Genomic DNA, 461,373 nt, shown 5'->3' on the forward strand with positions numbered 1-461,373 from the left:
TTATGATACTTTGGGGCGCAAAAAAACTCGTATCGATCGCCGCAATGGCAGCACTATTACCGGTAATGTAACTTGGCATTACGATACCGCCAGCAATGGGGTGGGGCAGCTCGAGTTGGTGGAGGACTCCATTAGCGGCTACCAAGTGCTCTATCAGTACGATGGTATTGGTCGTAACAATACACAACTGGTGGATTTCGATGGTACTGGCCCGCAAGTGGCTTATGTGACTACCACAGAGTTTGATAGTTATGGGCGTGTATCCAAAACGTATGATGCTCTGGATGACTTGTTATCCAGTGGTCAGTCTGGTACTGAAAACCATTACAACAACTATGGGCACCTTGAGAAGATCACCGATCTGGGTTCGGGGGATTTGATCCAGCAGGTGCTGGAACATACTGCCCGTGGTCAGTTAAAACGCCAGCTATTGGGTAATGGTGCAACGAATGCCTACGGATATGATAGCGAGACTGGGCGTTTGCTGACTCAGACCTCAGATGTATTGGGGGTATTCGGTGTTCAGAATATTCGTTACAGCTGGGATACACTTGGGAATTTGAAAAGTCGCCATAACCAGAGCGGCAGTAAAGATCTGAGGGAAAGCTTCTGCTACGACGCCTTAAATCGGCTGGTGAAGAGCCATATCGGCTCGGGTGACTATAACTGCTCAGGACTGGCCTCTTCTCAGCAGGATCTGCGTTACAACGCTATCGGTAATATTGTCTATAAAGCTGGCGTTGGCGATTACACATACGGAAATAATGCGGGCCCACACGCTGTTACCTCTGCTGGAGGTGTCGCCTATCGCTATGATAACAATGGCAATATGATTTCCGATGATTTTGATGGTGGTCGTAAAATTGAGTACACCACCTTTGATAAGGTAGAGCGAATCGAGAAGGGAAATCATATAACCGAGTTTCTCTATGGTGTGGAGCGATCTCGCTATTACCGTAAGGATACCAATAGCACAACTGGCGAAGTCACTGAAACCTGGTATATCGGCAACATAGAGCGTATTGAAAAGTCCTCCAACCCTGGTGAAATCCAGTGGAAGCGTTACCTTGCGGGGACAGCGATCTATACCCTGACTACAAACTCTAACTATGCAGTACAGTCGACAGAAAAAGTATTCCAGTACCTGGATCACCTGGGCTCAGTAGACCTGCTCACCGATGAGGGCGCAAATGTAATTCAGCAAATGTCCTTCGATGTGTGGGGGCAGCGTCGCAATTCTTCGGATTGGAGTGCGCTGAGCCAGTCTAGCCTAGCCGGCTTTGATACAGTTAATACGACACGGGGATACACTGGCCATGAGATGCTGGATGCAGTAGGGCTCATTCATATGAACGGGCGTATCTACGATCCAAGGCTGGGGCGCTTTATGCAAGCGGATCCGTTTGTCCAGGCGGCAGCGGATACCCAGATGTATAACCGCTATTCCTATGTGCGTAACAACCCTCTTAACGCTACCGATCCAAGTGGCTATTTCCTTTCTATCCTGATAGACCAAGCCATAATTAGAGCTCTGCCGGCCCCTGTGGCCGATATGGTTCAGCTATTTGGATCAATTATTACTAGCATATATTGCGGGCCGTGCTCGATAGCTTTTAATGCGTATTTTTCGTCTCAGCGTACTTATGCAGCTACCGGTGATTTTGGTGCTGCGATGAAGGCCGGTCTTATTTCTGGCGCCAGTTCGGCGGCATTTTATGGTATCAGTGAGGCTGCTGGTCTTACTGGAGGAGAGCGTATCTTCGCTTCGGCAGTTGTCGGTGGGATAGTTTCTGAGCTTCAGGGGGGCAAGTTTGGGCATGGTTTTATATCAGCAGGTTTGTCAGCTTGGGCGGGTCAAAGTGAGACTTTCGGGGGGGGGAATGGCCCTACACCGGAGGGAACAATAGCCGCAATGATTATTGGCGGAACTAGTTCCGTGGTTTCCGGTGGGAAGTTTGCAAATGGGGCGGTGACTGCAGCGTTTCAAGCAATCGTAGCTTCGGCGGCTTCTAGAGGCGGCTCTTTCGACGATGAGCTAGTCGGAGAGATGGTTCCGGAAGTTCAGTGGGATCAACTAAATGATCCAGCTGCGTACCAAGCTGCAGCAGAAGGTTTGGCGGCGATGGAAGGCGATTTAGATGTTGATCAAGGAGCGCTCGGTGTCGCTCAATATAATTTAGGTGCTCATTGGACGCGATCAAATCTTGCAGCAGCAACAATTACCAGTCGTGATATAACCAGCGGTCATGTGCGAAATGCTTATCTACGCTCCAGTCGAGATGTTGCAATGTTTGGTGCAGGAGTCATGGCATTACCTGGCGGAGCGATGGGTGTTGGTTATTCTAGGTATGTGTGGGGCTCTTTACCCCCTCATATCCGGCGTGAGTATAGAGCTATAGCTCTGGATCTTGCGATTGAGTTAATTGACCCAAGTGTTAAACTGGAAAATTTTAAGCTAGATACAAGTCCTGGTAATCGTATTAAGCAAGAGGAGGTGCTTCCTGCGCGGTCGCGCAGACCTTCACTGTATGGGAGAAGGTAGGTGTGGGTCAGGTCAGCTTATAAGAAGTTCCTTAGACAAGCAAAATTAAAGATCGCAGCTATTTTACTGGTTTCAGGTGCAGTGGCTTTCTTTGTCTACGATGTTTTTGAGTCATTTTTTATTTGCATAATGACCTTTGTTCTTTCCGTTGTGACACTATATTTTCTTGTCGGTGGAAGATTGCGGTATCGGCGGGAGCAAGTGGATAATGTTTTTGGATGTCGCTTCTCTCTTGCCGAGTCGACACCGATTTATGAAGAGGACCAATCGGAATGGTTAAAAGGGATTGGCTTTATATCTGATACGGCTCAACCTATGTGGGTGAAGGCAGATCATGAGGGTGTTTATCTTTATTATTTGTCCAGGTCGCGCATCCCTCCGATCATTGTTATTTGGTCAAACGTGAATAGAGTCCATCTCTTCTTGCGTGAAGAGGGAAGCTTGGCAAATTTGTTTGTTGATGGCCTCGATAATGAGATTTACGTCCCTTGGTCTGAGGAGTTTAACGAATATATTCCGGCTTCAGTAGGTGTTTCCTATGAGTGCTGATAAAAGCGAGTAAGTGTAAATGCTCTTTACGAAATTCAGGAAGAAAAGAGTTCTTAAATCTTATCTTGAAAAGTTACCGCTCCTGCTGCGGAAAGATTATGGAGGCGTTGGCCCCTATACTGTTGGTCAGGTCACAAATACCGTTGAGCGCTATGGTCTGAATCGCGAGTATGTGGCTTATGCGTGCGCTATTTTTATGGTGAAGGAGCATTTTGTGGTGGCATATCAGCATGAACCTGGTATTGCCTACGAAGATCTAAAGCAGGAGGTTGCTGATAAGTTCTTCTTTGGAAATGCCAACTTCAGCACGGTAGATAGAGGGTACGCTGCTTTTGATAGTGGAAGTGGCTTTGATAGTGACTAGTTTCTACTATTAACTTAGTAGGAACAGCAAAAAGCCCCGGCAGAGTTATCTGTCGGGGCTTTTTGCTGATAATCACCCACTGTGAGTCTAGCGCCGGGCCTTATTCTGGAGAATCATTCCCTCCCAAATAATCGCTTTCTCCTTACCCTGCCGCTGTTGGATGGCCTCGAACTTCAGGGGCCCTTATCGGAGTTTACGTTAGTCCTTCTTGAATACCAGCTCGTTCAGGCTCATATGGAGCGAATTGATTACCCCTTCAAAGTTGATTTTGCTAACCTGATTTCGTAAGTGTATTTGGTTGATATTCAGCCTGGTGGCGTCAGCTATACTAGGTAATTGACTAATGTGACCAAGTATTACTGGCGCGGCCCAAGGCACAGGGTTATTTGCAAGCCCTTGACAATTTCTGCAACTGCTACATAAACCGGGAAGCTTACCTAGTGAGTAAAATCTAATGGAGGAAACCCCTATGTCAGTGAGCTCTAAACTTTCGGTTTTATTACTATTCTTTTGTAGTAGTGCTCTCGGATATGAGAGTCTAACCACTGAGGTTAATTTTTTCTCTTTAATGGCATCTCCGGCAAAATATAAAAATAGAGATGTTGATGTGGTTGGTGTGCTGGGGCTCGGATATGGACGAGAAGGGCATCTCTATTTCTCGAGGGAGCAGTATGAGGCAGGTATTACAAATAATGCCATTAAGGTAATCCTCCCAAAGGGGTTTCAATGCTCCGGGAGCTGCGGAAAATACTATCTTTTATCCGGTACGGTGAGGGTCGACAATGGAGGGCAGTTAAGGTTTATAGATGATGTGCAGTATATTGTTTGGGCTGGTAATTATCTGTGGCCGGCTGAGAGTAAGATAGAAGAAGAGAGTGATAGGTAGGCTTATATTTGGTGGTAAATGATAGTGCCAGTTGAGTATTATAGTAAGATGTTTAGGGCTCTCAGGTTTTTCTAAAGCCCTTTCTCCATTCCTTATTGTTTTCCCTATATATAAGCAAAAAACAATTACCGCATACGTAGTCTGACAAATTCAGCTGCACTACCAATGCAGGAATCACTTGTCTGAAAGTCGATGGTACGGTTTGCCGCCTGTGCTGCTAGGGCGATAGATAGCGCGTGGGAACAGTAAGAATTTTCCGTTGAACAGGCTATGATGGCATTGTACTTGGCGCAGGACGGTTGCTTATTCATTGATTCCATTAAGTGGATATAAACCATATTGCCACTAAGAGCCTCTACCAGGCGAATAGCCTTATCTTCGTCATCCAGTGCAAAGGCGCCGGTGGAGATGGCTGATAATACACACAGGCCGGCTAATTTTTTGATTGTGGTTTTGAATTTCATTTTTTACTCGTTAGTAGTTGGTTTTTCTGTAATTGGTTATTGGAATTTTGCTGGAAAATTGGCATTACGAGCTAATAGAGGGTGCTCGGTTGCACAAGTCTTTAATTGGTGGGATTCCAGTTTAACTTACCCAGTAGTTCTGAAAATGTCCCTTTAGGTGTCATACTAATCTCAAATACCGTTTCACTTATCGGGTGCATAATTTTAAGTTTGGATGCATGCAGTAACAATCGTGCGCAATCATATTGTCTGGCAAAAAAACGATTGTGTGAAGACTTCCCATATTTGGGACAACCGATAAGTGGGTGGTGGATATGCTTGAAGTGCCTGCGGATCTGGTGGCGGCGGCCGGTTTTTAGTTGGATTTCAACCAGGGAGTAACGGCTGGTGGGGTATCGATCTACTTCATAGGGTAGCTCAACGGTATCCAGTCGGCGGTATAGGGTGATTGCTGACTTGCGTGGTAGATCAGCTTTGGGGCGCTTGCGTTGATGTTTGAAATCTGCGACAGGTGGTAGAGGGTAGTCGATAACTCCCTGTTCAGGGCAATAGCCCCGGCATACCGCGAGGTATTCTTTGACGGAGTTTTCGCTTTCCAGCTGTTGCTGTAAAAGGGTGGCCATCTCGCTACTCTTGCCAAAGATAATAACCCCAGAAGTAGGCTTGTCCAGGCGATGTACGGGATACAGGTGGTGACCGCTTAAGTCCCGTAGGTATTGAAGTAAAATGCGATTTTCGCTGTGGTCTATTTCTGAGCGGTGCACGAGCCAGCCCTCTGGTTTAAATGCTGCCAGAAGGTAGTCATCCTCGAAAATGATTTCAGGTTCGTTGTTCATCCGCAAATAATATTTACCATATCGCAGGGGCATTGTATGGCGGTATGGTAATCATTGCATCTGGAAATGTTTAGCAGCCTTCTTTTAAAGTTGTGGGGAATAATTTTCTAATAAATAATAAATTTTAAGGTTGACATGCCTGAATTAGTGAATAAACTGCAGGGGTAGTTTAGTAACCATTTAGTTAAACGTGGATAGCAACCACGAAGGAGCCATGAAATGCGAAATGTGGATATTAACAACCTGTTTTTTTGATCGCTTTTCATGTGCACTTGCTTGAAAAGTGATTGAGCTTTTCAAGCCGGAATTCTCTAGAGCCCTGGCATTTGCCGGGGCTTTTTTGTTTAGGGCTTTGGAGGGCTTTTAATGATTTATTGGATCAATCCAAGGACTCTATATGCCTGTAAAAATTGTACTTAATAAAAACGCATCTTCAGGTAGTGTGCCGGTAAAAATATTTACCGATAAGGTTGAGCCGGCTGCTTTAGAACAGCTAAAGAATATTGCTCAATTGCCCATTATTCATTCCCATGTGGCGGCAATGCCGGATGTTCACTTGGGGCGAGGGGCGACAGTTGGTTCGGTGATTCCTACGTTTAGTGCAGTCATACCATCCGCAGTAGGTGTGGATATTGGCTGCGGCATGAATGCGGTGCGAACTTCGTTGCATGCCCATCAGTTGCCAGACAGCCTAAAAGCATTGCGGGAGGCCATTGAGGTGAAAGTACCCGTTGGACGGGGTCGTCATAAGATGATTACTGCCAGGGAATCTGCCTGCAAAATTTTAGCTCCCGGTGTAGATAGGTTGTTTGAAAAGCATCCTGGGCTTATGAAGAAGTTGCGTCAGCCCCAGAAAACCTGGGTTACCCAAATGGGGACATTGGGTGGAGGCAATCACTTTATTGAAATTTGTCTGGATGAGAGTAATGCGGTGTGGGTGATGCTACATTCCGGCAGCCGAGGTATTGGTAGTGCAATTGGAGAGCATTTTATTCAATTGGCACGCCGGGATATGGCTGGAAATATGCAAAATATGCCAGATAGGGACCTGGCATATTTTTCTGAGGGAAGTAGCCACTTCAATGATTACCTTGAAGCTGTAAATTGGGCACAGGAATACGCCAGGTTAAACCGGCAGGAAATGATGAAGCTTGTGTTGAATAGCCTGGGGGCTTACGTGCCGAAGTTTACCTTAACGTCAGAGGCTATTAACTGCCACCATAATTACGTAGTGCGCGAGCGCCACTTCGAACGGGATGTCTATGTGACACGTAAGGGGGCGATCAGTGCCCAAAAGGATCAGATGGGGATTATTCCCGGTTCGATGGGGGCGAAATCATTTATTGTTCGTGGGCGTGGAAATCCCGAATCCTTTTGCTCCTGTGCCCATGGTGCTGGCCGTAAAATGAGTCGCACCTCGGCTCGTCAGCGATTTACTCGAGGCGATCTTGAGTCTCAGACGCATGGCGTAGAATGCAGAAAGGATAAAGGTGTGATTGATGAGATACCCGCTGCCTATAAGGATATTGATGAGGTGATGAATAATCAGCTGGATTTGGTTGATGTGGTACATACGCTGCGCCAAGTGATTTGCATAAAAGGGTAGGCTTGACTGGTTCACCCTTTATGAGAACTTTGAAAAATAATGGATTTTAATTTTATGAGTGCTATTGAATTCAATTTGACAATGAATTTACCTGTCGAGTTTCCTCGGCTTTTATCGTTGATTAGGCAAGGCCAAATACTATGAAAAAATACACCCCTAAGAAAGTCGCCAAGCCTCGTAATTACGTGGCTTGTAATCCACTGCTAAAAAAAGGTGGTGCCCACACTAAGGCTAAGTCGGGCGCTCGCTTTAAAAGTAAGCAAAAAATGTTAAAGGAGGCGCGGGAGCGGAGTAGCTCCCGCGCCTATTTGAGGCTATTTCACTTCCTTGACACCTCCCTGCAATTTGTTCCCCTCTAACCCTGGTTTCTCTTTTTACTGATCGGCTTGTGGCCAACTAGGTAACGGTTCTAGGTAGACCCAGCGTTTTTTATAGAGCTTAAATAGTGATATCTCATGGATCACATGCTCTTGATCATTCTCCGTATACCAGGCTTTAAATTCCACTACAGACTTCTTCAGCCCTGCTTTGCTTTTAATAACTTCGAGGCGTGTCCATTGAGTCTCCAGATCGTCCGCATTGAGACCCGGGTAAGTTTCTGGGTGCCATGTTTTTCGTAGGTATGCCAGGTTTCCCATCGCATAGGCACTGTAGCGACTGCGCATCAGGGATTCTGCCATTTTCGGGTAGGCCTGCCCAGACAGGTAGAGGTTACAGCAGGCTTTGAACTTTTTTCCCGAGCCGCAAGGGCAGGGCTGTTCCGTCATAAATTACTCCAGTTTCAAACCGCATAAGATGTCCAGCTGGTCATCATAGGCTTTGTAAACACTTTTTAACCTTGCTTGACGCTGGCAGAGGGTAGCATGGCTTGACGTTTTCCTGGGGGGCGCTAAGATACCGACCAGCCGGTTGGTTTGGTTGAAGATGCCTGGGAGGTCATGTGTCGAGAGTCGACAAAGCTGCCATAGTCCGTGCGGCGGAAGAGGTAGTTCGAGAAAAAGGGGCGCGAAAGCTCACCCTGGACGCAGTTGCTGCCCAGTGTGGTTTGAGTAAGGGTGGGCTTATCCATCACTTTCGTACCAAACAGTCACTGCTGAAGGCGATGCTGGAGGCCGCGATTGCCAGGGAGGATGCCAGTGCAGAGACTTTCGCCGCCGCTGGTGACGATGTGTTGGCGTCACGGCTTAAAGCGATTTTCGAGCTGATGGAAGATGATGAGGGGCTGCCGCGAGCGTTGATTGCGGCAGTCGCAGAAGATCCCGCCCTGCTTGAGCCGGTCAAGTGTAACGTTATCGAAATGCGCGGTGAAATTGACAGCTCATACGGTGACCCTGAACTTGCCCAGTTATTGATTCTTGCTGCCCAGGGTATGTTCCTGGGGCGGGTGCTGGGAGTTATGGAGTCCGAGGACCCAATGTTTTCCCGCCTGCGCGAACGGCTGCTGATGTTGTCGGCAGAGCTTACCTGAATACCTGATCTTCAGTTAAATAATTTATTGGATAGTGAAATATGAAATTGTCGGTAAACTCTCGTATCTCCCTTGCCTTGGTGGTAGCGGCAGCGGCGATTCTTGCGGGGTGCTCTGGTTCTGAAGCGGATGAACAGCAGGTTGAGCGCTTGTGGCCGGTAAAAGTGGCTACGGTCACCAATGTGGCGGAAGTGGCGGATCGCCAGTTTGCCGGTCGTGTAAAGGCGGTCCAGAGTGTGGATCTCTCCTTCCAGGTTGGTGGCAAGTTAGACAAGTTGAGTATCAGGGAAGGGGAAATTATTCCTAAGGGAACCCTGATTGCTGAGTTGGATGATCGGGATTATCGCCGTCGAGTGAAGGAAGCCAAAGTAAACGTGGAGTTGCTGGAAAAAACCTTGAAGCGGCAGCGCTCCCTGGCGGGATCGAAGGTCATTTCTCAGCAGCAACTGGATGAAACAGAAAGTAACTTTGATCTGGCAAAAGTAACATTGGAAAAGGCAGAACAGGATTTGGCCTATACCCAGTTGCGAGTGCCTTTTGATGCATTGGCAACTCGACAGTTGGTAGAGAATTACACCAATGTGCAGCCGGGCCAGGCAATTGTTCGGTTGCAAAACATCTCTGAGGTGCGTATTCAGATTTCTGTGCCGGAAAAATTGTTGGCTACAGGAAATGAAGATCAAATCAGCTCTATCACAGCGGAGTTCGAGTTCCTACCCGGTCAAAAGTTTGAACTCAAATACCGTGAGCACCAGGCTGAAGCCGATAGTGTAACCCAGACTTATGTGGTTGAGCTGGGTATGCCCCGCCCCGAAAATGTACAAATTCTTCCAGGCATGACAGCTCGTGTGAACGTAAAGCTGAAAGAAGCTACCGGGGATTTCTGGATTCCATTGGCAGCAGTACAGACTGGTGCTGAAGGTAATCCATATGTGTGGCAGATTAACGAAGATCAATCAGTATCCAGGGTACAGGTGGCGCTTGGCCAGACCAATGGAGAAGCGGTTCAGATTACGGATGGTCTCACCCCTGCGATGAAGCTGGTGGCTGCGGGAGGTCAACATCTTTATGACGGTGCAAAAGTACGCAACTATGCACAACGTTAATTTTCAAATGACCTCAGGCCCTGGCAAGAGTGGGGAAGTATCGTGAAGATTTCTGATGTATTTATTCAGCGTCCAGTGTACAGCTGGTTATTGATGCTGATCTGTCTTGTAGGTGGGATCTGGGCATTGTCGGATATTGGCCGACTAGAAGACCCAGCATTTACCATTAAAGAAGCGCGGGTATTTACTCTCTATCCGGGCGCAAGCGCGCAGCGGGTAGAAGAGGAGGTAACGGAAAAATTAGAGGTTGCTATCCAACAGATGGGACAGCTGGACAAAGTGACCTCAACTTCCAGTCCGGGCATGTCGGAAATTCGCGTCCAGATAAAGGATCAATACGCTTCGGAAGAGCTGGCGCAAGTCTGGGATGAGCTGCGTCGCAAGGTTAACGATGCCCAGCGTGAGTTGCCCAGTGGCGCCATGCAGTCCGTGGTTAATGATGACTTCGGCGAGGTTTATGGTATTTACTATGCGGTAACCGGTGATGGTTTTTCGCTGACAGAAATGCGCGAAATTACTAAAGCAATTCGTCGCGAGCTACTGAGTGTTGAGGGGGTAGCGAAGGTTTCCCGCTCCGGCATTATCGATGAAGTGGCCTATTTGGATATAGACGAATCGCGCCTTGCTCAGTTCGGCTTCTCGCTTGATGACCTGGCCCAGGTACTGCAGGTGGAAAGTTCCACCCAGCGTGTAGGTGAAATAGAAGGTCAGGACCTCCGAACTCGTATCGTGGTCGACAATCCAGCCAGTGATCTTGAATCCGTTCAGAATATTCTCGTGGGTGTACCGGGCTCTACTGCGATGTTGGCAGTACGGGATATTGCGGATGTATCCCTCGGTTATGACGAGAACCCGAACTTTATTGCACGATTTAATGGTAAGCCGGCCATTTTGATTGGTGTGGCTGGAGCTGAAAATACAAATATCGTAAACGTGGGAACGGCAGTGGAAGCCAAGCTCAATGAGCTTAAGCTGGGTTTGCCTCTCGGGGTAGAAATCCAGCCGGTTTATGAGCAGCACAAAGTGGTTGAGGAGAGTGTCGACGGTTTTCTTTTTAACCTGATCTCCTCGGTAGTGATTGTTACTCTGGTCCTATGCCTATTTATGGGTTGGCGCTCAGGTGTAGTAGTTGGTGTGGTACTGGGGCTGACCGTGCTCGGTACTGTACTGATTATGAACCTGTTTGGTTTGAACCTTCAGCGAATTTCCCTGGGTGCCCTGATTATCGCCATGGGTATGTTGGTAGATAATGCTATTGTAGTTGCTGAAGGCATGCTGATGGGGGTGCAGAAAAAAGAAGCACCACAGAATGCTGCTCGCCGTGTAGTTCGCCAAACTTTCTGGCCACTTTTAGGCGCCACCATTATTGGGATCATGGCTTTCTCCGGTATTGGCCTTTCCGATGATGCCACCGGTGAATTCCTTTTCTCGCTGTTCGCTGTGATTGGTATCTCACTATTGTTGAGTTGGATTTTGGCAATCACTATTACTCCTTACCTTGGCTACCACTTGTTCAAGCCGGGTAAGAATGCTGATAGTGAAGACCCTTACAGTGGCCGTTTTTACCGTATGTATGCGGGAGTCCTATCCGGTGCCCTGAATCGCCGGGGGGGCACTATCGCTTTGCTGGTTGTCGTGACCATGGTCAGTTATTTTGGCTTTGGTTTTGTCAAGCAGGGTTTCTTCCCTAACTCCAATGCTCCGCTTTTCTACGTGAATTATCTCCTGCCCCAGGGCAGTGATATTAATCGCACAGAAAATGCGCTGCAAAAAGCTACAGACTATTTATTGGTGCAGGAAGAAGTAGTTTCGGTGACTGCGGTTGCCGGTAGCGGTGCGGACCGCTTTATGCTGACCTATGCCCCAGAGCCACCTAATTCTGCCTATGGCCAGCTGATTGTGCGCACAGAGAATCGCGAGCAAATTGCTGGCCTGATAGACCGGGCTAAAGCAGAGTTGCGGGATTCCCAGCCGGAAGCGCTTATCACCTTTAAACGCCTGGTATTTGGTCCGGGTGGTGGTGCCGATGTGGAAGTGCGTATTTCCGGCCACGATTTCAACACCCTGCGTGCGCTCGCCGAAAATACTGAGCAGCTTTTCCGGGAAAATGGTCTGAAGGATATCCGCCATAACTGGCGTGGCCGAGAGCCCACGATTCGTGCCCATCTCGATAATGAACGGGCTCGTGTCGCTGGTGTCACGAATACGGATATCAGCCGAACTATCCAGTTTGCGACTGCCGGTTATCGTGTAGGGGATTTTGAAAGTGGCGACCGTATTATCCCGATTGTCGCGCGCATGCCTGAAGGTGATCGCAATCAGGTTGGCTCCCTGCAGGATCGCTTGGTGTGGAGTCCGAATGAGCAGGGCTATATTCCAGCGGGGCAATTGGTCAAAGACTTTGCGACTACCGCTGAGGAAGGTCTGATCCAGCGTCGCGACCGGGTCCCGACAATAACGATCAGTGCCGAGGCCCCGGAGGGAGTCACCGCTATGGCCGCCTTTAATCGTATTCGCGCAGGGGTTGAGGGTATGCCTTTGCCCCCCGGTTACCATACAGAGTTCGGCGGTGAATATGAGAGCTCTACGGATGCACAGAAGTCATTGGGTAAAGGGTTGCCGCTGGGATTCCTGATTATGATCCTGGTATCGATCCTGCTGTTTGGCACCGTACGCGAGCCGCTGATTATCTGGTTGGTGGTGCCCATGTCTCTGGTGGGTGTGGTGGTAGGCCTGCTGCTGACAGGCTTGCCGTTTGGCTTTATGTCACTTCTCGGCGTATTGAGCCTATCTGGTATGTTGATTAAAAATGCGGTGGTATTGGTGGATGAAATTGAGGTGCAGACTGAAGCTGGCCTGCCACGGTTGACGGCAATTCAACGCGCCAGTGTTAGTCGTTTGCGCCCGGTATTTCTGGCTGCAGTGACAACTATTTTGGGTATGTCCCCGTTATTATTTGATGCATTCTTTGCCGATATGGCAGTGACCATTATGGGCGGACTGGGCTTTGCAACGGTACTAACCCTGATTGCTGTGCCGGTGTTTTATGCGGTCTTCCATAAGGTGAAGCCCACTGAGGTGCTGGGTTCAGAAGAAGGCTCGAAAAAGAAACTGGAGTCGCAGCCCAGTTCGGAGCCAGTATCTGCCTAATCAGGTAAAAGCTGGGTAAAGCTGGCTCAATTGAATAGACAAAATTGGGGCGCAGAAAGGATAACTTTTTGCGCCTTTTTTGTTTTCGAAAAACACCTTTCTGATTTCACTGGCAACTTCCCTGTGCTTTTGTCGTGAAATCTAATTTGATGGGGGATCTGCGAACCAAAATTTGACAGAGGTAATATTCAAAAGCAGGGTTTTCAAGTAGGCTAGTAGCTGGATTTGATTGGTAGTAGTTGTATGAGTGTTCGATCAATTTCAAAACAGTTTACAGTGATCTGTTTCTTGTTTTTCAGTGTTACCGCACTTGCTGCACCCTACGAGCGGGCCGAATGGCTGCCACGTTGGTCAGACTTCGATAGTGACTGCCAGGATACCCGCCATGAGCTGTTAATCCGCTTTTCCCTATCCCCGGTTACCTATACCCGCAGTAACGGTTGTAAGGTGGATACCGGTTTATGGTTGGATCCCTATACCGGCAATTTTTACAGCAAGGCATCAGACCTGGATGTGGAGCATATAGTACCGTTGAAGTGGGCACATGATCACGGCGGGGCAGCTTGGAGCCGTGAGAAGAAAAGAAGATTTGCCGAAGATATTGAGAATCTGTGGTTAGTGGATGATGGGCGCAACCAGAGTAAGGGGCACAAAGGGCCTGATGAGTGGATGCCCCCTTACGAGCCTGTTGGCAAAATTTATGTTCAGCGCTTTATTTCCATTGTAGAAAAGTATGGATTGCGCTTGAGTATTGCTGAATCCAAACAGCTCCGTGCACTGGCAGGTGATAGCTAGGGCAAAAGAGATATTTTGCCTGTCATAGCGGCGGAATTTCGTATAGCATTTTCGCTTTATGGGTAATACGGCGAATATGCAGGGAAGACAACGATTACTAATTGAGTATTTTCGCCGCTGTTATCAGGCCGATAGCCACGATCTGTCGCTTTCAAATATTGCTCGACTGGCCGAAAACCGCTGTTCGTTCATTGCTGAACAGGATTACCTGAGTAGCGGTGAGTTACACAGGGTTCCGTTACTGGATGCCTCTGCCACAAAGCTGATAGAGCTGACAGATGCTTACAGAAAAGAACGCCAGCTAATCTACACTAGTTTTTTTATTTGTGGCCAGCTTTTCAGTCAAAGCGGTGTAACAAACCAACGTAAGCTTTTTGCACCTCTTTTATATTTTCCCGCCCGGATTTATCGTGAAGATAATAGTTTCGTTGAGATCAATACCACCGATCTGCGAATTAATTTTCCTGTGCTTCGGCTAACTCTTAAGCCTGATATTGACCCTGAGGTGATGGGTTCTTTTCCACGGCTTCAGTTTCCTTTGGATTCCTCTCAATTGGCTGATGTAGGGCGCTGGATGCATGAACACAGCTTGCTCGGTGGTTTGGAGGAATTGGGTCGCTGGCCGAGTCTCCAGTCAGGAGCCCAGATTAGGGAAAAGACTAATGCCTCACAGCCAGAGCTAATCAGTGCCGCTGCAATAATCCTGGCTGATCGATCCAGAGGTTCACGTGGCGTTTTGCACGAGTTAGGGCAGCTGGCTTGTGAGCAAAATCTCCAGGTGCCGCTGCATTTAGTTTTGGGGGGGGAATCTGACAGCTTTATTGCAAGCTGCAGCGAACCCGAGATGTTACCTGGGCTATTGAGCCAGGCTCAGGAGCGAGCATTACGCAATGCGGCTCATTTCCCTCTTAGCCTTGTCTCTGGCCCACCGGGTACGGGAAAGAGCTTTACCATTGCAGCTATGGCTATAGACCAGATGTTGCATGGCGACGCTGTTTTGGTTGTGTCCAAAACACCAGAAGCCATTGATGTGGTAAGAAACAAATTACGTGAGAGCTATGGGCTCACTGAAGGCTACGTACATGCGGGGGAGCAGGGATTTACCCGCAGTTTGAAAGCGCACCTGGATACCCTGCTCAAGGAGGGTGTTGAGCCACCTAAAGAGAGTGCGGCCAAGTTGAGGCGCAGTTTGAAGGAGATTCGAAGATCACTTGGGAAAGCTGAGCGCCGTTTTTCGCGATCGCTACGGATAGCAAAATTTTTGGGGCCTGCAGGTATGGGGGCTTGGCTGGCTCGCCTGGGTGAGTCGCTACTCCGGCGGCGGCTCAATATGGACGGACTGTGGGGATTACAAGAAGCTATCGGTCAACTGCGCCAGCGTTTTGAGCAGCAGGCTGCCAGCTATATTAATGCCTGTCGCAGGGAGAAACTTGTCCGGCTGTTAAACAAAGAGAGAAGTAGCCTGGTTAAATTCCATCAGGCTCTGAGGGCAAGGACCTCCAAAACCCAGGCGGAACGATTTGCCAAGACTAACATGAATTTGGTCTTGCAAGCCTATCCTATTTGGCTGGCAAGCCTGGATGAACTCAACGAGATTTTGCCATTAATGCGCGGCATGTTCGATCTGGTAATTTTCGATGAGTCCACCCAGTGTGATATTTCAAGTGCGTTACCTGCACTGTACCGAGCCAAACGTGCGGTCGTGGTTGGTGATGGCAAGCAGCTGCGACATATTTCCTTCCTCCCGGTAAAGCAACAGCAGCGTCTATGGGGGGAAGTCGTTCAGTGCGGAGAACTACCTGCATCTTACAGTTATCGGGATCAATCTCTTCTTGATCTGGTATCGGACAATCTGGCTAGCCAGGATGCGGTAACCCTGCTTGATGAGCATTATCGTAGCCAGCCAGAGCTGATAGCTTTCAGTAATCACGCTTTTTACGATGATCGACTCAAAATAATGCAGGCCCGCCCTGGGAGTACCCAGGAGCTGGCCCTCTCCTTCCACCCATTAGAGGGAAGACGAGCCAAGACTGGTAGAAATAAAGTGGAAAAAGACTGGGTTATTGCTCAATTGCGTAATTATTTTGATCGCTATGATGACAATGCTTTGAAGCCTTCTATTGGTGTGTTGTCCCCATACAGGGAGCAGGTCGATTATTTGGACAAGGAAATTTCCAAGGCTTTTTCCGCAGCAAAACTGCGAAGTTTTTCGGTACGGGTTGCTACGCCCTATGGTTTTCAGGGGGAGGAGCGCGATGTAATGCTTCTTTCCCTTAGCCTTGATGACCAATCCCTGCGGGCGGCTGCTTATCTCAATCGTGCCGATATGTTTAATGTGGCCGTTACAAGGGCCAAGGAGGAACAGCGGGTAGCATACTCCATTAACCCTGAGCTGTTGCCTCCCGGGCATCTACTGCGTCGCTATTTATCCTTTGTACCAGCTAATCTGACGGTGATGCCAAGTGGGGAGTTTTCCTGCGATTTTGCCAGGGAGGTAAGCGCGGAGCTTGATGCGGAGGGTATCGTTCACTGGATTAACTTTCCTATTGCGGGTCAGCGAGTCGATGTGGTGTGTGAGTACCAGGGAGTGATCCTGGGGGTGGATCTTATTGGCTATCCGGGAGAGCACCAGCAGCATTTCACCACCCAGGTTTACAAGATACTGCACCGGGCGGGAATTCGGGTTTTGCCTCTGCCTTACTTTAATTGGGTTGAGAACAAGCGGGCTTGTATCGAGCGTTTAATTGTAGAGCTTCGCGGAGCGTTGGTGGAGAGAGGCCAGCAGCTGGCTTAGGCAATTAACCTGATTATGAAATGAAAGTTGCGCCGGGGCTGCTAGGCTTTAAGAAAGTCCAGTTTAAAGCCTCAATGAGTGCGCCTATGAAATTGTGGTTGTTGATTCCCTGCCTCTGGGTTTCTAGTGTGGCGGCTGTCGATATTATTGTTGTGGATGCGCAACAGCAGCAGGGTGTGCGAAGCCCAACCCTAAGTTTTTGCCAAGCGCGATTCTATGAAGAGGACAAGGGCAGGCTTTACTGTAACTGGGCAGTCAACTTTCGCTATGCCTGCTTTGTCTGGTGGCCGACCAATAAGATAATTCCGGCTGGAGCGAAGCTGGCTGAGCCAGTGGTTGTTGGCAAATGCGGTAATGGTGAGCCGGTATACAAGCTTCACCACTACTAGCAGAGTATTATTAACAGAGTGGTAATGGGCTCTAAAAGGGCGGTGCTGCACCCGAGCAAGTCTATTGAAATCAACCAGTTTTACCCAAGAATCTCTTGAGTTTTCATTCGGTGATCTGTCCCCTCGTTTCCCTGCTTAACCTGTCTGCCACTCAGGCTGAGGCAAGTGTGACCCAGTGTGCTGGCACCGGAATGAGGGAAGTGTTAGCTTTTGTCCTGCTCGGTATAGAGTCCTCGATCTTGCATTTCCCGCGCCTGTTTGAGGATTTCAGGCATGGCGCTGTCTTCAACAGATAAAGAATCAATGATGGCCGCCAGCAGATCAGCTGAAAACATGCATTTGCTCACTTTGCTACGCAAATTCTCAGTGGTCATTGAAATCCCTCTATCGGCCAGGGCCTGGGCCAGATCCCCGTAACGCATACCCTTCAAAGCCATAGAGGCGCGCACATAGCGGGCAATGGCCTGTTTGTAAGGAGCCAATGCTTGCTGATTGCCGAGGCTTTGCTTGTGGTCCATGGGCTCTACTCCGTTACAGTTGATATCACTATTGTGGTAAATACTATCCTTATGTGTATTATTTGCAACATAAGTTTGAAATAAGTTATTGACCGTCGTTTTTTTGATGCTATATTTGTGACCAATATTCCACAGCGAGGGAGTTGAGATGACCTGGAATCATGAAAACCTGCGCCAGTTGGCGGAAAACCACACTGGGTGGGTAGTCGAGTCTGAGGGTGACTGCCTCAGCATTTCTAACGATGAAGGTGTCGATGCGTTTGTCTACGTCGGGGAAAAGCAGATTGTTGTAGAGAGCATCCTGTTTCCAGTGAGCCAGGTTGATGATGTGGCTGCACTGAATGAGATGATTCTCCAGACACATCAGTTGGTTCCTTTGACGGCGATAGCCATCAAAAATATTGGCGGCCAGAGCTATTACGTTGCATTTGGTGCGCTGTCTGTGTCCAGCAAGGACGAAGTAGTTATCGAGGAAGTTGAAACCCTGTTTTCCAATGTGGGGGATTTCCTGGATTTGTATGCAGATCATTTTGAAATGGAGGGTGTAGCATGAGCCTGAGAAAAATCTGGACTGCCTTGAAAGGTGCGGTAAACGAGGGTACTGAAGCAGTTGCGGACAGCCAGTCTATCCGCATTCTCGACCAGGAATTGCGCGAGGCTAAGGCTGAATTGAAAGCTTGTGATGAGAACCTGACTAAGATCATGGCCAAGCGCAAGCTGGCCGAGAGCAAAGTGGAATCCTTACAGGCCGATATTGAGACTTACAGTACTCATGCTATCAGTGCCAGTGAGAAGGGCGATGACAGCCTGGCCCTGGAGTGTGCTGAGCGCGTTACTGAGCTTGAGGCCCAGTTGGAAACTGAGCAGAGCCTGCTGGAAGGCTTCCTGAACTCCGAGCGCTCACTGAAAGGCAATATTTCCAAAGCCAAGACCAATGTGCGCCGTATGGAACAGCAGATAGATCAGATCAAAGCGACTGAGTCCGTGCAAAAAGCCCAGGTTGCTGTTTCCTCCCGTCACATGGGTGCTAACAGCAAGATCAAGACAGCCCTGGACAGCCTGGACCGGATTAAGAGCAAGCAGCAGGAGCGTGCAGCTGAATTGGAAGCGGCGGAAGAGCTGGCCACGGAGGAGAGCGGATCTAGCCTTGATGCCAAGCTGAAGGCGGCAGGCATCAAGCCCGGGGGCCAGGTCAGTGGTAGTGATAAACTGGCACAATTGCTGGCGAGCCGCGAAAAGGCCTGATCCAGTGCTGCTATTTAAAGTGCGACGCCTTCTGGCGTCGCTTTTTGTTAAGGCAAATATAACAACCATTCTCGTTGCCGTTCTGGGCTATGTGGTCGGCAGCTATCTGCTGCTGAGTGCTGCGGGAGAAAGCGAGATTATCGCTCCCGAAAACTTTATTTACTGGCTGGTGGTTACCGCATCGACGGTCGGCTATGGCGATTTCTCACCAGTTTCACCTGCAGGAAAAATCGTGGTGGCGGGCTGGGTGATACCGCTTGGACTGAGCCTGTTTGCGATGGTAGTTACCCGGGTAGGTTTTGCGGTTTCTGAGTTTGTGCATAGAGGAAAGAGAGGCTTGCGTATGACAAGTAATGTCAATCACACGGTCATTATCGGCTGGAACGGAACCCGAACTCTGCGCCTGATTGAACTTCTGCTCTCCAAGACCAATGGCACAACGTCTGAAATAGTGCTCTGTGTAGAGGCTGATATTGAAAACCCGATGCCTGGCAAAATTGATTTTGTGCGGGTTGAATCTTTCTCCCATATCGAGAGTATGCAGCGCGCCGGACTGGCAGAAGCCGCGAGAATTATTATCGACAACCCGTTAGATGATGTAACACTCACTACGGCTTTGTTCTGTGATAAGCACAGCCCTAATAGCCATAAAACAGCCTATTTCCAAGACGAAAATGTGGGTGAGTTGCTGCGTGCGCACTGCCCGAATATCGAATGTATTCCCTCTGTAGCGGTAGAGCTTTTAGCCAAGTCTTCGCTGGACCCCGGTTCGGCACGTTTGCACCGCCAGCTTCTGGATAGTACTTATGGAATGACACAGTACAGTGTAGAGTATCGAGGGGAGCGGCCACTGCCGTTTGGTCCCCTGTTTGATCATTTCAAACAGGATTTGTCCGCAACACTGATCGCTGTCCGCCGCAAGGATGTAATAAAAATCGATGTGAATCCCGCGCTTACAGACCAGGTTAGTAACGGGGATATGCTGTACTACATCTCGGCCAAGCGGTTAGATGAAAAGCGCTGCTTCGATATAAAAATGAATGAAGGGGAAGGTGTTGGTACATGTTTACCAAACTGATTAAAAAATTTAAGGGGAAGGAAGCTCCGGTAGTAAAAACGCCGGAGATTATGGGTTTGCGCCTGGGAGCCAGTTTTGAGTTGGACCCACTGGCAATTCGTCTGATCTTGGATGAACTCACCATTGAGTCCTGTTCCCCCACACAAATTATCAAAGCAGCTGGTGTGGTGGAGTTGGACGGTACATGGGTTTATCGCTTCTATACCGACGATGATGCTTGGTTGCAGGTAGTAGCTGAAGGTGGCCAGAGTGATGAGCATGTCGTGGATGTAAAGCTGTTTCACTTTTACGATACCCAGGATGTTTCTAGCCAGCAGGTTTGGGATACTCTATTAAAAGAAAAGATAGGCGCTGCCAACTACCAGCTGGATGATCGTTCCTATAGCAGGGTATGGACCTCCACTGGTGATTACCACAATCCGGTGCACATGGCTGAAAAGACCTATGAAGAGGGCGGAGACTTCTCGCAAACGGATCAATTTACCATGCTGTTCGAACGCGAACTGTCTGATCAGCGCACTGAATCTCTGTTTCTCTCCGCTGAAGAAAAAGAAGAGAATGCTGGCTATTTAAGTCGTAGCCTAGTTATCAGTACCGGTATTACACTGACCCCCTCACAGCTGACTATTCACGGATAATAAGGAGAAGTATCAATGGACCAGCCTTATGATTTACTGACTGGTATCGTTCATTTTGCGGCTTATTTTGGCCTGTCACTGGTATTTTTAATTGCGTTTAAATTCCTCTACGCACTGGTGACCCCCCACGATGAGTGGAAGTTGATTCGAGAGGATAAGAATGCAGCGGCTGCTATTGGTTTTGGTGGTGCGGTGCTCGGCTTCGCCATTGCTGTGGGTGGTGCTGCCAGCAATTCGGTGTCCATTACCGACTTCGCTACTTGGGCGGTAGTTGCGTTAATTGCTCAGTTGATTGCGTTTGCCATTATCCGTTTCGGGTTTATGCCTCGTATTGTTGAGCGTATTGAAGACGGGGAGTTGTCTGCTGGGATTATGCTGGCAGCCACAACAATTTCTGTCGGTGTCCTTAATGCTGCCTGTATGAGCTACTAAGCGGGAGTGAGGATGAAACGTACCAAAACTATCAATCTCGCGCGGATGCGCAAAGGTCGGGGAGCAAGCTTTGTTCTGCGCCCTTTGGCAATCGGTGTGGCAGCAGCCCTTGTCGGCTGCTCCTCTGATGAAGAGGTTAAAGTAGTTTCCTCAGTTGAGGACTGCGTAAATAATACCCAATTGGATGAGGCCCAGTGTGAGGCTGCCTACCAGCGCGCGCTGGAAGAGGCTGAGCGCACTGGCCCCAAGTATGCCAATCTTTCCCAGTGCGAAACGGAGTTTGGAAGTTGCCGCGAGACTAGCAGTGGTTTCTGGATGCCCCTGATGACCGGGTTTATGGTTGCTTCACTATTGGATAATGATAGGCGCCATTACTCCTCCGGTTACTATAACCCCGTCTATCGTTATTCTGCCTCTGGTTCCCGTTATTACGATCGTTTGATGACAGCGGATGGGCAGGTGATCGGTCGATACGGCAAGTCGTCCTATACGGTTGACAAGAGTGCGATGGACCCGAAACCCAAGGTAACAAAGACGGTCTCTCGCGGCGGCTTTGGGTCTGTGGCTTCAGCTAAGTCCAGCTGGGGTGGTGGTCGCTCCAGTAGTGGTTCACGGGGCTGGGGAGGCTGATTTTGTGCTGAGGTTGCCGATTGGCGAACGCCCGCGCTGGCAGGAGCGGGCTCAGGAGTTTGGGTTTCACTTCCACACAATGTATGGCGAACCCTACTGGGATGAGAGCGCCTACTATCAGTTCTCCCTGGAGCAGGTAGAAAAACATATAGAAGAGCCTACCGAAGAAATCCATCAGATGTGCCTGGATGTGGTGGCGAAGGTGCTGGAGGATGAGGAGCTGCTACGACGCTTTTGTATCCCTGAGCAACATTGGGATTTTGTACGCAACTCCTGGAAGAACGGCGACCCCAGTCTTTATTCCCGTCTTGATTTTGCCTATTGCGGGCAGGGGCCCGCAAAGCTCTACGAAAATAATGCGGATACGCCTACCAGTCTTTACGAGACTGGTTTTTGGCAATGGTTATGGTTGCAGGATAATGTGGACCGGCGGGCCCTGCCGCTGCAGTCGGATCAGTTCAATAGCTTACAGGAAAAGCTGGTTAATCGTTTCCTGGATTTACAGTTTCTCACTCCTGGTCGCGAACTACACTTTGCCTGTTGCAAAGATACTGAAGAGGATCGCGGTACTGTCCAATACCTGCAGGACTGTGCCAGTGAGGCCGGCATTACCAGCCATTTTGTCTTTATGGAAGATATCGGTTGTGATACGGATGGTTTTTTTACAGATATGCAAGACCAGGTGATTACCTGGATGTTCAAACTGTACCCCTGGGAGTTTATGTTCCGAGAAGAGTTTGGCTCTTTGCTGGGGACTAATAATGTGCGCTGGCTGGAACCGCCATGGAAAGCGATTTTATCCAATAAAGCACTGCTGCCGATGTTGTGGAAGTTATTTCCGGGGCACCCAAACCTGCTACCATCTTTTTTTGAGGATGAGCTGCACAATGCTGCTGAATTTACTGAGCTGGTAAAGAAACCGATTTTTTCCCGGGAAGGAGCTAATATTTCCATTGTGCGTGGAGGTGATGTGCAATCCCTTTCCGGTGGCCCTTACGGTGAAGAGGGATTTGTATTTCAGGCTATGCATCCACTGCCAAAGTTTGGAAAAAACTATACGCTGATAGGTAGTTGGTTGGTGGATGATATGGCGGCTGGAATGTCTATTCGTGAAGATGGAAATATTGTGACTCAGGATATGAGCCGTTACTTGCCGCATATTATTCTCTAGGCCGGTAGTACTGCAGCACCCACTACATGTCATTTGCCGGCGATACAGTTTAGGGTATCACTTATCTTCACTGTTTCTTGGTGTTGCTCAGCAAGCCACTGGCAATCATCCCTTCAATTTTCTTACTGAGGCGCTCATAAGTGAATGGCTTTTGGATACAATCTAGTACTCCATCAGCGATTACCTCCTGAACTTTGCTATCGACACTGTAACCTGTGGAAAGTAGGGCTTTTACTTCGGGGTTAATACGGCGGAGGAAAGCAAATAATTCCTGGCCATCCATGCCAGGCATAATCATATCGAGAATCACCAGGTCCACCTGATCGCAATGTTGGCGGTAGTAGGTAATTGCCTGTTCAGCCGTAGCAAAAGCCACAACACTGTGGCCATTCATTTCAAAAAGAGTTTTTGAATAACTCCGAACAATAGCTTCATCGTCTACAACCATGATGTTCAGTTTGCACCCAGCCGAAGGCAGGTTTGCTGGAGCGCCGGGTTTTTCCGGACGGGCTTTGGAAATTGGCAGGTATAGCTTGAAGGTGCTGCCTTCTCCTTCACGGCTATGGCACTTAATTGCGCCCTTATGGAGGTGGATGGTGCCGTGCACGGCTGCGAGCCCAAGGCCAGCGCCGCGGCCACTTTCCTTCGTTGTGAAAAAAGGCTCAAAGATCCGGCGTCGCACCTCAGGTGACATTCCGGTACCGCTGTCACTAATGGTGATTAACAAGTAATGGCCGGGCTGAACTTCAAAATCAGCGATAGTTATCTCTTTTTCGATAGTGATGTTGCTGCTGGTGAAGCGTAGGGTGCCTCCATTCGGCATTGCATCTTTTGCATTGATGCCAATATTTAAAAGGGCGCTTTTTAGTTGGGCGGGGTCGCCAATTACATGGGGGCGATTAGCCTCGAGTAGTTGCTCGATACGGATACGCCGGTCGATGGTTCGGCCGAGCATAGCGCAAACGTCACGTGTAATTTCGTGAGTATTACAATCCTTCAGCTGATAATTTCCTTTGCGGGCAAAGGTGAGTAGCTGCTTGGTCAGCTCTGCTGCGTGGCGCGCTGTAGTCAGGATATGATTAGTGTATTCACTGATACGGGGGTCTTCGGAGATCTGCTGTATTATCTCTGCGTAGCCACTGATCCCGTGAATCATATTGTTGAAATCATGTGCTATGCCACCGGCCAGCTCACCGATAGCCTGCATTTTCTGGGCTTGGCGCAGCTCCTCCTCTAATAGCCGCTGCTTGGTAATATCTGTACCAATACTGAGTATGCCGCTGGGGCGGCCGCTCTCGTCGGATATAATTTTATTGGTCCAGGCAATCCAAACCCTTTTACCGCATTTGGTAATATTTTCGTTGATGTTGTAGCGGTGTTCCTGTGGGTGGTCGCAGATATCGTCAATCAGTTTACGCAAGTCACGCCCACTGGTTTCACTGGCGGGTACGATTGTGCCGACCAAGTGCCTACCAATTATCTCAGCCTCGGTGTAGCCAAAGAGTTGTTGTGCGTATTCATTGAAAGAAGTAATTCTCCCATTTCTGTCACAGCGCATAATAATAGAGTTGGCATGCTCAACCAGTTCCCGGTAGCGCTCCTCACTTTTACGCAGGGCCTCGTAAACCTGATTCGAATCCAGCTCCCGGGTTGAGGCAAGGGCTGGGGAGGGTGAGAAAATAGGTAAATTGCTCTCCTTGATCATTTGTTCTCCTCCTGAGTCACCCTTGAGTATTTTTTCACCAGAAATTGCACCACGTAGAAAAAGAAAAGTATATAGGTAGCTAATTCGTTTTTTGATCTAGCACGCAGTCTTTGCTGACACGCCGTTATTTGTAAGCGAGTTTGTAATCACGTGTTTGCGTCAATGTGATTCGGTTCAACAGTGTTTTGCGGAGCTATAGGGGCCAAATGAAATATGGTGTACCCGCTGGTAGGGCTAAAACTTTTGCACGGTCAAGTAGTGGCTACAGCGTAACAACCTGATAGCATTTACCGCTATATTCAAAACCATTGGATGATTTACTATGCAGCTGCATTCTCGAGTTTTCGGGCGCGGTGTCGTGGCTCTGTTTTGTGCCACGTTGCTGCTGTCCGCTTGCGGAGAGAAGAAGGTTGAGAGCGAGCAGAGATCCCTGGACTTCGCCCGCCTGGATGCCTTTCCCTCCACTTATTCAGTCAGTCAGTCCCGTCCGGTCCTGATTCAGGGGGCCACTTTACTCACCGGTACTGGCGAGCAACTGGAAAATACAGATCTGTTATTGGAAGGTGGCAAGATTGCCCAGGTCGGTAAAGACCTGAAGGCTCCGGAAGGAGCCCTGGTGGTGGATGGCAAGGATAAATGGGTTACCCCCGGTATTATTGATGTGCATTCCCATCTGGGTGATTATCCGGCACCCTCTATCGAATCCTCTCAAGACGGCAATGAGATGACTTCGCCCAATACTGCGCAAGTGTGGGCAGAGCACTCCGTATGGACCCAGGACCCCCAGTTCCCGTTGGCACTGGCAGGTGGCGTTACCACTTTGCAAATTCTACCAGGTTCCGCCAACCTGTTCGGCGGCCGCAGTGTAACCCTGAAGAATGTGCCCGGCCGCAGTGTGCAGGATATGAAATTCCCCGGTGCGCCCTATGGTTTGAAGATGGCCTGTGGTGAGAACCCCAAGCGTGTTTACGGTGGCAAGGGTACTTCTCCCTCAACGCGTATGGGGAATGTGGCTGGCTATCGTAAAGCTTGGATTGAAGCCAGCAGCTACAAGAAAAAATGGGAAGACTATGTAAAGAATGGCGGCGATGAGCCCGAGCGCGACCTGGGGATGGAAACCCTGGCGGGTGTGCTGAACGGCGATATTCTGGTGCACAATCACTGCTATCGCGGTGAGGAAATGGCCGTAATGATGGATGTTGCTAAAGAGTTCGACTTTAAGGTTTCTACTTTCCACCACGCAGTTGAGGCCTACAAAGTAGCCGACCTGCTGGCAGAAAACGATGTTTGCGCAGCGATGTGGGCCGATTGGTGGGGCTTTAAGCATGAAGCCTTTGATATGACCGAGGCGAATATTGCGATTGTCGACCAGGCCAAAGCCTGCGCTATGATCCACTCCGATTCCGGTGTGGGCGTGCAGCACCTGAATGAAGAGGTAGCCAAAGCGATGACTGCGGGCCGACGCGCGGGTTTTGATATCCAACCCAAGGATGCCGTTGCCTGGATGACATCAAACCCTGCTAAGGCGTTGGGTATTGAAGAACAAACTGGCAGCCTGGAGAAGGGCAAAATGGCTGATGTTGTGGTTTGGTCTGGTAATCCCTTCAGTGTTTACACCCACGTCGATCAAGTATTTATCGATGGTGAACTGATGTATGACCGCGCTGATGAAAAGCGCCAACCGCGCAGCGATTTTGAGCTGGGTATTCTCAATGCAGAGGGAGAGCGGCAGTGAAAAGAGTAGTTGTTTTTTGTGCGTTTGCCCTCGGAGTTCTGGCAGCTAGTGCCCAGGCAGAGAGCATCCTTATCAAGGGTGGCAAGGTGCATACCTTGGGGGACAAAGGCAGTTTGGAGTCTGCCGATGTACTTGTTGTCGGTGGCAAAGTGGAGCAGGTAGGCCCCTCCCTGAGCGTTTCTGCTGACCGGGTAATTGATGCACAAGGCAAAGTAGTCACTCCGGGAGTGATAGCGCCGGTTTCCGAGCTTGGTCTGGTGGAAATCAGTGCTGCCAGCTCAACAAATGATCAGTCGGTAACTGGTGAGAGTATTGGCAGTGCATTTAATCCGCTGCCCGCCTACAACCCTAAATCTACTTTGATTCCTTTCAATCGCGCAGGGGGCGTGACCAGTGCTGTAGTTTTTCCCGGTATCAGCACCTGGGATGACGGTGCTGTTGAAGCCCAGCGCGTATTCGCCGGGCGCAGCTTTGCTATTAAGCTGAATGGTGAGTTCGATAGTGTAGAAGCCAAAGATGTAGCCCAGAAGGCCTATTTAGGAGAGGCCGGTGCACAGTTAGCTGGCGGCAGTCGTGCCAATGCCTATGCCAAGGTTGAGAAGGCCTTGAGTGAAGCTAAGGAGTACCGGGAAAATCGCGCTGCGATTCGTCGTGGTGAGTGGCGTGAACTGGATTACAGTTTGGCAGATCTGGAGGCCTTACAGCCGGTGGTGAGTGCTAAGGAGCCTTTGGTCATTACCGCCAATCGCGCCAGCGATATTCTCGGTGCAATTGAGCTTGCCAAAGCCTTCAGTGTGAAACTGGTGGTGCTGGGAGCAGCTGAGGGCTGGATGGTAGCGAATCAGCTGGCTGAGGCCCAGGTGCCAGTGGTTATTGATGCTATCAATAACTTGCCTATTTCCTTTTCCAGCCTGGGTGCGCGCCTCGATAATGCGGCGTTACTTACCAAGGCAGGTGTAAAAGTGGCTATTAGTGGGCCCGACTACGCTTCTACCCACAATGTGTATCTATCTCGCCAGTCGGCCGGTAATGCTGTTGCTCATGGCCTACCTTATGAGGAAGCCCTGAAGTCTATCAGCAGCAATGTGGCTGATATTTTCAATCTGCAGGGCGGGACACTGGAGCAGGGTGCAGTGGCTGATATCGTCGTTTGGAGCGGAGATCCCCTGGAAGTTACCAGCTACCCGGAACAGGTATTGATTGAGGGTGAACCTCAATCTCTCGTTACTCGTTCTACCCGTTTGCGAGATCGCCATTTGAAGCCCACCAAGGGTCACAATTTTGGCTACCAATATTAATTTGGCCTGGCCATAGCTGTGAAGTAAAGAGCGGGTATTGCCCGCTCTTTTGTTATCTGCCTACAGGAAATTAAGACAATGAGCAAAAAAGCCTTGCTTGTTGTATAGGATCTGTGTGGCAGCAATATAGTCTTTACAGCTATATTCCAACAGTCTGATGAATAAGAAAAAGGATCGACCTAATGGCCTATGTTACGGCACTTTATACCAGTCTCTGTGCAATCCTGATTATCTACCTGGCACTAAGGGTGGTGCAGTTTCGCCGCACTAAGCGTGTGGGAATTGGCACCGGTGATGATCGCTCTAATGAGATCCGAGTGAGAGTGCATGCGAATGCAATTGAATATACACCTATAGCACTGTTACTACTTTTACTTGCTGAACTGGGTGGTTTATCACAAATTTGGCTGCATATATTTGGGATTTCATTTTTACTTTCCCGTATTTTCCACGCATATGGTCTAACTGCCGGTAAAGGTGGGACACACATGGGGCGTTTTTGGGGTACGCTGATCAGCTGGGTGGTGATATTGGCTTTGGCCGTAGTTAATATTGTTCAGGCTGTGAAAGCTCTGTAAACAGCGGGCAAGAAGGGTATCGCTGGTTAGAGAGAGGTGAGCATGGCCAGCGACACTGGTTAATCATCAAATAGTTGAGGGGGGGGATAATAAAAAAGCCCGGCTTAACCGGGCAGAGTACAGGGATGAAACTACAAGCACTTACTGGTTGGCGGCAAAGGGAGTAACAGTTTCATCAGAGGTTTCCTCTGCACTGTCCCCTTCCAGCAGAGCCTCCGGTTTGCCTTTGCAGGCTTTGGCTAGTGAATCGCGGCGCTTGGCTAACAACAGCCCTATTTCTTCGCCAGTCTGTTCATCAATACCTTCGATATGGCGCTCTATTAGTGAGGTGATGTTGGCAGCCAGTTCCAGCATCTTATCGTGTTCTTCAGCATCTTTTTTGTTGTCGAACATTGCTCCGTCTCGATCACATTTCCAAACAGCTACTACGGCCATGATGTGCCTCCCAATTGCCTTTCAGACATTCCAATTTTTTTGTATGACCATACAGTAACTGTATAAATATTCAGTGTCAACGCAGGGGTCGACAAATAGGCGGGAAATTAATTGCGGTCAGGAGAGAGAGGGTTGCGATAGCCTGAACACAGGGAATTTTTAAGGCTGTCATAATGCCGCTTCGCAGCTCGGTGTAACCCCCCAGGTGCCGAGTTGCAAACTCCGCTATCACAGGCCCGTAAACCGGGCCTGTTTTTTTTAAATGTAAGCGTTAATTGCCGCTTGGTTATCGAGCAGGCTTCTCGGCACTGTCTTTTGCCCTTTCTGACTCTGGGCTGTGGCCGTCAATCGAAGGAAATCAGATCGTCAATACGAGCTTTGCAGCTAGTCCGATCAGCAATAGGCCAAACAATTGCTGGATGCGGTGGCCCAGGTGCTTGCTGACTAACTGACGCTTGCGGCTGGCATGTACTGCCAAGGCGATGATGCAATACCAGAGGGTATCTATCCCGGAAGCTACTGCGGCCATTCCCAACTTAGTGGTAAGAGTCTGTTGCTCCGATACAAACTGACTGAATAAGGCAGTAAAGAACACTGCAATTTTGGGGTTAAAAAAGGCTACACCAAAACCCTGCGCGATTGCGCGCTGAGTACTTTGTTTTGGTGCCTCCAATTTGGTGGTGCTGGAGCCCGGTGCTGGTGCGCGCAGGGCCTTCCAGCCTAAATACACCAACATGGCGGCACCGGCCCATTGCAAAATACTGAACAGCAGTGGTGAGCTGGTAATTAGTACGGCTAGACCAAAAGCGGTGAGGGCGGCATAGATGGCGACACCAGCCCCATGGGCGATTGCACTGGCGAGCCCCTGCTGGAGCCCTGATGCGGAAGAGCGCATTACGATCAATAGACTGGGCCCAGGAGACATGGCCCCGAGTGCACAGATACCTGCGAGTGATAACCAACCGAGTAAATCCATTATTTAAAGCCGCCCCCTTGTGCCAGCCATTGTTTCTCTTCATCTGTAGATTCGCGGCCGAGTGCCGCGTTGCGGTGCGGATAGCGCCCAAACTGCTCAATCACTGCCTGATGAGCCAGGGCGTATCGATAGTGGGTCGCAAGGTATGGGGCAACACTTGGGTCACCCTGGTACTGTCGCTGCAACTGGCTGAAGTATGCCACGGAGCGTCGTTGCATCGGGAGTTTTTCACTGTGCTCCAGCGGCATACCCACGAATATTTGCTGAAATAGTCCGAGTCTGCCGGTGTCTCCGCGCCGTAGGATATCTTCGGTAACTTCCAGCGCGAGGAGGTCTCCCGCAAAGGCTTTCTCGTTACCGCGATAGATATTGCGAGCGAACTGATCGCATAGGAGCACCAGGGCAAGCTCGCCTCGCAGGGTTTGGCGCCAATGGGGCAGTCTTCCCTCCAGAGCCCGCTCGGTAACCCTGCCAAAGTCGCACCGTATCTCGCGATCTAACGCTGGCGTCGCTGCAAACCAGCGTTGCTGCTGCGATTTGGATGGCAAGTGGCCCAGCGTTGGGCCGCCGAACCAGAATGTCAGCACATCCACTATTGAAGACATCAACTTGAACTCGTTTTTTAGTGGTCTGGATTATTGCGACTTTTATACCTGTTGGTCCAGCCGCAGAGGGAGATGGTGCTACCGGAAAGGTGGCGCGAAAAAATTTTTATGCATCTGCATCCAAACCTGAGGCTAGTCCCGTCATAGAGGTGTACAAGGAGAAACGATCTGGAGGTCACAATGTTTACTGCGGGATCATTTAAGAAGGTACAATTTTGCGCCGTACTGTTACTGGCGCTCAGCGGCATGCAAGCGGCAGAAGCCAGGGCGGTAGAGCTGGGCTTTTCTGTGGAAGACATCCACCGGCAGCTCACTGAGAAGACTGACCTGCATTTTATGGCGAAGCTCAATGAGTGTAAGGCAAAAGCTGATTCACAGAGCATCGGATTCCCCTATCCGGTGCATGTAGCTGAGGATAAGCCTAAACAGGGCGCCACACCGAGCCCTTATTCAAAAGGTCGCCTCACAGTCATGTAAGGCCAAAAAGTGGTTTTGGGTATCCCCGACGGTGCAACAGCACATATAACGAGAATGATCAGAGAGTAAAAAATGAGAGCGAGAAATTCACAATCCATGCGGGCTGGCGCTCGCTGGCTGGTAACTCTGGTGGCTGCATTTGCCGCCCTGGGTAGCTGGGCACAGGATGACAGCACGGAGATGCCGAAGCCTCCTGCTCCACCATCGATTGATGCCGAAGCGTCCGAGCCGAACTCACGGGTGCGGATTATGCGTGATGACAACGGCGTGCTCACTATTAAAACCCAGGGTGAAGATGGCGAGCGCAGTGAAGTCAAAGTAGATCTGGGTACCGATTTTGGTGGGCCACTGAGTCAGCGGATTATTGAGAAGCTTGAGAGCAAAGGCATTCTCGACGATCGGGGCCAAGTGGTTGAGGAGGCCCTGGATCAGGTTCCGGAGAATGTCGAAATCGGTTTGACCAGGCATTACGACCACAAGGCCAGGTTTTGGGATAGGGCGCATAACACTGAGCCCTTGGAGTCCTGGCTGGTACCAATAATCGCTCTGATCTGCATTTTTGGGATGCCGGTGCTGATTGTCTGGCTGGTGACTCATAACAGCTACCGCAAGAAACAGTTGGTTGTGGAAAATATCAACCGCATGGTTGCTGAAGGTCGCGATGTACCGCCTGAGATGCTGGATATGCTCGAAGGCAACAGCCCCAGGAGTCCTGCAGATAGAGGCATCACCCTGATTGCTGTGGGTGCAGCGGTGTTTATCTGGCTGACGGCCCTGGCAGGCTTTGGTGTAGGTAGTCTGGGTTTGATCCCACTGTTTATCGGCCTGGCCCGCTTTATCAACTGGAAGCTCGATAACAAGCAGGTGTAAGGACCCGAATATGGACCTCAATGATGAGGATTTGATCAGGCGCACCGTCGAAGACGGGGACCAGCGGGCATATGCTCAGCTGGTTCGCCGCTATCAGTCACAGCTGCGATTCTCGCTCCGTCAGCTGTGTGATGGCGACCAGGGCCTGGCGGACGATATGGCGCAGGAGGCCTTTATCAAGGCCTACAAGGCGTTGCCGGCATTTCGGGGGGATGCCCGGTTCAGCACCTGGTTGTACCGTATCGCCTACAATCTCGTCATGAGCCACAAACGCAAGAATGCGCCAGATGTGGATCAGGAGGCGGTCGACAGAGCTCAAGCAGAAGAGACTGTGGAAGAGTCCCAGCAACTGGGTATGGCAAGGGATCTAAACTCTGCTATGAGTAGCCTGAGCGATGCCCAGCGTCAGGCGATACATCTGTGTATGCAGAGGGGCTTTTCCCATGAGGAGGCGGCAAGCATTATGAAGTTGCCGCTGGGTACGGTAAAATCCCATGTGAATCGCGCGAGGGCCAAGCTGCGCAGCTTGCTCCAGCCATGGCGCGAGGAGGTGGTAAATGGTTAATTTTGAACAGCGGAACACTAAGGGTGGCACCTTGAACGATGTTGCTATAGAGGGCAAAGATCCACAGTTCGATGCCTGGCTAAGCGAACAGCTGCAGTTCGATGAGCCCTACCTGGACGACGATGGCTTCTGTGAAAGCGTGATGGCAAAACTGCCTGCGCCTTCAAAGGATAGTGAGCGCCGTGCCAGCCGATCCCAATACATCGCTGTGTTGGCAGCCTCAGGAATCGTGGCCTGGCAATTTCCATTTGGTGAAGTATTGAGTGAAGCAGCGCGCCAGTCCATCAGCCTTTACAGTCTGGTTGGCGTTGGAATGCTCTCCTCGCTAGTGGTGATGGCTGGCGGTATTTTTGCTGCACGTCGCTGATTAATTCCTAATAGTAATAAATAGGGATTATCGGCCTGCCCCCACTACCAAGTGGGGGCAGATAAAATTTTGCTCCTCCGCTAATTGGAACACTTTTAAATAGTGACTTCGTACTGTAGAGGGTATGCTTTTAATTTCTTCTCTCTTTTTTGTATAGCCATGGACAGTGCTATGCTCGACACGGTGCTCTGATACTGGGTTAACGTCTAACCTGCCACCACGGTGCCGGTGGATATTTTCCTCAAATGTAAATGTGGGCCTGTAGATATTTAGTCCCCCTCATCATAAATTACTTTGGAAAGCAGATTTATTCCGAGTAACACACTCTTTAAGGCAAGCGCAGTAAAGTGTATATCCTCACAATCGAATTCCCTTTTTTCTTCTGAAAGAGTTAGCAATTGTTCGAAGTGCTTAAGAGTTGTCTCTGGAGCTCTGGAGAGTGTCGGGCTGACTTTTTCGTCCCTCCCAACAAGCCCGGCAATGTTATTAGCAGCAAGGCTACCGCAATGATATGGGGTACTTGCCCTAGCTAAACAAACATTGCGGTGGATCATGAATATTTCTTTCAGTATCTCCTCTTCCGGTTCACTTTTATACAGTACAAAGTCTGGGGGCTACACAAAATACATATTCAATATTTCAAGGAATAACTCCTCACGTGCTCCAAGGGAATTGTAGAAGTTTGAGCGGGTAATGCCGAGTGTCTCTTAGAGCGCCTTAACAGGGTAAGCTTCATCACCCTCCCTCTAGATCACATTCATGATTGTCTGTAGTGCTTCCCGATCGAACCTCTTTACTCTACTACTTTTTTAAATGTATGGACAAAAAACAGAGCTTCCCATATTAGCTCGCCTACGGAAAGGGTTTCGAAAGAGGTAAGAGTTAATCAATGGCAGCTGGGCAGTTTGGGTGTGTCCGCAGGCCACTTGATAGAGCCGCGGAAGAGGCATGGGAGAGAAACGTTAAAGGATCTATGAGGTTTTCGAGTGGGCTTGATGATGAATGTCCGGAAGCTGCAACGCTGTTGAGAATGCCTGATAGATTTATTAATAAAAAACTTGATTGTTATGGAACTAAGGCTGCTTTTGATTTGAAGTTACTGGCCAGTGGAGATTCCAGGCAGGTATTAACCAGGGTTAACAGATCCGCTAACTTTGGTGACCAGCTCAATCAGCCTGTGTTGATTGCATCAATGGAGTTTTCACGCTCCATAAAAAATCAAATGGTTGTGCTGGAGTGTATAGTGACGTTTAACCATCTAAATGAACCATCTGACCGTGCCACTGGTGTAAAGGCTGGATACCAGTTCAATCGCGGTTTAAGTTTCTATTCAAGTGAGACTTTTACTGAGAATGAAAAGTTAGAATGTAAGTGGCTAAATCAGTAGCTTTTATTGGTAGAGGTTGGTTATTTATATTCTCTGAGCGAAAAGTACATTAAATAGCCTCCTATATTGTTCTTTATCTGATTTTTCCTTGAGATACTTCACAGAAGCTGGCGGCGTACTACTGGGTCAGAGAGTAAGAGTACATTGCACTTGAGAAGCGCTGTGAATACACTCTTTTAAGCTTGAAATCGGTATCCATGCCTCATACGATCCTGAACGCAGTGTATTCCCTCTTTCCCTCTCACCAGCCACCTATAAGCCAATTCCCCGGTGAAGCTCATCGTTGATGTCGGCCACCCTATGCTTAATCCATGCCCACCCAATTGAATTAGCATCAGACTAGTCAAAACTTTTATCTATTTTAATTCGAAGCCAAGAGTACCAATATTTACTGAGGTTATTGCCATTTTCTTTTGATGGCTGTCCAGAATTGATTTGTACCTTTAGAACACCTAGTAGGGTATATGTAAAAGTGATTGATCATCAACTAAATATTATCGACAGGATATAAAAAATAAAATTTGTCTCTGCATGGGTACATGTTTGAGGAATTAAATAATTCTATCTTGAATGAAGGGTACTTATAGCTTTTTTATTTCTATATGTTGTAGAGTTTTCAAGTTGTTTTAGTGGCTTTAATAATGGATCTATTTAGCCATTCTTTTGGTTGTAATTCGAGTAATAATCTCAGTGGTTTTTTGGTGGCCGGATGGTCAAAACTATCCAGCCGGGCTGTCAGATCAGCTATCAATATCTAATGATAGGCTCTTTAGGTTATGGATGACTTGCCTCCCATTTTCCTTCCACAACAATATCAGAGTAATGCAACCAGACTTGATCTACTGATACAGATTCTTTTGCTTGTATTAACTTTGTATTTTTATAAGGACTGGTGGGTACAGAGAATTGATATACGCCATTGGTCTCTGCGTGACAGATGGTCATACCTTCACTCCAGATTCCCTGTGAGCTAGTGATATACCAGTCACCTTGGGCATTTTCACAAGCAAAGGATTTTATCTGAGTGCAATTCAAATCGTTGAAGCGGCCGTTGGCTCTGGATAGTGCGCAGTCTTCATTGCTTGTACTGCCAGCATTGTTCGGCTCATTGACATCCCAGCTCCATACAGCTGCTGCGATTCTGTCCGAATTTGTATAGCCCAACATATCCAGTCCGGTAGAATTTAGGCCACATTCCATAAGTATCAATAATTCGCTGGCATTAGTGGTCTTATCATCGCTGCCCCCGGATAAATTTGTCCGATCCTCTGAAACTGACATTATGCCACTCTCTGGGTTTTCCGGGCAGACACCATTGAGAACCTCATTGCGATCGTAAGAAAGTCCACCTTCGTGATTCTTGAACACCAGGCTTTGATAATTATCATCATTACAGGCGGAATTCCCAGTAAAATAAACTTGCTTGCCTGCATTTAAAATATCTCTATCGGTAAGGTCTGCTGGCACCTTACTACAGCCCCCGTTTGGGCGATAGACCAGCTCTCCCATAGACTCTTCCACTCGTGCTATAAATTCATTGTGCTCTCCATCCATTTCATCTTGAATTTTTATCTCTATGACTTGATCTGGATTTTTGTCAAGCCAACTTTTCACTTCATTGAGCCCTTGAATTAACCTGCGATCAAATGAACTGCATCCCCAATGATTGGATGTGCCATGGCAAAGCAGGAGTTCAGTTTTCCAGGTGCTGAAGCTAAAAAATTCATGCACATCGAAGTTGATTCTGCGAACGCCTGCTTCTAGTTGATCGTTCAAGGACAGCTTTTGATTTGGATCTACATAGCGGAATGCATTGGCATACTCCTCAGCGTTAAAGGAGTTGTGTGTTCCCAGTCTGAAACCTTCTCTTAGCGGTACATCGAGATCTATATCGTTTTGAATCTTAAGCGCACGGATACGCCAATCGTTAGAATCAAGTGTGAACTCTCCCGCGGAAACAGATAGGGAAACAATAAAGTTAGTCAATAATAAGGTAGAGAGGGTGGTTGTTTTGACTATGTTATTCATCGATTAATCCAAGTTTATTCCGAAAATTGGTGGGTGTGTGAGTTGAAAAGTGTGGCAAGAAATTGAGAAGTTCAGCGGGATTTCTATATTTTAAACTGAAAATAGCCTGGCTGATTTATCCATTTCCTTGGAAAATATCTACAACTTTTAATGTAAGCTTTCGATGTCTAATTAAATTAAACATCTTTGGTATTATAAAATGTTTATTGATTTTATGTTGTTGGCTTTAAGGTTTGTTGTATCCTTTGTTGAAAGAATTAGTCATTTTTGTGGGCTTGTTGGCGTTATGGCAATATAGTAGGCGACAATTAACTTTAAGAATCTAACATGTCTTTAGTTAACGTAATTGAGCGGGCCCTTAAAGCCTTTGCTGACTTCGTTTGAGGGCCTCGATTACTTTTCTTATTGTTAATCCGGCGGATAAATCGTTTAATTATGCCGCGTACTTAATTGATTTATGTCGGAAATAGGCTGCTACACACGCGGGCTTTTTTGTAACATTCTCATATGAGAAAGTACTTTGCTTTTCAGTTTCTCCATGAGTCGGGCTGGCATACTACTGTGAATGCCCCCCTTTAAGGTTACAATTCAAATACTCATCTGGATTCAGTTCAGGTGAATATGATAGTAAATAATAGATTTCTTTCTCATCCCCGTGCTCTGCCAGTCAAGCATTAATGACTTGTGCATGGTGGACCCTAAGATTGTCCAGGATGAGATAAACTTTAAGTTCCGATTTTTTGGTTAATCGCTTGAGAAAGTCAATCAGCCTATCGGCATTCATACTTCCTTTGTAAATTTGAAAACGCACTGTTCCTTGGTTTGAAATCGCGGATATCATATTGAGTGAAGTAAGCGTGGCATTCAGCTTCACAATGGAATTTTTTCCTTTTGGTGCATCGCCATGCTCATGCTGGCAATCGCTGCGAATGCCTGTTTCATCACCCCAGTAAATCTCTGCGTCTTGCTGTTTAATGCCTGGGTAATCTTCCTCCATCCATTTTTAACGGCTTTCGGGTTTTGTTCATAGGCCCGTTTGGCAGGCTTCTATGGCGTAAAGCCTCGGCGCTTCAGATAATCACCGACGGTGCGAATTGGCATCTTCAAACCGCATTCAGGTTCGATTAACTCCATGACTGCCTTGCGTGCCCACAGGATATAGTCAAGCTTGAGCTGATCTGGCTGCTCATCTGAGATTTGTTTTGAAGCTTTCTTTCTCTACCGTTAGCCTGCGGTTCGTACCTTCCGGGTAGCCGCGCTTTCTAGAAGCCAATGCTTTAAAGTCCTCTGCTTTATAAGCATTGATCCAATTTTGTACTACTCGACTGGAAACATCCAGTGCCAGTGTAATTTTATCGCATTAATAATATCCATCTGGATATTGTACCGAACTATAGAGATACCAGATTAGCAACCAAAAATTTTAATAGCGGTGTCTTTGTGCCTTATATAAAGGAAGAGGAACGCGTAAATTATCGAGCCGATATTTAAAATGGATTGCTATATTGACGTGGCAACACTGCTGAATACTAATCCTGGCGGCTCCTGGGTGTTTGTTATGGATAAAAATGGACGTATCTTTTGCGGTAATAAAGTCGGTGACATTCAGAATCATTCGGCATTTTTGTCTGGGCAACCAGTTGCTGCGGCAGGACATATATCTGTGGCAAATGGGAGAGTAGAACTAATTAACAACTTTAGTGGTCATTACCAACCTACCAGTAACTACATGGAGTAATTTAAGGAAGAGCTGGAAAAAACAATGTTGACTTAAGGGTGACAAAAATCCAATTTGGTATCTCTTCAAAAATTTACGCACTACGCGAAAAAAACAATCAAGATCCATTTTGTACAGGGAAATGGTATCAAAGTTTTCGTGGTACAGTAATCAGGGATACTGTTGATGGTAGCTCACATACATATAATGGCCGCACTCACATTCAAGGGCAAAAACTAAGGCTTTATCCTGATGGGCCCAAGTGGCAATGGCTTTAATGTGGGAAAGTTGAACAGGGGAATAGCGGTGGGAAGTTCGCCTCTGAATTAGTAGACTATAGTGTGCGGACTAATTCTTGTTAATTGATTTTTTTAATGGCTACTTTTAACATCAAATTTATATGTTTTGATTAGCGTCCGAAAGTGGATGTCACTTTCGGACAGAAATTCTATTGATTGGGCCGATAAGGGATGTATTCCAATTGCCCTCTAGTCAATTATTTTTAGGTAATACTAGTGTAACTCCGAACAATTTCTTAATATCAACAACGCTTAGCCAAGCCCCAATTCACGTTCAATTTGAGCTTTCCGCCATACCGAATATTTTTGGGGGAGCTTGGCTTCCTTGGTGTTATCAGCGATGATCGCACGTCCCATGCTGGGCCAGCATAAAACGGCCAGTACTCGTGGGGCAATTACTTGAAAGACTTTGGGTGGCCCCATCAGGGTTTTTAGTTTCTGTACAAGAGGCAGCCAGGAAGCAGGGACTACCTGCTCGGCAATCGCCCATGAAGCCTGGGGTTCACTGCCTAGCTGTTTCGTAAGGGATTCGTAGCGTAGTGTCGCTGCTCGGAGAGCCGCTTGTGGAGATGCTATTATTACTGCACGTGCGCGTCGCTCTGCACATAGCAGACAGATCTCTTTGGGTAGACCACTGCGTTCAGCCAACTCTGGATTTAGTGCCCAGCCGCTGGCTTTTATATGGCACTGACATATTGAACAAGCATACTTTGGGTTGTCAGCATTAAAGAGTGAATTTACTTTCTGTGGACGTTCGCCGTTTCGCCAGTAGAGGGGATATTGATCGAAAATGGAGCTGGCAAAGTATCTTGCAAAGATTAACCAGTCGATATCGGTAACAGTTCCAAAACGGTCCTTACGCACAAGTTCAGGAATATCCAGGCTATAGAGGTGGCGCAGGCAGTGGGTGCAGGGCTTTAGTTCATCTTGTGGAAAAACTTTTTGTGCAGCAGTGTAGTCGCTACTCGCCCAAAGTGAACCTTGGTAATTGCTTAGCGATGGGCATTTAGGGGTTATATGGATTTGCCCAAAAGAATGCCCCTGCGTAGAAGGGCTTTCTTCAAGGCCAAATACAAATACCGGAATGTTACGGTAGCGCCAGCCACAGGTGAGGCTATCCAGGTCTGAGTAGTCCAGCTGAATACCAGAGCTGATAGCTTCTGCCAAACTGTTCCGACTTGGAGTATTCGTCGGTACTTTCAATAGGGGACTGTCGGCGGGAATTCCGTGATCGCTACTCTCCGGTTGACATGATGTAGCTTTCATAGGCGTGAAGCCGTGCCGCGGCTCTTGTGTTTGGTGTTTATGAATAGGCTGGAGGTTGGTTGGCTTCACAAAGCTTCCTCAAGAATTTGCAGGATATGGCTTTCAGAGTCACGTACTACCCGGAACGCCACTCTGCGAGAGCGATCCGGATCTTCTATACCATTAGCATTGAGTACAGGCCGAGCAGAGGAATAGCCTACGGCCGCAACTTTTGCGCGGACTAGTACCGCTTGAGTCGGTGGTAGCAGCGAGTGGGCATACTGCATCACCGCTCTTGATCGCTGCTGTGACAGACGCAAATTATGAAAGTAACCTTCTTCTGGTTCAGATTGTTCACCCCACTCAGAGCTTGTGTGTCCCTCTATTTGGATTGCGGCAATAGAGTCCATATATGGAGTCAGGGCAGCAATATACCTGGGTACAAATGAGGACATAATCTCTCGGGCATTGTCACTCAGAGTGAAATCCCCCGCTTTAAACAGGGCATCACTATTATTAAATGAAATGGCGAGGGTTTGCTTATCCAGGGAGGCTCCCCAGTGATCCAGGTCGTTAGCAAACTCCTGTTGCAGGGTTTGGTAGATTGCAAGTTGAGTATCGCGATAAGACTCTGCAAGCTCTCGAATCTTAGCGCGTTCATCTATTAAGGAGCGCATTACGAAGACAGCAATACAGAGAAATACCATCATCAGGCCTGCCATCATATCGGATAGGCTGATCCACTGGCTCTCGCTGGATTCGCTGTTGGAGTGGGCACTCTCAAACATGCTCCTCTCCGACGACCTGCTTCATTTGACTGTCGATACGTTTCATTTGCTGGATTAACTGGCGGAAATCCCTTGAGAACTCACCACTCAGGGTGCCTAGCGCATCACCCATCGCAGCCATTACACTCTCGACTTCGCTATGTAAGCGTTGATCCAGTAGCTCATACTGACGTTTGATGCTTACGTCTGCATTGGTCAAATCACGAGTGATCACCTGGGATAACTCAGTAATCATCTGTTGGTGAGTCTTGGCGATAAGTTGTGCGAGTTCAACCATTGATTCACGATGGCTGTTTGCAGTCTCTTGTATAATGTTGGAAAAATGTTTTGGGTCGATACTAGTAAGGACATCGGCGAGAGCAACGACCTTATTCGTCCTCTGCTCAAAAACCTTAGCCTGGGTTTCACTCAGGGAGATTAGGTGTTGAACTTGAGTGCCTAACTGCTGATTCGCTTTTTCTATTCCTTGGGTAATAGACTCAAACTTAGGTGCGATATCTGGAATAGATTGCTGCAGTACTTCAATGGATGCCTGCTGTTCATTAAGCATGACAGAGATTTGCTCGGAGTGAGTGCGCTGCTGTTCAACCAGCGAAGGAATAACGTTAAAGATCTCCGGTAATTCAGTAATACGTTGGTGCAGCTGCAAAAGGTTCTCTTGTGCACCGTTAATCTCAATCAGTAGGGATGTGGTTTGCTCACGGTAGATCGCAGCAAGCTCGGCGTGTTGCTCATGCTGATCGATTAATGCTTGCAGGGCAGGGGATACAGCCTCCAGCTGTTGAGTAAACTGCTGCAGATTATCACCCATTTGTGCGTTCAGTCCCTGATTAAACTTCTCCACAACTGAAGTTAGTGACTGTAAAACCTCTTCGCTAATACTGTGTTGAAACTTTGTCAAATCCTGTCGCTGGTCATTGATCGCTTGTAAAATATCATCTGCAGTGGCTCTGGCTGGCTGATCTTTGCTAAATATTTGGAAAATAGTGCGCAAGACCAGCGACAGGAAAAGGCCTAAGATACTTGTCATAAAGGCGGTTTCCAGACCTTGCATAAGTTCTGAAATCGAGGTGTCGATATCAGCAAGGTCAAAACCATAGATACCAAGAATAATACCGATAAAGGTGCCCAGAATACCAAGAGCGGTCAGTAGAGATGGAGTTTCTTTTACGAAGCGTGGAAACTTGCCAAATGGGTAAAGGATCAAGGCTATAGTGCCAAGGGCAAGCATAACTATAAGAAAGGTGTCTGTTACCTGCTCAGGAGATAACTTAGTCAACCAGTGGTAGAAAAACTGGGTCATTATTGATCCTTTACAACTTTCTGCATTGTTATTTCGTGATAAAAGGGCCCGTTGGGTATTCTCCCTGTGCCCTGACTTAGAACTTTCATTTGTGGTAGAGCTTTCACTACATCGGTAATAGTGCGGAACTTTGCCTGCTTATTTCCAGCTGGTTGGATATAGGTTCCAACAAGGCCTGATGGCTGAATCTCGAAAACACCACAATTAACTGGAAGTTGCTCTTGCTTGAACAACAGAAAATGCATCACACCGTTATTGCTGAGATACTGATATAGCGTATGTGTGATTAACTGAATTTGTTCAGTGGAAAAGAAATTCAGGAGATCCCAGAGCAAAATACAATCCAGGTTTTCAGGTAGGGTGGCCTGTCGTAATGCCGCCTGTACCGCGCTATTAAAGGGTACCTTGCGGCTACATTGCCAGAGAATTGCGGAATAGAGATCTGAAATAAACAGTTCACCCACCTCACGCTGGAGGTGCTGCATATTCCTTCCGGCTTTCTTCCCTACGTCCAGAGCTTTACTGACGGGAGAGCGCTTGGTGTGCATTAATGCTTGATCAAGAGCTGTCAAAGGGAGTTCGGTAAGGCTTGTTTGTCTAAAGGCGGAGATTGCAGCTGAGGTTCCCCCCGCACGTACAGCGTTTTGTGACTTTACATTACCGTATTCAAACATCAGCTCGATAAGATCTTTACGCATGCCTTTTCTATGCAGGAGAGAGGAGCGCAGAGAAAAGTTACCCATGGTTTTCATCAGGTTAAGCGACGAGTATCGGTATGAGGGTAATGGCTCCGGCAGTGCTAGGGGCTCTGAGTTAAAAGTGAAGCCGGACAAACGCTTAAAATCAGCGGGCGCTTTAGGCATTGTGCCGGTGTACAGCATAGTATGGAAGATGGTGCCAGCTTTTAAGTGAGGTCGGATTTCCTCAATTAATTGCGCAATAAGCTCGGGTTCCATAAAGTTGAAAAGGTCCCAGCAGAGCACGATATCAAGTTTTATCCGTTGCGGCTTTCTAGTCAGGTGTTTAGTTAACTTTGTGGTTCGTGTCTGCTGGTCAAATGAGTGGATCTCAAGCAGCAGGCTACGTAAATCCTCAATAAATGTCTGGCAGGATAGTTCCAAAAAGGTTTGTGTAGTGCCAAATGAGAGACACCCTAAATCCAATACTTTACCACCTGGTTGAATCACCTCGTCCACCAAGGCGGCAATACCAAACGAATGATGCTGCAACATACTCTCACACCAAAAGCTAGAGCCCCGGCAATAGCCGGGGCTCGTATGGAGGATCAACTGAGGAATTTAACTCAGCTCTCCTCTGTTTCCTCTTCAGTCTCCTTGGTACCGAACAGATAGTCGCTGGTATCGGATAGATGGGATGAATCACTCGCGGTTGAGCTGCTAGAAGTGTAGGAGGAATTGTTCTGGGAACGATTTGCAGGCTTATCTTCAGTTGCCGGCAGGTCTGGGTGCACCAATCGGTCTGAGAATTCCTTGTGACGTTCTTTCATTTCGGAGTCGGTATCTACCATATCCATAGAGCCGCGGAACTTACCACCGTCGTCGAGTTTGATCCGAGGGGCAATCAGGTTGCCATTTACCTGAGCAGTATTTCGGATCTCTATTAATTCATCGGCAAGTGCGTCGCCATCCAGTGTGCCTTCAACAACAATATTTTTTGCGTGGATATTTGCAGTCACTGCGCCGCCGGTACCAACAGAAAGGTTGTGGCCAACCATAATTACAGTACCGTCTACAGTGCCTTCTACATGTAGATCTTCGGTGCCGATCAACTCACCGCGAAAATTGATACCCTCACCAAGCACTGATTTGGCGCCTGAATTCGAGAGAGATGATTGCTGCTCACCAGCGCTCATGCCTGCTAGAAAAGGTGTGGAGTCATTGCTTTTGTCAGTGCTCATCTAAATAAATCTCTTCGTTGTGGAAAAAGTCAGCTATTAAATTTCTTGTAGTCAGGCCCTCGGCTGAAGTCTTATCCGTAGGCCAGCTAATACATTGAATCGAAAAATCACGAAAGCTCAATGTGAGAACAGTGGTCTCGCGATGGCAGGAGATACATGTTCATTTTTTCGCAGAAACCTGGATATCATTACGCAAATATTTTCTACTACTAGAGCTCTCTTTTTCTCCTCTCCATGCTCTTGGTATTGGAGCACTTGGCTGAATGCTAACTTCATTCAGCAAGAGGATTTACGTAGTTATGGTTTCATCCGTATATTCATCTCTGGTAGATTTTTTTATACCATCCCTTAACAGCTTCAACTTTTTTACAGGTGGCTTGTGCCAAGCCAGAAATTAATTTAGGTCGGTGTGGGCATTTGCCAACAGAGAGCACACCGAGAAATTTACAAAACTTAACCCGCAACCTTTAACTGTATAAAAATAGTCCTACTACCTAATTCTAGTGACAATAAATTTTTGGGATTTCTCACCATAACGTCACACTCTTACTTTTACATTAAGGTGTAATTTGTAAGTAAATATTTACTTCTTGTTGTGGAGGGCACACTGCTTATTGTCTGCTGATGGGTATTGAGTCTTACCTGGCACATATCAATATAGATTGGATTGTTACTACCATACAGCGCGAAAGCCACCGTAAAACGGATCGGCAATCAATCAAGCTGACCTCGACTTGAATGGGCTGAATTTAGCACGGATTCCACGTTAAAAGTGTGACATAGAGCACTTTTTGCTCGCCTTGACCTAGAGGAAGTGACATTGGTGCTTCGAATGCAGCAGTGTCAGTACCATATACTACTAAGGGGTGTGTTGCTTGGTAGGTAATATGAAATGTGGAACAATTCCTCATGCATAAGAGGTTGAAAAAAGAAGAACTTAAAAGTCTAAACCACAAAATATGGGTAGTGTCTATGCGAAAATGGGGGAAACATATATGAAAGTTTCTGGAAATAGAAATTCCAGCAAGAAAGCACTTTCTGATCGATAATTTTTTACTCGCCCGTTGGGTGAAATGTACATAAAATCCAGTCTCTTTTTCGGGTTGTTAAATAATGATCGGTTTGGAAAAAGGGTATTCTTTAATTAATGACATTCTTCCGAAAAGCCAGCTTGAGGTTCTTCAAAATGAGTTTGAAGATTTAAAGCTCGCTAGGGGAACTGGAGGCATACGCAATGTAGAGAAAAAGTATAGCTCTATAGCGGCCTTGGCTACATCGGACTTGATTGTAAATTTAGCGCAGAAATACTTAATTCAGCGTCCTCGATTGGTAAGGAGTATCCTGTTTGATAAGCATGAGAAGTGTAACTGGCTTGTCACTTGGCATCAGGATAAGACTGTAGCGGTCTCTTCAAAATTTACTAAGTCTGGATGGGGCCCTTGGAGTGTTAAGGATGGTGCTCACCATGTGCAGCCTCCTCTACATGTTCTTGAACAAATGATTACGATCCGTATTCATCTGGATGATACTGATGCTAGTAATGGCTGCTTGAAGCTTATTCCTGGCAGTCATCAATATGGGATTTTTCAGCAAGATGAAATATGTAAATATGTTAAACTGCATAATCCGATTGCTTGTGAGGTAAAATCCGGTTCTGCATTAATTATGTATCCTCATATTCTTCACGCCTCAGATAGAGCTTTATGTCCTAAGCGCCGCAGAGTGATACACTTGGAATATAGTTGCTATGAGCTGCCAGCTGGGATTACTTGGGCATAGTGCAACTAGATTCAATTTTCAATAATGATGTACGAGTTGACACCTATTACACTACCTTGCTATCAATTAAGATGTTCGTGTTGCATGTTACCATCGTAATTAAGGTAAGAAAGCCGCGCGACGATACCTGTCGGGGCGCAGTCCGCTATTTTTACTCTCTTCTTGAAGATTGGGAAAAAAATAAGTCAACACTTAAAAATATAATTATTTACATGATGGTCGATTTTCTTGAGGGTTGGCTGGTGACCATGTTTTCCTATAAAAATCGATAATTTTTATAAATATTTTGACTAATTTAAGAGCGCTTTAAGTAGCGGTAATTGCTGATGGCTGCTTATCAATTTGTTACTTACCTGTTTCTTGTTGTATTTTTTTATTTTGGGGTTGGTCTTTGTTTATTTGAAAATTTAAGATTTATTTTTTTATTGATTTCTCTGTTTGGTGGCATTTTGGCTGTTAAAATCATGCGCGGTCAGATAAGGGGTTGATTTATTTGATTGGATAGGAGGTTTTACCTTCTAAATATAAGAATGATCATGTTGAAAATGGTGAAAAATGAATAATCAAATAATAAGGTTTTTAGCTCATTGGGTGATTCTTTTTGGAGCTTTTCAAGCAAAGGCGTTTGAGCCTAAATCAGATTTATCGGTGAACTTGGAGCGCGTCCGCTATTGTCAAAATTTTTGGTGCACCCGGCAGGATACTCAAACTGAGTATCTTGCTTGGGAGCAAGAAGGTGTCAGTAATACTCATCAGCTATACACTCAGATTGCAAGGTTGAGGCAGCCAGCGCGAGAAGATGTGCGGAACTTGGTATTTATTGCAGCAGGACAACAGCCTCCGGGATACGGTTCTGAAAGTGCAGTAACAGGGCAGGGGGATAACTACAAAAGAAACTGTGGTATCTCAGAAAAATCCTGTTCCCGAAACATAGATGGCCGCTCCCTTGCCCGGCAGGTTCTAGATTCAGAGCATTTTCCAGAAGATGATACCTTCTTTGCCGTAGCTTTTGATGCACAATTTAACTATTTGGTGAGTAGTGGTGAGAAATCTCGTATAGAAAGTGCCTACCTTAATTGGTTAAAGTCCAAAGCTTATGCTTCCAATCTTGAAAGCATCTACTTGGCGGGGTCATCCAGAGGTGGTTGTTTAGCAATGCGCTTGGCAAAGGCTCTGCGTAATGATCCGGACTTTCGTAACATTCGAACCATTGTTCATAGTTTTGATGGAGTCTGTAAATGGGATCAGAATGAAATGGGAGTAACTTCTTCTTTTTTCCGTAACCCGGAAAACTCAACTTATTTGAGCTACTATACTGATCTCAATGCTCAGTTCCCCTATAAAGACAATTTATATATCCGTCAACTGGCAGGCGGTGATGAAGTTATTGAATTTACAGGGGTGCACTCTTTTGTCTATACAGCAGAAGATATCAATCTAGGTTGGTATGCTCAAAGTTGGGTCAATTTGGACCATATTACTATCGATCGAGATATGTACCCAGAAGTTAGAGATCAGACCGTGGTACCATTTTTAAAGCATTTGGAAGAAGTTTTTTAATCCGTTTCGTTGATTTCAATTGATCTAAAATCCATTATTTGTATGTTTAATTGATTGGGTGTGAGGGTTGCTGTTAAGCAGCCCTCTTTACCTAACTGGAGTTTTATTTTGTAGAAGCCTAATAAGTAGGTGATTAGCTGTATTTATGCAGAGTAGCTGGTCAGTTGGTTGAGCCAATAAATGATAGTGTAGAATTCATTTTAATATAGCCAGCCTGTTCTGAAGGAAATTCCTACATATACAAATAGAACGGAGAGAAGTGTTACTGGAATTATATGATAAGCGAGAGCCTTCAGGTTTCTGGTGGACAGGTTCGGAATAATCCTGAGCCTTGCGTCAATAGCAAGGAGGAATGTAAGGCCCAATATGATTAGCTTATATGAAATAAGCCTCGAAACCGGATTTGAGAAGTTAAACCACTGGGATATATCGGGTAAGAGGCTAAAGGCTAGATAGATACCGGAAAGAATCTGTATAAGAAGCGCAGGAATACCAATTTTCTCATAGCTGCTTTCGAACCTTGAGATAAATTCTATATCCTGACTTCTTACGGCTGAAGGGAGGATTGTGCATGCGAGCACCAGATGCCCTCCAGTCCAAACAGTTGCACCTAGCAAATGCAAAAACAATACTACCTCGTACATTTCTATCCCATTGTTTGATCCTTTTAAGCACTATATCTATATATGATATTGGTGCCCACCAATTTCTCGGGTCGGTATGATGAATATTATTGATGTATTGTTAGCGGAATTATTTCATGCAAAAACGAGATGAAAGTTGATGTAAGTCAAGATGATAAGTTGGGTTATGTAGTAAGAGTCTACTAACTAATAATGCCGAGATGTCATGTACTTTATGCATTAGTCTTTCAATAATTTCCCATTCGTTACTCCATTATATAACTACCGTTACCTATGAAACCTGGATAGCCGCAGATGACGGCACCTTCGGTGACTGGAGGCAGTGCGAGGCCGGCGAACTGAACTGACTACTGATTTAACTGGGTATGTTAAAAGATTTCTGCATACCCAGGTTAACAGGCAGTTATACTGTAAGGCTGTCGGTCTTTGGTCAATCTTAAGACCGATGCCTTTGCTAACTGCAACAATACTCTACTTTATTCTTGACTCCTGAGAGTCCGAATAAAAAGCAACACTTAAAAGCTTGTTTGTTTCCATTCATTTACAGCATTCAGGGAAAATTTCTGTCCAGTGTCACTGCTGTTGCACTTATAAATTTGAAGTTGTTCTCCATTGTCGGCACTTGCCCCTGGTGTATCAATGCAGTATTGCCAGTCTTTGTCGCGATTTTGAATAATCCCGTTTTCCTGTACCTGCCATTTTTCTGAGTTTCCACCATCGCAATCCCAGAGGTGCATTTTGTCACCATTGTCGGCAGAGCCTGAGTTGTAATCGGCACAGTATTTATTGTTGCCTTTAGGTCTTAATTGCCCCTCAGCGGTGTAGACAAACTGTTGTTCGTTGCTCGAGTTGCAGTTGGCCAAAGTCAGGTTGGAGCCATTGCCATAGCCTTGAGAAACATTCATACAGAGATTTGGATTTTGAATGGACTGGATGCGAAAATAACCAGGTAGGCTTCTTCGCACACCGACAAAGGGTATGGCTTGGCTGGTATAGCTCGGCGTGTCATTGACGGTATTTGGATCCATGCCAATAGCGGTAGCGCCGTGTGCAACCGCGATATAGGAATAGCCAAAATCTCTATTGCTGAAATCGCCAGAGCTGCTCCACAAATGCATCAATTGTTTACTGTTCGCCGCTTCATTGGCTGTTATTTGGTAATGATCGCCGGCTTTTACATTACCGCAAAATATCCTCTGGGAGCTGCTGGAATCCATGGAGTCTATATTGCCAGAAAACTCTTCAGGATCGGCAGTATCTACATCAGGGCAGAGGAAGGCATGTAGAGGGTAGTTATCCAGCGCCGATTCCATACGACCATTGACATTACCCGATTGCCCCCCAGTGAAAATTACCAGAACTTTTTTACCATTAGTGAAAAGCTCGCTGATAGTAGGCCAGCCGATATTCTTTAATGTGCTGCGATAATTCGTTGAAGTTGAGCTTTGTTTAAGGTGATTGACCATATCCTGGTAGCTGAACTGAAGACCCCCCAACTCTTGCTTGATATATTGATCCAGCAGATAAATTTCATCCGCATACCATGCTGCAAACCAATTGCTATTCGGCTTCATGTCAATATACAGCATCAGTGGGGCATCAAGCTCATTATTGGCAAGCCATGCCTTAATGTCGTCCAGGCAGTTTTCCAGACGATCATCTCCGCCGTTACTTTTACACATATGATTGCCGATATCACTCTGACCATGGGCGACATAGGGGCCGTGGCTGCTGCCTTGCCATGGGCCGTGATCAACTACATCCAGTTCAAGGGAGCGGAAGCCCTTATCCAGCCAGTCAGTTAGTGTTTCCCCACTGGCTAAGCGCTCATAACTATTATGGGGTTGCAGGTAGTAAAGCTGATCAATGCGATGGCTGGATTGTACTGGGTCTGCTACGGCCAGTATTGTGCTAGCAAAAGCTGAAGAGCTTAACAGTGTCGTAGCTGACAAAATAAGTTTGCTGATGAAGGGCTTCGACATTGGGGTATCCGCTTATGTTGAATGTTTTTTATTGCTATGGAAATAGGTAGTTAAAGTTGGATTATATGAACAACTTATGAAGAACATATGACGCCGGTAAGCTGTAAAGAATATATCTGAACTTTTGTTGAGTTCTTCACAATTTCCGGCTTTTTAAGCGTGCGTATTTTTAATGAAAGTTAGAGTTTCTTCCCCAGCCTCTTTTCCACTTGCTTTTTTTCCCACTCGGGCCCAAATAAGCTGAATACCTCAAATACACTCATGCCGTGAGATATTAAACCTATGCCCCAGCCAAGTGCGGCCCATAGCACCCAAAAGTAACCTGGCGATGTAATCAGATTCAGTATGAACAAACCAATTATCACCAGTACATAGGTGATTACGTGGGAATAGAATGCCTTAATGTCGCGAACGTGTTCTATAACCCGCTTTTCTCTGTCGGATATATCCTGCTCTGTATTCACTTCGCTCTCCTGTAGTTCTGATAAGTCGATTTCAAAAACAGCAGCTAAAGCTTTCCGTGATTCAAGGCTAGGGTTTTGCCCTCGCTCTATTCTCTGGATAGTCCTGATGTTGAGCCCGCTTATTCTGGCCAGTTGTTCTTGGGACCATCCGCGTTGAAGCCTTAGTTTTCTGATGATCATACAGCTCCTTTAAATTGGCTTTTGGAGATATTTATAGTGAATTTCGCAGCTGTCGGGAACTGGCATCTAGGTGACTTCCTTACGACATTATCTTTATTATCAATGAGTTAGGGCCTGGCTATGCTGTCAGTTGATAGCGGTAACCCCAACTAAAACACTCTTTTTCCCCAGGCGGTGTGAGCGTTCCATTGTAGCTCGATACCTTATCAAATATCTGCGTGACAAGTTATTTAACTACCAAACCAGCTGGAAATATGAATGAGTTATCCTAACTGGAAAAAAATTTATGGTGACCTCTTGCGGTAACTAGGCCTGCCAATAGATATGGATAATGAGAATTGGGTTTATCAGAGAATGACTATCTCGACAGCCGCTGGAAGTGGTATGCGCTTGTTCTTAGCGATCGGTAAAGTGGCATAAGGGCGCTTGGTTTTAACAAGTGCCCTTATGAACAACATAACGGGGCTAGAGAGTGCTATCCGGCTGATTTTCCGGACGTGCGTCGATAAACGCCGGTAGTTCATTACAGGCTTCGGCGATTTTCTGGATTTTCGGGTAGTTATCCATTTCCATACCGAAGCGCTCGGCGCTATAGATTTGTGGTAATAGGCAGCATTCAAAGAGCCCAGGTTTATCGCCAGCTGCGAAGGGCTGGGGGTCTAGCTCTTGTTCCAGTGCTGAGAAACCCAAGTGAATCCAGTGCTGAATCCACTGTATTTTTTGCTCGTCACTAATCTTAAATTCAGCCTGCAGATACTTGAGAATGCGCAGATTCTGTACAGGCTGAATATCACTGGAAATAGTGTGAGCCAGTGCGCGAATGTGGGCGCGGTTTTCGCGCCCCTTTGGTAAGAGGGGCGGTTGCGGATAAGCTTCATCCAGCCACTCCAGTATGGCCATAGACTGGGTAAGGCTAAAGTCGTTCTCGTTAAGTGTGGGCACTAACCCCTGCGGGTTGAGGCTTTGGTAGCTATCACTCAGCTGCTCACCTTTTAACAGGTTCACTGGGTGGTAGTTATACTCGAGTTCTTTCAGGTTCAGGCCTATACGAACCCGGTAACTCGCTGAGGAGCGGAAATATCCGTAAAGATCCATTCTCTTTCCTTTCTTTCGTTGTTATTGCTTTGGCAACATAAATTGCCAGTTTTAAGAACACTTTTCAGTCGTGTCTCGAGTCACTCGTTTTTCCATGAATTAACATAGTCTGCCAGCTCTATCGCATGGGCGTCAGGCAGTATGTCCCACGGTGTACGGCTATCGATCATTACTGCGACTTCGTCGGTTTCTTTCCTTGCATGCTTGGCGCCAACGGCGAAAGCTTTAGGGTGGGGTCCATGGGTAAATCCCATGGGATGCAAGGTAAGCATCCCCGGATGAATATTATCGCGGCTGAAAAAGTTGCCGCGATGGTAAAAAATCAATTCGTCATAATCATCGTTATTGTGGAAAAACGGTACCTTGAGTGCACCCGGATCGCTTTCCAGCGGGCGGGGTACAAAGGTAGCCACCACAAAACCGGGCCCAACAAAGGTAGTGTGTGCAGAGGGTGGTAGATGATAGCGGTGGCTCATAAGTGGGCGTAAATCCCGCCAATTAATTCGTACCACAAGGTTATCGCCGGTCCAGCCCCTGGCGTCCAATGGGTTAAAGGGGTAAATAATCGCAGAGAGCTGCTGGCGGGCTTTTACGATCACGCGCCATTCAATGTCTCCCTGCTGGGCTTTAAAACCATCATCAATTTTGGGGACATCGAGAATCGCCTGATCAAAGATCGCGTTCGGGCCAAGAACGCCCCTATCTGGCAATTGGAAGTGGCCGCCAGTTGCCTCGATCATTAACAATTCCAGAGGTTCATCCAGGGTGGGAGCCAGACGCCACATGGTGCCTCGCGGCAGCACAATGTAGTCTCCATCACGAATGCTCAGGTGGCCAAAATCGCAGTAAAGGTCTCCGCTGCCATTATGTATGAAGAGCAGCAGGTCTCCATCGGCATTACGCACCAAGTGGTCCATTGGGTCATTACAGGTCCACAGGCCTACGAGGCTGTTGTTGTTGCGTAGAATTGGCTTTTGATCCCAGGGGCTACTGCCTTTGTGGACCAATTGAGTGGCATCAAAAGCATGAGGACGCAGTGGTCCCTCAAATTTGCTCCAGCCGGTCGGGGGATGGCTGTGGTAGAAATGGGTGCAGGGGCCAAAGAAACCTTCCTTGCCCATCTCCCTTTCAAAAGTATTGGCTGGAAAGTCTGCATGGGCTTGGCGGCTGGTTTCACCTTCAATGCGGGGAAAGCGTATCCACTTGTTCATGGGCGGCCTCGCTTATGCTGGGCAGGGCGCTTATCGGCAGGTGGAAAGTTGATCGTTTCTGCAACAGTGTCGCGCATATTTCTTGCGTTTAACCGGCATTGGGTTAACAAAGATGGCGCAAAAAACCCTATACTGTGCGACCAATTTTGTCCGGTGCTCCAAGTAATCCCAGCGCAATATTTGCGTGTACAGTGGTTACAATTGAAACCAATGTTAGTTAAATTGAGCATCTGGTACAACCCGGATTCCCAGACAGGCAGGTGTGAGAGCAGCCATGATTGATAACCAAAATACGCCGGAAACGGCGGTAAAGCAGGATGAGTTGCGCCTGGAAAAATTCTTGCCATACCGCCTGTCAGTACTCTCAAACCGTGTGAGTAACGCCATTTCACAAGCCTATGGTGCACGCTTCCATCTCACCATCCCCGCGTGGCGGGTGATGGCCATCCTCGGGCGTTTTCCTGACCTCTCTGCTGCAGAGTTGGTAGAGCAAACGGCCATGGACAAAGTGGCAATCAGCCGGGCTGTTTCCTCGCTGCTAAAGAACGATTACATCACCCGCAGCGAAGATCCTGCAGACCGCCGGCGTCAGGTGTTGAACTTGTCTGAGTTGGGGCGGGAAGTCTACGCGCGCATAGTGCCGCTTGCGCAGCAATACGAAAATGATTTGATCGCCTCCCTTTCCAGTGAGGAGAGGGAGCAACTGGATGGCATTATCGAAAAACTGTTGGTTCGCGCTAAAGAGTGGTCCGAGCGCGGCTTGATCGATGAATAAATAGGATAAATAAAGGAGTTTTCAGATGTTTGAGCATTTAAGCAGCCTCCCGCCAGATCCCATCCTGGGTCTATTGGCCAGTTATCGTGCGGATGAAAACCCCAGCAAAATCGACCTTGGGGTAGGGGTCTACAAGGATGAGGCCGGCCACACCGCGGTTTTGCAGGCGGTAAAGGAAGCGGAGACTCGCTTGTTACAAAGTGAGGAAACCAAAGCCTATATCGGCCCAGCCGGTACACCAGGCTTCAATTCGGTGATGCAGGAGTTGGTACTAGGCGCCGGACATCCCGCCCTGGTAGGTGGCCGCGTACGCTCTGCCCAAACGCCCGGTGGTTGCGGCGCCCTGCGTGCTTTGGCGGAGTTGATCAACCGCGCCAAGGAAGGAGCTACCGTATGGGTGAGCGACCCCACTTGGGCGAACCACGTGCCGCTGTTGGGGAATGCTGGCCTGAATATCAAGAGCTACCCCTACTACGATCGCGCCACCAGCAGCTTGCAGTTCGACAAAATGGTGGAGACACTGAAGAACGTGGGCGAAGGCGATGTGGTCCTGTTCCATGCCTGTTGCCACAATCCCTGTGGCGCGGACCTGTCCCGTGAGCAGTGGAAAGTATTGGCGGAAATGGCCCAGAAACAGGGTTTCACTCCGTTTATTGATATGGCATACCAGGGTTTCGGTGAAAGCCTGGAAGACGACGCCTACGGCTTGCGCCTGATGGCGGAATCTGTACCTGAAATGCTGGTAGCTGCTTCCTGCTCCAAAAACTTCGGCCTTTACCGTGAGCGCGTTGGCCTGGCCATGGTGATCTATGCCAATGGTGAGAGTGCCGATAAAGGCCACAGCCAGATGCTGAGTGCAATTCGCGGGAACTATTCCATGCCACCTTCCCACGGTGCTGCGGTTGTGGAATCTATCCTTACAGATGCAGGCCTGAAAGCGAACTGGGAAGCGGAGCTTACCGAGATGCGTGAGCGCATCAACGGGCTGCGCGCAGGTTTGGTAGAAGGTCTGGCGGCTGCCGGAGCCGCAGGCGATTTCGGTTTTATCCGCCAGCAGAAAGGCATGTTCTCCTTCCTGGGCATTAGTCCAGAGCAGGTGCAACAGCTGCAAAAGGACTATTCCATCTATATGGTGGACTCCAGCCGCATCAGTATTGCCGGCTTGAGCTCCAACAATATGGAATACTTCTGCAAGGCGGTTGCCAGCGTGCTGTAAATTCGGCACATTTGGGGGTGAGCGTACTGCTCATCCCTTAAGATTTATCTAAAGAAGTAAGAGTGAAAGATGGAAGTTGAGCTAGGAGCCCCAGTGTCTGAATCCCCCACCCAAATCTGGACCCCTCAGAGCTGGCGAAACTTCACCGCACACCAACAGCCCAAATATACCTCCACCGATGATGTTACCCAGGTAGCCAAACAGCTTGCTGGCCATCCGCCTCTGGTATTTGCAGCCGAAGCGCGCGAGCTACGCCGTCAGTTGGCCCAGGTAGCGGAAGGAAAGGCGTTTTTGTTACAGGGCGGCGACTGTGCTGAATCTTTTGCTGACTTCAACGCAAACCGCATCCGCGATACTTTTAAAGTATTACTGCAAATGGCGGTGGTACTCACTTTCGCCGGTAATCTACCGGTAGTAAAAGTGGCACGGATGGCAGGTCAATATGCCAAGCCGCGCTCCGCAGATACTGAAACTGTGAATGGTATTGAGCTGCCCAGTTATCGTGGCGATATCATCAATGGTATCGACTTTACTGCGGAAGCTCGCCAGCCTGATCCCCAGCGCATGGTTACCGCCTATAACCAATCCGCGGCTACCCTCAACCTGCTGCGCGCTTTCGCCCAGGGCGGCCTGGCTGATCTGCACCAGGTACACGGCTGGAATTTGAGCTTCCTCAAGAACAATCCCCAGCGCGATAAATACGCGCAGTTGGCGGAGCGTTTACAGGAAGCCCTGGAATTTATGGCGGTATGTGGTGTTACTTCTGACAATACCCCCGCAATTCGTGAGACCGTGCTTTATACCTCGCATGAAGCACTGCTACTGGAGTACGAGCAGGCTTTGACCCGTACCGACAGCCTCACCGGCAAATGGTATGACTGTTCTGCGCATATGCTGTGGATTGGTGAGCGTACTCGCCAGCTGGATGGAGCCCATGTAGAGTTCCTGTCAGGAGTGTGCAACCCCATTGGTGTAAAAGTCGGTCCAGGCATGCAGCCAGATGAGCTGCTGCGTTTGATCGACAAGCTCAATCCTGAGAATGAAGCTGGCCGCCTCACGTTAATTACCCGTATGGGCGCAGACACCCTGGGAGATAAGCTGCCGGAACTTGTACGTGCAGTACAAAGGGAGGGCCGTTCTGTGGTCTGGAGTACAGACCCTATGCACGGTAACACCGTAAAAGCCGGCAATGGTTACAAAACCCGAGACTTCGATAAAATCCTGCGTGAAATTCGGGACTTTTTCTCAGTACATTGGGCTGAGGGCAGTCACCCCGGCGGTATTCATTTGGAAATGACCGGTGAACATGTAACTGAATGCACCGGCGGCGCATGGAAAATTTCCGAAGCAGACCTTGCCAGCTGTTATCGCACACAGTGTGATCCCCGCTTAAATGCTGATCAGGTATTGGAGCTGGCTTTCTGTGTGGCCGAATGGCTGCGCGCAGGGCGAATCGCTTAACAGCTTGGCTAAAAAGCAAATATAAAACCCCTTATTCAGGCTTTGGGCTTGGCTAAGGGGTTTTCTCTTCTTGTTCAAAAAGTCTTTTAATTCAATAGATGGGGAGTTGTAAGAGGCTTTGTAATAGTAATCTTGATGACTGTTTACCCAGTTGAGCCATTAGTATTAACGGGCTCTTCAAAAGCTTATTCAGTTGTTAATCGTGTGGGCTATTCCGGTAATTGGGGCTCTAATAGTCTTACATTTTTCTAGTACAATAGAGAGCGCTCCAAACTATAAAACCAGTGATGTAGCTCCAGCCAAGACTCATACCCCATTAATGGTGCCGTAGAAACAGGGGGGGCGATTGAAATCGTGCAACATACCTTTGGCAAAGAGCAGTATGCTTATCGGCAAGAAGCGCAGGCGGAATTGTCCAGATCCTGCTTCGGTCGCCCGTGTACTGGGCATTGTGTTTAATTGGTAAGCCGGGTAACTATGAAGATTGATTTCTGGTTCGAATTTGGAAGCACATATTCTTACCCCGTAGCTATGAAGATTGAAAAAATGGTGACCGAGCAAGGTGGGCACTTGGAGTGGAAGCCTTTTTTACTCGGGCCGATATTCAGCAATCAAGGCTGGCATGATTCTCCTTTCAATATTTATCCTGAGAAAGGCAAATACATGTGGAGAGATCTAGAGAGAATATGTGAAACTGATGGCCTGAACTATAAAAAGCCAACCAGTTTTCCTCGCAACGGGTTAAAAGCTGCAAAAATAGCTTGCTTATTTTCTGGTGAAAAGTGGGTGCCTGAATTTATCCGTTCTGTATACGCTGCTAATTTTGAGCTTGATCTTGACATCTCACTTGAAGAAACCTTGAAAAAATGCTTGCCTTTTTCAGATGAAGAGTCATTTACAAAAATTAAACGTGCAAATACTCCATTGGCAAAGCAAATGCTAAAAGAAAACACAGATCAAGCGAAGAAAAAAGGTATTTTTGGAGCTCCAACGTTTATGGTTGGAGATGAAATGTTTTGGGGTGGCGATAGGTTGCATGCTGCTATACAGTGGGCAAAAAACAACCAGTAAATGCTTAGTATCCTTGTTCCGTTATGTAAAGTATGGCCAGCTGTACTTTCTATATCAAACTCTATTATATATTCGGAAATAACTCTGGCTCTCCTAAAGTTATCCAAATTTCGGACTTTGCTTCATTTGTGCCAGTGCCAATGGCAGAGGAATATGGCATACAGCCGGAGTAAAATGTCTGAATAAATGCTATAATTAAGTAACCGAGTAGAAATGGAAGTAAAGTTAAAGATTTATATAAATAAAATAGAGCTATCTATTGGCTCTAAAGTTATCTCTGAATCTCCAACGGAGCCGTTCACAACACAAAGACTTTTGGTTGGAAACTTTGATACAGCGTGGAGATGCATCATTAGTGCCGAGAAAAAGTTATCTATAAAAGGGCTCTTTAAGCGAAAACCGAAGGTAATTGTAGAGCCTAAAGAGATGGTTGAAGGCGGCATTTCACAAGTGGAAGAGCGTATATTTCAAGAGCTAGCATTGGCTCTGAACCCAAAAAGCGTGGAAGTACAAGTCTAGTGCTCCGGTTGTAACAAAGGAAAGCAGGGTACACAGCTCTCTCGGAACTCGGCAAGATAGTCTACACAGCACATTGTATGTTGAACGCTTGCATTGAGCATTAATGCACTAAGAATTAAGTATGCAATCAGCAACTAAAGGTATATTCTTTATACTGGCTTTGTCCTTTTTTTGTTTGGCATAATAGATCTCTTAGAGCAATTAAAAGCAGGCGAGGAAATTAGATGGCGAGCGCCAATAATTTTCTTAGGTTTTGGGCTGGAATATCATTTTTTTACTCATTCTCTGACAGGTTCACTACTGATATTACTACTTGTGTAAAAGGATATCCTGTGAATGTTCATTGGAGGACTCTGTCGATGATGAAAGCAGCGGCTAAATAATGTACCAAATAGTGAACAGGCGAATAAGGCCAGGTAAATAGTGCTACGAACCAGCTACAACAAATGCGTATTTTATGAGTACCCAAATTACTGAATCAGGTATGAGAAGAGTTATTTTAATATTGTCAATTTTAACTATTTCTGGATGTGCAACATCCATGAATGTATTTGAAAAAAACGTTAGAGCTAATGAACTTCAAGTTCAGGCAGAAGAAGCAAGAGTAATCAATGATTATTCTGGAGCTGCAGAATTGGAAAATAAGGCGGAAGAATTACGAAAAAACGATTCCGTTAATAAAGAAGATATTATTTCAGGTGTTTTGTCCAAGGTTTTTAGCCGAATTTTTGATAAAAAGCCAAAAAGTAAATATCAAGGATGGCAATAGCGCCCGACTATTGGCAACAAAGCTTAGTTTTACGCTCAGCAAGCTGGGCCGAATAGGCTATAAATTTTGCAGTGTGAGGTTTGCTGTAAATGACGTCGTTACACTTTTTAGGTGAATATGAAACACTTTTTAGTTGTGGTATTTATAATTTTCGCTAATTTTACTATGGCTGAGGGTATGCTTGGCATTCCAGAGTCGTTCTTAGGTAAGTGGGGTGGTAGCAAAGATTCGTGTTCTGCACAGTTTCCACTCGATGTGCTTAGTATTGAAGAAAAGCGGATCATATTTTGGGAGTCTTCTGGAAAGCCCAAATTAATTATGTTTGAGAATGATGAACTAGAATTAACATTGCACATGGTGGGTGAGGGGGAAGAATGGTTGTCAGAAGAAGTATATTACCTGGATGCCAGCTCTCAGGTTCTCACCCGCAGAACAAAAAATGGAATGTTCCAATACCACAAATGTACTAGTTAGGCATAATAAGTGCATCGAGGAAGACCACTATAGTAACGCTCTGTCGGTGTACCCAGAAGAAAATATGGATTAAGCACCATTTAGTGCTACTTACACGAGCGCCAGCTGTCAGAGTGCCAAAATGAGATTTATATTGTGTTTCTTACTTGGTGTGTTTTTAACTGGATGTATGCTTGTGATTCATACTGCAATGTGTATAGATGCCAAGATTCCGAGAAAGGGTACTATGAGGTGATTCTTGAATATCCAGGACAGGAAATAATCACTAGAAAGATTGAATGTGAACGCTATTACGATAGCCAATGCAGCACCAGCGGCAACTCATGGGCATATAGAGAAGTAGGCCAAGAAAGTAAGTTTTTTCCGCAAAAGTTACAATTAATACATTTGAGTATGGATTAATAGAGTTTAGCTTGCCTAGTTGCGATCGGTTTGTTACGGAAAAAACAATAAGTAACTACAAGAGCCTTAGTAAGGTGTCTGGAGAAACGTACTTCTTAAGATCATCAGATAAAGATAGGCACACGTATGCTACATTCAGTCTAGGCGAGGTACCGAAGAAAATTATTACTATAAATTATTCAGTCAAAGTGCGGTATGTGGGTCAAAAACAGCTAACAAGCCAATCAACTACATACCTGTCGGAGCCGGACGTATCAGCTATACGTGGCAGTCATAGAGATTTTATGTGCTAGCAAGAAGATAGAAATGGCCATAGAGATAGAAAGAAAATTTCTAGTTGATCATCGAATTGTTTCCGATTTGACCGGTGGAGTACGTATCTCTCAGGGGTATGTTAATACCGCTGATAAAACTGTAGTACGAGCCAGAGTCAAAGATGATGTAGCGTACCTGACCCTAAAAGGTGAGCTCAGAGGGATGACTTGTTCGGAGTTTGAGTATGAAATTCCGATGGAAGATGCTAGGTGTATCATCGATGAGTTATGTCGAGGTAATACCATCTTTAAAACAAGATATGAGATTCAGCACGGCAAGCACTTGAGGGAGGTGGATGTATTTCATGGCAAGAATGAGGGCCTGATTATTGCAGAAGTGGAATTGTCCAGTGAGGCTGAAGTTGTGGATATTCCGGCCTGGGTAACTGAAGAGGTTACTGGGCAGGTTCAATACTTCAACTCTTCTTTGTTGAACGAGCCTTATTCGGAATGGACAGAAGATAAGAAGTTCCTGTAGTACAGTCTGCTTCACTGGCCGGGAAAATTGACGCGGCTGTGCCGTTAAAGACAATTCATCGCTATGGGTTGCATTATGTGTTCTCCACCCAATGAATAGGAATTAGAGTTTGAATATTAGAAAAGCCGAAATGAGTGATTTTCCTCGATTATTGGAACTTGAACAGTGTGTCATTGATGCGGAGAGACCATTTAACTCTTTATTGAAGAGGAAATCAGCATTCTACTACGATATTAAAAAACTAATTGCATGTCCTGAATCCTATCTTTTGGTTGCTGAGGTTGATAGTGAAATTATTGGTACAGGTTATGCCCAAATCAGAGATTCAAAGCAATCATTAGAGCATAAATGGCATTCTTATCTTGGTTTTATGTATGTATCTCCTTGCCATAGGGGAAAAGGCGTTAATGCGAAACTAATTAACAAACTAATTGATTGGAGCAAGGGGCGAGGTATTATCGATTTTTATCTAGATGTGTATTCTGAAAATGACCCAGCTATCAGGGCGTACGAAAAAGTTGGTTTCAAACCATCATTGCTGGAAATGAGGCTTAGTCTTGATGAAGAATGTACATAGCAAGCGCATGCTGCCAGACTGGTTTTCCATTGCTCTTTTTGCCAGTTATCAATGAAAACATAATTTTTAGAACCTTTCCAGCTTTAGGGAGTATGTATGGAAAGTTATATCTTATTCTTTATAATCGCTGTGGCAACAATTTTAAGTCCAGGTCCGGGTGTTATCCTGACACTCACGAATGCCATTCGTTACGGTACTTCAGGTGCGATAGGAGGCATTCTTGGAATCGCATTCGGTACCTTTATAGTTGCAGGCGTTTCGGCAACTGGCCTTGGTGTTATCCTAGCTACATCCGCAGTGGCCTTCAGTATTATGAAATATATTGGCGCTGCTTATTTAATCTATTTAGGCATAAAGTTATGGCGCTCGCCGACCAAACAAGTCGAAGCCAGCCTTGGAGGTACGAAAAACAGAAAGCTTCAGTTTGCTGAGGGCCTGACGCTACAGCTTACCAATCCAAAAGCTGTATTCTTTTTCATGTCGATATTCCCCCAGTTTGTTAATTACAATTCAAATTTTGTAGGTCAATTTTTCCTGCTAGTTGTCACCTATAGTGGCTTAGTTATTGTAATTCATGCCTTATACGCACACCTTGCTAAGTCGGCACGTGGTTGGCTTTCTTCTGAAAAAGGGGGGCGTATGGTTAATCGGGTAGGTGGGGGTACATTTATGTGTTTTGGTGTTGGTCTTGCGTCAGCTAGCAAGTAAAAGCACAGTAAGGCAATTATCGTGAGACATTCAGATAAATGTAAATGTCAAATAAACCCTAATAGGTTTAAAGCAGGAGTATAGTTTTCAATAAAACCATGGGTTGGTGTTTAATATGGCATGATACGGAATATTAATAAATAGTTAATCGAGACGTAATAAATAGTAAAAGTTTTATATGATCGCTATAGTAAAATTGGAAAATTTGCACCTGTCGATCCTTCTCTAAACAAAAAGTGTTGGAAGCCTGAGAGTAGAATGACCCCGGCAATTAATGCAGCTAAAAAAGCGAAAATTACCTTCAAAGTGTACGAATACACACATAACTCATCGAGTGAATCATACGGGTTAGAGGCTGCAGAAAAGCTGGGAGTGGCCGAAGCTAAGATTTTTAAAACACTAGTAGTTATTCTTGATAATAAAGAGCTAGCAGTAGGAATAGTACCTGTTTCATCAATGCTAAACATGAAACGTATAGCTAAAGCAGCTGGAGCAAAGAAAGCCACAATGGCTGCTAAATCTGATGTGGAGCGATCCACTGGCTATGTGCTAGGTGGCGTTAGCCCGCTAGGGCAAAAAAAGAGACTCAAAACTATTATTGACTCATCGGCTAAAAATTACGCGACGGTTTATGTTAGTGCTGGCCGCAGAGGGCTTGAAATTGAGCTGGCACCTAATGATCTAGCAAGTCTTGTCAACGGGGTCTTCTCTAAAATATGTCAATAGATCCATTTATGACAATTACAGAAATAGGGCACGAAAAGGCGTTGCATTCACACTGCAAGTATTATATGTCTTCATAGCGTTAAGAGCATACATGAAACGGACCATATAGCTTGTTCTTTTTTCCTGTTTTTTGGTGCTAGAGCAGAGTCTGCGTGGGAGCATGACAAAATAATTTATGAATTAAAGCAGGTGAATAAGCTGATTGATATTGGCTTGATGCGAGAAATCAACCAGCGTCTAACTCCAGGTCATTTTGGATAGATTCAAACAAGAATTAATGTCCCTGAACACTGGAAAAACTCTGAGTTGGAGATGTAGAAGGCACAATACAGTTTTCTGTTGGGAATAAGAGTTTCTATCCCGATGCTAGAAACGAAGGGCTTCTCAGTTTTGCCATTTGTTAAGGTGGTACAAAAACCGACCTTCACTACAGGGAATTTGGAACAAATATTCAATCGGCATATAACAAATGGTTAAATAGGAATATCTACTATATCATAAGTCGCTAAACCAAGTGTTATATGAACCAAAGGAAGTAACCATGAGCGTAAATATCAAGGAAGTTGATGGAGTAAAAATCCAACTTAAGCATAGAGCCTCATGTCACTGCGGTTCTGTAGAAATAGAGCTGGACTTACCGGAGGGACTTATAGATCTTCGGCGCTGTGATTGTTCTATGTGCCGTAGGAGAGGAGCGGTTGCTGCTTCCGTATCTTTAAATGGTATTAAAATCTTAAAAGGGGAGCAGCATTTAAAACTTTATTAGTTTAATAAAAGAACGGCGATACATTACTTTTGTGAGAAATGTGGTATTTATACGCATCACAAGAGGCGTTCTAATCCGAGACAGTTTGGATCAATGTGGGATGCTTGGAGGGTATAAATCCCTTAAAAATAGAGGGTATTCCAACCTATGATGGTATCAATCACCCGGCGGATCTAGAGTAAACGATACAAAAAAAATACTGGTAATATATGGATTTAAAAAATTTTTTCTTTAGTCAAAATGAAGGTTGTTACTGAGGACTGAAAACTGAATTTATGTATCCAGGATCATAGTCGTTGAACAGATCATATTAAATAAGCCAATGATTTTCTCATGGAAGTCCTATATAGGGCTGCTTACTGATATTTGTTATAAATGTAATTGTATCGGTTGCTAGGTTATATTACCGGATTGCTCTTAAGGCGGTAGTTAGTCTGAACAGATAAGGATTATATATGGAAAAGCTATCTCAAGAAGAGCTCAAGCAAATGTTTTGTCTTATCAGGCGATTTGCTAATACGGACTTAGATCAATTCGAACACTGGAAGTTTGATTCAGATAAGGGCAAAGTCTTCATTGAATTAGCTCTTGTCCCTAGAGGTTCAGAAGACGCCTATATAGAGGTAGACCATCTACTATGAAGCCCAATTGTGTTGGTGCTCTTAACAAGCTATTGAACAATGGCCTTTGGGTTAAATCAGGCTGTATTTAATGGATAATAAATATCAGTAGCGAATATACCACCAATTCAGTTGAAAAAGTTAATGGCCCTATGATCAATGTCGAAGAGGTCATGCTAAGTTTACGTGTCAATTCCTTTTGGTATATACATGCTACTCGCTCCTCTAAATCGGTAATTTTGCTTCAATATGATCTCAAATAAGAGTTGAAGTATTTTTTATAAATAGGGTGACATGTGTTTCTGATTAAGTATAAAGATGTTGTTTTCAGGGCAGTCAATACTGTTCAAATAAATTCTAAAATGCTGATATCGATCTTTGTGCAAGGACTAAAAAATATGGTGCGAAAAAATGGAACATGTGGTCGTATTTCTTGTCTAGAAGTGATCTATCTAATAGAGGGAGGAAAATGAAGTAACAATGATAGAAGCGCACGCTATCTGTACTGTTGTCTCAATTATATGGTATTGAGAATGGCTCCAGGATTGCCAATTGATAATAGCTGCTTAGGTATGATAAAGGCTATTTAGATGGTTGAAAATCGGTTTGTATATAATAGCTGCGTCTCTGGATATTAGGCTACCAACTTTTTAATTTTTAGATATCTAGGTCACATCGATAAGGGTCAAAATGAAAAGAATAGTGTTGGTGTTTTTACTTTCTGTATGTGCAAATACATGTTTTTCTGATGAAGTACTAGAAATACCTGCAAATCCAGAAAAAGGTTTTAGGTATCCATATCTAATCAAAATACCTGAAACAGTTCCAGAGGATAAGAAGTTATACCTGATTGTTGAATCAAATAATACTGGAAAAGTTTCAGATGATTTCTCCATTCATTATGAGTCAGCAAAAAATACAATTGTAGGTAATGCTGTTGGCCCCTGGCTTTCTAAAAAGTTATCCTATCCAATTTTGATGCCAGTTTTCCCTAGGCCCGAATCCCAATGGCAGGTTTATACCCATGCCCTTGATAGAGATTCTATGCAAGTAGAGTCACTGCCATATGAAAGATTGGATCTTCAACTTATAGCCATGATCGAAGATGCTAAGAGGGTCTTGGCAGAACGCTCTTTGGATCTTCAGCAGAAGATTATTCTAGCGGGGTTCTCTGCCTCCGGTACGTTTGCAAATCGGTTCTCGCTATTACATCCTGAAACTACTGAAATTGTTGTAGCAGGTGGTCTAAACGGTACATTAATGTTACCTATTGGATCTATGGGTGAGCACAACCTCAAATATCCATTGGGAATTAGCGATTATAAGCAGGTAACAGGCAAAGAGTTTAATTTAAGTCAATGGCTTAAAATTAAGCAATTTTTGTTTATGGGTGAAAATGATACGAATGATGCCGTTGCATATGATGATGCATATTCAGAAGAAGAGAGAGTGATCATATACAAAACTACTGGAAAGGAAATCCAGCCCGAACGCTGGAATAATAGCCAGAAAATTTATTTAGAAAGTAAAGCTCGTGTAATCTTTCGCACCTTTGAAGGGGTGGGCCACGGTACTAATGGTGATGTGCATCGAGATTTCCTGGCTTTTGTGAAAAAGAATGCGCTACAAGGCTCTGGGCAGTAGTACATGTTGGACTTATGACAATTTGGTAGCGCATAGATAAATTGTGTTGTAGTGCTTTTAATATAGTATTTAGTGCTATGCAAATAGGGCTTCATAATGTGGTTGTCGGCGCTATATAGTCTGTATTTCGATGGGGCTAAGTTGCTCTGAGAAGCCCCTAATCTAAGCTGCTAAACTTAAAACTACCCCCTGTATTTCGATTAGCTACTCCTTGCTTTTAAAAGCAATTATTCAATCCACACACGAGTATAAAGACGTTTTTGACCAGGTTTATCTGTAAATTCCTCTCTATCATGAAGAACTCTGGTATTGTCGAGAAACAACATATCTCCCGATTTCATAGAAAAACAAATACTATTCTTATTGCTATTTAACTCATTGTCTAATAAATCAAAGGCTAAAAGGTCATCTTCAGTTAGCAATCTCCCGACCTTCTCGTGCCCTCTTTCAATCCAGTAACGCATGTAGCGGATAGATAGCTTTTCTTCAATATAGCTAAAAATAGGGAATTTGTTGCTAAGTAAACTCTTGGTACTTCCATCACTGCCTGGAGTAACAAGGTCTCGAATGTAACTTTTATATAGGATTTTCAGTTTGTCTGGAGCTACTTTTCTTATGTTTTCATGTACCTTTGCAGCAGATACTATTTTCGTCCTACCTCCAAGAGCAGCTGGAGTAATACAGCAAAGTCCAATTATTCTTGGCTGAATCAATTTTTGCGAACTGTCTGTATGTGGGCCAGTAGCTGCTTTGGTTTGTGAAACTGGAATCGACTCATCCCTGTAACTCCTGCCAGTATTCTGAACTCTATAAAGCCTACCGTAGGTATTAATGGTGACACCTAGTGCTAAACTAAAATTTAGGAAAAGAAGATTAAGTGATTTATGATCAAGGCCGTTAATGCCTCTAATCCATGCTACTCCACTCCCTTGAAGAAGTTCTTGTTTAACATGATAGGAGAGCTTATCGAAACGTGGTGTCAGTACGGATTCGGCGCCTAGGTCTTCAATTGGATCTTTCCTTTTCGAAGCCCAATCAACCAGTGATCTGAACTCAGTGTTCCAGCCTTCTGGCCATGTGAATTTCCAGCCAGTTTTTCTTTCCAGATCTACAGCGCTCCAAGCTTGAGCGTCAGCCAGATCAGGGGGAGCTATCTCAGCCATTTGCTTGAACCTTAAATAAAAGATGTAGAGGATAGCCCTTTAGCGGACCAAAAAATTCCGGATCTAGAGTTAGATGCTCTTCAGTTACCGCCAGCTCCCTTATGGAAGGCATCTTTTTAAATCCAGCAGATTGAAGTGCTTCAAAATAATGGGTGAATGTCTTGTGCACGCAGCGTACTGGTACAGTAATTCCATCTCTACGCCAAATTCTACCTTCAAAAGTAACATCTACGCCCTCAAAGTAATTTTTATCACCAAACTTGAAGTAAAATGGAGGTGATTGATTGCGCATAAAAGGTAAGCAAGGATGCGGCACTGTGAATATAAATATTCCATTAGGGCTAAGTAGTGACTTTACATTGGTCATCACCTGTGTCATTTCCTTAACTGTCAAATAGTTGAATAGAAAAATGGCAATTACTTGATCGAATTGAGTCCTGGGGTACCTATTAAAGGTAACAGCATCTGACACTTCGTAAATTGCTTTATGTAAACCAAGCTCAGCTGCAACAGATTTCGCTTGAGAAATCATTTCAGAAGAAGAGTCGACTCCAAATACCGAAGCTGCACCGGCGTCCAAAATCATTCTAGAAACATAGCCCTCGCCACATCCTATATCTAAAAGATGTTGGCCTGTAACACTACCCAATTCCTGTAGAACAATAGGTCTTGCTGTGTAGTCACTCAGTAATATTTTCTCAGACCGTAACCAGTTTTCTGCCTGATCATTGTAAATTGACTCAGTTGATATAATATGATTCATTGTTCATCCCTTTTTGTACATTATCCATGGAAATATACTCAGAACCTTTCATGGCTCTATCTAGTAAGCCATCCCAAAACGCCGCTCTAAGATTTAGTGCTTTTATCGCCCCATGGCGAAGACGCCTTCGCCCCTCCTCTGTGTCAGCAAAATCCAAAGCAACTTGATTAAGATTCTCTGTATGGCTGTCATCAACAAGCGTGTGTACCGGGAAAAAGCAGTATTCTTCTAATTTTAAACTCTGCAAATTCTTCAACCCTTTCTCTATATATGGATAAATTGAACTAACAATATGCTCAGTTCCCATGCCTATAGCCCCAATCGCCTCTTCTGTGGAACCATGAAGCAGTACATCAGATAACATTTCATACCAAACTATGCCTTCCGACTGGCAGCTTTCTGGGATATCTTGTGTCACGTGCGACTTAAATCTTTCGAATAATTCCGTATGTGATATATTGTCCACCCAGTTTTTCTTAATTCCATATTGTTCCAGTTCTCTGAGTTCGGACTCCTCATAATGTCCAGATTCCTCTTTGAGGTTTTCGAGAAGGACACTCCGATGTCTTTTGAGCGTTAGGCGCGAAATTACAGCGGCCAACATATTGATGAACCGTGAGGAATAAAATCCATACTGCTGAGCAAAATCCCCAACGGCGTGTTTAAAGTTTGGTAAGTCTCCATTGGCAAACCGTAAAAGATACGGATGGTGCACAGCCCTATGTGAAAGGGCCTCTTCGGAGAGTTGTTTTAACCAAGCTGTTTTTTGAAAGCTCATGTGAATTCCCTGATTAATTACTGATGCAGTGATTGATGTTTCTGTAAAAATAAAACATATAAATTTATAACTTAATAATGTTGTTGAGATAGGGCATCCCGTAATCCTCCTATTTTCTTTACAAGCTCAAATTACTATCTGTCACATTCATGCTGTCGCTAAAAGTTGGCTTGTGCATGCTATTCATCAGGGAAAATCAGTAACTTCGAACATAAGATGCCCCTCAATCTCAATAGGTGTCATTTAAAGATCAGTCGCAAATGCCCTAAAAAATATTACAGGGCACACTATAAAAATTTGCTATCAAAATAGCATTTAAATTACGAAATAAAATATGCTTATTGATTAATAGCTTGTAGTAAAATATGACGCTGCCGATCAGCCGCAATAGCCGTATTGCATGGGAGGAAAAGGCCGATAGGCGGAGTATTCATTCTGGCGCAGTTCTCTGTTTTGACTATGTGCATTTATTAGCAGTTCTTATATAAGGTGTTATCTGATTTGAAATTACCTGTCTCTTTAGTGTGATGATCTTGGTGCCACGACAAATTACTAATGAACTAATTTCTAACCTGTTCCGTTAATAATGGCGAAGATATTGCCTGTATTTTTTGAGCAAAACAGCCAGTTCAGGTACAACCAAACAGGTATGTCATTGTTGGAGAAATTATCGATAAATAGGTTAAGGGTGGTTTACCTAAGTTTATAATTGATAACCAATTGAAGGTTGTCGGGATGGAGTTAACCACTAATGCTGGCTTTGAACATATGGTACGCCCAACAGCCAATCATGCCAGGCAGTATGCGAATGATTCCGGTAAGGGTGAGCACGTAAATTTTTATGGTGAATTTGCTTAGATCATGTGAACTGTGGCGGGTATGAGTACAACTGCAACTGAGATGGCAATTTATCTTATCGCTTTACAGTCGGGTAAGTTAGTTAAAGACCTCAGTTTGCCATGGACACCAGTCATTCTTGAAGATGGGAAAACCAGAGGGTTTAACGATATCGAGAATAGGTATGCGATGGGGTGGTAAGTTATTGATAGAGGGCGACATAGGGCTCTTAGTGCAAGTGGTGCCAATGCGGGAACTGTGATTCACTACCCTGAGGACGAACTATCTATTGTCGTTCTCACAAACTTACTTGGAGGGCTACCTATTCAATTTGTAGACCGAATCGCCGCGAAATATGTACCTGGATTCCAGCTATAAATTCAGCAACCAACTCCTCCGTTATTTGATATCTTGACCTATGATCAAGCTAATTTACCTTTCTTTGAAGCGAAAGAATTAGGTGAGTAAGGAGTGATTTGTGACAACTTTTGTTTTGGTGCATGGAGCTTGGCAGGGAGGGTGGTGCTGGAAGCGGGTTTCAGCACTTCTGCGCAAGGCAGGTCATGACGTTTTCACACCCACCCTCACAGGGCTTGGGGAGCGCTCGCACCTCTTGAACGATAGGATTGACCTGGACACCCATATTCAGGATGTTTTGGGAGTTCTTCGGTGTGAGGAGTTGTCTGATATTGTTTTATGCGGGCATAGTTATGGGGGTATGGTTATAACAGGTGTTGCTGATAAAGTACCCCAAGCTATATCTTCCCTGGTTTATCTCGATGCTTTAGTGCCAGAAGATGGGCAGAGTGTCCTGGACCTCCTTCCCAGCGACGATGCCTCCAGTTTCAAGGAAAGCGCTAGAACTAAAGGTCAGGGTTTTCGAGTGGCACCTAGCCCAGCAGAAGTTTTTGGGGTTAATGCTGAAGATCAAGCCTGGGTAGATCGGCGTAATGTTGATCATCCATTAAAGACCTTTGAGCAACCTATACGCCTGGACGGCTTATGGAAACAAGTGCCTGGGTGCCTTTATATTTATGCTACAGGTTGGAGCCCAGGTATCGGCAAGCCTTTTTTCGACAGGGCTGAGCTGGACATTGATTGGCAGGCTATGACCCTTTCATGTGGTCATTATGTGATGATAGATACGCCCAAGGAGTTGACTCAGGTGTTGATTCGTTCGACTTGATTGTCGCTATCATATCGTGATAGAGGTATGGAAAAATCAAGCGATAATTAATTAAAAGTTCAGAATAAAATTAATTGCTGTTTATTGGTCTTTCTTCGGAGCATCCTTTGGTCTATTAACCTTTCTGTATGGCTGGGTTCTATTTGCACTCGGTAGGCGGTCAAACAAGACGCAAGTCTTTGATCTGTTCAGTAAGTCTTTCTATAAAGTATTCGGTTAGTGCGAGTTTGATCTATTGTTCTTATTACAAACTAAGTAATAGCTTTAGTTCATACTTTAGTTTCCTACGCGACCCTCCCCGCAGGGGAGGGGGACTGAACACTCCAGGCTATGCATCGACAAAGATTACTTCACCAGTTATAAATCCATCGACTGAACGTTCAAAAGCTTTTCCGACCAGGTGCCCCGGCACGGGCTCGAAACCAGGCATCATATCACCGTAGACATCCCAGGCTTCTTCCAATACCGTTGGATTAACCACATTGATTCGAATATCCCTGGGGAGTTCATAAGCAACACATTTGACAAAGGTATCAATTGCTCCACTGGTTGTTGCATCCGCAATTGCCATAGGGATCGGTTTGATGTTTAGAATACCGGATATTAGCGTAAAGGATCCTTTATCGGCGATGTACTCTTGACCGACTCTTACAAGATTGATTTGTCCCATCATCTTGCTCATTACTGTTGTCATCCACTGTCGCTCAGTCATATCGACAAAGTTTGCGTATTCACAGAAGCCAACGGTGTTTACGACAGCATCGAAGTCGCCCACCGTCTTAAACAGTCGCCTGATAGAGTCTTCATCAGTAATATCAACCTGATGGTCACATCCCTTTCCCGAGCGACTCGCTGTGATAACCTTGTGGCTGCTTAACCCTGTTAAAGCGGCCTGTCCCATTTTACCTTGTGCGCCAATAAGGATAACGTTTTTCACTCTAAGTACCTGTTTTATATGAAGAATTTACTATTTGCCGCAATGCGATGCTGCTCAATTACTAGGAGAATGCTAGTTTTATTGTGATACAATGTTAAACAGTATTTATTTGTAAGAGATACAAGTGTGAACCAAATAAATCGATTGGAGGTCAAGCAACTCCGAATATTCCAGGCATTAATATCTGAAAGAAGTGTATCTCGTGTCGCAAGCCAGATCGGCCTTACTCAGCAAGCTGTTAGTGAACATTTAAAAAAGTTGAGAGATATTTTTAGTGATGAACTTTTTCTCCGGAAAAGCAATGGACTAATTCCAACGCCGACAGCAATAAACTTAGGGAAAAAGGTTGATGCGATCCTCAAAGGGTTAGATAAATTGTTGGAGCCAGCAGTTTTTGACCCATCTAAAATAGCACAAACCTATACCATCGCTGCGACAGATTACTCCCAACAAGTGGTGCTTCCCAGCTTATTGCCTAAACTCAGAGCGCTAGCTCCCAACTTGAAAGTGGTAATACGGGATATTGCTACAGACAGACTGGAAGAGTTAATGAGTGAAGCCAAGGTGGATTTAATAGTTGCAGATTCGGATATAAATTCTGACCTGTACTCTTCTATCACATTATTTACTGATTACTATGTCTGCGTTGCGGCAAAGAGTTCGCCTCTGGTAAAGAAGAAGCTGGGTTTGGAGGAAATAGCTTCTGAGCCGCATCTTATGGCATCTCCGCTTAAGTCTGGTGCGGCAGGAATTATTGATGGTTGGTTTGCAAGGCACCGTTTGCGTAGAAATGTTGTTATGTCTACGCCATGTTTTACCACGGTTCCACAATATCTCAAGAAAACAGATATGCTTGCTTTTTTACCTAACCGGGTAGCGAGTGATTCAAACCTTGCCATTCTTAATCTGAAAAACAAGCCGGTAGAGTTTGATGTTATAGCCGCATGGCACCCTCGTTCAGATCATGATGCTTTACATAATTGGGTTGTAAACTTGTTGAGAGAGTGTGTCTAGTATTCTTTAGTTGATATTAAAGTACATAAAGGTGCGAGAGTGGCATAGGGGATTCAGGAGTTACTGAGTAAATGAGATCTTTAGAAACGCAATTTTATCGGGAAAATAAATGATTCTTGATTTTCATTCGTGCAATAAAAAGTTGAACAGGAGAGGCGCGGCGGAGAGGGTGGCATAGTAATATATCAAGCCCTTAAATGCAGAGATTTTAATAGAGCATGAGATTTTGCTATTCCTGTTGTGATGCCGCGGTTTAGCTCTGTGGGTGAGCTTGCCCATTGTGATATTGAGGAGATGTATATCATTTTAAAAGCTAAAGGCACTTTGACTATCGAGGACGAGAAGACACGAGCTTCCGCTGAAGGTATAATTTTAAATAAAATAGCTGGAATCCATGGATTAGTTAATGACATATCGAAAGAGATGGAATTGTTAATTATTCAAGCCAGTTTGAAGTGGTACCAGCTTAATAAATCAGTTAATTTGACGGTAGAAAGTTACCAGGCTTGAATGCCTTGATTTTCATTGGGGTGACGATTTAACAACATGATTGGGAGTGGGTAAGAGTTATGAAAATGCGAAACTTCTTAAGAATGGTAATTATCGGGATTGGTTTGTCTGTGGTCAATGTAGCTGCAGAAGAAGTCGAGATAGATAAAGACCTCACTATTTATTATGAACAATCGGGGAGTGGTGATACTGCCATTATTTTTATTCCTGGCTGGATGATGTCGGCAGACGTTTTTGAGCATCAACTTGCCCACTTTAAAGATTCTAAAAAGTACCGCGCGCTGGCATATGATCCCCGTGGGCAGGGCAAATCATCAAAGCCCGTCGAGGGGCACACCTATCAACAACATGCTAGAGACCTGGCTAAGTTAATAGGGGCATTGGATATAGACAAGGTGATCTTGGCAGGTTGGTCATATGGCGTAACGGAGCAATTGGCCTATTTGAATCAGTTTGGTTCCGATAAACTGAAAGCGATGATCATGATTGATACTGGACCAGATATAGCGGGAGCAAGCCGTGATGAGTGGGTTTGGTATCTAAATGATGATTCGGACGGCTATTCACGCTCATTTACTGAGGGCATTATAGAAGATCGAGATAATGTAATTAGTGAATTTGTGAAATGGATGCTTGAAAACCCTTCAAAGGAAAATATTGCCTGGGTTACCCAAATTGCTAATCAGACCTCTAGTAGTGTCGCTTCAATTACCAACGCGACCGGATTTTACCTGGACTATAGTGATGATCTTGTAGCATTGGAAGGTAAATTGCCCCTACTGTATGTTGTGAGAGAGGAAGTTAAAAGTGTTGCGGATAAATGGATCAAGGCCAATACACCGTCTGCCACTGCTGTTTATATGGGAAAACACATGATGTTTTGGGAGAGACCCAGAGAGTTTAATCAGGTACTCGATCAGTTTCTTTCTGCCATGGAGAATGATAAATAATATATAAGCCCCTGCTTTACTTAACTTGTGTATAGAGTGGTTTCGTGGTGATAAACACAGAGGATCAAGAAAATCTGGTTCTCTGTAGTTTTGTTTTAAAAGTTAAAGTACTCCCCAATGGGGAATGATTTGTAAAGCGCATATTATGTCTAGAAAAGTATTATCCTTAAAGGTAAAAAGAAATACGGAGCCTAAGAAGGCTGATAAAAAGCAAGAGGATACTTCTGATCCAAAGAAGCGGTTCTTAAATGGCGTAGCTATTAATCCATCTGAGCCTATTCGCCTTGAGTCAGGTTCTCAGCAACTTACGGTACGGGCGATGGATTTGATTACGCCAATTGGCAAGGGGCAACGAGGCTTGATTGTGGCCCCTCCGGGCTGTGGCAAAACCACTATCCTCAAGCATATCTGCCAAGCAGTGGGGAAGGCTTACCCCGAAATAAAGCTGTACGCTTTGCTTATTGATGAAAGGCCAGAGGAGGTTACTGACTTTAAGCGAAGTGTACCGGCAGAAGTGTATGCTTCCTCCTCTGATCATAGCTATAAAGAGCATGTGCGTGTAGCTAATGAACTCCTTGATAGGGCTTGTAAGGAAGCCGGTGAAGGCCAGGATGTAATGATCGTGGTTGACTCGTTGACAAGGCTATCACGGGTGCATAATGCGCAGCAGAGTGGTAGGGGGCGTACAATGTCGGGTGGGATAGATGCCAGGGCTATGGAGATACCCAGAAAGCTGTTTGGCGCTGCGAGAAAGATTGAAGGTGGTGGATCACTTACGATTCTGGCAACGATACTCGTGGATACCGGAAGCCGAATGGACCAGGTGATATTTGAGGAGTTTAAGGGTACGGGAAATATGGAAGTAGTATTGTCAAAGGAAGTTGCGAGACAGCGAATTTTCCCTGCCTTGGATATTGCTAAAAGCAGTACTCGCCGTGAGGAAGTCCTGTTTAACTCGAAAGATATTGCAACGATAAGAGCTTTACGAAGAACGCTTGCCGGCCTTAAGCCTGTAGATGGCACTAAAAAACTTATTGAACTCCTTAAAAAGTACCCGACTAATGCGGAGTTACTTGACCATTAATTTTTAGTTAAGTTTAGGGGGAGTATTTAGCCGCTTAGCATTTTAGGAGTTAGTTACTGAACGCCCGAGACCTTATTATGACAGCTGTTAGTCAGTCGGGGGCTTCACACGTCAATTCTATGGTGTGTTTTTGCAGGATACTCTTCAATGGCTTCCCCCTCTAGTATTTCACTACCAGTTTGGTAACGCATTGTCATCTGGCCAGTTGCAAGCAGAGTTCCTACGCTGTCATAAACTTCGGTATAGGAATAAAAGATTTTATGCCCCGAGCTGGTCAACTTACCTATGGCGGTTAACTGGTTGGTTTTGGCTCGACCGGTGAAATTAGTTGTTAATGAAAGCGTGAGGGATTTACGCCGACGATTTGGGTACGGGCAGTAGAGACCACAGTAGGATCCGGCAATATCAATTAACGTTGTAATAAATCCCCCATGGGGTACTCCGTGGCTATTCAAATGCTCAGGAAGTACGGTTACGCTGATCACTACACGGCCTTCTTGCCATTCATCAATTTTCACACCCAAATGATCATTAAACGGTGGTTGTTTTTTATTTTGCCAGCTCATTTGGACTTACCCTTTGGGAAATTAGTTCGGAACAGGGTGCGTTCGGGCAGCGCGCAGGGTGGAGAAATACACTGTGAGCAGACCTGCTGTGACCACTATACAAATTCCTATCAGCGCAATTGTGTTAGGCAGATGTTGCCAAATCAGCCAGCCAAAAATGCCGGCAATAACTACTCCAAAATAACTGATTGGTGAAACTACACTGGGTTTTGCATAACTATAAGCTTTGGTATAGAGCCATATCGCTAATAAAACAGAAATCCCATTAAAAGCCAGGTAGGGAATAGTCCAGGTAGGTATTGACTGCCAGTAGTAGATACCCAGGGGCAGGCTACACATAAATGATATAAGGACGTAGTAAAACAAAATAAGGCTCGACCTATCAGTACGAGACAGAATACGTGTGCCCACCATAGAGACAGCTAGAGTAATACCTGACAGTAAGCCGAAGGCGTGGCCACTGCTGATACCATGGATATCAGGTTGAAGAATCAGTGCGATACCAAGTAGTCCAAGCACAATGGGTAGCCAGCTTGTGGCGGGAATCTGTGCACGCGCCCAAAGCCAGGCTACAAGTGGAACAAAAATAGGGGCGGCATTGCGTAGTAAGCCTGCCTCCATCAATGAAATACGGCTGAGTGCATAAAAGTAGGAAAAGAAGCAGAGCCAGCCTGCAAAGCCTCGCAGTAAATGGGTTTTCCAGTGTTGTGTTATGAGCTGTTGGGGTGACTGGCGCACCAGCCAGGGAATAAGTAATAGTAAGCAGATGCTGTATTGGCTGAGAACTATTAAAGGTACTGGTACGGCGGGTGATATCCATTTACTGGCTGCGGCGGCTGTACTGGCAACCATGGCGGTGGCCAGTGCGTAACCTATGCCTTTCCAATTGTTTCTCTTAACCCTGGCTTGGATCGCTTTGTGGTGATCTAACGGTTCTGGTGACTGTTCGAGCTGCAGCTCATTAAACCGCATCTGGCTCGGTCGTAGTTTCGATTCTATTAAGGTATCAGGCCTTGTCATTGTGTTGCCAATTAAAAATCTCTCAACTTTGGCAAAAAGGGTAACCGGTACTTTTACCGGTTACCCTTGAGAAGCGAATACTATCGCTGATCGTCTGCCCATTTCGCAAATGTTTTACCTTCTTTTACCAGTTGGACGAGCAATGGTGCGGGAGTCCAATTGGCTTCGCAATGTTGGTCACGGAATGTGCAAATAGTATCGTAGATCTTTTTCAGGCCGATGCTATCTGCGTAAAACATGGGGCCGCCGCGATGGGGAGGGAAACCATAGCCATAAACATACACAACATCAATATCACTGGGGCGTTGGGCTATCCCTTCTTCCAGAATTCTGGCTCCCTCATTAATTAAGGCGAAAGTAAGGCGATTAAGAATTTCTTTATCGGAGATGTCTCGCCGCTCTATTCCATGAGCTTTGGCTTGAGCCTCTATGATTGCTTGGACTTCGGGGTCACTGGTACGAGCGCGAGTTTCTGGGTCATAGCGGTAATAACCGGCTCCACTCTTTTGGCCCAGGCGTCCCATCTCTACTAAAGCATCCGCAATGCAGTAGGTTTTGGGGTCGCCTTTTTCTGCTTCGCTCAGGCCCTCGCGGGCCTTGTGGCCAATATCGAGACCGGCCAAATCTCCAACCGCTATGGGCCCCATGGCCATGCCCCAGGATTGCATTACGGTATCTATTTGCTCCGGGGTGGCTCCTTCTATCAAACAGAGTTGCGCTTCACGGGCATAGGGCCGCAGCATCCGGTTGCCAATAAACCCATAGCAGTTTCCGGCCAGGACGGGAACTTTTTTGATAGTTTTTGCCAACCGCATTGCGGTAGCGATAACATCGTCGGCGCTCTTTGAGCCACGAACGACTTCCAGAAGTTTCATAACATTGGCGGGGCTGAAAAAGTGTAACCCGATAACATTTTCTGGCCGTTTGGTAGCAGCGGCGATCTGGTCGATATCCTGGTAGGAAGTGTTTGTTGCGAGAATGGTGCCGGGTTTACAGTATTGGTCCAGCTTGGAAAAAATTTCCTTTTTAAGCGTTACATTCTCAAACACAGCTTCGATAACGAGGTCTACCTCTACCAGGTCGGAATAGTCAGTGGTGCCCTGGATTAGTGAGAGGCAGTGTGTTTTTTGGGGCTCTGTAATCTTCCCCTTTTTCATACTGATACTGTAGTTCTTGTCGATTACTGCTCGGCCACGTTCTACGGCAGCTTGATCGATATCCAGCAGCTTGACTGGGATACCGGCATTGGCAAAATTCATGGCGATACCTCCCCCCATAGTGCCGCCGCCAATAATGCCAATACTGTTTATTTCTCTGATAGGGGTATCTTTGGAGAGATTCTGAACTTTTGTCGCACGTCGCTCGGCAAAGAACATATGCCTCAGGGCGGCGGACTGACTTGAGAGCAGACATTCGATAAATAGATCCAGTTCTTTAGCCAGCCCTTTATCGAATGGCAGTTTAACTGCTGCCTCCACACAGGAGACAATGTTCTGTGGGGCCAGTTGACCAGGTGCTCTTTTTTCCAGTCGCTGGCGGAAATCGTCGAACAGGCCCTCTGGAATACTGGCAGGATCTATTGTGATGTCCCGGACTCTGCGTGGTGGGGCTTTCTGGTCAATTAGCTCACGAGCAAAGGCGAGGGCCCCTTCGAATAGATCATCATCAACCACGTGATCGATCAGCTTCATGCTTTTGGCTTTCGCGGCCGGGATTGGGGCACCTTTGGTGATCATTTCTAGTGCAGCCGCAACGCCGGCCAGACGTGGCGTGCGCTGAGTACCACCGGCCCCAGGCAATAACCCCAATTTAACTTCAGGCAGGCCGACTTTGGCAGAAGCCTGGGCACAACGATAGTGACAAGCCAGTGCCACCTCAAAGCCCCCGCCCAATGCGGTACCATGAATAGCGGCAATCACCGGTTTACGAGAGTTTTCGATTTCTGTAATCACCTCAGATAAGGCAGGTGCCTGTGGTGGCTTACTAAATTCTGTGATGTCTGCACCAGCAATAAAAGTGCGGCCTTCACATATTAAAACCAGTGCCTGAGAGGCATCTTCCTGGGCACTCTTGATCGCTCCCCAAATGCCTTCGCGCAGCCCGTGGGAAAGCGCGTTGACAGGGGGGTTGTTAAGTCGAATAACACCAATATCGCCAATAAGTTCATAATTTACGGTAGACATTGTTATCTCCAGATCTTAAATGACTATTAGATTGTTTCTCCTAGAGGGTCTCGCCGGTTTTTATATACGCTCAATAATCACTGCGATTCCCTGGCCAATACCAATACACATGGTGGCTAACCCGTAGCGCCCGCCGCTACGCTCCAGCTGACGTAATGCTGTGAGTAGAATGCGGGCTCCGCTGGCGCCGAGCGGATGCCCAACTGCAATTGCACCACCATTGGGGTTTACCCTGGAGTCCTCGTAATCAATCTCGAGCATTTTCAGGCAGCCCATGGCCTGTACAGCAAAAGCCTCGTTAAACTCCATGACATCCATATCTGCCAGGTTCAAGCCTGCACGAGCCAATGCCTTACGGGTAGCCGGGACCGGGCCTAACCCCATTACTCTTGGCTCCACTCCCGCAATAGCACTGGCGAGAATACGTGCGCGGGGCTTGAGATCTACGGCCTGCCCGGCCTCCTGGCTGCCAATAATGAGTGCTGCGGCACCATCGTTGATTCCAGAAGCATTTCCAGCAGTTACTACGCCGCCTTCAAATAGCGGGCGTAGCGTTTGCAGGCGCTCCAGGCTGGTATCGGGGCGGGGATGCTCATCAGTATCGATAAGGCGGGGTGGTTGCTTTCGGTCCTGTGGCACCTCGATAGGAATAATTTCATCAATAAAAAAGCCATCAAAACGCGCGCTTTCATATTTTGCTTGTGAAGCTAACGCAAAGATATCGCATTCTTCCCGCTGAATATTCAGGTCTGCGGCGATATTGTCTGCAGTTTGCGGCATGGTATGGCTGCCAAATTCTGCAACAATATCGGGGTTGGTGAAGCGCGGACCCAAAGTGGTATCCGCCAGTTGCTGGGTGCGATCGAACGGGCTGCTTGCTTTGGAGAGGACCAAAGGGGCGCGGCTCATGGATTCAACACCACCGGCAATGAACAAATCACCTTCCGAGGCCCTGATGCAGCGGGCTGCATCGGCAACGGCAGATAAGCCTGAACCACATAAGCGGTTTACCGTAATACCACCGGTGGAGATCGGCAGTCCTGCAATTAGCCCGGCAAAGCGGGCGATATTACGACTGTCCTCACCGGCCTGATTGGTATTTCCGGCAATCACATCCTCAAATTGCTTGTGATCGAAATTATTACGCTCAACCAGGGTTTTAATGACATGCGCGAGCATATTGTCTGGCCTGATACTGGAAAGGCTACCTCCATGGCGACCAAAAGCACTTCGGCCGCCATCATAGATATAAGCTTGTGGCATTGTCAGTTTTCCCAATGACTGATTATTGTTTTGTGAGCAGTAGTAAATGTCCGGGCTTAATCAAACTCCAGCGCTACCGGAATATTTTCCAATGCCTCCTCTGCTACTGTTTTAGCCGAAGGTTTTTCCAGGCGAACTTTTGCAACCTGGCCCAGGGCACTATCAAAACGGGCAGAAAACTCTGCAGATATATTTTTTTCCTGAAGTGCCTGGCCAATAACATATTCGGTAGCGCGATTACGCAAGGCGGGTTTGAATACCTTGGCTACTGCAGTTAGGGGGATTTCATCAATGATCTCTATCCGCTTGGGTATCGCTGCACGTTCAGAAATCTGGGTGCGGCAGTAGTCGATAAGCTGCGCTTCCGTGGGAGGATTTTCGGACGGATATAGAGTGACATAGGCCACCGGAACCTCACCGGCATAGGCATCGGGCTGTCCCACGGCAACGGCCATAGCCACGGCGGGGTGGCGGCTTAGTGGCTCTTCAATCAAGGCCGGATCTATATTGTGGCCGCCACGAATGATTAAATCCTTGGCTCGCCCGGTCAGATAAAGATTGCCATCGCCATCGACATATCCCATATCGCCAGTATTAAACCAACTGTGGTCAACCCAAGCCTTGGCGTTATCCTCTTCGGAGAGATAGCCTGAAAAAATATGTGGCCCCCGTGCTAGTACAATACCTACTTCACCGGTGTTACAGGTTCTCACTAGCCGGTTTCCATCCACTTCGGCAATTTTCATTTCCATGTAGGGGAGGCGGCGGCCGACGCTGCCTTCGGGTGCTTGCATATCTGTTGGGGGGCGGGCCAGCAGGCAGCTGGACTCTGTCATGCCATAGCCGTTGCTTACCGTCACATTGAATTTTTCCTCAAACGCACTCTTAAGCGCTGCGGGTAAAGGCGAGGCCCCGCAGCCAACATCTGTCAGGCAGCTGATGTCATTGTCGCCCACAGGGATTTGCATCAAAATGCCGAGAATAGTGGGCACGGCACCAAAGCCCTGTACCCGGAAGCGGGCGACGTGATGCCACCAGTTGGGGAGCACATTGGGGGAGCGAAAACCTGATGGGGTCATTATAACAATCGTGCGGCCGGCGAGCAGAGTGCCAATGCCGGCGACCACAGTGCCGAAAATGTGAAACAGAGGAAGGCCACTGAGGGTAGCAAATCGCCCCTTACTGGATGTTGTGTCCACACTCAGTTGTGCGACAAACGCAATATTGCTGTGGGTCAGGCGTGCAATTTTAGGTCGCCCGGTTGTCCCTCCGGTGTGGAAGTAACTGGCAATTTCATCGCCTTGAATAGTTCGCCCACTAATTAAGTGGTCATTTGGCTGTTGGGCAATTGCCAATACAAAATTCTCTACCTTAATGCCGGAAGGCATGGATAGGGTACTAACCGGTTTTTTACTGATTAGTAGCAGTGCCTTCAAGGTTGGAACCTGCTCAATGACCTGCGCAACCTTTTCCCAAATCTCCTCACTGAGATCCTGCCCAAGGCTGACTAATACCTTGGCTTTGGTGGCATTCATGATCTCGGCGATATGCTCCGGTTCCAGCAATGGATTAATAGGACTGGCGATTCCTGCGGCTTGTCCTCCCCAGAGTGCGAAATGCGTTTCTGGAAGATTGGGTAATAGTAATGAAACCGTATCTGTCGAATTTATGCCGAGAGAATGGAGTAGATTGGCAGTTTGGTGAACTCTCTCGGATAGCTGTGAGTAGCTCACTGTCACACTTTCTTCATCTGGTACAGCGGTGGGAAGAAATTCGATGGCTGCATCTTGTTGGTAAAGACGGGCGGCCTGCCGAATTAAATCGTAGGTGTTTTCCCAGGGGTAACGTTGTAACAAAGGAACTTTTTCATATTCCTGGATTTCTGCAAGAGATTGCAGCATGGGACTGCCAGTGGAAGTGGACGTGATAGACATGGGGGCTTCTCTCACTATGGTTATTATGCTGATGACAATATCAAAAGTGAAATGAGCATTCCACTCTGCGGAATTCAATGGTAATGTTTTGTGCGTCGAGTGGTGATTTAAAAGCTAATTGATGGAAAATGGCGGGTAAATATATACACCGGCTATGTAAATACGCCATTAAGTAGAAAGTTGCGCCAATAGAGTTGGCTCGTTAACCGAGGACTTACTTCCGTGAGTCGGAAAAAGTCAGAATAGCGATGCTCAGATATCAATATCAGCCTGAAATTGTTTGTAGATAGGTTTACTTAAGACAAAGAGTAGGGCCCGCCGAGCCAGATCGAAAGTGAATTTATTCCGCTTGTATAAGGGAACTTCCGAATTTAGTACATGTTGATTGTGCAAGTTGGTGAAGGAAGTTAGCTGAAAAATCTCTGCCAATTGCACCCATAAAAACAGGAGCAAGCGAATGAATATAGATTTTTCCCCAGAAGAATTAGCTTTTCAGCAGGAAGTTAAGCAATTCCTGCAAGAGAAGCTTCCGGCGGATATCAGTGAGAGGACACTGGATGAAATTCCCCTGGGAAAAGAGGACTATGAACGCTGGCAAAAGATCCTGTACGAACAGGGTTGGGCTGCGACTAACTGGCCAGTTGAATATGGGGGTACCGGTTGGACGCCAACACAAAAATACATTTGGGCCAATGAGTGTGCCAACTTCGGCGCGCCAGATGTAATTCCTTTCGGTTTTAAAATGGTTGCACCGGTTATCTTCACTTATGGTAGTGAAGAGCAAAAGCAGCGGTTTTTGCCGGATATCTTGGCAAGTAATGTTTGGTGGTGCCAAGGATATTCGGAGCCAAATGCGGGCTCTGATTTGGCGTCGTTAAAAACCACAGCAGTGCGAGATGGCGATGAGTATATCGTTAATGGTACCAAAACCTGGACGACTCTGGGACACTGGGCCGATTGGATTTTCTGCCTGGTTCGTACCGGAGGCCCCGAAGTCAAAAACCAGGCCGCAATCACTTTCCTGTTAATTGAAATGAACCACCCGGGCATTACTGTATCGCCCATTATGACTTTGGGTGGCCATCATGAAGTGAATGAAGTGCATTTTGATAATGTACGGGTACCAGTGGCCAATCGTATAGGAGAGGAAGGTCACGGCTGGACCTATGCCAAGGTATTGTTGACCCATGAACGCACAGGCATTGCACGGGTTGCCACTTCCAAAAAACGTTTACAGACTTTAAAAAAGCTGGCAGGTGATACTTGTGATGGTGACACCAGCCTCCTGGAAAATCCAGCCTTTGCGCAAAAGCTGGCAGAGGTTGAAATAGATCTTTTAGCTCTGGAGTTTACCGAGCTAAGAGCACTTGCGGCAGTGAGTACCGGTAATGCACCGGGGCCGGAATCCTCCATTTTGAAAATTAAAGGAACTGAAATCGCCCAGCTTATTGATGAACTTTACATGGAAACTGCGGGTTATTACGGAATGCCATTTGTCCGGGAGCAATTTAAAAGCGGATTTGATGGCGAGCACGTAGGCCCTGGAGTTATTACCAGCAGCGTGCCCCGTTACTTAAATAATCGTAAATCCTCGATTTATGGTGGCAGTAACGAAATTCAGAAAAATATTATCAGCAAGTGGGTACTTGGCCTGTAAACGCGACGTTTAATGAGGATTGGAACGATGGATTTTTCCTATAGCGAAGAGCAGCAGATGTTGCAAAGCAGTGTGTGCAAATTTATTCAACAGGATTATGACTTTGATCGTCGCAGTAAGTTAATAGACAGTGATACTGGGTTTAGTGAGGATAACTGGAAGTTATTTGCCGAGTTGGGCTGGCTAATGGTTCCATTTAGTGCAGAAGACGGTGGTCTGGGTGGTTCTGCTGTTGATCTGATGGTGGTGATGGAAGAGTTTGGTCGTGGTCTGGTGGTGGAACCCTTCCTGGCAAGTGCAGTTTTAAGTGGTGGGCTAATAGCAAACGGTGCCAACGAGGCGCAGAAGCGAGAGCTAATAAGCTTGTTGATGGAAGGCAAGTTGCAGCTGGCATTTGCATTTGCTGAGCCCCAGAGCCGTTTCAATCTTTCTGATATTACCACCAAAGCTGTAAGGAACGGAGACAGCTACGTAGTGAATGGCCACAAAGCCGTTGTTCTGAACGGTTCAGCCGCAGATAAACTATTGGTGGCAGTACGTACTAGCGGCGGCCAACATGATTGTGAAGGTATCACTTTATTATTGATAGATGCCAACACTGAGGGTGTTCACCGCCAGGGGTATGCCACTGTGGATGGGCACCGTGCGGCTGAGGTAAAGTTTAATAATGTCATGGTTCCTGTGGCAAACCGGGTCGGAGAGGAAGGAGCCGCTTTGCCAGTAATGGAACAGACAATTGATCGGGCCACACTGGCGCTGTGTGCCGAGGCAGTAGGGGCCATGGAGAAAATATATAAAAAGACCGTGGAATACACAAAGACCCGAGAGCAGTTTGGCGTTGCCATTGGCAAGTTCCAGGCCTTGCAACACCGTATGGTGGATATGTTTACCGAATATGAGCAGGCCCGCTCTATTCTATTAATGGCAGCGTTACAGTTGGATGTGAATAATGGCGTTGCCCCTAAGGCAATTTCTGCAGCAAAAAGCCGCATTGGAAAAGCTGCCCGGTTAGTAGGCCAGGAAGCAATTCAGTTACATGGCGGTATAGGGGTTACAGAGGAGTTGGATGTAAGCCACTACTTTAAACGTTTAACCACAATCCAGTATTTGTTCGGTAGTACAGATTATCATACCCGCCGATTTGCCGGGCACTAGCGAGGCAGGCAGCTGTGAGGTGATGAGTTGTTCCCCAGGTTGGTTGCATTGCGCTACTAACCTGGGGTCAAGTTATCTAGTAGCGGATCAGCATGGCCTCTATATTACCGACCATATTCTTCAATAAGGGGGCGACTTCTTCTTTCAGGAATTCTGGACTCAGGCGGTAAGCAGGTCCGCCAGCGTTAAATGTATAAATGCGCCCCTGGCTTAATTGTAGGGGGACAGCAATACCATTAACATCGCGGTTCCAGTCGCCAAAGGAGCAACAAAAGCCGCGCTGCTTATAGCTTGCTACCGCTTCTTCAATTCCAACCTTGATTTTCGGCCAGCGCTCGCTATTCCTTTTCTCCAGGTGTCCATAAAAGTACTCGCGCTCCTCTTGTGGTAGTGCTGCCAGGAAAGCCCGTCCTGAACCACTAGTAGCTAGAGGTACACGGTTACCTATTTCGTAGCGAAAAGTCGTAACATTAGCAGCTGCACAAAACTCGACAAATATCATATCGAGTCGATCACGGTCAGACAGTCCTACCGCAGTTCCTGTGGAATTTGCAAGGTCTTGCATAAGGGGCTTGGCAACCTGGCGAATAGCCAGATTAGAGACGAAAGAGTAACCAAGTGCTAGTACGCCGCTTCCTAATTGGTATTTTTCCAGTCGATCCGAGTAGGTCAAATAACCTAATTTTGTCAGAGTGTAGGTTAGCCGTGAAATACTGGAGCGAGGCAAGCCGGTGCGTTGGGCGATTTCAAGGTTACCCAGAAAGCCATCACCAGGTTGAAATGCCCGCAGTACATCCAGTCCTCGGGCGAGGGCTTCAATAAACTTGCGATCGGGTTCTGCGCTTTTCTTTCTTGGAAGATCACTCAACGGAGCCATGGTCTTAAATCCTGCTTCTATAGTAGCAAGTATACAAATTTTACTCCTGGATCTGAAGTTAGATACTTAGCCTCGAAGAGAAATTTAGGCCTGTGAAGGGTATTTGGATAATAATGAGCGGTAACGAAAATTGTGGTTGTACTTGGGGGCCCAACAATGAGTCAAGATCAAGAGTATTCTGTAATACCGATATAGTTTAATTGTATTTTTTTTTGCGGAATACCTATATATACATTCTATTTATCGTATTTTGCATAGTTGCTGCTTGTTTCAAAGATGAAATTAGTGTTTGAATTCGTTACCAGTGAACTTTTCCAATTTCGATCTCATTTAGAAAAAGAATTTTAGATATGATAATAAGGCTTCTTGTTGGTGTCGTAATGGCTTTGATCGCCGGCAATAACTGTTATGCCATAGATGATAGTATTGAAAAAGAAATAAAATCAGCTCTGGTGGAGCTGTCTAATAGTAGCCGCTTAATTGGCTCACATTTTGTTGCAGTAGTTGATAAGAACGGGCTTGATTTCTTTTATGCCTATTCTGAAGATGGCCCTAAAGTTACAGAGAGAACGCCTATCTTAATCGCAAGTCACACAAAGTCTTTTACCAGTACTTTGATGGCTATCCTGCATAGCTCGGGCAAGTTGGATTTAGATAAACCCATATCATCTTATAAGCTCCAGTTGGGGCTTGAGGGAAAAGTTGATACCAATAAGATCAGTATTAGGGATTTACTGACCCATACGGCAGGATTTACAAGTATCCAACATACCTTTAAGTCAGCTTTTTTAGGTTATTCCGGTCCAGAGGAGCTAGTTCACTCATTAAGTGAGAATCTACTGATAGCGCCAGATTATAATTTTAGGTATTCAAATACGGGCCCGATAGTCGCCTCGATGATTGCAGAGAATGTCACTGGAAAAACTTGGGGAGAGCTAATAAAGGAGTATATTGCCGACCCGCTGGATATGAATGCGACAACGAACAACATATCCAAGGCGAGGGCAATTCTCCCATCTTTCATCACATCTAGCGATGGCAATATCTTTAGCTCAGGGCATTTCAAGTCTGACCTTACGATGCATCCCTCAGGAGGGTTGGTTTCGACAGTAAATGATTTGGCGGTATGGCTTCAGGTAAACATAAACAAAGATAAGTTAAATTTATCTAAAAGTGATATCTTTGATGAACTTCATGAAAAGCAGGTTGGCCAATCTAAAACCTATTTCACCTATGAGCGATCTGGATACACTTTGGGGTGGGATTTGGCAGAGTATAATCAAGAGACGCTTTTGACGAGGTTTGGAAACTATGGTGGATATAGCATTCATGTATCATTTATGCCAGAAAGAGAGATTGGTGTAATTACATTCACTAATCAGGATGTGGCTTATATCTTACCCCATGTAATGGCAAACTATACTTATAACTCAATTTTAAATAAAAGAAATAGGAGTACATTATTTGAGCAAGAGATGAATCGACTGAAGAAGTCTGTTCGACGTGAGCTATTGGAAGCTCCAGATTCTGCCTTGATTGTCAGTTCCGATGATTTTCCAGATAACTTGCTTGGCACTTTTACCAATAGTAGCGGTTGGCCGGAGCAAAAACTCTATATTGACAATGGTAAAGTAATGGTAGATTGGGGGGTTCTTAACGGACCTTTATTGAAAGATGGTAAAAAGTATAGGGCACATTTAGGGGCTCTTCAAAGAGATATTTCTTTTTATATTCAGGATGGAGGCGCTGTCAATTCTCAGAATGGATCTATCGAATTTATTAAAAAATAGGCGAGGTTCATGAGAGCAATATTCTTTGGTGTTGTTGAATATCCCTGTGTGGTATTTAGGGTTGCTAAAAGTGCAGGCTGAGAAGAAGTTGAGAAAAGTTTTAATCTCTTAATAGTGGGTAGTATATATTTTGATTGTGGAAGTCATTGATAAAACAAATTAGCTTATCGCCCAGCCAGATGAAAATCGTTCCAAGACTAGAAAATCTAATTGTTGACCTCTGCACCTTCAATCCACTTCAGCTTTCCTGGTGCAATAGGTGCGAAATGATATAACACCCAGCTATCCCTTGGATCCAAATAAATGTCTTAGTGGAAAAGTAACTGATTTTACCCTCTTAGCTAAGAGTAAGATGCTTCCTTGATCTGTTCAATCAAGGCACTTAAAATGTGCATACTCTAATAGAGATTCGTGATCAACTAAAAATAACGCTCTATAATGATTAGTAGTGATCTTTGAAGAGGTGGGGAATATAGTTCGATTGAATTAGTTCAGACCAGGCGCCTCTTTTATTTCAATACCAATGTGTTAAATTTAGTCTGAACTAATCCAAGAAGTAATATTTTTAGTCAGTTATTATCTCATTTTAAGCAAGTTGGATCAGCCGTTTCAAAGATATTATCCAGCCAGACATTACTGCCAGTGCAATCAGGGTCAAAGACATCCTTTAGATCAACTTCACTATTGCCAAGTGATGTGTTACCGACAATTTCGTTGTTTTCATCAGATTCCAGCAGTATTACTATGCCTGCACTTCCAGGAATTACAAATCCATTTTTTGTCACTAAATTATTAGATACAAGGTTATTTGATGCCCCAAAGATTTCTATACCGTTGCGACCATTTTCTGTAACAGTATTGGAGTTAACCACAGCATTATCATCCTCGATACTAATACCCTCATCATTGCCTCTCACAAAATTTGCGGTAATTATCGCATTTAGTGCCTCTATATCAATGCCATCATCTCCATTTCCGTCAACATAATTAAAGTTTACTGTTGCAAAATCGCCGTCAATTTCAATTCCCTCATCCCCTACACCAATAACTCTATTTTCTGTGGCCGTATTGTTTTTTCCATCTAGAGAGATTCCCTCTCCTTGAGTAACCCCTAGCCCCAAGACTACTGATCTGGAAACAATGTTGTTGTTACTTTCCAAAGTAACACCTTCAAATAAAGCAGCATGAATTTCCGTCTCTATGATGGAGTGAGATCCTCTACCTCTCGCAATCACGCCGTTTGGGCAATCATTAATCTGCCCACCTACTAAACGTGCGGCAAAACCTTCAAGAGCGATTCCCACTTCCCCCTCACCGGCATTAAAGGAGCAGGTAAGTTGTTTGTTTCCCATTGTCAAGCTGCCTGAAGGCCCTTCAATAGTTAACGCTACTGGTTTTTCGGGTGATAAATGACAATTCAGGTCCTGCAGAAGAAACTTCGGTGTTGATATGATGTCGCCACATTCTACCGCTAAAGAATTAAAAGAGATAAATATACTAAAAATGAAAGCTACAAAAGTTAAAGTGCGCTTTAAGAGGGTCAATCTATTCATCATGGTGCCTTTAAAAATCTATTTAGTGTTAAATAAATAATGATATTTTCAGTTTTCGCTAAAAACTGCCTCATTTAAATCTGCCGTTTTATGAAATGTTTAAAACTTTTGCGAAAAATCACTTTTGCAAGGTTTTTTTAGGAAAATACCCACGTTATAGGTTGTGATTGGTGGTTGAGAAAACCTTGAAAAAGGATATTTCCCTTTGCACATTAATTTGTCATATTAACGCTCAATTTTTTTACCGGGTTTAAGATGTTTATTTTTACTTATGTTCTAATGTGGGCCTCCATTAAGATTCGTTATTGAATAATCAGGTTCTAGACATCTTCTAAAGTCTCTTTGTTAGTCCAGTTGATAGTGCGCCCTGGAAATTTATACATTACACTTGGGGTAAGTGAAGTTTTCTTTCAGCGTTTAACTGTAGATCTTAAACTCTTTTGTATATTTTTCTTAATATAAAATTGAAGTAATTCGACTGTTTAATAGCGTGGCCTGTTCTGAATGGTTGAATTTGATGCTGGATTCGGTTGTGATGCTTCTGGCTAGAAAATAAGTATCTATTTTTGAGTGATTAATTTTTGTAGGCTTCTCGACGAAAGTTATCCTTTGAGGAGTGGTTATCAATTGATTGATGTATGGTCTATGTTGAAGCCAACTCAATTATAATTTTGATTGGTTAGAATTAATGACAGGTAAAATTAATTGGATATATTTAGCTTTGTTATGAAGGTTTCAGTAATATTTCAGTACTAAATGCACTTCACTTGGCCAATTTATTCATTGGTTTTAATGTAAATAAGTGCGTGTGATTCGAGCTGGAGCTGATAGAAACTATCTTAAATAATTCATTAGCAGTAATATCTCATTACTGAAGGTATCCTAATAAAGAAGCTACTTACCTGATTAGATAAGTAGCTTCCGAAAAGTGAATATCAGTAGACTAAGTTTTCTGACTTATTGCGCTGACTCAGAATCGTTCACCCACTTGGGTTTTCCGGGAGCTATAGGGGCAAATCTATATAACTCCCAGCCGCCCCTTGGGTCCAAATTAAATGGGTTTGCAGTGCCGAGCCACATAAACCTGGGGTGATTGATCATTGTGCGGAAACCAGAGTTCCCGGAATTGCCAACGCCATTAAAGGTGGCTGGAATAGCTCTACGATTTGGTGAAAAGAAGCGGTAGAGCTTGCCGCCAGAAGTCTTGGGATTTGATAGCGCATCTTCCAAGAACATGAGTAGCTCCGCGGGAAGCTCATTGGCAGGATCGGTTCCACTTTCAATCAGGCCAGCAAACTGCCTACTCACATCCAGGGTTCCCAGATACATATCGCTGCCCGTTACCCCAAGGCGCCAAGTATAGACATTAAATGGCCACCCCAAACCGGCTCTGCCTAATTGGGGCAGGCCTGCCAGAGTATTCTTGTCAACAAACATATTCCTGTCTGGATCCCAAACCTGAACATCCTTGTAGCCATAGAGCACTTCAATTTTTGGTTTCCGTTTCTTTTTACCAAATCGATCTCCGCGGAATACCGTTGTTGCCCTATGGGTTGCGATGATGGTTTCCAGCTCTCCAATTGGATTGTTCCAGGTTTCCCCGTAAGCGAGGACATGCGCCCTAAAGCCTCCCAGCGGGATATTAATCGTGCCCCAGTAGAGCTTGCCGCGCCAGGAGGTAATATCACCGCCAGCATACACACCTGCGGAAACAAGGTCTGGTTCGTACTCGGTAATGTTCCAGACTTCCTTCCACTCTTTGGCATTTTTCGGCAGGAATCCACCCTCCGGAATTTTGGGGCTCATTACAATGCCGGAGTAGGCACGGATTTGTCCTGTCTGAGCGTCGCCAGTTGGCCAGGTAGAGAAAAACAGGCGACCATCATGTACGGTGAAATTAGCCGGATTGCTTTGCATTGTACCCACGACCTCAAACCTGAATGGATGATGGATATTGCCCATCCAGCGTAAAACCTCCCCTGTACCACCGAGAGATTCTTGCACAGCCACACCGGTATATAGAACTCCCTCATGGTTAAGGAACTTGCGGATATTGGAGTATTGGGGGAACCGCTTGGAGCCAAGGTAGCGTCCCGTGCTCGCCTGCCAGGCCATCATGATGATGCTGTTGCCGCCGCCTTCACCGGCGATTCCCTCCTGAACCCCACCGGGACCGGCGAGAAATACTACGTCATCGGCATAACCGCCGGAGCGAAAGCCCAGCGTATCCTGTAGCAGGGGATCGTAAGTAGGGGTTATTTCCGTTACCTCAAGCGTACAGGTATCCATGCGATAGGCCATTGGAGCACGCCAATCACCAAGATTTTTAAGATTCGGATTCTCTTGGGCGAGTATTCCCTCTGCAAACTCACAAACCCAGCCCTGGTTGGGAGCAAAGATAGGCGTCAATACGGCATTTGGAGAGGCCTGTGCAGTACAAGGGACATTTGCTCCTGTGCCCCAGTAGAGGAAACGGGGTGACTCAGCCATACCCCAGATCTGGGCGCCGTTGCGTTTTGGTTCACCCGCGGAGCAGACGCCATCAACCAGCTCGGGGTAGGGTTCACCAACGCCATTAAAGCACTCATCCACTGGGGCTTTGAACAGCTTATCGAACCGGGGTTTAACCCTTTTACAATGCTTGCCAGGGTGCCCCAAGGATTCTTCGCCGTTTCCGCTCCATTGTGCGTTGGCACTGGGTGCAACCAGTGTCGCCAGAAATATTGAGAGTGCAAAACAAGATGTGACTTTCATAAGCATCCCTTCCTCTACTACAGACCGCTATGGCGTGTGATACTAAGGGTCAAAAGGCAGGTTTGAGTAGAATATGCCAATCCACATGGGAGAGTAATATTCCCTAAAAAGTAGAGATTAGGATGTCACTGGAGGCAAGAATATTGGCTAGATTATTTCGTCCTCAATAGTACCAGTCAGATTGATATTTGAGATAGCAGGATACTATAGCGATGATGCGCTTGTTAAAATTTTGTTACTTAATGAGGTGATCGCCAATTCTAGTGTGGGGCTTGCCGACCCTTCTTAAGGCGGCTAGTACAATAGGTTGGTGTGTTATCAAATGGGGAAGGTTGTATTAGATGCTTTATAAATTTAATTTGGTGTAACGGGAAGAGTAAGAGGTATGATATTGGCTGCCCCTTAAATTCTCAGTATATTTTTAATCCATCTAAAAACTGGTTTTCACTAGATAAAATGAAAGAAGAAACTGCATTCTTTGTAGGCAAATCACTGGCTTCTTGGGATGAGGCCGGCTCCATTCATTGGGAAGTCAATAAGCAGCTGCTTGAGCAAGTCTCAGACTCTAAATTTAATGCTTTGGAGAAGGATTTCGATACATTAGTAAGTGGTTATGATATTTGCGGAAAATCAGTGGTACAAATTTGCTGCAACAATGCAAAAGATCTGATATCCATAAAAAAGAAAGGAGCTGGCCGTTGCGTCGGTATTGATGGATCTCAAGCCTTTGTCGATCAAGCCAAGCTTCTGGCAAAAGCCGCGGGATATCCAGGTATGGAGATTGTATGTTCTAACATCTACGAGTTACCAGATAAGCATATTGGTCAATTTGACTTTGCGGTTATTACCATTGGCGTACTCAACTGGATGCCGGACCTAAAGCGATTTATGCGTATTTGTGCTTCGCTGCTGAAGCCAGGCGGCTATCTTTTGATGGAGGAGATTCATCCTGTTTTGAATATGTATGAAGAAGGTAACCCTTCACACATTGCGATGTCATATTTTAATCGAGAGCCACAGCGGGATGATCAAGGGTTGGATTATTTTAGTGGTAGGAAGTATCAGGCAAAAGAAAATTATAATTTCCACCATACATTGGCCGATGTGCTGATGGCAGCAATTGCTTGTAATCTATCATTGAAAAACTTTATAGAGTTGGGTAAGAATATTGGGAATTGGTGTGGTGATTTAGAGAAATCTGAGTTTGTGCCGCCTATGGCAATGCTGGCCAGCTGGCAGAGGCAATTCTAAATGACAAAACCGTGGCTATTGGAGCCTTGCTGTTAATTACTAAGGAAAGCGAATGTATCAGTTGTTTATAGCAAATAAAAACTATTCATCATGGTCACTGCGGCCCTGGTTGTTAATGCACCACCTGGAAATTCCCTTTAATGAGCAGTTGGCGACTTTTGAAGAGGGGGGAAGCTGGGAGAAATTCCATAGTTTTTCCCCTACTGGATTGGTGCCCTGTTTGATTGATGGCGATATTACCGTTTGGGATTCCCTTGCCATAGTGGAGTATGTTGCAGAAGATTTTCCGCAGGTTTGGCCCATCGATAGACTGGCAAGAAGCTGGGCACGGAGTGCTTGCGCTGAGATGCACTCTGGTTTTTCGGTTTTAAGGAACATCTGCGCTATGAATTGTGGTTTGATTGTGGAGCTGGTTGAGATTCCACCGCAACTACAAAAAGATATTAGTCGCATTGATGAGCTTTGGCAGGAGGGCTTGCAGCGATTTGGTGGGCCTTTCCTTACCGGGGGAGAATTTACAGCGGTGGATGCCTTCTTTGCGCCAGTTGCTATCCGCGCACAGAACTATGGGTTGCCATTTAGTAATGCAGCTAAACAGTATATTGATCAGTTGCTAAGTTTACCTTCTATGAAAAAATGGATCTCAGATGCGCTGCAGGAGCCCTGGAGAGAAATGCTGCATGAGGAAGAGGCTCGAAATATGGGTGTTGTGATTGAGGACTTGCGTAGCTAATAATTATTTTTAATATCGATGTAGCATGTCACAAGCGTGATTACAGCTAAAGTCGCGTTTGTGACTGTTAAGAAAGTTTTTTTACTCAAATAGAAAGTCTTTTTCGTGGTTGTTTTACGCATTTGGGGCTTCGGGTGAGAAACACATTATTCGCCCAGTTGTTTGAAGAATCTCATACCTCTGATTCGAATGGGTCATAAAGATCAAAGATGGTATGAGCTAGCACTACATTTTTATTATCAGTGGCTCCTTATTCCGATGAAAAATTGTGGGATATTTAGTTTTTCTTTTTAGAGTTATTTAAATGTTAATTTGAGATTTAATACTCGATTTTTAATTTATTCACTTATATCGATCATTGAATCTTTGAACTGGGATTGTTTTGCCTGGTAAGGCTTCTTCACTTTTAATAAATATTAAGGCCCTGCACTTTAATGGCGGAAGTAACTTCTTTAACAGTGTGTTATGTACAGTGTGTAAAAATCTTCTTGAATTAACCTCTCTAAGGCCCGGGGGTGCGATTCGCTGTGTAATCAGGAGATATCAGGCCTGCTTCTTCCTTCTTTGAGCGGGAGCTGAGGCTTTGTACTGACATTTGATGGGTACAAAGAAGGCCTGAGGCTTCTTTGGTAGATAACGGATCAGCTATCTGACCATAAAGTCATACGTTTGATGCATTATAAACTATTCACTTAAAAAGTCGTTATCAAGAAAGCAGACGGAGTACTTGCCTGGGCGGCGTTTCATAGGTTGATCAGGTGTTGGAGGTTGTCGTGGAAATCTCTCTGTTTACCGCAGCTTCAGGCATCTGAGGCGGTAAAGTTGGCCTGGGTGGGGCATCTGGGGTTAAACTCTCGACCTTAAAACTATTACAAAACTCTATCTTAGAGGAGATAGCAAATGCGTCAGACAATGATCGCACTAGCCGTAGCCGCATCCCTGGCGGTTGTGGGCGGTTGTGGTGAAAAGGCAAAGCAGGCTGAGGTAGCTAAAGACACTGTGAAAGCTGAAGAGTCCATGGCTGTAACTCCAGAGCACGCCAGTAACATGCTTCTTGCTGAGTGGACTGGTCCCTACGGTGGTGTACCTGCGTTTGACAAGATGAACCTGAAAGATCTCAAGCCCGCGATTGAGAAGGGCATTGAGATCAATTTGGCTGAACTTGAGGCCATTGCTGCCAACCCAGCCAAGCCCACCTTTGCCAATACTATCGTGCCGATGGAGCGCGGCGGCGCCGAATTGGGCCGTGCTACTGCTTACTACGGAATCTGGGCCGCTAATATGTCCTCTCCAGAGTTTCGTAAGGTCCAACAGGAGTTGGCACCTCTGTGGGCTGATTACGAGTCCAAAATTTACCAGAATGAAGCTCTGTTTAATCGTATCAAGGCCATCTACGACCAGCGTAACTCGATGGATCTGGATGCTGAACAAAAACGTGTTGTTGAGCTGATCTATACCCAGTTCTCTACTAACGGTGCCACGGTGCAAGGTGAAGCCAAGGAGCGCTATGCTGAGATCAATAAGCGCCTGGCCGAGCTTTACACCAAGTTTTCCAACAACGTGCTGGCGGATGAGGAAGGCTACGATATCTTCCTGACCAAAGATCAGTTGGCCGGCCTGCCGGAGTCCTTTGTTGCAGCTGCCGCAGCGCTGGCAGAAGAGAAAGGCGAGAAGGGTAAGTACGCGATTACCAATTCCCGCTCCTCTATGGACCCATTCCTGACTTACTCCGATGATCGCGAGCTGCGTAAGCAGGTGTGGACCAACTACTACAGCCGTGGCGACAATGGCGATCAGCACGATAACAACGCCATCATCGCTGAAATCCTGAAGCTGCGTGATGAGCGAGTAGGCCTGCAGGGCTTCGATAACTACGCTCAATGGCGTCTGCAGGACCGTATGGCGAAGACTCCTGAGCGCGCTATGGAGCTGATGGAGGCAGTATGGCCAGCAGCAGTTGCCCGAGTGAAAGAAGAAGTGGCTGATATGCAGGCCGTAGCCGATGCCGAAAAAGCCAATATCACCATTGAGCCCTGGGACTACCGCTACTACGCGGAGAAGGTTCGTAAAGCCAAGTACGACCTGAACTCTGATGAAGTGAAGCAGTACCTGCAACTGGACAACTTGCGCGAAGCTATGTTCTACGTGGCTGGTGAGTTGTTTAACTTCAAATTCACCCCGGTAAAAGAAAGCTCAGTGCCGGTATTCCATGAAGACGTTAAAGTCTGGGAAGTGAACGATAAGACCAGTGGCGAGCATATCGGCCTCTGGTATCTGGACCCATTCGCTCGTGCAGGTAAGCGCTCCGGTGCCTGGGCTACTATGTATCGTGACCACTCCACCTTTGATGGCAAGAAGAATGTACTGTCGTCCAACAACTCCAACTTTATCAAAGGCGCACCCGGCGAGCCTGTACTGGTAAGTTGGGATGATGCAGAGACCTTCTTCCATGAGTTTGGCCACGCGCTGCACTTCCTCGCATCCAATGTGACCTACCCAACCTTGAACAGCGGTGTACGTGACTACACCGAGTTCCAGTCTCAGCTGTTGGAGCGCTGGCTGTCCACCGATGCGGTAATCGACAACTACCTGGTGCACTACAAAACTGGCGAGCCGATCCCTGCTGATCTGGTAGCCAAGATCAAGAAAGCAGCCAAATTCAACCAGGGCTTCGCCACTACTGAGTACCTGGCTTCTGCCTTGATTGATATGAAGTTCCACACCGCTAATCCTGAAGGTATCGACCCCGACAAGTTTGAGCGTGAAACACTGGACAAACTGGGTATGCCGAAGGAGCTGGTAATGCGTCACCGCACGCCGCATTTTGGTCATATCTTCTCTGGTGAGGGCTACTCTGCCGGTTACTATGGCTATATGTGGGCTGATGTACTGACCTCTGATGCATCTGAGGCGTTTGCTGAATCTAAAGGTGGTTTTTACGACAAGGGCGTTGCTGCCAAACTGGTTGAACACCTGTTTGCACCGCGTAACGCTGTGGACCCCGCAGATGCTTATCGCGCTTTCCGTGGCCGTGACGCCAATATCGAAGCGTTGATGCGTGATCGTGGTTTCCCGGTACCAAAGAAAAAGGAAGGCTGAGAACTTAGTTTCAATAGCTCGTTCACGAAAAAGCCGCATCTTTTGATGCGGCTTTTTTATATGTGGCATATGGAAATATTTGACTCGCAAATAAATAATTCGTTAGCCAATAAGTGGGGCGTGAGTTTATATGCAAGCCTGAACTGGATATTAAAATTCAGGAGTTAAGCAGCAGTTTTTTCGGGCCCTCCAGCAGGCTCTGTGAATCTAGCACTTGTGCTCCTATAGTTGAGCCATGAGTTGAGCCATGGTGAAATATTTTTGTTTTAACAATATAAGTTGACCAAACGTATGGCCAGGGTATAACAAGTAGGTCGGCAATAATCCGATTGTATTGGATCATATGCGTCCTGCTGCTATAGACCAATCTTTCCAGCTGACCAGAGTTTCAGGCCAGCTGCCAGCATCCAGGTTGTTTTATAAGTTGATTGTATAAATAGCAGGGGAGGTATTATATCTATTGTAATTTAGATGCTTCTGTTGTCATGAATTTAACCAATATTGTTGAAGCGAAAGCTAATGCTGCTGGAAATGGCAGATGAAAAAATATGGCTAGGATAAAATAAATCCGGCTTAGCTTGGAGTTTGCTTTGATCCCTTCTTTCGAGGTACAAGTACAACCGGTGATATCAAGGCTGTAATAATAACAAAAATAAATAGATTGTCGCTCATAATATTGAAAACTTGATTGATTTCATCGATGGTCATGTTTTGTATGTAGTAACCAAAACCATACTCAAACAAAAATGTGAGAAAAGCCCAAAGTGAACCAAGTATCAAGCAGGTAATTATAGAGTCTAATTGGAAATATTTTACAGTCTTGTAGGCTATTGCAAATACAAGTGCTGATAGAGTCAATCCACTTATTGGTAAAGATAGTTTCTCTCCCAAATATGGATTTAAAATACTCTCCCTAAAGAATCCATTTGCAATTGCAGCCATAACCATGACAATCCAAGCAGTAGTGGCTTTAATGAGGAACATGGCTTGACGCATTGTGTGCTATTTTTATCACAGGATTCTTAAAGAGAAACTATATTATTGAATGCTTGTTTGAGCAATAGTTTTATCTGGTTCAATTTGAAAACGTTTCTTCTGAAGTAAAATAGATAAACTATCCTTAATTCCACACTTTTTAGTAAAAATATATATTCTTGATGTCAACGATATTGGCTTGAGCTCTTCCAGTGAAAAAGACCTTGAATCTAAGGTTTTCTGATGGTATGAGTTTCAAATTAGCTGTTTAATTCTATATAAAGCCTAAGCATGTCCTTGTGTTGCAGGTCATTTTCAAAAATTGGCTGATCATAATTATTTAGGAAATAATCCCTGATGACAGCTTCCACTCTAAAGCCATGGCGCTGATAGAAAGTTAACTGATAGCCAAAAGTGCCTGTGCCGAGTTCAACTCTATGGATTCCTTTTGAGGTTAGTTCCGAAAGTGAGAATTCCAGGAGCTTAGTGCCAATTCCTTGTTTTTGTTTCTCTGGGGAAATAGAAATATTGAAAATCTCCGCAATGAATGTATCAACTCTATTTGCAACGCAAATGCCTTTAATATGGTTAGTGTCAATGGCTGCAAAGCACCAGGAACCTGGCAGATAGGAGCGTATATGTTTTTTGGATGGGTCGGCCTCAAGTAAAAGTGAGAGGGGGACATCCTTTTCTGGTATTTGAGTATATTCAATCGTATTTTGATACTTCATATTGTCATATCGTGCACTAGGGTATGTTATCGTTGTCAATGCTTGAAGAGGCTCCCCTTTCCCAGTAATTTTTTTTGCTGGATCTTTTATGGCAAAGTTACTTATCAAGTTCGACAACTTTGCCAGCATTAACGATTTCCTTATAAAAGGGGGGTAGGGTTAGGCCAGTTTCTACAGCTTGCTGCAAAGCTGCTTCGTCATTTTTTACTTTTTGGAGTTTACTGCTTATGGCGTTCAATTGCTGTAAGGGTACGACAATAACTCCAGCTCGGTCTGCAATAATAATGTCGCCTGAGCAGATATGGGTTGAATCAAGGTTTACAGGGAGGCCAGCTGATGCCGGGCCGTTTCTAGCTGGTGAATTCGGTGTAACCCCTTTGCAAAACACAGGAAGTGAAAGACGTTCTATTCCTTCTAAATCTCGAACCAACCCATCTGTGACAAATCCTATCACCCCTTTGTTTTTCATCATGCCCAGTACTAAATCGCCGATTACCGCTGTTTGAGTAAATGAATCTGTTGAGGCAACTACTATGTCACCAGGTTGCGCTACGTCGAGCGCTCCCAGAACACCAAGATTGTCCGCAGGGCCACATTCGCAGGTGACCGCTATACCGACTATTGAGGAGTCCATTGGTAATATCGGTTTAATAGCATGGTGTAGAGATCCGCGACCATCCATACAGTCGACAATAAATTCTGTTGGCGTATTGCGTAACACATTTATGTCGGCCTGAGATGGGCGGGTAAAGTTACGGTGTAGCTTGAGGGTTGGGCTGTCTTCTATCATGGAAAACGCAGCTATTTAGGATTGATAAGCAAAGATATAAGTACATCAATACCAAAGTGTCAAATTACTTAATTTGTTCCTGCCACCCCTGGGAAAGCTAGTAGTAGCATCGTAAAGGGCTGGCAGTGTGAAGCATTGGATCTGTGATTTATAATTGGGAGTAAAGCTAATATGCTTATCAAGTACTTAGCTCTTCTGGATGCACTCTTCGAGAAACTCTGGATTCGATCATCTTATTATTTCCGGCTTCAGTCAAAAGCCAGTTTCCATCTCTATCAATAGATATCAAGCTTAACGCTATAAATTGAACTCGTATAGAGAATAATACTTGTTGATCTACTTTGAAATCTGAGGCATTCAGTTTACTTGATGTGGATCTATTAAATTCAGTTGCAATGAAATTGCTTACTAAATTTTCATGTGGTGAGCGCGTCAAGTATGGTGAGATGATTGAGAATAATTTACTCCATGTAGTCTCTGTTTTCCAGGTTTTATCAAGTATTTCATAATTGATACTACTTGCGTTAACAGAGTAAGTTCCTGTTATATTAATAGAGTCATGCCAATCTGCTAAGTCGGATAATGGAATAATAAATGAGCTTCTATTTAGGTTTTCGAGTTGCAATTTGAGTGAATCATTTAGCTTTCTTAAATTGTTGAGTTCTATAAGTAAATCTGGTGAGGCTGTTAAGTTAGCTCTAACCCATCCTGTAGAGGGGAATATTTTTATTGTTTTATTTAAGCTAAGGGCGACTTCGCCTGGTAACTGCCTTGGGTCTGACCAAAATCGAACCAGTCTCCCACTACTAACTTTTTCTCTAAATTTATTTAGCTTTCTCTCAAGCTCTTCACTTTTTTCAGTCTTTGCTCTGGGTAGTAATTCAGGGGAGTCATGTAATAGAGCAATAACTTTGATTCCTTTGCTAACAGCATAGTCAAATTCTTTCTCAGTATAGCTAAGACCGTTATCGGCTATTGATCCATAGCGACCACCAATTATAAGCAGGTAATAGTCACAATCATCTATAACTCTCTGAATGAACTCCCATTGTTCTTCGTCTGCTGCAGGAAATAGCTCCATTCCAGCAGGGATACAATCCATTTCCATCAGGGTCTGAAGAACTTTCTGTCTCTCTTCTTTTAAATCAACATAGGTTGAGCTGACAAAAACTTGATATCTTTTATCCATACTTTAGTGTACTCAGGCTTTTGAAAGATGTTTAAATAGATTTCTGATTAACGACTGTAAAAAAGGATGTAAACATTTTGCAAATGTATGAATATTTTATAAGAACCGAAATTTGTTGCTTAGAATTGCACTGTTTTTAGAGTGTAGGATCGGTTGGTGGTAGTAAAGATATTTAATATCGTGGCTAATCACTGGCTTTATATTCAAAGAACACACTGCAGTTTTATTGCAATTCTTGAGGGAGTAAAAAGCGGTTGTGACATCTAGCACGATTTTTTCTTCCTTGTGTACTTACATTGAACATATTAAGGGGTTCAATGTATCCCCCAGATTTTATCATCAAATGGAAATCATTTGGAGACCAGCAAACTCTATCACTGTCAGCCACTTGTTAAAAGGTCCCATCTGAATATCCTGTAATCTGGTGGGCTATTTTCATCTGTTGATAATCTTTTGAAGGTGGTAAGTCAGCTTTTTCTTACAGACAAACTGTTATTGAGCTTTTTGATGTATGGCAAGATGGTTGCTATCTGCAATATGTCCAAAGTAATATCTAGATCTGATATTTGATAAAGTTAGTTGTTGATCACTTACCTTTAAATTCTGTTTTTAATAATTAGATTTATTTTTTTGGGGGGGATTAAAGTGGATTTTGATACTTTTGGTTTTATACAATCCAGGTAGGCTTTTATGAGATGGCCTGGCCGCTGAGTCAAAGACTAGGTAAGCCTGGAACCTGAAGTAGAAATGACCTGGGTATTCGAATTTAGAGCACCTAAGATTATACATGAAAACAAGTTTGCTCATTACGCTATAGCATTTGGCTTTTTTAGGTCGTTTGCGGGCTCTTCCTAAAATTCTTGAGTGCTTACTGTAACTTATTGCAAAGGTAGTTCTTCAAAAAAGTACTTTAAGCCACTGCTGTTAAGAAAAGCCCATTATTCTTATCAGAAAGTGGTTTTATAAACCCTTTCCCCCTCAACCCAGGTTTCCATTACTTTTGCTTTCCAGATTTCTTGAGGGTCTATCTCAAAGATATTCTTGTCCAGTAAAATAAAGTCTGCGAATTTTCCAGCTTCAAGGCTGCCAATCATTTTCTCCTGGTGGCTGGCATAGGCTGCGTGAAGGGTGAATGCACGTAGCGCCTGCTCCAAGGTCATTGCTTCCTCGGTGCGCCAACCATCAGTGGGATTTCCCTGGCGGTCACGGCGGGTTACTGCTGCATGGAGTCCGAAAAGGGGATTGGCGGGCTCTACAGGGAAATCGGAGCCGGCAGCGATTGGTGTACCTTGATCTAATAGGGTTTGCCAGGCGTAAGCACCGATCAGGCGTTTCTCTCCCAAACGATCACCAGCCATGTTTTTATCACTGGTGGCATGGGTGGGCTGCATCGAGGCAATCAGATTAAGCTGGGTAAAGCGAGGAATATCCTTCACTTCTATGACCTGTGCGTGCTCCACACGGTGGCGAAGCTGCTTCTGGCTTTCAGCCTTATCCAGTGTCTCCAGGTGATTGAGTACGATATGGTTGGCTCTATCGCCGATGGCATGGACATTCACTTGAAAATCGTTATCGGTAGCTAATTTAAGCAGAGAGAGCATTTTGGTTTCTGGGTAGAGTAGAAGCCCTTTTTCCGATGGACGATCGTGATAGGGTTCCAGTAGCGCTGCACCACGACTGCCCAAGGCACCATCGGCCGATAACTTAATACTGCGCATATACAGTCGATCTTCGGGACCGCCGATATGGCCGGCTTTTAGCAATTTGGCATAGTTGTGGCTGTCTACTGACAACATAGGGTACATCCGCATGGGGATAGCACCTTCTTTAGATAGTTCTCTATAGGCGTTAAGAGTTTTCTCGTTAATACCTGCATCATGCACGCTGGTAAGGCCCAGAGAGAGCGCCTTGGCGAAGGCATTCTGTAGGGATTTCTTTTCTTGGGTGAGAGTGGGGGCTGGAATGGCCTTTTGTAAAAGACCCATTGCATTGTCAATCAAGATGCCTGAAGGTTCGCCTTTGCTATTCCGCAGAATCTCACCGCCTTCCGGCGATTGGGTATTTTTATCTACGCCGGCGAGACGCAGCGCTTTGGCGTTGGCCCAACCGGCATGGCCATCTACCCGCCGTAGCCAGATCGGATGATCAATTTCCAGGGCATCCAATTGGTCGCTCGTGGGAAATTGTTTGCCTGGCCAGGTGACCTGATTCCAGCCTCTTCCTAGGAGCCACTCATTGGGCGCCAAGTGTTCGGCGTGGCGCTTGATGGACTTCAGGGCTTCCTCCAGTGATTGGTCGCGCAGGTCCAGCATAGTATTGAGCTGGCCCAGGCCCAACATATGGCCGTGGGCATCAATTAAACCGGGTAGTAGAGTTTTGCCATTGGCATCAATCTTGTCTGCATCAGGATACTTCTTATTCAGCTCGGTAATGCTGCCAGTTTCCAATACCTTCCCTTGATCGAAGGCCATGGCGCTGAACTGGATCAGGGCTTTATCGGTGGTTTGATAGCCTGAAAAATTGTGTATCACTGTTACAGCTTGGGCGCTGACAGACGAAGCGGCGAGGAGTGCTACAGCCAGAACGCGGGAAAGTCGCATAGTTGATAGCCTTTTTGTTTTAATTGTCAGCTATTCTATGGCGGCTTTAGCTCTTATGGAAAGGCAAACACGGGAAGCGGAATTTACTTCCCGTTGGTGATTGCCAGCTCTCTTATTGATCGGGGTCGATACGCAGTAACCTGCCTTGAGGGCCATCGGTGATCACATAGAGGGTACCATCTGCCCCGATTTCAGAGTCGCGGACTCTCTCGCCAATCACGATGCGTTGTTCACCGGTAAGCGCATCGCCCTCGGGGTCAATGACTCTTAAGTCTTGAGTGACTAATCCTGCTGAAAGCAGGTGTCCACGCCATTGAGGGAAGGCTTTGCCTGTATATACGGTGAGGCCGCCAGGGGCATGGGTATCTATCCAGGCAAGAATAGGGGATACAAATTCCGGATCGGCAATTTTGAAGGAGATATTTGAGCCATCGCGGTAGTCCCTGCCAAAAGTGACCCGTGGCCAGCCGAAGTTGGCTCCTTTTTCAAGTCGATTCAGTTCATCGCCCGCGGCGGGGCCATGTTCATTCGACCATACCACTTTAGTCTCTGGATCAATGGCGAGCCCTTGGGGGTTACGATGGCCAAAGCTCCAGATTTCCGGTTGGGCGCCTTTCATATCAATAAAGGGGTTGTCGTCAGGTACTGAGCCGTCAGGCTTGATACGAATTACAGAGCCAAAATGCGTATGTAGGTTTTGCCCCTGTTCGCGTGCAAATATATCCAGGTATGCCTGCGGGGGATTTCCTCCATCGCCGATGGTCGCCAACAGAGTACCATCGGGTAGGAATGCAAATCGTGAACCGAAATGCCGGTCATTTGTTTTCCCCTGGGCGGCTTTAAATATTTCCTCAAAGTCTTGTAGAGTGTCGTTCTGCCACTTGCCTCGGCCGATGGCAAGACGGTTGTCTTGCGTATTGCCGATTGAGTAACTGAAAAAGAGCAAATTATCCTTTGCAAAGTTGGGACTGGCTGCCACATCCAGGAGGCCGCCTTGGCCCTCAAAGTAAACCTGAACGGGAAAGTCTACGGGATCTGAGAGGTTGCCATCTTTTATGGTGCGTATTTTTCCATTACGCTGAGTGATCAATAAAGCGCCATCCGGCAGCAGTGCAATACCCCAGGGATATTCGATAGGGCCAGCTACCTGGCTCAGCTTTACATTATCAATGACAGGAATCGCACCGCGGGATATGCGTGTATCAGCAAAACAGTTACTTGCGATAATTGCGTAAATAAGTACAACTGTTGTCGCGATTGAGATCCTTCTCACTTTGCCTCCTGAAAAATGTTTCTGGAAGTGGGGTAGTCGGTGGGCGGAAACTCTTGAAGTATATCAGCGGTGAGGCTTCCAATAGATGCGGCAGGGTTGTATGAGTAGCGCCCTCAGTATTACGCTTAAATGTATATACGTCGGTTTAGACTTCCACTGATTGAAATAGCTTGAGGAGGCGGGATAAATGGCCCGCTGGATGATTGTTGCAGGGTTTATCTTGGTGGTCCTTGGTGTGCTGTTGCATTTTGCGCCCGGGCTGTTTAACTGGTTTGGGCGTCTGCCAGGAGATATCCGCGTTGAGTCCGGACGTACACGATTTTACTTTCCCATCGTGTCCATGATTATTATCAGTTTGGTGTTAAGTTTGCTGGTGAATCTCTTTAGACGTTAGTTTTCAAATTTAGCTTGGTAATTGATAAGACAGAACGTAGATAGTGAAATGTAAGAGGAAAGTCCCCACCAAATGAGTAATTGGTGGGGAGGGTGGCTTTAGTGCATATAGCGGAAGCGCATCAGCTTGTAGGGCGGTTTTGCGTTACCAAGACCTGAACTGAAGGCCGGGTGCTGGTGCAGTTGATCCTGAGTGATATAAACCCAGCCGTTGCTTACTGCCAAGCTGTCGGGCCATGAAAGCTGCTTGTCTTGCACCAGAATTTTATAATCGCCTTTTGTGGTTAAACCTATCGCATTATTTTGCAGGTCAGTAACGAGAATCCCATTCCCCGGTGCCATCACAATGCCATCGCTTGGATTCTTTGGTCCAAATTCTTCAATGTTAGAGGCAAGCTTCTTATTGGAAATTCTATGGTCAGCCAGTAGTGCTGCAGGTAAGCGGTATAGGGTATTACCACTTAAGGTGCCGAAATATAACCACTCACCCTGATCATCCAATGCTATGGGGTTCAGGCCAAAGCGTAAGCTTTTACTGGAATTTTCTTTGGTTTTTGCTGATAACAGTAGGCCATCAATCACGACATCCTGGTTGGGGGGCATAAAAGCATCGGCGCTCTCCAGTACCCGTCGTGACTGCCCTGTCTTAAGGTCAACTACAATGATCGCCGGTTTAGTAGCGCCGTTGAAGTTACCAAAAGACATATCAGCGATATAAATTTTCTGACGCTTCTCATCCAGGGCAAAATCTTGTGGGAAAGAGTTGGTGAGTAGTGAAGATCTAGAAATTTCCAGTTGCCTGTGCAATTTATTATTTACGCTATCCCAGGCAACTAATTGAGTGGGGGAATTCTCACTACCCATATCCAAAATCCAGACAATCCCTTTACTGTCGGAGTGTATGCCAATAACTGAAGTAAAACCGACCTTACCGGTTTCTGGCCCATCGGCCCAATCGCGGTTGGGGAATGGCTGTTTGGTTCCGTTGGCCATTACTTCCATCACTTTCAATTTTGGTGCATCCAAAGGGTGCATGCTTACCAGAATTCGACCACTGGGAGTGACTGTAACGCCCGCCGCACGGGAGTCCGTAAACTCTGTAACCGTCTGCAGGGCCCCTGACTCAACTGCATAGCTCGAGTAGGATGCAACGCTGCCAATTCCGAGTAGGGCAAATGCAGCAATTAAACTGTTCAGAGATTTCATATTTAACTTTCCAAGTTTGAATTTCGAGAGGTTTTATTGGGTTTTTGATCGTGTGCGGAGCTCGTCCTCTAAAGCGCTCAATTTGCTATTGCCAATGTAAAGCTGTGAGAGGTCTGCCATGGCAGCATCACCAATTCTCTGTTTGGCATCTTTGCGGACGATAAGGGTCGCTTCATCTTGAGTGCCCAATAGCCCTTTGGGTTCTTTGAGGGCACGGATGGTGTAGCGGTTATGTAGAAACTGTGGATGCCATAGAGGAATGACAGTCCACCGGTTCTCTGCAACTGCCTGCTCAAACCGGTCGAAGCAGTCTTCCTCAGATCCAGGGCGAAATTCGTAACCGGCTTTGTCGAGCCCATATGCCTGGATCATCTTTGCGGAAAAACGGCTGATGCCGGCTCCAGGATTGATACCTTGTATCAATCGCTCCATACGGTTCAGTGCCGGTTCATGCAAAAGATCTTCGATAGTGGAAACCGCTTCTTCAGGCACATACTCAGGAACTCCCCAAATACAGTAGGGCTCATAAAGCACAGACACTTTTTCTACCTGATCAAGGAAGGGGTTTAAGTAGATCTCGTGGCTGGACGGCAGCCATGCCGAAGCCAGTAGATCGATTTCCCCTTTATTTAACATGTCGAAAGCGGCCTCGTGAGAGGCAGACTTGAAGCTCACCTCGTGGCCATAAGATTGAAGAATTTTGGCGACTTCCAGAGCGCTGGCCTCATGGAATGACAATGCGATGTGACCAATACGAATGCTTTTATCCATATCTCATCTCCCTGCAATATGCGTTGCTGACCGGATAGTAGTAACTGCTGATAGGAGTATTGTGGTCTCCTATATTTGCCGGATAAACTGTCATTTATCGAAATGAATATCCGGTTTAGACGTACAATGCTTCTTGCTAACCTTTCGCTGTTTCTTCAGATTGTCGAGAAAGGCAGTCTTGTATCCGCTGCACGTGACTCGGGCCTCTCCTCCAGTACAGTATCTGAGCGTCTTGCGGCCCTAGAAGCTCATTTTGGTGTCGTCTTGTTAAACCGAACCACGCGGGCGATCAGTCTCACCGACGAGGGGCGAACTCTGGTTGAGGGAGCCAAGTTGGTTCTTGGCGAAGTTGAGGACCTGGAGTCCCGTATCCGCTTGGGGGCGCAAACCCTTTCGGGAACGATACGGGTTAGCGCACCCTGTGACCTTGGGAGGGCAATTGTTGCGCCCGAAATAGACCGTTTCTTACAGGACCATCCGGCGGTTTCGATAGAATTGCTGCTGTCCGACGGCTATGTAGATACCGTTGGTCAGGGTATAGATGTCGCGCTGAGGTTTGGATCCATCACTGACAGTTCACTGCGGGTCAGAACCTTAGGCAGTAAGCAGCGTATTGTTTGTGCCTCTCCGGCCTACCTGGAAAAGTATGGCTCTCCGAAAAAGCCTGAAGATTTAACAAGCCATAACTGCTTAGTAATGCGCTTTGGGGAGAATCTGGACAATAGCTGGCGCTTCAGAGAAGAGGTTAAAGGACAGAAAAGTGAAGTTTCAAGAGCGGTCACGGTGCGGGGAGACCGGATTACCAATGACGGTGAGCTAGCTCGACAGTGGTGCTTGAATGGACTTGGTATCATTTTGAAATCTGAGCTGGATGTCGGCTCGGATATCCGAGCTGGGAGGTTGGTTAGGTTGTTAAGCGAGTACACACCCTCCGCAATACCGCTGCAAATGCTCTTTCCACCGAGTCGCGCTCAGCCCAGACGTGTGGGTGAATTTGCAGATAGGTTGGCGCAGTGCTTTAAATCAATTGAAGTCGCTAATACTTAGTTCCTGAACGGATCTTATGGGAGTGCCGGAGTATTGAATATTTAGAAAATTTCAAAAACTTATATTTTTAGAAAACAGTTAACAGCTAAAAATATTTTTTTAATCTAAATTAAAAAAGGCCGCATGGGGGCGGCCGCAAGGGACTTATAGGAGAGTAGGAGAAAGACTTCTCCAGTAATCAAAAAAAGGTCATCCGTGACCCAGTTGATTACAGCCCCCGAAATTGCGCAAAGCGCAGAGTGACTTGTATTTCAGGGGCTTTGCTGGCCGTGACCAGCAACGGCGCTTCCTTGCGCCGCATCAATCCGGCTATCCACTAATTAGCCGGATTAATAACTTAGAAATCGTACTTAACGGATGCAGAAAAAGTGCGGCCCGGAGCAGAGTTTACGTAGATATCACTGCCTTCCTCCCAGCCAGCTACATTCAAGTAGGGCACATACTCTTTGTCGAGTAGATTGTTGACGGCCAGGTTGAGAGACATCTGCTCCATCAACTGATAACCCAACGTCCAGTCTACAGAACCATAGCCTGGAGCTTCTGTTTCTCCTTCATTTACCCGATCCATACGGTCCGCCCAGCGTACCAGTACCTGGCTGGAAAGTTGTGTGCCTGTGTAGCTGGCACCAATGACACCGGAAAGCGGGCTGATACTGGTGAGGTATTCGCCGGTGGTGTCGTTTTCACCGCGTTGATAGCTGGCATTCGCAAATAGCTCGAACGCTGGAGAAAGGTACCAATTCGCACTTAGCTCAACCCCTTTAATCGTCACTGAGTCGATGTTTTGGTACTGGTATTGCTCAAATACGTGAGAGAAGCTGCCATCATCGTTGAAGAAAGTTTCGCTGTTTATAAGTGCAGTTTCGAGGAAGTCATCGTACTCGGTGTAGAAAGCGGCAGTGCTAAAGGCAATCGGACCCAGATGTCCACGCAGACCAAGCTCGAAAGAGTCGCTGGTTTCTGGAGACAGGTCGTCAGCTGGCAGCACCTCGTAAGCATAGGTAGAGGTTGGTTGCAGGTAGTGCTCGATATAGGCCAAATCGTAGGCCGGCACTTTGAAACCCTGGCCGTACTGGGCGAAGACAGACAAGCGAGCGTTGAGTTTGTACAGGGCTCCCAGGTTGAAGGAGGTATTGCTTTCTTCAATTGTGGCAAAAGGAGTCCCGTCAGTTTTTTCAGCGCCGTTGGGGTCCATCTCGTACCAGTCGTAGCGTATCCCGGGGGTTACAACCAGCTGGCCATTGGCAAAAGTCATTTCGTCGTTCAGGAATAAGCCCGCGCGGGAAACTTCGTTTTCCGGGAATTTGTCAGTAGTCACGTCCATGGTGGAGCTGTCTTCCACTTCGCGGTACTGGTGTACGGTGCGGCGGCTTTCGGTTTTTTCCAGGTCGAGGCCATATCCCAGGGTGTGGGTTTCGCTCAGGGTCTTGCTGGCATTGGAAAGGAAGCCAATGGTGTCTTGACGGTAAAGGCTGGTCTCCCACATATCACGGATTTCGAAAACACCGAACATAGGAGCATTGATGTCCAGCTGACCATATTGTTCGTCTTCCTGTTCGGATTTGTTTTGGTACAGGCTGATATTCAGTTGGTCATAGACTGCGCTTGGGGTTTCGCTGTGGTAACGCAGTTGGTAAGCGCGGACCTTTTTATCAGAAACCGATTCTTCCTTGACGATGTTGTAGCCGTAATCAGCTAGTCCGCGGAAATAGTGGAGCAGGCCATCGGCGCTGTCGCCGGTACTTTCCTGGTTCCAGTGATCGATGCTGAAGCTGATAAAGTCCTCACCACCAAGGCTGTACTTGGCCTTGTATAGCAAGCTCTTCGACTCAATTTCGAAGGGGGCCTGGCTCTCATTGAAATTTTGCTGCTCTTCTCCTTCGCGGAAGGTGGTATGCAGCAGTTGCTCAAAATTGCCGGTGCGCAAGGCAAGAGCAGGTGATATGTGTGATTGATTGGTAATACCTGTGTACCCGGTTTTGATCGCGCCGCCGAATTGCTCACCATCCTCCAGATAGTCGCTGGCATCTTTGGTAGTGAAGACCACGATGCCGGCGAGCGCATCAGAGCCATACAGGGAAGAGGCAGCACCCTTGGCGACTTCTACCTGCTTGAGAGTATCTATTTCGATAAAGCCGCGGCCGATGATGTCATTCTGGCCATCGGCCCCATAGCCTTCGTTAACCCGCATACCGTCTTTGATAATCAGTACCCGGTCGCCACCCATGCCGCGTACCAGAATGTTTTGTGCACTGCCAGCAGCGCCGGTTACTTCAACTCCGGGCTCGTATTGGAACAGCTGATTCATATCGTTCAACTGAAGCTGTTCAATTTCATCGGTAGTGACAACAGAAACACTTCCTGCGACATCTTTTAGCGGCTTTTCCGCGCGGCCGCTGACCACGATCAGCTCCAGTTCGCTGCTGGCTGCCGAACCTGAAGTTTCGGCATGCAGGTTAGCGGCGGATGCCAGGCCAAGTAGGGCCGCTGCAATTGGGCGAAGTTTCATGGTGTTGTCCTTGAGGTAATTTCTGTACTTCTGCTCTGGTTGGTCGGCTGTGAAGGTGTGGGTACTCACCAATGGAGCCAATTGGGGGAGGATTATAGGGATGATTTTTATAATGTAAAGCCAAATGCGAATCACTATCAATTAGATTAAATTTGACGTTGACAGGTAGTTCCGCTAGTTTCCGCGGCCATTGATACAGAGCGAAAGTGCTGGGCTGAGGAGGCTTGCAATGAACATTTCGATAATTGAGAACCTGATGGCCGATGTGGCTGATTTATTTATGGCCCCGGTATTGCTGGCGATTCTGGTCCTTTTTATCTACTCGCTTTACGCAACGGGACGCTTCATCTCTCTATGGATGCTGCGCCGGCGCAATGCTGTCGCTTACAGTTTGGCTCTGAAGCAAGGTCGGAAAGAGGGCCTTCCAGGCTACCAGGTGCACAATTATTACGTGCGACATCCTTTGGCATGTGATGACGAGCTGGAAGTTTTTGCACTTAAAAAATTGGAAATGCTACGCATGGTCACTCGTATCGCGCCCATGCTGGGCTTGATTGCCACCATGATCCCTATGGGGCCGGCGCTGCGTGCCTTGGCCGATGGCAATATCCAGGGTATCAGTGAAAACCTGATTATCGCTTTTGCTGCTGTGATCTGGGGTCTCGCGATTTCCACTCTGACCTTCTGGCCGGCCTCGGTAAAGAAGCGTTGGTTTGCCGCTGAGCTGATTAACATTCGCAAATTGAAGGAGGCCGCCTGATGCGCTTCCTGGATGAAGATGAAGAACTTAACCCGATTCTGAGTGCGGTTAACTTGATTGATGTCTTTCTGGTGATTATTGCCGCACTGCTCATCGCTATTGCACAAAACCCGTTAAACGTTTTTTCCAACGAAAAGGTCACGGTGATCAAGAATGCCGGTGAGCCCAATATGGAAGTCATTGTAAAAGATGGGGAAGAAATCAAGCAGTACAAATCCACCGGCGAAATTGGATCGGGAGAGGGCACTCGCGCGGGTGTTGCTTACCAGATGGCAGACGGCAGCCTGGTTTATGTGCCGGAAGGAAAAGAAGAGTCCGCAAAAGACAAGGCTGTAGGGGGTAAATAGTCATGTTGAAGAAGGTGTGCATGCAATTGGTATGCTTCATCGTAATAGCCTTCACTGCGATGATGGTGCAGGCCAGCGATAAGCCCAAAGTTTTGTTGATGATGTCCAGTCATACAGCGAAAGCCAAAGGGGAGCTGTTATCTGATTTGGCTGCAGATCAGCCGTTTACCCTGGAGATTTTTAATAGCAAAGGTAAGAGCGAAGAGCAAATAGCGCAGGCTTGGGGTTCCTCCAATTTGGTGATGCTGGATGGTATCAATCCGGCACTCTCCCAATTTATGTTTGGAAAATACCAACCTCTGCTAACCCAGTACCCCAAAGTGCCAGTGGTTTCCCTGGGGGATGCCGATAACGCCTCCATGAACCAGGGGCTGACCTCTGAACAGCACCAATCCATCGCTGCGTATTTCAATAATGCTGGGCGTCAGAACTACCGGCATTTGATGCAGTTCCTCTCCGCGGGAGTCTTTGGCCTTACCGAGCTGCCTGTAGCCGATCCTATTATTGTGCCCAAGGTGGGTTTTTATCATCCGCGCCTGCCAAACCTGGTGACTGACAGCGAAGGGGATTTCTTTAAGTGGCTGCAGGTATCAGGAGAGCAGCCGGTTATAGGCCTGGCTATCCATCGCTCAGTAGTGGATTACGAGCAGCAGCAGGTTGTAGATGCAATTTTGGCTGGCCTGGAAGAAAAAGGTGCTAAGGCTTTTGCCTTTTTCTTTGAAGGTGAGGACCTGCCGCTTTCCTACCCTGATTTATTACAGGACGAAGCAGGGCAAACACGTATTGATCTGATGATCAATTACCGCTCTCTCCATTATGTGAGTAAACGTCGCGCAGAGTTCGAAAAGCTGGGCGTTCCAGTTATTCACGCTCTGAACTATACCGAGGGTAGTGAAACGGATTACCTTGCTGATAATAGTGGGGTTTCCCCTTCATTAACCCCATTCTTCCTGGTAATGCCTGAAGATACCGGCAGTATCGACCCGGTAATTGTTGCGGCAAGCGAAGATGGCAATAAGGTTGTGATGGCAGATCAGCTCAATGCGCTGGTGGAACGCGCGTGGAGCCATGCTTCTCTTGGCTATAAAAAAAATAGCCAGAAAAAGGTGGCTACCTTTATCTGGAACTACCCTCCCGGTGAGAAGAATATTGGCGCGGCCTTCCTCGATGTACCTTCCTCCATCGAGTCTATCGCCAAATCTATGGCGGAGCGTGGCTATCAAATAGAGCAGCAGGACTCCAAGATCCTGATCGACTGGGCCGGCCAATTGCTACGCCCCTATTATCGTCGTGAAGACAGCACTGCGCTGATTGATAAAGGTTTGGCTGACTGGATGCCACTTTCCACCTACGTCGATTGGTTTGATAGCTTGCCGGCCTCTGTGCGTGACCCCATTGTGGAGCGATGGGGTAAGCCGGAAGATAATGCCATGTTGGCAGACCATAATGGTGAGCGGGCGTTTGTGATCCCACGTATGACATTGGGTAACCTGATTGTCCTGCCGCAGGGGGTGCGCGCGGATAATGCAAAAGACCATGCATCCCTATATCACGATATGAAAACCCCGGTAAACCATGCCTACCTGGCGGTTTATCTCTACGCGCGTAAAACTTTCGGGGCCGATGCCTATATTCACTTAGGGACACATGGTTCCCAGGAATGGTTAACCGGTAAGGAGCGCGGGCTCTCTGTGTTCGACGCCCCAAATTTGGCTCTGGGAAATATCCCGGTATTTTATCCCTACATTATTGATAATGTAGGCGAGGCTATGCAGGCCAAGCGTCGCGGACGTGCGACTATGATCAGCCACCTGACACCGGGCTTCGCTAAAGCGGGTCTTTATGCCGAAGTGGCCGAACTCTCTGAGTTGATTGGTAATTACCTGATTCTGGAAGAAGGGCAAACCCGGCAGAATACCCAGGAGCGCATTATCGCCCTGGCGGACAAGCTGAATATGCTCAAGGATCTGGAAATCAGCGCTGAAACCCTGCGGGCTGATTTCGGTGGCCAGCTCAGTCGTCTTCAGGACCACTTGGCCCAACTGGCTGAAATGAGCCAGCCACTGGGTATCCATCGTTTTGGTCAGCTGCCCAAGTCAGAGCATCTCACCAGCACCATGCTGCAAATGCTGGGTGAAAACTTTATCTCCGCCGCCGGCCAATATGAGAGCGACCAGGGCCTGAGTTTGCCGCAGGATCAGGTGCTGGATGAACGCAATGTAGTCGCCTTGGAAGCACAGCCGGGTTATCAGCTGTTAAATGCCTACCTGGCTGGCCGCAAGTTGCCAGAACTTTCTGAAGAACTGCAAAATTACCTGCAGCAGGGCCGGGAGTATGCCGATAACTTTGCCGGTATTGCTGAGCTACAAAACCTGATGCTGGCGCTCGACGGTGAGTACATTCCGGTGAGCTATGGGGGTGACCCTATTCGCAACCCGCAGGCAGTGCCTACCGGTCGCAACCTGATTGGATTCAACCCTGCCAAAGTGCCGTCCAGGGAGGCTTATGAGGCCGGCGTTCAACTGATGGAACAAACCATTGCCGACTATCGGGAAAGACACGGCCGTTTCCCGGATAAGCTGGCATTCTCCCTTTGGTCCCTGGAGACGATGCGCCACCAAGGTGCGTTGGAAGCGCAAATACTGCATGCGCTGGGTCTCAAGCCCAAATGGAATCAGCAGGGCAATGTTACTGGAACTGAGGTGATTCCCTATTCAGAGTTAAAGCGCCCTCGTATCGATGTGGTGATCTCTGCTACGGGCCTTTACCGCGATGCTTTCCCTAATGTGATGCTGTGGCTGGCGGAAGCCATCGATAAAGTGGCGCAGATGAAGGAGGAGAACAACTTTGTTTATCGCCACAGTCAGGCCTTACTGCAACAGCTAAAGGAAGAGGGCAGCTCCGAGGAGGATGCCCGCTATCTTTCCTCCGTGCGTATTTTCTCCAATGAAAGTGGCAATTACGGTACCGGCCTGAATGGTGCCAGCCTGGCTTCCGACAGCTGGGAGACAGACGACAAGCTGGCCGATCTGTATATGCGCCGCATGGGGTTTGCCTATGGCAAGGATGAGTCCCGTTGGAGCGAGGACCAGCGTAATGTTGCACTTTATGGCAAGGTGCTTTCCGGTACTGATGGGGTCATTTTCTCACGTTCCACCAACCTCTACGCGATGATGACCAATGACGATCCTTTCCAGTACTTTGGTGGTATGGGGCTAGCGGTGCGCAATCTCGACGGTAAGACGCCAGAGATGTACGTATCCAATCTGCGCCGTAAGGACAACATTAAAACCCAGACCCTGGGAGAGTTTGTCAATCAGGAAATGCGCAGCCGTTACTTCCATCCCCGCTGGATTGAGGCGATGCAGGAATCCGGCTATGCCGGCGCAACGGCAATTCTGGATCGTGTGAACAACATGTGGGGCTGGGAGGTGATGACCCCGGAAACCATTCGCGACGACCAATGGCAGGAGATGTTTGAAGTCTACGTGGATGATAAATACCAAATGGATATGCGCGAGTTCTTTGAGGAGCACAATGCGGAAGCCTTGGCGCAAATGCTGGAGCGCATGCTGGAAGCCGTGCGAAAGGGTTACTGGCCTGCCGATGCAGAAACGCTAAGGAAAATGGTTGAGACTTACACCGAACTCGCCAACCAGCACGACGTAGCAACAGACAATGAAAAATTTACTGATTTTGTGAATCAGCAGGCCCTTGGATTTGGTCTTGCCCCGCTTGTAAGTGGCCAGACGGTAGATAATGTCGCTAACAGCGCTCCCGCGTCTCAGCAAGTTAGTGGGCAGAAACTAGAAGAAGTAAAAGAGCCCGCAGCTCAGGACAAGCCCCAGGACTTCTTGTGGTTATTACTGTTGGCAATTGTTATCACCGGATTTATTAGTGTATTTTTTGAGCGCTTTTTTGAGGAGGGAGGGCAGCGAGTGACCCATGCCTAGGCATTGGGCATTACCCTTGGCAATAAAAGCCAATCCTAAAGTCACTTTTTGATCAGTTAAGGCCAGCAATTCTTACCAGTGTTGCTGGCTTTTTTCTTTTTCGGTAAAAAAATTTTTGAGCCAATGTTGTTGTCATTTTTCAGGAATCTGTCGATATTTTTTCCTATCCAGCAGGTAAAGTCAGAGAATGCTCACAGGCTACCCATACGTGGATGACATTTTTGTGAAATATTTCTGAAAAATTAATTGCGTGGAAATTAGCATTAAGCGTCTCAGCATAGTGGTCCATGTTAAGAAAGGTTAAGTCTCGATTTTGGTGTAGCTCATTAAGTAATCAGCACTATTGGGATTTTCTCTGAACTAACATAAATATTTTGCAGTGAGAAGCTAATGAGAAAAATAATTCCACTGATTGCTCTCCTTTGTGCGGGAGGGTATTTCTTCTGGGCAAAGAGTCAAACAGATAGCCCACAACCAATTACTGAAAAACCAGTCTCACCTCCCTCCAAGAAAATTGTTCCAGCTGAAACTAAATCCATTGAAGAAGTGGTAGAAATGCCTTCCGCCAATGAGCAAGAGGTGAACCCTGATAGTGCCTTGATGTGGGCAGAATCGGATGTCGCAAGGCAGTTTTTACGTGAATCAGGACGCTTGCCGATCGATTTAAATGGAGAGACATATCTTGAGATCGATGTAGAAGCTCTAAAGAAGTTATCTATTGGAGACTATGTCGATATAGAAATGCCCGGAGTGGAGGGAAGCTACGATGCCCAGGTGGATAAAGTCCAGGAGCATGCCAGTGGTAATAAAAGTGTGCAAATGAACTTGCCCGGTTATGGCAGCGTGTATTTTGTAAATTTCACAATTGGCAAAAACTCGGTATATGGCAATTTAACATTGCCTTCAGGCTCATACTCCCTAGAGGCGCAGGGAAATTATGCCTGGGTGGCTTCGAAAAAAGATTTAACCAGGAGTCACTTGGAGGAAGAGGTAAAATTAAAGTAAGAATTTATCTAATGTTGGGGCAGGAGTTTTCTGACCTGGCTAGCAGCAAAGGGAGTGCTGCTTGAGGTACCTGTTACTGCCAGAAGCGATTGCTTTTACAGGTGGAGAAGAGAGCAGGAAGTAATCTGTTTTCCAGTTAGGGCAAGTAAATTTTGTGATCTGGTCAGTGCGGCTAAAAATGTAACCGGTTTCATTGGTCGGATTGCAAAGATTGGGGTAAATAATTTAATAATAAAAGGAACTGCTATGAAGCTAAGAAATAGTTTGGCGGCCGCAATAACGGCTCTCACCATCTCTGGGGCGGCAAGTGCGGAGACGATAAAAATTGCGGTTTGGTATACCGATCCTGCGGCTCAGCATACCGGGGATATTTCCGTAATGGTCGATAATTTGATCAGTACCTCTAACCGTATTTACGAAAATAATGGTCTGGATATTCAGCTGGAATTGGTAGACTCTAGAGAGTATTCCAAGGACGATCTCCTCATTAATAGAGCCAACCTCGATGAATTTTCTGGTTTAGCTGAGTATTTCGCTCAGGATAGTACGCCGACCTACGATGAAATTACGCAAGTTGCTCCCGGCCCAGTTGGGGTGCAGCGCCAACTTTTTGAAGCCGATATGGTTGCTCTGCTAGGTAAGGGAGAAGAAGTTTGGGAAAATGGGCGTTTTCAAGGTACCCGCTGTGGAGTAGCCTGGAGCGGAATAGGTAGCGACGGTGTTATGCACCCTAGTGCCAAACGCTTGGCCTATAGTTTGACCGCAGTTGATTGTGGGGGTACTGACCTTACATTTATTCATGAGTTGGGCCACAACATGGGGCTGACTCATTCTCGCCAGCAAGGTGATACCAGTGGTGGTGTTTACTACTGGGGGCTTGGCTACGGTGTAAATAACAGCTTCTCCACTATTATGGCGTATCCATCAGCATTCGGAAGAGGAGCTGTAAGGCTGGATACATTTTCTGATCCAGACAAAATCTGCAGCGGGTTTCCGTGTGGCCAGAGGGATCGGGCTGATGCTCACAGAGCATTGGGGCCGATTATTGATGATGTAGCTGGCTATTATTAATCTACTTTTACTCTCTTGATCTACTAAGAAGTTATTGACCGTTGACTCCATTGTTTTGGGGAGGGCATTGCCCTCCCTTTTTTTGTTCTCTTGCTTTTTGCGTGGCTTGTTTTACAGGTGTTTTTTATCTTTTGGTGCAATTGATTGGCTTTCTTTTTTGGTTATAACTTTATAACCATTTAAAGTCGTTAAGTGGATGAACTTCTCAATATTTTTAAGGGCGATATTTGTTGGTTGCGATAAAGTTTGCAGTTTTTTTTAAGATTTTGTGGCCGGCTCCAATTTTGCTTATTTTTCTTATCTGTGAAGTGTTTTCAAAAAAATATTTTGAGGTCTTGATACCATTCTTCGTCTGAAGCTGGTTGGGTGCGTTGAACGTTAGGTGCCGTGAATGTGGGTGGTGAATTGCCTGAGGCGGAATGAGTGGTCGCGGTGTTGTGGATCCAGCGCTAAGTGCCTGGTCTATAGTTTGACCTGAATTGATAGTGGGGCTACCTATCTTACGTTTATTTATGAGTTGGGCTACAACATGGGGCTGACTTATTCTTGTCATCCAAGTGATGCTATTGGTTATGTTTACAGCTGGAGGCTAAGCTGCAGTGTAAATAACAGCTTCTCCACCATCATGGTGTATCCACAATATACGGAAGCGCTGAACAACTGGATGCATTTTTAAACCCGGATGAAATCTGCAAAGGGTTACTGTGTGGCGAAAAAAAATCGAGCTGGTGCTCACAGAGTATTGAAGCCAATTATTGATGATGTAGACGGCCATTGTTGATCTAATTTTACTCTCTTGATTTGTTAAGAAAGTACTGACTGTTAATTCTGTTATTCCAAGGAGGGCTTTGCCCTCCTTTTTTTTGTTCTATTTTTCTGCCTGGTTTATTTTGCAAGTACCTTTTCTATCTTTTAATGTAATTAATTCGATCTTTTTTTGGTTATAAATATATAACCATTTAGGGTTGTTAAGTGGATGAACTTCTCAATATTTTTATGAGCCTATGTTTGTTGGTTGCGATGCGGTTTGCAGTTTTTTAAGCTTGGTTTTTATGGTTTTATTTTGATCATTTTTATTTTTTTCTCATCTGTGAATTGTTTTCAAAAAAAAATTTGAGGTCTTGATACCATTCGTCGTCTGAATCTGGTCGGTAGATTGAACAGCAAGAAGCAATATTTACTGGTTGATGTTGAGAGAAAAATTTTCTTCTGAAGCCCTGAGTTTTCGGGAGTATTATTTTAATAGATGAATTTTTGGGTGGTGAACTGTGAAGAAGTTGGCGTTTCCTGTTTTGGTTATTTTACTGGGTGCTGGCTATTACTTTTGGGCGAAAGGACAGTCTAAGCTAGAAAGTCAGGTTGCTAAAATTCCAGAACCAAAAATGGTTATTGATCGAGTGCCTGCGAAAGTAGAGTCCCAAGAAGTGGTAGAGGAAGTTCCTGTCTCTTATGATGCTGAAGAGGAGGGCGAGAAAAAGTTGTGGGAGGAGTCTGAGCTGGCTAAAAAAGTCCTGCATGAAAATGGACGCCTACCTGTTGACCTGAATGGTGAGACTTACCTGGAACTTGATGTTGAAATGTTGAGAAGCCTAGAGGTTGGGGATTATATTGATCTATCTCTTCCTGGTATTGATGAAAGTTATGATGTTCAAGTGGGTGATATTGAACAGCATGCAAGTGGAAATAAAAGTGTTCAATTTGATTTTCCTGGTATGACCCGCCTTCATGGAGCTACATTCACATTGGGTAAAAATTCTGTTTATGCTCAGTTAAACACCCCTTCTGGCTCCTATACTTTAGAAGCTCAGGATGGTTTTGCGTGGATAGCTCCCAATGGCGCACTTATTCAAAACCATGTTGAAAAACATGATGATGATATGTCTTCAGAGGCTCCTCGGGAGAAAACTTGGGACGATAATGAAGTTCCACTGAATGATTTTGATTGAGGAATAAATTGATACGAGGTTTTTAACCCCGAATCAATGGTCAGGCAAAGGAGGGCCGAAGTAAATCCTGCAAATACCGGGAGTATTTCTCCACAGGCGGTTAAAAAATAATGGAAGATCTTTTAGTCGAGTCAGGGTATTAAAAGTGTATTGCTAACTCACTATCAGGCAGTTAACGGTTTTGCGCTGGCTGTCAATAATAGAGTGTGCACTGCTTATAATAAAAGGAGTCAATAATGAATATTAAAAAAAGCCTGGCATCAGCTATTGCAGCATTAACTATTTCTGCGGCCGCAAGTGCTGAAACTGTAGATATTGCCATTATGTATACAGATCCTGCAGCGGATTATACTGGTGATATTTCCACAAAGATCGACAACTACATCAGTTATGCGAACAATTCTTTTAAAAGGAATGGCATCGATATCCAGCTGAATCTGGTAGATAGCTGGAATGCCTCCAGCTCTGACTACCGAGTAAATGAGAGTACCTTGGACCTCATTACTTTCCACAGTACTGTGAACAACTGGCGTTCTTCTGAAAAAGCTGACATGGTCGTTTTTCTGACTAAAGCAGAGGAAGTTGTTGAAAACGGTAGCACCTACATTACCTGCGGTATTGCCTGGGTTGGTCAGGGTAATAGCGGTACCATGTACAATAGTGCTAAAGAGCGTGCCTACAGCGTGACTGGCGTTGACTGCGGCTATAACACCTTTGTTCATGAGCTTGGTCACAACATGGGACTGGTTCACTCTACCAAGCAGGGTGATACTTCTGGAGGTGTTTACTCTTATGGTATGGGGCACGGTGTAGATAATAAATTCTCCACTATTATGGCTTATCCTTGGAGATATGGTTCTAATGTAACCCAGTACGACTGGTTTTCTGACCCAGACTGGTATGAGTGTGGTGGATTGGCCTGTGGTGAGCGCTCTGGCAGTAGAGATATCTCCAATGCCTATCGAGCTCTTGGCCCGATCGTAGATGACATTGCCGGTTACTATTAATTGCCTGCTTCAATCTTCTTGATTGTTTGACTTAAATTTTTGCGAATAGATAAATTTAAGTTTACCTAGTCTCACAGGCTAAAAGAAAGTCCGGAGGAATTCTCCTGGCTTTCTTTTCTTGGAATTATATATTTACTTAGGATGGCAGTGCTTTTAGGGAGGTTTCCGAAAAAATCTATCCACCCCCCTCCTGTGTATTCTTATTTTTTGAGTAAGTATAAAGTTTATCTTTAGGAGTGTGAGCTTTCTGAGTCAGATACTTGATTCTTATTTTCTGAAAAACTTTTATTTTTTGACGGTTAGTGATTTGGGTTAAAAGCTTAAGCCAGGTTACGTTGCTTGTGTTACTAAGTTTATGTTTTCTTTTGTGCTCTATTTTTGCTGCTTTCGTTATAACATTATAACCGGTGGTTAGTGTGATAGGGATAATTTCTCATTATTTTCATTTGCAGATTTTCAATGCTTGCGGATGCCTGTCTATTTTATTATGGTCAATGGAAATTCTTGTTAGAGCTTGGCGCCCGTATACTGTTGGTTAAGGATGCTTTAAATTTTTCAAGAGCCGAGCAAAAAATATTCTCTGTGGGTGAAAGTGGAAGGCCGTTTTGTGAAGTGTTTTTGAATTGGTGTTTTAGGTTTTGCTATGTAACCGGTTACATTTATTGCGGTTAATTAACATGAGGGGGTTTTGCAATGTGAGAAGCCGGTTCGGGATTGGGAAATCATTTAACAAGTAGGTATTTTTGAGTTGGTGAATTGGTCTGGAGATATTTATCTCCAGTCGATAGTCAGGCAAAGGATGGTCTGTATAAATCCTGCAGATACCGGGAGTTTAGCTCTTCAGGCGATTATAAATATGGATGTTTTTTAATCGAGTTAGGGTATTCAAAGCGTGCAGTTTTCCCTGTCGAGTAATCAAAATTAATCTTGAATTACTCAGGTTGGGGATGTGCACAACTAATAATAAAAGGAATCTATAATGAGCCTGAAAAAAAATCTTGCTGCGACAATTGCAGCGCTCACTATTTGCGGTGCCGCATCAGCAGAAACAGTTGATATCGCCATCATGTACACGACACCAGCTGCAGATCACACTGGTGATATTACAACTAAGATTGATAACTATATTAGTTATGCGAACAATTCTTTTAGTAGAAATGGTGTTGATATCCAGCTTCGCTTAGTAGATACGTGGCTGGCGTCACACGATGATCTCCGTGTAACTGAGGATAATTTGGATCTTATTACCTTCCACGGCTCCGTCAATGATTGGCGCTCCTCTGTGAGAGCCGACATGGTGGTTTTATTGGGTAAGGCCGATGAGTTTGTAGACCAGAATGGTGACAGGTATCGTACTTGTGGTATTGCATGGGTTGGTCAAGGCAGTAACGGCACAATGTACAGTAGTGCAAAGCAGCGTGCTTATAGTGTTACTGGTGTTGACTGTGGTTATAATACCTTCGTACATGAGCTCGGCCATAATATGGGGTTAAACCATTCCACCAAGCAAGGCAGCACTCCGGGAGTTTATTCTTATGGTTTAGGCTACGGTGTGGACAATAGTTTTGCAACTATCATGGCCTATCCACATGTATTTGGTACTACAACACAGTTTGATATTTTTTCTAATCCTGATTGGGCTGTGTGTAACAATTTACCGTGTGGTGAAAGAAGAAACGGCGTTGACATTTCTAATGCCCAGCGTGCTCTAGCTCCCATCGTAGACGATATTGCGGGTTACTATTAATCGTTTATCAATATCTATCTGATTGGTATACCTTAGCTGGTATCTATAAGATAGAAGATTAAACATACTTAGTCTCACAGGCTAAAAGGAAGCCAGGAGATCTTCTCCTGGTTTCCTGCTGTAAAAAAGAACAAAGTTATTTATAAATGAAATACTGATTGGGTAGCACGATACTATTTCTTTATTGGCTCCAATAAAAAATAATATTAATTAACGCAAATACTCACAGTACTAAAAATCCTATCCCAAAAAGATCAAGGTGGTACTAACAATAAAAATCCCCTGACTTATTTGTCGTGCACAACATCTACTGGCCCGTGATCATCGCAGTGATCCCCGTGGACATGGTGTAATCTCCCTTCCACGAGGTAATCAAAGTGGTCGCCATGGGGGATACGTTCGTGCCCACAGTCCTCCCCATGCACGTGGGTTGCGTGAGTGGCGGTCTTAACTGGATTACAGGCATCTGGGTTTCTCTTGCTTATTTCCAGTACATGTTCATCGTAGTGACCCTGATGAGGGTGATGCAGATGCCCGTCATGTACATAACATACGTGGTCGCCATGCTGGATGGCGGCATGGCCGCAGTGGGGGCCGTGTTTGTGGGAATGGTTGTGTGCCTGCTGGCAGTGGTTGTTGGCCATAACAGATCCTCGTATGAGATGGTGCTCAGGGCTCTTAGCATCTACTCACTAAATAGACAGCCGGATACCACCGGGTCACGTCCATTCATTAGGTGCTTAATAAGAACTGTAGGAATGCCGGCGATCTCTTTCAAAGGGATAGTTGCTGATTTACTTTTCTAAACTCGGCGCTGCCTGGGCATTCTGGCCAAATACGTGAGCCCTCTAGGAAGCGGTGTGACTATCGTTATAGATTTGACCTCAAATGCAGCTTGCAATCGATTGCATTGGCGGATTATAGTCATCATCGCGGTGTCGTCTCACAGGACAGGTTTGGCCGGGTTTTGCAATCGATTGCATTGTTGTGCCGGCCACCAACACCAATAAATCAGATAAGAATGACGATGAGAGGGAAGTGTTGATGAATAAGAAACCTCTGGCGCGAGCAGTCTCCCTGGCGGCAGTATCACTTGGCTTCTGTAGTATCGCGATCGCCCAAGAAGCTGTTTCTCCAAGCAGTGATGAAAATCTAGTGATGGAAGAGGTGATTACTACGGGTACCCCAGGTGGTACCGGTATGCGCAAGCTGGATGCCAGCTTCTCAATCACTACTCTGAGTGACGACGAAATAGGTAAAGCCTCCCCATCAAGTACTGCGGATTTGCTGAAGTCCATCCCAGGCCTTTGGGTTGAAAGTTCTGGTGGTGTGTCTGGTGCGAACATTGATGTTCGAGGCTTTCCTGGTGGCAGCGATGCACCGTTTGTTACGGTTTCTATGAATGGTTTGCCGTTATATCCGGCTCCGACACTCTCTTTCATGGAAAACTCCTCCTTGTTCCGTGTGGATGAGACCATCCAGCGTGTAGAAGGCCTGCGCGGTGGACCCAATCCGGTATATTCCAATGGCCAGCCAGGTCTTACTACCAACTTTATTCTGAAAGAGGGTACTGAAGAGACCGAGGGCCGCTTTAAATACACCACCTCTGATTATGATCTTCAGAGGGCGGATGCCCTCCTGACGGGGAAGGTCAGTGAAGATGTGTACTTCATGATGGGTGGCTATGTGAGCTCTTCTCCCGGCATTCGCGATGCTGGCTTTGATGCCGAGGAAGGCCACCAGTTTACCTTGCACCTCACCAAGGAAATGGATAATGGCAAAGCCGGTTTCTATATACGCGATACCAAAGATACCGGCACCTGGTACCTGCCAAATGCCTCTTTTTTGGCAACTGATTACACTCAAGTTGGTCCCAGCAATCGCAAGGTTTCAGTACCTGTTTCCCAGGCCGACGGGAATGGTGGCTCAGAAACAAGCTGGGAAACCTTCGATATGGGTGAAGGGCGTGGCTGGGATGGCAGCGTAGCCGGTGCCTACCTTGAGCTGGACCTGGGTAATGGATGGAGTCTTACTGAAAGATTTGGACTTACCAGTGGCAATGCCGACACCCTGGGCTTTGTGCCCAATGGAGGTCCGGTCTCAATCGGTGATCTGCGATACACCGATGGTACAGCTGTAACTTCAGCTACTACAGTGTCTGGGGCAGAAGTCAGCGACGATACCCTGTTACAACAGTTTGGCGCCTGGGTAGTGCGGAAGGATATCGAGGCAACTACCAACGATATCAGCCTGTCCAAAGAATGGGACAGCTTCAAGGTTACAGCGGGCTATTATACCTCTAGCTGGGAAGTAGACGAGTGGTGGTCCCTTGGAAATCAGGATTACTATGTACTTGGTCACGATGGCGAGCAAATTGCGGAAGATATCTCCTGTGATGATGAGGAGCTGGATCCCATCCTCTGCTGGAGCTACGACCTTGAAGCTGTGGGTGATGCCCGCGAAAACGCCTTTTATCTCGCCAGTGAATTCTACCTGGGTGATTTTACTTTCGACTTAGGGGTTCGTTCCGCCAACCGTGAGACCAATTACTCCGTTGACGATGGAGAGCGCAATGGGGTCTTTACCACTTACAAGGCGGATGAAGATGGATTCGCCTACACCGCTGCAGTGGATTGGGCCTTTGCGGAAAATATGGGAACTTTCTTCCGAATTAATTCCGGCTTTAAATTCGCGGACTTTGATAACTATCGCGAGTTTGGTGGGAGCTTCCTTGCCGGTTCCGATCTAATCATCGACATCGACCAGTACGAGCTGGGCTACAAATTGCAGGACCAAGACTACTCGCTGTTTGCCACGCTCTTCTACAATGAAACCCAGGGTATGCCAGACTGCATTATTGGTAGTACCACTTGTACCCGCCTGGAAACAGAAGCCCTAGGCCTTGAGTTGGATGGTAAAGCCCATTGGGGTGATTTTACATTAGGCCTGAATGCAACCCTGCAAAAGCCGGAGATCACCAGTGGGGACTTTAAAGGTAATCAGGTGATGCGCCAGCCCGAATACCAGGTTCGCCTGAGCCAGAACTATGATTTTACCATTAACAACATTGATATGGCTGTTTTTGGAGGAATCAGTCGGGTAGGTGACCGCTTCAACGATAGCGAAAACTCAGTAACTCTACCCGGTTATACGAAAGTAGACTTGGGGGCCGTAGCCTATCTCAATGATATTACCGTACAACTGGCGGTGGATAATTTGACTGATGAGGATGGCATTACTGAAGGTGATCCCCGTGATCCCCTTGCTTCCAATGTTCGCTATATTTTGCCGCGTAATATCAAGCTAAGCGTGGCCTACGATTTTTAATCCCATACCTCTCCCAAAGGTATTTTAAGCTTTGCCGCACGAACTCCAGCGTGCGGCTTTTTTGTATCTCTCCATCGGGCACCCTTTCGACTTACCTTCCTGATAAGTAACAACTAGTGCCATCGCGCTCTTTTTTGGATGCCTTTGCCTAAATTGGTTTCCCGCCTGTATAAAATTAATATAAGTTTCACGCCCTTTTGGGATATGAAATAGATAGACAGGAATCTTATACTATCTGTGTTTGTTATTTACTGTAATTGAATCATCAAAAATAGAGTCCATTTTTGTGATGAAATATGAGGTTTCTCTGGGGTGAAAAGCTTGAATTGTGCCTCTTAGAGGGGGTTCTTCTTAAATGCACAAGTCAGATCAATTAGCAGAACCATCACTAGGTTGTTGTTATGCTGGTTGCTATCCTTCAGATAGCTATTTAAATGTTATTCACCCATGGTGCTAAAACAATAAAAATAAAATTATACGTTCCCACCGAGAATGGGAGTTATATTTATGAGCACGATGGTATCAATGCGCCTGCAATTCATAGTGCGGTGAGAATCAACCCTGATAATGGAGAGATATTCATAGTACTTAGTAGTGGTGACGTTAACCTGGCATCGAAGCTAGGATATCACTGGACCCTCTGGCAAACAGGCTACCCGGATTTTTCTCTGTCGAAAGAGCCCTTCATATTTCTTTGGGTCTATTCTCTATTGGATTACTATTAATTGTAATGTTTTTTCTTTTAAAGAATTTTATAGCTGCTAGGAAAAATAAAGGGTCTGAAGCTGCGTATAAAATTAATGGCGAAGCGCTGAAGTTAGTGTTCAAATTTTACGCCTTGCAGGGGATATTTTGCGTAGGTTTTTAATTGGTATAAGCACTTTCAAAGATTGCCTTCAAGACTTGAAATAGAAATATATTTTGTTGGAATTTTATTTTAAAATGCTGATACTGTTTTTAGTAGTGAAACAATGAATTTAAAGATTGGTGGATTTTCTATATGGGATAATTATAATTTATACTGTGGTAAGGCTTATATTTGATAAGCTAATAATTTATATAAAATTAAAGGTGGTTTTGAATATATGGGAGCGTGGATTAGCTTGTTCGTAGCGGGGCTCTTTGAGATTGTGTGGGCTGTGAGTATGAAATATTCGGAAGGTTTTACCAAGTTGTGGCCATCCGTAATTACTGTCATGGCTATGTGGATTAGTTTTGCCTTTCTGTCATATTCGCTTAAATATATACCAATAGGCACATCTTATGCTATATGGGTTGGTATAGGAGCAGTAGGTGTCGCAGTACTTGGTGTTGTATGGTTCAATGAGCCAATAACGCTTGCGCGTATTGCTTGTATATCTCTTATAGTGCTAGGTGTGGTAGGCCTCAAGTTGGTTGCATCTTCGGATGTGTCTGCTTAGGTCATTATCCACTAATGAGCAATTTTGGTATCGCTACGTTGCCCGAAACTTCCCAGGCTTAAAATTACCTGGCAGTAAGCTCAGGCCTTTTAGATGGCAAACTACTGATAAAACAACAGATGCAGGATGGAATTAATGTTACCTAATAAAATCTATCTAATAGATAGGTCAAAAGACCTGGTGGAAGCCTGGCGTCAGGTTTTTGAAGGAATTGATATTTTTGAAGTTGTAGAGGGAGATTATTTTTCGATATCCGCCGATGCCATGGTGAGTCCGGCCAATAGCTTTGGAATTATGGATGGAGGTTTGGATCTTCCAATCCGGAATACATTGGGTTTTGAAGTTGAGGAGAGGTTACAGGAAAGAATCAAGTCTGATTTCCATGGTGAGCTACCTGTAGGGGCGGCAATAATAGTTCCAACATCTAATGACAGTTGGCCGTACCTTATAGCTGCTCCAACAATGCGCGTACCAGAAGATATATCCACTACGTTAAATGCTTATCATGCTTTCAGGGCTATTCTAAATTCCGTTCAGATGTTCAATCTGTCACCTAATGGCTGTCAGATAAATTCAATTGTATGTTCAGGATTGGGCACGGGAATAGGCAACTTATCAGTTAGGCGCTGTGCGGGACATATGAGGGCGGCCTATAGTTATCTGTCCAAGCCTTCCAGGATTCCAAGTTATAATGAGATTCATGAGTCCCATAAAAAGTTACTATTAACATACTAAGATTTTTTGATAAATTTTATTGAGTTGATACTGGATTTTTGTAGTTCAATATTAATGGTCAGTATTTCCGGAGCAGCTAGTTATGAATACAGTCGAATTCAGGAGGCTCAACGCTATAAACCAGAAGGAATTATTAGCTGTTCTTAATGAAGATAAACTCAGAGTGCATCTGATTGATCACGCATACTTTGATGACAATTCTCTGAAACACTGGGTCGAGGCCAAACTTATAGTTGACTCTCTTCCAGGTTGTCGAGTTAGAGCTGTCTGCATAGACGGTAAAATTGCCGGGTGGTGTGGGATCCAGCCAGATGATCATGGTTATGAGCTGGCAATTGTCTTATCCCAGAAATTTTGGGGGCTAGGGATAAGTTTGTTCAAGGTTTTGATGCGTTGGGCAAATGAACTCAAACATAAAGAAGTGCTATTTCATTTGTTGGATACCAGGCCAGATTATAAAGTATTGAGTAAAATTGCGAGTCGAGTGATTAAGACATATCAACTGGGGCGCAGCTTTAACACCTATTTTATTGATGTAAGGCGTAGCCTTATGGATAGTATTTAATAATCTGAGTGGTATCCCCTAGAAAGCCCGATTATAAGGACAGTTATAAATTGGGGGGGATGGAACTAGATGGCCAATACTAGCAGTGGTGTCACTCAACGCCGAAGATAGATACTCATTATCTTCAAAGAATTAGACCGATCCAATGTACTCACCACGTGCTGGATAATCGTTTTCTTGGACAAATTCGAGTGCTCCGATCATTTCTTTGAAATGTGGACGCACGAAAGGCATGGTTTGCACTATGGCAAAATAGAGCGTGCTATCATTCCGAACCAGAAACACACCTGGTTCAGAGAAAAGGATAGGCTCTTCGATACCTACAGAAGTGGCTCCATGACCTGATGAAAGGTAAAGGCCCCACTCTTTTGCGACTTGCAGGGGCAAATTATAGCCAATACGTAAATCAGGGTAAGCAACCTTTTCAGCCATCTTTATGGCATTATTTTTGTCGTCTGAGGATACTGCTATTGTTTTAACTCCTTTCGCAAGGAATTCAGGCGTCAAACGGCCAAGTTCCTTCAAGTAAGAAACGCAGATAGGGCAGTGAAAGCCACGATAGAACACAACCAGAGTTGCATAACCGGGGGCGTCTTTAGATAAGTCAAATGTACCGGATGATAAGGTTTCCACGACCAGATTAGGTACAGGATGTTGGGGGGATTCGCTTTGTTTTCTTCTCATTATCATTCTGTAGAATGTGTTGCAGCTGTTTGAACAAGTAGATTTTAAACTGTAAAAGTTTGGTTTAGAATCTAGACAGGCACTGTGATTTCATTGATTGTGAAGTTTTGTATAACCATAAATACATCAAGTTACCTATTTTCTGGTGAAGCGCAATTAATACTGTCGACATAGCTGTCAATATAGCTGAAATTCGGTCAGCCAGAGTAAGTGTATTTGGTTTGGTAGAAAGAAAATTGGCGCTTTTTTGGATGTTTTTTTTAATCAGTAACGCGAGATAGTATTAATATCCGTTATCGATTTTGAATTAAGGGTAAGCAGAAGTCATCATAAAATGAAGAAAGTAGCGATATTTGGAAAGCCTGGGGGAGGAAAGTCTACTCTTGCCATGAATCTGGCTGCTGTTACGGGTCTTAAATATTTCCCACTGGATACGGTAGAGTATAATAAAAATGGTGAGCGTATTTCTCCTGAAGATTTTTTGGGCGAACACTCTAAACTAATTGAATCTGATAACTGGATAATTGATGGCTTGGGTACGATGGAGTCGTTTTGGGCACGTATTGATGCAGCCGATACGCTCATTATTGTTGACTTGCCATATTATATTCATTACTGGTGGATTACTAAAAGGTTGTTAAAAAGTTGTTTTGTGAGGCCCGTAGGTTGGCCTGAGGGCAGTTCCGTTCTAAAAGGTACATTCGCAAGCTGGCAATACTTGCGATTATCACCCAGATTCTGGAGTGATGAATTATTTGATAAAATACAATCTCTAGGCGAAAACAAAAAGATATACAGGATTGAGAAGGTAGATGAGATTAATAGTTTTGCGCATCGATTTTCGAGAACTGATACTAATATTTAGCCGGTAAACTTATCAAATAAATAGGCGTATTGATGTCTAAAATACATGGTTTTGCCCATATTCAATTTTGCTTCGATTGCTTGATTGTAAAATTTTATAAGTTGTCATTCTTTGCTGCATACAAATTGATATCCCGGGTATTGGGCAATGTCTAAGTGTTTGAGCCGGTGTTGTTTTATAACTGCAGGCCTTTCTTAGGCATTAAACTCTTCCTTTGTCTACCTCAATCAATTTCTCTTAACGGTGCTATGCTTAGTGTTTTTATTATCGGAGCATTGCCAGGTGACTCGAGACATCTTTCTAAAAGTTGGGCTTATTGTGGTACTTGCCCTAAATACTACGGCTCAATCAATTGCTTTTACGACTAAGGAAGATCGGCATAAAGCGGAGAGTTTGATCCAACAGCTTGAAAAAAAATACCTTAGTAATGAGGTGCCCATTATTATTAAAAAACTTGAGGACAATGTATTGCCAGATTCAATATTGCAAGCATTTGCGTTGGAACAGCATTTGATCATTCAGTCAGATCTTCGTAGCAATGCATTATCTTTACATCGATTTGGAGGTTCCTCAAGTCAAATAGTTCGACAGTTCTTTACTCGGCTGGTCACCGGTGAGGTTATGGCCAGTGAGCAGTTGCCAGCTCTTATCAAGGCCCTAGAGATCTCTGATAAACAAATTAACGAGTACCAACCATTAGCCGGAGCACAAGCATACCCAGCTTATACTACGTGGTTGGCAAATTATGCTATGCCTGCGGAAATTGCTGCTGCATTGTTGATCAATTTTCAGAGTTTTGGTAAAAATGTTGGACGCATGGCTAAGGCGCTTAAACAGAATAAGAAAATGTCAGACAGCCAGCTCGCATTCTTAATCAGTTTTAGAGAATTGCCCCCTGGATTTCGAGAGCAAGTAATAGATATAGTTGCCAAGGGTTTGGCTTCAGGAATAAGTGAGTTAAATATCGAAACACGTGTTAGGCTTATTCAGTCCTATGAAAAGGAATTCTGGCGAGCACTGGAAAATTCTGGTGATACCAAACGGAATTCCAATTAACCAGTTTATTGGTTCTTTATGGTAGAGAGTATCGGGAATAGATGAATTGACTAATATAATAAACTTGATATAAACAATATATTGGCTTATGAAAGACATAAAGTATTTCAATGATATGTGTGCTGGGAGGTTGCCTGAACTACTTGGTATAAAAATTATTAATTTGGATGAGTTAAAAATATGCGCAGAAATGGATATTACAGCGTCGCATTTAGCTCCAAATGGATACCTGCATGCCGGTAGTGTTGTTTCATTGGCAGATACTGCTTGTGGTATTGGCTGTATTGCAAATTTACCAAAGACTGCAACGGGTTTTACTACTATAGAACTGAAATCGAATCACTTAAGTACTGTACGGGAGGGAAGAGTAGAGTGCATCGCGAGCCCTATACATAAAGGGCGCACTACTCAGGTTTGGGATGCTGTAGTGCTTTGCCTAAAAACTGGTAAAAAAATTTCTCTCTTTCGCTGTACGCAAATGCTGTTGTACCCATAGTCCCATCTGTAGGATATTGTAGAGAAGTACCTTAATGGAGAAGTATTGATTATGTCATGGGCATATTGAGAAAAAATACTTTTTTAAAATCCCATGGCTATTAGCCGGCTTAACTGTGGCTCATAGGTAGCTTTATTCTATGTACCAATATGATTCTGGTGTGAGATTTGGTACCGCTGTGAATTTTTCTAATTTAGTCATATTTTATAAAACTTTGTATGGGTTCCCAAGTCATACCACCAGTGAAGTTAATATCAAGTATATAGCCCTGGCGTTCTTTCATGATTAAAATTCTATTGTTGGTACTCGCTCTCTTATTGATTTCTTTATCAACTGTTGCTGACGACCCGAAGCGAAATCAAATTGGTAGCTGGGGAGGTGTCATATTCAAAAGTGATCCTTTATTGAATTTACATCTTTTCCTGTATGAGTTGGCAAGAGATAGGGATGCTCTGGAGGAGTTCAAGAGTAATGGTGCCATCACTTCTAGTAAGATTTCCATCTTTGAGAAGGCGATTAAAGATTATCGTAAACTTGGGGCGGAAAATAATATTCATATTGTTAGGTCTGAATCTGAAATAGCAAATTTAACTGAAGCTCTGATGACCGGTAAGGGTATTGACAATAGTGAGGCAGAGAATACGTTGGGTCACCATATAAATGAGATTGCTCCATTATATAATGCAACCCTGTGGGGGAAGCACTTAGAGAAGAATCTGGAGTGGCACCAGGAGTTGCAATTTAAGCTAAAGAGGTATGGCAATAAAATATCTGCAGATCTTGAGAGATTGTTTGCTGAAGATTTAATAGTTAATACTCATACGATCAATATTACTTACAAGCCGGGCTTGCGCCAGGGGGCGACAACTTCTGCAAGACGCCACCAAACTATCATCAATAGCACCTATCCAGATTATAGTGGCTGGTTGGCTTTGGAAATGTTCTTTCATGAACTGTCTCACGTTAGTAGTGTTGGAAGAAAAAGTACACTCCGAAGACTGATTGATAAAGAATTTGACAAGTTTGGTGTGGCTGACAAAAAGGGGATATGGCATCCGATTCAGTTTTATACAGTTGGCGAGACTGTGAGAAGGGCTGTTTCAAGGGTTGAGCCTAATTATACGGCCTATGCGAAAGCAAATGGGTTATATAGAGGACACTGGGACTATAAGGTACTTCTTGATAAATATTGGATGCCGTATCTTGATGGCTTGGTCTCCATGGATGAAGCTATAACCAATATTGCTAAAGCCCTTTCAAAAGAGAAGAGTAAAGAATTGACTAAATTTAAAATGTGGGGAAATAAAAGTGCAACCTAAAAACCTGTCTGAACATCCTGAGGGTGGAAGATATCTTGAGGTATTCAGGTCTAATACTGTAGTTACCAATCAAGATGGGCAGAAAAGGTCTGCCCTTACACATATTTATTTTTCATTGAATAATGGGGAGGTTAGTCGTTTTCATAGGGTGCAATCAGATGAAGTATGGAACCTGTATCAAGGCGCTGGATTGTATCTCTATACCTGGGATGGGTTAGGTAAGGAAGTTAAGCGAACTGAGCTTTCTACACAATGTAATACTTTCTGTGATGTTATTCCTGCTGGTGTCTGGCAGGCAGCTGAACCTATCGGAGAATCGGTTCTGGTGGGTTGTTCGGTCGGCCCCGGCTTTGATTTCTCTGATTTTGAGATAATTGATCCACGGTCAGGTACGGCCAATAAGCTACGAAGTATAGACTCCGGTTTTCAAAAGTTTATAGAGCCATAGCAATACATATGAACTGACTGGATGTAGAGGGAGTGGATAGATATGTTTGAGCTGGGAGTAAATATTTCCTTAACTTTACTTTTTGGCTGGTCTTTAATTTGGGTTTTCCTTGCCTGGGGATTGGGAGTTGCCAACTTTGCGCAGGCACATGATAAGTTTGTAAGCTGGTTGGGCTATTGTGTTTGGGGCTTGTTAATCTTGCTGCATTTTTATGCAATATATGCTTTGTGGATGAATCTATTCCCGGCCTATTGGATGGTTATTATTCTGTTCATATCACATTTGCTCTTTGGGTTTGTTTTTGGTCGAAACCTCAGTGCTCGTTAAGAGCTCAAGTGAGATTTACCGAAGTGTACTTGCCCCTAACATGGATCTTTTCCCTCTCCACACAGAAGTGACTACCAAATATGACTATGCTCCGGTAAAGCTGAGTAGCCAGTTTCCAAACCTGCTACTCAGCTTGTATAGCGATATCTAGGGACCTTGGTTAACTAACAACAGCTGCTCTAATTGCCGAGAGAAAGAAGTCTTTTGGATCGAACATCTCTAGGCTGCCGACAATATAGTCGGCACTTCCAAGCGTACTCTCACTTCCTACACCGACAGCAGTCATTCCCTGTGCGGCCTTGATAGCCGTAACACCGGCTGCGGCATCTTCAAAGGCAATGCAGAATTCAGCTTCAACCTGCAGGCCTTGTGCGGCTGCGAGAAAAATTTCCGGAGACGGTTTGGGGGCTGATTGCTCCGGGTCTGCAATGTATGAGAAGAAATCTGATATTCCCAAAGCTTGCAAAACGGCCGGAGCATTTTTACTTGCGGAGGCCAGAGCGATGGGAATTTTTCTCTCGTATAGCCAAGCCAGGAGTTTACCCGCACCTGGCAGAAGATCTTCTGGCGAGAGGCTGCGAATCAATTCCTGATAGCGACTATTTTTACGGGAGGCCAGGGCGAGCTTTGCTTCCTCACTGAAATTACCGCTCTCCCTCCCGAGAATGACTTCCAGAGAGGCCATTCTTTCAAGTCCCTTTAGTTTTTCCTCTGTGTCGTCAGCCCAGGGGCGTTGCAGGGCCTCAGCGAGTTGACGCCAGGCTTGCAAATGTAATCGGGCTGTATCTGCTATTACGCCATCCAGGTCAAAAATTGCCGCACGATAGATCATCAAGATACCTCCTCCATCGCTGCCATTTGGAAAGTTTGCTTTTGTCCGGCTGTGCTCAGCATTACTACCTCTTCGCCGTGATACAGGGTGATTGCCTCTCCGCTTACCAGGGTATAGCTGGCTTGAAGGCGATCGATTTCCAGGGCAAGCGTACGACCGCGGAATTGAAGGCGGAAACGATAGCCGTCCATCCCGTCGGGCACGTAGGGATTAAAGTTCAGTTCGTTGCTGTGCAGGCGCATTCCAGCAAAACCTTGCACCATGCACATCCAGGTACCGCCCATGCATGCGGTATGAATACCATGCTGGGTATTATTGTGATGGTTATCCAGGTCCATACGCGCTACCTGCTGAAAATAGCTGAGAGCTTTTTCCGGATAACCGACTTCGCTGGCAATAATGCTGTGTATACATGCAGACAAGGTGGAGTCGTGGGTGGTGAGAGGCTCGTAAAAATCGAAATCGCGGCGCTTTTGCTCTACTGAAAATTCGGGACTTTGTAATAAAAGCCCAAGCACAACATCTGCCTGCTTACAAACTTGATGCCGATAGATAACCAGCGGGTGATAGTTCAGTAATAAGGGATACTTTTCTTCAGGTGTCTCGGCAAAATTCCATACCGGCTTGTTCAGGAAGCCATCGTCCTGGGGATGGATACCTTCAGATTTGTCATAGGGAAGGTACATGGCCTCGGCTGCGCGGGCCCAGTTTGCAGGTTCTTCCGACTCCAGCTGGATTTTTTTAACCAAAGTTTGGCAGGCTTCCGGGTCGAAAGATTGTAGCCATTGGAAGACCTCTTCCGCATATTCCAGATGCGCACGAGCCATCAGGTTGGTGTAGAAATTGTTATCTACTAACGCGGTGTATTCGTCTGGTCCGGTGACTTCATTGATGCAGAATTGGTTGTTACGACGCGGATTGAAGTGGCCGATCTCCATCCACATCCGCGCGCCTTCAATGACTACTTCCGCACCTTTATCTCGTAGGAAATCAGTATCGCCAGTTACCCGGCAGTAGTTACGTACCGCATAGGCGATATCTGCATTGATATGGTATTGGGCGGTACCGGCGGGATAGTAGGCTGAACACTCTTCGCCACCAATTGTTCGCCATGGGAAGAGGGCACCTTTTTGAATGGCCATCTGCCGCGCGCGGGAACGTGCAGACTCCAGAATTGAGTGCCGGTATTCCAAAAGTCCTTTTGCCAATTGTGGTTGGGTATAAAGGAAAAATGGCAACACATAGATTTCTGTATCCCAGAAATAGTGGCCGTCGTAGCCGTCACCGGATAGGCCTTTCGCAGCAATATTAGTGCGCCCATCCCTACCCAGTGATTGGAATAAGTGAAACAGGTTAAAGCGAATCCCCTGTTGCAAGGCATCGTTGCCGCTGACCTGGATATCCGATTCCCGCCAAAAATTCTTCATTTCCAAGTGTTGAGCTTGAGCATGTTCTGTAAAACTATTACGCGCACAACGTTGAAGGTAGTTTTGTACCTGTGAGGCGGTTAAAGGTGCTTTGTTCTGTTCGGCAAAGTAGGCAACATATTTTGTGAGGCGAATTGGGGTATTCCGGTACGCGCTAAAGCGGTAATCCACCGAGACGCAATCTTCACTGCGGAGATTGCTGGAGGTGAAATCATTATTACTTTCACAGTGGTGTAGTGCCCCACTACAGATAGAGAAGCCGCTGCTTTTAACGAATAATGGCAAAGCGAGATAGTCGCCATCGGCAGTACTTTCAAGCCACTCAATATCTCCACTATCTATAGGTGAGGCTAAGCGGGGATCATCACTGCGATCCGCCTGGGCCAAGTCTCCGTCCAAGCGAGATTGCAAGCGTATTTCGCCATCAAAATCGAGGGGAGTTATTTCCAGGCTGACGATAAGCAGGTGCTTTTCACTCAGGGAGACCAGTCGCTGGGCGGTAAGCTCAATGGTCTTGCCGTGGGGTGAACGCCAAGTCAGCGTTCGTTTGGATATGGCGGTGGAGATATCCAGGTGGCGCTCATAATTGATCAGCTCGCCTTCTGACAAGCTGAAGCGCTCACCGTCAATCCAAATGTGAATCGATTTGCCATCCGGAACTGTCAGCATGCGCTGGTTGTTGCGAGCATAGCCGTAAGCGGATTCGCCGTAGCTGATCGGTTCACTGGCATAGACACCGTTGAGGTAGCAACCATCGGTGAATGGTTCCGGTTCATAGCCCTCTTCAAATGCACCACGCAGACCGATATAGCCGTTACCGAGAGAGAAGAGGGTGGCGTTGAGGCAATAATCCTCGGGTTGGAAGCTATTTTCTACCAGGCTCCAGGGATGAATCTCGTGTTTGACTTGTTGTTCTTGCTTCATACCACATCACAGAATCAGTTATTTAGGTTCCACCCCAAGCGGTTGCTTTTCTTGGGCAGGCAGGTTTCAGTCTATCTCCAATTGATATTATTTTGCAATCGATTGCAATTGTGAAAATGTAAAGGTTATAACCATGAATATCGACTGGATCTCATAAACAGATGTATCCATAAGTGATTGATATTCAAAAATAAAATAGTTTATTAGAGTGATGAACTGATTGGTTTTGTGACTGGATTGGAAGAAAGGTATCCACTTAATATTCCACATTAAATGCAATCGTTTGCATTAAGTGGGTACTTTAAGCAATACTGAGGCCTCAGGCGATGATCACGCAGGTTTCATTAGCCTCACAAAATTAGATCAAAAAATGTACAATAACAGGCTGGTACGGCTTAGCGCCTGAGCCATAGACCGATGAAGAATTTGTTATGAATAATCAGCGCATACTGCTTTCCCTATTCGCCATTTATTTTGTGTTTGCCATTCTGCTAAACAGCGTGGGCACAGTAATCATGCAGGTAATCAATACTTATGGTGTGAGTAAATCTGCCGCCAGTGTATTGGAGGGTTTTAAGGATATCCCTATCGGTGTGGTTTCATTCCTGGTGGCTTCTCAGCTGCCACGCTTGGGATTCAAGAAAGCGATGTTGATAGGTCTGGCGATTGTTGCTGTGGCTTGTACCGCTATGCCGATACTGCCGGGGTTCTGGACAGCCAAACTGCTGTTTCTGTCTGTTGGTGTCGCCTTCGCTTTGGTCAAAGTCGCTGTTTATTCAACCGTTGGTTTGCTTGCGAGAGATCGCAAAGAACATGCGAGCCTGCTAAATACCCTCGAGGGGGTTTTTATGGTGGGTGTGTTGGGGGGCTATTGGCTTTTCAGTGCGTTCATTGATTCCGCCAACCCTGGCTCAACTACCTGGTTAAGCGTCTACTGGGTATTGGCAGCTATTTGTGCTGTCGCCTTCGTCCTGCTGTGGACTACTGAAATGAATGAATCGGGGACTCGTATTGAGGGGGCCAGCCCTCGTCAGGAGTTCCTGGCAATGATCAAGCTAATGGCCAAACCGCTGGTATATATCTATGTGATTTCTGTGTTTATCTATGTGCTGATTGAGCAGGGAATCGGCAGTTGGCTGCCTACATTTAACAATGAGATTCTTAAGCTGCCGGCTGCTATGAGTGTCCAGGCGGCCAGTATTTTCGCAGCAGGCTTGGCGATAGGGCGGCTCGGTGCGGGGGCTATCATGCGGCGTCTGCACTGGTACCCGGTTCTCAATATCTGCCTGTTGGCAATGGCGCTGTTGGTAGTATTAACCTTGCCATTGTCGAGTAATGTCCAGCCAGATCCAGATATCAGCTGGCTCAATGCGCCGATAGCCGCATTTGTCCTCCCATTGATAGGCTTGTTTATGGCCCCCGTATATCCGGCGATCAACTCAGTGATGCTGAGCTCACTGCCCACACACCAACACTCCGCAATGACCGGGTTACTGGTGATTTTCTCTGCATTGGGGGGGACAACGGGCTCACTAATAACAGGAACCGTTTTTGAGGTATTCGATGGCCAGGTGGCTTTCTATCTGTCGCTGGTTCCTATTTCAGTGATTCTTATTAGCTTATTCTTCTTCCGTCGTGCAGTGGAGCGGCAGGTACCTGGTGAGCAGGCGCTACCGGCCAGCCCGGTGACCTGATCGAAATTTGTCCCTGTTTTACAAATATTTACCACACCCCTAAGATGGCGTATTTCCCGTGAACAAGGTGAAGTACGTCATGCCGAAGGATTCCTCCTCTCCCGTATCCATGTCAGATATTGCACGGTTGGCGGGAGTCTCAGAATCCACGGTTTCCCGCGCTCTGAACAATAATCCGCTGATCAACGAAAAGACCCGTGAGCGTATTCAGCAGATTGCGCGGAGCATGAATTACAAGATTAATGAGAGCGCGCGCAACCTGCGTTTGAAGCGTAGCCATACCATTTCAGTGGTGATCAATACCGGTTGCGCGGGTGGCCAGACGTTTTCCGATCCCTTTATGCTGGACATGATTGGTGCCATTGCCGATAAATTGGCACAGTACAAGTACGATTTGCTGTTCTCTAATAGTATTGCCAGCAATGACGATTGGCACTCCTACCTGATGGGTTCTCGTCGTGCCGATGGGGTCATAGTGATTGGCCAGGGCGTGGATGACAACCCGCTGCGGGAGTTACAGAAACTGGGAGATCCCCTAGTGGTTTGGGGGGGCACCACCAAGCCGGGCTCGGAATACTGCATTGTAAGCAGTGACAACCAGATGGGGGGGCACCAGGCAACTAAGCACCTGCTTAGCCTGGGGCGCAGAAAAGTGATCTTCTTGGGCGACACCGCTCACCCGGAAATCAATGGTCGCTACGAGGGGTACCGCACGGCATTGACTGATACTGGGCTGGGTAAAACTGAACGACAGATTCCGGTGTCTTTCTCTAGTGAGAGTGGTTACCAGACAATTATCGATTTGATTGGTCGGGAGGGGCTGACTTTCGATGGGGTATTCGCAGCCAGTGACAGCATCGCCATGGGTGCAATCAAGGGCTTGCAGGCATTGGGCCATAAGGTGCCAGAAGATGTAGCGGTGGTGGGCTTTGATGATATTCCCATCGCGCCTTTCTATACCCCACCTCTCACTACAGTGCGCCAGAATATTCACCGCGCTGGCGAGTTGATGGTTGAGAAGGTTATGCGGCTTGTAGGGGGGCAAAGTGCTGAGCCAGAAGTTTTGCCCACTGAGCTGGTGGTGCGGGCTTCCTGTGGTGCAAACCCCGAATACCAGCCGGTTCAGGAGTTCTTCCAAGAGGGGCATGGTTAAAGTAACCTCTATTCCCTTATCTTTGCCAGTTATTACTCTCTCCTCAGAGGCTTCTCTACTTGGTCCCGCAATTGAGGCTCCGCAGAAACGGTGGAGTCCATTTATCACCTCTTAGGTGGATTCCTATCGTATTTTGGTGCCGTTGGTGTCCGATGCCTACAAGCTGGGCGTGATTACCAGCACCGCTGCTATGGCAGACATTGTACCCTCATAAATATGTTGGGTACTTAACAGTATTCGTTATATTTTCGGCTTATCTATACAAATTGCGGTTGATAAAAACACCTTATAAAAATCCTCAGCAGCATGTAACTCAATGTTTCAATTTCTAGGAAGGACATAGACTCAATTGCAACCTGGATTAGATAAGTAATATGGATGCGGGAATCATCTCCTTGAGCCACACTTTCGAGATAACTTTCCTATCAAGTGGATACTTTGGTAATTAATATGGCGGAAGAAAGAACGCCTCTTACAAAGACCCAATTCTTGGGCCTGACAGCGTTAAGCCTGGCTGTATTTCTAATTGCGAATGATTTCACCGCTTTCTCTGTGGCAATACCCGCCATGGAAAAAGAGTTTAATTCTGATATCACTACGGTCCAGTGGGTAATCAATGGTTATACCCTGGTTTTTGGTGTTCTAATTATTTCCGGTGGTCGTTTGGCAGACATGTTTGGGCGCCGACGAATATTCTTTATAGGCACCGCTATTTTTGTATTTTTCTCCCTTCTGGGCGGACTGGCTGTAGATGTTTGGATGCTATTGATTTCACGAGCATTAATGGGTATCGGCGGAGCAATGATGTGGCCGGCGATACTGGGAATGATTTATGGTTTGATGCCCGAGGATCGCTCAGGTCTTGCTGGTGGCTTGATCATGGCGGTGTGTGGAGCATCAAATGCGATTGGCCCCATGCTGGGGGGGACACTGACAGATTTACTGAGTTGGCGTTGGATCTTCTTTATTAATGTACCTATAGCAATCTTGGCGTGCTTTGTCTGTTGGCGGGTTGTAGCTGATGACAGTCCTGAAGAGGTGCGTGAGCGTATAGATTATGCCGGAGTAACTGCTCTTACAGTTTCCCTATTTGGACTGCTGGTTGCCCTGGATCTCGCTGTGGATTTTGGTTTTAAGAGCCCGTTAATAGTAGCGCTGTTTTCGATATTTTTATTGTTTATGGGCTTGTTTGTGATCATCGAGCGCAACGCTGGTAAGGATGCACTGATTCCTCAGGATGTGGCGAGTAACAGCAAATTCTTTGCTGCCGGTATTGCTACTCTACTGCTTTCAGTGGTCTTCTTTGCTGCACTTTTGTATGTACCGCAATTTTTAACCAAGGTTCGCGGCTACTCGGCAATGGCGTCAGGTATGGGCTTATTGCCGATGATGATCGTATTTGGCCTGGTATCTTACGTTTCAGGAAGTTTGTATGAGCGGTTAGGGGCCAAGGTAATCGTTTCTGCCGGAACGGTGTGTATGTGTGCCGGGATGTTTATGTTGTCACACCTACATGAAGACACCCAATATTCCAGTATGATTCCCGGACTAATGATACTGGGAGCCGGTATAGGGCTCTTTTATTCAACCATTACCACAGCTGCAATTACTGTTGTTGATCCATCCAGGTCAAGCCTGGCCGGGGCGATTCTCTATATGTTCCAAATTGCTGGTGGTGCTCTCGGACTTGGAATGAATACCACTATTGTAGTTATGGCACCGGATTTACCAACAGGTATAGACCGTGCATTTACAGTCAATGCTTACTTGGCTCTTGCGGGATTGATAGTTTGTATTCTGTTTGTGAGTGGTAAAACTATAAAAGTGGAGATAGAGGAGGAAGGCATCCTTTAGCAATAGTAGAACTCCTTCCAAAGCCAACTATTAATTTACTTTTCTATCGGCGGTGTCTAATTGGAAGTCGCTAATAATCGACGTGTATTGAAGTAAAATAACGTGATAGTTTGAATCCTGCCAAAACTATTAATTACCCCTTGGTGAGTGGCAGGCGGCCACCCGCTGTAAGGGTGGCCTTCACGATGATTTATTATTAGTGAAATCTAGTCACTATTGAGATATGTGTAAAGCAGATAATCATGGTACTCCTCATCTGATAATTCGGCATCTTCCTTCAGCTTCTTAATCAGTGCAATTTGTGCTGGATTATCAAAAGTTAAAGGTGCTTTTTTCAAACTTTTGGGTCTTGGCTTAATTCTTCCATCGGACCCCGAAAAATAGTACCAATCATGGGGAATTGCCACTTTTCGGTTATCATTCCCTTCGACTACTCTGGATGTTAATCCTTCGTGGTAGGTAATCATTCTCCCATCCCTCCCCCAGGCGGTCTTCCATGGTGAGAGAGATGGAATGGCTACCAGCCTTTCATCAAAACCGGAGTCTGTTAGCCAGCCTGCAGGATAAGCTATCAATCTTGAATCGCGTCCTTGATCGGATTCCCAGCCGGGAGGTACTACAATCTTGCGGTAATCACTGCCTGCTTTAACATTTTTTCCCCACAGTCTGTTACCGTGTTCATCTACATCCCAATCCCCTGGAATTGCCACGCCGCGACCATCTCCCCCTTCAAAGTACCTCCATTTACTATAAGGATAGGAAATTACCCTTCCATCATCTCCTTCTTGTGTGTAAAAACCGTGGGGATAGGCAACAATTCGGCCATCCGAACCCTCGCGGTGATCCCACTCATGGGGAAAAGTGATCCAACGACCATCGCTGCCTTTCGCTATTCGCCAATCGGCAGGGTAATGGAGTACACGTCCATCCCAGTCATCTTGATGGTCATTATCCAGTGTTTTCCAAAATGGAACATCTTCAGTATTGACATTTACACCCAGATGAACCGGCCCTGGCACTACAGCCTCAAAACCAGACTGAGCATTTACTGTGGAGGTAAAACAAAGGGAAATAAGTATGAGTAAAAGAACTTTTCCATACGGGACTTTAATTTTCATAAAATTGTATTTCTAACCGTAAATTTTTTATTTATTCTTAATGGGGTGAGAATTTAGTCGATAAATAGGGCAGAGAAAGATCACATAAACCTATCATGTAGTTTTTTTGGATAAAAATTCTCCTTGCTAGAGTTCATGAGGTAAAAAATCCACCCTAATATTGCATGCATAAATGCAGCAGGCAATAAGGAGTCGAACAATCGTACTTGTTTTGTGGGTAGAAGGAGAAGAAACACGCTCAAGAATTAATATTTATAATTTTGTATTTTGTCACGAAAGCCACATTTGTTCTTCTTTAGCAGTTTTCCTTTCTGATGTCTAAAAATCTTGATATCTAGGCGTGGGAAGGAAGGTAAATATTTAGGGGGTTAACCCTGCTTTGTATTTTTTAGAATGTTAGAGTTTAGAGGTTCTTTGAAGGCCATTTCTGATAAATGGTTTTTAGAAGTTTATGTTGTTGGTCTTTTGGATGCTGCAACTAGGGAAAATTTCTATTTGTTGTTTAATTTTTCCTTGGGCGAGGAAGTAAGGTATGGTCGTTACGAATTGAAGAAAGGTTGCAGTCCACAACGTCGCATAGTTTTAAATTATTGGGTGGGCAAAACTAATACTTGCAGGGCTTTACTTAGCTACTCTTGCCCCAGATAGAATGCTTTGGCATTCTTCCAAAGTACTTTGCTGGATGCAGCTTCTCCCAATGTATCCTGAATTAATGTAATGTCTCCATACTTGAAGGGTCTTGGAGCTCTGGTGGAGGGGAGGTCAGATCCGAACATCAGGCATTCTGGGTTTGCTTTATATAAATCAGCAATAGCCGAGGCAGGTTGAAAATCCAGGCGTCCAAACCCTGTCGCTTTTACTCTTACTCCTTGCTCAGCAAGCTGTAATACTGATTTGAAACCTGCTTTTCGTAGCCCTAGATGATCGATTGAAACCTTGGGCAGGGCCAGCAAGGTTTGAATGAGTGCATCTAATTGCTGTGAATCTATATATAGCTCGACATGCCATCCAGCAACCTCATAAATTCTTTGGGCAAAGGGTGTAATTTTGGAAATGTCCTCTGAGCCTCCACGCCTTAGGTTAAAGCGTACCGCACGAATACCGGCCTTATTTAAACGAAGAATAGTATTATTGTCTGTACTTGATAGTAATTGAGTTACTCCAACGTAGTTTTTTCCCAATCGTGCCAGAGCATCCAAAAGGTAGGTTTGATCCTGTTTCTGGAATGATCCAGAAACAACTGCACCACCAGCCAGCTCATAATTATCGAGCTTGCTTAGGTAATCAGCAGTAGTGAATGGCTCAGGGGTGAATCCCTGATTTGAATAAAGAGGGAATCCTGGTGCGATAATATGTAGATGACTATCGAAAATTGTAATTCTACCTTGCTTCATATTCCAATCTAATATCTAAGTATTTAGGTGATTTTATAAGTTTAGTCTGCCTACATTTGTAGGTCTTGTCTATATGTAAGTTTGGCCCTCATTTAAAACTCTGAGGGCGCAAGACTAAACACTTCAATAGCTTTGATATTGCTTAGCATTGTTAATCTAGGCAGTCTGGATTTGATGTTTTAAAAATATTGCCTGTCCATAGATTGCTGCCTGTGCAGTTTGTGTCGGAAAGGTCCTGTAAATCAAAGGCATTATTATCTAGTGAGGTGTTCCCAGATATTTGATTGTTGGTGCTATTGAATACAGATATATTTATTCCGGCAACATCTGAGGAACCGCTAGTTCCATTCTTGGTGACGAAATTCTGACTAACAATATTGTTTGATTCACTAGTTATTTCAATTCCATTGCTATAGTTGTTGGTAACAAAATTTTGAGATACTGTTGTGTGATCTGCATTGACTTGAATTCCACTGGCACCATCAATGCTTCCTACAATGTGGTTGAGATTGACTAGAGTGAATTCTCCATTAATTGTTATTCCCTGATCACCAGCTGACTCTATATAATTTTGCAGTATTTTGTTTTTGTCGCCTCTTATATCAATTCCGTCGTCATTGCCAGTATCAATAATATGATTTCTTACAATGGTATTGCTGTCGCTATCAATAACGATGCCTTCCCTAGGGGAACTTAATATTTTGATACCTTCTATTATGTGAAATCCATCACCCTCCAGATTTAAGCCGTCAGGGCAGTTAGTAATTGTCCCCCCGGAGACAAGCCCCGAGAATCCATTAACCAGAATGCCTGCGATACCATGCTGGCTGGCTGTATCACATATAATTTCTCCATCTCCAACCATTTGTAAGTTTCCATTTGGGCCAAAAACAGTTAGTGCGTAGGGCGAATCTTGTGTCAATTCACAAGTAAGCGGCTCAGATAGTACAGTAGTGGAGTTTATAACCTCGCCACATTCCACAGCAAAGACAAATGGCGAAATGGAAAATACAGCAGCTAAAATAGATGATGTCTTACAAGTATCGATTAATGTTGAATGTTTGAATTTCACCTTGATGTCCCTCTCAGAGGTGTAAATGGAAAGAAGTACTTGAGTGTCAATTTTGTCTTACATCATAGTTGAGCTGCTATTTTTCTTTAAATATCTATTCGATATAGTTTGAGTTTTATATATTCCCATACAGTTATCGTCTAAATATTTTTTCTGGAGAGTGGTCGTTTGGCACTGTAAATTGGATCTATGATTGAGATGGTAGCGGTAGAGTCATATTTGCAAGTGAGCCCTTATGTGTCGCTGTCGGGAAATACCTTTATAGTGAAATTCTTTATGAAAATTATTTTTTAAGATAATGATGAAATTGTGGTGTTTGAACGACTGATGCTGATTTTTGTTAAAAGCACGTATTGACTTTAAAGGATCATTGCTTTGCCTCCGCAGTTTCTATAGGTGATTCTTAAGTTAGCCAAAAAAACTGGTACTTTAGAGTGTCATGTTGTTCGGTCTAGGCCACTTGAGATGGTATTTATTTATGTTGTTGGTCCGAATGGATAAACAATTATTGTTTTAGGTTTCAGCTAAGAATTACCCTGGTCAAAAGGCTATTTTGATCGCGTGGGTATCTTTTATCTGGTTAGCTCTCCGTTTTATCCTATAAATATAATTTTGAGTCCTCGTGGTTATACTGTTGTCTTTAGCCAGGTTGTATTGTTTCGATTCTCAAAAATGTAAAAATTGAAAGGCTGGATTTTTACCTAGTCTGAATCAAGTTAAGAGCGCAAAAGAAGTAATATGGGCTTGCTTAAAATTATACTGCCGTTTACAGCTACATTCTGGGTGGCGTGAATTGTGATTGCTTTACCTGCGATAGATGTAGATAATTGGTAGGAAATGGATGTACTCGTTGAGCAAAATGCTAATTGCCCCCCTGATCGGAAGGTCCAGCCAATCAGGGGATATAGCTAGTCTTTATATCGATTGAATCGCTCGTATTCGGTCTTTGTGAGCGCGTATTGATACAGAGATTTCAGGGGCAAAAATTTCCCATGAATGAATTACGCCAGGGTGAACATGTAATTCTGTGCTGACCCCTGCATTACCTAGAAGTCCAGCATACTGAATATCTTCATCTCGAAAAATATCCAGCTCTCCAACATCGATATAGGCTGGCGGTAAGTTGGTGGCATCCTTTAAGCGTGCAGCTGCAGCATAAGGACTCACTTTGTTGGAACCAATGTCTTTGCCAAGGTAGGCTTGCCAGGCAGTAAGGTTGTCGTCAAAGGTCCAAAGCACAAAGGGAGCCAGACTGGGGTTTGATGTTGTGGTTCGATCATCTAGCATGGGGTAGATAAGGATTTGTTTCGAGATGGCAGGTCCACCGCGATCTCTACTCATAATGGCTAGTGCTGCTGCCAACCCACCACCCGCACTATCTCCCATCACCGCGATTCTAGTGGAATCGACCCCCATTGATTCAGCGTGCTTAACCAACCAGCTGAGCGCGGTGTAACAGTCTTCAATAGGTGTGGGGTAGGGGTGCTCGGGTGCTTTGCGGTAGTCGACGGAGAGGAATGGCACTCCACTATCAGAAACATACTTGGCAACGGCTTTATCGTATATTTCCACATCATTGTAAATTAAGCCGCCCCCATGGATATAGAGGATTGCAGGGCCTGGAGTGGAATCTCTTTTGTGATACCAGCGTAGCAGGAGGCTTGATTCATTTGAGGCCTTGACTAGAAAATCATCTTTTAACACGTCATTGGGCATTGGATAGGTATTAAATACCATTCTTAAAACCCCTTCACCGATTTCCCGCCTTGTAATGACATCTCCTGGAGGAATCGGCTCAATTGAGTCTATCAGATCTTGGTATTTTGCAGTCGCCTGAACGAATTCCGGATCAAATGTAAAAGCCATGATCGTTATCCTTATATTTAATCTGATGAAGTATAGATAACTCTAAGCAATTGATGAGCTTTAAGCCGAGCTTGGTATGCAAGTGGTAACCACATAAGATTGACTTGATTACGATCAAGGATTTAGCGGGTTTTGGATTGCCGATCGGGATAAGTATTTCGGCTTTGTTTATATAGAGAAAGAGATCGCGCAGGCACTTAAGTGTTCGGGTTTATTAGCTTATTGAGGTGTAAGAGATTGAGAGTTGCTTCAAGAATCTGGAAAGTATTATAGCCATAGCTGGAAGGTGGTGATGCTGTTGCTTATTCGACTGTGAATATCAACATTATTGGAGTGGAAGATCTTTTGCCCGAAATGATACTTGCCTACTGTAAGCAATCGCCACTGTCATCACATTACAAAAATGTTTCATTTGCGTATGTCTCTTTGCTAGAATCCGCGCCGACTTAAGATACAGCGATTTCATGGAGGATTTTGAATGAAAACCGTCGCTACATTTTGTGCAGCAATTCTGGCTGTTGCTACCGTAATTCCTACCCAGGCAAGTGCCACCTTTGAGCTTCCAAATTTTAGCCAATGCGCAAAGGTTGCAACTCAAAGTAATACTAACGATCGTGAGGTATACCGGTTTTTTTCTGATTTCTATTATGAAATAGAAGATAAAAGAGAGTATGCGATTACTGCCGTGAGGGAGTGGGCTGAGGCTTATGCTCCTGGCTGCCTGGGATCAGCTACTCCGGTTACCCTTGAGGAAATCCAGTGTGACAACTTTGTTGGCGGCGCACCGGTGTGTCGTATAGAGAGTGACACAGGAGACTATGTGATATCGAAAGATTATGTAGACTCCACTAATGTAGTGCTCTCCAAACATGACGAGCAAAATTGGCCGCAAATCCATGCTTCCAAGGATATGGATATGCTATGGATAGCAAAGCCAGAGCTGTGTTATTCAGAGCTTTTAGAATCTGGAGGTGATTCACAAGCCTATTATCTGGATGCATATAATTACCGTTACTTTGGTGATTACCGCTATGTCTTAGCCCGAACAACTCGCGATTTGGTTCAAAACATAGCAGCTCAGCCTGGCCAGTGTATGTACGACACTGTGGGTGTTGAAGCCTATAAGATGGAGTGTTCAGAGACTTCCAAAGGCACCAAAGTGTGTGCTTCAAGGCATACCAACGGCGGTTTCTTTGTCTTTGTAAGTGATGACAACCATGGAATGCATGTTATTTTCAATCGCTGGGACTAGCATCAGGCTATGACTTTAAAAGGCTTCCCTTGCCAGGGGAGCCTTAATTTTATATCTGCCAAACTCTTTTCTTATCTCCTGTTTACCGCGCGCTTCATATCCCTTAGGTAACTAGAATGGTGTTAGTCCCGCCTTGATTGCGTTAAGCGAAGGGACTTGCTTCTTTTCCAATCTGCTGATAATTTAAAAATGTGATCACATTTTTAATACACCCAAAAAATGTGACTAGAGTCATGTTTATGGGGAGGAATAGTAAGAAGGCAAAGGAATACGACTGATGCTCGATGGGATTATAAAAGCCTCTGCGGAACATAGTGTTAAGGTTGCCAGCTTGGTGGCTAAGCTGTTGCAGGCTCTTGTAGGTCATAAGCGGGAGATTGACTTAGAGCAGTTAACGGCTGTTTCCAAGAGCCTCCTGTCTGAAGGTAGTGGCTTCCATGTTTTCCTATATCTGGTTGAAGGTATTGAGGTTGGGGTAATTACTGTGTCACAGTCTGCAGCTATTTATGCTGGTGGGCACTATGGTGTGATTGAAGAGCTTTATGTTGAACCTGAATACCGCTCTAGATTGATCGGCAAGGCTTTGCTCAACAGGGTTGTGAGCTTTGCCAGGGAGCAGGAGTGGCCGCGACTGGAGGTAAGTACACCAGAGAAAGAGCACTGGCAGAGGACGATAGATTTTTACCGAAGAGAAGGGTTTGTCGATAATTCCATCGGGGAAAGACTGAAACTAAATTTGTGAAGTAAGAAAAACTCAGGGCCTGTGCTGGATAATCATCTGTTTATCTTCTTTCTGTTTATTGCTATTAAGTGTTGGCCTACAAAGTGAGGTCCTCTATTGCTATATTGAAGATCTTGCCGTTGTAATTTGACTTTTTGACGTAGAGGTTCGCATTGGTAGTTTTCTTTGGGGGAGCCTGAAATATGGTTTTGGAGCTATAGTATTCAAAAAAGCAGAGGTCAATAGAGTAAAATTTCAGGCTATAGCTAGAGTCAGGCTTTCTACTTGATTCATGCTGCCTTGCCCAATCAACTGAAAATGAATTTCTATCTGTTGTCAGCTTTGCGATCCGTGGAATAGTTACCGCAAAATTTATATATAACTACCTGTAAATTGTAAGTGGTATAAAGGAAGGAAACTGCCAGCATAACTTTTAGACGGCGAGTCGTTTTTGTTGTCGTTCTAAAATATATTTTTTCTGGATGAATGGCTGAGTGAAGCTGAATAGTGCAGATGGAGCTAATGTCTATGATAGAGGTATAGCGGGCCGTTGAGCTTTCGAGTTAGCAATAAGCTAATCGGCAAATAGGGTATCAGGTACATTGCCTGAAATTTCTGTCAATAAAAATTAACACATAAATTTCCACTTTTTCCAAGCCTCTTTTTAGATTCTCGGCACATCTATTACTCACAAAGTTTGTGGTGAATAAAATTTCTCTTGATGGTTGTATCTTTGTTTGAGGTTGCTTTGTAGAAATGAAGGCTTGATAAGGTTTTAAAATCGTCAGGGGCTCTATTCAAGGATCATGCTATTTTTGTAATGACACAGAAATCAACGTCGAGATTCCTGTTTGAGCTTCCTGGTGCTTCAAATTTATTTCTTTTTGGGTGGCGGATAATTCCTTTAATAGTTTGTTTGTGTAAGTCTTGCGGGTGAGTTGCTTTTCTTCAAATTTACGAAAGTTATGATGTTATAAGCAATGGTTGCTCTTTAAAATCTTTAGATAAATGGTATTTTATTGGATATCTATTGAGGACCGATCTCTTTAATGGAGTTGTTTTCAATATTCATTTGCATGACTGTATAGTTCATTTTTAATTAATTTTTAACTTTCTCTTTTGGTGGTTTCTGTCACAGTTCCAGTCTTGATTTTTCCAGTTTAATATATTTAACTGCTTCGCTATTGTGTTTGGCAGAATAATATTTTTGTAAATATTTCTTGATTGAGTAATAAGAAATATAAAATTATCTCTCGCTGTCTGAGATCTAATTTTTTCGTTAACTGGTTCAAATAGTCCATTAAACATTGGGTCAGAAAGGCAGTCGGCCGTTTATTCAGGGAAAGTAATGAAACGTCGCGATCTTTTGAAAGCTGCAGGGGCTATCTCTGCATTACCACTTGCTGGTATGTCCTCAATGACAGCTCAGGCACGTAGCAAGATAACTGATACCGATTTTCCAGAATCCATTATGTATGGCAGCCTGGAGGATTCATCTGGACATTTATCGGTAATCCAGGGGAATTTGCCAGATGATGTTACGGGTCATTTATTGATGGCTGAGGGAATCCCCATCGCTCCTAATCACCTGACACCAAACGGAAAAGGAGCGCTTACACGACTGGATTTTAGCGGCCGAAGTAACAACTCCAATGTTGCTTATACCCGAAAAATGATTCGAACTGCTTCTGCCATTATGCAAGAGCAGGATCTTAGTGGCTTTGACAAATTTAACCTCTTGGGTGGAACTATTTATTCCAGTCCAAATCTGGGCTTCATGAATTATTGCAATACGGCTCCCAATTATATGGGGGATAATCGCTTTGCGATGAGTTATGAGGGCGGTATGCCGTACGAGTTTGACGCAACCACTCTGGAGATGATCACGCCTATTGGTGAAGTGGATGAGTGGGAATCCAGCCTGCCTCCACTACTTGAGAATCTCACACCTAAAAAGTGGCTGTTTCCCCAGATTCGTACGACAGGACACCCTTTCTTCGACTTGGAAACCGGAGAGTGCATCACTATTAATTATGGTGGCAATATGGGTGACTCAGGTCGCTCTGGGTTTATCCGGCTGATTTCCTGGGATCAGCAGGGAGCTTTCAAAAGCTGGAATATTCGTGATCGCCAAGGGAATAATGCTTATATTGCTGCCAGCTCACACTCCCTGGGGGTAACACGCAATCACGTCGTGATTTTTGAGACAGCCGCAAGGGTTGAGTCCACACGAATACTTGGCACACGAATTGTACTGCCGCAAGAGCATCGCACGCGCTGCTGGGTGTTGCGCAAAGCGGATATGATAGCTGGCCGTGAGGATATAGTTGCCGACTACTTGGAATTGGGTTTCGATACTTCCGATATTGTTTGTAACTACGATGATAGCGCTGGTGAAATTACCCTCTATGGCCAGTACATGGGGGCTATGGATAAGTCAGAGCAACTGTTCCGCTACGAGATTTTGCAGGAGGGTGGTTTGGTACCCTCTTGGCTATCTGGTTATCCTGCCGCACCGGTAGATGTTGGTGGGCTTGTCCGTGCTCGTATTCAGGTGACTTCCGGTTCTGCGAGGGAGATTAAAGAAGACTATCAGGTTATACGTGATGAGCGTCTTCTGTGGGATATGAATGACCCTGCTTACAGAGGCCACTTCCAGTTCCCCGAAACTTTTGAACACCTGTATTGGGCAGCAGTTGGCTATCGTCCCAATCTGGTTTCTATGCGTGTGTCCTGGGCCTACCGGAACTATCCAGAGCGCCACTTTGGTTACTGGGATATGCCTGGGGAAAGTCGGCCTTCAGCACTGGTTCATATGGATTGCAAGCAAATGCGTATTGCTGATGCTTATCAGTTCCCGGATGACTGTGTGATGCGCACGCCTCAATTTATGGCCAGACCCGGCTCCACGGCACAGAATGACGGTTACCTGATTGCTGCTGTGGTCAGGAAAAATCCCACCACTTCAGCTTCCAATGGCAAGGAATTCTGGATTTTTGATGCGGCTGCTTTAAGCCGTGGGCCACTTTGTATTCTTGCCAGTACTTCACTGGAGTTTGCCACCACCAACCATGCCCTGTGGGTACCCTCAATAGGGAGACGTCCCATTGCAGCTTACCGCTCAGGTTATGGAGACTTCCTTCGCGGTAAAGCTCCAGATCATAGCGGTAATGTACAAGACATTATTAACCGGGAGCTGCTGCCCCGATTCGGTTAATTCACTCATCCAATTGAAATGCAATCACAAGGAAACAAAGGCATGTACCATTTACTTTCTTCCGGGCGATGTCGTTTGTTGCGCGGGGCCACCAACTTACTGTGTGCGGCAGGTCTGTTTATTGCTGCAGGGGCTTCAGCAGCACAATTGCCACCACCCATTGAGGTTCCTGAGGTAATTAAGAATTACCAGGGTACCCAGGACTGTTTTCCAGGCGTTATCTATGATCCCTCATCGGTAGCAGAGGTTCAGGATATTGTACGCAATGCCGCTGCGCAGGGGCGTAAGGTAATGGCGGGTACTCGCCGATTTAACAGCCAGATTGATGCTGCCTGTGCAGGAAATGGTGAAGTTCAGGTCACCTTAAAAAATATGGATCAGGTGATTAGCCTGGATAAGGAAAACCGCCTGGTGACCGTTCAGGCAGGAATGCGCTTTAACGACCTGACGGCCTACCTGCGAGAGCATGAGCTTAGCGTTCCTATGGTGACAGAACTAGCCATATTTACAATTGGCGGCATGCTCGGTAGCGGCACTCACGGTTCAACTTTTACACAAAAAAGCAACATGATCTCAGACTATGTCACTGAGCTAAAAATTGTCGATGGCAAGGGAGATCTGCGTGTATTGAGTGGGGAGATGCTCAACGCCGCCCGAGTAAACCTGGGAGTCCTCGGCATAGTGGTGGAAGTCACTATTGAGGCTGAACCCGGTTATAAAGTTCAGGCCAAGGTGAAAGGGCACCGGGATGATGAAGACCTTGAGAGCGTAATACTGGATCTGGCCCGGGATAATCACTCAGCCAATGTTGCCTGGTTCCCCGGACTCGGTCGTTATACGGTAACCACCTATAATAAAGTTCCCCTGGATACCAAAGGCAATGCCTATAATGCCCAGGCGGATGTCTCTGATTTCTCTGAATACCTTTTCGGTCTTATTTTTGACAGCTTACATGAAGCTGACAGCTCTGCCTTGCAGTGCTTTGCAGCGTCCTTGCGTTATACCGCACGCTCCAGTTCTTATTTCAGGGATGTAGATAGCGGCTTTAAGAAGTTTATTAAGCCGACTGGTCATGCGGATCTGATGCAGCACTTTGTTTGTAAGGAGCCTAACAACTGCGTATGGGATAAGCTACCGATTGCCCTGCAGGAAGTTGCCATTCCCTTTGAAGAGCTGCCTAACTGGATTGCGGATGTACGTCAGATTATTGCACACAGTGAGCGAACCTGCTTCCCGTTGAATGGTATCTATTTCCGTTTTGGCAAGGCTTCTGATAGCTACCTGGGCATGAGCGCCGGCCGCGATACTGCGTTTGTGGGTATTGAATATACCTTGCGCCAGCGTGGCGAAGCAGTGCCCAAGAACTACTTCGTAAACCTGGAAATTGAGCAGATGTCTCTGCGCAAGTATGGAGCCAGACCCCATTGGGGTAAGAACTCGGTGGCGATCTTCGAAAATATGCCGTCGCGTTTCCCCAAGTGGTCTCAGTTCCTCGATGCCAAGGCTGAACTGGATCCAAACAACGTATTTACTAATCCCTTCTGGGAGAGGGTGAGTGGGCAAGATCCTTTGGAAAATTACCTGACCCCGGAATGTAATGCGGAAGGCCAATGTTATTGCACGAATGACTCTCATTGTGAGTCAGGCGCAACCTGCCAGGCGGGCAACTGGTATTCTGATGCCCGTATCTGTAAGGCCGAGTAGCCGCTGATACTAAGGCTGTATTAATTGCTAAGGGGGAGCATTTAATGCTCCCCCTTTCTTTAATCATCCAAATCGACTAACGATTATTCTTCCCTGGCTATATGTTCTTTTATGAGCTGGCTAAATTGCTCCGGATTTTCCAGCGGTAGCATATGATTTTCTGAAAGAACTTCAATTAGCTTGGCGCTGGAGATGTGGATGGCTGCAGATTTAGATACTATTCGAAAAAGAGACCTGGTATCGCTGCCAAAGGCAATAGTGGTTGGAATCTGGATTCTCGAAAGGTGGGTTTTATCCAGAGAGGGCTGTTCAGATTGATTCAATTGTAGGGGTAGGGTATGGGTATTTTCCAGTTGTTGGCTGCGGTGATTTTGCGACTGGGAAGAAAAATACCCGACCTTATTACCGGACCCGTCAATTAGGGACTCTACTGCCACTGCGAGATTCCCATCAGAAACGGCCTGGAACACCTTGCCAAACATGGCCTCGGCATCCTGCATATACTTAGCCATCTCTTCATTATCCAGGTGTCCCGGATATCCTGGTTCATAGAGAAATAGGCTTTTAAACAGGGTAGGAGACTTAATTGCAGCATTCAAGGCCACATCGGCTCCATAAGACCAGGCTGCAAGATGCACGGGCTTACTGGTCTTCTCCTTAATAAATGAATTAAGATCCTCGGCATGGGTATCAATTCCAAAGTTGCCATTTGAATCTTGTCCATTTATACCAAAATGTCTCTGGGTAAAATTAACCGCAGTGAATTCTTTGGATAGGAGCTGGATGTGCGGTTCCCACATCCTCTCATCTGCAAGGGCGCCATGAAGGAGTATCAAGGTGTCTTTAGGTTTTTTCTGGGATTGATCCATTTTTTGAGTATTGTTATTGGTTTCTGAATTGTTTGTCATGACATTTAGGGCATCGATAGACCTTGGGGCTTCTTATATTTCGAGGCAACTTATTTTTTGTAAAGCTTGATTAGCATTAGGAACCCGATAGCTGCTAAGTTTACCCCAATACCCCAAGGCCTATCACTGAAAATAGCCATGGAATAATTGGCTCCCAGGCTGAAAAAGTAATTACCTCCGTGTGAGGAGTACATGAAAGCAAGGGATATTCCTGTTCCAATTTTATACATCAAGATTGGTGAGGAAAGCCATGGAACCTGGAGGAGAAAAGCGCGTGAAAGCTGTTTGGTATTTGAAGCGGATTTAGAAAATTGCAGTCCGGCATAGAGTGTATATATAAAGACAGTTAGGGCCAGGCCATTCACAATAGCCCCACCTATAGTCCAGCTACTGAAAGCAAAGAAATAATTCAGGGCTGAGACACAGCCCATAAAACCACCTCCGATAGAGGCAATGAGTAACGTCGATCTAATAAAAGTTTGCACTTGTCTTATCCTGCGGGTTTTATAAAAGGTGTAGTTTTCTAGTCGTAGGTATTTTTGCTATTTAAATTTTCACATGTTTATATCCCGCTGGGTTTGGGCAGTAAGTGAATGAGCGGATTTTTAGGTCGCTACAAATGGTGGGTGCCGGGGTATGATTCGACTTAGGTGTTTACTTGAGGGGAGCGCCTGGTTATTCCTCAGGCGCTTAAAGCGAAGTAAGATATGAACTTGCCAGCTTCGCAGGAGAGCAATTCTCTCTTACTGTCCCTTCTTTTCCAGTAACTGATCCAATGGTAGTTCTGTTCGGTAGCGTACCTGTTTGAGGGAGAAGCTACTCTTAATATGATCAATGCCCGGTAGCTCGGTGAGCTTCTTGTCCAAGAACTCCTGGTAGGCCTGTAGATTGGGGACCACGACTCGGAGCAAGTAGTCGAAGTCTCCCGTCATTAAGTAGCATTCCATCACTTCCGGCCATTGGCCTATTACGGATTCAAAATCCTGTAATTCTTTTTTGACCTGGTGGTTGAGGGTAACCTGGATAAAGACGCTCACCGGCAGTCCTACTTTTTCCGGCTCCAGTAAGGTCACGGCACGCTTGATAAAGCCTTGTTCATTCAGGTTCTTGACTCGGCGCGAGCATGGGGAAGGGGAGAGGCAGACTTTTTCTGCCAGTTCAATATTGGGAATAGTGGCGTCCTGTTGAAGAATTTCCAGGATCTTTTTATCGATGGCATCCAGTAAATAGGCCATGGTTTTTTCCGTATCTCATCTTTCTGAACGTATACCGGGTTTCCGGCAGTCTCACTTTCAACCTGGCAAACCGGGTAACCTTCCCGTCTATTCATGTCTCCAGTAAACGGTTGGTTTTTATGAACCGATAATGTGAATTACCTGCTAGCTTCAGTCTTCGAGCTAAGCGTGGTAAAGCCTTTGCCGTAGCGTTGCTGTGAAACGGTTTTGTCTTTGTTATAAATACTCACTCTTACCTACATCCCATGTAGCGACCAACTTAGCTACTTTCGTCACACCCGGTTGCTGTAGCTCTCGGGAGGTATCGGTGGACAGTAGCCCGGGTATTCAGCGCTCAAATGTGGTGGCACATCTGGGCCCTCCCTCTTCGATAGATCCTCCAAAATGTGGCATTTTGAGTGATTTGTTGCCACTAGTTGGCGATCTTTAGCGAGTTGTGTCCGTATTATGCCCTAGTCAGGCCTATTTTGGTATGACCTGCCCAGGCGGCCGATGTTAATTTTAGCGGCTAATCAAAAGCTCTGGTTTGCCTTCAAACTGCTTTACGTCCGCTGAGTTGAAACAAGTGGCCTGCAGATCCTAAGCACCCAGTAGCGAGAAAAGCAATAAAGAATACACAGGTGGTACCCATGGCAATGGTCGAAGGCGATCAGGAGCTTGGCTTTGATACGGAGTATTCCCTTAAAGCCGCATTTACTCGTGAATCTGGCCGGGTCTTTCTGACTGGTATTGACGCACTGGTGCGCCTGCCCTTGATGCAGAAGCGCATGGATGAATTGGCCGGCCTCAACACCGCTGGCTTTATCTCCGGCTATCGCGGTTCTCCCCTCGGCGGCTACGATCAGGCTCTGTGGCGCCACAAGAAGCTGCTGGCAGGGCACGATATTCATTTTGAGCCTGGTATCAATGAAGATCTGGGGGCTACTAATATCTGGGGCACCCAGCTGGTCGATCATTACCGCAAACAGGCAACACGCGATGGGGTCTTTTCGATCTGGTATGGCAAGGGCCACGGCGTAGATCGCACTGCAGACGTATTCCGTCAGGCAAATATTCAGGGTACGGCCAAACTCGGTGGTGTATTGGCCCTGTGTGGCGATGATCACACGGCTGAATCTTCCATGTTCTCTCACAATACCGACCAGATTTTTGAGTCGGTGATGATGCCGCTAATCTTTCCGGCCTCAATCGATGAATATTTGACACTCGGGCTTGCCGGTATCGCCTTATCCCGCTTTTCCGGTTTGTGGGTGGGCTTCAAGACAATTACTGAAACCGTAGAAGCTGGGGCCTCCCTGGCTGTGCCCGGTTTGCCTCAGTTTGTAACTCCCGCAGACTTTCCTGTTCCAGCGCATGGCCTGAATTATGACCCGCACCTCAACTGGCCGGCGGAGCGCTTGGAGTATGAACGTCGTATGTTGCAGGAGCGTCTGCCGGCGGCCCAGGCCTTTGCCTATGCAAATCGCCTGGACAAAACCACCCATAAAGCTGAACACAAACGGTTCGGAATTGTCACTGTCGGTAAGGCCCACGGTGATTTGCTGGAAGCTCTGCAACTGCTCAATTTGAGCGAAGAAGATTTGAACAGAGCGGGCATTTCCATCTTTAAGGTCGCAATGTCCTGGCCTTTGGAGCCCAAGGGCATTGGTGAGTTTGCCGATGGCATGGAACGCCTTTTGGTCGTCGAAGAGAAGCGTCCATTGGTGGAAGACCAGCTTAAAAACCTGCTTTACGGCTGGGAGGATGGACGCCGGCCGAAAGTGATCGGTAAGAAAGACCTGAATGGCGATGATCTGCTGCCCGCTATTTGGGGATTTGGGCCAGATCAGGTAGCCAAGGCGATTGCCCGTTGGCTGTCAGATACTGATCTGGCAGAGACACTGATTCCTCTGGCTGAGAAGCTGGGTGGGAATGTACCAACTAAAGCCTGCGGTTTGCTTGCGCGGGAACCGATATTTTGTGCTGGCTGCCCGCATAATACTTCCACTAAGTTGCCAGAGGGCAGCCTGGGTAGTGCCGGTATCGGTTGCCACATTATGGCGCTGGGTAAAGGCCTGCGCACCGATACTTATTCCCATATGGGGGGTGAGGGTGCCCATTGGGTGGGCCTGCACCGTTTCTCCAGTGCCGAGCATATTTTCCAGAATATGGGTGATGGCACCTACAATCACTCCGGCTTGCTTGCTATTCGTCAAGCTGTGGCCAGCAAAGTCAATATTACCTACAAAATCCTGCTCAACGATGCGGTAGCCATGACCGGCGGCCAGCCCGCTGATGGTGAGGTGAACGCTCCAAGCCTGGCTGCCCAGCTGTTGGCAGAGGGCGTCGGGGAAGTGGTTTTATTGAGCGAAAACCCGGACCACTGGCACGAGCATCGCAACTTGTTACCGGCCCGGATAGAAGTACTGGATCGCTCAGAGCTGGATGCAGTTCAACGTCGCCTTCGTGAGACTCCCGGTGTCACTGCGATTATTTATGAGCAGGTGTGTGCAGCGGAAAAACGCCGTCGCCGCAAGAAAAAGCAGATGGTTGATCCTGCCCAAAGGCTGCTGATTAACCAGCGGGTGTGTGAGGGCTGTGGGGATTGCAGTGTGCAATCCAGCTGTATTGCAGTGGAGCCACTGGAGACACCTTTTGGGCGCAAGCGCCAGATTAACCAGTCCAGCTGTAACAAGGATATGCGCTGTGCCGATGGTTTCTGTCCGAGCTTTGTGACTGTAGAGGGCGGCGAATTGAAAAAGCCACCGGTACAGTCGCTGGCCGAATCCCTGGATTCTGCCATCGCCGAATTACCGGCGGCCCCAGCTGCAGATTTACAGCAGCCACTTAGTATTCTGGTTGCAGGAATTGGTGGCAGTGGTGTACTCACCGTGGCGGCCTTACTGGGAATGGCAGCGCACCTTGAAGATAAAGGCAGCACCACCCTGTATTTCACTGGATTGTCACAGAAAAACGGTGCGGTGGTAGCCCATGTAAAAGTGGGCGCTCGCCCTGAGTCAATTACCACTGCACGAATTCGCGATGGCGCAGCTGAATTATTACTCGGCTGCGATATGGTGACGGCCGCAGGCCAGCGCCCCAAATTTGCCACCGGAAAGATGCGAGCGCTAGTTAATACTGCAGAAGTGCCGGTAGCGGCTTTCGTTCGCAATAATGAGCTGGCATTTCCGGCGGATACCACCCAAGAGAGTATTGAGTCCCTGTGCGCTGAGTATTTTGCCTTCGATGCAAATAAATACGCTCAGGCCCTTTTTGGGGATACTGTTGCCAGTAATCTAATGATTATGGGGTTTGCCTGCCAGAAGGGCCTGCTGCCTATCGGTGAAGCAGCTCTGGAGCGTGCCATCCAGTTAAACGGCGTCGCGGTGGAAAATAACCTGCGGGCGTTCCGTGCAGGGCGCCTGCTGGCGACTGACCCAAGGGCAATTGAAAAACTGGCGGTTCCAGCGCAGCCAGTAAAAATGATTGAGCCCCAAGAGAGTGTTCAGCAGCTGATCGCCCGTTTGGCAGGTGAATTGAGTGAGTACCAAAATGCAGCTTATGCCCATCAATTCACCCGCCGTATTAAGCAGTTACATCAGGCGGAGCTGTCTCTGCAGGGCACATCCGGAGAGTTGACCCGGGCTGCGGCTAATAGCCTCTACAAGGCCATGGCCTATAAAGATGAATACGAAGTGGCGCGCCTCTACAGTGGCGACGATTTCCAGCGGCAGCTGCGCGAGACTTTCACCGGCGATTACACCCTGAAGTTCCATATGGCGCCGCCATTACTGGCCAGGCCGGATGCCAGTGGCACAGTGCGAAAAATGCAGTTTGGTCCCTGGATGGGTAAGTTGATGCCATTGTTGGCACGGGGCAAGGTACTGCGCGGTACCTTTATGGATATATTTGGCTACTCTGGGGAACGTCGCGCAGAGCGCGATTGGGCACGCCAGGTGGCCCTGGCCGTAGAGGGAGTAGCAGCTCAACTCAGAGCAGACAATATTGCCACTGCGCAGGAGCTGCTGGAGATCCCGCTCAAGGTGCGTGGTTATGGTCATGTGCGTGAGCAGAAGTTTGCCTTGGTAAAAGAGCGTTGGCAGGAGCTGTTTGGGCTGTTTGTGGATGGAGATCAGGTTTCGGTGGTGGCATCCTGATAGCCCGGATCTTTCTCTGGCTATATTAACCTGGGCGGAAGGGGATCAATCGGTTGAGTAATAAACCGCTGATCCCCGTGATGGCTACCGGGGCAGCCACTGCAGAAAAGCACAGGCAGTCCTGGTCCTGGGTGGCAATTGGGCGGTGTATCTGGCCAGGTTCGCGATATACAAAATCTCCCGGCCCATAAATCCCATTGTGGTCAGAGAAGCTGCCGTTTAGAACCACTGCAAACTCTGGCCCCCTGTGGTCGTGTTCTGGCAGCTTGGCTCCCCTGCGTAGACGGTGAAAGGCGACTTCATACTCTCTTTGCCCGGTCCTCACCCGACACACTTCTAAATTGCGAGAAGCTTTTCTCCACTTGCTGCTGGGGTTTTTTTCCAGCAACTTGTTCAATACTTTTGGTAAATGTTCCATTGCCGGGACCTGCTTGATTGATAAGTCTGGTTGTCTAGCAGGTTTTTCCAGATCGGTAATCTTTTCCTGGGTCTGGTCGATACGTGCAATTAAGCATTCGAAAGCCTTGGACTTCAGGGGTTGAGCGGGGCTTTGGTTTAGCAGGGAGCCACCCAGGCAATTAAGGCTGTGGTAGTGTGAGCGACAGTCCGCGCACATCTGGATGTGCGCGGCGACTACCAGGCTAGGTCCGCGTGCCAGGCTGCCGGCTGCGTATTCCAACAGTAAGTTATTATCGGGGTGGTGGCGAATCATACGGCGATCACCTGACAAATCGAGCTTGTAATTTCTTCATTGCCAGGCGCACGCGGGATTTCACCGTGCCCAGCGGTAGGCGCAGCTCTTGTGATATTTCACTGTGGGATTTTCCCTCCATGTAGGCCTTTTCCAGGATATGGCTTTGTTCTGCTGGCAGTGCACTTAAACCGTCGGCAATATCCCGCTCATTGCGTTTATGTTGCAAGAAAAGCAGAGGCTGATTTTCCAGAGCCTCATCCCAGATGTCAGCGACATCTATATCGCCTTCCCGGTGCCGATGGCGCTGGTTGCGGCGCAGCATATCGATACGGCAATTGCGCATAATCGTATAGATCCAGGTGCTGGCAGAGGCCTTACTCTGGTCAAAGCTGGGTGCCTTGTGCCATACCTTGAGCATTACCTCTTGCACCAATTCATCAGCTGCTTCGGTATTGAGTGCCTGGGTGCTACGGCTGTGGTGGAAGCCCTTAATCAGTGGAGCGAAGTGCCGAAAAACACGTTCAAATGCCTGCCTGTCACGCTGGGTACCGACCCGCGTGAGTAATGTACTCCAGTCATCTGCACAGTCCTGGGTGGCTCTCACTGCAATTCCATTGCTATTGAGTTTTTGTATCTGCGCCATCTTAGCGCTCTTTGCTGTATTGTCGATACTTACTACGCTCACTGGAAAGGTATGGATGTGGTTTTTTGAAATTTATTTTGTATCTTGCTTGTGATCCATCCTCAGTGGTTGGGCGTAGATTTAAGGGACAGAAGTGCGGGATATTGTGGAAGAGGCTATGAGCAGTCAAACGCTGGTAAAAGAACTTCAGACTTACTACCAAGATTTTTTGATGCGAGATCCAGCGGATTTATCTGCGATATATAGCGATGACGTTGTTTTTCGCGACCCACTATACCGAATTGAGGGGCTGTCGGCGTTAAAAGCGCACTTTGGTGAAATGAGCCGGGGACTTACCCAGTGTCGCTTCCGCTTTGAAGAGGCATCCATCACCCATGAAAGTGCCTGCTTACCCTGGTATATGAACTACTCCCACCAATCCTTGAAAGGGGGGCGGCCGTTGCGATTGCGGGGCTGCAGCTTGGTGCGATTTTCGGATAAGGTATTTTATCACGAGGATTTTTACGACATGGGTGCAATGGTCTATGAGCAGGTGCCTCTGCTGGGTTCCCTGATTCGAAAAATCAAGTCGCGGCTGGGCCAGGGCTGACTGGTGGGTGAAATTCGTGATAAGACTGTATGGATAACCGGCGCCAGCTCTGGTATTGGCCGTGCGCTGGCCCTGCGCCTTGCTCGGCACAATAACTTTGTAATTGCCTCCGCTCGCCGGCGTGAGACATTGGTAGAGCTGCAAAAATGCGCGCCCAGCCGCATCCAGATACTCGACTGTGATGTTGCTGACGATAATGCCATGGCGGCAGTTCCCGCCCGCCTTAATGAGTTTAGCGACCACTTGGATATGGTGATTGCCTGTGCGGGTACCTGCGAATATGACAATGATTTACAGCTTGAAAGTACTATGTATCGACGGGTATTTGATGCCAATTTCTTCGGTGTCATAAATACCTTGCGTACCGCTCTGCCACTGCTGAGTGTAAGCCCTGCCCCGATATTTGCCGCCCTCGGCAGTCTTTCATCGGTTGTCCCTTTTCCGCGTGCGGAGGCCTATGGTAGTTCAAAGGCTGCGCTCGATTATTTTCTGGCATCGGTGCGTGCCGATTCCTGCCATACAAACCTCAAAGTTGTATGTATTCGTCCCGGGTTTGTAGACACTCCACTGACGGCGCGTAACGATTTCGATATGCCTTTTCTAATCAGCCCGGAGCGGGCCGCAATATACATAGAAAGCGGCCTTTCAAAAGGAAAATCAGTAATCGATTTTCCCCGACGTTTGAGTTGGCCTTTACGATTTTTTGGCTTTTTTCGTTTTATTTGGTTTCGTTTTTGCACACCCAGGATAAGTAGGATTCGCACTTTAAGGAAGAATTGATGCGTATTGCCATTATTGGCAGCGGTATCGCCGGACTCACATCAGCTTACTTACTAAGCCGCAGATATGACATAACCCTCTTTGAGGAACAGGAACGCCTGGGCGGGCATACCGCTACTATCGACATACAGGAGGGTGAGCGCCAACTGGCAATTGATACTGGCTTTATTGTATTCAATGACTGGACTTACCCGAACTTTATTCGCTTGTTGGATGAACTCGGAGTTGAATCCCAACCAACTTCAATGGGATTCAGTGTGCGCTGTGATCGGGAGGGCTTTGAGTACGCTGGTAATAATCTGAATACGCTGTTTTCCCAGCGCTCCAACATACTCAGTGCCGGCCACTGGCGAATGCTTTGGGATATTGTGCGATTTAACCGCGGCGCGTTACGTGATTGGCGAGAAGGGCGCTTGCACGATGGCCTGACCCTGGGCGAATACCTTCCTGCAAATGGTTATTCATCAGAGTTTGCCAATCGTTACCTGGTTCCTATGGGCTCTGCAATCTGGTCGGCTAGCGTGTCGCAGATGCTGGAATTTTCAGTCAGCTTTTTTGTACGCTTCTTTTTTAACCATGGCTTGCTCAATATAGTGCGCAGGCCTCAATGGCGGGTGATCAAGGGTGGGTCACGCTCCTACATAGATCCCCTGGCAGCACCTTATATCGACAGAATACGGCTCTCCACTAAGGTTTGTTCTGTGCGGCGTACAGAGCAAGGTGTGAAGTTATTAACTTCTGCCGGTGAACAACATTCTTTTGATGGGGTGATATTTGCCTGCCATTCTGACCAGGCTTTGCGATGCCTGGATGATGCTTCGGTTCGTGAGCAACAAGTCCTCTCAGCAATTCCCTATGCCTGTAACAAGGTAGTTTTGCATACAGATACCGCTCTGCTGCCGAAGCACAAGCTCAGCTGGTCTAGCTGGAATTACCGCTTACGCGCGGAGCAGGATCAGCTGCCAGTTCTCACCTACAACATGAATATCCTGCAAGGACTACAAACAGAAAAAACCTACTGCGTTACGCTGAATGCGGAAGAGCGAATTCAACAGGAGAAAATCCTGGCACGCTTCGAGTATGCCCATCCGCAATTCTCTGTTGCTGGCTCGCGGGCACAGCAGCAGTGGGCCAGTATCAATGGCGTAAACCGTACTTGGTTTTGCGGCGCCTATTGGGCCAATGGTTTTCATGAAGATGGTGTAAATAGCGCTTTGCGAGTGGCCGAAAGCCTGGGGGTTTGCTGGTGAAGGGGAAATTGTAGTGGAGAGTGCCATTTATACGGGCTGGGTACAGCATCGCCGTTTTTCACCTAGGCAGAATCAGTTTCGTTATAAAGTGTTTATGGTGTATCTGGACCTGGCGGAATTGGATAGCTTTTGTTCTCTTTCGCGGTGGTGGTCAACGCGGGGTTGGGCACCGGCGCGTTTTTGCCGGAAGGACTTCTTTGGTGATCCGGTTTTAAGTCTGGATGAGGCCGTGCGCCGTAGAGTGGAAGATGTTTGTGGAGAGCGTCCGCAGGGCCCTGTGCGTGTATTGGCTAATTGGCGTTATTTTGGCTACAACATGAATCCAATCACCATCTATTACTGTTTTGACGGAGAGGGCAATAAGGTACGCTGGCTTTTACTGGATGTGCACAATACGCCCTGGAATGAACGCCATAGTTATGTGTTGGATTGCCGCTCTGGTGCCCGGGTACAGAAAGTGGCATTTGCCAAAGCTTTCCACGTTTCCCCTTTTATGCCGATTACCCAGGGATACCGGTGGCGCAGTATCACTCCAGGAGATCGACTGACGGCTTATCTGCAGAATTTTGACACGAGTACCGGGGGAGAGAGTGAGCGCCCTCTATTTGATGCTGTACTGAGCTTGCGTCGCCGTGAAGTGAGTAGCGCGGTGCTCAATAGTATCCTGATCCAGTACCCATTCATGACCGCAAAGGTAATAGCCACAATTTATTGGCAGGCGCTGAAATTATGGATTAAGCGCACCCCCGTTTTTTCCCATCCGGGTAGTAAGCGTGGGACTCAGGGAGGAGAAGAGCAACTATGAAAGTCATACAACAGGTCCAAAGGGAAGAGAGTACTTCTTTAGCGGGGCTATCAGAGTCATGGATGGTTCGCCTGGCCCGCAGGCTAGTGTTGAGTAAGATGCGGGTAATTGATAGGGGGCATTTGCTTATCGAGGAGGGAGTTAATAAATATCGATTTGGCCAACCTATAGATCAGGCCTGTGTTCGTGCACATATAAAGGTACTGGATGGCAGTGCATACGTTCAGGTGTTACTCAATGGCACTATTGGTTCTGGTGAAGCCTACATGCAGGGGGACTGGACTTCACCGTGTCTTCTGAGTGTAATTCGTTTGATGGTCGATAACATGGATCTGATTGAGGATATGGACGGGCGTTGGAGTCAGTTACCACGAATGTTCCTGCGAGGTCTGCATCGATTAAACTCGAATAATCCTAACGGTTCGCGTAGGAATATTGCTGCACACTATGATCTGGGTAACGAATTTTTTCAGCTTTTCCTCGATAAGACCATGCTCTATTCATCGGCAATATTCCCCTCAGAGAAAACGCCGCTATTTGATGCCTCAGTACACAAAATGGGGCATATTTGCCAAAAATTACAGCTAGAGGCCAATGACCATCTACTTGAGATAGGAACCGGCTGGGGCGCAATGGCCATCTTTGCCGCAAAACACTATGGGTGCCGGGTAACTACTGCCACTATTTCTGAAGAGCAGTATGACTATGCCCGAAAGTGGGTACAAAAAGAGGGGCTGCAAGATAAAGTTTCTGTGCTCTTACAAGACTACCGTGATTTGCAGGGAAGTTTCGATAAATTGGTTTCTATTGAAATGGTGGAAGCGGTAGGGCATGAATACCATCGTAAGTTTTTTTCTACTTGCAGCCATTTGCTTAAAGATAATGGTTTGATGGTGATGCAGGCCATTACCATTCAGGATCAACGTTATCAGCAATATCGTAAAGAAGTGGATTTTATCCAGCGCTATATCTTCCCTGGTGGCTGCTTGCCATCAAACCAGGTGGTTGCTCACCATGTGGCGACAGCCACGGATATGCAGATGGTCGATCTGGAAGATATTACCATCCACTATGCACATACTATTCGCCACTGGCGCGAGGCTTTTTTGAAGCAGGTGGATGCAATGCAAGCCCTTGGTTTTGATGAACGCTTTATTCGTATGTGGGAATTTTACCTGTGCTATTGCGAGGGTGGATTTATGCAGAGAGTGATCAGTGCCGCACAGTTTATTTTTGCCAAGCCGCGGTTTCTCGGTAGCTTTTGAAATGTGGCGATTTTTCGCCAATGCCATACTGTTTGATATAGCATGGCCTCTCTGTGTGATTGTTGCCCGCCCCTGGATTGTAGTGCCTTTTACTCTGGTTAATTTAAGTATTCACCTGCTTTTCATAGCAAATCTGCGCAGGGAGCCCCTTTGGTTAGCGGGCATCTTTCTTTTTGGTGTGGGGGTGGACTCTGTGCTTTTCCATATTGGTGTGTTGCGCAATCTCAGTGGTAGCTCCTGGCCGCCGGTCTGGCTGATTTGTCTATGGTTGAACTTTGCTATGACACTGCGTTATAGCCTGGCAGTGCTGCAGCGTAATTTATGGCTGCCTGTCTTACTAGGTGGGATTTTTGGACCTTTCAGTTATTATACCGGCGCTTTACTAAACGGTACCGTGGAACTACACCGGCCCTTATGGCAGTCAGTTATGGTGCTGTCAGTACTATGGGCTGTGATGTTGCCGGTTTTTGTTCGGTTGGCACGTGCTCTGAATACGGCATCCAAATAGTTACTCTGTTGCCTCACTGATGGCCGGGCTAATCAAATATTTCTATGGGGTGAACTATGTTAGAGCTGCTGGCTGCCCTGGCGATATCAATGGCAGGCTGTGGCTATCAAGGCCAGACCTCTGCAACGGGCCTGGCATTCGATCCAGAAAACCACAGCCTTGAATACTGTGAATATTATCTACCCGCTGAAAATGGCCAGGTACAGGTGCTGTATTTTTCAGCTCAAGGGCAATTGTTTGCTAAAAAGACATTACTGGATCATACCGGTAACCCTCATGGTGGCACGACTATGCCGGAAGTTATACAAACCGACCTTCGCCACGGGGAAGTACGTGAAGTGCGAAGGGAGCAGGGGCAATGGTTGATGCGCTACCGTAAGTCCGGCCAGACAGGTTGGAAGAGTGTAATGCGAGAGCGGGAAAGTATCGATGTGGTAGATGCTGGCTTTGATGTATATGTGCGTGAACACTGGCAGGCATTAGTGCGTGGTGACGTCCTCAAATTCAATTTTGCCTCTCCAATGCATGGGCGGGCAATCAAGCTGAGGGCGCGCAAAGTAGCCTGTAATCAAAACCAGCTGGAGAATACCTGTATCCGTGTGGACGTAGCCCAGCCATTGTTGCGACTGTTTGCCGGCGATCTCGACTTAGTTTATGACAAAGTCAGTCGTAAATTGCTTAGGTTTGAGGGGGTAGTTAATATTCTCGATTCAAGGGCACAGAGCCAACGCTTGAAAATCTTTTACCAGTACCAATCATTAGGCGGATCATTCTAAGTAAAAAGCAGCCGGGTTAACCATCTGTAATGATATATATAACTTAATCCTTGGAGTAGACCCTGCCCTAAGGTGTCACTATTTATTGGTTTAAGGGAGTGTGGCTAGAGAATGGATTTCAAGCAGGTTAGCTATTTTCTTGCGCTGGCAGATACGCTGAACTTTACTCGTGCCGCTGAGCAGTGCCATGTGTCGCAGCCAGCTTTAACCCAAGGTATTAAAAAGTTAGAAGAGGAACTCGGTGGGAATTTAGTACACCGTGAAGGCCGATATATTGAGTTGACAGAGCTAGGCCGTAGTTTACGGAGCAATTTTGAACAAATTGATCATACTCGGCAATTGGTCAACTTAACAGCCCGCGCAATTACAGCTGGGGAATCTGGTGAGCTAAATATTGGGATCATGTGTACCATTGGGCCGCAAGCTCTGGTGGGGATGTTGGGTCAATTTCGATTAAATAATCCTCAGATATCCGTGGTGATTCATGATGTCGCACCACCAGCTCTGGGAGAGCTATTGTTGACAGGTAATCTTGATGCAGTGTTTTGTCTGCCGCAAAGTGTGGCGCATTCACGAATACGCTTCCTGAAATTATTTCAGGAACCGCTGGTTTTGGCTTGTCCTCCAAACCATAATTTTTTAAGCCGAAAGTCTATCTCTATTTCTGATCTTGCCAATCAACCCTATGTTGAGCGTTTACATTGTGAATTCCGTCAGAAAGGCCAAGTGTTCAATAGAGAGCAGGATCTGGAGTTGGATATTGTATTTCGTAGCGAGCGAGAGGACTGGATTCAATGCTTGATTAGAGAGGGAGCAGGAGTCAGTGTGATTCCTCTTTACTCATTAATTAAGCCGGAGCTTGACTACCTCCCAATTACAGACCCACCATTATCTAGAACAGTAGGTCTTGCTACTACCAATAATTCTGTTTTGTCCCCAGCTCTTGAAAAATTTATTGCTGCTACATCTGGGTATGATTGGAGCTCTTTGGAAGCTAAGTGGTCAGATGATATTGTGAAGCTTTCTGCTGAGACTACTTAGCTTCTGGCAGCTTGAGTGGGGAAATCAGTGGCCGATAGAGATCCATAAAGACCATATCTTCTGTGGCATTGGCCATATGGCAGCCTGCGCAGGAAGAGATATCCATTGCTTCTGTACTGGCAGCATATGGGGGAGCATGGTGACCAAAGTTAAAATATCCCCATCCCCTGGACTCTGGAAATCTTGTTGAATCTTTTACAGACACGTCCATGCCGTTAACTTTTCCGGGAAAATAACCGCGACCGGAGGATTCGTAACGCGAACCATCGGCTTCTGTTGCTTTTCCTCCGGTAAGTTGCAGCTCTTTTAACATGATCGTTCCTTCGGGCCATTTACCATGATCCCGATAGTATTGAAAGGCTTCTGGTTGGACATAAACATTATGGTATTCTGGAAAGCTGGCATTGCCCCCGTTTAGTCCATTTGGGGTTATTGGCGAACCAATAAATACCCAGCGGCGAAACTCTTTTGGTTGAATTAACTCCAGTTTATTATCATCTGCCCACTCTGGTTCAATAATAATGTGCTCATAACTATTGGCAAATACTGCAGGGGAGTTTTTATAGTCCTCGCTTGCCGAAGTTATTGAAGAGTAAATAATCGCAGCCACAAAGACTACCTTTTTCAATATGCCGTATTCCATTCTTAGTATCCTTCAACCATTTTCAGGTGTATCACCAATGGATTTTGTGAATCCATCAATTAACTGTGAATATATGGGAGAGTTTAAAAAATGCCCAATAAGCATATGAAAAGTATTAATAAGTGATGCTTATAGTTTGAGAGACTTTTCCTGAGTGTATTTTCTTATGTAGCCAATACGAAAGTGGACGGTCTACCGCGTATGATAAGTTCTACCCTCCGAATGCTTGCTCCTGGAATTAAGGTGAGGTCCGGGTTTTCCTGTCTGCAGGGTCACACTTTTCTCCTCTTTTAGTGCTTCCTCGCTGGCGCCAACTTCAACTGAGAGCTAAACCTAAAGTAGAAATACGTGACAGCACCTCTGTCTCTAAGCACTAGCTGGAAGGGGTATCCGATGAATACTGGTATTACCGCCACTGCTGGACTCTGTATAACACTTCTTATTGGCTGTGCCGCCCAGCCGGAGCAGGTGCCTGGTGCTGGAGGAATTGTGATCGACACCTGGGGTGTCAACATGAATCAATACCAAATGGATCTTTCCGAGTGTAAGGGGATTGCCTACTCCACCTATAGCGATCAGGGCCGACGAGGCTTGGCCGGAGCCGCTGGAGGCGCAGTAGTAGGTGGGGCGCTTGGAGCTATTGTGGGTGATAGTAGCCGAGCCGCAGCAGCAGGAGCTGGTGCCGGAGCACTGGTTGGCGGTCTCTCCGGTGCGGGGAGTGCTGGGGCTGAGGCTGACCAGATCATCAAGAATTGTCTGCGCGGCCGAGGTTACCGCGTACTGAACTAAGTTCTATCACAGGAATTAGCCAGGTTTTCTCGTAGGTCCTCTGAAATTCAGCAACCTCACAGGACTTGGCTTGGGCCGGGAATATCCCGGCTCTTTTTTGTTTGGATGAGCACTGGTTTTCTGTGGTGGGAACCTGAATCAGGTTAACAGTAACGGGAGTACCTTATGCCGGAGAACAGTACCATCAATGCTTATGCAGTAATGGAAGCCGGCGGTCCCTTTCAGCCCTATCAGATAGAGTTGGGTGAGTTGGGCGCGACGGAAGTTGAGCTGGACGTACTCTATTGTGGCGTTTGCCACAGTGACCTCAGTATGATTGATGATGAATGGGGAGTATCCAAATACCCTATGGTTGCGGGCCATGAAGTCATTGGTCGAGTCGTAGCGGCGGGGAGGCAAGCTAGCCATTTTAAGCCTGGCATGGTAGTGGGATTGGGTTGGAATTCTGGTTATTGTGAGACCTGCCACTCATGCCGTTTGGGTAACCACAACCTTTGTGCTGAAGCGCGCTTTACCATTCTGACTAATGGCGGCTTTGCAGATAAGGTCAGGGCTGACATGTGCAGTCTTGTGATTATTCCTGAGGACATCGACTATGTCTCTGCGGGCCCTTTATTGTGTGGTGGAATTACAGTATTCAACCCATTAGTGCAGTTCAACATCAAGCCTACTGATAAAGTTGCAGTAATTGGCATTGGTGGACTAGGGCATTTGGCGCTCATGTTCCTTAATGCCTGGGGTTGTGAAGTAACCGCTTTTACCTCCAGTGAGCATAAAAGAAAAGAAGCACTATCATTGGGGGCCCATAAAACCCTCAACTCCCGTGATCCTGATGAGATCAAGTCTGCTTCAATGAGCTTTGACTTCATTATCTCTACAGTAAATGTCAATCTGGAGTGGGATCTTTATTTGCAAGCGCTAAAGCCTAAGGGGCGTTTACACTTTGTCGGTGCCATTGTAAATCCAATACAGTTTACACTCTTCCCAATGATATTTGGCCAGCGCTCCATCTCCGCATCTCCGGTAGGTAGCCCAGCTACCATGGAAACCATGCTCGACTTTGTCGCTCATCATCAAATCAGGCCCCAGGTGGAAATATTTCCCATGAGCCAGATTGAAGAAGCGTTCAAGCACCTGAAATCTGGCAAGTCTAAGTATCGGATTGTGTTGTCTGGAGAGGGATAGAGTACAGCTGGATAGCTGTAATCAAGTGCTTTCTCTGTGTGGGTCGATATATTGACCATTAAATATGGGGTTTTTTACTGATGCTTTTCATCGATGGAGGTGTGCAGCCCCTAGTAGACTAGCTTCTGTTTAAACCGCGTGTCCAAATTAAGAATTAACGCAACTAAATTAGCTGCTGCTGGTTTTTGCGCGGGTAAAGAAAACGGTGGGATTAGGGCAGGCTCATTTTATATTTTTATTCTCTGCATAAATAGCTTTTTTGCCTTGATAAGTTTTGTAAAATCTCAGGTGAGCTTCATAAGAAAAGGTGTCTGATCTTGCTTTATAATCCTTGATCCAGCGTGTCAGCATATCAAGATTTGAATCCTGTGCCTCTTTGGATTCGTACTTATGTGGCTCCCAGGGTCTATTCCTGGCATTTTCTATACACTGTTCTATGCTGAGATCCATAAATATTATTTCTGTGGATTCTTCTACTAGAAGTTCAAGTAAATCGGTGTAGCATCCTTCTACCACCCAGTTTTCATTTTCCCTTAGAAAAACCTCTATCTTAACTCGGGATTCTTCTAAAGGCATTCTCTGGGGAGGGGAGGTGGGTAGCCATGCCAAAACATCCAAATCCAAATGAGCTAATCCTTTGTTATTTGAAAGGTGCTTAGCTAAGGTCGATTTGCCGGAACCAGAGTTTCCAAAAATTAATATTTTGCTCAATTGAAAATTCTATCTCTGTGATGAATAGGGTATTAAAAGGTAGGATCTTTAATGTATATGCTATCAGTAAGTATTGATTAAGGCCACCAGTAGTTGCTCTTTCAAGTGCGCAGATAGTAACAATAAAGCACTGGCCGATCTATACATCGGCCAGTGCTAATATTTAAGTAATGTCTTTCCTGTGCCAGAATTAATCAGCTTTATGGTTGTACAACTGTTGCTATAGGGTATTTCTAGCCAGAACTCCCTTGGTCATAGCTAAATGCTCATGCTGAAGATTATAGTTGATTCCGTTGTTTGGTGAGAAGCCATAATGCTCTGCAAGTGCTGTCACTAGTACGTAGGTATAGAAGTCGCAAATTGATGTGTCGCCACTAAACTTATCTGCCGCTTTTAATAGATCTTGTTTGTTTTCAGTCAGTTGCTGACCAGTTTTTTGAAACTTCATATAATCACGTGTATCACTATACATCCAGGCAATAATAATCGTGTTTCCCACGGCTGTTGGTGCAAAAAGACCCACCACGTTAGAGGCGATCGCCAAAAAATCTCGCCGGATCATTTTATAGTATTCCCTCCAGGATGTGTTCTGTGAGGCCAGGTTACTTCTCAAGCCTTTAAGTGCGATAATTGTTGCCACAACTCCATTGATCTTTGATGAAATATCATTGACGGATGACGCTAACGAAGAGGCTGAAATTGCAAAATTAATACGCCTATCTTTTTTAAGAGCATTGTTTTTATCGATTTCTTTATCTATTTCTTTCGTGAGGAACGCCGTAGAACATAACCGCTGATAATCCACTGCAGCGATCCTAAAGCGGTCTCGTAAGTTATCAAGTTGTGCAATTTGGCTGGCAGGTACTCTCGAAGTCAGGTATTCCCTGAGAAAGGAGTGGATGGCCAGGATGCAGCTCGCTTCACTGTTAAGGTCGTTCCAATAAACTTGTCCATCCGCAGATCGCTCTCGACCAGATTTATAGTTATTGGCGACATCCTTATTAATAATTTTGGTCCAGGCGTCATAGCCTTTGGAGCAAAATTCAACCATCTCTTCTATTTTGGTATTAGTGAAAACGTCTGCACCCATGATTAGTCCCTTTGTCAGGTGGAGAATTTAAAGTGGAAGTCGGCACTCAGTTATATATGATGTTCTGGAAGGCCAGTTATGATGAGCAGCATAGGAGTAGTACCATAATTTGACTCCTATATGTCTTAGCCTTAAGACGGTTTAAAGGCTAACGTGGTTTCTCATGGGAATAGCCAAGGCCCGATAATCAGCTTCTACATTACCATACTTCCCTGATAAACCTATTACTCGCAGGCACATCCCAATAGTGCAGCTGATTTTCTATATTTCTTTGCCTTAGATAAATTGGTTTACGTAAACTAACCTTCATTGAGCATGGCGTAAGTTGGTACTTGAATACAAAAAGCGATTGGCAGATTTTTTTGTACGATCGTACGGAATGTGTCTGCTGCTCTATTCATTAAGCCAGAAGGCCAGTAGTCTTTTCTAATGGACCTTTTACTGGCAGGTGGGTTTAGTGAGCTTTGTGTTTTTTTCCAGGACTTATGAAGAGTGAAAAAAGATGTCTGATTTTCTGAATCAATTTTATAACGGTGCAGCCCGATAAAAAATTAAAAAATAAGAAATTTTGTTATTTTTAATATTGAAAAATACAGTATTGGTTTCATGGGTGGGGCTCTAAATATCTTGTTGTATCCTGCCTGTGAACTTATTAGTGGTGTATTGATGGTCAATTAGAGGTCGATTATTTCAGTGGAAATATGGCATTGCTGAAAGTCTTTATTATATTAAGCAGGGGTGCAGAAATCTAAGCGTTTTCAACTGCTACGATTAAAAAATTAAATTTTACTGGTTTGGCGGAAGAGGGTGAGACAGCCGGGAGCAAAAAAGACTTAAAAGTAATTACTTATATGGTGTAGAAAAAGCGGGCTAAGCCCGCTCTCTCATTTTTGAAGATTACTGTCCCAAAGTAAACAGCTGTGTATTGCCACCAGTGGCAACGGTATTGATGGTTTTGGTTTTCTCGGTAGCAAAGCGGAATAAATAGTGGGGGCCGCCGGCTTTGAAACCGGTGCCGGAGAGGCCTTGGCCGCCGAATGGATTCACGCCGACTACTGCACCGACCATATCCCGGTTTACGTAGCAATTCCCTACATTAACCCGTTTGAATACCGCGTCGGCGCGGCCTTCGATGCGGGAGTGCAGGCCGAAGGTGAGTCCGTAGCCGGTGGCGTTGATGCGGCGGATCACGTCCTCCAGTTCTTCGGCTTTAAAGCGTACCACGTGCAGGAAGGGGCCGAAGACTTCGCGCTTTAGTACAGAGAAGTCTTCAATTTCTACAACTTGAGGGCCGAAGAAAGTGCCTGTACCGGGCTTTTTATCTTCATCGAAGGCAAACAGCGTTTTGGACTCTGTGCTCAAACGCTCCCGATGGGCTTCCAACAAGCCCAGTGCTTTGTCGTCGATTACTGGGCCGATGTCGGTATCCAGCTTGCCGGGATCGCCAAGGGAGAGTTCTTCACAGGCGCCTTTGAGCATATTGAGCAAGTTATCGGCGATTACGTCCTGTACACACAGAATGCGCAGGGCGGAGCAGCGCTGGCCGGCACTTAGGAAGGCGGATTGAATTACGTCATCTACTACCTGCTCGGGCAGGGCAGTGGAATCCACAATCATTACATTCTGCCCACCAGTTTCGGCAATCAATGGAACGATCGGGCCCTCTTTCGCTGCCAGTTGTTGGTTGATCAGGCGAGCGGTCTCGGTGGAGCCGGTAAAGGCTACGCCGCCCAAGCGGGGGTCTTCGATCAATAACTTACCTACGGCTGCACCGGTGCCGGTAATCAGGTGTAGCACTTTTGCTGGTACGCCAGCATCGAGCATCAGGCGAACGGCGTGGGCGGCGATTATTGGCGTCTGTTCAGCGGGCTTGGCCAGTACTGCATTACCAGCCGCCAGTGCGGCAACTACTTGGCCGGTAAAAATAGCCAAGGGAAAATTCCAGGGGCTGATAGCGACGAATACGCCACGGCCGCCTAGGTATAGTTGGTTTTTTTCACCAGTGGGGCCGGGCAGCTCCGTTGGTTCACTGAAATGCTGGCGCGCTGCATTGGCATAGTAGCGGCAGAAATCGACTGCTTCACGTACTTCGCTGATACCATCATTGAGAGTGCGGCCTGCTTCCAGGCAAATAATTGCGGCAAGTTCATTCGTCTTTTTCTCATAGAAATCGGCGATGCGATCGAGAATCGCGGCGCGCTCATTGCCGCCCATACGATCCCAGCCGATCTGTGCTTCAGTCGCAGAGGCGTAGGCTTGCTCAATCAGGTGCTTGTCGGTATTAGCGGTGTGGCCAATGACCTCGCCGGAAGCCGGATTGTAAACTGGCTCTTCGGCTTTACCCATAACACCGTTGATGATTGGGCCCCCGAGGAAATGCTTGCCGCGCTGTTTGTCCAACTCTTCCAACAGCGGCTCTACAGAATTGGGATCGGTCAGCTCGATGCCGTGTGAATTTTTTCGTGGCAGGGCTTCTGCGCCCATATAAATATTCTCCGGTACAGGAATTTGTGGGTGGCGGTATGGGTTACAGGCCTCACTGAGGTCGAGAGTGTCCTGTACCAATGCCTCAATTGGGGTCTCCTCATCCATAAAGCGGTTTACAAATGAGCTGTTTGCGCCGTTTTCGAGGAGTCGGCGAACCAGGTAGGGAAGCAAGTCGCGGTGGGCGCCTACCGGAGCATAAACTCTCACTGGTACGCGTTTGCCGTGTACAGCTTCAATTTGCGCGTAGAGCAGGTGGCCCATGCCATGCAGGCGCTGGAATTCATAGTCAGTGCGTTCACCAGCCATCTCCAGGATCAGGCCTACGGTGTAAGCGTTGTGAGTAGCAAACTGGGGATAGATAGCATCACCGGCATCCAGCAGCCTCTTGGCACACACTTGGTAAGAAAGGTCAGTGTGACACTTGCGGGTATATACCGGGTAATCGGTCAGGCCCATCTGCTGGGCGTGCTTGATTTCGCTATCCCAGTAAGCGCCTTTCACCAAGCGAACCATTAATTTGCGGCCGGTGTCTCGACCAAGGGCGATCAGCCAGTCTGCAACATGGGGAGCCCTTTTTTGGTAAGCCTGCAAAACAAAGCCGAGGCCTTGCCAGTCCTTCAGTTCAGGGTCGCGGGCAAGTGCGTCGAAAATATCCAGGGAGATATCCAGGCGTTCCGCTTCCTCGGCGTCGATATTTAAACCCATATCATATTTGGCGGCAGCAACGCACAGGCGCTTTACCTGGGGCAGCAGTTCATCCATGACACGATCGCGTTGCAGTACGCTATAGCGAGGATGAAGGGCAGACAGTTTGATAGAGATCCCGTTAGCTTCGACAACGTCACGTTTGGTGTTGTCGTTACCGATGGCTTCGATAGCCATCATGTATGCATCGTAATAGCGCTGGGCATCGGCCATGGTGCGCGCACCCTCTCCGAGCATATCGAAGGAAAAGCGAGTGCCGGGCAGGTTTTCCTTGGGGCCGCGCTTAAGTGCCTCGTCGATAGTACGACCAAGTACGTACTGTCCCCCCATGATCTTCATGGCCTGCATCATGGAGGTGCGCACCATGGGTTCGCCGATACGGCTGATCAGGCGTTTCATCCAATGGGAAGGACGCTCGGTGATATCGGGGTCCAGCTCAACCACGCTGCCGGTAAGCATAAGCCCCCAGGTAGAGGCATTCACAAATAGTGAATCTGACTGGCCACGATGGCTGGACCAGTTGCCGGAATGCACTTTCTCAGCAATCAGTTTATCGGCAGTATCAGCATCGGGAACCCGAAGTAGAGACTCCGCCAGGCACATGAGGGCCACCCCTTCTTTGTTCGACAAGCCGAACTGCTGCAGGAAGGCGTCCAGGGTGCCACGCTTACTGCGCTGCTGGCGTGAGTGCCGTACCAGCTCGCGCGAGGTATTCAGAATTTTCTTGCGCAGGGCTTCACTGGGGCGCGGTGCGGCCAGGAGCTCACTTACACATTGGTTTTCGTCGGCATGCAAATACTCGCGTGCCTGTTCTCGGGCACTGTGTAGGTCTCCGGCGAAGTTTGTCGACATATCGTCTCCCAAGCTCTATATCTAGGGTCAGAATAAAAAACCGGATTATGTGCGAAAGTGCTTAGAATTAATCGCCATTTTGGCGCCAGTTGTGGTTAAATATCACGCCTAATTGCGTGATTGCCAGTAGGGTATTTTGTAATGTCTCGACAGTTGGAAGATCTTGATCGTATCGATCGCCAAATACTGCGTATCCTGCAACGCCATGGACGACTGCCAAACGTAGAGTTGGCACGCCGGGTTAATCTCAGTCCCACTCCCTGCCTGGAGAGGGTCAAGCGCCTCGAGCGAGAGGGATTTATCCGCGACTATGTAGCGTTGCTGGACCCGCTCAAGGTTCATGCCGGCCTGGTTGTTTACATCCAGGTGACTCTGGCTAATACAGCCACTGAGGCACTGGAAGCCTTTAACCAGCATGTGGCTGGCTTGGAGGAAGTGCAGGAGTGCCATATGGTGGCCGGTGGTTTTGATTACCTCGTAAAGATTCGCATTAAGGATATGCTTGGATACCGCCGTTTTCTCGGAGAGAAGCTGGCTTCAGTGCCGGGAGTACGCGAAACCCATACCTATGTGGTGATGGAGGAGGTGAAAACCGATACTGCCGTAGCGGTGCCGGACCCTGAGCCTAAGACCAAATCAGCCCGGCGCTGAGCCGGAAGCGCGCTTTAGGCGCGTGGTGGCCTGGAACCTATCTGGAACCTATCTGGAACCTATGGGGAGTCGGCCACCGGGCAGATAATCATCAGGTAAGGTTGCCAGAGCTCGGGAAAATGACTCGCCAAAAAACTCCGTACCCGGCATGTGCTCCGTGTTGAGGTAAAACCCAATTGCTTTTCCCCACCGCTATCTTTGCTATTGATTGCGGAATTCATGGTGGAATAGGGTGAATTGGCAACCATTGTCGGTCGGTATTTTATTATCCTCGACATAACTTGTGAGCGGTGTCCCCGCCGCCGAATCAGAATGCGATAACGATAAAGTAGGTAATGTATGGATTTCTCACTGAGCGAAGAGCAGCAGATGATCCAGGACGCAGCACGTCAGTTTGCCGAGAGCGAATTGAAGCCTATAGCTGCGGAACTCGACAATACAGGTAACCGCCCTCTGATACTGGAGAAGCTCAAGGAATTGGCCGAACTGGGTTTTATGGGTATCAATATCGATCCCAATTACGGTGGTACAGGTGCAGGCACGGTGGCTTTTAGTTTGGCGATTACCGAACTGGCACGAGGCTGTGCATCCACTGCAACTACCACCTCGGTTACCAATATGGTGGCTGAAGTTATCCAGGCTGTAGGCAATGAGGACCAGCGCCAGAAGTACCTGCCAAAAATCTGTAGCGGGGAATACGCTGCGGGTTCTTTCTGCCTGACTGAGCCCGGCTCAGGTTCTGATGCTGCAGCTATGCGTACCCGTGCAGTAAAAGACGGCGATGAGTATGTGCTGAATGGCAGCAAATTATTTATCAGTAGTGCTGAATTTGCTGGCATTTTTGTTGTGTGGGCGGTTACCGACCCTGATGCCGCGAAAGGTAAAGGGATTTCCTGCTTCCTGGTTGAAGCGGGCACACCGGGGCTGATTATCGGCAAGGCTGAAGAGAAGATGGGGCAGAAAGCTTCTGTCACCAATGAAGTTTCCTTTGATAATTGCCGCATTCCCGCAAGTAACATGCTGGGTGAGGAAAACCGCGGCTTCCGAATCGCCGCGGGTGAACTTGCTGGTGGTCGTATTGGTATCGGTTCCCTGGCACTGGGAATTGGGTTGGAGGCGATGGATTGCGCCCGCGCTTATATGCACGAGCGCGAGCAGTTTGGTAAAAAACTGGCGCAGTTCCAGGGATTACAGTGGCAGCTGGCAGATAAGTACACTGAACTCGAAGGTGCGCGCCTGTTGCTGTTACAGGCAGCTTGGCAGAAAGATGCGGGCATGGCTTTTGGCCCCGCGGCGTCCATGGGCAAACTGTTTGCCAGTGAAAAAGCCAATGAAGCTTGTTACTTAGCCCTGCAGATCCATGGTGGGGTCGGATATACCCGCGAGTACCCATTGGAGCGCATGAGCCGCGATGTGCGTATCACCACCATCTATGAGGGCACCAGTGAGATCCAGCGCCTGATCATTGCGCGTCACCTGCTTGATGTGCGTTGATTTAGTGATATAAGACCCAGAGGCTGGCTCTACCCAAATGGAGGAGTCGGCCAGTGGGCTCCATGCTTAAAATTGTCAGCAATCTTCCCTTCGCTACCGAATATCCCATCCTTACTGACAGATCCTACCTATTCTCTACTGGGAAATTCTTTTCCTGTTTTCCGGGAAAATATTTTTCAGAGCTTGTCCGCTAAACAGTACTTGCGGCCATTAAGAGTATCCGATAGCGGGTGAGAATGATGCTTGCTGACCAGGGAATCTCCGCGACTTTTTTAGCTCGCCTGGCATTTATTATATCTCTTCAGTTTTCTGTTTTCACTTATGCCGATCCACCTAATCCGGCGAGTGCTGTCACCCAAAAGGCCAATCAGACAGTTTTAAAAGAGTTGCCATTTGATAATCGGCAGGATTTTGAAAATGTAAAACGCGGTTTTATCGCGCCATTACCTGATAATGGCGTAATTAAGACCGAAAAAGGACAGCCTGTCTGGAATCTTGAAGCCTTTCAATTTGCACGGGATAAACCTGCACCAGACAGTGCCAACCCAAGTTTATGGCGACAATTACAGTTGATCTCCGAGGGTGGGCTTTATGAGGTAACTCCGCGAATCTACCAGGTGCGTAGCGCCGACCTCTCAAATATTACGTTTATTGAGGGAGAGACTGGGGTGATCGTAATGGATCCCCTGATCTCGGAAGAAACTGCGAAAGCAGCCTTGAAATTGTACCGGCAGCATCGAGGTAACAAGCCAGTGGTCGCGGTGATTTATACCCACAGTCATGTGGATCATTACGGTGGCGTACGTGGGGTGGTAAATGAGGAAGAGGTAAAATCTGGAAAAGTTAAAATCTTTGCTCCAAAAGACTTCCTGATTGAAGCGGTCAGTGAAAATGTCTTTGCCGGTAACCATATGGCGCGTCGCGCCAGTTTTATGTACGGTAATTTGATCCCAAAAGACCCTAAAGGTACGTTGGGGGCTGGATTAGGCCTGGAAACCTCTACGGGTACCGTCACTTTAATTGAACCCACCGACACTATTACAAAAACAGGAGAGACTCGAACCATTGATGGTCTGACTTTTGAATTTTTGATGGCACCGGGTTCTGAAGCACCGGCTGAAATGCATTTCTATATTCCCGAGCTAAAGGCAGTAACCGCTGCCGAAAATGCTACCCATACCTTGCATAATCTTTACACGCTTCGCGGGGCCAAGGTGCGCAATGCAAGGGATTGGTCGCGTTATTTAAATGAGACCATTCAGCGCTGGGGAGACAAGGCAGAAGTATTGTTTGCACCGCATCACTGGCCGACCTGGGGGCAGGAAAATGTTGTTAATCACCTAAAGAAACAGCGAGATCTTTATAAATACCTGAATGACCAGACCCTACGCTTGGCCAACCATGGCTATAACATGGTGCAGACTGCTGAGATGATGGAGCTTCCCCCAGAGTTGTCTCAGTATTGGGCCAACCGAGGTTACTACGGTAGTGTTAATCACGATACTCGCGCAGTGTGGAATTATTACCTCGGTTTTTTTGACGGCAACCCCGCGCGTCTTTATCCAATGCCTCCCACTGCTGCCGGCAAGAAGTATGTGCAATATATGGGAGGAGCGGCCAATATCATCAAGCAAGCCAAGAGAGATTATGATGCTGGCGAGTACCGCTGGGTGGCGGAAGTGCTGGATAGACTGGTCTCAGCCGAGCCGAACAATCGTGCTGCAAGAGATTTACTGGCCGATGCCCTGGAGCAAATGGGTTACCAACAGGAAAACGGAACCTGGAGAAACTTCTTCCTCAGCGGCGCTAAAGAGCTGCGGGATGGCATCGAGCGCCTACCGGTGCCGCTAACTGCCAGCGCAGATACTATTCGTAGTATGCCCACCGAGCTGATTTTTGATTATCTGGGGATTCGCTTGAATGGGCCAAGAGCGACAGGCAAAAAAATATCGATCAATATTAATCTTCCAGATATAAAAGAACGCTACTCACTGGTGCTGGAAAATGCAGTGTTGAACTATGGCCCTCCAGTTAATGACCCTCATTCCAGTGTCACAATAAAGCGTGAAGACTTGAATGATATTATCCTTGGTACCGCCACAATTCAGGAGAAGATGGAGGATGGTTCGATAAAAATAGTTGGGGATGTTGGCCAGTTGAAAACTCTTCTCTCCCTTATGGATCGATTTGACTTCTGGTGGAACCTGGTAACCCCAGAGCCTATGGAAAAAATGTCTTCAGGAGACTTCTGATGAGTGGTCCATTGCCAACTGTTGTTACCGTAGAAGAGGCTGGTGCGGATAAATATACGCAGATACTGCACTCGGGTCCCCATCGGTTAATTGCTGATGAGCCGGAGGATTTAGGCGGGCAAAATCGTGGACCAGGCCCTTACGAATATTTACTCATGGGGCTAGGAGCATGTACCAATATCACCGTGCGTATGTATGCAAATATGAAAAATATTCCGTTGGAGCGAATACAGGTCATCCTCTCCCATCGTAAGGTCCACCTAGAGGACGGGAAGGACTGTGAAAAAAGTTCGCAAAAAATTGATGAAATTGTGCGGGATATTACCCTGGAGGGGGAGCTGACCGGTGAACAGAGGCAGCGCCTGCTGAAGATTGCTAATCGCTGCCCGGTACACCAGACACTGACTTCAACAGTAACTATTCATACACGCTTAAGCTCCCAATAGAGAATATGCCTCCCATGGCTTTGTAGGGAATTCTATTGGGTAATGAATAGTGACCGTTCTTTTGGTTCAAATGTCTTGGGGTAGCAGCGGCCTCTTTTTCAGGGCGTAATTTATGGCGATACAAGAGTTTGTTTTTGGAATCCGATCGAGCTATATAGTTAAGTTGTGGTATGGGGGCCAAACTACGGATTGCCCAAAAGGTTCCTGAGAGAGTTTACCGGCTAATTAAAAGATTTGATCGGGAGCAGGCAATTGCAGAGGCCAGAATTGTGGCCCCTAATGCCCTTTTTTACCCAGACTGTCTGGAAGGCCAATGCCGAGGCTATTTAACGTCCCTCAAAACTATACTTTCATTTCATAACTTATGTTCTGCTATTTAGTAATCCCTATATCAAATGTGGTGGTTGTTAATGTGGCTTTAATATTCAGGAAGTCATAGTTTCTTCAGTTTTATGAGCTGAAGCTTTAATGCTCGGCGTCACTTCAGGAGCTTGTCGGAGCGTAAAGGTGAGAATACCATCTTCGATAGGTTGTTTAAGTAGAATTCTTGAGTCTTCCTCATAATTATTTAAGAGGCGCCAAGGATACTTGTTACCCTGGCGAGGTAATACGTTGTTTCCTCTTTCCACATAGCCGGAATTTAGGCTGCTCATCACAGAGCTGTTTTCACTACATCCTTCTGTATCTTTGGCAATGCAGGTGTCAAAGTTACCTTGGTCCATATAGTTGAGTAAGCGGCAGATGTACTTTGCAGAGATATCTGCTTTCAAAGTCCAGGGAGCATTGGTATACCCGAATACCCATGACATATTGGGCACCCCTTCTAAGAGAACGGCTTTATAGGTTAATTTTTCCTTGATATTTACTTCATTTCCATCAACATAGAGTTGCATTCCTCCAAGCACCTGTAATTTGAGGCCGGTTGCCGTAATTATAATATCGGCAGTAATGCGCTCTCCAGATTTCAGTTGAATGCCTGTTTCTCCAATAGATTCAATTTCATCGGTCATTACCGAAGTTTTACCGGAGCGCATTGCCTTAAAAAGGTTATCATCAGGTACCGCGCAAACCCGCTGATCCCAAGGTTGGTAGCTTGGGGTAAAATGACGCATGTCGAAATTTTGGGGCAAGCTTTTGCGTACACCGCGTAAAAAAAGCTTTCGCATAAAGTTGGGCCAGCGCTTGGAGGCTTTAAAAAGCCAGCGCTGTATTTTGATGTTTCGCCAGCGAGCAAATTTAAATACCCAGGAGCTGGGTAGAATTTTTAAGAGTTTTTTAGAGAGTTTGTCGAACGCGGGAACAGAAATGATATAGGTGGGTGAGCGCTGCAGCATGGTTACATGCTTGGCTTTTTCCGCAAGTGCGGGAACTAGAGTAACCGCTGTTGCTCCACTGCCGATGACAACGATCGTTTTATTACAGTAGTCCAGTTTTTCCGGCCAATGTTGCGGATGGATATAGTCACCCTGAAACTGTTCTGCTCCAGGAAACTCAGGCAGGTATCCCTGATGATGATCATAATACCCTGTACAGGAAATCAGGAAACGACAGCTATAGCTGCACCGTTCACCGGTTTTTAAGTTAATTCCGTCGATAACCCAGATTTTTTTTTCGCTATCCCAATTGGCTTTGGAAAGTTCAATGCCGAAATGAATATGCTCCTTAATGGAATATTCTTCGGCAGTATCGCTGATGTACTGTTGGATAGAGGGGCCATCGGCCAGCACTTTGAGGCCAGGCCAGGGGTGAAAATCAAAACCAAAACTGAACATATCTGAATCGGAGCGAATTCCTGGATAGCGAAATAAATCCCAGGTTCCACCGACTTGTTCGCGGCGGTCCAGAATGGCAAAACGTTTTGTAGGGCACTCGCGACTGAGGTGGCAGGCTGCGCCAATACCGGAGAGGCCAGCACCGATAATTAGTACGTCAAAATGAAGCGGTTCCAAAATCAATTACCTGGCTGATTGGTAGGTGTTTATAGACTGCGTAGAACCAATGCTGATTTATTGCTACATTGCGACAAAAAATTATCTTGAGGCGCCAGAGGCGTTTTGGAGGGGCAGTGGGAAGCGTAATACGAGCCAGTGTGCTCACGGGATATGGCGAATTAGTGGAGGCTTTGGGTGGTAATACCGCTAGCTATTTCACTGAATTCAATATACCGCAGGATATTGTGGTGTCCGACACTCGTCTCTTGTCCCATGCCGATGTTGCGAGTTTGTTGGAAGTCTCCGCACAGCGATTACAGTGTGAGGACTTTGCGCTGCGCCTTGCCTTTCATCAGGGAGTAGACAGGCTGGGGGGAATCGCTGTGATTGCCTGCAACTCTACAACGCCAAGGGAGGCGGTGGAGGCGGTAGGTAGATTTATGCCTCTGCATAGCCCGGCAACCCAATTGCGTCTGGAGCCTGTAGGCGACGGGCATTGTGAGCGCTTGGTATTTAACTTACTTGACCCAGCTTTGTCACGATTTACCCAAATCCATGAGCAGACATTGGGTAATGCATTGGCAATGTTACGTATGCTGATGGGGGCGGATGCTGCACCACAACGGGTTTTGTTGCCGCACAGTCCGATCTCCAACAGGCAACGTTATCACGAGTACTTTTCCTGTCTAGTGGAATTCCAGTCGGGCTACTGTGCTATGGAGTTTCCCTCTGACCAGTTGGATAGTCAATTGCCCTCTGCCGATCCCGTGACCAAGCGTTTGGCTACCTGCTATCTGGAGCAGCAATTTTCCTCATCAGCAGCGTCTCTGGGTACCAGAGTGCGGGAACTATTACGGCAGTTGTTGCCAACGGGAAAATATCAGGTGGCGGTGGTTGCTGATCACCTGAGCTTGCACCCCCGCACTCTACAAAGGCGCTTGGCAGATGAAAGTCTGCGTTTTGATAGCTTACTGGATCTGGTGCGTAGGGAGCTGGCGGCAGAGTATCTCTCAGATGCCAGTCTTGCATTGGGGCAGATAACGGGTTTATTAGGATATGCCGAGCAGAGTACTTTCCAGCGCTCCTGTAGGCGTTGGTTTTCCGATACGCCACGCAACCATCGGCGTCGCCTTACTCGTGCGCAAGCTTTAGAGCGTAAAGGTTTGGCTACTGCAGATCAGTAGTCTGTTAGCTCAACCTCTCCGGGGCGCCAAGTCTTTTCCAGCCAGGGGCCTAATGGGCCATATAGGCGCAAAATAACAAAGAAGCCTTTACCCGGCACTGTCTCCAGCCAGTTGTTTTCAAATCCTTTCGGCGCTACGGGACCGAAAAAAATATCGTAAGAACCATCAGTGTTTTTCTTGATACCTTTGCTCTGGCTGCTTACCGAGGGAAACTCCTGGCTTGTCTTTAGCTGGGAGCGGGTTTGGCTGTCATAAATGTTAACCGCCCAAAATGCATTGACAGGTACATCGGGTGGCAGGTGCAGTTTGTATTTCCTGGCGCCATCAAAGGGCTCTTTGTTTTCGTCGACAAAGGCAATGGCATAGTCAGAACCTTTACCTGGCTCGATGGCTGTCATCGCTGGGCTGACACCGGTGTAAGGGTAGAAGTAGCTAACACGGGCATCACTGTTAATCGTTTTACCATCGGGCCCATTGAAGAAAATATTTTTACCCGGGAAGGCCATCACCCAGGCGCTGTCGGTGCCCGGATAGATTTTGACATCGGATAATGATTTGTCTGTGCGTGGGTACCAGACAATAGATCGGGCGATGCCATTACCGATGCCAACTGCATCGGTCAGTATCTTGATCATGCGTTCATCAGGGCTAAAAGCCTTACCTTTCTCAATGCCGATAGAGGCAAACAAGCCGCGAGTTTCCGGATTTAGCATTCCTATCCATTCGTATTGGATGATCTCATTTAAGTGCTTGTAGAACTTGTAGTTGTTGGGGTGGATGGTGTTGAAGGCCTTGCCAGAGGCGCTAATAAACACCATGCGCGGAGGGTGATTCTTCTTGGAGAGGGGGTAGATCCTCAGTTTGTCTTTAACGCTCTGTACAGCTTCATCCAAGTCCTGGTTGCTGGGAGAGCGCATAAAGACCCATACCCGGTAAGAGCGAGGATATACAGGGAAGTAACCGAAGGGAAGGTTGCCTTTATAGTCGGGTGGCAGGACTAGATATTTTCCTCCCCGACCCTTATCGGGGCCGGAGTTACCTATGTCTTCCGCATAGCGAAACCAGGCATCATTGAATGCGCCCATCACATTCGGTGGTGCGTGTAGAACTGTAGGGCCATCTCTCTTCAGGTCCAGGAAGGCCAGGGTGTAGATGGTGGATGTATTGCCGGTAAGGAACAGGGATTCGGAATTCATTAGTCGATCAAAGATCAGCACTTCATGGGCCGACTTGGCGCCGAGTTCATACCCACCTTTCATGAGTGCATGTACTGATGCTCCCTGAATACCTTTCAGGAAGCTATCTACCGCGCGCATATGGTCCAGATAGTCATATAGCTTTTCAGCTGTCTCAGGGTAAGGTGCGCCGTCGCGAAACTTTAATAAACCGATACTACTCTCGACTTTATCCGGGGTGCTGATGGACTCTATGGTTTCCGGGCCGACGTCTGTGCTAGCAAAAGTAGCGGGTAAGTAAAAGGTAAATAAAAAGAGGGCCATCAAAAACCCACCGTGGATGCAAGGACGTACTTGCTGGAGAGGCAGCCATGACCGGTGGTTCAAATTCTGTTCCTCCATTGGTGAGGTTGCCTTTGAGTAGATTAATGACAGGAAAGGCAATAGCTTCCAATGCTTCATCTGTAAGTTATTTTCCGCGCAGGGAAGCCTTTAGAAGTAAAAAGGTGTCATTTACTGGCGCGTATAAAAGAGAATTTGGCAACTACATATTAGTCGCTTCTACTGATGGACTCTTTGTCAGTTTCAGAAGTGGCGCAAATTTATAACATGTTTTGACAGATGGCGTATTACGTAGAAATTCATGCAGGGACAAGTTGTAAAAACCTGGGAATAACACTCTCATAATATTAATTTCATCAAGAGCTTTGAGCGAATATGTTAAGTGGTCTTTATAATGGTTGATCACTTCCTGATTAAAAATGAATTAAAGGTTGTTCAGGAAAGAAAAATTTTTTGAATGAAAATGTCATTAGTATATGTTTTTTTTGTCAATCGCGGGCAGTTAATCGGCTTGCTAAAGGTAGAGTGGGCAGCCATTTTTTAATTGAAATAATTGCATGAATATTCGGATTTTTTTTCTTACTGGAAGATTTGTTGTCATTTTTTGTGGACGAAAAAGATTTAATTTCAGCTCATGTTAATGGTTGGGAACTTTATTCTTAGAGTTCGTTTTGTCTGTTTGTCGCGGATAGACAAAACAAAAAATGTCTAACAATTTTTGACTTTTCTTAATTTCAAGTAGCTGAATAAAAACTTCATCACAGGATTTCAAGATAGTACTTGTCATTATGGAGAGCTAACTTTATAAAATGATCGTCCCATGTAGGTGACCCCGAAAGTTTTTGAAGAGCAACTGGGGAAACCGTAGTTAAAAAATTTAGAATAATTAATTGGACTAAGAATGTTCTCGCTTGCCGACCTGTTCGATAAGGTTGTCGCTAACTCTTGGCATGGAAGCTTGGAAAGCCTGACCGGCGAAAAATTGACCCTCTCACATTGTGAGGAGGCCCTGGCCCTGTTGAAACAGGAGAGTCTAGGTCTCATCAACGGGGATAGGATTGTTGTCAGGGCACACAGCGATATTTTTACTGTAGCCGTTATGCTGGCCGCTTGGCGACTTGGACTGGCCGTAGTGCCAGTTAAAGGTGATGCGAGCGAAGCTGCGGTGCAATCTGTAGCTTCAGACTGTAATGCGAAGGTAATTTTCAAAGATGGTGATGTTGTTTCCCTAGAGACTTATCGCTCAGAGCAGAGACGTTTCGAGTTTTGTGCGCCCCCAGAGGTAACCGGGGTTGATTTGGCACTGATTATTTATACATCTGGTAGCACGGGCAGGCCCAAAGGAATAATGCTCACCCACCAGAATGTGCTGACCTCACTGGAGTCAATCACAGAGTACCTGCGCTTAACTGAGCAGGACAGGATTCTCTGTCTCTCACCTCTATCTTTTGACTACGGTCTATACCAGGTGCTATTTGCCCTCTACAAAGAGTGCACGACGGTCCTCTATGATAAGCCCTTTAATCCAGTTCATGCGTTAAAGGCACTTTCTGAGAATAAAATCACGATATTACCGATCGTTCCTGCCATGGGGGCAGCATTAGTAAAGCTGGTTTCTCTGGTGAAGCCGGATCTTTCACTGCTGAAAAGTATCACCAATACCGGCGGTCACTTATCTGAATATGTGATTCGGGCCTGGAAAGAGTACTGCCCGCAACTCAACGTTTTTTCAATGTATGGACTTACTGAGTGTAAAAGGGCCATGTACCTGGAGCCTGAGCTTTGGGAGGAGAAAATGGGGTCGGTTGGGAAACCGGTTCCCGGTCTGGATGCGCGAATTTTTCAATATGACAGTGACGCAGATAGCTATCGCGAAGTAGCAGAAAACGAAGTCGGTGAGTTGTATGTACGTGGCTCAGCGGTAATGCAGGCTTATTACGATCCGAATGCCCAGGGCGGTGCGACAATTGTGCATGGCCTGTATCGAGATGATAACTGGCTTGCGACAGGCGATTTGTTCAGCAGGGATAATGAAGGGTTTTATTATTTCAAGGGACGTTCCAAAGACCTGATCAAGCAGGCAGGATTCTGCCTTTTCCCTAAAGACCTGGAAAACCTTATTGATGCTTGCCCGCAGGTACACCTCAATGTGGTGATGGGTTCAAAAGATAAATTTCAAAGTGAAATTGCCGTTTGTGTTGTTGAACTGCATGAAAATACGCCGGAAAATCAGCAGCAGTTTAAAGTGTGGTTAAAAGAAAATCTGGATGTTGATTACACACCTCGGGAAATAAAATTTGCTGAGAGCATTCAGTTGACGGCCAATAGTAAAGTGGATAGAAAATTACTGCAGCAAGAGTTTCAGGCCTGAGTTAGAGTTTCTAATTCTGGCTATTTGCAATGATACAAAAATAAAAAGCGCTGAGACTTATTAGTCATCAATACGATTGAAACATAAGCGCATTATAAGAATGACATTGAATTTCTTTAGGGGATACCATGAACGCTTCCTTGGAAAAGCTTGTTGCCCAGCTTGACCAAAATAGACAACAATTTTCAACGCCCTGTTACGTATACTCGATTGAAGATGTTGCTAATAATTATCGCAAGCTAAAGGAACAATTGGGTACATCCCTGATTTACTCGTTGAAGGCAAACAGTTGCCTCGATCTCATTGTACGCTGTGGGCATATTTTTGAGGACGGTATCGAGATCGCCTCTGTGGGGGAATTGAATCTTCTACCGAGAGGTGAGAGTCCCCGTTACATCAATAACCCTTCAGCGGACAAAAGCTTTATTCGGGCCGCCATAGCCAGTAAGTGTACTCTGGTAGTAGATAACCTTTTCCAGTTGGAAATTATCAGAGAGTTTCAGGGCAAGAGGCCGATCAAACCCCTGATATTGCGCCTGAATCCAAGCACACTCGATCAGTTTGTAGAGCCTCCAGTTGGAATCCGGAAAGATCATTTTGGTTTGAGTTGGGAAGATGCAATTCGAGCCCTTGAAATCTGTAAGGAGTATGGCCTGGACGTTGCTGGCTTCCATGTTTTCCGCGGATCATATAGTTTTGCCAAGCTTGCTAACTCTACTGCGCAAGCTGCACTAAAAATTGTAGAGACATTTGAGGATTCTCTAGGCTACCCGCTCTCGCTTGTGAACCTTGGAGGTGGCTTCAATTCGAACTGGGAGGATGAGAATTTTGATTTTAACCAATATCGAAGTCTTCTTTCAGAATTTCCTTCCCATATCAGTATTATCCATGAAAGCGGGCGGGCCATTATGGAGTCTGCTGGCTACTTTGTTACTGAAGTGCGCTATGTGAAGTCGATAGAAGGGCGCCGTTACGGTGTTTGTAACGGGGGGATGGCCCAGAATTTTCTATTGGCCAAAACGGAAAGTGCTTTCAAGCGATTCTCGCAACCCCTGGTCTTACGCGAAGGCACTGTAGTTAAACCTGAGGAAGAGGCCGGTAGCTGCTTTTTGGTCGGCACATCCTGTAACAAAGAGGATGTGATCGGTGAGGTTAAAGAGCTTGAGGTAAAGCCTGGAGACCTGGCTATTTTTAGTCATTGTGGTGCTTATAACGCGAGCTATACCGTCGCTCCTTTCCTAAGCCTGCCGTCCGCAAAATCCTACCTGATGGAGTAGTTCATGGAATTGCAATCCATTGCTGGCGGCTTTGTCGCTGACCAGCTCGCATCGATTTCGCCTGTTCCTGCGACCTTTCAGAGCCTGCTGGAGCGGGCCTGCATTCGCTTATTTGATGCCTCGATGATTATTGAAGACCCGCTGACTGACTTGGCTCCGCTTAGGGAGCCCTCAGTAAAGCAGCCTTTAGAGCAGTTTGAGCAGACCTACGTAATCGATCAGATTATTGATAGGGTGCGGGATGAAGGGCTTTCGGGGCATTTCCATGAAATGATCGGGCTTTTTGGCTCCATTATGATGAGCCTGACTGCCACAGATGAGCAATTAGCGCAGGTGAACCATTGGGTAGAGGGGGGGATTTTTGGCCACTTCTTAATGACGGACCCCGGCGGGCCCAGCCTGCAAAGTTGGAAGACTGAGCTTAAGGATAGTGACGAGGGCTTGGTACTCAATGTTAATAAGATGCATGGTATTGAAGCCCAGAAACTTGGGTTTGCCATGGTTGTAGCGAAACAGGCTGCGCGTCCATTCCCAATCACGGTGATGTTGCCCCCTGATCTTTGTGCTGAATTAAAACAGCTACCTGTTGGAAAGCCTTTCCTGGATGGCAGGCTGCAGCTTGGTAATTGTCAAGGCAGTGTGCAAGTCTCTAAAGATATATTACTCAGTAAGGGGGGATTGGGTAGTGTTAACCGTTTCCTTACTTTGGTTCGTCCCCGTTTTGTAAAGTCCTTGATGCACTTTGTGCTGTGGTTAAAAGATCAGGGAGAGGTAGAGCTCTCAGTTACAGATCAGGGGCATATTGAATACCTCATTTACCTGTGCAACGAGCAGACTTCGGCAACGATCTTTTCAATGCACAGTGTAAACAGGGTATTAGCGACAAAGTTTGCCAGTAATGAACTGCTTCTCGATATAGTGGCTTCTGGCAAGGTAAAAAATAAGGCTCGCCAGCGTGACTTGTTGGCATTTACCAAAATGGAAGGAAGCTCCTACCGCTGCTTTTTCGAGATCTATAGCAAGGCGAAAGGGCACCGGGTATGAGTTTGTATTTGAAGTCTGCCGCTTTCACTCCTATCGAAAGTATTACTTTTTCATCGAGCGGAAGTCTCCGTAGTGCTTTTGCTCACGTCAGTGAAATTCTCTTTGAGCAGAGTACTCGTGTACTTGAAGCAATTTCCCCGGATATAAGGAAAGAGATCGGTCGCCACTTTCTTTGCTCAACAATGATCGAATTGCCCTTTACAACAGGCGCTATTGCGGAGAGTGATTTGAATGTTGTGGGAAAAGAGCAGCATGTCCCTGTGACCAGCTTTGTGAATACTTATGAATGCGCCTCGTGGGGCTATAGCCTTCGTTATTATTTAAAACAGAACCCTGATGCCCGTTATGTCATGGTCAGTATTCTGGATGCCAATGTACTGGACTTAAGTTTTTGGCAGAGTAATGAAAACTGGGGAAATAGCGGATTTGGTCTTTGTACTTTGCTATTGGAAGTGGAATCATTTGAAAAACATGATATCACTGCAAGCTGTGCTGTTACCTATAATACAACCCCCGAGTTTGCAACGATTATCCGAAAAATGGCAGCTGGTAGGGACGACCTCACATTATCATTGCCATTCTTCCCAGAAAATATTCGTCAAATTTTTACCAAATTGCTCAATGGTTTCAAGCAACTGCCCGATTTACATGACAGGTGGGGTCACTGTTTTGGTAGTGATCCCTGGTTGAATATTATCTGTCACGGTGTCAATGGTGATTTTCATCAGCCAAAAAAAATACTGGCCTGTTCTATTGCATTAAATGGCTACTACTGTACGGCAGAGGTGTGTGTTGACCAGCAGAGCACCTTTTATCTGTCGGAGGCAGTATGAGTAAATTGATAGAAATTACTGCTACGCTGGTTCGTAATCCATACCCAGATCTACCTAAGCTCTGTGCAGCCAGGACTTTGCCTTTACATAGGGAAGAGGATTTCGAAGCGATATCTATTCTTCCGGTGAATAGTAACCCGATGATGCTGAACTTTGCCGAGCACTATCGTTTGATCGTCGAGTTGCTCGGTTGTATTAAGAGTTTTGAAGCCAGGATTGATACGTGCCTGCTTAGGATACAAATGCCTGCAGGTGGGCGCATGCCTAAAGAGTTTCTCGATGAGAAGGTCTTGATGTTACAGGATGTACGCGCTGAAGAGGCATTCCTTCAACGTGAAGGAAAACCATATATTGCTATTGAAGACACACTCCCTCGGCATCCATTAGAGGCGGGGAATAATAAAATCCAAATTCGAATTGCCTGCGAGCAGGACCCTTCCGATTTACATTGGAATTTAGTGGAAGGTATTTCAACCAAATTAAAAGCCGTTGGATTTGATGCTGTAGAAACGACAGTCAAGGACAGGACCGCGTAGACATGTATATCAAAAGCCTGTGGTTGGACAATAAAGGGGAGACGGAGCAGCTAGTACAATCGCTGAATCAGTATCTGGATGGTTTTGCTGAACTTCCTGAGCTTATCTATATCGTGTCTGCCGGGGAGGCGAATGTGCTGCTCGAGCAGCGCGTAATGCAGTTTATTACGGAGCTGGAAGAGTCCGCCCACAATATTCTTTTCGTAGGTAGTGCTTGTACCAGCTTTCATGCAGCGATCCTTAGTTATTCACGGCGAGCTGAAGCTGATGCGTTGATTATCAACCTGGAGGTGGGTAAGGAGCGTCAGCAGGAATGCCTGGATTCCCTGGGCATAGGTGTGAAAGCAGGACAAGATGGCCTCAGTGTAATTACCGGTGTAGCAGTCACCTGGATTACCAGAAAATATCACGAGCAGAGCATCTGTCAGATTTCAAGTTGTGACATTTTATCGCAGTCCCCGTCATTGACTGGCGCACACGAGCTGGTAAAGAGTCTAAAGCGAATCATGTCCGTCAATTTCGATGATGCGAGTCAGGTAGTTTCCTTTGATATTGAATCCAAGTGGGCCAAAGGATTATTGAAAGGATTCTCTGGCGCAGAAAGGTCAACCTGGCTGCCAAGTATTGAAAAGGATGGCCTGCATTATTTGAGTATCAAACCGCTAGCTGAGATTAGAAAGTACTTTCTTGAGAAAAAACTTGAGAATCTTTGGCTGATAACACTCGGTGGTGGTGGTAGAGCAGGGTGTATAAAGGTAGTGAGTCCCGCAATCGACCGAGCTAGATTGCTTTCCAGATTGGTCCATACCGAGACGCTGTCTTTGGAGGATGCCTTTTCCGATTTTAGTACGGCGCAGCATATCGGAGACACGTTAGGGCAGGATTACCTTCCACATGTACGTGAAGCCTTGAGTTACCCCAAAAGAAAGTATCGGGGAAGGCACAATCAAATATTTCACTGGGTGCTAAATTCTGGCAGCTGGCGATCCCTTTTAGAGAATCAAGGAGCCAAACATGGGTAGAAATATCTACAAGGCTGATTTAAGGGAATTCAAATTCCTGATTGAAGACCAGTTTCACCAAGCCCGAACCCTGTTTGAGCACCCGCTATATAAAAATTGTACGCCAGAAATATTGGATGATATTTTGTTGCGTGGAAAGCAGTTTTCCTATCAAGTCTTAGGGCCAGGTTACCAGGAAGCTGATGAACAAAGTTGCCACCTTGTAGATGGCAAGGTTCAACTCCCCAGTGCCTTTCCTGAAATGTGGAAACGTTTCAAGGAGGAGTGGGGGAATATGGCTGCTGTGGATGGGGCACAGGATACCGGTCTGCCGCCTTTCGTTATGCAGATGCTCCTGGAAATGTTTATGGGCGCCAACCCCAGTTTTATGACATATGGAGGTTTCTGCCTGCCATCCGCCACTTTGGTAGAAAAGTACGGCAGTGATATCCAAAAGGCGCTCTTCAAGGACAAGCTGGCAACCTCCGAGTGGACTTCCTGTCTTTGCTTGACTGAACCTCAGGCTGGCAGTGACGTTTCCCTGGTGGAAACCAAAGCTACTCGCCAGGAAGATGGCACTTACTTACTAAGTGGTGAAAAATATCTGATCAGCGCCGGTATGCATGACCTGACAGGTAATACCATTTATTTTGTAATGGGCAGAGGAGAGAAAAGCGGATCAGGTACCTATGGGTTATCTTGCTTTATAGTGCCCAAATATTGGGTAGAAGAGGATGGCAGCCTGGGAGCTTTCAATCACGTGGAGTGTATATCCCTGGCTGATAAAATGGGTTTTAAAGGCTGCGCCAATACCCATCTGACTTTTGGCAAAAAAGGCCAATGTCGGGCTTATTTGTTGGGCGACAGAGAGAATGTCGGCCTACTACAGTTTCTCACCCTGATGAACCAGGCCAGGATAAGTACCGGTGTTTATGCACTGGGGATGGCTTCCTCTGCTTATTACAATGCGCTGGCCTATGCCAGTAAGCGTCTTCAAGGCAAGCGGTTCCATGAGAGTTTCAGCTCAACAGCCAGCCGTGTAAATATTGTTGAGCATGTGGATGTTCAGCGTATGTTGCTGGAGATGAAATCCAAGGTGGAAGGCTGTCGTGCGCTGATTGCCAAGTTGACCCTTTCGGAAAGTCTCCTGAAAACTTTTGCCGGTGATGCCGACAGAAAAGCGGAGATAGCCCACCATCAGGGTCTGGTAAATCTACTTACTCCAGTTGTTAAGGCCTATATCAGTGATCAGGCCTGGAGAATCTGCGAGCTGGCGATTCAAACCTGTGGTGGTCAGGGTTACTTGAAAAGTTTGGGTATTGAGCAGTATGCCCGAGATATCAAAGTGCTGGCCATCTGGGAGGGCACCAACTATATCCAGAGCCAGGACCTTATTCGAGACAAGCTCGGCCTGGGCAATTCCAGCAAGCTCTTTCAGGTATATAAGACTGAAATCGACGCATTTATTGGCAGGGCGGCAGACTTCCCACAATTCAAGGGGGAGTTTGATCATCTGAAGCAGTCCTTTGAACACTTGGAGGCAGCCCTGAAGGCTGTTCATGTCTGGGTCCGGACCAAAGAGATGTTTAAAATCCCAGCGTACAGTACACGTATCCTGCACATGATGGGGGATATTACCCTGTCCTGGTTATTACTCGAAGCCGCCTGTGCAGCCTCCAGCAAATTGAGTAAAGAAGATTCAGATAAAGCTTTTTACGAGTCAAAGATACTTAGTGCCAAGTTCTTTATTCGCAATGAGTTGCCCAGAAGCAGGTTTACGCTGGAGGTAATTCAAGACCCTGACTCTTTCTGTGGGGTCGACTCGCCGGTTTGGGCCTCACTGCTCAGTGATGTGGAGTAACTGTAATGAAAGCAGTCGAACAATTAGAAAAAGAATACGACGTTGTCATTATTGGTGGCGGTTGGGCCGGCTTGACCCTTGCGCGCCAGATAAGGCGAGGCAGTAAGGAAATCTCAATCCTTGTTGTAGAGGCCAGCGAGGAGTTTCGGGGGAAAGTTGGTGAAGCCACTGTCGAAATGACAGGCCACTATTTTATGAAGCAACTGGGGTTGGTGAACTACCTATACCGTAATCACTTACCTAAAAATGGTCTGCGTTTCTTTTATGACAAGCCTGATCACAGCTTGTCGCTCACAGAAATGAGTGAGCATGGGACTACCAGCATTCCACCGCATCCGGCCTTCCAACTGGATCGGGCCCGCTTGGAAGAAGATCTGGTGGAGATGAATCGCGCAGACGGTATTGAAGTTGTCATGGGGGTGAAGGCCAAGGCACTCAATATAGAACGAGCAGATAAACGACACTCTGTGCTGGTGTCTGCCGGGGATTACAGTTCGGAGATTTCTACACATTGGTTAGTGGACTGTAGTGGTCGAAACCGATTCACCAAAAAGCATAAAAAACTAACCCGGCAGAAAAATGTGCCTGAACACTTCTCTGCTTGGGGGCGTTTCAAGAATATCCAGGATATAGATTCCATGGGTGATGAGGCTTGGAGAAAACGGGCGTTTGGCCGTTTCCTCTCTACCAATCACTTTGCAGGGGATGGCTATTGGGTATGGTTTATCCCTTTGAGTGGTGGCTACACCAGTGTTGGTATCGTTGGAGAAAAGGCTAAATTTGAGAAACCACCTACTAAGCGCGATAGCTTCCTGAATTTCCTGGCGGAATATCGTGCGATTGCGGAGTTGTTGGAGGGTGCGGAGCTTGTGGATTTTGAGGCCTGGGGCCAGCTAGCTTATCGTGCGGACGAATTTATTTTTCCAGATCGTTGGGCAACTTCCGGCTTTGCTTCAATGTTCCTGGACCCGCTATTTAGTGGGGGGGGCGATATGATCGCCCTGTTCAATGATCATATTTCCAAATACATTCTTATGGATCTTTGTGAATCTGACAGAGATAAAGCTCAGGAAGTACTGGATCATCAGTTACCGGTTGCCAACCAAACAGTAAAAGAGTTTTACCAGGGACTTTATGCACATGTGGCTAATGTGTATCCGGTCATTGACTCCGCCGAACTGTGCTCGCCGCTACTGGCTTACAATACTGCGGCCTATTTCTTGGAAATAGCCTGGGATTATATGTCTGGAAATTACCTTGACCAGGAATACTGGCAACGCAAGAGCTACCTGCGTCGCGGCTATATGGCTCTTGAATTAATACTGCAAAAGCAGCTGATAGATACCGCTGAAGTACTCAAGTCCGAGGGGCGCTACTACCGCCGAAATGATGAGGGCTTTTTCGAATCTGGAGCCGATCATTATAAGTATTTTGTTTACTTGATGGGCACCAGTGGCAAAGATGGGTGGCGTATTGATTTAAGGGTCAAACTCTGGGTGGAGATGTTCCTTAAAGTAATCGAAGCCAGGTTGGATCTACCGATGCTTGCCAGTAGGATGGTTGTGCAGCAAAGTATTTTATTGCCGGACCTTTTGGAGAGGCCCAACCTGAATGTTGGGGACAAAGATTGGCTCCTGAATAAAATCTCAGACAAATTATCCGAAATGCTCTCCGAAGAAACCGAGTTCCCGGTTCAGGCTAAGATTAATGAAGATACCTTTCACACTGATATGGTGAACGTTGTGGACCCCTCAGGTGATCTCACTGAAGTTGAGCTTGAAAAGCTTTCTAAGAAAGCCAAGGCACTCTGGGGGCAAACTCAGGAATATATAGCCATGCCGGGTATGGTGCCTGTATTTCTGGCATTTGCTCGTAGCCAGCCTGATAGCATTATGGATTCAGTAATAGACCAGAGGAAAATGCAGGGTATGAATCGAGAAGTCTCTGAAATTAATGTTGTGGAGGCGGTGTGATTCAGGAGTTTTTTAAGGCCAGGGATGGTAAGAGCCTGGCATTTCGCTGGTTACCAGCGGATGATACTGAGACTGCACTAATTTGTATGCACGGTAGTACTTTTAGTAGCCAGTGGTATCTGATGTTTGGACGTATGTTGCACAGGCAGGGGATGACCATTTGTCTACCCGACTGGCGTGGCCATGGCAAAAGTGAAGGCCGTCCAGGTGACCTGGACTATCCAAATCAATTACAAGACGATCTGCATGATTTAATTAATCACCTGAAACAGCGCGGAGTACGTCGTCTTATTTTGGGGGGGCACAGTGCAGGTTCTCTTGCGTGCTTAAGATACCTTGGGATATATGGTACCCAGGACATAGTGGGTTTCTTCGCTATTGCTCCGCCATTAACCCAGGCAGAGGAAACCAGGAAGTACGATATTGCTACCTCAGGCCTTGAGTACTTTATCCGTTACTTCCGCAAGAGAAGACATGCACGGCCGATGGCGGGACCTGAGCAACAAAATTTGCCTAAAATAAATCTGTGGAAGTATTGGCTGGCAATGCTCTTTCCTGTTTTCAGGCGGATGGCTGTGCTGAGCTTTCCTCCAGTGGGGTCGGATGCCGGTAACCAGGGTAGAGTTCTTGATTGTAGCTTTAATCTCCTGAGTGCTTATACAATCAAAAGATATACGGATCTGTTTGCCAGTCTGGATATTCCGTGCCACATCACAGTCGGTGAGCATGATGAGGTGGTCGACGCTCATATCCTGTATACAGTGATGAACTGGTATATATCTCCCCAGGTTGAGTCTTGTCTGACCGAGATTCCAAAAGCCACGCATATGTCAGCCATTTCGGCATCGGCCAAACCACTTTCCAGCTGGTTGGATAAGGTAGTTGAGCATCAGCTGGAGGCAAGCCTGTGAAGCAAATGGTTTACGATGTTCCGGGTGTGGAATCCGTAACTCTGGCAGTTGGAGCAGAGCTTTCCCTACTTAATTTATATCCTGCCAAATACAAAAAGTCAGAAGCTATTCCACTTGTAGATCATGACTCTGTGATTCAGCGAAGTGATCGCAATAGCTTTCATATTAAGCTTGGCAAATCATTCAGTTTGCCCCTTTATCACTTCCTCTTTAATGAACAGTTATATATAGGAAGATGTCTATCTTCTTTTATAGCGGTGGGTGCCGATAAAGTTGATCCTCATTATTTAATCGAACTGGAATACTTTGGTTTTCCGACAGAGCGAAAAAGCCTGCTGAAAAATGTCCATATGCTTTTTCCTGGCGATGAAGTGATGATTAATGCAGAAGAGCTTATTTGGCTGGATGAAACCTTGCCGGAGCAACCGGGTTTACATGCGACTTTGGTGAAACCTCAAGCAAAAGGGGATGTAGTTTACAACCTTCTACCCAAAGTGGCTGCGGACCTGTTTTCTCCTTTCGATCATGTATTTTTTGCCGAAATTTCACAGCAACTACAAGACAATGAAGATTCGGTTCTTGAAATATCCAAAGATAGTCTGCCGAAAAATTTTGGGCTTAATAAAGAAAGGGCTGATGTCTTTAATGGAGCCCACAAGTCCAACGTAGTTGAGGGGGTTGATCTACAAGAATACACCGATCAGATCAATGACTTAATCAAGTCAAGCTGGGAAGCTTCGGGAAGTAAAGAGTCCCTAGGTTGCTATCTGGCAGAGCAGTTTTACTATCCATTTATTCTGTTCCAGCTCAATACATTAGCTGCTGGAGCTGGTAAGGAAATCAGGGTTGTTGAATCAGCAAATCAGGAAAACAGTGTAGCGCCGGTATTTTCTTTGGACGATGCCCCAATAGTAAATGTCTATGAATCATTTCAAAGGGTGTTCTTTTACGGTAACCAGTGGCTTTCTCGCGTATGGTTTTTTATTCCACCCATGATTAGTGCCAAGATTATTAAACGGCAACAGAAATATTCCGGCGGTGAACAGCATATATGTATATATGCCCTTACTCTGGATTATTTGTTGCGATTCTATCCCTTAAAAGTTGGTAATGTTATTGGAGATTAGGTATGTCTACAGCAGTCGTAGAGAGCAAAGTACAGGAACTCTGTGAGCAGATAGCTCTTATGCTGAATGTTGATTCCGTCGATGCGGATACTCCCATCGCTGAGCTTGGTGTTGATTCACTCAATATTGTTGAAGTGATACTAATTTGTGAACAGCTTTATCCTGGAGTTATGAGTCCTGAAAATCTGGTGTTTGATGAACACACCACTCTTAAAGAAATGGATAACCAATTACTTGAGAATTCTGTCGAGATGTAAATCTCTTATAGGGGGGTAGCCCATGTTAAAGAAAGTGCTAACAATTCTAATAAGCAGCCTTTTTATCGGAAATATTGTTGCCTGGTTTTCAGGGGCAGCTCCCATAGATTTTAAAAAGGTCGCTTATAGTAAATCAGAAACAGAGCAGTTGCAGTTCCTTAAGGCGGAGCTTGAACAGGATCAATCTGACACAGAGTTGATGCTGCAGCTTGGTCAACTGTACAGCTATCACAATGAAATAGATCGAGCAGATGAGTTATTGAGCCTTGCTTACCAGAAAGATCCTGACAATATGCTGGTTAAGGCTGCCTACTTCTCTAATGACGGGAAGCTGGCCGGGGCTATGTTTGATCCCGTTATGGGGATCTACAAGCTCTATCGGCTGCGTAATGCGATGAGCCAAGTGGATGCGGCCGCAGTACAGGCGAACTCTGATTTTAATGTACGCTTGGTTCGTTTACTGACTTTCTCTTTTGTTGGTGAGATCAGCGGTCACTTTGATCGGGTCTTTGAAGATGAAGACTGGTTTAATGCGGTAATTGATGAAGACCCTGCGGCTTTACCTGCTGAGGTCAGGCAGCTGGTATATCTCGCTCTTGCCAATGCCTATTGGGTTAAGGGGCAGGAAGATAGTTCCGAGTTTAGTATAGCCTCTGACTATTTTCAGAAGGCAGAAAGTCTGGCTGACTGTCCCTCGACAATGCAGGATGCTTGCAAGCAATTAAGTCAAATGGTTGTAACCCTGGGCAAAGCCTAATGCTGGTTGAACTTAATAATGTATCTAAACGCTATGCGATGGGTGATGTTTGGGTGGATGCGCTCAAAGAAATCACTCTTTCCCTGGATAAAGGCGAATTTTTAGCTGTTAAAGGCCCGAGTGGCAGCGGAAAGAGCACCTTGCTGAATATTTTGTCTGCACTTGATCAGTGCGATTCCGGCACCGTTCAGGTAGGGGGGGTTAATGTCGGGGCGTTGGGCGAGCACAAGCGCTCGAGGTTCCGCAACCGGCATATTGGCATCGTGTTTCAGTCCTTTAACCTGATACCGGTACTGACCGCTTTGGAAAATGTGATGTATCCGCTGACTCTCAGGGGGGTGAAAGATGCAAAGCCGCGGGCTTTACAGGCACTGAAAGATGTCGGTCTAGAAAAGCAGGTTAATCAGAGGCCTACACAACTGTCTGGTGGGCAGATGCAACGGGTAGCCATAGCCCGGGCGATTGTTACACGGCCCGATATTGTGCTGGCTGACGAGCCTACTGCAAATCTGGACTCAAAAACCTCTGAAAATATTATGGCGTTGATACAGAAACTGAATAAGGAGCAGGGTGTCACCTTCGTTATATCCACACACGATAATTATGTGACCAGCCTGGCTTCCAGAGTTATTACTATTCTGGATGGAAAATTAGTGGGAGATAGTCTTGCTGAAAATAGGCAGGCCAATAAATATTCAGAAACTGTTCTTGATGAGTCGGGGGTAGAGGTATGAAGTTATTTGCTCAGCAATATGCTCTGAGATTTTTTGTTATCTTTTTTATTTTAGCCAGCCATCTATCAAAAGTATGGGCTGAAGAATATATACCACCCACTGAGATTCCCCCTGAGAATAGTGAGCGGGCTTTACTGATAGCTGGATTAAATGAAAATTCCACCCCGGAACAAAAAAAAGTTGCCTACTTAGCCGAGCTGGCATTGCTCACTTCCTCGGCCGATACACAAGTGGCACAAGTGGAATTGCTGGAAGAGAAGATCACTCAATTACTGAAGTCACAGGATAATGATTCAGAACTAAGTGCCGCCCTGGGTTCAGCGATCTCGTTTCGATCCAGTTTTTATACAGACCAGCTGGCAAAGCTTTCCTTATTCTCAAGAAGGGGAAATCGCATTATGGATAGAGCTGTTAAACAAGCCCCCTTTGACTTGGGTGCCCGGTTACAGCGCGGCATCAGCTGTGCAAATATGCCGGCGTTCCTTCGTCGAGCCCGCTATGCGGTTGAAGATCTAGAACTGGTTCAGCAACAAATAGGTGGGAAATATGGCGAAGAGTTCCAGGCATTTGTCGAGTTCTACCTGGCGCAGGCCTATAGTCGTAATAAGCAGACAGAGAAGGCCCGAAGCCTTTGGGCAAAGCTGGCGGGCTCTGAAACCAATTGGACGCAAAAGTCTCGCCAGGCGCTGGAGAAGTTGTAACCATGACTCTGGGTTGGAAAGTAGCACTGTTAAATATCCTGAGAAATGGACGGCGTAGTCTGATTACTCTGGCAGCAGTTGTATTTGGTTGCACGAGCCTGATTATATTTGGTGGCTTTGTGCAGTCTATGTACGATGGTATGCGTGAGAGTATGATTCGTTCGCAGTTAGGTCATATCCAGGTTTACGCAGAGGGGTTCGATCAGTATGGTAAGGCTGAACCAGAGAAATACCTTATCTCCTCTGCTGACTTAGTAGAGATTAGCGATGTAATTGAAGAGAAAATCCAGGCTTTGGTGGTGGCTCCACGACTAAATTTTAATGGGCTTCTCAGTGATGGAAAACAGTCTATAGCCATAACGGGGGTTGGTATCGATGCGGAGAAAGAAGTTCTCCTTTCCTCGGCTATTCATATTGTTGCAGGAGAGGACCTGTTTCCTGAAGATGCGGCTGCTGCGCACCTTGGAGAGGGGCTGTTTAATTCACTGGATGCTGAAATAGGGGACTATTTGACCTTGTTGGCTAGCACCCAGGATGGGGCGATCAATGCGGTGGATATCCAAATTGCTGGAGTGATTAGCACTGGTGTAAAAGAGCTGGATGATCGTCTACTTCGCGTCAATTTACCTCTTGCCCAGGAGTTGCTTTATACCTCAGATGTAACCAGGCTGGTTGTCCTTTTGGACGATACCAAAATGACCGACAAAGTCGTTGGTGATTTGCAAAGGATATTTCAACAGCAGGGTCTAAAACTGGAAATAAAGAGTTGGTGGGATCTGGCTGGTTATTATCACCAGGTCGTCGGGCTATTCAATGGTGTCTTTGGTTTTATTACAGTTATTGTATTGGTAATTGTGGCTTTAAGTATCTCCAACACCATGCTGATGGCAGTGATGGAGCGCACTCGCGAGATTGGTACTATTCGAGCCATGGGGGGAACCCCCACCCAGGTGGTCGGGTTAATTCTTCTGGAATCCGTATTCCTGGGTATTATCGGTAGTCTTTTAGGTCTACTTGTAGGCGTTCTGGCTGCTAAAGGCATCACCTATGCGGAGTGGATGATGCCGCGCCCACCGGGTAGTACCCAAGATTACCCTATACGGGTATTTGTAGTTTCTGAAATTTTAATCAAAACCTTTGTCTTGGGATTTTTCATCTCTTTGGTTTCCAGTATTTATCCTGCCGTGAAAGCATCCAGAATACCCGTAGTGAATGCTCTGAGGTTTACCTGATGTTAATGCGAGCTATCCAGTGACGTGAGGCTTAGAAAGAGTATTGTGATGGAAAAATATCGCTTTGGTTTTTGGATTGTGTTTTTGCTTGCTTTCAGTCTATCGTCAAAAGCTGAAGTGACAGCGGAATACCTGGTAAATCGACTGGATGAGGTCAGGGGCTATAGGGATCAAGGATTTGTATTCGATATCACTAATATCAGCTACAAAAAAGATAAAGAGCCCCGAACAAATACGCTCAGTGTTAAAGTCTTCAATGACAAATCCCTGATTCGTTTCGAGTCACCCGCCCGAGAACGGGGCCGGGCAATGTTGAAAGAAGACTCCAATATGTGGCTCTATATTCCGGGGACTCGCCGTATTATCCGAATAGCGCCATCGCAGCGTTTAATTGGGGAGACCAGTAATGGAGATGTAGTGGGCACTAACTTCTCCAGGGACTACAGTGCAAAAATTGTTGGTGAGGAATCAGTCGAAGCGCAGGAGTATTGGTTGTTGGAGTTAACTTCGATTGCTTCCGGCGTAGCATATACCAAAGTAAAGGTATGGATGGCAAAAGCCGACGGCCATCAACCGTTAAAAAGTGAGTTTTATTCCCGCTCCGACCGCCTCTTGAAAACAGCATTTTACAAAGAGTATAAAAAGTACTCTGGCGAATTGAAAGTACACAAGATTTTGTTAGTTGATGCACTGATGCAGGATAACTATACCTGGATGAAGTTTGATAATTACCAGCTTGAAGCGCTAGATCCGGCTATTTTTCAAAAGGCTTCTCTGGGTAGGCTGAATTAAAAGAAGTAAAGATCATGGCAAATCCTAGCTTGGTCCGGCAAAAGCTGGCTATTTTTTTGTGTATTGCTTCACTACCTCCCTTAGTCATTGCACAGGAGTATGAAGATCCGTTTTCAACCGAATCTTCCGAAGCCAATCTGGCGGGTGAGCTCGGTAGTGATATGTTGGAAAATTCTGCTTCATGGAACTTTGATGTCTCTGCTATTGCCTACCACCAGCAAAATAGCGTTAGGGACAATCAATACTTTAATCCTGGAGGGTTGGTTTTTCGTGAAAGGGAGTCTCAACTGGCATTGGATTTAAGTGGCCAGTTTTCTACCGGTTCTTATTTTTCCGCTTATACACGTTTAGCTCTCGTAGGGGACTATCGAGTAGATGAATCAGGAGGTGCTTCTGATGAGTTCAGCCACTACTTATTAGAAGGCTATTTATCCTCCTATTCCTCTAGTCGACGATTTGGAGTGAATGTTGGGCGCATGAAGCCACAGTGGAGCAATGGCTATAACTGGTCACCCGCAAATTTACTCAAGCCCGTTTATGATCGCCCAAACCTGGATACCGATGACCTGACCCAACAACAAGGGTGGGATATGGTTCATCTGGATTTTCGCTACGGGGATTGGAATACGGGTTTCTACTTTGCTGAAGTGGAAGATACCTTGGACCGAAATCTGGACCTTCCATTTGGCGATAGTGATTATCAGTATGCGTTGGTTTTCAACCGAGAGGGGGACCTGGATACTCGTCTGGTATTACACCAGCTAGAAGGTGGGGATATTAATGTTGCCCTTGGATTAAGTGCACTAGCTGACGATAATATCACTCTAAGGTTTGAGGGCGCCTGGGAGCACCAGCGGGAGCTAGCACTGGCAGGTGATATGCAATACGCCGACCTGCAGGATCTCGGTTACTTGAAAGCGGTTCTCGGCACCCAAGTAAGCTTAAATGATGGTTGGGATATTACGGCAGAATATCTGTATAACGAGCATGGTTATACAGAGGAAGAGTGGGATCAGGTAATTGAGCAAATAGATGTGGCTAAGCTGAATCTCACTCAGCCAGGCTTTTCCCTGACAAGCCTACAATCAACAGAGGCGCACACAGCTTTTAATTTCCTGATTGATAGCTTTGGCTTGTTATCTGTGGGGCAGCTACGACGGGAATATCTGTTTTTTATGTGGGGCAATACGCGTGTAGAGCGTAAATTCCAATATCGTCAAAGTATCCAATACAATATTGACGATCAGAGTCAATACCACAATCTGGAATTTATCCAGAATTGGACAGAACATTTCAGTACAAGGCTTCAGGCTCAAGTATTTTCCGGCTGTGATAACTGTGAATTTGGCCTGATTCCCAGTGAGCATCTACTGCGATTGAGTTTCTATTACGATTTCTAGTTTTTTTATACTAGAGGATGTATAACTGGAATAGCAAAGTGTTCTCTGATACTTATATAGAATTAACAGGTCTATTTAGCCCAAAGTATTTAATAGTTTCCAGTAAGTAGTACTTCATATTTTTTTGCTTTTTCGAGATTGCCAGATTCACGATGAATAGAGATTATTGCCTGCAATATATCTGGTGAGGATGGGAACTGATCCAATCCTTTTTCAAGTACTGAAAGTGCCTGCAATGGTTCTTTGGCCGAGTGTAAGGCAATAGCATATACGTAGATATAGCGACTATTGGTTTCCTGGGCTTCTGCAGCTTGTTGCAAAAAGTAAATTGCCTCTGAGTGGCGGCTCTGCCGTATCAAAGATAGCCCCAAGGAGTGCTGAACTGCCGCTTTGCTTTCGGCTCGATTCAGGCCTTGCCGCAGTAGTTTCTCAGCCTCCTCCTCACGCTCCTCGACTCGATACAGGTCCGCCAGATTCACGTAGGCAGGGACATAATAGGGGGCACTCTTAATTGCTCGCCGAAAAAAAACTTCTGCCTGGCTGGAATTACCTCTCTGTCTGTGTAGTTCGCCCAGATTGACCAGGGATTCCGGGCGATCACTATTAAATAACTCTGAGGCGGTGTACTCCTTAAGTGCTGTGTAAAACTGCTTCTGAACGGGGCCTGGGTAATTATTTAGGGGCAATGATCCCAGTGCATTGGCGGCTAACGAGCGTGTTACGCGTTCACGCTCAAAGAGAAGGGGAATGCCCAGTGCCGGGCGAAATTGTGCTGGTACTCTATCCAGTGATTGGGCTAGAGCCAAACTGAGAAGCGGTTCGTTACCTTGCGCTATTGCGTGCAATAGCTGGGCGGAATGACGTGTGAAATACTGGGGGAGTAGGGTTACTGCGGTCGCCCTCGCAATTGCTGGCTGTGTGGAATCTGTAATTAGCTGGCTTAGTTTTTTCTCCCCATCGATTGCTTGGAAAAATCCTGCGTGAAGCGCTTCGCCGTAATGAGACTTGTCGGGGGCACCAAACTTTCTGCGCAGTACATCAGTTGCCCATTGGTTGGTTTGTTCCTGGTGGCAGCTGAGGCAGGCATTGGGTGTGTTTAACTTATCAGAAAGGTCTGGCCTTGGGATTCGAAAACTATGATCCCGACGGCTATCTACCTGCATATAGTTTTTTGATGGCATATGACAATTGACGCATCTTGCACCGGAGCTATTAACAGGGTGAAGGTGGTGATCGACTTGCGCAAATTTTTCCGGGAGGTGGCACTGGGAACAGACACCATCGCTACTACTGCGCAGCTGTAAGCTATGTGGTTCATGGCAATTGCTACAGGTAACTCCTGCTGCATACATTTTACTCTGCAGGAATGAACCGTAAACATAGACTTCCTGGTTAATTTGACCATCTATATGATAGAGCGGCGGTAGCAGCAGGGCGGGATTATAGTGATCCAGAAATTGGCTGCCAGCTTTTGCGCCGGGAAAGAAAGTAGTGCGCCTGGAGTGACACTGTGCACAGGTTTGTAGCTCTTGATTTTTTTTGGATACCTTATTTTTGGCAATGCCACTTTCATGGTCCATTTCCCAATTGGTCGCCCTGACCGAATGCAGTTCAACAGGAAATCCAAAATTTTTGATCTTTAACTGCTTGTTCTCAGCCCACTCTAGATGTTTGGATGCTGACCCGTGGCAGGACTCACAAGCAACATTGATTTCGGACCAGCTGGTTTTAAAGCTATCGGTATTTAGGTCGTAATTTTTTTGTAGTTTTGTGGAGTGGCAGTCCGCACACATAAAATTCCAATTTTGATTGATGCCGCTCCAGTGTAGGGAGTGCTTATGTGAGATCTTCTCATCTGGATATAGGTGGAACCATCGCTGCCCCCCCTCTGCCTTGGACCGACTATCCCACGCAATACTGAGTGCCTGGAGGCGTCCGCCGGGAGACTGAATCAAGTATTGTTGCAGTGGTACTGCGCCAAATGTATAGGCAATAGGAAAATCTTTTAGCTCGCCGTTGGCCCCATCAGTATTGACGTAATAGTCCCCTTTCTTTTTATAGAAGGTGGAAGTAATACCCTCATAGGTAAAAGTTGACTGATTAAAATCGCCGAGGATACTCCCTTCATTCGCTTCCTGCATTGCAAAAGCATGGTGGGAACTTTGCCAGGCGCTGGTCTCTTCCTTATGGCAGTGAGCGCAAAATTTAGACCCTACATAAGTCGTTTCTTTATGCGCAGCTTGACCTATCTGCTGATTATGAGTTGTGGAGGTATCGAGGTTTTTAACCTTATCTACTTTGGACATACTGCGATCATTCGGCCCACAAGCAATCAGAGCTTGAAGACTCAAGAGCACGACAAGTCGGGAAATACCGCTGACTATATTTATCATAATTCTTGCGTAGTCCTGAATAACCCAGTTCGGCTCTGGGATTGCTAAAGCAAGATTAGTTCATTCGCCGCCAAAGAGTAACGTTTAACCATTAGGGTGGTTTGTGGGTATGGTCAGGATTCAAGCGTATCTGTTTGCATATGGCTTACTCGTGTCAGCATATGCCTGCTTTGCTAACGAACGTGGTAGTGCGCCACTTCCTTCATGGAATAGTACTGCTGCAAAGTCCGCTATCGTAACATTCATCGATAAGGTCACTCAGGAAGGTAGCGCAGATTTCATCCCTCCTGAACAACGTATAGCCGTATTTGATAACGATGGAACCTTATGGGCAGAAAAGCCAGCCTACTTTCAGCTGCTCTTTGCTATGGATGAAGTAAAGCGGTTGGCACCGGAACACCCTGAATGGAAGTCGGAGCAGCCTTTTGCGGCGATTCTCAACGATGACATGATCACCTTGTTGGCACAGGGAAGAACCGGTTTGGAGAAAATGATCGGTGCGACTCATGCGGATATGACCAGAGAAGAATTTAATAAAGTTGTTACTTCCTGGCTTAATACAGCCAGAAATCCGCTCACAGGAAAGCACTACATTGCTATGTATTACCAGCCAATGCGAGAGCTATTAAATTTCCTGCGCTCGAAAGGATTTAAAACTTATATAGTTTCTGGAGGTGGCGCAGATTTTATCCGTGTGTTTTCTGAACAGCTATACGGTATTCCTCCAGAGCAGGTTGTTGGTAGCCGACTGAAAGCCCGCTATGAGGATGGTGATGGCAAGCCGCGTGTTATCACTACTGATGATATCGAATTTGTGAATGATAAAGAAGGCAAACCTATCGGTATTAGCCAGATGATTGGCCGCCGTCCGATTTTTGCCGCTGGAAACTCCGATGGGGACCTGCAGATGTTGGAGTGGGTAACATCAGGCCCTGGGCCGCGTTTTGGGATGTTGATTCATCATACCGATGCAAAAAGGGAGTGGGCTTATGATCGCAATTCCAGGGTGGGACGCTTGGATAAAGCGCTAAAAGCTGCGAAACCCAATGGCTGGACGGTTGTAGATATGGCCAAGGACTGGAAGGTGATATTTCCCGTCGTACAAACCGCCGAAAAAGAGGACAGAAACGGTGAAAAAGTACATGCGCCAAATTAATCAAATCTTTCGCCAGGGAAGCATATCGAGCAGTGTTGGTATAGCAGGCACCAATGGGTAAAGACTTGTCTAATCTTGCTGTATTACCCCTCAAAGAAAGTGCAAGATTTGAACTCTGGCGCCAATAACAGGGGTCATATTCTGGATATCAGGCAAGGTGCTTTTGTTTTGATATGAGCCCACAAAGCGAGTGATGAGGTCCGTCATGTATTCACTTTTCCTGCTGTCGCGACGAGTAGCAGTGGCTATTGGTTTACTTTGCTGTCTTCAGTGGCAAGTTAATGCTCAGCCTCAGCCTCAGCCTCAGCCTCAGCCTCAGCCTCAGCCTCAGCCTCAACTCGGAGAACAAAAGCAACTTGAAAAACAACCGGAGAGCCCTGCTCAAGCTCAGTCCCAGCAAGGTAAACCCCAACCTCAAATGCCAGAAAAACCAAATATCCTGGTGATCTGGGGAGATGATATCGGTATCTGGAATATCAGCTTTAACAGTCGCGGCATGATGGGGTACGCGACCCCAAATATCGATCGGTTGGCAGTTGAAGGGTTGTCATTTACCGATTACTACGGCCAGCAATCTTGTACTGCTGGGCGTGCAGCTTTCCTGGCAGGCAACGTTCCGGTGCGAACTGGAATGACCAAAGTAGGACTCCCGGGAGCCAAAGAGGGATGGCAAAAGAGTGATGTGACAATCGCTACGGTGATGAAAAGCCTTGGATATGTTACAGGGCAGTTTGGCAAGAATCACCAAGGTGACCTGGATGAGCACCTGCCGACTAATCACGGCTTTGACGAATTTTTTGGAAATCTCTATCACCTCAATGCGGAGGAAGAGCCGGAAAATCGTGACTATCCCAAAGATCCAGAGTTCCGCAAAAAGTTTGGTCCTCGTGGAGTCATAAAGTCCTTCGCTGGGGGCACTATTGAAGATACCGGCCCACTGACCAAGAAACGGATGGAAACCATTGATGATGAGACTCTTGCTGCGGCCATAGACTTTATCGAGCGTGCTCACCAGGACGGAAAGCCATTCTTTGTGTGGTGGAATGCCACCCGAATGCACTTTCGCACTCATGTACGGGAGGAGCATACAAATCTGGCGGGCCCGAACAGTAATGAATATATGGACGGTATGGTGGAGCACGATATCCTGGTAGGGAAGTTACTCAGCCTGCTGGATCGCCTGCAAATTGCCGATAATACCATCGTGTTCTATTCAACCGATAACGGTCCTCATTTCAATACATGGCCTGATGCAGCGACTACCCCCTTCCGCAGTGAAAAGAACTCAAACTGGGAGGGGGCCTATCGAGTCCCTGCCTTTGTACGCTGGCCCGGTAAATTCCCGGCAGGAACCACATTAACCGGTATTGTTTCACATGAAGACTGGTTGCCTACTCTGGCTGCTGCAGGTGGAAATCCCAATATTAAAGAGCAATTAAAGTCAGGGGTGGAGCTGGAAGGTCGGCAATATCGAAACTATGTCGATGGTTACAATATGATGGATTACTTCACCGGCAAGGCAAAGCTATCACCTCGCAAGGAATTTATCTATGTGAACGACGATGGACAGATAGTAGCCATGCGTTATGAGCCCTGGAAGGCCATTTTCCTGGAAAACCGCGGACAGGGTTTTGAAGTCTGGCGTGAACCTTTTACGGAATTGCGGGTTCCTCTTCTATTTAACCTGCGTCAGGACCCTTTCGAAAAAGCGCAGCATAACTCCAATACCTATAACGATTGGTTTATTGACAGAGCTTTTGTGCTGGTGCCGATGCAGCAGCTCGCTGCCAAATTCTTACAAACGATGAAGGAGTACCCTCCCAGTCAAGTACCGGGGTCTTTTAACCTGGATAAAGTACAAAAGCAACTCGAAGCAGGTGCTGCAGGAAGTAACTGACTTTTCTGAAAACACTCTGGCTAAAGAGCAAAGTATGAAAAAACTACATATAGCACTGTCCACTGATAGAATTGAGGAAACAGTACAAGATTATAGTACTCGCCTAAACTGCGCCCCGTGCTCTTATGTTGCCGGTGAATATGCTTTATGGCGCACCGACTCACTGAACCTATCTGTCCGCAAAGACCCAAAGTGCAGATCTGGGACTCTTAGGCACTTGGGATGGGAAGATCCGGCTGCAACCGCTTTTACCCAAGAAAAGGATGTTAATGGTATCACTTGGGAGCACTTTAATGCTCAACAGCAGGCGGATGAAATTAATAATGCCTGGAGTAGTGCTAATTATCATCCAAACAAGTAATTAATTCACGAATTTGATTAGTATTTAAATTATATTAAGAATGTTGAAAATTTAAACCAAATTATTGCTGAATGTCTAATTAAACAGACCTACCCTATAAGTCTGTGTAAAATTTGTTCGCCTTATAAATTTTGTAGGCAATGGATAAAGGATGAACAGTTAATCTTTAACTATATATAAGATCCTAAGCTTGATACAATCCTTCTTTTATCATTAAGAAGTATATCGGATGTTTGCTAGAAAAAAGGGGATAGGGGGGCAGTTTGCCTGCCTTCTTTTGGGGTTGTTGGCAACTAATCAGAGCTGGGCTTTTAAGTTAAAGAGTCATGTATTTGTTGGTCAACAAGTAATCAATGATCTTGCTGATGATGGCAAGCTGACTTTTGAAATCAATAATAATTACTATGATATCGATGTTCCAGATGATGTTTCTTCAGCGATTCTGAAGAATCAGTCCGCTTATCTGCTTGGCAATATTGGGCCCGATGCTTCTCCCGATTTTGTAGTTGGGCAGACCAGCGTTCACCCTGGAGCACTGGATAAAAATGAGGCTGGTGATGCGATAGTTCAAGAGGATAGCACGCGTTATAACACAGACGATTGGCTAAAGTACTTGCTGACCCAGAAGGACACCTCTAATATAGGAAAAGCTTATATCTATGGATACCTCGGGCATGCCTCAGCGGATGTATTCGCTCACACCTATGTAAACCAGTACTCGGGTGATATTTTTGCTATTTTTGATGGTGAAAGTTTAAATGAAAAGCGCCATATAGCTCTTGAATCTTATATTGATTCCAGGGTACCTATTCTGCGTGATCACCTCGGAAAGATCCTCGGTGAGCCTCACCAAAGAATTGATCTCAATGATGATGAGCTGTTTGAGTTTCTTCGAGACAAGCTTATTTATGCTGATATTCCAACAGAACAGTATGGAAAAAACCCCCTGGCATCTCACTTGGCTTCAATTTCAAAGTTCAGGGAACAGCTATATAACCAGGCAATTGATGCAAATGGCTATTGGCACACCATTGATGTATGGGTAACCCAATACCTTATTAAGGATTGGACTGGTTATGAGATGCCAGAGTCAATGGCTAGTGATTTGAATAACATTGCCAATGATTTTATTGATGAAGTTAATATAGGTATCGATAAAGCTCAATCAATAAGTAATAACTTACTAAAGTACAGGCTTGATTTTGAGGGGCGTGGCTTTGATGGGGTAGCAGATGCCTTAGATAAGGTGCAAAGCTCACATACCAAGCTAGTCAACAAAAAGCATGAGTTAGAGAAGGCTCAGCTGGACTGGCGCACAGAAGTAACGGCAAAAGGTTGTGAGTTTGCCCTTAAAACAATTGACCCCGCTGGTCTGATTGACAAGTCAATTGACCTTGATCCTATTGCTAACATGTTGGGTGTTGATGGTGTAGAGGACCTGGTAAAGTTAGCTTTGAACCCGGGGAGTCTATTTGATGGTGATGGTGATGAGCACTGGTATGCGAGAGATTTTGATATTTCAGCACATCAACTTTTCTCAGACCAATACCTCTATGAGCAGCATAGAAAAATAGAGAGCGAAGTCCCCTTTAATAGTAGATACCCTAGACATCTAACATATATGATTGATGGTGTTACAGATGTTTTGAATTTAGCACGAGAAAACACTCAGGCACCATTTATTCCTATTGCATCAAGTAATATTTTTATTCCTCTTATTAATGACAAAAAATATGATTGGAAGATGCGTGTATCTTTAGATCACAATGTTGTAGATCATTTTTGGGTTCGTGAGGCGGAATCAGAAAAAATGATAATCAGTATGCAGGCTGATAAGCTCATCTCAGATGATGTAGATGTATGCGAGAGCCTTGCAAAGACTGTTCACGCCAGCGAATATGCAGCGCTTAAAGTTATTCATGATCTAGAAGAAGAAGCCAATGATTTGGCTAAACAAAATATTGAGGATGCTAGAGAAGCTCATGCGGAAATGCAAAAAGCACAGAAAAATCTGCATGCCATTGCAGATGCCGCCATCGATCTTTTGCAGCTTCTGAATAGTAATGTTAGCCCGATCCAGTCCAAATTTGAGATGTGGAAATCAGGGGTTGATGTTGCAATGTTGGAATATACACGCACTACCGCTACCATGATGGTAAATACCATGGATAAGAATGCTAGTAGTGTAGATCCTTTAACTGATTGGGTATATTGTTATGGCCCAACTTTTATTGGGGTACCATCGCAAGTTTGTGATATTTGGCAAAATGTCGATAGTATGATCGATTCCCTGTCTGATGTTTTGACGGTTCTTGATAATGCGCCAATTCCTCTTACGGTACGCAATGCCAGAGAAGAGCTCCGAAAGGCAATTGATGGGTTAAAAGGGGAGGTAAAGGAGTATGCGATTGAAGAGGTGGAAGATGTGCTGCCCACCGAATTCAAGGAGTTACTCGACCTGCTTGATGCACCCATGACCGATACTGCGCTGAATACCTGGTATTCGAAAAATGAATCCAATACTCAGCATTTGGTTAAAATCCCAGATATGGCTTATCGAGTCACAGCAGAGATGCGCCTGGATGGTAATGGCGACTACAGTGTGAGTGAGTATCCAGTAGTAGCAAATGCCATTACTTTGGCGAAACTAGCCTTGCTGGATACGGAGGGGCTGAAAGCATTAGCCAGGACTCAAGGTTTGAGCGAGTCTATTTTTAATGGATTAAGCGCTGATAATCTTGTTGCTGGTGCCTTCAAAAGCATCGACGGTAATCATCAATGGATGTTGTGTGCACCACCGTTACCAAGATCTATTGGGAGTGAGGACAAATACCGTTTCTTTGATAACTTCTCTACATCATCAGGTTTTGTGCTATGGAAAGACTGGCGTGCAAAAAATGATTTGTTTGATGGTTTGTTTAAGGGACCGTTAACCGCTGGAGTAACCAATCCTACTGTGATAGGTTTTGATTGGATTCTTGATGCAGGCTCTTCTTACAGAACACTGAATGAGAGCTTCCCATATCCAGATCGTCAATGCGCCATGCCCTAATAAGGTTGACCTCTTTTGTATCACCTTATTGGTGAGTCGAGGAGTGTAGGATAGAAAGGCCCCTAAGAGCATTTTTCTAATGGGGCCTTTCTATTAAATCTTATCTACTTTATTTAGGCAGGAATTGCCTGCCTAAATACCTGTAAAATTTTTTTCAAAAAGTACATATATTTTCTTGTTGGCTCTAAGTGTATTGGTAATCAGATCGATACAATTGCTTTGGCGCTAATTGCTAATAAAATTTAGGAGCACTCTCATGTGAGTAATAGATGGGCGAAATTAGTAGTTTTTGAAGCCGTGCCAATTATCACCCTGACAAGTAGTGATTGTTGGTATTGAGTGCTAAATAAGCAGTAAGTTCTATAATCCCTGCGCATTCAACTGACTTAGACTGCGAGATAAAATGTCCGCCTGGCAAACTAATAACCTCCAGGGACTCTAATAGAAAGCTCAAAGTTTTAATTAGTCTCTTTGACTACTAAATAGTCATTCACAGGGCGGATATAAACCGAAGCTATGCTGAATTTTCGAATTGGTGTGTCTATTTTTGTAATATTTATAAATCGTTGTTTTAGTATATCTGTATTCGTTTGCTTCAACGACTGAAAAAGCTGCTGAGATTTTTCGTCTGTGTCATAATCATTGAAGCCTGAGAAGTTGACTATCAATCGGCCTACGAAGTTGGGTTTCATAATTCAAACTGACAGCCATTTAGAAAATCTGGATATGGCTGATGGTGGTGAGACAAAGCTGACAATAAAGACAATCTCTTTTACTCTATTCTCTGTTAATTTTCATAGCTCATAGGCTAACCTGCCGGAATAGAACTCCACAACCAGAAAAAGGATTTCTTCCTTTGTCATTTTTTCTAGTGATACTGCTTGTTCTGAGCAGTCTTGTCCTTCTAATTCTGGGAGGTAAATTGCCTCGTAATTTAGTGTCTTGGGAAGTGCTTTTATCAGGTCGTTAAATAAGATGTCAGTGCCATCCAGGCCGGGTAGAAATACAAGTTTCAAAGTCATCACCTCAGAATCCTGAACTGTTTTTACCGATAGAAATATGTCTGGGCATTTCAGTTTAGGGTTGCTACTTATTAATAGAGATGCTTGTGTGCATATATAATCTGGATATATTCAATTTTTGAATAATTATTACAGTTGTGGATGGTTTCGAGAAGTTAAAAAGTATATTTTTTAATTTAGAGATGATAAATTACGTGGTATTTGTTTTATTGCAAACATAAGAGGTCGACCATGTTGTTTAAGGTTTTTTCCGTATTCGATTGGAAATCGATAATACTTTAATCGAAGATGTCAACTTAAGTGGGTGGTAGTTGGTATTTTAGTTCCAGGTGAGGCGGTATTTCAGGCTGCTTTTGAGTGGTAGTGAGAACAATAACTTTGAGTTGGTAGTAGATTTGTTGTCGTTTTTGTTGGTGAGTATTTTTACACTTTAAAAAGAAAGATGAATATTAGAATTGTTTCGTTAGTAAAAGTGGTTTTAATTGGTTGTTTGTTGAGTGGGGCTGGAAAAATTTGGGCTGAGGAGGAAGTTGCAACCTCACCTGTACCAGGATGGGTAACAAATGTAGTTATTCCTGAAGTAAGTAAGACTCCAAATGACAAAATTCAGAATGGAGTTCATTACTTGCTGTTAGATACACAAGTTAAGGTGGGTGAGGAGAAGGCGCCAGATTATTTCTTCCGGATGGCTGAAAACATTATTAATCAAGAGGGAGTAGATGAGAGTTCGCAGATTAGCATTAACTATGATCCTGTCTATCAAAAAGTAGTTCTGCACTCTATTAATGTTATACGAAATGGAGAAGTGTTAAATAAAATCAATACAGCGCGTATGGATTACATACAGCGTGAAGAAGAAATGAGTGAATTGATTTATAGTGGCCAAATAACATTAAATATTCTTCTGGATGACATTAGGGTAGGGGATGTTGTAGAGTATAGCTATACTCGCTCGGGAATGAACCCTGTCTATCAAGGGCTATTTGCTTATAGTTTCAATCTTAACTGGTCTGTTCCATTAGAAAGTCATTTTCTTCGCATACTTTGGGAAAAGCCAAATCCTCTCCAGTACTCGATCGTAAATAGTGATTTAGAATTAAAACGACGGAATCTAGGTGATGCCAATGAGTTTATTTTACAGGATAGTAAAATTGACCCTTTGAAGTCTGATGATGATACTCCCTCCTGGTTTAGTCCATGGGGGGCTGTTTACTTTAGTGAGTCTGAGACATGGGAAGATGTTGGTATTTGGGGGAGAGGGTTGTATGAGGATGTATATCATATTAATGAAGATATCTCGAAGCTAGCAGATAATATAAAATCAAACTCATCAGATAAGGGTTCCCAGATATCGGCTGCACTAAAGTTTGTTCAGGATGAGGTGCGTTATTTAGGAATAGAGTTGGGGGAAAATTCGCATAAGCCCAGATTGGCGAGTGAGACATTAAGAAACCGCTATGGTGACTGTAAAGATAAAACCGTACTATTTCTTACTCTACTAAAAGAGTTAGGAGTTATAGGTTATCCTGCGTTAGTTAATACGGAGTCAAAGTTAAAGAATAAAATCCCTAGTGTCAGATCCTTTGATCATGTCATTACCTATTTTGAGTTTGAGGGTAAAGAGTACTGGGTAGACCCGACTAGAAGCTATCAGCATGGTGCTTTAGATACAATCCACCAACCAGACTATGGAAAAGCACTCGTACTAAGACCTGGCGTCGATAACTTAACAGAAATGCACCCGACTTTTGCAAAATTTGGTGTGTTTGTAAAGGATGAGTTCAATATTCCTACTGAAGGCTCTGTAGCATTTAAGTCAAAGACTGTTAATTATGGATGGAATGCTGAAAGACAAAGGCGAGGCTTAGCGAGTAATGGGCGAGACTCAATTCAGAATGGATATCTGGAATTTTTTGAAGGCTATTATCCTGGTATTGAAGTTGAAACTATAGTTGAATTTGAAGATGATCTTGAGAGGAATATTTTTTCTTATGCCGAGCAATATAGGATTGAAGAGTTCTGGGAGAATAAGCCTGAAAGAGAGCGGTATGAAGTTGATTTTTATGCAAATATTGTCAGTTCGGCGATTTCAAAATATGATGATAGGAATAGGCGGCACCCTCTAGAATTATTGTATCCGGAGCTAATCGAGCAGATCATCGAAGTCAACTTTGAAGGGGATGATTGGTCCTTTGATAATGAGTTTTTTGAGGAAGATAACAAATTTTTCCACTTCAAGAATACCGTTGATTATCAGGAAGCCACTAAAAAACTGAGGTTAGAGTATTCATACCAAAGCAAGATTGATCATGTTAAGGCTGAAGATTACGAGTCTTACATTGAGGCAATTGAAAGGGTAGAAAATCACTTGAGCTATGGTGTCTACAAACGGTATACAAATTCTTCTATAGTAAATGAGGTCGAAGGGGGGTTGGTGTCTCAGTTGTCTGTCGCCACATTTATTTATATATATGCATCTTTCTATGTGCTGCTTATTTTTATGTGGCGTTATGAAAGGTGGAAAAATCCAGTTAAACAAGACGCGATTTATTACCCAGTTTCTCTAGGTAAGTTGATAGCGATGTGGATTTTTACTTTTGGATTATTTGGTGTCTATTGGTTCTATAGGAATTTTAAGTATATTCGGGTACAGGAGAACAGCGCAATCATGCCGGTTGCCAGAGGGATATTTAACGAATTTTGGTATTTCCCCCTTTGGAACAATCTAAAAGAGGATAGCGTAGACCGTTTTGGTGTTTCTCACTTGCCTGGTAAAAAATTGGCAATCCTATTGGCTATAATCTTTCTAGTCTCGTCGATTTTAGGACATATTACAGATTATGTCTTGCTATCCTTGCTGATAAGTGCATTAGCTATATTGCCTCTAGCAAATTATATGATTTTTGTTAATGGTGCCAAATCATCTGCAGAGATAAATAATTCCCGTTGGGGTATTAGGCATGTTCTATTGATTTTACTTGGCCTGCCTCTATATGTGATTCAAATAGGAGGCGAAGTTGGGTTGACTCCGAGCGAAGCGGTAATAGATGGCAGCGAAATTTCGGCTGATAACATTAAGTTTATGCAAAGACAGGGGATAATAAAACCAAAAGATGAAGTTGAATATTTTTATAGTGATGCCCTTTTATTTGTGAGAGATGATGGGAACGGCTTCACTCAACGTCATGTATTTTCTTATTGGAAAGAGGAAGGGGTATTACAGAAAGAAGTGGCGACTTATGACAAAGTAGAAGATATCCAGGTTGAATGGGGGGGCTTGGAGGATAATACTACGGTCACCATCCTTAGGAAGGATGGTAGTGACTTCATCCTCTATGTTTCTGGCGTAGATGGTAGGGATAAACTATTTGTCAATGCCCTGAAAGCACAATGGCAGTCTATTCAGTAATTATTTTTTAACGAAAAGGTGGTAGATAGCTTTAAGTTTAAGAGGCTGGCCGCTATCTATCCCGGTTTAAGGGTTCGGACATTGCTGACCTCAAATTAGGAATAAACAAATGATTACAACCATTGATATCGGTATACCTAATGCCCTTGCATTCAAAATATCTGGAGATATTACTGAAAGTGATATTTCTGAGGCATTTGACCAGATGAAAGCCCTTGGGGAGAAATATGAAAAGATCACAATTTACGAAGAAATAGAGTCATTCGATGGCCTGGAGTTTTCGGCAGTTGTAGAGAAGTTCAAGTACCTATTTGAGGTTGGCATCTCAAATATATGCGCCGTGGCGATTTTGACTGATAAAGAGTGGCTTAAGAAAGTTGTAGGTGTTGAGGATAAGCTGTTTCGAGGTATTGATATGAAGTGCTTTTCTCCAAACCAGCACACAGATGCGGTACATTTTTTAATGCAGTATGCACCTACTGATGATTAATTTATAGCTTAGTTTTCATTCTTGTAAGACGGTGAGTTTATGTCAGAGGCATTAGAATTGGCAAAATATTACTTTGACCTTTCAAATCAGAGTAATTTTGTCGAGATAGAAAATCTATTTGATCAGTCTTCCACATTCTGTGCGCGAGATGGCGCACTCTATCTGGGTGTGAAAGATATTATGGTGATGCAAAGGGTCCATCATGGCTCTTATAGCAAGTTAGAATGGATTGTAAATAAAGTGGATGAGGTTAAATCCGGCATTATTCGTTTTGATTTTGACTTTGAGGGCACTACTCAAGAGGGTGAAACTGTCAAAATGTCTGGCGTGGAGTTTGTAATTGTCGATAGGGGAATCATTCGACATATAGATGTTCGAAGCCAGTAAGATTGCGATCTACTGAGGTTCACGGTAGGTTGTTATGCTAACGATATTAATAATGAGGATAATCCGGAATGGCTATGGTTGTTGAGCAGATTGAAGGTTTTGATCTTGTGGGGCTTAGTACAAGAACCAAGAATGCCAATGAGGCAGATCCGGGCACTGCAAAGATTACCCCCCTTTGGGATAAGTTTGGCGCAGAAGCTGCACCAAAATTGCGTGGCACTCCCAAGGTGTATGGTGTGTATACCAACTATGAGTCAGACCACACGGGCTTGTTTGATGTCTTTGCCTGCTCCGACATGCTTTCTACGGAGATGTCAGAAGACTTTAAAACAGTTCATATAGAGCCAGGCAAGTACCTTGTATTTGGCGCACAGGGTGAGATGCCCCAGGCAGTTATCGATCTCTGGGGGGAAGTGTGGGGTCATTTCTCAGCACCGGACTGCCCTCATGAGCGAGCTTACACTACTGATTTTGAGCACTATGCAAGCCCTAACGAAGTTAAGATTGCTATTTCTATCAAATAGTAATGCAATCTTTTCGATGCTTACTGCGGCGAGTACCAGATTGGTGAGCTGAAGGCGCGCCCTTGCTGAATGAGGGGCACCTTCTCGTCCATATCAATGCCAAAACGCACCTTATCGTAGAGCGTCCAGCGAGGTGTCGGTATTTCAAGGGCGCGCAGATAGTAGACAGCGCTTTGCTTGGGGTTAAACTCCGGGTCTTTGAAAAGCCCAATCAGCTGGGGTTCGCCAATAGTGTTCGAGTATTTGGCTGTGTCCAGATCAACGGTGTTGCCTACAGGTGGAATCTTACCGGCACTGTCTATTTTGCGCCCACCGGACCACTTTACATTAAAGATCTTTTCCCTGGTGAGCCCGTTGTCATCCAGCCAACCTTTAATGATTTGTACTCGGTCTAAGTTAGCTCCTTGAGGGTCTTTCAATACAGCTACAAGAAAGGTCGCTTTTTGCTCCTCGGTGGCGGGAGGCAGCTTTTGCCCCATCGGTACCCCTTTTTTATAGCCATTCGCCACTATGTCTCCTTTGATATCTGCATCCGTATAGTCATAACCGCCAAAGAAGCGCACGGAAATCCGGGGACCTGTGGTGGCGAAGGTCTCCTTGCGGTTCATTGCATCCCAGATGGCTTCGCGGGTATTCTCTCTAGCCCATACACCAGTGATGCCCGAAGCGGCTTGCTCCCATCCAAAGTACTCGCCACCGACCCCTTTCAATAAGGGAAAGGCCCAGCGTTGTTTATTACTGGGTTCCAGGGTTTTGAACTTGCCGTAGAAATTATCCTGATCAGGAGTGGAGAGGCCTGTGTGAGTGTCTGTACCTGCATTGGCACCGTATTGAAAAGGGTTGGTGCCCAGGGCTTTCTCCAAGCGCAGTCCGGATTTGAGAGCCTCGCGCCAATACTCGTACTGTAAGGCACCGGGAGGTTTGGGTTTCAGGATTAGGTTACCGCGGTCCCAAAGGTCCCAATTAGCGAATTCATCCTCGGGAGAAAGGGCAGGGTGAGACTCACTCTGCCCTTTTACCTGAACAAGTTCATAGAGTGGCTCATAGCGCGCACGAAGCCGAGCCCACTCTGGAGTTAGGGGAGAGCCGTCAAACTGCTTCTCGATAAACATGCGCCCATTGGACATATTGCCGTTGTGTGGAATCGCTAATACTCGCCCACCAGTTTTATCCTCATAAGCCTTCATCCATTCCCAGAGTTTTACCGGGTTCTGGGTGTCGAAAGTAGTCAATGGCATCAGTGATTTGGTGCGATCGGCTCCATCGCGAAATATGACGTTGCGATGCAGGTTATCACCGCCATCGGCATTGACCGTCCACTCGAAAGCAATAAAAGTAGTGAACTCACCGGGTTTGTAATAGCGCTCTGCGGCGTCAACGGTTCTCTCCCAAGCGGTACGCATCCACTTGGGATCCATTACCTGTTTGGGGAGTTTGCCTTGGGACTGGAGAACAATGACCTCGCTCTTGGCATTATTGGTGGCTTCCTCGCTGCCGGAGGCGAGAGCATCGTGCCAGCGTTTAAGGGTGGGGTCGGACATCATCTCCGGGTTGCCAGCGACTATCTCACTAATAACGCCCATGCCGTCGGAGTGATCGGTGATCATAAACCAATCATAAGGTCGGTTTAATTTTGCTTTGAGTCCGCTGTTGGAAGTAACTTCCTTTCCCAGCGCAAACTGATAAGCATCGTCCGGGGTGAGTATTGCGCCGTCCAACCCCGCGTCGACAGACCAGCCAGTATGGACATGTGTATCGCCAAAATAGACATTGCGTGCGATACGTTTGTCAGAACTTTCCTGGGCCTCTATCTCTGCTTTGATCTCCGGTGCCATGGCGGTAAGCACCTCACGCTGATTTTTTTCCTGTGAGACTTGTTCGTTCTTTTTATTAGGTTGCTCCTCAACTTCACCATTATTTTTTCCGCAGCTATATAGGCCTGACGCGACTGACAGGGCGATCAGAATACTTTGCAGTTTTTTTATTTGCATGCCGGGCGCTCCATTGCCTGGGCAGAAAATGAGTGGCGCCGATATTGATTTCGGTACCGCCTCCTTAGGTGAAAATACAGCTAGCATAGTTGAGCGGCGTTTTTTTAGGGGCGGGTAGGCCGAAGGGTGGGTCTTGTTATATCGCGGAACAATGGATAGTCTTCCATGCCCCACTGGATTGGCAGGTTTGCGCACAATCCTGACCCGCATTAGTTAATTTAGTCAGATTGCAAAAGCTGAGCGCAATTTACTCCATCTGCCGTATCAGACTTAAAGCAGGTTTATGAGCAACAACGAAAAGCGTCCACTCTATATCCCCCACGCCGGTCCCTCCCTGTTGGAGATGCCACTGTTGAATAAAGGTAGTGCCTTCACTTTAGAGGAGAGACTTGAATTCAACCTGGCCGGGCTTCTGCCAAATAATGTCGAAACGATTGAGGAGCAGGCTCGGCGCGCTTATCTACAGTACCAGCAATGTAAGACGGGGCTGGACAAGCACATATATCTGCGAGGGATTCAGGACGATAATGAAACCCTGTTCTTTTACCTGATTGAGCATCATATTGATGAGATGCTGCCGATCATCTATACGCCCACCGTAGGGGCAGCCTGTGAGGAATTTTCTAACATTTACCGCAATCATCGCGGTCTGTTTGTCTCTTACCCAGACCGTGAATATATTGATGATATTTTGCGAAGCGCTACCAAGGAAAACGTCAAGGTTATCGTAGTGACCGATGGTGAGCGTATCCTCGGTCTTGGCGATCAGGGTATTGGTGGAATGGGTATTCCTATCGGAAAACTATCCCTGTACACAGCCTGTGGTGGTATCAGCCCGGCTTATACACTTCCCGTCACCCTGGATGTTGGCACCAATAATCGCACCCTCCTCGGCGACCCCATGTATATGGGCTGGCGTCATGAGCGCATTTCCCAAGAGGAATATGATGAGTTCTTAGAGCAGTTTATTGAGGCGGTAAAGCGTCGCTGGCCCAAGGTGCTGGTACAGTTTGAGGATTTTGCCCAGACCAATGCCATGCCACTGTTGCAACGCTACAGGGATCAAATCTGCTGTTTCAATGATGATATCCAAGGCACCGCCGCTGTCACTCTGGGGACCATTCTGGCCGCCTGCAAAACCTGGCAGGAGCCATTAACGGCCCAGCGGGTTCTGATTGTGGGTGCCGGTTCCGCCGGTTGTGGAATTGCCGAGCAGGTAGTGTCCGCCATGGTGCAGGCTGGCCTTAGCGATGCAGATGCGCGCTCGCGCATTTTTATGTTCGATCGCTATGGGTTGGTAACCTCTGATATGAAGGGGCTACACGATTTCCAGGCTGCACTGGCCCAGTCTCCGGATATCTTGGATGGGGCAGCCGAATCAGACCTGCAAAGCCTGATTAGCAAGGTAAAGCCGAGTATTCTTATTGGCGTATCCGGACAGGGTGGTTTATTTAGCCAGCAGGTGATTGAGGCATTACAGAAGGGCCATGAGCGCCCGCTGGTGATGCCGCTGTCAAACCCCACCTCCCGCGCTGAAGCGACCCCTACAGAAATATATACCTGGACCAAGGGAGAGGCGCTGGTGGCTACCGGCAGCCCATTTGCCGCAGTGGAAATTGATGGGCATCACCACCCGGTGGCCCAATGCAATAATGTGTATATTTTCCCGGGTATTGGCCTTGGGGTGATTGCCGCGAATGCCACGCGGGTTACCGACGGCATGTTGATGGCAGCCTCCAATGCCCTGGCAGAGCAGGCGCCAGTGGTGAAGCAGGGGGAGGGCGCGTTATTGCCACACTTGGATGATATTCGAGAGGTGAGCATTGATATCGCCAGGGCTGTGGCTGCCCAGGCACAGCTCGATGGGGTTGCGCCCAAAGTGAGCCATGAGCATCTGGAGAAATCTCTCAAGCGTAACTTTTGGCAGGCCGACTATCGCAGTTACCGCCGTCGTTCTTTCTGACCACTTAATAACAGCCCTGGCCGGGTAGTTCTACCCGGCTTTCTTCTTTTAAGCCAGTTGCTCCCCCGAGAAGAAGACTTCCGGTTGGCGCAGAACCAGATAATCCTCCCATTGGAAACCGCTGCTTAAGAACTCAATTGCAGCTCTAACGCCCGATAAGAACAAGTGCTCACAGTGTTTTCCTGGCATCGCGAAGTCCAGCCAGTGGGGGTGCTCACCGCTGGTCATCGGTTCTATAGCGATCTCTTTTACCAGTGTGTGGTACTCCGCATTCAGGCTTGCCCGCACATGGTTGTCGAGCATATTACGGCAGGTATTGATTAGCCCCATGGCAAAGCGCCCCACCTTGTCAGACTTGGGCTGGTAGTGGTCCACCTCCAGCTTGATACCAAAAGTGGGTAGCTTGGGAGTACCGACTGGCTTGTGGAAGATATCAAAGGGGAAGTTGGATACCAGGCCGCCATCAACAAACTGAATCTCTTTAGGGAAACCATTTTTAAAGAATAGCCGGGGATCGCCAATCCCTTTTATACTGCGCCAGTTCTCAGCCACTGAACTGCATTCATCCAGCTGGGGAATATCCTTCACAGTGTAAGGTTTGAAAAAGCCCGGCACAGACATGGAAGCCCGGACGAACTCGGCGGGATTCACCGCATCCGGGTTACTAAAATAGAGCGGTGCCTTGGCTGGGAATACGGCTCGTGTTTCAGTGGTAATATCCGCCGCAACCAAAGCGACTTCTGCATTGCCTACTATGGGATCGGGCTCCCCCCGGTAGTGAAGGGTGGGAAACTGATTGATACGCTGGTTGAGTTGTGCCGTATTGGTAATGCCCAGCTGGCGCAGTTCCTCTTGTAGCCATTGGGTAAAAGCATCGCCAGGATTGAGGCCTTTTTCTCGCAACAGTTGCTTGCAGGTTCGTAGAGAATCGAACGGATGCAGGGCCAGGCTACTAAAAAGCCCTTTGCCTTTAAGCAGGCGTTGTACTGTTTTGCGCGCAAAACGTTCGCCGTCTTCAAAGCTGGCAAAGTCCGCCTTAGCCATAATATCCAGTAACTTTGCACTCTTACATGAGCCCGGTGTGCCGGCAGCGGCTAAAAACAGCGCATTGATGGCACCTGCAGAAGTGCCCGCAACCTTGCGAAAGCGTATGCCAGCCTTCTCAAGGATATAGGTGTAGCCCACCAGGGCAATCCCCAACATGCCACCGCCTTCCATCACCAGATCCACATACTGGAGCCCGTCAGAATCCTGCACGTCGCTAAAAGATTTACCCTCGATCGATTTGCGTGAATCTTGCCAAAGGGTATCCGCTTGGGAGATGGCGCTGGTCACCCATGCTGTTTTACTCATATGATCTTTCCCTGAAGTGACGGTCGATTCCATACGAAAGTTAAAAATATTATCGGTTAAAAGAGTGGGGCAGGGTATCACCCAGAATCAAATTCGCCATAGCATCCAGTTTGTTTTTCGTGCTTTCCCACCAAGGCACTACTTGATTCATTTGTGGGCAATTTTTTGGAAAGTTGTTTTTAGTGATGGTGATTCAGCCGTTGGTCGACGTCAAGGGTAATTATGCTACCTTGGCTAAATAGCGACTGATAACTGGTCGTAACCCTTGGCGACTAGAAGTTATCTCAAACAATACTTATTGGTGATATGCAACTTGACGGTTTTATTGTTACTTTCAGGTCATATTTGAGGTCATTGAATGTTTCGATGGGTGATGTATTTAGCCGCATGTGTATTTCCTTTATTGGCTACTGCTGTGGGCTTGGCTGATGAAGCGCAAAATAAAGGAAAGTATCTTGGGGCCTTTAATGATCCGGTGGCTTATTGTCGAGTTGTGGTCAACGCAGATAACCCGGAAGAACCCTATATAGGCCCCGCAAAACCGCAGATGGTGTTAACGGGTATTTACCTGGCGGCTGGTATTTCTGCGGGCGCCCCAAGGGATTGGGTTGCGGGGGGCACCTTTTGGCGTTGTATGGATGGCGGAGTCTATGCGTGTTTTATCGGTGCCAATCTTCCCTGCAAGGAAAAGGCGAACACTTCGAAGGAGCCGAGTGAAGCGATTACTGCTTACTGTAAGAGCAACCCTGCATCCAAATCTATACCGGCAGTTGTAACTGGGCGGGTGACTATCTATGAATGGCACTGTGAGAATAGCGTTCCAGAAATTACCCGACAGGCGCTGCAAGTAGATAAGCGGGGCTTTATCGCGAATTACTGGTATCGGATGGATAGGCCTTGATAATATGACCTTTTTTATCTCTTCGATATGGGCAAGTTATTTTAATTCGACGATTCACTAAGCTATCTCTCAGGAAACAGCACAGTTTGCTGATTTATTGTACATTAGGTATTCGATTTTTGTACTTGGCATCAAGTTATGGGAGTAATTACTTTACTTATACTGGTATGGCCAACATTGTGATGTCTCCGAGTGGAATACATTTGTCTTTGACCGCGACCACTCACATTGAATTCTTTAGCGGTTTCCCTGGGAAAAATTTTGCAAAGGATTTGCCAAAAAGGCCGTCATTGTGTTATTGACCCGATATTGCCATCCCCTATCTGTGCGACAATAGCGACTTGTCTAGTTCCAGTCTGGTTAGTTGAGTGGATATTGCTGCTGCCTAACTGAAGAGTTGTCGCTACACTAAGTGTGGCACCAGTCTGGGTAACCTCTGCCATGTTCATGACTCCAGCCTGGTTGATAGTGGCACTGCTCAAGGTAGTGCCGCCTTCTTGTTTGATTACTGCATTATTTGATTCGCCAAGTTGATTAACACTTCCTATGCTGAAATTAGTGCTGCTTTGTAAAATTTCGCTTTCATTCATTGATCCTACTTGATTGGAGAAGGCACTAATAAATTTAGTTCCAAATTGAACAATGCTAGAGCTGTTCATTGTGCCTATTTGGTTTACCAAAGCGCTACCAGCTATTGTTGAAGTTTGGGAGGTGCCTCCTGCATTCATTGAGCCGGTTTGATTTATCGATGCATTAGAGTATGTTGTGAGAGTCTGTGAGGAAACCCACTGATTTGCCTGGCCGAACTGATTAATGAAGATACTGCTTAACAATGTATTCTGATCTTGATTTGATTCTGAAATATTTGATTCGCCAACTTGGAAAATAGATGCGGAACTAAAAATGGTATTTGTTTGATCTATTGAACCGTTATTCAGAGAGCCATTCTGACTGACCGTGGCTATACTCAAAGTGGTTTCAAGTTGCCGTATTGTTGCGTTGTTTGACTCGCCAAGTTGATTAACACTTCCTAGGCTGAAATTAGCGCTGGTTTGCAAAATTTCGTTTTCATTCATTGATCCTACTTGATTGGAAAAAGCACTGATAAATGCAGACCCAAATTGAACAATACTAGAGTTGTTCATTGTACCTATTTGGTTTGCCCATGCGCTACCAGCCGTAGTTGAAGTTTGGGAGGTGCCTCCAGCATTCATCGAACCTACTTGATTTACAAATGCAGTAGAAAATGTCGTGGAAGTCTGGGAGGAAATCCACTGATTTGCCTCGCCGATCTGATTAATGAAGGTACTACTTAACATCGTAAATTGATCTTGAAATGATTCTGATACATTTAATTCTCCCACTTGCAAATGGGTTGTCGAACTGTTAGTGGTCCCCGTAGTTTGGGATGCATCTGAATTATTTGAGACACCAAATTGTGTTTGGGTGACTAAATTATTGTGTGTGGTTGGATCAGCTTGATCTGTATTGGCCATATTGTTGACGCCAACCTGGAATTGTATGGTCGTATTATTGTTTGCGAAAACCTCGGCGCTTAGTAAGAGTAGTATAGCCGATGTGATTGGGGTAAATCTGTTCATGGGTTTTCTTTGCCTGTTACGTATATTACTAATTAAGTGCTTTTCTAAGTTGAATCCAATGCAATGCAATGCGGCGCAGCTAAATTGCCCACGTTAAAAATAATGTTTGAAAATGATCTTAAAATCTCATGCAGTATTTTTTGATTTCATCAAATCTGGGGTGTAGTTTTCGCATGTTTAAATTTCAAATCTAACTTAGATATAATTCTATTCGTAAGTTGACTTTTATCCATAGGCTGAAAGCACTAATTGCCTAAGAATAAGGTATGTGAATATAGGGGGGCTTGATGAAATTCTGCGCGACAGTTACCTGATGTCTGTCTATTTAGATGTCTGGAGAAATATTTGCTAAGAAAAGGCTCTAGAGGAAATGTCAGATGATTTTCCTGATAATCTATATGTTCTCTGCTAAGGATGGGTGTGAAAACTATTATGAAGAAAGCAAGTGACAATTTTAATTAATGTGCTGTAAACATATCTTGTGCACTTAATTAATAACCAAGAAAGCATAATCAACCGTAATTAAAAAAGTAGCTCTGAAAACTCAGGAGGAGTATTTTGAAAGATTGAGATCGCTCTTGGGAAGAAGAAGCCTCTCACCAAGAGCGATCGGAATCGCGTTTACCAGGTTAAGCTGATATCGGTTCCATCAAACTTTACGTCTGAGTCGTACACATATTTCAATGTGCCTTTCCAGAAGGAGCCGTGCCATTCCCAGTCGGCATCGTAGCTGACTTCATTAATCACCTTTTGGCTAAAGGCTTCAAAGCTACCGTAGCGCTCTTGGCTACCCATGATCACTACCCAGGTTTGTTCGTTCCAGTCGCAGGTAACGGTATTGGAGTCACCATTGCCACAAGGATAACGCACAGCGATATAGCCGTCGTCTTCCTTGCCGAACTTCCAGTTGCCGCTGCGCTTTTCCTCTTCAAACCCTTCCGGCCACTGCAGGGCTACGTTGGAGCCGCCGGAGTGGAACAGCTCAATTTCCGGGTAGGGATTGTATTGTATTACGGCAACATTGTTCACCTGCTTAATCTTGGGCAGGTGGTCGTTTTGCATGGTGCTATTGCCATCGCCAACCTTCGCCCAGACTGATTGGGTGCCGGTGGTGGCGATCCAGGGGGTCTGCTGGTAGCCCTGACGACCACCCCAGTAGTTCTGAATGGAGTGCATCATCACACCACCATTTTTATACATAGAGAAGTTGGCACCGGAGAGCACCGAGCTGCGGCTGAATACAGCTCCGGCCTTAGCGGCAGCGGGGGCAGCCGCTTCTGAAAGACCCAGGAATTGGTCAAAGGCCTTTAGCCCTTCATACCCTTCAAGCTGATATCTACTGGCGAACCAAGCGGTATCAGCGGCTACGTCGGGGTGGAAGTAGGCTCCCTGGCTCCAGTAGAAGGGCACACGTTCTTCGCGGGGGAAGTCGGCATAGAGACTGTTTCTGGCATCGCCGAGAGAGTGGCCTACCGAGTAATTCATATTCAGGTTTTTACCGAAATACTCAAAGACCTCATCGGTGATCTCCAGGCCAGAGGTAGCCAGCATTACACCTGCGGGGCTTGGTGTTCTTACTGACTCTTTGCCCAGGCCCGTTAACAGGTAGATGATGCGGTTGATGTTGCCGCCGGAACCGTTCCTGCGATAGCCATCGTTACTGCGGCCTGCGGCTGAAAAAAGGATGCCCTGGTCGTTAGTGACCAGCAAGATGTCCTGTAGCAAGCGTTGCGCAGCTCCTGTGGCCAGTGCGCGGATTTCTGCATCTTCAGAGAAATCAACGAGGTTAAGTAGCGCCGATAAGGTGTAGGGGTAATAGACCGGGGAGTAAAACTCGTAGAAACCGTACTGGTTTTTGACTTCCAGGTAGCGCTTTAGGCGCTTATAAGTTCTGTCATCTGCAAAGGCACCGTACTTTTCCTGCAGAAGGTACTGGGCAGAGGTGTACATGATCATGTGGTTTTCAGAGGCAAAGACATGATCCCCAGTGCCGCCTTCCTTAAACCAGAAATGGTATCCATCCAGGGCGGCAAATAGTTCGTCTTTAATTTCCGGGCGGAAAAACAGAATACGGATCAGCCTGGTGAGGGTGAAATCTGAATTTTTTTTTCCACCATTGCGCAAGACATCCAGGTTTTTGTTCAGTGCCTCCCAGTTGAGCTCATCACCAGTGTATGCCTGCAGGACTACAGCGGTATCATTGGTGGAAGAAACCCCCTCTTCAATATATTGCAGTTGCCTATTTTGATAGGCGCTCTCATCAAAAGACTGCGCACTTGCAGAATGTATCGCCAATCCTAATAAAATCGGGTACAGCATTCCTACTACTGGTACTTTCATCAGTACTTGTTCCTATTTAGATTTTGATTTTTGGCGTTAAACACCATAAATGTACCACTTATGTATTACAGGAATTTATTGGGCTAAACGATAGGTATTTTCTGTCGGCTTGGGTTGCGATTTCGACCACTTAGGCTCTTGGTTCTCACTTTTTAAAAATTTTCGTGGTCAGTTTTTTGGTCGTCTTAATTATTTATTTTTTATGTCATGCAGATGAATTTTTTTAGCTGCTAATTGGTACAAAGTGGTATTCAAGATAAATTTGTTTTCTCGGGTAAGATAATGAGTAACCTTTTATTCGCTACGGTTTTAATTGTCAGTTTAGGTCTGGGATGAACAGCTTCGGGAAGGGAATGATTAGTTTAATAATCACTTCTTATTGGCGCCAGTTTAGTTTGTAATTGCTGTGCCAACCGATTTAGCATTTGGTGAAAAGTGCTCAGGTTTATAAGGTGGCAAAGCCTGGGGGATTAAAAATTTGCTATTTTGAGAAGAATGTTTTTACAAATAGCGATGTTCGCTTTCATGCATTCGAGAATAAAAAATGAAAAAATTACTAATCTTTTTTGCGGCTGGTTGTTTGGGCGCAGTAGCCAATAGTGTTGTGGTATGGCTGTTTGGGGACTTTGGAATAACCCCATCTCTTGGTGTGTCTATTACCCCATCTTTATCCGCTGAATGGCTCTATCCCAGGGTAGTTTGGGGGGGTATTTGGGGGCTTTTTTTTATTCTTCCCTTCTTGTCATCGAAGTTGTTGTTAAAAGGCAGCATCCTGAGCTTGCTCCCCACTGCGTTCCAGCTTTTTGTGGTTTTTCCTGTAATGGCTGGAAAAGGTATGGCTGGGCTTGAATTGGGTGCACTTACCCCGGTTTTTGTATTGTTTTTTAACTGGATATGGGGAGTTGTTACAGCGCTCACAATAAAATGGGCTCAATCATAAAGCCGCTATATCTGGTTGCTGGGCTTAATTGACAAGTATTCTTTTAGCTGCGCCAAGGCCGCGACTGGTTGTCGTAGAGGGTCCATTAATCCAGTGATCAATAATCTGATGGGCAAAATCACGCCTCTGTGGCCCACTGTTGCCCTTGGTGAGTTCTCCTAGAACCCAGTGATTGTGTGCGATCCAGGTATCTCTGGCGACTGGGCGAATGCTCTGGTCTGCCTCACAAAATAGCGGTAGGGATATGGTCAGGTCGCTGGTTTGGCGCAGGGTCTTTGAAGAGATACCTGGGTTTCCAAGTGTATTCCACCAGCGCCGGGCCGTATCCGGGTCGTGGCCAAATTTTTGCTTAAAAGATTTTGTAAATGGGCTGAGAAACGGCCAGCTACCGCCTTCCAAAATACGTTCAACTATCTCTTTAGTGCTTGCCCGATCACCAAAGTTCTCCGGGTCATAAAGTACGCGGTCTTTAGCGGCGGCATGGATAGGGCTGGTGGCGTCGGCGGTAACTATCGTTTCTGTAGGCAGGGCTGCTGCGGCAATGGGCAGCAAAGATGGAGCGCCAAGGCCCAGGCAGTGAAATCTTTGCAAACGCGTGTTGCGGTCTTGGTAGCCATCTGCAATACCTTTAAGTACTTGTGCCAGGCGCACGTAACGCCGTGGGACCGGACGAGTCAATTTGAAGGATGCCGTACCACTAACGTAAAAATCCGTTGCATTAAGGTCACCGCAAATACCCGCGAGCCCCATAGCTGCGGATGTTACTCCAGCTTCTGCGGCGAGTTGTCCGGCGTCGCGGGCCGTGTTGTAGTCCATCGCACTCAGTACCGCATATATCGCAAGCCCCTGGCAGAGCGGGTTTTCCGCTACTTTTTGCCAGAGCCTTAAGCTGCGACGGTTGCGTGAGGCAATGCGCTCCACTGTCCAGCCTGTGATCTCCCGTTCCAGGTCCAAGGCCACCAGGCAGGTGCTGGCGAAGTCTTCCTGGGCGATAAGGTCGGTGGGATTCATCAGCAGCTGACGTTCGATCAGCTGGAGGGTATCGATAGACTCGGATCGTCCAGTGCAGTCGGCAAGTACGGATTCTGCCAGTGCATCGGCTTTTTTACGTAGGCTTGGCGGGACCTCGCGACCGCGGGGGAGATGACCGAGCTTTCTGCGTAGAGTTTTGACCTCGCGGGTGATTTCCCTGGCTTTTTCAGAGAATTTCGCAAAGACAGAATCGATTAACTGCTTTGTGCCGTTATCGGCAAAGAGTGGCAGGCCCCTGTTGCGCACCTCAACAGCCAGCCGCAGGTTTGGGTTTGTAATACGATGGGCTGATAGCAAGTAGCCATCGGCTGAAATGAGATGACTGGCGAAGGCATCCAGAGTTTGACGGCGTAAGTTGGCAATAAAGTGCATCGAAGCAACTACCTGAGCGGTGCTCCCCCATGGAGCGCATGTGAGCAGGATTTCCACTCATCAAGCAGTCCATGCATGTCTTCCAGTTCCACTTCGAGTTCGAGCGCAACCTGCTCAAAGATATCCCACGCGGCAAAAACATCGGGGTGAGTTTCGATACACTCGGCCACGGCATGATCCATTGGCTCGATAGGCATATCCATCTCATCTTTTTGATGCAGGTTGGGAAGGCTGGGAATGGCCGTTTCGAGACATTCAGCGCGCACAGACTCTTTGGCGGCGTGCCACTCGGCCTTTGCCAATTGCGCCATCGCCAGTAGTACCTCTAATTCCAGCAATTTGATTTCAACACTTTCCTGTTCCGACAAGCAGCCGTCATCCGGTGGCATGGCGCTTCTCCTGTTAACGTATCAGAGGGGTAAAGAGCAGCTCTGCAGCGCCCTGGGAAGTTTCATCGCTACTATCAGGGCTTTGAACTCCAAGGGACCAATAGAGATTTGCATTGCTCCGCCATGGCTGGAACCAACGGCTTGCCAGCCTCATAAATGCGATGTCAAAGCTGTTTTCGCCGATATCGGCAAGTGCGAGAGCGTCTACCTCTACACCAGGTCTCCCGCTTAACAGGCTTGAGCTTTTTCTGAATATGCCGCTGAGCCTACAAAAGGCTCCTTTGGTAACGCCGGCATGCGGTAAGTGAGAGAAGCGCACCACGGCATTTGCCTCGGCATCGCTGGAGGGGTCATGCAACTTAATGTGGCTTAATAGCATGCCGCCTTCCTGAGGAGGAGAGGTGACATTTTTTACGAAACCACGAACTTCAATAAACTCTCCGTCCAAGTGGTTACTGAGTTTGGCCAGCTCCACATTCTTACCATTGGGAAGTGCGGTACTAAACGACATTGAGGCAATACCCTTCTGCAGTTCCTTAATATCTTTTGGTATTTCCAAACCGCTCGTACTCGCGGCAAGTCTGTAGCAGGCCACATGGCTGGCAATGGCCTTGCGAGTAAGAAAGTGGGCATCAACGGCGATATCCCCAACCCGCTCAGCCAAGCCGCCGCTACCTCTCCCCAGGAGTTCTTGGATGACGTTATGCATAGCCGCCTGCGCTCCTATGAGTGCGGGCAAGTTCCGTTCTATTTCCCCTGCGAATAACAAGGAAATGTTTGTGATATTTTCCGGGTTGCCTATCAATACTGCGCTGTAAATCTGCTTTTGCCACCCCTCTATAAAATCTGTAAATTCCCTGGTGATGGCTTTAACTTCGCCTATGTCATCCGTTGAGAACCCAGGTTTATGCCCTCCTGTCGACACAGCGTTATTAAATTGCGCATGCACTAAAGCCAACAGGCCGCGACACAGGCACATAATTACCGCATCGGCACCACTTTCCAGGCCTGGGTTCAGGGGTTTATCTGTATTGGGCAGGTAGGCGTTCAGGAGGCTGATATTTTCCGTGTCTCCACTCGCCAGGCCTTCCATTGATGCCTGAATATCGGCCCTTATTCCTATGTCGGCCAACCTTGTACGCAATCGCTCCACAATACTGTTGGGGACTTCCGAGCCCACCATTTCTTCGGCTTTTGCCAAGAGTCTATCCAGGCGGCTATCGATATCCATTTGTTGAAGGCCATCTTCAAGGTTGGTCGCAAATTGGTCCCTGCTTTCACTGATAGCAATACCTCGTAATACGTATAGGAACTCCAGACCCATTCGATGATCGATTTGATTTAGTTCGGAAGCATTATCTGCGCGGCTTTGTAAATTGCGAAACTCTGCATATCCAAGCCCCAGGCATAGGCGAGCCTGCTGCTCAAGCTGGTTCCAAGAGAAAGTAAGAAGTGTTTTTTGAACAGCTATTGCTTCCCGAAATAATCTTTGGAGAGCGGGATTTTGAACCTTGTAAGCTGGCAGTAAATTAAACTGAGATCTTAGTAGGGATAAATAAGTCTTGCTGGGGTGCACATTGGGCTGTGGCATCCAGGTCTCCTTACGTCACAAACGGGGTTAGTTTCTCAGTCAGGAGAAGTAATAATAGTTAATCGTAAGGTTTCTGCCTCAAGCGTTCATCGCTTGAATAGTTTTCTTTTGAGCGCTTTTAAATCAAGGCGAACAATCGCCTAGCTATTACCTGCTGATAATTAACCTTGCTAAAGATCTGTTTTTGCGCCTTTGATGAACTATTGCCGTTCTAGCTTTTTGAGGGGGCTTTGATTAACCATTTTATTAGGCAGGCGTTAATAGAGATGCCGAATACGGAAGTAATTTATTGCGATCTAAAAGCGCTTTGACTGTTCTGGCCTCTGCACCATCAGTTGACATAAGCAGAGTATCGGCACTCTGCTTAATTGGTTTGACCACAACGGTAAAGCAATAGTTAAAGATTAAAAAACAACAACTCAGGCGCCTGGAGAGTAAATTGAGAATAAGTCGGCTGATATCTTTCTTCCAGCCAGTATAAAAAATAACCACATATATTTGCTTGGTAATTGCACTATTTGTATAAACTTTAATAAGCTTGTTTTAGCTTGAACCTGAAGGCACCTTCTCTTCGATAGTTTCAATCGGCATCCAACCTAAGTACTGGTGCGCATTTTCGTAATGGTCCATTCCTACTTCCCAGGCAATAAGGGTGGCGCCCTCTGACTCTGTGGCAACTTTCCAAATTACCCTGACTAACCCACGATTTGTGGCATTTTCCGCTGTAGGAAGACAGTCTTGACAGCTAATCCATTGAGGTAACTTACTGTTCTGGCTGGGTTTGCCAGCAAGGGAGATTTGGTTACTCAAAAGAAAGTTCCTCACCAAACAAATTTGAATTGTAAATAGTCTTATTGTTGCTTATTGAGGTGCCAATAAAGGTATCGATATACCCGCGGTATTGTTCACCTGACGGCAATCATAGCATATTTAATAATGAGACTTACTGGTCAAGTATAGGCCTGCGCAGCAATAATTTGACTCCAAATGTGAACTGGTTAAATGAATTTTTTTATTTAGCGGGTGTCTATTAACCTTCAGCCCATAAAAGTAGTTTTTTCTTTTAATTTTTCACAACCCTCAGGCCGGCCTGATTCTTATTGTTGCGTAGATTTAGGGTTGCCTGTGAGGCTATGAGATCATGTGATTATACTAACACTGTTTAATATTTTGGTGAGTTTCATAAGGGCTGTATTGTATTTTTTGGCAATTGTATAGACCAAAATATATTTTTTATTAAGAGTGCTGGCAGGTTCTATAATAGTTAATAGAGAGGTTGTTATTAAAATTGTTGCGTATCTTGGGAATTCCTTACTCTAAAAGATCAGTAATCACCGCATGATAGGTGCTAATAATTTTGGCCCATGCTGATGTTATAGTATTTCAAGGATTTCTTCTTCGGAAATTGGTTGGGGTTTAATTAGATCTTGTCATCGGGCCAGAAGGGGCATGATCTCTTGAGAAAAACCGATACTTTACCAATATGAATATCTCGGATAAATTTTTAGTCGCGGCAATTATTGGTGCTGAAAGATTTAAATACTGAATTCTATGCAGGGATTTCTCAGAAAAATCCTAGGCGCCTAGTGTTTGATAGAAAGTAAAAGCGGAGACTTACAATGCTCTCCCGAAAGACCAGTATATATGATCCCCGTATCGCCCTAATGGGCGATAAACTTTTTTAAACTGCATATAGACCATCTGATTCTCAGCGATTTCTATTTGTCACTATCCGTTTCTTTTTGATCCGCAGATAAATTTCTTCGCGGTGAACGGAAATGGATTTGGGAGCATCCACTCCTACCTTTACCTGATCACCCTTTACTTCAAATACTGTGACCGAAACTTTTGTTCCAATTCTGATGTTTTCGCCAATTCGGCGGGTTAAAATTAACATGGTCATTTCCTATTGAACTTAAACCATAGGCAGGCTTTCCACAGTGGAAAGGCTTAAAAGTAATGTGTGAAGGAAATGCGGGGTGGTGCACGAGAACGGTAGGCGTAGAAGAAGAAAAGGCGGGCGCAACGCTCCCAGAGCCTGGGGAATCGCTCCAAGCTACTGAATGTTCTCCACTTTATTGAAGACGAGTGGGTTTCTAGCGTATTATCCATTCAGCCATTTTGATAGTTGGGTTATCAATTTGGTCAGCTGGCCCCTGGTGTTGACGCACCTTGGGTCAGCGCCTTTTACTTACTCTTACATCACGCTAGCGTTCTCCTTTGAAGGGTGGGGTTTCTAGGGAAATCTTAAGGCTTCTGACTCTCTGAGGCTTTTTAGATTATTGCCCACAGAGGTTTGCTAAATAAGCGCCTAAATCCCGATAAATATCCACCAATTCTACGCAGCTTTGACACTAAAACAAACTTAATAAAATCCAATAAGATTATTTTCGTGCCTATATTTGCCTGGTTACACTTGGATATAATTTTATTCTTGATTGATTTAGGTGGCTTTCCGTACCGGTTCTCATCTTATAAATTGAATAATCCCTCCGCTTTTCCAGGTGCTCACTGATTGGTGAGATAAAATTCAGGGAAAAGTGTTTGGAGAAGTTATGGAGAAGTAGGTGGAGCCTTCAGGGCGGGCCGATAACTGCTTATTGTAGGCTTATCCCCGGTTTACTTTATGGGTTTATTGTTTCTGGTGGGGTTAGCCTTTTTGGGGGTGTCCCGGCGTAGACAGGTGTGTGAGGAGTAGAAGGCCGTTTATAAATTCAGGAATAGGGTGGTTTATTTTTTAATTTGGACTGAAATAGAGCTTGATGTATTTTTTTATAGACAGTGAGTGAGCAGGAATAAAAGGGAAGGGATAGGTGGCCAGTGGCACTTACTTTCCCTCCTCAACAAATATGTAGAAGCGTTACTCTTCGTAACGGATTTCAGTGATATAGTAAGTCTGCCATTCTTCTCCTTGACGAATTTCTATCTCATCGTCGAGCTTTCGCCCCAGTAGGCTGCGTGCAACTGGGGAGTCCATTGAGATCAGGCCTGCTTTCACATCAAACTCATCTGGGCCGACGATTCGATAGCTAACAGCTTCACCGTCCTCATCCTCAAGCGTCACCCAGGCCCCAAAAAATACTTTTTCTTTATCTTCTGGTACCCGATCTACTACGGTGATTTCCTCCAGGCGTTTAGTGAGAAAGCGCACGCGGCTGTCGATTTCACGCAGTCGTTTCTTGCCATAGATATAATCTGCGTTTTCGGAGCGGTCCCCTAACTTGGCTGCGTCACTGACAGCCTGGGTGACCCTGGGCCGTTCTTCCTCCCAGAGGTGTTTTACTTCGGCGCGCATTCGCTGCGCGCCCTCTGCGGTGATATAGCGGGAGCCGCGCGGACGCGGCGGTCTCCATCTTCCCATAGGTTTACTGGATGCCTCTTAACTGTAGGGATGCGCTGCTAAAGGTTTTCAATGGTGATTCCTGGGCCGGCTTCTGCCAGCGGAAACTTGAATATACGACTATAGAACTCGAGTTCGCCTTCAAGTGCCATCTTGATGCTGTCGCCACTCCTGAATCCGTGTCCTTCATTGGTGAAGGTGATATAAGAAACGGGAATGCCACGCTCTTTGAGGGCTTTTACCATGGTTTCTGCCTGGTTGGGCGGTACTACCTTATCTTCCATACCCTGAAAGAAGATTACCGGGCAGCTCAGCTGCTCCACATGATTGATGGGAGAGCGCTCATAATAAATATGCTCGGCAGATGGCCAGGGGCCCACCAGTTTATCCAGGTAGCGGGATTCAAATTTGTGTGTGTCTTTGGCAAGGCTGCTCAATTCACCGATGCCATAATGGCTGGCGCCGGCCTTAAAGGTGTCGTGATAGGTGAGTGCGGCGAGTACTGTATAACCGCCAGCACTGCCGCCTTTAATTAACAGCCGTTCAGGATCTGCCAGACCTCGGTCAACCAGGTACTCGGCACCTGCACAGACGTCCTCGACATCATAAATTCCCCATTTATCGGTGAGGCGATCTCGATATTCACGCCCATATCCTGTGCTGCCGGAATAGTTTACATCCAGAATGGCAAAGCCGCGGCTGGTCCAATATTGCACTTTTAAGTTGAGGCCTGCTGAAGTGGCACCTGTGGGGCCGCCATGGCTAAATACAATCAGTGGGGGCTTATCGCCTTCGGGGGCTGAGTAGCTGGGGTTGTGTGGAGGATAGTAAAAGCCATGGACGTCGCGGTCGTTTACCGTAAAGGTAATTGCCTGGGCGTTGGAGAAGAGATTGGTTGGTAAGGTACGGCTGTTACTGCTAGCTATAGGTTCTAAAGTGCGCATAGCCGAGTCAAAAGTGACAACCGCTGGAAAACTGTCGGTGCCAGCGGCAATCATAATGGCTTTTCCATCTTCACAGTGCAGGCTTTCAATATCGCAATAGGGCTGTTCGATAGTGTGGTGCTTACCGGTGCGGGTATTCAGGGTGGCCAGATACCAGCGGCCATTCTCTGTGTAAGTACACAGAATTTCTTCCTCGCTGATAAAACCGTAGGTAGACATGCCGAATACCCATTGGGGTGTGGCGAATTCTGCATTTTTTTCCCACAGGGGAGTTTCTTGCCCCAGCTGGTACAGGTTCCACCAGTTGTTGCGGTCAGAAACATAAACCAGCTCCCCCTGTGGGGACCATTGTGGTTGAAATATGGATTCGTTCTGCCCGCCGGCCACTTGCGTGACTTCGGTAACTTCCCCTTGTGTATTCAAGTCGGCAAGGCACAGTTCGGTGGCATCCCAGGGGAGGTTGGGGTGATGCCAGCGCAGGAAGCTCAGCTTGCTGCCGTCGGCATTCAGGGCCGGGTTTGAATAAAAATCAGCACCTTCCTGTAATACTTCGGGAGTTGTATCCAGTGGTTTTTGCAGGTCGATCGCAATGATACGAGCACACGCCTCAGCGCCTTGCTCGTGGCCGCTGTCGTCTTCCTCGATACAGATCAGGCGGTTTCTTTTTTTATCCAGAATTAAGTCTGCGTAGCGCGAGCTATTTTCTGGAGTAATAGCTTCGGGCAGGGTGCTGTCGAGTTTCATGCGGTAGATACGCTGGTCTTCCGCTAACACAAAGTAGAGCGTATCCCTACTCACCAGGTAGCTGCCGCCACCGTATTCGTGGGCTTTGGAGCGCACACTCACAGGGGCGGGAGTGAGGTCCTTGCGGCCATCTTTTGGGCAGTATTGCACCAGGACATTGCGGCCTTTCTCTAATGGTCGCGACTCCAGCCAGTAATAGCGCCCATCTACCAGAGTGGCTTCCCCTAGGCGCACACTGCCCTCTACAAGAAGTTCAGCGCTGATTGCAGATTTCCAGCTGCCATAGGGGGCGGTAATTGTCATGGGGACCTCGCTCATTGGTTAGTTATTTCCTTATTTGGTTTCTTGCATTCTGCCGGCCCTGTAAAGAGGGCACAAGGTGCCTTTCTAAGGGCAGATGCCTGTGATAGGCTGCAATAACCAAGCAAGCGCTTGGTGTGATCAATAACAATGATCAACTGATTTTTAGGGATACTGCCTTGAAGATCTTGTACCTGGTGACGGTGCAGATACTTCGAGAAAGGCAATCAATGGATTTTGAATAGATCCTTCGACTTGCCAGGTTGACCGCGGCCCAAATAAAGATAATTCAGGAGAGCCTGCGATGTCTGATGAAGTTGTAATTACTTGCGCCCTGACAGGGGTGCTCACCAACCCCCAGCAGCACCCGGTTCCGGTTACCCCAAAGGAAATGGCAATCTCTGCGCGGGAAGCCTTTGATGCCGGTGCTTCGGTTATGCATGTACATTTTCGTGCCCAGGAGCCGGGTAAGGGGCATCTGCCCAGCTGGGACCCGCAAGTGGCATTGGAAATAGCCGATGCGATTCGCGAAAAGTGTCCCGGTGTTATTTTAAATTTTTCCACTGGCACTATAGGCAGGGACCAGCGAGGCCCATTGGAGTGTGTACGCGCCGGCAAACCGGAAATTGCTGCCTGTAATGCTGGCAGCCTGAATTATCTGAAGGCGCGCTCTAATGGCACCTGGGCCTGGCCGCCCATGGTTTTTGATAACCCGGTAGACAAGGTGGAGGAGCTACTGGAAGTTTGCCGTGAGACAGGTACCCGGCCAGAGTTTGAGTGTTTTGATCTCGGTATCGTGCGCTCGGTGGGCATGTATGCAGATGTAGGTATGGTGGATAAGCCCAATTACAATCTGGTGATGGGGGTGGCTTCGGGAATGCCCGCAGACCCGGAACTGCTGGAGCTTATGCCGAAATATATGAAGCCAAATAGCCTGTGGCAGAGTACGGTGATCGGGCGTGAGGAAATCTGGCCCGTGCATCGCAAAACAGCGGAGCTGGGCGGGAACCTGCGCTCAGGGGTGGAAGATACCTTTTACCTGCCTGGAGGGGAGCGTACTAGCGGTAATGGCCAGCTGATTGAGGCGCTGGCTGTTATTGCGGAGGAGCGTGGCCGTAAAGTGGTATCTCCAGAGCGAGCGCGGGAAATTTTCTGTTAAGACCTTCCTATTTATGGTGATGCCGTGGCGGATGAATTTTATGCTGCGGCAGGCCTTTCCTCTTTATTCCTTTGACTTCTGCTGAAAATCAATCTGCCTGGAGACTGCTAGTCTTATTACCAGCCTGGGTGTCGCCGGTACCATGGGTGAATAAAAAGTAAGCCGTCAAAGGGAGTGGTGGATGCAAGCGCTTCTGGACCAATTAATCAGGGTGATTGACTGGGCCAACCTATTTCTATGGGGGGGAGTTGCCGGCATTTGGTGGTTGGGAATTTTGATCATGGCCTTATTGCCGGCCGGCCTCTACTTTTCCATTCGTACCCGCTTTATCCAGTTCAGGCACTTTGGCCATATGGTGAAGGTTATGGTGCGCGGTATCCATAAAGAGCATCCCGGTTCAATTTCTGCTTTTCAGGCATTTGCCACCAGTGCTGCGGCCCGTATTGGTACCGGGAGCCTTGCGGGCGTTGCGGTTGCCATTACTGCTGGGGGGCCGGGTGCCGTATTCTGGATGTGGATGGTGGGCTGGCTGGGGATGGCGACCAGTATGGTTGAAAATACCCTTGCTCAGGTTTACAAGGAAAAAGGGGAGCAGCCGGGAACGTTCCGCGGTGGGCCTGCGTACTACATCGAAAAGGGGCTCGGGCCAAACTGGAGGTGGTTATCAGTCACCTTTTCTATATTCCTGTTGATGTGTTACGGCTTTATTTTCAACTCAGTGCAGTCAAATGCCATGGCCCAGGCAATCAACGATGCCTGGGGAATTAACCCGCTGTTAGTAGGGTTTGTGGTGGCCTTGGTTGCGGCGATTATTGTGTTTGGTGGTATTCGCTCTATCGCAAGCTTTGCGGGAATTGTAGTGCCCTTTATGGCGATCGCCTATCTGTTAGTGGCTCTGGCAATCTTGATCGTCAATATTGCCGAGTTACCAAAAGTACTCGCCACTATTTTGAAAAGTGCTTTCGGACTGACTGAGGCTGGCGCAGGTGTACTGGGGGCAGTGGTTTCCAATGGTATTAAGCGCGGATTATTTGCCAATGAGGCCGGGTTGGGGTCTTCGCCAAATGTTGGTGCTGCCGCCGATGTAAAGCATCCATTGGTGCAGGGTTATGTGCAAATGGCTTCGGTATTCCTGGATACCATTGTGATTTGTAGCTGTACGGCGGCGATTATTCTGGTTGCCGATGTTTATATGGTGGGGAATGTTGAAGGAGTAAAGCTGGCCCAGGACTCGTTAGCTAGTGAGGTGGGCTCCTGGGGAAGCGGATTTATTGCCTTTGCGCTGCTGTTCTTTGCGTTCACTTCGATTATTGGTAATTACTATTATGGTGAAACCAATATTTTTTATCTTTACCACACGCGCACCTCTATATTCTGTTATCGCATTGTTTTCCTGATATTTATCCTTTTTGGTGCCTGGGTTTCCTTCAGCGGCAGTGCCGAGAATTTTACCTTGCTTTGGCGCATGGCTGATGTGTCAATGGGATTTATGGCTTCGACAAATATCCTGGCTATTATTTTGCTTTCAGGCATTGCATTCAAAGTTCTAGCGGACTATGAAGAGCAATTAAATCGAGGAATTAAGGAGCCAGTTTTTGATGCCAGCAAGTATGATATTAAAGGGATTGACCATGAGGTGTGGGATAGAAAATAAGAGTTTACATTATTAGCATCTGTAAAAGATTTATGTCCAGTAGAAATGATAATAACCACAAAAAATAAAGTAATTAATTTTGCTCAATATCATTGATAGTTCTTACTGGATAAGCAAGACCCTATTCCAATATTTCTAAATTCTATTTTAGTGAATGGAAAGAGGGACTATCTATTGAAAGTCCCTCCATTTTATTGAAATGTTAGACGATTTCGTATTTAAATGTATATGGAGCGAGCTGTTCAGAGAGATGGTTCTGGAGATTTGAATTTCCCTGAGTGGAGACCCTGGCAATAGTTCCAAGTGTTTTATCCTGCTCTACTTTTACCTCAGTATCAGCAGTGGCAATATCTGTATCCTGGTTGAGCTGCCTGATAATACCCTCAACACATAAGCGGATTTCTTCCATCTCTAGTGCAGGTTTGAATATTTTGCCAACTGCTGTAGTGGGGAGCACTGTGCGCAGTACAATTTTCTTTGGAATAGCTGCGCGTTCAGTAATGTTCTCCCTGGCGTAACTGGTAATTTCTTCCAGTAGGGTTTGGGCAGAGGAATTCATTACAATCTCATTCTCTTGGGTTGTGAGAGAATCGGCGGCATCATCGGATAACATGACATAGGCGACGGGGATTTCTCCCGCATAAGCATCAGGAGTACCTACCGCTGCCGCCATGGCAACAGATGGGTGCTGACAAAGGATTTCTTCGATCAGCTTGGGTTCAATATTATGCCCGCCGCGCACAATTAATTCCTTCTTGCGGCCGGTGAGCCAAAAGTACCCATCTTCATCCTGCCTGCCCAGGTCTCCGGTATTTAACCAGCGGCGCCCCTGGTCATCGTGGACCCAAATCCCCCTGTTGTGCTCAGGATTGAGATACCCATTAAATACATTGTCACCGTAAATAATCAGGCTCCCGATTTCATTTGTCCGGCTATAACGGGTGAAATTCCCTTGTTCATCCAGCTGCGCACTTTGCATCATTTGCTGCGGTAAACGTAGCCCTATAGAACCGACCTTTTTGGTTCCATATGGGGGAGTGATGCTGCTGGCACAGGTGCCCTCCGTTAAGCCATACCCCTCGACAATCTGTACACCAGTTATTCGCTCAAAAGCATTAAATACTTCTACGGGCATAGGGGCTGCACCGCACAGGGCCATCTGCAGAGAGGATATATCGCATTGATTTACTGGCTGTTGGAGTAGGGCGGAATAAACTGTAGGTACAGCGCTAAAACTATTCACTCGATATAGCTCGATGATCCTCCAAAAATTGGTAAACACACCTTCTCCCCTGTAGCCTTGGGGAGTCATTAATACAACTTCACAGCCATTGATAAAGGCTGCAAGTCCAGTCACTATTGCTGCATTTACATGAAACAACGGCAGTCCGCAAAGAATCACCTTTCCTGGATTCATAATATCGCCTGCGACAAGGCTAATACTTTTCGCGTTGGCTAATTCATTACCGTGGGTATGTGTTGCAATTTTGGGTAAGCCTGTTGTACCTCCGGTACAAAAAAGGGAGGCAATATCATCACTATTAATACTGCGTTTGAAATTCAAACGGTTGGGATTCTGTTTTTTTATGGCCGCTTGAAATTGTATTCGTTGTTTTCCCTCCAGCGACTGCAATTGTCTGCGGTATTGATATTGTATGATTTTAGCTGCAAAACCTTTAAACCCGTGGGCGTGATAGGCGGGATCTACATGGAGAATGCTTTTAACTCCCGGCAGGTCGGTCAAAATACTCTCAATTTTTTCGAAAAGATCGGTGCCGGGGAAAGGGCTCAGGGTGACAATTGCTTTTGCTTGGCTATGCTGCAACAGCTCTTTTATCTGTTTGGCTTCCAGCAAGGGATTGATTGCCAATACTCTGGCTGATGCTTCTGCCCCCCATAAAACATAGTGTGTTTCGGGCAGGTTTGGCAGTATGTAGGCTACGGTATCGGTTTCTTCAATACCAATACTTCTAAATAAGTTAGCTGTTTGAATGATGCGCTCGGCCAGCATTTGATAGCTGATTTTTACCGGTTTTTCATAATCATGCCCAGTGAGAAAGAAAGAAACTGCAGTTTGCTGAGAGTAGCGTTCACAGGATGCCATTAATGCATCAAAGGTGTTGCCAGTAAACTTTTCCGAGATCTCTTTAAGGTGAGTAAAATCATAGCCTTCTGGTTGCTTGTCTGTTCCAAGGTAGGCTTCCAGAGCCTCGATGTCTTTCAAGGTTGAGGTGGACATAGTATGACTCCCTGTCTGCGGGCTAGCGCCTGGCAGCATTGTGTTATTCATTATTCTAGGGTGTGTGAAAGTCAGCTCAGGCCTAGCCCAGTTGTCGGGCAAGCCACTCTTGCTCTTGCCCGGGCTCCGGCATCACAGCGCCTCCCTCGATAACCCAGCTTGCGGGAACATCAACAAGGTCTACCGAGCAGCGAGAGCGGGGGCAGCACAAAATCTGGGAAGCTGAGTTAACAAAGGCACTGGCCAACTCTGACTTGATTTTATCGCTACGGCCTGAGCGAATGGAACCCAGGATATGGACAATGTTTCTTGAGCGCAGGTGAACGCCTCGGCTGAATACAACTTGTACGAATTGTGCAGGTGCGCCGGTAATGGAGCAGTGCGCTTCGGTAATTGCGGATACCAATGCCTGTTGATCAGAGTCCAATAGTGGCCGTTTAGTGGAAATTGTGTATAGGGGCATTTTTATCTCCTATAAGTTGATGTGTGTTTTGAATTGCCCCGAGGCGCTTTTGGATTTCACTAAGCGTATTAGTGTCTTGCCAATAAATGCTATTTGCCTTAGCGGAGACATGCGCTTGCGATTTGTGCTTAGGAATTCTTTGCTGAGCGAATGGTCCGGGGCTGTAATGACGACCTCGTATGTATCTCTTCCTGTTACTGAACACCACTGGTCAAGCAGCCTGTATAAAAATGAGTGCCGTAAAGTATTGGTAGTTCCATCGGGTAGGGGGGCCATAAAGGTGGCCGCTGACGATTGCTTACCCTCCATAAATGCCTGATTAACTGGCACTTCCATCCATACAACCCTGGGTGCTACACGTGGGTTCATATGATCCTGATAAGCCAGATTAATGGTGAACTCCAGCTTCTGTTTTTCGTGGTTAGTTAAGGTCCCCTCGATAAAAGAGCACAAAACAATAGGTTTGAATCGCATTATCTGTCCATTAGGTTGCATTATGGAACTTATTAAGCGCCAATAAGTTCTAAAATGCAACTAAATTGTTAATAGTGAAAGCGTATCAAGCAATAACTTTTAGTTATATCTGAGCCTATTGAGAGGTTCGGGAGAGTTTTGTAATGAAACTTCCTATGAGACTATGGCGCCCTGGGCTACTACAGGACTGTTATGAGAGAGAAGAAACCCGCTGTTCAATGTGCGATCGAAGAGGCGCTTTCTGTAATTGGGGATCGCTGGAGTCTGCTTATTGTTCGCGACGTACTGAGAGGGGTGAACCGGTTTGACTCACTGCAGGAGAGCCTGCAAATTTCCAGAAATATTCTTACCCAAAGATTAAATACCCTGGAAGAAGCTGGCATTCTGGTTAAGATCCCAATCAAACCCGGAGCGCGCCGCATGCTCTATAACGCAACCCCGAAGTGCTTTGCGCTGGTTCCTACTTTGGTTTCTCTGATCGACTGGAGTGCCCGCTGGTCTGAAAAGCCAAATACACGGTGGGCCCGTGTCATTGATAAAAGGACTGGGGAGCCTGTGACAGTGGATTTGGTTGGAAATGATGGTGAGCCGGTTTCCCTGTTGGACTTGGACTTAACGTACTAGGGGCTGTTCTCGCCAGGTCGGTTGCGGGTAACCTGATTGAACTGGTTGATAATTGCCACTGCTTCTACTGCATAGCATGGGGTTACAAGATTGCTATCTGCCGGGAGACGTGTACCCGGCAGGAAAGATTATTTAGAGGGAAGGCTTGTTTATTGCCAAATAGAAAATTAAAGCGGCCTGCACTACTGCCAGAACAATCGCAATAATACGGGTACGCTGCGTAGAAGACTGCTTTAAAGCAAAAAAACCGGCGATTATATAACCAAATACCAAGGCTATTTTCACTGCAAGCCAATGGTAAATGGCCGGATTCCAGCTGCCGATAACTACCAGCGCGATAGCTGCACTTAGCAGAACAGTGTCATTCACATGGGGTATCCAGCGCAATGGAGTTTGCCGCCATGCAGTATTTCTGCTGAGATCCAGGCTGGTACGTAGTAGAAAGAGAGTGATACTCAGAACTGCGGCAAAAACATGGGTATGTTTTATCAGGGTATAACTAACCATCGATAAGGCTACTTCATTTTCCCGAGAGTAATGTCCGGAAATTGTAAATTGGAACGTGCCAGTTGAATGAGCACACGCTAGTGATGGCAGATGGTAACGAGTAAACAGTCGATCCTGCAACTGGATTAGGGGCTTAAGTAAGCCCCGATTATACGGAACTTCGATACAAGGTAGCGATACGAAACGCTTACTCTGTTTAATACGAGGCACTTTTCGGGCCAAAGGAGGTACTGACTATTATGGGATATGAGTCGTAGTAGTCCAGGCTTGGCCTGACAGAACATCTTTTGAAAAACCGGTAACTGTCAGCTCAGGTATGAACTACTACATTTAAGGTATCCTAGTCTAAGAAAACCTTAATAACTGAAAAGTCAGAACTATTCTCTGCTAGATCAATGGCTTTGATATAGTAATCAATTTCAGAAATACCTTCGGGGATATTTTCATCTACAAACTCGGGTTTCCAGGTTCGACCTTCGTAACCATTTAAATTTGGAAGCTGCCTATATATTGCATAATGGCCGATTCCATAATCATCCTGTGAGTTCTCCCATTTAAGGTGTACAGCGCCGTTCAAAATTTCATAAGTGATGCCTGTTACATCAGAAGGCGGGGTAATGTCATCACTTTTATTACAAAGCTTTTCATATCGACCTAATCCATCGTGGCATTGATCAGGTTCATCTTGAATTTGGCCGCTTGACAAAAATTCACTGCTCTTGCCCCCAACACACAAATTTTCATGGCATTGGTTGGTATCAAAATTTGCCCTACATTTTCCGCATAATCCAATTGGGTCCTCATTAAATGGTTTTTTAGATGCATCCCTTTCTGGCCAGTATGTACACACAACCTGTATGGCGCCATCTTCATAGTTTGGGTTCCCAGTACCAGCTATTCCGGTATTGCAGTTGGCGACAGCGCAACCGATATATCGAGTTTCATTATTACAAACTTGAGCCCAATGACCACAATGTTCACCATAACAAGCATTGGTTTCCCAATCATAACTAGTATTTTCGTGATACCAATCAAACACTGCACCTTTCCAGGTTGAAATGTCGTAGTTGGAAGCAGGAGGGTTGTGTGTAAAGAGAGCAATATTTTCTGTGGCATATTTTCCACCTGCCAAACTCTCACTATTGTAGGAGGTTAAATGTCTAACCGAATCATAGGCATCTCGAATACCTTGAGGCCCCCCGTAATGACCATTGTAACAACTGAGCGCTCGTTGTTTGGCCATTTCTTCAAGCGCAGGGTCCCAAAAAACTTTGATCATGTCTGAGGCTGATTCTGGTCCGTTCATTCCGCTACCTTCTCCACTGGCACACTTAGAGCGGTAGTCATTATGTGCATCCAGTAAAGCCTGTTTTTCTAACTGCGATAACTCATGAATATAGTTATCGTCTCTCGGGTCTGGCTCCGGTTCTGGCTCCGGTTCTGGTTCCGGTTCTGGTTCCGGTTCTGGTTCTGGTTCTGGTTCTGGTTCTGGTTCTGGCTGTGGTTCTGGCTGTGGTTCTGGGTTAGTAGGGTTGTCTAAATCAGGAGTGGGCTCACCACCTCCACCCCCACAGGCAGCAAGAAGCATACAAGCTAGTAAAAGGGGAGTGATCTTCTTTATGTTGAGTGAAATCGAAAATATTTTGGTCAAAATTTTCACAGGAATATCCATCCATACCACCCTTGGCGTTACAGGCTTAATTAAAAGGCCTTGGTAAATTCGATATATGATTTGCTTCTGCGTATTTTTTTGAGGTCATGTAAAGACCCCTCTGTGGAAGAGCACAAAACAGTGGGTTTGGATCGCATCATCTGTCTCATGGGTTGCATTTTGGAACTAATTTAATGATTATAAGTTCCAAAATGCAACTAAAGTTATTGAAAGTGGAAGGTATATCACAATAATTTTTTGGTTTTATATGGACCAATCGGGGAGACACAGGAAAGTTTTGTAGTGAAACTTCCTCTGAGGCTATGGCGCCCTGGGTTATCACAGGACTGTTACGAGAGAGAAGAAATCCGCTTTTCAATGCGTGATTGAAGAGGCGCTTTCTGTAATTGGGGATCGCTGGAGCCTGCTTATTGTTTGCAATGCATTAAGAGGAGTAAATCGGTTTGATTCATTGCAAGAGACCCTGCAAGGTTCCAGAAATATTCTTACCCAAAGATGAAATACCCTGGAAGAAGCTGACATTCTGGTTAAGATCCCAATCAAACCCGGTGCGCACCACCTGCTCTATAACGCAACCCAGAAATGCTTTGCGCTGGTTCCTACTTTGGTTTTTCTGATCGACTGGAGTGAAAGGCCAAATACACAGTGGTCCCTTGTAATTGGTGAAAGGATGGGGGAGCCTGTGACAGTGGATTTGGCTGGAAAAGATGGTAAGCCGGTTACCCTGTTGGATCAGGACTTAAAGTGCTGGGGCCGTTACAGCCAGGTCGGTTGCGGGTAATCTGGTAGAATCCTATATTGTATTCAGACCTAAGGCTGCTATTAAGGGAGCTAAACTATTTCTGTACGGTACTTCACGAATTGAAACAGCGAATTCGGTCCATTCATAATTGAAGAAACAGCTGTAACTTTGCTTTCCTTTGCATCAATTGTTGGTGTCCAGGAATTCTAGAACCTCCTCCATCCATGTCTCCACATATACCGGCGCCATGGCATGCCCCATACCATCCACCCACAGCGTTTTTACATTTGGAATACGCGCAGCATATTTTTTGGCATGAGCGATATTCAAGAGTGGATCTTTATCGCCATGGATAACAAGTGCAGGGACTTCCAGTTTTTCAAGACGCTGCAATCGCGAACCCGAGAGAGAGATAGCAGTGGCCTGTTGAGTGGGTAGTTGGGGGTCAAATCCCTTCCTGTGACGTAACTCGTAAAGAGTGGTGCGAGTGATATGCTCCACGTCAAAGCCCCCCTGTCCCTGGAGAAAGTGATAGGTGCTGGCCATAAGCCTAACCATGCCTTCCTCTGAGCCACTTAGCCCGTAGCGCAGGAATAACCGAAGCACACTGTATTTAAATGCGTGCTCCACGGGGAGTTCGGGATCATTTACGTAGCCTGAAGACATAATTGAACTGAGGCTTCTCAGGCGGGCAGGGTGATGCAGAGCCATTTCCTGGGCAATCATTCCGCCCATAGAGGCCCCCATCACATGGGCCTGCTGAATTCCCAGGGTATTCATAACCTCAATATTATCCTGCATCATGTCGCTGAGATCATAAGCGGTCTCTTTACTCCAGTTATGAACGCGGCTGGAAGCACCGCAACCACGGTTGTCTGTGAGTAACACTTGGTAGCCAGCGGCGAGCAGGGGTTCATAGACCTTGGGTGGCCAATATAATGAAGAGGAGCCCAGTCCATTGATTAATAGAACAGTCCCACGGACAGGTTGTTCCGCAGGGGCTTTGAGCTGATACCAGATATTGATGTCCCCGGAGCGTACGAAGCCGCTGTCGTCTGACGCCAGAGGGGGCAGTGGTTGGTTTAGGGTTCGTTGCAGGCGTTGCTCTATAGCTTCGGGAAGCGGGGGAACAGTAATGACCCAAACGACGCAGGAGAGGCCTAAAAGTAATAACAGTGTGCCCACTGTTAAAGCGGTTTTTTTGATCAACGTAATCCTCCTGAGAGCACCTATCCGGTGCTGCTGTAAAGATAAATTACAAGGAGTATTGGTTGCTAGCTTCGCATAAGTAAGTCACCGGTGTCACTCAATCCTTACGACATTTGTCATTTATTTTTTCAACGACAGGACAGCGAATGGACTGCTAGCACTATTTATTTCTGTGCTATTGGCAATATCATCGCACTTTTAGTGGGTTTGTTTAAGTTTGTACCGCACTGGTGCCCGCTAGACTGGCAACATCCTAATAAATCAGGTCAATTAGATCTGAGCCATCAAAGCCTAGTAGCCTTGAGGGTGGGGCCTGGATAAAAGGTTAGTTACCTGAGTGTGATCCATTTGCAGAGGTCCAAAGATATTTTCGTTCAAATATTCTACAAAGGATTTCTTGGTAACCTGTTCGATAACAGCAGATTGGATATCGTGTCCACTATTGCTGAAATTCAAGGTGGGATGGGCTTTAGCAGTACTTTTACTGAGTCAGTATGTCCCAATGAATCATTATTTTATCTCACCTATTGAAAATTGTGAGGCTAATTCTCTGTTCAATAAGTTCTCGTTTTACATTTCGGCAAGAATTTAGAGGTATGGGGTTGATAGGCAAATATTAACCTTTTTAATGTGAACAATGTTTATGCACTCTCTGGGATTCCAATTATGTAGAGTAGCTCTAGCTTTCTCTTATTCACAGTCTCGATATCCTTGAACAATTGGCATTAGTAAGTAGACTGCCAACAGGCTTGGTGATAGCCATCACCCTGAACCACCAGAGAAAATATCAGTAAAAAAAGGATACGGCGACATGCTGAAAGCGGAATATCGTGAACGTGGCCCAGTGCCACAGGATGTAATTGAAGCTGTTTCATTTGATGTGCCCGAATTAGAGGATGGCCAGGTTCTGTTGGAAATGCTGGCTGCGCCAATCAACCCCTCTGATGTCCTCACTTTAACTGGGCAATATGGCATGCTGCCGCCGTTACCGGCTATTGGCGGCAACGAGGGTATTGCGAAAGTGATTAAGCAAGGACCTAATGTGAGTGGCCCTGCAATTGGTCAGACTGTTCTTCTGCCGGTGGGAAGTGGTACCTGGGCTACGCATATGGTTGCAGATGCCAAAGGACTAATCCCGCTGCCCAATGATGTAGATCCTGTGCAGCTATCCATGATCACCATCAACCCACCTACTGCTTATCTTTTGTTGAGCGAGTTTGTTGACCTCAAAGAAGGGGACTGGGTGATCCAGAACGCCGCCAATTCTGGTGTAGGGTCTTATCTCACCTCATTGGCGAAGCTCCGGGGTCTTAAAGTAGTGAATGTTGTACGCCGGGCCTCCCTGGTGGAGCCATTACTTGCTGCGGGGGCAGATGTGGTATTGGTAGACGGCGAGGTTGATGGAAAGAGCCTTGCGCAAAGAGTGGAAGCTGCCACCGATGGGGCTAAGATCCAGTTGGGAATTGATGCTGTTGGCGGGATGGCGACCGCCCGCCTGGGTGAGGCGCTTTGTGAAGGTGCTACGTTGGTGAACTATGGTGCTCTCAGTGGTGAGCCTTGCCTGCTGGCTCCGGGCATTATTATATTCAAAGATATCACCGTGAGGGGCTTCTGGCTGGCCAAGTGGTTTGCTACCGCCTCTCCGGAGCGACAGAAAGAAGTGTTTGGAACTATTACTGGGCTAGTGGCAGAAGGAAAATTATCCGCTCCTGTTCATGAGACCTATCCAGTCAAGGATATCAAAGAGGCCGTAAGAGTTGCGGCGGCGGGAGAACGCAATGGTAAGGTGCTCTTAGTGGGGGAGAATCTACCCAATTAAATTTTAATAAGAGACCAGCGTGAGTCTGCAGATCACAAACGCCACAGAGTTCTTGTGGCGTTTATTTACGAGATGATTTTTTTTGTTTAAGAGACATACTTATCTAGAACAGCTTTACGATGAATGTAAGACGTCCGGCTGTATACATTTAAGGCTTCTTGGCCGTTAGAGGACTCTTATCGCATGGCCCTTTAGCCTTGGCAATATTGCCCATTTTGCTTACCCTTACCCTTACCCTTGCGTCACAATTCCTTGAGCTGAATAAGTTTATCGATTATTGAGTAATGGGCACCTGCTTAGACGACAGGTACCCGGAAAGTTGTGATTTACCCCGTACTTCCTTGAATATCTTGGTAACTGGTTGGTGGCCAACTTTAAATCGAATGCCAGCGTAATCCTGTCCCAAAAGGTTCCTGCCTGCAGAAACTGTGACTACTGCCTATGGCATGAAAAGTTTTCTGATATAGCTCTTCATTGTGATGGGCTTATTGAAGCAAGCCTGATTGAGCCTATCGTAGGTGTTCAAGAAGAGTGGGTCCAACTATTTCAGTTCGAGGCTGTGGAACAGTTAAATATTTTTTTAAGGAAAGCTGACTTACGATCAGTCTTGTCTGCCTGTGAAGAGGAGTTTGGAGCAAAAATACAGCAGCAAGTGATTGTTAATACCAAGCAGATGACTGTTCCAGCCACTATTGTGGTCTTTGAGCGTGTTAAACCTGACCGTATTCGGGGCTATAAAAAGTGGCTTGGGAAGATTGGGGAGGCTGCAGAAAGTCATCCAGGATTTCTTGGAAGAGAACTTCTAAAACCCATTAAGGGGTTACAGGATGACTGGGTAATTATTATTCGATTTGATTCCGAGGAAAACCTCAATCTTTGGTTGTCATCTCCCATCCACAAAGTGCTTATGGAGGAAGCAGAGTCTTTTCTAGAGCGCGTACAATATAAAAAAATTGGGAGAGGTTTTGAGGATTGGCTTGCCCATGCCAGAGGTATAAAAAATAGTGCGTTGCCTCCCCAATGGAAAATGGCGATGCTCATTATTCTCGCGCTCTACCCAATTATTATGCTGATCTCAATTTGGATTCTGCCTTTAATGGAAAATTGGAAGTCAGCAATGTCACTTTTTGTTTCTAGTCTTATTAGTGTTTCAGTCTTGACTTGGGTGGCAATGCCGATTGTGACGAGGGTATTTAGTTTTTGGCTCTCTGGAGGGGAAGAGGTAAAGACAAAAACGACGATTATAGGGGCGTCTATCGTAGTCTTACTTTATTTGATGGCAATCCTTCTATTTGTATCGTTGTAAGAAGTGACAATACTCAAGCATATCTATTGTCCATGAAATCTACCTGGTTCTGCCAATATTCTCTGCCGGGTCTATAAAGTAACTTCAGAACTAGGATAAAACTTGGATTTTCAAGAGGACAAATTCGTGAAGAATCCTGTCAATCGCTCCAAAAGCACGGATTGGCCCGACATTTCATTTGCGCAATGGTCAGAAACGGCATCAACTTTACATATGTGGACCCAAATAGTAGGAAAAATTCGCTTGGTGCAGACCCCATGGACCAATCATTCCTGGCATGTGCCACTGTATGTAACAGCAAAGGGGTTGGATACTTCGCTGATTCCATACAATGGTAAGGCTTTTACTATAGAGTTTGACTTCGTCGACCATCAATTATTGATTATAGTCTCAGACGGTAATAGCCGCTCTATACCTTTGAAACCGCAATCTGTTGCTGCTTTTTATCGAAAGATAATGCACTCAATGAAAGACCTTGGACTTCCAGTAGCAATTTTTACCACCCCTAGTGAAGTCACTGATGGAGTCCCCTTTGAAGGGGATGAAAAGCACTGCCATTATGACCGGGAATATGCCACTCGCTTCTGGCGGGCCCTGGTACAGATGGATCGAGTGTTTAAGGAATTCCGATCTCGGTTTATTGGAAAGTGCAGCCCTGTTCATTTTTTCTGGGGGAGTTTTGATATGGCAGTAACCCGCTTCTCAGGAAGGGAAGCTCCGCCACATCCGGGTGGAGTACCTCATTTTCCCGACTGGGCTGCTCGTGAGGCCTACTCCCATGAGGTGAGTAGTGCAGGTTTTTGGCCCGGGGGAGGTGGTGTTGAAAGTGCATCTTTTTATTCTTATTGCTACCCTGCGCCAGAAAATTATTCTGCTCAGAAGGTGAAGCCTGCCTCTGCCTTTTATTCGGAAAAGCTGGGAGAGTTCATACTTTCATATGATGAGGTCAGGAATGCGAGTTCACCAGATGAATTGTTATTGGAGTTTCTACAAAGTACCTATGAGGCAGCAGCTAACAGTGCTGCCTGGGATAGAAATGCGCTGGAAAAGGACTTTACACTTGAAATAAATGGGTGATTATTCGGGATTGTAGGCTGTGTTGATTTGGATTCACTGGAATATCACAGCATCTCCAGGTGCTTGATTAGCGGAAGCAAGTCAATGCGCCGCTTAATAGCTGCCGAGAGTGCTATAGCCACTACACCAGTGTGATTGGCTTTTCATGGCAATACCGGTGAAAAGCAGAATGGTAGCCAGGTAACACCAGCTCGAACCAGCCCAGATATAGGTGATATCACCACACCAAACTTGATTGGGTTTTTCTACATTAAATCGACGATCAAATTTATTCGGTATATCTAAATGCTCGACCGTTGCTTTCTTATATCTATGGGGCCAGGTTACTTACAAACCAAGCCGGCCTCATACATTAGCCTTCGGGCTTTAAAGCGTCCGATTGGAATTCCCTGCTCATAAAGTAAACCTACGATTGTACGACTACCTGCAGAGCTACGGCTGCGCTCAAAGAGCTCACTGACTTTGGAGCGAAGCTGCATTCTGGGCGTATCAACGACATCCTTCCGTTTCCTGTATTCGTAGTAGCATGATTGAGGTATTCCAAACGCTTTACAGACCTGTTCTACGGACTCATGCTCACTTAATCGGTCAATCATCGCGTACAATTCATCTCGTCGGACATCAAAAGAGCGGTAACCTTTTTTAGTATCTCTTTCTCCCTTTCTAGGCGATTGATACGGACTTCAAGCTCCTGAATTTCCTGTTGCTCAGTGGTAAGTGCACTATTTACAGGTGTGTTACCCCCTCGCTCTGACTCTAGCTGCTTCATCCAACGGCGGGGCCGTTGTACCAACATCCAGTGAGTGGGCCGATTCAGCTATTGAGTAACCCTGATCTACTATCAAACGAGCAGCATCTAATTGAAATTCAGGAGAAAAGGATCGACGTTGTCTACTCATTGAACGCCTCTATTTTCGGTGGCAACTTTTCCACCTAAATTGGTGTCCGGGTTTAGTAGACCACTACAGACTACTTGCTGGTTTATATACGGCCTAAGCGCAAAACCCATAAGACACCCTCAATACATGCTCGGCTATCAATGGGCTTTGGGCCTCCCTTCCTACGTTTTAGCTGGGGAATGCAGGGTTCAAATTTCCACTGGTCGTCGGTCAACTCTGACTTGAATCGGCTCACAACCACCCGTCTTTTTACTCTATGAGTGTGCGAGAATAGCCGATTGCAAGTTATGAAACAGCCTCTATTAATCTTCACTGATATTACACGGATCGACATGAAGATTCCATAAATCATAAACCCCTTGGGCTTGATCGAAGTCAATTAAATTAGGCCCCTGATCAAAATGGGTAATTGCGACAAAGGTGCGCAGGTTGGTTTCGATAGTGAACTCTCCGCCGCATTGACTGTTATCAAGATGTTGCTTGATATCAACCATTTGGTTGTCGAACGAATCGCTATAGGGGTAATCAGAGAATTCATGTCCTTCATAGATTGCTGAATCATTGACAGAAAAATACTGATCTGGAAATTCATGCCTTACCTGTGATAGCAAAAATCCATACTTTGTAATTACAAATGAGCCAGCAGCTGAAAACCCCGCATTCGTAAGCTGAGATTGATCGTCAACGACAATTTTATATTTGAGGTAGCAATTTTTTTCATCAAAATATTTTTCATTAGCATAATCGGCGTCGGATATGGCTGCTTGCATTTCTTTATTGGTGAAATCAATCCTTATCAAATCACCTTCGCCCGGAGCTCTTTGTTTTATCTCTATATTGCTATTTACGCAATCGCCCTCCTGGGCAATCAGTTCAATATTGTAGGGGTCTGAACCCCTTTGGTTATATTGATTGTCGTATGCTACGCTGGCATTCACGGCCCCTGAATTAAAACAGGTCAGCGATATTACAAGTGTTACATACATTATATAGGCTTTAAGCATAATAAGTCTCCGTCTATTAATACATCAGGATTGTAAAGGTGGGGTGGGGTCGCATTCTTCAAAAGTCATTCTTGAGTGATCCACAAAAGCTTCGTTTATTTGAATAAAACCCGGTGAGTCGGGGGCATATTGAAACTCTGAATATATACTAGCCTCAATAGAGACAGGTTTGCCGCAATCGTCCTCATCTGGACTATCGCTTGGTGGATGTTTGGTTGCTAGAGTGACATCCAAGTCAAATGATTCTTCTCGTATTTCATTCTCTGGAGCTATCACGATAAGTTGTTCAGATTGGCTGAGCGAACTGTTGTTGTATCTAAGCCTGACCCGAGCTGCAGCAATCGAACTACTTTTAACGAGGTAGTTTCCTTTGACACTAAACTGCAATGACTTCAGACGAATGTTGTTTTTTGTAGGTAAGATCAAGACAAAGAAGTCTAATTCACAACTTTTCTTATCAGTAACTCCAACACTCTTTAATTCGTCAGTGAAGTTTACGTGCATATAGGGGAATCCCTCTGCATCGTTATCAATGATGATATCAGTAAACTGACAATCAAACTGTTGGTTTTGCAGTATTACTGCATAATTTACGTCTTTCAATGCTTCTTGTGCATTCGGTACGGATGTAAAACACAATATTGCAATAAAGGCGATCAATTTTTTCGGCGATAGTCGGTGCCGGTTAGTATTCTCCAACATACCAAATCCTTCTTTTCAAATAAGCTTCTAGTAAATCGCTGAATAATATATGTCTCTATTGTTAAACTTTGTCTTCGGCTTTCAGTCCAGAGCATGATGACGTGGCGGTATAGGTTACTTACCGCTACTCATAGCAATTAGCCTAATTTTTACACCTTATCTATTTAAGGTGATTCTTAGAATTGTGTGAATAATTGAGTTGTCATATCCAGCTTTCTATAGAAAAAAGGATGCTATTTCTAAAACTCTCGAATGACCAGAAGCTCCTCTCTCTGAATTTTATACCTTGGATTTTCGAATTCAGCCCCTTCGCAACACCGTTACTAATTGGATCCTAAAAGTAGGTCAGCAGGTTGGACAAGTGCCATTTCAGAATTTTTGCAACCTTATTTATCGGATTCATTCCCCTGCGTATCGCCCAGCTTTACCAGCGCTCAAAGAACCTCTCGGTTGTAATTCTGCTCATACATTGCCAAAAATTGCGAAATAGGTCTATGATCAAACAGGTGCGCGCTACTTCCAGGACAGGGTCCTTTAAATGCATATTTTTTTTCCGTCAATTTTTCGCTTACACTACTCGGAGTTGGTCAACAAAAAATATTTACTTCTAGATAAACGCTTGTCACCCTTTTTCAGTAAATCCCCCTGCTCGCTTGATCAACTGCCTTGTTGAGGTGCAGGCGAATATGAAAGCGGTCGAGGACAATGGTCGCACCGGGCAAACAGTGGCCAACATCACTGCTAAAAGCCTTCCACTGTATCCCATTTCACTTTTACCTACTCACCGGCGATATCAAGATCAACATCACTCATATTCCATTCAGATTGAACACCTAAGAGTTGCGAGTAGTGGTCTTCAATCTGAATGGGCTGCTTATCCTGATGTAACTGGCAGTTTCGATGAATACATGACCAATTATAATGGATTTTCACACTATTCTACGAAGAACCTCATTTAAAAACATGGAACACAGACAACTGTTGCTAACTTAAAGGTGCCGTTACCTTGGTCGAGGTTTGTGATAGCTGGAGAAGCATCGCTAACTGGTCGGTAAGTTATTTCACTATACAGATCAGTCTCTACGAAAACTGATTGACCACACTGGCCTAAACCTGAAGTTGTAGTTGCGATAACATTGTCAAAACTGTCGCTTTTTATTTCTCCGGCACCAAACCAGGATTTTTGGTCTGAAAAAGTTTGGTTTTGATTGTTAACACGATTTCTCACTCTGGCTGCATTGATGGAATTAGGGCTAGTGAGATAGTTGCCAGCTGTTGAAAACTCGATTGCTGCAATCTTGTACCCTGGGAATGGAGTTATTTTATAGTCGACCTCACAAGATTTTTTTATGGTTGTTTGGCTAGTTCCACCTGCAAGAAGTGCCTGCATTTCATTCTGGAGAAAATCAAGCCTTATCACATTAGCTCCAGAGGGAGAGGTAATTGGTGTGTTCGCACAATCGAACTGTTGTTGAACCACATTAACAGAGAAGTTATTTGCATAAGAGGCGGCAGATGCCGTCGCTAAAATAGACAGCGAAAAAATAGTTAAAGCTTTCATAGTTTTCCCTTTGATAGGTTTGGCCATTTATCCTTAATAGTGCCTAATGAAAAGATAAGGATTATTAAAGATACAAAGCTACTTTGTAGCGTTAGTTAATATTTGTGACTTGAAGTAATTAATATAAATGAATGACTAACAATTAGGAAGAGGTAAATGTAAGGAAAGGCACAAGAATGCGGTCTGGCTATACATCACATGCCATAGTCTTTTAGCAGTTATTATTTGTTCAATATTAATGCTGTAACAAATATAAATAAAATAAGTTTCATCTCAGTGATATTTGCGGAGTGGCCTTAATGGGAGTGGTTTCATCAAGAAATGCCCCCTAGTCAATGATTCACAGATGTAGCAAAAAACTATTTTAAATAAACGTCACCGATCCAAGTCTTTTGTGTACACATAATGTTCATTATGTGACGTAATCAGATACTCCAGGCTGCATTGAGGCTGGGTATATTCATAGCGTTTGAAAATTAGGTTTTACAAAGAGTCATATTCTTTTGCCAATGGATACATTCAAGTTAGGCCCCTGAAGGCCCAGCCAGAAAACCCCAAAAATGAGTATCGGAAATCGATAAATATGGTAGGGGCAAGGCTGTGGATCTTGGAAGTGCGAATCAAACTGAAGTGCAGAGCATAGTGCTCTAGCGTCATTGACCGAAGATGTAAACAGGAAGTTTTTACGTGCCATCACAAAGGATTTGATTTCCGGCTCTGTTAGATTGTTATCGATTTCCAAGTGATCATCGCTGAGGAATTCACAAAGCCCATTCCAGTATTTCAGGCAGTAATTTACTGCATTACCCAGAGGGAATTTGGATAGCACTTGTAAATGGTGCTTATCCAGCCAGCACTTAAAGGAGGTCATGATGGGTTTGGATTCTTGCTGTCGTAATTCATGCCTTTGTTTCGATGATAGATGGTTGTCTTTGGCTTTCCTCTTAACCCGATAGAGCTTCTTATAAAACTGCATTGCCCGTTTTGCCAGTCCATCCCCCCTGCGCTGCTCTCGCTATGGATTTGAGTTTTCGACGGGCATGTGCATTGTAATGATTTGGGTTTACAGCTGTCTGCTCAAATAACAACTCAAAAAATGGATCAGCATCACAATGCAGCGTGCCTTTAAAGCCGACAAATCCGTCATTTACATCATTATTGTGATCCGAGACATTATATTCATAGAGGATAGCTTCCTTTCCCGGAGGACCGCCTCGGAAACAGTAGGTATAAAATTTTCGGCTTGCTGGCCGGCCAGGTTCATTAAGAACTTGGAGTGATGTGGCATTCAAAGCCCCAATATCCTAGCCAATGACGTCATCTTTTAGCAAATTGATCAGTGGTTGTAGGGGAGTAGCACAATCGATAACAGTAGGAGCCATAGTTTGATGGGTGAAACTAAAGCCGGCATGGGTCTCAAACTGTTTTTCCAGGTGATAGAACGGCTGACGATCATCAAGGTTGCTGGCTGTGAGGTGGGCTAGAACGGGGTAAACTTATTCTTAGGTAGGATATGCTTTGGCTTGGGAGCAATAACTATTTGGCCTGCACAGCCTTTGGGACAGGTAACCTTCACCCACAACTCGACAATCACCACATATATCGGGGATATGTAGTTCAAGCGCTCATGACGTTCGTAATAAACGAGATTCTTTTGGCAGCCACATGCACAGGTTTTATCCTGTTCTGAGGCGGGGATTACCACCTCTTTTCTTGGCAGTTGCTCGGCAAAGATTTTCTTTGTTTTTTTATGACGCTTGTGTGTCGCAATACTAACCACATCGTCCTGGTCTTTGTCGCCATCAGCCTCGTTTTCCTCTACAGAACCTTCATCCCGAACTTCTGTACTGTCGAATAGTAACCCCTGGGGATCTTCAGGGTCTTCTTGTTGCTTAGAGCGTCGACCAAAGAGAGAGCGCTATAGTTATTTGAATTGAAACAATAGCTGGCTGTAAGCCTTTCCAAATCCCATTTCGCTTATAAAGGAGCCAAAATCTATTATCTTCACAATAGAGCATACGAATTTTATCGGCCTTTTTATTGCGAAAGACAAAGAGCTGACCGGGTGTCGGATCTTTGTGTAACGTATCAGCCACCAACAGCACGATACCATCAATCTGATTGAGAAAATCGATCGGCTGACGGTAAAACCAGACTTGGTGTTAAACGGCAGCCACATGGTATTTACAGGTCCATAAGGCCAGGAATTTGCGCCAACAACATCGGACTGTTGATCACCAGCTTTATGCCATTGGGGAGCTCTAATACACCCAGGTTTCCCTTAGTGGCTGTAGGGGCTTGATATCCACGGGAACAAAGTCGGGGATATCAGACACAGGCGTTTGTCAGATAGTTTGCGGTACCAGTAGGGGAACTGGCTGTAGTTTAGGTTGTGCTTACGGGTATAAGCGCGCTTGGATTGAGAGCTTTTCTCGCAGGCGCTGACATGACTTTGCCACTGCTGCTGATTCATGGGGCTTCCCACCGAAGTTGATGGAGGGGGCATCATGCCAGTCTGCCAAAGCAAGTTGAATAATGTGGTTCATGTACCGCTTACCGATTACTTTTAGAATGTTTAGATGATAAGAAACCGGGCTCTGTATAAGCCCGGCAGCTGCAATCAAACATTTTAGTTTGTAGTTACTGGTGAAGAAAGTTTAAAGTGGGCGAGGGCCCTTTCAGCAATCTCCTTGCCATACTCCTGCACAAAATGGCCGGCCTCTTCAATCTTGAGTGGTTCCGGGCAGTTTTTGATGGTACTCCTTAGCATTTCCATTACATTTTCACCGAGCACAGCGTCTCTCATTCCAATCGCCATAAAACTATCCCCGTCCCAGTCCTTGGACCAGAATTCCCGAGCTCTAAGCCCAAGTTCTACACCCTCCATGCCGGGATCGACCGGTACAATCGATGGGAAGCGACGCACCCCGGCTTTGTACCTGTTGTCGGGATAGGGGGCATCATAAGCCACTATATCGAAGAGGTTGACTTCAGATCGGGCATCGCTTGCTATCAACCCGCCAACAGGGATTTCTGGCACTCCGACTGAGAAGTTGCGCCAATGGTAGAATCCCTCCGAGGCTCCGTCTCCTGCTGCTATAGCAGTATTCATTACCAATAATCGGGTAAACCTGCCTGGCATATCCATAGGGAGTGTGAGCCCTAGAAGCCCTCCCCAATCCTGGCAAACCAAAGTGATGTTCCTCAGATCGAGGTATTCAATCAGGCGCATCAAGCTATTGCGGTGAAAGTTAAAGGTGTAAGTATCTTCGTTTATCGGCTTATCGGACCGCCCAAACCCGAAGAGGTCTGGTGCAATAACCCTATGCCCAGCTTCGACAAATACTGGAATCATTTTCCGATAAAGATAGCTCCAGCTGGGTTCTCCGTGCAGGCACAGAAAAGTTGTTTCTGCCGCTGGCTCTCCTTCATCAATGTAAGCCATACGCATGGCATCGAAGCCTTCGAGACTGTCGATATAATTTGGTTGATAGGGAAATCCGGGCAGCAGGGAAAAACGCTCTTCGGGTGTTCTTAATCGCTCAATAGACATGGGTAACCCTTTTTTGCGTGAAAAGTAGGCAAGCGACTTTGCCTTATGTTGTTATCGACTGGACCCTTTACAGCAGAATACACAACTGTAGTGAAATATATCGGTTAATCAACCGGGCATTAAGGGTCTATTTGCTCGCGAGGCCTGGCAAGATCTTTAAGGTAAAGATACTTGACTAAGTTATTGGGTACGAGACCAGGTAACCTTTAGCCCAAACTGGAAATAGGGCGTATTGGGACAGATGCCAGCGGTTAAGCATAATTCTTTGAGGGTTGTTAAGAGTCGATATTGATAAAGATTACATGATTATCAGACTCAATTCTGAGTAGGGCTTTGTCTTCAAAAAAAGTGGGCTCTTCTTGGTAGTGCTGTAATTAGGGTTAAATTGTTTCTTTATAAACTTTACCTGATTGTTTGTTTCCCAGCTGACAGATGATGGCCCCCAGGACTCAGGCCTTATACTGTAAACAGGTGTCAGGCCATTCACAGTTAAAAGATAGAGCTCTAGAAGGTTTTCATTGAAGCCAGCATCCAGGTCTTGCTCCACTGTCAGGATATATTGCCCATTTGGAGAGGTGAGAGGATAGCCTTCCAGGGAGTATTCGACACCATTCTTTAAACTTAAAAGAATATAGTCACTGGATTCCCATAACTGTCTATATATCAATAAGTAACTATCAGCCACGAACTCGAGAGCCGAATAGGTATACTTTTCTCCTGGGGGATTTTCTTCAGTGGAGTCCTGATAAGTTTTGGTTGTGCCATTTTTCAGGGTTACTATTAAAGAAAAAAGTTTGTTACGTTTGATAAGGCCCGTATTTTCAAGCAGCTTACTTTCTATAGAGCGCGCGCAGTTATGAGAATTATGAATATTGGGGCAATCAAACTTACCTTCTATTGCACTGAAGTGGACTGCAAAACTTAAGCTGGGAGTTATTACTGTAGATAGGAAGCCCAAAATAATAAGTAGCTTTTGTAGTTGACTTATCATAAGGGCTTCCTCTGCCGCTAGAGAATACTTTAATTAGATTTTTCCTTTAGCGCTAAATAGCGCCACACAGCCTTTTACTTCTATTTGATACTCTTTGAACTTGCTTTCGAGGTAAGTTTCGAGGTCTTCCTGGCAATCCTCGGTATTGGAAAAAATTCCCTTTTTATTGTAGATGGCCATTAATTTCTTTGCTGCAGTGTTCCTGGGTACACCTTTTGATAAAATCGTGGAACCAAATACAACTCCGGATTCAGAAAGTAGTGCACTAACGTGGTCTAAGGCTGATAGTTTTTCTGGCAGTTTTCCTGGGAGACAATGGAATAAATAGTTCAGAGAAATGGAATCAAATTTTTCAGTGACTAAGTCAATTTTATCCAGCACATTACAGCGAAACTGAAGTGGGCTGTACCGTGCAACTCTAGCAGCAGAAACATCCAGACTATTTTGGTTCAAATCCATCAATCCCAGCCGTACATCACCGGAGGGGAAGGTGCACTTATCGAGGAAATATCCTGTTCCAACACCGACATCCAAGTGGTTTGACGTTATGTGCTGGTTGAAGTGCTTGAGAATGCCTGGAGTGGGACATTGCCAAATAAAGCGGTTGGATAGCCCTAAAACCCAAAGATCGTACAGCCAGAGTACGGGTTTGGAGTAAACGGCTTGTCCCTGCTCAACTTCTTTTGTAACGGCCATGTACATCTCCTGCAAGTCTGACTGGAAGTTAACTATTGGTCTAATTTTGAACACTATAGTAGCACTTTTTCAGCATAAAGCTGAAGTTGATACCCGTGTAGTGAGTGGTGGTTCTAACTGTCAGGCTTTTGGTTAGCGGTATAAAGCAGCTCTTCACCATGAAAGCTAAACTCTTGCAGGTATAAACGAATGTGCCTTTTTTGTGAGAGAGTTTGGTATATACAGACTTTAATTGAATAATGCCTAAATAGTTTTTGGTTCCATTTAAGTTGGTTAGGCAAGTGAAGAGCCGAATAAATAGTTACAATGAGTATGAACTAGAAAAATAAAGCTGCCTGGCCTTCCATTGTAAATAGAGTTGAGAAGAGCAGCCCTATATCCAGCTGCCCTTAAGCCATTAAGCTTGAGTGGTTAAATACTTAAGAATATCCACAACCTGGTCCGGTGTTTGCGCCCAGGCTTGAGCAGCACCATCAACTTCTTTTAATGCATGTACCAGTGATTCATCATGTAGAGTGATATAGGATTTACCAAGCGCTGCGCAGTATCCAGCATCGAACGCTGCATTCCATTGTTTATATTTTTCACCAAAGCGGATAACAGCCAGGTCACAATTTTCTATGTGGTGTTTAATCCGTATCGCGTTGACCTTGGCAGACTTATGATCTCGCCAGAAGGAGTTATCTTCCACGCCAAGGCCATCGCCAGCTGCATCACTGGCATCGTGATTGGTCACCGCAGAGGAGAAAGAGATTTCCAGTCCCTGCTTATTGCAGCCTTCGATTATCTGGGTTCTCCAGTCAGAGTGGATTTCTCCAGAGAGATATACTTTCAGTTTCATAGTTTAGTTACCTGATAGTGGTAAACAATAGAGTTTGATGCTTAGGAAATGATTTTACAATATGATTTTGACTTGAAAGGAGGGGACTACTGATTGAGTTAAATAGGATGTATCAATGCGTCATTAGCGCTGAAGTATAAGACCAAAATCCCTTTTGGCTCTTACTTATTGGTGGTTAAGGTAGCCTTATGGCTTAAACACTACATTTTCTGGTACTTTTCCAGACGGCAGTCTTGTAGAGTGCAATTGAGAGAGGAGCCACTTTCCTTGCACTTTCTTTAGAATAGCGCTTTCGAGCCAGTAAACATCCTGGCTCTTGTTCTTTGCAGCAAAATTGGCCTTATTCCAATAGTTGATTGTGACTAGATCTGGCCTCTCATCAAAGTCAATAATGCTAAAGTAATTGGTTCTAACAGTATCTGACGGCTTTGCCACCTTAATTAGATCTTCAATCGTCCATACTTCACCATGTTCGAGCAAGAGAAAAGACTCAGTTACGGTGCCTCTCATACGCTCATGGTCTACATCTGATAGGTAATTTAGAAGGTTCTCGATAGTTTTGAATGCTTCAGGCTTCTCTTGCGCCTGTGCGTTACCGATTGTCAAAACAAACAACATCAATGTAAAAACAATTTTTTGCATAAGTTATATTCCTGGTTCTTAGAAGTTAATTTTTAGTAACGGGAGTGTTGATTTTACAATATTTGCTCCATCAAGTGCCTAAATTCCTTAAGGTGAGCGAAGCTATATATGTAAGGCGGGTTCCGATCGGAGCAGGCTCTTGCTGATACTGTCTATTTTTTCAGCAAAAAAATTGTTTTTTGGGATCTCAGAGCCCCACTGTACAGCATACCAGAGTAAGCTTAGATATTTGTACATTCTGCGCCAATGGTATAGGCGTTGCCAATGTTCTCGGGCCGGATTACGCCTGAGATACAGCTCGAGTAGGGATTGTTGCTGAATTCTGCTGAGCTGATGTTCCTCTATGATCACGGCGAGGTCATAGAAGCGATCGCCCATAGCCGCGTACTCCCAATCAATGGCATAAAGCCGCCTGGCCTTTCCAGCGATGAGGTTTCCAGTGCTTAGATCATTATGGCAAAGAGAGAACCCATCACCTAGCTGTTCCGCGGCAGCAATATGGGAAGGGATTTTTTGGTGAAGCTGTACTAGAGTCGGGTAGAAATCTGCTTGTTTATCAATCGAGCTCCAATATTGGTCAGCTTTATAGGATATATCCAAATGGGCATCAATTTCGGGGAGGCTGTGGATTCCATCAAGTAAATTGGCAACCTGTTCCAGAGCATCGGCATCATTTTTATTCCAAGGTCGCCCTTCAATAAAGCGGGTAACTTGGTATTGATATGCTGGGTCACTGTAGACTAAAGGAGCGCATAACCCGGCGCTACTTGCTCTTACAAGGACGTTGGTTTCTGTTTGTCGGTTTAAATCTAGAGCACCACTGTATTGTGAATTGATACGTAGAATTAATAGCTCTTGGTTTGTCTTGAGTAGAAATGTTTGGTTCGTTTGCCCTCCTGTGAGCTGTCTGACCACAGTGGGTCTGGATTGGCTCCATAGGGGCCAGTCCTGGGGCAGCATATCATCTAGGGGGTTACTCATGACTATGGGGCGCTCGTTTCAAGACCAGTTAAATAAGAGTGGCTGCTCTATCAGTTACTGCTTCGCTCGCAGATATTTCAGACTGCCTTTCCTTTCTATAAATGGCATGCCACTGGAAAAAGCCGATGATTACTAATATTACATAAAGTGAAAACAAGGCAGCCGTGGGGTATAGGCCTCTGTCCAGGTAAAGGTAAATTGAGGCACCATCAACCACAATCCAGTAAATCCAGTTCTCTAAGACTTTTCGAGTGACCATATAAGTTGTAACTATGGCCCCTAAAGTAGTAAAAGAGTCCAGGTAGGGCAGGGCGGCATTGGTTGTATTCTCCAGAATATAGCCAAGCAACAAGGTGAGCCCGCTGACGCTTGTCAGTACAAGAAGGTGGGTTTTAAGTGGCCAACGATGAATTTTGAGATCTTGTTGTTTATCTCGATGACTACGCCATTGCCACCAACCAAAAACAGCCATTACCAGGTAAAATACCTGCAGGGCCGATTCCATCAGCAGGCTGACGTCCCAAAATAAAAAAAGGTAAATGGCTGTGCTGGCAAAAGCGGCGTACCAACAGCTGATCTTCTCACGCATTGCAAGCAGTAGGTAGGATAGGGCCAATACAACTGCAGCAATTTCCCAGGTGGACATCGCGTTGATAGAAGCTGAAATAGCGCTAGTGAAATCTTGATCAAGCATCTGATGCCGCCGGTGAAAGATCCCCGTCTATAAATTTGCAAACAAAGATGGCGCGGCCAAACTGCTCATAGGCTCTGCGCAATTCTAACTTGAGTACATCTATTAGCAAATCGTAGTCCCCAAAAACCTGAGTACTCATAGTATTGGTAATTACCTTGAGTTCTGGATATTTATTGAGTCGATCAATAAATGCTTGGATGCCGGGGATATACTCATCCTTCAGTGGGTACATACTGATTTCTACTGAGAGCCTCACAACGCCTCCTATTGAAAGCAAAAGTTGGGGTGGTATAGACCACCCCCAATGATACAACTATTAGAAAGTATAAGTACCGCTTATACCGGCGATACGGGGCTCGCCAAATTGATAATAGGCTTCTGGCGCATAGCCATTGGCAGGGTTGTTACCATATTGGTTGCTAAAATAGAAACCCCTGGTGTAATAGTCTTCATCAGTTAAGTTTCTGCCCCATAAGGACAGATCCCAATTATCACCCTGGTATGTCAGCCGGGCATTGACTAATTCATAGGCATTAGATTTTTCATTGTGGCTATTGGAGAAGTAGAACTCGTCCTTTCCTTCCAGCTCTAAGCGCAGAACTAAGTTGGGCAGGAGAGAAATTTCGCTGCCAGTGAAAAATTGATAGCTTGGCGCATGGGCTACGTCTCGACCATCCAGGTTTACAGGTGCTCCCTGGGAGTCATCTCTTGCGTCGACATGAGAACCGGTTATAAAGTTTTCAAACTCCGCATTTAGCCAGCCTGCAGAGGCAAAGATGCGCAGGGAATCTGTAGCAAAGTAGTTAAACTCTACTTCCAGCCCGGAAGTTTTACCTCCCGCGGCATTGGCCAGGTAGTCGTGAAAGGAAACTTCATCTTCATTAAATATGAAGACGGATTGTTTTGCCTGGATATCATTGCGATCCTGGTAGAAAGCAGCCAACTGGGCATACAAGCGGTTGTCGAACCAATTGCCTTTAATACCTATTTCGTAGTTAAGCATATGCTCAGTATCAAAATCGAAGAAATTAGGGCTAATTTCTACATTTCTCACTGATTCAGAGATGATTACACCATTGATACCGCCGGCCTTGTATCCTCGGGATACCGTCGCATACGCCATAGTATTTTCGGAGTAGTGATACTCCAGAGTGATATTGCCACCCCAGAGGTCCTCGCTGATATCCCTGGCAGTGAACAGGGAATCTGTGTAATCAGCACTTCGCTTCTCCAGGCGGAGCCCTGTCACCAGATTTAAGCTGGCGGTCAATTCAGTATTAAGTTGGCCATAAATCGCTGTGTTTCTTGTGTCAAATTCACTGGAAAAGTATTCAACATCAGCCCCAAACTCCTCATTAGAGGTTTTGGTGCGTAATAAATCCTCACGTTCTATACGCTCATATATACCTACAACCCAGCTGCTACGGCCAGAAAAGAGTTTGGATACATCAGTAGAAAGCAAGCGCAAGTCTAGGCTGATGTTATCTTTGTCGCGATGGTAATTGTCTTTTTGGCTGTATTCCCATGGGTGAAAGCCTTGATAACTCCAATCTTCGTCGTAACCGTATTCTGTGTCTGAATCTGCGAGGCTCAGCGTGGCATCCAAATGGAATAGCTCACTCCCTGACCACTGTGCGGCTAGGGCTCCGGCCCAGGTTTCCTGTCGATCCGAGCCTGGTTCGTCAGACAGTGTTTCACGGGTGTTGTATAAGGAGAAGGCATCATAGCCGTTGTCAACATTCACATAGAGCAGAGAGAGGCCAAAATTCAGGTTGTCACTAAGCGTGTAGGCCAGCTTACTTCTTAGCACTGATTCATCAATATTGTTGGTATTATCACTGCCCAGGAATGCATTCTCTGTATAGCCATCGGATTTTTGCCTATTGGCAGCGATTCGATAACCAAGTTGATCGGCTAATGGGCCGCTGGAAATTACAGAAATATTGCGTCCATTGTATTCACTTACCTCGGCAGATACTTTTGCCATGGGTTCAGTGGTAGGAGCGGCGCTGGTCATATTGATCAGACCCGCCAGGGCGTTGGCACCATACGCAGTGCCTTGGGGCCCGCGAAGAATCTCTACTTGATCGATATCCAGGGTGCTGGCAGCGAGCCCGAGGCCGGTGAAGTCAATACCATCGATAACCAGGCCAACAGAGGGGTTCACAGGGTCTATAAATTGGCTGCGCTCGCCAATACCGCGAATTTGGATGAAGCGGCCCCGTGATGCACCGGAAGAGAAATTTACATTTGGTGCCATATTCAGGATCTGATCCAGATTGCTCGCACCCCGGGCCTTGATTGTATCGGCATTAACCACTGTCGCGCTGGTAGCCAAGTCCAACAGGTTGGTATTGCGTAATTGGGCAGTGACTACGACCTCTTCAATCCCTGCTTCCCTCGATTCAGCAACTGCCAGCCCCGCAGACAAGCTGGCTACAATGCTAACAGACCAGGCAATGGGGTGGGCTTTGAACAGATTCTTCATGGTTCTCTCTCGAATCAACACAAGTGAAAGAGACCCGGAGCGCGACGTGAGGAGGCGTTTGGTGAGGTTACCTATCCCTACGCCGGTATTAACCGGATCAGGTTCAAGGGTTTGCCCGGAAGAATCAAAAGTCCTCTGGGCATCTCAGGCCAAGGCCACCCCTTAGGTTCGCGGGCGCGATGATAGCAGAAGTTGAGGGAGGAAAGGGGTCTAAGTGTAATATTCAAGATGTCAAAATCTATATCTAATGTGCCACCCCTTCCGTATGCTAATCACAGTATATAATCCTTTCCTCAACTCCATGACGTGAAGAAACTTAAGAAGGAGAGATCTGCAAGTAAAGGTACTATATACATTCTGTATCTAGTAACCTAAGTAGGTGCCTCCCACTTGTCCTGCAAAGTGCGGAATAAACATGGCGTCAAAGCCATGCCAGTCACCGTATTTACTTTTTAGCTCAGGGTAAACTATATCAAAAATGGCTCGTAATTTTTTCCCTTGATCAGGTTCATAATTAATTTTAGACATCTCACGTTCTACGGTTTTACGAAAATCTACCATCATATTTCTATAGTGAATTAAATCTCTTCTATCTCCTTCGTTAAAGTGGCTGGGAATATAAATTTTTGCATTTAATTCAATCAGGCGATCGAGGGCCCGTATGTAACCGGGGTAATACCAGTCGGGCAGACCAAAAGGGGGAAATGCGTTCACGAACATCATATCTGGAGCAAATACGATGTCTTCACTTTCAATATAAAATCCATACAATGTTGTTGAGTGGGATTCAGGCATATATAGGAAGTGGACAGTTTGATCTCCAAATTTTAAAGATTTATCACCATCTATTGGGCTAGTTACAGGTAGGATTTTATTTAATGGGTGCTCCCAATCTTGGATTAGATGGTTAATATTATTATGTCCGACGACAATTTTTGGGCTTAGATGTGCTCCGCCACGGATGTGATCCAAATGATTGTGGGAGTAGACTAACCAGCGTACGGGATGTTCGGGAAATTGTTTTTTTAGCTCATCAGAAAGCGATTTACTGAAATTTTCATTAAAGCAATCGAAAACCGCCAATCCGTTATTTGTTTTCAGAATCATTGCCCGGTTCATTCCCAGACGAAAACTATAAACTCGATCACTATGTTGAACAAATTTTGAAGGTAATTCTGTAAAAGGTTCAAAATAGTCGACCGGAATCGCCTGTTTCATCATGGCTTTTCGAATCTCGGATTCACAGGCGCTGACTATGAGGGCACTAAATATTAAGAGTGCTATATTTATTAAACCTTTCTGTCTGACTTTTTCCCTTTGTCTAAAGCATCTTCTGGCTGGCTTTGAGTAATTTCTTCGGTGAGGCATAGTGACTCTCCTGACAAGTTATTTTGTAATATTGATAAATAGGAGATCTGAAAGAGTAATTAAAAAGGGGTTTTTTCTATTTTTTTTAGAAAGCCAAGTTCTACAAATGGCCTCATATAACTATGTGGTTTTCTCCCGACTTGATCGTTGAGCATGCTTTTCATACCCTGCTTAAAATCCAGTCTGGGATACTCATTAATTACTTCAGACAAGGTTTTGGGATGAATATCACTCAACCATAACCCGGCAATGTCCAGCCCTGCGGCAAAATGTAGTAGGGCAATCTCCGGGTCTTTTTTGTGCGCAATTCCAACAGAGTTGTGATGAGCGATCATCTCATGTACTAAATCAGCCTTCTCGGTAGAGATGTTATGACCAATACAAAAGGATCTTGCTGCTTGAGCTCCGTCTAGCTCAAAAGTACCACCGACATCATAGGCTGGGGTTAGTCCTATATCATGCATGATGGCACCAAGAAAGTAGACTTCTTGATCTATCACTGTCTTTACTTTGTGACTCATTGCTAAGCCGAATGCATAGCTTCTAAGGCTGTGGTTGAGGAGGAAGTCGGGGCTGCATTGAGCCACCATATCCAACGCTTTTTTACAGCTCATCGAGTCAGGAATTTGATAGACCTCTTTAGCAACATACTGAATGTGCTCCCTCTTCAGGTAGCGAATAGTGCGTGTGTAAGTTGCACTTGCACTGGATGTAACAAAGCGGCAGGCCAGACAAGGCAAAGGTGGCGGTATTTTATTCGTTGTAAGTTCCATAATATCATTTATTTTGTACCGTTTCGAACAATAAAATATGATAGGCTTTCTGCAGTGTCAACAATTATGTTCGGAGTAGTACAAAAATGAAAAAGAGAAGAGGCCGTCCACCTAAATATGATGCCACTGAGGCCCTGGAGGGCGCTCTCCAGGTATTTTGGCGCAAGGGCCTCACAGCTACTTCTTTAGATGATCTGGCTGAGTCGATGAAGATGAACAGGCCAAGTATTTACGCCGCTTTTGGTGACAAAGTATCCATTTACCGTAAAGCTTTTGCGCAGTTTGCGAATCAGCTAGGTAAAGAACTTGATGCAATATTGAATGATGGTGCTCCTTTGCAGGATGTTATGCTGCGATTCTATGGACAGGCGCTGGAAACTTATCTGCTAAAAGACGAATCGCTGGGTTGTTTTGCTACTTGCACTGCACCAGTGGAATCATTGGCTCATCCAGATGTTCAAGATGACTTGAAAATTTTGATTGCAAGAATTGATAGCCAACTGGAAAGACGACTCCTGCGCGCACAGGAGGATGGGGACTGGCCTATAGATCGAGACGTTCAACCGACAGCTAAATTGCTACATGCTGCCTTGCAAAGCTTGGCTATACGAGCAAGAGGTGGCGAGGCCAGAGAAACTCTGGTCGATTTTTACTACGCTACAGTCAAGATGCTGTGTTGATCCTAATGGGAATCACAATCAACATGTATAAATGCTCCTTATCTGGATTGTGCTTTAAGCACGGCATATGTAAGGAATATGTTCGATTTTTATTGGGCTTTCTATCTAAGGCAAAGATAAGATTGTTGTTTGCTATAGCATAAATTTTTAATCACTACCATGGAGCTATCAGCTACTTCAGTAGTTCGATATTTCGCCTTGCGAGAAACCTAAATTGTATATATTCGAGAATAAGGAATACAAGATGGCAGGCTGTAAGTATGTGAAACTTCTCACATGAAAGAATAAATACCCAAAAAGCATCCACATGTAATATTTGATAAGCCTCATAGGTTAATACCTGTATCATAAGGGTTGATGAATTGCTGTTCGTGAGTATTTGGCTTCAAAAGAAGGAGGTTAAAGGAAAGGTTTAGGATATTTTTATTTTTGGCAGTGAAAAATTGTAAGCTTTGAATTTGCCATGTAGGTCATGGACGTGTGATTTTTAGCTTTGGTCGGTAATTTACCTCTTGATTATTAAAAGCAAGAATTAGGCTAAAATTTCATCACTTAGTAATAGCGCGAGCTGTAAGAAGATGATTTCTTTCCTGCACCACTTTCCCATTCTATGTTCAATGACTGACGGCGAGTGATTATCGGCACGCAATTAATCTGTGAGTCATGTAAGTGGCTGTTGTTTACAGATGGCCAAATGGCTTGAGAAAATGGCAGGGTGGTTTCCCAGGCTTGTTTGCCGAATTGCTATGTTTGGCGGGGTTACCACTTGATGTATTCGAAGTTGTAAACGAATTATCTCGGTTCGCTCTCGAAACTCTTCCTAATTTATCAAGGTATCACAGCAAACAAGAGTGAGTATTTCGATTATGGGTATAACAATCCGAATGCTTGGAGAGCTGGCAGTTTATCGCGATGGGGTACCGATAAGCCTTCCCCCCTCAAAAAGAACTCGTGCACTCTTGGCATTTTTAGTACTGGCAGCTCGGCCTCATCGCCGCGATCGTTTATGTGAGATATTCTGGGAGTTGCCAGATGACCCAAGGGCATCTCTAAGGTGGTCTTTGAGCAAGATTCGCCCAATTGTCAATGATTCTTGTGGGGAGCGCCTGATAGCAGATCGAGAGAGGGTCCGACTAGAGGGGGAAGATGTCCACATTGATATAAAGTCGATAGCGCTAAAGCTAGGCGATCCTGATCTTTCGGTAGAAGAGCTTCTATCTATAGATACTGCTCTTAAAGAGCCATTTCTGGACGGAATTGATTTACCGGATCAAGAATTATTCCAGCAATGGTTACTCGCGGAGCGAGAGGAAATAGGGCGATTGCGGGGTAAGGTGCTCTCCCGTTTGTCATCTCATCCTGATGCATCACTTCCGGATCAGCTCAAGTGGGTGCGCAGCTGGGAAGCTTTGGAGCCCTATAATACCCGCGCTGCGGCTCAGTTGTTAGTTAAACTGGAGGCACTAGGTTTTACCAAAGAAGTGGCTAATGTTCGGCCAAAATTTTTGGAGAGATTTAGAAAGGCTGGGATTGCATGGTCCCCCCAGGTTTTATCATTGGGAGAGGCTAAAGATACCAATATTGATAATCAGTATCTTGAGCGTAAGCTTCTTACACAGCAAAAAGTTGGGTTCTGCAGTGCTTCGGATGGCGTTCGTATTGCCTATGCAGCTGTTGGGGATGGTTCTCCCATTGTTAAGGCGGCTAATTGGTTAAGTCACCTTGAGTATGACTGGGATTCGCCAATTTGGAGCCCTTTGTTCCGAGAGCTTTCCTCGGATCATCAATTCATTCGCTACGATGAGCGTGGTAATGGACTCTCAGATTGGGATGTTAACAATATCTCTTTTGAGTCTTTTGTGACCGACTTAGAGACTGTCGTAGATGCATGTGGTGTCGATAAATTTACTTTGCTCGGCATATCACAGGGAGCAGCTGTATCTATTGAATATGCAGTGAGGCACCCTGAAAGGGTAAAAAGTCTTATTCTTTTTGGCGGTTATGCAGCAGGTTGGCGGACAGGGGCTACTGATGCCGTAATTAAAGAGCGAGAAGCTATAATAACCCTCACTGAGACTGGCTGGGGGCAAGATAATCCTGCATATAGACAAATTTTTTCTTCGACATTTATGCCGAGTGCAAATGCAAGTGAGCTAGCCTGGTTTAACGAATTTCAACGCTTAACCACCTCTCCTGAAAATGCCGCGCGGTTCCTCTCTGTATTTGGGGATATTGACGTTCGTAGTCAGCTTAAAAAAGTAAGTGTTCCTACATTGGTCATTCATTCGATAGGGGATCAACGTATCCCGGTAAAGGTGGGTTTTGATATCGCATCAAGTATTCCGAATTGTAGATTTATTGGTTTGGATAGTGATGGCCATTTATTACTTGGGCGTGAGCCTGCTTCAAAAATATTTGTAGAAGAAGTGCGGAAGTTTATTGGCAACTCTTATTAATATAAGCTAAAGCAAGGCAGTACCTTCAAGAACCTTCAAATTATACAGGCAGGCCATACTTAATAGCGGCATATTGAGTAAATCATTTTTAATTTGTCAACTCTTTTCCAAATGTACTATGACAAGCAAAGCTTTGCCTCACTGTAAGTGATTGGAGCAGAGTTTTTGCTATTGAGTAAATTTTTTACAAAAGATAAACGGCCAGCTCTTGAGCGCTAAGATATCGGATTCCTGCTTGTGGATACTTGCGAATAAGATCTAAGGCAGCTGAGCGCGCAGAAGCCTCATCAGAGAATTTTTCTGGTAACTTTATGTTTGCAACTCGGTTTCCTGATTTGCAGCGAGTAACAATGATATATTGACCTCCCCATTTGCCCCAAAGTACTTCATCAGGATCTTCCTTGGGGGGAGGTGGAGGGGGAGTTTGTTCCTGTTCTTTAAAGGTTAATCCAGCTTCTGATTCCCAAATCATTTCAGCTAATTGGTTTAACTTCTGAGTGTAATCGTTGGTAGACATTATGCCCCTTGAGAATGATAAAGCGTATGCTGCATCAAGAAAAACTGCACAAGCTGGGAGTAAAAGGGCTCCCTAAGTAACGCAATTATAGCGTTTCGATGGAAGATATCTAGCCCTTAAAGCACTAATTGAAGTTTGGATGGGGTTTACATTAATTAACACATCGCTTTTGATGACTGGAGCTGTTCCAGCCTAAGGTAGTCATAGCCCTATTATTGTGATAATTAGTCTATGAAAGGATAGTGAATACTTGTGAATTTTCAGTCAGCTTGCATTATTTCTAATAAGCGGGCCAGAGCTATAAGAGCTATATAAACCTTTGATTGGTTAGGGGCGAGTCTAGAGCTGTTATATGAGCGGTGGAGCTATTTTACTTTGATGGTCATTTATGAGGCATATACTTCAAAATTTGTTATCTAAGGTCGATATTATTGACTATAGGAAAAGGGTGGTTGGTAAAACTTATGACACTTGAAATTATATACTTATAGCGATAATTCCGGGTAAATTTACATTGCGGAAATCCAGACTTTATAAAGCACTCTTGAGGTGAGGTTGCCACTTTGAATGAAACTGGCTAGATCACTATCAAATTCAACGGTGGTTCAAACGGTGGTTCAAACGATATAGAGGTTCACTGGAGCTCGTTAACCACGTTGTCAAAGTCAATATCTATGCGGTTCACAGCCATATTCTCTCATATATTTGGAATATAAGTATGAGATTTGTGCCAAAACAGGGAGCTGATTCCTGAAGATGCATTGGGGTCGCTGTGCAGAATATTGTAACCGCGCGACTGGTGACGAATTATTGATAGAGATTCTAGTGATTTAATAGTGTGTAGAGAGGGACATGGATATTCCAATCGGTAAGGAGCAGAATAGATTTGTTAATAGAGAGGTAGTAGTTGAATGCCGGCACTGTGGAAGCCTGTTTGAGCTAAAGATGCTGTCAGTTCCATATGGGGAATCTATTGGACTCAATTTTTCGTCACCTTTGAACTTGATTATGGTGGCGGCTGGTACTGCATTAGTTAAAGGTAATCAATCAAGCTTTGAGCTAACAGTGGGGCAGACGTGGCTGGCGAGCTCCAATAGTGACTTTCGTTTGAGTAGCGATTTAAGGGGACACAGTATTATTATAATATGCGTAGGCATTAGAGCTGCAATGATTACTAGATTCTACCAAAGATACGATAATACACTACTCCACAAAAGGAACGGGATAAATATAGACAGCTCAACACTTCCTGAAGATAAGGCGCCTATTGTTCTTCCTGGCTGTGAATTGACTCGGTTAACACTAGACTCCTTCAGACTGTTTAGCCTGTTAGGTGACGACGGTTTAAATACTCTTAAACTGGAAGAGCTACTGTTGCTTAAATTAAATAGTGATCACGGGCCAATACTTGCTGCGGAACTTCTGAATCATATAAACCCTTTACAAGAAAACTTTAGACGATTTATGGAGGAAAACTTCACAAAAAACTGGTCTGTTGCTACCTTTGCAAAGCACATTGGTATGAGTTTAACTTCATTTAAGAATATGTTCGGGCAAGTATTTAGAGAGTCATCACCTAAGTCTTGGATTAATGAACGGCGACTCCGCTATGCGGATGCTCAATTAAGGACCACCCGTAAACGACTTATTGATATTGCCCTTGACAGTGGCTTTTCCAGTCAGTCCTATTTTACACAACTGTATAAGTTAAAATATGGTGTTTCACCACTAGGGGCGAGACAGCAGTGCGGTTAAATCTCATAACGAATGAGCATTATGGTGAGATCTTTAATTGATTGCAGCTTCTTTAATGCCGAATTAGGTACTTGCTTCCTGTTGATTACTTGAGTTGAAGTAAGGTCCTTTTTGCTGATCATTAGAATGTTAGCACTTATTGAGCTTGTCTATGCGCCCCATTGAATATATGTCAAGTAAACAGATCATGAGCTTGATGGAAAGGAATACCTCCTGTAGGGCTCAAGTGCGAGTATTAAGTATTCGTAGGCGCCATTCGATCTTGGTGCCAATAGTGCCGGTAGTCGAGTATTGGCTCGAGGTTAAGTCTCATCTATCACAGGGAAGCCTGAGTGGAGTGGGACGATTCTGTTTTTACTTGCTATTTTTTTGCGATAGTTACTTAAAGTGACTCGCTTAAGCGTAGTGGTCTTGCCAGATGTTATACCTCTGGCATCTATCTTTGAATCCTTTCCATTCACCGATACTGGGTATCAGCTATATTGAAAAAAAATCTGCTTGAATGCTTACTAGAAATTAAGTGTTAAGTGTTTTTAATCTGAAAGCAACTTTATTTAATTATTGATTAACAATTTGGTCTCTTCAGAATGATTAATATAAGCAGGGCAAGTTTAGGGGCGTTGGCATTTTCTTCAGCTTTAGCTTTGATGGGATGCACCCTAACCGAAAATAAAACCGATACGGCTGATCAGAAAGCAGTTAGTGACTCGGTATTACTCCATAAACTTGCAGATCAATATACTGATGTTTATTTAGATAACTTCCAGCCGTATGCATATTTCTCGGATATGGATCTGGACAGACATAATCTCTTCTTAAGTAATTCCCCCATAAATTCTGCTTCTATGGCTGCGGCTGAGGATAAAATACTCAAGGCTTTGGCTGAAATAGATCTAAATGGACTAAAAAGTGATCAAGAGAAGGTATTCTACTTCAAGCTGAAAGAGCGATTGGAGTCGAATGTTGGCTTAAGGGTCTGTAAGACTGAACTCTGGTCTGTTGATCATATGTTTGGCCCCCATATCATACTTGGCTTTTTGACAGAGGTTCAGCCGGTTGAAACTGCCCAAGACAGGGCAGACGCGATTGAGCGTTGGCTTGATGTGGCTCGTTATTATCAGCAAGAAATAGCTAATCTGAGTCGAGGGCTTGAGCAAGGTTACTCCGCACCCCAGAGCGTGGTGAAGCGAGTCATTCAGCAAGTTGATGGTTTGACCCAAGTACCCATTGATGAGCATCCTTTCCTGGGTTTAGCGAAGAAAGCTGGGGACCCGGAATTTGAAGCTGCATTTAAACAGGTGCTTTCAGATCACGTTATCCCCTCAATGGAGAATTACAAGAATTTTCTAGAGTCTGCCTATTTACCTGAAGCCAGAGCCGAGCTTGGTATCCATGCGATTCCTAATGGCCGTGAATGTTATATGGCTCAGTATCGTTCTTATACGACTTTGCAGAGAACACCAGAAGAAGTTTTTGAGTTGGGTTTAAGTGCTGTCAACGCAAACAAGAGCGAAGTGGTTCGCTTAGGCAAGGAGTTCTATCAAGTAGATTCCTATTCTGAGGCAGTGGCAAGGGCCAGTGAGGATAAAACTCAGAAATTTAATAGCGCTGATGAGATGCATCAGTTTTATGAGCGCCTGGTTGATAAGTCTAGAGAATTAACCGTTGATTTCTTCCATGAAATGCCTTTGATCGAAATGGAAGTAAAAGCTATCCCTGAGCATGAACAGGGCTCAGGTCGTAGCGCACACTATATTCCGGGCTCCAAGGAGCGCAAGGCGAGATTTGGATATGACCCGACAACCTACCAGAATGAGTCATACGCTTCTGCCGAGAAGGTAACTATCCATGAAGGATACCCGGGCCATCATATGCAAATTGCTCTTGTACAGGAGCAGGAAAAGTTTCATAAAATAGAAGATGCCTTGTCTAACTCTGCTTTTGCTGAAGGTTGGGGTAGGTACTCTGAACATCTAGCGGAGGAAGCGGGAATGTATCAGTATGGATCAACCAAGATCCTAAGGAGAGCATGGCCTGCGCGAGGTATGGTAGCGGACACCGCAATGCATGTACTCGGTTGGAGTGATGAAAAGGTTGCGGAGTTTTTGCAGGATTCTGGCGCTTCATTTGCTAAAGGCCCGAGAACTCTGATGGACCGAATGGCGGTTATGCCGGCCCAGCTTACCTCTTATGATTCTGGTGCACTTGAGATTTTCGCCTTGCGAGAACTGATGCAAAATGAACTTGGTGAAGACTTCGATATTAAGGACTTCCATGAAATCATTCTGAGAAATGGCAATGTCCCTATGGCCGTACTGAGTGAGCAGGTAAGGGACTTTATCGAAGAAAAGAAGCAGGGTTAATTTAAGCGGGAATTTCGCTAACTCAGTCCCACACCCATGCGGGACTGAGTTAAAAATAGGCTTAGCAAGGCTTTTATCCTTGCCTTAAAGGCTACCTTAAATCCCCATTTGCCTGGACGCCAGATCCCGCATAATTTCTTCAGATCCGCCACCAATCGCATTCACGCGCACTTCACGATAGATACGCTCAATCCGACTGCCACGCATATAGCCTGCGCCACCTAACACCTGCATCGCTTCCCGGGCGCAGAACTCAAGAGTTTCTGTGGCTTGGACTTTGAGTAGTGCGATATCCGCTACTTTGAGCTGATGCTGTTGCTCTGCCCAGGCACAGAGGTCCAGATAGGCTTGGGTGGCATTGATGCGTTGAAGCATCTGGGCAAATTTGTGTCGAATCACCTGGTGATTGGCGAGACGCTTTCCGAAAGTTTGGCGCTCCTGGGCCCACTCAATGGCATCCTGCAAGCAGACCCGGCTGAATTCTACACAGGAAGCGGCAATGCCCAGGCGCTCGCGATTGAAGTTGTGCACTATGGGCAAGAAACCTTGGTTCTCACCGCCAATTAGATTACTCGCGGGCACGCGCACCTGATCAAAAAAGATACTGGCCGTATCAGAACACCACCAGCCCTGCTTTTTATCGAGTAGCTGCCGGCTAACGCCTTCGGCATCCGCCGGGATTAAGAGCAGGGAGATACCGCCGAAGCCTTCCTCGCCAGTGCGCACGGCAGTAGTAAACCAGTTAGCGCGCATACCGCCGGTGATATAGGTCTTTTCGCCGGTAACGATATAGTCATCCCCATCACGCTCTGCGCGGCACTGGAGATTGGCTACATCGGAGCCTGCGCCTGGCTCGGTAACAGCCAGGGAAATGTGCTTTTCGCCACGTAATACCGAGGGAATAACCTGATCTTTTAGGGCCTCACTGCCATAGTGCAGTAATGGGGGCAGGGCAATGCCGTGAACCATCAGGCTGGCGTAGAGTCCACCGGCGCCGGGGCGGGCTAACTCCTCTGCGGCAACAATCATATGGAAGACATCGGTTTCGATGCCGCCGTAGTTTTCCGGATAACTCATCTGCAGAAGGCCAACTTCTGCGGCTTTTTTCCAAAGCTCGGCGGGTAGCTGGCCGTCTTCGTCCCATTCAGTAATGTAGGGAGTAATCTCACGGTCGACAAAGCGGCGCAACTGGGTGCGCCATTCCTGATGGCCTTCGTCATAAAAGGGGCTTGCCATACGGGAGGCATCAATATCGTACATGCTGATCTCCTTTAGGAAGTAGCGTCGCTGGGGATTTTGGCGGTTTCCGTGGGAGCGGCTTCGATCTGAACTAACAGCTGGCCACCGCGTACCTGGTCTCCTTCACAGGCGCCCAGTTTAATTACGGTACCGTCACGGTCTGCGCGCAGGGCGTGCTCCATTTTCATGGCTTCCATTAAGGCGATAGTGTCTCCCCGCTGAACGCTTTGATTGGGCTCAACCAATACCTGCACCAGGCAACCGTCCATAGGGGCCGTGATGTGGCCACTGCCTTCGTTAAGTCTCGATTTGGCCGGGGCGTGGGTGATATCGACAAAATGAAACTGCCTGCCGTCTAACAGGACATACAGATTGCTTTGGTTGGCTAGGAACAGTCTCTTTTGACTAACGCCACCCAGCAGGAGTTCAGCACTATAAATTCCACTTTCTTTTTGTGATTTCTCAAAATGGACCCACTGAATCAGGAACTGTTGGTCGCCTACTGAGATTTGATAAGAATGATCTACTAACGCCAGCAGCTCACAGTTTAGGGTTTGTCCTGAAATTTCCAGTCGGTAGTTGATCGGCACGCTGTTGTCGCCACTGCGCCAGTCACTGCGGCCGCTACGCTGATCCTGAGGGTTGGCTTGGTGCAAGTGATTCAGTAATGTGGCTTGGGCTGCAATTACTGCTGGAACTGGTTCTGCGGATGTCAGCGTGCTGTTTTGGTCGAGAAAACTGGTATCGGCATCGCCAGCGATAAACTGTGATTCGGCCAGGATCTTCTGCAGGAAATGGATATTGTTTTTGGGGCCGATAAATTCCAGCCGGGTCAGGGCTTGGGTTAGCTTGCGCCGAGCTTCTTCTCGATCCTGCCCCCAGGCAATTAATTTGCCGAGCATGGGGTCGTAAAATGGCGTAATTTCACAACCATTTTTCAAAGCGTGGTCGATACGGATTCCTTGTCCCTTTGGCGCTACCCAGTGGAGTACTTTTCCGGCCTGGGGCAGGAATTGTTGTTCCGGGTCTTCGGCATACAGGCGGACTTCAATGGCGTGCCCCTGCTGGGTGACTCTCTGCTGGGAAACGCACAGGGCTTCGCCGCGTGCTACTGCCAGTTGCCAAGCTACCAGGTCAAAACCGGTTACCATTTCTGTTACCGGGTGCTCTACTTGCAACCGGGTGTTCATTTCCAGGAAATAGAATTCGCCGTTGGGGCAGAGTAGAAACTCTACGGTGCCCGCGCCTAGATAACCACAGGCTCGCGCGGCGTCGACTGCGGCTTGCCCCATTCTTTCCCGCAGCTGGGTGTCGACCGCTGGGGAAGGGCACTCTTCGACCACTTTTTGATGGCGTCGCTGTACGGAGCAATCCCGCTCCCCCAGGTGAATACAGTTGCCATGACGATCCGCAAATACCTGGATTTCGATATGGCGAGCGTTGACCAGTGCCTTTTCCAGAATTAACTCGTCGCTGCCGAATGCACCCATGGATTCACTGCGGGCGGCGCGCAACTGGGAGGCCAGCTCGTTGTCTCCGTGAGCCAGGCGCATGCCGCGCCCACCACCGCCTGCGGCAGCTTTGATCATTAACGGGAAGCCAATGCGCCGCGCCTCGGCGACCAGGGTGTCGTCGTCCTGGGCGCCCTGGAAGCCGGGAATACAGGGTACGCCGGCAGCGGCAACAAACTCCTTGGCTTTGCGTTTGTTGCCCATCAGTTCTATGACTTCGGCACTCGGGCCAACAAAACTCAGTCCATTCTCTTCGCAAGCCCTGGCAAATTCCGCATTCTCAGCGAGAAAGCCGTAGCCGGGGTGGACGGCAGTGGCTCGGGATTTTTTAGCTGCGGCGAGAATTTTTTTGATATCCAGATAGGACTCCGCCGAAGTCTGCCCGCCAATGGCTACGGCGATATCGGCAGTCTGTGCGTGAAGTGCATCGCAGTCCGCATCGCTGTAGACGGCGACTGTGCGATAGCCTTCCGCCCGAGCAGTTCGCATAATTCGCAGTGCGATCTCGCCTCGATTGGCGATTAACAGGGTCTCTGTTGTCGACATCAGTGCTGCCACTCCGGTGATCGTTTTTCCAGAAATGCGCGGGCGCCTTCGCGCCCTTCATGGCCTTGAATTGCACGGGAAAACTGCTGCGCAGCGCCGTCGAGCAGTTGGCCGAGGGCAGTCTCATCGCTTACCCGTGCAGCATCCAGCAAGATCTGCTTGGTCGTTGCCAGGGCGCCGGGAGCGCAGGCATTGATCGCGCCCAAGTGTTCCTGCAGCGCGCCTTCGAGGGCTTCGGAATTATCGAGCAACTGGTGGATTAACCCAATTTCCAAGGCCTGCTGTGCATTGACTTTTGCTCCGCTGAGGGCCAGGCGCCGGGCCTGGGAGAGGCCGACCCGTGCCACGACAAAGGGAGCAATTTGTGCAGGCGGTAAACCCAGGCGGGTTTCCGGAAGGGCAAAGCGGCAACTGCGATCGGCGATGGCAATATCGGCACTGCAAGCGAGCCCGAAACCACCGCCCATTACGGCACCTTCCAGTACGGCAATGACTATTAAAGGGGTGCGATTAAATCGTTCCATCAGTTCACCGAAACGACGGTTTAGGTGAAAAAATACATCACTATTTCCATCGCTCGCGCCCTGTTGCGCATTGAGCATATCGGCAATATCGCCACCGGCGCAGAAGTTGTGTTCTGCACCCCGCAGTACCAACGCTCGCACCTGCGGATCTTCTTCCGCTTCTGCGAGTTTTTGCAGAAGCTCATCTACCATTTGCAAACTGATGGCGTTGCGCTGTTGCGGGCGATTTAGCGTGAGATGACGGGCGATGCCGATGGTTTCATCAATAATTGTCTCCATGGCCTGACCTCACGCGGTGGGTTTGCGTTTGCTAGGCAGTATGCCCATCAGCTTACAGATAATGCCGAGCATTACTTCATCTGCACCGCCGCCGATAGCGGTGAGACGGCTATCCCGGTAAGCGCGGTTGATTACAGTCTCCTCGATATAGCCCATGCCACCCCAGAACTGCAGGCACTGATCGGGAATAGAGCGGGACAGGCGGCCAGCCTTGAGCTTGGCCATTGAAGCAAGGGTGGTGACATCTTCACCGGCCACATAAGCTTCCACCGCGGCCCAGGTTAGAGAGCGCAGGCATTCCACTTCGGTCTGCATTTCTGCGAGGGCAAAGTGGATAGTTTGATTGTCGATCAATGGTGCTTTAAAGGCATGGCGTTCGCGCACATAGTCGATGGTGCTGCTCACGCAGTTTTCCAGGCCCTTTAAATTAAGTGCGGCGCCGGCGAGGCGCTCTTCCTGGAATTGCAGCATCTGCAGCAGGAAGCCAGCACCCTCATCGCCGATGCGGAAATGTTTGGGCACTCGCACATTGTCAAAAAAGATAGGGGCGGTTTCCGATGAGCGCATGCCTAATTTGGCGAGCTTTTCGCCGATGCGTACCCCTGGCGTTTTCGCCGGAATAATGACCAGGGATTTGTTGCTGTGGGCTTTGCCTTCACTGGTATTGACCAGAGTGCAGAAAAAGTCTGCGCAGGGGGCGTTGGTGATCCACATCTTGCTGCCGTTGATCACATAGTCGTCGCCATCGCTTTTGGCAGTGGTTTTAATTGAGGCAACATCGGAACCGGCGCCGGGTTCGGATACGGCGATTGCGCCGATCATCTCTCCGTTCACGGCGGGAATCAGGAACTGCTCTTTGAGATCCTGGCTGCCGAAGTTGGCCAGGGCAGGGGTACACATGGAAGTCTGCACGGAAATCGACAGGGGCACGCCGCCACAGTGGGCACCGCCCAGCTCCTCCAGGAAAACGGTTTCATAACTGAAGTCGAGACCCAGGCCACCGAAGTCTGTGGACTTGCTGATGCCTAGCAGACCCAGACCAGCCAGTTGTTGGAAAATTTCGCGGATAGGAAAGCGGCCGGCCTTTTCCCATTCGGCCACATTGGGGTTAATTTCCTGCTGTACAAAGTTTTGTACGGTGCGCTGCAGTTCCCGGTGTTGATCGCTAAATATCATTATTGTTTTCCCTGCCTTGAAGTGTGAACCCGGTGATGGTGTGAATGGGCAACCGCACTTCCTTGTTGCCCAGGTTTTTCGTTAAAGCCTAGCTACGCCAAAGGTATTTTTGTTGAGTTTTCTCTGCTCGGCCTCATTGCAAATTTCTAGCAACATGCCTAAAAGTTTGCGCGTATCGCGGGGATCGATAATGCCGTCATCCCAGAGGCGCGCACTGCAGGCGAGAGCATCGGAATTGCCCTGCATAAATGCGCTGGTGTCGTTTTCCAATTTGTCTAATACCGCCTCATCGACATTGCCGCTGCGTTGCATTTTTTGCTCGGTGACGATGCGCATTACCTTGCCGGCCTGGGCTGCGCCCATAACGGCGGTGCGGGAATTGGGCCAGGCAAAAATAAAGCGGGGATCGAATCCGCGACCGCACATGGCGTAGTTGCCGGCCCCATAGGAGCCGCCTACGACAATGCTGAGTTTTGGTACGCTGGCATTGGCCACGGCCTGAATCATTTTGGCCCCATGCTTGATGATGCCGTTGCGCTCCACCTCGGTACCCACCATAAACCCGGTGGTGTTATGCAAAAACAGCAGTGGCGTGCCACTCTGTTCGCACAATTGAATAAACTGCGCGGCCTTGTTGGCGCCCTTGGGGGTGATCGGGCCGTTATTCCCAATAATTCCCACAGGGAAGCCTTCGATACGAATATGGCCGCACACGGTTTGTCGATCGAATTCCGGCTTGAAATCCAGCATGGCGGAGCCGTCGGCGATACGAGCCAGAATTTCGCGCACGTCGTAGGGCTTTTTGCTGTCTGCTGGAATCAGGCCGAGCAGGTCGTCGATAGGGTGCAGTGGGTCTCGGTAATCTTTTTGTACTGAGCTTTTAATGGGTGAGGGTAGGGCGGCAACAATCTCTCTTGCTATGCGAATACCATCGGCGTCGTTCTCTGCTAAGTAATCGCCACTGCCGGACTCGGTACAGTGCATTTCTGCTCCGCCGAGGCTTTCCGCATCGGCAATTTCACCGGTGGCAGCTTTCAGCAGCGGCGGCCCAGCCAGGTACATGCCGGTTTGTCCGCGCACCATAACGACATAATCTGACAGGCCCGGCTGGTAGGCGCCGCCGGCAGTAGCGCCGCCGTGTACCACAGTAACTTGCGGAATACCGGCGGCGGACATTCGCGCCTGGTTGGCAAAACCCCGCCCACCGGGAGCAAAAGTGTCGCTGGCGTACATCAGATTGGCGCCACCACTTTGCGCCAGGGCGACTATTGGTAAATGATTTTCCAGAGCGATCCGCTGCATTCGCAGGGCTTTATCCATCCCGGCTGGTGAGATGGTGCCACCTTTTACGGCATAGTTATCCACTCGAACCATGCAACGTTGCCCGCTGATCTGGCCAATACCACAAATGGCTCCGCCACCCGCACCGGTACCATCCTGGTCGTCAAACAATTTATAGCCGGCGAGGGAGCACAGCTCTACAAAAGGTGCGCCGGGGTCGAGCAATAAATTGAGGCGCTCCCTTGGCAGCAGCCAGCCCCGATCACGATAGCGGGCAGCCTTACTTTTTTCAGCTTGAACCGGACGTTGCTCAGCTTCACGAAACTGGTTGATCTGCTCGAGCATGGCAGCTTGGTTGTCATTGAACTCTGCCGAGCGGTTGTCGAGCTGGGAATCAATCGGCTGCATTAGAGCTTACCCTCCGCTTCCAGCTCTTCCACAACTTGGGGCCGGCGTTTGCGGTGGAATCCATTAAAGCGCTTGGAGTTGTTGGCGGCTTGTGGCTGCCAAAGGGGGGAGTGATGCTTGAGACTTGAGCCACCATCGATACGCAGCGTTTGTCCGGTGATATAGCTGGCGGCATCGGAAAGTAGGAAGCACACTGCCCCACTAACTTCTGCTTCTTCTCCCAATCGGTAGAGGGGAATGCTGTCTCGGAAGCCCGGTAGTAGCTCGCGCAGGAATTTGGGGTCGTAAGTATCAAAGCCGCTGGAGAGAATATAGCCTGGCGCCACGGCGTTAACTCGAACGCCAAAAGGTGCCCACTCCAATGCGGAGGTTTCGGTAATATTTTCCATGCCCGCGCGGGCGGCACCGGAATGGCCCATCATTGGCATGCCGCCGGCGTTATCTGCGGTGATATTTACGATACTGCCGCCGTGCTGTTTCATCGACTGCACAAAAACTTCTCGGGACATTAAAAAGCCACCGAGCAGGTTGCTGCGTACAACGGCATCGAAACCTCTTGTGTTGATCTGCTCAAGGGGGGAGGGGAACTGGCCACCGGCATTGTTCACCAATCCGTGAATTTGGCCCCGGGCCTGGACAATTTGCCCCACTGTCTCCTGCACTCCGTCTTCATCGCGAATATCCAGGCTGAACAAACTGCACTCGCCACCATCGTTATTGATTTCACCGGCAACCCTTTCCAGCTTGTCCAGTTTGCGCCCGATCAATACTGCATGGGCGCCGAGGCTGGCCAATTCGTGGGCGATACAGCGGCCAATACCGCTGCCGCCGCCGGTGACGATATAGGTTTGCTCGCTAAAGCTGCCTGAGCGCAGCTGGCTTTGATAGCGCATGAAAGTTTCCTTTTTTACGGCCTCACGGCTTATTCAGTTTTTATTGTTCTTGTTGGCGCTTGCGCCTGCGTGTGAGAAAACGCAGAATAGCTTAACGCTACCAAGCAAGCGCTTGGTATTCAATAGCTGGCGTCTATTTGATTTGAAATTCATTGGGCCGCTAATATTCCGGGTTAATTACCCGAAAAAGTTTTGGAGAGATACGTGCGAGAGAGTGCGCAAGTGCTGGCGGAGGTGCCGACTCAACTGTCACCACAAGAATTAATTGGTACTCTGGTAGAGCAGGGTATGCTAACTGACCCTGCCTCTCCCCGCGGACGTTTACTGAATGCCGCTGCGCGTCTGTTCGAGCAAAGGGGATTTGCCCGCACCACAGTGCGTGATCTAGCTGCGGAAGTTGGCATACTTTCTGGCAGTATTTTTCACCATTTTGCCAGTAAAGAGCAGATTCTCTGCGCGGTAATGAAAGAGGTCACCATATTTGCCAGTGCTCGAATGCGTAGTGCTGCAGAGAGTGCAGGCTGTCCGCAGGAAAAGTTGCGGGCTTGCATACAGTCTGAGCTCGAGGCTATCCACGAACAAGCCGTACCAGGATTTTCCATTCTGGTAATGGAGTGGCGCAGCTTGTCTGAGGAGAGCCAGGAAGAGGTATTGCAGCTGCGCGAAGAGTATGAGCGGATCTGGTTGGATGCAATTGTTGCGGCCAAATGCCCTGGTGATGACCCGGCACTTGTGCGGCGGCTTTTAGTTGGCGCACTAAGCCACACTTATAGCTGGTTCGAACCCAGGGATAGGGGGCTGACAATTCCTGAATTGGCTGATCGGACCTTTCGTATCTTTACTCCCTGACCACAGAAAAACTGCGAGGCGCACGAAAAACTGTGCACTTTGCCTCCTTTCTTGCCAATTATGTAACCTTGAATGGTTTCCTGAGAACTGGTGCGCACCCGTTTTCTCTTGAATCTTTTACCCTGCGCGCAAGATGTAAAGAATGTGACAATATGTGTCACTAGGTGACAGGAGAGGGGAATGGCGAGCCAGGAACTTTACCAGGTAGTTTCCACTGGAAGGACACTTCACGCCAAAGATTCGGATCAAGTGGTGCGGGATGCTACGAAGCTGTTTTCAATCCCAGAAGCCCAAGCTCGAAGGTTTCTATTGAAAGGGTGGGTTATCAGAGATCAGCTGGAATCTGCCCGTGCCTTGGAGTATCGCGCCGGTCTTCACAAAATTGGTTTGAGAGTGGAGGTCTGCCCTGCAGGAAAATTTGATAATCAGCAGTTAATTGCCCGTATTAAGGTAGCGCAGAGGCGCAAAGCCCAGACAGCCAAGGGGAGGTCCTTCAACAAAAATAGCATTATTGGCAGCGGCCCAGGGGTACCACCAGAGTACAGTCAGTCCCCTAAAGCTGCTGTGCAATCGGAGGGCTCAAGGACCTTAGAACCCTCAAAGGGAATAGAGCAAATTATCAGTGATAAGAAAGTTACTGTGCCCTCCGGTGTTGGCAGAGCTTTATTGGGTTTTTTGCCGGCAATAGTGCTGCCCGCTATTTTTTTGACAGTTGCTGGCCTGTGTTTGTATGGGGTCGGTTTTGCCCTCTGGCAGATTCCGCTTGCAGTATGGCAGGGCGATTTGAATGGCAGCGTTATTGTATCCAGTTTGATTGCGATTGCTGTGTGTGGTTTTCTTTTTCTGCTCCTGGCTGCGCCCTACCTGTGGTTTCCGAGAAGTGCTTGGGCCAAACTCGGTGAGATACCCCTCGATCGAGCCCAAGGTAAGGACCTTCTGCGTTTATTTGAACAGCTTTCCCGAAGAACCAGTCTGCCGAAAGTGAATGAGATTGTTCTAAGTCCCAACGCCCAGATTTTCAGCTCACCCACACTTTCCGAGGTAATACGCCAGCAATTACCACTTCATTTGGGGCTCGCCAGCGTGACGGCTCTACGTGGCAGTGAGGCCCTAGCTTTGGTGGGCCGTGGAATTGGTATCTACCAGGGGAAACTAACCGGATTATTGGCTTGGTTGGTTTTGGATGGTTTGCGCCGCCTTGAGTTAGTTCAGTGGGCTCTAGAGAACGAACGCAGTGTCCTGTGTACAAGTGGAGAGCCCAGTATTTTCCAGAAACCCTTTCATCGCATGCTGGTCATCTGTGGCCACTTTTTATTGCCTTTAGTGGAGCGTCTCGAAAACCTGCACCGATTCATTACCCGTAGTAGTGCCCGTTACCTAGAGTCACGTGCTGATCTGTGGGCGGCAGATTTGATTGGTAGTCAGGTGTTTCCGGGGTTTGCCGAAAGGTGGCACCGACTGGTGCACGCGGATTTGATTGTCTCAGAGACCGCCCGTGAGGCCGCTGCCCTGGGTCAACGATTTGAAAATATCCCTACTGCGATAGCCTGGACGTTTGAGAATCTGGACCAAGAAACCTGTAAGGCTATAGAGCTAGCCATGGGGCAGGCAAGTGATCCCTGGGATGTGTGTGAGGCGGCGGATTTAGAGCGTATTGAGGTGGTAAGCCGGCGTGACCTGGGCTCTCGTATCAAATGGGAAGTCTCTATGCCGGAGCTATTCACCAATTTTACTGAATTGGCAATGGCCTGCACTGCTTCCAGCGCTGGGGCTGATTGCCAAGTAGTAGAAAATCGCCGCTTGCTCTGTTCCAGCCGTGAGGTAGACGAGGCAGTGCAGACTTTGGAAGAGTACTTTAATCGTCTTCCTCCGTTTTCTTTGCTGCCGTTGAGTCGACCAGCATCTAAAGAAATGCAGGAGATGGATCTGCAGGCCATTGTCGATTGGTTGCGAGGCAAGTTGGTTGATTTGGGTGAGGTGCGCGAGCGTAGCCGGATGTTGCGAACTCGTATGGCAACAATGCAGCTGGGTGCGGCAATGATTAGGAACAAGTTGCGTATCGACCCCCAGGATTACTCACTAAAAAGTGGCAGTCTTGCATCGGCTCAAGAGTTGGCTGCGCTGAAACGATCCGAATTGGAAGAGAGTGAAAAGCAGCTGCAGCATATCTATACCGCGTTTTACCAACGCTTGTGTCTGGCTCTGGTAACCATGCCGGCGAAGGAACGCCAAGAGGCGCGCAACCAACTGCGCCATCTTTCTGCATACGATTCCCTAGAGCCTCATCTGGAGCGGCTTGCCGGGTTTAGTGCCAGTTTGGGGTTATTTGCCCGGCATCTATCGCAAAACCTGTCAGAACGGGAGCTGGTGCAGAAATATCTGGCCTTGAGTGCTCGGGAATTGGATGCGACTTTCGCTACAGTAGAATCTTCTGAGTTATTGAGATCGCAGGGTCTTGGTAGTGCCCTATGTATCAAGGCTAAGCGTGAAACCCTACAGGTATTGCCGCAGCAACACCAAGAGGCATTGGCAGCTGTGCGGTCAATGGAGTCTCGTTGTAAATATGCCCGATCGGTGATTCTGGAGTATTATCAGGTACAGTTGGCAGCCTTGTTGAGACGCTGTCTGGAGCGGGAAAGGCAGCTGCAGCTGAGTCCACTTCGCCTGTTGCGAACCGTTTAACCCCCGGCCAGCTTGACCTTATAGTTCTTGGACTCGAGAAGGGTCTTGATTTCCGGGCGCTTGTCGCCTTGGATTTCAATCACACCGTCTTTCAAGGCACCACCGCAGCCACAGCGTTTCTTCAATTCTGCCAGCAGTAATTTCAATTCACGATCAGTACCTGCGATCCCGCGCACGCAGGTCACCCCTTTACCCTTGCGTCCCTTGGTCTCCCTGTGGATACGTACTATGCCATCCCCCTCATGGCGCTTTTCTGCAGAGGGTTCTTCTTTTATACGGCCGCGATCGGTGGAATAGACGAGACGATTTTCCTTGGCCATGGCTGAGGGCTCCCCGATAAACAATTGTGATTTTTGGTCGGAGCGCGATTGTGCCCGAGGTGTGGAAGAAGTCAAAGGGGACCCAGCTGACCGGCAGTGGGCCCGGTGAAAATTAGAGGCGACCAAGTTCCTCCTAAAGGTTAGAATTCCGCCGAAAATTGATAGCAGCAAGTGGTTGAGGTGATAGATGGCGTTAACAGGACGTCGAAAACTGCTCAATGAGGTGATCTTCGGTACAGATACTCCCGCCGGACGCAACTTTGATGTTTTCTTGATCTGGGCGATTTTGATCAGTGTGTCCCTGGTTTTACTGGCTTCGATTGGAGCTGTAGCGGATCGTTACGGTTCGCTGCTCATCGGTCTGGAGTGGGTCTTTACCGGGTTGTTTACCATAGAGTACTTCGCGCGAATTTATTGTTCGGTGAATCGCCGTAAATATATTTTCAGCTTCTATGGAATTGTCGATCTACTCGCAATCCTGCCAAGTTATCTGGCCCTGCTCTATACCGGTGCAACCTATTTGCTGGTGATCCGCTTACTGCGGGTGCTGCGTATTTTCAGGATACTTAAGCTGGTTCGCTACCTGAGGGATGCCAATATTTTGTTGCGTGCTTTGGGGCTTGCGCGGCGAAAAATTCTGGTGTTCTACTCTAGCGTATTTGTAATGTGTATTATCTTTGGCTCCCTGATGTTTGTAGTAGAGGGGCCTGGTCATGGTTTTACCAGTATTCCCACCAGCGTGTATTGGGCAATTGTCACCATTACGACTGTAGGCTATGGGGATATTTCGCCACAGACACCACTGGGGCAGGCAATTGCGGCGATGACGATGTTGATAGGTTACTCAATCATTGCAGTTCCCACAGGGATTTTGACCGCGGAGTTGGCGGGAGAGATGAATCGCGAGCGTACCCAGCTGGCTTGCCACAACTGCAGTCGCAGCGCCCATGATCCCGATGCGGAATACTGTAAGTTTTGTGGCCACAGGCTGGAGGATACGGAGGAGGTACCTGAAGTTTGAAAATTGTCAGCTCATCAGGCCTGCCTGCTTTTTGAGCAGAGAGGGGTAGAAGCTCCGAGAGATAGGGTCACCCCCGAGTCCATGTGACCTGAGCTAAAAATTCATCAGAAAGTATTTTTCTTGTTGGGAGTGGCTACCAGTCACCTGGAACACGTACTGCCACAACCTCAGCCTTGGCGCATAAACGGCCATCGCTGGTAAGGCTACAGTGTAATACGGTTTTTTTGGGGCCGCGTCCGACAATAGAGGCTTCGAGGATTAGTGGTTTATCAATCATTGCTGGAGCCAGGTATTTGATATCGAGCTTACCGGTTGCGTACCAGATTTTCTCCCCAGTACCAACATCGCGCCCGGCCTGTACATAGCCATCAGCGATAGCCGTACAAATAGTATGGCAATCAATCACTGTGGCGATAATACCACCATTCAAATACTTTGCTGGACCAGCATTGTGAAACGGGCTGGGAGTAAACTCACAGCGGGTTTGATTCTGGCCACTCCAATAGCTCTTGATACGCAGCCCTTGGTCGTTGTCCGGGCCACAACCAAAGCAGTGGTTGCCCTGAATTTGATCCTGGATGGCGATTTCTTGAGTCATAACTGTCCCTCGCGATAGACGCGCAATACTACCGATTTGCGCCAGAGAGGGGAAGAAATTAACCTTGCGGGCTTCCAATAGAGTTACCCGAATTATCTGGACATAGATACATGGAAATATATGGCCTTTGCGCCCCTGGGTTTGAGGCACTTTATGATGCTTTCGCCAAAAATTTTCGCGAGTGTGGGGATACCGGCGCGGCCTTTGCGGTGCGCCAGCATGGAGAATTGATCTGTTCCTTATGGGCCGGTAGCGCTGATAGGGATGCCGAACGCCCTTTTACAGAAGATACTCTAGCCAATGTATTTTCTTCCAGTAAGGGCATACTCGCACTGCTTGCTATGCAACAAGTAGCTGCTGGTAACCTGGATCTGGACCGCCCTGTGGCAGACTACTGGCCGGAATTTGCCCGAGGTAAGGACAGTGTCACGGCACGCCAATTACTTTGCCACCGTAGTGGTTTGGTTGCCTTCCGTGGGCGGGTAAAGGATAGCCTGATTTATGACTGGCAGGCGGCATGTGATGAAGTGGCTCGTACTGAGCCTTGGTGGGCTCCTGGAACTCAGCAGGGCTACGCCCCTTTTTTGTATGGCTGGAGCTTGGGTGGGGTGATCGAGCGGGTAGCGCAAAAGCCCTTATTGGAACTTTATCGGGAAATGTTAGCCAAACCCCTCGATCTCGATGGGGGCTTTGGCGCTAATGGACACAAATCCCAGCGTATAGCTGATGTCAGCCCCCTCAAACAGCCGCTTCCAGAGTTGCGTGAAAATGCTATTGGTCGTGCAATAAAAGAAGACCGAAAGGGTCCGGTTTCAATGGCGTTTAGCAATCCCGTTAGCCTGATGATGGGAACCAACAGCTCCGAGTGGCGCGGAGCATTGATTCCCGCTGCCAATGGACATTTCAGTGCGCGAGACCTGGCAGCAGTGTACGGCGATCTGTCAAAGGACAGCCCCGATACTTTACCAATAGAATGGGTAAAAGAGGCTGCACGGGAGCAAAGTTGCGGCCGAGATAAAGTGCTACAGGCCGAAGTGAGTTTTGGTTGTGGTTTTATTCGCAGCAGTAACGCTGCGGATTTGCGTTTTGGTGGTCCTGAAGGCTTTGGTCATCCGGGTGCCGGTGGCAGTGTCGGATTCGCCGATCCTGAATGTGGCTTGGGATTGGGGTATGTCACAACAAGGCTGGGGCAGAGTTTGTTTATGGATCGGCGCGCGGTAGGGTTGGTGGAAACCTTATACGGGCTGCTGTGATGAGTGATGAAATTGTAAAGCTGGTTGAGCGTATTGATGAGCTGGAGAGCCGTCTCGCTTTCCAGGAGGATACTATCGCCCAACTTAATGACGTTATTGCCCGCCAGGATTTGGATATCCGGAGCCTGATTGCACGCATTCGTGAGTTGGGAGAAAAGTACAGTGCGATAACTTTCGAAATGCAGGGTGGAGCAAAGCAGCAAGATGAGAAGCCGCCACATTATTAGCAGGGGATAGCCTGTAGATGTGAATGATTAAAGTCGTGCCATTGAGTTGTGGGAGTAAGCACAAATGCGTCTAAAAAAAGTTTGTCCTCTGGTGCTGGAGGTATTGACAAACTTTTCCACATGCAAACATGCTGCTGACAACTACCTGTATACACTAAAACAGCCGGTACATTAAAAAATTTGCTTTATCTAACCTGTTGTTTTTATTGGTAAAACTCAAGAGTTTAAAAAATGTGCAAAATGCTATAGGCAAGGGATTACGCCATGTGGCGCTGACCTTTGTCGATTAATGCACAGAGTTATCCACAGATTTTGTGGAAGAAGGGGGTAAACACTTCTCTAGTGGCGAAACTGCACGCTAGTGCATCGTCGTCGCAGTAATCGATGATGCGCAATGGGGACTGGTCAATAGAACTGATGATCAGTTTATCTTAGCCTTCACAATATTTCGTAGGGTCGATTCAGCCGCCGGTCAGCTAGCGTGCTGAATACTGTAGGGACTGTGCAGGAGCACTGGGCTCAGTGCATCCCAATACCCGTTTATTAAAAGTGCGTTAGGAGAACCAATAATGAAACATTGGGTAGCAATTCTTGCAATGGGCTCACTGGTGGGTTGTTCCACTTTGGACCCATACACCGGTGAGAGTAAAACCAGTAATGCCGCCAAAGGGGCAGGAATTGGCGCTGTAGCTGGTGCAATTGTCGGTGCGGCAACTGCGAGTAAGAAAGACCGTAAGAAAGGGGCTCTCACTGGGGCCTTGGGTGGCGCAGCCATTGGCGGTGGCATTGGCTATTATATGGATCGCCAGGAAATGGCTTTGCGCCAGCGCCTGGAGGGCAGTGGTGTTCGTGTTCAGCGTGAGGGCGATAACATCCGTCTGATCATGCCTGGCAATATTACATTTGGTACCAACCGCTCCGATATTCGAACTGACTTTTACGATACCCTGGAATCTGTGACTGTTGTTTTACAGGAGTTTGATAAGACAGCCATCCGTGTTAGCGGCCATACTGACAGCACTGGCTCTGACGTTTACAACCAGTCCTTGAGTGAGCAGCGCGCTAATTCGGTAGCTAGCTTCTTCAGTAATAGCGGTGTTGCCTACGGTCGTGTACAGGCTGTCGGTTATGGTGAGCGTTATCCGCTGGCTAGTAATGACTCTGAATCAGGCCGCCAAGCTAACCGTCGTGTAGAGCTCGAGCTGTTGCCGCTATAAGCGGCATGAGGCTTAGTTGCCTCTAGAGTGACACTCGCAGCGCCTAACTGAATAGTCGTAGGCGCTGCGGTCCTAATTAATCCCTTTTGACCTCCTCAGTATCAATCCTCCTTTACAGATGTGGCAGGGTTGCTCTTCTACCCTTATGTTTGTTTAATCATTGACCTTACTTTCAGGCAGGGGTAGTAAACTCAGGGCCAATAGTGCCGGCAGCAAACCATAGCTGGTGGCAACAGCCATTCGTAAAGGGGGGCGATAGGGCTTTTAAAGAGTTTCTTTTAGGTCGCTTAACTTATTCTCGCAGGTTTCTGTCTCATACAGTCTTTATTGGTTAGTCAAAAAGTGCATCTAAAGCTAAGATAGCATTTTGTCTGTTGACTGCGTCCCATGAAAAAAATACTGCTAATTAGTTTATTGCTCTCATCAGTAGTGCAAGCTGAGATTACCCTTGAACAACTAAAGGTGCCGGATGGCTTTGAACTTAGTTACTTTGCCGAAGATGTAGAGACTGCACGGCAACTGGCACTTTCTGAGTCAGGTACTGTTTTTTCTGGCTCTTTCAGTGCCAAAAAGATATATGCTTTCAAAGATACAAATAACGATGGAAAAGCAGATCGGCGTTGGTTGCTCATGGAAAACTTAAGAGCGCCGACAGGGATTGCCTATAAAAATGGCGATTTGTATGTGGCCGATATTAATAAAATTATTCGTTTTCCTGATATAGATGAAAATCTTGATAAGCCAAAATCTGAAGTGGTTTATGATCAGTTCCCGTCTGATAGGCATCACGGTTGGAAATTCTTACGTTTTGATAAAAAGGGTAATTTAATAGTTCCTGTTGGTGCGCCATGTAATATTTGTGATGCAGATAAACGCTATTCCAAGATATTTTCTTTAGATCTGGCTTCAAAGGAAACAAAAGTAATCGCTAATGGAGTGAGAAATACTGTGGGTTTTGATTTTCACCCGCAGACAAATGAGTTGTGGTTCAGTGATAATGGCAGGGATATGATGGGAGATGATATCCCGCCTTGTGAAATTAATAGGGTAAGCTACGAAGGAGAGCATTTTGGTTACCCCTATTTTCATGGCGCTGATATTGCAGACCCTGAATTTGGTCAAGATAGGAAGGTTAGTGATTATTCCGCACCAGTACTAAATTTGGGTGCCCACGTCGCACCTCTGGGAATACACTTTTACCTTGGCAATCAATTTCCTGATGATTACAGGAAAAACCTTTTGGTTGCGGAACACGGCTCCTGGAATCGAAGCAAGAAGTCGGGTTATCGTGTGATGTTAGCTACTGTAGAAGAGAATAGAATCACCAACTATAAACCTGTGATTACTGGTTTTATGCGGGATGAAACGACTTTTGGACGCCCGGTGGCCTTCCTGGAGATGCCTGATGGCAGTGTGCTGATTTCAGATGATTTTGCCCATAAGATTTATCGTTTAACTTATAGTGATCATTGAACTTCAGCTGAAGTGATTTTCTATAGAAGTATTGGGTTAGGCTGCCTGTAAAGGCGGCCAACTATCTTCAATATTTCCAGTAGCCATTAATGGGGCTCTAATTGCCTTGTCGCGTGTGCTTACTCATGTTTTGCGTGGAAGACAAGCCTTGACACTAATAGCCCGGCATGCTTCATATAATTCATTGGTTGAGATGACCGGGCTTCCCTGTCAGTTGAAATCCATGAATACTGACCGGTAAACGCTTTTTTCATAATTTTTTGCTGAAAGTTTAAAATCAAAATAGGGTTCTTCCGGGTTGTGCTATTTCTACAGTAGCGACAATACGAATAATGGAGAAAGCCTGTGTCCCGTCAAGCCACCCTAATAACGCTCTCCCTGGGATTTGTCTTAATTTTCCTCAATTTGATGCCTCATATGGGACATGCAGAAGAAGGAGTATTGGGTGTGCCTACTACCAACCTGGAGATGCGTTTTACCGAAGCGGCGGTGGTAGCTCAGGTGGAGGTTATAGGAATTCATAGGGATGTAGACAGCGCTCTCTCAGAGCCGGGTGTCACAGCAATTTCAGGCTATGTTTATTCGGCTGTTCCTGAACAGATATGGAAGGGGGCTGTGGCAGATCAAATCACATTTCGTTTGGGGCTGGAGTTTTGCGATACCAAGCTTGAGAAAGGGGAGCGTTATTTGATCTTTGCCAGTCTGGATAGTTATGGACGGCTACAACTGCGCAGTTGCGATGCCGCAGTGGTGGAATCTGATGCAGAGGGGCTCTTAGCAGAGCTCAATGAATTCACCACCCGAGGATAGGTGCTTTAAGAGCGCCGCCAGTAACTTTGTTGATCTAATTTTGTTGAATAGAACTGTTGGTTGTAAGTTGCCTGCTATTTACAGCAATCCAAACTCTCCAAGTGGAGGTTACCTCCTTGAAGTACGCCAATGCCGAGTTATTCTTATCAGTATTGGCGTCATCTTCTTTTAGTCGATATGCGTTGAATTACTTGGCGCTGGCGTCAAAAGGCCTTAGGGCCAGCTATTATTGCCGCAGGGATGCAGTGTGAGGCAAGCCTATAGTGCTCACTGCCGTGGGCCCAAAAGCCCAGGCGCTTAGCCGGCCTTGCAATAAGTGTTTTCCAGAAACCGCTTGGGGTCGAGAGGTCGACGTATGAAGAAGCTATTGATTCCATTGATCATTTTGTTACTGATCATCGGATACTTTATGTCTCGCAGTGGCGAACACAAGGCCAAAGAAGCCTATGACTCAATGGATCAGCCAAAGAGCGAGCAAATGAACGATAACTCCACGCCGTCGGGTAGCGGCAGTGGTAGTGATTCTTCTTCGCCTAACGGCACCACCACACCACCTGATGGCATGGGTAACCCCGATACCCAGGTGCCACAGGAATCCGATCAGACAGATCCCACACCTCCTGGGGGTAGCGCTTCTACTAGCTCTGGCTCAGTTCCCTCGAGCGGCGGACCAACCCCGGAGCCTGGGGAAGCAGATGCAGAGACTGCTAGTGGCAATCCTGATGATTCAACCCCACAGGAAGAGCCGAGCACGGCAAGCCCCGCTGGTGAAGCTGTTGATGAAGCCTCCAGTGAAGCCCAGCAAGCAGTAGAGGGTGCTGAAAATATGGAAAGTAATCCCGGTGATACCGACACGGGCACTGATGAGGGAATGGAAAGTAATTCTGGCCAGCCCCAGCAATAGATAGAACAGAAAGTAGGAACCAGGAGATCGGTGAGGGTCGCCTGTTTAGGCGGCCCAAAGCTATTTTAACAGAATGATCGAGCACAAATGGTGTCAGGGACACAAAATCCTAGAAATTCGCCCCAAGGGAAAGTTTTCTGCAGAAGATTTCCATCAGCTGGCGTCACAAGTAGATCCAGTGATCAGGGAACAGGGCAGAATAGAAGGACTAATGATCGACGCAGAGGATTTTGCTGGATGGGAAAATTTCGTCGCGATGATTACTCATTTTCGTTTTGTGCACGATCACCATAAACACATACAAAAAATTGCGGTGGTGTCCGACAACCCTGTTTTAAGTTTTATGCCGCATTTGGTTTGTCATTTTATCAGCGCAGAAGTCCGCCCGTTTAACTCGAATGAGAAGTCTGAAGCTCTGGAATGGTTGGAAAATCCGGGGTAGCATCACGCACCATCTAACGATTTTTAGGAGTAGTGGTGAGTCCAGCATTGGCCATTATCGCGGCGGCCAAAGATTACCTTGCCGCTGCTGAGCAACTTTCCAACCAACTTGACCTTCCCTGCCTGGGTGTTGAAGATCCCACAGAAATTTGTGATTTTCCGCAGGTGCTACGTTGCGGTGAGCAACTACAGTTGTGCGCGACGGGAAAAAAAGCACCGGGCCCTGTGGTTGTGGACTTTGTTGGTGGGGCTATGGCGCACAGGCGTAAATATGGTGGCGGTAAAGCGCAGCCAGTCGCTAAAGCTGTTGGTATACGGCCTGGTTTTCACCCCCGTGTTTTGGATGCGACCGCAGGGCTCGGACGTGATGCCTTTGTTTTGGCATCATTGGGCTGTGAAGTCCTGATGTTAGAGCGTAACCCAGTGGTGTATTTGTTGCTGCAAGATGGCTTGAGGAGGCTGCAGGAAGCTGCAGTCCTTGATCCAGAGTTGATATTGGTGGCTGAGCGATTGTCCCTTACTGATCGAAAAGACTCTTCTGCTGACTGGCTGGCACAGCAAGCGGAAGGTTCCTGGCCTGTTGTCTTCCTGGACCCAATGTTCCCGCCACGGGGCAAAAGTGCCAAAGTAAAAAAAGAGATGGTGGCTTTCCACTATTTGGTAGGAGCAGACGAAGATGCGGATGCTTTACTTGAGCCTGCGCTTAAGGCCTGTTATTACCGTACCGTGGTCAAGCGCCCGAAGCAGGCTCCGCATCTGGGTGAAAAAAAGCCCACGCTCTCGCTTGAGGGTAAGTCCGGACGTTTTGATATCTATACCAAACATGGCGTTCCTGGCTAAGCCACTTTAAGAATGTTTAGCTGGCGGCTTATGTAACCACCGGCTAAATATCGAATCAGGTAATATCATATTGCGTCTTACCCAAAAGCAGGGTGCTCTCATTTGCTAGCTCCTTTTCCTTCCTAAACAGCTGGTTGTAGCTGGTCACAGGGTCTATGTTGCCTTGGTGCCTGGTGGCATTTTGGTTTCTACTGCTATGTTGTTGCAAAACATCCATATGTAAAAACCCTCTTGGTATAAAGAGGGGGATATGCAGCGGCCTTTCATTGATGCAGATTAATGGCAAGGAGGTTGGCTATGAGAGAGAAGTCTCCGTTCGACCTGTTTTTTGATGAGTACAATGAGGATATTCCTGAAGATCACTTTCCCCGTGACAGTATTTGTGCTTATGCCGCCGAATCCATTGTAACCAGTGAAACCTGGTCTGACGCCAAACCGGCTATGAACCTGTCGTCCTTTGTCACCACCTTTACCGAGCCCGAAGCTTTTGAAGTGGCAAAAAAGCACTATCTCAAAAATTATATCGATCATGATATGTATCCCCAGCTTTTTGCTATGGAAGCACGGATGGTGCGCTGGTTGCACGAACTTTGGAATGGCCCGAAGAATGTAGAACCCTATGGTGCAGCGACAATAGGCTCTTCAGAAGCTTGTATGTTGGCGGGTCTGGCCCATAAATGGCGCTGGCGTAAGAGGCGAGAGAAAACAGGTAAAGATGGGGGCAGGCCTAACTTGGTCACAGGTGCCAATGTACAAATTGTGTGGGAAAAATTTATGCGCTATTTTGATGTAGAGCCACGCATTGCCCCGCTTAAGCCTGGACATTACCGTTTTACCAGTGAACACCTGGATACGTTAGTAGATGAGAATACAATAGCAGTGGTGGCTATTGCGGGGCAGACATTTACCGGTGAGGATGATTCCTTCCGTGCGATCCATAATTGGTTAGATAGTTATCAGGAAACTACTGGCCATGATATCCCTATGCATATTGATGCTGCATCCGGTGGATTTGTGAACCCGTTTTTATATCCGAATTACCACTGGGATTTTCGCCTGCCGAGAGTTAAATCTATCAACGCGTCCGGTCATAAATTTGGCTTAGTGCCGCCAGGTTTAGGTTGGATAATTTTTAGAGAGCGTGCTGTTTTTGATGAGGACTTGATGTTTTATGTAAACTATTTGGGTGGTGAGATGCCTACTGCCACATTGAACTTTAGTCGCAATGCCTCCACTGTTGCCTACCAGTATTACAACTTTATTCGTCTCGGTTTTAAGGGTTACCAGGATATTATGCAGCATACTTTGGATAACGCTCAGACTTTACGTAATCGTTTAGTTGAGAGTGGCTACTTTGAGATTATGAACAAGACTCAGCGTATCCCGGTAGTGGCGATGACTCTGAATAATAAGATTACCAATTTTAATGAGTATGATATTTCAGATAAGGTCCGTGAGCGGGGTTGGGTTCTGTCAGCTTATTCGATGCCGCCAAACGCCCAATCAGTAAATACCTTGCGAATAGTGGTGCGCCCACACCTTAATCTAAATGCAATACATGGCCTGGCAGATGACATCATTAACGCCTGCAACTGGTTGAAGCAACACGGCGGCAATGCCAGCCCACCGAAACTGCACGACCCTCGGAAGGTGGCGCCGAGTAAGTGTTAGTTTTCGTTTTCGGGTGAAAGTTGCTTTTAGGTGTTCTCTGTTATATAGAAAAATAACGTAATATTTGAGGTAAATTTTAATATCTGTTTCTTATAAGGATTTAAAAAGAATAATCAATAATCATTCCTTCAGGTTATTGAAGCATACTCCAACATATATACATCGCTCACATTAATAGCCGCTAGACTGGGGCCCTGAATATTCGGTCTATATTATGGGATACAGACTATGAGTTGCAGGTACTCCGTAGTTTGGCAGTGGGCATACATGCAATTTTAGTTGAGGTGATCAAGGTAAAACTACTAAGAAATATCCCTATGCCAAAGGTGGAATTTTTGAGGCCTTAGTGGCAAGCTGGGTTGAAAAGTGGGGCTAATCAGATCTTTGGAGCGCTTTATCGGTAGGGGGGAAGATTGACGATAAAAAATGATAATTTTAGCCCAGCGATCTTCTTCAATATATCGATCCAAGTTTAAAAATAGGGTTGATGGACGCTTCTTAATATGATCTTTTTTTCAGCTTTGGGGGCGGGGCTTGCAATGTTAATGATTGGCAAACAGCAATAATTGAGAAATATCTCGAGTAAGGATATGCTTCAGCAGAATCGGATTATTGGGTTGCCTCTGATAATGATGTGCAATTAGGGGCTGTGGCCAAGTATTTAGGCCATGTTAATACTCAGTATCAATTCTAACTTGTCAGTGTTTTGGGGAAGTTCATGTTTCAAAAGTTAAAGGCCTCTTTGGGTATTGGTGCCGCAAAGGTTGATACAGTATTGGAAAGTAGCAGCATACTTCAAGGCGGTGTCCTTAAAGGAAACATTCATATCGCCGGTGGAGACGTGGAACAACAGATTGATGCTATCAATTTGAAACTCTGTACTGAGGTGAAAATTGAAAATGATAACGGCGTTAGTTACCAGCAATTTGTCCTGGATCAAATTCAGGCTCTGGAACCATTTTTGATCAATGCTAATGAATCCAAGCAGTTACCCTTTGAGCTTAAATTGAATGACGAAACTCCGGTAACCGCACTTAACACGCGCAAGAACCAATGTCGGGTTTGGTTAGAGACCGTGTTAGATATTGATTTTGCGCTCGATCCTAAGGATAGAGATCTTCTGCAAGTACGGCCCTTACCTGTTGTCGAAAAGGTGATCGCGGCGATAGAGCAGGGTGGATTTAGCATGGTGAAAGCGGATGTCGAGAAGGGGTACCTGAGGGGAGGGAACTTTTCTTCAAAATCTGGATGTTACCAGGAGATTGAGTTTAAGAATTCAGGTCTTCTTAGTTCAAAAGAAATTGAACTTTCTTTTATTCTGGAGGGGGGAATGGTGCACTGCTTGGCAGAAGTTGATCGTAGATTTGGTCTGCGAGGCGATCAATATCGTTCTTTTACCTTGCATCGCGATGCCGATGAGAAGGAAGCTACTGCGGCTGTCCAATCAATATTGACACTGTAGTTAGTAGTGCCATCCATTCTAATTTGTTAAGACATTTGCATGCTGAAACCCGCGATGTGTTAATAATAGCAGGCGCTAGTCATTAAACATCGCGGGTTATTTGGTTATCAATGTTTAGCTAATTTTGCTTGACAATTATTCACTGAAATCTGCAGTGACAATCGTATCTGAGAATCCTTGATAGGCGGCCTCAAACATCTTAGCCATAGGGTCTGGGAATAGGTGAAAGTCCCCGTTTGCGAGGGACTCAACAATGCCTTTGGCTACAGTACTGGGAGCCTCTCCCTCCTCCAATCCTGCCTGTTTGGCCATATCGGTTTCTATCGGGCCTGGATGCACGCTGAGTACTTGTATTCCACGCTCTCCAAGTGTTTCTCGAAGGGCTTGAGTTATTGCGTAGCTTGCGGCCTTGGAGGCGGAATAGGTGCTCACCTGGGTGAAGGCACGTAGAGATACGACAGAATTCAATTGGACCAGTGCGCCGCGGTTCTTTTCCAGTTGAGGTGCAAAGGCCTTGGCAATCCTTACTAGCCCGAATAGGTTTACATTCAACTCGTGCTGCAGAGACTCTTCAACCTGCTCGCCAAGGGGTTCCGTAGGAGCTAGTACCCCGGCATTGTTGACCAGGATATCCAAGTCCTGGATTTCTTTTGCTAGTGCTTTTATTCCATTGCCATCCGTAACATCCAGTTGCACGGGGACTACCTTAGCACCGTATCTTCTAGTGAACTCAGCTGTGGTCCCGGGGTTTCGCACCGCCAGATAGACTTTTTTTGCCCCCTCCTCAATAAAGGTTTCCACAATGGATTTGCCAATACCGCGATTGGCTCCGGTGACCAGTGCAACTTTGCCTTGAACGGAAATACCCATCCTGATTCTCCTGTGAGTGATTACTATCTTCAATCTGTACCGATCGGTATGATTTGAATTGAAGTGTACTGATCGGTACAATATTGTCAAATGGTTTTTTGAAGAGACTTCACTATGGCGGGGCGCAGACTTGAGTTTGATAAGCCGAGCGCACTGGATGCTGCGATGCGAGTGTTCTGGAAGAAGGGATATGTGGGGACATCTTTAGCAGATTTAACCGGGGCTATGGGGATCAATAAGCCCAGTCTTTATTCTGCTTTTGGAAATAAAGAAGCGCTTTTCGTGCAGGCTTTACATCAATATTTAGAAAAACATGCCAAAGATCGCTTGGCTTATTTAAGTGACGATAAGCTGACGCTGACTCAGCGGATCTCTGGTTTCCTCCTTGCAACCGTCAGGGGCCAGTTGGCCGAAGAGACCCCTAAGGGCTGCTATTTGGCCCAGGGTCTGTCGGAGACTGCTGGAGAAGGGCTTCCCAAGGCAGCTATACAGGCCTTAAAAGCGGCTGATGAGGAGAATATGCGTTTGCTGGTGCGTTTCTTTCAGAGTGATGCTGACTCCCGATACTTGGGTTTAGATCGACAGGCGGAAAAGGTGGCTTTATACCTGGTGGCTCTGCTTCACGGCACTGCATCCCTGTCCCGGTCGGGCAGGAGCAAGTCTGAGTTGGAGGGTATCCTGGGATTTGCGCTGCGTGGCCTGGGAATCAATGAGGATGGGAAGCGGTGATCTGCCTCTACGCTGGATGGCAGGGGCAGATCTTACAAAATATTGCCTCAGAAGCGCCTACGGAACATTGGCAGGGGTTGATCTGTACCTGTTTGGTAGCTGTCACCGAAATCACTAAGGGAGTCTTTTAAGCTGACAAGGGGCTGTTCACCCTCAAAAGCATAAGCGTTAAAGCCACAGCGTTGAAGGTAGGTAAGCTGATCCCGCATAAAACCACCCACGGCCCGCAATTCGCCTTTAAAGCCAAACCGCTCGCGCAGTAGGCGGCCGGCTGTGAAGCCACGGCCATCGGCGAAAGCAGGAAAATTTATAGCGATCAGTGGAAGCTCTACAGCCCCATCACCAATCAGCTCCGCGCCTTCCTCGCTATCAAGCCAGACGCCGATTTCATCATGGCGAGCCGCGAGAGCTTCTTGATTATCTTTCCACTGGCGCAAGGGCAGGATTACCTTGCCATCGGGTAAAGCAGACAGATCAAAATCTTCGCCAGCTTCAACTTGGGGTATCAGCTGCCACTCATTGGGGCTAACCTCGCCATTGAGGATCAGCTCGGCGGGATTGCCCGGCTGCGGGCCCAGTTTAGCTGGCTTTGGCATAGACTCTCTCCTTGAAGGGCTGCAGGCCGATGCGGTTATAGGTATCGATAAAGGGTTCTTCAGCTTGGCGCTGCTCAACATAAAAGTCGAGAATTTTACCAATCACTTCAGGGACTTCTGCGCGGGAAAAGCTCGGGCCCAGTACTTTGGCCAGGCTTGCCTCGTTGGAGGCGCTACCTCCAAGCTGGATTTGATAGAATTCCTCGCCCTTTTTATCGACGCCAAGAATTCCTATATGCCCCACATGGTGGTGGCCACAGGCATTCATACAGCCGGAGATATTCAGGTTCAGGTCGCCCAGGTCATATAGGTAATCCATATCGTCGAAGCGGCGTTGGATTGCTTCGGCCACGGGGATGGATTTGGCGTTGGCAAGGGAGCAGTAGTCACCACCGGGGCAGCAAATCATATCGGTCAGGGTGCCGATATTTGGGGTGGCGAAGCCATACTTACGCGCCTGCTGCCATAAATCATACAGCTTGCCTTGCTCCACATCGGCGAGTACTACATTCTGGTCGTGGGTGACACGGGCCTCACCAAAGCTGAAGTTGTCGGCGAGCTCTGCAATGGCGTCCAGTTGGCTGTCGGTTACATCACCAGGAGGTACGCCGGTGGGCTTGGTGGATAGCTTGATAGCGCGGTAACCAGGTACCCGATGCGGGTAGGTATTGCGTTCCAGCCAGCGGGCAAAAGCTTTATTGCCATCCGTTTGTTGCTGTAGCGCGTCCTGCGTACTGGCGCTGTCAAACTCTTTGTATTCAGGTGATGTGAAAAAGGACTTGGCCCACTGCAAAGCTTCCTGGGTCAGCTTCTCTGCACCATCTTTAATATGCTGCCACTCCTCTTCTACCCGGCGGCCAAATTCCTCTGGGCCAAGGGCTTTTACCAGGATTTTAATGCGCGCTTTGTATTTGTTATCGCGGCGGCCCAGCTGATTGTATACGCGTACAATGGCTTCCAGGTAGGACAGCAGGTCCTCCTCAGGTAGGAAGTCACGAATGGTTTCGGCAATAACCGGTGTGCGGCCCTGGCCGCCACCAACCAGCACCTGGAACCCGATTTCCTCGCCGCGCTTGATGATTTGTACGCCGATATCGTGTACGCGGATGGCGGCGCGATCCTGTTCTGAACCACTCACGGCAATCTTGAACTTGCGCGGCAGGAAGGCGAACTCAGGATGGAAGGTGGACCACTGACGGATAAGTTCGCAGTAGGGGCGTGGGTCGGCGATTTCGTCGAGGGCAATGCCGGCGTAGGGGTCTGAAGTCGTGTTGCGAATACAGTTGCCGCTGGTTTGTACAGCGTGCATTTCCACTTCGGCCAATTCGGCCAGAATAGCGGGTATATCTTCCAGCTGCGGCCAGTTGTACTGCAGGTTCTGGCGCGTAGTGAAGTGGGCATAACCCTTGTCGTAATCGCGGCTCACACGAGCGAGGCGGCGCAACTGGGTACTATTGAGCAGGCCATAAGGTACGGCAATGCGTAACATGGGGGCCAGTCGCTGAATATAGAGGCCATTTTGCAGGCGCAGCGGCAGGAATTGTTCCTCGCTTAACTCGCCAGCGAGATAACGTTCCGTCTGGCCGCGGAACTGGGCCACGCGATCGTTGATGATGGCGCGATCCCGGTCGTCGTATCGATACATAACAGCTTGATTCCATTGCCTTTGTGCGCTGATGGTGGAGAAAGGGGCGAGCCCCGGATAAATCTCCGCTGGCGCATAACATACCAGCGCTCTTATGCAATAAATAACAATATTTTCCGCTATATCTGTAACCAACGGTTATAACGGAAAAGGAATTGCTCGCATATGCTGTCTTGCGCGATAAACGGAGATTTGCTCTACTTGACTGGCCGTTCCATGCGGCTCATCTACTTTGCATAACAATAATGAGCAATCGGAGTGATTCGATGAATGAAGAAGTAGTTGTTACCCCGGAAGAAGACAATTTTGTAGACGCTATAGCCGCCGTGGCTCTAGTCGCTATTTTTGTTGCCACCTGTGTTTTCTGGGTTGCTACCCGCTAGTAACCCAATGGCCCGGAGCTAGGCATTACCGGGCCTCCTACCTTCATTTTGTTAGGATGTTAGCAAAGGCAGCGGACTAGTCCTATCGGTTTCTTTAGTCGTAGTCGCTTGATTTCTGACCACGCTCTTAGCCCATATTGCCCAGAACAGTTTTCACAATGAGAGCCAATGCCAGTACAAAAAATGTGGTGAAGAGAATACCGGCGATAACATAGTTCACCATGCTACCGCTTTGAAAATCACGCTGTCGATTCTTGTTACTCTGAACGCCGATTGCCGCGGCCAGAGTGCTGAGCACTATCTGGCCAAAACCGGGTTTACCTGCCTTTTCTTTATTATTTTCTTGCATAGGCTCACTCCTCCAGATTGGGACGTAGCCAGCGCTCCAGTTCCAGTTCGCTGACACCTTTTCGTTTGGCAAGACTTTGCAGCTGGTCCCTGCCAATTTTGCCGACATTGAAGTATTTTGCCTGGGGGTGGGCAAAGTACCAGCCACTCACTGCGGCTGCAGGCATCATGGCAAAGTGTTCAGTAAGACTGACGCCTGCATTTTGCTCCGCCTGTAGTAATTTGAATAGAGTGGCTTTTTCCGAATGATCTGGGCAGGCCGGATAGCCCGGGGCAGGGCGGATACCTTGGTAAGCCTCCTTGATCAGCTCCTCGTTGCTGAGCGTTTCATCTGCCGCATAGCCCCAATATTCTTTACGGACCAGGCGGTGTAATGTCTCGGCAAAGGATTCCGCCATACGGTCTGCCAGGGCTTTTACCATAATGGCGTTGTAATCATCATGTTTGGCTTCGTAACTCTCCGCCAGCTCATCTGCGCCGATACCGGTGGTTACTGCAAAGCCGCCCACATAATCTATTTGGCCGGATTCCAGCGGCGCAACGAAGTCCGCCAGAGAGCGGCACAGACCATCGCCGCCGCGTTTCTGTACCTGTTGGCGCATATGGTGAAGGCGGGCCAGTTCCCCGCTGCGGCTTTCGTCCTTGTAGACGATGATATCGTCGCCGACGCTATTGGCGGGCCAGAGGCCGAATACGGCACGTGCACGCAATAGTTTCTTATCGATAATCTCTTTTAACATGCGTTGGGCATTGTTGTAGAGATCGGTAGCTGCTTCTCCTACGATTTCGTCTTCAAGGATCGCTGGGAATTTACCTGCCAAATCCCAGGAGATAAAGAAGGGGGTCCAGTCCATAGTATCGAGCAATTTCTCCAAGGGGAAATTGTCGATCACGGTGAGGCCCAGCTTGTTGGGGCGTGCCGGCTGGTAGTTTTTCCAGTCGAACGCCGGTGCGGTGTCACGCGCCTCCTCGTAGGTCAGGCGGGTGTCATTGCGCTTGCGGTTGGCGGTGCGGGTGCGCACTTTCTCATATTCGGCCTGGACCTTTTCCACGAAAGCCGGGCGCAGCTCATCGGAAATCAGACTGCTGGCCACACCTACGGCGCGGGATGCATCCGCCACATACACCACTTGGTTGCGATGAAACTGGGGGTCAATTTTCACGGCGGTATGGGCTTTGGAGGTGGTGGCTCCACCGATAAGCAGGGGAATATCAAACTCCTGGCGCTCCATCTCGGCAGCTACGTGAACCATTTCATCCAGGGAGGGCGTGATTAGGCCAGACAGGCCAATAATGTCACATTCTTTGTCCCGCGCAGTTTGAAGGATGGTTTCCGCAGGGACCATAACGCCTAAATCGATTACTTCGTAATTGTTACAGGCCAGCACGACTCCCACGATATTCTTGCCGATATCGTGCACATCCCCTTTAACAGTAGCCATCAGGATGCGGCCGTTGGAGCGACTGTCCTCGGTTTTTTCCGCTTCAATATACGGTTGTAGGTAGGCTACCGCCTGTTTCATTACCCGGGCGGATTTCACAACCTGGGGCAAGAACATCTTCCCTTCACCAAACAGGTCGCCGACGATATTCATGCCATCCATCAGCGGGCCTTCGATCACATCCAGCGGGCGTGAGGAGTTGGCACGGGCCTCTTCGGTATCTTCCTCGATGTAGTTGTTTATGCCTTTTACCAGGGAGTGTGCCAAGCGTTCGTTCACGGGCAGTTGGCGCCAGCTCAGGTCCTCTTTGCGCGCAGCTCCTCCACCATCGCCTTGGTACTTGGGAGCGATTTCCAGCAGGGCCTCAGTAGCATCCGGGCTGCGGTTAAGGATTACGTCCTCGACTTTGTCTCGCAGTTCCTCCGGCAATTCGTCATAAACCGCCAGCTGGCCGGCATTAACGATACCCATATTCAGGCCGGCTTTAATGGCGTGAAACAGGAATACGGAATGGATGGCCTCACGTACCGGGTTGTTGCCCCGGAAGGAGAAGGAAACATTGGATACGCCGCCGCTGATCTGGGCACCGGGCAGGTTTGCGCGAATCCAGCGGCAGGCTTCGATAAAGTCCACCGCGTAATTATTGTGTTCCTCTATGCCGGTGGCGACGGCGAAAATATTCGGGTCGAAAATAATATCGGTGGGATCGAAGCCGACTTCATCCACCAACACATCGTAGCTGCGTTTACAGATTTCAATTTTTCGCTCGAAGGTGTCCGCCTGGCCATCTTCATCAAAAGCCATCACCACCACAGCCGCACCATAGCGCAGGCACAGCCGGGACTTTTCGATAAACTCCTCTTTGCCTTCCTTGAGGCTGATGGAGTTCACTATGGGCTTGCCCTGAATACACTGCAGTCCGGCCTCGATCACCTCCCATTTGGAGGAATCCACCATAAATGGCACCCTGGCAATATCCGGCTCGGTAGCGGCAAGATTGAGGAACCGGCGCATAGCGGCAAATGCGTCGAGCATCGCCTCATCCATATTGAAGTCGATCACCTGTGCACCGTCTTCCACCTGTGCAGCAGCCACTTGCAAGGCGGTGTCGTAATCCTCTTCCAGGATCAGGCGCTTAAATCGGGCGGAGCCCGTGACGTTACAACGCTCGCCCACATTGACGAATAGGGCATTTTCATCGGCGACAAATGGCTCCAGGCCTGATAGACGCAGTGCGGGTTTAATTTTTGGCAATTGTCGTGGGGCCAAATCGGCCACCGCTTCGGCAATTGCGCGGATATGATCTGGAGTGGTACCGCAGCAGCCGCCGAGGATATTGATAAATCCACTGCGGGCAAATTCCGCTACGATTGCGGCGGTCTGCTCCGGGGTTTCGTCGTATTCGCCAAATTCATTGGGCAGTCCCGCGTTGGGGTGGGCGGAGACATAAGAGGCACAGGCGCCTGACAAGGCTTCCACATAAGGGCGCAATTCGGTGGCGCCCAGGGCGCAGTTAAGCCCCACAGAAATCGGTTTTGCGTGGGCAACGGAATAGTAAAAAGCTTCGGTAGTCTGGCCGGAAAGGGTGCGGCCGGAGGCATCGGTAATGGTGCCGGAAATCATAATCGGCAATTCGAAACCCAGCTCCTCAAAGAGCTGCTGCATCGCATAGATGGCTGCCTTGGCATTGAGGGTGTCAAAAATGGTTTCAATTAAGATCAGGTCACTGCCACCATCAATCAAGGCGCGGCCCGCTTCTACATAATTTTCTACCAGCTGATTAAAAGTGACATTGCGTGCGCCGGGATCATTGACGTCTGGTGAAATACTGGCGGTACGGGAAGTGGGGCCGATTACGCCGGCTACCCAGCGCGGGCGTTCTGGGGTGGAAAGTGCATCCGCTGCGCGGCGCGCAATCTCTGCGGAAGCTCGGTTGATCTCCACCACCAAGTGTTCCATATCGTAATCTGACTGGGACAGCTGGGTCGCGTTAAAAGTATTGGTTTCGATAATGTCTGCGCCGGCTTCCAGGTACTCCCGGTGGATCTTTTCAATCAGCTCCGGGCGGGTCAGGCTCAATAGGTCATTATTGCCCTTTAGGTCGCGGGGGAAGTCGGCGAAACGCTCACCTCGGTAATCGGCTTCTTCCAGCTTTTCCCTTTGGATCATCGTCCCCATGGCGCCATCCAGAATCAGGATGCGCTGTGCGAGCGTGCCATTTAGTTGCTCTAGACGTTGATCACGGGACTGCTCGGACATATACCAATCCTTATGTTGTCGATGGCGTGAGAGCCATCAATCTTAGCACAGTACTTCCACCAAAAAGGGGGCGACTTAGCGTATCAATAGGGTATCCCCACAATAACCGGTATTTTTTTGCTAAATAACAGCAATTTATGTTTATGGTTGCGCTATTCATGGGTACAAAAAAGCAGGCGGCAGTGTTGTTGCGCCTTATACACTGTTAGGACCTGCTCTTTTCAATAGCATTGATTCAGCAGTTTCAGGTAGAGAATCTAAACGGGGCTAAGGGGCAGGGAATTTCACAGTGTGACTAATTGGTGCTCTAGACTTCCCACAGTTTTTCATTCTTTGATACTGATAATCGAGTGATATCCACCAATTAACGTTTCATTTTGCTGGAGGCTACTGATGAAAATACTGATGGTACTGACTTCGCACGACCAACTGGGCAATACCGGTAAGAAGACCGGTTTTTGGTTGGAGGAGTTTGCCGCACCTTATTACATCTTTAAGGATGCGGGAGCTGAGGTGACCTTGGCGTCTCCAAAGGGCGGTCAGCCGCCACTGGACCCTAAAAGCGATGAACCGGATTTCCAGACAGCGGCAACTGAACGCTTTCACCAGGATCCGGCAGCCCGGCAAGTGCTGGCTAACACTGTGAAACTAGCTGATGTAAAAGAGCCAGATTTCGATGCAGTTTTTTATCCTGGAGGTCATGGCCCACTCTGGGATCTCGCGGAGGATCAGAAGTCTATCTCCCTTATTGAGGACTTCTTTGCTGCGAATAAGCCAATAGCTGCAGTCTGCCATGCTCCCGGTGTTTTCCGTCACACCTTGCGCCAGGATGGCAAACCGCTGGTCTCCGGTAAGAGTGTCACAGGCTTTACCAACACCGAGGAGGCTGCAGTTCAGTTGGTGGATGTGGTGCCCTTCTTGGTGGAGGATATGCTCAAAGATAAAGGGGGACACTATTCCAAGAAAGACGATTGGGCGCCCTATGTGGTGCAGGATGGCAAGTTGGTGACTGGTCAGAATCCTGCCTCATCAGAGGAAACTGCCCAGACTCTAATGGGACTGATCCTGGTTTAGGCTGGCTTTGGGAGGCGTCGAGGGACGCTCGTCACCTCCCGGCCAATACACCGGTTTCACTTGAGCGCTTCTGAGAGTAAAATACCCGACAAAGTAGCTCGGTTATTTGAGAAGGCTTATGTCAGAATTGAATGTCACCATTACCGAATCTGCGCAGGAATACCTGAAGGAACTGCTGGCCAAGCAGGACTGCGAGGGAATTGCCATTCGCATGTTTGTCTCTAACCCCGGCACACCCAGTGCCGAAACCTGCATCGCATACTGCCGCCCTGGTGAGGAAGAGGCAGATGATGTGATGATTGAGATGAATGGTCTCAAGGCATACTTCGAAGGGCGGAGTGTGCCTTACCTGGACGAGGCTCGAGTGGATTATTCATCAGACAAGATGGGCGGCCAGCTTACTATTCGTGCGCCCAACTCGCGCATGCCCAAGATTACCGATGACAGCCCCATCGAAGACCGGATCAATTACGTACTCTATAACGAAGTGAATCCCGGACTTGCTGCTCATGGTGGCCAGGTGAGTCTTGTGGAGGTTACCGAAGACAAGTTTGCTGTGCTCAAGTTTGGTGGAGGCTGTCAGGGGTGTGGCATGGTGGATATGACCTTGAAAGAGGGCGTTGAGAAAACACTGAAGGAAAAGATCCCAGAGCTTGCTGGCGTGAAAGATATTACTGACCATACCGATAAATCCCAGGCTTACTATTGATCGCAAATGCCGGGTTAGCCCGAATGGCATGATTGTCTGAGTTAAAAAGCGGCCTATAAGGTCGCTTTTTTTATTGTGCATTTTTAACTCCCATTCTCATGTTTGATGCGGCGAACGGCAGGGTGCCGCATTGCTTCCCCCTGTTTATATTTGATTTATTGACAACGCTTTTCTGTTGATGAAGTGGCGTTTTCCTTGCAGATACACTGGACTGGCGGGGAAGAAAATTTATGTTTGACCAGGTAGTGTTTGCCGGTGGCGGTGTTCGTTGTACCTGGCAAATTGGATTCTGGGATGCAGTGGCCAGTGAGATACAGCTGACCCCGAAGGTGGTTAGTGCTGTTTCCGCCGGGGCTTTGGTATCGAGCCTGATCCTTATGGGGAAATCCCTGGCAGCGGTAGATCACTTTGCCTCGGAGTTTCGTAGCAATAGTAAGAACATCCACTGGCAAAACCTGTTTAAGAGTGAGCCGGTCTTCCCTCATCACGATATTTACCGTCGAGCCATGCGTAAACTATTTGCCGGCGGCCTTAAAAAACTGCGTGCGACTGCAGACTTGCGTGTCGCGGTCGCTTATTCACCAGAGTGGCTCAAGGGGCCTTTAGCACTGCTTCTGGGGATTGGAATCGACTATTCCGATACCTATATCTCACGCAGCTTACATCCGGATGGTGCCCGGCGGATTGGCTATCGGCAGTCCTTTATTTCCGTGCACAAATGCACTGATGAGTTGGAACTGGAACGGCTAATTTTAACCTCTTCTTGTACGCCCCCTTTGACACCAAGGCAGCAATTTAGGGGCGCGGAAATTCTTGATGGTGGTGTGGTGGATAGTGTGCCGGTTGGGGGCTTGGACCCGACCCCGGGTAGGGTCCTGATTTTGCTGACCAGAAATTATCCTCAGTACCCTTGGTGTTTTACCTGCCATAGGGGTGAACAGTTGTGGACTTATGTGCAGCCCAAGCAGCCTCTGTCGATCCGGGTATGGGATTTTGCAAATCCCGAGGCTTTGAACCGGGTTTTTCACGCTGGGCGCGCAGACGGCCAAGCATTCCTGGCGATGCTACTGGCAGGAGAGCACTGTTGACGATTAGCCGCGAAAGTGGAGTTGCGCGGAATGTTTGATCAGGTGGTCTTTGCTGGTGGCGGCGGGCGCTGTACCTGGCAGATAGGGTTTTGGGAGACCGTTGCTGAAAAAATTCAATTGCGCCCCCGTGTGGTGAGTGGCGTGTCCGCAGGCGCATTGATTGCAGGCCTGATTATGATTGGCAAAGCCCCGGCAGCTGTGGACTATTTTGCCTCTGTGTTTAAGGCCAATCAAAGGAATATCTATTGGCGTAACCTGTTTCGCAAGGAGCCGGTGTTTCCCCACTATGATATTTACAGGAACGGTATCAGGGCACTTTTCTCAGAACGTTTTCCTCGCCTGAGATCTGCGGCTGAGTTGAGGGTTGCCATCTCCCGGCCGCCGAGCTGGCTTCCGGTTTCCCTGTCATTGGCTATGGGAGGGGCTATTTACTACTCAAATAAATATCTGCTGCACGGGCTTCATCCCTCCGCAGCGCGACGCCTGGGGTATCACCAGGATTTTTATCGTGTCCAGGATTGTGCTGATGTAGCCGACTTTGAGCATTTGATATTGAGCTCATCTTGTACGCCACCTTTTACTCCTCGATTACGATTCCATGGTCTGGAGGCACTGGATGGTGGGGTGGTAGACAATGTCCCGGTTGGGGGAATAGATCCTGGCAAAGGCAGGGTGCTAATCCTGCTGACACGCCGTTACCCAGGTTGTCCTGATTGGTTCATCGAGCGTAGGGGGGAGCAACTCTGGACCTATATACAGCCATCGAAGTCTCCGCCGATCAGTGTTTGGGACTTTACAAATCCGGAGGGGCTGAGAAGTACCTGTGAAATGGGCCGCCATGACGGCCGACTTTTTTTACGCAATGTACTGGCAGATCGCTGTTTTTACACTGACGTGGGGAAAAGTAATGTTTGAACAGATGGTCCTTGGTGGAGGTGGCGGTCGTTGTACCTGGCAGCTGGGTTTCTTGATGGCTATTACGCAGGAGATTGAGTTGGCACCTAAAGTGATCTGTGCTGCGTCAGGTGGAGCCATGGTGGCAAGTTTCCTGTTGATGGAAAGGTGTGAGGAGGCGGCAGATTATTTCCATTCGGTGTGCAGGAACAATCAGAGCAATATTCACTGGAATAACCTTATTTCTGACGAGCCGGTATTTCCTCATTTCTCCATTTACAAAAAAGGAGTGAACCATCTGTTTTCTGGGGGGTTCGAGCGTTTATGTGCTGCTGCTGACTTGCGAGTGAGCGTTATTCACCCGCCTTCATGGTTACCGTCTCCCCTGGCTTTAGCGACAGGAATTGCGCTTGATCACCTAGAGAAGCAATTTGCACAAAGACTTCACCCAACAATGGCTTTCCGGTTTGGTTTTCGCCAAATGTTTTATGGGGCGCGGGACTGCTCCAATGTGGCCGAATTAGAGCACTTAATTTTGAGCTCCTGCTGCAACCCACCCTTATCTCCCAGGCTCTATTTCAATGGTGAAGAAGCCCTTGATGGTGGGGTTGTGGGCAATGCACCGGTTGCGGGCCTTGATGCTGTAAGAGGCCGTGTCCTGATTCTCGATGCCGGGCATTTTGCTAACTTCCCAACATTTCACAGCGTGCGTAAGGGAGGTCAGCTATGGACTTACGTTCAGCCATCCCAGGCGCTACCGATCAGCGTTTGGGAATTTAGTGATCCGGAGGCTACTCGAAAAACTCTGGAGATCGGTCGTGCTGACGGACAGGCTTTCCTGAAATACCTATCCAGCGAAGAAATAAAAATCCTTTGGGGTTGGGATTAATGTGACTGCGGATCGCATTTGGCAGATAAGTATTGAAAAGGGGAATTGTCAGTACTTGGTTTGGAAAAGTAGTGATTTAGAGGCCTAGGAAGAGCCGTAAAGTTTAAAGGACGTACTCCATGTTTGATCAAGTGGTTTTTGCCGGTGGCGGTGGTCGTTGCATCTGGCAGATTGGCTTTTGGGAGTCGATCGTTGATGAAGTCCAGTTATCACCGAGAGTAGTGAGTGCCGTATCAGCAGGGGGACTTGTTGCCGGGCTGCTACTGATCAACCGTGGGCAGGATGCGGTGCAATACGTTCGCTCTGTATTCAGTGTTAATCGTAAAAACGCTTACTGGAAAAATTTATTTCGTGATGAAGCGGTATTTCCCCAATACGCTATCTGTCGCAATGGGATTCGAGAGCTGTTTGATAATGGCCTGGAAGACTTGAGAACGGTAGCGGAATTGCGTCTCGCAGTTACCCGTCCACCGGCGTGGATGGTTGGTCCATTGGCACTGACCTTTGGCGCCGTAATTTATTACACAGATAAAGGTTTCCCGCGCAGCCTGCATTCCACTTCCGCCACGCGCCTGGGATTTAGGCAGACGTTTTATCGCGCCCAGGATTGCTCTGATATGGATGAGTTTGAGCACTTGATTCTCAGCTCATCCTGTACCCCTCCGTTTACGCCGCGTCTGCAGTTGAATGGGGCTGAAATACTGGATGGTGGCGTAGTGGACAATGTGCCAGTTGCCGGATTGGATGCGGGGCAGGGCAGGGTTCTGATACTCCTGACAAATAGATTTCCAGGTTATCCAGACAGCTTTACCCAACGCCAGGGTGTGCAGCTGTGGACCTATGTGCAACCTTCCAGGGTTTTACCGATCAAGGTCTGGGACTTCACCAACCCTGAGGCCGTTACCGCGACTCTGAATATTGGACGCGCCGATGGTAGGGCGTTGCTGACTCAGCTCAAATCGATTGCCCCTGAAACGAGAGTGCAGGCTTTGTAAGCGTGTTCAACCAGGTAGTCTTTGGTGGGGGTGGCGGACGCTGCTGTTGGCAGGTTGGTTTTTGGCAGGCTATCGAGGATGAGATTAACCTGGCACCACAAGTAGTCAGTGCAGTATCTGCCGGCGCACTTATGGCTAGCTTGGTATTAATGGGGCGTGGTCAGGAAGCGGAAGATTACTTCCTATCTGTAACCCAACAGAATCAGAGGAATGTGTACTGGAGTAACCTGCTGCGTAAGCCACCAGTTTTTCCCCATTATGAGATATACCGGCGTGGTGTCCGCGAGCTATTTGACGGAGGTTTCGACAAGTTATGCGCTGCTACCGACTTAAGGGTGGCAGTGACGTTACGGCCTCGCTGGATGCCCCCAGTCTGTGCCCTGGCGGCGGGCGGCACCCTCTACTACATCAACAAATACCTGCTGCGCAGCTTGCACCCCAAGCTGCCATCCAGGCTTGGCTTTCGACAGGTGTTCTACCGGGTGAGGGACTGTGCGAATGAGGCAGAACTTGAACACCTCATTCTCAGTTCCTCGTGTACTCCGCCGATTACCCCAAGGCTACGGATGGATGGTGCGCAAGTGCTGGACGGGGGCGTGGTGGACAATGCTCCAATTGATGGCTTGGAAGCTTATAAAGGGTTGGTGCTGATACTACCGACCCGCCGCCACCCCCGTTTGCCCCACTGGTTCAGTCGGCGTGTCCAAGGGCAAACATGGGTTTATGTGCAGCCCTCTCGCCGGCTTCCCATTAAGTCCTGGGATTTCACCAACCCTGAGGCATTGACAGAAACATTTGAGATTGGCCGGGTCGATGGCAGGGCATTACTTGCCGAAATAGTGGCCAAGGGGGGGCGATTTGGATTTGGCAATTAATGGACTTGCCACAGGAATACCATTGTCATTTATGCCCAGCATGATTGAGCGTATTGGGCAGGCCCATTGGTTGCGCTAAGCTGCTGATTCTATTAGCTTATGCAATTAGTTGCATATGGGTATGTGTGGCGGTTGCCTGCTGTAGTTACTCGATTATTGCAGGCAGGCTAAAAGGAATATGGGCTTGGAGCTGATCAAAAGCCCAGTGCAGAAGGTAAAGGATTTATGTTTGATCAGGTGGTTTTTGCTGGCGGTGGCGGGCGCTGTACATGGCAGATTGGTTTCTGGGAGTCAGTTGCCGGTGAAATAGGTCTTGTCCCGAAGACTGTGACTGCGGTGTCCGCTGGAGGCCTTATGGCGAGCCTAATCTTGATGGGGCGCACAGAAGAAGCCCGGGAGCACTTCTGGTCGGCATTTGCTGCCAATGATAAGAATGCTTATTGGGGCAACTTATTTAAAAAGGAATCAGTATTTCCCCAGTATGGAATCTATCGCAATGCCATGTGGGAGCTATTCCGCGAGGGCATGAGCACACTTAAAACTGCGGCGGAGCTACGTATTGCAGTAACCCATCCGCCACGGTTGCTCTCAGGGGGAATGGCATTGGGTGTTGGAGCCCTGGCTTACTATGCCGACAAGCACTTGTTGCGGAGCTTGCACCCTAAGGTTGCTCTGGGGCTTGGGTTTAAGCAGGGATTTTATAAGGCGCAGGACTGCACAAGTGTGGAAGAGCTGGCGGAGTTGATCCTTTGTTCCTCTTGTACACCGCCTTTTACTCCACAAATGCGATTGCGCGGTGCGACGGTGCTTGATGGCGGAGTGGTAGACAATATACCGGTAGCGGGACTGGATCAGGAAGAGGGTCGAGTATTGATTCTGCTGAGTCGCCGTTATTCCCGTTACCCGGACAGATTTACCCGGCGACAGGGAGATCAACTGTGGACCTACGTGCAGCCCTCACAACCACCTTTTATCAGAGTTTGGGATTACACGAATCCCGAGCTGGCGCAAAAGACTTACGAGCTCGGCTTTGCCGATGGCCGGGATTTTTTACACAAGCACAAGCTTGAACGGGAGATAGTTGATGAACAATTCCAATAATTCGATAACGGAGTCAATCGCCTTGTGGCATGAGATGGTAGAAGCGCGAGACTTCACCAGGCTCCCTACTATTGTTGCAGATGATGCGATTTTTCGCTCTCCGGCTTTCTTCAAGCCCTACCACAGCTCAGCGGCGGTTTGCCTTATTCTCAATACTGTGATGCAAGTGTTTGAGAGCTTTGAATACGACCGCAGCTTTACCACTGAGTCCGGCCGTAACCTGGCCCTGGAATTCAAGGCTTCTATTGGTGAAAAAAGCCTCAAAGGCTTGGATATCATTCGCTTTGATGAGAGCGGCAAGATTGTAGAGTTTGAGGTGATGATTCGCCCACTCAACGCCCTGCAAAAGCTGGCGGAGGAGATGTCAGGGCGCCTTTCCCAATATGTAACACAGTACAAAGATAGCCAGCTGGCTTAATACTCGTCCTTATGGCACAAGCACCTGGCAATCAATCTGGGCTCTGCGCCCAGTTGCCTGCCAGGAGTGAGCGATGATTTAATTTCCTTCCTCGGTATCCAGGGAGTCGAAATAATCATATACGTCGATACCATCCATATAGGCGCCGTCGAAACCTGCATCCACAATTTTGTAAATGTAGGAGTCATTGTTACCGTAAATGATATTCTGCCAGCCCTCCTTCCAGTACTCTACATAATAGTTTCCTGATTCCCCTGGTACTTCTTCCAGTAGCCAGCTGGGTGGGTTGGTGGGCCATGAGGGGTCCCAGTAATAACGGTTATCCTGGGCTTCACCAATATTTATATAGGCAATTAGCAGCCTGCGCCCCCCATTATTTTTAACCTTGAGCTGCTCAATTTGCTCTTCAGTGTATTCTTCGCCATTAAAGAAAAAGTCGATAACTAGCAGGTCGTAATCGGTTTCGGATAACTTGTCGACGAATTCCTGGCGTGTGGAAGAGATCCGTGGATTGGTGATATTAAGGAAATTTTTGACATTCTCCAGCTCATCAATGTTGTTACTGTTTACATTGAAGGGCTCTTCAGGGTAGGGCGGAATATCGTCCAGGTCCGTATCGTCAGCGACGAAGGAGACGTAGCCGGCTTCTTCATTCTCTTGATTGGATTCGTCAATATTGCGCTCGGTATAGGCGAAATCGGTCACAAGGATTTCGCGGCCTTTATCCTTGGCTAAGTTGAGATAGTCCTGCAAGCGAGCGCTTTCGGTGCTGCTGGTGGGTTGGTCTACATCACCATTTTGCCCAAAGAAGACCGCTTCCTGGGCGATGCCATCGGTAGAGTTTACATAGGCGTTATCTACTGGGCCATTGGTCTTGGTATTGGTGGTGATCAGTTCAATACCATTTTGCGGGACAATAATAAAGTCGTCCCGGTTAATACCCTTGGCATAGTCACTAATATCCTCTACCAGATATCGCATCTCTTGATCGTAATCCACGTAGACAGGGATTACGAAGTCGGGAAGGTCGTCAAAGCTACAACCGAGAAGAAGAAATGGGCTAAGAAGGAAGGGAAGCGTCCGGTGCAAAATTCATCTCCGAAGACGTTTATTAGTGAGGTAAGGTTGTCTTGCTAATTTTTACCTATTGGCAGGGAAATGAAGACTAAGTTCCATTGAGTTTAACATTTTCCACTGACCAATCACATGCAGGCACAGATTCACAATGGGCGACTCTGCTGCTGTGTGGAAGTGCTGGATCTAAAATCCTAGCTGATCAAGCCTGAATATTGGCTTAATGGCTCACTGCGCATCCATTCTTTTCTTGGTTTTGCTAGTTGCTATTGCTGTGAGGGGATCGTCTGGCCAATAGTGCTTTTGGTACTTGATACGTAACTCTTTCTTTACCTCTTGATAGGTGTTGGCCCAGAAGTTGGCGAGATCGCGGGTTATTTGGACCGGACGTTTTGCCGGTGACAGCAGGTGGATCATCAAGGGGAATCGGCCGTCCAAAATAGCAGGCGTTTGTGCCATGCCAAATAATTCCTGCAAGCGCACAGCCAATACCGGGGGTGATCCTTCATAGTTGATTTGAATGCGCGACCCGCTGGGCACCGTGAAATGGCTGGGTGCCAATTCTTCCAGCCGCTTTTGGTGTGGCCAGGTTAGTTGACCGAGTAAAATGGTAAACAGGTTCAGTTGTTTGAGTTGCTCTAACTTATTAAAGCCCTGGAGATGGGGTAGTAACCAGTCTTCAAGGTGAGCTAAAAGCGCTGCATCGCTCCAGTCGGGTAGGGGAGTGTCGCTCAGAAGATCTGGCCCCAGCTCACACTGGCGTAGAAACTCCACCCGACTGCGTAATTGAGAAGCATCTTTGCCCCAAGGAAGTAGTGCCAAGCCTTTCTTTCTAATGGCACCCAGAAGAGCGCAACTCAGCAAGCCTTCGGGAACATCCCTGGCCGCTTGTTGCTTTAGTACCAAGCTTCCTAAAGTGATACGAGTCACTGCCTCCGCACGTCCGGAAGACTCATTCCAGTCAACACTTGTCTGCTGTTTTATCAGATCGTCAAAGCAACCTCTAAGAGAGGTTTCCGAAATAGGTGCGGCCAACTGGATTCGGGCATCACGTCCTTTCCCATCGAGTTCCGCAATTACAAGATAATCGCAAAGGGCCAGTGCATCATCATGAGTGAAATGTGCCCCCCTGCCATTGGCGAGCAGGAAGCGCCTACTGCCATCTCGGCGGCTTATGGCGATTCTATCTGGATAGGAGAGCCCCAGGAGGACGCCAGCGTGGTCGACACTATCAATTGATAGTGTGCTCACCGATTGGTTGGACGTGAGTTTATCCAGCTGAGTGCGCCAGGCCCGTGACTGCTGCCGAATTCTCTGGATAGCCCCTTGATCCACTTCTCGACCTTTGGACCGTTCCTGTAGGACCTCAATGCGCTTGCTTATATCCCTGTCCCAGCGGGCCTCACCGCGGAAGATATCCCGTTCGGATAGAAGAGCTGCCATCAGGCAGGCCTGCTGTTGCAATCCCCATTTAAAACTGTGGATCATCATATGGGCAAGACGGGGATGGCAGCCGAGGGATAGCAGGGTGCTGCCGTGGCGAGTAATGCGCAGTTTACTGTCGAGTGCTCCCAACTGCTGGAGTAACTCTTGAGCCTGTGCCATAGGTCCAGGAGGAGGGGGGGCCAGCCATAGGAGCTCTTCAGCATCAGTAACTCCCCACTGGGCCAGCTCCAAAGCAACTGGAGCCAAATCACTGCGAAGTATCTCTGGAGTATTCTTCGTACTCAGGGCGTTCTGACGCTCTTTGCTCCATAAGCGCAGGCAGTGACCTGCACTGAGGCGGCCGGCACGACCACTACGTTGAATAGCCGATGCCTGAGATATACGGCTGGTGATCAAGCGATTCATCCCGGTGTTGGGGTCAAAGCGCGATTCACGCATTAATCCCGAATCCACCACGCTATGAACCCCCTCGATTGTCAGGCTTGTCTCGGCAACATTAGTGGCCAATACAATTTTACGCATGCCGGGTTTTGCTGGTGCAATGGCTTGATCTTGTTGTTCCCTGGTCAGGTCACCATATAGCGGAACTATTATGATATCGCTGAACTTGTGGGGTTCCTCAGCGAAGCGCTCTCCCAGCGTTGCTTCGACCTGTCGTATTTCCCCCACACCGGGCAGGAACGCTAGCAGGCTGCCAGTATCATTACTGATGCATTCCAGAATTTTGCGGGTCATTAGCTGGGGAAGTTGACGTTCATCTTTCAGTTCTTCACGCCTATCGAGGTATTCAACACTGACGGGGTAGCTTCTTCCCTCACTGGCCACCACTGGTGCCTGACCCAGAATTTCAGCGACAGCATCGGTCTCTAAGGTTGCGGACATTACGAGCAACTTAAGGTCTTCCCGCAGATACTCCTGGGATTGCAGGCACAGTGCCAGTGACAGATCCGCTTGTAAGCTTCGCTCGTGAAACTCATCAAAGATCACCAAGGCAGTTTTGCTTAGCTCAGGATCAGATTGCAGAAGACGGGTAAGAATGCCTTCGGTAACCACCAGAATACGGGTTCGCCCGCTGGTTCTGCGCTCCCCCCGTACCTGGTATCCCACTGTTTCACCGGCCTTTTCACCAAGCTGGGAAGCCATTCGGGCAGCTGCTGTGCGTGCAGCGAGTCTGCGGGGCTCCAACATGATGATGTTCTTACCCCTCAGCCAGACACTATCCAGTAGAGCCAAAGGGACAACGGTAGTTTTACCTGCACCTGGTGGCGCTTGCAGCACCACATTGCTGTGTGTTTCCAGTGCTTCAAGTAACTCTGGTAGGACGGAATGTATAGGTAACTCTGGCATAGCAGAGAATTATAGTGGATTCAGGATTAAGAAGGTATGGGGTTTCTTCGCTTGTGCAAAGGGCTAGTTTTCTACGATAGAGTGTTAATTGCTGCTGAAGGCTACAAATAGGGTTCATCTTTATACAGAAATTGGGTTGTATTTTTAAAAAGTAAGCTTGCAAGGATTCCGATAAAGGATAGGCAAAGAAAAGCAATCATTACCGCGTGAAACCCGGAATGAAAAGATGTTTGACCCCATTCCAACACTTGAGAGTGTACCGAAGGATCAGGAAAGAGCTTTGTTATTTTTTTCAGAGGTTGTGCACCCGTTATAAAAGGAAGTATTTCCAGAGTACTTACTTTGTGCTCGTTGGAGAGAGCTTCTTTTGAGATTTTCGAGAAAGTTCTAACACTTGCAGCGCTTAGTATTGCTCCTGTAAATGCTATACCTGCAGCATACCAAAGGTATGTATTAGAGATGAACAATCCGTAGGCTGCACCCTTCTCTTTTTTTGGTGCGCATTGAACCGCTGCAAGGTTAGTTGAAGAATACATTATTCCGGTAGTAACCCCCATAAAAACCATTCCGATTATTAAGTAATACCAGGATAGTTTGTCGGGCATCAAAGTTAGTGATAGGACACCAGTTAAGCAGGTAAATTGTGCGATAACAATAGGGGGGATAGGGTTGAATCTATTGTTAAATATCCCTGTTAAGATTGAAGAGAAGCATAAGAAAAGTGTCATTGTCAAAATAATAAGTCCGACTTTGGAGGCGTCGTACCCAAGTATGTTTTCCAGGTATAAAGGTAAAATAAACAAGAAAGATCCAAATATCATTTGGAAGCATGCTCGAGTTATAAGTAACCCCAGGAATAGCTTGTTGTGTAGCAGTTTTAAGTTGATCAATGGTTGAGGAATAGTTCGCTGCCAAAGAAGTACAGAAGTTAGAATTCCTATAGATGTTACGATGGGTAGAATAAATTGAAGACTTCTGATTCCTGTGTGAGGCACGATATTGAGTGAAAATAATATCAAAAGATACGCAATCAGAATTAGAAACCCCGACTGATAGTGGACATTGACCTCCTTATTTTGAGTGCCTCTTATTGCAAATAAATGAATAATGATAAGGCACAATAAGCAAACAGGAATGTTTATTAAGAAAGCCCATCGCCAACCCAGATGGGCAACAATAAATCCACCTAAAATAGGGCCTATTGATTGAGCGGCAGCGGTGAATATTACCAGTAGTCCTACGACTAAACCCCGTTCAGATTTGGGGAAATGGCTTTCAGCTAGAACAAAGATCATACCGAAGGAGGCCGCCATGCCTGATCCCTGTATGAATCTTCCTATTATTATGGTTCCTAGGTTTGGGGCTGCACTTGCAATCAATGATCCGACGAGGAAAATGGTTATGCCAAGCATGAGCGTAATTTTATGCCCAAATCGATCTCCAAATTTTCCAGTGGTGATAATTAATCCCCCCATGGCTATTAGATAGATATTGTTGATCCATTGCAGTTGATATATTTTTGCAGAGAAATTACGCCCTATTGTAGGGATGGCGAGGTTGATCACGGTGACATCGATATTAACGATCATTAGAGCCAGACCGAGGCCTCCGAGCACCCACCATCGATGTGGATATGGAGCGTTTTTTGAGGGATGTTCCTTTTCGTTGCTCATGTTGTCCGATCAACCATATTTATTGAAAGTTTTTTTGGGAAGGTCTTCGTTGAATAGAAGAAGTAAGATAAGTAGTTCAATAAAGGTCTAGATACTATTATGCCTTCTATATAAGTTAGTGATTTAATCTATTGTCTAAAGGTGGAGATACACAAGATTTAGGTATAGAGAGCCAAAATATAGTATTGCTGTAGTGCAAAGTTATCAGCTAGTGCTTAAGTTATCTATAGTGATACGTGACAGTTATCAATGGTATATACGCTAGTCTATTTTTCCTCTTGCCAACTTGAGAGTGTGGTATATAGGGGAAAAAAGCCCCTATCATTAAGTTGGGTCAGGACTCTTAATGGAAAAGGATATGGGGCTAAATATACGACGCGTAGTGACAGGACACGATAGTGCCGGCAAGCCTGTCGTGGTTCTGGATGATAGGGGTGAACATACTGCCAGTTGGCGTCCTCATATGGAGCAGCAACAGTTCTGGACAACAGCCGATCTGCCCGTTGAGATTGACTCGGCAAATAGCGATAAAGGGGCTCGTAGGGCTGGTACTACTATTGCGGGTGGCTCCATCTTCAAAGTGGTTGAATTTGGCCCAGGTGTAACGCCTCGTATTCATCGTACAGATAGTATTGACTATGCCGTAGTCCTCTCTGGGGAGATTGACATGGCTCTGGGAGAGGATAGAGAAGTTCATCTGGTTGCTGGAGATACACTGATACAGCGCGCGACCATCCATAATTGGATTAATCGAGGGACTGAGCCTTGCCGTATTGCGTTTGTGTTAATCAGTGCTAATGGGAACTCGGCAATTGGTTAATATGAATTATTTGGTTGGGCTGTAAATCTCGAATTCCATAAAATGTTTACAGGCCGATATTGTACGTCTGTAAATGTACTGGAAGGTAAAGAAGCTAATTTACCGGCGTAACCAGTGATAAATAGTTGATATAATGGACTCTATATCTGGAACCTGGATGGAATAGGCTCATTGATATCATTAGGGTGAATGAGCGCTGCTTCTATCCCCGCATGTACGCCGAGTGCGGCTGTCTCCCTGGACATACTTGGAGTGCCAAGATTTTCAGGTAATGCCGCCACGTGAGGTAATTGTGGGAGGTGAATCCAACCGGCACGTATATCTAGCTGATTTATGGCAATATAATGTAGTACACCGTACATTAAATGGTTACAACAAAAGGTGGCTGCGGTATCTGAGATATCTGCGGGAACGCCCACGCCACGCATAGCCTTAACCATGGCCCTTAAAGGTAGGGTGCTGCGGTAGGCCACGGGACCGTCGGGTATGGTTGGCTCACCCTGCATTTCTACACCGCGGTTATCCTTTAGGTTATATCGGGTAGAATCATTAAAATTTTGTGCGATTCGTTCCACTGTTATTTCTGCACGACCGCCATACTCACCCAGCATCACCACTAACTGAGGTTGTAACTCTTTTATTGCAACAGTAACAATCTCAATACTTTCAAAAAAATTATTGGGCACTAAGATTCCAGAAATTTCAGCTTCCCCTACATAGGTTCCATCTAAAACACGCATGACTGATTCTGCTGGATTTATGGGGGTGTGCCCAAAAGCTTCGAAGCCGGAAACAATAATTTTTTTCATATTTGGTGGTTCCGCTGAAATTTTCTCTCGGGCAATTGGTTGCTGACAAAGATAAAATTTATAGGCTTAAATTTACATTGGGAATTGTTTGCCCAGACCACGAAATTTAGTCTGTGAGGCCCAGTTGTTCCAGGAAGGAATACTTATCCCAGTCAACCCAACTTTCCACCATTTTGTCTTTTTCGTATAGATCAGTGTGAATACCAGTCCAGGTGGTAGTTTTTCCTGTCGGTTCGTACTGCATAAATTTACCAGTATGCTTTGCTGTCATTCGCCAACGTGTGCAAACATAGTCGCCCTCGGCCACTTGAAGTAGGATTTCCATCTTTACATCTGAAAATCCTTTATGGAATTCGGTGACAAGTTCCTGCCATTCTTTAAGTGACTTGCATGAGGTTGCACTTCCTGCATCAGGCATCTGGTGGTTCTTGTAGTTGGGCGAGAGATAGCTAGTGGCTTTATGAGGTGTGTTATCTCCCCACTGCTGGAGAAGACTCTTTGACGTTTCTTTATGATTGGCAGTCATATAATCCTCGGATGATTTGTTAGTCGGTACTGTGCCATGGCAGAAATCCAAGCATAGTGTAGGGCGTGAAATTTTATAGAAAGTAGTAGCGCACTATTCCTTTTATTAAGAGACTTTTGTGACAAGTCAGGATGAGGCGTTCAACTGTTACTTAAGGTCTCTAATTTTGTTCAACAATTTTTGATATTTGGTGGAAGGCATAGTAATTCTTGTGCCATTAGATATGAAATTTGATTAATACCATGGATTTAAGTTGTGCCAATCATTGATATGTTTGTCAAAGACTGGAATGATTAAATTGGATCTTTAAGCTCCTAAGTGGATATATTTTTTAATTCTTGTAAAAGCTATCGAAATCATGATGTGTGGTTGATTTCTCCATAACCCTCTATATAAAGACTACATAAAGCCTGGGTGAGAGACGAATTTATTGGGGTTGTTATTTGAATCAATCCCTGGGAAAAATTCCTTGTAAAAATTTCCATAGTACGCCCAGCTTGCGTGAAGTAGCCTTCCTTTTGCTGATATACACCAAATAATGGCCGGCTCGCTTGTATCCATTGTGGCAGGATTTCAACTAGAAGACATCGATGTGATGTCATTGTTTTCCAGGTAATCGCATAAGCTAGCGATGCCTGATTCGGCCAGGGTAGCTTGGTATAGGGGGAAATAGTTATTGGCTATGTAATAGTGGGCATATTGATTGTTATTTCCTGATTATTGCTCGATAAATTCCAATGAGCAGGGCTTTTATCAAAGCTAAAGGCAAGCAAAACCGTTTAGTTCTTTCGGACTCCGGGATATACCCGATTGATGTATATTTTCTAGTGATGCAACTAAGCGCCGGTGATGCTCACCCAACTTTTGTGCATATAGAGAAGAGTTAACGGATGTTGCTTTGATGCGTATTGCCAGGTTAAAGCCTTCTCCAATGATATCTCTTAACTGGTTATCGAGAAACAGCTCCAATCGATTAAGGGGGTGAGCTATAAGTTTTGGAAACTGTGGAGCGTGCCAAAATTGTCCGAGTGTTGTAGGTGCCCTTAAGGGAATAAGCCCAGCTGGTCCACTGTCACGATTGGCGATACGATCTTCAATTTCTTGGAAATCAGTCAATAGTTGACTAAGGCTAGATTCGAAAATTTACCGGATTTGGAGATAGTACTGGTAGAGGTACGGGAGACAGCACGGGCTTCTTACTATAACTGGGTAGCTCTAGAGGCTGAATACTGATAGTCGTTGGCACTAGTGATAAAACATGAAATCTATTAACGACACTGCCATAGTCCATCGATTATTAATCCTGCAGGAACAAAGATACCCTAGTTAGAAAGTAAAATAAGAAAGGGGCCCGAGGGCCCCTTAAGGGTTTGTTCTTTGTGCATATAGCACTTTGCTAATAGCGCAGATTGCTAATGCACTGGTTATATTCGCGGATATACACTTTACCACCGATACGAGGATTGGCATTTGCTTTGTCCGCTGCCGCGTTCATACAACCTTCTACTTGATCGCGAGTCAGGCCATAGTAACGAGGCGTAGAGTCGCGCCAATAGTAGCTAGGCTGAGAACCACGCCAGTAGTAGCGAGGCTGAGAACCACGCCAGTAGTAGCGAGGCTGGGAACCGCGCCAATACATATTTCTAGGTTGCTCATATTGACGGATACGAGTCGGAGGTTGTACTGGGTAAAAATAACGACCCTGTTCATTAAAGGCATAGAAAGTATTGCCGCTTTGATAGTAAGTTTTACCAAGTATTTGCACCGGTGATGCGCCTGCTGGCAGCTGTGCCAGACGCTCTTGCGCATAACTGAAACCGGCAAGAGAGAGTAGTAATATCATTGAAAGTACATAACGCATAACGTTTTCTCCTTCTCCCAACTTGGCAACAAGTCTACTCGAACATGTGTGCAGTCCCAACGTGCTGTTTGAGAAGTTTCATTTTTTTGTAGATTTTTTTTGTTATTTCAGGCAAAGCTTTTTTGAGTTCCCTTGTGCTGTTTATTTCGATAACTGGCAGCAGCCTCAAATAATATTCCAGACCATGAATCGACTATAGAACTTAAGTCTCGATTTATGTCAGTTTGTACGGTTGACCATGACTTTATACGTAATGCTTTTGCTTTAAAATGGGGCTAAATTGAATGATATTTGCGATGACTGGTTCGTCATATTATTTATAAATATTTTGGAGCCATTCCGGATACCTTGATAGAGAGTAAGTGCCAAAAATGCGTAAAGCTAGGGGATTAAGAGGCCTTTTAATTCGAGTAGATGTGGTTGGGGCTGCAGTTCCAAGCTTTGGGTTGCATTGGCTAGGATGGATCCTTCACTGAATGAGCCTAGTAGAAGGCTCTTTTGTTGCAGGCTCATCAGGTGATTTTTTTAATTGATATGAAATTATCTCGATGCGTTATTTTTTCAAAAATAATAAGCGTCTAGCGTGACAGCGTGCAAAATGATTTTTTTCTCGAAAAGCTGTGTTCATGATTGCAAGACCAGATAGCACATTTTTTTTAGATCTAAGAAGTTTTCAGTGAACTATAAATATGTATAGAAAAAGGAAGTAAAACTATTTTCAATAGTATTGATGTTTGTGACTCCTTGGGTTTCTCAATCGATACGGCTCTATTTCTGCTGATTTGTACAGGGTGATAGTAATCTAGTCGAGTTGGAATTGATTTTTTGTATTGGTGCCCCTTATAAGTTCTTTTTATTGTGTTTTGAATAAGCTCTGGAATCCAATCGAATTATAGGCTACCCCTAAGGTTCTAAATTCTTTGGTCTGACATTGATTGTCATAAAGTTTGGTACATATTATCTGTGTTGGTGTGGGTAACTTTGTTATTAATTGTTGTCTTATTTTGCGGGCTAGGCGTGCAGCTGATGGCTTTTGCTGTTCACAAAAAGTGGCTTAATTCTTACGTAGGATTGGAGTTTATACGTTAATATTATTGGAGCTTTGTGTCTTGTCTATGGTGGAAATTCTTCTCAGCTTTGATCTTTTTTTCTTTGGGGGTGGCTGATTTCTGTTTTTGTTTGGTTGTGTTGATGGGGCCTGTCTGATTGACAATTTTAACTGTAGTGATGTCATTATTCTTGATGGCTTCCACTATCAGATTACATGAATCGGTAGGTCACTTACCAATGCTGGTAGCTGGTTTTTTAGTGATTTTTTTTGTAAGAGGAAAGTCAAAGTTAATTGAATTTATGAAGTTATTTGCTTCGAGCCTGTTAACTTAAGGATTACCTTGGATACCCCGTTAGTTATCTATCAATATAATATCTCCCGCTGAGATCAATTAGGGCTTTGTAGGATAGGCCTACTCGAAGGAGCGTTCACTATTATTTAGATATAGTTTGGTCGAAACCGGCGTTGCGCAAGCTACAGTTTGAAGTGACATGCAAGCTTGTCGACAGCAGTGGGCGAATTCCAGCAGTTTTTCTTCTGATTCGTCACTCTCGATGATCAAATGCATTTCCACTTGATCACCTTTGCCAAAAACTTCCTCAGGATTGATCCCCCCAAAATTCATTGTTGTAGAAAACTCGGTTTTTTGCTCGAGCCTCACACTGTTCAGTTTAATATCTGCTAGTTTTGCTAGCATCTCTACGTGGGACATCATGCAAAGTGCCAGTCCTGCAGAGAAATACATAATTGGTGATGGGGCACTGCCTCGACCGCCAACCGCGGTACCTTCATCACAAATCAGTTCCCAGGTGCCACCATTGGGAACATTGGAAAATATCGTAGCTTTTTTAAGGTGATGCCCCTGAGGCAATTGTTCTACGTTGATATGTGCATGGAACTTCAGTAGCTCCCCTTGTTTCACCTTGTCCAGGTGAGGTGCGGCAAACGTTAATTGTTCAGCTTCTTCCGAAAGTTTGCGAACAATTGTTGAAGAAGACATGTCCCACTTGATGGAGTCCATATTTGCCTCTCCTCAATTAATTTAAGTCCTGACCTGCTGGTCACAATGAAGGCAAGTTATTGACCTTAGAACTCGGGGCTGGGAATCATACAGATAGGGCGGAATATTAGGGTGCCTTTGATCTACTTCACAGAAAAGCAGTTATAGGTATAGAGAATAACTTAGGATTATCTTCCTGAGTCAGCTTAAAGCATCCTATCAAAACTCAAAGATTTTTCAGTCCAGGACTGGTAATGCGGTTAGCTCTGAAAGCTTATCAGCAAATTCCAGGGCATCCTCTTTTCTGGTGAAAACCCTGGCCAATACGCCCTCGTTGGCGCTGGCATGTCGAAATACCAGATTGATATGCCAGCTGGTGTAGCTTTTTTTACTGCTTGCCGAGTAGCTTGAATAGGGAATTACTTTTATTCCTTGAAAGATGCTAAGGGGGTGCTTCTCTGTCCAGCTATGCCAAAGGATTCGGTTTTCAGAAATAAACAACTTCTTTGTGCCGTCGACATAACGTGTTTTTTCGAATGAGAAGGTGATGCAAGCAAGTAGTGCAAGCAGGGTAGTGGCAATCCAGGGGAACATCGCATTGCCTTCCAGAGCGAAGCTAAGGCTCACTAGCAGCCAAACTAGGATAAATCCGCCGAATATATAGGTTAAGACTTTGTTGGACTGCAGTTCCATTATTGTGGCCCGATTTAAACCGACTAATTACATGCCTCGTTGACAGAATTAAATAGATAAAATGTAGACTTTGGCGTCACAAAATGGTAACTCCTGCTGCAGCATACTCCTGTAAATGAAGAATGTCAGCGATTGTTAGGTGGAGGACTAGGGAAGGGAGGTAGTGGGAGTTGATAGAGCGAAGGTATCAAGACCTCTAGAAGGCCCTGATACCATCAAAGGGTTTGATCAAGCGTTACGCCGCTTTAGCGGGTCATGCAGTTGCTCTGCCATTCCCAGCAGTAACGACTCGGTAGTTTCCCAATCGATGCATTTGTCGGTAACGGAAACGCCGTATTCCATATCATCCAGCTTCGGCAGGATTTTCTGGTTGCCGGCTTTCAGGTTGCTTTCCACCATGATACCGATGATTGACTGGTTGCCGTCGAGGATTTGATGGGTCACATTGTCCACAACAAGGGGCTGTAATTCGTGGTTCTTGTTGGAGTTCGCATGGCTGCAATCCACCATAATATTTGGCACGATATTAGACTTGCGTAACTCCTGCTCACACATTGCAACACTTACCGAGTCATAATTTGGCTTGTCATTACCACCGCGCAGTACCACATGGCCGTATGGGTTGCCGGACGTGTGAATGATCGCAACTTGACCGCGCTTGTTGATACCGAGGAATCGGTGGGGATTAGCGACAGACTGCAAGGCGTTAATCGCCACTTCCAAGCCGCCGTCGGTACCGTTCTTAAAGCCCACAGCGGAGGATAGGCCGCTGGCCATTTCTCGGTGAGTTTGGGATTCGGTAGTACGCGCGCCAATAGCTGACCAGGAAATAAGGTCTTGCAGGTACTGGGGTGAGATTGGGTCCAGCGCTTCTGTAGCGGTGGGTAACCCCAGCTCGGCGACATCCAGGAGCAGTTTGCGGCCGATGTGCAGACCTTCCTCAATCTTAAAAGAATCATTAAGATGAGGGTCGTTGATCAGCCCCTTCCATCCAACTGTGGTACGCGGTTTCTCAAAATAGACACGCATCACTATCAGAAGAGTATCTGAAACCTTATCAGCTACCGCCTTAAGGCGCTTGGCATACTCCATCGCGGCGCCCACATCGTGAACGGAGCAGGGTCCGATTACCACCATTAGGCGGTGGTCTTTGCGATCCAGGATGTCACGCACGGCGGAACGCCCTTTGGCGACAGTTGCTTCGGCGGCATCACTGATGGGGAGTTCTGATTTCAGCATCTCCGGGCTGATCAGAACTTCCTGGGAGACGACATTCAAGTCGTCGAACTGCTGTGTGGTCATAGCGTCTTCTGATTACTCTGTTCCATAGTACCGCGCTGCACTTGCAGGCGGATGACTTATCCTACTGTGCCACAAAGAATAGGGCGAGGGTTTCATTTGCAACCAAATATTTGGCCCGATTTTGGGATATTCATTTACCTTTATCCTGTGACAGTTTGGCACTTTGACAGAATTTAGGGGAGCTCAGTTGAGTCCGTTGTGGCGAATAGGGCCTGCGAACTGAGAAGATAATCACGTGCAGCTTGGGAATGCTGCCACTGAGGAAAGGAGACCTTGAGGGGGTGAACTACTCGTTCACCGGTAGGGTTGGTTGGAAGGGCTGCAGTAGAAGGGCCTCTGGCTTGGTAGATTAAAAGTCACAAATTTGAACCCCTTTGAGCAATCAGGAATGAAATTGAAGTCGATGGTGTGGATGCTCTCATATGAATCTTTGCAGTTGCTTTAGGTATTAGGCTTGAATCAGCACTCAGAATCGTAGTTGGGCTCTACCTTTCCGAACCTGCGTCATTCTGACTGTTTTCAAGAATGTGCTCTACTTTCGTGGCTGGATTGAGGGGAAGATACTCTGCACATGAAACGATGTTTGCGAATAATCGCTTGCCTAAAGATTCCGGAATTCTGAAGTTTCTGCCCATGGGCTTGGTGACCCATTCGGAAGGGTTAAGATGCTAATGGTCAATTGGTCAGTTTATGAAAAATAGCTTCAGGGATGATGTGGAATCAGAAATCAAACGGAATCAAGAGCCAAACGGACTGCTGAAGATCTAAGAAGGCTCGTGAGGCGTGACCTTCGCGGGAATATTTGTACTGCTTTTAACCCGCCCTTAATAAGACATTAAGTTAGTCTTGTTCTATAATTTTACTGATCTATGCTAACGCATCAATTTGCTTGCATATCTTGCTAAATTCAAATGTGGCAATCCTAGTGAATCACTGCTACCCCTTTGCTTGAATAAAACTTTGAGTAAAAAACTATGAGGCTACCGATACTTTTAATGCTAGTTATTTACTCCAGTGGGCTTATTGCCGAAACATTCAAGGAAAAAGCAGTTAGTAAAATATCCGCATATTACTGCAGTGGAAATCAAAATTTTCTTTACTGTATCAAGCCTGAGATACTATCAGACTTACAAGATTGCGTTACATATTTTGTAAAGAATACAACTAAATGTTCTTCGAAATACCTGGATTTAGGCATGAGTCTATCTGATGAAGAGCAGATGAATATTACGATGGAGTTTGGGCAGTGCTCATTGAGAGAGTTAATGAAGGCAGAAGATATAAAGGAATCGGATTTTGATGAGTGTTTTAGTAGAAACTATGATGAATCTAAACGAAGTCCAGTCCTTGATAGATAGCAAAAAGATGTATTAGCTAGCATGAGTGCATTTAAATTTTTCATGTAAAATATGCTTAGGGGAAAGTTAATATGTGGGTGTTATAAGAATAATTATTTTTCTTAGAAGTCTTAATGAGACTTCTAAGAAAAAAGTAGAGACATTAATGGTGTGTGGTATGCGATGTTATCCATTAGTGAGGAATACTGATGGAGATTCCATGATTAGTAATCAGTCACTCAGAAAGCGCCAATAAACAAAATATAAACTAAAGCAGATCAGCAAGCCCAAGCAGGCAAAAGTATAAACCAAATACCAGCCTTTTAAGTGATACTCTCTTGGTACCCATTTACCATTCATGACCAAAATATTGAGTAATGCAAAGATTGGTGCGCAAACGAAAGATAAAGTGGTGACAAAGTCGATAAGGCTTTTTAGCTGATTGGCAAATAGGGAAATAATAAACCAGCTTATAAGGCTTAGCGTAACTAGGCTTATTATGTAGACCCTATTCTCAGAAATCTGGTTGCCACCTGAGCCTTTTAGGGCGCTTCGCCAAACTTGAGGGAATCCATCAGAGACCGCAAATGTTGTTGAAAAAAGTGCGAAAAAACAAATAATACTGATTATTAAGTGGCTCCAATCACCTAGAGATTCGGTATAAATATTGATTAGTTGTCCGGCAAAAATGCCAGCAGACTGGGATAGTTCTATACCTTTCCCAAACATTATTAATGCGCCTAACCACACAAATACTATTGCTAATAGCAAGCTGGTGAAATAACCAACTTTAAAGTCAAATACTAAAGACTTCTTAGCATACTCTCTTTCCGGAAGTTCTTTTATTTTTCGTTCTGACCAAATAGAGTGCCAAACAGAAACTTCAATAGATGTGGGCATCCAGCCGACTAAGGCAACGACAAATGCGATACTCATAGCTGGGCCTAAATCAGTCAATAAATATGTTTTAGGGGGGAGAAGGCCGTACTGACTTATTGCAGCAATGAGCGTGATTAAGCTGGCGATAGCTAGTATAAGTACCATCCATTTTAAGGATTCATTTAGCCACTTAAATTGGCCAGCAATCAGTATTCCGCATGTGATGATCAGAATGACGGCGGACCACTCCGAAACATTTAAGACATCACCAAATAGATTCAGAGCCAAGGCTGCAGTGACAATCGTAACCGCCGCCTGTACAAAGAACATTGTTAAAAATGTGAGTGCCAGATAACTATAAAAGCCCAATCGACTGTGTTTTTTGTAGCCTTCTAATAGACTCTCGCCAGTTACAGCAGCATATTCTGGACCGATTTTGAAAAAAGGATACTTGATTAAATGAGCCAGAAAGATAAATCCAATTAAAGCAAAAGCGTAATCCGCTCCTGCCCGGGTAGACTGTACGATATGAGATACGCCAATACTGCTTGCAGCCCAAATGATTCCAGGGCCCAGATTTGAGAAAGTGCGTTTAAATACATCCATTAAATTAGAACTGCTCAGAATGGTGTTTTGCAAAATAACTTTTTGCCATGTCGATAAAAGTTTTAACTTTCAAAGATAGTTCACAACGATGAGGGTAGAGCGCAAAGACTGTTAGTGGTTTTATTGTGAATTCAGGCAAAATTTCAATTAATTGCCCAGATTCGACATAAGATTTGACTGAATAAAATGGGGCTTGAATAATCCCTTGTCCTTCTGCGGCGGCTTCATTTAATAGTCTTCCATTATTGGATTGCCATGCCCAGGGAAGTTTTATTTTCTTGATTTCTTCTTTATCTAGAAATAGCCAATGGTCGCCGCGGATACTGTGGTTAAAGAACAGTAATTGGTGCTTCTTTAGTGCTTCCAAGCTTTCAGGCAGTCCATTTTCTTCAACGTACGAGTCACTCGCCCAGAGTGCTAACTTGGTCTTTGCGATAGATTGGACGATATAGCTAGAATCGGGTAACTCTGGTGCGATCCTAAAAACAAGATCGATTTTATTGTCAAGTAAATCGAGAGGATCATTGCTAAGGTGAAAATCCAGAAACACTTGAGGATAAAGCTCGCGATAATTTGCGATCAATCCGGAGAAGTATTGACTGCCCAGTTCTACGCTAGTGGATATCGAAAGTCTACCCTTGGGCTCTTGATTATATTCTGACATCGCCTGATCGACGGCATGAAGTTTTTTTAGTATTGGTGAAATCTGTTTATAGTAGTTCTCGCCTGCTTCGGTTATCGATACTTTGCGCGTATTGCGCATCACCAATAGGCAGCCCAGCTCTTCCTCTAATTGCTTTATGTACCTGCCAACCATCGCTGCGGAGATTCCGAGCTCACGAGCAGCAGCTGCGAAGCTCTGCTTTTCGCAGGCCAAGCAGTAGGCTTCAAGTGCGTGTAATTTATTCATTGACTTTCCTCGCGGCCAGTCAGCTTCATCTCTTATCGTCGTGGATCGGAATTGAGTATACCGATATACCAAATAAACTTATAGTTTATACACTATAAAATAATATGGCATTTCAAATATGACTTTAGTGGCGCAAAATAGCGCGATTAGATTAAAATCCTGCAAGCCTCCCTTTAGATAACTCCATGAATATAAAGAAAATATTGACTCTGGTAGTTCTATTTATCACCACCAATAGCTACGCCTTAGCTTCCGAAGATACTCTAGAGCCAGTTTTGCTCATTAACGCCAATATAGTGGATGTTAAATCACTTAAAATCGCCAAAGATCAATCGATCCTCATCGAAGGCGACAAGATTAAGAGAATCGCTTCTACGAAGAAGCTGTCCAAAGTGAAGGGGGCGAGCGTTGTTGATTTAAAAGGTAAGTTCGTTATACCAGGTCTAATAGACGCTCATGTTCATCACGCTACAGATCCGGATGACTGGGATAAGCTTTCGATTACTACTGAGCGACTTAGATATCTGCTTCGCGGCGGCGTCACGTCTGTGAGAGATATGGGAGGCGATGCGAGAGCACTGGCGTACTTAAAACGTCAAGCTGAGGTGGATTCGATCGCGTCGCCGGATATCTACTTTTCAGTCATAATTGGTGGAGAATCCTTTTTCTCAGATCCTAGAACCATTGCATCAGCCAAAGGGCGCGAACCTGGGCACACCGTCTGGATGAGAGCGGTAGGCGAGCATTCCGATATGGATTCAATAATGCTCCAGGCTAAAGGTGCTGGTGCAACAGGCATCAAGATATATGCAGACGTTGAAGCTGAGACGGTTCCATTACTCGCTAGCGCGGCCAAAAAACACGGCTTAAAAGTCTGGTCGCATGCTTATATTGGCCCTTCCAAACCCCTACAAACCGTTAATGCTGGCGTTGAGACTATTTCACATGCCTCTGATATATCCGCACAGTTAGTTGACAACTTCAAGGAATGGCGAAGAAAAACTGCTGAACTGGATGGCTCAAAGTGGGAAGAAATCCTACAAAAAGATAGCTATTTAGATCTTTTTGACGCGATGAATGAGAATGGAACAATTCTAGATGCAACACTCACCGTTTTTGAACAAAGGAATGAATTAAACGAAAAATATAGGCTGCTTGATCAGCTTAGTACAAAAATGACACAATTTGCCTATCAAAACGGCATTACTATTGCCGCGGGCACAGATGCATTTAGTGACCTGGAAAATGACACAACACCGATGATTCACCATGAGTTGAAGCTACTCGTAGGTGAGATAGGTATGAAGCCTCTCGAAGCAATTCAAGCAGCTACTTTAAATGCCGCAAAGGTGATAGGAATCGAAGACTCTGTCGGTAGTGTTGAAGAAGGTAAGAAAGCAAATTTGGTGGTGCTTTCAGAAAGTCCCGAGAAGAATATTGAAAATAGTAAATCGATAGTTCATGTTGTAAAGAATGGTCGTTTTATCTTTATCGGCGACGACCCACAGTTGCCTTTCTCTTCTTCACGTGAAATGAATGGAACTATTTGGCTATCCGGACAGATCGGCAATCATCCTTCAACTTTAACCTTGGCAGGTGAAAGCCTGGAAGTTCAGATGCATCAAACAATGAAGAATATTGGCCAAGTTCTTGAGAGCAAAAATCTGGATTTTGATGATGTGGTTAAATGTACTTTGATGCTTGCTGATATTGATGACTGGCCAGAGGCGAATAAAGTTTATATTCAGTACTTCAATGGAAAAAAGCCTGCAAGGAGTGCTTTTGCAGCAAGCGGACTTGCACTTGATGCAAAAGCGGAAGTTGAGTGTATTGCTTCACGAAGTACTGATTAATTCTGGCGAGGGGGTTTTATGAGCGATATAAATAGAAGAGCATTAATTAAATCTCTGATGTCAGGTAGTCTTGGTTCTTATCTGGCTATTAATTCGGGCATATTAAATGCTTTTTCAGGGGTTGATGCAGGCAAATCAGTGTGGAATCAATACGATTCATCGATTGTAATTGATGGGCTCAGTGTAGCATTCTCGCTCAAGGAGCCTGTTTCCCAGAAGTCGCTGGGGATATTCAAAAGTTCAGGGATTAGTGCCTTGAATATGACTGTTCCCTACCCAGGTGATGACTATGGAGAGACTTTAAAAAAGGTCGAAAAAACTAAAGCTATCATTGAGCATAATTCAAACTACTTAAGCTTGATTCTATCCGCATCAGATATTCTAAAAGCTAAAGAGGACAAAAAGCTTGGTATCATAATGGGATTTCAGTCAACTGAAATGTTTGATGAAACACTTTCAGGTATTTCAGAGTTTGCCAAGATGGGTGTTAAGATCATGCAGGTCTCTTACAATGGCCCTTCAATTCTTGGTAGCGGTGGTCTTGTCAAGGAAGATTTAGGAATTACCTCGCTCGGCAAGAAAGCCATAGAGATAATGGAATCAGAGAGGGTGCTGGTCGATCTATCACACTCAGGAAAGAGAACCGTTGCCAGTGCCATCAGGCAGTCAAAAAAACCGATTGTGATCTCCCATACTGGCTGTAATACGATTTATAAGCATCCTCGAAATAATGACGATACAGAGTTGAAAGCAGCAGCAGACACCGGCGGCTTGGTTGGTATCTATTTAATGCCATTTTTGGAAGGCGGTGAGCATGAAATTAAGGCTGATATGGTAATTAAACATCTATTGCATGCCTATAATATATGCGGTGAAGATCATGTTGCTATCGGTAGTGATCAAGGCGTAGTGCCAGTCAACGACGGCCCTGAGTATCGGGAAAGTATTCGCAAAGAAGTTGAGCGTCGTATTGCGGCAGGAATTTCAGCGCCAGGAGAAACCCCACATCGTCCTCCATTTATTCCCGAACTGAATTCTGAGAGACGAATGGAGCTTATTGCTTATAAGCTAAGTCAAAAAGGGATCTCTGATCGAGTAGTAGAAAAAATAGTTGGTAAAAACTGGTTGCGTGTTTTTTCTAATGTATGGAATTAAAGGAAGATAAGCTTAAATGGATAAATATCTAAAATTTGATAATATTTTAACTCGGCTGGTTGCTTGTGTTACGCTTCTCTTTACACCTTTGCTCTCTGCTGAAGAGCTTAGCACTTACTCTGAATTCCCAAAAGGTTCAAAGACTGAAGTAATTCCTTTCCCGATCGAATTTGCTTCAGATATCACCTTGAATGGTATTGAAGAGCTTGTGTTTCTACCCGGCATGTATAAACAAGAAAAAGAAGATTTTTTTAGTTATGCTTTTTCATGGACCCATAAGCCTGAGAAGAATCAAGTTTTTGGAAAGACCAAAATTGAGAATTTTATAGCCTCCTACTATAGGGGGTTGTACAAAGCCGTCACTGAAGGCAAAGAATATGAGCCTGCTATTACAATTGAGCAGGTTGATGGCAAATATACTGGTCAGATAAGCTGGATTGAGCCATTTGTAACCAAAAAGGAACAGACCCTCCGCTTTAAAGGGGGCCAAATCCATTGTGAAAAAATTAATGAGCTTCGCTGGTTTTTCCTTGTCTCTCCACAAGATTTTTCTCATCCCGTTTGGAAAGAACTTCAGTCGATAAAACCCTCTGATTGTTAGTGGTAGAACCCTAGATTTAATCACCTCTTTGACAAATACGTCACTAAAGAGGTGATAGCGGATAGAGAGTTTGGTTTTTATAGTGAGATGCTAGTTCGTTTGTTACTGGGTCCCACAGGTAGGTAGGCCCTTGGCGCTCCCACACCTTGAGTCAGACCAGGTTATCTGCATGAGGGGCTAGGACGGCTAAGCCAAAAACTCGACCCAAAAAATAGTGGACTTGGCTGTTGGTAAACTCATTTCTGTGTAAATTAGTACTTAATTTTACCGGTAATCTACCTTATTTCCATCCTTTTAAGGTCGGATAATGGCCAGCTGGGTTGCTATGTGAAGTATGCTTGTCTTGGCTTACTCTGTGTTTTGTATATCCCAATTGTGTGTATTTAGCACAATTCAGTTACAGCCCTCTATACGAAAGCTAAAGTAACTGTCAATGGCAGTCCGGTATGGAAAAAAGTACATTCAATTCCATAGGGCCAAAGAAAGTAATGAGAGTTGTCGCTATGTGTGCCGGAGCCCTAGACAGTTACTGCGGGGGTACTTATTGCAGGCTGGGCACAAAGTGCTTTTTGTCGCCCGTGGAAGCAACTGTGTACTTCTAGGAAGCGTGGTTTAATGGTGCTGCTTTTTAAGGCGGGAGCCCTTTACAATTCAGATTGATGCTTCGGAGAAGGTTACTTTATTTGGGGTAGGAGGTCTGATCCTATTTTGCAATAAGGTCTACGATACTGGAAGTGTCGTGAAACTTCCCCTCGACGCTGTAGATGAAAGTGCAAAGGTCCTTGCTCCCGAATGGGCGCACCTCAAGGGTTAATAGAGTAGTTTAAGAGCCAGGCTTAGTAGGGCAGGGCCTCTCGTCTTTATCAATGTAAATGCAGCAGATTTTTCAATCGAGGTCACATTTTTCCTATCTGGAATAGTTGATCGTTGGTAATACCGTCGAGCTTCCACTCCAGCATATGAAGGCTGGGTTGCCTGCTGGAGTGCTTCATAAGATACTCGGCTCTATGTACATCAATATATCGTTTTAAAGGCGTCTTTACCCCGAGTTCCTCAATGGTGGAGTAGCGCGAAGGGGAAGAAAACTAGGTATTAACCTCGGTTAACGGCATAGTCTATACGGTATTGAAACCTTGGGTCTATCGCTGGCCCGTACCCAATCTCGTGGGGCAAGTGAAGAAGCCTTATCTCCAGATACGTTGGACGCGGGCTCACGCTGGGAAAGAAGGCTGGAGAGGGAGGTTTAGCTGCCAAATAATCTAGATACGTCGGCGTATCTACACTGGTGACTTGGTGATTAATTTATCGTAGTCTTTACTGATAACTGATTAGTACCAAATTTACTCTGAACTAATCAGAAGTTCCCTAGGGTTTGAAATGGAACTATTGCCAAACGAAACAGTACATAATAATTAAGGCGGTGACAATCCTATGTTAAGTTTTCAATTTAATACTACAAAATCGATTATAAATGGCCCTGGTAGGTTAAATAAAATTAGTGAGATATGTGATCAACTAAATATAACTAAGTTGTTAGTGGTCACTGATCAAGGTATTGTAAATTGTGGTTTGGTTGAGAAACTGAAGGAGCAATTACATAGTAAATTTTCGACCATTGTCTTTGATGAAGTTAGTGCTGATCCTAAAGAGCAGATCGTATTGTCGGCAGTAGCCTTAGCAAAGCAGCATAATGTTGATGGTGTAATTGGATTTGGTGGTGGCAGTTCAATGGATACCGCCAAAGTTGTTGCTGTTATGATGGATTCTCAGCAATCTCTAGAACAGCTATATGGGCTTGAACGAGTTCAAGGAGGTCGCGTACCCTTGGTTTTAATACCTACCACTGCTGGCACCGGTTCAGAAGTAACACCCATCGCGGTTTTAACAACAGGAGAAACCACCAAAGATGGCATCGTCTCCAAACAATTATTGCCAGATGTTGCCTTATTAGATGCACAATTAACTCTAGGGTTGCCAGCTCATATTACTGCTGCAACGGGCATTGATGCTATGGTGCATGCCATAGAGGCATATACGTCTAAACACAAAAAAAATGCCTACTCAGATATGCTAGCCAAGCAGGCGTTGCTATTGCTATCAAAAAATATAGAACAGGCCACACATCATGGAGAGGACATAGAAGCAAGACAAAATATGTTATTGGGTGCCTGCCTTGCAGGTCAGGCTTTTGCCAATGCACCAGTTGCCGCTGTACATGCGCTAGCATACCCATTAGGGGGGCATTTTCATGTACCTCATGGATTAGGCAACTCGTTAGTATTGCCACATGTGATGCGCTTTAATCAGAGTGATACAGCCAAGCTCTATAGTGAATTGGCGCCATATATTTGTGAACACATAAATACGTCTCAATCAGATCAAAAAGTGTGTTCTGATCTCATTATCTTTATTGAGCGGCTAATTGAACGATTAAAATTACCCCGGACCTTAAAACAGTTAGATATTGGCGAGCATCATTTAGAGATGCTCGCCACCGATGCAATGCTACAAACTCGCTTACTAATCAATAATCCGAAACCGCTGTCTCATGATGATGCACTCCTGATTTATCAGGCTGCTTATGAGGAGGCTTTGTGAGTAAGCAGGCTGTGTTACGTACAGATTATTTTTGTTTTGAAGAGTTAACTACCAGATGGATGGATAATGATGTGTATGGGCATGTAAACAATGTCGTTTACTACTCATATTTTGACACTATTGTGAATAGCTTTTTGATTAATAAAGCTGGATTGGATATTAAATCCAGTGAGAACATTGGTTATATAGTAAAATCTGAATGTAATTATTTGGCTGGTATTTCATATCCTGAAAAAATACTTGGTGCTTTTAGGGTAAATCGAATAGGCAATTCTTCAGTAGAATATGGTGTCGCAATTTTTAAAGAAAAACAAGAAAATGCATGTGCGCATGGCTCTATGACGCATGTCTTTGTTAATCGGAGTACCGAACAGCCGAGTAAAATTTCTGGTCAATTACTAAAGGCATTACAAAGTGCATGTATTAAGAATTGAAAATTAAATATATGTATTAAGTTGGACCATATACAATACAGAACAAACGATTTTGATAAAAGACTGCTGATTGCCTGGGGCTTTTATATGACATTTGTCTTGCCCATGTGAAAGTTTATCAGCCTATCGCCAACTAGTTTCTGGCGTTCTTTCAAGGTACGTCGGTAACTACGTAAAATGTTGAAATGAGTTTTAATAGAGCACCAGGAGAGGGCAATTAGAATTGAAGCGAAGTACCTGGGGTTGGTACATTTCTTGAGTAATTTTGGGCCGTAAACGGTACGCTTTGTATGGACATGATCCATGTTGCATGCTGGTTTTATCTTGAGAATATGCTAAGAGCCACTTACTGTGCATTGAGCCAGGCTAATTCTAGCTGCAATTTGATATACATTCTCTCTGAAACCTTGATATATTAATGCTGATAATTACAGCTTGGATGACCAGGTCATATTTATCGCTAGCGATTGGGCGAAGTTAATTGGGCTATCTGACTATGGATGATTTCAGCAAACCCTGGAGCAAATCCTTAAACACCTTGCGCATGAAGGTTTGCCTGGCGGAGTGGAAAATATTACGCTTAATCAGGTGATGAATATGCTTTCCATATTTAGAGTAAGTGGCGATCATCTTGAGCTCATTTGGGGTAATAGCTCAAAATTTGAGGTGATAATATCGCTCAAGTTTTTTTACAATATAGTGAGGCTATTTCCGCTAGGAAGTACGTTCTATGTTTTTATTGAATTTCATAGAGTTACAAAGAGGAATTGAAGTTGTTAATAGTGGCCCTGGATGTATTTACTCTGAATGAAATGAAGGATATCGTTGAATCAATAAAATCAGAAGTTAATATTTATAAAATTGGCCTACAGCTGCTTACTTCAGAAGGCCCTGAAGCTATCCGATACCTCAAGAGTCATGGAAAAACAGTATTTTTAGACCTTAAGTTACATGAAATATCTAGCTCTGTTTCATCCGCAATCAAATCTGCAGGCAGACATGGAGTAGATATGATTACCGTCCATGCTTCTGGTGGTCAAAAAATGATGGAGTCAGCAGTAGAGGCTGCATCAGAGTTTCCCTGTATGAAAGTGCTAGCTTTAACCGTTGTAACGGGGCTAAATGATCAGGATCTGATCGATATTGGTTTTAGCCGTAAAAGCCAGGATCAAGTTATAAGGCTAGCTCAGATTGCGCAGCGTAGCGGCTGTCATGGAGTTGTCGCTTCCCCACAAGAAACGGAAGCCCTTCGAGCGCTGCTGGGTAAGGATATGATTATGGTTACCCCAGGAATTCGCCCAGAAGGCGGCGACATACAGGACCAATATAGGATTGGTACACCTGCCCATGCAATCAATAGTGGAGCTTCATATATTATTGTTGGGCGGCCTATAGTTCAGGCAGACAATCCTGAAAAAGCGGCTAAGGAAATTAACCGGCAAATATATTTGGCAGCAACAGATATATACAAATAAATGAGCTTCTTGATCCGCTTGCTGAAAGGCTGTAGTGTTCTCATGTAACTCACCGGAGTTCTTGGTGGAGGCTATGACATATTAAATATTACAATCGGCCCGATCAAGCACTTTCAACTTCGGTAAAACTCATGACAAGCCGCTGAATGTAAAATCATGTTGAGGTAGTGAAAGAAGAATCGTCTTATCATTACTATCAAGAAGGTGCTTTAAAGGCAGCCAAGTGACTGCCTTTATCTTCCGCATTAATATCAAGGAGCTATTCAGAAACTCCTGAATTGTGAAAGCGAATGTAGTTAGCGATTCGGCGGGCTGCTTTCTGTGTAGTTTTGTCTGTTGGGTGCAGTCCATCAGGTAAAGGGTGAAAGCCCTCCCATATATTCAATACCTCCGCCCCAGGGAGTTCACTGCTTAAACGGTTATAATGAAGGTCCCGCAATTCGTTATACTGCTGTTCATTCATAATCCAATGCAAACCGAATAATGCTGCGGTTGTTGACAGGTCAATATCCTCCCAAGCTGGCATTATGTCATAGATAGGCGTGATACCTTTATTGAGGGCAGTCTGCCCAACAGCTATTAATCTATCGATATAGGCATTCAGTTGACTTGTATCACATGGTTGAGCCTGGTCTTGAGGAATACCAAAGGCATCCGAGTGTAGGCAGTCATTTGCTATGGTGATAACAACATAGCTCGCATTGTATTTTACGCCAGATGGTTGGGAGGGGTCAGGTACAGCGACTCTCATTAGTGCTCGGTTAAGTTGGTTTTCATAACCAAACCAAAAACCTGGACCACAATCCGGTCCAGGGTTACAGCCTAGGCGGTTGAAGGTTGTCGCCCCAGCCTGGGCTTCATTTATAACATAACCTGATAGACTTTTCTGCCGAATAAGTGCTTGATGTAATGATAGATATTTACCGGCGCTAATCGCGATTCCGCCAAGGGGGGAATTGAAATCATCATTAATTGGTATTCTGCCATCGGTGAAAGATGCTCCAATAGTTAGGATAACGGTATCCTCTTTCATCTCAGCCAAGAGACTTTCACTTAGAATGATACTGCTAATGAAAGCAAGAAATAAAAATCCTTTATTCAATTTTAATTTCATAATAAATCCTTTTTCGTAAAAGTCGGTAGTGAAGCGTCTGGACAACTTAAGCTCGATAGAGCGTGATATTTCATTTGTCTAGCTTATCTTTAAAAGTATATTAAGTCATTATTTAAAATGTAAATAGCACATAAATTGACGGCTAACTCACCAATACGAGTATTCTATTAAATTGAATATGCTTCTATTTCAAAGTTTTTTGTTTGTCAGTAACGAGTAATATTATCTGAAGGTTGGTGAGCTAAACAGCTTTGTCCGTCTGACATTGTGTTATGTGTATTCTACCAACAACTTGCTTGAAGAAAACCAATAATTTCATTGATTCTTAATGGCTTCTCGATAAGATATATGGCAATGAAAGTACGGAATTATATTATCCTTCTTTCTTAATATGTGTAATAGTTAAAGGTAGCTATTGAAATTCGGTACCTTTTTGGATGGTTAGGCTGAAGAGCTTTGGAATTAAAGAAAAGGATGATATATTGATACTGCTTTTGAATTAGCTATTATGTTTCAATTAATATCAGTTAGTTGTTAGAAAATGAGTAGTATAAAAAAGAGCCTTGAAGAAATAAAGGCAAATAATAAGGAGTGGCGAAAGATAGCGTTTGCATTCTATTCAGTTGCTCATAATGATCTAAGAGAATGGCAAGAGCTACCTGATGATTTAAAGGCAAGTGAAGTCGGTGATATCTGTCAAAAATACATCGAATCTAAAGATATAAAGTATCTCGAGGAAGCAGGTCAAATGATTGCTGGTAAAAACTGGTTTATAGCGCTCGGTAGGTCATTTTGATACTTTAGACTATTTCACAAATGGAAACTTAAGAAGTCGCAGCAGCGGACCGACAAAAGGCGTCACTCAAATTCCTACGCAATTACGGACTCCTTTTGTTGGCGGCTGTATGTGACATTATGCAATTTAACTTTTAATTCTGATTTTGCCAGATATACACGAGAAGAACTATGGCCAAATACCCGGAAGCCCTTGACCACATGCTGGCAGCATGGAACGAACCTGACTCTTCTAAAGTACGCGTCCACCTTGAAAATGCTCTGAGCAGCGATGTTCGGTTTGTTGATCCGTCTATTGATGTCTCTGGCATTGACGGATTTGAGAAAAATGTCCATGAAGTAAAGTCTAAGCTCCCGGGAGCTATTTACTCTCGAACTAGTGGTGTAGACTCCCAACATGGGTTTCATCGGTACCATTGGGCAATTCATCAAAACGATAAGTTGCTCCTAGCCGGGTTTGATGTAACAGAAATAGATGAGAACGGGAAAGTTTGCTGTGTAATTGGTTTTTTCGGCGAAATTCCCGAAATCTAAGGGCGATGGCGATAGCTGTGACAACGATTTGGTGCATAAAAAACGCTGTTGTTAAAAAGCTTTCTCCTGCACTCCGAATTTGTCACAGCGTTTGACGTTAGTGCGATAATCGGAGCTTGATGTTTCTTACTGTCTAATAAGATTTGAGTTCTATAACTGAGGTCCGGGTGGAGTCTCCTTATTAATCGTACCGCACTCTCTGGCCCTGCTAAACTTTTAAAGCAGCCTCCAAAGTCTCATTGGAGTTGAAGCCAGTATTTTGATGATATCTTCCAGCTGCTTGAGGATAGAGGAGAGTTTAAGTAACAGCATACAGCCTTTTAGGGGCTAGATAGCGATCACAAAAATTTATTATCTATTCATATGAACAGGTAAACTTTTTAGCATATTTGGGCGCTCATCTTGCACAAGAGGTAGCGGACTTCTGGTCTGCCTACCTATGATTGGCGTATGAATACGTTTTTGAATAGAAGGGTAATCAGAATTATTAGGAGTCTCGGCGATACAGGCACGGTTAGGATTGAAATCCCCATTGGCCAAGTAGTTCCAAGGACCTTTTCATTCAGTAAAAATAGCCGTCCTAGAAGCGGCTGGCACAGGCGCCTTCAATAAAGACCCGGCGAGTGATTGATTCATTTAAACAGCGCATGAATCGGCTAGTATCAATCAAGCGTTCTAGTCATAAATAGTCTGAAAGCAATAGCTTTACGTTTAAATTATGCACACTGTTTCTTACCCTGCTTCGCCACTGTTTACTTCGTGATCAGCTGTACTGTTCTGCTTAACGAGGCTTACTAAGATACTAAGTTACCTAATAAGGCGCTGCTGCTTGAAAGCGCTATACCCCCTTAAATGAGCACGGTTTTTCATACCTAATTTCGACGACTTTTTGTTCTCGATATTGGCCGAGTAGTGAGATTCCTATTCCTGCCATGATGATGATTCCTCCAACGATTTGAGCAAGGTTGGGAATCTCTTGAAGAATCAGAAAGGCGAAGAAAGTGCCTGCTACGGGAGTGATGGCTGTAGCGATAGAGATATCGGCAGAGCTGGCCCCTCCTTGGAGTCCTTTAAACCAGGTGATCTGCCCAAAGACTATAATGATCGCGCCGTATACCAGCATCCACACCCAGAGGAATGGAGAAAAGAGGTCGTCAAAGTGATGGGGGCCAAATACAGAGAGGACAATGATCGAAAAGAGTATCACTCCTGCAAGCATGCGGAAAACTGAAAAGACGCCAATAGGGATGCGATCAAGCAGTTTCCGACTTACCTGAACGGCAATGACTCCTAAGAGTGTTGCTACAGCGGTTAAAATTTCTCCTGCTTTGGGAAGGGTTTCTAGGAATTGGTTCATTGCTGGATTTCCAAGGTTCAGCATTTTCATGCTCATTGGATCTTCCATCGGAGGTTGATGTAGCACAAAAATTGCAATAACACCAACTGTTACCACAAGAGCACCCACTATTGAGAACCCGGTGGGCTTTTCCCTGAACATTAAAAAAGCTAACAAGAGTCCTAAGGGAGCATCTAGAGTTGCAATTAAAACGACATTAGTCACCTCTGTGATCATTAGAGCAATAAAGAAGAAAGCAGGGGCAAGAACACCAGACATCAAGATAAGCACAAACATGTAAAACCAGTCTTTGAAAGGGTACTGTTTTAAGATGCTGAGGCGCCAATCTTTCCTATAGATTATTAAAAGGGTGATACCCGCCAAGAGATTTCCTGCAAACAAGAGGTTGCAAAATGATATGGGATTATTTCCATTAATGGGGTGATAGGCACCGAGCTCCCCGATTTTCGCAACAACAGAGTTGGAGGCAGCAAATATAAGAATCGACATCCATAGCCAAAATCGGGTACTTTTTACGGTGTGTTGATTTTCCATCTGGTATCCCCTGAGTGCTACAGTAAGCTTTAGCGGATGTACCTTGCCCCTGGCTAAGTACGCCTTATCTGATAGTGGAAGTAGGTCATTCTGATCTGGATTAGTTTAGACTAAATCTCATAATCGGCTGCCTACAAGCAGTTAAAATATATCTATATATCAACGTCGGAGTGGTTATTCTTGTCAGTGTTCGAGGCAATGTTACGCGTATTCCCTCGACGTCCAGTAAAATATTCGAATTTAGTTCGGAAAATTTGATTGGGGTATCTGCCTGAGCGATGGGTTCATGGACGTAATTTCATCTCTTATGCTGCTGAACGTGGAACTTATGTTGATGGTATACCATCTGTACAGTTAGGAGTTGATATCCAAGGATTTGCTGCAAGGGAGCGGGATTGCCAACCAAAGAACTATTTCTTAGTCAACTGAAAGGACTTCCAATTAAGCCAAACGGATAAAAAACAAAGGCAGCCAATGTCAAAATCTGAGCTTTGCCTGGATTTTTAGGCAAGTATTTTAGGTATTGCACAGGTAAAGAATGAGCTTTGAAGATAGACCTTACTTGAGGCAAATACAGTTCAAGAGGAATGATATTGGAAGCTTCGGCCCATATCCTTTTTGTATTCCAACCATAAATGAACTTGTTTTTTGGGTTTTCATCCAGATGTAACCATTGATACACAAGGCGCAAAGTTGAAAAAATAGTAACTGCTTTTTATTGATCTGGTGGTATAAAGAATAATTGTGAAGTGCTATTCAAGTTTGCTGCTTGCTGCTTGCTGAGCCTGATTTGTTATCCTGGATAAATTATCCATGCAATCACGTAGGGACGAAGCTAGCCTGGTTATATTCAAAAGAATCCAAAGTTAAAGTGGCCGTTTTCAGCTTGATATAAGGCATTAAAGTTAAGGAAGTGATTGATACTCTCGATAATCATTCCTTCATGCTGTCACGATGTTGAAAAAGAGTGTCAGGAAGTGAAGATTTTGGTAGATGAACGCAGGGATTTCACTAAGGCATTCGCTAGAGTAAAAAATGAACTTTCTGAAGTGCAGCGTTTAGGGATAGAGAATCCTAAGTTGAAACAGGAGGTTGATATACTAGGAAAGTGGCAATGGTTTTTGCGGAGGAACATTAGCAAGATATCGATTTGTCCAGTGGTTCGATTCATAACTAGGTATCAAACTATCTTACTGGTGACTCGGAGTGAAACACAGTGGCCATTATGATTGGCTGAAGAGGTCGCGATCAGACCGAGAATACCAAGGTGATGATCTTAAGGTTCAAATCTCCCATTTTATTTATTTTTATTTCGTTGCTTTGCTTAGTTTATTGGCTGCTTAAGAAGATTGTGTCCAATAAGGCTAGATAACACCTAAGAAAGTAGATTGCTTTTTTCACGGTCGCCTGGTGTCTTAAGTTATTCTGTGTTTAAACCGGTGTCAAAATTAATTTTTATCTGTAACTAATGAGTTTATTTTTCTTTTTCAATCAATTTTTAGAGGTTATGAGTGTGACTTATGAATGGTTTTTCCAAATTTTGGAACAGGTGGTTTCGTAAAATGTTATTAACGTAGGATAGGGTTAATCAAGATAGTCTATGTGATACGAGTATATGTGATGCCGAGAGAGGGAGTCACATTTTGTCGGGTTTATTGATTAGGAAAGTAAGTGTTAAATTATGAGAGATAGTGAGTAAAATTTTAAAAGCGAGCTGTGGCTAGCCCGCTAAAAGGTAAGCTTACTTATTGAGACGAATAATTTTGGAGTGTTCGCTTTTTATTTGCGTACAAGCAGTAATCCAGTTTCAGTGTGGTCCGTATAGGGGAATTGATCGAATAGAGCAAAGCGTTCAATGTGATGTGTTTGACTTAGCAACTTGAGGTTTTCCAGCTGTGTCTCTGGATTACAGGAGATGTATAGTATTCGTGGGAAACGAGCAACCATTTTGCAGGTTTCCTGGTCCAGGCCTGCACGGGGTGGGTCAACCAGTACGGTATCGAAATTATAGCTGTCCAGGTCTATGTCGGTGAGCCGGCGGAAAGGGCGGACTTTATCGATAGCCTGTGTAAACTCTTCACTGGACAGGCGCACAATATCCAGATTATTAACACGATTTGCGCGGATGTTTTCCTGGGCGGAATTAACGGAGACTTTGGATATTTCTGTAGCCAGTACTTTCTGGAAATTCTCACTGAGCGGAATAGTAAAGTTGCCGTTCCCACAGTATAGCTCCAGCAGATCATTGGCGCTTTCTCCGCAGGCGCTTTTGGCCCAATGAATCATAGAGCGGCAGATCTCACCATTGGGTTGGGTAAAGCTACCTTCCACCTGCTTGTATTGGTATTGCTTGCCACCTATCTCCAACTGTTCGGTGACATAGTCCCGCTCCAAAACCACCTTTTGCTTACGAGAGCGGCCGAGGATTGGGAAACCGAGTTTATCTTGCAGTGCACGGGCTTCCTGTTCCCATATTTCATCCAGCTTTTTATGGTAGATCAGGGTAATCAGGGCATCACCACTTAGAGTGGTGAGAAATTCAGCGGAGAACAGGCGCTTGCGTAGAGTCTCACTGCTGTTTACGGCCGCCAGGACCCTTGGCATCAGTTTATTCATAAGTTCTGAGCCGACAGTAAACTCGTCAATAATAAATGGCTTCTTGTACTCGCCCTGACGATACATGGCGTAGTAGGCTACACCGCCCTCATGCCAGACTTTGAATTCTGCACGCTGTCTGTAGTGGATGGGTGGTGAGGGAAATAGCTCTGGCTCCAGATTAGTGAATTCCCGGTAAGCTTCACTCAGGCGCTGGGCCTTCTTGTTCAGCTGCTCTTGATAGTCGTTGGTGTTAACGCGGTACAGTGCCATATAGAATACGGTAGTCTCAATAATGGAGCGGGCGCGAATTATATAGGAATCTGTATGGCAATAGGTGAGATAGCAATCAGGGTACAAGGGCAGGGGTTACATGAGTTTACTCATCAGGTGACTGACTGGGTCTCTTGTCAAGGGGCAAGGGAAGGACTCTGTACGTTGTTTATTCAGCATACTTCCGCGAGTCTGTTGATTCAGGAGAATGCTGATCCAAGTGCGCGTAGGGACTTGGAACAGTGGCTGAATCGCTTGGTACCTGAGGATGATCGCCTTTACACCCATACCATGGAGGGGCCGGATGATATGCCGGCCCATATCAAGTGCGCTTTGACTGCAACCAGCCTCTCAATCCCGGTGCAGGGTGATCGCCTGATGTTGGGAACCTGGCAGGGTATCTATCTGTGGGAGCATCGCCACCATCACGGAGATCGGCGAGTAATCTTGCACATTTGATTGGAGACTAAGAGCGGTCCTGCTTGGCTAGTGGCTTAATGGTCATAGTTTCACAGTCTGCATTCCCTTTTCCTTTAAAAGTTGGATGTTTCGAGAGTCACTCCAACCGAGCTGCAGTAGTGGTCCAGTAGTTCCTGGGTGTGAATTGCGCGTGCAGCAGCGGCGTTGCGAAGCTCAATATCTTCAGTTGTAGCCATATGACAAAAATGTTCAATCATGTAAACGACTTGGGATTTTTGGGTGTCAACAGCAAAGTGTTCAAATTCTCTGGGAGTTGCCATTCCTTGTCGTAGCGTAAAGTCTGCTGAGTAGTTGGGGTTGCCAAATACAAAGCTATCCTTCCAGTCCAAGACAAAGTCATTGAGCTGAATCAGACCGTTGTCTCCCAGGATGTTGAGGTCCATATCGCACACACCAGCGTCGTAGCCAAAGTCGAAAGTTGAGGTTTGAGCGCTGGAAAATTCGATCATGCCGGTGCCGCTAATAACGGCACCAGTTTCTTGGTCGCGTTTCACTGCTCCTGCGATAGATTGGATTGTTCCTGCCGGGCGCAAGAACTCTACGATAGCTCGCATGTTGTACCAGCCGATATCTGCAATTGCGCCAGTTGGTTCCAACTTTGGATTAAAGCGTATGTTGTCGCGTTCTACAAAGGGGAAGAGGAAAGCGGAGTATATGCGCTGAACATCCCCGATAGACTTCTGTTGCTGCTTGATGACCTGTTTTGTCCTCGGGTGGTGGGTGAAGTGAGTGGCATCCATAAAGGCAAGCCCTCTCGACTGGGCCTGATTGGCAATTCTGTGTGCTGAAAGTCCATTGAGGAATGGTTTTTCGCTAATCAGGTGATTGCCATTTTTGAGGGCTGCCAGACAAATCTCTTCCCTGCAGATAGTTGGGGTTGCTACATAGACAGCATCGATATCCCTTGCCTCTACAAGCTGTTGCCAGCTTTTAAACACTTTGGCAATTTTGTGTTCACTGGCGAATTTTTTGGCCCTGTCAAAGTGTTTACTTGAGACCGCGACAGCTCTGGCTCCGGTGGCTTGGTCTATCGCCTTGGCTGTTACACCGGCGATCATACCACTGCCGACGATTCCGAATCGGATATCTGGCATAACATAGATTCCTGGGTGTCTTGCTAAAAATTGCGGAGTAATTTCAGGATGTGGCTGTGAAGCGCAGTGTAGAACAAGGTTGTGCGAGGTGTTGTATGAGAGGGCTATGATCAGCCTGCCTAGATGGCCAGGCCGTTGGAGATAGTTGGCCTGGTCTGAATTCTTAGAAGTTGAATAGTAGGAATTACAGGCAGTTGGTGGGTTTGGGTAGGCCAGCGATTTTACTGGCTACCTTGGCTGGGCTTGGTGGAAAAAGCTGCATCAGGTAGATGCTACGACCTTTGTCTGCACCCAGGTGCTGGCCGATAAATTTCACCAGGGGACGCATGGCGGGAGACAGGTCGAACTGGCGATAGAAGTCCTGTAACAGCTCGATAACTTCCCAATGGGCATCTGTCAGCTTTATGCCTTCGGCTGCCGCCAGCTGTTCTGCTACATCGGGGCTCCAATCTTTGAGGTCCCGCAGATAGCCCTCTTTATCTAGGGGAATTTCTTTACCATTAGCTGATAAGTGATTCATTTCAACTTCTACCGGAACCAGCTGACGATGGGGTTATGCTGAGTACAGAGTTTTACCCAGCCAGCATCGTCAATCATTTTGATACCTGACACAATTGCCGCCAGCTCCCGCTGGCCGCGTGCTGCGGCATCGGCCTCCAGACAGTAAACGGCTGAATTCTGTAGTGTTTGCAAAGCATCATGGCGCAGGGCATAAACGCCATCCTCGATTAGAAGTAACGCATCTCCTTCGGCAAAGCTTTGCAAGCAGTCCCGCAAGGCGCTGGAGCTGAATGGAGATTTACTGACTAAATGTAATGTCATATCAAAAGCTCAATACACATTGGTAAGAGGCAATTAAAGCGCCCGGCTGCTCAATTGTCTTGATCTCTACTCCAGGAATTTCTATCAGTTTGGGCTTAACCCCCCTTTCTGCGAGACTGCTTGCGCAAACATAGAATTGTTCCAGTCCAAACATAGGGAGTGCCAGCAGGTTTCGGCGTTGACTCTTTTGTTGGATTTCTTCCGGCGATTGGTTGCCCAGCAACTGGAATATCCCGTCACCGATAAATAGCAGGTCTACTTCCTGCTCCATAGCGGCTGATGCAAGCACTGCTTCGAGACCTTCGCGAGCCAAAGCACTCCCGTAGGGAGCCGTGCGGCATAGGGCGAGAGTTTTGTTACCCATGATTAGCCTCCAAAAGTTACAAGCCGCTCAGAATTGGTTACAGCATCAGTTAGTTGGCCTAGGCCTGCCAACTCGAATCCTTCTGCGAGGTTTGCTGATAGCTTCTCCTGTCGCTCCGCTTCCCGTTGGCTTAACACGCCGCGCCTCTGCGCTGCTGCGATGCAAATAACAAGGTCAAGATTGTATTGCCGCTGTAAATCTTGCCACTCGCCGGTTAAGTCGGCTTCATCCTGGGGGGGCGCGGCGATGCTATTGCCATTTTGTATGCCATCGCAATAGAAAAAAATCCGGTAGATTTCGTGCCTTTCAGAAAGCAGGGCTTTGGCAAAGCGTAATGCGCTTGCGGCGGACTGGGTTGAGTGGGGCGCAGAGTAGACTGCCAAGGAAAACTTCATAGCGGGCCAAATAGTAAAATGCCCCGCACTGCGGGGCATAGTATTGACTCAACAGCAGCTGCTGATTAGTCGTCGGAAGAAGCGAATCCGATGATGTGCAGCAAAGCAGTGAACAGATTCAGGATGTCCAGGTACAGGGAAGTAGTGGCCATCAAGTAGTTGGTTTCACCACCGTTGATGATACGACTGGTGTCATACAGAATGAAGCCGGACATCAGCAGGGCAATAACCCCACTCAGGGCAACACTGGCCAGCGGCATGTAGATGCCAAAGAAGCTGGCAATCACCATGCCCAGGCCACAAACTACGGCGGCAATCAGCCCTACAAACAGGAAGCCACCCATAAAACTGAAATCTTTGCGGGTTGTCAGCACATAGGCGGAAAGGGCAAAGAAGATCAGTGCGGTGGTGCCAAGGGCTTGCATAACAATCTGGCTACCCCCGGCTAGGCCCAGGTAGTGGTTCAACATTGGGCCAATGGAAGCGCCTAACAGGCCGGTGAAAGCGAAAACAACGCCGATACCGGCGCTGGAATTTGCGGTGCGCGGCAGTACAAACCAGATCAGGGCCAGGGCTCCTAGTGAGCAGATCAAGCCCATGCCACGGCCCATGCCAACGGCCATGGCGATTCCTGCAGTGACGGCACTGAAAAGTACAGTCATTGCCAAAAGGGCGTAGGTATTGCGCAACACCTTCGCCGATTCCGAGCGGTCCAGTGCGCGGGTATTTGTATAAGCTTGTGGTTGCATTTAGCGACTCCTGCTATTTAATCGATACCGGAATCATATAGCTCGCGGTGGGGACCATCAAGTCGGGAAATCCCTTTTAAGCGCTGGCTATAATTCTTGTTAAATTCGAAAAACCTCAATTTTTACAGGGTTTTAGTCGAATCTTCTCCTGCAATTAATAGGGGCATAGTGGGCCTTTTCAAGGGGATTTACGTTACGAGGGTCGAAAAGGCAGCTCAATATCCACGATTAACGGTAGATGATCAGAGGCCTGACGGGTGAGGGCAGTACGGGGAACACGCACCCTTTTTACTGCAAAGCCGGCGCTCAGGAAAATATGATCAATTCGCACTTTTAAGAAGGTACCTTTAGGTGTATGCCGGGGGGCCTGCTCTTGAGCATCACGCAGGTAACCTCCGAGGCGCTTACACTCCGCCGAGGCCGGTAGGGCGTTAAAGTCACCCAGTAAGATGCGTTCGCCTTTGCAGCGTGGGTTGCTAAGCCATTCAGGCCCCAGCAGTGCATCCACCTGACGCAATCGCTCGGCTCTGGAGAGGCCAAGGTGAGTGTTAATGATCTGGATCTTGCTGCCGTTGTGCTCAATCTCCACCCAGACTGCGCCGCGGGGTTCATCAGCAGCTGGATTAAACAAGCGCCCCTTACCTTTAGGGGGGCCTGGCAGTATCCCTTTCTTGACCAGTTTCACCGGGAGGTGGGTGAGGATGGCATCGCCGTAGCGCTCTTCGTTGAGGTTGATTGCCGGCTGGAAGTGCACATCCATCGCCAGCAGTCGCGCCAACCGTTCCGCCTGGTCCAGGCCGCCACTGCGCTTACGCTTTACATCCAGTTCCTGCAATGCCACCACGTCTGGGCGGTAGCGGGCGATTACCCTGGCTATACGTTGCGGGGAGAGGGTGCCATCCACACCCCGGCAACTGTGTACGTTATAGGTCATGATTCTTAGGGTACTTTCTGGCGACCTGTGTTCGTCCAGCTTCATCGGACGTGCGCCACGCAGATAGGCCCGGGCGGCAGAGCGTAGATCCTGCGGGCGCCAGTAGCCCAGCCCCGGATCTGGTGGCTGGATATCCTCTGGCATCAGCGCGAAAGCATGGGTCTCGTTGGGGCCAGCGGCGCCATGGCTGCCATTTTCCATAGCGAATGTCAGCGGCTGTTTTTCACTGGAACACCAGCCATACATCATGAAATCGCCGGAATCCGGATGACTGCAAAGGCTGATCATGTCGTCGATAGCCTGTTCGGGGTAGGGGTGCTCGTCCCCCATCAGCTCGCGGCCATCCTTTGGCAGACTCACCGGGCCATGTTTCCACCAGCCGTGGACAGGGGATGAGGGAGAACTTGGGTCCACCCGGTAGAGCACCAATGGCACGTGGGCCTTCTCTACAATCATGCGTGCCACATCTGCGCGGCTGTTACCATCCAGGTCCAGGTTGTAGAGCATTGCCAGGGGCCCCAAGGCGGTCAGTGCCAGCGGGGTTTTACTGGCATCTTGTTCCGGCGCCCGCTCAAGTTCAACCTTATCCATCCATTCGCTGCCAAACAGTCGCGCCCGCTCCAGCTGGACTCCACGTCTACTCTGGCCTGGCTCGATTCGTGGTGGTTTTGGCAGTCCGGAAAGGATTTCTGAAAGGGCATCGCCAAGGCTGCGGCCATACAGCTCCTCATAGGGTTGGGTTTGTTCCTGGCCATGGTCGGAGAAGATCCATACATCGTAGTGGCGGCGGTCTGAGGCATGGGCAGCGCGCCAGATACGCGCTATGGCATCGTCTATACCCTTCAGTACCCAATGGGCGAAAGCCGAGCGAGGACCGCGGCGGTGCGATTGCTCATCGTAACCCAGTAGATTGACATAAATAATGGGCAGGCCGCGGGTAATATCGACTTTGGCGCCCATAGTACAAAACTCTCGTGTGAGGATTGTGATGCCGACCCGCGTTGGGATAAACATCAATTCCTTTATGAAGTTTTGCCCCTGCATTAAACCGCGTACGCAATCTATGAGGGAAAGAACCAGTTCCACCACGATCAAAGCGCCGGTGCGAATCAGGCTCCATAGATTACTGAGCACCAGTATGCAGATGGTTAGTGGGCTGGCACTGCGCAGTGCGGGTCCCCAGCCCTGGTCGGCGGGGCAAAAATGGGCTTCACCGGTTTTGGTTCCGGCACGGAACAGACTGAGATAACAGCTGCCACCGCTTAAAAGTGGGTCGCGCTGTTGGGTATTGATCCTTTTTTCGACTAATGCAGCCACTTCCGGATCGTACATGCGGCCAAGCTTTTGGGTCTCGTGTACCAGAAAGCCGAAGGCGGGCACCGCCTGGCGCACTCCATAGAAGAGTTCCGCTTGAACAGCGGGCGTGGTGGAGGGAACTCCAGGGTACATATGTTCTAGACGGTAATGTTCCTTCCGGATCAACCGTTTTAGGAAGGGCATGCGGCCTCTGGCCAGAGCTTTGAGTAACTCGGGGTAAGCCAGTCCATCAATCTGGATCAGGATCAGCCCCGGTGCATGGGGTTGGCGTCCGCTGGTGGAGAGACCCAGTAGAGAGGCAATCCACTCACTGCGACTGAAGCGACGGCGCCAACGCCTGACGGAGAGTCCAATACGGCTTAACATTGCTCGGGATTACTGCTCCGGTGCCTGCCTCAGTGCTGCCCCAGCGGCTCCGGTTAGGCCTTCGATAATTTCCCACTGTGCCCCCATTAACTTGCATATCCTTCCCCATTGATTTGGGTGGATCCGACTTGGCTGGGTATTGTTTTTTACCAGGGGTTGGTAAAGGTCAAGCGCGCGCTGGGCGCAGCTTCTCATGGAGAAATCCCTGGCGGTGTTTACCGCCTGGTAAATTAACTCTCTGCGGCCTCCCGGAGGTAGGTCATGTAGCCAGTGAATGGCAGAGACAAAATGTTCAAGGTCGGTGTTGTTGAGTAGCCGTCCATTGATTCTGTCCTTGACCATTTCCCGGGTTCCATTGGCCTCCAGAGCTATGACTGGAACCCCGCTGGCCATTGCTTCAGACAGGACAAGGCCCTGAGTCTCTGTTGTTGAGGAAAAGACAAAGGTGTCCATGGCGGCGTACATATCTCGCCGTGATGTACCGAGAACCTTGCCTGGCATGTGTACACGTTGTAACAGGCCTTGCTGGGTGAAAAAGTCACGCAGGTCATCTTCCAGTGGCCCACTTCCCGCCAATAGGAAGTGGGTATTTTCCCGGTCGTGCATAAAGCGGGCTACTGCTTCACAGAGGAAAGGCAGATTTTTCTCCTGGCCAAATCTGCCGAGGTGTCCCACTACAAATGCTGAGTCGGGAATATGCAATTGGTTTCGGATACCCCTACCATCACCGCCGCAATATTCTTCCACGTGAACTCCAGTAGGCACCTCTGCAATAGGCGTCCGTACGCCGCGTTCATGCAGTAGCCGCACAACACTGAGACTTGGAGCGAGTACCAGGTTGGCAAGGTTAGCGTAGCGTGTAGCGATTTCTATGGCGAAACGCTTAACAACCGGGGAGCTGGCCATCACATTATGGGTGTAGTGTTCATATAGTGTGTGGTGAGTGAAAACCAGCGGTAATTCTCGTTCGCGGGCAATTCGCAGTGCCGTCAGGCCCAATAGGAAGGGGTGGTGGGAGTGGATAATATCCGGTTTGAAGTCATCGAGCCTTTCATTTAGGGCGAGAGAAAAAGGTAGAGCGATAGAGAAGTCGCTACCGTTAAAGTTTTGTATCGCATGGATCCGTAATACATGTTCCTCGCGGGCTACCTGCTCGGCGAATTCCGGGGCAATAACCAGCACTTTGTGACCGCGCTTGCGGTATTCTTCGCTGAATGCTGCGACCGAGTGCGCCACGCCACCGACGTGGGGCAGGTAGGTATTGGTTAACATCACGATGTTCATGGACTTTTCAACTCTACGGAATTCAGGCCCTCGCCAACCAGGGTGGGTGAAAAGCCGAGGGGTTTGATGGCGATAGCCGGTGCCTTTCCGTACCATTCTCCTTTCCAGGATACTTTCGGGATGGCGCCAGGAGTAATTTCCAGGGAGATGACGCCAAACCGGGTTGGTGCTGGGCCGAACAGAATAGGCTTCCTGGCAGAAGTATCCTTGAGCCATTCAGGCGGTAGCCCGGATATCAGGATTAGGGCATCCTGCTCCTCGCGAACAAAACAGTTCCGTTGCATTGCTATCCATTCAGCTGCGGCCCAGGCGTGTTGACCATCCCCCATGCAGCCTCCTAGGGAATGGGGGTGGATGGCTTCCGGCCATTGGCCTGTGGGGGAGGCCAGCTGTGCCACACTACGCATTAGGTCCAGGCAGCGCCGGTCGCCGGCACGCAGCAAGACCTGGGCGATATGCAGGGTCAGGTAGGCGTTGATCCCCGAGTGGATCATGTCCTGGAAGAAACCTCCGCTGACAAAGCAGTTATTGATCAGGAAGTCCGCTAGATCAGTGAGCCTGGCATCATCCGCTGGATAGAGTTGCAGGGGGTAACCGGCAACAACGGAGCCAATGGCACCGGCATCCAGGCGGCGATTGGGAGAGGCGGGCATTGCTGCGCGGCCAATTCTCTTCTGCGCCTCGGCAAGGCTGCGGTCAATGGTGTTTTGAAAGTCACCGGCTGCGGTATTGAAACGGTGGGCGTTATCGTCGATGCCCTCCCTGGTGCAGATTGAAGCTGCGGCATGCAGACCAGCCACTCCCCAGAAGTCATCCCAGTAATAGCAGTCGTTGGGGCCCAAGTGCTCTGCGCTGAATCCGGCGGGAAGCAGACCGGCGCAGAGACTTCCGTCCTTGGGTAGGCGCTTATTGATGATCCAGCGCGCCCCCTTCAGTATTGGTTCACACCAGGCCTGTTTTAGTGGTCTGTTACTCAGCTGGCAATAGAGGTCGAAAATCCATAGAGCTTCGCCATTGGAGTCCCATTCGCCATCCTGGGAGTGGAAAAAACCATCGCGTTTTTGTCTCTGGGGAAATTGATCCAGGGCTCGCTCGGCTCTACTGGTGAGCCCAGCGAACAATAGGGATTGAATCATAAAGGCCGCATCACGGAACCAGAAACGCTTGTAGGTATAGGGCCCTGGGTAGACATCACAGGGAGAGTGCAGGATCAATGTGCGGATTGCCGAATCATATAAGAACTGGAAGTCCCTATCCGGGACCTGCAGGGTACAATGCCCTTTTAGGCTTTCTTTCCAAGTTTTCGACGGCTGGCCTGTATGAGATTCCTCTCCTAGGGGAATGGATACATCCAGTTTGAGTGGCTTATGTCGTTCAATCCGGAACATGGCCGCTGCCGTGGCCATTCCAACGTCGCACTCACCAGACATACATCCCTGTTCATCCTTCAGGTGCAAATAGATATCGCCTCCGCGATAGTTGGATGCCAAGTGTTTGTCCACTGCTTGCCCGAATTCAACAGCGGGCTGGTCCTCAATTAGCCAGCGCCTTCCGCTCTCTTCCAGGCTTACCTTGTGCACGAAGCTGACTCCTTCGGGATTGCAAGGCCGCAGTGCCACCAATAACCATCCGCTATCACGGCAGCTGGCAGTGAGATCCATCACGCAGTGGGGTTTTCCATGTCGGGTCTCAACCCGGATACAGTTGCGCAATTTCAGGCTTTTTAGGGCTGATTCTGTCACCACCGAAATATCGTCACCTAGCTCCTGGTGTTGCTCGCAGTAGGTGAGACTGGCGGGAGTCAGCACATCGCCTGTATCACTGATTACCCAAGCATCGATGGACCAGCCATCGTAATGGGGAGTGAGTAGGCCGCGAGGGTCGATAACCGGCAACTCATCGCAGTCTGGTAGGCCTACTGCCGTCCAGTTGCGGTGGCTGAGGTTGCAGTGAGTAATGGAAAAAGCGCGGGGGATGAATGACTTGTCCCTTGGATCGAATTGGCGCTGGATCCAGTATGGCCAGACCCAATCCAGGTTGTGTTGGATAACCTTACTGTTGATTAGGGCGCGGGCATGAAAGACTGCCCCAGCACGCAACAGCTCAATTGGTTCGCTGACCTCAGAGGGCTCGGCAAAGCGCTGCAGGTGTGCCATTAATGTAAGCGGGTCAAGGAAACCGTGGGCAGTTGCGAATCTGCGAACGAAGAAACGCCACGGTAACCATTTCATCCAGGGCATCACAGGTCCTCTTCTTTTACGATTCGTTTTAATGCGCGCCGCGCCATGCGAGTCAGGCCGATCAGGGCGATCACTGCGAGAACAAACCCCATGATGTAGAGCGTCCACTGGACTGCGGTGCGTTCCTCCACTTTGCCAAGTGAGGCTAGATCCGCGGCGATAGAGCCCACATAGACGTTGTGTAGGGTGAGGGGAATCACTCCAAGAGTGTTGCCTAGGATAAAATCCCTCAGCCGCACCGGAGTCAGGCCGAAAAAGTAATTGGACAGCTTGAATGGAAACAGCGGCACCAGGCGAGTCAGCATAATCATCTGCCAGCCCTCCCGCCGGATGACCTCGCCAATGGTGGCGGGCTTGATGTGCGACATCACCCAGCGTGATGGCCTTTCACCAAACAGGTAGCGGGCAATAAGGAAAGCAATAGTGGCGCCGAGAACTGTGCCGGCCACCACCAGGATAGTGCCTTTAATAACCCCAAAAACAAATCCAGCCCCCATGGTGAAGATCACGCCGGGTAGCAGTAAAACGATTGCTGCGGCCACGATGAGGATATAGAGAAGGCTGGTTTGCCAACCCCGTTCATTGAGCCATTGCAGTAGTTCTATCAGCCGTTCATCCAAATCAAAATAAAAAATCAGGCTCAGTGCCCCAGCCACGGCGATCAGGCAGATGAAAAAAACGACTATTGGAAGAAACTTCGCCGCCATAGAACTGCTCGGGGAACCAACAACGGGCGGTTTTGATTGCCGCCAGTTATTAGCCTAGCCAATGGATAACGGCAGGTGAAACTTCCTTGTGGCGTGACAGTGATGGAATTGACCTCTTAGCGATTACCCATCTATTTTTTGGCCTATTCCCGTTAGAAAAGAACTGGCGTCGCCATGAGATATTAAATAAGCCAGCCTAATAAAAGCTAAGTCCATAATTGCGAAAAGAAATTTAAAAAGGGCGACAACAGGATGGCGTAGGGATGGGCCCCACAGCTTAGCGCAAGGCGATCAGCACATATACTTATTCGATCTTAATTATTTGCGCATTGACCAGTTTTGTGCCGTTGCCGGAATAGGGGTGATCGTTGTTCAAGGGCGGGTTCGCAATATGGATATTCTTCGGCGCTGCCTGGAGCTCTGCCCCCGAGCCCGTGCTTCCTTTAAATGAAGCTGTGCAAACAGCAATTAGGACCAACTTGCGAGTGCAGGGCGCTGCGCTGGAAGTTGATGAGGCTGGAGATATGGTCGAAGCGCTCAAAACCCGTCGTTACCCACGCCTTCAACTGGATGCAGCTGTGGAGCATAACCTTACTACTCAAAACTATACATTCCCTCAGGGCAGTTTGGTTCCCGATTCAGAAATTGGGCCTATTCCACCGGTAAATGTCGAAATTACCTCTGAAGAGGGAACGACCGAGTTGGTTTCACTCGGGGTCCGCCAACCCTTAACCCGCCTGTACACCATTGCTTTGGAAATCTGTGAAGGTTACGTGAGTACCGAAATGGCGGCACAAAAAGTGCGGTGGACCCAACAGGATGTGGCCTATTTAGTGAAATTGCAGTACTTCGAGGTGGGGAAAATACTCGGAGACTTGCAGGCCATAGATGAGTCCATACTTTTTCTTAGTTCCTTGAGTGATTTGGTTAAGAATTATGTCGACCAGCAAGTGGCTTTGGAATATGAATTGCTGGATGTGCGAGCCCGGCTTGCTCAGCGAGAGCTAGAGCGTCAACGGCGTGTTGATGAGATGATTACCGCCAAGGAGAGGTTAAATGCGTTACTTGGCAGAAATGTAGAAACACCGTTTAGTATTGAGCACCTTTCGGTACCCCCTCCGGCTCTCTTTGATATGGGGGAATCACTTCAGTTGGCTTTTGAACAGCGGGCTGACTTTATTGAGTCACAGCTGGCAATTGAAAAAGCCGAATACAGTTATGACATCAAAAAATCGGAATATATACCGGATATAGATATTCAATTTCGCTATCTCAAACTTTACAACGTACGCTTGATTCCAGATGCTGAAGCTTATGTATCCCTGGATATGCGTTGGGAATTTTATGACTGGGGGAGGAAGAGGGACGAGTTGGCAAGTCGCGCGAGCAAAATTGCGGGCGCTGAGGTGCAAATGGCAGAGGTACGTAATCGTATTGAGATAGAGGTGCGGGAGAGTCTCCGTAAGCTGCGTACTGCGCAGGAATCTGTAAAAGTTGCACGTGATCTTCAAGCGGCTTACCGGGAAAAAGTCCGGGTAATGATTAATCGCTATCGGGAGCAAACCGCATTATTGACCGATGTGCTGGAGGCGGAAACCCAGCTTGATCGAGCCAATAGCGATTACAACGGCGCTGTACTTTCAGTTTGGGGTGCCCTTGCAGAGTATGAAAAGGCATTGGGGGAAGTTTAAGTGCTTAAACCTTTAGCCTTATTTTTTTTCACATTTTTGCTTATAAGTTGCCATGGAGAACCGCCTGCAAAGCAGCCCATGCCTGTTCAGGTAGCTGTAGCGCGCACTGAGCGCGGTGCTGAAGGGTATCCCTATTCAGCTGTAGTCAATCCTTACACTCAAGTGGATGTGGCATTTAGGACAGAGGGTTATATAGAAGATATTCCAACCCGCGAGGCACAGGGAGAAATTCGGATTTTACAGGCCGGGGACCACATAACAAAGGGAGAGATACTTGCGGAAGTTAATGATGAGCAGTACCGGGATCGGGTAATTGAAGCTGCAGCCAATGTAAGTAAGGCTGAGGCGGAGCGCCGAAAGGCGGACTTAGATTACAAGCGCGCTTCAGCATTATTTGCCACAGCCAGTATAACTGCACCAGATTACGATACCGCGCGTGAAGAGTTCGAAGTAGCTCAGGCAGCGGTGGTTGGAACTAAAGCACACTTGGATAAAGCGAAGGAGGATCTGAACGATACTGTATTACGTTCACCATTAACGGGAATAATTCTACAGCGCAAGATAGAAGTGGGCAGCTTAGTACATGCACAAGCAGTGGGGTTTGTTGTTGCTGATACTTCAAGAGTGAAAGTGGTTTTTACTGTGCCAGATGTAGTGCTTAGCTATACTAAACTAGGCAGCATTCTTTCAATGCGCACACAATCCCTACCTGAGAAAATCTTTACCGGTATAGTAACTGAAGTTTCTCCAGCGGCGGAAGTTCGTACTAGGGTTTTTGCTGTCACCGTAACTGTTGCTAACTCAAATGCAGAGCTAAAAACTGGCATGGTGATGTCTCTTGCATTGGCAAAACGAAAAAGCCCATCAAATCGGGTGGTTGTACCACTTTCCTGCTTGTTAACGAATCCAGTCAAAGGAAAAGGATTCTTTGTGTATGTTCTTGAATTAGAGAAAGAGATACTTAGGGCGCGAATTAGAAGGGTAACTCCTGGTCCCGTTCTTGGCAATAGTATCGTTATTTTGGATGGCCTGTCGATGGGGGAGCGAGTTGTTTCTAATGGGGCTGCACAGCTGCGGGATGGTGAAAAGGTAAGAGTAGTGCCTTGATAAGGAGTTGAGAAACTTGTATCAGGATGAAAAAACAAGAGAGGAAGTACTTGAAGCGGAGAGTGAGCATAGATTTAATACTGCTCGCTTCTTTGTTGATAACCCCTCTATTTCCTGGGCACTTTTAGTAGGCGTCATGCTTTGGGGGATTTTCGCTTATTTTTTTATGCCGAAGAGCAAAGATCCAGATATTCCTGTTCGTATTGCAATGGCAACAACCACGTGGCCTGGACAAAGTGCGGTCAAGGTAGAGGAGCTAGTTACCAAACAAATTGAAGATGCTATTGCTCAAAGTGAATATTTGTATCAGCCTGATGCTCGCTCTTTTGGAGTTAAGTCCTTAACTTTAAATGGTATTTCCATGGTGCAAGCCCAGCTTGCTCCTCATACGGATGTCACAAAAGCTTTTAACGACCTCAACTTGAAACTAATTGATGCGCAAAATACTTTGCCTGCTGGTGTAGAGTCTACCCAGCTGAATACTGAATTTGGTGATACTGCTGCAGTTTTGTTGGCTGTTGCTAGCCCGCCAGCGGGAGCGGATGAAATAGCTTTACGTGCTAAGACTATTCGCGAAGCCCTATCTAAAATTCGCGCTAAAAATGCCAGTAATAACAAGGAGAAAGAGAAACAAGAAGTAGGTCAGCGTGTTAGTATGGTAGTCGCGTTACCACTTTCTGTTGCGGGTATTAATGCAGAGGCAGCACTTCAAGTTTTTTCTAACTGGATGGAGTTAGAGGGCTACGGGACCGATTTCAAAATACTCCATGGCCCAGGTTTTGTAGGTGTGGATTTTTTCTCTGATAAAAGCGATAAGCAACTTGCAGAAGCCAGGAAATTATTTCTAATTCAGCGATTGAGCGCACAAACTTTTTTTCCTGACGCATGGCAGCCAATTATTGTAAGGGATTTAGCTAGCACTCGCGCTCGTTTGTCTATGGTAGCTGGAGCTAAGTATAGCTATCGGCAGCTGGATGATTTTTCGGAGCTTGTTGCGGCGAATATTCGCACACTTCCTCAGGTGAAGCGTGTCTTGCGTTCAGGTGTATTACATCAACAGGTTAATTTGATTTATTCCCAGGAGCGGCTGGCTTCTTATGATTTGCGTCCAGATATGATTGCTCCAATCTTGAATGCCAGGAATAATATAATACCCGGGGGTACTCTAACTGTAGAGAATATGGACATCCCTATATTTCCCAGTGGAGACTTTAATAATTATAAGGAAATTGGCGATGTCCCTGTTGCATTAAGTGAGGATGGAACCCCGGTATATTTGAGGGGGATTCTTGATGTTACGCTGGGTTATGAATCACCGCCGACTTTACTCAATTATTATATCTATAAAAATAAGCAGGGTAATTGGCACCGTCACCGCAGTATTAACTTGTCTGTGCAGATGTTAGATGGTGAGCAGATAGGTGAACTTGGCAAAGCTCTGGATAAAGTCCTTGCGCGGGTTAAAGTCGACTTGCCTCCAGATTTAATCATTGAGAGAGTGTCCGATCAGCCTCGCCAGGTTAAAGAGAGTGTGGGTCTATTTATTGAGGCATTAATTGAAGCAATTATCCTCGTGGTAATTGTTGCTTTCATCGGATTTTCAGATTGGCGCTCAGCAGTATTATTAATGATTTCAATTCCTATAACCTTGGCCATGACCTTTGGTTTTATTCAGTTTATGGGCGTGGACATCCAGCAGGTATCAATTGCCGCGCTTATTATCGCACTTGGCCTGTTGGTTGATGACCCCGTAGTGGCCGGGGATGCAATCAAACGACAAATGGCGGCAGGAAAACCTTCATTTTTAGCCGCTTGGTTGGGGCCAACATTGCTTGCAAAAGCGATATTCTTTGCAACATTGACCAATGTGGTGGCCTATTTGCCATTCCTGCTGCTCACCGGTAATCAGGGAGATTTTTTACATAGTCTGCCAGTTGTAATGGCTTGCGCTTTGATAGCGTCGAGAATTGTCTCCATGACCTTTTTGCCATTTATTGCCAACATTATATTGCGACCACCAAAAGTCAAAGAGCTGAGTCTTGATCTGAAGCGTAAGCAAGGCCTTACAGGTCACTATTATCGTTTGGCTGGTTGGGCAATAGATCATCGAAAACTAGTTCTACTGACCACCACGGTTATTCTAGTTTGTGGATTTGCATTAAAAAGCCAGCTTAAAAATGCGTTTTTTCCAGATGATGTTCAATATCTTTCCTATGTGGATATCTGGTTGCAAAATGATGCCAGCATTGATGCTACAGATAGTGTGGCAAATAAGGCGGAGCAGATTATTCGTGAGACAATTGCCCAATATCAGAAAGAGATAGGGAGAGATGACTCAATTTTGGAAGCCCTAAGTACTACTGTTGGTGGAGGGGCGCCGAGATTCTGGTATACAATTAACCCGCAGCAACAGCAGCCTAATTACGGACAAATTATCATCAGGCTGAGTAACAAAGATTTGACTCCGGTGCTGGCCCCTAAGATTCAGCAGGCGCTAACTGAAAATATTCCAGGTGCCTATTTAGATGTGCGCCAGTTGCAAACTACTCCAGTGACTTATCCATTTGCAATTAGGGTTTCCGGGCGTGTTACAACTGGTTCAGTGCAGGAAGAGCAAGATATCCTCTTGCTTCGCCAGACAGCTGAAAAAGTAAAAGAAATAGTGCAGCAGTCGCCTTATGCGAGAACAGTTCGCCAGGACTGGTCAGGTGAAAGCCTGACTTTACTTCTGAATGTAATGGAGGATCGTGCAGCAATGTCTGGTGTGACCAATGCAGATATAGCACTCGCATCCTCAACCGGAATTAATGGCACAGAAGTGGCTACCTTGCGACAGGGAGATAAAGAAATACCTATTGTCGCTCGCTTACGGTTGGATCAGAGAGGTCAGCTTGAAGATATTAATAACCTCTATGTCTTCTCTGCAGATAGCGATGTTCGGGTGCCACTAGAGCAAGTAGCACAAACAAGTATCCGATTTAGAACTGAGAGAATTCATCGTCTTGAGAAATTCCGAACAATAACGGTCTTTGCTTTTCCATATGCCGGTTTTATTTCCTCTGATATTATGGCAGATGTAAAAGATGAACTAGATGAACTGGAAAATACTTTACCGAGCGGATACCAGTTGCAAGTCTCTGGAGACGCGGCAAATGCGAAACATGGATTTCTGCAACTGCTGATGATTCTCTGTGTCTCTTCCAGTGCAATATTTTTGGCTCTAGTATTTCAGTTCAGTAATTTGCTTAAACCATTAGTTGTTTTTGCTACGGTGCCACTTGGAATGGTGGGCGCACTACTGGCTCTTTATGTAACTGGTCAGCCATTTGGTTTTATGGCCTTTTTGGGCATTGTCAGTCTTGTGGGAGTAATCGTCAGCCATATCATAGTGTTATTTGATTTTATTGAAATTCGTCATGCCGCAGGTGACCCTTTCCGCGAAGCCTTGCTGGATGCCGGCATTATGCGTTTGCGTCCAATTCTGATCACTATTTCAGCTACTACTTTTGCTCTGGTACCTCTGGCTGTCCATGGCGGTCCTCTGTGGCAGCCATTGTGCTTTGCTCAGATTGGCGGCTTGATCCTGGCCACTTGCGGTACGCTGCTGTTGGTGCCAGTTTTGTATACGATCATGGTCGTGGACTTGAAGTGGATCCGTTGGGAGGAGCGCGGTGTAAAGGAAGGAGATGGCGACATCCCTGTGACAGCTTAATCTTCTCATTTTTTCCGTAAAGTATAAATATAGGGAATTGTCGCCGATTGCAGCTTGACGCTATCGGCATTAGCTATGTTTGGACCCAGTTCTCTTTACACAAAAATGTGAGGATTCTCCATGCGCCTTCTAATGAAAATTCTGATACCGGTAAAACCAGGTAACAATTCTATAGCTGACAAATCCATGTCTGCTGTTTTCAATGAATTTGTCGCTTCAGCAGATCCGGAGTCGTCATTCTTCTTTCTAGAGGATGGTAAGCGGGCAGCAATTTTTATCTTTGAGGAAAAACGCCAAGATAAATTAATGGCCTACAATGAAAATTTTTTTGCGGTGCTGGGAGCAGAGATCTGGGTAACCCCGGTACTAACCCATAAGGAACTGAAGAAGCATATGTAGTGGAGAGCCGGATAGAGCTAAATTACTTTGGAAACGTTACCCCTAGACACTAGAATTTTCGCTTGAAATTCTAATATGGATAGCTCCGGAGGGTTTTCCTATTGCTGGCTTATCCACGGCCATCGCAAACCAGCTTTCAGTCCCCGATAACCCGGGGCCTAGGACTTTTCAAATCAGCAATTGGATTGGGCACAAAGCTAGTTCTGAGTGCCCATATCGCTGTTTTTATTGTATTTCTAACCGTGTTATTTACTCCTGCACTTTTTGCCAGTACTGCAAGTCTTGAGGATTGTAGAAAGGTAGAAGGGAGAGGGCCATTGATCAGTTGCCTGGAAGCTCACGCCGGCCTGTTAGACCTGGAAACTGTTGTGATATCCCCGTCACTTCTCACTTATCATGGCCTTGATAGAAGTTGCTCCCGATATGCCTCGGCGGAATTATTGGGAGCTGTAATAATTCGCTCCTCTGGGAATGTAGCTAAACAACGCAGCCAGAGAGCGCCGGCAATCAGGCATTTCGATGCTGTGACTGAGAAGGACTTTAAGGCACAAATGGCCCATAAGCGTTATCATCATATCTGTGATCGCAAGTCGCCAAAGGGGCTCTCTTCTTGCAATAAGGCAAAATGGCACTACCACCAAGCTATCTCCTGCTTACGCGCTCGTGAAGCCTGGGAAAAGCGCTGGGGTACTTGGGAAACAGCCGAACCCCACGAACGGGCGTTGGAAAATGTAAGGGCCCGGTTGAAGAATGCGGAAAGGAACCGACGACGTAGTTGTGACACAGACTTTTCCGATATTCACTGATCTATGTATTAAATGAATCTTATTCTGTAGCTCCTTCTATTAATTACATTCCTCGTATGAGCTGTCATAGCAAATCCCGATTTGTCCCACACGATGACTTGTTCTCAGCCCAAAGGTAAACTAACAAACAAATACTATTTTTTGGGCGCGAGTGGTCTTTTGGAAAATATCTACTATTAACTGGGGCCAGTGGCTTTGTGGAGAGTGCCTTATTGCCGACTTTAAGGAGGAAGGGCTATACCGTAACCCCGGTATATCGTCAGGCAGTGGAAGGCGGCTTTTAGATAGACAGTTTGAGTGCTGAAACTAACTGGTGTAGGGCTCTGGAGAATATTAATGTGGTGATTCACTCTGCCGCCAGGGTGCATGTGATGCAGGAAGTTTCTGCGGCCCCCCCTTCAAGAGTTTCGAAAAGTTAATGTTGAGGTCACCTTAAAGCTGGCCAGTGATGCAGCCTCTGTTGGAGTAAGATGTTTTATCTAACTGAGTTCGATCAAGGTTAATGGGGAATCTGCTGAGGGCCGGGCTTCCTTTAATGCAGATGAAGGGCATCACCCTTTCGATCCCTATGGAATTTCCAAGAAAGAAGCAGAAGATGCCCTATTGGCGTTGGCCGAGGAGACTGGAATGGAGGTAGTGCTTATCCGACCTCCGTTAGTGTATGGGCCTGAAGTGAAAGCGAACTTTCAATCGATGATGTCCTGGCTCAAGTGGGGTTTACCTCTATCACTAGGTGCAATAGATAACCGTCATAGTTTGTGGTTTCTGTTTATAACCTGATCACTACTTGTTTTGCGCTCCAAAAGGCTGCAAACCAGGTCTTCCTGGTTTCTGATGATATGGACATGTCACTCTCCGACTTGTTAACCCGGCTTTCAAACGCTTTGGGGTACCGTTCCCGACTGGTACCAGTGACAAAGTCCCTGTTGATTATGGGGCTTTCTCTGCTTGGAAAAAGAGCTATGGCTGAGCGATTATGCGGTTCCCTACGGGTGAATATAAAGAAAAGCAAAGAGGTTGTTAGGTTGGAGGCCACCAGAAACGGTAGAGAAGGGGTTAAAGAAGACTGTGCGGGCGAGATAGCCAGGTCGTGCCCAGAGGGGGGGGGAGAATAGGCCGCGAATAGGGTTTGCGCGGCCCCAGTTGCGCTTACCCCTGCCGATTTACAATAGCAGCGTAAAAGCCCATTAGGTAGGATGTTGGGACCTCAACTACGGAGCGGTGACCCGACTTTGCCCTGAGCTTCACCCTGAGGGACTCTCTGCGCTTGAGCGCGCTGACTATTTGCTCTTCCTCTACAGGAACCTCTAATGTCTCTTCGAGCATGCAAGTGGTAACACCTGTGCAGTTAAGGACGCTTTTCTCTAATTGGGTCACATTGACTTTTGTTCTACCACTAAAGGTTGCGGATACGTAGTTACGCCAACTTGCCCTATAAGTTATATCGATGACCAAGCGGTAACGGATGGAACCGCCAGTTTCAGGCTCAAAAGCACGGAGTTCGTAGTAGACCAAATTGAGGTCTGAACCGTCAGTGGTCGCCTGCATTGGAGGGCCACTGTAGGCGATTCCAGGGTTCCCAATAGTACTGTGTATTGTTGTCACGCCCTGCCGGACCTCGGCAGAGCTTTTCTGTGTAAGGCTTGTTGTCGCACTGCAGCCGGCTAACAAGAGAGCCGTCAGAGTGATTGCGAGCTTGGTCATATACCTTCCCTGATGCGATGGATATTTCATGGCAAGGGATTATCTCATATTTGGTGTCGCATGCAGGAATTAAGCCTCTTTTTTGGTCGTCTAGTTGTGGAACTCTAATTGCTCAAGATTTGTACTTTCAGGCTTGGGAAGGGGTGGGCTCCTAGTGGAGTTGCCATATTACTGGTTCTGAAGCATAGCCGCATAGCCCACTTTTCCGTCCTCTGTTAACGGCATCAAGTACCACAACTACTAAGTGCTCAGTGGTGATGAATGACAAATTACCGGTGATATATAGGGCAGAAAATCATGGGTCGGGAATGATAAAGCCAACAATTCTAACAAGAGCTGGAACGCCTTCAACAAAGATAGCAAAGGCTAATTTTTGTTGTAATGGTTATGTTCACCAGCTGGTTGTGCTTAATAAAGCAACCGACCAGACTGGTGAAACTTTGTCAGGTAAAATTAGGTTGTGTTGAACTCAGTGGAGTTTTCCCTCGGAACGATCAAAGCCTGCATAGGGATGATACAGGATCGATTTCAAGCCTGAGTGGCGTTCTCTCAGCTCCTTGGGCATATCTCCCAAGTGAACAAGGCGTGTTGGCTCAGCAGCCGCCATCCACCGTTCGGCGAAGGCATCCCAGGAATCTATGTGCTTATGAGCGGACTCCGAGTCCTTGAAATGTTCATAAATAAGCACTTTCCCATCATCAGTCACATAGTACTGATAGTTCAATGTCCCACCTTCTTTTTTAGTTGCATCTACCATCTCATCGACGATAGCTTTAAATTCGGCTTCACGTCCTTTCTTGATCTTCCCTTCGATAATCCAACCAACATTGTTAAACATGCCCGCTACCTCATTACCGAAAGACATTACTACTTACACATTTGCCAAGAGAGTGAGAAATAGTGCTCTTGGTATCCTAAAAACTGTGTTAACACAGCTGTATTCTAGATGGGACTTTTGGATACATGGCTCTTGTCCTTTAAAAATCTCCTTGTCGGTCTCACCCCTTTTGCGGGACAGGTGCTAGGCAATTAATCACTGCGGTCAAGAGAAGTTACAAAACTCATTGGTAATAAACAGGACACTCTCTAGAGCTGGCCAATAAGGATGACGAGTAAGTCAGGTAATATATTTTGAGCTTTTATTAGATATGAGCTATTAGTGGTTCGTAAGGTTAATTGCAGAATGTCCCCCCGCTGATCGTGCTATCTTTTTGAAGAGGTAATTTGCCGGAACTTTATGAAGGTATTAATTGTAGGTGCAGGTCTAACGGTCTTACGCTTGCGGTGGAACTAGCCCGTAGGCACATTCTCGCAAGGATCATTGATAAACGTGATAGCTCGTCAACGTTAAGCCGTGCCCTGGGTATTACCTCTCGCAGCCTTGAGCTGCTTTCTCCGTTAGGCGTTTCCAGGCAGCTTATTGAGGAGGGTATTGCTATCCAAGAAGCCCGCATTTATCAGGGAACACGCCTGGTTATGAGAATGCCTCTCCATTCCTGCTCCTCTTATTTTCCTACAATTCTGGGGTTGCCCAAGGATAGGATAGAGATGGTCCCCTCAGCAACCTTATCGGCCATGGGGGTTCAAGTCGAATATCAGCTTGAACTTTTACAGTTCAATAAAGAGGGTAATCAGGTAGTGGCGGAACTTTCCAATGGAGAGAATGAAACGTTCGACTATATTGTAGGGGCTGGTGGTATTCACAGCGCAGTCAGGGAATGTGCCAATATTGCCTATCCGGGTTTTGACTTGAAAGAGAAATGGTCAATAGCTGATGTTGAAAACTGGCCATACTCAAAAACATTTACCTTAACTCAGATGAAACCGGGTTTAGTCGCGGTATCTGTGCCGATCAGAGAGAACCGCTTTCGTTTTGTATCCAGTTGTGAGAATGCTTTGGAAGCATTTCCGCTGCCTCTGAAGATACACAAAGTTCGAAGCGAGGGTGTTTTTAAAGTCTCAGTTCGCCAAGCTGAGAGCTATTCAAAGGGCAGGATACATTTGGTTGGGGATGCCGCTCATTGCTGCATCCCAGTAGGTGGACGGGGGATGAACCTGGGGATTGCAGATGCAGTTGAGCTGGCTAAGCGTATGGCTGGAAATCCGCTGGATGGATATTCAGAGTTTCGGCAGAGGGAAGATAAAAAAGTTATAGCGATCACTGAGCGCGGTAGAAAAATCGTCACTGCGAAAACATTGGTTGCAAGAATGGAGTTCAATACAGTATTGGTGGCAGCCAAGTACTCACCATTTGTTAAGAGAAGGCTCAGCCGGTTTGTTGTAGAGTGTTAATCATTTGAACTGAAGTTTGATTCACTAATATGGCCATTATAGAATTTTCGTTGCTGGTTGGTCTTATCTATCTGGTGGGAGATATTTAAAGTTTGTATAGCGACACTGTTAATGGTCTAAAGCTCCTTTCTGACATGAGATTCTAGGGAATTGATATAGTCCATATATACATCATGATCGCGCCTGACTCCATCTGGGCTTATGCCCGCCATAATGTCGTTGATTAAATTTAATATAATTTCAGATAGTGTTTCCGTGGCGCTACTCAGTCCTTCAAGCCGTACAGATTGGCTTATATGGCTGTAAAAGAAATCTAATAGCTTTGTATCGTGAAGGTTTATGCTTAAGCAAGCCAGCTCTATTTGCCTGGCATATATTTTATACTCAGTCATTATCATTAGTCGGAATCTGGAATTTCTTGGTAGTATTTGCTTGATAATATTGATATTTACTTTGTTATTGGCCTCAAGATATTCCCTAAAGCCCATCATGTCATGCGGTGCTGGAGTTTTTTCTTTGTGTGTTGCCGATTTTATTTCGGTGGTGCAGTAGTCAGCTATGTGAACCCTAAAATAGTGGTATGCATTTTTCAGTTGTCCAATTCTTTTAATTTGTCTTAGTTTTTCCTGACGAGCAGACTGATATTTGGTGAATTCATTGAGAAGTAAGCCGAAGGTTGCAATTCCAAGTAGTGTTTCCATGGAGGTCAGCAGAAAGCCAAATTTGCTGACCGGATAAATCTCTCCATATCCCAATGTCGTAATTGTTACGATGCTGAAGTAGATACTCTTTGAAAAGCCAAGTTGCTCATTGAGGCAGGAGTTGCAGCTACTATAGATGGCAGCAAAAATAAAAATGACTGAGAAGTAACCTAGAAGTATTTTCTTCCAGGTCAGGAAGGAAAGAAAACGAGTCATTTATCCATTCCATGATCTCTAGTTTAAGGCCCTTATTTCTATTCTAGACTCTCCATGTGTAAGTAAAACATGCTTTTCCCTTAGTCATGCCCATGCGGATCAGGATTGCCGCGAGCATACCTTAGAAGACCGTTGGTGGCACCCACTGGTGGAGGTTTACTTATCATGGGAAACCTGGTTTTCGGCACCTTCACTATTCAGGGGGCAGATTCTACAATATCAAAATGCAGGCCAATAGTTACGGTATCACCACTGAGAAAGCCAACTACAGCGGTGCAAAAACAGCACTTTCCAGTTATCTCAGCGGCGCAGGTCTGGGCAATACCTCAACAGTCACCAGCATTGATCGCAGCACCTGGAAAGCCAAATGGCAGGCGGTATATAGCACACGACAAAAGGTGTTGACCAGGATCGATCAGATTGCTGGAGTCCGCGCAGACTGGGAAGAAATTTACGGGACAAATAAACCCGAGGACGGTGCCACAGTCGGCGCTACCGCACAGGAGCGCGCGCAGATCCGCTCAATGCGCAATACCTTTTTAGAGGATTTTTCTGATAGCAGTTATTCCCAGTACTGGACCAACTTTTCTGGAGGTACTCAAAACTATTGGCTTGGAAACGCCAGTATCGGTGGTGGCGCGGCGCGCATTAATAATCATGTATCGATGTACCATGCAGAGAAAATACCCTTTGATCCCAGTAAGCTGTACCGGATAGAGACTCGGGTTTATGTGTATAACAGCGATGATACTAGCCGCACTATGTATATCGGCTTGGCCGGGTACGATGGGGCAGGAAAGCTCTGCAATGCTAGCGGTACCGAGACATTTAACAGCCAGCATTATATGGTGGCAACCAATCTAAATCTTACGGGGCAGAGCTGGCAGACGCTGGTGGCCTACGTCAAAGGCAACTCGAGTGGTAATGGTAGTTATAGTGCCATAAGAGGGGGAAAACCATATTGGTAGCCCCGCCAAGATGCAGGCGAATGTCCGTTTTATCACTCCGATTTTTTTATGTTAATTATCCGGCTAAAACGGGCGATAGCCTAATTGATTATATAAAAATTGATGTGGTGGAAGTGCAGGACCAGCGCAATTTATCGATGATTCAATCTGATATTACCAGCCTGCCAACCAGTTCGGCGCTGTCCGGCTCGGACGATGGCAGTACCGCAAAAATCACGATTGCTGCGCACTCAGTGCAGTTTGGTTTCGGCACTATTAATTACAACAGTGGCAGCATCACTGGTTTGTCCTTCAGCACTAAATATTATGTGTACTGTGATGATCCCGGCACTCAGGGCGGTGCGGTTACCTATTACGCGACCACGAATATTTACCAGCTGGCCGCTAACACTTGGCGCCGAAGTATTGGCACCATTACAACCTCGAGCAATGGCGGCGGCACTACGTTCCCTAGAGATCCCTGGTGCGTTGCTGCAGGCACTTGGCTGCGCGAAGGTTTACTTGCAGACAACTGCGAAAGCGGAAACCTGATCGACTGCTGGGATACCGGCGATGAGGAAACCCATCTAAGCCCCATTATTGGTGCGGTAGATGCAGAGCCAAAAATACCCTGCGTATTGCTCACCACAACAAGCGGTGCCCAAGTAATTTGCAGCCGTGAAACCCCCATCACCAACCGTGCAGGCCAATTATACGAGGCTCAACACTGCGAGGGCGTTGAGCTGGGTGTATTGCATGAAGAAGAACCGCTCATCTGGGAAACCGTCGAGCGGGTCGAATGTGCCGGCCTGCACACCGTGTACAAGGTCTCTGTAGGTGGTAAGAGCTACGCTGCTGGCGTTGATTCACAGCACCGCATAATCACTCACAACGGCGTGCATAAATCTGATTAAGCAAAGGAATCCTCAATGCCCAGCTTTCCCCCAATAACCGTGCCTGGCCTGGAGGCCTGGCAATTTGCTTACACCATAGATGACGGCCACAGTGCCGGCACTATTGTGCGCACAACGGTAAAGCAGACAACCGAGTCCACCAATAGCGATGCCCAAGCGGCTGCAGTGCTTAAATGCACCATTGCCGACATTGATGATCAGAACTCAGTGCAAACTGATGGCGCTGGCGATCTAATGTCCAGCGTTTATGTAATCACCAGGACTCAGCAGACTGATGCAGGCCAGCCGGTAAATGTCGCCGGTCATGCTGCTGATTTAGTAGCGAACTGTATTGTTGAGATGGCCAACCGCCTGGCTGTGTATAGTTCTATTGCGGCGATGGCGATTCCTGGTGGGTGACTAAAACAATTGGTGGCTAACCACCTAGAGACATTGTTGATGGTTATCGGGGATGCGGGCATAAATTTGGCTGAGGTGTTTACACAATTTTTATTCCCGCAAAGATATTTATTGGGATAACCAGATTGATTAGTGGTATAGCCTTTAGTTTTTATTATACTTGGTACGGTTAAAGAGGAAAAAATTCTGTAGGGATAGGAAAGGGTGAAATACAATGCTTAAGACAGTTTTAGCCTAGTAAACCAATAAAGTTATTTTTCGCAGATTGGAACTGCCAAGACATCCGGCAAATACTTGATTGTCAAGGAACTGGTCTTACTTTATCAGGGTCCGGCTCTAAAAAACTGTCCGAAGTATTGTTGTATTTCACAATGTATTAAATGGATTGTAATTTTGAAAAGAATGAATGCAAGCTGCCCCCTGCAAAAGGCTGTGTTGAAAAAATCTATCGCTGGCTTCACTTTAATCTGCGCATCGGCATCCGTACAGGCAGATATGATCAGTGCCGAAGTAGACCTGGGTGAACCGTATCCTTTCATGATGGAGGATGGAATTACTCATGAGGTGAGGTTAGATATTGGCTTTCAATTCAATAGTATTGAAAGGCTTTGTATCAATGCTGAAGTTAAAGGTGGAGATGCGGACTATGCAGTTTTTAAAGTGGAAAATGAATCCCCGGGTTACCCGCCTTTAGTTGGTCAATGGATTTCGGTACCTTTATATCATGCCATTGTTCTCCCAACTCCAGAAAATCCCAATCCTATTAAACAATTGCAAAACTTCAATCACTGTATGGATGGAAATAATGTATTACCAAAGAATCTTCTTGACAGAAAAGGTGAGATTAATTTCAGTGTATCCGGTGGTTATGTAGAGTTATGGGGCTTAAAATTGCTTGTTGAAGGTGATGTCTCTGATACTCAGTTAACAGTTGCACTTGATGAGCCTGCCGAGCTTTCAGTTCCTTCTTACGGAGGGAGAGTCAATTATGATGCAAGTATTCGTAATTTAGACTCTACACAATCTTTGGTGACACTCGAACAATGGAGTGTACTTAAATTTCCCAACGGGGATAACTATCCCATCCATAAATCAAGGGATGTGGTATTAAATTATTCTGAAGCGAAGGATTACACTCGAAATTATCTAAACATACCTGCTTGGTTTGAGGCTGGGGATTACGAGCTGACTTGGTATGTGACTGACCCAAATACCGGGGTTCGGGTGAAAGACAGCCTGTCTTTCAAAAAAAGTGCTGACTAAAATATAGATTTTTTACAGGCTGGGATGCTCTTGTGTCCCAGTTGCCCTATTTAGGTTGTATAAGTAGCGAATCGCCTAGCCGTTCATAGTTCTATTGCGGATATGGTGATTCCGAGTGGATGAATAAGGTCACCTCGACAGCATTTTATCCTTGGGGATTCCTTACTGCTCAAACGGATTCTAGGTAAAAACAAGGTGACTGAAGTCAGCTTAGATGGTAGTTCTATTGTCTATCTATAAGAATTAAGTACTAAAAAACTGAGAATAAAGTTTACTCAACTGTACTTTTTTGACAAAAGTGACATCTGTTGATGATATGGATGAGGGTTTAGATGTCCAGCACTTATATATTACATTAGTGTTATATTTACGATGAATTTTGTTTACGCCAAAGCTTTAGACAGACAATAGATGTAATCGGTATGAAGAGCTAGCTGACACTTCCCTTCTACATATCTGCATTGTTTTGAAAAACATACTCTCCAATTTTTCGGCCGGTCTTGTAATTCGAAGAAAAGCATGACAGAAATTAAAAATCTAGTGATCCAGTATTAATAAGTTTCGTGAAAACGTAGGAGGCCTTTTATTTTTATATGAAAGAAGGGTGATTTGAAAATGTAAAAATATAAACTAAGGCTTAATGATGAAGCTTGTAAAGTTTCAGGGGGTTTGGTTGCTTAATTGCAAGTGAATAGCTGTCTGATGATTTCTTCATGCTCTTAATAAGGATATAAAGTGATTATAATAAAGTCTGTACAAAGGAAGGTGCATAAAAATACCTTGGCACCACCTAAAAAAATTTCAGGAGATAGAGGGTATCCTTTTGATAAAAAGGTTAATGAGGTCGACAAATCTAGAAAGTGCCAAAAATCCAATAAGACAAAAAAATAATTAAATGTGAGATTGGCTGCATATTCCTAGGGGAGTATATTGAGCTAATTTTATAAATTAAGTCATAGGGGCTTCTACTATGGCGCATCGCCGCTCAAGAAATAAGGTATTTTTAATGGGTAGAGTGACAGTTGACTTTGAGAGTATAGTTTCAAGAAATACTGCAATAGCATTCAATGTTGCTACCACTGAAATCTGGACGGATCGTCAATCAGGAAGTACGCAAGAGAAGACCGAAACCCATCGCTGCATTGCTTACGGAAATAGAGCTGAATATCTGATTAAATATGGATGCAAGGGCTCTTTAATTGACCTAGAAGGAAAACTTCAGCATCGAATGAGAACAGATCAGCACGGTAAGGATCATATCACTGCGGAAATTGTAATTAGGGATGTGCAAATTATTGATGACTGGAAAAGTGAAAGCGGTTATATGAACAGCACCTGTTAATAATCAGCTTTTCATGAGTTGTGTCAGTCCCCTCACCCTGGTAGTTCGCCAGTAGTACCGACGCCTATCTCAGCGTTGGTACTACTTGTACTCAAATGTAAGCTAGACTCCAGAGCCCATCAATAACGAAGCTCAGGCTGCTGCAATTATTAAATGCTTCATTGTTGTAATAGACAAACAGCATAATGTACAAATCAATGACGCTGGTGATCTAATGTCTAGCGTTTATGTCACTACCAAGACTCTACAAACCGGTGCAGGCCAGCCGGTAAATGTAGCTGACCATGCCGCTGATTTAGTGGCGAGCTGAACAGTTGAGGTTGTCTACCACCTGGCTGTGCATAGCTCTATTGCGGTGATGGCGATCCCGAGTGGGTGATTGGCCCCCGCTTGAATACAAGAAAGTGGGGAGGGCGTCAAGTCCTACAAGTTTATCGATTCAGCGAGAAGTGCCTCTTATCGTAAAAGTCAACAGGTTTTGTTTTTCAAACTTTATTCCTAGTAGTTTAGCTATTTCTTCTCATGGCAATTAGTTAGTTTACGATAAAGCTTAAGTCTTCAGTTAGAAGCCGGTTTAAAAATAAAGCTCTAAACGTCATACCTCTGTTGTCATTTACGTAAAAACATAGGGTGTTTCGCATAAGAAGCTGTCGCGGAAAACGGTCAGGGCTTGTCAGTAGAAAGTAAAGGATTTACTTATGAAGACAGTAACCCTCATAACCGCAGCCATGTTGATGGCATCTGGTGTAAATACTTTTGCGAATAATAATAAAGTAATATCATTTCAGGTTGGAGGCGGAAATATGGCCGTCGCTGATCAATCAGGCGGGACTGTCCACAATAACTTAACTTTACAGACTCAAATCGGTATTTCTAATGATTCCGGCGCATCGCAAACTACAGGCACTAGTAATAGTGTGGCGACACATGTACAGGTTGGCGAATTAAATATTTCAGATTCTATCCAGCGGGATAATACTTCTCTTAGTAGTATTTTCATCAATCAAATCGGCTCTTCGAACGGAGCTACAGGTATCCAATTTACGGTTACAGAAAGTAGCGGTTTAATTAATCAAATAGGTTCTATGAATAGAGCCGAGGCTGCCCAATCCTTGGTCACAGCAAGTAGTGCATCTCTCAATCAGGTTGGCTCTTTGAACGAAGCTGGCATTGCCCAAAGTTTGGTCACAGCAAGTAGTGGTTTCATTAATCAAGCAGGCTCTATGAATACAGCCGGCGTTGGGCAAGGTACGGTGACAGCAAGTAGTGGTTTGATTAATCAAATAGGCTCTATGAACTTTGCTAGCGTTGGCCAAGGAGTAGTCACAGCAAGTAGCAGTTTGATCAATCAATTGGGTTCGATGAACGATGCTGATATCGAACAAGAAGAGACTACGGCTAGTGGTGCCTTTGTCAATCAGGTGGGCTCAATAAATGAAGCTGGTGTTCGTCAAAGTAAGGTAACTGCTAGTAGCGTTTTCATCAATCAAGTAGGTTCCATTAACACAGCCAGCTCTAGCCAAAATGAGGTCATAGTAAGTAGTGGTTCGATCAACCAAATAGGTTCTTCAAATAGAGCCGATATTATCCAGGTTACAGTCACAGCAAGTAGTGGTTTGATTAATCAAGTAGGCTCTCTGAATCAGGCCTTCGTTGGCCAAAGTACGGTCAATGAAAGTAGCACTTCGATCAGTCAAATTGGATCTATGAACGCGGTTGGTGCCAGTCAAGGAACGAGCACTCTAGATCATAATTTTATAAATCAAGTTGGTGTGATGAACGGGATTGGAATTTCCCAGGGGTCTGGTATGAAAAAAACGATCTTATTAAATCAAACAGGCTTTATGAACTTTATTGGTATTTCTCAATCGGGTACAGAAAACGTGATTGGGTCAAATCAAATAGGTGCTATGAATGATGCTCGGCCTTTTCAAATTCTGTCTACAGCAAGTAGTGCCCTGACCAATCAAATAGGCATTATAAACAGCGCATCCATTAACCAATTTACATCTATGGAAACAAGTGCCTCCATAAACCAAATAGGCTCTATGAATGATGCAGATATTACCCAATCTGGAACAGCTCTGAGCCTTGCTTTTACTACTCAGTTAGGCATTAGCAATATGCATACAACAACTCAAACCGGTGTTGGTCAAACCGCTATAGTTGTACAGATTGGCAATGGCAACATGGGCACGATTACCCAATAGCGCCCCTTCTTCCACCTCCTTGACACCCTCTCAAAACAATAGAGGGGGTGTTATGCGACTGATTCTGCCTATCATCCTTTTCGCCATCTTATCTGGTTGCCTTGAGGTTGAGGCCAGCAGCAATGATTATGACCGCCATGAGCTGCTAGTTCAGTTCTCCCTGGCTCCTGTCACCTTCACCAATTCCAGGCGCTGCACGGTCGATACTGGCCTATGGCTGAACCCTTACACCGGCCAATTCTTCAGCCTGGCTTCTGACTTAGATGTTGAGCACATCGTGCCGCTATCTTGGGCGCATGAGCACGGTGGTGCCAATTGGACAGTTAAGCTGAAGCGTCAATTTGCAGAAGACCCTGAGAATCTAGGGTTGGTCGATGGTGGCCGAAACCAAAGCAAGGGCGATAAGGGCCCCGATGAGTGGATGCCACCGTATGAGCCGGTCCGAGCGATCTACGTGAAGCGGTTTATGGCAATAATGGAGAAGTATGGACTTAAGTTCTCTTCAGAAGAGTCAACTCAGATACCAGCTTTGCTGGAAGAGTAAGGGCCCTTCGGTCACCTATTATTCATGCCTACTGGGCACCCTCAGCAATAAACTGTGTGTATATACAGTATTTGGGTGCCCTTATGAAACTATCCCCTCCATTCAGCAGTGGTGTCGCCTGCGGTTTCCCCTCTCCAGTAGATGATTATAAAGAGGCTGCTCTCAGCCTTGATGAACATTTAATAACTAATCCACCTGCGACCTTCATGGCTGGTGCCAATGGCGATTCTATGCAAGGCGTTGGGATCTTTGATCGTGATGTCCTTATCGTTGATCGCTCTCTTACACATGTTCATGGCGATGTAGTGGTGGTGGCCCTGGATGGCCAGCTGACCTGCAAAATTTTGGATAAGAGGCTTGGGCGGCTAATGCCGGCTAGTGACAGGTATCAACCTATTCCCATTTGGGAGGGGCAGGAATTGATAGTGGAAGGGGTGGTGAAAGCGTCAATTCGCTACCACCGTGGCGGTTAGCCTAAGGGGCAGCAGATATCACCTGCGGAAAGAAAAGCGCCTAGCCTAGAGGTATGCTGGGGGGGGGTGAGAGTGATGTGCTATAGCTTTAGAAGAGTTGGGGGCCAAATGGGGGACCACAATAGGCAGAAACAAAAAAGCCCTGATAAATCAGGGCTTTATGTTTAAAAATGGCGGTGGGGCAGTCCGCCCCGAGAGCCTCCAAGACTCACCGAGACTCTCCAAGAAAAGCCTTAAAATTAAGGGTTTTTTTGATTTTTCCTTCCAATGCTATTCAGCCCTAATCTATGCAATCCGTGATAAAGTGGGGGAACGAGTGGGGGAACGAATAGGCACTGGGGGTTAGGCGGACATATGGGAAAACTAACCGTTAAGGGTATAAAGGGGATTAAAGCGCCGGGCAAATATGATGACGGCGATGGTCTACGCCTATTTGTTCAAGCCTCAGGGGCAAGGAGTTGGGTTCTACGCTATCAGCTTCTTGGAAAGCGCAGGGAGATGGGGTTAGGTAGCCTGAATGATGTGAACTTAAAGCAGGCAAGGGCAGAGGCTGCCCTACAGCGTAAATTGATTCTCCAAGGTTTAGACCCTGTTACCGAACGGCGTCGTATCCAGGAGGAGCAGAAAGCTGCTGTGCATGATGATAGTGTAAAGTTCGTAACTTTCAGCGATATAGCTGAAGACTACATACGAGTACATAGTAAAGGTTGGCGCAACGCTAAGCATATCCAGCAATGGCGAAACACTCTGAAGCAGTATGCTCACCCTGTAATCGGTGAAATTCCTCCCTCCCAAGTGACGACTGATGACGTCCTCCAGATATTAAAAACAATTTGGCTAGAAAAGCCCGAAACAGCGAATAGGGTCCGTAATCGGGTGGAGCTCGTGCTAGATGCTGCAAAGGCGAGAGGGTTACGAGAGGGGGAAAATCCAGCTCGTTGGCGTGGCCATTTGGACAAGCTGCTACCACCTCGTTCAAAAGTTCGACAAGTTAGGCACCATAGCGCGCTGCCTTGGGTAGAGCTGCCAGAGTTCATGCAAGAGATCTCTAAGCGCGAGGGATTAGCATTCAGGGCCATGGAGCTGACTATCCTGACAGCAACCCGAACAAGTGAAGTGCTGGAAGCAACCTGGGATGAAGTAGACTTTAGTACCAAGTCTTGGACGATTCCCGCTGAGAGAATGAAAGCGGGCAAAGAGCATCGAGTTCCACTTGCTCCGCAGGTGATTGCTTTGCTGGAGTCGATACCGCGAATCGATGATAGCCCCTATCTTTTCCCCGGCCAGCGCCAAGGCCGGCCGTTATCAAATATGTCCATGCTCATGGCTCTACGCCGTATGGATCGTAATGACCTTACCGTGCATGGATTTCGATCTACCTTCCGTGACTGGGCGGGAGAGTCTACCCCGCATCCCCGAGATGTGTGTGAGCAAGCACTAGCACATAGCCTTGGTGATTCAGTAGAAGCCGCTTACAGACGTGGTGACCTATTCGAGAAGAGAAAGTCACTAATGGCCGATTGGGCTGCTTATGCAACTGTTGCTCCTGTAGATAATGTGGTGTCGATACGAAAGTAATTGTAGAAGCGAGCGGCCAAAAGCCGATTGTATTTTATATGGATATTCAAATGATCTAGAATAACAGGCTGTCTTTATAAAAGTGGATCTTAGGGGTAGACGTGAAAAAAATAATTTTTTTGCTGGCTTTATTAGTATCTGGTTGTGCAAATTACACTCATCTAATAAAGGATTTAGAGCCTATAGAGTCGGATAATTCCATTGTATTGGAGGATCAATTGACTTATGAAGCTCAATATGGATTAGCGAAGGTAAATTGGAAGGAGGGGCTAGAACGTGGGATTTATCGGCCAGAGTTTCAAAATGAATTTGGAACTTTCTATCGAGGTCCGGAATCGTGTGTAATCCAATACATGGAAAAATTATCAATGGGTCCATTCGAAGGTGGGATCTGGATTCCAAAAGATAGAATTAATAATTCACCTAGGCTCTATTATTACTTTAATTACAATAAGTCTAACGCACAGGCGGCAGGTGGACTGGTTGTTTCTGCATTATTGGCAAGTTCAAAAGGAGATCTAACTATGATGCCAGTAATTACATCCCAAGAATTTCTTGAGAAAATTAAGATATCAAATTTAGATTAATAGTCCATCTCTGTCAGGTGGGTGTTTGGAAGTCGATAAAATGTTGCTTGCTCGAACTTCTTTACAATGGTGACCTATTCTAGGGTCACCATACATCCACTGAGGCTGCCTACACATGTGGTGATTTATTTGAAAAGAGAAAGTCATTGATGGCTGATTGGGCTGCTTATGCGACTACTGCTCTAACGAGAATTTAGAATTGATACGAAACAGCAGTGATGATTAATTAAAGAAATAATTATGGTAAGAGATAGTCGGAGAGATAAAGAGTATTTTGATCAAAGCATCACGGTTTTACTTGATGAGACAAAATTCTTTGAAAAATCTGCTGTTGAGGTTGAAAAAGGGATATCTCCAGGTCTGGGTGGTGCAATATATTCGGGATATTTACGTATAGTAATTTCATTGTATTCTGCTGGTTATTCAATTGGGTATGTGAAAGAAAAGTATTTAGAAACTATAGATAAAGTTGATTTTTTAGTTGCTAGCCTCAGTGGAGATCAGGAGCAGGGCTTAACCCTAAATTTCTATAACAATCTACTCTGGACCGCATCTTTGGCAGTGCTCCTTGATGTTGATGAGAAATATTTTTTGAAGATAGCTGATTCTTTTAAGGTTATTGATAAACCAGATCGGCTGATCGACTTATTGCTAAGTTATAAGTTGAAAGATATAGAAGTTTGTGGTGACTCCTACTACTCAAGGGTTTCGGATAAGATGGCTGATCGCTATAGATCGCTTTTATCTGTTTTTGAGACCGATCAGAAAGAGAAGCAAGTTGCTATTCTCAGGGATCATCTAAAACTATGGTATAAGAGGCAGCAACTTTGCACATGGTACGGCAGTCACAATAAGCAAGGTTACTTTGGATATTGGTCATTTGAAACAGCTGCTGTAGCGAAAATTCTTAAGATATCGAATGCAAGCTTAAGTACAAATAGGTACTTCCCAAATGGATTTTTGCTGGACCCCAAATAGAATCATGTGGCAGAAAAGTTAGTGGTTCTGCAGAGGCCGCTTGTAGGCATGGCGATTTGTTTGAAAAGAGAAAGTCATTAATGGCTGATTGAGTTGCTTGTGCGACTTCCATTACCGGGAATAACGTGATATCAATGAAAAAATATATTAATAGTAGAGGAAAACTATTACGCATTGTTCATCAGGTTAGACTTATGTTGGTGCGTTTTTGTTAAGTTTAAATATGGAGTGGTATTTTGATTAAAAAATTATCGGAACGATATGATCAATTGCTAGATAATCTTAAGGAAATTGAATTAACAAAAACTGTAAGAAGAAATGATTATGTCCAATACGAAGATGTTGATCAATTGTTGTTTGATGAGTGGAAGGTGAAGGCAAGATCATTAATAGTCAAAACATGTGGTGAAAATGGGGTGCATATAAAAGCTTTCACTAAAGCTGAAGAGCCACAGGCTTATGAAGATCTATATGAGCGATTTAAACGCGTAAAGCCGGTATTTCTTGCAGCTAAAGATGATTTCCAGGGTGGGTACTTATCCTCAGTGAGAAATCTAGTTCAGGCAGAGATCTTCGACTCCGAAATTGAGCAAGCATCAGAATTACTATCTAGTGGGTATAAAGGTCCAGCTGCTGTAGTTGCTGGTGTGATCTTGGAAACAAGCCTTCGTGATATATGTGATCAAAATTCTATTCCACATGGGAAGTTAGATAAAATGAATTCAGATTTAGCGAAAGCGGGGGTCTATAGCAAGCTGCAACAAAAGAGAATCACAGCTCTTGCAGATATTAGAAATAATGCAGCACATGGGCATTGGGATTTATTTTCAGGCAGTGATGTATCAGAGATGATTAGAGATGTAAAAAATTTCTTAAGATACTACTTAGTTTAGTGCTATCCAAGAATTTAATAATCTGGGCGTCACTGCTCCCCTGTATCTGAATTTGAATGAGTAGTTTTTTTCTCAAGCGTCATTTATTCAGCATTTAGAAATGCGTAAGTTCTGAAAAGATGTAGTGCAAGCGGCATTAAATGGAGAAATAATGTCTGAATTGGTTCCCAAAATAGCTGACATAGCAACTTTGAAAGGTATTAATATGTTGCTTGCCTTGCCAATGTTGTGTGTCGCTTATATGTTTCAAACTGGATTGGAAATATCATTAGATGGGACTATTTGGCTTAAGTTAAGATAGAAGCAGATGATAGTAAAAAATTACAAAGCTTTAAGTTATTTTTTTATCTTTATTTTTAAATCACTTTGGGTTTCTTTTGTTCGGCAATGGCATATGGTATCGCCTTACATCTACATCAGGAATGGGATTTTCCATTTTTCCATATCATATCTGTAGTGCTAATTGCTATTGCCATCCTGGGGATTTTTGGTCAAAAAAAAGTTGGAGCAGCTTAAAGAGATAGAGAAATTCTGGTTTTACAGCTTTATAGCTTGGGGGATTTTTCTTCAAGCTATGAGAGAGGAACTTAACAGGCCGATTAGTAAGAATATCAATTGAGATGATCTTTGATATATTTATTAAATGAATGCTTTTCTATAAGGAGTTGTAGTGTCACAAAAAAATAAATTTTCCAGAGTTAGAATTGTGGGAAAGGAGTTTGGTATTCAGTATGGGTGCTTTAAAGCCTTTTCAGAGTATTACGATTTCATGGAAGGAGGAGTTCCAATTACGATAACAAATAATTTCTTTGATATGGCGCTGCTAAACTGGGTTCATTTGTTTGGTAATCAGAAAGATGATCTTCATTTTAGGAATACTTTGGATGACCCGGAGTCATTTAAGGAGAGTCTACTTTCTAATCTCGGTATAACTAATTCAGGCTGGGAAGAAAATTGGAGATTATTAAAGGGTTTTCGGGATCAACGAGTAGCCCATATTGACCCCATAGAATCAACTATTGTGCCGAAGTTGGATCTAGCATTTGAATCTGTATGTTTCTATTACGACTATGTTACAGAAAGATTACGTGAGATTGGCGGTCAATTACTAACGATTAAGTCTTTAAAGACTGAGTTTGCAGAAAATAGATATTACTATGAGCAATCAGCAAGTGTTACGATAAATGCGCTAAATAATTTATAAAGAGATGCTATTGTCGCTAGGCCGGTCCACTGCGAAGCTTTGTATTAGGCAGTATAGCCAATGTTCCTCAATACGTTGAAGTTATGATTAATTGCAGATGAATAAAGCATTAAAGCAACTAGTAAGCTCTCTTCTAGAAGAGGACTTCAATAAAGCACGCGAACAAAGTAGAATTTTCCCTAATCGTTATGGCAGCAAAATTTTAGACAAACAAGGGAATCTTACAGAATTTGGTCTTTGGGAGGCAGTCGATTTCCCATTCCCTAGAAAGCTTAGCACTTGGTTATGTAAGTTTATTGAAAGGGAAGATTCAATGGACGCATTGCCACATCAGTTTGGTAATTATGTAAATGTATTTAGGCTTGTTAAAAAAGCTGATAAAGAGCTTTCCGAATTTGCGCAGATTAAAGCTATTCAATCAATGAACATTGATCAGCAATGTAAGTCTCTTGGTATAAATTTTGAGAAGCTCGAAGGGGTTAAAACTAGCCAGAAAGTAGAATTATTTGTGAGTGATCATTATTCAAAGAGGGGATTTCAGAGTATAAACTTAGAAGGAGGGGAGATTCTTGTGCTCATTCGTTGTGCATCGTGGGAGTCTCTTTCCAAAATTTTTAGTATGCATGATACCCCATATCTCGAAGCATTATTAGTAGATCATGAAGACCCAACTAAAATAAATAAAAAAGCTGTTAGTTTGCTACTCAAGGGAATAGGACGTTCTAATAGAAAATCTGTGGTCAGATCTTTCAAAACGATTTATCCGAATACTTTATTAGAGAAAGTATATCCTGGCTTAACATCTAGCTTTGTTGGTGATTTATATGAAGTAATAGGCCAGCAGAGGTTGCTCGAGCTTGCGAGATGCTTTGCTGGAAATCCTTATCAATATCGTAAAGGATGGCCTGATGTAACCGCTTTTAAGCTAAAAAGGAGATTGATAGGGAAAAGTGAGGCAAGCTTGTTATTAAGGGAGGTAAAGGTAAAAGACAAGTTACTGCCATCTCAAATCATTACACTAAGAAAATTCAAGAAGTTAATACCAGATATTGGCATCATAAGGGTCGCTCGCTAATGGATCTAAGTCATAGAGTGTCGATAGTCGCCCAGCTTCTTTGTGGCTTCGCTTGCCACCACTCCTTGAATGCGTATACTTTTTCGGTTTCTGCCAAGATTACATGCTGATAAATGGGGCGCAATAGAGTGGTTTATGATAACGATTTTATTGTGGGTGAGATAATACGCTGATTTGGTACTAATAATTTAAATGGCGATTCCCCAAGATGTCTTCGCTTTACGGTAGAGTCCATAATTTAGGCCTCAAGAGTAGGTTATGAGTAATAAATATCAAATTTTCGTAAGTTCTACTTACAAAGATTTAAAAGAACATAGAGATCAAGTAATCAAAGCGGTTCTCGAAATGGGGCATATCCCAGTTGGCATGGAAATGTTTAGCGCTGCAGATGAAGGGCAGTGGAGCATTATTAAGCGCCAGATTGATCAGAGTGATTATTACGTTGTTATTTTGGCGAACCGATATGGGTCAGTTACGGACGAGGGGCTTAGCTACACTGAAAAGGAATATGACTATGCTGTATCCAAAGGGATACCCATTCTAGGGTTTGTACTAGATGATGAGGCGTTGTGGCCGTCACAGCACACTGATACAGTTCCAAAAGAAGTTTCCTCTCTTAAAGAATTTAAAATCAAAGTTAAACAAAAACACGTTTCATTTTGGAAGAATACAGATGATTTGTATGGGAAGTGTTCAATTGCTTTGATGAAAGCATTTACTTCAGATCCGAGAGAGGGATGGGTAAGGGCGTCGGAAGCGACTAACATAAAGATGGCTAACGAATTAACTAGGCTTAGTGCTGAAAACTCGGAGCTGAGAAAGCAGATAAAAAATATTGAAACTGATGCAAAAGAAAAGCGCTCTCGGGAAAATAATAAAATTATTAACATTCTTTTAAAAAATGAACGCCCTGTGCCTGTTCGACTTTGTGAGGGCGATTATGTTGAAGAGGCATGCAAGATAAATTTATTTAGACTGTTTAATTATTTGGCACCAGAAATGTTAATTGAAAAGTCAGTTAATGATATTTCTACATATGTTGCAGTAGTTATTGCTAATTTCGAAGCATCTGAACTGTATATGCCATACCCAATTCCAAGAAATATTGTAAAAGATTGGATTGCTGACCTTTCTGCTCTAGAGTTAGTTAGCCCCTCTAGTAAAAAGAAGCCTATTACGGATATGGAAGAGTATTGGGCTCTCTCAGAGAGGGGTAAGGAAATTTTAAATATTCTTCGAAGAATGATGCTAGAAGAAACAGATTCGTCTTTGTCAGATATTAAGCCAGGTGTGGAAAAGACACTCTCTTGATTGGTATATATAGGGCGTTTCAGCCACGCCCTTTGCCCAATGTCATTAAGCTGTACGATCTAGCTTATCCTCAATCCAAGCTTCTATTTCGCGGCTATCCCAACCGACAGCTCCAGGACCTATACGGTGTTGCTTAGGGAATAGCCCATCTTTAGCAAACTGATAGATACTGCTACGTTTGTAACCCGTAAGCCGTTCAACTTCAGGTAATCTCAAGATACGGCGTTGAGCTTTTAAGTTTTCTCCTACCATTGCATATCCCTCGCTAACTATAATTTATAGGCTCATGCGGCAAATGGATAAATGAAGACCCCTTCTACATGCAGTGCATCAGGGGCCGCAATCTCTTTGGCTGATGCGGCCCCTTTTTTCCGCCTTCGCAACTCGGCAACTATAGCTGTTGCTCTTTTATTTAATGGAAACTTTGAAATCTCCATGTGACCTCCAAGAGGCACTGAGCTAGCTGCCTAGGTTAATATTTAAATTGGTGGCGCCTTGGCGCCTTATTGTTCAGCCATTGCTACTGCCATTGTGGAATGTCCACCGCGTAGAGTTGCCTGCACGGCTCTGTTGCTGAAGGCGCCTTCGATGGGGATGATTGAGCCCATTTCCCTGTCCTCTTCGAGCCTGTATTCCAGCGGTTTTCATCCCTGAAAACAAATATACCTGAAAGGTTTAAAAAATAAACCCTAAAGGTTTATTTTATTTAAGATTGGCGGATATTTCGTTGAGAAAGCGAATCAGGTGGGATTTGGCGGTGCTGGGCAAAGGGCTCAGTGGGTCAGCCTGTGGGCTTTCCTCTATGGGTAGAGATAGGAGCTTGTTGCCATCAATATCTAATTGAAGGGCTATTTTCCTAAGAAGATTTGGTGAAACTGTTTTGGAGCGCCCTTGCTCAATGCGTTGAAGATGGGTTAAGGGAATGGAGAGTTTTTCGGCTAGCTCAGCTTGGGTAAGCCCTCTCTTGGTGCGTTCTTGGCGAACAACTACCCCGATTCTAAACATCGTGTCGGTAAAACTTATAGAGTTTTGGCGGCATAAACCCCCTAAGTATACACAATTTGATCTGCCCTCTAGGCCCTTATCTGGGTACATTCTTTAAGTAAGACGATATGGCACTTTAAGGGAGTAAAATGCTATTTGACTCTATTGAGGTAAGGCAAGAAACTCCAGAACTGGAGTTGCAAGAAGTGGCGCGAGCAAGCCTTGCTCGTGTTATGCCCTACCAGTGCCGACGGTGTGTAAAACGGCCCTGCCAAATGATGTGGGATAACGAAGATAGCTCTTGTTGGCATCAGGAAAGGGGGGAAGGGTTGCTCGATTAAAGGTGGAGCTCAATAGGTCAGCTGGGACCGCCCTTAGAAGGTCAGCGGTCTGAGCCAAGACTTTAGAAAAGCGTATTAATGATGAAGCCTACAGGTACAACATCATTATTACTGCCCGCGCGAGTTGCACCGTAGGCTAGCGCTATCGCCTGGGCTTTTTTGGCGGAAGGGATACCTTGGAGCCCCTGCTTTTCAATCTCGACCTCAATTGCGTCGATACACTTGCACAGCAGTTCAAGGTCAATATCGCTAGCGATTTTTGTGGTGTTGTCGTTGCTACTTTCAAGCCGATCTAGCTCACCTTCCTCAAGATCTAACTTTTCCTCAAGGTCTCTTGCTATGCGGTTGCCAATCGTTTTAGTGGCGCCCTTGCTTATGAGTGAGTAGAGCTGCTGCTCAGACCTATCCACCTTGCGTGCGAACTCCGCTCGATTCTTATAGTCGGCCGCTATCCGTCGGATATTGGTGCGCCTTATCTCGTTTATATCCATCTCTTTTATCAAGAACTCACCAGTCTTTCCCCATGTTAGCAGGAATAAACCTCTCAAAAATCACCCTAAAAAGTTTATTTTGGCGTGTAAGTCTAGCTTTCAAGGTTTATTTTATAGACAAAAATAAACCCTTTAGGTATATTTCAGGTATGAAAATTAACCTCTACCTCAAAAGTCTGAGCCTGTCTGAGCGGAACGAGTTAGCGCAAAAGGTTGGAACCACTGGCAGATACCTGTCACGCATTGCTTATGGCCGCATGAAGGTACTTCCGGGTCCGAAACTTTCGATCAAGCTGGCCGAAGAACTTAATGGTGACGTAAACCTGGCCGAGTGTCGCCCAGATATTTGGGGATAGTTGATTAGTTTCACTAACAGCCGAAGAGCTGACAACAACTTTTTTAACTTAAGAAGGATGACAATGGAGGCAGGGATGAGATCGGGGTTGGAATGTAAATCAAATCTACGAACGAGCAAGAAGACTCGTGAACGACTGGATGCTCTTTCTAAGCGGTTTGGAATGCCGAGAGAGCAACTAGTACGAATCATATTAGAGGCTTCGCTTCCTATTTTCGAAGCGGAGACTCCTGAAGACATCAAGAAAGCCCAATCAGCTCAGCGCATTCTGACCATGCTGCGCATATAAAAATTTTCGACGGTTTCGGATTTAACCCAGATCAGTAAATAACTAATCACAACTGGGGCAACGCTATGCAAGACGAAATAAGAGCGGTGATGGCCGGGCTCTCGGAGTCTGAGCGGGACCGCTGGGCTTTTTGCGCCCGCAGGAACAAAAATTACACCGCATCACAGCAGGCTGAAAGAGCTGTCGAATTAGTAGCCGCTGAACTATGCGATTTTTTGGGCCTTGATGAGACTCCCATAGGCTCTAATCAAGTTCAAGGTGGGGGTGTGTAATGAGCGCTGAAGCCACCTTCTGGGCCTGGCAACAAAGCGTGAAGTCTACGCACAAACTAGTCCTTCTTTCCCTCGCTAACTGTCACAACGAGGCGAATAGTCAGTGCAATCCATCGATTGCGTATATCTCAAAATCAACAGGCTTGAATCGTAAAACTGTTATCTCAGCAATGGAGCAGCTGGAAGAATCTAGCCTAATTCTCCGCGTCAAATCCACCGGTTCCAGCAATCACTTTACTTTGAATTTTGGCCAAATCACCAGTGCCGAAAACGGTACTAGTCCCAAAAACGGACCAGGCCCAAAAGCGGACAAAACCAGTACCAAAAACGGTACTGGACCAGTACCAAAAACGGACCACAAACCTAAAAGGAATCTAAAAGAACCTAAAAATATTAATAGGGGATTAGATTTTTCATCCTGGCCAGACCATCCAGAGAGCGAAGTTTTGCGGGACTGGAAAAAGGTCCGCAAGGCTCCGCTTACCCAAACCGCTGTTAACCAAATTGCCAAGCAGCTCCACCTAGCCAACCGACATGGCTACAGCGTTGACTACTGCCTTGCCGTTTGCTGTGAGAGGGAGTGGCGAGGATTCCAGTTTGAGTGGTTGCTGAACCACGAAAACCAACTGCAGCGAAAGACCGCACCCCCAGGCGGGGGATCAAACGGCAATCGCCTTTCTCGCGATATCTCCATCCCCGACATGCTCAACGACCAGTGGTAACAGGGGAAACACCATGAGAACCATTGAATTCACCATTCCCCTGGCCACCCCTTCGAACAACCAGCTGTTGCGCATGCATTGGGCAAAGCGTCGTGCTTTGAAAAAACAACTGGCCCTAGAAGTGACTAGCGCGCTGGTGCGCAGTGGTCAGCGCCGCCCCAATGAGCCGCTTGCGCGGGTGTACCTGGAGATTGAGCGCGGTTCTTTTGGTGAGCTGGACGAAGACAACCTGCAGGGCGGCACCAAGCCGCTGGTGGATGTGCTGGAGAAGGTGAGCCGCACCAACCCCCATGGCCTGGGCTTGATCGACAACGACAGCAACCGCTGTGTGGTGCAACGCAAAGTAACCCAGGCCCCGGCCAAACGCGGCCAGGGATTTACTCGAGTACTTATCGCAGAAGTGCTGGAAGACACCGAATATTCAAACCGCTTTGGGGGTGCTCAATGATCGATATTTCCACACCAGCCAGCCGGAATTATTTCACCGATGAGGAACTGCAGTGCCGCTGCACTTTTTGTGCTCGCTCTAGGGAGCAGGGGGAGCGTGAAGCGGGAAGCGCATCGAACATGAAGGCCGACTTTCTTGCCCACCTGAACCGCGTGCGTGAGCGTGTCTACTGCCGCCCTATGCCGGTGAGCAGCGGTTACCGTTGCCAGCACCATCCTGAGGAGTCGTTTAACCGTCGCAGAGTAGAGCAGGCCGGTAAAACATGGACTCCCGGGGACCACCCTTGCGGTGTAGGTGTGGACATACGAATCCATGGTTCCGCTGCGCACGTGTTAATGCGATCACTGCATGTTTACAACTGGTTCCACCTCCAAAAAAACCAGCCGCAGCCATTTACTGCCATTTGCCCGCACCAGCGAGGCCTCACACAAGATCGGTTTATTCATATCGGCGGTAACAACTTAGCCCCAGGGCGTCCACGTCCCTGGCTGTGGACCTATTGAGGGGCTGCAAGTGGGGGAGCGTATCAGCCCTGAATTGATAGAAGCCCTGGAAGACAAGCTTTACCTCTGGGGCTCGGTGGCCCTGGATCTAGGCGGGGTGAGTGGCAGCAGCGTGTTGTGTTCCATCGAGGTTCACGCCGCGCGCAGTGGTTCACGGCTCAGACAAAAACAGCGCACTGCATTAGCCAACGCCAGCCGGGGCAACCCCAGCAACGGCCTGGGTATTAGCGACGAAATTGCGGCGCCGGTAGAGTGGGCCATGGCAGCGATCAAACGCGAAAGCCCGGAGCTCTACGAGGTGCTGAAAGTGGAGGCACGTGCGCTACTGCTGCATGAAGGATTAGATGGACAAAAGGCACGCGCCCGCTATCTGCGTATCAGTCTGCGCACCTATCAATCCCGCCTACACAAGGGGCGGTTATTTCTCGCTGGTTTGTTGTTTGGGCCGGCTATCGCAACGCAAAACATCGACGGAATGGGGGAGTGAGCCAGTGAGCCGTAAAACCAATGAGCGCGGGGATTTCTTTTGCGGTGGCTGCAGCAAGTGGAAAGCCCAGGACCTTTTCCCTATTCGCCTAAGCCCCTGCGGTCATGCCAGCCGTTGCAAGCGCTGCAAGGCCGACTACCGCAGAGACTACCGTGCCCGCCAGGCCAGCCGATCGAATATCGCCGCACTGCTACAGCGTAGGACACACCAATTTTTTTAAGTCAGGGAGAGCAACAATGAACAGATTCGCCATATTTAGCGGTACTTACAATCTAATGATGGGCGGGGCTAAAGATTTTATAGAGTCCCACCCCACTAAAGAGGCAGCGCAGGCAAGGGTAAAAGAAATTGCCAGCAATGAGCCGTTTATCTACTGGCTGCAGATCTTTGATAAAGCCACCGACACATTGACCACTTATCGCGTGGTTAACGGTGAGGTAAGGGAAGAGGTGGACGAGTAATGGCCAGGGGAATCAATAAAGTTATTTTGATTGGCAATCTGGGTAACGATCCGGAAACCAAGTACATGCCCAGCGGTGGAGCGGTAACCAATATCAGCCTGGCCACCAGTGAGGGCTGGAAGGATAAGCAAACAGGCCAGCCCCAGGAGCGCACCGAGTGGCACCGAGTGGTGTTCTTTAACCGCTTAGCAGAGATTGCCGGCGAGTATTTGCGCAAGGGTTCAAAAGTTTTTGTCGAAGGCTCGCTGCGCACGCGCAAGTGGCAAGACAAAAACACCGGACAGGATCGCTACACCACAGAAATCGTCGCTGATGAAATGCAGATGCTGGATGGCAGGGGAGAGCAGGGGGGCTATCCCCAAGGTGCAACAGGTCAGCCCGCCGAGCAGCAGGCCCCAAGTCAACCAGTTGCACCGCCTGGGGGTGGTGCATCCTTTGATGACGATATTCCGTTTTAGCCTGGGGGTGCGATATGACAGCAACAAACTGCCCCCAGTCTGAGGCCTTGCGCAAGGCGCAGGCGAATATCGATAGCAAGGTGACCGAATTTCTGGCCGGCGGCGGAGAGATTGAACAGATACCGCGCGGCCAGTCCGGTCTGTGCCTGCGTGTAGTCCCTAATACCTCCGACAGTACCCGCCGTAGTTGGGTGAAGGTGCAGAACAAACAGCAGATTAAAGTGAAAAGCGAGAAGAAGAGGGCAGGAAAATGAGCGGCTATTCCGAAGGTGGTCCGGTTTATGAGTTGAATGACCCAAATTATCAGCGCCTGTATAGCGTTTTAGAGCGGGCATACGATCAGGCCGCGCGGGGTAAGGGCATGGAGCGGCACGCTAATGGGCGGCGCTTCGAAGATCAACCCATGCAAATAATTAGCGGGCTATTGGATACCGATGGCGGCATGGCTTTTCAGGCGATCAAAAAGATTCAGGAAAGTCGTCGTTTGCCAAATTCAGAGCGCCGCGTGGCTGAATTACTTGGGGCGATCAATTACATCGCGGGCATGATCATTTATGAGGAGAGTCATAGCTTCAACGAAACAGAATAATAAATTTAGGAAAATGGTACATAAATGAGGGGCATTACAGTCGCTTAAAATCTAATCCAGCTAAAGGTAATTTGTCTCAAATTATTTTTTTATATTAGATTTTTTTCCCAAAATAGTTTGACGATATAGTTTTGTTGGATTATAAATTGCGCGCTTCTTATATCTTATAAAGTTTTAAGGGTTATTAAATGTTTAAGTATCTTGCCGTTGCTGCAATCGCTCTTTTTTCTCAGGTTTCATTTGCAGGTGCTACTGTTGCAAAAATAGAATCATTCTTGCTGGTCGATAGTACGAAGCTTGTCTATGTCTATCCAGAGGGCGGGGTCAATAATCCACCTGCATGTCATGGTGCAAATGGTGATTACATTTCATTCAGCATGGATAGACCAATGGCCAAGGAATATCTGAGCGCAATTATGTACGCGCACGCTTCAGGAAAGACAGTAAGTATGCGTACTCACGGCGCCTGCGTAGATCAGACATATTCCGATACGCTTCATTACTTAAGCGTGCTAAAAGACTAAGAGTATAGATATTCTCTAAGGGGTATTTGTTCTGCTTCTTTTTGCATGAAATGGAAAAAAACTTGGATGGAATGCCCCATAAATATGAATACTGAAATATGTACGAAAAGTTCGCGCTTGGACTTTTCGTCAGTCAATGGAAAGTATTATGTACTCTAAGTATCTTTTTGTGGCAATAGCCGCAACCTTATGCTTTAGCGCCAAAGCTTCAGCAGATGAAGTTCTTTTAATACCGTATGAGGATATTAAAATTCCAGTGGTAGTTGCTTCATCGGATGGTGAGCCTGGACCTGGACCTGGACCTGGACCTGTATACGGCGAGGTGCTGAAGTCTTGCTTAGAAGATGGAACAATATTTGTGCCGGAAGTTAGTTCTTGTCGTTATTATGCTAAAGAAGGTCAAGGTGAGAATTCTTGGGAAGCAAATGACTTACGTGTTGGTTACAATAGCTGCCCTGATTATTCAGGGGAAATCATTGCGGCTTATAGTTATTGGAATTCCAGTATTGGGCAGTGGTCTTTAAGGTATGTTACAAAATCAAATTTGCCGCTTGAATCACAATCGCAACGAGATGGCGGATGTTGGATTGATGGTTAAGCGCAATATAAGCCTTGAGTACGGTTTATAAGTTAGCTTTGCTCCCAAGTCTAACCCATTACTATTTTGGGGTGACACGTTTTAGGCGCTTTTGCGTTCGGGAGGTATAAATAGGGCACGTTGCGATTGTTGCCTCTACCGGGAACGAGCTGTACGAGCAATGCGAATATCATCCTCTTAACCGGTCCATCCCAGGCCGGTTTTTTTTCGCCTGTTAGAAGGAGGCCGCCGTGGAATGAATGTACACGAAGCTGGAAGCGCCAGCGTTACCGGAGCAGGGGTGGTTCTCACACAAACACCGATTAATTGGCTGCAGGTGGTGGGTGTGCTGATTGCCGCGCTTGGCCTTGTCTGGAATGTGTATGCAGTGATTACCCGCAATCAGCACAACCGATTCATACGCGAACAGCGCGAAGAGTCAGACCGAAATAAAACCCCTTAACCTTTTTCGCCACCCGGTGCTCCCTTCCCCCATATCACCTGGCACCGGGTGGCTTCTTATTTCTGGAGATGCTGGCATGAGCTTTTGGTCACGCTTGTGGGGCAGTGAGAAAGCCCTAGAGAAAGGCGCAGATGCCCTAATCAAAACCGGCGATGCTCTTTTTTATACCGCTGAAGAAAAAGCCCAGGACAGCGCCCAGCGCAGCGAGCAGTTACGCGAGTTTTTGCTGCAGTGGATCAAGTCCACCAGCGGGCAGAACATAGCCCGCAGGCTGATAGCTCTATCGTTTACTGGCGTTTATCTGTTGTTGCTTTTGGTTGTAGCTGTCTTATCTGTACGAGCTGCTTTGGCGGACCCAGGGCAGGGCGAAACGGCTTTGGCCACAGCAGCTACAGCAGCTGAGGCAGTACTGGCAAAAGCCACCTATCCACAAGGATTGATAATGGTTTTCTACTTTGCGCCAAGCAAGATTGGTGAGGCCATAGCCACGTTCAAAGGGCGGGGCCGTGCAGATAAAACATGACTTAGCCAAGCTGGAGAAGAAGCTGGGCAAGATGGAGCGCGGCTTGATACCGAAAGCCGCAAGCCAGGCAATCAATAAGGCGGTACGCTCAGTGAATAGCACCGCTATCAAAGAGGTCTCAGCCGAGACCAACATCAAACAGAAAGAGATTAGACAGGCCCACCAGTTACACCTGGCTAAGCGTGACCGACTGCACGCCGCTGTTGATGCAAAGAAAGCGCGAGCAAGAAACCTTATCAACTTTGTACGCCCCAGCCAGCGTAAGGCGGGCCACTTCAATGCACTTAATAAGCGTGGCGCACACAAAGCGCCAGGCGTGAAGGCCAAGGCCTGGGGGCAGACCAAGACTTACAAGAAAACATTTATTGGCAGGGCACCACAAGGCCAGCTGCTGGTATTCGCACGCAAAGGCAAGGGCCGCACACCAGTGAAGGGCATTACCGGGCCAAGCCCTCGCGGTGCATTCATTAGCCAGCGCCTGCAGCAGGTCATGGAGCGCCAGGCCAGCGGCAGAGTCCGCGTCGAACTCACCCGATCAATCAACAATCAGCTGCGCAAACTCAAGTGAACACCTCGCACCACACACCCGCGCGGGTCCTTCCTAGGCCCTGAGCCATACGGGTCCGCAGCTGCGCGAGGTTTCGCTATTTATGAGGCATTTTAGGCGGGGGTTGGTGGTTGGTCATTGAGGTACTAGGGCATGGCTGAAACCAAACAAAAACCCCGAAAAAGACAGACTCAAACGGCTGCCTCTGCTGCAGGTAAAAAAGCCGGCAATGACCAACCCACCCCCGTTCATGATTACTGGCTAAACAAGCGGCAGGTGTGTGATTCGCTAGGTATCACCGCGACTGCTTTTGACAAGTGGAAGGTGGAGCCCACTTCTCGCCAGGGAAACAAAAATTACTACACCCTGCGCAGCGTTCTGGATAACCGGGAAGAGGCGCTAGTTAAGAAAATGCAGCTTGAGCGCCCAGCCCAACCCGTTGGCGATCTGGACCCAATGCAACAACAGGCCCGGCTTTCTAAAGAGCGCGCGGATCAGTTGGCACTTAAAAATGAACTGGCTCGCGGTGAGACTATCCCGGCCGAATCAGCTGCCCTGATTTTTGGCAAGGTCGGAGCAGAAATGGCTTCGATATTTGATTCCCTGGAGGCCAACATTAAACGCCAGGTGCCATCACTGACAGCAACCGAGCTTGGCTACATCAAAGCGGAGCGGGTGAAGCTGCAGAACCTTGCCGCCAGTGTGCCCGACAGACTGGAAGAATTTATCGATGAACTTATCGGCGGCGCAGATACGGGCGACTAAACGCCACCTGCGTGCCGCCTTACGTGGCCTATTTAGGCCTGAACCTTTACCGATGGCCGAATGGGCCGACAAGCATTTTTATATGTCAGCCGAGTCCAGTTACTCGGAAGGCAAATGGACTAGCGACCCCTACCAGATCCCCATTCTCAATATGATGGGGAATGACGACATTGAGGAATTCAACTGGGAAAAGGCTGCGCGGGTCGGGTACACCAAGGCAATCGTAATCGCGTTGGGCTATTTCGCTGAGCATAAGCAGCGCAATCAAATTCTTTGGCAGCCGACTGACACCACGGCCGAAGGTTTTATGCAGCAGCATGTAAACCCCATGATTCGCGATGTTAAGCCGGTGCGCAAGCTGGCCCCCTGGTTGGGGAAAAAACACTCTGACAACAAACTCGACTACAAGAAATTTACAAATTACCGCCAGATATTTGTACTCGGTGGTACGGCAGCAGCCAACTATCGGGAGAAATCGGTAGACGTTGCTATTTATGATGAGCTGTCCAAGTTTGATCCAGATATCGAGGGCGAAGGCTCAGCCACCCAACTTGGCGATATGCGCCTGGAGGGCTCCAGCTTTCCTAAGTCGATTCGTGGTAGCACGCCTACACGCCTTGGGGAATGTCAGCTTACAAAAGCAGCAGAAAAGGCCGATGAAAGATTCAAACGGTATTTGCCTTGCCCCCATTGTGGCGAATATCAAACCCTGGAATGGGGTGGGCCTGACGTGCCCTGGGGTATTAAATGGGATAGCCGCGAAACGGTTTTGAATGCCCATTACATCTGTAAGCATACCGGCTGCATGATTGAACAGCGCGAGCTGAAAGGCATGGATGAGCGCGGCGAGATGCGCAGTGAATCCGGCATGGTTACGCGCGATGGCCTTACTTTTTACCGCGACGGCAAAGAGGTGGATCCGCCTCGCACAGTCTCCGTGCATATCTGGTCCGCTTATAACACGCGCACCACCTGGGGCAAGATCGCCCACAAATTTCTGCAGGTGTGCAAAGACCCGATCGAACTAAAAGGCTGGGTCAACACCACTAAGGGCGAACCCTGGGAAGAGCCCGGCGAGCGGGTCGATTCAGACCAACTTTACCAGCGCCGCGAACATTATCCCGCGCAAGTACCGCAGGCTGCTGTAGTTTTGGTCTGCGGTGTGGATGTGCAAGACGACCGTATTGAGGCCAGCGTTTGGGCCTTTGGTGGCGATTCACGGGGTACAGAATCCTGGTTGATAGAGCACCGGGTATTTGTCGGCGACCCAGGCCGCTGGCAGCTTTGGGACCAGTTCACTGACTGGCGACTCAGCACCTTTGAACATGAAAGCGGCGCTCTCTTACGGATTGCTGCCACCTGTATCGATACGGGCCATAAAACAGATCAGGTCTACAAATATTGCAATAAATACGAAGGCCAGCGGGTTTATGCAGTGAAAGGTGGTAAAGATCCAATCGCCCCGCTAGTTGGACGGCCGAGTCGCAGCAATAAAGCCAAGGTACTGCTGTATATCCTCGGCGTAACAACCGGCAAAGATGTGATTTACGGGCGACTAAAAATCAATGAGCCCGGCCCCGGGTATATGCACTTTCCCATGGCGGCCAATGAAGATTATTTCAAACAGCTCACTGCTGAAGAACTGCGCATTAAATATATCAATGGCCGGGCCACCCGGGTTTATCACCCAATCCGCAAGCGCAACGAAACCCTGGATTGTTGCAACTATGCCCTGGCCGCCCTCGATATTTTGAACCCTGTATTCCCGGCACTCGCCGCACGCCTAAAACCTGCAGAGCCGGAAGAGGAAGAGCGCGAGGTGCTGCTGCTCAATCCCGAGCCCGAACCGCCCAAAAAGAAGCGCCGCAAGCGCAACAGCGCCCGCAAGGTGGGCGGAATAAAAAGGTAATCCATGACCGAACCACGCACGTTTATTGCCGGCGATAGCATCAGCTGGAGCCGCACCCTGCACGATTATCTGCCGGAAGATGGCTGGACCTTAACCTATCGGCTGGTTTCTGTTGGCAAGAGTTATGTCATTAACACCGCGGCCAATGGCAGCGCGCACCAAGTAGCGCTCACCGGTGCCGATACCGCCGCCTGGATCGACGGGGAATACAGCCTGGTGGCATGGGTCCAGAATGGGACCAACCGTCACACCATCGACAACTGGCGTGTGCGCATCAAACCCAACCCCGCCAGCGCCGACTACGACCCCCGCAGCCATGCTGAGAAAATGCTCGAAGCCCTGCGCCAACTGCTGCAGAAGAAAGCCGGCAGCGGTAAACAAAGCATCACCGTAGACGGCCAGACAGTGACCTTCACTACCTGGGACGAAATGGTGCAGGCAGAAAAACACTACACCGGCAAAGTCAAAGCGCAACGCCGCCGCGAGCGCGAAAGGCGAACTGGCCGCAAATCCAATCGCGTACTCGCGCGCATACGTTGAGGGCCGCCCATGAAATTTATCGACCGGCTCACCGGCCGCAGTGCTCTGTTGGCAGAAAATAGCCGCCTCACCGAGCAAGTGGGCCAGCTCGCGCACAAAGTAGAGCAGGTCGGCCGCCAAGCGCGGAATATACGCGGCGCTATCCGTGCAGCGGGGCACTTTAAAGCCGCAGGAAAGCACCGCCTGACGGAAAACTGGGACAGCACCCCGGTGCCGATTAACCAGCAGCTCCAACAGGAACTGCACACCATGGTGGCCCGCAGCCGCCAGCTGGCAAAAAACGACCCCTACTATCGCCGCTTTTTGGGCCTGGCAAAAAACAATGTGATCGGCCACGCCGGCTTTCGCTTTGCCGCCAACGTAAAAACCAGCGGTGACAAACCGGACAAGCGCGCCAGCCTCGCTATCGAAAAAGCCTGGAAGCACGCCTGTAAAAAAGGCGTGCTCGACTATCGCGGTCGCCACAGCTTAAAGAAGCTGTCCGACCTAATGCTGGACAGCCTGCTGCGCGATGGTGAAGTGCTCGCGCTCAAGATCCGCAGCCGCAAAATTAAGCCCTTCGGCTTTGCCCTGCAGCTGCTCGACCCACTGCTGCTGCAATTAAATAGCGACCACGCCCCCGGCAAAATCGGCCACAAAATTACCCTGGGGATCGAGTTCGACAGCGACGGCCGCCGGGTGGCTTATTGGCTGCACAGCACCGACACCACCCACGATGACTACTACACCCTGCAGGGGCGCGGTTATATCCGCATTCCCGCCGACCGGATTATTCACGAATTTCTGGATGAATATATCGATCAGGCGCGCGGCTTTCCCCTAGGGATCGCCGCTGCCTCGCGCCACTACAAGCTGGACCAATACGAAGACGCCGAGCTTTCCGGCGCTGCCATCAGTGCCAGCACCATGGGCATTATTGAGCGCAGCGGAGAGGACACCGGATGGAATGGCGATAACGAACCCGGCTATGACGATGACTACGAGGAAGATGACGACGATTTCCATATGGAGGTTGAGGGCGGCAGCTTTCAAGTGTTGCCCCACGGTGCCAAGCTCAACACCTGGGACCCCCAACACCCCAACCAAGCCTTTAAGGATTTTGTAAAAGCGGTTCTGCGCGGTATCGCCGCCGCCCTGGGTGTGTCTTATTTCTCCCTCGCCAACGACCTCGAAGGAGTGAATTTTTCCAGCGGCCGTATCGGCGCCCTGGAAGATCGCGAGGTTTGGAAAGCGCTACAAAACTGGATGATTGAAAACATCCTGCAGCCTATTTTTGAGGAATGGATGGGACAGGCCCTGCTGATGGGGGCCATTCGCTTTAATAGCGGCACCCCATTAAATCCTGCCGACCGCTGGCGCTATACCGACAGCGCCACTTTTAATGGCCGCCGCTGGGCCTGGACGGATCCACAAAAGGAAATCAATGCGCACAAAGAAGCGGTTGGCCTCAAGGTGGCCAGCCGCAGTGAAATAATCCGCGAGCGCGGTCGCGAACCGGAGGAGGTTTGGGACGAGATCCAGCGCGAAGAGGAGGAGCTAAAGCGGCGCGGCATCAACCTGGCAAGCGCTGATAAAGCTGCAGCAAAAACCGAACAACCCCCAGCCGCTGACGAGCCCGAAACCGAGGAAAAGGAGCAGGAGCCCCCCAACGATGACAGCTAAAAATATTGGCGAGTTGATTCGCCAGATTAACGATAAAGGGTCGCAGCGAGCGGCCCTTTTTTGTGCTCCGCCATCCGGTGGCACTCGCGCAGAGGGTGACGAAAGTACCAGCCCCATCGATGAGGAAGCGCGCACGGTTGAAGTCGCCTTTGCCAGCGAAACCGAAGAGGTCGAACGCTGGTACGGCATTGAAAAATTAATCTGCACCCCGGAAGCGGTGGATCTGTCCCTGCTCAATAACGATGGCCCAGTGCTGGACAGCCACGACCGCTGGGATCAGATCGGCGTGGTTGAAGAGGCTCGCGTAGATACAGACCGCAAAGCCCGTGCGCGATTGCGATACAGCCGCGTGGGTAAGGGCGACGATTACTTTAAAGACATTGTTGACCGTATCCGCACCAAGGTCAGCGTGGGTTATCGCGTTCTTGAAATGAAACTAGCCGAGGAGCGCGAAGACGGCCCCGACCTATACCACGTCACCCGCTGGCAACCCTATGAAATTTCCAACGTGTCGGTGCCCGCCGATGACGCCGTGGGCGTCGGTCGCAGCGCGGCCACCCCGGCAGCGACACCTAACCCCCCAGAATCCGACGACGCCGGAGGCGAGGGCCGCAGCGCGGCACCCACTGTCAGCGATTCGCCCGCAACCCCAAGCAACCCAAAACCCCTAGAGGCCACTATGACCGAAGAAGAGAAGAGAGCCGCGCAAGATGCTGCGCGCAAGCAGGGCGGCACCAATGAGAGTCAGCGCGTCGCCGATATCCTGGATATTGCACGCCAATACAATGCCACCAACGAAATGGTCGACGAATATTTGCGCGACACCACCAAAACAAAGCATGACTTTACTGCGGCCCTACTGGCAGTCCGTGCGCAAGAGCGCGGCACCCAGGTGGAGAGCCCGGAAATCGGCATGAGCGAGCGCGAAGTAGGGCAGTTCAGCTTTATCAAACTTTTCCGCGCTATGGCGTTCCCGGAAGATAGCAGCCACCGCAACAACGCCGCCTTTGAATTGGAGTGCAGCCAAGCAGCAGCGCAAAAATTCGAAGGTCGGCGGCGCGGCTCCCATATGATTCCTCACGATGTACTGGTGGCCTCTCGCTCCATTAGTATTCAACAGCTGCAAGAGTCGGGATTTAATGTGCGCGCCCTTACCGCTACCGGCGCTGATACAGGCGGCAACCTGGTTGGCACAACCCATATGTCCACCAGCTTTATCCAGCTGTTACGCAACCGCATAGTGCTTTCAAATCTTGGTGCCACAGTAATGACCGGCCTCAACGGTAACCTGGCGATTCCGCGCCAGATCGGCGGCCCCGGCATGTATTGGCTGGACCCAGAAAATAACAATATTCCCGCAGAGGGTTTGCCTGTTTTCGATCAGGTAGCGCTAACCCCGAGAAATGGTGGTGCCTATACCGAGCTGTCCCGCCAGTTACTGCTACAGGGCACCCCAGACGCAGAGAATCTGGTGCGCTTAGATCTTGCCAGCCGCATGGCGCTGGGTATCGATCGCGCAGGCCTGTACGGCACCGGCGCCAACGGTCAGCCCCGTGGTATTACTAATATGACCGGGATTAATACTGTTGACTTTGCTGCGGTAAATCCCACTTTTGCTGAAGTTGTGCAGATGGAAACCGAGACTGCCCTCGACAACGCCGATGAAAGTAGCGCGGCTTATGTTATGGGACCAGGAATGCGCGGCTACTTCAAAACTACCGAAAAATTTACTGGCAGCAATGGGCAAACTATTTGGGAGCCCGGCAACCAAGTGAATGGCTACCGTACTGTTGTTTCCAACCAAGCGGACGCCGGCGACCTGCTACATGGTAATTTCTCCGATGTGATTATCGGCATGTGGGGCGGCCTGGATATGTTGTTTAACCCTTACAGCAACGATCAAAGTGGCTCTGTGCGGATCACTGCATTCCAGTCCTGCGATATTGCTGGCCGCCACCCGGAGAGCTTCTGCCACGGTAAGAAGTTCACCTAAATACCCAGCTCCACCGTTACTCAATGAAGGCCCGCCACTGCGCGGGCCTTTGTGTTTAAGCACCCTTCATCATTAATTTTTTGGAAATCACCATGGAACAAAAACAGCAAGAAATTGCAGAAGTCACTGTTCAACGCTCTACCAAAGTCGGCAGTAAATATGTGGAGCGCGGCACTGTTTTAAAAATTGGCAGTGAGATGGGAGAAATCAGTACGGGCGACGCTCGCATACTGCTTAACACCAAAAAAGCCCTGCCGGGCAAGCAGACCCGCATTATCAATGAGGCCAAGGCAGCTAAAACTGCTGTCGCCGAGGCCGACAAGTAAGCCGCCATGTACGCCGAACTCATCGACCCCGATCTGCCCGGCTACCGACTAGCCACCGCCCCTGGTGGCGACCTGCCGGGAATTTTTGGCAATGCCTGGCAGGAAGCGGCGGGGCAGGCGGGCACTGCCCCGGTTTTTACCTGTGATGCCGCCGCCGCTGCTGCAGCTGGGGCGGAGAACAATCGTGAAATTACCATCGATGCTGTGCCCTACCTCATTCGCGAATCTCAGCCACGCGACGGCGGCGGCGTCACTTTTATTTTGGAGTACGCCTGATGGCCCACGTTAGCCAGCAGCTACTGGATGCAGTCACTGCTGCAGTCACCGGCCTCGTCACCACCGGCACCAATGTAGAGCAAACGCGCATCTATGCCCGCGACAAGCTGCCGGCGCTGTCCGTGCGCCTCGGTGAGCGCCGCGTGGTTTCGACCCTCGGTAACAGCTTTATCGATGCCGAACAGGATATTTATATCGATATCTACGTGGCGGGAAAGTCCGATCAGATTGACGACAAGATGCTACAGATTGATGGCGAAATCCACGCCGCCCTAATGGCGGATCACGCCCTGGGGCTCGATTTTGTTGTGGATTTAGAGCCCCAGGGCCTGGGCGAGCCGGACACCGAGCACGCCGGCAAAGCCCGCGCCGTAGCTACCAGCTCCTGGAAGTATTTAATTCGCCACAGTGTCACCAGCCTGGAGAGCCCATGAGCAAAAAAACCAACAAAAAAGAGCTGAAGAAAACCGCCGGCAAAGCACCCGGCAGAATGGAATTTATTCCGCGTAAAGGCGGTAGCCGCACAGTGCCCACCCCAACTTTAAGCGAGGCCACCGATGGCAAAAAAGAAACTGGTTAAACGCGAGTTAATTCTGGCCAAGGTTGAAACCACCTACGGCCAGGACGCCAACCCCACCGGCGCCGACAATGCAATCCTGGTGGAAAGTCTCGGCTGGAGTTTTGCCGGCGCGCGCATGGTTGAGCGCAACCCCACCACGCCTATCTTGGGCAAATTACAGGGGCTATTTGCCGGCACCTTGATGGAAGTGACTTTTGATGTGGAAATCAAAGGCAGCGGCACAGCTGGCACTCCGCCGGAAATGGCACCGCTGTTGCGCGCTTGCGGTATGGCCGAAACCATCACCCCTAACACTAGTGTCGATTACAAGCCGGCCAGCGAGGGGCATGAGAGCATCACCATTTACTATTACGAAGACGGTAGTCTATTCAAGCTCACCGGCGGGCGCGGCACCATGAGCTTTAACCTCACCACCGGCGAAGTGGGCAAAATCTCCTTTACCCTTACCGGACATATTACCAAGCCCACAGACGCCACCCTGCCGATCGCAACCTATAGCGATATAGTGCCGCCACCGGCAATCAATATGCCGTTTAAGGTAGGCGGCTATGCCGCAGTGATCAGCGCTTTAACCCTGGATATTGGAAACAGCATCGCCACCCCGCCAGATATTTCTGCCGAAAATGGCTACAGCGAGGTATTAATTACCGACCGCGATGTCAGCGGCTCTTTCGATCCCGAGGCCACTCTGGTGGGGACAAAAGACTGGGTGGGGGATTGGCAGGAGGGCAATACCCAGGCAGTCAATACCGGCACAGTGGGCAGCCTGGCCGGCAACCAGTATAGCCTCAGCATTCCCCAGGCCTGGCATAAAGAAATCAGCCCCGGCGACCGCGATGGCTTGCGCACCTATGATATCGGCTTCGGCGCCGCTGGCGGTGACGACGCGCTCACTCTGACTTTTACCTGATGCTCTGACCGTTCAACCCTTCCCAATAAATTTTTAAAGCTGAGATATCTATGGCACTACAACTAAGCGGGGGCCTTGCCCCTCAGTGGTTTACCCCGAAAGACGCAGACCCCGAAGACCCAACCCCGCCCCGGTTTTTACTGAAACCGCTGACCCAAGTGCAAAATATGGAAATTATGGCGGACGGTGAAATAACTAGCGGGGGTGCATTTATTCCCAGCCACAATGCCCGTGTAAAGATGTTGAGCTGGGGCATTCAGGACTGGCAAAACATCAACGGGCCAGACGGCGCACCAGCCAAGTTTTCCCCCGGTGCCTGGCAACAATTGCCCTGGGATCTGCTTAGGGATCTGGCAACTGAAATATTAATCAGCAGCGTCCTCAGCGAGGAAGAAAGAAAAAACTTGCCATCGCAATCTGCATCGCCCGAGACCCCAAGCGATTTGATTGCGACAACTGCAAATGGGGCAGACACTGCGACGACTCCAACCCCGCCCCAATAGCTAAGTGGGTAATCCCCGGTGTTATTGAATCCCGCACCTGCTTAAAACCCCTTGTCACCGCTCACAGCGCCCAATTGCTGCGCCTGCACCAGCACTACCGGCAGGGCAACTTGTGGCGCGGTGGCGGAGTGGGGGACCAGCCCAACTACTACCTGGAAGCCATGGCCGCAATTGAGCAGCTAGCGGCCGAATTTTACCGCGACGAATAAGCGAGGCCGCTATGGCGGACAACTACAAGTTTGTTATCGAGGGTAACGACAAGACCCGCGCCATGTTCAAATCGATCAAGGCAAACCTGGGCGGCCTGCGCGGGGCTCTGAATAGCACCACAGCCAAAATCGGCGGCCTGGTAGGTGTTGCGGGCCTGGGCGCGATGGTTTCCTCCAGTTTGGAAGTCAACGATGTCCTAGCCAAGACTGCCGACCGCCTCGGCACCACAACCCGCGAGCTATCCGCTTATCAGCACCTGGCCAACCTCACCGGCAGCAGTAACCAAGGCGTCAACAAAGCCCTGGAGCTGATGAACCGCAACCTGGGCGACGCTGAGCGCGGCACCGGTGAAGCCCGCCAGGCCCTGGCAGATTTAAACCTGACAACGGCCGAGCTTAACGCTATGCCCACCGGCCAGCGCTTCGAGACCATTGCCCTAGCCATAGGGCAGGTTAAAGACCGCAGCCTGCAAGCCAGTTATGCGGCGGATATTTTCGGCCGCAGTGGTACCGATTTAATCAACATGATTGACAGCGGGGCCGAGGGATTTGCCCAGGCGAAAGAAGAGGTCGACGCATACGGGGTGGCCTTATCGCGCGTGGACGCTGCCAAAATGGAGGCCGCCAACGACGCCATATTTCGCGCCCAGCAAGTGGGGCGGGGCCTAGCCAACCAGCTCACTATCCACCTGGCCCCAATCATCGAAGAAACCGCTATCCAGCTCACAAACGCCACCCGCGAGGCCGGCGGTATGGGCTCGGTGGTGAAAAATTCTTTTGATAGCGGAATCAAAGTGGCCGGCGTATTTGCCGATGGTATCCACGGGCTGCAGATCCTTTTTCAGGGTGGCAAAACTATTGCCTGGGGCTTTGGTGCTGCCGTAGTGGGTGCCTTAAAGCTGGGGGTGGAGCACGCCTATCACCTCGGCAACAGCATCAAAAACGCTGTATTGCTACCCCTGCGCGGTGCCCTGGAGCTTGGCACCAAGCTGCCAGGGGTGGGAGATCAAGCCCGCGAGGCCCTGGCTTTTCTCGACGAAAATCTGGGCGATGCTGAACCCCCGCCACAGCTGCAAGCTGCTTTTGATTACATGGTCAACGGTATAAGCGATGCACGCGGCGAGCTGCAAGCGATGATGATGGAGGAGTTACCCAGCCAGGTGCTCGCGCAAAAAGTCGAGGGGATTCTGGAGGGCGCCGAAGTGCGCGCCCAATTGATCGCTGACAAGGCCAGAAATGCCGGTGCAGCCAACGACGAAGGGCAGGGCACCGGTGCCGGGGCTGATGGCCTCACTGATCGCGAGCGCGAGCAGCTATCTGCCAAGCTGGAAACCTTGCAGCTGTCCTGGCTCACCGAGCTGGAGCAGCTGCAGGTCAAGCAAGACCAAGAAATGGCCATCCTCGATCAGGCCTATGCCCAAAAAATAATCAATCACGATGCCTATGAGCGCAATCTAACCCAGCTGGAAGGTAAGCACGCGAAGCAGCGGGAAAAGTTGGAAAAGGCCAGCAGCAAAAACCGCTGGAAAGCTTTCGGCGGCGCCATGGACATGATGCTGGGTATCTCCAATACCGGCAGCAAAAAACTTTTTAAGATCCAGAAAGCCCTCAGCCTGGCCAAGGCCGTGGCAACTTTACCGAGTGCGGTTATCGAGTCCTACCATAATTCCGGCGGCTACCCCTGGGGCATTCCTGCCGCTTCGGCAATGGCGGCCACCGGTGCAATGCAAATCGCACAGATCAAGAGCAGTAATTTTTCTGGCGGTGGTAGTGGCGTCGGCAGTGTCAGCGCCGGCGGTGGCAGCCTGGCCACAGCGCCACCCTCGCATGGCGCCAACCTCGATGGTATTAACCAGTTTGCCAGCAACGACCAACCCCAGGGCGGGACTGTATTCAACCTCACTGTTCAAGGCGATTTGGTGGGTGACAACGCACAGACTATTGCCGATCAGATCAAAACCCTGATTACCGAGCAGGATTACGAGTTGATCGAAACAGGCAGCCGTCAGGCACAGTCGCTAGCTGGCTAGGAGTTTTGCCCGTGTATATCGCATTTAATCCCACCCGTTTAATCACCGACGGCGCCGGCAAGCTTCAGGCCGTTTTGCAGCAGTGCGACAGCAGCGACCCACCGCAAGGCAAGGAGCATACCGCCCTCAGTGGAGCGCGGGAATTTACCGCTTACCGTATTGAGCGGCACACGGTATGCCGCACTGTGCCTATGCGCCTCACCCCGGCGCAGCTGACCAAGTGGCGCGAGTTCGGTGCCAGTTGCGCCTTCGGTGAATATTTCACCTTCGATGCCGAAGGCACCGAGGCCGCCCCAGACGATCCGCAAACGGTGCAGCTCAAGTTCAAATCCTTTAAGGAAAAACGCTACCCCGGCCGCCTGTACGAATTCAGCTTTACCACCATCCAAGTCATAGCTTAATCATGCGCAACAATTCAGAAACTTTTGACCTGCACAATCAGGCTGCACAGCGTGAGCTGCGCCTGGTGATTGAGATCGGTTTTGACCTGCCGCTGTATATCACCAGCCACAATAATATTTCAGGCCTTCCCGCTAATGCAGTACTCGGCACTCTGAAAAAGTGCAGTGCCACCAGTCAAAAAGTAATCCCCGAACAGGGCCGTGCGGAAATTGGGGCTATTTCCTTTGAGGTAGTAGATATCGGTGGGCAGTTGTCCTATGTGCTACGCGACGAGCTGGAGCAGGGCAACGGCATTAAGGGCCGCACGGTGCGCTTATATCAAGGCTTTGCCGGTCTCGACTGGGATGAGTTCCGCTTGGAGCAAACCCAGATTGCCGAGGAATCCATTTCCTATGCAGAGGGCGTGTACCGGGTGCGCTGCCGGGATATCCAACGCGAAATGCGCCGCGATATTTTTGTACCTAATACCACGCGCCTGGCTGCCAATTTTGCCAAAGCCGATACCACCCTGCAGGTATTCGATACCAGCAGATTTGAAGCCAACCCGCACACTATCGCCTATGGTGATGCGTCAGGCCAATCCGTGTATTACCTGAAAATTAAATATCAGGATGGCTTCGAGATTGTCCGCGCAAGTGGCAAAACCGGCAGCAGCTTTACTAACTGTACGCGCGGCCTGTTCGGCACCTTTGCCCGTGATCACGAATTGCCCGAAGACAGCGATAGCGAAAGCGGCATTGAGGTAGAGGAGTTTATCTATCTGGAAGGCCCTGGCCCCCAGCTGGCCTATGCATTGCTGACCGGGCAGATTCTCGGCACTAACAACGTACTACCCAGTAATTGGCACCTGGGCATAGATCCTGCCTTTGTGGTGCTGGATGAGTTCGAAAATATTGGTGCGGATTGGTACAAGCCCAGCGACCATAGCAAGGGCAAGATCCTGCGCTTTGATGGTTTGGAAAAAGTCGACGGCAAGAAATTTATCGAGACCGAAATCAATCTACTGCTCGGTGCTTTTATGCCGGTTAATGCGGCAGGTCAGCTGGGCTTTCGCCGTATGGCTGGGGTGCTGGCTGAATCTGGTACAGTAGCGACTATCGGCCCCGATGATGTGAAGAGCCTGGGTGAGCTGAAGTACAACCTGGCCGGGGTACGCAATATCTTCTCGGTGCAATGGAGCTGGTTTGAGCAGCCCGGATTCGATGGCAAATTTTTGCGCTCTAATAATTTGATCGATGCGGACTCGGTGGCTATTCATGGTGAAGCAAAACAACACAGTTTAAAGTTTCGCGGTCTGCACAATTCCCGTCACACCTATACCACAATAAAAAACACTTTCGATGCTTTGCGCGATCGTTTCGCCGGCCCACCTTTAAGCCTGCGTTTGGGATTACTGCCCAGTAACAACGACCTGGAAGTTGGTGATATTGTACGGGTGAGTCTGCCGCAATTGCGCGATCACTCTATCCGCGGAGACAGGCCCTACGATTTTAATTTTGGTCGTGACAGCGAGGGCTGGATTCCCCGCGATGACATCACCAGTTCCTCTGTCAGTAATGGCGTCCTTTCGGTAACAGTAAACGGTGAAAACCCCTGGATCAGTCGCAGCTTTACGCCCACGTTTTTAGGGGCGGATCTGCCTTTTATCAAATTACGGGTGCGCCGTACCAGCGACGAGCCCATAGTAGCGGGCACCGGCAGCAAGTTATTTTTTAAACACACCGAGAGCAGCAGCTATTTTTCGGCTGGCACTGCGGAAATGCTGGACCTGATTGAGCGCCTAAACGGGGCCAAAGGAGAGTGGCAAGAGCTGGTGCTTAATCTGTCCCAGGTTAGCGACTGGACTGGCAACCAAGTTTCCTTAATTCGCTTCGATATTGGTCACGACCACAGCGCAGACTATAGCTATGACGTGGACTATATTCGCCTGCTGCCAGCGCTGGGCCTCGATGAGTACAGCCTGGACCGCGCTATGGAAGTACAGCGCATCAGTATCGATCAGGTAAGCGGTGCAGTATCCGTGGATCTATTCGGCAGCTATCAGCCCGCCGGTATGATTGCAGACCAAGCCGACAGCTCCAGCGCAGAATTACCGGACGCCTGGTACGACAGCGACGGCACCTCAATGACTTCTGGTGGCCTCAACATCGATGCCAGCGGCTTTTTAACTGCTGACGGTACTTTGGCTGGCAATGGCGATAGCCGCGCAATTTACTACTACCCTGGCGATCTTACGATACCAGTAGGCCGCACCCTTTCTGTGAGTGGCAATATTGAGCTGCGAGTGCGCGGTGTCCTGCAGATTGACGGCACTTTGCAGGGAATCCCCACCAATAACGGCGTGGGTTTTCTCGGTTCCTGTTACGGCGGTGCTGGCCAGTTAAAAGATGTTAGAACAGTGGTCAATCGAGGAACGGCCCAAGGAGCGCGGGGGAAAACTGTCAAAGGCCGCAATGAAGTAATGCCGCCCCTCAATATCGAGAATAACGGCGGAGATCTACAAGGGATTCCCGATGATCTAGCCGGTTCTGGTGGAGCTCGTGGTGGCCACTCGTCTTTCTATTCCTGGGATGGCAGTTATGAACCCAGTGGGCGCGGTGGTTTAGGTGGCAAGGGCGGTGCGGGTATTGTTGTAATTGCGCGAGGTGTCGCCATTGGTGTCAGCGGCAAAATAGAAAACTCTGGCGAAGATGGCAGCCCCGGTACTACTGGCGATTTAATCCAGGTGCCTGGAGGCAGTGGCGGCGGTGGTGCCCCTGGCGGCATAGTGCTGTTGATAGACGGTACTCAGAACCCCATGCCAATACTCAGTAACAGCAAAATAATCGCATGTTATGGGGAAAGCCCGGATAGCCCTGGTAATGCGGGGCAAGGGGGCACCTGTTTAGGCACTAACGCCGTGCGCCTGATGTTTGTACCCAAGTCGCGCACGCCCTATACCGACTATGAGGACCCGGCACTCGATCCAGAAGTGCAGGAGGCGATCGATAAGGCCGAAGCCGCACAGGCCGACGCTAATGCCGCGTTGGCAGACTTGGATAACATCGCCGCCGATGGTGTTCTGCATCAAAACGAAAAGCTCATTGTGATTCGCGAGTACGCGCAACTGTTGGCAGAAAAAACGGGCATTGAAGCGCAGGCAGATGGTGCCGGTTTGGTTATCGAAAAAGGCAACTATTCCGGCAACCTGGCAGCCCTCACTAGTTACCTGGGGGGCTTATCTCCCACCTGGAACGATACCGCAGCCAGCACTTCTATCAGCCGCACAATATGGAATGCCAATTGGGAAGCGGTGTACAGCGCACGCCAGGTTTTACTTAATGCTATCGCCCAACAAGCACGCGAGGCAGGCATGGTCGGGGCCACGCTGCAGTTTCAGTGGGATGGAAGACCCACCGGGTTACTTTGGCCCACGAATACCAACTATGCCGGCGGCACTAAGTATTCTTTTAATGCCACTGCTGGCCAAGGCTTTATCCATGTACTGGCCTATGATGCCGAGGGCGGTCCACGCGTTGGTTTGAATGGTGTCCAGGTCGGAATCATGAGTGGGCCGAATGACACTAGTCAGTGGTACAGCTTCCCGGTCACTCTGCAGGCCGGTGCCAATGAAATCTCCATCTGGTCTAACGCCGCAGATGGCGGCACATACGGTGGCCTTGTGGTTACCCTCGGCGGTAGTGGTGACCCTGAAGCATTGCTTGGTGTTTCTGCAGCGGATGCCAAGGCGCAAGCCGCTGCAAATGCTGCTGTTGAAGCCAAAACCGATGCCGCGGCTGCCCTTTTAGACCTCAGCAATATTGCCGCAGATGGCAAACTGCATCCGACAGAGAAATTAACCGCGGTACGTGAATACAACCAGATCCTGGCAGAGCAGGGCGATATCGAAGGGCAGGCCAATAGCTACGGGATCACCACTGAGAAAACCAACTACAGCGGTGCGATAACAGCACTCTCCAGTTATCTCAACGGCGCAGGTCTGGGCAATACCTCAACAGTCACCAGCATCGATCGCAGCACCTGGAAAGCCAAATGGCAGGCGGTATACAGCACACGACAAAAAGTGCTGATTAAGATCGATCAAATTGCCGGTGCTCGCGCAGACTGGGAAGAAATTTATGGGACCAATAAACCCGAGGACGGTGCCACCGTTGGCGCTACCGCACAGGAGCGCGCGCAAATCCGCTCCATGCGGAATACCTTTTTAGAGGATTTTTCTGATAGTAATTATTCCCAGTACTGGACCAACTTTTCCGGCGGATACCAGAATTTCTATACCAGCGGTTACCTAACAGTTGGTGGTGGTGCGGCTCGCCTGACTAATCATGTTTCGATGTACCACGCAGAAAAAATACCCTTTGATCCCAGTAAGCTTTACCGGATAGAGACTCGGGTTTATGTGTATGCCGCAGGTGATGCCGATCGCACTATGTATGCCGGTTTGGCTGGTTACGATGGTGCTGGCAAGCTTTGTAATGCTAGCGGTGCCGAGACATTTAGCAGTCAGCATTACATCCTTGCGTCCAACTTAAACATAGTGGGGCAGAGTTGGCAGACGCTGGTGGCCTATGTCAAAGGCAACGCTAGTGGCAATGCTGAATACAGTGGCGCTAGAGGAGCGAACCATATTGGCAACCCAGCCAAAATGCAGGCGAATGTCCGTTTTATTACGCCAATTTTTTATTGCAATTATCCGGCTAAAACGGGCGATACCTTAATCGATTATGTAAAAATCGATGTAGTGGAAGTGCAAGACCAGCGCAACCTGCCGATGATTCAATCTGGTATTGCCAGCCTGCCGACCAGTTCCGCGCTGTCCGGCTCAGATGATGGCAGTACCGCAAAAATCACGATTGCCGCGCACTCGGTGCAGTTTGGTTTCGGCATTATTAATTACAACAGTGGCAGTATTACCGGGCTGTCTTTCAACACTAGGTACTACGTCTATTGCGATGATCCCGGCACTCAGGGCGGCGCTGTTACCTATTACGCAACCTCGAACATTTACCAGCTGGCTGCCAGCACCTGGCGCCGAGGTATAGGCACCATTACAACCCCGAGCAATGGAGGTGGAACCACAGTCCCTAGAGATCCCTGGTGCGTTGCCGCAGGCAGTTGGCTGCGCGAAGGTTTGCTAGCGGACAACTGCGAAAGCGGAGACCTGATCGACTGCTGGGATACCGGCGACGAGGAAACCCATCTAAGCCCCATTATTGGCGGGGTGGATACAGAGCCAGAAATACCCTGCGTATTGCTCACCACAACAAGCGGTGCCCAGGTAATTTGCAGCCGTGAAACCCCCGTTACCGACCGTGCAGGGCGGGTCTACGAGGCGCAGCACTGCCAGGGCGTTGAGCTGGGGGTTTTGCATGAAGATGAGCCTTTGACGTGGGAAACTGTCGAGCGGGTCGAATGCGCTGGCCTACACACCGTGTACAAGGTCTCTGTAGGTGGTAAGAGCTACGCTGCTGGCGTTAATCCATTACACCGCATCATTACCCATAACGGACAACACAAATCTGACTAAGCAAAGGAATAGATAATGCCCAGCTTTTCCCCGATAACAGTGCCAGACCTGGAGGCCTGGCAGTTCGCCTACACCATCGATGATGGCCACAGCGCCGGCACTATTGTGCGTGCAACGGTAACCCAGACCACAGAGCCCACCAATAACGAAGCTCAGGCTGCTGCAGTACTTAAATGTACGATTGCTGTTATCGACAACCAAAACACAGTACAAACTGATGGTGCCGGCGATCTAATGTCCAGCGTTTATGTAACCACCAAGACTCTGCAGACCGATGCAGGCCAGCCGGTAAACGTCGCCGATCATGCTGCTGATTTAGTAGCGAGTTGTATTGTTGAGGTGGCCAACCGTCTGGCTGTGCATAGCTCAATTGCGGCTATGGCAATTCCTAGCGGGTAAATATTTTATCGACTGCCAGCAAGCGGGTTGACAGGCGGTCCAACCATGATGCCAATATAGGTGTGATATATTATCGCTACTCTTAAGTGCACTGATAAGTCTGTGGGGTTATATGGATATTATTGCATGGATATTAATTGGTTTAGGACTCGCTTTTCTTTTTGGGAGGGGTATAAGGCAATGGATAAGCAGGTTTTTCTATACCCATACCCGTCATCAACCTATATATAAATTGAATAAAAATGCCGAAAATCGCACTAATGGTGAGTCTTTTTTAAGCAAGCATATGTCTGAATTGATAAGCCTGATCGTACTGGTATGCGCTCTGTATATTATTATTTCTGGTAGCTATGGTGAAGGAGAGCAAAAGTGGGCGTACGGTGTTATAGGAACGATTATTGGCTATTGGCTCAAGCCAAGAAAAAATGTTTAACAAGTAAAAGACCCAGCTTCAAAATCGCAACTTAGGAGGTTAATGTTTCCTTTTACTCGCGACTCACCAGCGGAAAACTTCATAATCCTTGACCACTGGCTCGCTTCTACCACTTCTCCTAGTTAAAAAGCGCTTCTTTTGCCTGCTGCACGCGCAATCTTTCCAGCCCATCCTGCCAGGTGGCTATCTGCTGGGTAAGTTGAGCCAGGCCTTTGTCATCGAGGAAAAAAGCACTACGAGTGCGTGCGGGACCGCTGCGAAAACTCATAATCAATACGCTGGGGGTGCCGCCTTCCTCGGCATTAAAAAGCATCCCCAGCTGGTTAATATCGACAGTGGCGCCGGTCTGGGCACAGGCGCCGGTGGGATCTTCGCCAATACAGGCCAAAGGCTTGATCATGGCTGTTTTGTGTTCGCGTGCGGTATCGCTCCAGCGCTGTGCCTTTTGCAATGCCTGGTGCAGCTTCTCAGCATCTTTAATGGGGAGGCTCAGGGTTTTGGACCCGCCAATAGGGCGCTGCGCTACCAGCTGCAATTGCTCGCCAAACTTGTCGCTATACAGCTGCAACTGCACTTCATTTACCCTGCTTTTACCTGCTGGGTACACTTTGACCGCCTCCCCCAGGTCAATCAACCCGTCAGCCTGAACCTGCAGGGACAGAAGTATTGCACCCAACCCTAATAACCATGATTTGACCATCATTATCCGTTTACCTTCCTTGGAATGTTCTACGCCAATATAACCAGCCGCAAAGACCCCAAATCAAGGGGATTTTTGTGCTTTTCACTTGACTTTTCTTTAATTCCGATATTACTAAATATCGAGATAATTACCTATTTATATTACTTTTAGGTATATCTGAGATTCTCGTTTACCAGTAGAAAGATTGCCCTAACTCAAAACTTGCATAGGGCAAAGTTTGCACTCGTGGTACATCTTGCGTACAATTGCCTGTACAAGAGTTTGTACGAAATTCTGGATTAAATGAAAGTTTTGGTGATAAAATGAACGTCGTTAATTATTCAGACGCCAGGGCAAGCCTGAAAGGTGTGCTGGATCAGGTGCAAGAGGATCAGGACATCACTGTGATCACCCGCCAGAAAGGCGGTGACGCCGTGGTTATGTCGCTAGACCACTACAACGGCCTAATGGAAACAGTGCATCTGTTAAGCAGCCCAGCCAATGCCGCCCGCTTAGAGCGCTCCATCGCTCAGCATCGCGCAGGAAAAACCATGCGTCGCGAACTTATTGAGGAGTAAATTTTGCAGACATGGACAGTGGAAGCCTGGGAAGATTACCTATATTGGCAGGGCCAGGACAAAAAAACGCTAAAGCGCATCAACAATTTGATCAAAGAAACGATGCGCTCTCCCTTCGAAGGTATTGGCAAACCCGAGCCCCTGGTGGGCAATCTCAGCGGTAGATGGTCACGCCGCATCGATAAAGCCAACCGGCTGGTATATTCCTTTGAGGACGGGGAGTTAATTATTTTTTCCTGCCGCTATCACTACTCCTAGTCTCGGTGGGGCTTCAGATTTCCCCGCGCTCTTTGTCCATATTGTATAGAGCCCCACCGTCTCCATCTTCGATAGCTTGATGGTAAATGGGGTCTTTTATTTTATCGATCTCAGTGGATAAGGATAAAACCTCATTTTCGAGAGAGTCGACTCTTCTCATTAGGTCTCGATTGTCAAACTCTAAAGATTCGATCCTTTCTTCAAGCGCGATAAAAGACTTATTTACCGCTGGGAATCTGTTTATTTCATGCCAAATCCCGATGAATATTGCTCCACATGAAACCCAGACTAACCAATCCATATAAATTCCCACCGCTTCATAGGGGATTCCCCAGCTTGAAGTAGATTAACACCGCATTGGCAAATAACCCGAAAGCAGCGATTAGTAAGCCATACAAAGTATAACGGTTGCTTTTATTGGTTCGGGTATACTCCTGTTCTCTGGTCTCCAGCTCTTCTGCTGCCTTAAAAGACATTCCCTTATGTACCGGGAAGTAGAAGCAAAAATTTTCTCTGTTTTCTCCACAAATTCGCGCGTACCGATCCTCTCGGAGTTGAGAGGCTATGCCCTCATCCCAAACGCCTTTGTGGCACAAAAGCGTATACCCCAACAGCTGGTGGCCTTTCCCATCTGATATTTTTTTGCGATCATCGCTGGAAAGTGAATTTGTTTGAAGTCCCATATTATTTTTGCTTAAAAAATGGCAATTGTTACAACTCTTCATCCTGTCCCTATCCGTTTGAATTAATCCTCTGCCTCTTCCAAAGCAAACAAATCCGGCTGCGTTTTGCGCACCATAGAAAACTCCAGCCCGGTAATCCTCCGCCCTCTTTTAATCGGCAGATAGGCCACATCTAAATCGGTATGCTAACAGATTTCCGCCGCGGCCGGATTGATCACCCACTTGCGGAAAAGTACAAGATACTACGCATATGTTCATTACTGCGATGTGATCATCTGTATTTGTTCTATCACAATGCACCTTGTACGATTCCTCTAAACAATAAAGGGGGTTGTCATGCGCCTAATTCTACCAATTGTCCTATCCACCGCTTTGTCTGGTTGTTTTGAGGCTGTAGCCAACACCAACGAATACGATCGTCACGAATGGCTGCCACGCTGGTCTGATGCTGATAGAGACTACCAGAGCACACGTCATGAGCTGCTAGTTCAGTTCTCCCTGGCTCCAGTAACCTTCACCAATGACAAGCAGTGCACGGTAGACACCGGTCTCTGGCTGGACCCATACACGGGCCAATTTTTCAATCTGGCCTCTGACCTGGATGTTGAACATATCGTGCCGTTGTCCTGGGCGCACGAGCATGGTGGTGCCAATTGGACCGTTGAGCTGAAGAGGCAGTTTGCAGAAGACCCTGAAAACCTTTGGCTCGTTGATGATGGTCGAAATCAAAGTAAGGGTGATAAAGGGCCTGATGAGTGGATGCCACCCTATGAGCCCGTCCAGGCTATCTATGTGCAACGCTTCATGGCAATAGTGGAGAAGTATGGACTTAAGTTCTCTCCAGAAGAGTCAACTCAGATACTAGCTTTACTGGAAGAGTAGGGGCTCTTTGGTCACTTATTATTCTTGCTCGCTGGGCATCCTCAGCAATAGACTGTATACATATACAGTATTTGGGTGCCCTTATGAAACTATCCCCTCTATTCAGCAGTGGCGTCGCCTGCGGTTTCCCCTCTCCAGCAGATGATCATAAAGAGGCTGCTCTCAGCCTTGATGAACATTTAATAACTAATCCACCTGCGACCTTCATGGCTCGCGCCAATGGCGATTCTATGCAAGGCATTGGGATCTTTGATCGTGATGTCCTTATCGTTGATCGCTCTCTTACACCTGTTCATGGCGATGTAGTGGTGGTGGCCCTGGATGGCCAGTTGACATGCAAAATTTTGGATAAGAGGCTTGGGCGGCTAATGCCGGCTAGTGACAGATATCAACCTATTCCCATTTGGGAGGGGCAGGAATTGATAGTGGAAGGGGTGGTGAAAGCGTCAATTCGCTACCACCGTGGCGGTTAGCCTAAAGGGCACAGATATCACTTGAGGAAAGAAAAGCGCCTAGAGGCATGCTGGGGAGTGATGTGCGTTAGCGTTAGAAGAATGGGGGAACAAGTGGGGGAACGGAGAAGGCAGAAACAAAAAAGCCCTGATAAATCAGGGCTTTATGTTTAAAAGTGGCGGTGGGGCAGGGATTCGAACCCTGGGACCTGTTACAGTCAACGGTTTTCAAGACCGCCGCTTTCGACCACTCAGCCACCCCACCAAATTGTGCTGCGCATTATACATAGCTTCGTGCTACATACAAGCGCCATTGTGATTTTTTTTTAATTAGTTCAATAGGTTAGGTGGTTTATTGACCAGTCCCGACAAACACGTCGGGCATAAATAGCCGCCAGTCCCAGAGGGGCTGGCGGCTCTAGTGGCTTTATTTAGCCAGCTTCTGCCGAATTGCGGTCGCTACCATCCTCGGTGGTTACCCGTGTCGTCTGGCGGGCCAGGCGCGGATCATTGGCCGGGCGGGACAGTGAGCGCGGGCTGTGAGAGATCGCTGCAGGTTGGGCGGTATCCAGTGGTTGCTGGGAGCCTACCTGGCGGTGCTCAGTCACAATGGCAAGTTCAAGCAGGGGCTTGGGGTTGATGCGAGGGTCATTGCTGGCACGGCCTTGAGCGGCGGGAGTGGTAACTTTTTCAGAAGCTTCAGCTTCTGCGGCCACAACTTCTACCTGGTCCGTAACTTCGCTGGTTTCGCTGTGCTGCTCCAGTATTTCTGCTACCTCATTGGCTTCGGACAATGCGATTTCCTCGGCATCTTCCGGTTCAGCCTGGGTTGCTTCTGCTGCAGTCAGAGTTTCTGCGGTTGGTGTTGCCTCAACTGCCAGTTCTTCTCTGGCTGGAGCTGTGCTTTCTGTTTCTCCTTGAGTCGCAGCAGGTCCTTCAGCTGGAACTTTTACTGCAGGTTCTTGCTTGGCAGCGAGAGTTGTTTGTTCTTTTTCCTTTGTGGGTGCCGGAGTCGCTTCCGCTGCAGGGGTAGAAGCCCTTTCAACTTTTGCAGTAAATGCAGCGTAGGGTTCAGCTTGCTTGGGCTCGATAGAGGCTTCCGCTGCGACCTCAGTTTTCACAGGCGCAGGTGAGCGCTCAGGGATCTCTACTGCTGGCTTGGGTTGCGCCTGGGTAGATTTTGGCTTTTGTTCCCGGCGCTCGCTCTTGCGCATGGGTGTTTCGCCATGGTTTTCTGCAGTAAATTCCTTGGACTTCCTGGCTTCGCTTTCCGCTTCATCAATGGCTTCATTGACTTCGCGATTCAGCTCTTCCTGGCTCTGGGCTACGGCAGCTGCAGCAGTATTTTCTGTGCGGCGGCCGCGGCGGCGGGCCTGTGGGCGACCGCGTACATTGCTTGGGCGGCGCGCAGGGCGCTGTTCGCCGCTATCACCTGCCTGCTCAAAGGATTCGCTAGTGCTCTCGTTCTCAGCCACTACACTGCGGCTTTCATCCCGGCGGCGATTGTCATTGCTGCGACGACGACGGCGGCGGCGCTGACTCTCGCCACGCTCGGCGCCGGTTTCGCGATCTTCAAATTGCTTGGTCTGTTGTTTCTCTTCTCGCTGATCTTCACGTTTGGAATCATCACGGCGATCGTCTTTGCGGCGTGTAGGGCGGCCATTGCGGTTACCACGACCACTGCGTTGGTTGCGATTACGGTTGCGGTCGCGCTGGTAATCCTTGCCGCGGTTTTTAGATTTTTGGTGCTTTTTAGGCTCTGCCTCTTCGCTCTTGAAGAGAGAGGCAATTGCAGTCATCAGGCGGCTGAACAGCCCCGGCTCTGGCTTCTTCTCCGGAGTGGGGGCAGGTGCGGTGTGGGCAATCTGCTGTACGGCAGGCTGGGCTGGAGTGCGCTGCGGCTTCTCATCTTTTTTGGTGATGGTTTCTTCCACGGTACCGGAAATCTTGTAAGAGGTTTCCAGGGTTGCGGTGTCGTCATCACGCAGGCGCTGCACTTCAAAGTGCGGGGTCTCGATATCCGCATTGGGTACTACAACTACGCGGGTTTTATTGCGGGACTCGATTTGGGAAATAGCCTTGCGTTTTTCGTTGAGCAGGTAGGTGGCGACATTCACAGGGGTGATGGCGCGAATTTCTGCGCTACGCTCTTTTTTGGCTTCTTCTTCCACCAGGCGGAGGATAGAGAGAGCCAGGGATTTGGTGCCACGAATAGTGCCCTGGCCGCTACAGCGGGGGCAGACGCGGAAGGTCGTTTCCCCGAGGGAGGGGCGCAGGCGCTGGCGCGACATTTCCAGGAGGCCAAAGCGGGAGATGCGTCCAACCTGTACTCGGGCGCGATCCATGCTGAGCGCTTTTTCCATGCGCTTTTCAACTTCGCGCTGGTTGGATTTGCTCTGCATATCGATAAAGTCGATAACAACCAAGCCGCCCATATCGCGCAGACGCAGTTGTCGGGCGATTTCGTCTGCTGCTTCCAGGTTAATGCTGCGGGCCGTTTCCTCGATGTCTCCACCTTTGGTGGCACGGGAGGAGTTGATGTCGATGGAAACCAGTGCCTCGGTAACATCGATTACGATAGAGCCGCCGGAAGGTAGTTTCACTTCCCGCTCGAAGGCTGTCTCTATCTGGCTTTCAATCTGATAACGGTTAAAGAGTGGAATGGCATCTTCGTAGTACTTTACTTTATTTGCGTAGTGAGGCATTACCTGGCGGGCAAATTCTGCTGCCAGTTCGAAGGCGCCTTTGTCGTCAACAATCACTTCGCCAATATCGTCACGCATATAGTCGCGAATAGCGCGGATGATGACATTGCTTTCCTGGAAAAGAAAATGCGGTGCTTTGGAGGTGTCCGCCTCTTCTTTTATGGCTACCCACAGTTTCAGTAGGTAGTTGAGGTCCCATTGCAGCTCTTCACCGCTACGACCCACACCTGCGGTGCGCACAATTATGCCCATGCCTGAGGGTACCTCAACGCTGGCCAGGGCATCGCGCAGTTCCGAGCGCTCGTCACCTTCAATGCGGCGGGAGATACCGCCAGCGCGAGGATTGTTTGGCATCAGTACCAGGTAGCGCCCGGCAAGGCTAACGAAAGTAGTTAGGGCGGCGCCTTTGTTGCCGCGCTCTTCCTTGTCCACCTGTACGATAACTTCCATGCCTTCTTTGACGACATCTTTAATCTTGATGCGGCCTTCAATGTCTTTGGGCTGCTTGAGGAAGTATTCTCGGGAAATTTCTTTCAGAGGGAGGAAGCCGTGACGCTCTTCGCCATAATCAACGAATGCGGCTTCGAGAGAAGGTTCTACGCGGGTAATCTTGCCCTTGTAGATATTGGCTTTTTTCTGCTGACGTGTTCGGTTCTCAATATCCAAGTCATACAGCCACTGGCCGTCCACCAGGGCTACACGCAACTCCTCAGGCTGGGTTGCGTTGATTAGCATTCTTTTCATGCGTGTCGTTTTCCTTGCGTTGCGCAAAGGTTTGACACCGCTGTTCGCAGACTTGCTTGTTGGCCGCCTACCGGAGAGGACCGGAAAGCGGGGCAGGGAATTGGGTGGCACTGGCTCTGCCGCAAATTCGATCTACACGGCTTTTTGAGACGAGTGTTCGCCCATTGTTCTCACTGCAAAAACTCCGGATAAGCCTCACGATGCTGCTATCCGTTGGCGCTATTGGTTAGCACCGTTCTTCCTTAAGTACCTTTTGCTAGTACCGCCCTGTACCTGTGCCATAGGCTTCCATGGCCGGGTTGGGCGCCACCCTTCGGTCAGTTTCTAGCTGGGTGGCAAGGTTTGCGTCATCAATACGGGCTCTGTAGTTCGGCTTTTGGCCGATCTGTGTGTTCTATATTTTGTTCACCGGGCACGTGGAAGCTGGAACACCCGGGTAGCCAGTGCGGTCGCTGGCATTATTTTCTACAAAGCGGGACGCAAGTTTATGAGTCGTCCTTTCAAGCGCTGCGGGTCACGGCCCGTCTTACCTTCGCGATATTTACCCACCTAACAGTGGGCTGTTTTGCTGCTGAGGCCCCCATAGGGTTCTCGTTTTGGGAGGCACTCATCAGCTAAGTTTCTATCAATGACGCGGCATTCCCGCGCACCGGCCGAACAGCGGTATTTTCTCTGAAGCCATGGCTGTCTCTTCATGTGGGAAGTTGCCAGTGGCCGAAAACCAGCGGAATTCAGGCCGGCCGAATATAGCACGGGCAGGAGGGTGCTTCAATTGTCCCTGCTGCGGCGCTATGATGCGCGTCATGCGAAGTATACCTCCCCAAAAACCGGCTGAGGCCGATAGCCCCTCTGATACCTGGAACCCTTCTGGCGGCGTGCAGTTTTTAACTGTGCCGGATGAGTTGGCAGGGCAAAGGATTGACAACTTTTTACAGGCGCGCCTTAAAGGTGTGCCCCGTTCAAGAATCTATCGAATCCTGCGCAAGGGTGAGGTAAGAGTAAATAAAGGACGGGTTAAGGCGGAATACAAGTTGGTGGCGGGGGATGTGGTGCGTGTGCCGCCAATCCGTGCAGCCGAGCAAACTCCGGCCCCTGTTGCAGGAGAGCAGCTGCGCCAGCTGGTGAAAGAATCCATACTATATGATGATAATGGGTTAATGGTGATCAATAAGCCTGCAGGCCTTGCGGTGCATGGCGGCAGTGGCGTGCGCCTCGGCTTGATTGAGGTGTTGCGGCAGATGTATCCGCAGAGTCGCTTTATAGAGTTGGTACACCGTCTCGACCGTGATACTAGTGGTGCCATTATGGTGGCGCGCAAGCGTGCCGTTTTGCAGCATGTGCAGTCAGAATTGCGTAACGGCCAGATAGGCAAGTCTTATCTGGCGCTGGCCGTGGGCAAATGGCCTCGAGGTCGGCGGTTGGTTGAGGCTCCCCTGCGTAAAAACACCCTAAAGAGTGGGGAGCGTATGGTGTCAGTACACCCTGAGGGTAAGCCCTCAGAGACACGCTTTCAGTTGCTTGAACGTTTCAAGGCGGCCACTTTGGTTTCGGCGGTGCCAGTGACCGGGCGTACTCACCAGATCCGGGTTCACGCACAGTTTGTGGGTTGCCCTTTAGCTGGGGATGCTAAATATACCCCAGATGACACAAACCGGGAGTTTCGCTCCCGCGGGCTAAAGCGTCTGTTTCTCCACTCCGCTTCGGTCCGTTGTTCGCTCCCCAGCGGTGAGAGGGTGCATGTTGAAGCGCCCCTGCCCGGCGAGTTAGAGGCGTTGTTGAAGAAGTTGCGGGAAGAATAGGTCTGCTGGTTGTATGTTGGTTATTCTCGATTGGGATGGCACAGTTTGTAATTCTGAGTCGCGTATTGTCGCTTGCATGTTGCGAGCGGCTGAGCGGGTAGGGTTGCCGGTCCTGGCACCTGAGGCGGTAAGCAATATTATCGGACTCGGCCTGCCGGAGGCTGTGGCAACACTTTTCCCTGAAGCTGTAAGTGAGGATAAGCTGGCTTTGCGGCAGTTTTACTCAGAGGAGTGGATGGCTGCGAGGGTGGAACCCTTGCCGCTTTTCAATGGGGTGTTGGATACCCTCGATAAGCTGCTTTGTGTCGGACATCAGCTGGCAGTGGCGACAGGTAAAAGTCGCCGGGGCCTCAATCGCGAGTTCAAAGAGCATGGAGTGGGGCATTTGTTTGTCGCTAGTCGCTGTGCCGATGAGACTGCCTCCAAGCCTGATCCACTGATGCTAAGCGAGTTGCTGTCTGAAACCGGCCATAAGGCTGAGGAAGCTGTCATGGTTGGTGATACGGTTTACGATTTGGACATGGCAGCGGCTATTGAGATGCCGTCCATCGGTGTTAGTTATGGCGCCCATTGCCCTACCAGGCTGCAGGAATGTCGGCCCAAGGCCATAATTGATGAGTTCTCAGGCCTGCTTAGCTGGCCGCCTTTGGTTCCCTAGTTGCTGGTGCTAGTGGGCTGATGCCGAATTCACCAAGGAAATCTACCAGGCGAATCAGGGGGAGGCCCACCAGAGTGTTGATATCTGAGCCCTCTAGTTTTTCAAAGAGCGTGATACCTAGCCCTTCAACTTTGAATGAGCCCGCGCAATCGTAGGGCTCCTCCAGATCTATATAGCGCTCTATCTGCTCCATACCGAGCTGGCGGAAGTAAACGGTGTAGATTTCTACTGAGCTCAGTTGTCTCTTGGTCGTACTGTTAAGTACGGTTAACCCGGTAAAGAAGGTAACTTTGTTGCCGGAGCAGGCGCGGAGTTGGGTAATTGCCCGTTCGCGGTTACCTGGCTTGCTCAGGATGCGGCCATTGCACTCTGCTACCTGATCGGAGCCAATAATCAGCGATTGAGGGTTCTTTGGCGCCAGTGCGTGAGCTTTTTCCTCAGCGAGCCTCAGGGCTAAAGCGTTGGCACTCTCCCCGGGTTTTGCCTCCTCATTTATCTGGGGTGCAATATGTTCAAAGGAGAGGTGCAATTGCCCTAGTAATGCTCTGCGGTAGGGGGAGCTTGAGGCCAGTATCAGTGAAAGAGACATTCCAGGGGGTGTTTCCGTAATTGATTGGTCGAAGTTTGTGACCGCGCGATACTGCAGCGCCTTAATTGTTTTGACAAGGGTAGAGTGAGTCCATAGAATTGCGCGCTTATGTCGATAGCCCCCTCAAAATCAGTATTACCAAAGAGCATTGATGCTCGGAAATTGGTGCAGCGTGAACAGTATTTAGACGGTATTTTGCCGTGGGAACCACTGGATCGACTGCGTACAGCCGTGGAATCTGTGGATGGGGAGGTCGTGTCTGAATTGCAATTTGGGCGCGATCTGCAAGGTCATCTCACTGTAAACGGCAAAGTGTCGTGTACTGTTGAGCTGCTGTGCCAGCGCTGCCTGCACCCAGTGCGTGAGCAGATTGAGGCACAGTTTTGCTGGGGTATCGTTTGGTCTGAGGAGCAGGGTAAAGCCCTCCCCAAGGATCTGGATCCGGTGATCCAGGAAAGCGAGGAGCTAAACCTGCACCAGATCCTTGAAGATGAAATTTTGCTCAATCTGCCGATGGTGGCTTATCACGATGAGGAATGCGTCTCCAGGGACAGTTTTCATGTCGGTGAGGAGAAAGCGGAGGCGGGTGAGCAACGAGAAAACCCCTTTAAAGTGCTGGAGCAGTTGAAGGGTTCTTCGGGTAAGTCCTAGATTTATTCGAGGAGTTTGGGCTCGCCGGTAGGCGCCCCGGTTCCAGTGAAATTTGTTTATTTTAGGAGCTAGCAATGGCTGTTCAACAAAACAAGAAGACTCGTTCCCGTCGCGGCATGCGCCGTTCTCACGACGCCCTGGGTGCTGGTGCAACTCTCTCTGTGGACCCTACCACCGGTGAGAAGCATCGTCGCCACCACGTGACCAAAGACGGTTTCTACCGCGGTCGCAAGGTGATTGAAATCGGCGGCGGCTCCGAAGAAGAGTAAGCCTTGTCCAGCCAATTGCGATTGGCCGTGGATGCAATGGGCGGGGACTTAGGTCCCCGCTCTGTCGTTCCGGCCTGTATTAGATTTCTTCAAAATTTCCCCAATGCGCAGCTGAAGTTATTTGGCCCTCGCGCGCAGCTTGAGACTCTGATCCTTGAGTTTCACAAAACCCGATTTTCTAACCGTCTTGAAATAGTCGATTGCGCCCAGGTTGTTACGCAAGAGTGTAATCCGCTGCAGGCCGTGCGACGCAAGCGTGGCTCCACTATGGCAGAGGCCTTGAAGGCGGTTGCCAGTGGTGATGCCCAGGCTATGGTTACCTCGGGAAATACCGGCGCGCTGTTGGCCCTGAGTCGTAGCATACTGGGTAATATTGATGGCGTTCGAAAGCCCGCGCTGGGCAAATCGGTCCCTTCCGGCCACGGCTCCTGCTATCTTTTGGACCTCGGTGCGAATGTTGGTTGTAGCGCGGAAGATTTGTTGCAGTTTGCGCGTATGGGTATTGAAGCTCAGCACATTCATACGGCTATCCCCCGCGAGAGTATTGAGGTCGCTTTACTGAATATTGGCTCGGAGGCACACAAAGGGACTGCTGAGATTCGTCGCGCTTCAGAGCTGCTTGAGGCGGATCCAGAGGTCAACTATGTGGGCTTTGTGGAAGGGCACGACATATTTACCGGTTCTGTCGATGTGGTTGTCTGCGATGGGTTGATGGGAAATGTGGCGATGAAGTCCGCTGAGGGTGTGATTCGACTAATGGGTCAAAAAGCGTTCACTATCGAGAAAAAGGGGTGTTTCAAGCGTTTTTTTGGCCAATTAGCCATAAAGCTGTTGCGAAAATGGCGTACACAGGTGGAACCCGCTCGCTATAATGGCGCCAGCTTTGTAGGGGTGAAGGGCAACGTGATCAAAAGTCACGGAGGAGCCAGTAGCGAGGCTTTTTACCGGGCAATGGTGACGGCGAAGGAATGTGCTGATGCCAACCTGGCCGCCAAGGTTGGTGCCGCTATGGCCCAGGCTGGCGAGCGAAACTCAAAGGAAATGGGGTAGGAAGTACGTTCCCCCTCCTACTGAAATTTGCCAAATAGGTTTAAGGATATCTTATGACCAATGCTGCGCTTGCATTTGTCTTTCCGGGGCAGGGATCTCAGAAGATCGGTATGCTTTCTGAGATTGCTCAAGAGGCTCCCGAAATCCAGGCCACTTTCGCCGAAGCTTCAGAGGTTCTTGGTTATGATCTGTGGGATCTCTGCCAGAACGGTGAGCAAGAGGCGATCAATCTCACTCAGCGCACCCAGCCTCTTCTTTTGACTTCCAGTGTAGCCCTGTATCGCCTGTGGCGTGCCCGTGGGGGAGCCCAGCCTGCTCGTATGGCGGGGCATAGCCTGGGGGAGTGGTCTGCCCTGGTTTGTGCTGGAGTGCTGGTCTTTAAAGATGCAGTGCATCTTGTTCGGGAGCGCGGTCGTTTGATGCAGGAAGCGGTTCCTGTGGGTGCAGGTGCTATGGCTGCAGTGATAGGTCTCGAAGATGAGGCTGTGGAAGCTGCTTGTGCCAGTGCTGCAGAAGGTGAGGTGGTTTCCGCTGTAAATTACAACTCTCCTGGGCAAATAGTGATTGCCGGCAATAGCGCAGCGGTTGATCGTGCTATAGAGGCCTGCAAGGCTGCCGGCGCTAAGAAAGCAATGTCCCTGCCGGTAAGTGCCCCGTTCCACACAGAGTTGATGCGCCCAGCGGCGGAGAAGCTTGCTCCCCAGATTGAAGCGGCGGAATTTAACACACCTGAAATTCCGGTTGTGCACAATGTGCATGCGGGAGTTGAACCGGATCCTGCCGCAATTAAGGCTCTAATGATTGAGCAAATCTATCGCCCGGTACGCTGGACTGCATGTACCCGCAAGATTATCGCCGATGGCGCTGCGCAGTTGGTTGAGTGTGGGCCAGGCAAGGTGCTGGCTGGATTGACAAAGCGTATTGATCGCAGTGTTGCTTGCCACAACATCGACAGCCCCAGTAATTTCAATGAGGCACTGAGAGCTACAGCGGTCTGAGTAGTGTTTTGGCGACTGCCATTGGTTGAATAAGGATAAAGCGAGTATGAGCCTAATGATTTCCCTGGAGGGCAAAGTAGCCCTGGTTACCGGTGCCAGCCGCGGTATTGGTGCGGCAATTGCAGATATGTTGGGTAGCCTGGGGGCAACAGTGGTCGGCACTGCCACCAGTGAAGGCGGTGCTGAAAAAATTAGCACGCGCTTTGCTGAAAAGGGCATCAAGGGAGCTGGTATGGTGCTTGATGTTACCAGTGCGGAGAGTATTGCCGGACTTCATGCTGCCATAAAGAATGACTTTGACGTGCCAACGATTTTGGTAAATAACGCAGGTATCACTAAAGATAACCTGCTGATGCGCATGAAGGACGATGAGTGGGATTCTGTTGTTGAAACTAACTTATCTGCAGTTTTTCGTATGACCAAAACCTGCTTGCGGGATATGACCAGGGCTCGCTGGGGGCGAATTATTAATATCAGCTCTGTAGTCGGTAGCATGGGTAATGCCGGACAAAGCAATTATGCGGCTACTAAAGCGGGTGTTGCTGGTTTTGCGCGGTCCCTTGCGGCCGAGATTGGTTCTCGTGGAATTACCGTAAATACTGTGGCTCCGGGTTTTATTGATACAGATATGACCAAGGTGTTGCCAGAAGCTCAGCGCGAAGCGCTACTTGGTAAAATCCCCTTGGGCCGTCTTGGTCAGCCCGAAGAAATCGCATCTGTGGTAGCCTTCCTGGCAAGCGATGCCGGAGGATATGTCACTGGTGAGACAATTCATGTCAATGGCGGCATGTACATGACCTGATGTTTGTTTAAAAATACTTCTTTAACTCATTGATTTTAGGAGTATTTTGTTATTTGCTGATGGTGGTGCAGGGCCGTACATTACATCCCTAAAAACTTGGGGTACAATGGCCTCTGAATTATCCAAAAGCTGTGTGAGCCGGTCGTTATCACCGTCAATTAAGTTGGTGAAATAACAATAACGACTAAAACAGATTTTTACCCACTAGGAGTTAAATTGAATCATGAGCAGCATTGAAGAGCGCGTTAAAAAGATCGTTGCTGAACAACTGGGCGTGAAGGAAGAAGACGTAAAGCCTGAAGCCTCTTTTGTTGAAGATCTGGGCGCGGACTCACTCGACACAGTTGAGCTGGTTATGGCTTTGGAAGAGGAATTCGAAACTGAAATCCCTGACGAAGAAGCCGAAAAAATCACTACTGTTCAGCTGGCAATGGATTATATCAAGGACAACCTTGGTTAATTCCTGCTGGGTAGTTTAGGCGCGAACAGCATAGTGTCTGTACGTAGCCAAGCGATTCTGAGAGCCGTTCTATGTTACATAGCGCGGCTCTCTTTTTATGAGCACTATGGAATTGTGACTGCTGGCCGAATGTTGTTTCCCTCACCGTACGGGGGGAGTGCAGCGGCCGCAAGAGTTTCGGGGGGACCGCAGTGTCGCACAGAAGAGTTGTTGTAACCGGAATGGGCGTAGTCAGCCCGTTGGGTAACACCGTAGGAGAAACTTGGTCTGGCATTCTGAAGGGGGCCATTGGCGCAGCTCCGATAGAAACCTTTGATGTTTCAGCTTTCTCAACCCGCTTTGCAGCTACGGTAAAAGATTTCGATCCCACTCCTTATATGCCCGCGAAAGATGCGCGCAAGATGGATACTTTTCTGCAATACGGTTTGATTGCAGGTATCCAGGCTATGCAGGATAGTGGTCTGGAGGTGAGTGGCGAGGGTGCCCAGCGCATGGGGACCTGCATTGGCTCCGGAATGGGTGGCATTATGGCCATCGAAGACAATGCGATGTTAATTGCGGAGAAGGGACCTCGCCGCGTATCGCCTTTCTTTGTGCCTGGTGCCATTATTAATATGGTCGCTGGTAATCTGTCTATTAAGTACGGCCTGCGTGGGCCGAACCTTGCGGTGACCACGGCGTGTACAACAGGCACTCATGCGTTGGGCCTTGGCATGCGTACGATTCAGTATGGTGATGCCGATGTGATGGTGTGTGGTGGTGCAGAAATGGTGACCACTCCTGTCGGGCTCGGTGGATTCTGTGCAGCTAGGGCGCTCTCGACACGTAACGATGATCCCCAAACTGCCAGCCGTCCTTGGGACAAAGGCCGGGATGGTTTTGTTCTGGGTGAGGGGGCTGCAGTACTTGTGCTGGAAGAGTATGAGCATGCCAAAGCACGTGGTGCGAATATCTATGCGGAATTGAGCGGTTTTGGTATGAGTGGTGATGCCCACCACATGACGTCGCCACCGGAAGATGGTGCGGGTGCGGCGCTATCTATGCAGAATGCGCTCAAGGATGCAGGCATGAATGCTGATGAGATCCAGTATATCAATGCCCATGGCACCTCCACTCCTCTGGGGGATAAAGCGGAAATCGAGGCTGTTCAGAAGGTTTTTGCAGGTAACACTGAAAAACTAGCTGTTAGCTCCACTAAGTCTATGACAGGTCACCTTTTGGGCGCTGCCGGTGCGATCGAAGCGGTATTCTCTGTGTTGGCGCTACGTGACCAAATAGCCCCGCCCACGATGAACCTCTATGAACCAGATGAGGCGTGCGCCGATATTAATTTAGTGCCCCAAGAGGCGCAGCCAACAGCCATTGAGTCTGTGTTATCCAACTCCTTCGGGTTTGGTGGCACTAATGGCTCGCTGATTTTTAAGCGAGTCTGACCCTGCCTGCCCGCCGTAGGGCGGGCAACTCTCACCCCGAGGAGAGTATGTCCAAGTTGCCGCAGTTCTACCGAAAAGGGCGCCGGGCTAGCGAACTGGTGCCCGATAGTGACTATGCAAATGGAATCCTCGAAACCATGCGTTGTCACAACGGAAGTCTGCCGCTGTGGTCTCTACACCGATCTCGGCTGGTACGCAGCTCTGCCCTCAGCGCACTGCTTCTTTCTGATATTGACCGCTTTATTAAAAAATTGGCTGCTAAATGTAGTCAAAATGCAGCAGTTGCACGACTTCGTGTAGGGTTTGTCGATGGGCGTGAGTGCTGGGACTTAGCTTTCCTGCCCCTGATGCGCGGTCTTGAAGAGGAGCTTGGTGCTCGCCTGTATCCTTGCCACACTAGGCTGCTCAGCTCGGAAAGTAAGAACTTGGGCTGCAAATTTTTGGATCGCAGTCGATATAATGCTGCGAGAGCCGAGCTGCCTGATGGTGAACGCCTCGACGGTTTGATATTTGATGATTCGGGCCGAGTAATTGAGAGCCTGCGCTGTAATCTCTTGGCGAGATTTGGAAATACTTGGGTAACTCCAAATTTGACCAGGTGTGGTGTTCATGGGGTTATGCTGGATTGGCTTTCCGGTCATATCCGGTGGCAGGAGCAGGATATGAACATCGAGACATTTTGTGAGGCAGATGAAGTGGTCCTGTGCAACAGTGTTCGCGGAGTAATACCTGTTGTCGAGATTATTGGCTATAAAAGTTGGTCGATAGGACCTGGTGCGCGGAGGTTACAGCAGTTGATCGTGGAAGCATTGTGGTGAAGAAAAAGCGGGCCGGCGCCCTCGGTAAGTTATGGAAGGCCTTTTTTGCCAGCGTTCTCCTGGCGTGCGTGCTGGTGGCAGCTTCTGCATGGGTGCTGCAGGCAGCCTTGGCGACACCGCTTCAGCTGCAGGAAAGCGGTTTACAGTTGCAGGTAGAAAAGGGCGGTAGTCTTTCGAAAACCCTCCGGGAGTTGAAGACCAAAGGTGTAATCAACTGGCCGCGCCTGGTTCTCGCCTACGCCTACTGGGAAGGTAAAACCGATATTCACTCCGGGGAATATCTGGTGCCCCACGGTAGCACTGCTATGGATCTGATTGCGCGCCTGAATAGAGGAGAGGTCACCAGTTACCGGGTGACTCTGGTTGAGGGCTGGACGTTTCGACAAGCCCTGGAAAAAATCAGGTCCGGGCGGAATATTGTAAAATCTGAAGCGGGCAGAACTGTCAGCGCTGCAGCTAAAGCACTGGGGCTTGACGAAGGCGCTGTGGAAGGGTGGATCTTCCCGGATACTTATGTTTACCGATCCGGTACTACCGATATCGAACTCCTGCGAGAAGCTTATGAGCGTATGCGGCAGGTTCTCGAGGAAGAGTGGCAGGCTAAAGGGGATGACCTTCCTTACAAGTCCCCCTACGAGGCACTGATTATGGCTTCGCTGATAGAGAAGGAAACCGGGCAGCCTTCCGAGCGCAGCGAGATTGCGGGGGTTTTTGTTCGCCGGTTGCACAAGGGAATGAGGTTGCAGACAGACCCCACCGTGATTTATGGGCTGGGAGAGGATTATGATGGTAATCTCACCCGCGCCCATTTGCGCCAATCGACTCCTTACAATACTTATGTAATCGATGGGCTTCCACCTACACCGATTGCTTTGCCTGGACGTGCAGCTATTAGGGCTGCATTAAACCCGAAGCCGGGCAGGAGTCTTTACTTTGTGGGGAAGGGGGATGGCTCCCATCATTTTTCGACAACTCTGACAGAGCACAACCGTGCAGTGCGAGAGTATCAGCTGAAGCGACGAGCGGATTACCGCTCCAGTCCAGCAAAAGGAAATTAGTTACAGTGTCGCGCGGAAAATTTATAACCCTGGAAGGGGGTGAAGGTGTTGGTAAATCAACCAACCTGAAATTTATTACCCAATGGTTAACAGACCGTAATATTCCGTTTATTCAAACCCGTGAGCCTGGCGGTACGCCTTTGGCAGAACAGTTGAGAGAATTGCTCCTGGCGAAGCGTGAAGAGCCTGTGAATCCGACCGCTGAGCTGCTGATGGTGTTCGCAGCACGTGCCCAACATCTGGCCCAGGTTATCCTACCTGCGCTGGAGCGTGGTGAGTGGGTAATCTGTGATCGCTTTACAGATGCCACTTATGCGTACCAGGGTGGTGGTCGCCAACTGGACCGGCCACTGATTGAACAACTGGAAAATACTGTACAGGGTACATTGCGTCCCGACAAAGTATTGCTTTTGGACCTCGATCCGGAGATTGGCTTGCAACGAGCAGCGAATACCGGTGCTGCCGATCGTTTTGAAAGTGAGCATTTGGGCTTCTTTCAACGAGTGCGTCACGCCTATCGCAAACGTGCCGAGGCTTCACCTTCCCGCTACGCCATCATTGACGCCGGACAGCCCCTGCAGCAGGTCCAGCGGGATCTTGGCCAGGAGCTGGAGCGCCTGCTGATTTGATTCGGATATCCGCTTTCTTTGGCAAAGTGGGCGTGTTCATTTAAAAAAATTTCCTGGATCTAAACTTGGCAATTGTCAGTGTCTGAAACATTTCAACATATACCTATCCCCGAGCTGTTGCCCTGGCAGGCCTTGCAGTGGCAGCGCATTGGAGCCCAGTGGCGGGCAGGGCGCTGCCCACATGCTTTACTGCTAACAGGGCAGGCTGGCCTGGGTAAACGCGCATTTGCTGAAGCTTTTTCTGCGTTGGTGTTGTGTGAACAACCGCAGGGTGGCCAGGCTTGTGGAGGCTGTAAAGATTGCCGCTTGTGGCAGGCTGGTTCCCACCCAGACTTCCTGAGAATAGAACCGGAAAAAGCCGGTTCTCCACTTAAGGTGGAGCAGGTTCGCCAATTGGGTGATTTTGTCTCGCGGACTAGTGGCCGCGGTGGGGCGCGGTTGGTCTGGCTGGCACCGGCGGAAGCGATGAATATCAATGCTGCTAATGCCCTGCTAAAAAATCTTGAAGAACCGGCGGCATCGGTTATTTTTTTGCTGATTAGTGATTCTCCTGCTGGGCTGTTGCCAACGATCCGCAGCCGTTGTCAGTCGATTACTTTTCCCTCTCCAGCAGAGGAAGTGGCTTTGCAGTGGCTGCACAATCAAGGCCTGGAAGAACAGCTGGCACGGCGTGCGCTGGCTCTGTCTGGTGGTGCGCCCCTGTTGGCGGCTGAGTTGGCAGAGCCCCAAGCCCGTGAAGTACGTGAAAAGTTCCTGCGGGAGCTCACGAGTATTGCTGAAGGGCGCGCCAGTGCTGTTGCAGTTGCCGGGCGTTGGGAGGCTCCTCCGGAGTGCACAGAAATAGAGCAGCTTCTGCAGTTTTGGCAGCAGTGGATCTCGCAAATGGCCCAGGTACGCAGTTGTGATTTGACCGGTGATGCCCAATTAATGGCGCTTTTACAGCGTTTACCTGGTGGTGGGGAGGAGGGTTTGCGTCCTCTCTTTGGGTTCTATGATCACCTACTGCAAGCGCGCAAAGGGTTAAAGAGCGGGGCTAACCCCAATCGTCGCCTGCTGCTTGAGGAGTTGATGATTCGCTGGGCAAGGCTCTTTACTGTCTAGTGCCGCTTTTCAGTAGGTTGCAAATTTATAATTACAGGTGCGAAAAAGATGAAAAAGCGCTGTTTCTGGACAGAATCAGTACGCTCAGATAAGTTAGCGCATCATTGAAGAACATTGAGGTTGAGCATGAAAGCCATGGGAGGCGGTGCCCGCAACGGCATCCTATCGCTGAAGATTCAAGACAAGTCAGTTCTCTACGCGGCTTATATGCCCTTTGTGAAGAATGGTGGCTTATTTATCAGTACCGATAAATCTTACAGTCTTGGCGATGAAGTGTTCCTGCTGCTGAGCCTAATGGATGAGCCGGAAAAGATCCCGGTGGCAGGTAAGGTGATTTGGATTACTCCGAATGGAGCCCAGGGTAACAGAACTCCCGGGATTGGGGTTCAGTTTGGCGATAAAGATAATATTGCGCAAAACAAGATAGAAACCTATTTGGCCGGTACGCTTGAGTCCAGCCGACCCACTCATACGTTGTAACTTACACATGCTCGTAGATTCTCACTGTCACTTGGACAGGTTAAAGCTCGATAAATTTGATGGTGACCTCGATGCGGTGCTTGAATTGGCGCGCGATCGTGGTGTTGGTAAGTTCCTTTGTGTTGGCATCAGCCTCGATAATGTCGACGCAGTTGTTGAAATCGCTTCTCGCTACCGCGATGTTGTCTGTTCGGTAGGTATCCATCCGCTCGATGTGGAATCTGGTTTGGCCGGTGTTGACAAGTTGATAGCAATGGCCGAACGTCCCAATGTGGTAGCGTTGGGAGAGACCGGCCTTGACTACTATTACAGTACAGAAACCAAAGATGTTCAGCAGCAGAGTTTTATCGCCCATTTACAGGCTGCAGGGAGTGCGCAATTACCGGTAATTGTGCATACCCGCGATGCACGTGAAGATACTATCGATTTGATCCGTACACATGGAAACCTGGAAACAGCTGGTGTACTGCACTGTTTCACCGAAAACTGGGAGATGGCAAGATCCGCCTTGGATCTTAACTACTACATCTCTCTGTCTGGTATTGTCACCTTCAAGAATGCTGGGGAGCTGCGCGATGTTGCGCGTAAGCTACCACTGGACCGCTTGCTGGTGGAGACTGATTCTCCTTACTTAGCGCCGGTTCCCTACCGGGGCAAAGCCAATATTCCAGCTTATGTGCGTGAGGTGGCAGAATTTATTGCCGAATTGCGTGGCATCCCCTACGAACAGCTGGCTGAAATAACTACAGAAAACTTTTTCAGATTATTCCCGCGGGCAGCCTAGCCTGATCCCGACTATAGGAAGTACCCGAATGATGAAGCAGCAGTTGCAGGTCATGCTGACCCTGCAAGATGAAATTAATACCGTGGTCAATGAAAATTGGCGGGCCCAGAATTTTGCCTGGTACCGGGCGATCTGGGTAGAGAGTGCAGAGTTACTTGATCACTATGGCTGGAAGTGGTGGAAAAAACAACAGCCGGAAATCGACCAAGTAAAGCTTGAGCTGGTAGATATTTGGCACTTTGGTCTTAGCCTGGAGTTGCAGCAGGGGTCACCTGAGAAAGTGGCTGAAACTATGCTGGGTGAAATAGAAAAGGGATTGCGGGCCCCAGGTGATTTTCGCGAGAACCTGGAATCTTTCACGCTCAATACTTTGGCCAGTAAGCAGTTCGATCTGGGTGGTTTTGCACAATTACTTGCAGATGTGGCAATGCCCTTTGCTGAACTGTACCAGCGATATGTTGGTAAAAATGTACTCAACCGTTTTCGTCAGGATAACGGTTATAAAGAAGGCACTTATATAAAGAACTGGGCTGGTCGAGAAGACAATGAACACCTGGCAGAAATTGCCGGGCAGCTCGATCCTTCTGCGGCGGATTACAGTGACCAGGTCTATTGCTCTCTACAAGAGCGTTATCGAGAAATTGCACTGGCATAATCGTTCTTTTAATGCGTTGGTTGGACGATAAAGAAGTTCACCGAGAAATTGAGCCAGTAATTCTATCGCTTGAGGTGAAATTTGCACACGAGGCCCTATAATGCGGCCGCTTACAAACGAGGAGAACTATCGTGAAAGCACCTGTTCGTGTTGCTGTTACCGGCGCCGCCGGTCAGATCAGCTATTCGCTGCTGTTCCGTATTGCTTCCGGCGAGATGCTGGGTAAAGATCAACCAGTTATTTTGCAGCTGTTGGAAATCACTCCGGCATTGGAAGCGCTAAAAGGCGTTGCCATGGAGCTCGAAGACTGTGCTTTCCCGCTGCTCGCGGGTATTGTACAGAGCGATGATGCTACTGTTGCGTTCAAAGACGCTGACTACGCTCTGCTCGTAGGTGCGCGCCCCCGTGGACCGGGTATGGAGCGTAAGGACTTATTGGAAGCCAACGCTGCAATTTTTTCCGCGCAGGGCAAGGCCCTGAACGATGTTGCCTCTCGCAACGTAAAAGTTCTGGTTGTTGGCAACCCGGCTAATACCAATGCCTTGATTGCCCAGCGCAATGCGCCGGACCTGGATCCACGCAATTTTACCGCTATGACCCGTCTGGACCATAATCGCGCATTGTCGCAACTGGCCAATAAGACTGAGTCCAGTGTTAATGACATTACCCACATGACCATCTGGGGCAACCATTCCTCCACTCAGTATCCAGACCTTCACCAGGTTAAAGTATCTGGCACCCCGGCAATGGATAAAGTGGAGCAAGACTGGTACGAGAACGACTTTATCCCAACCGTGCAGCAGCGCGGTGCCGCTATCATCAAGGCACGCGGTGCATCTTCTGCCGCTTCCGCCGCTAACGCCGCTATTGACCATATGCGCGATTGGGCGTTGGGTACTGCTGAAGGCGATTGGACCAGCATGGCTGTTTACAGCGATGGTTCCTACGGTATTCAAGAAGGTTTGATTTACTCCTTCCCTTGCACCTGTAAAGGCGGCGACTGGGAAATCGCGCAAGGCGTAGAAATCAACGAATTCTCCCGCGAGAAAATGGCTGCTACAGAGCAGGAGCTGGCGGAAGAGCGTGATGCAGTAGCTCACCTGCTGCCATAATCGCAATGAATTGACAGCCTGTCGTTAGACAGGGTGGCATTAAAAACCCGCACAGTTAGTGCGGGTTTTTTTATGGTGTGACTTAAAGGTTGAACCAATGAGTCGCCCGCCGGATGTGGGCTTGGGATGCTGGCACTACACTGATTGTTAAGTGTTTGTCGGAAGCGTTTGCTATGGTCACAGAAGTCGGCCGCCACTCCTCCCGCTGTGCCTGTATTCTCTTACAGCCGAATCAATCCCTGTCGGTTTCCGGCAACTTATGGGTGTTTTTCTCTCTTGTTGCAGTCTCCTTGGGCATTAGCTTTGCCTTTGCCTTTGCTGGAGCCTGGATGATCCTGCCATTTGCCGGCCTTGAGATCCTGCTGTTGGGGGTTTTGTTTGCCTACGTGTGCATGGAGGGAACACGTCGTGAGGTTATACGAATTAATAATGAGCAGGTGGTTTTTGATTGCTGTAAGGGCTTTAGGCAGCAGAGTGTTTACCACCGCGAGTTTTCCCGAGATAAGCTGGCCCTTCTTGTTCGTATGGGGGCGAGCTCCGCTGAACCGGCCAAAGTGAGCTTCAGTGGGCCTGAGGGCTGCCTGGAAGTGGGGGAGTTCCTCACTGATGCGGAGAAGGCTGAGCTGGTACAGAAGCTGGGTCGGATCGGTATCATTGCTCGCAAGGAGCAGGAGTTTCACTTGCGTCAATTCTGATTTCTCAGCAGTACTGGCGTCCTCCCTATCCACTTTTCGATATAATCCCCGACATTATTTGTAACTACTCCCCAGGGGATTTCTTATGGCTTTTCCCAAAATCGGCAATTTAGCACCGGCTTTTACTCTTACCAACCAAAGTGGTGAGAAGGTTTCTCTTAAAGACTTTCGTGACAAAAGTAATGTTGTGCTTTATTTCTACCCGAAAGCTCTGACGCCAGGTTGTACCACCCAAGCCTGTGGTATCCGCGATAGTAGTAGTGACTTTGAAAAACTTAATACTGTGGTTCTCGGAGTCAGCCCGGATCCAGAAGCCAAGCTGCAACGTTTTATCGACAAGCACGAACTCAATTTTGACCTCCTGTCTGATGAAGATCATAAGATCGCGGACAAGTATGGCTGCTGGGGCTTGAAGAAATTTATGGGTAAGGAATACATGGGCTTGATCAGAACTACCTTTATTATTGATCAGACCGGCCGCTTGCGTCATATCATTGATAAAGTCAAAACCAAGACTCACAGCGAGGATGTCCTTAACTGGATTGGGGAGAATCTTGATTAGTTAATTCGGCGCAAGTGATAGTTTAGCGGGTGCTCTGGGTGCCTCTGGGCCCTGCTTTTTGGTGTTTGGCATGGAAAACGAGCACTGCAGCCATGTATTTCTGCCCTATACAGCACAATAAGATGAAAAAAACCGCTGTCGTCCCTTGCATTCTCAATTCTTGGTCTATACTGGTCGTTGTAAAGGAAAGGTGCGCCGGCGAGAGAGTGTGTCTCTGTGGGGTATTGCCGGAGCGGTTAGTTTAAAAATTGTACATCTCTGTGAAGGATTCGATGTCTGTTTTTGGTGCATCCCGCATCGAGTGGTAGCCCGCTGAAGAAGTTGGTGTTGGAGTGGGCAGGGGCAATCGGGATTCGCTTGATGCGGACATAGAAAAATAACTGCGGCTCACGGAACTCAAAAGGAGCAGCTCGATGAACCATACTCAGCCCGACCAGACTTCGCTCTCTGAAGATAAATCCCTTCAGCAGGCTAGGATATCCGGTGATCCGAATATCCTCGACCAGCTGCTGGCTCCCCCCGAGGCTACCAGCTTTGGCATTGCTGCCAGAGTGATCGATGTGCTTGAGCAGCGCATCGGTAAGGCCTCTCTCGCAATTCGCCCCGTTGCTTCCGACTTAAGCATGTCTACCCGGACACTGCAGCGTCGTTTACAAGAGCACAATCTGAGCTTCGCCTCACTGCGCGATCATGTGCGTTTTCGCCATGCAGTGCACTTCCTGAAGGATACTGCGCTCAGTGTTGATGGAATTTCAAGGATTCTGGATTTCTCCGACAGAACCAGCTTTACCAGCGCTTTTAAACGTTGGACCGGTATGTCGCCTACTGGCTATCGACGCCAGGTTCGCCAGCGCTTTTAAGTGGAAATTGGTTTGGCCGATCTTGCTCTGGTCGGCCCGATCCGTTGCCTCGACGGGGTAAACCCGTTAGAGTTGGCGGCAATTTTATAGGCTGACTCTTTGAGGTTTTGCATGAGCTTTTTTATTCCCTCTGCGATGGCACAGCAGGCAGCGCCGGCACCACAAGGTAATCCAATGATTACCTTGCTGATGTTTGCAGGCCTGTTCGCGTTCATGTGGTTTTTTATTATTCGCCCTCAACGCAAGCGTCAAAAGGAGCACCAGGAGCTGGTTGGTGCCCTGAAAAAAGGTGATGAAGTGGTGATGAGCAGTGGTATGCTCGGTCGTGTTGATAAGGTGGATGAGGACTACATTGTTCTGGAAGTTGCGGACAACATGTCCTTGAAATTCCAGAAAGTGGCAGTTCACGCTGTTTTGCCAAAAGGCACAATTAAAAAGATCTGATAGCCTTTTGGCTTGATCTTACAATTGTCCAGTTGAGAAAGCCCGGCGATTGCCGGGCTTTCTCGTTTCTGTGAGATTGATTCTTTGCACTCTATGTTATCCCTTATAGAAAAAATCTTTTGGAAGAGCAGTGCAAGCTAATAGTCAGCGTGAATCGAAGCCCGCGATAATCCAAAAAATAATGGGCTTTCAGAATTATACAAAATTCAGGTGGGTACTCGAATTATGACGAAGGCTGTTTTCGTCTTTAAGTAACCCTTTCTACGACCGCAATTTTGTAAAAACAGACAGAGCAACGACGCCAATATTAGCCCTGTCCATAGAAAAGGAGTCTCTTGTGCCCAAAAGCCTGCCTGTCGAGTTGCCTGAGCGCCTTTGTCTTGGCAACCTGCCAACACCACTGCAGCCTCTTGATCGAATCAGTGAGCGTTACTCCCTTCCTTTTGGTGGCCCCAGAATCTGGGTAAAAAGGGACGATCTGACTGAATTTGGGATGTCTGGTAACAAGCTGCGAAAGCTGGAGTTTGTAGCGGCAGAGGCACTCAGCCGGGGTTGTGGCACTTTGATTACCTGTGGGGGGATTCAATCCAACCACTGTCGAACAACGGCACTTGTCGGTGCGCGCCTAGGGCTTGGAGTACACCTTATTTTGCGGGGAGAGCCTGATACTTTAGTGGATGGGAACTTGCTTCTGGACCATCTCGCTGGTGCAAAAGTATCTATCTATCCGCCCAAAGAATATACAGCTGAACTTGGAAGGAACTTTGCTTATTGGCAAGAGGAATATCTGGGCCTGGGGCATCGCTCCCTTTGTATTCCCACTGGCGCTAGTGACGGGCTGGGGATTTGGGGGTACCTGTCTGCTTCGCAGGAGCTAATAGAGGATTGTCACAGCCAAGGCTTTGAGCCAGAGTATATTGTAAGTGCCACCGGCAGTGGTGGAACTCAGGCAGGTTTGACCCTGGGTTGCCAGTTGCTTCAAGTTAAAACGAAGGTCACCGGGTACGCAGTATGTGATAGTGCAGCCTACTTCGAGGGTAAAGTTCGCGAGGATATCTTTCACTGGAGCCGCTTGACGGGAAACGAGATCAATCTTTCATCTCTCGAGGTTGATGTAAATGCGAATTTTATCGGGCCTGGGTATGGAGCAGCCGGTCCTGAGGTCTACCAGACAATCAATGAGGTGGCCAGCCTCGAGGGAATTTTGCTTGACCCCGTCTACACCGGCAAAGCCTTTCACGGGCTTTTACATCAGTTGCGCAATGGTAGCTATGAAGGTTGCAGCAATATAGTTTTTGTTCACACTGGCGGACAATTTGCTTTGTTTCCCTACCGGCAAAACTTTTCATTTCAAACGGTTTAACGCCCCTTTACTGTTCTAGTGCTGCGTAAGCTGCTAACCTGCGCAACAAATTACGGCTGTTGCTGTATATAAAACAATCAGAATTAATTCAGAGGAGTGGGGGGTTAGCTTGGATTCCTTTAATCAACTGCTGCTGTCATTGGACGGCATGCTCGGTTCGGCACCTTGGTTTCCCTGGGTGTTGCTCGGGGTAGGTTTCTTTTTCACCATTTATCTTGGGTTCCCGCAAATTCGCTATTTCGGGCACGCAATCAAGATCGTCCAGGGTAAATACGATAAACCTGGTGATCCGGGTGATACCTCGCACTTCCAGGCTCTGGCTACCGCGCTTTCCGGTACCGTGGGTACCGGTAATATTGGTGGTGTAGGTCTTGCTATTTTCCTGGGTGGTCCGGCCGCACTGTTCTGGATGTGGATGACCGCCTTCCTGGGTATGACAACCAAGTTTGTCGAAGTAACGCTCTCCCATAAGTATCGTATTAAAGCCGCAGATGGCTACTACGCTGGTGGCCCCATGTTCTATATGGAGCGCCGCCTCAATATGAAGTGGCTGGCAGTCTTGTTTGCCATTGCTACAGTGATCTGCTCTTTCGGTACTGGAAGCCTGCCTCAGGTGAATAATATTGCTCAGGCAATGCATGACTCCTTTGGTATTGAAAAAGCCCTGACCGGTGGTGTACTCGCCATCCTGTTGGGTATGGTGATTATTGGCGGCATTACCCGAATCGCCAAGGTGACTTCTACTATTGTTCCTGCAATGGCGCTGATCTATGTGATTGGTGCACTGGGTGTGATTTTCTACAACATAGAAAATATCGTTCCCTCCTTTGTGGCCGTTTTCCGCGATGCCTTTACTGGCAGCGCTGCAGTAGGGGGCTTCCTGGGAGCCAGCTTCGCCTATGCCTTTAACCGTGGTGTAAACCGTGGCCTCTTTTCCAACGAAGCGGGGCAGGGCTCTGCGCCGATTGCTCACGCCGCTGCGCGTGCCGATGAGCCTGTTTCCGAGGGCATGGTCTCCCTGCTCGAGCCATTTATCGATACCATCATTATCTGTACCTTGACCGGCCTGGTAATCTTGTCTTCCGGTGTCTGGAGCGAAAAACATGAAAACCTGTTTGAGGGTGCGGATACTTATGTAGTGGAAGGGCGTTATGACGAAGGTAACCCCGAGGAGGTGAAGCAGTTATTTAACTACCTCAGTAGCCAGCCCAGCGATGTGAAACCCTATAATGGCTCGGTGGTTGTAACCGATGGTCGCCCGCTAAACGCTCAGGATTTTACCTTGATCCACGCGCGCTCTATCGCTGAAGACTTGGATTTCCGGGTGGGTGAAGATGAATTTAGCGGTGTACTTAATGTGGTGGATGGTAAGTTCGCCAATGAAGATGTGGATATTTGGGGGAAATCCCTGGTGCACTCAGTAGCGCTTACCAATAAGGCTTTCCAGCGCGGTTTCTTCGGTGAGTATGGTGGCTTGATTGTTACCCTGGGAATTTTGCTGTTCGCTTTCTCTACCGCAATCGCATGGTCTTACTATGGTGATCGTTCCATGATTTACCTATTTGGCCCCAAAGCGGTTATGCCATACAGAATTGTGTATGTTATCGCCTTCTTCTGGGCGGCAATTGAGGATACGACTGTTATTTGGAATCTATCCGCTGTAGCCATTGTCATAATGACTCTGCCCAACTTGTTCGGTATTACCGTATTGGCGAAAGAGATGAAGAATACGGTGAAGGATTACTGGAAGGATCCCAGCCACAAATAGTGTGGTTCTTAGGGACTCTAACCTGAAGCGAAAAAAGGCAGCCTGATGGCTGCCTTTTTTATTGTTCGGTTCCGCTGGTATGGCAAGGGAATCGAACTCCTCAGCAGATATATTTACTCTGCTTGAGCACTCAGGGTGACACCGGAGTATGACTGATAGCCACGAATGCTGATATGCCAGGTACCGCTTTGCGGGTTGCTGATGCTGCAGCTTTCATCATTACCCCACTTGTATGGACGGCAATCCCAGGTATTGCGAGTTGGTGCTGAACCATGGCGAACATAGAGATCTGCGTCACCACTACCGCCTGACATCGTTGCATTCAAGGTTGATGCACCACTGCCTACCTCCAGGGTGAAGTGCTGCCATGCATTCGCAGAGCCGGAAAGGTTAGTTTCCTCCCAGCCGTCTGAGTTGCCACCTCCGTCGTCACCTGTGAAGCTGCCTACCAGGCTGACACCGGAGAAGGAACTATAACCGCGTACCATGACGTAATAGGTACCTGCTTGCACGTCTGCATCGTCTATATCACAAGTCTCATTATTGCCCCCGCTGAAAGGACGACAGTCGTAACTGGAAGTAGTTGGAGCAGCGCCGAAGCGTACATAGAGATCTGCATCTCCACTTCCGCCAGACATAGCAAAGCTCAGGCCAGTAGCTCCTGCTGGAACCTCTAGAGTGTAATGAAGTTCATCACCAGAGCTGCCGGATAGGCCATCCACAGACTGACCATTTTCTAATTCACCGGGAGGGGGGGGAGGAGTATCGTCACAGGTAACACCGACAGTATTGAAGGCTGCAGTAACGTCAGCCTTGGTGTATCCCAAGTCAACAGCCGCTTGCTCAACGCCACAGGCAGCTTCGTCATAGTCAGAGTTGGTTCCCCAGTACATCTGATTGGCAAGGACGAACACATCAAACGCCGTGCGGGTATTCCAGCCAGAGGTGTTGGCTATCAGGTAGAATGCGCGGTTGTAAACCCCGGAGCTGTAATGCACATCCATGCCGTTATAGTAGTCATCGGCATGGCCGATGGAGCTTCCATCCTGGGTGGGGTCTTCAAAATAACGCAAGGCTCCACTGGACTTGAAAATCTGGGCTCCAACCAGCCAGTCGTTGCTACCGGTCATGAAGTACTCGGCGGCTTCACCTGAAATATCAGAGAAGGCTTCGTTGATACCGCCCGGCTGACCACTGTAAACAAGATTCGAGTTCTGCTCGGTGAAGCCGTGGCTGACCTCGTGTGCTGTTACATCCAGGCTGACTAATGGGTAGAAGGTGTTACGGCCATCCCCAAATGTCATTTGGCTGCCATCCCAGAAAGCGTTTTCGTAATTGTTGCCATAGTGCACACGTAAACGCAGCTTCTGGGTCAACGGTGAGGTGTTATACCAATCGTTGAACATATTGAAGACCACACCTCCAAAGAAGTGGGCATCGTTCAGCGGTGAGTAGGCGCCGTTGATTTCCTTGTAATCATTATAAGGGCAGGTGAACTGGTGAACGCTGCCGCCGCTGGTACCGTGGTTCAAATCCACAGTTTCCACGTTAGTGGTATCCATGCGGCAGTTGGCATCCACTTCCATAGAGGGGAAGTCAGTGCCGTATTCATAGCGGCCAGTCTTTTGGTTGCCACCAGGGCCCTGAGCATCCTGGAACGTAAGGCCGTCCCAGTGCTTGATTACTTCGCCAGTCATGGCGTCAATGAAGTAGAAGGGGCGCCTGGGTTCTTCGCCGTATTCAACCCAGTTCACCAGATAAGCGAGACGAGCCTCATCTTGCTCATTAATGTAAACAAACAGCTCTTTTTTCTGGTTCTTGGCTTCCAGCTTCAGAACTGGCAGGGATAACGCTCCCTGCATAATTCCTTGTTGGGCTCGTTGAGTAATCTGGTGGTTCATTGCGCGATCGAGGGCGTTATCACCGTCAATAGATGCGCGGACAGTCGGTACTTCGATTTCCAGTCCTGTCAGAACGTCGCCGTGAACTTCAGTAATTAAACCCTGGCCTGAACTGGTTACGGTCTGTCCCCAAACCGGTATGCCTTTATGTGTCTGCTGATAGCGGGCAACAGTTTTTCCGCTTCCGAGGGTCCGCTCACGGACTTTTACCAGAGCCATATCGGACCCTGCGGCAGCGGTTAGCGTCTGCGGCGAGAGCATATCCGGTGTAGCGGGGATGCGATCGGCAGCCTGGGCACTTATAGCCAAAGCTAAAGTGCAGGTAACTCCTATTAGATGTTTCATTGCTAGCTTTCCCTTTATAACTTTTTATATGAAACCGGACGTCCGGGGCCGGGAGATACCCTTATGGGTTACTACAAAAAAATGGCTGGTCGGTACGGGCCGGTCTTTTAGTGCGGTAAGACAGCAGAAGATAACCAGACGTCAGAGGTGGGACCGCACATGCGGTAATGACGTACGCTTTCTCAAACCTGTTACCCGATTTTAACGGGCAACCTGAGATTACCTTGCGTACGCATAGTGGCAACAAAAAGGTGATGATAAACCTATATATTTGAATTGTTTTCGATATTTTTGCTCAGGTAGTCACAAATCAGCAATTAATATCCTGCCGGAGAAATCCGAAAGATACGCCTAATTATTCCTGCTGAATGAGTGGGGTGCCAGTTAAATATTATTTTTAAAAAAATAATGTGATCATTTTTAAGGTTAAACATTTAGAAGGAGGTACTCCCTCTCCCATGAGCTAATTACCCTGTTGAACTCCTCGTATTCATCGCGCTTAATTGCACTCCATGCTTTTACGAATTTCCTGCCAAACATTTCTGCTGCTTCTTCACACTCCAATAAAAGATTTAGGGCATGTTCTTGCGTGCGGGGTAGGGTGATGGGCTCCATGGAGCAGTCGCCCTGGTAAGGTGCGCTGGGTGCCACTTTATTGATCATCCCTAAATAGCCACAGGCGAGAGAGGCAGCAATGGCTAAATATGGATTGCAGTCAGCTCCTGGAAAACGATTTTCCAGTCTTTTTCCTTGAGGGGAGCTGTCGGGAACTCGCAATCCAGTTGTGCGGTTGTCATAGCCCCAGTGCAGGCTGGTCGGTGCAGCCATTTCCGGAGTAAAACGTCTATAGGAGTTTACATTCGGGGCAAAAAAGCTGATAAATCCAGGTGTATATTTCTGCATGCCGCCAATAAAGTTTAAGAATGTTTCATTTTCTTTTTCATTTTTGTCAGTGAAAATATTTTTTCCGGTTTTTTCATTAATGACGCTTTGATGTAAGTGTAGTGCGCTGCCAGGCTCATCCTCCATCGGTTTCGCCATAAAGGTTGCATAAATTCCATGGCGCAGTGCAGTTTCCCTTACTGTCCGTTTAAAAGTGAAAACCTGGTCAGCGAGTCGTAAAGGGTCTCCATGCAGAAAATTTATCTCCATTTGCGCGGTGCCAGACTCATGGATAAGCGTGTCCACATCCAGGCCTTGTGCCTCACAGAAATCATACATATCCTCAATGATAGGTTCGTATTCGTTGGCCGCATCGATGCTATAAGATTGCCGGGTTTTTTCTGTACGGCCAGAGCGACCAACGGGTGCGGAAAGTTTTTCATCCGGGTCTAAATTTCGTTTCACCAGGTAGAATTCCACTTCAGGGGCAACAATCGGCTTCCACCCTTTAGCTGAATATTTTTCTAGAACAAATTTGAGAATATTGCGTGTACTAATCGGATGGGGTCGACCATCGCGTGTATAGCAATCATGAATAATTTGAGCAGTGGGATCATTGGCCCAGGGGTTTAGGCGAACTGAATCGGGATCGGGTACCAAAAGCATATCCGTATCGGCCGGGTCTACCAGTTCGTTATGTTCATCGACGTAGTCGCCGGTCACAGTCTGAACCAGAATGCTTTCCGGAAGGCGGCTGTCCTGGGTGAGGAATTTGTCGGTTGGGGTGAACTTTCCTCTGGCATTGCCCGACATATCAGGTACCAGGCACTCCACCTCGGCGATTTGGTGCTCTGCAAGCCAGTTTGTAATCTTCCGCATCTTAGCCCCTTAGGTAAAATGACCTCTCCCTGTGGTGACTTCAGTATACGCTTGGGCGCCTGCTTGCGTTGTTGTGAGCGAGGGCTGGGGAAAGGGCGCTGCAGATTAATGTGTAGGGTTGACTATGATTGTGACAAAAAGCCTGAGTTAGTATTCAGGAGTGTGTTGTTGCTAATCTTATAAGTTAGTGCTTTTCGGGCGCTCTTATCAGCTCAGGGAATTATTTTAATGAAAGTGCTGAGTGGACATACAGAATCGTACTACGCTGCGAGTGCCAATATGGCTCTTGAATACCCCTTGCTAAATGGGGATTTAGAGGCGGATGTCTGTGTGATTGGCGCTGGATACACCGGTCTATCTACGGCACTGCACTTGGCTGAGAGAGGCTATAAGGTTGCGGTGCTTGAAGCTGAGCGAATATCCTGGGGCGCTTCTGGGAGAAATGGTGGTCATGTTGGGGTGGGCCAACGCCGCTGCCAAAGTGATCTGGAGGAAATGTTTGGCGCCGATATTGCGGCCCGGCTCTGGAAGTTTAGTATCGAGGCGGTGCAACTAGTTGAGCGGTTAATTGTTAAGCATAATATCTGCTGTGATCTCAAACGCGGCATTATGCACCTGGCAGCCAAGCCCAGTCATGATAACTATCTGCGTAAGGAAGCGGAGCTGTTACGGGATCGTTATGGCTACCAGGGGGTGCGATACGCGGATGAGCAGGAAGTACAGGAGCTGGTTGGCTCCAAGCGTTATCTCGGAGCTCAAATTGATAGTGATTCGCTGCACCTGCACCCACTAAACTATGCACTGGGGTTGGCAGCGGCCTGTGTTGGGATGGGGGTAAAACTTTTTGAACACAGCAGAGTGCTGCGTTATCGAGGTGGAAGTCCCTGTGAGATCGTAACTGCCAAGGGGCGAGTCAGGTCACGCAATGTGGTGCTGGCTTGTAATGCTTACTTAGGTAAACTCGAACCGCGCATGGCAGGCAAGATAATGCCCATCAATAACTTTGTAATCGCCACCGAGCCTTTGCCCGATTCACAGGCACAAGAGTTGATTGCCAACGATCACGCGGTACAGGACACGCTTTTTGTTATCAATTACTGGAAGCTCTCAGGCGATAACCGCTTGATCTTTGGCGGTGGTGAGAATTACACGACTCGCTTCCCAGCTGATATTCGCAAGTTTGTGCGTAAAAACATGTTGAAGGTATATCCGCAGCTGGAGAGGACTCACATTGAGTATGGCTGGGGAGGGGCTTTGGCAATTACTTTGAACCGCATGCCACACATGGGCAGGCTGGAACCCCATATTTATTACAGTCAGGGGTATTCCGGGCATGGGGTCCCCACGGCTACGTTTGCAGGTAAGGTCCTTGCAGAGGCAATTGCTGGGGTCGAAGAGCGCTTCGATATTATGGCCAGGATACCAACAGATACCTTTCCTGGCGGCACCCTGTTACGTTGGCCGGGGCTTGTGTTGGGTATGTTCTATCACAGTATGATGGATAAGTTTGGGCGGTAGTTGCTACCTCGGCATTTCGGAGCCTTGTCTTGCCACCAGCGAGGATGACCAGGACAATTATCTCCTTGGTGGATATCTCTATAGTCTTCTGCTCGTGAAATGCCCCTGTATACATCTCGACTCCCGAAGAGATCGGTCTATGTCTCTAACTCTGGCCGCGCTTGTAATGGGAGTTTCCGTAGGCTCTCCCTAGCATTGTTTTTTTCAATAATCATGAGACACTCCATTGCAGGCTTAAGTTATGCGGGATGGAGCTCAATCCTATGAGTTGGATTGGCGGCGCGGCGGGCTGTTTATCGGTCATTTGGTGGAAATTTATCAGCGTATAGAGGTTGCATGCCCACCGAATGAGTTGAACGGTCTTCTAAAGTTTGTTTTGGAAGTTAGCGATGCCCAATTGCTGGTGGCGAGCCAAGAGGTATGTCTAAGTGTACTCTGGAAGATTTACGGCGGGTGCTGGGTGCCCTGCTGGAAAAGTGGTATGGCAACAAAAGGCCCGCTGGGCATGAGTATGTGGAGGGGCCTTGATGGATGCTCGACCCGATAAGTTGGTAATTGCAATTTCTTCGCGTGCATTGTTTAACCTGGGTGAGAGCCACCAGGTATTTGAGGAGCAGGGGTTGCAAGCCTTTTCCCGTTACCAGATTGACCGGGAGAACGATGTGCTGGATAAGGGAGATGCTTTTCCTCTTGTTGAGAAGTTTTTAAAGATTAATGAGCTGCTAGAGGGAGAGCCCCGGGTTGAAGTGATATTACTTTCCCGCAACAGTGCTGATACCGGCTTGAGGGTGTTTAACTCCATCGAGCACTATGGTTTGGATATTACCCGTGCAGCTTTTTGTAATGGCGAGAGCCCTTACCGCTATATCGGCCCCTTTGGCTGTAATCTGTTTCTGTCTACAGATGGGCTGGATGTCCAGCGTGCACTGGAGCAGGGGGTGGCTGCGGCTACCTTGGTGGCAGGTGGGAGTCGCGAGTATCGGGATGACGTGCTGCGTTTTGCATTTGATGGCGACGCCGTTATTTTTTCTGATGAGGCTGAGAGAATTTATAAGCGCGATGGCCTTGCCGCTTTTGCGAAGGCGGAGCGGGCTTCAGCCCAGGAACCACTTGGCGGGGGTCCATTTAAAGGGTTCCTTGAGGCCCTGCAAAAGCTCCAGTCGGAATTCGGCCTGGATTCCTGTCCTATTCGTACTGCCTTGGTTACTGCGCGATCTGCGCCGGCTCATGAGCGAGTGATTCGCACCCTGCGGGCCTGGAATATTCGTGTAGATGAGTCGGTGTTTCTGGGTGGGTTGCCAAAAGGCGAGTTCCTGCGTGCTTTTGGGGCCGATGTCTTTTTTGATGATCAGCCGACACATTGTGCCTCAGCCGCGGAGCATGTTGCCACGGGACATGTGCCCCATGGTATTGCCAATGCTGAAGCCTGATCAAAGAATCCCGCCAGAATGGGATTTATCTCTCAAAGTCGATTGACACTAGCTCCTCTTCACCGGATATTCATCTGTCTGTTGGCCCGGGCTCTAATTCGCTGCTATTCTTTTCGCGCATAACTCAATGTGTTTTTTATAACAAACAATTTATCTGTCAGGGTTGCGCTCGTTCTGGGGCGGGGTGATTGATAGTAAGGGAGGACCTATGAAGCTGCAGCAGTTGCGATATATCTGGGAAGTGGCGCATCACGATCTCAACGTTTCTGCTACTGCGCAGAGTCTCTACACTTCTCAGCCGGGTATCAGTAAACAGATCCGCTTGCTTGAAGATGAGTTAGGTGTCGAAATCTTCGCTCGCAGCGGCAAGCACCTTACAAGGGTCACCCCTGCTGGTGAGGCAATTCTTAAGACGGCCGGCGAAATCATGCGCAAGGTTGAGAATATCAAGCAGGTTGCGCAAGAGTTTAGTAATGACAAGAAGGGCAGTCTGTCTGTTGCCACCACTCACACCCAGGCTCGCTATGCATTGCCCCCGGTTATCAAGCTGTTTATTTCCCGTTATCCGGAAGTGTCCCTCCATATGCATCAGGGCACTCCAATGCAAATTTCAGAAATGGCAGCGGATGGCACTGCGGATTTTGCAATTGCCACTGAAGCGTTGGAATTGTTCAGTGATTTAGTGATGATGCCGGTTTATCGCTGGAATCGCTGTGTACTGGTGCCGAAAGACCACCCCCTGTGCCAGGCCAGCAAACTGGATCTTGAGGAGGTTGCAAAGTACCCAATAGTGACTTATGTATTCGGCTTCACTGGTCGTTCAAAACTAGATGAGGCCTTCCTGGAAAAAGGACTGTCACCGAAAGTGGTATTTACTGCTGCTGATGCGGATGTGATCAAGACCTATGTGCGCCTTGGCTTGGGGATTGGTATTGTGGCGGATATGGCAGTGGATGGAGAGGATGAGGATCTGGTAGCGCTGGATGCCAGCAATTTGTTTGAACCCAGCGTGACAAAGATTGGTTTCCGAAAAGGAATTTTTCTACGCGGTTTTATGTATGAATTTATCCAGCAATTTGCCCCGCATCTAACCCGTGAGCTGGTTGATCAAGCGGCACATGCTGGGAGTCGTGCAGAGGTTGATGCGCTGTTTTCTGGCATGGAACTGCCAGTTTACTAGTCCAGCTATTTAAGAGGCCATGCTTTAAAGGTAGAGGCTAGGAGGCCTCTACCTGAATCATTGGTTGCAGTACTTCTTTGGCGAACTTGAAATAAACGGTATAAATCACCGCTTCCTGGCCTTCCCGCTCAACGACAAAAAAGGGTGCGCGCTCTACTTTGTATTGCTGGGCGATTTTTATTCCGGCGCTCTGTGGGTCGCGCACATCGGCTATCAGCGTCTGGTCGATAAACTTGAGCTGATCATTTCCCTCCAGCTTTTCCTGCACGTCGCGGCACTTGGCGCAGGGAGAGCCATCGGCGAGTACTTTTTTGACCAGTGTGATCTTCACAATAAATTCCTTGATCCGTTATAAGCACCGAAATTGGAGCTATTAACCACGAATTTATCAGAAGGTCTAATAACATTGAAATATCGATCCAGGATAGGGCTATAACCAAAAACTGTAGTCTCACTACAGGAATTGGTGCCAAACGCGGAATTGTCAGCTTCCCATAATCCTATTAGCGTAAAAACTGCTCAGTGGTATCTAAAAGCAGGCGCACCTTGGCTAAGCATTCGCGATGTTCTGCCGCAGGATCCGAGTCTGCGACAATGCCACCGCCCGCTGCGCAGGTTATGCGCCCATTGCTAGCACTGAAAGTGCGGATAGCAATATTGGTGTCAGCTCGGCCACAGCTACTGACGTAGCCGATGCTACCGCAATAAATGCCACGGGGACTGGACTCAAGCTCGCGGATGACTTCCATCGAGCGCCTTTTAGGTGCTCCGGTAATCGAGCCTCCAGGGAAGCAAGCTGCGAGGAGGTCACTGTAAGCAGAGTCCTCTGACATCTCGCCGGTAACAACACTAACGAGGTGGTGAACATTCGCGAAGCTGGCTAGCTGAAACAACTCTGGTACACGCACACTGCCTTTACGACACAACTTACTAAAATCATTGCGGAGTAGATCTACGATCATTAGGTTCTCGGCGCGATCCTTGGGGCTCCTCTGCAGGGTGAAGGCTGCTCTCTGGTCCGCTAGCGGGTCGGCAACCCGGGCAGCAGTGCCTTTGATTGGTTCTGTGCGCAAGCTGTCGCCATCTGCGCGGATAAAACGCTCCGGCGACATGCTCAGTAGGCTTCCCTGAGCTAATTCCATATAGGCAGAAAAGGGACCCGCGACCCGTGTGCGCAGGGCCAGGTAGGCACTGAAGGGGTCGCCTTCATAGGGGGCGCAAAACCTTTGCGTGAAGTTTGCCTGGTAGACATCTCCTGCGGCGATATATTCGAGAATGCGTTCAATCCGAGCGCGATATTCCTCAGCGCTGAACTCATGTTCAAATGGGGCCAGCAGGCGGAACTCCGCCGTGTTCAAAGGCTTTTCCCAGGTTATCGAGTTAAAACGCTCAGTCAATTCTTGCACTTGTCGAGGTGGGCAGGCTGGGTGGAATACCAGGTGGCAGCTGCCTAATTGGTGGTCTGCGATATAAGCCCAGCCATAGAGACCAAAAAAGCCTGCCGGTAAATCGGTAGGGCGGGTGTCCGATGGAAGATAGTTGCCCTCTACCCCAAGTTCATATCCCGCATAGCCGATCACTCCGCCGCAAAAAGGCAATTGCGAGTCCCGCTCCTGTGGGCACAGCTCGCAGGTCAAGTCATCCAGCTGTGAAAAGGGGGCTGGGCTATTTGCATGCAACTCGAGGGTGCTGAGGGGGTCGGCGCTGATGATGTCATAGCGGCCTCCACCAATGGGTCGGCCACTGTCGAGCCATACCGGTGCGGGTAGGTCGGCCACTGCGGCAAAGGCCGCTGCTGTGTTCAGGGAATAGGGCAGGGAGACAATTTGCATATCAAAACATGGCTGTCCGGAAGACGGCGCACACTACACATTTTGTGGCGGCGTGAAAAGTCCACGTGGTTCTTTAGTCAATTCTGCGTTCGATACCGGCTTGTGACATTAAGCGCGTCGCAAGCTCCTCCACTGAAAGCTGTGTGGCATTGAGAAAAGGCACTTGTGCCCTTCGCAACATCTGCTCCACTTGGCGCACTTCGAATTCACATTGCTCCTTAGAAGCGTAGCGGCTATTGGCGCGTCTTTCCTGCCTAATTTGCATCAGGCGCTTGGGATCTATGGTCAGACCAAATAACTTGCGGCGATAAGGGCGCAAAATCTTTGGCAGTGTGGTGGAGTCCATGTCCTCCTCGGTAATGGGGTAGTTGGCAGCACGTAGCCCAAACTGCAGTGCCAGGTACAAGCAGGTGGGCGTTTTGCCGGACCGGGATACGCCGAGCAGTATCACGTCAGCCTGCTCAAACTCACTAACCCTGCGTCCATCATCGTTGTCGATAGCAAAGTGCACCGCATCAATGCGCTCACTATAGCGGCGGTTGTCGGCAATACCGTGGGAGACATTGACGGTCTGTGCCGGGTCTCTACCGAACAGGTTGGCTAATGGTGTCAGGTAGTTTTCGAAAACATCCAGCATCAAGGCGGGACTTTGGTGTAACTGATCGCGGATCTGGTCAGAAACGATACTGGTAATAATGATCGGTTGGAGGCCCGATTCTTTAGCAGCTTTTTCAATCCGCTGAAGTGCTAGCTGTACCTTCTCGTTAGAGTCGATATAAGGCAGGGTTACCTGTTCCACATGCTGGTCCTGGAACTGGGCCAGAAGGCTGTGACCGATAGCTTCCACAGTGAGACCGGTTCCGTCGGAAATGAAAAAAGCGGTGCGCTTGTCTTTTGCCATGATTCTTCTCTATCTGTTGGCAGGTTGCCGGGCGGCGAAAAGGCGCCCAGTATAAAAGGGGTGGGACAAAAGGTCTTTTATTCCGTGATACTGAAATTTTTGTAGAAAATTTACAACATTTTCAACGTATTTTACGGGCTATTTTTTACAAGACTCATCCTTATAATCAGCGCCCACTAATACCTGATTTCAGAGGGGCTTCACTTGACGAACTTCACCATCGACTTCGCAAAACTGGGTATGGACGATGTCGACAAGGTCGGCGGTAAAAACGCATCACTCGGTGAGATGATCTCTTCACTTGCCGGTGCCGGCGTGAGTGTACCGGGCGGCTTTGCAACTACCGCGGAGGCCTTCCAGGCTTTCCTCGCCCACGAACAGTTAGAGCAGCGAATCGCCGAGCGTTTGAAAGGGCTGGACGTTGGTGATGTTGTGGAACTGGCGAAGGCCGGCGACGAAATTCGGAACTGGATTCTGCAAACGCCATTCCCCGCTCAGCTTGAAAAAGAGATTCGTGATGGATACGAGGCTTTGGGCGGTGGTGAGACGGCTGTCGCTGTGCGCTCCTCCGCAACAGCAGAAGACTTGCCGGATGCCTCTTTCGCAGGCCAGCAGGAGACTTTCCTAAACATCCGCGGAGTTGATGCGGTTTTGCAGGCGGTTAAGGAAGTTTTTGCTTCTCTCTATAACGATCGCGCTATTGCTTACCGGGTACATACAGGTTATGCGGATGTGGGGGTAGCCCTGTCTGCTGGTATTCAGCACATGGTGCGCAGTGAAACTGGTGCTGCCGGTGTAATGTTTACCCTGGATACAGAGAGCGGTTTCCGCGATGTAATCTTTATCACTGCTGCCTTCGGTTTGGGCGAGACAGTGGTGCAGGGTGCGGTAAACCCTGATGAATTTTATCTGTACAAGCCTGCCTTGGATACTGGTCGCCCTGCGATTTTGCGCCGCAACCGCGGTAGTAAAGCAATCAAGATGGTATACGACCAAAGTGGTGAGTGCGGCCGTTCTGTTAAAACTGTTGAGGTGGCAGAAGAAGATCGCCAGCGTTTTGCTCTAAATGATGAAGAGTTGACCAGCCTGGCTGTGCAAGCTCGCAAGATTGAAGAGCACTATGGTCGGCCGATGGATATCGAGTGGGCCAAAGACGGTGACACCGGTGAGTTGTTTATTGTTCAGGCTCGTCCAGAGACAGTTCGTTCTCGCGATCAGGGTACCAGTATTGAGCGTTACAGCCTGCAGGAGCGTGGAGAGGTATTGTGTGAGGGCCGCGCGATTGGCCAGCGCATTGGCGCCGGCCGGGTGCGTAAGCTGAAGTCTGTTGAAGATATGGCGGCGATGCAGGATGGTGAAGTCCTGGTGACGGATATGACCGATCCAGACTGGGAGCCAGTACTGAAGAAGGCCAGTGCGATCGTTACCAATCGTGGCGGCCGTACCTGTCACGCGGCCATTATTGCTCGTGAGCTGGGTATTCCCGCGGTGGTCGGCTGTGGCAATGCTACCGAGCTGCTGGAAAGCGGCACTCCGGTGACCGTATCCTGTGCTGAGGGGGATACTGGTTTCGTTATGTCTGGAGAGCTGGATTTCCAGCGTGAGGAAACTGAAGTTTCCGAAATGCCGGATCTGCCATTTAAGATTATGCTCAATGTAGGCAACCCGGATCGCGCATTTGCTTTCAGCCACCTGCCCAATCAGGGCGTAGGTCTTGCACGCTTAGAGTTCATCCTCAACCGCATGATCGGTATTCACCCAAAAGCTCTGCTGGAGCTGGACAGCCTGCCGGAGGACCTGCAACAGAATATCCGTGAGCGCATTGGTGGCTATGCTTCTCCTGAAGACTTTATTGTTGAGAAGCTGGTTGAAGGTATCGCCACCTTGGCCGCTGCTTTCGCGCCTAACCGTGTCATTGTGCGTTTGTCAGATTTTAAATCCAATGAATACGCACACCTGGTTGGCGGCCAGTTGTATGAGCCTAGTGAAGAAAATCCGATGCTTGGCTTCCGCGGCGCTGCCCGCTATCGCTCTGAAGATTTCCGCCAATGCTTCGCTCTCGAATGTCGCGCATTGAAAAAAGTACGCGATGAGATGGGGCTGACCAATGTTGAAATTATGGTGCCCTTCGTACGTACACCGGAAGAGGCTGAGGAAGTTGTTGGCCTGCTTGCAGAGAATGGCCTGCGCCGCGGGGAAGGTGGACTCAAAGTCATTATGATGTGTGAGCTGCCTTCAAATGCCCTGCTGGCTGAGGAGTTCCTGCAGCATTTCGATGGTTTCTCTATCGGTTCAAATGACCTGACTCAGCTCACCTTGGGACTGGACCGAGACTCCGGCCTGGTGGCTGATCTATTCGATGAGCGCAATCCGGCAGTAAAGGCTCTGCTGTCCCGCGCTATCCAGGCTTGTAAGAAAGCCGGCAAATATGTGGGCATTTGCGGTCAGGGCCCTTCTGACCACAAAGACTTTGCCCGCTGGTTGATGGATGAAGGGATAGACAGTGTTTCCCTCAACCCGGATACCGCTGTAGATACCTGGCTATTCCTGGCGAACGAGGAAGCCTAATTTCCTCGCCGATGCGGCCCTTATTGGGCCGCTTTTCTATTTTTCAGTCTAAAACCTGGCTAAAATTTTTTTGCACAAACGCAAAGCGCCCCTGGCCAAAAATTAGGCTTCTGTTGCTGCTTCTCTCGATATCCTCGAAATTTGTCCTGCATTCTTTGTGTGAGACTTGCAGATCACACGCTACCTAAAAAATTCAAACCTCTATGCTTTTTCACCCAGAGAATTATTCATTCTAAGGCTTTGTATTTACCTCAATAGAATCGGAAGAGTCCTGAGGCAGCGCGTTAACCGGAAAAATTCGCGTATTTTGCTTTAGCACTGATTCACCAAATTGGGGATTATCCCCGGGTTGAGCTTGAAAGTGGATTCGGTTGGGCTGTTTCCCTTTCCATCCACTTCAGCAAAGCAGATAAAGTTGTTGAGGTGAGCTATGCAGTTAAGCAGACAATTAAAGATCCCCATTTTGCACATCTTCCTGATGTTATGTCTTTTGACATTGTTGGCGGTGCCCCCTGCAATAGCGAAGCCACGTGGTGGTAACTGGTTTGATGACCGAGCTGCCGCGAGGGGAGGAAGCCCGTCAATCAGGATTGATTTAAGTGAACAGCGAGCTTACTTGTACAAAGGTGGCAAGTTAGTAGGGGTATCCAGGATATCCTCAGGTAAACGCGGTTATAGCACGCGCCCTGGACACTTCCGCGTTCTTTCCAAGCACCCCTATCACCGATCTTCGATTTACGGTAGTTATGTCGACAGGCGCTCGGGCCGCGTAGTGCGGTCTAATGTTAATACCCGTAAGCATCGTCGTCCTGCAGGTACTGTGTATCGTGGGGCCAGAATGAATAATTATATTCGTTTTAATGGTGGAATCGGCTTGCACGCCTCAGGCAGTGTACCCAGATACCCGGCATCCCATGGCTGTGTGCGTATGCCCCCGCATATGGCGAGAAAGTTTTATCGGCATGTGCGTGTTGGTACTCCGGTTAGGGTAACCCACTAGATGAATTTGTAACAGCGAAGGCTTGGCCGGGTATTATCAACAGTGGTGATACCCGGTATTTTTTTGTTTCCCTGCCAGCATTGCCCCAGTATCGCTATCATTCCTCTTTTCCCAATAACTGTGAGATAGCTGATGCCAATTTCTACTCCTGATCTGTGCGATGCCCATGGCGACGAGGTGCGAGTGGTTGAGCCGATGTTTGTAAATTACGGAGGCCGAGAGCGTTTCGGTGGAAAAATTGTAACCATTAAGTGTTTCGAGGATAACTCATTGGTGCGTGAACTGGTGACGGAGCCGGGCCAGGGAAAAGTATTGGTGGTGGATGCGGGAGGTTCTATGCGTAGAGCCTGTTTGGGGGATATGTTGGCAGAGAAGGCCGTGGCAAATGGCTGGGAAGGGATAGTGATGTATGGGTGTATCCGAGATGTCGATGAAATATCTGCGTTGGACCTGGGTGTTCAGGCCCTGGGAACCCACCCGATGAAAACCGAAAAGAAAGGTGTTGGCGAAAGAGATCTTGCAGTTACTTTTGGCGGCGCTACCTTCCACCCTGGAGAATATCTCTATGCTGATAATAACGGCATTATCATTGCCGATAAGCCATTAACCTGAAGTCAGATTCTCTGATTGAGCAAGTTACACAGCGGCGTTATAGGCAACGATTGGCGATATGTGTAGCCCTTTTTCTGTGGGAAAGGCAATTGCCTGCACTGGAGAGCGTGTCCTAGCGACTATCGGCCTGGTCTGCATGGAGTTTTGGGGGAATACGAGCCCTACACTGATAGGTGTTGTTGTCACAATAACTTCCATAAGAACTTCCTAAATCTACTTTTTGTTATCGGTCTTTGGCGCACAAATATATATCCTTTTGGTGAACTTTTTTTTCGCGGAACTTGTTGAATTGTTTGTTTGCCAGGGTTGCTCACCCCGTTTAAAGCGACTGAAGGATAGGTAGACTTTCCTGAACAATGGTGTCAGCTGGCGCATATCTTTACCTCCCTGCTTTCAACGTTCTCCGGCGGGTCATCCATTTCCTCAGGGCGTGGCTCCCCAGCGGAAAACGTCACCTATCATTGTGCTTTGGTAATCCTCGATATCCCGTTGGAAATGGCAGGGTATTTCGCCGTTACTGCCAGTATGGAAGGTAAAAATGAGTGAATGGCGTAAGAAGTTCTTTACCAGGCCTCTTCTCAAAGTCATTAAGCGGGTTCTTCCGCCAATTTCCGAGACTGAGCGCGAGGCGATGGAAGCCGGTGAGGTTTGGTGGGATGCCGAACTTTTATCGGGAAAGCCTGATTGGAAGCAGCTGCTGGACATGGGGCCGCCAGAGCTGAGTGAGGAAGAGAAGGCATTCCTGGATGGCCCCACAGAAGAACTCTGCCAAATGGTAAATGACTGGCAGATCAGCTTTGTCGATCACAATATCCCGGAGCATGTTTGGGACTTCCTGAGAAAAAATCGCTTTTTTGGCATTATCATTCCCAAGAAATACGGTGGTCTTGGGTTCTCCCCCACAGCACATGCCGAGATAGTCACCAAAATTTCCACCCGCAGCAATTGTGTGGGCGTGACGGTGATGGTGCCAAATTCCCTGGGCCCGGGAGAATTACTGTTATCCCATGGTACTCAGGAACAGAAAGACTATTATCTGCCTCGACTTGCGGACGGGACAGATATCCCATGTTTCGCCTTGACCAGCCCCCAGGCAGGCT

418 protein-coding genes, 1 tRNA gene, 5 pseudogenes and 1 riboswitch (2 of these 425 cut by a window edge) are annotated in these 461,373 nt (G+C 47.1%); of the genes and pseudogenes, 264 read left to right on the plus strand and 160 right to left on the minus strand.

Annotated elements, in window-relative coordinates; all coding sequences use genetic code 11:
• The 4 genes from ABWV76_RS02185 to ABWV76_RS02200 all read left to right on the plus strand — a co-directional run.
• On the plus strand, positions 1 to 2,542 hold the end of the coding sequence (locus ABWV76_RS02185; protein ID WP_353375099.1) for an FG-GAP-like repeat-containing protein. The gene continues 4,793 nt to the left of window position 1, outside the view; 2,542 of the gene's 7,335 nt are visible here — the last part of the coding sequence; its start codon lies off the left edge, out of view; it ends in the stop codon at positions 2,540 to 2,542.
• Positions 2,543 to 3,091, plus strand: a complete 549-nt coding sequence (locus tag ABWV76_RS02190; protein ID WP_353375100.1) for a hypothetical protein — start codon at positions 2,543 to 2,545, stop codon at positions 3,089 to 3,091.
• A gap of 19 nt (positions 3,092 to 3,110) precedes the next feature.
• Positions 3,111 to 3,455 (plus strand): DUF6559 family protein, encoded by a 345-nt coding sequence (locus tag ABWV76_RS02195; RefSeq protein ID WP_353375101.1) that lies wholly within the window; start codon positions 3,111 to 3,113, stop codon positions 3,453 to 3,455.
• A 469-nt stretch (positions 3,456 to 3,924) separates the two neighbouring features.
• A complete protein-coding gene (locus ABWV76_RS02200; protein ID WP_353375102.1) occupies positions 3,925 to 4,341 on the plus strand; it encodes a hypothetical protein in 417 nt (138 codons plus the stop codon).
• A gap of 125 nt (positions 4,342 to 4,466) precedes the next feature.
• Here the strand turns inward: ABWV76_RS02200 and ABWV76_RS02205 are convergent, their stop codons facing one another.
• Together ABWV76_RS02205 and ABWV76_RS02210 are read right to left on the minus strand one after the other, a co-directional pair.
• Positions 4,467 to 4,805, minus strand: coding sequence for a hypothetical protein (locus ABWV76_RS02205; RefSeq protein WP_353375103.1), 339 nt, complete (start codon positions 4,803 to 4,805; stop codon positions 4,467 to 4,469).
• Between the two features lie 101 nt (positions 4,806 to 4,906).
• Positions 4,907 to 5,641, minus strand: coding sequence for a pseudouridine synthase (locus ABWV76_RS02210; RefSeq protein ID WP_353375104.1), 735 nt, complete (start codon positions 5,639 to 5,641; stop codon positions 4,907 to 4,909).
• 397 nt (positions 5,642 to 6,038) lie between these two features.
• Between ABWV76_RS02210 and ABWV76_RS02215 the strand changes: the two genes are divergently transcribed.
• Entirely contained in the window at positions 6,039 to 7,247 is a 1,209-nt protein-coding gene (locus ABWV76_RS02215) for an RtcB family protein (RefSeq protein WP_353375105.1), read from the plus strand.
• Between the two features lie 374 nt (positions 7,248 to 7,621).
• On the opposite strand, the gene ABWV76_RS02220 is transcribed toward ABWV76_RS02215, so the two are convergent.
• Positions 7,622 to 8,014, minus strand: coding sequence for a YchJ family protein (locus ABWV76_RS02220; protein WP_282951032.1), 393 nt, complete (start codon positions 8,012 to 8,014; stop codon positions 7,622 to 7,624).
• Between the two features lie 173 nt (positions 8,015 to 8,187).
• On the opposite strand from ABWV76_RS02220, the gene ABWV76_RS02225 reads away from it, so the two are divergent.
• From ABWV76_RS02225 to ABWV76_RS02250, 6 genes are all read left to right on the plus strand, one after another.
• Entirely contained in the window at positions 8,188 to 8,715 is a 528-nt protein-coding gene (locus ABWV76_RS02225) for a TetR/AcrR family transcriptional regulator (RefSeq protein ID WP_020414852.1), read from the plus strand.
• Between the two features lie 41 nt (positions 8,716 to 8,756).
• Entirely contained in the window at positions 8,757 to 9,821 is a 1,065-nt protein-coding gene (locus ABWV76_RS02230) for an efflux RND transporter periplasmic adaptor subunit (protein WP_020414853.1), read from the plus strand.
• 42 nt (positions 9,822 to 9,863) lie between these two features.
• Positions 9,864 to 12,971 (plus strand): efflux RND transporter permease subunit, encoded by a 3,108-nt coding sequence (locus ABWV76_RS02235; RefSeq protein ID WP_020414854.1) that lies wholly within the window; start codon positions 9,864 to 9,866, stop codon positions 12,969 to 12,971.
• Positions 12,972 to 13,214: 243 nt separating this feature from the next.
• On the plus strand, positions 13,215 to 13,766 hold the full coding sequence (locus tag ABWV76_RS02240; protein WP_020414855.1) for an HNH endonuclease family protein: 552 nt from the start codon (positions 13,215 to 13,217) through the stop codon (positions 13,764 to 13,766).
• 58 nt (positions 13,767 to 13,824) lie between these two features.
• The gene (locus tag ABWV76_RS02245; RefSeq protein WP_353375106.1) at positions 13,825 to 16,560 is read left to right on the plus strand and encodes a DEAD/DEAH box helicase; all 2,736 of its coding nucleotides are present in this window, start codon (positions 13,825 to 13,827) and stop codon (positions 16,558 to 16,560) included.
• Positions 16,561 to 16,646: 86 nt separating this feature from the next.
• Entirely contained in the window at positions 16,647 to 16,949 is a 303-nt protein-coding gene (locus ABWV76_RS02250) for a hypothetical protein (protein ID WP_157533678.1), read from the plus strand.
• A 203-nt stretch (positions 16,950 to 17,152) separates the two neighbouring features.
• Here the strand turns inward: ABWV76_RS02250 and ABWV76_RS02255 are convergent, their stop codons facing one another.
• Complete coding sequence (locus ABWV76_RS02255; protein WP_020414858.1) at positions 17,153 to 17,467, minus strand: DUF6471 domain-containing protein; 315 nt, start codon at positions 17,465 to 17,467, stop codon at positions 17,153 to 17,155.
• A gap of 148 nt (positions 17,468 to 17,615) precedes the next feature.
• Between ABWV76_RS02255 and ABWV76_RS02260 the strand changes: the two genes are divergently transcribed.
• Genes ABWV76_RS02260 through ABWV76_RS02290 form a run of 7 tightly spaced genes read left to right on the plus strand, consistent with a single transcriptional unit; the run spans position 17,616 to position 22,661 of the window.
• Complete coding sequence (locus ABWV76_RS02260) at positions 17,616 to 18,020, plus strand: DUF2170 family protein (RefSeq protein ID WP_020414859.1); 405 nt, start codon at positions 17,616 to 17,618, stop codon at positions 18,018 to 18,020.
• Positions 18,017 to 18,712 carry a PspA/IM30 family protein gene (locus ABWV76_RS02265; protein ID WP_020414860.1) on the plus strand — a complete coding sequence of 232 codons (696 nt, stop codon included), beginning with the start codon at positions 18,017 to 18,019 and terminating at the stop codon, positions 18,710 to 18,712. The genes ABWV76_RS02260 and ABWV76_RS02265 overlap by 4 nt, the downstream gene beginning before the upstream one ends.
• Positions 18,713 to 18,716: 4 nt before the next feature.
• A complete protein-coding gene (locus tag ABWV76_RS02270) occupies positions 18,717 to 19,790 on the plus strand; it encodes a potassium channel family protein (RefSeq protein ID WP_353375107.1) in 1,074 nt (357 codons plus the stop codon).
• The gene (locus tag ABWV76_RS02275) at positions 19,775 to 20,428 is read left to right on the plus strand and encodes a YjfK family protein (protein ID WP_020414862.1); all 654 of its coding nucleotides are present in this window, start codon (positions 19,775 to 19,777) and stop codon (positions 20,426 to 20,428) included. The genes ABWV76_RS02270 and ABWV76_RS02275 overlap by 16 nt, the downstream gene beginning before the upstream one ends.
• 15 nt (positions 20,429 to 20,443) lie before the next feature.
• On the plus strand, positions 20,444 to 20,860 hold the full coding sequence (locus ABWV76_RS02280; protein ID WP_020414863.1) for a DUF350 domain-containing protein: 417 nt from the start codon (positions 20,444 to 20,446) through the stop codon (positions 20,858 to 20,860).
• A gap of 12 nt (positions 20,861 to 20,872) precedes the next feature.
• Positions 20,873 to 21,490: a DUF1190 domain-containing protein gene (locus ABWV76_RS02285; RefSeq protein ID WP_020414864.1), complete on the plus strand. Its 618-nt coding sequence runs from the start codon at positions 20,873 to 20,875 to the stop codon at positions 21,488 to 21,490.
• 4 nt (positions 21,491 to 21,494) lie between these two features.
• Positions 21,495 to 22,661, plus strand: a complete 1,167-nt coding sequence (locus ABWV76_RS02290) for a glutathionylspermidine synthase family protein (RefSeq protein ID WP_353375108.1) — start codon at positions 21,495 to 21,497, stop codon at positions 22,659 to 22,661.
• Between the two features lie 67 nt (positions 22,662 to 22,728).
• Here ABWV76_RS02290 and ABWV76_RS02295 read toward each other — a convergent pair whose 3' ends face one another.
• Positions 22,729 to 24,366, minus strand: coding sequence for a hybrid sensor histidine kinase/response regulator (locus ABWV76_RS02295; RefSeq protein WP_020414866.1), 1,638 nt, complete (start codon positions 24,364 to 24,366; stop codon positions 22,729 to 22,731).
• 322 nt (positions 24,367 to 24,688) lie between these two features.
• Here ABWV76_RS02295 and ABWV76_RS02300 point away from each other — a divergent pair, with 322 nt between their 5' ends.
• The 3 genes from ABWV76_RS02300 (at position 24,689) to ABWV76_RS02310 (ending at position 27,977) form a co-directional block, all read left to right on the plus strand.
• On the plus strand, positions 24,689 to 26,101 hold the full coding sequence (locus ABWV76_RS02300; protein WP_282951022.1) for an amidohydrolase: 1,413 nt from the start codon (positions 24,689 to 24,691) through the stop codon (positions 26,099 to 26,101).
• The gene (locus ABWV76_RS02305; protein ID WP_353375109.1) at positions 26,098 to 27,399 is read left to right on the plus strand and encodes an amidohydrolase family protein; all 1,302 of its coding nucleotides are present in this window, start codon (positions 26,098 to 26,100) and stop codon (positions 27,397 to 27,399) included. The genes ABWV76_RS02300 and ABWV76_RS02305 overlap by 4 nt, the downstream gene beginning before the upstream one ends.
• Positions 27,400 to 27,581: 182 nt before the next feature.
• Complete coding sequence (locus ABWV76_RS02310) at positions 27,582 to 27,977, plus strand: MAPEG family protein (RefSeq protein ID WP_020414869.1); 396 nt, start codon at positions 27,582 to 27,584, stop codon at positions 27,975 to 27,977.
• A 141-nt stretch (positions 27,978 to 28,118) separates the two neighbouring features.
• Here ABWV76_RS02310 and ABWV76_RS02315 read toward each other — a convergent pair whose 3' ends face one another.
• The 3 genes from ABWV76_RS02315 to ABWV76_RS02325 all read right to left on the minus strand — a co-directional run bounded on the left by ABWV76_RS02315 (position 28,119) and on the right by ABWV76_RS02325 (position 29,993).
• The gene (locus ABWV76_RS02315; RefSeq protein ID WP_020414870.1) at positions 28,119 to 28,412 is read right to left on the minus strand and encodes a YebG family protein; all 294 of its coding nucleotides are present in this window, start codon (positions 28,410 to 28,412) and stop codon (positions 28,119 to 28,121) included.
• Positions 28,413 to 28,770: 358 nt separating this feature from the next.
• A complete protein-coding gene (locus tag ABWV76_RS02320; RefSeq protein ID WP_020414871.1) occupies positions 28,771 to 29,388 on the minus strand; it encodes a LysE family translocator in 618 nt (205 codons plus the stop codon).
• Positions 29,388 to 29,993, minus strand: a complete 606-nt coding sequence (locus tag ABWV76_RS02325) for a DUF924 family protein (RefSeq protein WP_020414872.1) — start codon at positions 29,991 to 29,993, stop codon at positions 29,388 to 29,390. The genes ABWV76_RS02320 and ABWV76_RS02325 overlap by 1 nt, the downstream gene beginning before the upstream one ends.
• Before the next feature lie 180 nt (positions 29,994 to 30,173).
• On the opposite strand from ABWV76_RS02325, the gene ABWV76_RS02330 reads away from it, so the two are divergent.
• From ABWV76_RS02330 to ABWV76_RS02345, 4 genes are all read left to right on the plus strand, one after another.
• Positions 30,174 to 30,470 (plus strand): hypothetical protein, encoded by a 297-nt coding sequence (locus ABWV76_RS02330; protein WP_353375110.1) that lies wholly within the window; start codon positions 30,174 to 30,176, stop codon positions 30,468 to 30,470.
• Positions 30,471 to 30,542: 72 nt separating this feature from the next.
• Positions 30,543 to 31,340 carry a DUF6249 domain-containing protein gene (locus tag ABWV76_RS02335; protein ID WP_157533680.1) on the plus strand — a complete coding sequence of 266 codons (798 nt, stop codon included), beginning with the start codon at positions 30,543 to 30,545 and terminating at the stop codon, positions 31,338 to 31,340.
• A gap of 10 nt (positions 31,341 to 31,350) precedes the next feature.
• A complete protein-coding gene (locus ABWV76_RS02340) occupies positions 31,351 to 31,905 on the plus strand; it encodes a sigma-70 family RNA polymerase sigma factor (protein ID WP_020414875.1) in 555 nt (184 codons plus the stop codon).
• Positions 31,898 to 32,272: a hypothetical protein gene (locus ABWV76_RS02345; protein WP_020414876.1), complete on the plus strand. Its 375-nt coding sequence runs from the start codon at positions 31,898 to 31,900 to the stop codon at positions 32,270 to 32,272. Before ABWV76_RS02340 ends, ABWV76_RS02345 begins: the two co-directional genes overlap by 8 nt.
• A gap of 269 nt (positions 32,273 to 32,541) precedes the next feature.
• Here ABWV76_RS02345 and ABWV76_RS02350 read toward each other — a convergent pair whose 3' ends face one another.
• Positions 32,542 to 32,826 carry a hypothetical protein gene (locus ABWV76_RS02350; RefSeq protein ID WP_020414877.1) on the minus strand — a complete coding sequence of 95 codons (285 nt, stop codon included), beginning with the start codon at positions 32,824 to 32,826 and terminating at the stop codon, positions 32,542 to 32,544.
• Positions 32,827 to 33,161: 335 nt separating this feature from the next.
• On the opposite strand from ABWV76_RS02350, the gene ABWV76_RS02355 reads away from it, so the two are divergent.
• Complete coding sequence (locus tag ABWV76_RS02355) at positions 33,162 to 33,659, plus strand: hypothetical protein (RefSeq protein ID WP_353375111.1); 498 nt, start codon at positions 33,162 to 33,164, stop codon at positions 33,657 to 33,659.
• 774 nt (positions 33,660 to 34,433) lie between these two features.
• Here the strand turns inward: ABWV76_RS02355 and ABWV76_RS02360 are convergent.
• From ABWV76_RS02360 to ABWV76_RS02370, 3 genes are all read right to left on the minus strand, one after another.
• A complete protein-coding gene (locus ABWV76_RS02360; protein WP_353375112.1) occupies positions 34,434 to 35,687 on the minus strand; it encodes a phosphoinositide-specific phospholipase C-related protein in 1,254 nt (417 codons plus the stop codon).
• A 667-nt stretch (positions 35,688 to 36,354) separates the two neighbouring features.
• Entirely contained in the window at positions 36,355 to 36,684 is a 330-nt protein-coding gene (locus ABWV76_RS02365) for a transposase (RefSeq protein WP_020414880.1), read from the minus strand.
• Positions 36,685 to 36,734: 50 nt separating this feature from the next.
• Positions 36,735 to 36,884 (minus strand): winged helix-turn-helix domain-containing protein, encoded by a 150-nt coding sequence (locus ABWV76_RS02370; RefSeq protein ID WP_353375466.1) that lies wholly within the window; start codon positions 36,882 to 36,884, stop codon positions 36,735 to 36,737.
• Positions 36,885 to 37,179: 295 nt separating this feature from the next.
• On the opposite strand from ABWV76_RS02370, the gene ABWV76_RS02375 reads away from it, so the two are divergent.
• Positions 37,180 to 37,425, plus strand: coding sequence for an IQM protein middle domain-containing protein (locus tag ABWV76_RS02375; RefSeq protein WP_502914743.1), 246 nt, complete (start codon positions 37,180 to 37,182; stop codon positions 37,423 to 37,425).
• Positions 37,426 to 37,955: 530 nt separating this feature from the next.
• Here the strand turns inward: ABWV76_RS02375 and ABWV76_RS02380 are convergent.
• From ABWV76_RS02380 to ABWV76_RS02400, 5 genes are all read right to left on the minus strand, one after another.
• A complete protein-coding gene (locus ABWV76_RS02380) occupies positions 37,956 to 38,969 on the minus strand; it encodes a hypothetical protein (RefSeq protein ID WP_353375114.1) in 1,014 nt (337 codons plus the stop codon).
• A 65-nt stretch (positions 38,970 to 39,034) separates the two neighbouring features.
• Positions 39,035 to 39,736 (minus strand): OmpA/MotB family protein, encoded by a 702-nt coding sequence (locus ABWV76_RS02385; protein ID WP_020414883.1) that lies wholly within the window; start codon positions 39,734 to 39,736, stop codon positions 39,035 to 39,037.
• On the minus strand, positions 39,729 to 41,039 hold the full coding sequence (locus ABWV76_RS02390) for a MotA/TolQ/ExbB proton channel family protein (RefSeq protein WP_353375115.1): 1,311 nt from the start codon (positions 41,037 to 41,039) through the stop codon (positions 39,729 to 39,731). Before ABWV76_RS02390 ends, ABWV76_RS02385 begins: the two co-directional genes overlap by 8 nt.
• Positions 41,039 to 42,271, minus strand: coding sequence for a hypothetical protein (locus ABWV76_RS02395; RefSeq protein ID WP_353375116.1), 1,233 nt, complete (start codon positions 42,269 to 42,271; stop codon positions 41,039 to 41,041). The genes ABWV76_RS02390 and ABWV76_RS02395 overlap by 1 nt, the downstream gene beginning before the upstream one ends.
• A 71-nt stretch (positions 42,272 to 42,342) precedes the next feature.
• Entirely contained in the window at positions 42,343 to 42,957 is a 615-nt protein-coding gene (locus ABWV76_RS02400) for a bactofilin family protein (RefSeq protein ID WP_353375117.1), read from the minus strand.
• 1,113 nt (positions 42,958 to 44,070) lie between these two features.
• Here ABWV76_RS02400 and ABWV76_RS02405 point away from each other — a divergent pair.
• Positions 44,071 to 44,736 carry a phytanoyl-CoA dioxygenase family protein gene (locus ABWV76_RS02405; RefSeq protein WP_353375118.1) on the plus strand — a complete coding sequence of 222 codons (666 nt, stop codon included), beginning with the start codon at positions 44,071 to 44,073 and terminating at the stop codon, positions 44,734 to 44,736.
• 555 nt (positions 44,737 to 45,291) lie between these two features.
• Entirely contained in the window at positions 45,292 to 46,296 is a 1,005-nt protein-coding gene (locus ABWV76_RS02410; RefSeq protein ID WP_353375119.1) for a hypothetical protein, read from the plus strand.
• Positions 46,297 to 46,496: 200 nt separating this feature from the next.
• Here ABWV76_RS02410 and ABWV76_RS02415 read toward each other — a convergent pair whose 3' ends face one another.
• The 5 genes from ABWV76_RS02415 to ABWV76_RS02435 form a co-directional block, all read right to left on the minus strand.
• On the minus strand, positions 46,497 to 46,940 hold the full coding sequence (locus ABWV76_RS02415) for a CopD family protein (RefSeq protein WP_353375120.1): 444 nt from the start codon (positions 46,938 to 46,940) through the stop codon (positions 46,497 to 46,499).
• Positions 46,941 to 47,455: 515 nt separating this feature from the next.
• On the minus strand, positions 47,456 to 48,922 hold the full coding sequence (locus ABWV76_RS02420) for a ricin-type beta-trefoil lectin domain protein (protein WP_353375121.1): 1,467 nt from the start codon (positions 48,920 to 48,922) through the stop codon (positions 47,456 to 47,458).
• A 179-nt stretch (positions 48,923 to 49,101) separates the two neighbouring features.
• Positions 49,102 to 49,566 carry a 2TM domain-containing protein gene (locus tag ABWV76_RS02425; RefSeq protein WP_020414893.1) on the minus strand — a complete coding sequence of 155 codons (465 nt, stop codon included), beginning with the start codon at positions 49,564 to 49,566 and terminating at the stop codon, positions 49,102 to 49,104.
• A gap of 465 nt (positions 49,567 to 50,031) precedes the next feature.
• A complete protein-coding gene (maiA, locus tag ABWV76_RS02430; RefSeq protein ID WP_353375122.1) occupies positions 50,032 to 50,661 on the minus strand; it encodes a maleylacetoacetate isomerase in 630 nt (209 codons plus the stop codon).
• Positions 50,662 to 50,741: 80 nt separating this feature from the next.
• Positions 50,742 to 51,872: a homogentisate 1,2-dioxygenase gene (locus tag ABWV76_RS02435; protein WP_353375123.1), complete on the minus strand. Its 1,131-nt coding sequence runs from the start codon at positions 51,870 to 51,872 to the stop codon at positions 50,742 to 50,744.
• Between the two features lie 274 nt (positions 51,873 to 52,146).
• On the opposite strand from ABWV76_RS02435, the gene ABWV76_RS02440 reads away from it, so the two are divergent.
• From ABWV76_RS02440 to ABWV76_RS02505, 14 genes are all read left to right on the plus strand, one after another.
• A complete protein-coding gene (locus ABWV76_RS02440) occupies positions 52,147 to 52,647 on the plus strand; it encodes a MarR family winged helix-turn-helix transcriptional regulator (protein WP_020414896.1) in 501 nt (166 codons plus the stop codon).
• A 25-nt stretch (positions 52,648 to 52,672) separates the two neighbouring features.
• The gene (locus ABWV76_RS02445) at positions 52,673 to 53,863 is read left to right on the plus strand and encodes an amino acid aminotransferase (protein ID WP_020414897.1); all 1,191 of its coding nucleotides are present in this window, start codon (positions 52,673 to 52,675) and stop codon (positions 53,861 to 53,863) included.
• A 93-nt stretch (positions 53,864 to 53,956) separates the two neighbouring features.
• Positions 53,957 to 55,324, plus strand: coding sequence for a class II 3-deoxy-7-phosphoheptulonate synthase (locus ABWV76_RS02450; RefSeq protein WP_026305277.1), 1,368 nt, complete (start codon positions 53,957 to 53,959; stop codon positions 55,322 to 55,324).
• A 477-nt stretch (positions 55,325 to 55,801) separates the two neighbouring features.
• Positions 55,802 to 56,395 (plus strand): 2-hydroxychromene-2-carboxylate isomerase, encoded by a 594-nt coding sequence (locus ABWV76_RS02455; RefSeq protein ID WP_353375124.1) that lies wholly within the window; start codon positions 55,802 to 55,804, stop codon positions 56,393 to 56,395.
• Between the two features lie 213 nt (positions 56,396 to 56,608).
• Entirely contained in the window at positions 56,609 to 56,914 is a 306-nt protein-coding gene (locus ABWV76_RS02460) for a hypothetical protein (RefSeq protein WP_353375125.1), read from the plus strand.
• A 457-nt stretch (positions 56,915 to 57,371) separates the two neighbouring features.
• On the plus strand, positions 57,372 to 57,683 hold the full coding sequence (locus ABWV76_RS02465; protein ID WP_157533683.1) for a hypothetical protein: 312 nt from the start codon (positions 57,372 to 57,374) through the stop codon (positions 57,681 to 57,683).
• Between the two features lie 117 nt (positions 57,684 to 57,800).
• Positions 57,801 to 58,157: a hypothetical protein gene (locus tag ABWV76_RS02470; protein WP_020414903.1), complete on the plus strand. Its 357-nt coding sequence runs from the start codon at positions 57,801 to 57,803 to the stop codon at positions 58,155 to 58,157.
• A gap of 708 nt (positions 58,158 to 58,865) precedes the next feature.
• Positions 58,866 to 59,351 carry a CYTH domain-containing protein gene (locus ABWV76_RS02475; protein ID WP_353375126.1) on the plus strand — a complete coding sequence of 162 codons (486 nt, stop codon included), beginning with the start codon at positions 58,866 to 58,868 and terminating at the stop codon, positions 59,349 to 59,351.
• Between the two features lie 109 nt (positions 59,352 to 59,460).
• A complete protein-coding gene (locus ABWV76_RS02480) occupies positions 59,461 to 59,928 on the plus strand; it encodes a GNAT family N-acetyltransferase (RefSeq protein WP_282951003.1) in 468 nt (155 codons plus the stop codon).
• 96 nt (positions 59,929 to 60,024) lie between these two features.
• Positions 60,025 to 60,636, plus strand: a complete 612-nt coding sequence (locus tag ABWV76_RS02485; protein ID WP_353375127.1) for a LysE family translocator — start codon at positions 60,025 to 60,027, stop codon at positions 60,634 to 60,636.
• Positions 60,637 to 60,894: 258 nt separating this feature from the next.
• Complete coding sequence (ybaK, locus tag ABWV76_RS02490; protein ID WP_282951001.1) at positions 60,895 to 61,362, plus strand: Cys-tRNA(Pro) deacylase; 468 nt, start codon at positions 60,895 to 60,897, stop codon at positions 61,360 to 61,362.
• Between the two features lie 541 nt (positions 61,363 to 61,903).
• Entirely contained in the window at positions 61,904 to 62,128 is a 225-nt protein-coding gene (locus ABWV76_RS02495) for a GFA family protein (protein WP_353375128.1), read from the plus strand.
• 455 nt (positions 62,129 to 62,583) lie between these two features.
• Entirely contained in the window at positions 62,584 to 62,769 is a 186-nt protein-coding gene (locus tag ABWV76_RS02500) for a hypothetical protein (RefSeq protein ID WP_282951000.1), read from the plus strand.
• Between the two features lie 669 nt (positions 62,770 to 63,438).
• On the plus strand, positions 63,439 to 64,392 hold the full coding sequence (locus ABWV76_RS02505; RefSeq protein ID WP_353375129.1) for a hypothetical protein: 954 nt from the start codon (positions 63,439 to 63,441) through the stop codon (positions 64,390 to 64,392).
• A gap of 227 nt (positions 64,393 to 64,619) precedes the next feature.
• Here ABWV76_RS02505 and ABWV76_RS02510 read toward each other — a convergent pair whose 3' ends face one another.
• From ABWV76_RS02510 to ABWV76_RS02520, 3 genes are read right to left on the minus strand one after another with little or no spacing between them, the layout of a single operon-like run.
• The gene (locus tag ABWV76_RS02510) at positions 64,620 to 65,555 is read right to left on the minus strand and encodes a TauD/TfdA family dioxygenase (protein ID WP_282950998.1); all 936 of its coding nucleotides are present in this window, start codon (positions 65,553 to 65,555) and stop codon (positions 64,620 to 64,622) included.
• Positions 65,548 to 66,318 carry a class I SAM-dependent methyltransferase gene (locus ABWV76_RS02515; protein WP_353375130.1) on the minus strand — a complete coding sequence of 257 codons (771 nt, stop codon included), beginning with the start codon at positions 66,316 to 66,318 and terminating at the stop codon, positions 65,548 to 65,550. The genes ABWV76_RS02510 and ABWV76_RS02515 overlap by 8 nt, the downstream gene beginning before the upstream one ends.
• Positions 66,296 to 67,096 carry an iron-containing redox enzyme family protein gene (locus tag ABWV76_RS02520; RefSeq protein WP_353375131.1) on the minus strand — a complete coding sequence of 267 codons (801 nt, stop codon included), beginning with the start codon at positions 67,094 to 67,096 and terminating at the stop codon, positions 66,296 to 66,298. Before ABWV76_RS02520 ends, ABWV76_RS02515 begins: the two co-directional genes overlap by 23 nt.
• 735 nt (positions 67,097 to 67,831) lie before the next feature.
• Between ABWV76_RS02520 and ABWV76_RS02525 the strand changes: the two genes are divergently transcribed.
• The 3 genes from ABWV76_RS02525 (at position 67,832) to ABWV76_RS02535 (ending at position 69,119) form a co-directional block, all read left to right on the plus strand.
• Positions 67,832 to 67,954, plus strand: coding sequence for a hypothetical protein (locus tag ABWV76_RS02525; protein WP_353375132.1), 123 nt, complete (start codon positions 67,832 to 67,834; stop codon positions 67,952 to 67,954).
• A gap of 21 nt (positions 67,955 to 67,975) precedes the next feature.
• Complete coding sequence (locus ABWV76_RS02530; protein ID WP_353375133.1) at positions 67,976 to 68,134, plus strand: hypothetical protein; 159 nt, start codon at positions 67,976 to 67,978, stop codon at positions 68,132 to 68,134.
• Positions 68,135 to 68,411: 277 nt separating this feature from the next.
• Positions 68,412 to 69,119, plus strand: coding sequence for an alpha/beta fold hydrolase (locus ABWV76_RS02535; RefSeq protein ID WP_282950995.1), 708 nt, complete (start codon positions 68,412 to 68,414; stop codon positions 69,117 to 69,119).
• A gap of 328 nt (positions 69,120 to 69,447) precedes the next feature.
• On the opposite strand, the gene ABWV76_RS02540 is transcribed toward ABWV76_RS02535, so the two are convergent.
• On the minus strand, positions 69,448 to 70,056 hold the full coding sequence (locus ABWV76_RS02540) for a short chain dehydrogenase (RefSeq protein WP_353375134.1): 609 nt from the start codon (positions 70,054 to 70,056) through the stop codon (positions 69,448 to 69,450).
• A gap of 126 nt (positions 70,057 to 70,182) precedes the next feature.
• On the opposite strand from ABWV76_RS02540, the gene ABWV76_RS02545 reads away from it, so the two are divergent.
• The 4 genes from ABWV76_RS02545 (at position 70,183) to rho (ending at position 73,614) form a co-directional block, all read left to right on the plus strand.
• The gene (locus ABWV76_RS02545) at positions 70,183 to 71,070 is read left to right on the plus strand and encodes a LysR family transcriptional regulator (RefSeq protein WP_353375135.1); all 888 of its coding nucleotides are present in this window, start codon (positions 70,183 to 70,185) and stop codon (positions 71,068 to 71,070) included.
• Positions 71,071 to 71,331: 261 nt separating this feature from the next.
• Entirely contained in the window at positions 71,332 to 71,580 is a 249-nt protein-coding gene (locus ABWV76_RS02550) for a cupin domain-containing protein (RefSeq protein ID WP_353375136.1), read from the plus strand.
• Between the two features lie 59 nt (positions 71,581 to 71,639).
• Positions 71,640 to 72,530 (plus strand): alpha/beta fold hydrolase, encoded by an 891-nt coding sequence (locus ABWV76_RS02555; RefSeq protein ID WP_353375137.1) that lies wholly within the window; start codon positions 71,640 to 71,642, stop codon positions 72,528 to 72,530.
• A gap of 145 nt (positions 72,531 to 72,675) precedes the next feature.
• Positions 72,676 to 73,614, plus strand: a complete 939-nt coding sequence (rho, locus tag ABWV76_RS02560; RefSeq protein WP_353375138.1) for a transcription termination factor Rho — start codon at positions 72,676 to 72,678, stop codon at positions 73,612 to 73,614.
• Between the two features lie 104 nt (positions 73,615 to 73,718).
• On the opposite strand, the gene ABWV76_RS02565 is transcribed toward rho, so the two are convergent.
• From ABWV76_RS02565 to ABWV76_RS02585, 5 genes are all read right to left on the minus strand, one after another.
• On the minus strand, positions 73,719 to 74,180 hold the full coding sequence (locus ABWV76_RS02565) for a PaaI family thioesterase (protein ID WP_020414922.1): 462 nt from the start codon (positions 74,178 to 74,180) through the stop codon (positions 73,719 to 73,721).
• A gap of 21 nt (positions 74,181 to 74,201) precedes the next feature.
• Positions 74,202 to 75,200, minus strand: a complete 999-nt coding sequence (locus ABWV76_RS02570) for a DMT family transporter (protein WP_353375139.1) — start codon at positions 75,198 to 75,200, stop codon at positions 74,202 to 74,204.
• A gap of 80 nt (positions 75,201 to 75,280) precedes the next feature.
• Positions 75,281 to 77,383, minus strand: coding sequence for a 3-hydroxyacyl-CoA dehydrogenase NAD-binding domain-containing protein (locus tag ABWV76_RS02575; RefSeq protein ID WP_353375140.1), 2,103 nt, complete (start codon positions 77,381 to 77,383; stop codon positions 75,281 to 75,283).
• A gap of 60 nt (positions 77,384 to 77,443) precedes the next feature.
• Positions 77,444 to 78,646: a 3-oxoadipyl-CoA thiolase gene (locus ABWV76_RS02580; protein ID WP_353375141.1), complete on the minus strand. Its 1,203-nt coding sequence runs from the start codon at positions 78,644 to 78,646 to the stop codon at positions 77,444 to 77,446.
• Positions 78,647 to 78,702: 56 nt separating this feature from the next.
• Entirely contained in the window at positions 78,703 to 80,580 is a 1,878-nt protein-coding gene (locus ABWV76_RS02585; protein WP_282950987.1) for an acyl-CoA synthetase, read from the minus strand.
• Positions 80,581 to 81,037: 457 nt separating this feature from the next.
• Between ABWV76_RS02585 and ABWV76_RS02590 the strand changes: the two genes are divergently transcribed.
• Positions 81,038 to 82,237, plus strand: coding sequence for an acyl-CoA dehydrogenase family protein (locus ABWV76_RS02590; RefSeq protein ID WP_353375142.1), 1,200 nt, complete (start codon positions 81,038 to 81,040; stop codon positions 82,235 to 82,237).
• Positions 82,238 to 82,264: 27 nt separating this feature from the next.
• On the plus strand, positions 82,265 to 83,392 hold the full coding sequence (locus tag ABWV76_RS02595; RefSeq protein WP_353375143.1) for an acyl-CoA dehydrogenase family protein: 1,128 nt from the start codon (positions 82,265 to 82,267) through the stop codon (positions 83,390 to 83,392).
• Between the two features lie 76 nt (positions 83,393 to 83,468).
• Here the strand turns inward: ABWV76_RS02595 and ABWV76_RS02600 are convergent, their stop codons facing one another.
• A complete protein-coding gene (locus ABWV76_RS02600) occupies positions 83,469 to 84,269 on the minus strand; it encodes an IclR family transcriptional regulator (protein ID WP_020414931.1) in 801 nt (266 codons plus the stop codon).
• A gap of 380 nt (positions 84,270 to 84,649) precedes the next feature.
• Between ABWV76_RS02600 and ABWV76_RS02605 the strand changes: the two genes are divergently transcribed.
• Positions 84,650 to 86,059, plus strand: a complete 1,410-nt coding sequence (locus tag ABWV76_RS02605) for a serine hydrolase domain-containing protein (protein WP_353375144.1) — start codon at positions 84,650 to 84,652, stop codon at positions 86,057 to 86,059.
• Positions 86,060 to 86,640: 581 nt separating this feature from the next.
• On the opposite strand, the gene ABWV76_RS02610 is transcribed toward ABWV76_RS02605, so the two are convergent.
• Together ABWV76_RS02610 and ABWV76_RS02615 are read right to left on the minus strand one after the other, a co-directional pair.
• Positions 86,641 to 87,612, minus strand: a complete 972-nt coding sequence (locus ABWV76_RS02610) for a right-handed parallel beta-helix repeat-containing protein (protein WP_169337141.1) — start codon at positions 87,610 to 87,612, stop codon at positions 86,641 to 86,643.
• A 957-nt stretch (positions 87,613 to 88,569) separates the two neighbouring features.
• A complete protein-coding gene (locus ABWV76_RS02615) occupies positions 88,570 to 90,366 on the minus strand; it encodes a hypothetical protein (protein ID WP_353375145.1) in 1,797 nt (598 codons plus the stop codon).
• Between the two features lie 456 nt (positions 90,367 to 90,822).
• On the opposite strand from ABWV76_RS02615, the gene ABWV76_RS02620 reads away from it, so the two are divergent.
• The 3 genes from ABWV76_RS02620 (at position 90,823) to ABWV76_RS02630 (ending at position 95,449) form a co-directional block, all read left to right on the plus strand.
• Positions 90,823 to 91,617, plus strand: coding sequence for a class I SAM-dependent methyltransferase (locus ABWV76_RS02620; protein ID WP_353375146.1), 795 nt, complete (start codon positions 90,823 to 90,825; stop codon positions 91,615 to 91,617).
• A gap of 52 nt (positions 91,618 to 91,669) precedes the next feature.
• Positions 91,670 to 92,350: a glutathione S-transferase family protein gene (locus tag ABWV76_RS02625; RefSeq protein ID WP_353375147.1), complete on the plus strand. Its 681-nt coding sequence runs from the start codon at positions 91,670 to 91,672 to the stop codon at positions 92,348 to 92,350.
• A 900-nt stretch (positions 92,351 to 93,250) separates the two neighbouring features.
• Positions 93,251 to 95,449: a M3 family metallopeptidase gene (locus tag ABWV76_RS02630; protein ID WP_353375148.1), complete on the plus strand. Its 2,199-nt coding sequence runs from the start codon at positions 93,251 to 93,253 to the stop codon at positions 95,447 to 95,449.
• Positions 95,450 to 96,022: 573 nt separating this feature from the next.
• Here the strand turns inward: ABWV76_RS02630 and ABWV76_RS02635 are convergent.
• From ABWV76_RS02635 to ABWV76_RS02660, 6 genes are all read right to left on the minus strand, one after another.
• Complete coding sequence (locus tag ABWV76_RS02635) at positions 96,023 to 96,445, minus strand: hypothetical protein (RefSeq protein ID WP_353375149.1); 423 nt, start codon at positions 96,443 to 96,445, stop codon at positions 96,023 to 96,025.
• 239 nt (positions 96,446 to 96,684) lie between these two features.
• The gene (locus ABWV76_RS02640) at positions 96,685 to 97,284 is read right to left on the minus strand and encodes a GNAT family N-acetyltransferase (protein ID WP_353375150.1); all 600 of its coding nucleotides are present in this window, start codon (positions 97,282 to 97,284) and stop codon (positions 96,685 to 96,687) included.
• A complete protein-coding gene (locus ABWV76_RS02645; protein ID WP_020414941.1) occupies positions 97,253 to 97,945 on the minus strand; it encodes an RraA family protein in 693 nt (230 codons plus the stop codon). The genes ABWV76_RS02640 and ABWV76_RS02645 overlap by 32 nt, the downstream gene beginning before the upstream one ends.
• 178 nt (positions 97,946 to 98,123) lie before the next feature.
• On the minus strand, positions 98,124 to 99,134 hold the full coding sequence (locus ABWV76_RS02650) for a DUF4062 domain-containing protein (protein WP_020414942.1): 1,011 nt from the start codon (positions 99,132 to 99,134) through the stop codon (positions 98,124 to 98,126).
• A gap of 947 nt (positions 99,135 to 100,081) precedes the next feature.
• Positions 100,082 to 101,734: an amidohydrolase gene (locus ABWV76_RS02655; RefSeq protein ID WP_020414943.1), complete on the minus strand. Its 1,653-nt coding sequence runs from the start codon at positions 101,732 to 101,734 to the stop codon at positions 100,082 to 100,084.
• A gap of 112 nt (positions 101,735 to 101,846) precedes the next feature.
• The gene (locus ABWV76_RS02660) at positions 101,847 to 103,007 is read right to left on the minus strand and encodes a PQQ-dependent sugar dehydrogenase (protein ID WP_020414944.1); all 1,161 of its coding nucleotides are present in this window, start codon (positions 103,005 to 103,007) and stop codon (positions 101,847 to 101,849) included.
• A 187-nt stretch (positions 103,008 to 103,194) separates the two neighbouring features.
• Here ABWV76_RS02660 and ABWV76_RS02665 point away from each other — a divergent pair, with 187 nt between their 5' ends.
• Positions 103,195 to 103,401, plus strand: coding sequence for a DUF2905 domain-containing protein (locus ABWV76_RS02665; protein WP_020414945.1), 207 nt, complete (start codon positions 103,195 to 103,197; stop codon positions 103,399 to 103,401).
• A gap of 98 nt (positions 103,402 to 103,499) precedes the next feature.
• Here the strand turns inward: ABWV76_RS02665 and ABWV76_RS02670 are convergent, their stop codons facing one another.
• Positions 103,500 to 104,606 carry an L-dopachrome tautomerase-related protein gene (locus ABWV76_RS02670; RefSeq protein WP_353375151.1) on the minus strand — a complete coding sequence of 369 codons (1,107 nt, stop codon included), beginning with the start codon at positions 104,604 to 104,606 and terminating at the stop codon, positions 103,500 to 103,502.
• A 33-nt stretch (positions 104,607 to 104,639) separates the two neighbouring features.
• On the minus strand, positions 104,640 to 105,377 hold the full coding sequence (locus ABWV76_RS02675) for a glycine betaine ABC transporter substrate-binding protein (RefSeq protein ID WP_020414947.1): 738 nt from the start codon (positions 105,375 to 105,377) through the stop codon (positions 104,640 to 104,642).
• A 126-nt stretch (positions 105,378 to 105,503) separates the two neighbouring features.
• Here ABWV76_RS02675 and ABWV76_RS02680 point away from each other — a divergent pair, with 126 nt between their 5' ends.
• Positions 105,504 to 106,424 carry a LysR family transcriptional regulator gene (locus tag ABWV76_RS02680; RefSeq protein ID WP_353375152.1) on the plus strand — a complete coding sequence of 307 codons (921 nt, stop codon included), beginning with the start codon at positions 105,504 to 105,506 and terminating at the stop codon, positions 106,422 to 106,424.
• A gap of 337 nt (positions 106,425 to 106,761) precedes the next feature.
• Here ABWV76_RS02680 and ABWV76_RS02685 read toward each other — a convergent pair whose 3' ends face one another.
• Positions 106,762 to 108,933, minus strand: coding sequence for a TonB-dependent hemoglobin/transferrin/lactoferrin family receptor (locus tag ABWV76_RS02685; RefSeq protein WP_353375154.1), 2,172 nt, complete (start codon positions 108,931 to 108,933; stop codon positions 106,762 to 106,764).
• 229 nt (positions 108,934 to 109,162) lie between these two features.
• Here ABWV76_RS02685 and ABWV76_RS02690 point away from each other — a divergent pair, with 229 nt between their 5' ends.
• The 8 genes from ABWV76_RS02690 to ABWV76_RS02725 all read left to right on the plus strand — a co-directional run bounded on the left by ABWV76_RS02690 (position 109,163) and on the right by ABWV76_RS02725 (position 120,769).
• Positions 109,163 to 109,693 (plus strand): MotA/TolQ/ExbB proton channel family protein, encoded by a 531-nt coding sequence (locus tag ABWV76_RS02690; protein WP_020414950.1) that lies wholly within the window; start codon positions 109,163 to 109,165, stop codon positions 109,691 to 109,693.
• Complete coding sequence (locus ABWV76_RS02695; protein WP_020414951.1) at positions 109,693 to 110,040, plus strand: DUF2149 domain-containing protein; 348 nt, start codon at positions 109,693 to 109,695, stop codon at positions 110,038 to 110,040. The genes ABWV76_RS02690 and ABWV76_RS02695 overlap by 1 nt, the downstream gene beginning before the upstream one ends.
• A gap of 2 nt (positions 110,041 to 110,042) precedes the next feature.
• The gene (gene cobN / locus ABWV76_RS02700) at positions 110,043 to 113,993 is read left to right on the plus strand and encodes a cobaltochelatase subunit CobN (RefSeq protein ID WP_211214963.1); all 3,951 of its coding nucleotides are present in this window, start codon (positions 110,043 to 110,045) and stop codon (positions 113,991 to 113,993) included.
• 390 nt (positions 113,994 to 114,383) lie between these two features.
• Complete coding sequence (locus ABWV76_RS02705; RefSeq protein ID WP_353375155.1) at positions 114,384 to 114,998, plus strand: protease inhibitor BamI-like protein; 615 nt, start codon at positions 114,384 to 114,386, stop codon at positions 114,996 to 114,998.
• A gap of 246 nt (positions 114,999 to 115,244) precedes the next feature.
• On the plus strand, positions 115,245 to 116,069 hold the full coding sequence (locus ABWV76_RS02710) for a zinc-dependent metalloprotease family protein (protein WP_026305280.1): 825 nt from the start codon (positions 115,245 to 115,247) through the stop codon (positions 116,067 to 116,069).
• A 1,268-nt stretch (positions 116,070 to 117,337) separates the two neighbouring features.
• Positions 117,338 to 118,015 (plus strand): protease inhibitor BamI-like protein, encoded by a 678-nt coding sequence (locus ABWV76_RS02715; RefSeq protein WP_020414955.1) that lies wholly within the window; start codon positions 117,338 to 117,340, stop codon positions 118,013 to 118,015.
• Positions 118,016 to 118,251: 236 nt separating this feature from the next.
• Positions 118,252 to 119,022 carry a M12 family metallo-peptidase gene (locus tag ABWV76_RS02720; protein ID WP_020414956.1) on the plus strand — a complete coding sequence of 257 codons (771 nt, stop codon included), beginning with the start codon at positions 118,252 to 118,254 and terminating at the stop codon, positions 119,020 to 119,022.
• A 979-nt stretch (positions 119,023 to 120,001) separates the two neighbouring features.
• Positions 120,002 to 120,769, plus strand: a complete 768-nt coding sequence (locus tag ABWV76_RS02725) for a reprolysin-like metallopeptidase (RefSeq protein WP_020414957.1) — start codon at positions 120,002 to 120,004, stop codon at positions 120,767 to 120,769.
• Between the two features lie 287 nt (positions 120,770 to 121,056).
• On the opposite strand, the gene ABWV76_RS02730 is transcribed toward ABWV76_RS02725, so the two are convergent.
• A complete protein-coding gene (locus ABWV76_RS02730; protein ID WP_083922811.1) occupies positions 121,057 to 121,413 on the minus strand; it encodes a hypothetical protein in 357 nt (118 codons plus the stop codon).
• A gap of 400 nt (positions 121,414 to 121,813) precedes the next feature.
• On the opposite strand from ABWV76_RS02730, the gene ABWV76_RS02735 reads away from it, so the two are divergent.
• The 4 genes from ABWV76_RS02735 (at position 121,814) to ABWV76_RS02750 (ending at position 126,817) form a co-directional block, all read left to right on the plus strand.
• Positions 121,814 to 124,096 (plus strand): TonB-dependent receptor, encoded by a 2,283-nt coding sequence (locus ABWV76_RS02735; protein ID WP_353375156.1) that lies wholly within the window; start codon positions 121,814 to 121,816, stop codon positions 124,094 to 124,096.
• 1,085 nt (positions 124,097 to 125,181) lie between these two features.
• Positions 125,182 to 125,517 carry a DMT family transporter gene (locus ABWV76_RS02740; protein ID WP_020414961.1) on the plus strand — a complete coding sequence of 112 codons (336 nt, stop codon included), beginning with the start codon at positions 125,182 to 125,184 and terminating at the stop codon, positions 125,515 to 125,517.
• Between the two features lie 126 nt (positions 125,518 to 125,643).
• A complete protein-coding gene (locus ABWV76_RS02745) occupies positions 125,644 to 126,252 on the plus strand; it encodes a macro domain-containing protein (protein ID WP_020414962.1) in 609 nt (202 codons plus the stop codon).
• An 82-nt stretch (positions 126,253 to 126,334) separates the two neighbouring features.
• Complete coding sequence (locus ABWV76_RS02750) at positions 126,335 to 126,817, plus strand: GNAT family N-acetyltransferase (protein WP_353375157.1); 483 nt, start codon at positions 126,335 to 126,337, stop codon at positions 126,815 to 126,817.
• Positions 126,818 to 126,949: 132 nt separating this feature from the next.
• On the opposite strand, the gene ABWV76_RS02755 is transcribed toward ABWV76_RS02750, so the two are convergent.
• On the minus strand, positions 126,950 to 127,501 hold the full coding sequence (locus tag ABWV76_RS02755; RefSeq protein ID WP_040629214.1) for a peroxiredoxin-like family protein: 552 nt from the start codon (positions 127,499 to 127,501) through the stop codon (positions 126,950 to 126,952).
• Between the two features lie 334 nt (positions 127,502 to 127,835).
• On the opposite strand from ABWV76_RS02755, the gene ABWV76_RS02760 reads away from it, so the two are divergent.
• The 6 genes from ABWV76_RS02760 to ABWV76_RS02785 all read left to right on the plus strand — a co-directional run bounded on the left by ABWV76_RS02760 (position 127,836) and on the right by ABWV76_RS02785 (position 132,012).
• Entirely contained in the window at positions 127,836 to 128,366 is a 531-nt protein-coding gene (locus ABWV76_RS02760) for a P-loop NTPase family protein (RefSeq protein WP_020414965.1), read from the plus strand.
• 282 nt (positions 128,367 to 128,648) lie between these two features.
• Complete coding sequence (locus ABWV76_RS02765) at positions 128,649 to 129,422, plus strand: thiaminase II/PqqC family protein (protein WP_353375158.1); 774 nt, start codon at positions 128,649 to 128,651, stop codon at positions 129,420 to 129,422.
• Positions 129,423 to 129,510: 88 nt separating this feature from the next.
• Positions 129,511 to 129,918 carry a PaaI family thioesterase gene (locus tag ABWV76_RS02770; protein ID WP_020414967.1) on the plus strand — a complete coding sequence of 136 codons (408 nt, stop codon included), beginning with the start codon at positions 129,511 to 129,513 and terminating at the stop codon, positions 129,916 to 129,918.
• A gap of 281 nt (positions 129,919 to 130,199) precedes the next feature.
• A complete protein-coding gene (locus ABWV76_RS02775; protein WP_020414969.1) occupies positions 130,200 to 131,237 on the plus strand; it encodes a hypothetical protein in 1,038 nt (345 codons plus the stop codon).
• Positions 131,227 to 131,685: a cupin domain-containing protein gene (locus ABWV76_RS02780; RefSeq protein WP_020414970.1), complete on the plus strand. Its 459-nt coding sequence runs from the start codon at positions 131,227 to 131,229 to the stop codon at positions 131,683 to 131,685. Before ABWV76_RS02775 ends, ABWV76_RS02780 begins: the two co-directional genes overlap by 11 nt.
• A gap of 42 nt (positions 131,686 to 131,727) precedes the next feature.
• Complete coding sequence (locus ABWV76_RS02785; RefSeq protein WP_020414971.1) at positions 131,728 to 132,012, plus strand: hypothetical protein; 285 nt, start codon at positions 131,728 to 131,730, stop codon at positions 132,010 to 132,012.
• A gap of 160 nt (positions 132,013 to 132,172) precedes the next feature.
• Here the strand turns inward: ABWV76_RS02785 and pgmB are convergent, their stop codons facing one another.
• Positions 132,173 to 132,844: a beta-phosphoglucomutase gene (pgmB, locus tag ABWV76_RS02790; protein ID WP_353375159.1), complete on the minus strand. Its 672-nt coding sequence runs from the start codon at positions 132,842 to 132,844 to the stop codon at positions 132,173 to 132,175.
• The gene (locus ABWV76_RS02795; RefSeq protein ID WP_353375160.1) at positions 132,844 to 135,195 is read right to left on the minus strand and encodes a glycoside hydrolase family 65 protein; all 2,352 of its coding nucleotides are present in this window, start codon (positions 135,193 to 135,195) and stop codon (positions 132,844 to 132,846) included. Before ABWV76_RS02795 ends, pgmB begins: the two co-directional genes overlap by 1 nt.
• Before the next feature lie 431 nt (positions 135,196 to 135,626).
• Between ABWV76_RS02795 and ABWV76_RS02800 the strand changes: the two genes are divergently transcribed.
• The 3 genes from ABWV76_RS02800 to ABWV76_RS02810 all read left to right on the plus strand — a co-directional run bounded on the left by ABWV76_RS02800 (position 135,627) and on the right by ABWV76_RS02810 (position 139,896).
• A complete protein-coding gene (locus tag ABWV76_RS02800; RefSeq protein WP_020414974.1) occupies positions 135,627 to 136,889 on the plus strand; it encodes an MFS transporter in 1,263 nt (420 codons plus the stop codon).
• Positions 136,890 to 136,968: 79 nt separating this feature from the next.
• A complete protein-coding gene (locus ABWV76_RS02805) occupies positions 136,969 to 138,042 on the plus strand; it encodes a LacI family DNA-binding transcriptional regulator (protein ID WP_020414975.1) in 1,074 nt (357 codons plus the stop codon).
• Positions 138,043 to 138,492: 450 nt separating this feature from the next.
• Positions 138,493 to 139,896 carry an MFS transporter gene (locus ABWV76_RS02810; protein ID WP_353375161.1) on the plus strand — a complete coding sequence of 468 codons (1,404 nt, stop codon included), beginning with the start codon at positions 138,493 to 138,495 and terminating at the stop codon, positions 139,894 to 139,896.
• A gap of 206 nt (positions 139,897 to 140,102) precedes the next feature.
• On the opposite strand, the gene ABWV76_RS02815 is transcribed toward ABWV76_RS02810, so the two are convergent.
• The 4 genes from ABWV76_RS02815 to ABWV76_RS02830 all read right to left on the minus strand — a co-directional run bounded on the left by ABWV76_RS02815 (position 140,103) and on the right by ABWV76_RS02830 (position 145,346).
• The gene (locus tag ABWV76_RS02815; protein WP_353375162.1) at positions 140,103 to 141,014 is read right to left on the minus strand and encodes a hypothetical protein; all 912 of its coding nucleotides are present in this window, start codon (positions 141,012 to 141,014) and stop codon (positions 140,103 to 140,105) included.
• 629 nt (positions 141,015 to 141,643) lie between these two features.
• Entirely contained in the window at positions 141,644 to 142,408 is a 765-nt protein-coding gene (locus ABWV76_RS02820) for an amidohydrolase family protein (protein WP_020414979.1), read from the minus strand.
• A gap of 151 nt (positions 142,409 to 142,559) precedes the next feature.
• Entirely contained in the window at positions 142,560 to 143,480 is a 921-nt protein-coding gene (locus ABWV76_RS02825) for a right-handed parallel beta-helix repeat-containing protein (RefSeq protein WP_353375163.1), read from the minus strand.
• 915 nt (positions 143,481 to 144,395) lie between these two features.
• Positions 144,396 to 145,346 carry an alpha/beta hydrolase gene (locus ABWV76_RS02830; protein WP_020414981.1) on the minus strand — a complete coding sequence of 317 codons (951 nt, stop codon included), beginning with the start codon at positions 145,344 to 145,346 and terminating at the stop codon, positions 144,396 to 144,398.
• Between the two features lie 478 nt (positions 145,347 to 145,824).
• On the opposite strand from ABWV76_RS02830, the gene ABWV76_RS02835 reads away from it, so the two are divergent.
• The 4 genes from ABWV76_RS02835 (at position 145,825) to ABWV76_RS02850 (ending at position 152,240) form a co-directional block, all read left to right on the plus strand.
• Positions 145,825 to 146,598 (plus strand): hypothetical protein, encoded by a 774-nt coding sequence (locus ABWV76_RS02835; RefSeq protein ID WP_353375164.1) that lies wholly within the window; start codon positions 145,825 to 145,827, stop codon positions 146,596 to 146,598.
• Between the two features lie 277 nt (positions 146,599 to 146,875).
• Positions 146,876 to 147,340, plus strand: coding sequence for a GNAT family N-acetyltransferase (locus tag ABWV76_RS02840; RefSeq protein ID WP_020414983.1), 465 nt, complete (start codon positions 146,876 to 146,878; stop codon positions 147,338 to 147,340).
• Positions 147,341 to 148,667: 1,327 nt separating this feature from the next.
• A complete protein-coding gene (locus ABWV76_RS02845; RefSeq protein WP_353375165.1) occupies positions 148,668 to 150,536 on the plus strand; it encodes a carotenoid oxygenase family protein in 1,869 nt (622 codons plus the stop codon).
• A gap of 42 nt (positions 150,537 to 150,578) precedes the next feature.
• Positions 150,579 to 152,240, plus strand: coding sequence for a D-arabinono-1,4-lactone oxidase (locus tag ABWV76_RS02850; RefSeq protein ID WP_282950944.1), 1,662 nt, complete (start codon positions 150,579 to 150,581; stop codon positions 152,238 to 152,240).
• An 83-nt stretch (positions 152,241 to 152,323) separates the two neighbouring features.
• Here ABWV76_RS02850 and ABWV76_RS02855 read toward each other — a convergent pair whose 3' ends face one another.
• From ABWV76_RS02855 to ABWV76_RS02865, 3 genes are all read right to left on the minus strand, one after another.
• The gene (locus ABWV76_RS02855; protein WP_353375166.1) at positions 152,324 to 153,148 is read right to left on the minus strand and encodes an alpha/beta fold hydrolase; all 825 of its coding nucleotides are present in this window, start codon (positions 153,146 to 153,148) and stop codon (positions 152,324 to 152,326) included.
• A 50-nt stretch (positions 153,149 to 153,198) separates the two neighbouring features.
• Positions 153,199 to 153,633, minus strand: a complete 435-nt coding sequence (locus tag ABWV76_RS02860; RefSeq protein WP_282950943.1) for a hypothetical protein — start codon at positions 153,631 to 153,633, stop codon at positions 153,199 to 153,201.
• Between the two features lie 258 nt (positions 153,634 to 153,891).
• Positions 153,892 to 154,383 carry an Lrp/AsnC family transcriptional regulator gene (locus ABWV76_RS02865; protein ID WP_020414988.1) on the minus strand — a complete coding sequence of 164 codons (492 nt, stop codon included), beginning with the start codon at positions 154,381 to 154,383 and terminating at the stop codon, positions 153,892 to 153,894.
• A 629-nt stretch (positions 154,384 to 155,012) separates the two neighbouring features.
• Between ABWV76_RS02865 and ABWV76_RS02870 the strand changes: the two genes are divergently transcribed.
• Positions 155,013 to 158,519 (plus strand): indolepyruvate ferredoxin oxidoreductase family protein, encoded by a 3,507-nt coding sequence (locus tag ABWV76_RS02870; RefSeq protein ID WP_353375167.1) that lies wholly within the window; start codon positions 155,013 to 155,015, stop codon positions 158,517 to 158,519.
• A 25-nt stretch (positions 158,520 to 158,544) separates the two neighbouring features.
• Here the strand turns inward: ABWV76_RS02870 and ABWV76_RS02875 are convergent, their stop codons facing one another.
• Both ABWV76_RS02875 and ABWV76_RS02880 read right to left on the minus strand, forming a co-directional pair.
• Positions 158,545 to 159,231, minus strand: a complete 687-nt coding sequence (locus tag ABWV76_RS02875; protein ID WP_020414990.1) for a ChrR family anti-sigma-E factor — start codon at positions 159,229 to 159,231, stop codon at positions 158,545 to 158,547.
• Positions 159,232 to 159,238: 7 nt separating this feature from the next.
• Complete coding sequence (locus tag ABWV76_RS02880; protein WP_020414991.1) at positions 159,239 to 159,856, minus strand: sigma-70 family RNA polymerase sigma factor; 618 nt, start codon at positions 159,854 to 159,856, stop codon at positions 159,239 to 159,241.
• A 157-nt stretch (positions 159,857 to 160,013) separates the two neighbouring features.
• Between ABWV76_RS02880 and ABWV76_RS02885 the strand changes: the two genes are divergently transcribed.
• The 8 genes from ABWV76_RS02885 to ABWV76_RS02920 all read left to right on the plus strand — a co-directional run bounded on the left by ABWV76_RS02885 (position 160,014) and on the right by ABWV76_RS02920 (position 166,870).
• Positions 160,014 to 160,445, plus strand: coding sequence for a nuclear transport factor 2 family protein (locus ABWV76_RS02885; RefSeq protein ID WP_040629362.1), 432 nt, complete (start codon positions 160,014 to 160,016; stop codon positions 160,443 to 160,445).
• 3 nt (positions 160,446 to 160,448) lie between these two features.
• Complete coding sequence (locus tag ABWV76_RS02890) at positions 160,449 to 161,225, plus strand: SDR family NAD(P)-dependent oxidoreductase (RefSeq protein WP_353375168.1); 777 nt, start codon at positions 160,449 to 160,451, stop codon at positions 161,223 to 161,225.
• Positions 161,225 to 162,475 (plus strand): NAD(P)/FAD-dependent oxidoreductase, encoded by a 1,251-nt coding sequence (locus ABWV76_RS02895; RefSeq protein ID WP_353375169.1) that lies wholly within the window; start codon positions 161,225 to 161,227, stop codon positions 162,473 to 162,475. Before ABWV76_RS02890 ends, ABWV76_RS02895 begins: the two co-directional genes overlap by 1 nt.
• A gap of 13 nt (positions 162,476 to 162,488) precedes the next feature.
• The gene (locus ABWV76_RS02900) at positions 162,489 to 163,280 is read left to right on the plus strand and encodes a DUF1365 domain-containing protein (RefSeq protein ID WP_020414995.1); all 792 of its coding nucleotides are present in this window, start codon (positions 162,489 to 162,491) and stop codon (positions 163,278 to 163,280) included.
• Positions 163,277 to 164,545, plus strand: coding sequence for an SAM-dependent methyltransferase (locus ABWV76_RS02905; RefSeq protein ID WP_020414996.1), 1,269 nt, complete (start codon positions 163,277 to 163,279; stop codon positions 164,543 to 164,545). The genes ABWV76_RS02900 and ABWV76_RS02905 overlap by 4 nt, the downstream gene beginning before the upstream one ends.
• Position 164,546: 1 nt before the next feature.
• On the plus strand, positions 164,547 to 165,053 hold the full coding sequence (locus ABWV76_RS02910) for a DUF2878 domain-containing protein (protein ID WP_353375170.1): 507 nt from the start codon (positions 164,547 to 164,549) through the stop codon (positions 165,051 to 165,053).
• Between the two features lie 56 nt (positions 165,054 to 165,109).
• A complete protein-coding gene (locus ABWV76_RS02915; RefSeq protein WP_353375171.1) occupies positions 165,110 to 165,829 on the plus strand; it encodes a hypothetical protein in 720 nt (239 codons plus the stop codon).
• 111 nt (positions 165,830 to 165,940) lie between these two features.
• A complete protein-coding gene (locus tag ABWV76_RS02920; RefSeq protein ID WP_353375172.1) occupies positions 165,941 to 166,870 on the plus strand; it encodes a LysR family transcriptional regulator in 930 nt (309 codons plus the stop codon).
• Here ABWV76_RS02920 and ABWV76_RS02925 read toward each other — a convergent pair.
• Positions 166,863 to 167,513, minus strand: coding sequence for a cytochrome P460 family protein (locus ABWV76_RS02925; protein ID WP_020415000.1), 651 nt, complete (start codon positions 167,511 to 167,513; stop codon positions 166,863 to 166,865). The genes ABWV76_RS02920 and ABWV76_RS02925 overlap by 8 nt on opposite strands.
• A 393-nt stretch (positions 167,514 to 167,906) precedes the next feature.
• Here ABWV76_RS02925 and ABWV76_RS02930 point away from each other — a divergent pair, with 393 nt between their 5' ends.
• Positions 167,907 to 168,302 (plus strand): hypothetical protein, encoded by a 396-nt coding sequence (locus ABWV76_RS02930; RefSeq protein WP_020415001.1) that lies wholly within the window; start codon positions 167,907 to 167,909, stop codon positions 168,300 to 168,302.
• Between the two features lie 165 nt (positions 168,303 to 168,467).
• The gene (ahr, locus tag ABWV76_RS02935; protein ID WP_020415002.1) at positions 168,468 to 169,487 is read left to right on the plus strand and encodes an NADPH-dependent aldehyde reductase Ahr; all 1,020 of its coding nucleotides are present in this window, start codon (positions 168,468 to 168,470) and stop codon (positions 169,485 to 169,487) included.
• Positions 169,488 to 169,709: 222 nt separating this feature from the next.
• Here ahr and ABWV76_RS02940 read toward each other — a convergent pair whose 3' ends face one another.
• From ABWV76_RS02940 to putA, 3 genes are all read right to left on the minus strand, one after another.
• A complete protein-coding gene (locus tag ABWV76_RS02940) occupies positions 169,710 to 170,198 on the minus strand; it encodes an AAA family ATPase (RefSeq protein ID WP_020415003.1) in 489 nt (162 codons plus the stop codon).
• A 220-nt stretch (positions 170,199 to 170,418) separates the two neighbouring features.
• Positions 170,419 to 171,288, minus strand: a complete 870-nt coding sequence (locus ABWV76_RS02945; protein WP_020415004.1) for a hypothetical protein — start codon at positions 171,286 to 171,288, stop codon at positions 170,419 to 170,421.
• Between the two features lie 897 nt (positions 171,289 to 172,185).
• Positions 172,186 to 175,332: a bifunctional proline dehydrogenase/L-glutamate gamma-semialdehyde dehydrogenase PutA gene (gene putA, locus ABWV76_RS02950; protein ID WP_353375173.1), complete on the minus strand. Its 3,147-nt coding sequence runs from the start codon at positions 175,330 to 175,332 to the stop codon at positions 172,186 to 172,188.
• Between the two features lie 141 nt (positions 175,333 to 175,473).
• Between putA and ABWV76_RS02955 the strand changes: the two genes are divergently transcribed.
• The 4 genes from ABWV76_RS02955 to ABWV76_RS02970 all read left to right on the plus strand — a co-directional run bounded on the left by ABWV76_RS02955 (position 175,474) and on the right by ABWV76_RS02970 (position 180,175).
• Positions 175,474 to 175,983: an Lrp/AsnC ligand binding domain-containing protein gene (locus ABWV76_RS02955; RefSeq protein ID WP_020415006.1), complete on the plus strand. Its 510-nt coding sequence runs from the start codon at positions 175,474 to 175,476 to the stop codon at positions 175,981 to 175,983.
• 339 nt (positions 175,984 to 176,322) lie between these two features.
• On the plus strand, positions 176,323 to 177,477 hold the full coding sequence (locus ABWV76_RS02960; protein WP_020415007.1) for an acyl-CoA dehydrogenase family protein: 1,155 nt from the start codon (positions 176,323 to 176,325) through the stop codon (positions 177,475 to 177,477).
• Positions 177,478 to 177,713: 236 nt separating this feature from the next.
• Positions 177,714 to 179,729 carry an alkyl/aryl-sulfatase gene (locus ABWV76_RS02965; protein WP_353375174.1) on the plus strand — a complete coding sequence of 672 codons (2,016 nt, stop codon included), beginning with the start codon at positions 177,714 to 177,716 and terminating at the stop codon, positions 179,727 to 179,729.
• Complete coding sequence (locus tag ABWV76_RS02970) at positions 179,729 to 180,175, plus strand: OsmC family protein (RefSeq protein WP_020415009.1); 447 nt, start codon at positions 179,729 to 179,731, stop codon at positions 180,173 to 180,175. The genes ABWV76_RS02965 and ABWV76_RS02970 overlap by 1 nt, the downstream gene beginning before the upstream one ends.
• A gap of 425 nt (positions 180,176 to 180,600) precedes the next feature.
• On the opposite strand, the gene ABWV76_RS02975 is transcribed toward ABWV76_RS02970, so the two are convergent.
• Entirely contained in the window at positions 180,601 to 182,124 is a 1,524-nt protein-coding gene (locus tag ABWV76_RS02975) for a flavin-containing monooxygenase (RefSeq protein WP_353375175.1), read from the minus strand.
• A gap of 116 nt (positions 182,125 to 182,240) precedes the next feature.
• On the opposite strand from ABWV76_RS02975, the gene ABWV76_RS02980 reads away from it, so the two are divergent.
• Complete coding sequence (locus tag ABWV76_RS02980; RefSeq protein ID WP_353375176.1) at positions 182,241 to 183,290, plus strand: AraC family transcriptional regulator ligand-binding domain-containing protein; 1,050 nt, start codon at positions 182,241 to 182,243, stop codon at positions 183,288 to 183,290.
• On the opposite strand, the gene ABWV76_RS02985 is transcribed toward ABWV76_RS02980, so the two are convergent.
• The gene (locus ABWV76_RS02985) at positions 183,284 to 184,789 is read right to left on the minus strand and encodes a DUF1254 domain-containing protein (RefSeq protein WP_020415012.1); all 1,506 of its coding nucleotides are present in this window, start codon (positions 184,787 to 184,789) and stop codon (positions 183,284 to 183,286) included. The two genes, ABWV76_RS02980 and ABWV76_RS02985, sit on opposite strands and share 7 nt — an antisense overlap.
• Before the next feature lie 47 nt (positions 184,790 to 184,836).
• On the opposite strand from ABWV76_RS02985, the gene ABWV76_RS02990 reads away from it, so the two are divergent.
• The 18 genes from ABWV76_RS02990 (at position 184,837) to ABWV76_RS03075 (ending at position 203,614) form a co-directional block, all read left to right on the plus strand.
• Positions 184,837 to 185,073, plus strand: coding sequence for a hypothetical protein (locus ABWV76_RS02990; protein WP_282950925.1), 237 nt, complete (start codon positions 184,837 to 184,839; stop codon positions 185,071 to 185,073).
• 635 nt (positions 185,074 to 185,708) lie between these two features.
• A complete protein-coding gene (locus ABWV76_RS02995) occupies positions 185,709 to 187,178 on the plus strand; it encodes a class I adenylate-forming enzyme family protein (protein ID WP_282950924.1) in 1,470 nt (489 codons plus the stop codon).
• Between the two features lie 128 nt (positions 187,179 to 187,306).
• On the plus strand, positions 187,307 to 188,455 hold the full coding sequence (locus tag ABWV76_RS03000) for a type III PLP-dependent enzyme domain-containing protein (RefSeq protein ID WP_353375177.1): 1,149 nt from the start codon (positions 187,307 to 187,309) through the stop codon (positions 188,453 to 188,455).
• Between the two features lie 3 nt (positions 188,456 to 188,458).
• A complete protein-coding gene (locus ABWV76_RS03005; RefSeq protein ID WP_353375178.1) occupies positions 188,459 to 189,499 on the plus strand; it encodes a hypothetical protein in 1,041 nt (346 codons plus the stop codon).
• Positions 189,496 to 190,332 (plus strand): hypothetical protein, encoded by an 837-nt coding sequence (locus ABWV76_RS03010; protein ID WP_020415016.1) that lies wholly within the window; start codon positions 189,496 to 189,498, stop codon positions 190,330 to 190,332. Before ABWV76_RS03005 ends, ABWV76_RS03010 begins: the two co-directional genes overlap by 4 nt.
• Positions 190,329 to 190,868 (plus strand): hypothetical protein, encoded by a 540-nt coding sequence (locus ABWV76_RS03015; RefSeq protein ID WP_353375179.1) that lies wholly within the window; start codon positions 190,329 to 190,331, stop codon positions 190,866 to 190,868. The genes ABWV76_RS03010 and ABWV76_RS03015 overlap by 4 nt, the downstream gene beginning before the upstream one ends.
• A gap of 2 nt (positions 190,869 to 190,870) precedes the next feature.
• Positions 190,871 to 191,890, plus strand: coding sequence for a hypothetical protein (locus ABWV76_RS03020; protein ID WP_020415018.1), 1,020 nt, complete (start codon positions 190,871 to 190,873; stop codon positions 191,888 to 191,890).
• On the plus strand, positions 191,883 to 193,730 hold the full coding sequence (locus ABWV76_RS03025; RefSeq protein WP_353375180.1) for an acyl-CoA dehydrogenase family protein: 1,848 nt from the start codon (positions 191,883 to 191,885) through the stop codon (positions 193,728 to 193,730). The genes ABWV76_RS03020 and ABWV76_RS03025 overlap by 8 nt, the downstream gene beginning before the upstream one ends.
• Before the next feature lie 5 nt (positions 193,731 to 193,735).
• A complete protein-coding gene (locus ABWV76_RS03030) occupies positions 193,736 to 195,703 on the plus strand; it encodes an NAD(P)/FAD-dependent oxidoreductase (protein WP_353375181.1) in 1,968 nt (655 codons plus the stop codon).
• A complete protein-coding gene (locus ABWV76_RS03035) occupies positions 195,700 to 196,614 on the plus strand; it encodes an alpha/beta fold hydrolase (protein WP_353375182.1) in 915 nt (304 codons plus the stop codon). The genes ABWV76_RS03030 and ABWV76_RS03035 overlap by 4 nt, the downstream gene beginning before the upstream one ends.
• Complete coding sequence (locus ABWV76_RS03040; RefSeq protein ID WP_353375183.1) at positions 196,611 to 197,741, plus strand: hypothetical protein; 1,131 nt, start codon at positions 196,611 to 196,613, stop codon at positions 197,739 to 197,741. Before ABWV76_RS03035 ends, ABWV76_RS03040 begins: the two co-directional genes overlap by 4 nt.
• Positions 197,742 to 197,743: 2 nt before the next feature.
• Positions 197,744 to 197,998, plus strand: a complete 255-nt coding sequence (locus ABWV76_RS03045) for an acyl carrier protein (protein WP_020415023.1) — start codon at positions 197,744 to 197,746, stop codon at positions 197,996 to 197,998.
• Between the two features lie 22 nt (positions 197,999 to 198,020).
• Positions 198,021 to 198,755, plus strand: coding sequence for a tetratricopeptide repeat protein (locus ABWV76_RS03050; RefSeq protein WP_282950912.1), 735 nt, complete (start codon positions 198,021 to 198,023; stop codon positions 198,753 to 198,755).
• Positions 198,755 to 199,489: an ABC transporter ATP-binding protein gene (locus ABWV76_RS03055; protein ID WP_020415025.1), complete on the plus strand. Its 735-nt coding sequence runs from the start codon at positions 198,755 to 198,757 to the stop codon at positions 199,487 to 199,489. The genes ABWV76_RS03050 and ABWV76_RS03055 overlap by 1 nt, the downstream gene beginning before the upstream one ends.
• The gene (locus tag ABWV76_RS03060; protein WP_353375184.1) at positions 199,486 to 200,190 is read left to right on the plus strand and encodes a hypothetical protein; all 705 of its coding nucleotides are present in this window, start codon (positions 199,486 to 199,488) and stop codon (positions 200,188 to 200,190) included. Before ABWV76_RS03055 ends, ABWV76_RS03060 begins: the two co-directional genes overlap by 4 nt.
• Positions 200,191 to 200,192: 2 nt before the next feature.
• Positions 200,193 to 201,422: an ABC transporter permease gene (locus ABWV76_RS03065; protein ID WP_353375185.1), complete on the plus strand. Its 1,230-nt coding sequence runs from the start codon at positions 200,193 to 200,195 to the stop codon at positions 201,420 to 201,422.
• Positions 201,423 to 201,470: 48 nt separating this feature from the next.
• Positions 201,471 to 202,214, plus strand: coding sequence for an outer membrane lipoprotein-sorting protein (locus ABWV76_RS03070; protein WP_282950907.1), 744 nt, complete (start codon positions 201,471 to 201,473; stop codon positions 202,212 to 202,214).
• A 14-nt stretch (positions 202,215 to 202,228) separates the two neighbouring features.
• The gene (locus ABWV76_RS03075; protein WP_353375186.1) at positions 202,229 to 203,614 is read left to right on the plus strand and encodes a hypothetical protein; all 1,386 of its coding nucleotides are present in this window, start codon (positions 202,229 to 202,231) and stop codon (positions 203,612 to 203,614) included.
• An 89-nt stretch (positions 203,615 to 203,703) separates the two neighbouring features.
• Here ABWV76_RS03075 and ABWV76_RS03080 read toward each other — a convergent pair whose 3' ends face one another.
• Positions 203,704 to 206,007, minus strand: a complete 2,304-nt coding sequence (locus ABWV76_RS03080; RefSeq protein WP_353375187.1) for a multiheme c-type cytochrome — start codon at positions 206,005 to 206,007, stop codon at positions 203,704 to 203,706.
• A 109-nt stretch (positions 206,008 to 206,116) separates the two neighbouring features.
• On the opposite strand from ABWV76_RS03080, the gene ABWV76_RS03085 reads away from it, so the two are divergent.
• The 4 genes from ABWV76_RS03085 (at position 206,117) to ABWV76_RS03100 (ending at position 212,473) form a co-directional block, all read left to right on the plus strand.
• A complete protein-coding gene (locus tag ABWV76_RS03085) occupies positions 206,117 to 207,163 on the plus strand; it encodes an HAD family hydrolase (RefSeq protein ID WP_020415031.1) in 1,047 nt (348 codons plus the stop codon).
• Between the two features lie 205 nt (positions 207,164 to 207,368).
• The gene (locus ABWV76_RS03090; RefSeq protein ID WP_353375188.1) at positions 207,369 to 209,060 is read left to right on the plus strand and encodes an arylsulfatase; all 1,692 of its coding nucleotides are present in this window, start codon (positions 207,369 to 207,371) and stop codon (positions 209,058 to 209,060) included.
• Between the two features lie 34 nt (positions 209,061 to 209,094).
• On the plus strand, positions 209,095 to 209,421 hold the full coding sequence (locus ABWV76_RS03095; RefSeq protein WP_282950900.1) for a hypothetical protein: 327 nt from the start codon (positions 209,095 to 209,097) through the stop codon (positions 209,419 to 209,421).
• 229 nt (positions 209,422 to 209,650) lie between these two features.
• A complete protein-coding gene (locus tag ABWV76_RS03100; RefSeq protein WP_020415036.1) occupies positions 209,651 to 212,473 on the plus strand; it encodes a zinc dependent phospholipase C family protein in 2,823 nt (940 codons plus the stop codon).
• A gap of 794 nt (positions 212,474 to 213,267) precedes the next feature.
• Here the strand turns inward: ABWV76_RS03100 and ABWV76_RS03105 are convergent.
• Positions 213,268 to 213,495 carry a hypothetical protein gene (locus tag ABWV76_RS03105; RefSeq protein WP_353375189.1) on the minus strand — a complete coding sequence of 76 codons (228 nt, stop codon included), beginning with the start codon at positions 213,493 to 213,495 and terminating at the stop codon, positions 213,268 to 213,270.
• Between the two features lie 442 nt (positions 213,496 to 213,937).
• On the opposite strand from ABWV76_RS03105, the gene ABWV76_RS03110 reads away from it, so the two are divergent.
• The 4 genes from ABWV76_RS03110 (at position 213,938) to ABWV76_RS03125 (ending at position 218,305) form a co-directional block, all read left to right on the plus strand.
• A complete protein-coding gene (locus ABWV76_RS03110; protein WP_353375190.1) occupies positions 213,938 to 216,904 on the plus strand; it encodes a DUF3857 domain-containing transglutaminase family protein in 2,967 nt (988 codons plus the stop codon).
• A 109-nt stretch (positions 216,905 to 217,013) separates the two neighbouring features.
• Complete coding sequence (locus tag ABWV76_RS03115) at positions 217,014 to 217,394, plus strand: SpoIIAA family protein (protein WP_020415040.1); 381 nt, start codon at positions 217,014 to 217,016, stop codon at positions 217,392 to 217,394.
• Between the two features lie 39 nt (positions 217,395 to 217,433).
• The gene (locus tag ABWV76_RS03120) at positions 217,434 to 217,781 is read left to right on the plus strand and encodes a hypothetical protein (RefSeq protein ID WP_353375191.1); all 348 of its coding nucleotides are present in this window, start codon (positions 217,434 to 217,436) and stop codon (positions 217,779 to 217,781) included.
• 68 nt (positions 217,782 to 217,849) lie between these two features.
• Complete coding sequence (locus ABWV76_RS03125; protein ID WP_020415042.1) at positions 217,850 to 218,305, plus strand: GyrI-like domain-containing protein; 456 nt, start codon at positions 217,850 to 217,852, stop codon at positions 218,303 to 218,305.
• Positions 218,306 to 218,325: 20 nt separating this feature from the next.
• Here the strand turns inward: ABWV76_RS03125 and ABWV76_RS03130 are convergent, their stop codons facing one another.
• A complete protein-coding gene (locus tag ABWV76_RS03130) occupies positions 218,326 to 220,296 on the minus strand; it encodes a DUF3604 domain-containing protein (RefSeq protein ID WP_353375192.1) in 1,971 nt (656 codons plus the stop codon).
• A gap of 283 nt (positions 220,297 to 220,579) precedes the next feature.
• On the opposite strand from ABWV76_RS03130, the gene ABWV76_RS03135 reads away from it, so the two are divergent.
• Positions 220,580 to 222,259 (plus strand): NAD-dependent malic enzyme, encoded by a 1,680-nt coding sequence (locus ABWV76_RS03135; protein ID WP_020415045.1) that lies wholly within the window; start codon positions 220,580 to 220,582, stop codon positions 222,257 to 222,259.
• Positions 222,260 to 222,307: 48 nt separating this feature from the next.
• Here the strand turns inward: ABWV76_RS03135 and ABWV76_RS03140 are convergent, their stop codons facing one another.
• Positions 222,308 to 223,612, minus strand: coding sequence for a patatin-like phospholipase family protein (locus tag ABWV76_RS03140; protein WP_353375193.1), 1,305 nt, complete (start codon positions 223,610 to 223,612; stop codon positions 222,308 to 222,310).
• Positions 223,613 to 223,970: 358 nt separating this feature from the next.
• Between ABWV76_RS03140 and ABWV76_RS03145 the strand changes: the two genes are divergently transcribed.
• On the plus strand, positions 223,971 to 224,513 hold the full coding sequence (locus ABWV76_RS03145; RefSeq protein ID WP_020415047.1) for a hypothetical protein: 543 nt from the start codon (positions 223,971 to 223,973) through the stop codon (positions 224,511 to 224,513).
• Between the two features lie 287 nt (positions 224,514 to 224,800).
• Here the strand turns inward: ABWV76_RS03145 and ABWV76_RS03150 are convergent, their stop codons facing one another.
• Positions 224,801 to 226,009, minus strand: coding sequence for a hypothetical protein (locus ABWV76_RS03150; RefSeq protein ID WP_353375194.1), 1,209 nt, complete (start codon positions 226,007 to 226,009; stop codon positions 224,801 to 224,803).
• A gap of 726 nt (positions 226,010 to 226,735) precedes the next feature.
• Positions 226,736 to 228,454 carry a hypothetical protein gene (locus ABWV76_RS03155; RefSeq protein WP_353375195.1) on the minus strand — a complete coding sequence of 573 codons (1,719 nt, stop codon included), beginning with the start codon at positions 228,452 to 228,454 and terminating at the stop codon, positions 226,736 to 226,738.
• Between the two features lie 544 nt (positions 228,455 to 228,998).
• Between ABWV76_RS03155 and ABWV76_RS03160 the strand changes: the two genes are divergently transcribed.
• Complete coding sequence (locus ABWV76_RS03160; RefSeq protein ID WP_020415051.1) at positions 228,999 to 229,394, plus strand: hypothetical protein; 396 nt, start codon at positions 228,999 to 229,001, stop codon at positions 229,392 to 229,394.
• 24 nt (positions 229,395 to 229,418) lie between these two features.
• On the opposite strand, the gene ABWV76_RS03165 is transcribed toward ABWV76_RS03160, so the two are convergent.
• The 7 genes from ABWV76_RS03165 to ABWV76_RS03195 all read right to left on the minus strand — a co-directional run bounded on the left by ABWV76_RS03165 (position 229,419) and on the right by ABWV76_RS03195 (position 238,124).
• On the minus strand, positions 229,419 to 230,798 hold the full coding sequence (locus tag ABWV76_RS03165) for a hypothetical protein (protein WP_353375196.1): 1,380 nt from the start codon (positions 230,796 to 230,798) through the stop codon (positions 229,419 to 229,421).
• An 8-nt stretch (positions 230,799 to 230,806) separates the two neighbouring features.
• Complete coding sequence (locus ABWV76_RS03170) at positions 230,807 to 231,187, minus strand: hypothetical protein (RefSeq protein WP_020415053.1); 381 nt, start codon at positions 231,185 to 231,187, stop codon at positions 230,807 to 230,809.
• Positions 231,188 to 231,200: 13 nt separating this feature from the next.
• The gene (locus tag ABWV76_RS03175) at positions 231,201 to 232,778 is read right to left on the minus strand and encodes a hypothetical protein (RefSeq protein ID WP_353375197.1); all 1,578 of its coding nucleotides are present in this window, start codon (positions 232,776 to 232,778) and stop codon (positions 231,201 to 231,203) included.
• A 543-nt stretch (positions 232,779 to 233,321) separates the two neighbouring features.
• The gene (locus ABWV76_RS03180) at positions 233,322 to 233,588 is read right to left on the minus strand and encodes a hypothetical protein (protein WP_020415056.1); all 267 of its coding nucleotides are present in this window, start codon (positions 233,586 to 233,588) and stop codon (positions 233,322 to 233,324) included.
• 898 nt (positions 233,589 to 234,486) lie between these two features.
• On the minus strand, positions 234,487 to 234,675 hold the full coding sequence (gene csrA / locus ABWV76_RS03185) for a carbon storage regulator CsrA (RefSeq protein WP_353375198.1): 189 nt from the start codon (positions 234,673 to 234,675) through the stop codon (positions 234,487 to 234,489).
• A gap of 963 nt (positions 234,676 to 235,638) precedes the next feature.
• Positions 235,639 to 236,139 carry a transcription elongation factor GreB gene (greB, locus tag ABWV76_RS03190; RefSeq protein WP_020415058.1) on the minus strand — a complete coding sequence of 167 codons (501 nt, stop codon included), beginning with the start codon at positions 236,137 to 236,139 and terminating at the stop codon, positions 235,639 to 235,641.
• A gap of 38 nt (positions 236,140 to 236,177) precedes the next feature.
• Entirely contained in the window at positions 236,178 to 238,124 is a 1,947-nt protein-coding gene (locus ABWV76_RS03195) for a S9 family peptidase (protein ID WP_353375199.1), read from the minus strand.
• Between the two features lie 286 nt (positions 238,125 to 238,410).
• Here ABWV76_RS03195 and ABWV76_RS03200 point away from each other — a divergent pair, with 286 nt between their 5' ends.
• Positions 238,411 to 239,265 carry a beta-keto acid cleavage family enzyme gene (locus tag ABWV76_RS03200; RefSeq protein ID WP_020415060.1) on the plus strand — a complete coding sequence of 285 codons (855 nt, stop codon included), beginning with the start codon at positions 238,411 to 238,413 and terminating at the stop codon, positions 239,263 to 239,265.
• Positions 239,266 to 239,446: 181 nt separating this feature from the next.
• The gene (locus ABWV76_RS03205) at positions 239,447 to 240,919 is read left to right on the plus strand and encodes an alanine/glycine:cation symporter family protein (protein WP_020415061.1); all 1,473 of its coding nucleotides are present in this window, start codon (positions 239,447 to 239,449) and stop codon (positions 240,917 to 240,919) included.
• Between the two features lie 202 nt (positions 240,920 to 241,121).
• Here the strand turns inward: ABWV76_RS03205 and ABWV76_RS03210 are convergent, their stop codons facing one another.
• Positions 241,122 to 243,158, minus strand: coding sequence for an acyl-CoA synthetase (locus ABWV76_RS03210; RefSeq protein ID WP_353375200.1), 2,037 nt, complete (start codon positions 243,156 to 243,158; stop codon positions 241,122 to 241,124).
• 82 nt (positions 243,159 to 243,240) lie between these two features.
• Positions 243,241 to 243,621, minus strand: a complete 381-nt coding sequence (locus tag ABWV76_RS03215) for a hypothetical protein (protein ID WP_282950848.1) — start codon at positions 243,619 to 243,621, stop codon at positions 243,241 to 243,243.
• 666 nt (positions 243,622 to 244,287) lie between these two features.
• On the opposite strand from ABWV76_RS03215, the gene ABWV76_RS03220 reads away from it, so the two are divergent.
• On the plus strand, positions 244,288 to 244,719 hold the full coding sequence (locus ABWV76_RS03220; protein WP_282950847.1) for a winged helix-turn-helix transcriptional regulator: 432 nt from the start codon (positions 244,288 to 244,290) through the stop codon (positions 244,717 to 244,719).
• A 132-nt stretch (positions 244,720 to 244,851) separates the two neighbouring features.
• On the opposite strand, the gene ABWV76_RS03225 is transcribed toward ABWV76_RS03220, so the two are convergent.
• Both ABWV76_RS03225 and ABWV76_RS03230 read right to left on the minus strand, forming a co-directional pair.
• Positions 244,852 to 245,226 (minus strand): SirB2 family protein, encoded by a 375-nt coding sequence (locus tag ABWV76_RS03225; protein WP_282950846.1) that lies wholly within the window; start codon positions 245,224 to 245,226, stop codon positions 244,852 to 244,854.
• A 340-nt stretch (positions 245,227 to 245,566) separates the two neighbouring features.
• Entirely contained in the window at positions 245,567 to 246,898 is a 1,332-nt protein-coding gene (locus ABWV76_RS03230; RefSeq protein ID WP_353375201.1) for a CAP domain-containing protein, read from the minus strand.
• Positions 246,899 to 247,259: 361 nt separating this feature from the next.
• Here ABWV76_RS03230 and ABWV76_RS03235 point away from each other — a divergent pair, with 361 nt between their 5' ends.
• Positions 247,260 to 247,397 (plus strand): winged helix-turn-helix transcriptional regulator, encoded by a 138-nt coding sequence (locus tag ABWV76_RS03235; RefSeq protein ID WP_353375202.1) that lies wholly within the window; start codon positions 247,260 to 247,262, stop codon positions 247,395 to 247,397.
• Between the two features lie 426 nt (positions 247,398 to 247,823).
• Here the strand turns inward: ABWV76_RS03235 and ABWV76_RS03240 are convergent, their stop codons facing one another.
• Both ABWV76_RS03240 and ABWV76_RS03245 read right to left on the minus strand, forming a co-directional pair.
• Entirely contained in the window at positions 247,824 to 248,849 is a 1,026-nt protein-coding gene (locus tag ABWV76_RS03240; protein WP_020415069.1) for an alpha/beta fold hydrolase, read from the minus strand.
• 291 nt (positions 248,850 to 249,140) lie between these two features.
• Positions 249,141 to 249,305 (minus strand): serine hydrolase, encoded by a 165-nt coding sequence (locus ABWV76_RS03245; RefSeq protein WP_353375203.1) that lies wholly within the window; start codon positions 249,303 to 249,305, stop codon positions 249,141 to 249,143.
• Positions 249,306 to 249,660: 355 nt separating this feature from the next.
• On the opposite strand from ABWV76_RS03245, the gene ABWV76_RS03250 reads away from it, so the two are divergent.
• The 3 genes from ABWV76_RS03250 (at position 249,661) to ABWV76_RS03260 (ending at position 253,051) form a co-directional block, all read left to right on the plus strand.
• Positions 249,661 to 250,668: a zinc-dependent alcohol dehydrogenase family protein gene (locus ABWV76_RS03250; protein WP_353375204.1), complete on the plus strand. Its 1,008-nt coding sequence runs from the start codon at positions 249,661 to 249,663 to the stop codon at positions 250,666 to 250,668.
• A gap of 364 nt (positions 250,669 to 251,032) precedes the next feature.
• Complete coding sequence (locus tag ABWV76_RS03255; protein WP_353375205.1) at positions 251,033 to 251,974, plus strand: antibiotic biosynthesis monooxygenase; 942 nt, start codon at positions 251,033 to 251,035, stop codon at positions 251,972 to 251,974.
• Between the two features lie 126 nt (positions 251,975 to 252,100).
• A complete protein-coding gene (locus ABWV76_RS03260; protein WP_353375206.1) occupies positions 252,101 to 253,051 on the plus strand; it encodes a DUF5996 family protein in 951 nt (316 codons plus the stop codon).
• Positions 253,052 to 253,216: 165 nt separating this feature from the next.
• Here the strand turns inward: ABWV76_RS03260 and ABWV76_RS03265 are convergent.
• From ABWV76_RS03265 to ABWV76_RS03280, 4 genes and pseudogenes are all read right to left on the minus strand, one after another.
• A pseudogene (locus ABWV76_RS03265) lies at positions 253,217 to 253,950 on the minus strand (IS3 family transposase); the annotation flags it as partial.
• A gap of 302 nt (positions 253,951 to 254,252) precedes the next feature.
• Positions 254,253 to 254,954 (minus strand): hypothetical protein, encoded by a 702-nt coding sequence (locus tag ABWV76_RS03270; RefSeq protein WP_353375207.1) that lies wholly within the window; start codon positions 254,952 to 254,954, stop codon positions 254,253 to 254,255.
• Positions 254,955 to 254,978: 24 nt separating this feature from the next.
• Positions 254,979 to 255,656 (minus strand): hypothetical protein, encoded by a 678-nt coding sequence (locus ABWV76_RS03275; RefSeq protein ID WP_353375208.1) that lies wholly within the window; start codon positions 255,654 to 255,656, stop codon positions 254,979 to 254,981.
• Between the two features lie 632 nt (positions 255,657 to 256,288).
• Positions 256,289 to 256,378, minus strand: a complete 90-nt coding sequence (locus ABWV76_RS03280; RefSeq protein WP_169337143.1) for a transposase — start codon at positions 256,376 to 256,378, stop codon at positions 256,289 to 256,291.
• Between ABWV76_RS03280 and ABWV76_RS03285 the strand changes: the two genes are divergently transcribed.
• Positions 256,343 to 256,615, plus strand: coding sequence for a hypothetical protein (locus ABWV76_RS03285; protein WP_353375472.1), 273 nt, complete (start codon positions 256,343 to 256,345; stop codon positions 256,613 to 256,615). The genes ABWV76_RS03280 and ABWV76_RS03285 overlap by 36 nt on opposite strands.
• On the opposite strand, the gene ABWV76_RS03290 is transcribed toward ABWV76_RS03285, so the two are convergent.
• The 17 genes and pseudogenes from ABWV76_RS03290 to ABWV76_RS03370 all read right to left on the minus strand — a co-directional run bounded on the left by ABWV76_RS03290 (position 256,612) and on the right by ABWV76_RS03370 (position 270,244).
• Positions 256,612 to 257,244, minus strand: coding sequence for a hypothetical protein (locus ABWV76_RS03290; RefSeq protein ID WP_353375209.1), 633 nt, complete (start codon positions 257,242 to 257,244; stop codon positions 256,612 to 256,614). The genes ABWV76_RS03285 and ABWV76_RS03290 overlap by 4 nt on opposite strands.
• Before the next feature lie 466 nt (positions 257,245 to 257,710).
• Entirely contained in the window at positions 257,711 to 258,193 is a 483-nt protein-coding gene (locus tag ABWV76_RS03295; protein ID WP_353375210.1) for an IS66 family transposase, read from the minus strand.
• A pseudogene (locus tag ABWV76_RS03300) lies at positions 258,180 to 258,650 on the minus strand (IS66 family transposase). The gene ABWV76_RS03295 and the pseudogene ABWV76_RS03300 overlap by 14 nt, the downstream one beginning before the upstream one ends.
• A gap of 47 nt (positions 258,651 to 258,697) precedes the next feature.
• Positions 258,698 to 259,123: pseudogene (locus ABWV76_RS03305) on the minus strand (hypothetical protein); the annotation flags it as partial.
• Positions 259,110 to 259,364 (minus strand): annotated as a pseudogene (gene tnpB, locus ABWV76_RS03310) (IS66 family insertion sequence element accessory protein TnpB); the annotation flags it as partial. The pseudogenes tnpB and ABWV76_RS03305, both read right to left, overlap by 14 nt.
• Before the next feature lie 134 nt (positions 259,365 to 259,498).
• Positions 259,499 to 259,690 carry an IS66 family insertion sequence element accessory protein TnpA gene (gene tnpA / locus ABWV76_RS03315; protein WP_353375211.1) on the minus strand — a complete coding sequence of 64 codons (192 nt, stop codon included), beginning with the start codon at positions 259,688 to 259,690 and terminating at the stop codon, positions 259,499 to 259,501.
• A 156-nt stretch (positions 259,691 to 259,846) separates the two neighbouring features.
• Positions 259,847 to 260,770, minus strand: a complete 924-nt coding sequence (locus tag ABWV76_RS03320; protein ID WP_353375212.1) for a haloalkane dehalogenase — start codon at positions 260,768 to 260,770, stop codon at positions 259,847 to 259,849.
• Between the two features lie 298 nt (positions 260,771 to 261,068).
• Positions 261,069 to 261,761, minus strand: a complete 693-nt coding sequence (locus ABWV76_RS03325) for a hypothetical protein (protein WP_353375213.1) — start codon at positions 261,759 to 261,761, stop codon at positions 261,069 to 261,071.
• A gap of 33 nt (positions 261,762 to 261,794) precedes the next feature.
• Positions 261,795 to 262,457 carry a class I SAM-dependent methyltransferase gene (locus ABWV76_RS03330; protein WP_282950834.1) on the minus strand — a complete coding sequence of 221 codons (663 nt, stop codon included), beginning with the start codon at positions 262,455 to 262,457 and terminating at the stop codon, positions 261,795 to 261,797.
• Between the two features lie 397 nt (positions 262,458 to 262,854).
• Positions 262,855 to 263,298: a YtoQ family protein gene (locus ABWV76_RS03335; protein WP_020415087.1), complete on the minus strand. Its 444-nt coding sequence runs from the start codon at positions 263,296 to 263,298 to the stop codon at positions 262,855 to 262,857.
• Positions 263,299 to 263,484: 186 nt separating this feature from the next.
• The gene (locus ABWV76_RS03340; protein ID WP_282950833.1) at positions 263,485 to 263,940 is read right to left on the minus strand and encodes a nuclear transport factor 2 family protein; all 456 of its coding nucleotides are present in this window, start codon (positions 263,938 to 263,940) and stop codon (positions 263,485 to 263,487) included.
• 102 nt (positions 263,941 to 264,042) lie between these two features.
• The gene (locus ABWV76_RS03345; protein WP_353375214.1) at positions 264,043 to 264,921 is read right to left on the minus strand and encodes a choline kinase family protein; all 879 of its coding nucleotides are present in this window, start codon (positions 264,919 to 264,921) and stop codon (positions 264,043 to 264,045) included.
• Positions 264,922 to 264,949: 28 nt separating this feature from the next.
• The gene (gene pnuC / locus ABWV76_RS03350; RefSeq protein ID WP_353375215.1) at positions 264,950 to 265,615 is read right to left on the minus strand and encodes a nicotinamide riboside transporter PnuC; all 666 of its coding nucleotides are present in this window, start codon (positions 265,613 to 265,615) and stop codon (positions 264,950 to 264,952) included.
• The gene (locus tag ABWV76_RS03355; RefSeq protein ID WP_282950830.1) at positions 265,608 to 265,871 is read right to left on the minus strand and encodes a hypothetical protein; all 264 of its coding nucleotides are present in this window, start codon (positions 265,869 to 265,871) and stop codon (positions 265,608 to 265,610) included. Before ABWV76_RS03355 ends, pnuC begins: the two co-directional genes overlap by 8 nt.
• 60 nt (positions 265,872 to 265,931) lie before the next feature.
• Positions 265,932 to 268,103: a TonB-dependent receptor gene (locus ABWV76_RS03360; RefSeq protein ID WP_353375216.1), complete on the minus strand. Its 2,172-nt coding sequence runs from the start codon at positions 268,101 to 268,103 to the stop codon at positions 265,932 to 265,934.
• Between the two features lie 57 nt (positions 268,104 to 268,160).
• Positions 268,161 to 268,276: riboswitch (TPP riboswitch) on the minus strand.
• Positions 268,277 to 268,466: 190 nt separating this feature from the next.
• Positions 268,467 to 269,471 (minus strand): MBL fold metallo-hydrolase, encoded by a 1,005-nt coding sequence (locus ABWV76_RS03365; protein WP_353375217.1) that lies wholly within the window; start codon positions 269,469 to 269,471, stop codon positions 268,467 to 268,469.
• 59 nt (positions 269,472 to 269,530) lie between these two features.
• A complete protein-coding gene (locus tag ABWV76_RS03370; protein WP_353375218.1) occupies positions 269,531 to 270,244 on the minus strand; it encodes an HD domain-containing protein in 714 nt (237 codons plus the stop codon).
• Positions 270,245 to 270,330: 86 nt separating this feature from the next.
• On the opposite strand from ABWV76_RS03370, the gene ABWV76_RS03375 reads away from it, so the two are divergent.
• Both ABWV76_RS03375 and ABWV76_RS03380 read left to right on the plus strand, forming a co-directional pair.
• Positions 270,331 to 270,924, plus strand: coding sequence for a TetR/AcrR family transcriptional regulator (locus ABWV76_RS03375; RefSeq protein ID WP_353375219.1), 594 nt, complete (start codon positions 270,331 to 270,333; stop codon positions 270,922 to 270,924).
• 851 nt (positions 270,925 to 271,775) lie between these two features.
• Positions 271,776 to 273,380 carry a bifunctional AfsR/SARP family transcriptional regulator/alpha/beta hydrolase gene (locus ABWV76_RS03380; protein WP_353375220.1) on the plus strand — a complete coding sequence of 535 codons (1,605 nt, stop codon included), beginning with the start codon at positions 271,776 to 271,778 and terminating at the stop codon, positions 273,378 to 273,380.
• Between the two features lie 184 nt (positions 273,381 to 273,564).
• On the opposite strand, the gene ABWV76_RS03385 is transcribed toward ABWV76_RS03380, so the two are convergent.
• Positions 273,565 to 273,897 (minus strand): hypothetical protein, encoded by a 333-nt coding sequence (locus tag ABWV76_RS03385; protein WP_020415097.1) that lies wholly within the window; start codon positions 273,895 to 273,897, stop codon positions 273,565 to 273,567.
• 852 nt (positions 273,898 to 274,749) lie between these two features.
• On the opposite strand from ABWV76_RS03385, the gene ABWV76_RS03390 reads away from it, so the two are divergent.
• Positions 274,750 to 275,652, plus strand: a complete 903-nt coding sequence (locus tag ABWV76_RS03390; RefSeq protein WP_353375221.1) for a helix-turn-helix transcriptional regulator — start codon at positions 274,750 to 274,752, stop codon at positions 275,650 to 275,652.
• 587 nt (positions 275,653 to 276,239) lie between these two features.
• The gene (locus ABWV76_RS03395) at positions 276,240 to 278,015 is read left to right on the plus strand and encodes a DUF885 domain-containing protein (protein ID WP_353375222.1); all 1,776 of its coding nucleotides are present in this window, start codon (positions 276,240 to 276,242) and stop codon (positions 278,013 to 278,015) included.
• Between the two features lie 96 nt (positions 278,016 to 278,111).
• On the opposite strand, the gene ABWV76_RS03400 is transcribed toward ABWV76_RS03395, so the two are convergent.
• The 6 genes from ABWV76_RS03400 to ABWV76_RS03425 all read right to left on the minus strand — a co-directional run bounded on the left by ABWV76_RS03400 (position 278,112) and on the right by ABWV76_RS03425 (position 285,872).
• Entirely contained in the window at positions 278,112 to 279,275 is a 1,164-nt protein-coding gene (locus ABWV76_RS03400) for an acyl-CoA dehydrogenase family protein (protein WP_353375223.1), read from the minus strand.
• Positions 279,276 to 279,286: 11 nt separating this feature from the next.
• Positions 279,287 to 281,311: an acetyl/propionyl/methylcrotonyl-CoA carboxylase subunit alpha gene (locus tag ABWV76_RS03405; protein ID WP_353375224.1), complete on the minus strand. Its 2,025-nt coding sequence runs from the start codon at positions 281,309 to 281,311 to the stop codon at positions 279,287 to 279,289.
• Positions 281,311 to 282,114, minus strand: a complete 804-nt coding sequence (locus ABWV76_RS03410) for an enoyl-CoA hydratase/isomerase family protein (RefSeq protein WP_282933179.1) — start codon at positions 282,112 to 282,114, stop codon at positions 281,311 to 281,313. The genes ABWV76_RS03405 and ABWV76_RS03410 overlap by 1 nt, the downstream gene beginning before the upstream one ends.
• 9 nt (positions 282,115 to 282,123) lie before the next feature.
• A complete protein-coding gene (locus ABWV76_RS03415) occupies positions 282,124 to 283,290 on the minus strand; it encodes an acyl-CoA dehydrogenase family protein (RefSeq protein WP_353375225.1) in 1,167 nt (388 codons plus the stop codon).
• Positions 283,291 to 283,371: 81 nt separating this feature from the next.
• Positions 283,372 to 284,979: an acyl-CoA carboxylase subunit beta gene (locus ABWV76_RS03420; protein WP_353375226.1), complete on the minus strand. Its 1,608-nt coding sequence runs from the start codon at positions 284,977 to 284,979 to the stop codon at positions 283,372 to 283,374.
• Entirely contained in the window at positions 284,979 to 285,872 is an 894-nt protein-coding gene (locus tag ABWV76_RS03425) for an SDR family oxidoreductase (RefSeq protein ID WP_353375227.1), read from the minus strand. The genes ABWV76_RS03420 and ABWV76_RS03425 overlap by 1 nt, the downstream gene beginning before the upstream one ends.
• A gap of 204 nt (positions 285,873 to 286,076) precedes the next feature.
• Here ABWV76_RS03425 and ABWV76_RS03430 point away from each other — a divergent pair, with 204 nt between their 5' ends.
• Positions 286,077 to 286,721, plus strand: a complete 645-nt coding sequence (locus tag ABWV76_RS03430) for a TetR/AcrR family transcriptional regulator (protein ID WP_353375228.1) — start codon at positions 286,077 to 286,079, stop codon at positions 286,719 to 286,721.
• Between the two features lie 180 nt (positions 286,722 to 286,901).
• A complete protein-coding gene (locus tag ABWV76_RS03435) occupies positions 286,902 to 289,403 on the plus strand; it encodes a hypothetical protein (RefSeq protein WP_353375229.1) in 2,502 nt (833 codons plus the stop codon).
• Here the strand turns inward: ABWV76_RS03435 and yciH are convergent.
• On the minus strand, positions 289,400 to 289,723 hold the full coding sequence (gene yciH / locus ABWV76_RS03440) for a stress response translation initiation inhibitor YciH (RefSeq protein WP_353375230.1): 324 nt from the start codon (positions 289,721 to 289,723) through the stop codon (positions 289,400 to 289,402). The genes ABWV76_RS03435 and yciH overlap by 4 nt on opposite strands.
• Positions 289,724 to 289,910: 187 nt before the next feature.
• Between yciH and ABWV76_RS03445 the strand changes: the two genes are divergently transcribed.
• Positions 289,911 to 290,744: an ion transporter gene (locus ABWV76_RS03445; RefSeq protein WP_282950818.1), complete on the plus strand. Its 834-nt coding sequence runs from the start codon at positions 289,911 to 289,913 to the stop codon at positions 290,742 to 290,744.
• Between the two features lie 133 nt (positions 290,745 to 290,877).
• On the opposite strand, the gene ABWV76_RS03450 is transcribed toward ABWV76_RS03445, so the two are convergent.
• Positions 290,878 to 291,342, minus strand: coding sequence for a PaaI family thioesterase (locus ABWV76_RS03450; protein ID WP_353375231.1), 465 nt, complete (start codon positions 291,340 to 291,342; stop codon positions 290,878 to 290,880).
• Between the two features lie 110 nt (positions 291,343 to 291,452).
• On the opposite strand from ABWV76_RS03450, the gene ABWV76_RS03455 reads away from it, so the two are divergent.
• From ABWV76_RS03455 to ABWV76_RS03500, 10 genes are all read left to right on the plus strand, one after another.
• Positions 291,453 to 292,595, plus strand: a complete 1,143-nt coding sequence (locus ABWV76_RS03455; protein ID WP_353375232.1) for a serine hydrolase domain-containing protein — start codon at positions 291,453 to 291,455, stop codon at positions 292,593 to 292,595.
• A complete protein-coding gene (locus tag ABWV76_RS03460) occupies positions 292,595 to 292,822 on the plus strand; it encodes a SlyX family protein (RefSeq protein ID WP_353375233.1) in 228 nt (75 codons plus the stop codon). Before ABWV76_RS03455 ends, ABWV76_RS03460 begins: the two co-directional genes overlap by 1 nt.
• A gap of 569 nt (positions 292,823 to 293,391) precedes the next feature.
• Positions 293,392 to 294,039 carry a YiaD family glycine zipper/OmpA-like lipoprotein gene (locus ABWV76_RS03465; RefSeq protein ID WP_020415114.1) on the plus strand — a complete coding sequence of 216 codons (648 nt, stop codon included), beginning with the start codon at positions 293,392 to 293,394 and terminating at the stop codon, positions 294,037 to 294,039.
• Between the two features lie 387 nt (positions 294,040 to 294,426).
• Entirely contained in the window at positions 294,427 to 295,512 is a 1,086-nt protein-coding gene (locus ABWV76_RS03470; protein ID WP_020415115.1) for a PQQ-dependent sugar dehydrogenase, read from the plus strand.
• A 345-nt stretch (positions 295,513 to 295,857) separates the two neighbouring features.
• Positions 295,858 to 296,322: a hypothetical protein gene (locus ABWV76_RS03475; protein WP_353375234.1), complete on the plus strand. Its 465-nt coding sequence runs from the start codon at positions 295,858 to 295,860 to the stop codon at positions 296,320 to 296,322.
• A gap of 355 nt (positions 296,323 to 296,677) precedes the next feature.
• Positions 296,678 to 297,226: a hypothetical protein gene (locus ABWV76_RS03480; protein ID WP_020415117.1), complete on the plus strand. Its 549-nt coding sequence runs from the start codon at positions 296,678 to 296,680 to the stop codon at positions 297,224 to 297,226.
• Positions 297,227 to 297,299: 73 nt separating this feature from the next.
• Complete coding sequence (locus ABWV76_RS03485; protein WP_020415118.1) at positions 297,300 to 297,668, plus strand: SpoIIAA family protein; 369 nt, start codon at positions 297,300 to 297,302, stop codon at positions 297,666 to 297,668.
• Positions 297,669 to 297,703: 35 nt separating this feature from the next.
• On the plus strand, positions 297,704 to 298,507 hold the full coding sequence (locus tag ABWV76_RS03490; RefSeq protein ID WP_020415119.1) for a class I SAM-dependent methyltransferase: 804 nt from the start codon (positions 297,704 to 297,706) through the stop codon (positions 298,505 to 298,507).
• Positions 298,508 to 298,804: 297 nt separating this feature from the next.
• On the plus strand, positions 298,805 to 300,178 hold the full coding sequence (gene gad, locus ABWV76_RS03495; RefSeq protein WP_353375235.1) for a glutamate decarboxylase: 1,374 nt from the start codon (positions 298,805 to 298,807) through the stop codon (positions 300,176 to 300,178).
• Between the two features lie 718 nt (positions 300,179 to 300,896).
• Positions 300,897 to 301,640 carry a sporulation protein gene (locus ABWV76_RS03500; protein WP_020415122.1) on the plus strand — a complete coding sequence of 248 codons (744 nt, stop codon included), beginning with the start codon at positions 300,897 to 300,899 and terminating at the stop codon, positions 301,638 to 301,640.
• Between the two features lie 135 nt (positions 301,641 to 301,775).
• On the opposite strand, the gene ABWV76_RS03505 is transcribed toward ABWV76_RS03500, so the two are convergent.
• Complete coding sequence (locus tag ABWV76_RS03505; protein ID WP_353375236.1) at positions 301,776 to 302,510, minus strand: SDR family oxidoreductase; 735 nt, start codon at positions 302,508 to 302,510, stop codon at positions 301,776 to 301,778.
• Between the two features lie 114 nt (positions 302,511 to 302,624).
• On the opposite strand from ABWV76_RS03505, the gene ABWV76_RS03510 reads away from it, so the two are divergent.
• Positions 302,625 to 303,239 (plus strand): TetR/AcrR family transcriptional regulator, encoded by a 615-nt coding sequence (locus tag ABWV76_RS03510; RefSeq protein ID WP_353375237.1) that lies wholly within the window; start codon positions 302,625 to 302,627, stop codon positions 303,237 to 303,239.
• Positions 303,240 to 303,286: 47 nt separating this feature from the next.
• On the opposite strand, the gene ABWV76_RS03515 is transcribed toward ABWV76_RS03510, so the two are convergent.
• The 4 genes from ABWV76_RS03515 to metH form a co-directional block, all read right to left on the minus strand.
• Complete coding sequence (locus ABWV76_RS03515; RefSeq protein WP_020415125.1) at positions 303,287 to 303,835, minus strand: DUF934 domain-containing protein; 549 nt, start codon at positions 303,833 to 303,835, stop codon at positions 303,287 to 303,289.
• Complete coding sequence (locus tag ABWV76_RS03520; protein ID WP_020415126.1) at positions 303,819 to 305,480, minus strand: nitrite/sulfite reductase; 1,662 nt, start codon at positions 305,478 to 305,480, stop codon at positions 303,819 to 303,821. Before ABWV76_RS03520 ends, ABWV76_RS03515 begins: the two co-directional genes overlap by 17 nt.
• Before the next feature lie 510 nt (positions 305,481 to 305,990).
• Positions 305,991 to 306,212: a DUF2970 domain-containing protein gene (locus tag ABWV76_RS03525; RefSeq protein WP_020415128.1), complete on the minus strand. Its 222-nt coding sequence runs from the start codon at positions 306,210 to 306,212 to the stop codon at positions 305,991 to 305,993.
• Between the two features lie 4 nt (positions 306,213 to 306,216).
• Positions 306,217 to 309,912, minus strand: coding sequence for a methionine synthase (gene metH, locus ABWV76_RS03530; protein ID WP_353375238.1), 3,696 nt, complete (start codon positions 309,910 to 309,912; stop codon positions 306,217 to 306,219).
• A 393-nt stretch (positions 309,913 to 310,305) separates the two neighbouring features.
• On the opposite strand from metH, the gene ABWV76_RS03535 reads away from it, so the two are divergent.
• The 9 genes from ABWV76_RS03535 to ABWV76_RS03575 all read left to right on the plus strand — a co-directional run bounded on the left by ABWV76_RS03535 (position 310,306) and on the right by ABWV76_RS03575 (position 317,955).
• On the plus strand, positions 310,306 to 310,986 hold the full coding sequence (locus ABWV76_RS03535; RefSeq protein WP_020415130.1) for a type 1 glutamine amidotransferase domain-containing protein: 681 nt from the start codon (positions 310,306 to 310,308) through the stop codon (positions 310,984 to 310,986).
• Between the two features lie 118 nt (positions 310,987 to 311,104).
• Positions 311,105 to 311,695, plus strand: a complete 591-nt coding sequence (gene nfuA / locus ABWV76_RS03540) for a Fe-S biogenesis protein NfuA (RefSeq protein ID WP_020415131.1) — start codon at positions 311,105 to 311,107, stop codon at positions 311,693 to 311,695.
• Positions 311,696 to 311,925: 230 nt separating this feature from the next.
• Positions 311,926 to 312,783, plus strand: coding sequence for a patatin-like phospholipase family protein (locus tag ABWV76_RS03545; RefSeq protein WP_020415132.1), 858 nt, complete (start codon positions 311,926 to 311,928; stop codon positions 312,781 to 312,783).
• A 30-nt stretch (positions 312,784 to 312,813) separates the two neighbouring features.
• A complete protein-coding gene (locus ABWV76_RS03550; protein ID WP_353375239.1) occupies positions 312,814 to 313,698 on the plus strand; it encodes a patatin-like phospholipase family protein in 885 nt (294 codons plus the stop codon).
• Complete coding sequence (locus ABWV76_RS03555; protein ID WP_020415134.1) at positions 313,691 to 314,566, plus strand: patatin-like phospholipase family protein; 876 nt, start codon at positions 313,691 to 313,693, stop codon at positions 314,564 to 314,566. Before ABWV76_RS03550 ends, ABWV76_RS03555 begins: the two co-directional genes overlap by 8 nt.
• A 119-nt stretch (positions 314,567 to 314,685) precedes the next feature.
• Complete coding sequence (locus ABWV76_RS03560; protein WP_353375240.1) at positions 314,686 to 315,561, plus strand: patatin-like phospholipase family protein; 876 nt, start codon at positions 314,686 to 314,688, stop codon at positions 315,559 to 315,561.
• A gap of 2 nt (positions 315,562 to 315,563) precedes the next feature.
• Complete coding sequence (locus ABWV76_RS03565) at positions 315,564 to 316,436, plus strand: patatin-like phospholipase family protein (RefSeq protein WP_353375241.1); 873 nt, start codon at positions 315,564 to 315,566, stop codon at positions 316,434 to 316,436.
• A 225-nt stretch (positions 316,437 to 316,661) separates the two neighbouring features.
• Positions 316,662 to 317,537, plus strand: coding sequence for a patatin-like phospholipase family protein (locus ABWV76_RS03570; RefSeq protein ID WP_020415137.1), 876 nt, complete (start codon positions 316,662 to 316,664; stop codon positions 317,535 to 317,537).
• Positions 317,521 to 317,955 (plus strand): nuclear transport factor 2 family protein, encoded by a 435-nt coding sequence (locus tag ABWV76_RS03575; RefSeq protein WP_353375242.1) that lies wholly within the window; start codon positions 317,521 to 317,523, stop codon positions 317,953 to 317,955. The genes ABWV76_RS03570 and ABWV76_RS03575 overlap by 17 nt, the downstream gene beginning before the upstream one ends.
• Positions 317,956 to 318,033: 78 nt before the next feature.
• Here the strand turns inward: ABWV76_RS03575 and ABWV76_RS03580 are convergent, their stop codons facing one another.
• The 3 genes from ABWV76_RS03580 to ABWV76_RS03590 all read right to left on the minus strand — a co-directional run bounded on the left by ABWV76_RS03580 (position 318,034) and on the right by ABWV76_RS03590 (position 323,495).
• On the minus strand, positions 318,034 to 319,044 hold the full coding sequence (locus ABWV76_RS03580) for an endo alpha-1,4 polygalactosaminidase (RefSeq protein ID WP_040629218.1): 1,011 nt from the start codon (positions 319,042 to 319,044) through the stop codon (positions 318,034 to 318,036).
• Positions 319,045 to 319,257: 213 nt separating this feature from the next.
• Entirely contained in the window at positions 319,258 to 321,822 is a 2,565-nt protein-coding gene (hrpB, locus tag ABWV76_RS03585; protein WP_353375243.1) for an ATP-dependent helicase HrpB, read from the minus strand.
• Between the two features lie 101 nt (positions 321,823 to 321,923).
• Positions 321,924 to 323,495 carry an MFS transporter gene (locus tag ABWV76_RS03590; RefSeq protein ID WP_353375244.1) on the minus strand — a complete coding sequence of 524 codons (1,572 nt, stop codon included), beginning with the start codon at positions 323,493 to 323,495 and terminating at the stop codon, positions 321,924 to 321,926.
• Between the two features lie 358 nt (positions 323,496 to 323,853).
• Here ABWV76_RS03590 and ABWV76_RS03595 point away from each other — a divergent pair, with 358 nt between their 5' ends.
• Complete coding sequence (locus tag ABWV76_RS03595; RefSeq protein ID WP_353375245.1) at positions 323,854 to 324,315, plus strand: cupin domain-containing protein; 462 nt, start codon at positions 323,854 to 323,856, stop codon at positions 324,313 to 324,315.
• Positions 324,316 to 324,455: 140 nt separating this feature from the next.
• Here ABWV76_RS03595 and pcp read toward each other — a convergent pair whose 3' ends face one another.
• The 6 genes from pcp to ABWV76_RS03625 form a co-directional block, all read right to left on the minus strand.
• On the minus strand, positions 324,456 to 325,124 hold the full coding sequence (gene pcp / locus ABWV76_RS03600) for a pyroglutamyl-peptidase I (protein ID WP_282950793.1): 669 nt from the start codon (positions 325,122 to 325,124) through the stop codon (positions 324,456 to 324,458).
• 106 nt (positions 325,125 to 325,230) lie between these two features.
• The gene (locus ABWV76_RS03605; protein ID WP_020415144.1) at positions 325,231 to 325,650 is read right to left on the minus strand and encodes an ester cyclase; all 420 of its coding nucleotides are present in this window, start codon (positions 325,648 to 325,650) and stop codon (positions 325,231 to 325,233) included.
• A gap of 1,396 nt (positions 325,651 to 327,046) precedes the next feature.
• Positions 327,047 to 327,511, minus strand: coding sequence for a hypothetical protein (locus ABWV76_RS03610; protein ID WP_020415145.1), 465 nt, complete (start codon positions 327,509 to 327,511; stop codon positions 327,047 to 327,049).
• A gap of 1,463 nt (positions 327,512 to 328,974) precedes the next feature.
• Positions 328,975 to 329,583 (minus strand): OsmC-related (seleno)protein, encoded by a 609-nt coding sequence (locus tag ABWV76_RS03615; protein WP_353375246.1) that lies wholly within the window; start codon positions 329,581 to 329,583, stop codon positions 328,975 to 328,977.
• Between the two features lie 216 nt (positions 329,584 to 329,799).
• Positions 329,800 to 330,255, minus strand: coding sequence for a hypothetical protein (locus ABWV76_RS03620; RefSeq protein ID WP_282950792.1), 456 nt, complete (start codon positions 330,253 to 330,255; stop codon positions 329,800 to 329,802).
• A gap of 228 nt (positions 330,256 to 330,483) precedes the next feature.
• The gene (locus tag ABWV76_RS03625) at positions 330,484 to 331,557 is read right to left on the minus strand and encodes a 3-deoxy-7-phosphoheptulonate synthase (protein WP_020415149.1); all 1,074 of its coding nucleotides are present in this window, start codon (positions 331,555 to 331,557) and stop codon (positions 330,484 to 330,486) included.
• Positions 331,558 to 332,531: 974 nt separating this feature from the next.
• On the opposite strand from ABWV76_RS03625, the gene ABWV76_RS03630 reads away from it, so the two are divergent.
• Complete coding sequence (locus ABWV76_RS03630) at positions 332,532 to 332,915, plus strand: hypothetical protein (RefSeq protein ID WP_353375247.1); 384 nt, start codon at positions 332,532 to 332,534, stop codon at positions 332,913 to 332,915.
• A gap of 210 nt (positions 332,916 to 333,125) precedes the next feature.
• On the opposite strand, the gene ABWV76_RS03635 is transcribed toward ABWV76_RS03630, so the two are convergent.
• Complete coding sequence (locus tag ABWV76_RS03635; RefSeq protein WP_353375249.1) at positions 333,126 to 334,412, minus strand: NRAMP family divalent metal transporter; 1,287 nt, start codon at positions 334,410 to 334,412, stop codon at positions 333,126 to 333,128.
• Entirely contained in the window at positions 334,384 to 335,289 is a 906-nt protein-coding gene (locus tag ABWV76_RS03640) for a LysR family transcriptional regulator (protein ID WP_353375250.1), read from the minus strand. The genes ABWV76_RS03635 and ABWV76_RS03640 overlap by 29 nt, the downstream gene beginning before the upstream one ends.
• Positions 335,290 to 335,474: 185 nt before the next feature.
• On the opposite strand from ABWV76_RS03640, the gene ABWV76_RS03645 reads away from it, so the two are divergent.
• The 6 genes from ABWV76_RS03645 (at position 335,475) to pyrF (ending at position 343,405) form a co-directional block, all read left to right on the plus strand.
• Positions 335,475 to 337,142, plus strand: coding sequence for an amidohydrolase family protein (locus ABWV76_RS03645; RefSeq protein ID WP_353375251.1), 1,668 nt, complete (start codon positions 335,475 to 335,477; stop codon positions 337,140 to 337,142).
• A gap of 18 nt (positions 337,143 to 337,160) precedes the next feature.
• Complete coding sequence (locus ABWV76_RS03650) at positions 337,161 to 338,297, plus strand: dipeptidase (protein WP_353375252.1); 1,137 nt, start codon at positions 337,161 to 337,163, stop codon at positions 338,295 to 338,297.
• Between the two features lie 16 nt (positions 338,298 to 338,313).
• Positions 338,314 to 338,898 carry a hypothetical protein gene (locus ABWV76_RS03655; RefSeq protein ID WP_353375253.1) on the plus strand — a complete coding sequence of 195 codons (585 nt, stop codon included), beginning with the start codon at positions 338,314 to 338,316 and terminating at the stop codon, positions 338,896 to 338,898.
• A 1,431-nt stretch (positions 338,899 to 340,329) separates the two neighbouring features.
• On the plus strand, positions 340,330 to 341,496 hold the full coding sequence (locus ABWV76_RS03660; protein ID WP_353375254.1) for an iron-containing alcohol dehydrogenase: 1,167 nt from the start codon (positions 340,330 to 340,332) through the stop codon (positions 341,494 to 341,496).
• Positions 341,493 to 341,930, plus strand: a complete 438-nt coding sequence (locus ABWV76_RS03665) for an acyl-CoA thioesterase (RefSeq protein WP_020415158.1) — start codon at positions 341,493 to 341,495, stop codon at positions 341,928 to 341,930. The genes ABWV76_RS03660 and ABWV76_RS03665 overlap by 4 nt, the downstream gene beginning before the upstream one ends.
• 782 nt (positions 341,931 to 342,712) lie before the next feature.
• On the plus strand, positions 342,713 to 343,405 hold the full coding sequence (gene pyrF, locus ABWV76_RS03670; protein ID WP_353375255.1) for an orotidine-5'-phosphate decarboxylase: 693 nt from the start codon (positions 342,713 to 342,715) through the stop codon (positions 343,403 to 343,405).
• 259 nt (positions 343,406 to 343,664) lie between these two features.
• On the opposite strand, the gene ABWV76_RS03675 is transcribed toward pyrF, so the two are convergent.
• Positions 343,665 to 344,519 (minus strand): SGNH/GDSL hydrolase family protein, encoded by an 855-nt coding sequence (locus ABWV76_RS03675; protein WP_353375256.1) that lies wholly within the window; start codon positions 344,517 to 344,519, stop codon positions 343,665 to 343,667.
• Between the two features lie 541 nt (positions 344,520 to 345,060).
• Between ABWV76_RS03675 and ABWV76_RS03680 the strand changes: the two genes are divergently transcribed.
• Entirely contained in the window at positions 345,061 to 345,315 is a 255-nt protein-coding gene (locus ABWV76_RS03680) for a hypothetical protein (RefSeq protein WP_353375257.1), read from the plus strand.
• Between the two features lie 170 nt (positions 345,316 to 345,485).
• Entirely contained in the window at positions 345,486 to 345,848 is a 363-nt protein-coding gene (locus ABWV76_RS03685) for a hypothetical protein (protein WP_020415161.1), read from the plus strand.
• A gap of 838 nt (positions 345,849 to 346,686) precedes the next feature.
• Here ABWV76_RS03685 and ABWV76_RS03690 read toward each other — a convergent pair.
• Positions 346,687 to 347,739: a DMT family transporter gene (locus ABWV76_RS03690; protein WP_353375258.1), complete on the minus strand. Its 1,053-nt coding sequence runs from the start codon at positions 347,737 to 347,739 to the stop codon at positions 346,687 to 346,689.
• Between the two features lie 1,779 nt (positions 347,740 to 349,518).
• Positions 349,519 to 350,607: a tRNA (uridine(54)-C5)-methyltransferase TrmA gene (gene trmA / locus ABWV76_RS03695; RefSeq protein ID WP_020415164.1), complete on the minus strand. Its 1,089-nt coding sequence runs from the start codon at positions 350,605 to 350,607 to the stop codon at positions 349,519 to 349,521.
• 54 nt (positions 350,608 to 350,661) lie between these two features.
• Here trmA and ABWV76_RS03700 point away from each other — a divergent pair, with 54 nt between their 5' ends.
• Positions 350,662 to 351,066 (plus strand): secondary thiamine-phosphate synthase enzyme YjbQ, encoded by a 405-nt coding sequence (locus tag ABWV76_RS03700; RefSeq protein WP_353375259.1) that lies wholly within the window; start codon positions 350,662 to 350,664, stop codon positions 351,064 to 351,066.
• A gap of 74 nt (positions 351,067 to 351,140) precedes the next feature.
• Here ABWV76_RS03700 and ABWV76_RS03705 read toward each other — a convergent pair whose 3' ends face one another.
• The 10 genes from ABWV76_RS03705 to ABWV76_RS03750 form a co-directional block, all read right to left on the minus strand.
• On the minus strand, positions 351,141 to 352,181 hold the full coding sequence (locus ABWV76_RS03705; protein WP_353375260.1) for a Gfo/Idh/MocA family protein: 1,041 nt from the start codon (positions 352,179 to 352,181) through the stop codon (positions 351,141 to 351,143).
• Positions 352,182 to 352,365: 184 nt separating this feature from the next.
• The gene (locus tag ABWV76_RS03710) at positions 352,366 to 352,701 is read right to left on the minus strand and encodes a TusE/DsrC/DsvC family sulfur relay protein (protein WP_020415167.1); all 336 of its coding nucleotides are present in this window, start codon (positions 352,699 to 352,701) and stop codon (positions 352,366 to 352,368) included.
• Positions 352,702 to 352,709: 8 nt separating this feature from the next.
• Positions 352,710 to 353,003 carry a sulfurtransferase complex subunit TusB gene (gene tusB, locus ABWV76_RS03715; RefSeq protein ID WP_020415168.1) on the minus strand — a complete coding sequence of 98 codons (294 nt, stop codon included), beginning with the start codon at positions 353,001 to 353,003 and terminating at the stop codon, positions 352,710 to 352,712.
• 1 nt (position 353,004) lies between these two features.
• Positions 353,005 to 353,367: a sulfurtransferase complex subunit TusC gene (gene tusC / locus ABWV76_RS03720; protein WP_020415169.1), complete on the minus strand. Its 363-nt coding sequence runs from the start codon at positions 353,365 to 353,367 to the stop codon at positions 353,005 to 353,007.
• Between the two features lie 2 nt (positions 353,368 to 353,369).
• A complete protein-coding gene (gene tusD / locus ABWV76_RS03725) occupies positions 353,370 to 353,801 on the minus strand; it encodes a sulfurtransferase complex subunit TusD (protein ID WP_353375261.1) in 432 nt (143 codons plus the stop codon).
• 26 nt (positions 353,802 to 353,827) lie between these two features.
• Positions 353,828 to 354,511, minus strand: coding sequence for a Bax inhibitor-1/YccA family protein (locus tag ABWV76_RS03730; RefSeq protein WP_020415171.1), 684 nt, complete (start codon positions 354,509 to 354,511; stop codon positions 353,828 to 353,830).
• A gap of 193 nt (positions 354,512 to 354,704) precedes the next feature.
• Positions 354,705 to 357,128 (minus strand): endonuclease/exonuclease/phosphatase family protein, encoded by a 2,424-nt coding sequence (locus tag ABWV76_RS03735; protein ID WP_020415172.1) that lies wholly within the window; start codon positions 357,126 to 357,128, stop codon positions 354,705 to 354,707.
• A 9-nt stretch (positions 357,129 to 357,137) separates the two neighbouring features.
• On the minus strand, positions 357,138 to 358,412 hold the full coding sequence (locus tag ABWV76_RS03740) for a glycosyltransferase (protein WP_020415173.1): 1,275 nt from the start codon (positions 358,410 to 358,412) through the stop codon (positions 357,138 to 357,140).
• Positions 358,409 to 360,652: a hypothetical protein gene (locus ABWV76_RS03745; RefSeq protein ID WP_353375262.1), complete on the minus strand. Its 2,244-nt coding sequence runs from the start codon at positions 360,650 to 360,652 to the stop codon at positions 358,409 to 358,411. The genes ABWV76_RS03740 and ABWV76_RS03745 overlap by 4 nt, the downstream gene beginning before the upstream one ends.
• Positions 360,652 to 361,359 (minus strand): TVP38/TMEM64 family protein, encoded by a 708-nt coding sequence (locus ABWV76_RS03750; RefSeq protein ID WP_020415175.1) that lies wholly within the window; start codon positions 361,357 to 361,359, stop codon positions 360,652 to 360,654. Before ABWV76_RS03750 ends, ABWV76_RS03745 begins: the two co-directional genes overlap by 1 nt.
• Before the next feature lie 368 nt (positions 361,360 to 361,727).
• Here ABWV76_RS03750 and ABWV76_RS03755 point away from each other — a divergent pair, with 368 nt between their 5' ends.
• The 6 genes from ABWV76_RS03755 (at position 361,728) to ABWV76_RS03780 (ending at position 369,854) form a co-directional block, all read left to right on the plus strand.
• Entirely contained in the window at positions 361,728 to 363,050 is a 1,323-nt protein-coding gene (locus tag ABWV76_RS03755; protein WP_020415176.1) for a TolC family protein, read from the plus strand.
• Between the two features lie 78 nt (positions 363,051 to 363,128).
• On the plus strand, positions 363,129 to 364,157 hold the full coding sequence (locus tag ABWV76_RS03760; RefSeq protein WP_353375263.1) for an efflux RND transporter periplasmic adaptor subunit: 1,029 nt from the start codon (positions 363,129 to 363,131) through the stop codon (positions 364,155 to 364,157).
• Between the two features lie 16 nt (positions 364,158 to 364,173).
• A complete protein-coding gene (locus ABWV76_RS03765; protein ID WP_353375264.1) occupies positions 364,174 to 367,869 on the plus strand; it encodes an efflux RND transporter permease subunit in 3,696 nt (1,231 codons plus the stop codon).
• Between the two features lie 120 nt (positions 367,870 to 367,989).
• Positions 367,990 to 368,268, plus strand: a complete 279-nt coding sequence (locus ABWV76_RS03770; protein ID WP_026305307.1) for a hypothetical protein — start codon at positions 367,990 to 367,992, stop codon at positions 368,266 to 368,268.
• A gap of 317 nt (positions 368,269 to 368,585) precedes the next feature.
• Complete coding sequence (locus ABWV76_RS03775) at positions 368,586 to 369,074, plus strand: hypothetical protein (protein ID WP_353375265.1); 489 nt, start codon at positions 368,586 to 368,588, stop codon at positions 369,072 to 369,074.
• A gap of 492 nt (positions 369,075 to 369,566) precedes the next feature.
• A complete protein-coding gene (locus ABWV76_RS03780) occupies positions 369,567 to 369,854 on the plus strand; it encodes an NAD-dependent epimerase/dehydratase family protein (protein ID WP_353375467.1) in 288 nt (95 codons plus the stop codon).
• Between the two features lie 369 nt (positions 369,855 to 370,223).
• Here the strand turns inward: ABWV76_RS03780 and ABWV76_RS03785 are convergent, their stop codons facing one another.
• Together ABWV76_RS03785 and ABWV76_RS03790 are read right to left on the minus strand one after the other, a co-directional pair.
• On the minus strand, positions 370,224 to 370,778 hold the full coding sequence (locus ABWV76_RS03785) for a hypothetical protein (RefSeq protein ID WP_282950771.1): 555 nt from the start codon (positions 370,776 to 370,778) through the stop codon (positions 370,224 to 370,226).
• A gap of 469 nt (positions 370,779 to 371,247) precedes the next feature.
• Entirely contained in the window at positions 371,248 to 371,616 is a 369-nt protein-coding gene (locus ABWV76_RS03790; protein WP_282950770.1) for a putative quinol monooxygenase, read from the minus strand.
• Positions 371,617 to 372,002: 386 nt separating this feature from the next.
• Here ABWV76_RS03790 and ABWV76_RS03795 point away from each other — a divergent pair, with 386 nt between their 5' ends.
• Positions 372,003 to 373,070: an FAD-dependent oxidoreductase gene (locus tag ABWV76_RS03795; protein ID WP_353375266.1), complete on the plus strand. Its 1,068-nt coding sequence runs from the start codon at positions 372,003 to 372,005 to the stop codon at positions 373,068 to 373,070.
• Between the two features lie 116 nt (positions 373,071 to 373,186).
• Here ABWV76_RS03795 and ABWV76_RS03800 read toward each other — a convergent pair whose 3' ends face one another.
• A complete protein-coding gene (locus ABWV76_RS03800) occupies positions 373,187 to 373,987 on the minus strand; it encodes a potassium channel family protein (protein WP_282950768.1) in 801 nt (266 codons plus the stop codon).
• 224 nt (positions 373,988 to 374,211) lie between these two features.
• Between ABWV76_RS03800 and ABWV76_RS03805 the strand changes: the two genes are divergently transcribed.
• The 16 genes from ABWV76_RS03805 (at position 374,212) to ABWV76_RS03880 (ending at position 389,705) form a co-directional block, all read left to right on the plus strand.
• Positions 374,212 to 374,955, plus strand: a complete 744-nt coding sequence (locus ABWV76_RS03805) for a hypothetical protein (RefSeq protein ID WP_353375267.1) — start codon at positions 374,212 to 374,214, stop codon at positions 374,953 to 374,955.
• Between the two features lie 20 nt (positions 374,956 to 374,975).
• Positions 374,976 to 375,848 carry a hypothetical protein gene (locus tag ABWV76_RS03810; protein WP_353375268.1) on the plus strand — a complete coding sequence of 291 codons (873 nt, stop codon included), beginning with the start codon at positions 374,976 to 374,978 and terminating at the stop codon, positions 375,846 to 375,848.
• 15 nt (positions 375,849 to 375,863) lie between these two features.
• Positions 375,864 to 376,247, plus strand: coding sequence for a hypothetical protein (locus ABWV76_RS03815; RefSeq protein WP_353375269.1), 384 nt, complete (start codon positions 375,864 to 375,866; stop codon positions 376,245 to 376,247).
• 402 nt (positions 376,248 to 376,649) lie between these two features.
• Entirely contained in the window at positions 376,650 to 377,510 is an 861-nt protein-coding gene (locus ABWV76_RS03820) for a hypothetical protein (RefSeq protein ID WP_353375468.1), read from the plus strand.
• 970 nt (positions 377,511 to 378,480) lie between these two features.
• Positions 378,481 to 378,852, plus strand: a complete 372-nt coding sequence (locus ABWV76_RS03825) for a single-stranded DNA-binding protein (protein WP_020415191.1) — start codon at positions 378,481 to 378,483, stop codon at positions 378,850 to 378,852.
• A gap of 698 nt (positions 378,853 to 379,550) precedes the next feature.
• Positions 379,551 to 381,062 carry a hypothetical protein gene (locus tag ABWV76_RS03830; RefSeq protein ID WP_353375270.1) on the plus strand — a complete coding sequence of 504 codons (1,512 nt, stop codon included), beginning with the start codon at positions 379,551 to 379,553 and terminating at the stop codon, positions 381,060 to 381,062.
• 52 nt (positions 381,063 to 381,114) lie between these two features.
• Positions 381,115 to 381,606 carry an HNH endonuclease family protein gene (locus ABWV76_RS03835; protein WP_353375271.1) on the plus strand — a complete coding sequence of 164 codons (492 nt, stop codon included), beginning with the start codon at positions 381,115 to 381,117 and terminating at the stop codon, positions 381,604 to 381,606.
• Positions 381,607 to 381,689: 83 nt separating this feature from the next.
• Positions 381,690 to 382,079, plus strand: a complete 390-nt coding sequence (locus ABWV76_RS03840) for a LexA family protein (RefSeq protein WP_353375272.1) — start codon at positions 381,690 to 381,692, stop codon at positions 382,077 to 382,079.
• Between the two features lie 354 nt (positions 382,080 to 382,433).
• Entirely contained in the window at positions 382,434 to 383,657 is a 1,224-nt protein-coding gene (locus tag ABWV76_RS03845) for a tyrosine-type recombinase/integrase (protein WP_353375273.1), read from the plus strand.
• 101 nt (positions 383,658 to 383,758) lie between these two features.
• A complete protein-coding gene (locus ABWV76_RS03850) occupies positions 383,759 to 384,244 on the plus strand; it encodes a hypothetical protein (RefSeq protein ID WP_353375274.1) in 486 nt (161 codons plus the stop codon).
• Between the two features lie 240 nt (positions 384,245 to 384,484).
• A complete protein-coding gene (locus ABWV76_RS03855; protein WP_353375275.1) occupies positions 384,485 to 385,222 on the plus strand; it encodes a PoNe immunity protein domain-containing protein in 738 nt (245 codons plus the stop codon).
• Between the two features lie 236 nt (positions 385,223 to 385,458).
• Positions 385,459 to 386,115 carry a hypothetical protein gene (locus ABWV76_RS03860; RefSeq protein ID WP_353375276.1) on the plus strand — a complete coding sequence of 219 codons (657 nt, stop codon included), beginning with the start codon at positions 385,459 to 385,461 and terminating at the stop codon, positions 386,113 to 386,115.
• A 151-nt stretch (positions 386,116 to 386,266) separates the two neighbouring features.
• Positions 386,267 to 386,416, plus strand: coding sequence for a hypothetical protein (locus tag ABWV76_RS03865; protein ID WP_353375277.1), 150 nt, complete (start codon positions 386,267 to 386,269; stop codon positions 386,414 to 386,416).
• A gap of 369 nt (positions 386,417 to 386,785) precedes the next feature.
• Positions 386,786 to 387,319, plus strand: coding sequence for a hypothetical protein (locus ABWV76_RS03870; RefSeq protein ID WP_353375278.1), 534 nt, complete (start codon positions 386,786 to 386,788; stop codon positions 387,317 to 387,319).
• Positions 387,320 to 387,416: 97 nt separating this feature from the next.
• The gene (locus ABWV76_RS03875; protein ID WP_353375279.1) at positions 387,417 to 388,394 is read left to right on the plus strand and encodes a hypothetical protein; all 978 of its coding nucleotides are present in this window, start codon (positions 387,417 to 387,419) and stop codon (positions 388,392 to 388,394) included.
• 258 nt (positions 388,395 to 388,652) lie between these two features.
• Positions 388,653 to 389,705: a DUF4062 domain-containing protein gene (locus ABWV76_RS03880; protein ID WP_353375280.1), complete on the plus strand. Its 1,053-nt coding sequence runs from the start codon at positions 388,653 to 388,655 to the stop codon at positions 389,703 to 389,705.
• A gap of 45 nt (positions 389,706 to 389,750) precedes the next feature.
• Here ABWV76_RS03880 and ABWV76_RS03885 read toward each other — a convergent pair whose 3' ends face one another.
• Entirely contained in the window at positions 389,751 to 389,957 is a 207-nt protein-coding gene (locus ABWV76_RS03885) for a helix-turn-helix transcriptional regulator (protein ID WP_353375281.1), read from the minus strand.
• Between the two features lie 450 nt (positions 389,958 to 390,407).
• Positions 390,408 to 390,710 (minus strand): helix-turn-helix domain-containing protein, encoded by a 303-nt coding sequence (locus tag ABWV76_RS03890; protein WP_353375282.1) that lies wholly within the window; start codon positions 390,708 to 390,710, stop codon positions 390,408 to 390,410.
• A 128-nt stretch (positions 390,711 to 390,838) separates the two neighbouring features.
• Between ABWV76_RS03890 and ABWV76_RS03895 the strand changes: the two genes are divergently transcribed.
• A complete protein-coding gene (locus ABWV76_RS03895) occupies positions 390,839 to 391,030 on the plus strand; it encodes a hypothetical protein (RefSeq protein ID WP_353375283.1) in 192 nt (63 codons plus the stop codon).
• Positions 391,031 to 391,092: 62 nt separating this feature from the next.
• Here the strand turns inward: ABWV76_RS03895 and ABWV76_RS03900 are convergent, their stop codons facing one another.
• The gene (locus ABWV76_RS03900; RefSeq protein ID WP_353375284.1) at positions 391,093 to 391,521 is read right to left on the minus strand and encodes a hypothetical protein; all 429 of its coding nucleotides are present in this window, start codon (positions 391,519 to 391,521) and stop codon (positions 391,093 to 391,095) included.
• 149 nt (positions 391,522 to 391,670) lie between these two features.
• Between ABWV76_RS03900 and ABWV76_RS03905 the strand changes: the two genes are divergently transcribed.
• From ABWV76_RS03905 to ABWV76_RS04060, 32 genes are all read left to right on the plus strand, one after another.
• Entirely contained in the window at positions 391,671 to 391,877 is a 207-nt protein-coding gene (locus ABWV76_RS03905) for a helix-turn-helix domain-containing protein (RefSeq protein WP_353375285.1), read from the plus strand.
• Between the two features lie 353 nt (positions 391,878 to 392,230).
• On the plus strand, positions 392,231 to 392,437 hold the full coding sequence (locus ABWV76_RS03910; protein WP_353375286.1) for a hypothetical protein: 207 nt from the start codon (positions 392,231 to 392,233) through the stop codon (positions 392,435 to 392,437).
• Positions 392,437 to 393,159 (plus strand): helix-turn-helix domain-containing protein, encoded by a 723-nt coding sequence (locus ABWV76_RS03915; protein WP_353375287.1) that lies wholly within the window; start codon positions 392,437 to 392,439, stop codon positions 393,157 to 393,159. Before ABWV76_RS03910 ends, ABWV76_RS03915 begins: the two co-directional genes overlap by 1 nt.
• 13 nt (positions 393,160 to 393,172) lie before the next feature.
• On the plus strand, positions 393,173 to 393,607 hold the full coding sequence (locus ABWV76_RS03920) for a hypothetical protein (RefSeq protein ID WP_353375288.1): 435 nt from the start codon (positions 393,173 to 393,175) through the stop codon (positions 393,605 to 393,607).
• Positions 393,604 to 394,110 carry a hypothetical protein gene (locus tag ABWV76_RS03925; RefSeq protein ID WP_353375289.1) on the plus strand — a complete coding sequence of 169 codons (507 nt, stop codon included), beginning with the start codon at positions 393,604 to 393,606 and terminating at the stop codon, positions 394,108 to 394,110. The genes ABWV76_RS03920 and ABWV76_RS03925 overlap by 4 nt, the downstream gene beginning before the upstream one ends.
• A 10-nt stretch (positions 394,111 to 394,120) precedes the next feature.
• On the plus strand, positions 394,121 to 394,597 hold the full coding sequence (locus ABWV76_RS03930; protein ID WP_353375290.1) for a hypothetical protein: 477 nt from the start codon (positions 394,121 to 394,123) through the stop codon (positions 394,595 to 394,597).
• Positions 394,598 to 394,601: 4 nt separating this feature from the next.
• Positions 394,602 to 394,817 (plus strand): hypothetical protein, encoded by a 216-nt coding sequence (locus ABWV76_RS03935; RefSeq protein WP_353375291.1) that lies wholly within the window; start codon positions 394,602 to 394,604, stop codon positions 394,815 to 394,817.
• A 16-nt stretch (positions 394,818 to 394,833) separates the two neighbouring features.
• Positions 394,834 to 395,058 (plus strand): hypothetical protein, encoded by a 225-nt coding sequence (locus ABWV76_RS03940; protein WP_353375292.1) that lies wholly within the window; start codon positions 394,834 to 394,836, stop codon positions 395,056 to 395,058.
• Entirely contained in the window at positions 395,058 to 395,516 is a 459-nt protein-coding gene (gene ssb, locus ABWV76_RS03945) for a single-stranded DNA-binding protein (protein ID WP_353375293.1), read from the plus strand. The genes ABWV76_RS03940 and ssb overlap by 1 nt, the downstream gene beginning before the upstream one ends.
• A gap of 14 nt (positions 395,517 to 395,530) precedes the next feature.
• Positions 395,531 to 395,770, plus strand: coding sequence for a hypothetical protein (locus ABWV76_RS03950; RefSeq protein WP_353375294.1), 240 nt, complete (start codon positions 395,531 to 395,533; stop codon positions 395,768 to 395,770).
• A complete protein-coding gene (locus ABWV76_RS03955; RefSeq protein WP_353375295.1) occupies positions 395,767 to 396,105 on the plus strand; it encodes a hypothetical protein in 339 nt (112 codons plus the stop codon). The genes ABWV76_RS03950 and ABWV76_RS03955 overlap by 4 nt, the downstream gene beginning before the upstream one ends.
• A gap of 188 nt (positions 396,106 to 396,293) precedes the next feature.
• Positions 396,294 to 396,629, plus strand: coding sequence for a hypothetical protein (locus tag ABWV76_RS03960; RefSeq protein WP_353375296.1), 336 nt, complete (start codon positions 396,294 to 396,296; stop codon positions 396,627 to 396,629).
• Between the two features lie 148 nt (positions 396,630 to 396,777).
• Positions 396,778 to 397,227: a hypothetical protein gene (locus ABWV76_RS03965; protein ID WP_353375297.1), complete on the plus strand. Its 450-nt coding sequence runs from the start codon at positions 396,778 to 396,780 to the stop codon at positions 397,225 to 397,227.
• A gap of 235 nt (positions 397,228 to 397,462) precedes the next feature.
• Complete coding sequence (locus tag ABWV76_RS03970) at positions 397,463 to 397,669, plus strand: hypothetical protein (RefSeq protein WP_353375298.1); 207 nt, start codon at positions 397,463 to 397,465, stop codon at positions 397,667 to 397,669.
• Between the two features lie 76 nt (positions 397,670 to 397,745).
• On the plus strand, positions 397,746 to 398,192 hold the full coding sequence (locus tag ABWV76_RS03975) for a hypothetical protein (RefSeq protein WP_353375299.1): 447 nt from the start codon (positions 397,746 to 397,748) through the stop codon (positions 398,190 to 398,192).
• A complete protein-coding gene (locus tag ABWV76_RS03980) occupies positions 398,176 to 398,760 on the plus strand; it encodes a phage tail protein (RefSeq protein WP_353375300.1) in 585 nt (194 codons plus the stop codon). The genes ABWV76_RS03975 and ABWV76_RS03980 overlap by 17 nt, the downstream gene beginning before the upstream one ends.
• A 132-nt stretch (positions 398,761 to 398,892) precedes the next feature.
• A complete protein-coding gene (locus ABWV76_RS03985; protein WP_353375301.1) occupies positions 398,893 to 399,504 on the plus strand; it encodes a hypothetical protein in 612 nt (203 codons plus the stop codon).
• Positions 399,470 to 401,413, plus strand: a complete 1,944-nt coding sequence (locus ABWV76_RS03990; RefSeq protein ID WP_353375302.1) for a phage terminase large subunit family protein — start codon at positions 399,470 to 399,472, stop codon at positions 401,411 to 401,413. Before ABWV76_RS03985 ends, ABWV76_RS03990 begins: the two co-directional genes overlap by 35 nt.
• Positions 401,414 to 401,416: 3 nt before the next feature.
• A complete protein-coding gene (locus ABWV76_RS03995) occupies positions 401,417 to 401,953 on the plus strand; it encodes a hypothetical protein (protein ID WP_353375303.1) in 537 nt (178 codons plus the stop codon).
• Between the two features lie 9 nt (positions 401,954 to 401,962).
• Complete coding sequence (locus ABWV76_RS04000) at positions 401,963 to 403,615, plus strand: phage portal protein (protein ID WP_353375304.1); 1,653 nt, start codon at positions 401,963 to 401,965, stop codon at positions 403,613 to 403,615.
• A complete protein-coding gene (locus ABWV76_RS04005; RefSeq protein WP_353375305.1) occupies positions 403,605 to 405,608 on the plus strand; it encodes a phage major capsid protein in 2,004 nt (667 codons plus the stop codon). Before ABWV76_RS04000 ends, ABWV76_RS04005 begins: the two co-directional genes overlap by 11 nt.
• Positions 405,609 to 405,700: 92 nt before the next feature.
• Positions 405,701 to 405,934, plus strand: a complete 234-nt coding sequence (locus ABWV76_RS04010) for a hypothetical protein (protein WP_353375306.1) — start codon at positions 405,701 to 405,703, stop codon at positions 405,932 to 405,934.
• Between the two features lie 6 nt (positions 405,935 to 405,940).
• Positions 405,941 to 406,210: a hypothetical protein gene (locus ABWV76_RS04015; RefSeq protein WP_353375307.1), complete on the plus strand. Its 270-nt coding sequence runs from the start codon at positions 405,941 to 405,943 to the stop codon at positions 406,208 to 406,210.
• On the plus strand, positions 406,210 to 406,644 hold the full coding sequence (locus ABWV76_RS04020) for a hypothetical protein (protein ID WP_353375308.1): 435 nt from the start codon (positions 406,210 to 406,212) through the stop codon (positions 406,642 to 406,644). The genes ABWV76_RS04015 and ABWV76_RS04020 overlap by 1 nt, the downstream gene beginning before the upstream one ends.
• A complete protein-coding gene (locus tag ABWV76_RS04025) occupies positions 406,641 to 406,790 on the plus strand; it encodes a hypothetical protein (protein WP_353375309.1) in 150 nt (49 codons plus the stop codon). Before ABWV76_RS04020 ends, ABWV76_RS04025 begins: the two co-directional genes overlap by 4 nt.
• On the plus strand, positions 406,768 to 407,700 hold the full coding sequence (locus tag ABWV76_RS04030; RefSeq protein ID WP_353375310.1) for a phage tail tube protein: 933 nt from the start codon (positions 406,768 to 406,770) through the stop codon (positions 407,698 to 407,700). Before ABWV76_RS04025 ends, ABWV76_RS04030 begins: the two co-directional genes overlap by 23 nt.
• A 50-nt stretch (positions 407,701 to 407,750) precedes the next feature.
• Positions 407,751 to 408,203: a hypothetical protein gene (locus ABWV76_RS04035; RefSeq protein ID WP_353375311.1), complete on the plus strand. Its 453-nt coding sequence runs from the start codon at positions 407,751 to 407,753 to the stop codon at positions 408,201 to 408,203.
• 220 nt (positions 408,204 to 408,423) lie between these two features.
• Positions 408,424 to 410,442 carry a hypothetical protein gene (locus tag ABWV76_RS04040; protein ID WP_353375312.1) on the plus strand — a complete coding sequence of 673 codons (2,019 nt, stop codon included), beginning with the start codon at positions 408,424 to 408,426 and terminating at the stop codon, positions 410,440 to 410,442.
• 11 nt (positions 410,443 to 410,453) lie between these two features.
• The gene (locus tag ABWV76_RS04045) at positions 410,454 to 410,843 is read left to right on the plus strand and encodes a hypothetical protein (RefSeq protein WP_353375313.1); all 390 of its coding nucleotides are present in this window, start codon (positions 410,454 to 410,456) and stop codon (positions 410,841 to 410,843) included.
• Between the two features lie 2 nt (positions 410,844 to 410,845).
• Entirely contained in the window at positions 410,846 to 416,371 is a 5,526-nt protein-coding gene (locus ABWV76_RS04050) for a hypothetical protein (protein ID WP_353375314.1), read from the plus strand.
• 15 nt (positions 416,372 to 416,386) lie between these two features.
• Positions 416,387 to 416,770, plus strand: a complete 384-nt coding sequence (locus ABWV76_RS04055; protein WP_353375315.1) for a hypothetical protein — start codon at positions 416,387 to 416,389, stop codon at positions 416,768 to 416,770.
• Between the two features lie 112 nt (positions 416,771 to 416,882).
• Positions 416,883 to 417,203: a hypothetical protein gene (locus ABWV76_RS04060; protein ID WP_353375316.1), complete on the plus strand. Its 321-nt coding sequence runs from the start codon at positions 416,883 to 416,885 to the stop codon at positions 417,201 to 417,203.
• A 118-nt stretch (positions 417,204 to 417,321) separates the two neighbouring features.
• Here the strand turns inward: ABWV76_RS04060 and ABWV76_RS04065 are convergent, their stop codons facing one another.
• The gene (locus ABWV76_RS04065; RefSeq protein WP_353375317.1) at positions 417,322 to 417,906 is read right to left on the minus strand and encodes a hypothetical protein; all 585 of its coding nucleotides are present in this window, start codon (positions 417,904 to 417,906) and stop codon (positions 417,322 to 417,324) included.
• Positions 417,907 to 418,208: 302 nt separating this feature from the next.
• On the opposite strand from ABWV76_RS04065, the gene ABWV76_RS04070 reads away from it, so the two are divergent.
• Together ABWV76_RS04070 and ABWV76_RS04075 are read left to right on the plus strand one after the other, a co-directional pair.
• Positions 418,209 to 418,463 (plus strand): type II toxin-antitoxin system Phd/YefM family antitoxin, encoded by a 255-nt coding sequence (locus ABWV76_RS04070; protein WP_353375318.1) that lies wholly within the window; start codon positions 418,209 to 418,211, stop codon positions 418,461 to 418,463.
• A gap of 3 nt (positions 418,464 to 418,466) precedes the next feature.
• On the plus strand, positions 418,467 to 418,721 hold the full coding sequence (locus ABWV76_RS04075) for a type II toxin-antitoxin system YoeB family toxin (RefSeq protein WP_502914752.1): 255 nt from the start codon (positions 418,467 to 418,469) through the stop codon (positions 418,719 to 418,721).
• A 13-nt stretch (positions 418,722 to 418,734) separates the two neighbouring features.
• Here the strand turns inward: ABWV76_RS04075 and ABWV76_RS04080 are convergent, their stop codons facing one another.
• From ABWV76_RS04080 to ABWV76_RS04090, 3 genes and pseudogenes are all read right to left on the minus strand, one after another.
• Positions 418,735 to 418,881 (minus strand): hypothetical protein, encoded by a 147-nt coding sequence (locus tag ABWV76_RS04080; RefSeq protein WP_353375319.1) that lies wholly within the window; start codon positions 418,879 to 418,881, stop codon positions 418,735 to 418,737.
• A 157-nt stretch (positions 418,882 to 419,038) separates the two neighbouring features.
• Positions 419,039 to 419,404: a hypothetical protein gene (locus ABWV76_RS04085; protein ID WP_353375320.1), complete on the minus strand. Its 366-nt coding sequence runs from the start codon at positions 419,402 to 419,404 to the stop codon at positions 419,039 to 419,041.
• Positions 419,405 to 419,466: 62 nt separating this feature from the next.
• Positions 419,467 to 419,583, minus strand: a pseudogene (locus tag ABWV76_RS04090) (hypothetical protein); the annotation flags it as partial.
• Positions 419,584 to 419,740: 157 nt separating this feature from the next.
• Between ABWV76_RS04090 and ABWV76_RS04095 the strand changes: the two are divergent.
• On the plus strand, positions 419,741 to 420,286 hold the full coding sequence (locus ABWV76_RS04095; protein ID WP_353375321.1) for a GmrSD restriction endonuclease domain-containing protein: 546 nt from the start codon (positions 419,741 to 419,743) through the stop codon (positions 420,284 to 420,286).
• Positions 420,287 to 420,369: 83 nt separating this feature from the next.
• Complete coding sequence (locus ABWV76_RS04100) at positions 420,370 to 420,759, plus strand: LexA family protein (protein WP_353375322.1); 390 nt, start codon at positions 420,370 to 420,372, stop codon at positions 420,757 to 420,759.
• Between the two features lie 156 nt (positions 420,760 to 420,915).
• On the opposite strand, the gene ABWV76_RS04105 is transcribed toward ABWV76_RS04100, so the two are convergent.
• The 3 genes from ABWV76_RS04105 to ABWV76_RS04115 form a co-directional block, all read right to left on the minus strand.
• Positions 420,916 to 421,003 (minus strand) — tRNA-Ser (locus tag ABWV76_RS04105).
• 166 nt (positions 421,004 to 421,169) lie between these two features.
• Positions 421,170 to 424,187: a ribonuclease E gene (rne, locus tag ABWV76_RS04110; protein ID WP_353375323.1), complete on the minus strand. Its 3,018-nt coding sequence runs from the start codon at positions 424,185 to 424,187 to the stop codon at positions 421,170 to 421,172.
• Positions 424,188 to 424,812: 625 nt separating this feature from the next.
• On the minus strand, positions 424,813 to 424,992 hold the full coding sequence (locus ABWV76_RS04115) for a hypothetical protein (RefSeq protein WP_157533707.1): 180 nt from the start codon (positions 424,990 to 424,992) through the stop codon (positions 424,813 to 424,815).
• Here ABWV76_RS04115 and rluC point away from each other — a divergent pair.
• Both rluC and ABWV76_RS04125 read left to right on the plus strand, forming a co-directional pair.
• Positions 424,991 to 425,986 (plus strand): 23S rRNA pseudouridine(955/2504/2580) synthase RluC, encoded by a 996-nt coding sequence (gene rluC / locus ABWV76_RS04120; protein WP_157533708.1) that lies wholly within the window; start codon positions 424,991 to 424,993, stop codon positions 425,984 to 425,986. The two genes, ABWV76_RS04115 and rluC, sit on opposite strands and share 2 nt — an antisense overlap.
• A 13-nt stretch (positions 425,987 to 425,999) precedes the next feature.
• Positions 426,000 to 426,644 carry an HAD-IA family hydrolase gene (locus ABWV76_RS04125; RefSeq protein ID WP_353375324.1) on the plus strand — a complete coding sequence of 215 codons (645 nt, stop codon included), beginning with the start codon at positions 426,000 to 426,002 and terminating at the stop codon, positions 426,642 to 426,644.
• Here ABWV76_RS04125 and ABWV76_RS04130 read toward each other — a convergent pair.
• Positions 426,619 to 427,233 (minus strand): Maf family protein, encoded by a 615-nt coding sequence (locus tag ABWV76_RS04130; protein WP_353375325.1) that lies wholly within the window; start codon positions 427,231 to 427,233, stop codon positions 426,619 to 426,621. The genes ABWV76_RS04125 and ABWV76_RS04130 overlap by 26 nt on opposite strands.
• A 108-nt stretch (positions 427,234 to 427,341) precedes the next feature.
• Between ABWV76_RS04130 and ABWV76_RS04135 the strand changes: the two genes are divergently transcribed.
• The 21 genes from ABWV76_RS04135 to ABWV76_RS04235 all read left to right on the plus strand — a co-directional run bounded on the left by ABWV76_RS04135 (position 427,342) and on the right by ABWV76_RS04235 (position 445,225).
• The gene (locus ABWV76_RS04135) at positions 427,342 to 427,884 is read left to right on the plus strand and encodes a YceD family protein (protein ID WP_282950752.1); all 543 of its coding nucleotides are present in this window, start codon (positions 427,342 to 427,344) and stop codon (positions 427,882 to 427,884) included.
• Between the two features lie 74 nt (positions 427,885 to 427,958).
• Positions 427,959 to 428,153: a 50S ribosomal protein L32 gene (gene rpmF, locus ABWV76_RS04140; RefSeq protein ID WP_020415201.1), complete on the plus strand. Its 195-nt coding sequence runs from the start codon at positions 427,959 to 427,961 to the stop codon at positions 428,151 to 428,153.
• Between the two features lie 3 nt (positions 428,154 to 428,156).
• Positions 428,157 to 429,203, plus strand: a complete 1,047-nt coding sequence (gene plsX / locus ABWV76_RS04145; protein WP_282950751.1) for a phosphate acyltransferase PlsX — start codon at positions 428,157 to 428,159, stop codon at positions 429,201 to 429,203.
• A gap of 53 nt (positions 429,204 to 429,256) precedes the next feature.
• Positions 429,257 to 430,201: an ACP S-malonyltransferase gene (gene fabD, locus ABWV76_RS04150; protein WP_353375326.1), complete on the plus strand. Its 945-nt coding sequence runs from the start codon at positions 429,257 to 429,259 to the stop codon at positions 430,199 to 430,201.
• A gap of 46 nt (positions 430,202 to 430,247) precedes the next feature.
• On the plus strand, positions 430,248 to 431,003 hold the full coding sequence (gene fabG / locus ABWV76_RS04155; RefSeq protein ID WP_020415204.1) for a 3-oxoacyl-ACP reductase FabG: 756 nt from the start codon (positions 430,248 to 430,250) through the stop codon (positions 431,001 to 431,003).
• Positions 431,004 to 431,226: 223 nt separating this feature from the next.
• On the plus strand, positions 431,227 to 431,463 hold the full coding sequence (acpP, locus tag ABWV76_RS04160) for an acyl carrier protein (RefSeq protein ID WP_020415205.1): 237 nt from the start codon (positions 431,227 to 431,229) through the stop codon (positions 431,461 to 431,463).
• Positions 431,464 to 431,654: 191 nt separating this feature from the next.
• Positions 431,655 to 432,896: a beta-ketoacyl-ACP synthase II gene (fabF, locus tag ABWV76_RS04165; protein WP_282950748.1), complete on the plus strand. Its 1,242-nt coding sequence runs from the start codon at positions 431,655 to 431,657 to the stop codon at positions 432,894 to 432,896.
• Positions 432,897 to 432,943: 47 nt separating this feature from the next.
• Entirely contained in the window at positions 432,944 to 433,714 is a 771-nt protein-coding gene (locus ABWV76_RS04170) for an aminotransferase class IV (protein WP_353375327.1), read from the plus strand.
• Entirely contained in the window at positions 433,711 to 434,772 is a 1,062-nt protein-coding gene (gene mltG / locus ABWV76_RS04175) for an endolytic transglycosylase MltG (protein ID WP_020415208.1), read from the plus strand. Before ABWV76_RS04170 ends, mltG begins: the two co-directional genes overlap by 4 nt.
• Before the next feature lie 5 nt (positions 434,773 to 434,777).
• Entirely contained in the window at positions 434,778 to 435,401 is a 624-nt protein-coding gene (tmk, locus tag ABWV76_RS04180) for a dTMP kinase (protein WP_020415209.1), read from the plus strand.
• Between the two features lie 78 nt (positions 435,402 to 435,479).
• Positions 435,480 to 436,502 (plus strand): DNA polymerase III subunit delta', encoded by a 1,023-nt coding sequence (locus ABWV76_RS04185; protein ID WP_353375328.1) that lies wholly within the window; start codon positions 435,480 to 435,482, stop codon positions 436,500 to 436,502.
• Between the two features lie 126 nt (positions 436,503 to 436,628).
• Positions 436,629 to 436,982, plus strand: a complete 354-nt coding sequence (locus ABWV76_RS04190; RefSeq protein ID WP_020415211.1) for a PilZ domain-containing protein — start codon at positions 436,629 to 436,631, stop codon at positions 436,980 to 436,982.
• 7 nt (positions 436,983 to 436,989) lie between these two features.
• Entirely contained in the window at positions 436,990 to 437,766 is a 777-nt protein-coding gene (locus ABWV76_RS04195; protein WP_282950744.1) for a TatD family hydrolase, read from the plus strand.
• Between the two features lie 28 nt (positions 437,767 to 437,794).
• Entirely contained in the window at positions 437,795 to 438,421 is a 627-nt protein-coding gene (locus ABWV76_RS04200; RefSeq protein WP_020415213.1) for a dUTP diphosphatase, read from the plus strand.
• Between the two features lie 131 nt (positions 438,422 to 438,552).
• Positions 438,553 to 439,533, plus strand: coding sequence for a malate dehydrogenase (locus tag ABWV76_RS04205; RefSeq protein ID WP_353375329.1), 981 nt, complete (start codon positions 438,553 to 438,555; stop codon positions 439,531 to 439,533).
• 173 nt (positions 439,534 to 439,706) lie between these two features.
• Positions 439,707 to 440,228, plus strand: coding sequence for a DUF2244 domain-containing protein (locus tag ABWV76_RS04210; RefSeq protein ID WP_040629442.1), 522 nt, complete (start codon positions 439,707 to 439,709; stop codon positions 440,226 to 440,228).
• An 85-nt stretch (positions 440,229 to 440,313) separates the two neighbouring features.
• Positions 440,314 to 440,790, plus strand: coding sequence for a thioredoxin-dependent thiol peroxidase (bcp, locus tag ABWV76_RS04215; RefSeq protein WP_020415216.1), 477 nt, complete (start codon positions 440,314 to 440,316; stop codon positions 440,788 to 440,790).
• 413 nt (positions 440,791 to 441,203) lie between these two features.
• Entirely contained in the window at positions 441,204 to 441,650 is a 447-nt protein-coding gene (locus ABWV76_RS04220) for a helix-turn-helix domain-containing protein (RefSeq protein ID WP_020415217.1), read from the plus strand.
• Positions 441,651 to 441,761: 111 nt separating this feature from the next.
• A complete protein-coding gene (gene yajC, locus ABWV76_RS04225; RefSeq protein ID WP_020415218.1) occupies positions 441,762 to 442,094 on the plus strand; it encodes a preprotein translocase subunit YajC in 333 nt (110 codons plus the stop codon).
• A gap of 337 nt (positions 442,095 to 442,431) precedes the next feature.
• Complete coding sequence (locus ABWV76_RS04230) at positions 442,432 to 443,457, plus strand: D-cysteine desulfhydrase family protein (RefSeq protein WP_353375330.1); 1,026 nt, start codon at positions 442,432 to 442,434, stop codon at positions 443,455 to 443,457.
• Between the two features lie 109 nt (positions 443,458 to 443,566).
• Positions 443,567 to 445,225 (plus strand): alanine/glycine:cation symporter family protein, encoded by a 1,659-nt coding sequence (locus ABWV76_RS04235; protein WP_020415221.1) that lies wholly within the window; start codon positions 443,567 to 443,569, stop codon positions 445,223 to 445,225.
• A 113-nt stretch (positions 445,226 to 445,338) separates the two neighbouring features.
• Here the strand turns inward: ABWV76_RS04235 and ABWV76_RS04240 are convergent, their stop codons facing one another.
• Positions 445,339 to 447,471 carry a M4 family metallopeptidase gene (locus ABWV76_RS04240; RefSeq protein ID WP_020415222.1) on the minus strand — a complete coding sequence of 711 codons (2,133 nt, stop codon included), beginning with the start codon at positions 447,469 to 447,471 and terminating at the stop codon, positions 445,339 to 445,341.
• 426 nt (positions 447,472 to 447,897) lie between these two features.
• The gene (locus ABWV76_RS04245) at positions 447,898 to 449,232 is read right to left on the minus strand and encodes a glutamine synthetase family protein (protein ID WP_020415223.1); all 1,335 of its coding nucleotides are present in this window, start codon (positions 449,230 to 449,232) and stop codon (positions 447,898 to 447,900) included.
• Between the two features lie 228 nt (positions 449,233 to 449,460).
• Here ABWV76_RS04245 and ABWV76_RS04250 point away from each other — a divergent pair, with 228 nt between their 5' ends.
• From ABWV76_RS04250 to cysB, 3 genes are all read left to right on the plus strand, one after another.
• Positions 449,461 to 450,750: an NAD(P)/FAD-dependent oxidoreductase gene (locus ABWV76_RS04250; protein ID WP_353375331.1), complete on the plus strand. Its 1,290-nt coding sequence runs from the start codon at positions 449,461 to 449,463 to the stop codon at positions 450,748 to 450,750.
• A 527-nt stretch (positions 450,751 to 451,277) separates the two neighbouring features.
• The gene (locus ABWV76_RS04255; RefSeq protein ID WP_020415226.1) at positions 451,278 to 452,180 is read left to right on the plus strand and encodes a 5'-nucleotidase; all 903 of its coding nucleotides are present in this window, start codon (positions 451,278 to 451,280) and stop codon (positions 452,178 to 452,180) included.
• 208 nt (positions 452,181 to 452,388) lie between these two features.
• A complete protein-coding gene (cysB, locus tag ABWV76_RS04260; protein ID WP_020415227.1) occupies positions 452,389 to 453,360 on the plus strand; it encodes an HTH-type transcriptional regulator CysB in 972 nt (323 codons plus the stop codon).
• Positions 453,361 to 453,397: 37 nt separating this feature from the next.
• On the opposite strand, the gene ABWV76_RS04265 is transcribed toward cysB, so the two are convergent.
• From ABWV76_RS04265 to ppsR, 3 genes are all read right to left on the minus strand, one after another.
• Positions 453,398 to 453,691, minus strand: a complete 294-nt coding sequence (locus tag ABWV76_RS04265; protein WP_020415228.1) for a hypothetical protein — start codon at positions 453,689 to 453,691, stop codon at positions 453,398 to 453,400.
• A 172-nt stretch (positions 453,692 to 453,863) separates the two neighbouring features.
• On the minus strand, positions 453,864 to 455,192 hold the full coding sequence (pabB, locus tag ABWV76_RS04270; RefSeq protein WP_020415229.1) for an aminodeoxychorismate synthase component I: 1,329 nt from the start codon (positions 455,190 to 455,192) through the stop codon (positions 453,864 to 453,866).
• Between the two features lie 73 nt (positions 455,193 to 455,265).
• A complete protein-coding gene (gene ppsR, locus ABWV76_RS04275; RefSeq protein ID WP_020415230.1) occupies positions 455,266 to 456,093 on the minus strand; it encodes a posphoenolpyruvate synthetase regulatory kinase/phosphorylase PpsR in 828 nt (275 codons plus the stop codon).
• Between the two features lie 204 nt (positions 456,094 to 456,297).
• Here ppsR and ppsA point away from each other — a divergent pair, with 204 nt between their 5' ends.
• The 3 genes from ppsA to rraA all read left to right on the plus strand — a co-directional run bounded on the left by ppsA (position 456,298) and on the right by rraA (position 460,273).
• Positions 456,298 to 458,661: a phosphoenolpyruvate synthase gene (ppsA, locus tag ABWV76_RS04280; RefSeq protein ID WP_020415231.1), complete on the plus strand. Its 2,364-nt coding sequence runs from the start codon at positions 456,298 to 456,300 to the stop codon at positions 458,659 to 458,661.
• A 430-nt stretch (positions 458,662 to 459,091) separates the two neighbouring features.
• Complete coding sequence (locus tag ABWV76_RS04285; protein ID WP_245556727.1) at positions 459,092 to 459,661, plus strand: L,D-transpeptidase family protein; 570 nt, start codon at positions 459,092 to 459,094, stop codon at positions 459,659 to 459,661.
• A gap of 132 nt (positions 459,662 to 459,793) precedes the next feature.
• Positions 459,794 to 460,273, plus strand: a complete 480-nt coding sequence (gene rraA, locus ABWV76_RS04290; RefSeq protein WP_020415232.1) for a ribonuclease E activity regulator RraA — start codon at positions 459,794 to 459,796, stop codon at positions 460,271 to 460,273.
• A 24-nt stretch (positions 460,274 to 460,297) separates the two neighbouring features.
• Here the strand turns inward: rraA and ABWV76_RS04295 are convergent, their stop codons facing one another.
• Positions 460,298 to 460,471, minus strand: a complete 174-nt coding sequence (locus ABWV76_RS04295) for a hypothetical protein (protein WP_282950736.1) — start codon at positions 460,469 to 460,471, stop codon at positions 460,298 to 460,300.
• A gap of 319 nt (positions 460,472 to 460,790) precedes the next feature.
• Here ABWV76_RS04295 and ABWV76_RS04300 point away from each other — a divergent pair, with 319 nt between their 5' ends.
• On the plus strand, positions 460,791 to 461,373 hold the 5' portion of the coding sequence (locus tag ABWV76_RS04300; protein WP_281166132.1) for an acyl-CoA dehydrogenase. 1,673 nt of this gene lie beyond the right edge of the window; only the first 583 of its 2,256 coding nucleotides appear in the window; it begins with the start codon at positions 460,791 to 460,793; its stop codon lies off the right edge, out of view.

Origin of the sequence: Microbulbifer sp. NBRC 101763 (assembly GCF_040371615.1) — a bacterium.
In the GTDB taxonomy this organism is placed as follows: Bacteria; Pseudomonadota; Gammaproteobacteria; order Pseudomonadales; family Cellvibrionaceae; genus Microbulbifer; species Microbulbifer variabilis.

Coding starts and splice junctions, on each gene's coding strand:
- ABWV76_RS02195 (WP_353375101.1), top strand. CDS start 3,111: ATGCTCTTTACGAAATTCAGGAAGAAAAGAGTTCTTAAATCTTATCTT.
- ABWV76_RS02200 (WP_353375102.1), top strand. CDS start 3,925: ATGTCAGTGAGCTCTAAACTTTCGGTTTTATTACTATTCTTTTGTAGT.
- ABWV76_RS02205 (WP_353375103.1), bottom strand. CDS start 4,805: ATGAAATTCAAAACCACAATCAAAAAATTAGCCGGCCTGTGTGTATTA.
- ABWV76_RS02210 (WP_353375104.1), bottom strand. CDS start 5,641: ATGAACAACGAACCTGAAATCATTTTCGAGGATGACTACCTTCTGGCA.
- ABWV76_RS02215 (WP_353375105.1), top strand. CDS start 6,039: ATGCCTGTAAAAATTGTACTTAATAAAAACGCATCTTCAGGTAGTGTG.
- ABWV76_RS02220 (WP_282951032.1), bottom strand. CDS start 8,014: ATGACGGAACAGCCCTGCCCTTGCGGCTCGGGAAAAAAGTTCAAAGCC.
- ABWV76_RS02230 (WP_020414853.1), top strand. CDS start 8,757: ATGAAATTGTCGGTAAACTCTCGTATCTCCCTTGCCTTGGTGGTAGCG.
- ABWV76_RS02240 (WP_020414855.1), top strand. CDS start 13,215: ATGAGTGTTCGATCAATTTCAAAACAGTTTACAGTGATCTGTTTCTTG.
- ABWV76_RS02245 (WP_353375106.1), top strand. CDS start 13,825: ATGGGTAATACGGCGAATATGCAGGGAAGACAACGATTACTAATTGAG.
- ABWV76_RS02250 (WP_157533678.1), top strand. CDS start 16,647: ATGAAATTGTGGTTGTTGATTCCCTGCCTCTGGGTTTCTAGTGTGGCG.
- ABWV76_RS02255 (WP_020414858.1), bottom strand. CDS start 17,467: ATGGACCACAAGCAAAGCCTCGGCAATCAGCAAGCATTGGCTCCTTAC.
- ABWV76_RS02260 (WP_020414859.1), top strand. CDS start 17,616: ATGACCTGGAATCATGAAAACCTGCGCCAGTTGGCGGAAAACCACACT.
- ABWV76_RS02265 (WP_020414860.1), top strand. CDS start 18,017: ATGAGCCTGAGAAAAATCTGGACTGCCTTGAAAGGTGCGGTAAACGAG.
- ABWV76_RS02275 (WP_020414862.1), top strand. CDS start 19,775: ATGTTTACCAAACTGATTAAAAAATTTAAGGGGAAGGAAGCTCCGGTA.
- ABWV76_RS02280 (WP_020414863.1), top strand. CDS start 20,444: ATGGACCAGCCTTATGATTTACTGACTGGTATCGTTCATTTTGCGGCT.
- ABWV76_RS02285 (WP_020414864.1), top strand. CDS start 20,873: ATGAAACGTACCAAAACTATCAATCTCGCGCGGATGCGCAAAGGTCGG.
- ABWV76_RS02295 (WP_020414866.1), bottom strand. CDS start 24,366: ATGATCAAGGAGAGCAATTTACCTATTTTCTCACCCTCCCCAGCCCTT.
- ABWV76_RS02300 (WP_282951022.1), top strand. CDS start 24,689: ATGCAGCTGCATTCTCGAGTTTTCGGGCGCGGTGTCGTGGCTCTGTTT.
- ABWV76_RS02310 (WP_020414869.1), top strand. CDS start 27,582: ATGGCCTATGTTACGGCACTTTATACCAGTCTCTGTGCAATCCTGATT.
- ABWV76_RS02315 (WP_020414870.1), bottom strand. CDS start 28,412: ATGGCCGTAGTAGCTGTTTGGAAATGTGATCGAGACGGAGCAATGTTC.
- ABWV76_RS02320 (WP_020414871.1), bottom strand. CDS start 29,388: ATGGATTTACTCGGTTGGTTATCACTCGCAGGTATCTGTGCACTCGGG.
- ABWV76_RS02325 (WP_020414872.1), bottom strand. CDS start 29,993: ATGTCTTCAATAGTGGATGTGCTGACATTCTGGTTCGGCGGCCCAACG.
- ABWV76_RS02330 (WP_353375110.1), top strand. CDS start 30,174: ATGTTTACTGCGGGATCATTTAAGAAGGTACAATTTTGCGCCGTACTG.
- ABWV76_RS02335 (WP_157533680.1), top strand. CDS start 30,543: ATGAGAGCGAGAAATTCACAATCCATGCGGGCTGGCGCTCGCTGGCTG.
- ABWV76_RS02340 (WP_020414875.1), top strand. CDS start 31,351: ATGGACCTCAATGATGAGGATTTGATCAGGCGCACCGTCGAAGACGGG.
- ABWV76_RS02345 (WP_020414876.1), top strand. CDS start 31,898: ATGGTTAATTTTGAACAGCGGAACACTAAGGGTGGCACCTTGAACGAT.
- ABWV76_RS02350 (WP_020414877.1), bottom strand. CDS start 32,826: ATGATCCACCGCAATGTTTGTTTAGCTAGGGCAAGTACCCCATATCAT.
- ABWV76_RS02355 (WP_353375111.1), top strand. CDS start 33,162: ATGGCAGCTGGGCAGTTTGGGTGTGTCCGCAGGCCACTTGATAGAGCC.
- ABWV76_RS02360 (WP_353375112.1), bottom strand. CDS start 35,687: ATGAATAACATAGTCAAAACAACCACCCTCTCTACCTTATTATTGACT.
- ABWV76_RS02365 (WP_020414880.1), bottom strand. CDS start 36,684: ATGGAGGAAGATTACCCAGGCATTAAACAGCAAGACGCAGAGATTTAC.
- ABWV76_RS02375 (WP_502914743.1), top strand. CDS start 37,180: ATGGATTGCTATATTGACGTGGCAACACTGCTGAATACTAATCCTGGC.
- ABWV76_RS02380 (WP_353375114.1), bottom strand. CDS start 38,969: ATGAAAGCTACATCATGTCAACCGGAGAGTAGCGATCACGGAATTCCC.
- ABWV76_RS02385 (WP_020414883.1), bottom strand. CDS start 39,736: ATGTTTGAGAGTGCCCACTCCAACAGCGAATCCAGCGAGAGCCAGTGG.
- ABWV76_RS02390 (WP_353375115.1), bottom strand. CDS start 41,039: ATGACCCAGTTTTTCTACCACTGGTTGACTAAGTTATCTCCTGAGCAG.
- ABWV76_RS02395 (WP_353375116.1), bottom strand. CDS start 42,271: ATGTTGCAGCATCATTCGTTTGGTATTGCCGCCTTGGTGGACGAGGTG.
- ABWV76_RS02400 (WP_353375117.1), bottom strand. CDS start 42,957: ATGAGCACTGACAAAAGCAATGACTCCACACCTTTTCTAGCAGGCATG.
- ABWV76_RS02405 (WP_353375118.1), top strand. CDS start 44,071: ATGATCGGTTTGGAAAAAGGGTATTCTTTAATTAATGACATTCTTCCG.
- ABWV76_RS02410 (WP_353375119.1), top strand. CDS start 45,292: ATGAATAATCAAATAATAAGGTTTTTAGCTCATTGGGTGATTCTTTTT.
- ABWV76_RS02415 (WP_353375120.1), bottom strand. CDS start 46,940: ATGTACGAGGTAGTATTGTTTTTGCATTTGCTAGGTGCAACTGTTTGG.
- ABWV76_RS02420 (WP_353375121.1), bottom strand. CDS start 48,922: ATGTCGAAGCCCTTCATCAGCAAACTTATTTTGTCAGCTACGACACTG.
- ABWV76_RS02425 (WP_020414893.1), bottom strand. CDS start 49,566: ATGATCATCAGAAAACTAAGGCTTCAACGCGGATGGTCCCAAGAACAA.
- maiA (WP_353375122.1), bottom strand. CDS start 50,661: ATGGATCTTTACGGATATTTCCGCTCCTCAGCGAGTTACCGGGTTCGT.
- ABWV76_RS02435 (WP_353375123.1), bottom strand. CDS start 51,872: ATGAACAAGTGGATACGCTTTCCCCGCATTGAAGGTGAAACCAGCCGC.
- ABWV76_RS02440 (WP_020414896.1), top strand. CDS start 52,147: ATGATTGATAACCAAAATACGCCGGAAACGGCGGTAAAGCAGGATGAG.
- ABWV76_RS02445 (WP_020414897.1), top strand. CDS start 52,673: ATGTTTGAGCATTTAAGCAGCCTCCCGCCAGATCCCATCCTGGGTCTA.
- ABWV76_RS02455 (WP_353375124.1), top strand. CDS start 55,802: ATGAAGATTGATTTCTGGTTCGAATTTGGAAGCACATATTCTTACCCC.
- ABWV76_RS02460 (WP_353375125.1), top strand. CDS start 56,609: ATGGAAGTAAAGTTAAAGATTTATATAAATAAAATAGAGCTATCTATT.
- ABWV76_RS02465 (WP_157533683.1), top strand. CDS start 57,372: ATGAGTACCCAAATTACTGAATCAGGTATGAGAAGAGTTATTTTAATA.
- ABWV76_RS02470 (WP_020414903.1), top strand. CDS start 57,801: ATGAAACACTTTTTAGTTGTGGTATTTATAATTTTCGCTAATTTTACT.
- ABWV76_RS02475 (WP_353375126.1), top strand. CDS start 58,866: ATGGCCATAGAGATAGAAAGAAAATTTCTAGTTGATCATCGAATTGTT.
- ABWV76_RS02485 (WP_353375127.1), top strand. CDS start 60,025: ATGGAAAGTTATATCTTATTCTTTATAATCGCTGTGGCAACAATTTTA.
- ybaK (WP_282951001.1), top strand. CDS start 60,895: ATGACCCCGGCAATTAATGCAGCTAAAAAAGCGAAAATTACCTTCAAA.
- ABWV76_RS02495 (WP_353375128.1), top strand. CDS start 61,904: ATGAGCGTAAATATCAAGGAAGTTGATGGAGTAAAAATCCAACTTAAG.
- ABWV76_RS02500 (WP_282951000.1), top strand. CDS start 62,584: ATGGAAAAGCTATCTCAAGAAGAGCTCAAGCAAATGTTTTGTCTTATC.
- ABWV76_RS02505 (WP_353375129.1), top strand. CDS start 63,439: ATGAAAAGAATAGTGTTGGTGTTTTTACTTTCTGTATGTGCAAATACA.
- ABWV76_RS02510 (WP_282950998.1), bottom strand. CDS start 65,555: ATGGCTGAGATAGCTCCCCCTGATCTGGCTGACGCTCAAGCTTGGAGC.
- ABWV76_RS02515 (WP_353375130.1), bottom strand. CDS start 66,318: ATGAATCATATTATATCAACTGAGTCAATTTACAATGATCAGGCAGAA.
- ABWV76_RS02520 (WP_353375131.1), bottom strand. CDS start 67,096: ATGAGCTTTCAAAAAACAGCTTGGTTAAAACAACTCTCCGAAGAGGCC.
- ABWV76_RS02525 (WP_353375132.1), top strand. CDS start 67,832: ATGGAGTTAACCACTAATGCTGGCTTTGAACATATGGTACGCCCAACA.
- ABWV76_RS02530 (WP_353375133.1), top strand. CDS start 67,976: ATGAGTACAACTGCAACTGAGATGGCAATTTATCTTATCGCTTTACAG.
- ABWV76_RS02555 (WP_353375137.1), top strand. CDS start 71,640: ATGAAAATGCGAAACTTCTTAAGAATGGTAATTATCGGGATTGGTTTG.
- rho (WP_353375138.1), top strand. CDS start 72,676: ATGTCTAGAAAAGTATTATCCTTAAAGGTAAAAAGAAATACGGAGCCT.
- ABWV76_RS02565 (WP_020414922.1), bottom strand. CDS start 74,180: ATGAGCTGGCAAAATAAAAAACAACCACCGTTTAATGATCATTTGGGT.
- ABWV76_RS02570 (WP_353375139.1), bottom strand. CDS start 75,200: ATGACAAGGCCTGATACCTTAATAGAATCGAAACTACGACCGAGCCAG.
- ABWV76_RS02575 (WP_353375140.1), bottom strand. CDS start 77,383: ATGTCTACCGTAAATTATGAACTTATTGGCGATATTGGTGTTATTCGA.
- ABWV76_RS02580 (WP_353375141.1), bottom strand. CDS start 78,646: ATGCCACAAGCTTATATCTATGATGGCGGCCGAAGTGCTTTTGGTCGC.
- ABWV76_RS02585 (WP_282950987.1), bottom strand. CDS start 80,580: ATGTCTATCACGTCCACTTCCACTGGCAGTCCCATGCTGCAATCTCTT.
- ABWV76_RS02590 (WP_353375142.1), top strand. CDS start 81,038: ATGAATATAGATTTTTCCCCAGAAGAATTAGCTTTTCAGCAGGAAGTT.
- ABWV76_RS02595 (WP_353375143.1), top strand. CDS start 82,265: ATGGATTTTTCCTATAGCGAAGAGCAGCAGATGTTGCAAAGCAGTGTG.
- ABWV76_RS02600 (WP_020414931.1), bottom strand. CDS start 84,269: ATGGCTCCGTTGAGTGATCTTCCAAGAAAGAAAAGCGCAGAACCCGAT.
- ABWV76_RS02605 (WP_353375144.1), top strand. CDS start 84,650: ATGGCTTTGATCGCCGGCAATAACTGTTATGCCATAGATGATAGTATT.
- ABWV76_RS02610 (WP_169337141.1), bottom strand. CDS start 87,612: ATGAATAGATTGACCCTCTTAAAGCGCACTTTAACTTTTGTAGCTTTC.
- ABWV76_RS02615 (WP_353375145.1), bottom strand. CDS start 90,366: ATGAAAGTCACATCTTGTTTTGCACTCTCAATATTTCTGGCGACACTG.
- ABWV76_RS02620 (WP_353375146.1), top strand. CDS start 90,823: ATGAAAGAAGAAACTGCATTCTTTGTAGGCAAATCACTGGCTTCTTGG.
- ABWV76_RS02625 (WP_353375147.1), top strand. CDS start 91,670: ATGTATCAGTTGTTTATAGCAAATAAAAACTATTCATCATGGTCACTG.
- ABWV76_RS02630 (WP_353375148.1), top strand. CDS start 93,251: ATGCGTCAGACAATGATCGCACTAGCCGTAGCCGCATCCCTGGCGGTT.
- ABWV76_RS02635 (WP_353375149.1), bottom strand. CDS start 96,445: ATGCGTCAAGCCATGTTCCTCATTAAAGCCACTACTGCTTGGATTGTC.
- ABWV76_RS02640 (WP_353375150.1), bottom strand. CDS start 97,284: ATGCTGGCAAAGTTGTCGAACTTGATAAGTAACTTTGCCATAAAAGAT.
- ABWV76_RS02645 (WP_020414941.1), bottom strand. CDS start 97,945: ATGATAGAAGACAGCCCAACCCTCAAGCTACACCGTAACTTTACCCGC.
- ABWV76_RS02650 (WP_020414942.1), bottom strand. CDS start 99,134: ATGGATAAAAGATATCAAGTTTTTGTCAGCTCAACCTATGTTGATTTA.
- ABWV76_RS02655 (WP_020414943.1), bottom strand. CDS start 101,734: ATGCGACTTTCCCGCGTTCTGGCTGTAGCACTCCTCGCCGCTTCGTCT.
- ABWV76_RS02665 (WP_020414945.1), top strand. CDS start 103,195: ATGGCCCGCTGGATGATTGTTGCAGGGTTTATCTTGGTGGTCCTTGGT.
- ABWV76_RS02670 (WP_353375151.1), bottom strand. CDS start 104,606: ATGAAATCTCTGAACAGTTTAATTGCTGCATTTGCCCTACTCGGAATT.
- ABWV76_RS02675 (WP_020414947.1), bottom strand. CDS start 105,377: ATGGATAAAAGCATTCGTATTGGTCACATCGCATTGTCATTCCATGAG.
- ABWV76_RS02680 (WP_353375152.1), top strand. CDS start 105,504: ATGCTTCTTGCTAACCTTTCGCTGTTTCTTCAGATTGTCGAGAAAGGC.
- ABWV76_RS02685 (WP_353375154.1), bottom strand. CDS start 108,933: ATGAAACTTCGCCCAATTGCAGCGGCCCTACTTGGCCTGGCATCCGCC.
- ABWV76_RS02690 (WP_020414950.1), top strand. CDS start 109,163: ATGAACATTTCGATAATTGAGAACCTGATGGCCGATGTGGCTGATTTA.
- ABWV76_RS02695 (WP_020414951.1), top strand. CDS start 109,693: ATGCGCTTCCTGGATGAAGATGAAGAACTTAACCCGATTCTGAGTGCG.
- cobN (WP_211214963.1), top strand. CDS start 110,043: ATGTTGAAGAAGGTGTGCATGCAATTGGTATGCTTCATCGTAATAGCC.
- ABWV76_RS02705 (WP_353375155.1), top strand. CDS start 114,384: ATGAGAAAAATAATTCCACTGATTGCTCTCCTTTGTGCGGGAGGGTAT.
- ABWV76_RS02710 (WP_026305280.1), top strand. CDS start 115,245: ATGAAGCTAAGAAATAGTTTGGCGGCCGCAATAACGGCTCTCACCATC.
- ABWV76_RS02720 (WP_020414956.1), top strand. CDS start 118,252: ATGAATATTAAAAAAAGCCTGGCATCAGCTATTGCAGCATTAACTATT.
- ABWV76_RS02725 (WP_020414957.1), top strand. CDS start 120,002: ATGAGCCTGAAAAAAAATCTTGCTGCGACAATTGCAGCGCTCACTATT.
- ABWV76_RS02730 (WP_083922811.1), bottom strand. CDS start 121,413: ATGGCCAACAACCACTGCCAGCAGGCACACAACCATTCCCACAAACAC.
- ABWV76_RS02735 (WP_353375156.1), top strand. CDS start 121,814: ATGAATAAGAAACCTCTGGCGCGAGCAGTCTCCCTGGCGGCAGTATCA.
- ABWV76_RS02740 (WP_020414961.1), top strand. CDS start 125,182: ATGGGAGCGTGGATTAGCTTGTTCGTAGCGGGGCTCTTTGAGATTGTG.
- ABWV76_RS02745 (WP_020414962.1), top strand. CDS start 125,644: ATGGAATTAATGTTACCTAATAAAATCTATCTAATAGATAGGTCAAAA.
- ABWV76_RS02750 (WP_353375157.1), top strand. CDS start 126,335: ATGAATACAGTCGAATTCAGGAGGCTCAACGCTATAAACCAGAAGGAA.
- ABWV76_RS02755 (WP_040629214.1), bottom strand. CDS start 127,501: ATGAGAAGAAAACAAAGCGAATCCCCCCAACATCCTGTACCTAATCTG.
- ABWV76_RS02760 (WP_020414965.1), top strand. CDS start 127,836: ATGAAGAAAGTAGCGATATTTGGAAAGCCTGGGGGAGGAAAGTCTACT.
- ABWV76_RS02770 (WP_020414967.1), top strand. CDS start 129,511: ATGAAAGACATAAAGTATTTCAATGATATGTGTGCTGGGAGGTTGCCT.
- ABWV76_RS02775 (WP_020414969.1), top strand. CDS start 130,200: ATGATTAAAATTCTATTGTTGGTACTCGCTCTCTTATTGATTTCTTTA.
- ABWV76_RS02785 (WP_020414971.1), top strand. CDS start 131,728: ATGTTTGAGCTGGGAGTAAATATTTCCTTAACTTTACTTTTTGGCTGG.
- pgmB (WP_353375159.1), bottom strand. CDS start 132,844: ATGATCTATCGTGCGGCAATTTTTGACCTGGATGGCGTAATAGCAGAT.
- ABWV76_RS02795 (WP_353375160.1), bottom strand. CDS start 135,195: ATGAAGCAAGAACAACAAGTCAAACACGAGATTCATCCCTGGAGCCTG.
- ABWV76_RS02800 (WP_020414974.1), top strand. CDS start 135,627: ATGAATAATCAGCGCATACTGCTTTCCCTATTCGCCATTTATTTTGTG.
- ABWV76_RS02805 (WP_020414975.1), top strand. CDS start 136,969: ATGCCGAAGGATTCCTCCTCTCCCGTATCCATGTCAGATATTGCACGG.
- ABWV76_RS02810 (WP_353375161.1), top strand. CDS start 138,493: ATGGCGGAAGAAAGAACGCCTCTTACAAAGACCCAATTCTTGGGCCTG.
- ABWV76_RS02815 (WP_353375162.1), bottom strand. CDS start 141,014: ATGAAAATTAAAGTCCCGTATGGAAAAGTTCTTTTACTCATACTTATT.
- ABWV76_RS02820 (WP_020414979.1), bottom strand. CDS start 142,408: ATGAAGCAAGGTAGAATTACAATTTTCGATAGTCATCTACATATTATC.
- ABWV76_RS02830 (WP_020414981.1), bottom strand. CDS start 145,346: ATGGCTTTTACATTTGATCCGGAATTCGTTCAGGCGACTGCAAAATAC.
- ABWV76_RS02835 (WP_353375164.1), top strand. CDS start 145,825: ATGAAAACCGTCGCTACATTTTGTGCAGCAATTCTGGCTGTTGCTACC.
- ABWV76_RS02840 (WP_020414983.1), top strand. CDS start 146,876: ATGCTCGATGGGATTATAAAAGCCTCTGCGGAACATAGTGTTAAGGTT.
- ABWV76_RS02845 (WP_353375165.1), top strand. CDS start 148,668: ATGAAACGTCGCGATCTTTTGAAAGCTGCAGGGGCTATCTCTGCATTA.
- ABWV76_RS02850 (WP_282950944.1), top strand. CDS start 150,579: ATGTACCATTTACTTTCTTCCGGGCGATGTCGTTTGTTGCGCGGGGCC.
- ABWV76_RS02855 (WP_353375166.1), bottom strand. CDS start 153,148: ATGACAAACAATTCAGAAACCAATAACAATACTCAAAAAATGGATCAA.
- ABWV76_RS02865 (WP_020414988.1), bottom strand. CDS start 154,383: ATGGCCTATTTACTGGATGCCATCGATAAAAAGATCCTGGAAATTCTT.
- ABWV76_RS02870 (WP_353375167.1), top strand. CDS start 155,013: ATGGCAATGGTCGAAGGCGATCAGGAGCTTGGCTTTGATACGGAGTAT.
- ABWV76_RS02875 (WP_020414990.1), bottom strand. CDS start 159,231: ATGATTCGCCACCACCCCGATAATAACTTACTGTTGGAATACGCAGCC.
- ABWV76_RS02880 (WP_020414991.1), bottom strand. CDS start 159,856: ATGGCGCAGATACAAAAACTCAATAGCAATGGAATTGCAGTGAGAGCC.
- ABWV76_RS02885 (WP_040629362.1), top strand. CDS start 160,014: ATGAGCAGTCAAACGCTGGTAAAAGAACTTCAGACTTACTACCAAGAT.
- ABWV76_RS02895 (WP_353375169.1), top strand. CDS start 161,225: ATGCGTATTGCCATTATTGGCAGCGGTATCGCCGGACTCACATCAGCT.
- ABWV76_RS02905 (WP_020414996.1), top strand. CDS start 163,277: ATGAAAGTCATACAACAGGTCCAAAGGGAAGAGAGTACTTCTTTAGCG.
- ABWV76_RS02910 (WP_353375170.1), top strand. CDS start 164,547: ATGTGGCGATTTTTCGCCAATGCCATACTGTTTGATATAGCATGGCCT.
- ABWV76_RS02915 (WP_353375171.1), top strand. CDS start 165,110: ATGTTAGAGCTGCTGGCTGCCCTGGCGATATCAATGGCAGGCTGTGGC.
- ABWV76_RS02920 (WP_353375172.1), top strand. CDS start 165,941: ATGGATTTCAAGCAGGTTAGCTATTTTCTTGCGCTGGCAGATACGCTG.
- ABWV76_RS02925 (WP_020415000.1), bottom strand. CDS start 167,513: ATGGAATACGGCATATTGAAAAAGGTAGTCTTTGTGGCTGCGATTATT.
- ABWV76_RS02930 (WP_020415001.1), top strand. CDS start 167,907: ATGAATACTGGTATTACCGCCACTGCTGGACTCTGTATAACACTTCTT.
- ahr (WP_020415002.1), top strand. CDS start 168,468: ATGCCGGAGAACAGTACCATCAATGCTTATGCAGTAATGGAAGCCGGC.
- ABWV76_RS02945 (WP_020415004.1), bottom strand. CDS start 171,288: ATGGGTGCAGACGTTTTCACTAATACCAAAATAGAAGAGATGGTTGAA.
- putA (WP_353375173.1), bottom strand. CDS start 175,332: ATGTCGACAAACTTCGCCGGAGACCTACACAGTGCCCGAGAACAGGCA.
- ABWV76_RS02955 (WP_020415006.1), top strand. CDS start 175,474: ATGTCTCGACAGTTGGAAGATCTTGATCGTATCGATCGCCAAATACTG.
- ABWV76_RS02960 (WP_020415007.1), top strand. CDS start 176,323: ATGGATTTCTCACTGAGCGAAGAGCAGCAGATGATCCAGGACGCAGCA.
- ABWV76_RS02965 (WP_353375174.1), top strand. CDS start 177,714: ATGATGCTTGCTGACCAGGGAATCTCCGCGACTTTTTTAGCTCGCCTG.
- ABWV76_RS02970 (WP_020415009.1), top strand. CDS start 179,729: ATGAGTGGTCCATTGCCAACTGTTGTTACCGTAGAAGAGGCTGGTGCG.
- ABWV76_RS02985 (WP_020415012.1), bottom strand. CDS start 184,789: ATGGCCCTCTTTTTATTTACCTTTTACTTACCCGCTACTTTTGCTAGC.
- ABWV76_RS02990 (WP_282950925.1), top strand. CDS start 184,837: ATGACCGGTGGTTCAAATTCTGTTCCTCCATTGGTGAGGTTGCCTTTG.
- ABWV76_RS02995 (WP_282950924.1), top strand. CDS start 185,709: ATGTTCTCGCTTGCCGACCTGTTCGATAAGGTTGTCGCTAACTCTTGG.
- ABWV76_RS03000 (WP_353375177.1), top strand. CDS start 187,307: ATGAACGCTTCCTTGGAAAAGCTTGTTGCCCAGCTTGACCAAAATAGA.
- ABWV76_RS03005 (WP_353375178.1), top strand. CDS start 188,459: ATGGAATTGCAATCCATTGCTGGCGGCTTTGTCGCTGACCAGCTCGCA.
- ABWV76_RS03010 (WP_020415016.1), top strand. CDS start 189,496: ATGAGTTTGTATTTGAAGTCTGCCGCTTTCACTCCTATCGAAAGTATT.
- ABWV76_RS03015 (WP_353375179.1), top strand. CDS start 190,329: ATGAGTAAATTGATAGAAATTACTGCTACGCTGGTTCGTAATCCATAC.
- ABWV76_RS03020 (WP_020415018.1), top strand. CDS start 190,871: ATGTATATCAAAAGCCTGTGGTTGGACAATAAAGGGGAGACGGAGCAG.
- ABWV76_RS03025 (WP_353375180.1), top strand. CDS start 191,883: ATGGGTAGAAATATCTACAAGGCTGATTTAAGGGAATTCAAATTCCTG.
- ABWV76_RS03030 (WP_353375181.1), top strand. CDS start 193,736: ATGAAAGCAGTCGAACAATTAGAAAAAGAATACGACGTTGTCATTATT.
- ABWV76_RS03045 (WP_020415023.1), top strand. CDS start 197,744: ATGTCTACAGCAGTCGTAGAGAGCAAAGTACAGGAACTCTGTGAGCAG.
- ABWV76_RS03050 (WP_282950912.1), top strand. CDS start 198,021: ATGTTAAAGAAAGTGCTAACAATTCTAATAAGCAGCCTTTTTATCGGA.
- ABWV76_RS03055 (WP_020415025.1), top strand. CDS start 198,755: ATGCTGGTTGAACTTAATAATGTATCTAAACGCTATGCGATGGGTGAT.
- ABWV76_RS03060 (WP_353375184.1), top strand. CDS start 199,486: ATGAAGTTATTTGCTCAGCAATATGCTCTGAGATTTTTTGTTATCTTT.
- ABWV76_RS03065 (WP_353375185.1), top strand. CDS start 200,193: ATGACTCTGGGTTGGAAAGTAGCACTGTTAAATATCCTGAGAAATGGA.
- ABWV76_RS03070 (WP_282950907.1), top strand. CDS start 201,471: ATGGAAAAATATCGCTTTGGTTTTTGGATTGTGTTTTTGCTTGCTTTC.
- ABWV76_RS03075 (WP_353375186.1), top strand. CDS start 202,229: ATGGCAAATCCTAGCTTGGTCCGGCAAAAGCTGGCTATTTTTTTGTGT.
- ABWV76_RS03080 (WP_353375187.1), bottom strand. CDS start 206,007: ATGATAAATATAGTCAGCGGTATTTCCCGACTTGTCGTGCTCTTGAGT.
- ABWV76_RS03085 (WP_020415031.1), top strand. CDS start 206,117: ATGGTCAGGATTCAAGCGTATCTGTTTGCATATGGCTTACTCGTGTCA.
- ABWV76_RS03090 (WP_353375188.1), top strand. CDS start 207,369: ATGTATTCACTTTTCCTGCTGTCGCGACGAGTAGCAGTGGCTATTGGT.
- ABWV76_RS03095 (WP_282950900.1), top strand. CDS start 209,095: ATGAAAAAACTACATATAGCACTGTCCACTGATAGAATTGAGGAAACA.
- ABWV76_RS03100 (WP_020415036.1), top strand. CDS start 209,651: ATGTTTGCTAGAAAAAAGGGGATAGGGGGGCAGTTTGCCTGCCTTCTT.
- ABWV76_RS03105 (WP_353375189.1), bottom strand. CDS start 213,495: ATGACTTTGAAACTTGTATTTCTACCCGGCCTGGATGGCACTGACATC.
- ABWV76_RS03110 (WP_353375190.1), top strand. CDS start 213,938: ATGAATATTAGAATTGTTTCGTTAGTAAAAGTGGTTTTAATTGGTTGT.
- ABWV76_RS03115 (WP_020415040.1), top strand. CDS start 217,014: ATGATTACAACCATTGATATCGGTATACCTAATGCCCTTGCATTCAAA.
- ABWV76_RS03120 (WP_353375191.1), top strand. CDS start 217,434: ATGTCAGAGGCATTAGAATTGGCAAAATATTACTTTGACCTTTCAAAT.
- ABWV76_RS03125 (WP_020415042.1), top strand. CDS start 217,850: ATGGCTATGGTTGTTGAGCAGATTGAAGGTTTTGATCTTGTGGGGCTT.
- ABWV76_RS03130 (WP_353375192.1), bottom strand. CDS start 220,296: ATGCAAATAAAAAAACTGCAAAGTATTCTGATCGCCCTGTCAGTCGCG.
- ABWV76_RS03135 (WP_020415045.1), top strand. CDS start 220,580: ATGAGCAACAACGAAAAGCGTCCACTCTATATCCCCCACGCCGGTCCC.
- ABWV76_RS03140 (WP_353375193.1), bottom strand. CDS start 223,612: ATGAGTAAAACAGCATGGGTGACCAGCGCCATCTCCCAAGCGGATACC.
- ABWV76_RS03145 (WP_020415047.1), top strand. CDS start 223,971: ATGTTTCGATGGGTGATGTATTTAGCCGCATGTGTATTTCCTTTATTG.
- ABWV76_RS03150 (WP_353375194.1), bottom strand. CDS start 226,009: ATGGCCAATACAGATCAAGCTGATCCAACCACACACAATAATTTAGTC.
- ABWV76_RS03155 (WP_353375195.1), bottom strand. CDS start 228,454: ATGAAAGTACCAGTAGTAGGAATGCTGTACCCGATTTTATTAGGATTG.
- ABWV76_RS03160 (WP_020415051.1), top strand. CDS start 228,999: ATGAAAAAATTACTAATCTTTTTTGCGGCTGGTTGTTTGGGCGCAGTA.
- ABWV76_RS03165 (WP_353375196.1), bottom strand. CDS start 230,798: ATGCACTTTATTGCCAACTTACGCCGTCAAACTCTGGATGCCTTCGCC.
- ABWV76_RS03170 (WP_020415053.1), bottom strand. CDS start 231,187: ATGCCACCGGATGACGGCTGCTTGTCGGAACAGGAAAGTGTTGAAATC.
- ABWV76_RS03175 (WP_353375197.1), bottom strand. CDS start 232,778: ATGCCACAGCCCAATGTGCACCCCAGCAAGACTTATTTATCCCTACTA.
- csrA (WP_353375198.1), bottom strand. CDS start 234,675: ATGTTAATTTTAACCCGCCGAATTGGCGAAAACATCAGAATTGGAACA.
- greB (WP_020415058.1), bottom strand. CDS start 236,139: ATGGGAAGATGGAGACCGCCGCGTCCGCGCGGCTCCCGCTATATCACC.
- ABWV76_RS03195 (WP_353375199.1), bottom strand. CDS start 238,124: ATGAGCGAGGTCCCCATGACAATTACCGCCCCCTATGGCAGCTGGAAA.
- ABWV76_RS03200 (WP_020415060.1), top strand. CDS start 238,411: ATGTCTGATGAAGTTGTAATTACTTGCGCCCTGACAGGGGTGCTCACC.
- ABWV76_RS03205 (WP_020415061.1), top strand. CDS start 239,447: ATGCAAGCGCTTCTGGACCAATTAATCAGGGTGATTGACTGGGCCAAC.
- ABWV76_RS03210 (WP_353375200.1), bottom strand. CDS start 243,158: ATGTCCACCTCAACCTTGAAAGACATCGAGGCTCTGGAAGCCTACCTT.
- ABWV76_RS03215 (WP_282950848.1), bottom strand. CDS start 243,621: ATGCCCCTATACACAATTTCCACTAAACGGCCACTATTGGACTCTGAT.
- ABWV76_RS03220 (WP_282950847.1), top strand. CDS start 244,288: ATGAGAGAGAAGAAACCCGCTGTTCAATGTGCGATCGAAGAGGCGCTT.
- ABWV76_RS03225 (WP_282950846.1), bottom strand. CDS start 245,226: ATGGTTAGTTATACCCTGATAAAACATACCCATGTTTTTGCCGCAGTT.
- ABWV76_RS03230 (WP_353375201.1), bottom strand. CDS start 246,898: ATGGATATTCCTGTGAAAATTTTGACCAAAATATTTTCGATTTCACTC.
- ABWV76_RS03250 (WP_353375204.1), top strand. CDS start 249,661: ATGCTGAAAGCGGAATATCGTGAACGTGGCCCAGTGCCACAGGATGTA.
- ABWV76_RS03270 (WP_353375207.1), bottom strand. CDS start 254,954: ATGCTTAAAGCCTATATAATGTATGTAACACTTGTAATATCGCTGACC.
- ABWV76_RS03275 (WP_353375208.1), bottom strand. CDS start 255,656: ATGTTGGAGAATACTAACCGGCACCGACTATCGCCGAAAAAATTGATC.
- ABWV76_RS03285 (WP_353375472.1), top strand. CDS start 256,343: ATGAAAGCGGTCGAGGACAATGGTCGCACCGGGCAAACAGTGGCCAAC.
- ABWV76_RS03290 (WP_353375209.1), bottom strand. CDS start 257,244: ATGGCCAAACCTATCAAAGGGAAAACTATGAAAGCTTTAACTATTTTT.
- ABWV76_RS03295 (WP_353375210.1), bottom strand. CDS start 258,193: ATGCAGTTTTATAAGAAGCTCTATCGGGTTAAGAGGAAAGCCAAAGAC.
- tnpA (WP_353375211.1), bottom strand. CDS start 259,690: ATGAATCAGCAGCAGTGGCAAAGTCATGTCAGCGCCTGCGAGAAAAGC.
- ABWV76_RS03320 (WP_353375212.1), bottom strand. CDS start 260,770: ATGTCTATTGAGCGATTAAGAACACCCGAAGAGCGTTTTTCCCTGCTG.
- ABWV76_RS03325 (WP_353375213.1), bottom strand. CDS start 261,761: ATGATAAGTCAACTACAAAAGCTACTTATTATTTTGGGCTTCCTATCT.
- ABWV76_RS03330 (WP_282950834.1), bottom strand. CDS start 262,457: ATGGCCGTTACAAAAGAAGTTGAGCAGGGACAAGCCGTTTACTCCAAA.
- ABWV76_RS03335 (WP_020415087.1), bottom strand. CDS start 263,298: ATGAAACTGAAAGTATATCTCTCTGGAGAAATCCACTCTGACTGGAGA.
- ABWV76_RS03340 (WP_282950833.1), bottom strand. CDS start 263,940: ATGCAAAAAATTGTTTTTACATTGATGTTGTTTGTTTTGACAATCGGT.
- ABWV76_RS03345 (WP_353375214.1), bottom strand. CDS start 264,921: ATGAGTAACCCCCTAGATGATATGCTGCCCCAGGACTGGCCCCTATGG.
- pnuC (WP_353375215.1), bottom strand. CDS start 265,615: ATGCTTGATCAAGATTTCACTAGCGCTATTTCAGCTTCTATCAACGCG.
- ABWV76_RS03360 (WP_353375216.1), bottom strand. CDS start 268,103: ATGAAGAATCTGTTCAAAGCCCACCCCATTGCCTGGTCTGTTAGCATT.
- ABWV76_RS03365 (WP_353375217.1), bottom strand. CDS start 269,471: ATGCCTCACCGAAGAAATTACTCAAAGCCAGCCAGAAGATGCTTTAGA.
- ABWV76_RS03370 (WP_353375218.1), bottom strand. CDS start 270,244: ATGGAACTTACAACGAATAAAATACCGCCACCTTTGCCTTGTCTGGCC.
- ABWV76_RS03375 (WP_353375219.1), top strand. CDS start 270,331: ATGAAAAAGAGAAGAGGCCGTCCACCTAAATATGATGCCACTGAGGCC.
- ABWV76_RS03385 (WP_020415097.1), bottom strand. CDS start 273,897: ATGTCTACCAACGATTACACTCAGAAGTTAAACCAATTAGCTGAAATG.
- ABWV76_RS03390 (WP_353375221.1), top strand. CDS start 274,750: ATGGATATTCCAATCGGTAAGGAGCAGAATAGATTTGTTAATAGAGAG.
- ABWV76_RS03395 (WP_353375222.1), top strand. CDS start 276,240: ATGATTAATATAAGCAGGGCAAGTTTAGGGGCGTTGGCATTTTCTTCA.
- ABWV76_RS03400 (WP_353375223.1), bottom strand. CDS start 279,275: ATGTACGATATTGATGCCTCCCGTATGGCAAGCCCCTTTTATGACGAA.
- ABWV76_RS03405 (WP_353375224.1), bottom strand. CDS start 281,311: ATGTCGACAACAGAGACCCTGTTAATCGCCAATCGAGGCGAGATCGCA.
- ABWV76_RS03410 (WP_282933179.1), bottom strand. CDS start 282,114: ATGGAGACAATTATTGATGAAACCATCGGCATCGCCCGTCATCTCACG.
- ABWV76_RS03415 (WP_353375225.1), bottom strand. CDS start 283,290: ATGATATTTAGCGATCAACACCGGGAACTGCAGCGCACCGTACAAAAC.
- ABWV76_RS03420 (WP_353375226.1), bottom strand. CDS start 284,979: ATGCAGCCGATTGATTCCCAGCTCGACAACCGCTCGGCAGAGTTCAAT.
- ABWV76_RS03425 (WP_353375227.1), bottom strand. CDS start 285,872: ATGCGCTATCAAAGCCAGCTGCGCTCAGGCAGCTTTAGCGAGCAAACC.
- ABWV76_RS03435 (WP_353375229.1), top strand. CDS start 286,902: ATGGCGAGCCAGGAACTTTACCAGGTAGTTTCCACTGGAAGGACACTT.
- yciH (WP_353375230.1), bottom strand. CDS start 289,723: ATGGCCAAGGAAAATCGTCTCGTCTATTCCACCGATCGCGGCCGTATA.
- ABWV76_RS03445 (WP_282950818.1), top strand. CDS start 289,911: ATGGCGTTAACAGGACGTCGAAAACTGCTCAATGAGGTGATCTTCGGT.
- ABWV76_RS03450 (WP_353375231.1), bottom strand. CDS start 291,342: ATGACTCAAGAAATCGCCATCCAGGATCAAATTCAGGGCAACCACTGC.
- ABWV76_RS03455 (WP_353375232.1), top strand. CDS start 291,453: ATGGAAATATATGGCCTTTGCGCCCCTGGGTTTGAGGCACTTTATGAT.
- ABWV76_RS03460 (WP_353375233.1), top strand. CDS start 292,595: ATGAGTGATGAAATTGTAAAGCTGGTTGAGCGTATTGATGAGCTGGAG.
- ABWV76_RS03465 (WP_020415114.1), top strand. CDS start 293,392: ATGAAACATTGGGTAGCAATTCTTGCAATGGGCTCACTGGTGGGTTGT.
- ABWV76_RS03470 (WP_020415115.1), top strand. CDS start 294,427: ATGAAAAAAATACTGCTAATTAGTTTATTGCTCTCATCAGTAGTGCAA.
- ABWV76_RS03480 (WP_020415117.1), top strand. CDS start 296,678: ATGAAGAAGCTATTGATTCCATTGATCATTTTGTTACTGATCATCGGA.
- ABWV76_RS03485 (WP_020415118.1), top strand. CDS start 297,300: ATGATCGAGCACAAATGGTGTCAGGGACACAAAATCCTAGAAATTCGC.
- gad (WP_353375235.1), top strand. CDS start 298,805: ATGAGAGAGAAGTCTCCGTTCGACCTGTTTTTTGATGAGTACAATGAG.
- ABWV76_RS03500 (WP_020415122.1), top strand. CDS start 300,897: ATGTTTCAAAAGTTAAAGGCCTCTTTGGGTATTGGTGCCGCAAAGGTT.
- ABWV76_RS03505 (WP_353375236.1), bottom strand. CDS start 302,510: ATGGGTATTTCCGTTCAAGGCAAAGTTGCACTGGTCACCGGAGCCAAT.
- ABWV76_RS03510 (WP_353375237.1), top strand. CDS start 302,625: ATGGCGGGGCGCAGACTTGAGTTTGATAAGCCGAGCGCACTGGATGCT.
- ABWV76_RS03515 (WP_020415125.1), bottom strand. CDS start 303,835: ATGCCAAAGCCAGCTAAACTGGGCCCGCAGCCGGGCAATCCCGCCGAG.
- ABWV76_RS03520 (WP_020415126.1), bottom strand. CDS start 305,480: ATGTATCGATACGACGACCGGGATCGCGCCATCATCAACGATCGCGTG.
- ABWV76_RS03525 (WP_020415128.1), bottom strand. CDS start 306,212: ATGCAAGAAAATAATAAAGAAAAGGCAGGTAAACCCGGTTTTGGCCAG.
- metH (WP_353375238.1), bottom strand. CDS start 309,912: ATGTCCGAGCAGTCCCGTGATCAACGTCTAGAGCAACTAAATGGCACG.
- ABWV76_RS03535 (WP_020415130.1), top strand. CDS start 310,306: ATGAAAATACTGATGGTACTGACTTCGCACGACCAACTGGGCAATACC.
- nfuA (WP_020415131.1), top strand. CDS start 311,105: ATGTCAGAATTGAATGTCACCATTACCGAATCTGCGCAGGAATACCTG.
- ABWV76_RS03545 (WP_020415132.1), top strand. CDS start 311,926: ATGTTTGACCAGGTAGTGTTTGCCGGTGGCGGTGTTCGTTGTACCTGG.
- ABWV76_RS03550 (WP_353375239.1), top strand. CDS start 312,814: ATGTTTGATCAGGTGGTCTTTGCTGGTGGCGGCGGGCGCTGTACCTGG.
- ABWV76_RS03555 (WP_020415134.1), top strand. CDS start 313,691: ATGTTTGAACAGATGGTCCTTGGTGGAGGTGGCGGTCGTTGTACCTGG.
- ABWV76_RS03560 (WP_353375240.1), top strand. CDS start 314,686: ATGTTTGATCAAGTGGTTTTTGCCGGTGGCGGTGGTCGTTGCATCTGG.
- ABWV76_RS03570 (WP_020415137.1), top strand. CDS start 316,662: ATGTTTGATCAGGTGGTTTTTGCTGGCGGTGGCGGGCGCTGTACATGG.
- ABWV76_RS03575 (WP_353375242.1), top strand. CDS start 317,521: ATGAACAATTCCAATAATTCGATAACGGAGTCAATCGCCTTGTGGCAT.
- hrpB (WP_353375243.1), bottom strand. CDS start 321,822: ATGCCAGAGTTACCTATACATTCCGTCCTACCAGAGTTACTTGAAGCA.
- ABWV76_RS03590 (WP_353375244.1), bottom strand. CDS start 323,495: ATGAGCAACGAAAAGGAACATCCCTCAAAAAACGCTCCATATCCACAT.
- ABWV76_RS03595 (WP_353375245.1), top strand. CDS start 323,854: ATGGGGCTAAATATACGACGCGTAGTGACAGGACACGATAGTGCCGGC.
- pcp (WP_282950793.1), bottom strand. CDS start 325,124: ATGAAAAAAATTATTGTTTCCGGCTTCGAAGCTTTTGGGCACACCCCC.
- ABWV76_RS03605 (WP_020415144.1), bottom strand. CDS start 325,650: ATGACTGCCAATCATAAAGAAACGTCAAAGAGTCTTCTCCAGCAGTGG.
- ABWV76_RS03610 (WP_020415145.1), bottom strand. CDS start 327,511: ATGCGTTATGTACTTTCAATGATATTACTACTCTCTCTTGCCGGTTTC.
- ABWV76_RS03615 (WP_353375246.1), bottom strand. CDS start 329,583: ATGGACTCCATCAAGTGGGACATGTCTTCTTCAACAATTGTTCGCAAA.
- ABWV76_RS03620 (WP_282950792.1), bottom strand. CDS start 330,255: ATGGAACTGCAGTCCAACAAAGTCTTAACCTATATATTCGGCGGATTT.
- ABWV76_RS03625 (WP_020415149.1), bottom strand. CDS start 331,557: ATGACCACACAGCAGTTCGACGACTTGAATGTCGTCTCCCAGGAAGTT.
- ABWV76_RS03630 (WP_353375247.1), top strand. CDS start 332,532: ATGAGGCTACCGATACTTTTAATGCTAGTTATTTACTCCAGTGGGCTT.
- ABWV76_RS03640 (WP_353375250.1), bottom strand. CDS start 335,289: ATGAATAAATTACACGCACTTGAAGCCTACTGCTTGGCCTGCGAAAAG.
- ABWV76_RS03645 (WP_353375251.1), top strand. CDS start 335,475: ATGAATATAAAGAAAATATTGACTCTGGTAGTTCTATTTATCACCACC.
- ABWV76_RS03650 (WP_353375252.1), top strand. CDS start 337,161: ATGAGCGATATAAATAGAAGAGCATTAATTAAATCTCTGATGTCAGGT.
- ABWV76_RS03655 (WP_353375253.1), top strand. CDS start 338,314: ATGGATAAATATCTAAAATTTGATAATATTTTAACTCGGCTGGTTGCT.
- ABWV76_RS03660 (WP_353375254.1), top strand. CDS start 340,330: ATGTTAAGTTTTCAATTTAATACTACAAAATCGATTATAAATGGCCCT.
- ABWV76_RS03675 (WP_353375256.1), bottom strand. CDS start 344,519: ATGAAATTAAAATTGAATAAAGGATTTTTATTTCTTGCTTTCATTAGC.
- ABWV76_RS03680 (WP_353375257.1), top strand. CDS start 345,061: ATGAGTAGTATAAAAAAGAGCCTTGAAGAAATAAAGGCAAATAATAAG.
- ABWV76_RS03685 (WP_020415161.1), top strand. CDS start 345,486: ATGGCCAAATACCCGGAAGCCCTTGACCACATGCTGGCAGCATGGAAC.
- ABWV76_RS03690 (WP_353375258.1), bottom strand. CDS start 347,739: ATGGAAAATCAACACACCGTAAAAAGTACCCGATTTTGGCTATGGATG.
- trmA (WP_020415164.1), bottom strand. CDS start 350,607: ATGGCACTGTACCGCGTTAACACCAACGACTATCAAGAGCAGCTGAAC.
- ABWV76_RS03700 (WP_353375259.1), top strand. CDS start 350,662: ATGGCAATAGGTGAGATAGCAATCAGGGTACAAGGGCAGGGGTTACAT.
- ABWV76_RS03705 (WP_353375260.1), bottom strand. CDS start 352,181: ATGCCAGATATCCGATTCGGAATCGTCGGCAGTGGTATGATCGCCGGT.
- ABWV76_RS03710 (WP_020415167.1), bottom strand. CDS start 352,701: ATGAATCACTTATCAGCTAATGGTAAAGAAATTCCCCTAGATAAAGAG.
- tusB (WP_020415168.1), bottom strand. CDS start 353,003: ATGACATTACATTTAGTCAGTAAATCTCCATTCAGCTCCAGCGCCTTG.
- tusC (WP_020415169.1), bottom strand. CDS start 353,367: ATGGGTAACAAAACTCTCGCCCTATGCCGCACGGCTCCCTACGGGAGT.
- tusD (WP_353375261.1), bottom strand. CDS start 353,801: ATGCCCCGCAGTGCGGGGCATTTTACTATTTGGCCCGCTATGAAGTTT.
- ABWV76_RS03730 (WP_020415171.1), bottom strand. CDS start 354,511: ATGCAACCACAAGCTTATACAAATACCCGCGCACTGGACCGCTCGGAA.
- ABWV76_RS03735 (WP_020415172.1), bottom strand. CDS start 357,128: ATGTTAAGCCGTATTGGACTCTCCGTCAGGCGTTGGCGCCGTCGCTTC.
- ABWV76_RS03740 (WP_020415173.1), bottom strand. CDS start 358,412: ATGAACATCGTGATGTTAACCAATACCTACCTGCCCCACGTCGGTGGC.
- ABWV76_RS03745 (WP_353375262.1), bottom strand. CDS start 360,652: ATGCCCTGGATGAAATGGTTACCGTGGCGTTTCTTCGTTCGCAGATTC.
- ABWV76_RS03750 (WP_020415175.1), bottom strand. CDS start 361,359: ATGGCGGCGAAGTTTCTTCCAATAGTCGTTTTTTTCATCTGCCTGATC.
- ABWV76_RS03760 (WP_353375263.1), top strand. CDS start 363,129: ATGCCTGTTCAGGTAGCTGTAGCGCGCACTGAGCGCGGTGCTGAAGGG.
- ABWV76_RS03770 (WP_026305307.1), top strand. CDS start 367,990: ATGCGCCTTCTAATGAAAATTCTGATACCGGTAAAACCAGGTAACAAT.
- ABWV76_RS03785 (WP_282950771.1), bottom strand. CDS start 370,778: ATGACCAAGCTCGCAATCACTCTGACGGCTCTCTTGTTAGCCGGCTGC.
- ABWV76_RS03790 (WP_282950770.1), bottom strand. CDS start 371,616: ATGTTTAACAATGTTGGTTGGATTATCGAAGGGAAGATCAAGAAAGGA.
- ABWV76_RS03800 (WP_282950768.1), bottom strand. CDS start 373,987: ATGACTCGTTTTCTTTCCTTCCTGACCTGGAAGAAAATACTTCTAGGT.
- ABWV76_RS03805 (WP_353375267.1), top strand. CDS start 374,212: ATGCAGGCCAATAGTTACGGTATCACCACTGAGAAAGCCAACTACAGC.
- ABWV76_RS03810 (WP_353375268.1), top strand. CDS start 374,976: ATGTCCGTTTTATCACTCCGATTTTTTTATGTTAATTATCCGGCTAAA.
- ABWV76_RS03815 (WP_353375269.1), top strand. CDS start 375,864: ATGCCCAGCTTTCCCCCAATAACCGTGCCTGGCCTGGAGGCCTGGCAA.
- ABWV76_RS03820 (WP_353375468.1), top strand. CDS start 376,650: ATGAATGCAAGCTGCCCCCTGCAAAAGGCTGTGTTGAAAAAATCTATC.
- ABWV76_RS03825 (WP_020415191.1), top strand. CDS start 378,481: ATGGCGCATCGCCGCTCAAGAAATAAGGTATTTTTAATGGGTAGAGTG.
- ABWV76_RS03830 (WP_353375270.1), top strand. CDS start 379,551: ATGAAGACAGTAACCCTCATAACCGCAGCCATGTTGATGGCATCTGGT.
- ABWV76_RS03835 (WP_353375271.1), top strand. CDS start 381,115: ATGCGACTGATTCTGCCTATCATCCTTTTCGCCATCTTATCTGGTTGC.
- ABWV76_RS03840 (WP_353375272.1), top strand. CDS start 381,690: ATGAAACTATCCCCTCCATTCAGCAGTGGTGTCGCCTGCGGTTTCCCC.
- ABWV76_RS03845 (WP_353375273.1), top strand. CDS start 382,434: ATGGGAAAACTAACCGTTAAGGGTATAAAGGGGATTAAAGCGCCGGGC.
- ABWV76_RS03855 (WP_353375275.1), top strand. CDS start 384,485: ATGGTAAGAGATAGTCGGAGAGATAAAGAGTATTTTGATCAAAGCATC.
- ABWV76_RS03865 (WP_353375277.1), top strand. CDS start 386,267: ATGTCTGAATTGGTTCCCAAAATAGCTGACATAGCAACTTTGAAAGGT.
- ABWV76_RS03875 (WP_353375279.1), top strand. CDS start 387,417: ATGAATAAAGCATTAAAGCAACTAGTAAGCTCTCTTCTAGAAGAGGAC.
- ABWV76_RS03880 (WP_353375280.1), top strand. CDS start 388,653: ATGAGTAATAAATATCAAATTTTCGTAAGTTCTACTTACAAAGATTTA.
- ABWV76_RS03885 (WP_353375281.1), bottom strand. CDS start 389,957: ATGGTAGGAGAAAACTTAAAAGCTCAACGCCGTATCTTGAGATTACCT.
- ABWV76_RS03890 (WP_353375282.1), bottom strand. CDS start 390,710: ATGTTTAGAATCGGGGTAGTTGTTCGCCAAGAACGCACCAAGAGAGGG.
- ABWV76_RS03895 (WP_353375283.1), top strand. CDS start 390,839: ATGCTATTTGACTCTATTGAGGTAAGGCAAGAAACTCCAGAACTGGAG.
- ABWV76_RS03900 (WP_353375284.1), bottom strand. CDS start 391,521: ATGGATATAAACGAGATAAGGCGCACCAATATCCGACGGATAGCGGCC.
- ABWV76_RS03905 (WP_353375285.1), top strand. CDS start 391,671: ATGAAAATTAACCTCTACCTCAAAAGTCTGAGCCTGTCTGAGCGGAAC.
- ABWV76_RS03910 (WP_353375286.1), top strand. CDS start 392,231: ATGCAAGACGAAATAAGAGCGGTGATGGCCGGGCTCTCGGAGTCTGAG.
- ABWV76_RS03915 (WP_353375287.1), top strand. CDS start 392,437: ATGAGCGCTGAAGCCACCTTCTGGGCCTGGCAACAAAGCGTGAAGTCT.
- ABWV76_RS03920 (WP_353375288.1), top strand. CDS start 393,173: ATGAGAACCATTGAATTCACCATTCCCCTGGCCACCCCTTCGAACAAC.
- ABWV76_RS03925 (WP_353375289.1), top strand. CDS start 393,604: ATGATCGATATTTCCACACCAGCCAGCCGGAATTATTTCACCGATGAG.
- ABWV76_RS03940 (WP_353375292.1), top strand. CDS start 394,834: ATGAACAGATTCGCCATATTTAGCGGTACTTACAATCTAATGATGGGC.
- ssb (WP_353375293.1), top strand. CDS start 395,058: ATGGCCAGGGGAATCAATAAAGTTATTTTGATTGGCAATCTGGGTAAC.
- ABWV76_RS03950 (WP_353375294.1), top strand. CDS start 395,531: ATGACAGCAACAAACTGCCCCCAGTCTGAGGCCTTGCGCAAGGCGCAG.
- ABWV76_RS03955 (WP_353375295.1), top strand. CDS start 395,767: ATGAGCGGCTATTCCGAAGGTGGTCCGGTTTATGAGTTGAATGACCCA.
- ABWV76_RS03960 (WP_353375296.1), top strand. CDS start 396,294: ATGTTTAAGTATCTTGCCGTTGCTGCAATCGCTCTTTTTTCTCAGGTT.
- ABWV76_RS03965 (WP_353375297.1), top strand. CDS start 396,778: ATGTACTCTAAGTATCTTTTTGTGGCAATAGCCGCAACCTTATGCTTT.
- ABWV76_RS03970 (WP_353375298.1), top strand. CDS start 397,463: ATGAATGTACACGAAGCTGGAAGCGCCAGCGTTACCGGAGCAGGGGTG.
- ABWV76_RS03975 (WP_353375299.1), top strand. CDS start 397,746: ATGAGCTTTTGGTCACGCTTGTGGGGCAGTGAGAAAGCCCTAGAGAAA.
- ABWV76_RS03985 (WP_353375301.1), top strand. CDS start 398,893: ATGGCTGAAACCAAACAAAAACCCCGAAAAAGACAGACTCAAACGGCT.
- ABWV76_RS03990 (WP_353375302.1), top strand. CDS start 399,470: ATGAACTTATCGGCGGCGCAGATACGGGCGACTAAACGCCACCTGCGT.
- ABWV76_RS03995 (WP_353375303.1), top strand. CDS start 401,417: ATGACCGAACCACGCACGTTTATTGCCGGCGATAGCATCAGCTGGAGC.
- ABWV76_RS04000 (WP_353375304.1), top strand. CDS start 401,963: ATGAAATTTATCGACCGGCTCACCGGCCGCAGTGCTCTGTTGGCAGAA.
- ABWV76_RS04005 (WP_353375305.1), top strand. CDS start 403,605: ATGACAGCTAAAAATATTGGCGAGTTGATTCGCCAGATTAACGATAAA.
- ABWV76_RS04010 (WP_353375306.1), top strand. CDS start 405,701: ATGGAACAAAAACAGCAAGAAATTGCAGAAGTCACTGTTCAACGCTCT.
- ABWV76_RS04015 (WP_353375307.1), top strand. CDS start 405,941: ATGTACGCCGAACTCATCGACCCCGATCTGCCCGGCTACCGACTAGCC.
- ABWV76_RS04020 (WP_353375308.1), top strand. CDS start 406,210: ATGGCCCACGTTAGCCAGCAGCTACTGGATGCAGTCACTGCTGCAGTC.
- ABWV76_RS04025 (WP_353375309.1), top strand. CDS start 406,641: ATGAGCAAAAAAACCAACAAAAAAGAGCTGAAGAAAACCGCCGGCAAA.
- ABWV76_RS04030 (WP_353375310.1), top strand. CDS start 406,768: ATGGCAAAAAAGAAACTGGTTAAACGCGAGTTAATTCTGGCCAAGGTT.
- ABWV76_RS04035 (WP_353375311.1), top strand. CDS start 407,751: ATGGCACTACAACTAAGCGGGGGCCTTGCCCCTCAGTGGTTTACCCCG.
- ABWV76_RS04040 (WP_353375312.1), top strand. CDS start 408,424: ATGGCGGACAACTACAAGTTTGTTATCGAGGGTAACGACAAGACCCGC.
- ABWV76_RS04050 (WP_353375314.1), top strand. CDS start 410,846: ATGCGCAACAATTCAGAAACTTTTGACCTGCACAATCAGGCTGCACAG.
- ABWV76_RS04055 (WP_353375315.1), top strand. CDS start 416,387: ATGCCCAGCTTTTCCCCGATAACAGTGCCAGACCTGGAGGCCTGGCAG.
- ABWV76_RS04060 (WP_353375316.1), top strand. CDS start 416,883: ATGGATATTATTGCATGGATATTAATTGGTTTAGGACTCGCTTTTCTT.
- ABWV76_RS04065 (WP_353375317.1), bottom strand. CDS start 417,906: ATGATGGTCAAATCATGGTTATTAGGGTTGGGTGCAATACTTCTGTCC.
- ABWV76_RS04070 (WP_353375318.1), top strand. CDS start 418,209: ATGAACGTCGTTAATTATTCAGACGCCAGGGCAAGCCTGAAAGGTGTG.
- ABWV76_RS04080 (WP_353375319.1), bottom strand. CDS start 418,881: ATGAGAAGAGTCGACTCTCTCGAAAATGAGGTTTTATCCTTATCCACT.
- ABWV76_RS04085 (WP_353375320.1), bottom strand. CDS start 419,404: ATGGGACTTCAAACAAATTCACTTTCCAGCGATGATCGCAAAAAAATA.
- ABWV76_RS04095 (WP_353375321.1), top strand. CDS start 419,741: ATGCGCCTAATTCTACCAATTGTCCTATCCACCGCTTTGTCTGGTTGT.
- ABWV76_RS04100 (WP_353375322.1), top strand. CDS start 420,370: ATGAAACTATCCCCTCTATTCAGCAGTGGCGTCGCCTGCGGTTTCCCC.
- rne (WP_353375323.1), bottom strand. CDS start 424,187: ATGAAAAGAATGCTAATCAACGCAACCCAGCCTGAGGAGTTGCGTGTA.
- rluC (WP_157533708.1), top strand. CDS start 424,991: ATGCGAAGTATACCTCCCCAAAAACCGGCTGAGGCCGATAGCCCCTCT.
- ABWV76_RS04115 (WP_157533707.1), bottom strand. CDS start 424,992: ATGACGCGCATCATAGCGCCGCAGCAGGGACAATTGAAGCACCCTCCT.
- ABWV76_RS04125 (WP_353375324.1), top strand. CDS start 426,000: ATGTTGGTTATTCTCGATTGGGATGGCACAGTTTGTAATTCTGAGTCG.
- ABWV76_RS04130 (WP_353375325.1), bottom strand. CDS start 427,233: ATGTCTCTTTCACTGATACTGGCCTCAAGCTCCCCCTACCGCAGAGCA.
- ABWV76_RS04135 (WP_282950752.1), top strand. CDS start 427,342: ATGTCGATAGCCCCCTCAAAATCAGTATTACCAAAGAGCATTGATGCT.
- rpmF (WP_020415201.1), top strand. CDS start 427,959: ATGGCTGTTCAACAAAACAAGAAGACTCGTTCCCGTCGCGGCATGCGC.
- fabD (WP_353375326.1), top strand. CDS start 429,257: ATGACCAATGCTGCGCTTGCATTTGTCTTTCCGGGGCAGGGATCTCAG.
- fabG (WP_020415204.1), top strand. CDS start 430,248: ATGAGCCTAATGATTTCCCTGGAGGGCAAAGTAGCCCTGGTTACCGGT.
- acpP (WP_020415205.1), top strand. CDS start 431,227: ATGAGCAGCATTGAAGAGCGCGTTAAAAAGATCGTTGCTGAACAACTG.
- ABWV76_RS04170 (WP_353375327.1), top strand. CDS start 432,944: ATGTCCAAGTTGCCGCAGTTCTACCGAAAAGGGCGCCGGGCTAGCGAA.
- ABWV76_RS04190 (WP_020415211.1), top strand. CDS start 436,629: ATGAAAGCCATGGGAGGCGGTGCCCGCAACGGCATCCTATCGCTGAAG.
- ABWV76_RS04195 (WP_282950744.1), top strand. CDS start 436,990: ATGCTCGTAGATTCTCACTGTCACTTGGACAGGTTAAAGCTCGATAAA.
- ABWV76_RS04200 (WP_020415213.1), top strand. CDS start 437,795: ATGATGAAGCAGCAGTTGCAGGTCATGCTGACCCTGCAAGATGAAATT.
- ABWV76_RS04210 (WP_040629442.1), top strand. CDS start 439,707: ATGGTCACAGAAGTCGGCCGCCACTCCTCCCGCTGTGCCTGTATTCTC.
- bcp (WP_020415216.1), top strand. CDS start 440,314: ATGGCTTTTCCCAAAATCGGCAATTTAGCACCGGCTTTTACTCTTACC.
- ABWV76_RS04220 (WP_020415217.1), top strand. CDS start 441,204: ATGAACCATACTCAGCCCGACCAGACTTCGCTCTCTGAAGATAAATCC.
- yajC (WP_020415218.1), top strand. CDS start 441,762: ATGAGCTTTTTTATTCCCTCTGCGATGGCACAGCAGGCAGCGCCGGCA.
- ABWV76_RS04240 (WP_020415222.1), bottom strand. CDS start 447,471: ATGAAACATCTAATAGGAGTTACCTGCACTTTAGCTTTGGCTATAAGT.
- ABWV76_RS04245 (WP_020415223.1), bottom strand. CDS start 449,232: ATGCGGAAGATTACAAACTGGCTTGCAGAGCACCAAATCGCCGAGGTG.
- ABWV76_RS04250 (WP_353375331.1), top strand. CDS start 449,461: ATGAAAGTGCTGAGTGGACATACAGAATCGTACTACGCTGCGAGTGCC.
- ABWV76_RS04255 (WP_020415226.1), top strand. CDS start 451,278: ATGGATGCTCGACCCGATAAGTTGGTAATTGCAATTTCTTCGCGTGCA.
- cysB (WP_020415227.1), top strand. CDS start 452,389: ATGAAGCTGCAGCAGTTGCGATATATCTGGGAAGTGGCGCATCACGAT.
- pabB (WP_020415229.1), bottom strand. CDS start 455,192: ATGCAAATTGTCTCCCTGCCCTATTCCCTGAACACAGCAGCGGCCTTT.
- ppsR (WP_020415230.1), bottom strand. CDS start 456,093: ATGGCAAAAGACAAGCGCACCGCTTTTTTCATTTCCGACGGAACCGGT.
- ABWV76_RS04285 (WP_245556727.1), top strand. CDS start 459,092: ATGCAGTTAAGCAGACAATTAAAGATCCCCATTTTGCACATCTTCCTG.
- rraA (WP_020415232.1), top strand. CDS start 459,794: ATGCCAATTTCTACTCCTGATCTGTGCGATGCCCATGGCGACGAGGTG.
- ABWV76_RS04295 (WP_282950736.1), bottom strand. CDS start 460,471: ATGGAAGTTATTGTGACAACAACACCTATCAGTGTAGGGCTCGTATTC.